Origin of the sequence: Roseibium suaedae, from assembly GCF_900142725.1 — a bacterium.
In the GTDB taxonomy this organism is placed as follows: Bacteria; Pseudomonadota; Alphaproteobacteria; order Rhizobiales; family Stappiaceae; genus Roseibium; species Roseibium suaedae.
On record NZ_FRBW01000004.1, the window covers coordinates 1 to 453,107 of the forward strand.

Here is a 453,107-nt window from a genome sequence, read left to right on the forward strand (position 1 = left end):
GTAACTCTTACTCTAACTCCAGTCTCTCAACCAGAGCCTCGCAAGAACAACGCCGTCCACGCTTCTCTTCCTTCAAATCCAAATTGTCAAAGAACTCTAACCCGTTGGGCTAGATTGGTTTTCCATCTGCGCCTAAGCGAAAATCAGAAGAACCAGAACCTCCGGAGAGGCCCGAAACAGAGCCGCCTTATCAACCATCCGAAGACCGTTGTCAACGCTCAATTTCAGTAATTTAGAGCGCAAGGCCCTGTCGCCAGCGACGTTGCCGCCGTCGATGAACCGGGTTATAGGCCCCGCCCCCCGAACCGTCAACTCCAAAAACAAACTTTTTCGAACTTTGAAAAATCATCCAACCAACCCCCTGTGGACAAACACTCCCAACACACCCAAAAAACCCACAACACCCCTACGAAAATCAAACAAACAAAAACAATCCACAAAACGTTAACACCAAGTAGGAATTAGGGTTCTGTCTGCAAAGACAATACGCTTGCCAGTCCTCCAGCCGCTGCAATGGCTGCAATTCCCCGTGCTTCGCCGGCTTCTTTTTTCTGATTTTTTTTCAAACCGTGAAAAAGTCGGACTGCAAGTATGGCTCCGGACGCTCCTATCGGGTGACCTCTTGCGAGCGCGCCTCCTTCCGGGTTCACGACATCCTCTCGAAATGTCAGATCCTGGAGTGTCGCCATGGCCTGCGGCGCATAGGCTTCCATCAGTTCCAGCTGCTGATATCGCCTAGGCTCCAATCCTTGCCGCGCCATCAGCTCTGTGATGGCCGCAGTTGGCACGAGTGCTGGCTGGCCTGGATTACCTCCCATAGACAATCCCCCCGAGATGCCAATCATCGGTCCTGAGATTTCCCGCAGGTTCTCTTTCAGGCTCTGGGCAAATTCCGCACTGGCAATCAGTACGGCCGCCGCCGCATCGGCTTCAACTGCCGTTGCCGCAGACAAAAGAGCTGTCTCGGCGTGACCGGCCAGGACCGGACTGCGCAGGGCAACCGCCTGCGAGAGCTGTCTTGAATAGCTGTCTCTCCGGAGTGCCCTATCCGTATTCGCAGACCCGCCAGCCTCGACACACACCAATTCCGGATCAAAGGCCCCAAGCGCCAAGGCTGCGAGCGCCTTGGCATGGGACTGAACCGTATAGGCCGCCTGTTCCTGCCTTGAAAATCCGCGCTCCTCTGCCAGGCGCGCAGCTGCTACCGCGAGATCTGGGTCTTCATAGGGAGCCGGCGCGAAGGACGGGCGCTGATAGGAAACGGGCTCGCGTGCGGCATCGAGCGGGCGATGGGCACGCAGTGGGGACCGGGAGAAGCTTTCCATCCCCCCGGCGATCACGCAGGAAGCAGCGCCAGCTTCGATCAGCCGGCAGCCAAGGAGAATGGCATCCAGACCGGAACAGCATTGGGTATCCATGGTCAGGGCGGGAATTGACGCAGGAAGCCCTGCCCTCAGCGCTGCCATACGCGCCGGATTGCCCCCACCATATAATGCATTGCCGAAAATGACCTGATCGACCTTCTCTGCCGGAAGGCCCGTTTCCGCCAGGAGTGCCTTGATGACGGCAGCAGCGAGTTCATCTGCCTGCAGGGTCTTGAAAGCCCCGCCGCGCGGTGCGACCGGCGTTCTCTTTGCCGCCAGGATCACCGCCCTTGCCCTCATCAGTTCCCCCTTCCAACATCCGCAGGCAATAGCACCCTAGCTTCCAGCTGCTTCAGGTCGATCTTGCCGCCGGCTGTCAGAGGCAGCTCCTTCAGAAGCAGGAAGGCACGCGGCGTACGTGCTCGGCCCAGATGCTGCAGGCAATGCCGGCGCAAGATCCCATCATTCAAGTCACTGCCCGGATGCGCCTGAACCACGGCAATCAGAACGGCCCCGCGCACCTTGTCGGGCTTTGACACGACGGCCGCGAGCGCCACTTTCTCATGAGACAACAGGACCTGCTCCACTTCCTCCGGATAGATGTTCAGACCGGAGGTGATGATCATGCGTTTTTCCCGGCCTGCGAGATACAGGAACCCGTTCTCATCCAGCCGGCCCCGGTCCCCGACCGTCAGCCAGCCATTCTCCCGGGCGATCTCGCTGCCGCCACCACAGATATAGCCATCGAACAGCATGGAGCTGCGAACCCAGATGGTTCCGGTCTCGCCGATGGGCAGAGCGTTCCGGCTGTCGTCCCGGATGGCAATCTCCACACCATGGGCTGCTCTGCCGACAGACCCATCCGGCGGGCAGTCTTCCGGTGCAGAAATGGTGATGAAGCTCATTTCGGATGCGCCGTAGAATTCTACCAGCCGGGCAGACGGGAAGACACTCGCCATGGCCTTGCGGTCTGCCTCACGCCACTTGGCACCACTGGCCAGAAGAAGCCGGACCTTCTTTGCAGCGCCACTGCGGCTCAGCTCTGCCGCAATATAATGGATCTGTGTCGGGGTGGCATAAAGCACCGAGGATCCGGGCGCCTTGAGACAGGTTGCCAGCGCTCGCGGGTTGAAGCGGTCTGCGATTTCCACCGTCGCGCCGCAGACCAGCCCATGAACCGCCCCATATAGATGAAGCGAATGCACCATATTGCCGGGAATGATGACCCGGTCGTCTCCGCCAATGGGAAATTCCGCCGCGCTGACAGCAAAGCTGTCGAGCCAGGACCTGTGGCTCCGGCAATAACCTTTGGGATCACCGGTCGAGCCAGAGGTAAATCCGGCATAGAAAGGATCCTCAGGCTTTGGGTCTTGCCCGAACACGGCATTGGGGTCTTCAGCGGAAGCGTCCACAGGCGCCAAGAATGTCCGGAACGTTGCTTCGTCCAGGATCAGATCGGGGCGGGTTTGCGCCTCGATCCAGCTTCTGCGGGCCTGCGGCCAGGCCGGATCATAGACCATTGCCACCGCGCCCCGGCGGGCGGCGGCGAAAAAGCCGATCAAAAGCTCGGCGGGATTTTCCAGCGAAAGTGCCACCCGGCCGCCTGCCGGCACCAGCTGCCGCAGCCTTTGGCTTAGCTGGACAACGTCCCGGGCCAGTGCCTTGCGGGACCAGGTCCGCCCGCCGCTCGAAAGCGCCGGACGGTCAGGATCTGCTTCCGCCAGGGGCAGCAGCGTGTCACCTACAAAACCCATGGCGTGACCCGCAAAGATAATGAGCCAAGGGCTCAGGAGCGCGACAGAAGCGCCCGGGGCAGGCCGCGGGCCACGGTTTCGGCAACCACGGCGGCAACGACAACCTTGATCGCATCGCCCGGGATGAAGACCGCGCTGCCGGTGGCGGCCTTTGCGAGGCTCATGTCTGCAAGATAGGCAAGACCCGGGATACCGAAGAGATAGACAACGCCGATCCCGCCAACGGTCGCAGCCAGGGCCGCCGCAGGCAGAACCCGCCAGGAGGCAGTCTTCTGCATGATCAGACCGGCAACGAACGCGCCAATCGGCCAGGCAAGGATGAAGCCTGCGCCCGGAGACTGGAAAACGCCAAGACCGCCACGGCCACCAGCCAGAAGCGGCGCACCGAGGGCGACGAGGAAGAGGAACAGCAGGATGGCAAGAGCGCCACGGACCGGGCCGAGCATGACGCCCGCCAGCATGATGCCGAGGGTCTGAGCCGTGACGGGAACACCGCCTGCGACCGGGATGGCAAGCTTCGGCAGGAGGCCCAGCGCCGCCGTCAGGGCCGCATAGAAGGCAATCTGTACCAGTGTGCGGTCATTCATAACCGTTTCCTCCTCCGGCTCTTGCCGGATCGTCTTGAACTCAATTGCGGACCGGGAGCACCGATGTATCGCGCGCGCCAAATCCTTCTGCTCCGCCTCTCGCCGTCAGGGCTTCTGCCACATTGTCAGCCATGGCGAGGGCTTGAAGCATGAAAGGCCCCATCAGCCGCCAGCTCGTGCGCTTTCCGCTGCGGGACTGATAGGCTTCGCGCAGCGAGGAATATACGCTGAGCAGCACCGGTGCAAATCGTAACACCAGTGTCACGGCCAGCGCGGGTTTGCGCGGCGACAGTCCAAGCCAGGACAATGGGGCGAAAAGCGGCATGACCGCTTCCATCATGTCATCCATGCGGGTCGTGATGGTCACCAGATTGGCCAGGAGAATGAGAGCCGTCAGCCGTTCAATGGTGACAACACCCTCACGCCAGTCACCTGTCACCGCGTGAAGCAGAAAGATGATCGCCAGCATCGCGCCCATGGGCCGCAAGGCCTTGACCTGCTGAAGTCCGCCCTTGCCCAGACTTGAATAGGCCAGAAGGGTCAAGGCCAGAAGCGCGCTGAGGATCCAGAAGTCCTGCACCGGAAAGACTGCCATGCTCACGACTGCAAGAAGGATCAGCTTCAGACGGGCCGGCAGCCGGTGGCACCAGGACGCGCCAGGCAGATAGAGGGAGATCAAAACGCATCCCCATCGACGGGAATATCCGCCCGGGCAGAGATATCCGCCTCATAGGCAGGAAGAACATCCTGAGGTGAACCGTCCATCCGAAGACGCCCCCCCTCCATCCAGAGCACCCTGTCATAGGATGTCAAAAGGCTCAGGTCGTGACTGATCATGATGATCCGTTGATCCAGTGCCGCAATGAGGTTCTGGATCCGGCGGGTCGCAAGCCCGTCCAGGGAGGACATGGGCTCGTCCAGCACAAGCAGCTTCGGCTTCATCACCAGCACCGCCAGAATGCAGATCAGCTGCTTCTGCCCCTCGGAGAGATCCGCGAAGGGTTTAGGTCCCAGATGCGCACAGCCATGGCGCTCGAGGAATACACGGGCACCGGAAACGGCCTCCGTCTTTGAAGCCCCAAGCTGGGTCAGGCCAAAGGCGATTTCCTCTTCGACAGTTGGGAAGATCGCCTGGTGATCCGGGTTCTGGAACACAAAGCCCACATAACGCGGCAGGTCCCGCTGCACGGTTTTCGTGTCAGCTCCGAATACACGCACATCCCCGGACGTCGGCAACCGCAGACCGTTCAGCAGCCGGATCAGGCTGCTCTTGCCTGAACCGTTGAGGCCGACAATGCCGATCCGGCGCTCCGAAAGCTTAAGGGAAATGTCCTGCAGGACCTGATGGCCGGTCATCTCCAGGCCAACGTTCTCGAGCACGGCATAAGGGTCTGCGTCCGGATTGAAGGACGATGCTTGCGCGTTTTCCTGCCGTTTGCGAAAGAACGCCATGACTTGCCCGGATCCCCAGTTGCTCAGAGCCCTGCTGGCGGAAGAGCCAACCGGACGCTTATTCACGGCTTGTGATGAATTGTCAAAGCGGCACCCGATCAGGCAACAGGCCCGCTCAGGATCCGGGCTTTGAACTGGGGAGCAGCCAAAACCTCTGCGACACAGTTGATGGCTGTGCGGAATTCGGTCTCACCGGCAATAGATCCCCAGCACAGCCGCATAAAGGGCGCCGGACGGCGGTCGGCCGACTGGAAATATCGCGAGGACAGCGCGGCAACACCCCTGCGGCGCAGCTCGGCCTCCACGGCGCCAGGGTCCGTTTCCGGATCAAGATGCAGCCAGCCGAAGACCTTGTCCATCCCGCCTTCGACCCGCTCCTCACCCAACAGTTCTCCGGCAACAGCAAACCGAGCGGCATTCACCCGCCTCTTTTCCAGAAGGGTCCGCTTCAAGGTGCCATCCGCAATCCAGCCGGACACAAGTTCCGCAGTGATCGGCGAGGCCATCCAAGTGCTTTCGCCGATGAGGCTGCGCACCGCGCTGCCATATTCCTTCGGCACATGGACGAACCCGATCCGGCTGCCGGGCGACAGAAGCTTGGAAATGCTGGCAATGGAAGCGGTCAGCTCCGGAGCCAGTGTGCCCAGGGCCGGAAGCTCATCCCTGACAAAAGGGGTGTAGGGGTCATCTTCAATGATGCGCAGTCCATGCCTTCGGGCAACGTCCACCAGAGCCTCGCGCTCGGCAAGGCTCATCGTGTGGGCGGTCGGATTGTGCATATTGGGCATCAGGAAGACACCGCGAACCCCTTCCGTTCTGGCGGCCGCTGCCAAGGCGTCCGGATCCATGGACAGAAACCGGCCCTCAGCACTGCGCAGCATGGGCAGGGGCACAAGCTTCAAGCCCAGATGCGGGGCTGAGTTCAAGAGCGAAGGATAGGTGAAGGCATCCACCGCCACCGCGTCTCCTGGCCGGAAAAGCGCCTGAAGCAGAACCTGGATGCCATGCTGGGCACCGCAGGTCACTGCGATATTCGACGGATCAGCGGACAGCCGGAACAACCGGAACAACCGGGCCCCTGCCTCCCGGTGGTGGGCGAGCCCCTCGGAGGGAACAAAGCCGTTCAGACGCTCGATCCCGGGCGTGCGCGACAGCCGGGACAATCCCTTGGCCAGATCAGGATTGAGATGCGGAAAGGCAAAGTTCCGGGCCAGATCCAGCTCGCCCGTGCGGTCTTCCCTCGGGATCAGAGGCGAGGCCTCGATCTCTGCGGGAGCCACATAAGTCCCTCGCCCCGTCTCTCCCCGCAAAAGCCGCCGGCGTTCGGCCTCCCGGTAGGCCCGGGTGATCGTGCCGAGGGTTACCCCCAGCTGATAGGCCAGCTCACGCTGAGGCGGAAGCTTGGTTCCGACCGGCAAGGCGCCAGACCGGATATCAGCCTCCATGGCATCGGCCACGGCCAGATAGATCGGGCCTGAGGCAGCAGAAATGTCGGGACACCAGATTGTCATGAGGACAATAATTACATTGACGCTGAAACAAACTCAAGCAATTGCTGTTCTCACCCTGAATTGTATCGATTGTATCACATAATGGACAGCACAGCTCTTGCCGCTTTCGCCTTGTTCGTTGCCGTCATGACCGGCACGCCAGGCCCCGGGAACCTGACTTTCATGGCGATTGGCGCGGCCTCAGGCTATCGCACCGCCTTTCCGGTCATTCTGGCCTCCCAGATTGGCTCGATCTGTCTGAACCTTTGCGTTGCCTTCGGTCTTGGCCACGTGATGGCGCAGGGCGGACCGCTGGTAATGGTCTTCAAGCTCCTGAGCATGGGCTACATGACCTATCTGGCCTGGCGCATCGTGTCGCTGAGCATCCGGCCAAAAGGTACAGTCACCTTGCCCAGCTTCTGGGAAGGACTGCTGATTCATCCCCTCAGCCCGAAGACCTGGGCCATGAGCCTGGTCGCCTTCACCACTTTCTTTGCAGGCAACAGCCTGAGCATCGGCCAGAATGCGCTGATCCTGACAGGGGGCTTCATCACCGGCGGCATGATCGCCCATTCGATCTGGGCACTGCTTGGGGTTTCCATCCTCGCACTTCTTGGCGAGGGCAGAGCCTTGCGGGTCACCACTGTATTGATGGCGGCAGGAATGCTTGCCGCCACTGCCTGGGCAATGCTGCTTTAGCGCCCGGATTGCCCGGCTTTCACCTGACGGGCCAGACAGCGCTGGTGTTCCATCTGCTCCCGCAGCTCGCGATGCCAGCGCTGGTCAAAACCGTCACCGGTCTGCAACGGACCTTCCAGGCCAGCATCCCGGATGAGATGTTCGGACAGCGCAGAGACTGGCCGCCGGGCAATTCCCGACCGCAGGCCGATCACCGGGAGACGCATAAGGAAAACAAGGACAGACTTCAGGGAAATAGGCATAGCACGGCCGTTCTGCCGAACCTGTGGGTTCGCAGTCATTGAGGAGATACTCCGGTGGTTTACAGGCGATGTTTTCGCCCAAGCCGGGGTTTCTGACCAACCAAATTTCAGCTACTATGCATAAGGAGACCTTATGCATGAATCAGCCCCTACCCCCTTTGTCCGCTATCCGCGTCTTTGATGCAGCCAGCCGCCATCTGAGCTTTACAAAGGCTGCGGACGAACTGGGAATGACCCAGGCTGCCGTGAGCTATCAGATCCGCATTCTTGAAGAGAACCTGGGTTTCCAGGTCTTTGTCCGCCTGCCACGGCGGATCGAACTGACTGAGCGCGGTATCCGGCTCGCACAGCGGGTCACGACCTCATTCGCGGATCTCAGGGAAGCCTTCTCGGAAGTTCGCACCACGACCACCTCCCTTTTGACCATCTCCAGCAACACAACCTTTGCAATGCGCTGGCTTTCCCAGCGGATCCATTTCTTTGAGCTGGAATACCCGGATCTGAACGTCCGGATCATGCCCTATGGGCCTGCTTCGTCACCGGAGTTCCAGAGCGCGGACGTGGTGCTCTCCGCCTGCTACCCGCCTCCCCAGGACTGGCACAAGGTTGCGCTGGTGAGAGCCAATTGCACGCCGATGCTGAGCCCGAAGCTTGCGGCGTCCTACGGTCCGATCACAAAGCCGGAAGACCTTCTGAACCTGCCGATCATCGATGCGCATGATCCCTGGTGGCAGGTCTGGTTCACGGAGGCGGGCCTGCCGAATGTCGACTTCAGCCACCTGCCCTCCTCCCGCATGGGATCACAGGCACTGGAGGCCAGCAGGGCGATTTCGGGCCAGGGCGTTGCGATCCTGACACCCTATTTCTGCAAGGAATCCCTTGAGCGGGGAGAGCTGCTCCAACCTTTCGACCAGGTGTCTGACATCGATGGGGAACACTGGTCGCTGAGCTATTCAAAGCTGAATGGCCGGTCCCGGAAGGTGCAACTGTTCCGGGACTGGATGCTGAGCGAGCTGCGCCGGGATGGCGCCCTGATGGAAATGGCGGAGGCTTGAGCCTCCGCCGTCCCTCTGTCACTGAGTAAAGACGATCGTCTTGTTGCCGACTATGATCACCCGGTTTTCCATGTGGTACTTCACGGCACGGGCCAGAACGCGGGATTCAATGTCGCGGCCGCGGGCCACGAAATCCTGCGCCGACATCGAATGGCTGACGCGCTCGGCGTCCTGTTCGATGATCGGCCCTTCGTCCAGATCGGCGGTAACATAATGTGCCGTCGCTCCGATCATCTTCACGCCCCGCTGGTGGGCCTGATGATAGGGACGTGCGCCCTTGAAGCTCGGCAGGAAGGAGTGGTGAATGTTGATCACCTTGCCGAAGAGACGCTTCGACATGTTGTCGGACAGAACCTGCATGTAACGGGCAAGAACCACCAGATCCGCATCGGTTTCATGCACCAGCTTGAGCAGACGCTCTTCCTGCTCGGCCTTGTTGTCCTTGTTCACCGGCCAATGATGGAAGGGAATGCCCTCATTTTCGGCCGTCCGGGCGCTGTCTTCATGGTTCGACACAATGGCAACGACTTCCGCATCCAGCCAGCCGACCCGGATCTGATACAGCAAATGCAGCAGGGCGTGGTCGAACTTGGAAACCATGACAATCATGCGCGGGCGGCGCGACATGTCATAGAGGGACGTCTTCATGTCGAAACGCGAAATGGCAGGAGCAAGTGCACGCTGAAGACTGTCAACGGTCGCGGGCTCCGGCACCAGAATGGCAATACGCATGAAGAAGCGGTTGGTTGCCTGATCCCAGAACTGATTGCTTTCGGCGATATTCGCGCCGAGATCCGCAAGCTCAGTGGTTACAGCAGCCACGATACCCGGCCGGTCTTCACAAGACAGGGTGAATACAAAAAGACGGTCGGACACTTCTTCTTCTCCATTACCGCGGGGGCCGCGTGCTCGGCGCCTCTCTTCTCCCAGCTGGTGCAGGCAGTCAAGCAAATCAGCTTTCATGGCTGGTGAGACCGCCCTGCCGGCGGCAGTTATCTGTGGTCAAATATGAACAGAACCCATGAGGATCGCAGCAGATTTGATGCAATTTTAACTATGTTTGTCACGACTACCTTAACCAAGACGCGCGAGAGTCTGCCGTGGGAAGGGACTTTTAATCGGAAGGGACCGGGTGATGAGACTCCCCGTCAGAAACCTCGCGTGCATTCTTGCCGCTTCGCTGCTCCTGTCAGGATGCGCAGGCTGGTTCTCGAGCAGTGACGTCGCCTATCACGACACGCGCTGGTGCGTGCCGGGCAAGCTGAAGCGGGTTCTCAACCGCGTGGCCGACCGCTACGGCCATGTCACCGTCACCTCGACCAACCGCTGGTGGCTCGAGAACTGGTGGAAGGGTGGCGCAAGCAGTTCCTACCACCTGAGCTGCGATGCGGTGGATTTCAAGGTCCGGGGCGATCCGAACTCGGTCATTGCCTATCTGAAATCCCAGAAGGATGTGGGCGGCTATAAATATTACCGCGCCGGCCACTATCACATCGACATCGGCCCGCGTCGGACCTGGTAAGGCGGGCAGGATCCTGTTCCGCCCCTACCCGATCTGACCTTCAGACGAGTTCGCCCAGCTCCAGCGACATTTCCCAGGCAACCGGATCATAGCCGAGCAGGATCTTGTTCTTCCCTTCGGCAATCGGCCGCTTGATGGTGGAGGGATGCTCCAGCATCACTTCGATGGCGGTCTCTGCATTGGTCACACCGTCCTGGGTTTCATCGTCGAGCTTGCGCCAGGTCGTTCCCTTCCGGTTCAGTACCATTTCCCAGCCGAACTCACTCACGAATTGACGGAGCTTTTCAGCGTCGACGCCGTCCTTCTTGTAGTCGTGGAAACTGTAGGCAACGCCAGCCTCCTCAAGGAACTTGCGGGCCTTCTTGACCGTATCGCAGTTCTTGATGCCGTAGACCTTCATGGCAGATCCTTCTCCAGTTTGCGCCCGAATCGGCGCAAACCTTTGCCTTTCACTCCCAAGGTTTCAACCCCAAAGACGCAGAAGACCTCAAACCGCGAGCTTGCCCGGGTTCATCAGGCCGTAAGGATCGGCAATCCGCTTGAACTCCGGCTGAGGCGCATCGACTCTTTTCCAGCCGGCATTGTTCAGCACATAGGTGTGGGGGTTCGAGACCTGCGCTCCAAGTTCCTCGATCCGCGCCATGACCTCGTTCAACCGCTCATCCGATGAGTACTGCACCAGCGGCAGGGCCGAACAGGTCACCCGGCCGAACCGGCGCTGAAACTCCAGATGCAACAGAACCTCGTCACCAAATTCCGCAGCCACACGCTCGGCCACTTCCAGATTGGTTTCCGGCGGAAACCGGAGCTGGAGATAGGTGACAGCCGGGTCGCGCTTCAAGGCATGAAGCGTCGTGTGGTTCCAGGTGTATTCGTAAAGCGGTCCATAAGTTCCATGACCCTCGAATGCGGCCGCCTGCGCGTCCTGAGCCCCGCGCTCGAAAACGACTTCGCCGTCGAATTGAGCCGCCAAATGGGCCATCGCCCCGGCCTGCGGTTCACTCACCATGATGATCGCCGCCGCCTTTCCTTCCGGCACCAGCTTGCCCACCCGGCCCAGCTTGGGAGGAATGCGTTGGTCGAAGACGGAAACAAGCTTCTTGGCAATGCCATCTGCCTCGGTAAAGGCCTGTCCGAAGGCTGCCGCCTTCTTGAAGTCCGGAAAGGCCACGATCCGCTCCGCCCAGGGGTGAGCTGGAGCAAGCGGAACGGTGACGGAGACAATGATGCCATTTATGCCATAGGCATGGAGAACCTTGAGCACATCAGGCCCATCCAGCCTGATAAGTTTCGGCTCTTCCTCGATGGTCACCACCTCAACAGCAAGAACGGCTCCCGGATCCGCCAGCTGGCCCCAGGTGCAGGACCCGGCCCCCGCAGCGCCTCCGGCAACAAATCCACCGATCGTCGCCTGTTTGCGCGTCGACGGATAGAACCGGAGTTCCCAGCCCTTGGGCGCCAGCGCCTTGTCAATCTCCAGCATCGTTGCCCCGGCCTCGAACGTGCCAACGCCCGGTGCCACATTCACCACCCGGTCAAGACCGGCCATGTCGATGACCAGCCCGCCTTCCAGCGGCACTGCCTGCCCGTAATTGCCCGTGCCGCCGCCGCGCACAGTCACAATGCTGCGGGATTTGGCAGCTGCTGCCGCAACTTGCATCACATCGGCAATCGTCTTGGGCCGCACCACAAGATCCGCCCGGCAGCTCTCCAGCTCCCGTTTCAGAACCGGAGAGAACCAGAAAAAGTCCCGGCTCTTGAGCTTCAAGGTCGCGGGATCGCTGGCAAGCTCCAGATCCTTCAGGTCGATTTCCAGCTGAGATGTTAGGGACACGGAATGATCTCCAGACGTAGGGCGGGAAGTACCTGCTCCGCAGTAGACTCACAGGAACAGACGTTTGTCGTCCTCTAGAAGCAATCTGCACGCCAAAGGAAAACCTGAAGGCAGTTTGCGGGAACCTAGTGTATCAAAGACTTGGAACACCAACCAACCCGGAAGCCTTCCTGAATGAGCAAGCAGATCAAGCATCCCCCCAGCAGCGGTCCTCTGGAGCAACGCATCCGGCTCGCTTCCGGACTTGTTCTGTTTTCATTCGCGCTCATGCATTTCCTCAACCACACGCTGGGCAACCTCTCCCTGCAGTGGATGGAGCGGGGACTGGAGTTCTTTGGCACCATCTGGTACTCGGCCGCCGGTGCTGTCCTTCTTTACGCAGCACTTCTGACCCATGTCTGTCTTGCGCTCTGGAAGACGGTGAAGCGCAGAACCTGGCGGATGCCGGTTTGGGAAGCGGCGCAGTTGTTCCTGGGCCTTCTCATTCCTTATGTGCTCATCAAGCACATCATCGTCACACGCGGCGCGACCCTGCAATTCGGCTCGACCATCGGCTACAAATATGAGCTATTCTCGCTCTGGCCAAGCAGCGCCATCCTTCAGAGTGGTCTCTTGGTCATCGTCTGGCTGCATGGCTGCATCGGGCTGCACTACTGGCTGAGAATGAAGCCCTGGTACGCCCGCATCCGCACGACGCTTGCCTGCATTGCTCTCCTGATCCCCATTCTCGCCCTGACTGGCTGGACCTCCGAAGCACGGCGGGTGATCCTCAACGGCCAGGGTTTCACGGCAGAAGGCATTGCCAGCCATACGGGCCGGACCACAGGACTTCCCTTCCTCACCGTTGAACAGAAGGCAGCTCTCCTTGAACAGGTCGAAATCGTCCGCAACGGCTTCTACCTGATCGCGCTCGCCATTTTTGTCTTCATGATTGCGCGGCACGTCTACACGGCCTTCTCCCGCAAGATCACCATTCAATATCTCGATGGCCGGACAGTGAAATCCGCTCCCGGCCCAACGCTGCTTGAAATCAGCCGGATGAAGAGCATCCCGCACATGTCTGTCTGCGGCGGGCGTGGGCGCTGCTCCACCTGCCGGACGCTGATCCTGGCCGGGCAATCCCGGCTCGCGCCTCCCAATGCCATCGAGCGGCAGGTCCTCAAGCGGATCGACGCCCGCTCAAATGTGCGCCTTGCCTGCCAGTTCCGCCCCGTTGACGACATGGTGGTGCGGCCCCTCTTCAATGCCACCCGCCCGCTTGCCCGCGACGGGATCTATGACCGCTACCGCTGGGGTGTGGAACAGCCGATCGCCGTCATGTTCATCGACCTGCGCGGCTTTACGTCCCTCAGCGAAGGCAAGCTGCCATTCGACGTGGTTTTCATTTTGAACCGCTACGTGGATGGCGTCGTCCGCACGGTGCAGAAGGCCGGCGGCATGGTCGACAAGGTCATGGGCGACGGGGTCATGGTGCTCTTCGGCGTGGACAGCAATCTGGCAGACGGCGTTTCTTCGGCTCTTGCTGCGATCTCGGCACTGAATGAAGAGCTTGCCCAGGTCAACAAGGACCTGAAGGACCACATCGACAAGCCGCTTCGCATTGCCGTCGGCATGCATGCGGGCACAGTCATTCTGGGCCGCATTGGCCTGGAAGGGCGCGGCGGTGTCGCCTCGGGCCTGACCGCTCTGGGCGATGTCGTCAATGTGGCAAGCCGCCTGGAAGGCGTTGCCAAGGAAGAGAATGTCGTCGCCGCTATTTCTCACGATGTTTTTGAAGCGACCGGCATCTGGCCGGACAAGCCGGGGACCACCCGGCTCGTGACCGTTCGCGGCCGGCAAGCTCCCCTGGCAGTCGCCTGTGTCGACGATGTTCGCCAGCTCTCCACCCCGGTTCCCATTCCTCTGGGCAGATCCGCATAATTATCAAGGACATAATCTTGCTCATTCCGATGCGGAAGGATACGAATAATATAAACTCGCCTTGAAACTCCGGCCCATAGCCGCTCAACTGCCTTCCAGTGGACGGGAATGGATCCGTTGCGGCGCTCACCGGCCGGAATTCCTGTGCGAGGGTGAAAACACCCGGCTAACCGGATCAAGCATGTGAGGGGTCATGAGCAAATTCGGAAAGAGTTTTGCCGCAATCTTTGTAGCAGCCAGCGCGCTGGCACCGGCGGCACAGGCCGCAACGCTGAAATTTGCCTATCAGGGACCACTGACCCAGCTTGATCCGTACAGCCTGAACGAGACGTTCACGCTGTCGATGCTCGGCAACGTCTATGAAGGCCTCATCCGGCGGAACGAAAAGCTGGAAATCGAGCCCGCCCTGGCCGAAAGCTGGGAATTGGTTGATCCAACCCGGTGGCGCTTTCATCTGCGCAAGGGTGTGAAATTCCAGAACGGCAACGACTTCACCGCCGACGATGTTGTCTTCTCCGTTGACCGCCTGCGTGGCGAAGGGTCTGACCTCACCTCCCGCCTCCCCAAGGACACAAAAGTGGAAGTGGTCGACGCCCACACAGTCGACTTCGTTCTGTCCTCGCCCAATCCGATCCTTCCCTCGGAATGGGAAACCATGTTCATCATGGACAAGGAATGGACTGAAGAACATGACGCGGTGAAGATCACCTCTGCGTCAGACACCACGCCCAATTACGCCAGCCTTCATGCCAATGGTACCGGCCCGTTCAAGGTCACGATGCATGAGCCCGGCGTTCAGACCACCTTCGAGAAATTCGATGGCTGGTGGGACACGGCAAAGCACAATCTGGACAAGGTGGAATTCACGCCGATCGGTTCCGACGCCACCCGCGTTGCAGCGCTGCTGTCTGGCGAGATGGACATGGTCTATCCCGTGCCTGTGCAGGATCTGAAGCGGATCGACGGCAATGGCAGCACCCGCGTGATGACCGGACCGGAGCTTCGCACGATTTTCCTGGGTATGGATCAGACGCGCGACGAACTGCTCTATTCCAGCGTGAAGGGCAAGAACCCGTTCAAGGATGTCCGCGTCCGCAAGGCCTTTTATCAGGCCATCGACATTGACGGCATCAGCCAGAAGATCATGCGCGGCATGTCGACGCCCTCGGCGCTGATGATCTCTCCGCTGCTCTTCTCCCGCTCCGGCGAGTTCCATCGCTATCCGTATGACCCCAAGGCCGCCAAGGCTTTGCTCGAGGACGCGGGCTATCCGGACGGATTTTCCATCGGCATGGATTGCCCGAATGACCGCTATGTCAACGACGACGCGATCTGTCAGGCGGTCGCCTCCATGCTGGCGCGCATCAATGTGAAGGTGAATCTGAACGCCCAGCCCAAGGCGAAGTATTTCGCCCGCATCCTGTATTCGGGCGGCTATGACACATCGTTCTACATGCTCGGCTGGACCCCGCCGTCTTTCGACAGCTGGAACATCCTCGCCGATCTGGAAGCCTGCCGGGATGATCAGGGCAATGGCGGCGCCTTCAATATCGGTGGCTATTGCAACCCCAAGGTCGACGAACTGGCCAAGCAGATCCTCGTCGAAAACGATCCGAAGACCCGTGACGACCTGATCGCCCAGGCCTTCACGCTCACCCATGAGGACGTTTCCTACATTCCCCTGCACCAGCAAAGCCTGGCCTGGGGTGTATCCGACAAGCTGACCCTCGCTCAGAGGGCCGACGACCAGTTCCTTTTCCGCTTCGTGACCAAGAACTGAGCCCTTCCGCATTGCCGCCTCCGGAGAAACCGGAGGCGGCCTCCAGCCACAAGATGCGCAGGTCCCGATGTTAGGCTTTGCCCTCCGCCGCTTTGTTCAGGCTGTGATCGTCATGTTGGCGGTCGCCTTGATCGCCTTCTCCATGTTTCGCTTCGTGGGGGATCCGGTCAACCAGATGGTGGGGATGGAAACCAGCATCGAGGCACGCGAGGCCCTGAGGGAAAGGCTCGGACTGAATGATCCGCTTCCGCTTCAGTTCACACGGTTTGTGACCAACGCGGCGCAATTCGATTTTGGGACGTCCTATCAGTTCCGCCAGCCGGTCGCCGATCTCTTTGCCAAGCGCATTCCTGCAACCCTGGAACTGAGCTTCACCTCGGCCCTCTTCGCGCTTCTGGCCGGTATCCCGATGGGCATCTATGCCGGGTTGAACCGAGAGTCCTGGCTCTCCAAGCTGTTCCTGTCGGTTTCCCTGATCGGCATTTCCCTGCCGACATTCTTTATTGGCATACTGCTGATCTTCCTGTTTTCCGTCACGCTTCAGTGGCTGCCGAGTTTCGGGCGGGGCGATGTGGTGGAGATCGGTTCCTGGTGGACCACCGGTTTCTTGACCGTTTCGGGCCTCAAGGCCCTCATCCTGCCTTCCATCACCCTTGGTCTCTACCAGATGACCCTGATCATGCGGCTGATCCGGGCGGAAATGCTGGAAGTCATCCGCACCGACTACATCAAGTTCGCCAGAGCCCGCGGCCTCAGCAACAGGGCCATCTATCTGCGCCACGCCCTGAAGAACACGCTGATCCCGGTGATCACCATCACCGGTTTGCAGCTCGGATCGATCATCGCCTTTGCCACTATCACGGAGACCGTGTTCCAGTGGCCTGGCATGGGGCTTCTGTTCCTTCAGGCAGTTCAGAACGTCGATATACCGGTCATGGCCGCCTATCTGATCCTGACCGCCTTCCTGTTCGTGTCGATCAACTTCATCGTCGACATTCTCTATTTCCTCATCGACCCGCGCCTGCGGGTGAAGCAAGCCTGACGGAGAGACGCATGGGCCCCTCAGGACAAGACCAGACCAGCTCTGCCGCCCCGGCCCCATCAGTCCTTCGCCGGGTTCTGGACAGCGACCTCACCCATTCATTCCTGCGGTCGAAGGTGACTGTCGCTGCTGCCACAGGAACGCTGCTCTTCGTTCTGGCCGCAATTCTTGCGCCCATGATTGCCCCTCATGATCCGTTTGATCTTGCGGGGCTGTCGATCATGGATGCCCGCATTCCGCCGGTCTGGATGGAATATGGCGAGCCCCGCTTTCTGCTGGGAACCGACGATCAGGGCCGCGACCTCCTTTCAGGCATTCTCTATGGCCTCCGGATTTCGCTGATTGTCGGAATATGTTCTGTCTTCGCCGCCGCCGCCATCGGCATCAGTCTAGGCTTGGTCGCAGGCTATGCAGGCGGAAAGATCGACGCCCTGATCATGCGCATCGCCGATGTGCAACTGACCTTCCCGGCCATCCTGATCGCCCTTCTGATCGACGGTGCGGTGCGCGGGATCTTCGGAAACCTCGACCGGGAGATCTTCTCCTTCTGGATCCTGATCTGCTCCCTCGCCCTGTCCTTCTGGGTGCAATACGCCAGAACCGTGCGCAGTTCGACCCTGGTGGAAAAGAACAAGGAATATGTCCAGGCAGCCCGCGTGATCGGAATTCCGTCTGTCATCATCATGATCCGTCATATCCTGCCGAATGTCCTCGGGCCGGTGTTCGTGATTGCGACCATCAATCTGGCACTGGCAATCGTGACGGAGGCAACCCTGTCCTTCCTCGGCGTCGGCATGCCCTCCACCCAGCCCTCTCTTGGAACGCTGATCTCGATCGGCAACGACTTCCTCTACTCAGGCGAATGGTGGATCGCGATCTTCCCCGGCGTGGCGCTCGCTGTCCTTGTGCTGAACGTCAATCTTCTGGGCGACTGGCTGCGGGACGCCCTGAACCCGAAACTGCGCTGAAGGACCGGTCATGAGCGTCTTGTCGATCAACAACCTGACCGTTCGTTTCCCAGGCCGCAAGTCGACCTTCACGGCGGTTGAAGACGTGTCCCTGACCCTGGAAGCCGGCAAGATCCTGGGTGTTGTCGGCGAAAGCGGTGCAGGCAAGTCCACGGTCGGCAATGCGGTCATCGGCCTGTTGCAGGAGCCCGGACGGATCACGGCAGGTGAAATCCGGCTGGATGGCGACCGGATCGACCAGATGCCAGAAGCTTCCTTGCGCAAGTTGCGTGGCAAGCGGATCGGCATGATCTTTCAGGACCCGTTGACCTCGCTCGATCCGCTTCAGACAATCGAGGCCCAGCTTGTCGAGACCATCCGGGTTCACTTGCCCCTTTCCCCTGCACAAGCCAGAGAAAGGGCCCTCGAACTGCTGAAGGCAGTCGGCATTCCCGGCGCAGAGGACCGTCTCTCTCAATACCCGCACCAGTTTTCAGGCGGCATGCGGCAGCGTGTCGTTATTGCCCTCGCCCTTTGTGCGGAGCCGGAACTCATCATTGCCGATGAACCGACAACCGCGCTCGATGTCTCCATTCAGGCGCAGATCCTCGACTTGTTGCGAAAGCTCTGCCGCGAGCGGAACGTGGCCATGATGGTCATCACGCACGACATGGGCGTGATTGCCGAACTGACAGATCAGGTAGCCGTCATGTACCGAGGCAAACTGGTGGAGCTTGGCCCGACCGCACAGGTTCTCGGCCACCCGAGCCACGCCTATACGAAAAGCCTGATTTCTGCTGTTCCCCGGCCCGACATCAAGGTCGAACGTTTTCCAAGCGTTTCTTATATCGAAGAAGAGACACCCCCCTCCTCCGCCATTGACCTGTCCACCCACTGGCTGGGCAAGACACGTTCCCATGAACCGGTAACGGGTCCGCTTCTCAGTCTCTCTGATCTGTCCATGCGCTTCGAGACAAGGTCGTCGGTCTTTCCATCCCGGCGGCGTTATTTCGATGCAGTCAAATCCGTCTCCTTCGACATCAGGGAAGGAGAGACCTTCGGCCTCGTCGGGGAATCAGGATCCGGAAAATCGACCATCGCCCGGCTGATCACAGGCCTCTATCACCCCACCGGTGGTTCGATCCGCTTTGCCGGGCAGGATCTGACAGCACTGAAGGAGCGCAAGCAGATCCTTGCCATGCGCCGGCAGATGCAGATGATCTTTCAGGATCCGTTTTCATCCCTCAATGCCCGCATGCGCGTAAGCGCCATTGTCGCCGAGCCCATACGGCTCCACAGACTGGCGTCTTCCAACGCGGAAGTCGCGCAGATCGTCGCTGATCTTCTGGATCATGTCGGTCTGGGCGCGGCAGCCGGCGACAAGTTCCCCCATGAGTTTTCCGGCGGCCAGAGACAACGCATTTCCATCGCCCGCGCCCTTGCAACCCGTCCAAGGTTTCTTGTCTGCGACGAGCCGACCTCTGCTCTGGATGTGTCGATCCAGGCCCAGATCCTCAATCTTTTAAAGGATCTGCAGCAAGAGCTCGGGTTGACGATGCTGTTCATCAGCCATGACCTCGCGGTCATCCGGCAGATGTGCGACAGGGTCGCGGTGATGCGCAACGGCGAGCTTTGCGAACTGGCGGACTGTGAGGGCCTGTTCACCTCCCCCGGGCACGCCTACACCCGGCAGCTGTTGACCCTGATGCCATCGATGGAACTTCTCGCAGCCTCGCAGCAGGGCTGATTCGCGGTCCGCTAAGATCAAGCTTCTGTACGGTCAATCTGGGCAATGCCATCGGAAATCTTGGGCGCTGTCGTGCCTTTGCACGAAAAACCGGAGAAGAGACACAACTCTTCTCCGGTGTCTTTTTCTGCCAATACTCAAAACACAGGATCGACCTTGAAAACCGGCAGGTCCTTGTAAAATTCCGTAAGGTCACTTTAGCACATTCCATGGCGTTCTGTAGCCCCTCAGTGCTGAAATGAGAGGCAGTGTCAGCAACCTGACGCGAACATGCTTCGCAGCCGCCTTATTCTTGGCCGATCCATCCTGTTTACGGATCGGGAATCATGGCGACAGTCTGCCACGACTGGCATACAAGTCGGCTCCTACCTGCCATTTGTCCGCAAGGCACGCAGCTACTCAGGTTATTGAAGTCTCATGCCTCTTTCCGTCATCAAGCCGATGATCCGAAACCTCGCCTGTTTCGGGTTGCTTCTGCTCCTGTTGCCGCTTTTGTCCGCCGCATTTGCCTTCTATGGCCAGCAGGCGGTTTTGCCGGCCGCAGCCGTGTTGCTTCTGGCAGGCGCTTCGACGGCGCTCGGCGCGGGCGGACTTTTTCAGGTCGCAAGAACCGGCGCGTTTCTGCCTTTGGACCTGATGACATACGGGACTGCCCTGCTCTGTGCTCTTGGCGCAGGCCTTGCCGGATGGCTGAGCGGACAACCTGAAACCGCCGAGCCGCTCGCCCTGACGGCTGCCTGCCTTGCGACCCTGCGCGGTCTTTGCCGGACGGCGACAGGCACAGACACGATCTCAACCCGCATCCGGTTCGATCTGCATGACCCCTCTTCCTGGGAGTACCTCCAGGCGCTGGCGGGCGTCTTTCTTGCCCTGATCGCCGGCTTGGCCTGGGGTCTTTTTTCTGATCTTGCCTCGGGCCTGCGGGCGGGAGCTGCGGTTCTGGCCGTTGCCTGGCCCTATACGCCCGAACCTCTCCGGCGCATGGCGGCAAAGGCCGCAGAAACGCGCGCAGCCGGTTACGGCATCGAACTCTATGGCCCGGAAACCCTGAAGACCGTCCAGTCTGTCCGTTCGGTCGCTTTTGACCGGCACGCGCTTTTGGCCACAGAAGAACTGGTCGTGACCGATGTTCATGCCTTCGACCGCAGACAGGAACCGCTTCTGGCGGTCGCAGCGGCTGCAGAACGGCACGCGACCCATCCGGCGGCCCGGGCCATCCGCTCGATTGCGGCCGACTGGCAGGTGCCAGAGGGCGCTCCAGAAGAGTTCGAGGAAGTCCCCGGGCTTGGTGTTGTGGCCATGCTGGGTGGTGAAGCCATTGCCGTCGGCAACCGCAACCTGATGCAGGAACTGAAAATCGACAGCTTTACGGCGACCTCCCTCTGCCGGTCTCATGAGGCGGAAGGCAAGACCTGTCTCATCGTTGCCGCCGGTGGCCGCGCTGTCGGCATGCTAGCCCTGCACGTGACCACGCACCCGGACAGCCCGGCAACGATCGCCGCAATCCGGCACGCTGGTCGCAGCACCACGCTGGTTTCCGGCGCGGGCGAGGCAAGCGCCAATGCCTTTGCCAAGCAGCTGGGTATGAGCGCTGCCATTTCCGGCAAGCGGCCTCAGGCACGTCTGGCCAGCGCTGGCGAGGCTGTAGCCTCCGACACCGGTCTGTTTGTGACGCCGGAACCCGGCAATGGACTTCTGGTCTATTCCCTTGGCGGCAACGTTGCCCCCGGAGCGCTGCTGGCACGCATTCACCCGGCCCTTGCTGCGGCGCCCCTGCGGCACTTTCCTTTCCTTCTGGATGCTGCCCAGGACAGCAGCAAACTGTCCAAAGCCCTTCTGACCTTCCAGGCAGGCCTTTCAGGACTTGCCGCACTCTTCTGCTGTTTCATGCTGCTCCCGGTCGCCATTTCGCCCTTCATCTGTGGGCTATGCGCGGCAGGCGGCAAAATACTGGCGGCGAACTGGCTGCGGAAAAATAGAAACTCATGATCCCGGCAACCAAGGACTGAGGACAGAAGTCTCTTTTGGACGTTTCCCGCCTTTACAGATCCCCATCAGGTGAACTTAATCGATAATAATGCGGCCCAAGCGCCGCCACCTGACTGGGAGAGGTTTCATGGGTGACAAGAAGGAGCACCAGCTGCGCTCCAGGGCCTGGTTCAACAATCCGGACAATCCAGGCATGACGGCGCTCTATATCGAGCGCTATCTGAATTTCGGCCTGACTCGCGAGGAACTTCAATCCGGCCGGCCGATCATCGGCATCGCCCAGACAGGCTCCGATCTTTCCCCTTGCAACCGGCATCATCTTGAACTGGCCAAGCGGGTTCGTGAAGGCATCCGCGAGGCGGGAGGCATCTGCTTCGAGTTCCCGGTTCATCCGATCCAGGAAACGGGCAAGCGCCCCACCGCAACCCTCGACCGGAACCTTGCCTATCTTGGCCTGGTTGAACTGCTCTACGGCTATCCGATCGACGGCGTCGTGCTGACCATCGGCTGTGACAAGACCACGCCTGCCTGTCTCATGGCGGCGGCAACCGTCAACATCCCGGCCATCGCCCTGTCGGTCGGCCCGATGCTGAACGGCTGGTACAAGGGCGAGCGCACCGGGTCCGGTACGATCGTCTGGAAGGCAAGAGAACTTCTTGCCTCCGGAGAAATCGACATGTCCGGTTTCATGGATCTCGTTGAATCCGCAACGCCATCAGTCGGCTATTGCAACACCATGGGTACCGCCACGACCATGAACTCGCTGGCGGAAGCTCTGGGCATGGAACTGCCGGGCGGCGCAGCCATTCCCGCTCCCTATCGGCAGCGGGGGCATATCGCCTACGAGACAGGCCGGAGGATCGTGGACATGGTCCATGAAGATCTCAAGCCTTCCGACATCATGACCCGTCAGGCCTTCGAGAATGCCATCGTCGTGAACTCCGCCATCGGCGGTTCGACCAATGCGCCCATTCACCTGAACGCGATTGCCAGCCATCTGGGCGTGCCGCTGGACAATGACGATTGGCAGGACATCGGCCATGACGTTCCGCTCATGGTCAACCTTCAGCCGGCAGGAGACTATCTCGGCGAGGACTATTTCCACGCCGGTGGCGTTCCAGCAGTTGTTGCAGAACTGATGCGCCACAATGCCCTGCCCCATCCGGATGCAGTGACGGTGAATGGCAGGTCCATCGGCGACAATTGCCGCGGCATCGTCACCGATCTTCCGGACGTGATCCTGCCCTATGACGAACCGCTCAAGGAACGGGCCGGCTTCCTCAATCTGAAGGGCAATCTCTTCGACAGCGCGATCATGAAGACCAGCGTGATTTCGGAGGAGTTCCGCAACCGGTACCTTTCGAACCCGGATGATCCGGAAGCCTTTGAAGGCCGGGCGATCGTGTTCGAAGGACCGGAGGACTACCACGACAATATCGACAATCCCGAGCTGGATATCGATGAGAACTGCATGCTCTTCATCCGCGGCACAGGCCCGATCGGCTATCCGGGCGGTGCAGAAGTGGTGAACATGCAGCCGCCGGCAGCCTTGATCAAACGCGGCATTCATTCCCTGCCCTGCATTGGTGACGGCCGCCAATCCGGAACGTCCGGGTCTCCGTCGATCCTGAACGCCTCCCCGGAAGCTGCCGCAATGGGTGGTCTTGCCCTGATCCAGACCGGGGATCTGGTTCGCATCGATCTTGGCAAGGGAACTGCCAACATTCTGATTTCCGATGAGGAACTCGCCCAGCGGCGGACGGACCTGGAGGCAGAAGGCGGCTTTGCCGTCGCCGAGAACCAGACCCCCTGGCAGGAAATCCAGCGCTCCATGATCGACCAGTTCGACAAGGGCATGGTGCTCAAGCCTGCGGTCAAATACCAGGATGTCGCGCATACAAGAGGCCTTCCACGCGACAACCACTGAACCGGATGCGATGGGGAGCCGAGCAAATTGCTGACTGGCACCCCATTGCACACTTGACGATTACGTAAACGGTATGCTTGGGTCCATCCCAACCGGCGGGCGATGCCCAACAGGAGAGCCGGATACCTAGGAGAGCGGAAATGAGCCTGGAACAACTGACGGAAAGCGTGCGCGGCAAGGTCGCAGGCGGTGGCATCGAGGAGAGCGTCAAGTTCAACCTCGGCGGCACGGGAGCCATCTTCATTCAGGGCTCGACCGTCACCAACGAAGATGCCGAAGCGGACTGCACCGTCACCATTTCTCCGGAAGATCTTGCTGATCTTCTGGCAGGCGACCTCAACCCGACTGCCGCCTTCATGAGCGGCAAGATCCAGGTCGAGGGTGATATGAGCGTTGCCATGAAACTGGGCAGCATCGTCTGACGTTTCAAACGCTCGAGAGTTTGCGGAAATACACACGCCGGCCCCACTGGGGCCGGCGTTTTCTTTGCACCGGAGGAACCTTGCGCCTGTCAGGCCGCCAGAACACCGTTCTTTTTCGCCGTATGCGTGGCGATCAGGTCCATGATCGGCGGCGACAGGGCATCATAGGGCTCAAGCCCGAGTTCGCGCAGGCGGGCGCGGACGTCATCCATTTTAGCAGGCGGATAGCCGGATTCGATAATGGAAGACACGAAGGCCGCAAACTCCGGCGGTGACCAGCCGTCCTCATTCGACAGTTCGGTATGGATGAAATCGAGACCATAGAGCGGATGCTCGGTATTCTCGATCCGCCCATACATATGCACGCCGCAATCCTTGCAGGCATACCGCTGGATCGGCGCAGCCGGGTTTACGATCTGGAGTTTGTCGCCATTGGCCACAACGGAGACAGCTTCTTTCGGCACGACAGCGATCTGGCTGAACACGGCCCCTGCCGGCTTCCAGCATTTCGTGCAGCCGCAGACATGATTGTGGGCGCTCTGCGCGGAAATCCGCACCTTGACCGGATTGGACTTGCAATGACAGGACAGCGTTCCGCCCGCAAATCCGGGCTGGGCCGGCGCATAGCCGTTGTCCACCTGCGGATGGATCTTGACGCTGCTGGGCGGCGGCGCGGACGGTTTGCCGTCTGCCCCTCCGAAAATTCCCGATAGAAATGACATGAGAACGCACCTCCCTGCGTGTTTGGGCTCAAATCAACCCCGGACCTTTGCGCCTGCACCGGCCCGTCGGGAGGAAAGCCGAAGCTTCTGCCAACGGAGAAAGCCGGAGACGGCGGACGCATCCAGTCATGCAGAACATTAGAAACAACGTCCAAACAGTCACAAGCGATACATAGGTGTGTATTGGCTCGATTCCGCCTGATGGAAAATTGCCGGTTTGTCCATTTCGCGCAAATACTTGAGCGCAACTTGACGGGAACTTGCAGCACGCAATGAAAGCATTTTCAGGTGCAAAGCACAGCCCATTTCACCAGTCCGGGCGGATTGACCTGCCCGCTGTCCATGCCATGATCGGTGCATAAAGCGTCAGCAAGACGGGAATGGAGTGTGAAATCTTGGACCTGAGAAGAGCTGTTATTACGGATGCCCAGGCCATCGCAGATCTCGCTCGTGACGCCTATGAGCACTATATTCCGGTCATCAAGGCTGTTCCCCAGCCGATGCAGGCTGACTATGCCGAATTGATTGCCGCCGATGAGGTCTGGCTGTCGGGCCCCTCGGATCAACCGGACGCCTCACTCGTCCTGCGCCTGCAGCCTGACCATCTGCTTTTGTGGAGCATTGCGGTGGCTCCTCACCGCCAGGGCAGCGGTCTGGGCAATCATCTGCTCGACTTTTGTTTCCAGCGGGCAAGAGATCACCAAAAACCTGAACTCCGCCTTTTCACCAACGCGCTCATGACGTCGAACCAGCTCTGGTATCAGCGCCGCGGCTTCAGGGAAACGAGACGTGAGCAGATCGGCGACAAGCTGGCCGTTCATATGAGCGCCCCGGTCCCTGAAGCGTAACGCTTTTGGAAAGAATGATCTTTCCGCACGCCCACTTGGACCGCTAACCTGCCCGCATCAGATATTTCGGGAGGAACGAAGCGCTATGGTTCATGTGCTGATCATTGGTGCGGCTGGCATGGTGGGACACAAGCTTGCCAGGCACATCACGCAAGACGGCTCTCTCAATGGCCGGGCATTGACGAAACTCAGCCTGGTGGATGTGGTCGAACCGCCTGTCCCCGCAAATGCCCCTCAAGACACGATCTGCCGGGCCTGCGACTTTTCCCTCGAAGGCGAGGCCGAGCAGCTTGTGGCAAGCAGGCCCGACGTCATCTTCCATCTTGCCGCCATCGTGTCTGGCGAAGCTGAGGTGGAAACCGACAAGGGCTATCGCATCAACCTGGACGGAACCCGGCGGCTTTTCGAGGCGATCCGCGCACTAGGCGAAGGCTATTGCCCTCGGGTCGTCTTCACGTCTTCCATCGCGGTCTTCGGCGCCCCATTCCCGGATCCGATCCCGGATGATTTCCTGCCCGCTCCGCTGACGTCCTACGGGGCGCAAAAGGCGATGAGTGAATTGCTCCTGGCCGACTTCAGCCGCAAGGGCTTTCTGGACGGGATCGGCATCCGCCTTCCGACCATCGTCGTGCGACCCGGCAAGCCAAACAAGGCAGCCTCGGGCTTCTTTTCCGGCATCATCCGCGAGCCGCTCAATGGTCAGGAAGCCGTTCTTCCCGTTGCCGATGACGTCCTGCACTGGATGGCCAGCCCCCGCGCAGCAGCCGGGTTCCTGATCCACGCAGCGGGCCTGGACGGTGAGACTGTCGGCCCCCGTCGCAACATGACCATGCCCGGACTTGCGGTGACCGTCGCGGAAGAAATCGAGACGCTACGCCGCTTTGGCGGAGAAAAAGCCGTCAAGCTGATCCGCCGCGAGCGCGATCCGCTGGTCGAGAAAATTGTCGCCGGCTGGCCGCGTGGATTTGATCCTGCCCGGGCCCTGGCGCTCGGCTTCAAGGCAGACGAAAGCTTCGACGCAATCGTCCAGACCTATATCGAGGAAGAAGGCATCACCCTTTGATCATTTCCCCCTGCGCGGCCGCTCGCCAATATAGGCCGCGCGGGACCGGATCTGATCCGGCAGCCGGTACTGTTCCAAGGCATGAGCCACCCAGCCCACCATGCGCCCGGCACAGAAAATGACCTTGCCGGCTTCTTCCGGCAGGCCCAGCTGGCGCTGGATCACCGCAAAGGCAAAATCGATGTTGGGCGCAAGACCATAAAGCGCCTCACCGGCTTCTGTCAGCTTTGGTACAAGCCGGGCAAACGCCTGATCCCCCAGTCCTGCCGCTGCCAGTTTCAGCAGGCAATCCGCCCGGGGATCCCGTCCAGCATAAATTGCGTGACCAAAGCCCGGAAGAGCTTCGCCGCGCTGGAGCATCGCTCCGAGCTCTCGGTCGACATCCTCCTCGCCTTGAATGCGCTCCAGCCAGGCCGTCACCCGGTCGGAATGAGCCCCATGCCGCGGACCGCTAAAAGCGCCCAAACCGGAAATCAGCGCGGCATGCAGCGGGGCACGGGTAGACGCTGCACAGCGAACGGCAAAGGCGCTCGTGTTGAACTCGTGATCTGCCGCCAGAACAAGGGCAGCCCGCAGCAGTTCTGCATCGGGGCCAGGAAGCACATTCCACGCCTTCGCCAGTTGTATGTGAACCGGCAGCGCTTCTGGCTCGGGCAATCCCAGCAGCGCGGCACAGGCCACTCTCACCAAGGCAGCTCCCTTGTCCCGGAGCAGGGCAGGAGAATGCGTATAGGCAGCCCGGTCTTGAAGCGGCCATCCGGCCAGAGCCACCATCAACCTTTCCATCATGCCAAGGCCTTCGGGCAAATCGGGGAGGCGGCGAGGGGCGGGACGGGAAAAAGGATCGGTTTCACATTCCCAAAGCAGGTTCGCGACGGCCTCCAGACTGAAACTTCCGGCCAGTTCTACTGCCGAGTGACCACGGTACCAGGGCCCATCCTCCGCAATCAGCGTCAGGGATGTTGTCAGTGGCTGGGAATGCGGCTTGTCCGTTCCGGCAATTGAGCCCGCGGGCACTGCTTCCGCCCGCTGTCCCTGCAATTGGCGGATATCTGCGGCGTCATAGCGCCTTTGCTTGCCAGGCCCCGGCACCGAACGGATCAGGCCGCGGCTGACATAGGCGTAGAGGGTCGCGGGACGCACCCCAAGCTCGGCTGCAGCCTCGCGGGCCGAAAGATAGACAGGTTCGCTCATATATTGATTGTATTTATCAATATTGATCACTTCAAGAGATCCATGAGACCTAAGGCAAACAAGCTATCAGGAGAGATCTCATGACCCTCGTTTTTCCGGCACCCAGCCTTGCCAAGTCCACCGCATCGGGCCTCGAAGGCGTGATTGCAGCTGAAACAGTGCTCAGCGAAGTTGATGGTGCCAAGGGCCAGCTGGTTTTGCGTGGCAAGGCGATTGAGGATTTGGCCGGAAAACTGACGTTCGAAGAGGCGATTGCCTTTTTCTGGGATGGCTTGATCGAAACCGAAACGTCTCTGGAAGACCGACTGCTGCAGGGGCGCTTGAAAGCCTTTGAGCTGATGCCGGTCCTCGAAGCTGCCCCACGAGACCTGCCGGTCTATCAGCGCATGCGCCTTGGCCTCTCGGCCCTGGCGGACACGCAATCGGAAGAGGATGCCGCCGCCATCTGCGCTGCATTGCCTGTGTTTCTCGCCGCCTCGGCCCGCATTCAAGCAGGACTGAAGCCGGTCGCACCTGATGTCAGCCTCACCATTTCACAGGATATCCTGCAGATGCTGACCGGCAGAATGCCGGTCGAGCGCGCAGCCAATGCCCTGGACCGCTATCTGGTCACCATTCTTGACCATGGCCTCAATGCCTCGACCTTCACCGCAAGGGTGATTGCCTCGACCAAGGCAGACATGGCATCCGCGATCATCGGAGCCATGGGCGCACTGAAAGGTCCGCTTCATGGCGGCGCGCCCGGACCGGTTCTCGACATGCTGGATGCGGTCGGAACGTCCGAAAATGCTGACAACTGGGTTGCCGGAGAATTGAAAAAAGGCATCCGCCTGATGGGCTTTGGCCACCGGATCTACCGCACCCGCGACCCAAGGGCGGATGTGCTGAAGGCAGGACTTGCGGAACTGCCGCAGGAAGACGGCCGTATCGCGCTTGCGGAAGCGGTGGAAACGGCAGCGCTGGCGGCGCTGCGCCGGCACAAGCCCGACCGCCCGCTGGAAACGAACGTGGAATTCTACACCGCCGTCCTTCTCGAGGCTGCCGGCATCGACCGCAGCCTGTTCACGCCGCTCTTCGCAGTTGGCCGGAGCGTTGGCTGGTGCGCCCATGTGGTGGAGCAGCAGCAGACGGGCAAGCTGATCCGCCCGGCCTCCCGCTACACAGGCCCCATGCCTCAGATCTGACCGGCGCGGTTGTGACGAAGGACGGAAATCCGGCTCAAACGCCCTTCTTGTAGGCCATGCCAATCGTGCGTGGCGCGGTTTCCTTGAAACCGAACTTCTCATAGAGCCTGTTCGCCGGCACATCGGCGAGCAGGTTCACATAGGCGGTATCCGGCACATTGGCAGCGATATAGTCGCTGAGCGCCTGCATGATCATCCGGCCATATCCCTTGCCGTGATGCTCGGGCCGCACGACGATATCAACGATATGCACGGCCAGAGCGCCATCTCCAACAATGCGGCCCATGCCGATATCTTCGCCCGCCAGTTCCAGCACGATGCAATAGAGCGACCGGGGCAGCCCCGCCTGTGCAGCCTCGAGGGAATAGGCGCTGAGACCTCCGGACTTCCGCAGATCCAGATAGGTTTGGGGATCTGGCAGACGCTCGACAATCTGAGGGGTCACGGGCAGGCTCTCTTGATAATTTTCCGGAGGCGGAGCTTTGCCGAAATACGTACCACCTTCAATGAAAAAGGCCGGAGCAATGCCCCGGCCTTGAGTTTTTCCGAAACTCCGGGTCCTCAGCGGTTCGTCAGGATTTCCGGTCCCATCAGGCTGTAGGGCAGCCAGGTGGAGAGGGCCGGAACATAGGTCACCAGGATGAGGAACAGGAACAGGATCAGCACGAAGGGTGCAGCGGCCCGGACGACCTGAACCAGGCTCATCCCCGTGATCCCGGAGGTCACGAACAGGTTGAGGCCAATCGGCGGGGTGATCATGCCGATTTCCATGTTCACCACCATGATGATGCCCAGGTGGATCGGATCGACGCCCAATTCCATGCCGATCGGGAACACCACAGGTGCCACGATCAGGAGCAGGCCCGACGGTTCCATGAACTGGCCACCCAGGAGCAGCAACAGGTTGACCGCAATCAGGAAGGTGAACCAGTTGAACCCTGCGTTCAGCATCAGATCGGTGATCGCCTGCGGGATCCGCTCGGAGGTCAGAACATGGGCGAAGAGCAGGGCGTTGACGATGATGAACATGAGCATGATCGTCGTCTTGCCCGCATCCACCAGCACCTTCTTGGTGTCCTTGTGGAAGCAGCCTGGACCGAAATTTGCAACCGTCAGCCAGAGGTTCCGGCCAATGGCAGACCCAAGACCTTCCCCTTCCTTGCGCATCGGAACGCCCTTGAGCGGCCCCATGTCGCGGTAGATGAAGATCGCAATCAGGAACGAATAGACAGCAGCCACGGCAGCCGCTTCCGTCGGCGTGAATACGCCGCCATAGATGCCTCCAAGAATGATGACGATCAGCAGCAGGCCGAACCCGGCCTCACCGGCCGCCCTGGCAATCTCGCCAAAACCGGCGAAAGGCTGCTTCGGCATGTTCTTGATGCGGGCATTCACATAGATCGCGATCATCAGCATGAGGCCGGCCACGAGGCCCGGAATCACACCGGCAAGGAACATGCGGCCCACGGAAACGTCTGTTGCAGCAGCATAGACCACCATCACGATGGATGGCGGGATCAGAATGCCCAGGGTGCCCGCATTGGCGATGACGCCGGCCGCGAATTCCTTGGTGTAGCCAACCTGACGCATGCCGGCGATGGCGATGGTGCCGATGGCCACCACGGTGGCAGGCGAAGAGCCCGACAGCGCGGCAAACAGCATACAGGAGAACACTGCCGCAATGGCAAGGCCGCCGCGCACATGGCCCACGCAGGCGATGGCAAAGCGGATGATGCGGCGGGCAACGCCCCCGGTCGACATAAAGGCCGAGGCCAGAATGAAGAACGGGATCGCCAGCAGCGTATAGTTCTGCGAAGCGGTGAAGAGCTGCAGAGCAACCGACGAAATGGAATCGTTGGAGAAGATGGCAATCGCCAGAACGCTGGAAAGACCCAGCGAGATCGCGATCGGTACGCCCAGAAACAGAAGTGTCAGGACGAGAATGAAAAGGATTGCGGCTTCCATGGTCTCTTACCTCAATCCTTCAGAACGTCTTTGTTTTCGGCCACGAGCTCTTCCGCTTCATGCGCCGCGATCATCATCTCCCGCTGACCGGTGAGGATGTGCCAGGTTGCCTGGAGGCAGCGGAACGCGAAGAGCGCAAGTCCGACCGGAAGAATGATATAGGCGATCCAGCGCTGGACACGCTCCTTCGTGCCGAAGGCTTCCTGCACCCATTCCGGATAGCGCAGATCATCAAGACCGATGCCGATCTTGAACATCTTCTGCCAGTAATCGATGGCTCCGCCCTTGGCATCGATGCCGAAGACGTGCAGCCAATCGGCTTTCAGCAGGATGACCGCATAGGCCACACCGCACAGCGCGCCAAAAACGGCCGCAATACGAAACAGGGGCTTCGGGAACAGGCGGATGACGGCATCCACCCCCAGATGAGACCCGATCTTCACGCCATAGCTCATGCCGAACAGGATCAGCCACGCAAACAGGATGCGTGTCAGTTCAAGTGCGCCGGTCCAGCCGGAGTTGAACCCGTAACGGGCGACCACCTGGGTAAAGGTCACGAGTGTCATCGCCGCAAGAAGGAAGGCGATGACGCCTTCCTCGAAGCGGGTGACCCAATTGTCGAGGCGTTGCATTGTTTCCCCCGAATCGTGCCCTGCGGCACGTTCTCGAATGATTATTTCCCTATCCGCACCCGATATGGCCCCTTGTGAAAAGGACCTTCCAGCCTGTGGCATCGGACGCTCTGCGGGCGGAAGCTTTTTGTTCTCTTCCCGCGCACGCCTGGGGCGGAGACCCCCGGAAGGGCCGGCGGACCGGCCCTTCCAAAGCTGACCTTACTTGGCCGTGTTGGACGCGACTGCAGCGTCGATCAGGTCCTTGCCGATATCGCCTTCGAACTTGGACCAAACCGGCTTCATGGCATCAACCCATGCCTGACGCTGTTCCGGGGTCAGTTCGCGGATCGTGGCACCTGCATCCAGAATGCGCTGACGGTTGGTTGCTTCCTGCTGGGCAACGGAGCCGTTTGCGGCAGCAGTGACTTCCTCTGCAATCTTGAGGAACTGGTCACGGACATCCGGCTCCAGGCTGTTCAGCCACTCGTCAGAGGTGACGAGCAGGTAGGCGAGGAGCTGGTGGTTCGTTTCGGTGATGCCGTCCTGAACTTCAAAGAACTTCTGGGTATAGATGTTGGACCAGGAGTTTTCCTGACCATCCACAACGCCGGTCTGCAGTGCGCCGTAGACTTCCTTGAACGCCAGCTTCTGAGCGTTTGCACCCATGGCTTCGATCATGGCTTCGGCAACGTCAGACGTCTGGATGCGGAACTTCATCCCGGCTGCATCCGTCGGCAGCAGCAGCGGCTTGTTGGCAGAGAACTGCTTCAGACCGGAACTCCAGTAGCCAAGGCCCTGGAACCCGTATTCGGTCATGGAGTTCAAGAGAGCCTTGCCTTCCGCGCCGGTGGAGAAGCGCTCGACTGCATCCAGATCCTGGAACAGGAACGGCAGATCGAACAGGCGGAACTTCAGGGTGTAGGCTTCGAACTTGGACAGGGACGGAGCTGCAAGCTGAACGTCACCCAGAAGCAGGGCTTCCATCACCTTGTCGTCATCGAACAGCTGAGAGTTCGGGAACACCTGCATGCAGGCCTTGCCGTCCATCTCCTTGTTGACGCGTTCGGCCAGCAGAGTGGCTGCATCGCCCTTCGGGTGACCGGTCGCAGCCACCACGTGGCTGAACTTGATCACGATTTCGCCGTCATCACAGGATTCAGTTGCCTGCGCTGCGCCGGAGAACGCAAGGGTGACTGCAGCGGTCGCTGCGAGAAGAAGCTTTTTCATGAAATGTCCTCCCAGACATTTTTCGTGTGTCCGGCCGCGTAACGGGACCGGAGCGCGAAAGCACGCTGGAAACACTATAGCAACGCTTGTGCCAAACCGGAAAAACTCAAGATTTCTGCCGGAAAATCCTCGGAGACCCCATTTGCTCCAGCCTTGAGCCGAGGGGAACGGGTCGAAACCGACACGCTCCAGAGCGGAAATGTGTCGAAATCGACCCATCTCCAAAGATTCAATGCTGCTTCAGGGAACCGCTCTGAAGATCGTGCCGGAATCTTTGGCCAAGGTGCCTGAGTTTGTCCGGGTTCCGCATGATGTAGATGTTCGCAACCTGGCCTTCCTCGGTGAAGCCAAGCGTCATGGCCGCGACCACCTGTTGCCCCTCCCAGACCACAAGCCCCTCGATCCCGTTCATTTCCCGCCGCTCGATGCGCGTACCCAACCAGAGACGGCCGAAAATCCTGGCAATATAGCGGGAGACCTCGTCTTGCCCGGACAGCACGCGGCGCAGGGCCGTCGCCTTGCCCCCGCCATCACTGCTCAGATTGACGGTCTCAGCCAGAAGCATACTCAACTGATCGGGCGCCCCCGTCACAAGCGCCGCCTGAAAGGCCTCCAGAAAGGCCGACTGCTGATCTGCGCTCGGCCGGAACCGGGCCTTTTCCTGACGGACGGACTTGGTGCTTCTTGACACCAGCTGACGGCAGGCTGCCTCACTCATGCCCAGGGTTTCGGCCACCTCGGCATAGCTCTTTCCGAATACCTCCCGCAGAAGGAACGCGGCCCGCTCTCGCGGGGTGAGCCGTTCCAGAAGCAGCAGGAAGGCCGTGGTAAGGGACTGCGCCCTGTCCAGATCCTCCTCCTGGGAATTGCATGTTTCCGTCTGCAAGGGCTCGGGGATCCAGGACCCGATATAGTCGACACGGGTCCGGGAAGCTGCCTTGAGTAAATCAAGGCAGCGGTTCGTGCAGACCCTCACGAGCCAGGCTTCCCCATTCAGCAGTTGGGACGGGTCAACAGCCTGCCATTTGAGAAACGTGTCCTGAACAGCATCTTCCGCATCGGCAACGACACCGAGCATGCGATAGGCGAGCCCCATCAGCTGGGGCCGCACCTTCTCGAAAAGAGCCGTCTTTGCATCGGGTTCTGACATCTTAGTGGTTCGATACCCCGAGCCGGTTCCACATGTTGATCATCGCCACGACAGCCGTGATCGCGCTGATCTGCACATCCGAATAGTGCTTTCTCAGTTCATCCCTCAGGATGCCGAGATCCTTGCTGTCGTCCAGCACGGTCAGGGCTTCGGTCCAGGCAAATGCGGCCTTTTCCGCAGCCGAGAAGTCACCCGAATGCCGCCAGACCGTCAAACGCTCCAGCCGCTTGTGGCTCTCGCCGTCCTTGAGGGCTTCTTCGACATGCATGTTCACGCAAAAGGCGCACCGATTGATCTGCGAGGCAAGCAGCTTCACAAGATGATGAAGACCCGCGTCGATGTCTGTCTCAAGGAGACGGTTATGCGCCTCGACAAAGGCACGATACACCTCGGGGATATTCTGATGATGGTTGATTGCAGCATGAGACGTCATTTGTGTCATCCAGGTTGGAGTTTGTCTTCGTGACACCAGGACGACGAGCGGCGTTTCCAGCCTGTGACAGGCAGCTGCAATTTAATCCACGGCCAGCATGTCTCCTTTGCCCAGACCGTATTTGCGCATCTTCTCATAGAGGGCCTTGCGGGAGAGGTTGAGGCTCTCGTAGGTCGGCTTGATCGCTCCGCCGTTACGGGCGAGTTCAGCGGCGATCAGCGCCTTTTCATAGGCAGCCACCTGATCGAAAAGGCTGGCCCCCCAGGAACTGACGGCAGCGGCCGAACTGTCGATGCCAAGCACGAAACGATCCGCGATATTGCGAAGCTCCCGCACGTTCCCCGGCCAGTCCCGTGTCATCAACGCGGCAAGATAACCCTCCGGGATATCCGGAATTTCCCGCCTGTACCGCGCCCGTGCCTCTACAGCCAGATGGCGGAACAGGAGCGGAATATCCTCGATCCGCTCACGCAAGGGCGGAATGGCGACGGAGACCACGTTCAGTCGGTAGAACAGGTCGAGACGGAACCGGCCTTCGCGCCCGGCAGCCTCCAGATCCTCTTTCGTCGCGGCAATGAAGCGGACATTGAGATCGATCGACTTGTTGGACCCGAGACGCTCAATGGTCCGGGTCTCGATCACCCGCAGCAGCTTGACCTGCAGCTCCAGCGGCATGGATTCAATTTCATCCAGAAACACCGTGCCGCCATGGGCATGTTCCAGCTTGCCGATCCGCTGGCTGATGGCGCCCGTGAAGGCGCCTTTCTCATGCCCGAACAGTTCGGATTCGATGATTTCAGCGGGCAGTGCACCACAATTGAGCGCGACGAAGGGACGGGACTGACGCGGGCCTTCATCATGAAGAGCCCGGGCGACCACTTCCTTGCCCGAACCGGTTTCCCCGAGGATCAACACGTCCGCATCCGTTGCGGCCAAGGCCGCCACTGTCCGGCGCAGCTGATCCATCGCAGGCGTCCGGCCGACCAAGCGGCCCTCGATGCCGGTCCGGTCGGCGAGTTCCTCTCTCAGCTTCCTGTTTTCCAGCACGAGACGGCGCCGATCCAGCGCACGCTCGACAACGGAATCCAACCGTGAAACGGAGAAAGGCTTTTCCATGAAATCATAGGCCCCGGCGCGCATGGCTTCGACCGCCAGCGGCACATCACCGTGACCGGTGATCAGCACGACGGGAAGGGCGGGATCGATCTCGAAGGCCCGGCGCATCACGTCGAACCCATCGGTTCCCGGCATCCGGATATCGGTCACGAGCACACCGTAGAAGTCGCGGGTGATGCGTTCCAGCGCCGCGTCCGGATCTCCGGTGGCCATGACTATATGACCGCTCAGTTCCAGCCCCTGGGACAGGGAAGCCCGCAGGTCTTCCTCATCATCCACCAGCAGCACCCAGCCTTGATCCATGTTCTCTATTCCGCTGCGAGGGTTTGGGTTCCGGCGACTGGAAGCCGCATGGTGAAGCTTGCGCCACCGGACGGGCCATTGACGGCCGTCAGAGTGCCGGAAAAGTCATGGACGATCTTGTATGCGATGGAAAGGCCGAGGCCCAGCCCCGCTCCCACGTCCTTCGTGGTGAAGAAGGGATCGAAGATCTGGGGCAGGACATCCTCGGAAATGCCCGGACCATTGTCCGTAACCGACAGAACCGCATGACCGTCCTCAACAGCCATGGACAGCCGGACACAGGCGTCCTTCCGGCCCTTCACCGCATCAAGCGCGTTCGTCATCAGGTTCACGACCACCTGTTCCAGCCGGATCTGCCCGGCGGATACGATAATGTCGTCTGCAGGCAAGTCCGTCTCGAAGGCCACTCCGCTCTGCTTGATCTGCGGCATGAGCAGCAGCAGGGCCTCATCGATCACCTGACGCAGCGAGACCGGTTTTATCTCGGTTCCGGACCGGCGGGTGAAGCCTTTCAGGGTGCGGGCAATTTCCGCCATGCGGCCAACCATGCCGCCAATCCGGGTCAGATTGGCGAGCGCCTTTTCCGGCATTCCGCGCGCGATCAGCATTTCCGCCACTTCCGCGTCGGACCGGATGGCAGCCAGTGGCTGATTGTATTCATGGCTGAGCGCTGCAGACATCTTGCCGAGGGTGGCAAGCTTTGCTGCCTGGACAAGTTCGGCTTGAGCCTGCCGAAGCTCCGCCTCAGCCTGTTCCCTGTCGCGCACTTCCTGTTCAAGCTGGGCATTGGCGGCGCTTAGTTCCGCCGTGCGGGTGCGCACGCGCCGCTCCAGCCGAAGGGCCGCAGCCCGGTCCAGACGCTGCCGTCGGCCAAACTCCTCCCGGCGGCTCAGCCAGATCCACACAAAGCCCAGAACGATGACGCACAACAGCAGGGAAATGACCATGGCCCTGGCCGACTGGCGCCGCGCCTCCGTCGTGTCTGCAAAAGTCATCACCCGCCAGCCGAGGACGGGCAGGGGAGCGGCAAGCTCCATCCGGCTGCGGCTGATACCTCTGTCGGCAAGACGATTGAAATTGACCGGGTTCGGGCTCGTATCGATGACGCTGAGCTTTTCGGTATGGCCCAGATCCTCAAGGTTCTTACCGCGCCACTGAGAAACATTGGTCACAACGACAAGCCCCGAGCTGTCCACGGCAACAATGGGGTCTTTGGAGAGCGCCCAGGCTTGCTCCACATAGGCGAGGCTGACGCGGACGGCCAGAACACCTGTCACCTGGTCACCACTGCGAACCTGTGAGGCAAAGACATAAGAGGCTGGCGTCGTTGTCGAACCGGGCAGCAGCTCGCGCCCGAGCTGGCCGCGCAACGCATCTTCAAAGGCAACAGGGATCAGGCTGGCGCTGCGGTTGATGTTCCGCTCCTTGTTGCTGGTGGCAATCAGGTCGCCCCGGGCGGACAGCATCCAGACTTCTTCCGCCCCGGCCATGCCGGCGGCCACCGCGGAAAGCTGGCTTCCGGTTTCCTCATCAGCTTCAGAAACGATGCGCGCGATCTCGGGGCTGCGGGCCAGGAGCGGCGCCATGAGACGGAACTTGTCGAGCAAGCCTTCCAGTACGGCGGACTGAACCGCGAGGTTGGCTGTCGCACGGGTGCGGACTTCGCTCAGGAAAAAGCCAAGACTGGTCGTGCCGGTAATCCAGACCACTCCGGTTCCGGCCACCAGCACCGCAATGACTGCGAAGATCTTCAACCGGCGTGCCAGCCGCCTCTGAGTGAACATGCTCATGCGGCTATCATATCAGGGTTCGGCTTCCAAGCGCATCCCGGCAGGACGCAGCGTCAGATTTCCCTAAAGGCAGGCCCGACACGGCCCTGATCAATGGTCACGCTCTTGATCAGGAGAAAGACACACTGACCAGGAGCCAGTCCAAGGTCAGCGGAGGAAGCCCGCGTGATCCGCGAGCGCAAAGTCTGGGTCCCGATCTTGCAGACCACTTCCACATAGGGACCATCCAGCGGCCGGAGTGCTTCCACCTTGGCCTTCAGAATGTTGCGCACACTGATACCGCTCGGCCTTGTCAGGGAAATGGAGACATCCCGAGCCGGGATACGCAGCCGGATCCGGTCGCCAAGAGAGGCGGGCAGCCCCGGCACCTGAATGACAGCGCCTTCATCTAGCGCCACATCCACAAGGTCCCACTGCTCGTCCCTGTGGGCCACGACCCCTTCAAGAAGTGCAGCTGTTTCCTCGCCGCCCAGATCCGTTCCGGGATCCAGACTTGCAAGCACTTCCGACACAGGCCCCGAGGCGACTGTCTTTCCTCCCGACAGGATCACCAGCGTCTGGGACAGCCTGGCAACTTCTTCCATCGCATGGCTGACATAGAGGATCGGCAAGCCGGTCTCGCTGCGCAGCCGGTCGAGATAGGGGAGGATGTCCGCCTTGCGCGCCTGATCGAGCGAGGCGAGAGGTTCGTCCATGATCAGCAAACGCGGCGACGACAGGAGCGCCCTGCCGATGGCAACCCTTTGACGCTCGCCTCCGGACAACTTGCCCGGCTTGCGGTTGAGGAGATGACCAATCCCGAGAAGCTCCACCACTTCGGTCAAGGATCTGTCTGCGGACCGCCTGCCGGCCCAGCGCGCGAAGGTCAGATTGGACTTCACACTCAGATGCGGAAACAGGCGGGAATCCTGAAAAACGTGGCCGATACGGCGGTTCTGAACCGACACATCGATGCCTCTGGCACTGTCGAACAGCACTTCCCCATTGACGGCAATCCGCCCTTCCTCCGGTTTCAGGAGTCCGGCGATCATACGGGTGACCGTCGATTTTCCCGCACCCGAGGGGCCAAAGAGCGACGTCACGCCCTGGGGCGCGGTGAATTGGGCGTGAACGGCAAACTGCCCGGCCCGGCCCTTGATATCGACCTCAATCATCGGCAGCACCGATGCGGCGGCGCAGATGCCTGGCAAGTAGCTCGGAAAGCAGCAGGGCGCCCAGCGCAACCGCTGCCGAAATAATGGTCAGCCGGAACGCCATGACATCGCCGGAAGGCGTCTGGGTAGCGGTATAGAGCGCCAGTGCCAATGTCCGCGTTTCCCCGGGAATGTTGGAGACGAAGGTGATCGTTGCCCCGAATTCGCCCATGGCCTTGGCAAAGGCAAGAACAGCCCCTCCCAACACGCCGGGAAGGGCAAGAGGGAAGGTGACCACGGCAAATGTGATCAGCCTCGGCGCCCCCAGGGAGGTTGCGGCCTCTTCGAGCTTCGGATCGATTGCCTCAAAGGCCAGCCGGATCGGCCGGACGAGGAGAGGGAAGGCCATGACACCCGCTGCCAAGGCCGCGCCCATCCAGTTGAAGGCAAAGCTGAGGCCAAAGGTTTTCGACAAGAACTGTCCTGCCGGTCCAGCGGGCCCGAACACCAGCAGCAACACAAAACCTGTCACGACAGGCGGCATGACCAGAGGCATGTGGATCAGGGCATTGAGGAGCCCATGACCGGGAAACCGCCACCGGGCGAGGCCATATCCCGTGAGAACCGCCAAGGGCAGCGAAACTGCCAGCGCGGTTGCCGCAACCTTGAGCGATAGGGACAAGGCCTCCCATTCTTGCGGATGAAGCTCGAAAAACGCCACGCTCAGTCCAATATCCTCATCCGCCGTACACCTGCGTCCCGGCCTCTGGTTCAGTTTGCCGGGGTGAACCCCGCTTCTTCGAGACGCTTGCGGGCAGCATTGCCGGACAGATACTCGAGGAAAGCGGCAGACCCTTCAGACGCACCAACCGTCAGAGCGGCAGGATAGCGGATCGGCGTGTGGCTTTCGCGCGGAAAAACGGCCAGCACATCCACATCCGCTTCCACGAAGGCATCCGAGGAATAGACGATGCCAAGAGGCGTATCGCCACGGGCAACCGACGCCAGGGCAACGCGGACATTTTCCATCGGTGCAAGCTTGCCGGAGACCGTGTCCCAAAGACCGGTGCTTTCGAGCGACTGCTTGCCATACCGGCCGGCGGGAACGGTTTCCGGATCGGCAATCGCCAGGCGCCCATCCCCAAGACGGCCGGTGATCGCTTCGGCGGTCAACTCCAGCTTCTCAGCTCCTTTGGGACCGACAAGAACCAGCTCGTTTTCCGCAATGACGCGAACAGTGGCCGGGTCGACAGCTTCCTTCTCAACCGTATAGGCCATCCAGGCCTCATCGGCAGAGATGAAGAGATCGGCAGGCGCCTTGGCTTCCACCTGGCGGGCGAGGGTGCCCGATCCGGCGAAGGAGAAAACGGCTTCCTTGCCCGTCTCAGCCTGGAAATCCTTGCCGATGGCACTTAGCGCGTCGGTCAGGCTGGCTGCCGCAAACACCGTGACCTTGTCCGCAGCAAGTGCCGGGGACGCAAGGCTCAGAGACAGGGAGACGGACAGCAGGAACTTGCGGAACATGGAAGGTTTCCTCGATATGTTCAATTGGACATATCGATATTAGGCGGAGCGTTCCGCTTCTGCAAGCACAGGTTTTACCATCCCGGTCAAGGCAGAGAGATCGGCAGCGGCCCCTGTCTCAAGAGACGTCTCAATCGACCGGAATGTCACCAGCAAACGTTCACCGAAGGGAGTCAATCGGCTACCGCCGCCACCGCCAGAACCGCCTTTTTCCGTTTCCACCACAGGCTCCGCAAACTGGCTGTTCAGATCGGAGATCAGGCTCCAGGCCCGTTTGTAGCTCATCTTCAGCCGCTTGCCCGCAGCCGACAGAGAACCCGTTTCCGCAATGCCCTGAAGCAGATCTGCCTTGCCGGGACCGAATGCCACTCCGGGCGCAAGAACGATGCGCAGGCGGATCTTGGGAAACTCGTCGGACATGGCAGGCTCGCAGTCTGTGATACGGATCAGGCGCGGGTGCGCCTGTCCTGCCTTATCATGTCCGCGCCCTTTTCGGCGATCATCATCGTCGGCGCGTTGGTGTTGCCAGAGGTGATTGCCGGCATGACCGAAGCGTCCACAACCCGCAGTCCGGCAATGCCCCGGACCCGCAGACGGCCATCAACCACGGACGCGTCATCCGTTCCCATCCGGCAGGTTCCGACCGGATGGAAGATCGTGGTGCCGATGCTGCCAGCGGCCTTCGCCAGATCTTCATCGCTTTCCAGCTTCGCGCCCGGCAGATATTCCTCCGGAGCGTGCCTGGCCATGGAAGGGGCAGACATGATCTTGCGGGTCAGGCGGATGGAATCGGCAGCAACCTTGCGGTCGCTTTCAGCAGAGAGATAATTCGCCAGGATTTCCGGCTGGGTGTTCCGGTCGGGCGATGTGATGTGAATATGGCCCCGGCTGTCGGGCCTCAGATTGCAGACACTTGCCGTGATGGCCGGGAAGCTGTGCAGCGGGTCCCCGAACTTGTCGAGAGACAGCGGCTGGACGTGATACTCCACATTGGCCGTCTCGAAAGACGGATCGGACTTGGCGAAAACGCCCAGCTGGCTTGGTGCCATGGACATGGGACCGGTGCGGCGCAGGGCGTATTCCATGCCGATCAGCATCTTGCCGAACCAGTTCCCCGCTTTCTGATTGAGCGTTACTGCGTCCTTGATCTTGTAAATGGTTCTGAGCTGCAGGTGATCCTGCAGGTTCTCGCCGACCTGCGGCAAGGCATGAACCGTCTCGACGCCAGCCTTTGCCAGAACGCCCGGATTGCCGATGCCGGAGAGTTCCAGAAGCTGCGGAGAGCCAACCGCGCCTGCGGCCAGAACCACTTCGCCTGAGACCGAAACTTTTGCGGCTTCGCCTTTCACCGTCAGCTCCAGACCCGCTGCCCGGCCATTTTCGATCAGAAGACGGCTGGCATGGGCTTCCGTCAGCACTTTCAGATTCGTCCGCTTCATCGCAGGGCGCAAAAACGCCTTCGCCGCATTCCAGCGGATGCCGGATTTCTGGGTGACCTGAAAATAGGACGCGCCGAAATTGTCGCCCCGGTTGAAATCATCGATCTTGGGAATGCCGGTCTCGGCGCAAGCGTCCCGGAAGGCGTCCAGCACTTTCCAGGACAGGCGCTGCTCCTCCACGCGCAAGCCACCACCCTGACCATGCATATCATCGTTCAGCGCATAGTGGTCCTCGGACTTGCGGAAGAAGGGCAGCACGTCATCCCAGCTCCACCCATCAAGCCCCTGCTGGCGCCAGCCATCATAGTCACGGGCCTGCCCGCGCATGTAGATCATGCCATTGATGGAAGAACAGCCACCGATGACCTTGCCACGCGGATACATCAGGGAACGGCCATTGAGGCCTGGGTCCTTGGCCGTGTGAAAGCCCCAGTCCGTGCGCGGATTGCCCATGCAATAGAGATAGCCAACCGGAATATGCACCCAGATGTAATTGTCGTTCCGGCCCGCCTCCAGCAGCAACACCTTCACGTCCGGATCCTCGGACAGCCGGTTCGCCAGCACGCAGCCCGCAGATCCGGCTCCGACAATCACATAGTCCCAGGTTCCCAGATCGCGCATGTCTCCTCCCGGCGTTCTCTGTTTCATCTGCGATGGAGACATGGTGCCGGAGCAGGGGTCAAGTGCCCATGAGCGCACATCGAAACTCGAGCTGACGCACAGTCCTTGCGCAGACCCGGACAAGAAAACACCCGGAGGACCCCGGGTTTACGGAAAAATGACAGAGCTGGCCTAAAGCTATCGCCATTGCCACAGCCTCTCCGGAGCCCTCCGCGTGACCTCAGCTGCCCGTTTTCTGGAAACCACATTCCGCATTGTCTACGACTATGTGAGCAGAGCCTACCGGCCCCTGCGTCACTGGATCGGGGCATTGATCCTTGCAACTTTCATCACAATGATCGCGGCTGTCAGCCACATCTTCCCCGTTTCCAACTGGGACATGTTCGCCTACACGGCTGCGGTTCTGGAGACCGATATCGAGGATCCGGTGGAGCTCCACGACCTGTCTTACGAGATCGTGAAGCAGAATGTCTCGCCGGGCGAGTTCCTGACCCTGACCCAGGACCGGGACTACCGCATCCGGCAATATGAAGATCCGGCAGCCTTCTCCACCATGCTCGGCTTCTACCGGCTGAAACTCGGCTATGTCGAAACCTTGCGCGCCCTTTCGGGCCTGATGGATCCGGTCAAGGCCATGCGCCTTGTCTCGATCGCGTCCGCGGTTGCCATCGGTCTGCTTCTGCTGGTCTGGCTCGCGCGGGAAAAGGCTTTGATGTACGGACCGGTTGTCGCGGCGATGCTGATCATCGGGGATTTCAGTGGCTCGGCCGCCCTGCTGTCACCGGACCTTTACGCCTCGGTCTTCCTGTTGCTGGCGGCCTTTCTCTACATCGAGCGGCAAGACATTGGCGCGGCGCTGTGCCTGCTGATCGCCTTGACCATCCGGCCGGATCATCTCGCCTTCATCGGCGTCTTCTTCGTCTTTGCCCTGATCTATGGGCCTGGCCGCTGGGTGATGACGGCAACCTTCCTGATTGCTGCCGTCGCCTATCAATTCCTGCTCAAGGACGAGAGCCACCCGGGCTGGTGGATCCACTTGTGGTTCACCCATGTGGAATACGTGCCGACCCTTGAAGGCTTCCATCCGCCGTTCTCTCCGCTGCTCTACTTGCAGATGCTGGTCCGCTCCACCGTGCGGTCCATGGTCGGGCAAAACTGGCTGGCGGCGCTGCTGGCGCTTGTCATCTTCTACGCCAAGGTCATCGAACCGCCCCGCATGGCTGAGCGGTCGAAGATCCTGCTCTATGCGGTCTTCACGTCAATCTGCGCGAAATATCTCGTCTTCCCGCATTTCGAGACCCGCTTCTATTTCCCCTATCTGATGATCATGGGCATGATCCTGCTGATCGCCTGGCATCAGCAGAACAGGAAAACCTCCGTCACGAGCGGGTGACCATTGCAGCGAAGCAGCCGCGGCGGGCGAAGTGCAGATGGATGTAGTCCACCTCGGAACTGGCAAACATCCCGGCAATCAGCGCCGCTGCGGCTTCGCCTTCGCACACCTCCGCCTCGACGATCTCGTGACGGCCATTGAAAGCCCGCACGGACAGAAGACGCTTGCGGATCATGAGAGGCAACTCGTCCGCAGCGGGAACGGTCTCCACCGCATCTCTGGCAACAAAGATCGCATGGCGGGATCGATAGGGGGTGCGGTTCGGCTGATGTTCGTAGTTCAGCAGAAAAACCTGCTCACCAGCAGGCACGTCGCGCAAGGAAACACGGCAGGGAAAGGTGCCGTCAGAGACATGCAGCTGGATATCCCGATCCTCAAGCTCGCGAGTTGAAAGCTGCTCAAGGCCCTGGAACGCAGCGGCGGGAAGAGGATGAACTTGAAAGGTCATGTGGTCGTCTCCGGTTTGATCTTCCCCGGATTAAGCTGGGAAAGCGCAGGAGACGACCCGATTTGCGAGCCTCGCTTCAGGCCTCTTCGGCCTCACGCACGGCAATCTCGATTTCGTCGACCAGACCAGCATCCAGATTGAGCCGCGCCGCCAGCATCTGAAGGTAGGCCTTCTCCGCCGCATGATCCGGATCGATGGCAAGGCGGGAGACTGCATAAATCTCCGCCGCCACTTCCGGCGTGGAAGCGCTCGAGACGATCTTGTCCAGATCCAGCGGCGACCGCAATTCATCCATCAGGAAGGCCTTTGCCTCGCTGTCGAGCCCGGCTTCGTCGATCTTGTCGAAGATACGGCGCTGCTCATCGGCATCGATGTGACCATCTGCCTTGGCAGCGGCGATCATGGCGCTGAGCAACGTGACGGCCATTGTATTTGCACCACCAGGCACTTCTTCCGGGTGGAAGCCGGTGCCTTTCGGCGGCTCCAGCGGAATGGGAGCCTGCGAAGGGCTTCCGGCAGCAGGTGCTGCGCCCTGATCCTGTCCCTGGCCTGTCTTGTAATTCTGATAGGCCTTGTAGGCGAGGCCGGCGACCAGAGCCATGCCGCCATAGGTCACGGCCTTCTTGCCGATCTTGCGCCCGCTCTTGGAGCCCAGAAGCAAGCCTGCAATGCTGCCGACAGCCAGACCACCGCCCTGGGAGGTGAGAAAATCACGTCCGCGGGACATCAGATCGTCTCCGCCACCCCTTTGTCCTCCAGATCCCTGACGGTTGGCTGTCTGGCCACCTGCACCACCCAGAAACTGGTCCAGCAAAGATTTGGCATCGAACATACGGGCGTCTCCTTCTCGGGGCGTCTGCATCAGGAGGATGCAATGTCTTCCGCTCCGGACATGGGGAAGCAGGCGCGGCAGTGCAAGGCTGACCCGCATATCCTCCGGCACCGGGATCGCATAATTCTCAAGACCGAATGGCGAAGACGCGTTTGAATGACCAATCAGCATCAATTGGCAGAATTTGTTCAACCTGAATGAACGACCCTTCCAGAATTTCTGGTCTTTTGCTGAAAGCGCCCAGGGGCCATCTTGAAAGTCACACTCGGGATGGATCGTCCATCCGCTGCAAGTTCCTGAAAGAAGGAGTGCGTCCGGTGACTGCACAGACTGACACTTCAAACACCTCTCATCCGGCCCCAATGTTTCTGGCGCACGGCTCGCCGATGCTCGCCTTGACCCCGATCGCTGCGCATCACTTTCTGAAGGATCTCGGCGCCTCCCTGCCTGAGCCGAAGGGCATCGTGATCCTCTCCCCTCATTGGGAGACATCCGACCTCAGGATCACAGCCGCAGGCCCCCTGAAAACGATCCACGACTTCGGCGGCTTCCCGCGCGAATTGTTCCAGATCCAGTATCCGGCCGAGGCCAGCCGGGATCTCGTCAATGCCGTGAAATCCGCGGCTCTGGCCGGCGGCCTGTCCCTGCAAGAGGACCGGAACTGGGGCCTTGATCATGGCGCCTGGGTTCCCTTGTCGCTGCTTTTCCCAAAGCTGAATGTGCCGGTTGTGGAACTGTCCCTTCCCTATGACAGCACCCCGGCGAGCGTTCATGAGCTCGGACGCAGTCTTGCGCCCCTGGCAGAGCAAGGGATCCTTATCCTGGGATCAGGCAGCACGACACATAACCTGAGGGAAATCCTGCCCGAGGGATCCGAGGCAGCAGGCTGGGCCAAGGCCTTCGACGCCTGGGTGGACGAGGGACTGGAGAAGGCAGATATCGGCTTCTTTGCAGATCCGTCAGCTGCACCGAACTTCCGCCGCGCACATCCGACTGCCGAACACTTCCTGCCGCTGTTCTTCGCCATGGGCGCCGCCGGCAAAAATGTCCCCGCAGAACTCCTGCACCGCAGCTATTCCCACGGAACGCTGAGCATGAGCTATTTCAGCTTCCCGCAGACAGCCGCTGCCTGAGCCAGCGTCCAGATTGCCGACAAAGGGGTTACCCCTTCGATAGTCATCCCGGGCAAGCGGAGAGCGACCCGGGTCCAGAGAGCCAAAAGATTATGTGGTTCAATTAGTTGAGCGAACATACACCTCGGCTCACCGGTCCCGGATCTTCGCTTTGCTGCGTCCGGGATGACGAGTTGAGAGGTTTGTCATCAACCTCAACTAGCAGCTTAGAGACCGCCCAGAAAATCAGCGATCCGCCGCACAAGGCGGGTCGCAACCTCCTGCTTGTCCATGGACGGCCAGTCCTCGATACCCGAAGCGGTGATAATGCGCACCGTATTGGCATCGCCGCCCATGATGCCCGTTTCAGCACTGACGTCATTGGCAACGATCCAGTCCGCCCGCTTGCGGACGAGCTTTGATTGCGCATTTTCCAGGACGTTCTGGGTTTCAGCAGCGAAGCCGACCAGAAGTTTCGGGCGCAGGGCCTCATCATGGCCGACGGTCGCCAAAATGTCCGGATTCTCTACGAATTCCAGAGATGGCGGCTTGCCAGATCCATCCTTCTTGATCTTCTGCCCGCCCTCGCTGGCCACCCGCCAGTCAGCCACGGCCGCTGCCATGACCGCAGCGTCGGCCGGCAATGCTGCCTTGACGGCGGCCAGCATCTCGCGGGCTGTTTCCACGTGAACGACGGTCACCCCATACGGATCCGGCAGGTTGACCGGACCGGCCACAAGCAGAACCTCTGCCCCCGCCGCGGCGGCAGCCGCCGCAATGGCATGCCCCTGCTTGCCGGAAGACCGGTTGGCAATATAGCGCACCGGATCAATCGGCTCGTGGGTCGGACCGGAGGTGATCACGATCCGGCGGCCCGCCAAGGGCCTGTAGGGCGACGGCACATCCGCCGACGCGCTCAGGACAGCCTCCGCAGCCGCAACAATTTCCAGTGGCTCAGACATGCGGCCAAGGCCCGCTTCGCCGCTTTCCGCCATTTCGCCCCGGTTTGGCCCGACGAAAAAGAGACCGTCATGTTTGAGGGATTCAACATTGCGAAGCGTGGAGGGATTTGCCCACATCTTGGGGTTCATGGCAGGTGCGACCAGAACCGGCCGGTCCGTTGCCAAAAGAACCGCAGTCGCCAGATCGTCCGCAATACCATGGGCCATCTTGGCCATGAGATTGGCCGTGGCAGGCGCAACGATGATCAGGTCGGTCTCACGGGCAAGGCGGATATGCCCCACATCCTGCTCCGCATCCCGGTCAAACAAGTCCGTATAGACCTTGTCCGCTGTCAGGGCCCCGACAGCGAGAGGCGTAATGAATTTCTGCGATCCCGCCGTCATCACCGCCCGCACCCGCGCGCCGCGTTCCTGCAGACGCCGGATGAGGTCGAGAGACTTGTAGCAGGCGATGCCGCCAGAAATGACGAGCACAATGCGCTTACCGGTTAGCATGAGCTTTCAGGTCCGATTAAAGGGTCCGAGGAACCTGTCAGGTGCCCGAGCGGAAATCCCGTGGGGCAGGGGAGATCGTCTGCGCGCCCGACCCGGTGAGCTGATAGACGGCGAGACCACGCTCGTTCTGTCCATCCGCCTTGAACCGGAACAACCCGTCGATGCCAATGAACCCGTCCGGATTGGTCAGAACGCTGGACGCAAAGCGCTGAACCCCGGCAGAGCGCACAAGCCCGGCGGCGAGGGTCACACCATCATAGGCGAGCGTGGCATTGCGCGGGGGCGGAGAGCCATAAGCCGACTTGTAGCGGCCGGAGAAGGCTTCAAAGCCCTTGTCATCCGGTCCCGGATACCAGCTGCCGACCATGAGCGGGTTGGACTTCATTTCCGGTGAATCCCACTGGCCCGTGCCGAGCATCTTGATGTTTCCAAGATTGACACCCGCGCCCCGCAGCGTCTGTGCAACGACAGGGGCAACACCGCCGCCAGCCGGGATGAACAGGGCATCCACCTGACCGAGAGACGCTGTCAGGGCATTGGTCTTGGCCACCAGATCCGTGGAATCCGTCCCCGTCAACTTGTAGCGCTGAATGGCAACAATCCGCCCGCCAGTGCGTCCGACCTCCTGCCGGAAGGTGGCCTCGACAACGGCGCCATAGCTGTCATCTGGAATGAGCGCCGCATAGGACCGTCGCTTCTGGCTGGCCGAATAGGCAACAATCCGCTTCACATCGCTCTGGGGCAGGAAGCTCAGGAGATAGGTTCCACGGGATGCAACCGAGGCATCGGACGAGAAGGCAACCATGGGAATGCCTGCCGCGCGGGCCGAGGCGGCTGCGCCAGTTACCCCTTGCGCGAAGACCGGGCCAAGGATCAGCTCTGCCCCTTCCGCGATCGCCTGATCCGCCGCAGCGCGGCCACCGCTGGTGGTTCCCGCCGTGTCCTTCACGAGCAACTGCACATCCGCGTTGGGAAAGTTCGCCAGCGCCAGCTCAGCCGAATTCTTGAAAACCGTGGCGATGGAGCTTGCGCTTCCACCCGCGCTCATCGGCAGCAGAAGGGCGACACGGACCTGACCGGAGCCGACCACCTGTCCGGTGGGCTGCGCCAGCTCTCCCGGCTGGATCGATTGCCCCGGAACACCACCCAGATTTGACCCCATGCAGCCTGAAAGCGCGAGGGCGCCAGCAACGCCCAGCCCAGCGCCCACGGTGCGCAGGAATGTCTTGACCCGGCACGCTGCCCGAGAAATGCCCTTGTCGATCAAATCCGCCTCCTGGAGTTATTCGCTAGAGACTTACGGATTCCAGCCGGTTCTGTCCAGTTTATCGCCACAGCAACCGGAATGGGCGATTTGCACTTGCGCCAGTCCCCCTTCACGATTAGCCCCAAGGAAAGCCCTTCGCCCACGGCGGTTTCGGAAAGACCAAACGATGACTGAGACAAACGAACAGGACATGGACCGGGCAGACCGGGCGCCGGGACAGACCGAGGCTTCCGGCCGCCGCTATATCCTGTCGGCCCATGCCTTTTCCGCCCCTCCGCTGGAGCCGGCTCTCTACATCGTATCCACACCCATCGGAAATCTTGGGGACATCACGATCCGGGCGCTCGAGACGCTGGCCGGCGCAAGCCTGATCGCCTGCGAGGACACGCGGGTCACCGGTACGCTGGTCCAGCGCTTCGGTCTGAAGGCACCGCTCATGCCCTATCACGAGCACAATGCCGACAAGCAGCGCCCGAAGATCCTGGACCTCTTAAGCCGGGGCGAACCGGTCGCCCTGGTCAGCGATGCGGGCACACCGCTGATTTCCGACCCTGGCTACCGCCTGGTGCGCGATGTGGTGGAGGCCGGACACAAGGTGATCCCGATCCCGGGCGCTTCCGCGCTTCTGGCGGGCCTTGTCGGCGCCGGCCTGCCGAGTGACACGGTTCTCTTTGCCGGCTTCCTGCCGCAAAAGGGCGGTCCGAAGACGGCGAGGCTAAAAGAACTCGGCAACATCCCCGCGACGCTGGTCTTCTATGAATCTCCCCGCCGGGTCGGTGCTACGCTTGCGACCATGGCAGAGGTTCTGGGCGGAGGCCGGGAAGCAGCCGTTGCCCGCGAGCTGACCAAGCGCTTTGAGACCTTCGAGCGTGGAACCCTTGAAAGCCTTGCCGAGACCTTTTCCGGCGATGCCCCCAAGGGTGAAATCGTTATCCTGATCGGCCCACCCGGCGAACAGGCTCCTGCGGACGCGGCAGATGCCGAGGTCCTGTTGCGCCTTGCCCTGGAGACCATGCCGGTCAGCGCGGCGGCAAAGTCCGTTGCCAAGGAAACCGGCCTCGACCGAAACGAGCTCTACAAGCAGGCGCTGGAGATCAAGGCGGGGGCGGAAAGCGGCACATGACCGGCACCGGCTCCGCTCCTGATCAAGACCGGCAGCTGGAGCAGCGCCGGAAAGCCTATGGCCTCGGACTTTCAGCGGAAACGCGCGCTGCCTGGGCCTTGCGCCTCACCGGCTGGCGCATTCTTAAAACACGCTACAAGACCAAGGCAGGCGAAATCGACCTGATTGCCAAGCGGGGCAAGGTGGTCGCCTTTGTCGAGGTCAAGGCCCGCCGGTCCCGTACCTCCGCCATGGAGGCCGTGACCCCGGCAAGCCAGCGCCGCATCGTCAATGCGGCGAAGATCTTCATTGCCCAGCATCCAAAGGCTGCCTTCTTCACCCTGCGTTTCGATGTGATCATCGTCCGTCCCTGGCGCTGGCCGGAACGGATCGCAAATGCCTTCGAAGGCAAAAGCTGACAGATCCCTCTGACGGCACCTCTGGACAAAGCGGATCGCCAGACGCATATCTGGACCAACCGAACCAAAATCCCACGCGCCTTTCTGCGCCCCTGCCGGGAGACTTCTCATGGCCCTCAAGGTCGCGGTCCAGATGGACCACATCTCGTCCATCAACATTGCCGGTGACAGTGCCTTCGCGCTGATGCTGGAAGCTCAGGCCCGTGGCCATGAGCTCTACCACTATACGCCCGACCGGCTGGCGATGATCGGCGAGGACGTCTTCTGCGCACTGGAGCCGGTGGAAGTCCGCGACGAGAAGGGCAACCATTTCACCCTCGGCGAAAAGAAGCGCACCAACATGCGCGACATGAACGTCGTCCTGATGCGCCAGGATCCGCCCTTCGACCTCTCCTACATCGCGGCGACCCACCTTCTGGAGAAGATCCATCCGCACACGCTGGTGGTGAATGATCCGCGCGAAGTGCGCAACGCGCCGGAAAAGCTGTTCGTCACCGAGTTTGCGGATCTGATGCCGCCGACGCTGATCACCCGCGACAAGGACGAGATCGACCTCTTCCGCAAGCAATATGGCGACATCGTCATGAAGCCGCTGTTCGGCCATGGCGGCGCGGCAGTGTTCCGCATCACCCAGGACGACCTTAACTACGGTTCGCTCTACGACTTCTTCGCCGCCACCTTCCGCGAGCCCTGGGTGATCCAGGAGTTCCTGCCGAACGTGAAGCACGGTGACAAGCGCATCCTCCTGGTCGACGGAGAATATGCCGGTGCGGTCAACCGGGTGCCGGCGGAAGGGGACCTGCGCTCCAACATGGTGCGCGGCGGCTCCCCGAAGGAAAGCGAACTGACGGACAAGGAACGGGAAATCTGCGCCCGCCTCGGGCCTTCGCTGAAGGAAAAGGGCCTGATCCTCGTCGGTATCGACGTGATCGACGGTCGGCTGACGGAGATCAACGTCACCGCACCGACCGGCATCCGTGCCGTCAAGCGCATCGGCGGCCCCGACATTGCCGTCCGGGTGTGGGATGTTCTGGAAGCAAAAGTAAAGGGCTGAGGCTGCAATCTCAGCCGCTTTCGCCGCGCTGTCCCGGCCTTGAGCCGGGACCACGCTTCCAAGCGTTACCTATCAAGATGCAGATCCCGGATCTTCGCTTCGCTGCGTCCGGGACGGCACGGTGGAAAGTTTGTCAGGCTTCGGAACGGACGGCTTTCCCCATGCAACGCTCCAACCCAAGCGCCAGCGCAATTCCGATCAGATAGGCCAGGATGTTCCAGAGCGAGAACACGCGGCCCAGAAGCAGCGCGCCGAAGAATGTGGCGCGGAAGTCGTCCAGCCAAGGCGTATGATAGAGCCGGATCAGTTCGACGGCGATCGCGAGAAGCCCGGACGCAATCACCACAAGGCGCAGGCCTCTTCCCGCCAGAACCGCGCCGACCAGCCAGAACACCATCATCCCCCAGAGAACCGAGCCGCCGTATTTCACGACGAGGAACGGCAGGCCGATCCGGTATCCGAGCAGACGCAGCGCCAGACCCAGCGCGATGACGATCCCTGCCAGAACGAGCCGCGTGGCCATTTGACGGGACACGACTTGTCCAACCTGCATCCGCCGCTCCTGCATTGCGTGTTCGTTCTTCAAGTTCGATAGACGGTCTTTCTGCCAGCCTCAACAGTGTGTGTTGAGTTTCGAATCCGCTGCACCCACAAAGGAAAACCCGCCTTCCTGTCAGGAAAGGCGGGTCTCAAACAGTCAAGACGTGGCTTGCAGGCTTATTCGGCGGCGTCGACCTTGATCACGCCGCGGCGGATCTGGTCTTCCTCGATGCTTTCGAAGAGAGCGCGGAAGTTGCCCTCGCCGAAGCCTTCATCCCCCTTGCGCTGGATGAACTCGAAGAAGATCGGGCCAATGACCGTCTTGGAGAAGATCTGCAGCAGGATCTTGGTCATGCCGCCATTCACCACACCCTCACCGTCGATCAGGATGCCGTATTTCTTCATCCGGTCGATCGGCTCATCATGGCCGTTCACACGGGCCTGGGACATCTCGTAATAGGTGTCCGGCGGGCCGGGCATGAACTTCAGGCCATTGTCAGCCAGAAGGTCGGTTGCGCCATAGATGTCATCCGTGCCAACGGCGATATGCTGAATGCCTTCACCCTTGTATTTCCGCAGATATTCCTCGATCTGACTGGTATCGTCCTTGGACTCGTTCAGCGGAATGCGGATCTTGCCGCAGGGCGAGGTGATGGCCCGGCTGACGAGGCCCGTGATCCGGCCGTCGATGTCGAAATAATGGATCTGGGTGAAGCCGAAGAGCTCACGGTAGAAGTCCCACCACTTGTCCATGTTGCCGCGATAGACGTTATGGGTCAGGTGGTCGAGATAGTAGAAGCCGACGCCTTCCGGCTTCGGATTGCGCTCTCCGGTCCACTCGAACTCAGTGTCATAGACAGACCCGTGCGTGCCGTAGCGGTCGACGAAATAGAGCAGGGAGCCACCAATGCCGACGATGGCGGGCGTATCCAGCGTCTTGTCATCGCCTTCATAGGGCGTGGCGCCCTTGGCAACCGCATGATCGAAGGCCTTTTTCGCATCCACCACGCGCCACGCCATGGCCGGGGCGCAGGGGCCATGCTGCTCGACAAATTTCATGCCGAAGGAACCGGGTTCCGCATTCAGAACATAGGTCACATCGCCCTGGCGATAGAGCGTGATTTCCTTGGTCTTGTGCTTTGCGACTGGCACATAGCCCATGCGGCGGAACAGCTCGTCCAGCTTTTCGGGCTCGGGATGAGAAAACTCGACGAATTCAAACCCATCCGTTCCAGCCGGATTTTCAGCGGTGATCTTCGCGGGCGGTGCGTCGTGCGGAAACGGTCCCATAATGTCCTCCTTGGCGTCTCAGCGTCTGAAAGGAAGCATGCGCTTTCAGCCGCGCAAGGTGTGTGCAAACTACGGGATTTGCCGTAAGATAACGCACAGAAAGTGCACATAAGTTGGAATTGGCGCATGAACTCTTCACTCGATGGCTTTGACATCAAGATCCTGCGCCTTTTGCAGGACAATGCCTCACTCACCAATCAGGAACTGGGCGACAACGTCGGCCTTTCTGCAAGCCAGGTTTCCCGGCGGCGCCAGAGACTGGAGCAGGAAGGCGTCATCCGGCGCTACAAGGCGAGCCTGGATCCGGACCGCCTTGGCCTGACCGTGACCGCCTATGTGGGCGTAACCCTTGGCGCCCATTCCCGGCAAAACGCCAAGCGCTTCCGCGACATGGTGGTGGCCATGCCGGAGGTGCAGGAGGCGCACACCCTGACCGGTGATGTCGATTACATGCTGAAAGTGGTCGTGACGGACCTGAAGGCGCTGAGCCGCTTCATCAATGACGAGCTGCTGCCCCATGAGGCCGTGCAGAATGTCCGTTCCTCCATCGCGATGGAGACCCTGAAGGACGACAATCTACTGCCCCTCGGCTAACCTTTGAGACGGCGGGAAAGCCCGAACGCACAATGCGATCGGGCCTCGCGAAACGTTTGATTACTGATCAAAACCAACGTTGATGAGCTGAACCCGCCGGTTGACTTCCGAGTTCGGGTTTTTCGGATCCCGCAACTGCTCTTCTCCCAGACCAACCGCTTCAAGTTGTTCGGCCGGAACGCGGAAAGTGGTGATCAGCGCATCCCGGATCGCGTCAGCGCGGCGCTGGGACAGGTCGAGATTGTATTCTCGCTTGCCCTTGGCGTCCGTGTGGCCGACGACGAAGAACTTCTGCCCCATGAGATAGGGCGTATGCAGCGCGTCCGCGATCACTCCAACCGTCTCATAGGACGCGGGCCGGATGCGGGCTGAATCAAAATCGAAGGTGATTTCGACGTTGAACTGGCGCAGTGTCGCCAGCTTCCCGGCTAGGGGAAGTGGCTGTGTTGCATTGTCGCCAGGGTATTTCTTGATGTTCTCCAATGCCTGCTGACGCAGCTCGCTGGCACTGATCTCCACCTTTGTCTGCGCGCCCTGAAGCGAGGTGATGATGTCGTCGCGGGACAACTTGGTCTGTGCGAAGGCAAGGGACGAAACCAGCACGGCAGCGGCTGTCCCGGCAGAGAGGAAAAGGGATGTTTTCATAAGAATGACCTCAAGTGTCTCAGAACCGGATTACCGGTAGCCAGCCAGATCGATCGCCTGATTGCAGGCATTGCTCACCGAAGGCTTGGCCTTCAGAATGCACCTGAGCACATAGCCATTGCCCGGTTTGACGAGCTTGCAGAACTGCTGGATGTCCCGGTCACAGGTCTTGCCGACGGCGGCTTGAGCTGCAAAACGCTCCTGCAACAGAACGCCAACCCGGTCCTTGTCTGCCCGGCACTGCTGGGAGAGCTTGGACTCATTGGCCTGGAGGCACTGGGTGATCTCGTTGTTCCCCAGGTTCTCCTTCTTGCAGTATTTGCCGATATCATTGCCGCAGCTTGAACTCAGGATCCGGATGGCATCGGCAAAACCCACTGTCTGAGCCATTGCGGAACCGGTCGGCAACAAAGCCATTGCCAACCCGGCTGCAAGAAAAATATGAGATAGTTTCAATGCACTGCCCTCTTGCTTACCCCAGAAGTATGAGCCGGAGTGTTTCAGCAACCTGAAGGTGATGCAAGGTAAAAGTTACGCATGGTAAATCGATACCATTGGTAGAAATTTTTATCTTTCCGGCTGTAACTGCCACCGCCTGTAAACGGATGATCCATGACTGTAAAAGTTGAACTGAAGCGCCTTCCCCATGGGGTCGATCTGCCGCTGCCTGCCTATCAGAGCGAACTGGCCGCGGGTCTCGACCTGCTGGCAGCGGTTGAGACCCCGCAGGTCCTTGATCCCGGCAAGCGCGCCATCATCCCCACCGGTCTTGCCATGGCGCTTCCCGCCGGTTTTGAAGGTCAGGTCCGGCCCCGGTCCGGACTTGCCGCCAAGAACGGCGTCACCGTGCTGAACACACCGGGCACCGTGGATGCAGACTACCGGGGCGAGGTGAAGGTCATCCTGATCAACCTCGGCGAAGAGCCCTTCACGATCGAACGCGGCAGCCGCATCGCCCAGCTCGTCATTGCGCCGGTGCTGCAGGCAGAGCTTGTGGAAGTCGAGACCTTGAGCGAAACCCAGCGCGGTGCGGGCGGCTTCGGCTCCACCGGAACGTCTTGAGACAAGGACCTATTGCGTGACCCTTGAACTTGTCATTTTTGATTGTGACGGCGTCCTCGTCGATACTGAACTGACCGCAAATACCATTCTGGCAGAAATCATCACGGATCTCGGCTTTCCCATCACCGCCCATGAATGCCAGTCCCGCTTCATGGGTCGCACGCTGGAAAGCGTGAAGGAACTGGTGGAGGAGCTTTGCTCCGTCAAACTGGCTGACGACTGGCCGGACTATATCCGCAAACGTGACCTGGAAGCCTTTGCCAAGGGCGTCGATCCGATCCCGGGCATCACGGCGGTTCTTGATGAACTGGACCAGCGCTGCATTCCCTATTGCGTCGGCTCGTCGGGCAAATACGAGAAGATGCGCATGACGCTTGGCAGCTCCGGCCTGCTGCCGCGCCTGGAAGGAAAGCTCTACTCCGCGCAGGATTGCGCCGATGGCAAGCCCGCACCGGATGTCTTTCTTCTGGCGGCCAAGGGGATGGGCAAGGACCCAGCTGCCTGCGTTGTGATCGAGGACAGCGTTCCGGGTCTGATGGCAGCCCGCTCCGCTGGCATGCGGGGTTTCGGCTACACGGCAGACCCTCATTGCGACAAGAAGGCAATGCAGGAGGCTGGCGGAACCCTGTTCGATCGCATGGAGGCTCTTCCGGAGCTTCTCTTTCCATCGAACTGAGGTTTCGGGAAACAGTCTTTCCCTTCTTCCGCATGTTTGCCAATATCCGCTCTTAGAAAAACAGGCATGAGGCCTTAAGCTCATGCCAACTCAAGGGTAAACGTGCGCCGGCCAGAGGGATCCGCGCGCCGAACAGGGAGACAGTCATGAGTGACAAGAAGCCCGGCCGCGGCCGGATCTATTCCTCGATCACGGAAACCATCGGGGACACTCCGATCGTTCGGCTCGACCGCCTCGCCAAGAAGCATGGCGTAAAGGCAAATCTTCTGGCCAAGCTGGAGTTCTTCAACCCGATCTCCAGCGTCAAGGACCGTATCGGCGTTGCCATGGTAGAAACCATGGAACAGGACGGCAAGATCACCCCGGGCAAGACCGTGCTCGTCGAGCCGACCTCCGGCAACACCGGCATCGCGCTGGCTTTCGTCGCAGCTTCGAAGGGTTACCGGCTCATTCTCGTGATGCCGGAAACCATGTCTGTCGAACGCCGCAAGATGTTCAAGATCCTCGGTGCCGAACTGGAACTGACCGATGGTGCCAAGGGCATGAAGGGCGCGATTGCCCGTGCGCAGGAACTTCTGTCGGAAATTCCGGATTCCGTGATGCCGCAGCAGTTCGAAAATCCGGCCAACCCGGAAATCCACCGCAAGACCACCGCTGAAGAAATCTGGAACGACACCGACGGCGCCGTCGACGTGTTCGTCTCCGGCATCGGCACCGGTGGCACCATCACCGGCGTTTCGCAGGTTCTGAAGGCCCGCAAACCCGGCATTCACGTGGTGGCTGTCGAGCCGGAAGCAAGCCCGGTTCTCTCCGGCGGCAACCCTGGCCCGCACAAGATCCAGGGCATCGGAGCAGGCTTCGTTCCGGGCGTTCTGGACACCTCCGTTTATGACGAAGTGGTTCAGGTCGCCAATGACGACGCCTTTGCCATGGCCCGCGAAGTTGCGGCAACCGAAGGCGTGCCGGTCGGCATTTCTTCCGGTGCAGCCCTGACGGCTGCCATCAGAGTGGGCAAGCGCGACGACATGGCGGGCAAGACCATCGTTGTCATCATCCCGTCCTTCGCCGAACGCTACCTCTCGACTGCGCTTTTTGAAGGGCTTTGAGAGCTAAATGATTATCGCTATTGATCCGAATAAACGGAAATTCTCGTTCAAGTGCGCGTGCTGCGGCAATATTCATGAGGGCGGACCATCCTTCTCTTATGATAAGCCGTTTGAATATTTTGGGGTGCCGGACGAAGATCGAGAATCCTGCATCAGGATCAATAGCGATCTATGCGTAATTAATGAAAGTGTGTTCTTAATCAGAACAACACTTGCAATTCCAATCCTTGAAACGGATGACGATTTCCTTTGGGGTGTCTGGGTCTCCCAAAGCAAAGAGAGCTTCGATAGGTATGTAGATACCTATGAAACCGATCAGTCTGGCGACGTCTCATTTGGGTGGCTGAATGTCAGAATGCCTGGCTATACAGCGAACGATGCGGAACCAGTCTATCTAGCAGTCGATGTCCATTGGGGACCCGATAGGCCGGAGCTGGTTTTTCACCAGCACGAAAATCACCAGTTGGCAATCGATCAACGTGAAGGAATTAGCTGGGATAAGGCTGTTGAACTTGCAACGCTGTTGCAACATCCGCCAAGCTGTAGCTAGACGCTGATACTATGATGGAAAATCCTACCTGATCACCACCGCGGTCCCCGTCGCGCTGACCATCAGCATCGAGCCATTCTGGCCGACGGTTTCATAATCGAGATCCACGCCGATCACGCCGTTTGCGCCAAGAACGGCTGCCTGCTGCTGCATTTCCTGAAGGGCAATGGTCCTCGCCTTGGCGAGTTCTTCCTCATAAGCGCCAGATCTGCCGCCAACAATATCCCGGATCCCGGCGAAGAAATCCTTGAACACATTGGCTCCAAGGATCGCCTCACCGGTCACGATCCCCTTGTATTCAGCAATCTCGCGCCCCTGCAGGGTGCTGGTGGTGGTTACGAGCATTCCATCGGCCTCCTCATGACTTTCCCATCAGAGATAGGTCCGACCCAAGTCATCCGGAAGAGCCGGAAATGCAAAACGCCCGGACGAGCCGGGCGTTTCGTTTTCGTTTGCAAGACTGCGCTTTTCAGCGAACGTCGAGGAAGCCAATCACCTTGCGCACATCCTTGAGGATCGGCTCGGCGATGGCGGACGCTGCTTCTGCGCCAGCCTTGAGGACGGCATCGATTTCTGCCGGATCTGCCAGCAGACGGCGCATCTCGTTGGTCATCGGGGCAAGCACTTCCACGGCCAGATCGATCAGGGCAGGCTTGAAGGCAGAGAACTGCTGGCCGCCGAACTCGGTGAGAACCTCAGCCTTGGTCTTGCCGGCCAGCGCAGCATAGATGCCGACGAGGTTTTCCGCTTCCGGTCGGTCCTTCAGACCATCGACTTCACTCGGAAGCGCTTCCGGATCGGTCTTCGCCTTACGGATCTTCTTGGAGATGGCATCAGCATCATCGGTCAGGTTGATGCGGGACAGATCCGACGGATCGGACTTGGACATCTTCTTGGTGCCGTCACGCAAGCTGAAAATGCGGGTCGCGGGACCGGCAATCATCGGCTCGGTGATCGGGAAGAACAGCTCTTCCGGCGTCTCCGGGCTGGGTTCCGGGTTCGGCACACCGACGCCCAGGTCCTTGATCCGGTCGGCGAAGTCGTTGTTGAACTTCTGCGCGATATCCCGGGTCAGTTCCAGATGCTGCTTCTGGTCGTCTCCGACCGGCACATGGGTCGCCTTGTAGGCAAGGATATCGGCGGCCATCAGGCTCGGATAGGCGAGCAGACCAAGAGACGCATTCTCCCGGTTTTTGCCGGCCTTATCCTTGAACTGGGTCATCCGGTTCATCCAGCCGATGCGGGCGACACAGTTGAAGATCCAGGCCAGTTCCGCATGCTCACGCACCTGGGACTGGTTGAAGATGATGGACTTCTTCGGATCGATACCAGCAGCAATATAGGCAGCTGTCACTTCACGGGTGGCTTTCTGCAGTTCGCCCCGGTCAGGGAAACCCGCCGTGATGGCATGCAGATCCACAACGCAGAAGATGGTTTCCATCTGGTCCTGAAGCGGCACCCAACGGGAGACTGCCCCCAGATAGTTACCCAGGTGAAGATTGCCCGTCGGTTGGACGCCCGAAAATACGCGGGGCTTGAAAGCCGTCATTGCCTGTCCCTGTCTAAAAGTGGCCGGTTGGAAGGGCCCTTCGGATAAGTAGATTGCGTTGCTGGTCTTAAGGCACAGCGAGGCGCTGTTGCAAGCGGGGAGCACCGGAAACCGGTTTTCCCGCTCAAGTGTTGCGCCGCTTCAACGTTTTGATATGGCTGAGAAGGTCTGTTCCGCCGGTCAGTTGCACCGCAGCCGCAAAGACGATCATGCCGGCAGTTACCAGCAGCGCCAGCGCACCGGCACGAACCGCCAGGCTGCCTGTCATCATCCAGGGCTCCAGAACCATCGCCAGGCCTTCTACGGCAAGCCCCATGATCACGCTGGACAGCAAAATGAGGGCAACCTTGCGCAGGATCCGGCGATCCGGCTTGAAATGCCCTCTGCGCCAGAGAACGACGATCAGCAGGCCCGTGTTCAGCCAGCCGGAGACCGTTGTCGCCAGGGCGATGCCGACGTGAGCCAAGAACGGAAACAGAGCCAGAGATAGGGCCACGTTCACCACCATGCCCACGGAGGCGAAGATCATCGGCGTCTTGGTGTCTTCGCGGGCGAAATAGCCAGGCGAGAAGACCTTGTTGAGCACGAAAGCCGGAAGCCCGAAGGCAAAGGCGGCAAGGGCAGCGGCTGTCCCGTCCGTCGCCAGAGCATCGAACCGGCCACGCTCGAACAGCACGGAGACTATTTCACGTGGAACAACCGCAAGCGCGATAGCTGCCGGCAGTGTCAGGGTGAGGGAAAACTCCAGCGCATTGTTGAGGCTGCGCTGATACTGGTCCTCGTGGCCGCCGCGAAGCTGGCGGGTCAGGCTCGGCAGCAGCACCACGCCGATGGCAACGCCAATCACACCAAGTGGTAGCTGGTAGAGCCGGTCTGCGTAATAGAGCAGGGCATTCGCGCCATCCTGCATGGAGGCAATGACCTGCCCGACAGCGACATTGATCTGGGTGACGCCGCCCGCAACCACGCCCGGCACGCCCAGCGCCAGCAGGCGCTTGGTGGACGGCGTGAATCTCGGCCGCAGGACCGGAATCCGGAAGCCCAGCCGCTTCATGTCGCCAATGACGACAAAGAGCTGGACCAGACCTGCCAGGGTGACCCCGACCGAGAGAATGATCGCGAGCTGCCGGTCATGCACGATGTCGAGATACAGAACCCCGCCAAGAACAACGGTCATGACCACATTGAGCATCACCGGAGCAAGGGCTGCGGCGGCAAAGCGCTGATAGGTGTTCAGGATGCCGCTGAGAAACGCCAGCAGCGACATGAAGATCAGATAGGGAAAGGCAATCCGCGACATCAGGACGGTCAGATCGAACTTGTCCGCGTCATCGACAAAGCCGGGCGCAAGGCCCCAGACCACGAGCGGCATGAAGATCTCGGCGACAGCCGTCACGATCAGCAGACAAAACAGAAGACCGGCAGCGATCTCACCGGCGAACCGCCGCGCGCCCTCTTCGCCTTCCTCCTCCACGGCACGGCCGAACAAGGGCACGAATGCCGAATTGAAGGCGCCTTCCGCAAAGAGCCTGCGGAACAGGTTTGGCAGCCGGAAGGCCACCACGAAGGCGTCAGCCACAGGACCGGTGCCGACGGCCGCGGCCAGCAGCGTGTCGCGCGCAAACCCAAGCAGACGGCTGGCCATGGTCGCCCCGCCGACCGTGGCGAAATTCTTCAGAAGACTCATGCGATGTGCCCCTCAGACAGGAAAGGGCCCGCAGCCCAACCCTGCCAGACTTTCAAAACATTGCCCCGCGATGCGCTCACGAAACGCTGCGGGATACAGGCGCAGCCGCACTGGTGTCCACCTGCCCCTCGACAGCATCGGCAAGACGGACGCGCATGATCTCCTGACGCCCGATATTGGCAATTTTCTGTCCGGTCAGATCGGTCACGTAGAAAACGTCGACAACCCGCTCGCCGAAAGTGGAAATATGGGCAGAACCGATGTTCAGGTTCAGCGTCGCGATGCAACGGGTCAGGTCGAAGAGGAAGCCAGGACGATCGAGGCCGGAGACCTCCACCACCGTGTAGTCATCGGACCAGGAATTATTGACCTGCACATCCGCGTCGATGTTGAAGGCCTTCATCCGTCCCTTGACCGGGTTCTTCTTGGCGACATTTTCCGGCAGCCGGCTTTCGCCCTTGAGGATCTTCGAGATCAGATCCGTGATCCGCTCGCCCCGGCGCTGCTCATCCGCATCATCTGGCAGCTCGCGGCTGATGAAGATCGTGTCCAGCGCGAAGCCGTCCGTGGTGGTGTCGATCTGCGCATCGACAATGTTTGCGCCGGTCACATGACAGGCCCCCGCGATCATCGACAGAAGACGCGGATGGTCCGGTGCCAGAACGGTGATTTCCGTGACGCCCTCGAAGGAATGCGGCGTCACAGCAAAGGCCAGCCGGTTACCGGTCTTGTCGGCCTGACGGATCAGCTCCGCATGGGCCAGGCGCCGCTCAGGCGCGACCCGAAGCCAATAGGCCTTGTAGTGACGGTTGATGTAATCCTCACGCTCCTTGGCCGGCCAATGGGTGAGCTGCGCGTCCAGCTCTTCCTTGGCCTGCTCCACCGCCTGACGATGGGAGCCCATGGTGTGGCCGCCGGTCAGGTTCGGCTCGCACTCGTAGTAAAGAGTGCGCAGGAGCTGGCCTTTCCAGCCATTGAAGACGCCCGGGCCGACCGCCCGGATGTCCGCCACTGTCAGGATAAGCAGCAGCTTCAACCGTTCAAGCGACTGAACCGTATGGGCAAAATCGGAAATCGTCTTTCGGTCGGACAGATCGCGCGACTGGGCGATGGTGCTCATATCGAGATGGTGCTCGATCAGCCAGGCAACCGTGTCGGTTTCCGCATTGCTCAGCCCGAACCGGGGGCAAAGCTTGCGGGCAATGCGGGCCCCGCCGACCGAGTGGTCCTCGGGACGCCCCTTGGCAATGTCATGCAGGAACATCGCAACATAGAGGATCTTGCGGTTCTGCAGGGTGCGGATCAGATCGGTGGCAAGCGGGTGATCGTCTCCGGAGTTGCCCTTTTCGATTTCGGACAGAACGCCGATGGACCGGATCAGATGCTCATCGACCGTGTAGTGATGATACATGTTGAACTGCATCATCGCGACGACCTTGCCGAAATCCGGCACGAACCGGCCAAGAAGGCCGGTCTCGTTCATCTTGCGCAGCACCTTTTCAGGATTGTTGCGGGACGTCAGAACGCCGAGGAACAGCCGGTTTGCTTCCGGGTCATTGCGCAAGGTGGAATCCACCAGCTTCAAGGACCGCCGGATCAGCTTGGTCAGTTCCGGGTGCAGATTGCAGTCGTTCTTGTCTGCGATCTGGAACACCCTCAGCAGGTTGATCGGATCATCGGTGAAGATGGTCTCGCTGCTGGTGTTCAGCCGCCCGTTGTCGATGACAAACCCCGGCGAGCCTTCCACCGGCTTCGCCTGACTGCTGGACCGGTTGACCCGCAAGCGGCGCATCAGGGCAGAAATCCCCTGGCCGCGCGGACCCTTCACATGCTGGTTTTCAAGCGCGGCGCACAGAATACGCGTCAGATCACCCACGTCCTTGGCCACAAGGAAATAGTGCTTCATGAAGCGCTCGACATCCTTCATGCCCGGATGCTGGGTGTAGCCGAGGCGGATGGCGATTTCGCGCTGAACATCAAAGGAAAGGCGCTCTTCCGCACGGCCCGTCAGGAAATGCAGGTGGCAACGCACGGCCCAGAGGAAATCCTCGGACTTGGTGAACCGGTTGTACTCTGACCGGGACAGGACGCCCTTCTTGACCAGCTCATGCTGGCTGCGCACCTGATAATGATACTTGGCAATCCAGAAGAGCGTGTTCAGGTCACGCAGCCCGCCCTTGCCTTCCTTGATATTCGGCTCGACCAGATAGCGGGATGTGCCCTGACGCCGGTGGCGCTCGTCGCGCTCTTCCAGCTTGGCGGCGATGAATTCTGAACTCGTGCCGGTGACCACTTCGTCATTGAAGCGCTGGACCAGTTCTTCGAACAGGGGCTCATCCCCCCAGATGTAGCGGGCTTCAAGAATGGCCGTACGGATGGTCATGTCGGTCCGCGACAGGCGCACGCATTCCTCGATGTTCCGGGTCGCGTGGCCGACCTTCAGGCCCAGGTCCCAGAGCATGTAGAGGATATATTCCACCACCTGTTCGCCCCAGGGGGTCTGCTTGTAGGGCAGAACAAACAGCAGGTCGACGTCGGAGCCCGGCGCAAGCGTGCCCCGGCCATAGCCACCAACCGCAACAATCGACATGCGTTCGGCAGCCGACGGGTTCTTGATCCGGTAGACGTGATGAAAGGCAAAGTCATAGATGATACGGATCAGCTCATCCTGCACGTGGCAGAGCCGCTTGGCGCAGCGAAATCCGCCGCCATCCTCGTTGAGACGGCGCTCGGCCTCGGCCCGGCCCTCCTTCATGGCTGCCTTCAGCAGGGTCAGCACTTCGGACCTGATCTTCAGATCCGCGCCGTTGCCGCCGTTATCACGGGTCAGATCGGACAGTTTTTGACGGATGCCATCGGAGTCAATCAGACCGGCGAGGTCTTCTGGTGCAATCTTCATCTACAACGAGCCGTTTTCGTCATGGCTGTGCGCTGGCGGCTGGGAGGAACCGGAACAGGCACGAAGGGAAAGTCAGACTAGCCGATATCACGCCGGACTGTAACCGCAGGTAAATTTTGATCAGACGCCATCTTTTGCTGCCGCCGAACGCAGTTGATGCAGAAGATGAGCAAGGGATTCGGGCGACAAACCACCAATGGTCGAGGCAAGACGGTTGGCCAACTCGGTCGCCTTGGGATCCATGCCGGCAGTATCAATGGTGACCTTCGGATCTGAAAGCTCGGCAAGCCTTTGAATTTCCTCGGCTTCGTCCCAAATCACGTTAAAGAACGTGATGATGCGCTGGACCAGAAACCAGGTCGGCTTGCCGCGTTTGCCATGCTCCAATGCCGAGAGATAGGCGCTGGACACGGACAATCCCGCCGCCATCTCCTTCAGGGAAATGCCGCGCTTGATGCGCAATTCGCGAATTTTGGCTCCGAGCGGGGTCACAATCTCACCTTCGTCTGCGAATTCTCACGTAAAGCGCCCCGGACCCGCCATGGGTCACATGCGCTTCCTCATAGCCAATCACAAGCTGGCGCAGATCCGGCATGGCAAGCCATTGAGGCACGACCCGCCGCAGGACACCGCGCTCGTCCCAGTGACCGACGCCCGCCGAGGCCGTTCCGCCCTTTCCGGTGATCACCAGCACGACCTTGTAGCCATGAGCCTGAGCGCCGTAGATAAAGTGGCGCAGGCGCTCATGGGCCTGATGCTGTGTCAGTCCATGCAAGTCAATCCGGGCATCAATGGGACGAACTCCCCGAACCACCTTCTTCCGGTAGCGATGCTCCATCTGATGCAGGGGCGGCGGCGCGGGAGGACGGGGCGGCTCGACGGGCGCGCGCATCGCGGTTTCCGTTTTCTTGGATGAAGAAGAAGATACCCCCGGTTCAACTGGCCCCGGCCCCATGGCCTCTTCGAAGGTCAAGGGATCCGGCTTGCTCACCCGCTCGGGGTGAAGCGGGGCAAGCGTCGAGGTGACCTTGGCCCAAAGGGTGCGGTCTTCTTCGCTGAGCTGGCCCTTTTTCCGCTTCTTTGCCTTCATCACTCACCGGCCTCCGGCACCAGCGCGAGCGGAAGCAGCAAGGTCATTTCGGCCTGATGGCGCACTTCTCCGGCCAAATGGCCGGCCTGATCACCGGAACCCAGAAACAAGTCGCCCCGTCCGGTCCCCTTGATCGCAGACCCGGTATCATCGGCGATCATCAGGCGGCGGAATGCATTTCCTCCAGCCTTCAGCGGCGGAGACTCCGTTCCGACAAAGACCGGCAGGCCCAGGCTGATATGGCGCAGATCCACCGCGAGGCTGCGGCCGGCAACCAGCGGCAGTCCGGCAGCTCCCTCCGGCCCATCAGCCGGATCGGCAATCGGCACGTCCCGGAAGAAGATGTAGGACCGGTTTTGCCTCAGCAGCTCGTCCCGGCGGTCCGGATGTGCCTTGAACCAGCGCCTCAGGCCCGACATGGTCAGTTCTTCGGGCGTGCCTTCGCCGCGGTCCACCAGCACCTTGGCGACGGACGTATAGGGATAGCCTGCCTTTCCGGCATAGCCGACCCGCATGACCGATCCATCCGTCAGGCGAAGCCGAGCGGAGCCCTGCACATGGATGAAAAAGGCATCGACCGGATCGGCCAAATAGACGAGATCCAAATTCTCCCGGTCCAGCGCGCCGTCCATGATGGCGCTACGGTCCGGCAGGGGCTGCAAGCCTTTCACCGTCATGCGGCCATGGCTGAGCGTATCCGGCCAGCCTTTCGGCCGGTTTTTCGGCGAAACAGACACCAGCCCGTCCGGCGCCCGCAGAAGCGGCGTCGAATAGGTGCCGGTTTTCACGCGAGAAGCCTGCATCTCAGGCTCGTAATAGCCGGTCACAAAACCCGACCCTGTCACCCGGAAGGGCGCAAACCGGCTTTCGAAGAAATGACGCGCTGCCTGATCCGAACCGTTTTCCGCGGCAATACGGGCAGCCTTGCACAGGGCGCCTGCCTGCCTGCGAGTCAGGCGAAAGGGCCCCTCGGTCAGAAGACGAGGTTTCGTATCGGCACAAAAGCGCCGGAACGCAGCAAGGGCGGCGCGATGATCGTCGCGCGCCCAGCCGGACAGTGCATGGAAGTCAGTCTTGACCAGATGGGGTAACGGCATGCCGCTTGCCGAAGCTCCCTGCGTTCCACCAGAAATCAGGCCGATGAGAAGCGCAGCAGCGGCGGCCAGACGGCGCCGCGCGGCGGTTCCCGTCATTCGGCGGATTCGGTCGCGACCAGTTTCCAGTTCGGGTCACGGGAATTGGTGTCGCGCTCGAAGGTCCAGATGTCGATGACCTCGGTCACCTTGCCCAGATCCCCGTCAATGACGGCACCCGACTTGTCGCGGGTGGCGGAAATTAGCTGGCTCTGAACCTTGACCGTCACCTGGGCGCGGGATCCCTTGAGGGCAGCTTCCACGATCTCCGCCTTGTCGATGCCGACGAAGGTGGATTCGATGGTTTCACCACGGCGCTCACGGTCTTCAATGGCGGAAACGAACCCCTCATAGACTTCCTTCGACAGGAGGCCCTTGAGCATCTTCTTGTCACCGTCGGCAAAGGCCGTGACGATCATTTCATAGGCGGCCTTGGCACCTTCAATGAAGGGCTGAGGCTCAAAGCTGCGGTCAACGGACAGGATCTGGCGCAGGGCTTCATTCAGGGCAGACCCGGCCGGGGCCACCTTTTCGATCACCATGTCGCTGGAGCGGGCCGCTTCTTCCTGCGAGGGGCGCGGAGCCTGCTGGCCCGGAAGCTGAACAACATTGTCGCCGCCGGTCTGGCCCTTGGCCTGATCCGGCTTCTCCGTCTTGGAATAAGGATCGAACGGCGGGCGCTCATTGCCCGTGCGCTTGCCCAGAACCGACCGGAGCCGGTAGATGATGAACACAGCCAGCGCCAGGAAGATGAGGTTATAGACGTCGAAAATCTCGTTCATGTGCTGTTACCGGCCATCATTTCGGGGCTCATGAGACTTAGTGGAAGCCTCACTTTAAAGCTGGATCAAAAACTGTTCCATCCTATTTAGGTTCTCCTTGAACCAGCATCCAGAGCCAAGGGCAAGCCAGTCGGCGATTCTTGTGCTGTTTCGGTCGGAAAGACCCTCGCATTCCCCAATCTATTTCCCTAGGTTTAGGGTTGCGTAAACTCAAACCGCTGGAGCTCACGTGGGACTCGCCATTCTGGCAGGCATCATCCTGCTGCCCTTGATCGAAATCGCCGTCTTCATTCAGGTCGGGAGCGCCATCGGCGCCCTGCCGACGATCCTGCTCACCATCCTGACCGCGGTCGCCGGCACCTTGATGCTGCGTCAGCAGGGACTGTCGCTGCTCATGCGGATGCAGCGTGAGCTGGAGTCCGGCCAGGTTCCCGGCAAGGACATCATGCATGGCGCGATGATCGTGCTGGCCAGTATTCTGCTGCTGATCCCCGGTTTCGTGACCGACGCCCTTGGTCTGCTGCTCTTCATTCCGCCAATCCGGGACGCAATTGCCCGCTTCATCATTTCCCGCTCACGGGTTGTGGTCGTCGGTGGCTCGCCCCGCCGGCGGGAAGAGGGCGTTGTCGACCTGGACGAGGGAGACTGGACGCGGCGCGAGGATGCCCCCGGTTCCGGCCAGCCCAGGCTCAGCCCCTGGAACGATGAGAACGGCAAGCCGGGCTCCCATTAAGCCCCGGCCAAGGGAGGGCTACACAAAACTGTGATCCCGGCCTCGGCAATTTTACCAAATCTTTAACGCCTCTCTCACGACCGGACGCTACACTTCCGCGAAATCAAATCCGGAGGCAGCGCCCCATGACGGGAGCAAAAACGGCGCAGCGCGTCGATTGGGTCGATACAGCAAAAGGCATCTGCATCGTCTTCGTCGTCATGATGCATTCCGTTCTCGGCGTCGAGGACGCGGCCGGGCAAACCGGCTGGATGCATCCTGTTGTTGCCTTCGCAAAACCCTTCCGGATGCCGGACTTCTTCATGATTTCCGGCCTGTTCCTGAGCGCCGTGATCCAGCGGGACTGGCGGCTCTATCTTGACCGCAAGGTGGTCCACTTCGCCTATTTCTATGGGCTCTGGGTCACCCTGCAGTTCGCCATCAAGGCCCCATCCTTCGCTGCTGACATCGGCTGGAACGGTGTCCTTCAGGAATATCTCTGGAGTTTCATTCAGCCCTTCGGAACGCTCTGGTTCATCTATCTTCTGCCGGTCTTCTTCGTCACCACGAAGCTGCTCCACAGCGCCAGGGCTCCTCATTGGGCCGTACTCGGCGTTGCTGCGCTGCTGCAGATTGCACCCATCCAGACCGGATCCCTGATCATCGACGAGTTCGCGGAACGGTTTGTCTATTTCTACGCGGGCTATGTGTTTGCCCCGCAGATCTTCCGATTTGCGGCCTGGGCGCGGCAGCGGATGACCATGAGCCTTTGCCTGTTCGCTCTCTGGGCACTTGTGAACGGCGGATTTGTCTTCGCCGGTCTGGCGGATCTTCCGGTTCTGTCCCTCGCACTTGGAGCGATCGGTGCCGTCGCCGTCATTCTGGCGAGCACCCTGCTGCAACAGGCCTGGAGCGGCAACTTCCTGCGCACCCTTGGCCAGCATTCGCTTGTGGTCTATCTGGCCTTCTTCCTGCCCATGGCGGTAAGCCGGATCATTCTTCTCAAGCTCGGCCTTTTCGACATAGGAACGATTTCGCTGCTGGTGACAGTGTGCGGGGTGGCCTGCCCGATGATCCTCTACTGGCTGATCAACCGGACCGGCTATGGCTGGTTCCTGTTCCGCCGGCCGGCCTGGGCTCATCTGCAGCCCGCCCCTCAAAGTCACCCGGCCTCCATTAGCACGGGATCTGCTGGCGAATAGTCAATCGGCTGCGGAAAGGGCCGATTAGGCCTTTCCTCAAATGACGGGTGCGGGCATGATCCGCGCCATGTCGACAGATACCGCCTCTCCCGCTCTCACCGCCGACGACCACCTCATTCTGGTCGATGGTTCCACCTTCATCTTCCGCGCCTATCACGCGCTGCCGCCGCTGACGCGCAAGCCCGACGGGCTGCCGGTGGGCGCCGTGTCCGGTTTCTGCAACATGCTGTGGAAGCTGCTGCAGGAAGGGCTGACGCCGGAAGAGGGCGATGAGCCGACCCATTTCGCGGTGATCTTCGACCATTCCTCCAAGACGTTCCGCTCGGACATTTATCCGCAATACAAGGCGCACCGGCCGGAACCGCCGGAAGACCTCATTCCGCAGTTCGGCCTGATCCGTCAGGCCACCCGCGCCTTTTCGGTTCATTGCGTCGAGCAGGAAGGCTTTGAAGCGGACGACCTGATCGCAACCTATGCCCGCCAGGCCGCCGAAATGGGCGCCCGCGTGACGATTGCCTCCGGCGACAAGGACCTGATGCAGCTCATCGGTCCGCGCGTCACCATGATCGACACGATGAAGAACAAGGTCTTCAGCGAAGAGGAAGTGTTCGAGAAATTCGGTGTCGGCCCGGACAAGGTGGTGGAAGTCCAGTCTCTGGCAGGCGACAGCGTCGACAACGTGCCGGGCGTGCCGGGCATTGGCTTGAAGACCGCCGCACTCCTGATCAACGAGTTCGGCGACCTGGAGACCCTCCTGTCCCGCGCCTCTGAAATCAAGCAGAACAAGCGCCGGGAAAACCTGATCGAGTTCGCGGAACAGGCCCGCATTTCCAAGCAGCTCGTCACGCTGAAGCAGGATGTGCCTGTCCTCGTGCCCGTGGGCGACCTGTCCGTGACCGATATGGACGGCCCCAAGGCCGTTGGCTTCCTGAAGGCCATGGGTTTCACCACCCTGACCAAGCGCGTGGCCGATGTCACCGGCGCGGAAATCGCCAACATCGAGCCGGATGAGTTTCAGGTGCCCGGGTGGGACACGCCGGACCACAAGGGCCGGATGACCGGTCCTGCCGGTGGAGCAGCTCCTTCATCCGCCTCCGCTGCACCTGAAACCGGCAAGGTGGCAGACAGCGGCAAAGCTTCTGCGGCGGCAGCCCCGTTGCCGAATGGCATGATAGTGCCGCAGACCGTGGCCGAGGCACGGGCAGAGGCTGCCCGCAGCACGCCGATCCAGACCGATGCCTATGAGACAGTCACCAGCCTCGACCGGCTGAAGGCCTGGGTGGCTGACGCCTATGAAACCGGCTATGTCGCCTTCGACACGGAAACCACTTCCCTTGACGCCATGCAGGCGGTTCTCGTCGGCGTTTCACTGGCAACCGCGCCGGGCAAGGCCTGCTACGTGCCGCTTGGCCATGTGGACGGGGAAGGGGACCTTCTGGGCGGCGGTGGCCTCGTTGAAGGCCAGATCCCGCTCAAGGATGCCCTGGCGGTCCTGAAGCCCATGCTGGAGGACCGGGGCGTTCTGAAGATCGCCCAGAACCTCAAGTATGACTGGCTGGTCATGACCCGCCACGGCATCGACATTGGCCCTGCCGACGACACCATGCTCCTGTCCTATACCCTGGATGCTGGCAAGGGCGGCAACGGCATGGACGAATTGGCCCAGCGCTGGCTGGACCACACGCCGATCCCGTTCAAGGAAATCTGCGGGTCCGGCAAGTCCATGATCACCTTCGACAAGGTGGAGATCGGCAAGGCAACCGCCTATGCCGCAGAAGACGCCGACGTGACCCTGCGCCTGTGGCAGGTGCTGAAGCCGCGCCTGGCCAGCGAACATATGGCAACCGTCTATGAAACCCTGGAACGGCCGATGGTTCCGGTTCTGGCACGCATGGAACAGCGGGGCATTTCCGTCGACCGGCAGATGCTCTCGCGCCTGTCCGGCGATTTTGCGCAAGGCATGGCATCCCGCGAGGACGAGATCTATCAACTCGCCGGCGAAAGCTTCAACATCGGCTCGCCCAAGCAGCTTGGCGATATTCTGTTCGGCAAGATGGGCCTGCCCGGCGGCAAGAAAACCAAGACCGGTGCCTGGTCAACCTCGGCCTCGGTGCTGGAAGATCTGGCGGCAGAGGGCCATGAACTGCCCTCACGCATCGTTGGCTGGCGGCAGCTTTCCAAGCTGAAGTCCACCTACACAGATGCGCTGCCCGGCTACATCAATCCGGAAACCAAACGGGTTCACACGTCCTATTCGCTGGCGGCAACCACGACCGGACGCCTGTCCTCCTCCGAACCGAACCTGCAGAACATTCCGGTTCGGACCGAAGAAGGCCGCAAGATCCGCAAGGCCTTCGTCGCAACACCCGGCCACAAACTGATTTCCGCCGACTACAGCCAGATCGAACTGCGCGTTCTGGCCCACATGGCCGATATTCCTCAGCTGAAGCAGGCCTTTGCCAACGGCCTCGACATTCACGCCATGACGGCGAGCGAAATGTTCGGTGTTCCGATCGAAGGCATGGACCCGATGGTCCGCCGCCGGGCCAAGGCCATCAACTTCGGCATCATCTACGGCATTTCGGCCTTTGGCCTGGCCGCCCAGCTCGGCATTTCCCGCGGCGAGGCGGGGGACTACATCAAGACCTATTTCGAGCGTTTCCCGGGCATCCGCGACTATATGGAAGCGATCAAGAAGGAAGTTCATGCCAACGGCTATGTGACGACGATCTTCGGCCGCAAGGCGCATTATCCGGAGGTGAACACCTCAAACCCGAACATGCGCGCCTTCTTCGAACGGGCGGCCATCAACGCCCCTATCCAGGGGTCAGCCGCAGACATCCTGCGCCGGGCCATGGTGCGCATGGAAGACCGGCTCAATGCCTCCAGGCTGGATGCCCAGATGCTGTTGCAGGTGCACGACGAACTGATCTTCGAAGTGCCGGACGACCAGGTGGACGCAACCATTCCGCTGGTCCGAGAGGTCATGGAAAAGGCCTGCGAACCGTCGCTGCAGCTCTCAGTCCCGCTTCAGGTCGACGCCCGCGCCGCCACCAACTGGGACGAGGCGCACTGACGGCGCACACTCGAAATTGGCGGGTTTCTGCTGAGCAAGCTTCTCGCGAAGCCTAGAGACCCGCCGCTTTCCTCAGCGCTGCGTTGATGCGCTCCTGCCAGCCCGGACCATCTTCCTGGAAATGGGCCAGAACATCCGCATCGATCCGGATGGACACAGCTTCCTTCGAGGCCGGCAAGACACCCTTGCGGACCGCTGCTGTCGCATCTTCAACCGGTTTTGTCGTTGCCTGTTTGAACAGGGCTTCTGCCTTGTCGATTGCGCTGGTGTGACGCCGGGGCGGATGGGCCATGACTTGCTTTCTGAAAGAGGGTGGAGTGCTGAGCATAGGCTGTCTTCAGCCAAGAGAAAGCCGTAAATCCACTCATGCGGAATAAACCTGTCCCTTGAGCGGATCAGCCGCGCAACCAGGCAAAGCGCTTCGCGATCCGCTTGCGCAGCTTGAACCAGGGACTGTACTGGCGCAGACGCCTTGCCTGGATCGGGTAGGCGGCGAGCCGTGCGAGATCCAGCCCCTTGCCATCTTCCGAAGGAAAATAGTTCTCGAAGTGCGACAGGGTTTCAACGCCGGTCAGCTTGCACAGGATCGAGAAGATCGCCTGATCGTGCCGGTGCTCGATGAAACCTTGCGGGTTCGGACTTTTCGACGGCGTGTCATCGATCAGGGTGAAATCCGTCTCGAAAACCGCAATCCAGTTCCGCAGGAAATCCAATGTTTGCGGGCATTTCCGCAAGACGAATGTGGTGGCGACGATGGTGGGCGTCTCCAGAACTTCGGCTCGATCCCGGACACCGAAATGATCCACGAGGTCGCCCTTGACCCATTGCCTGTCCGGCAATTCCTGCGTGCGGTCTGTGCCTGCCAGATCCGGCCGGTCCGGTGCCCGCAGCTGAAACGCCAGAATGCCTGACGGCGCAGCGGCGGCGATCGCTAGATAGTCCCTGAGCCGGGCGACACCGCCCGGATTGAGATGACATCCAGCATCCGCATAGACGAGAAGATCGCCCTCCTGCAAACGGGACAATTCCTGAAGGACAGCCTGCGGTTTCCAGATCCAGTAGCCGAACCCCCGGACGCCAGGCGTCAGCTTATCGGCAAATCTCTGCCGGAAACCGGGATCAAGATCGTCCTCGGTCAAAAGGGCAATCCGGTCAAACACCTTCAATCCGCGTGCTTCCTGGCCAATCCGCTTCAGGGACTTTCCCATGGACTTGCTGGCGAAGGAAACAAAGACGGCTGACATAAATCACTGATCCGAAGCGGCTTTGCGGACACTGGCTTCCCTCGAGTGCGAAGCCAATCCGCAGAAAACAAACGAAACAGTCCATCGCATGCCGCAGCCTGACCCGCAAGCCGGGAGAGAACCCAAGCGTGTTCCGGGGTACCTCCCAACAGATGTTCCACTTTCGTTCTTGCTTCCCAAATAAAGGTGTGCTTCGATAAAATACACGCAATTGGGGAGTGTGCAGGATGGTCAGCCGCGTGACGACTGTTTCCTTTCAAGGCATCGAAGCCTTGCCCGTGGATGTCCAGGTTCAGGTAGGGCCGGGGATGATTGCCTTCACGGTGGTCGGTTTGCCCGACAAGGCGGTGGGTGAAAGCCGGGAGCGGGTCCGCGCCGCGCTTCACGCTTCCGGCCTCGCCCTTCCGGCAAAGCGCGTGACCGTCAATCTCGCCCCCGCAGATCTTCCCAAGGAAGGCTCCCATTATGACCTGCCGATCGCCCTCGGCATCATGGCCGCCATCGGAGCCATTCCGCCCGATGCCCTGTCCGGCTATGTGGTTCTGGGAGAACTGGGACTGGACGGCATGCTGGCACCGGTTGCGGGCGTCTTGCCTGCTGCCATGGGCGCAAATGCCCTCGGTAAAGGCCTGATCTGTCCGGCCCAGAGCGGATCGGAGGCCGCCTGGGCGGATTCCGAGATGGATATCCTGGCGCCCCGCTCCCTCATCCAGCTCGCCAATCATTTCAAGGGCACCCAGGTACTCTCCCGGCCCGAGCCCAGGCTTCAGACGGAAGCAACGGGCCTGCCTGATCTGGCCGACGTGAAGGGCCAGGAAACCGCCAAACGGGCACTGGAGATTGCGGCCGCTGGCGGACATAACCTTTTGATGTGCGGCCCTCCCGGTGCCGGAAAATCCATGCTGGCAAGCCGCCTTCCCTCCATCCTGCCGCCCCTTCGGCCACGGGAATTGCTGGAGGTTTCCATGATTGCCTCCATGGCGGGAGAACTTGCGGAAGGGCGCCTGACCGACCGCCGCCCGTTCCGCGCGCCCCATCATTCCGCCTCCATGGCAGCCCTCGTCGGGGGCGGACTCAGGGCAAAACCGGGAGAAGTGTCCCTGGCTCACAATGGCGTCCTGTTCCTGGACGAATTGCCGGAGTTCAACCCACAAGTGCTCGACAGCCTGCGTCAGCCGCTGGAAAGCGGCGAGGCCGTGATTGCCCGGGCAAACCACCGGGTCACCTATCCGGCCCGGATCCAGCTGATCGCCGCCATGAACCCCTGCCGCTGCGGCCATGCCGGCGAACCCGGCCATGTCTGCCGGAGGGGAGCCCGCTGCGCCAGCGAATATCAAGCCCGGCTTTCGGGCCCTTTCCTTGACCGGATCGACCTGAAAATCGACGTGCCCGCCGTCACCGCCGCCGATCTCATCGCCCCGGGCAAGGCCGAAAGCTCTGCCAATGTGGCCGAGCGCGTCGCAGAGGCAAGACACATCCAGCGCGCGCGCTATCAGGCCTTTGGTCTCGCCACCCTGACCAACGCCCAGGCGCCAGCAGGCGTGATCGAGACTGTTGCCAAGGCTGATGCGGCCGGACAGGCCTTCCTTCAGGAAGCGGCCAACACCTTCGCACTTTCCGCGAGAGGCTATCACCGGGTGCTGAAGCTTGCGCGAACCCTGGCAGATCTTGACGGCCTCGACACGGTGGGACGGCTGCATCTGGCCGAAGCGCTCAGTTACCGCGGGCAGGACTTGCCGCGCCATGCCGCCGTCGCCTGAGTGGCTTTCTGTCCGGAGAAAGCTGGTTCAATGGCCGTAAGGGCCTTTCCGGCAACGGTTTTTAAAACCCTTGCAAGTCAAGATGATCCAAAGAGCCTTTTGTTGCGAGTAGCTGTTCCGTGTCCGAGCCCAGAGCCTTCCGCTCCCCCCAAGCCTCCGCCTCAAGTCGCCCTCATGACCTTAATGAGGACAGCAACACCGTGCGGGACGGGTCCGGCGCACTCGATGTTTCTGCGGAAGGGAGCGCAAGAGAGGCAGAACAGGAAACCGCCTTTGCACCTGGCAAGGGAACAGACAGGGGACCGAACGGGGAACGAGACAGCGGAGCAACTGGCGAATTTGCCGGTGAAACCTTCTCGCACGCGCGGCCCCGGTCGATTTCCGGTTCACCGGAAGGAACGAGCAAGAAGCTGACAGGACGCCGGTCCGGAGGCCGACCGCCTGCAGGCGCTCCTCTGCCGCTGCCCGTCGTCACACCGCCGTCCCGTGCGATGTTGATGATCGCGACCCTTGTGATCGTGGCAAGTTTCCTCGGCGCCATCGTTCTCGCCGGCCACCCTTCCATGCGCTTCGCGGCCATCATTCTCGCTTTCCTGTCAGGATCGCTCTCTGTCTGGCGGGTACAGATCGATGACCGGCTGCGCCTGTCCAAAGCCGTTGTCCGGCTGGAAGACCGGGCGAAAAGCCTGTTCGAGCACACGGAGCAACTGGAGGACCAGACCTGGGAATTGCGCGAAAGCGATGACCGGCAGGCCAGTATCCTCTCCACCCTTGGGGACGTAGTGATCCGCCGGGACAGCGGCCGTAAGGTTGTTTATGCCAACTCCGCGGCCCTGGAGACTTTCGGGGACCAGATCAAGGCCGGCGCGGCGCTCACTCTTCCGCGGGCTGACATGCGCAATGTGACGAGCCATCCAGCCCTTGGCGAAACCGACGCCTGGTTCGGCGACCTCTTGCTGCAGACCGCGCATGGTCCGCGCTGGTTTTCCCGCATCGACATCAGTGTCCGGGACCCGGCCACCGGCGCCCCTCTCAGCCAGACCGTGCTTCGGGATGTGACCGACCGGCGCATGATCGAGGAAGAGCTGCTCGCCGCACGCCACTCTGCCGAGACCTCCAACGAAGCCAAGTCCCGGTTTCTGGCAACTGTCAGCCACGAGATCCGCACACCGCTCAACGGCATTCTCGGAATGGCCGCGCTCCTGCGCGACACCCGCCTGACACAGGAACAGGTCGCCTATATCGAGGCGCTGGAGACTTCCGGAGAGACCCTGCTGCTCCTGATCGACGAAGTTCTGGATTTCTCCAAGGTAGAAGCCGGCAAGCTGGATATCCAGGCCGCGCCTGCCCGTCTGGCTCCCTTGACCGAAAGCGTTGTCGAGCTTCTTGCACCACGCGCACATGCCAAGGGCCTTGAGATCGGTGCGCGGCTTTCTCCCGCTCTTCCGGCGACGGTGACCATCGACGCGACCCGCGTCCGGCAGATTCTCTTCAACCTGACCGGCAATGGAGTGAAGTTCACCGACGAAGGCGGCGTTGCCATCGAGATCGACGGACGCAGCCGGCCGGAAGGGGGCAGCCTCATCGACATCACCGTTCGCGACACCGGGATTGGCTTCAAACCGGAAGAGGCCGAACGCCTTTTCCGGGAATTCGAGCAGATCGACCACGGCCCGGCCCGGAAGTTTGGCGGTACCGGTCTCGGCCTCGCCATTGCCCAGCGCCTTGCCTTGCTGATGGGCGGAGAGATCCGGGCAGAGAACGCTCCAAATGGCGGCGCTGTGTTCCGACTGTCCCTGCCTGTCCCGGAAGAGCTGGTCGCAAAATCCCAATCTGCGCACGCTCCTTCACATGGCCGCCATATCGTGATTGTCAGCAATGGCAAGGTGGAAGCCCCGCTACTGAAGCACCGGCTGGAGATGGAGGGCGCCACCGCCACGCTCTGCATGCCGGGAAATGGCGACCTGACCGAAAGCCTTCTCAAGGCGGATCTTCTGGTCGTCGATAATTCGGCCATGGCCGACAGCGGGGCGTGGCTGGCCACCGCCCGCCTTGCAGGTTGTCATGCTCCGGCTGTTGTTCTTGTCGCCCCGCCGGAGCGGGACAGACTGGAACGCTTGCGGGCTGCGGGCTTTGCTGCCTACCTGATCCGGCCGGTCAGAATGGATTCCCTGTCCCAGGTTCTGTCCCGTCTTCTGGACGATCAAGCCAGCGATCTTTGCTGGACAGCCGGGGCAGAACGACCCGCAGATACAGGCTTTGAATCCACCCGGCAGGCTCCGCAACGCCCGCTCCGACTGCTGGTCGCCGAAGACAACGACATCAACCGTCTTCTGAGCGAAGCCCTGCTGCGGAAGCTGGGCCACGAGCCGACCATGGTCGTCGATGGCGAAAAAGCCGTGGAGGCGGCCACGGCCGAGCCCTTCGACGCAATCCTCATGGACCTGCACATGCCGGGCCTCGACGGCATCGGTGCCATCGAACAGATCCGCATCATGGAACAGAGGGAAGGGCGCAGGCCTGTACCGATCCTGATGGTCACCGCCGATGTCATGCAGAATGCCCGCGAACGGGCCGCTGCGGTCGGAGCAGCCGGCTATCTGACCAAGCCCCTGGCCGCGGATGCCATCCGGGATGCGCTTCAGTCCGTGCTCTAGGGGATAACAGGCCCGGAGCACGGCTGATCCTGATTGCGTCCGATGGCCACAGCCATCGTGCCAGCATGCTGCTGTACACATTCCATTGAAATTAAACGGCTTTCTTTCTGCCCTTGTGTGCCGGGCACTCTTTTCGAAAGGCAAAACTCCCTTCAATGGGTGATTGCAGCTGGCCCCCTTGAAAGGATGGATTGCTCAAGGTGAAGCAATTCTATAGGGTCCGCGACTGGATCGTGAGCCGGCTTTGTCATTCAACTGTCGGAAATTTGTGATCCAAGGAACGCTTGTAAAGAGCGCCGGGTGGTGTGGTCCTGTTCCATGATTTGCAGGGCCAGACAGTGCCGGCGGTGGCAGAAATGGCACCGGTGGCAATCCGGTGTGACCGACAGAATGGACCAAGTCGATGTCTATGCTCGCACCGGGAATGTTTTCGCCTCGCAAACTAGTCGAAAAATTCTCGCCGCATGGACGAGCTCTGCCACTGGCTCCGAAATGGACGCCTCTCCCGATACGGCCAATGCAAGAAAACGAAACCGAAACTGCACTGCCCGAAAGCCTCGGCCGTGTAGGCTCTCTGGAAGTCCGGCTTGCCCGCTCCCGCAAGGAAGTGAAGAAGGCGCAGCGACTGCGTTATGAAGTCTTCTATGAAGAAATGTCCGCAATCGCCGACGCGTCAACCCTGGCCTCGCGCCGGGATCGCGATCCCTTCGATGCGATCTGCGACCATCTTCTGGTGATTGACCATTCTTCGCTGAAGCGGAACAAGCTCGGCATTTTGAAGCCGGAGATCGTCGGCACCTACCGCCTGCTGCGCCAGGACATGGCGGAGGCTCACGGCGGCTTCTACACGTCTGCAGAATACAACATCCAGGCGCTGATCGATGCCAATCCGGGCAAGCGTTTCCTGGAACTGGGCCGGTCCTGCGTGCTCAAGCCCTACCGCAACAAGAAGACGGTCGAGCTGCTGTGGCACGGCATCTGGTCTTATGTCCTGCGCTACAAGATCGACGTCATGCTCGGCTGCGCTTCGATCGAAGGCACCAATCCGGACCTGATCGCCGACCAGCTGTCTTTCCTGCATCACCATGCACAGGCGCCGGAAAGCTGGCGGGTTTCCGCCGTGTCCGACCGTTATGTCAACATGAACCGGATGCCTGCCGAGATCCTGAACCAGAAGGAAGCGCTGCGCGCCCTGCCGCCGCTGGTGAAGGGCTATCTGCGCCTGGGCGCCTATATCGGCGATGGCGCGGTGGTCGATCATCAGTTCGGCACCACCGATGTCCTCATCGTCATGCCGGTCAGCGACCTCAATTCCCGCTATGTGAATTACTACGGCGCAGATGCGAGCCGCTATTCAAGCTGATTCTGGAACTTCAAAGGGGCGGCAGGCTTTTCTGGAAGCCTTGCCGCCCTTTTTCATGGTCTCACGCTGACGGCTGCGGACCGTCATAGCCCTCGATGATGATCAGATCCCCCTCGGACACATCATCCCGCAGGGCCTTGGCCCGCTGATACTCCGGGGAATCGTAACACTTGAGCGCGGTTTCATAATCCGGGAACTCGATCACCACATTGCGGCTGCGGGAAGTTCCCTCACGGGTCTCGAATTTTCCGGCCCGCACGACAAACCGCGCGCCATACTTGGCAAAAGCTTCTGCATTGGCAGCGACATAGGTCTTGTACCCCTCCAGATCCTCCACATCGACCCGGGCAATCCAATAGGCTTTCGGCATGTCTCATCTCCTTGACTGCCGCTCTTGGGTAGCGCGTTTTGTCTCCGTGCCAAAGCCCCTTTGCGCGGGCGCCCGTGCCATATGGCTTAACGCCCCCTTAAATTGCCGCATTCTAAGGTCAATTGCGGGGAAGCGATCCTGACACCAGGGTCAATTAAATGAATGGGGACCATCTTCAGGCATGGCGAACGGCACTGCGCAACGCAAGCGGATCGAACCGAAGTTCGAGGCGGATGGACAGTCTGCTCTCGATCTGCGCCCGTCCGAGCGTGACCGCGTCGCCCAGCCTGCCCGGAAGAAACCCGCTCAGAAGCGCACAGGCAATACCTCCGGCCAGACACGGCGCCGTGCATCCTCCGGCAAGGGAGGCGGCGGCGGTAAAGGTGGCAGCGGTGGCAGGCGCAAGAGCCGGCGCTCCCGGCGCAACGGATCGCTGATCGGCTTCGTCCTGAAGAAGGCAATCTACTGGAGCTTCGTGCTCGGCATCTGGGCGGGCGTCCTGGGCATCGGCGTGCTCGGCTATTATGCCGCCTTCCTGCCGCCGACCTCCGAGTGGAAAGTTCCCCAGCGCCCGCCGAACGTGAAGATTGTCTCGGCCAACGGCGAACTTCTGGCCAACCGTGGAGACACGGGCGGCGAGGCCGTACGGCTGGAACAGCTGCCCCCCTATCTGCCCAATGCGGTGATCGCGATCGAAGACCGGCGCTTCCGCTCCCACTTCGGGCTTGATCCGCTGGGCCTTGCCCGCGCCGTGGTCGTGAACCTGACCTCCGGCAACCTGGTTCAGGGCGGCTCGACCCTTACCCAGCAGCTTGCCAAGAACCTGTTCCTTGAGCAGGACCGCACCTTGAAGCGCAAGATGCAGGAACTCGTGCTGTCGATCTGGCTGGAAGCCAAGTTCAGCAAGGACGAGATTCTGGAGATGTATCTGAACCGGGTCTATCTCGGTTCCGGCGCCTATGGCGTGGATGCGGCGGCGCGGCGCTATTTCGGCAAGTCGGCACGGCTTGTCACCGTGGCGGAAGCCGCGACCCTGGCTGGTCTGCTCAAGGCCCCGACGCGCTATTCTCCGGCCCGCAATCCGGATCTGGCGGAAGCCCGCGCCCAGCTCGTGCTCGCGGCCATGCGCGAAGAAGGCTATATAACCGACAAGGAAGCCAAGTCCGCGCTCGCAGAGCCGGCCAAGGCGATCAACCATCACACCAGAGCCAGCACGAATTACGTCGCCGACTGGGTGATGGACCTGCTGCCTCACTATGTTGGCTCTGTCGATACGGACATCATTGTCGACACGACAATTGATCCCAAAATCCAGAAGGGCGCGGAAGAGGCCCTGCGCAAGGCGCTCGCCGAAGACGCCAACAAGCACAAGGTCTCGCAAGGGGCCATCGTGGTGCTGGATACGGCCGGATCGGTCCGGGCAATGGTCGGCGGCCGGGATTATTCGGAAAGCCAGTTCAACCGGGCCGCTTACGCCAAGCGCCAACCCGGATCCGCGTTCAAGCCCTTTGTCTATCTGGCAGCCCTCGAGCGCGGCCTGACCCCGGACACCATCCGGGAGGACAAGCCCGTCTCCTTCAAGGGTTGGGCGCCGCAGAACTATTCCAAACAGTATTTCGGTCCGGTGACCCTGACACGTGCGCTCAGCCTGTCCCTGAACACGGTGGCCGCGCAGCTCGCCTATGAAGTCGGGCCCAAGGCGGTGATCAGCACGGCCAAGCAAATGGGCATCACTTCGGAAATGAAGCCGAACCTCTCCATTTCCCTCGGAACGTCGGAAGTCACGCCGGTCGAGATCGCCGGCGCCTATGTGCCCTTCTCCAATGGCGGGTACGGTGTTTTGCCCAATGTCGTGCGGCAAATCCGGACGACAAGCGGCAAGATCCTCTATTCCCGCCAGGGCGATGGCCCAGGCCGGGTGATCGACCGCGCTCTTGTTGGCCAGATGAACCGGATGATGGCCGAAACCCTGGAAACGGGAACAGGCAAGAAGGCCCAGTTGAGCGGTGGCCGTCCCGCTGGCGGCAAGACCGGAACCTCCCAGGATTTCCGGGATGCCTGGTTCATTGGCTACACGGGCAATTACACCACGGCTGTCTGGCTCGGAAACGACGACAATTCGCCCACCAACAAGGCGTCGGGCGGCTCGCTTCCAGCCGTGATCTGGAAAGACACCATGGAAGCGGCCCATGAGGGCCTGCCGGTTTCCGATCTGCCGGGAGCGCCGGGCATGCTGGCAGGGGAGGCGTCCGCCTCATCCGATGCCCCGGTGCGCAACATCACGCCCCCGGCTAATGTCGGCTCGGGAGGGGATGTCATCCGCCCGCCTGCAGGCAACTCCAATGGCGGCCCGCTGAAACTGCTGAAATCCATCTTCGGCGGCTGACGTCAGACCCTAGAGTGTGTTGCGTTTATTTGCATTCACACAACACGCTCTCGCTTCTGCTTTGACGCATGTCTGTCTCCCAAAACCGGTATCCCCTTTTGGGAGCAAGACATGCTCTAGCCGTAGCCATGGAGGCGCAAGCCGTTTTGCTTCAGCCACAGCCGGGCAGACGGGGTCTGCGGGGCGAGCTGCTGGCAAAGGCTCCAGAAGCGGGCCGAATGGTTCATCTCGCGCAGATGCGCCACTTCATGGGCGGCGACATAGTCCAGGATCTCGGGCGGCGCCAGGATCAGGCGCCAGGAGAAGGACAGCTTGCCATTGGAGGCGCAGGACCCCCAACGGCTCTTTGTGTCCCGGACGGTGAGACCGTTGATCTTTGCGCCGATCTTTTGCGCATGAAAGAACGCTGCTTCCGTCAGCTCAGCCTTGGCAGCTGCCTTGAGCCAGGTCTCGACCTTGCGCGGAATATGATCATCCGCCCCCGGAACCAGAAGGATCTTTGCCCCGGTTTCCGGATCTGAAGATTGCTGCACCAGCCCGCGCAACTTGCCAGAGGCCCGGATTTCATGATCTTCACCGCGCACCGGAACAATGGTGCCAGCAGACAGATCGACCCGGTCGCCACGTATCGTCAGCCGCTCCAGCAACCAGCCCGTATGCTGACGCACAAACCGCTCTGCCCTTGCCAGATCGCCGCCGCCAGGAACGGTCAGCACCGGTCCGGAATGATCGGCGGGAATGCGAAGCAGATATCTTTTCGCACGGGGGTTCGGCCTCAACCGGATGCGCAGGGCCGTTCCGTCAGCATCAATCTCGATATGATCGGGCAGCGCCTTGCGCCGGGAACGAAGCAGCATCTTGCGAAAAAATCCGGGAGGGTATTCAGGGTACGAGTTGCTATTGGGCGTTTCCGGACGGCGAACTGGTTTCCACACCGTCTGGAAGCAATCCAGTTTAACCCGGCACTTGAAACGACGAAAGCGGCGCTTTGGGCGCCGCCTCCGGTCGTGTCGTGCCTGCGTGATGTCAGGAAGCGGATGCAGACGGATCCACGGATCCCCTGTTCCGGTTGGCCATGAAGCGGTCGAACTCTTCCTGATCCTTGGCCCGGCGCAGTTCCTGAAGGAAACTGTCGAACTCATTGCGCATCTTGTCGAGGCGCGCGCGCTCTTCTTCGAGACGCTTGAGTTCCTTTTCCCGGTAGTCGTCGAAAGCGACATTGCCGGTCCGGCCGTAAGACGTGGAGGTGTTCATGGAATCCATGGCTCCTTTCAACGGGCTTGCACGCCACTGGTCTCGGGCGTCACGGGCCATCGTATGGAACCGGTCCCCCCACAGGATATAGGCCAGCATTGCCAGACCCAATGGCCAGAAGGCCACGAAGCCGAGCACCATCAGGCCGATGGTCACCGGGGACCAGCCCGGTCTGATCGAACAGCTTGAAGTTGTCATTGTCCTGTCCTGGTTGACGTTAACGGTAATGACGTGGGGAGCCCTTGCGGCAACTTCAAGATTGCGTGATTCGATTTTTGCCCGGCTGAAGCGCATGTGACCGGGAAAACAAAAACCCGCAGACGTTCATCTGCGGGTTCCTGAAGATCAAAACCTTAGCAACGCTGCCGGTTAGCTAACCGTTTCGGCCAGCTTGCGAGCCTGCTCGATCCAGTTGTCCCGGGCAATGCGGCCCCGGAAATCAAGCTTTGTGTCCAGTGCCTCGATCTGCGGATCGGTCAGACCGGCAATCTGCCAATAGTGGAAAATGCCCGCCCCATTGAGCGCGGATTCCAGTTTGGGACCGACACCGGTGATCGACTTGAGATTGTCGGCAACGCCGCGCGGGCTGGCCAGAAGGATCTCTGCCAGCGGATCAACCTTGGTGCTGGCCGCGACCGGCTCAGCCTTGGCAACGGTCGCGGGTTCCGCCACGGCCTTTTCTTTTGCCGGAGCTGGAGCCGCTGCCGCTACCGGCTTCTCGGCAACGGCCTTGGCGGCCGGAGCCTTGCCCTTGGCACTCTGACGGTGGGTCAGGATGAAATCCATCACCCGCGGACAGATTTCCGCACGCCAGCGCGATCCGTTGAACACACCATAGTGGCCCACATTCGGCTGCTCGTAATGGGCCTTCATGTCATCCGGCAGGTTCGAGCAAAGGGCGTGCGCCGCCTTGGTCTGGCCCCGTCCGGTGATGTCATCCTTTTCGCCCTCGACAGTCAGGAGCGCCGTGCGGCGGATCTTGGAACAGTCGACCGGAATGTCGCCATGCATCATCTTTCCGTCTGGCAGCGAGTGCTCGATGAACACCGTCTCGACCGTCTGGAGATAGAACTCGGCGGTCAGATCCATCACGGCCAGATATTCGTCGTAGAATTCCCGGTGCTTTTCGGCGCTGTCGCCGTCGCCCTTCACCAGGTCCTGGAAATAGTCCCGGTGCGCCGTCATGTGCCGGTCCAGGTTCATGGACATGAAGCCCGTGAGCTGCAGGAAGCCTGGATAGACGTCGCGCATGAAGCCCGGATGCGGGAAAGGAACGCTCATCACCACATTGCGGCGGAACCAGTCGATGCCCTTGCTCATGGCCAGATCATTGACGGCTGTCGGAGCAACACGGGTGTCGATCGGGCCACCCATCAAGGTCATGGTGGAGGGCACATAGGGATCGTCTCGACCTTCCATCACAGCCACGGCGGCAAGCACCGGCACGGAGGGCTGGCAGACGCCGACCACATGGGTGTCCGGCCCCAGGTAGTGCAGCATCGAGATGATATAATCGATATAATCATCCAGATCGAACTTGCCGTCCTGGAGAGGCACCATGCGGGCGTCGATCCAGTCGGTGATATAGACATCCGCCCGCGGAAGAAGCGCTTCCACCGTGCCCCGCAAGAGCGTTGCGTAATGGCCGGACATGGGCGCGACCACCAGGATCTTCGGATCATTGCGGCGGGCTTCGGTGCCCCGCTCGAAATGGATCAGATTGCAGAACGGACGGCGCCAGACGATGTTCTCGTGAACCGGCACGTGAACGCCACCGACGACCGTGTCCTTCAGGCCGAACTCAGGCTTGCCGTAGCGCCGCGTTACGCGCTCGAGCACTTCGCAACCGGCGGCAACCTGGCGGCCATAGTTGGTGTGGCTCAGCGGATTGAGCGGGTTCTGGAAATAGAGCTTCGTCATGTCCGCGGCAGCCCGAAGTGGCGCCATGGCGGCATGATTCAGTTCATAGAGATGATAGTACGGCACGCGCACGTCTCCTTGCCAAAGCCACCGGACGACTGTTTTACCCAGCCGCCGAGGCGTATCTTGAGGCACTGTTTTGCAACGCAACAGAATAGGCCCATCTTTACGCGAGGGGCAATACCGCAGTTTTGGCCGTTTTCCGCCAGACTTGGCAGAAGGTGCCAGACTGCAACCCTTAAGGTTCTGATGTTGCAGTGCGTCTAGACTAACACAGGGATCCTGAGAGCCAAGTTAACGAAAGGTCGGTATCTGCGCTTGAGGTCGCCGGTCAGGCGGCAAGATCTGCGACGACAGCATCGAGAACTGCAAAGCCATCGCGGGTGGCCCGAAGACGCCGGCCGGGAAGCTCTTCGACCATGCCATGCTCCAGCAGGGCTGCGAGGCGGCGCGGGTCGATGGTACGGTGGGCCATCTTCTCGTAGCGGGCAAGATCAATGCCCTCAACGAGACGCAGTCCCATCAGGAGATATTCATCGCCCTGTTCTTCTTCGCTGAGGCCGACATTCTCGACCATGCCGTGGCCATGGGTCTCCACATTCTGGAGCCAGGTTTCCGGATGACGCTCGATCGCGGTCGCCAGCTTGCTGGCACCAACGGTCAGGCGGCCATGGGCACCCGGTCCGACGCCGACATAGTCGCCATAACGCCAATAGACCAGATTGTGCCGGCACTCGGCACCCGGACGGGCATGATTGGAAACTTCATAAGCCGGAAGACCATGGGCTTCCGTGACCTTCTGGGTCAGCTCATAGAATTCTGCGCCAAGATCAGGATCCGGCATCTGCAGCTTGCCAGCGTTGTAGAGATTGTAGAAAGGCGTGCCTTCCTCGATCGTCAGCTGGTAGAGCGACAGGTGATCTGCGGCAAGGCCAATGGCGCGTTCAAGCTCTTCCTGCCAGCCTTCGAGTGTCTGGCCCGGACGGGCATAGATCAGATCGAAAGACAGACGCGGGAAGGTGTTGCGAGCCGTCTCGATCGCCCGGATGGCCTGATCGACATCATGCAGACGGCCCAAAAGCTTCAGGTCCCGGTCATGCAGCGACTGGACGCCCAGGGACACCCGGTTGACGCCTGCAGCCCGGTATCCCCGGAACCGCTCGGCCTCAACACTGGAAGGATTGGCTTCCAGGCTGATCTCCGCATGCGGGTCCATGGTCCAGTGACGGGCAATGGCATCAAGAACCCGACCGACAATCCGCGGCTCCATCAGCGAAGGCGTGCCCCCACCCAGGAAGATCGAATTGACCGTCCGGCCCGGCGTCATGGCAGCAAAATGGGCCAGCTCGACCTCGAAGGCGGCCGCGAAGCGCTCCTGATCCACCGGTTGATGGCGGACATGGGAGTTGAAATCGCAATAGGGGCATTTAGCCGCGCAGAAGGGCCAATGCACATAGACGCCGAAACCGCCGTCGATCGATGCGGACATCAGGCCTCCAGGCAGGCTTTGGAGAAGAGCTGGAACGCCCGCGCGCGGTGCGACAGGGCGGGCGCCGTATTGGACCAGCCGTGCTTTTCTTCAGAGGTCATTTCCCCGAAGGTGCGCGCGTGGCCATCCGGCTGGAACACCGGATCATAGCCGAAGCCCTGCAAGCCACGTGGCGGCCAGACGACCTGACCTTCGACTTCACCACGGAAGAACTCCACATGGCCATCCGGCCAGGCAAGGCACAGAACGGCCACGAAGGACCCGCGCCGCTGCGCGTCATCCGTTGCGCCTATATTCTGCAGCTTCTCCTCGATGTTGCGCATCGCCATGCCGAAGTCCTTGTCAGGACCGGCCCAGCGCGCCGAGTAGATGCCCGGATCGCCATTCAGAGCCGCAACACAAAAGCCGCTGTCATCCGCAAGCGACGGCAAGCCGGAAGCCGAGGCCGCAGCCACAGCCTTCAGCTCGGCATTGGCTTCGAAAGTCGTGCCGGTTTCCTCGGGCTCGGGAAGATCGAGATCACCGGCGGACACGACATCAAAGCCATAGGGCGCCAGAAGCTCGTTGATCTCCCGGATCTTGCCCTTGTTGTGGCTGGCCACGACGAGACGGCCAGGCTCCAGCTTGCGGTGGCTCATGTGTGCGTTCCTCAGAGAATGGCCAGCTTCTGCAGATCAACCAGACGGCTGATGCCGCCCTTGGCAAGACCGAGCAGCTGCCCGAACTCTTCTTCAGAGAACGGAGCGCCTTCCGCCGTGCCCTGGATCTCGACGATGCCGCCGGAACCGGTCAGAACGAAATTGGCGTCGGTTTCAGCCGTGCTGTCCTCGGCATAATCGAGGTCGAGCACCGGCGTGCCGCTGTAGATGCCGCAGGAGATGGCCGCAATGTGATCCTTCAGCACCGGCTTCTTGATCATGTCGCGGGACTTCATCCACTCGAGACAGTCATGGAGAGCCACCCATGCACCGGTGATCGATGCAGTCCGGGTGCCGCCATCGGCCTGGATGACATCGCAGTCGATGGTGATCTGGTTTTCGCCCAGCGCTTCCAGGTCGACCACGGCCCGCAGGGAGCGGCCGATGAGACGCTGGATTTCCTGGGTGCGGCCAGACTGCTTGCCGGCACTTGCCTCGCGGCGCATGCGGTCACCCGTCGCGCGCGGCAGCATGCCGTACTCAGCGGTCACCCAGCCACGCTGCTGGCCACGGAGCCACGGCGGAACCCGCTCTTCCAGGCTGGCGGTGCACAGGACATGGGTGTCGCCGAATTTCACCAGGCAGGAGCCTTCGGCATGTTTGGAAATCGCCCGTTCCAGGGTGACTGGGCGAAGTTCGTCGGCGGCGCGTTTGGACGGGCGCATGCTGGCTCCCTTTTTGGCTCATGGCCGGAAATCTTGAGGCCGGTCCAGAGCGGATCCCTGAAAGGCCTGTCCCCCGGTTCGCCGGGGTGTCATGCGGCCTTGTAGACCTTGCGGGCAGAAGACGCAAAGGTCAGCTTGCGCAGAAGACCGATTTTGCGCCTATATCATGATAAAATCTGTGTCGCCTGCATGCAGGAGAGGAAAGGAAGCACTCTTGAGCCTGAGTGATCTCGACAAGCGGTCCCGCGATATTTTCCGGTCCATCGTCGAAACCTATCTGGAAACCGGTGAGCCGGTCGGCTCGCGCAACGTGTCGCGGACGCTTGGCATGTCCCTGTCTCCGGCGTCCGTGCGCAATGTCATGGCCGATCTGGAGCATATCGGGCTGCTGCATTCGCCCCATACCAGTGCCGGCCGTCTGCCGACCGAAATCGGCTTGCGGTTTTTCATCGATGCGCTTCTGGAAGTGGGTGACCTCAGCCAGGAAGAGCGCCGCAATATCGAGGTGCAAGTCCGCGCCGCACAGCAATCGCGCTCGACCGAACAGGTCCTGACCGAAGCCAGCCAGATGCTGTCCGGCCTGTCCATGGGGGCAGGGGTCGTGCTGACCCACAAGTCCGACATGCGGCTGAAGCACATGGAATTCGTCCGTATCGAGCCGCTGAAGGCCCTGGCGATCCTGGTTGGAGAAGACGGAGCTGTCGAGAACCGTGTGCTTGATCTCCCCCCCGGACTGCCGACCTCGGCGCTGACAGAGGCAAGCAATTTCCTGAATGCCCATATCCGCGGCCGGACCCTGAGCGAGGTGCGCAAGGAACTGGAGCGGCTTCAGAATGAAGGCCAGTCGGAGCTGGACCAGCTCAGCCGCAAGGTGATCGACGCAGGCCTCGCGGTCTGGGGCAATGGCGGGCAGGCGGACAGCGGCACCCTGATCGTGCGCGGCCGGTCCAATCTCCTGACCGACCTGGAAGCCGTGGGCGATCTGGAGCGCATCCGATTGCTGTTCGATGACCTGGAGAGCAAACGCGACCTGATCCAGCTTCTCGGCCTTGCGGAACGTGGCGATGGTGTCAGGATCTTCATCGGATCGGAGAACAATCTCTTCTCCCTGTCCGGCTCCTCGCTCGTCGTGTCGCCTTACAGGGACAGCAACCAGCGGATCGTGGGTGTTCTCGGTGTCATCGGCCCTACCCGGCTGAACTACGCCAGGGTCATTCCCATGGTCGACTACACGGCCAAGCTGGTGAGCCGTATCCTCGGCTAGTTCCGGCCGTAAATCTCAATTGCCGGACCCAGCGTCCGGACGGCGGGCAGTGCTGCTGCCGGCACGAACACCTTCAACAGGACCAGAAGTTTCCATGCAATCTCTGTCGCCCGCCGAACTTGAACGCTATGCCCGCCACATCGTCCTCCAGGAGATCGGTGGGCCCGGCCAGCAGAAGCTGAAGGCCGCCCGGGTTCTCGTTGTCGGGGCAGGGGGGCTTGGCGCTCCTGTACTGCAATATCTTGCTGCAGCCGGGGTCGGAACGCTGGGTGTGGTGGATGACGATACGGTCAGTCTCTCCAACCTCCAGCGCCAGGTCATTCACGACACGGACCAGCTTGGCGAACCGAAGGTGGCAAGTGCGGCTGAAGCCATCGCCCGGCTGAACCCGAATGTTGTGGTCGAACCTCATCCGGTGCGCCTTGGAGGCCACAATGTCATGCAGCTGGTGTCCGCCTATGATCTGGTGGTCGATGGCACGGACAATTTCGCCACCCGCTATCTGGTCTCCGATGCCTGTTTCTTTGCGAAGAAGCCGCTGGTGACCGCCGCCGTCGGGCGGTTCGACGGCTCTATCACCACGTTACGCCCTTTCGAGACCAACGCTGAAGGGGTTCAGAACCCGACCTACCGGTGCCTTTTCCCGGACCGGCCGCGCGATGGCGTGCTGCCGACTTGCGCCGAGGCCGGGGTTCTGGGTGCTCTCACCGGTATCATCGGCACAATGCAGGCCATGGAAGTGATCAAGGAAATCACCGGAACGGGCGAGGGGCTGACCGGCCGCCTGATGCTGTTCGATGCCCGTGCATTCCGGATGGAAACGATCCGCTACAAGCGCTCTCCCAGGAACCCGCTCAACGGTGACGCTCCGAAGACCTGGGCGGAGATGCTGGAAGAAGCCTGAAAACGAAAAAGGCCGCGGATCGCTCCGCGGCCTTTTCCATAAATCTGCGCCTTCGGCTCAGTTCGGCTTTGCCTGCTGCTGAGCGATGTTCTGGCGGTACAGCTGGGCGAAATCGATCGGATCCAGCAGTAGCGGCGGGAAACCGCCGTTGCGGGTAGCTTCGGCCAGAATGTTGCGTGCGAACGGGAACAGCATGCGCGGACACTCGATCATCACGAACGGATGCATGTGCTCCTGCGGAACGCCGGTGATGCGGAACAGGCCAGCATAGACCAGTTCAACGTTGAACATCACGAGATCCGGACGAGCCGCCTTGGCATCGAGCTTGATCACGACTTCAAACTGGTTTTCGCCCATCGGCTGAGCCGTGACGTTCACGTTGATGTCGAGCTTCGGCTGCTCACCCTGGGTCAGGGAACGCGGCGAATTCGGGTTTTCGAACGACAGGTCCTTGATGTACTGACCCAGGATGTTCATGCCCGGAGCGGCCGGAGCCGCGTCTGCCTGCGGCTGAGCGCCGGCGTCATTGGTATCGGTCATCGTGTCTCATTCCGTTTTGCGGTGCGTAGTCTGAAAAGCCCCCTCCCCCCAGTGGAGGAACGCGCCCGGTTGCCGGCCCGCATGCGCCGTACAATCTTCTCTGCCGCTGGCTACCATTAAGGGAGGCCCGGCACAAGGGTAACGCCTTGCCAGCGGCGCAAAACGGTTCCAAAAGAAGTCATGATCGACCCGTCAGACTTCGTGAACTCGCCCCTTCGCCACCGGCTCCGGCTTGATACGCTCGTTCGCCTCAGATGGCTTGCCGTCGGGGGACAGACCGCCGCCCTTCTGGTGGTGCATATCGGCCTTGGCTACCCGATGCCGATCGTCCCGGCCTTTTTCCTGGTCGCCCTGTCGGCCTGGGTCAACATCGTTCTAAAAGTCCGCTCTCCAGCCTCCCGGCGCATCACCGAACGGGCCGCAACCCTTCAGCTGAGCTACGACATCCTGCAGATGAGCGGGCTATTGTTCCTGACCGGCGGTCTCGGCAATCCCTTTGCCTTCCTGCTGATGGCGCCGGTGATGGTTTCTGCCACGGCGCTTTCCGCCCGCAACACCTTCACCCTCGGCGCACTGGCAACCGCCTGTGCAACGCTGGTAGCCGTGCTGCATCTGCCGCTGCCCTGGCCGGATGGAACTGAATTCCGCCTGCCGCCGGTCTATTCGGTCGGCGTCTGGATCGCCCTTGTCTCCACACTTGCCTTCATGGCCGTCTACGCCTTCAGGGTCTCCGAGGAAGCCCGCCAGCTGGCCGACGCTCTTGCTGCAACAGAGCTCGTGCTTGCCAAGGAACAGCACCTGAGTGCACTCGATGGTCTGGCAACGGCAGCTGCCCATGAACTCGGCACACCACTCGCCACCATATTCGTTGCCTCCAAGGAGCTGGCAACGGAGTTCGAGCCGGATGACCCGCGCGCCGAGGATGTTGTGCTGATCCGGGCTCAAGCGGAACGCTGCCGGGACATCCTGCGCCAACTCACCAGCCTGTCGAGTGACGAGGACCGCACCTTCCAGCGCATGCCCATTACCCAGCTGATGGAAGAGGTCGCAGATCCTCATCGCGGGTTCGGCGTGGAGATCAGCATTTCGGCCAGCGGAACAGGCGCAGAGCCTGTGGGTTCCAGAAATGCCGCCATCCGCTACGGTCTCGGCAATCTGGTCGAAAATGCCGTCGACTTTGCCCAGTCCAGGGTCGAAATCACCTCGGTCTGGGATGAAAAAGCCGTAAGCATGACCATCCGCGACGACGGTCCGGGCTTTGCTCTCGACGTCCTGAGCAAGATTGGTGACCCCTATGTCACCATGCGCGGCACCAAGTCCGGCAACACTGAAGCGGGCGGTCTTGGCCTGGGTTTCTTCATTGCCAAGACCCTGCTGGAGCGCACCGGCGCCAAGCTCTTCATCGAGAACCGGCCACCGCCTGAACATGGTGCGGTCATTCGCGTCAACTGGCCCCGTGCGGCAATAGAGCACGCCAGCAAAGTGGACGGGCAGGAGATTTCCCTGCATAAGACCTAAATCTATTGCCGCCCCGCAAGCTGACTTCCAGTCATCCGGCGCGGCAGATGCAGCGTAGAAAAAGAAAACCGGACTCCAGACATGACTGACGTATTGCCGGATCCCGCTTCGAACCAGGACATGAGCTTGCTGATTGTCGATGACGACAAGGCCTTTCAGCAACGGCTGGCCCGCGCCATGGAAAAACGCGGCTTCACTGTCGAAACGGCAGACGGGTTGCAGGATGCTGTCGTCAAGATCGGCGTGCATGCCCCTGCCTATGCCGTGGTCGACATGCGTCTGGAAGACGGCAACGGTCTCGATGTGATCGAAGCCATTCACCAGAAACGCCCGGATTCCCGAGCCATCATCCTGACAGGCTACGGCAACATCGCCACTGCCGTAACAGCAGTGAAGCTCGGCGCCATCGACTATCTGGCGAAGCCTGCGGATCCGGATGATATCGTGGCGGCGCTGGGCCGCCAGCCGGAAGACCGTCCCGAACCGCCGGAAAACCCGATGTCCGCCGACCGGGTGCGCTGGGAGCATATCCAGCGGGTCTATGAGCTGTGCGAACGCAACGTGTCGGAAACGGCCCGCCGTCTCAACATGCATCGCCGGACCCTGCAGCGGATTCTGGCAAAGCGCGCTCCCCGCTAAGGCGGGAAGACGGCGTTCTCAACCAGACCAGGGTCCAGCCGGCAGGCGGAAGGGCTTTCCCAGCCATTTCCGCCGCTTCCGGCTTCTCCAAACTTGCTCTCCTGCCCCTGTTTTGACTAAGTATCCAGCCAAGACTGGTGCCCTTTTTCCGGCATGCCTTATGGAGTTTGCCAATGACCCTGCCGACCTCCGGCCTGTTCCGCCCGATCCTTGCCTCAAGCATCGGTGCGCTGCTTCTCTCCGCCGTGAGTGGAATTGCATGGGCTCAAACCCCGCCGGAAACGATCCGGATCAACGTCGAGCCGCCAAAGCCCGGCATCCGTTCGGTGAGCGTCAACAAGAAGTACAAGCCGATCATCAGCCGGGATGACGCCGGTGTAATCATCGACACCCTTGGCAGTTCCACCACGCCGCCCGCCTGTGATGCCGAGCTGGAAGTGACCCTTGAAAACAGCCGCGTTCTTTATCGCGCAGCCAACCTTTGCGCCGGCGGGGCACTGGTCGTAGACGTGGATCAGGACGGCAAGCCAGGTGCGGCCCGGGTGATCCAGGACACGGCAGGCTCGCTCCAGGGGTCCTCGCGCCCATCCGTTCCGGCCCGCGCCGAAACCAAGACGGAACGCCAGCCGGTCACGCCTCAACCATCCGCGGACAATGATCCGGTGTTCGACACCGGAGCCGACACGCCGGAGGTTGCCACACAGGATCCGAACCAGTCGCCGGATAGCCAGACCGATGGCGGTCTGCCGCCGCTGGAGCGGATGGACTCGCCGATCGATGCGCCCGGCATTACGCCCGAAGTGGCAGGACAGCCGGGCCAAGCGGATGTGAACCAGGGCAGCCAGTCCGGCTACATCCTGATGCCATCCACCGATCGGGTCTGGTCCATCGAAGCCGGCAGCAATCCAGGCGACCGCAGCACCCTCGTGCACAGCGTTCCGAACACCAATAACAGCGATTTCGTTGCCGCCTGCGGCACCCAATCCGGCCAGGCAACCATCGTCTTCAGCCAGGCATCGCCGACCACTGCTCAGGGTGTAAGCGAAACCGTCCGCATTTCCGCGGGCGATTTCTCGGCAGTTTACAACGCTGTCGGCTCAAGCTCGAACAACGCCTTCGGCCAATCTTTCCCGGAAGTCGTCCTGCCGGTCACCGATCCCCTCTGGGAGGCGCTGATCAAGCAGTCCGAACTGACCTTCGAAGTTGGCGGCACGCCCCCCTACAAGGTATCCCTGAAGGGCAGTGCCAACCCGGTCCGCCTGTTTGTGGCGACCTGCGCGCCTGCCCAGACCATTGTCGGGGAGGGCAACTCCGGCCCGCTTGCAGAAAGCGATGTCTCCTGCGGCGAACTTGGCCGCATTCAATCGCTGGAAGCCAACCAGCCCGGCCAGATCGTCTTCCGCAACAACAGCCAGTCTCCGGTCGAGGTGAACTGGATCGATTATGGCGGCGGCGAGCGGTCCTATGCGCGTCTTGAACCGGGGCAGCTGCTAGAACAGCAGACCTTCGTCAGCCACGCCTGGTCCTTGCGGGACGGCAATACCGGCCAGTGTCTCGGTATCTATGTAAGCCGCACGCCATACCGGGAAGTCACCGTTTCCGGATCACAGCCTTCGTTCCCGCAGGGCCAACCCTCGTTCGACCAGCAGGGTGGCTTCGGCCAGCCGCAAGGTGGCTTTGGTCAGCAGCAGGGTGGCTTTGGTCAGCCTCAGCAAGACGCCTTCCCGGCGGGCCCGATCCCTCCGGGCAATGTCGGCGGCCAACAGGGCGGCTTTGCGCCTCAGGGCGGTGGTCTCGGACAGGTTGCCGGCCGCGTGGTCGACTACCAGTGCACCGGCGGCGTGGATCTGCGCGTCAGCTTCTCGGCAGATGGCCGCAATGCGGAAGTTGCCGAAATGGGCAGCGGCATCTACACGCTGGCCCGCCAGAACAGCGCTTCCAGCCTGGATTTTGCCAGCAATGGCGCCCGCCTTACCGGCCAGATCACAGAACCGGTCTGGTCCCGCCCGGGCGACCGCGACGTCTTCTGCTCGCTGCGCTGAGGCCGACTGCCAAGTTCCAATGGCCCGCGCCCCAAGGCGCGGCCTCGGCTTTGCTACGCCTGGATCACCTGGACCTGAGACCAAAGGCCGGAAGGTTCGCCTGAGGCTTGTCTTTGCCTTCAGGCACTGCGGAAGCAACCTGATCAAGGGTGTGAATAATATTAAAACAATTCAAGGTTGCCTAATCGGCGTAATTCATAGAGATTTCTGCTAGGTAAGCACTACTGCCTATACTCGAATCTACACTCGAATAGATTGAATCTTTAGGGAAAGTTTACCGAACTGACTGAGTTTCTTGACCATAATTTTGGTCACGAGGCTCATCTCATGAAATACAACGGCATTCCGCTCGCATGGAAAATCTCCATTCCAGCCATTACCGTTTTCGCATTCACGGTTCTCGTTGTTCTTCTGAGCATGAACTCCCTTTACAATGGCATGCTCAACGAGCGGCTGTTGAGCATCCAGAACATCGACAAGTCCGCCATCGCAATCGCTGAGAAATTCCACGCCAGACAAAAGGCAGGAGAGTTCAGCGAAGAAGAGGCAAAGGCGCGTGCAGGAGAGGCCATCGCTTCGATTGCCTTCCCGGGTGATGGCTACATCTTCATCTACGGCAAGAACGGCGACATGCTTGTTCATCCGCGCGCTGACTATATCGGCACGAACCGCTGGGACGTGAAGGACCCGACCGGTTTCTACACCGTTCGTGAATTGATCAAGGCGGGCGAAACAGGTGGCGCAGTCGTCAAGTACCAGGCCAAGAAGCCGACCGGTGACGAGTATTACGACAAATACTCCTGGAGCGAACTTTTCACCCCCTGGGGCTGGTATTTCGGTACGGGCGTCTATGTGGATGATCTTGTCGCGGCCTTCTGGCGCAGCGCCTTTATCCTGATCGGCGTTTCCGCCTTCGGAATTCTGACCGCAGCGGCAGTAGCCTACGGGGTCATCCGCAGCATCAGCAAGCCGATCAATGCCCTCACCACCAACATGAACAGCCTGGCACAGGGCAACAGCGACATCACGATCACGGGCGCGGACCGGGGTGACGAGATCGGTCAGATGGCCTCTGCGATGGAAGTTTTCGTGAAGAACGAAAACACTCGCAAGGCACTGGAAAAAGAGCAGCTCGCCTCACAACATGCTTCTGCCCGGCGCGGCGAGGAAATCCAGCGGCTTTCAGCAGAGTTCGACCAGACCGTCAGCGAGATGATGAATGTCATCGAGGACTCGGTCCACAAGCTGCAAGGCGCGTCCGAGGAAATGACCCATGGCGCGCGCAGGACGACCGACCAGAGCGGCCTCGTCTCTCAGGCCTCAGCCCAGGCTTCCCATAATGTGGAGACAGTGGCCGCTGCTGCAGAAGAGCTGTCTGCATCGGTCAACGAGATCCGCCGCCAGGTTCATTCGTCTTCGGAGATTGCGGCCAATGCTGCTGCCGAGGCGAACTCCACGACACAACGCATGAACGGTCTCTCGGAAGCAGCAGGCCGGATCGGCGAAGTGGTGACCCTGATTCAGGCAATCGCAGAGCAGACCAACCTTCTCGCTCTCAACGCCACGATCGAAGCGGCCCGCGCGGGTGAGGCCGGCAAGGGCTTCGCCGTTGTGGCCGCAGAGGTCAAGGAACTGGCCAACCAGACTTCCAAGGCGACAGAGGAAATCTCCAGCCAGATCTCCGCCATTCAGGGCGAGACGGAACAGGCGGCAAAGGCCATCTCCTCCGTAACCGAGATCATCAACGAGATGAACGACATTGCCCGGTCGATCTCCTCAGCGGTTGAAGAGCAGGGCACGGCCACGCAGGAAATCGCGATCAATGCGACGGAAGCTTCCCGCAGCACGGTCGAGGTGACCACAAGCATCGAGAGCGTTGCCAGCGCGGCAGAAATGACCCGTGAAAATGCTCAGATGGTGGATGGCTCTGCTCGCGAGTTGGAAACCAACGCGAACTCTCTGAAGCAGACGGTCGCCCAGTTCCTCCGGAATGTGCGCACCCAGTCGGCTGCGTAATCCGGATTGAAATGCGAAAGACCGCCCCGTGCCAAGAGCAGGGGGCGGTCTTTTCATATTCAGATCTTGCGAAGCGCGACCTTGGAAATCTGGTGGCTGGCATCCTTGGTCAGGATCAGATCCGCCCTAGGCCGGGTCGGCAGGATGTTTTCCCTGAGATTGACAAGGTTGATCTCGCTCCAGATCTTGTGGGCCGTCGCGACCGCTTCCTCGTCGGTGATGCGTGAGTACTTGTGGAAGTAGGAGCCGGGATCGCGGAAGGCGGTCTCGCGAAGCCGCATGAAGCGCTCCACATACCAGTCGAGCAGCAGGCCTTCCTCGGCGTCGATATAGACCGAGAAATCGAAGAAATCCGAGACGAAGGGCACCGCTCGGCCATCCTTGGGCAGCTCACGGGTCTGAAGCACGTTCAGTCCTTCGACGATCAGGATATCCGGTTTGTCGACCGTCACCGTGTGGCCGGGCATCACGTCATAATAGAAGTGGGAATAGACCGGCGCCCGGACATGCCGCTTGCCCGCCTTGATGTCAGACAGGAACTTCAGAAGTGTCGTTCTATCGAAGCTTTCGGGAAAGCCCTTCTTCGACATCAGCCCCTGAGCTTCCAGAACCGCGTTCGGATATAGGAACCCGTCCGTGGTGATCAGATCCACCTTGGGGCTCGCCGGCCAGCGGGCCAGAAGCTCACGCAGCACGCGGGAGGTGGTCGACTTGCCAACCGACACCGATCCGGCCACCCCGATAATGTAGGGGGTCTTGCCGTCATGGGTACCGAGGAAGTTCTGCGTGGCGGTGTGCAGCCCCACGGTCGCTTCCGCATAGAAAGACAGAAGGCGGGAAAGCGGCAGATAGATCGTCTCGACCTGCTCGATCGAAACCGGAGCATTCAGGCCCTGAAGCTGCGACACTTCTGCGGCGCTCAGCGTCATGGGCGTATCTGCACGGAGCCGGGCCCATTCACGCTCGGTGAAAACCCGGTAAGGGGAGAGATCCATCTCTCCCATCGTCTTGCCGATTGTATTGATAGTCTGATCCATATCGCGTTGCAGTCCTCGCTGCGAGACGATCGGTGGCTAGTCGTGAGGTCTTGAGGCCTTTTCCTCAAGACCGGTCTGACCAGTCCGTCTTGCCAGTTCCGCCATGACATCCTGGAGGTTCACTCCGGAGACATTGAGCACCACCAGCAGGTGATAAAGCAGATCGGCGGCCTCAGCCGTCAACTCCTCCCGATCTTCCCGGACCGCCGCAATGGCAGCCTCGACCGCTTCTTCTCCCAGCTTCTGGGCGCATTTGGCAACGCCCTTGCCCACGAGCTTGCGCGTATAGGACTTCTCGTCATCACTCACGGCACGCGCGGCGATAATGCGGTCCAAATCGGCAAGTGTAAAATTCGTCATTGGTCTAGCCCTTCCCCATGGGGGCAGCTCCGCCTCAGCGGATCAAGTGTCCATGCGCATGGCGACGCCAGCAGCCTGCATGTGCGCCTTGGCCTCGTGGATCGTGTATTCGCCGAAATGGAAGATCGACGCAGCCAGAACAGCGGTCGCGTGGCCATCCCGAATCCCCTCGACCATATGATCCAGGTTGCCGACACCACCAGAGGCAATGACCGGCACCGGCACCGCATCGGCGATGGCGCGGGTCAGGGCGATGTTATAGCCGGACTTGGTACCGTCCCGGTCCATGGAGGTCACGAGCAGCTCGCCAGCGCCCAGCGCCACGACCTTTTTCGCAAATTCCACCGCATCGATGCCGGTTGCATTGCGCCCGCCGTGGGTGAAGATTTCGAACTTCTCCGGCTCACCCGGCGCGTTGACCTGCTTGGCATCAATGGAGACTACGATGCACTGGGCCCCGAACTTTTCCGCCGCTTCGCGCACGAAATCCGGGTTGGTCACCGCTGCCGTGTTGATCGAGACCTTGTCCGCACCGGCAATCAGCAGCTTGCGGATATCTTCGACCGTACGAACACCACCGCCAACGGTCACCGGCATGAAACAGGCTTCCGCCGTCCGGCGCACCACGTCATAGATCGTGTCGCGGCCTTCATGGCTTGCGGTGATATCGAGAAAACAGAGCTCGTCGGCGCCTGCAGCATCATAGGCCTTGGCCGCTTCCACCGGATCACCGGCATCCACGAGATCAACGAAGTTGACGCCTTTGACGACGCGGCCGTCCTTGACATCGAGGCAGGGAATGACACGGGCTTTGAGCATCTCAGCCTTCCTTGCGCGCCGCGCGGATGAGGTCCATGGCTTCCTTCGGATCAAGGCGGCCATCATAGAGCGCCCGGCCCGAAATCGCACCTTCCAGAATGACGCAATCCGGCTCCAGAAGACGCTTCACGTCCTCGATGGAGGCAAGACCGCCCGAAGCGATGACCGGAATGGACACCGCATGGGCCAGCTCCAGGGTGGAGGGGATGTTGAGCCCCTTCAACACGCCATCCCGGTCGATATCCGTGTAGATGATCGCGGAAACACCCGCGTCTTCAAACTGGCGGGCCAGCGCGACAGCCGTCAGTTCGGAGGTCTCGGCCCAGCCTTCGACCGCCACATAGCCGCCCTTGGCGTCGATGCCCACGGCAACCTTACCCGGGAAGCGCTTGCAGGCTTCCTTGACGAGGGCCGGATCGCGGACGGCGACCGTTCCGAGGATCACCCGGGAAATGCCCTTGGAGAGCCAGGTCTCGATATGCTCCAGCGTGCGGATACCACCTCCGAGCTGAACCGGGTTCTTCGTCGAGGCCAGGATGGCATCCACCGCCGCCCCATTCACACTCTCGCCGGCGAAGGCGCCATTGAGATCCACCACATGCAGCCATTCGAAACCCTGATCCTCAAAGGCTTTCGCCTGGGCGCCGGGGTTATCGTTGAAGACGGTTGCCTGGTCCATGTCGCCCAGCTTGAGGCGAACGCATTGGCCGTCTTTCAGGTCGATGGCGGGGAAGAGAATGGTCATCAAAGAAGTCCTTGTCCCGGCAAGAGATCATGCCAGGCATCTTTCGGGCGAAGGCGGGGTCAGATGCCTTCTACGATAACAATGCTGCCGTCAGCGCAGGTCTGCCGGATCTTGGCGGCAACCTGGTACTCAGGCGAATGATAGCAGTCCAGCGCCTGCTGCTTGGACGCGAATTCGATCACGACATGGCGGTTTCCGCCGGTGCCTTCCGCGATCTCGAACTCCCCGCCGCGGGCCAGGAAATGCGCGTCGTACTTTTCGAACGCAACCTTGGCGGCCGCCACATAGTCCGGATAGATCTCCGGGTTCTTTACAGCGACATTGGCGATCCAATAGCCCTTGGCCATGCTGGTCTCCTAACGGTTCAGGGGGTCCATTCGAGGAAGTTGGCAATCAGGCCCAGACCGAGCCGCTGGCTCTTCTCCGGGTGGAACTGGGTGCCGATCATGTTGTCCTTCGCGATCATCGCCGTAAACGTACCGGCGTAATCGAAGGTCGCAAGCCGATCTTCCGGGCGGGCGGTGGCGAAATGGAAGGAATGGACGAAATAGGCGTGCAGCCCGTCCGGTCCCGTCTCCAGCCCCTTGAACACCGGATGGCTTTCCGGGTGGACGTCGATCGTGTTCCAGCCCATGTGGGGGATCTTGAGCGAGGCATCCGCTGGCTTCATTTCCGTGACATCGCCGTCGATCCAGCCGAGTCCTTCCACGGTCTCGAACTCGAGACCCCGGCTGGCCATCAGCTGCATGCCGACGCAAATGCCGAAAAACGGCGTTCCCTTGACCCGGACAGCCTCTTCAAGGGCCTCCGTCATGCCATCAACGGCGGCCAGGCCCCGGCGGCAATCGGCAAAGGCGCCAACGCCCGGCAGGACGATACGGTCTGCCTTGGCGACACGGTCCGGGTCGGCCGTCACGAAGACGTCCGGATTGAGGGCATGGTCACGGGCAGCGCGCTCGAAAGCCTTGGCAGCCGAGCGCAGATTGCCCGAGCCATAATCGATGATCGCGATGCTCATCTGCTGGTCTCCTGGCCCAGGGGAAGGCCGACAACTCTTTCAGTTCCGATCCGCGGGATGATACCCGACAGGCGCACGATCGGCGCCGGGGTCTCCCGCACGACAGCCTTGCCGGCCGCCTTGTTCTGCATGGCGTGGAAGAACCGCAGTTCCGCCTCCGTCTCGTCGCTGCCGCAGGCAAGGCCCAGCACCCGCCATCCGGCCCGTTCCATGGACCAGCGGCGCAGGCTGTTGGCCTCAAAGCCGAACAGGATGGAAACGGCAAGGCCGGCCACCATCGGCGCTGCCCCTCCGGTCACCGCAGCTGCAGTTTCCAGAACCAGGGTAACGACCAGATATCCCAAGAGGACCAGCCAGAGCCGGTTCCACAGGATCCAAATGATGGAGAAGGCAAAGGCAGGCCAGGAAAACCGGTCCGGCACGAACACCAGACGGTCAGCTTCATGCGGACTGGCCACCGGATCCTTCAGGTCCGGGGGAGCCATGACATAATAAGTGCTGCTCATCTGCCTGCCGTCCTCAGCCGCCGAGCTGGCCCTTGGTGGTGGGAATGCGGTTTGCCTGGCGCGGATCGATCTCGATCGCCTTGCGCAGGGTCCGCGCCACAGCCTTGAAGCAAGTCTCGGCAATATGATGGCAATTGGAGCCATAAAGATTGGCGATGTGAAGCGTGATCCCGGCATTCATCGTAAAAGCGCGGAAGAACTCCTCGAAGAGCTCCGTATCAAACTCGCCAACCTTGTCACGGCTGAAATTGACGTCCCAGACCAGGAACGGACGGCCCGAAACATCGAGCGCGCAGCGGGTCAGGGCCTCATCCATCGCCAGATGGGTATCGGCGTAGCGGTTGATGCCGGCCATGTCGCCCAGCGCCTGGCGGATGGCCTGGCCGAGCGCAATGCCGGTGTCTTCGGCCGTGTGATGGAAATCGATATGGGTGTCGCCTTCGGCGCGGATGGTCATGTCGATGAGCGAATGGCGGGCAAGCTGTTCGAGCATATGATCGAAGAAGCCGACCCCGGTCGCCACGTTATAGGCGCCCGAACCATCAAGGTTGATCTCTACGGAAATACGGGTTTCCTTGGTGTTGCGCGAGATCGCCGCTGTGCGCATCGATATTCCTTCCCATTGGCCGTCCCCCGGACGGGAGAGTTTACCGGCTGACCGGCGCGTTTTAGCAGGCCGATCCCGCCAAGGAAACACTTAACCGGATGCGAAACAAGGCATTCGAGTGCTTTCCCGGTACGGCATCGGGCAAGGCACAGCCTTTGACGCTGGTCCGCAACAGCAAGTGGTGCTACGAACGCGCGGATATCAGCCGCCGCCGGAGAAAAATCATGACGTCTAGCCCCTTCACACCGCAGTCCGCCCTTGAACGCCTGATGTTGCCCCTGGATGTTCCGACAGTGGAAGAGGCCCGGGCGCTGGTGAAGGCAACGGAAGGGGTTGTCGGGGTCTACAAGATCGGCATGGAGCTGCAGTTTGCGGGCGGTCTGGAGCTTGCCCGTCAGCTGGCAGCGGAAGGCCACAAGATCTTCCTCGACGTGAAGCTGCACGACATCGACAACACGATCTACAGCGCCGTGAAGAACGTCGCCAGGATGGGCGTCCGCTTCATGACCCTTCACGCCTACCCGAAGACCATGCGGGCGGCCGTCAAGGCGCTTCAGGAAGAAGGCGTCACCGATCTCTGCCTGCTCGGCGTGACAGTCCTGACCTCGATGGATGATCAGGATCTCCATGATGCAGGATACCGGGGAAGGGTGGCGGAACTCGTCTCCGTCCGTGCCGCCGATGCGCGCCGGGCCGGGATGGGCGGGATTGTCTGCTCTCCCCAGGAAGCCGCCTCCATGCGCCCAGTTCTGGGAGACAGTCTGGTGATGGTCACCCCGGGCATCCGCCCGGCCGGAAGCGATGCAGGCGACCAGAAGCGGATCATGACACCGGGCGACGCAATCCGCGCAGGCAGCGACTACCTGGTCATCGGCCGCCCCATCAGCCGCGCCGCCGACCCCCGCGCTGCGGCTTCGGCGGTTCTGGAAGAGATTGAGGAAGCTCTGGCAGAGGCTTGAAGTGGAATTATAGAGTCCTTTGCAATCCTCCTCCGTCTTGCCATGGCTTGACCATGGCATCCATGCCGTAACCGTGCCCCGCGGAAAGCTTCACTTAAAGGAGACCGATCGGCATGGATTCCGGGTCAAGCCCGGAATGACGACGTGAAGAGGGGCCGAATTTCCTTCACAAGTATTCTCATCGCCCCACCAATGGGCAGGATTTCAAGCCGCCGCGCCGTTGCCCTGCTCCTTTGAGCGGATCAGCATGCCGAAGAGGTCCCGGGGATCATCCGGATCGGCAAGCAGATCAAGCTTGGAGTAATGACCGGTGCGCGGCAGAAGGTCCTTCAGGAAGCGGAGGGCCGCAAAGTCCTCAATGGCAAAGCCGACACTGTCGAAGAGGGTGATCTGATCGCGCGAGGTCCGGCCCGGCAACTGGCCTGAATAGACCTGCCAGAGCTCGGTCACCGGGGAATCCGCGTCCAGCTGCTGGATTTCGCCCTCAATGCGGGTCTGGGGCGGAAATTCAACGAAAATATCTGACCGCAGCAAGATATCCTTGTGCAGTTCGGTCTTGCCCGGGCAATCACCGCCGACCGCATTGATGTGCACGCCGGCACCAACCATGTTGTCGGTCAGGATGGTGTTGCAGCGCTTGTCGGCCGTCACCGTCGTGATGATCTGAGCCCCTTCGATGGCATCCTCCGGAGACTTGCAGATGGTCACGTTCAGACCGGAGCCTGCGAGATTGCGCGCCAGACGCACGCTGGCTGCCGGATCGATGTCATAGGCGCGGATTTCCGTGATCCCGAGCAGTGCCTTGAAGCCGAGGCACTGGAAATCGGACTGGGCGCCATTGCCGATCACCGCCATGGTTCTGGACCGTTCCGGCGCAAGATATTTCGCCGCCAAAGCAGAAGTCGCCGCGGTGCGCAGCGCCGTCAGGATGGTCATTTCGGTGAAGAGAACCGGATAGCCGTTGCTGAGATCCGCCAGAACCCCGAAGCCGGTCACGGTCTGGCGGCCGTCCTGGGTGTTGCCCGGATGCCCGTTGACGTATTTGAAACCGAAGGTCTTGCCGTCACTGGTCGGCATCAACTCGATCACCCCTTGCGGAGCATGCGCCGGAATACGCGGCTTCTTGTCGAAACTCTCCCAGCGCAAGAAGTCCTGCTCGATGTATTCGGCAAGGCCACGAATGAAGGCCTCAACGCCAATGGCATGGACGTTCTTCATCATGTCATCGACGCTGACAAAGGGCACATAGGCAAGGGCCGAAGGCTGAAGGCTGGTTGTCTTGTCAGTCATGGTCAAAAGCTCCGCGTGGGACGGTCAAACACGCGGCGGCCGAAGAGCGAGCCGGTGAGATCGACCATCAGACGGGCCGTCCGGCCCCGGTCATCAAGAAAGGGATTGAGTTCGACAAGGTCGAGTGAGGTCACGAGACCGCTGTCGTGCAGCATTTCCATCACCAGATGGGCTTCCCGGAAGGTGGCGCCTCCAGGCACGGTGGTACCCACGGCCGGTGCGATTTCCGGTTCCAGAAAGTCGACATCCAGGCTGACATGGAGAAGTCCGTTCGCGGCACACACCTGTTCCAGGAACGGTTTCACCAGCGCTGCCACGCCGCTCTCGTCGATCATCCGCATGTCGCAGACGCTGACATCATGCTCCAGCAGGAGATCCCGCTCATGCGGATCAATGGATCTTGCACCGAAGATCATGACATTCGCCGGATTCACCGGATGACGGGGCCGGCCGTTCAGAAGATCAGGAAAGCCGGGCAGACCGCAAGCGAAAGCGAGGGGCGTGCCATGCAGGTTGCCGCTTTCCGTCGTCTCGAAACTGTGAAAGTCCGAATGGGCATCCAGCCAAAGCACGAAAAGAGGACGACCCTTGGCAGCCGCAGCACTGGCCTGTCCGGTCACCGTCCCAAGAGCGATGGAATGATCCCCGCCCATGTAGACCGGGAAGACCGGCTTTGAGCCAAGGTCGAGAGCCGCTGAATGCAACGCGCGGGTCCAGCCGGTGACGTCGGCAAGGTTCTTCAGGACAGGATTGCTGTGCGAGATGTCGCGCACTGGCTCCATCGTCAGGTTGCCGAGATCGCTGACAGAATGACCAAGCTGGGTGAGGGCCTCTTTCAGACCGGCGCTTCTATAGGCGTCCGGCCCCATCAGGCAGCCCCTGCGCCCCGCGCCAGCCTCTACAGGCGCTCCAACAAGAACGATCGGGGGCATGGTCACGGGGCTTTCCTCCTCCTCAGGAAACAAGTCCCAAAAGGATGACAGGCGGAAGCGGCGGAGTAAATCGGATCACTTGATCAAAAAGAGCATCTAAGTTATCAATCTGGTTATTCATTCTTATCAAAATGAGTAGAAAGCATGGATGAACTGGACCTCAACCTGATTTCCATTCTGCGTTCTGATGGCCGCAGATCTGTTTCCGATCTGGCGACGGATCTGAAGGTTTCCCGCGCGACCGTACGCTCGCGGATGGAACGGCTGACCGGCTCCGGAGAGATCCTGGGCTTTACTGCTGTTCTCAGGGATGACTGGCGTGACCTGCCAGTCCGGGCCATTATGCTGGTGGAAATCGCCGGGCGGAACACGGATCCGGTGACGCGCACCCTGAGCGCCATGACCGAAATCCGGGCCATTCACTCGACCAATGGCAAATGGGATCTGGTTCTAGAAATCGCGACCCATGACCTTGCCAGTTTTGATGAGGTGCTCAACCGCATCCGCATGATCGAGGGCATTGCGTCCTCCGAAACCAACCTGCTTCTGTCCACTCGCAAGTCACCAGCCGGAGCAGGGCGCGCCCGGCAAGACTAAGGGAAATCGCAAAACGGGTGGCCTCTCCTGCGCTGGCGGGACTAAGCTCGTGCCAGATTGAATGCATCAGGCAGACGGCCCATGACCAAGCAACCCGACCTCTCGACCCTCACAGCCAACGCCAGGTCGATTGCCCTCGGCGCAGAAGCAGAGGCGAATTACCAGATCGTCCGGCAAACGCTGGAGCGGATCACGAAGACCTGGCGGTCCCAGCCGGATCTGGAAGAGCTCGCCCGCGAGGCAGGGCTTCAGCCAATCCAGCTGCAACGGGTCTTCTCGCGCTGGGCCGGCCTGACGCCCAAGCAGTTCCTTCAGGCCATCACGCTCGACCATGCCAAGGCCTTGCTGCGCGATGCGGCCAGCGTCCTCGATGCGAGCTACGAGGTCGGACTGTCAGGGGCAGGGCGGCTGCATGATCTGTTCGTCACCCATGAAGCCATGACGCCCGGCGACTATCGCAACCGCGGCGCGGGCGTGACCCTGAAATACGGGTTTCATCCGAGCCCCTTCGGTCAGGCCCTTCTGATGATGACCGACAGAGGCCTTGCGGGTCTTGCCTTTGCGGACCCGGGCGAAGAAGAGACCGCCCTTGCGGACATGTGCCAGCGCTGGCCCAAGGCTGTCTATGTGCAGGATCAGACCGCGACGTCAACCATGGCAGGCCGGATCTTCGACCCGGCCCAATGGCACGCAGAAACGCCGCTCAACATCGTCCTGATCGGAACAGACTTTGAAATCCGGGTCTGGCAGACGCTCTTGAAGATCCCGATGGGCAAGGCCACCACCTACTCGGATATTGCCAGCAGCTTGGGCAACCCCAAGGCCTCACGGGCCGTCGGCACAGCCGTTGGGCGCAATCCCGTGTCCTTTGTCGTGCCCTGCCACCGTGTCCTTGGCCGCACGGGAGACCTGTGCGGCTATCACTGGGGACTGACCCGCAAACGCGCCATCCTTGGCTGGGAAAGCGGCTTTGCAGGCCCGGCACTGGGCGAAACCTCCGGTTTCGGCAGCTGAGCTTTAGAAAACAGGGCCTTCCGGCATCGGCATGTCTGCGGTGATCTGCCATCCAAGCGAGGCAATCCGTTCGGCTGCCATCGGCGTGATGTCGCCGGTGATCAGGAAGTCCGCGCCATCGGGCGGGAAGGGCAAGGCTTTCAGACCCTCGTTCAGATGAACGAAGGCAGACGCCGTTTCCTCGGTCCAGGCCACCATGTCCAGCGGCAGGATCAGCGCTGCGGCTCCATCCCGGCGCAGGGCAATCGGGAAGCCAGCCACCATGCGGATGCTGCCGAGCGAGGCAACGCCTTCATTGTAATAGCGGGTCAAAACCACCCGGCGAAGCTGGAAATATGCCTCGTCACGGGTCTGGGCAGCAGCGGCCTTGGCCGCCAGAAGCTGCAGTCCCTCTAGGCTGGACAGGGTCTGAAGCTGGTAGGCCAGCACCACGCGCTCGGAAGGCGTATAGTTGGTGTTGCGGGAGAGTTCGAAAATCACGTCATCGGAAATCCGCAGATCCCGGAGAACTGCAACTGCCCGCTGTTCGAGTTCGTTGCGTGTGCTGTCCACGATGAGCGTGCGCATGTTATCGGCGCTGCCCAGAGCATTGGTGACGATGCCGCCGGGAATGAGCGCCATGATCGCGCTGACGCTCAGGTTTCCTGCCGTCGACACGGTCGCGGCCTGATCCAGCTTGGCGGAAAGCGGCGGATAGGTGGTGTAGGGATCAACGCCGAGCTTGAGCGCCAGTTCGCGTCGGGCCCGGGCCTGGCCGGTGATGGACCGGGCGAGATCCGTGGCCGATCCGCCCTGGCCTGTAACCGCCTCTTCCACACCCTTGCCGATCCGCGAAAACAGCCGCCCAACCCCGGAAACCGTGCTCTTGGCCGTGCCGATCGGATCGGAAACCGTGCTTTCAACAAAACTCGCCGGTTGCTTGGCTGCTTCCTTCAGACCGTCCAGAAAGGTCTTCTGGGTCTCAAGCCCCTCCAGAACATGCAAGACCTGCAGTTCCCGGATGCGCAGCTTGATCAAGCCGTCACCGGACAGATGCTCCGTACCGGCCGTGGTGCGGATGTCATAAAGACGCATGAAGCCATCGCTGCGGACCGGTGTTTCCACCTGATATCCCGCACCTGCCTCGACCCCTTCGAGTATGGCGGCTGGTGCCTGCTCGGGCGCGCTTTCATACTCGTCGCTGAAAGCAAGCGCCTGACTACTCACGCTAGTGAACATCAGCGCGGCAGCCAGAACACCTGCCAAGGAGGATTTCAGGGTCACACGCATTAGATCCGTCTCCGTTTGCTCCAGCCCCTAGCGCTCCGGTTTGTCGGAAATACGAGCAAAAAACGGCTTTGGCCGGAAACTGACAAATTTAGCGCGGGGGCATGCCGTTGGCCGCAAGAACCTCACCTGCCAGATAGAGTGAACCGCAAATCAATATGCGCGGTGCCTCGCCATCCTTGGCAGCGCAGGCAAGGATATCGGCAATAGCCGCCTCGACCGTTGCAAAGGGCGTCGCTTCCAGCCCGGCCACACGGGCAAAATCAGCCAGCTCAAACGGATCACGGCCGTTGTTGGTCGTAGAGATTGGCACGGTTGCCACATGCCGGACCAGCCCTTCAAAGGGCCGGAAAAATCCGACCGGGTCCTTGGTCGTCAGCATGCCGGAGATCATGTAGAGCGGACGGGGAGACCGCTCTTCCTGCTCGCCCATGAAAGCGGCAATGGTCACGCCGGCTCCCGGATTGTGACCGCCGTCGAGCCAGATTTCTGCTCCGGCAGGGCACTTGTCAACGAGCGGGCCATGAACGAGCGGCTGCAGGCGTCCCGGCCAGTTGATCGACCGCAGCCCCTTGGCCGCGATTTCCTCACCTGGCCAAAGCCCGGCTGCCTTCACGGCCGCAATGGCCATGCCGGAATTGGTGATCTGGTGACTGCCAATCAGGCTCGGCATCGGCAGATCGAACAAGCCGTCCTCGTCCTGGAAGGCCAGGCGGCCCTGATCGGACATGGCCGTGAAATCCTGCCCGAAACGTTGCAGGGGCGCACGCTTGCGGGCCGCTTCCCGCTCGACCACGCGCAGCACTTCGTCTTCCTGCGGTGCAACCACTGCAGGGCACCCCTGCTTGATGATAGCTGCCTTTTCCGCTGCAATGTCAGCAAGGCGCTCACCCAGATATTTCTCGTGGTCCATGGAGATCGGCGTAATCACCGAAACAAGCGGTGCATCGATCACATTGGTCGCGTCCAGGCGCCCGCCAAGCCCGACTTCCAGCAGCAGGACATCCGCGGGATTTTCGGCAAACAGCCAGAAAGCCGCAGCAGTCGTGATTTCGAAGAAGGTGATTTCTTCGCCGCCATTGGCCTCTTCGCAGACATTCAGCGCCTCGAAGAGCTGGGGATCAGACACGAACTCACCGGTGGTACCGATCCGGATCCGCTCGTTGAACGACACCAGATGCGGCGAGGTGTAGACGTGGCAGCGCTTGCCCGAGGCTTCCAGGATCGCCCGCATGGTGGCGGTCACGGAGCCCTTGCCATTCGTGCCGGCAATGTGAATGACCGGTGGCAGCCGCTTTTCGGGAGAACCCAAGGCTTTCAGCAGGCGATGCATGCGGCCGAGGGAAAGGTCGATTTCCTTCGGATGCAAAGCCGGCAAACGATCAAGGATGGCGGTGATTTGATCCAAGGCGCCCTCACGGATCCTTTGGCGGGAAGGAAGACCTCAAGCCGCCCCGTTCCCTGTCAGTTCGATGCTTGGCTGCTCCCTGCCAGGCCAGTCGGCAGCAGGGAGCGCTAGCAGACTTATGCAGGTTCCGCCGGAACCTCTTCAGGGCCAGGCAGAGCCGGCAATTCGATTTCGCGCTTCATCAGGATGTCGCAGATGGTCGAAATCGTCTTCTTCAGATCGTGGCGCTTGACCACCATGTCGACCATGCCGTGATCCAGCAGGTATTCAGCGCTCTGGAAATCTTCAGGCAGCTTCTCGCGAATGGTCTGCTCGATCACGCGGCGGCCGGCAAAACCGATCTGCGCACCCGGTTCGGCAATGTGAACATCGCCCAGCATCGCATAGGAGGCGGAGACGCCGCCGGTGGTCGGGTTGGTCAGAACCACGATGTAGGGCAGGCCAGCTTCACGCAGTATCTGGATGCCGACGGTCGTGCGCGGCATCTGCATCAGCGACAGGATGCCTTCCTGCATGCGGGCGCCGCCGGAAGCCGCGAACAGCACGAAAGGTGTGTGGGCTTCGACAGCGGCCATCATGCCGGTCAGGATCGCTTCACCGGCAGCCATGCCGAGAGACCCGCCCATGAAGGCAAAGTCCTGAACGGCGGCGGTCAGCGGAGCGCCATTTACCAGACCCTTGCCCACCAGAACCGCATCATCTTCGCCGGTCTTGGTGCGGTATTCCTTGAGACGGTCGGCATAGCGCTTGGTGTCGCGGAACTTCAGCGGATCGGCATGAACCTCCGGCGTCTCGACCTTGTCGTAGGAGCCGTTGTCGAAGAGATTTTCCAGACGCTTGCGGCCAGGCATCTTCATGTGATGGCCGGAATTCGGCACGACCCACAGGTTTGCTTCCAGATCCCGGTGGAAGACCATCTCACCCGTTTCCGGGCACTTGATCCAGAGGTTTTCCGGCACATCCCGCTTCTTCAGAAGATCGCGGATTTTCGGCCGTACGAGGGAGTTGATCCAGTTCACGAGGTCGCGTCCGTTTTTGTTACGCGTCTGCCTTTCGCACGAAACGGATACAAGCTCCGTGCCTTGCAGACATCAAATTGGGTTCAGATCCGCTCAGACGCCACGCGCCCGTGCGACACCGCCAGCAAGCGATGCAACGAGATCCGTCACTGCGGCGACAGTCTTGTCCGTTGCCTTTCCGGCATCATCAAGGCTGTCCCGAATTGCACTGACCAGCACAGAGCCGACAACCACGCCATCTGCGTTCTTGCCGATCGCGGCAGCATCGTCAGCCGTCTTCACACCGAAGCCGACAGCAACCGGCAGATCCGTGTGCGACTTGATCCGGGCAACTGCAGACGAAACGTTTGTTGCGTTCAGATTACTGGATCCGGTGATACCGGTCACCGAGACATAATAGACAAAGCCGGAGGTGTTGGCGAGGACCGCCGGTAGACGCTTGTCATCGGTGGTCGGCGTCGCCAGACGAATGAAGTTCACGCCTGCTTCCAGTGCCGGAATGCAAAGCTCGTCATCGGCTTCCGGCGGAATGTCCACGACAATAAGGCCATCAACCCCGGCTTCACGGGCGTCGACGACAAACTTCTTCGGGTCACGGATGTAGATGGGATTGTAATAGCCCATGAGGATGATGGGCGTGTCCTGATCCGTCTCGCGGAAACGGCGGACCATCTGGAATGTCTTTTCCATGGTCTGGCCGGCTGCCAGCGCACGCTGGGTGGCGAGCTGGATCGGAATACCTTCCGCCATGGGATCTGAGAAGGGCATGCCGAGCTCGATGACATCGGCACCGGCTGCCGGAAGCGCATTCAGGATCGCCTGCGAGGTTTCCAGATCTGGGTCGCCTGCGGTGATGAAGGTCACCAAGGCGGGACGTCCCTGATCTGCACACGCCTTGAAGCGGCGATCGATACGCGTTTCCGTCATGAATTCTCTACCCTGCTTTTCGGCAAAGCCCGCATGTGGCGGCTTTCACATCCGGTTGGATGTAGGGGGCAGGGTCCCCCGCTGTCAATCCGCCTTGGCACCTTCGAAGCCTGATTTCCGGCAGCAAGCTGACTGAAGCTGCTGCCGAAACCCTTCAAGACGCCACCTTGGCTTTAGCGGACGTCGTAAACGCGGGAATAGACCGTGTTGGTGATTTCGTCGCGCTTCAGGCCCATTTCGGCCAGCTCTGCATCGCTGAGAACAGAGAGTTCACCGTAGAGAGCCTTGGCAGCGCGGGCGCGGCCGAATTCTTCGAGAATGGCGAGCAGCGTGGAGCCAGCGTGGGAAAAGGCGCTTGCAACTGCGTCAAACGGAGAGGAGGAAACTGAGATAGCCATGGGATGTGCCCCTTGTCCTGGAGGTTCAAGGAAGATCCGGGCCCATTTGCGGGTCGTGGTCGGGTCTGTCCGTCTGTGTTGACCCTAAGATAGCCCTTTTATGCCGCATCGCAACATACACTATTGCGCAGCAGCATTGCGGTTTTGGAATGGGTTTGCCAAGCACTCTAAACAAGAAGAAACGCGGCCGGAAACCAGCCGCGTTTCAAGATCTGCCCTTGGGGCGCTTATTAGAGATCAAAGCCCAGCATGTTGCCGACGGTAAAGACGTCCTTGTCCCCACGGCCGCACAGGTTCATGACGATGATCTGGTCCTTGCTCATGGTCGGCGCAAGCTTGATGACATGGCCAAGCGCGTGAGCAGGCTCGAGAGCCGGAATGATCCCCTCGACCTTGGTCAGCATCTGGAAGGCTGCAAGCGCCTCATCATCCATGATCGGCACATAGTTCACGCGGCCGATTTCCTTCAGCCAGGAGTGCTCGGGTCCGATGCCCGGATAGTCGAGGCCTGCGGAAATCGAGTGACCTTCGAGGATCTGGCCATCGTCATCCTGCAGCAGATAGGTGCGGTTGCCATGCAGAACGCCCGGCTTGCCGGCGGTCAGCGATGCGCAATGCTCTTCGCCGTCAAGCCCACGGCCACCAGCTTCCACGCCGTAGATCTTGACGTTTTCGTCGTCCAGGAACGGGTGGAACAGGCCGATCGCATTGGACCCGCCGCCAACAGCAGCCACCAGCGCATCCGGTAGACGGCCTTCGGCTTCCAGCATCTGCTCACGGGTTTCTGCGCCGATCACCGACTGGAAATCCCGAACCATTTCCGGATAGGGATGCGGACCTGCCGCCGTACCGATCAGGTAATAGGTGTCGTCGACGTTGGTAACCCAGTCGCGCAGCGCCTCGTTCATGGCGTCCTTCAGCGTGCCAGCCCCGGCGGTGACCGGTACGATTTCAGCCCCCAGAAGCTTCATGCGGAAGACGTTGGGCTTCTGACGCTCGACGTCGGTTGCGCCCATGTAGACGACGCAAGGCAGGCCGAAGCGGGCACATACGGTCGCGGTCGCCACGCCATGCTGGCCGGCGCCGGTTTCGGCGATGATCCGGGTCTTGCCCATGCGCTTGGCCAGAAGGATCTGGCCCAGGCAGTTGTTGATCTTGTGCGAACCGGTGTGGTTCAGCTCATCGCGCTTGAAATAGATCTTCGCGCCGCCGAGATGCTCGGTCAGCCGCTCGGCAAAATAGAGCGGCGAGGGCCGGCCGGTGTAATGCTTGTTGAGATGCTCGATTTCGGCAGCAAACGCCGGATCCGCCTTGGCATCCTTATAGGCCTGCTCCAGGTCGAGGATCAGCGGCATCAGCGTTTCGGCCACATAACGGCCGCCAAAAATGCCGAAATGGCCACGTTCGTCCGGACCGTTCCGCATGCTGTTTGCCAGCGACGTCATTGCTCGTTACTCCCCGACACCTGTGCGCTTCGGGCCGCTGCCACGAATGCGCGGATAAGTTCATTGTCCTTGACGCCCTTCTCCCGCTCGACGCCGGAGGACGCATCAATGGCACTCACCCCGCTCCGGGTGATTGCCTCCGCCACATTGGCGGCATCCAGCCCACCGGAAAGCATGAAGGGCTTTCCAAGGTCAAGGCCTTTCAGAATGGTCCAGTCATAGGAGACCCCGTTGCCGCCCGGCAGATCGGAACCGGCAGGCGGCTTGGCATCAAACAGGATCCGGTCGACAACAGGCTCATAGACGCGTGCCTTTTCAAGGTCATCCGGCTCTGAAACGCCCAGCGCCTTCATGATCTTCTGCGGAAACGCGCTTTTGGCGACAGCGCAATATTCCGGGCTTTCCTGACCATGAAACTGGAACCAGTCCGGACGGACCAGTTCGTTGATCCGGGACAGCCCGTCGAAATCCATATCGACGGTCAAGGCGACGATTTCCGCCTTGCCGCGCGCCTGATCCGCAAGCTTGCAGGCATCCATCAGGCTCACGTGACGCGGGCTCTTGGGAAAGAACACCAGACCGATCATGTCCACGCCCGCATCCAGCGCCGTGGCCAAGGTCTCTTCCGTCGAAAGCCCGCAGATTTTTATAGTGAGATTGCTCATGCGTTCTTTCTAACGGGCAGATCCCTGAAATGCATCAGGTAATCGCGGCCACGGCGTTCCGAGTGACCCACCAGGTTTGACAAACTTTGCCATTTCAACGGATGATGCCCTGGAACCACTCGTCCACACGGAGACTTGCCGACATGGCGACCATGAACGTTTCCCTTCCGGACCAGATGAAAGCCTGGGTCGAAAAACAGACGCGCGAGGGCCGCTATGCCAACTCCAGCGATTATGTCAGGGACTTGATCCGCAAGGATCACGAGCGGCAATCGGCAATCCAGACCTTGCAGGCTGCAATTTCAGAAGGGGCTGACAGCGGAAAACCTGAAGTGTTCAATGCAGCCGAGTTCAAGAAAGCCATGCGCCAACGCCATGCCGGCTCCTGAGAAGCAACGCTACCGTCTCACGCCCAAGGCATTGGGCGATCTTGAAGAAATCTGGCGGTACTCGGCCGAGACCTGGTCATCAGATCAGGCGGACATCTATATCGACGAACTTTCCCATCTGTTCGAGACAATCGCTGTCTCTCCCGACATGGCACGGGAACGAACCGAATTCACGCCTCCCGTCCGTATCCATCCTCACCGGAGCCATCTCATCGTCTACACCATGGAGAGGGACGAGGTGATTATCCTGCGTCTTCTCGGTGGCGCCCAGAACTGGCAAGCCATTCTGAGCGCCCTCGATTGATCTGCCTTACGTCACATTGAACGCTGCAATCGCGGCCATATTGACGATGTCGCTGTCCTTAGCGCCCATGGGCACGATCTGCACCGGCTTGTCGAAACCGACCAGAAGCGGGCCGATGACGGTGGAACCGCCCAGTTCCTGCAGCATCTTGGTGGAGATGGAGGCGGAGTGGAAGGCAGGCATCACCAAAACATTCGCCGGACCGCTCAGACGGCAGAACGGATAGGTCGCCATCTTGTCCATGTTCAGGGCGACGTCTGCGGCCATTTCACCATCATACTCGAAGTCGACCCGGCGGCGGTCCAGGATCTTGACCGCTTCGATGACCTTTTCCGACCGTTCGCCGCGCGGGTGGCCGAAGGTGGAATAGGCCAGCATGGCAACACGAGGCTCATAGCCGAGCTTGCGGGCGACATGAGCTGCCTCTTCGGCAATATCCGCCAGTTCTTCGGAGGTCGGCATGTCGATCACCGCCGTATCCGCGATCAGGACCGTCCGGCCACGGGCCAGAGCCAGCGAAACGCCGATGACGCGGTGACCGGGCTTGGTGTCGATACAGGAACGGACCGTATCCAGCGCGACCGAGTAGTTCCGGGTGATCCCGGTCACCATCGCATCCGCATCTCCCCGGGCAACCATGATGGCGCCCCAGTAGTTGCGGTCGTTGTTGACCATGCGCTGGCAATCACGCAGCAGATAGCCTTTGCGCTGCAGGCGGCCATAGAGAAACTGCGCATAATCGCTGTTGCGGTTGGAAAGACGCGCGTTCTGGATCGAGATGCCGGGACGGTCCAGATCCACACCGGCAGCCTGGGCGACCGAGCGGATTTCATCGTCACGGCCAATCAGAATGGCCTCGCCGAGCCCCTGGTTCACATAGCTGACCGCTGCGCGGATCACCGGCTCTTCCTCGCCCTCGGCAAAGACCATGCGCTTGGGCATCTGGCGGACCTTGGAGAAGATCCGCTGCAGGGTTCCGGCCACCGGATCCCGGCGGGCAGACAGCTGGTGCCGGTACTGGTCCATGTCGACGATCGGACGCCGGGCAACGCCGCTGTCCATCGCCGCCTGGGCAACGGCAGGCGGAATGGTCGAGATCAGACGCGGGTCGAAAGGCACCGGGATAATGTACTCGGGGCCAAACTTCGGACGGTTGCCGCGATAGGCTGCCGCCACTTCATCCGGCACTTCCTCCCGCGCCAGTGAGGCCAGCGCATGGGCGCAGGCGACCTTCATCGCATCGTTGATCGTGGTGGCCTGAACATCCAGCGCGCCGCGGAAGATGTAAGGGAAGCCGAGGACATTGTTGACCTGGTTCGGATAATCCGACCGGCCGGTCGCAACGATGGCATCGTCGCGCACTTCATGCGCCTCTTCCGGGGTGATTTCCGGATCCGGATTGGCCATGGCGAAAATAATCGGGTTCGGCGCCATGGCGCGCAACATGTCCGACGTGAGAGCTCCCTTCACGGACACGCCCAGGAAAACATCCGCACCCTTCAAGGCGTCATAGAGGGAACGCGCATCCGTTTCGACAGCATGCGCGGACTTCCACTGGTTCATGCCCTCGGTGCGGCCCTTGTAGATGACACCCTTGGTGTCGCAGAGAATGACGTTGTCATGGGGAATGCCCATGGCCTTGACCAGTTCAATACAGGCAATGCCCGCTGCGCCCGCGCCGTTGCAGACAACCTTGACGGTCTTCATGTCCCGGCCGGTCAGATGCAGGGCATTGATCATGCCTGCCGCCGCGATGATGGCGGTGCCATGCTGGTCATCATGGAAAACCGGAATATCCATCAGCTCGCGCAGGCGCTGTTCGATGATGAAGCACTCGGGTGCCTTGATGTCTTCCAGATTGATGCCGCCGAAGGATGGGCCGAGGTAACGGACGGCATTGATGAAGTTGTCCGCGTCTTCCGTGTCGACTTCCAGGTCGATGGAGTCCACGTCGGCAAAGCGCTTGAACAGGACCGACTTGCCTTCCATCACCGGCTTGGACGCAAGAGCGCCAAGATTGCCAAGGCCCAGAATGGCTGTGCCGTTGGAGATGACCGCCACAAGGTTGCCTCGGGTGGTGTAGTCAAAGGCGCGGCTGGGATCTTCCGCAATGGCGCGCACAGGTACCGCCACGCCGGGAGAATAGGCGAGGGACAGATCCCGCTGGGTCGCCATCGGCTTGGTGGGCGTGATTTCCAGTTTGCCCGGACGGCCTTCGCTGTGAAACAGCAGTGCTTCCTGATCGGTGAAACTGACGGAGGTTTTTGACGACTTCTTCGGCTTGTCAGTAGCGGACATGTCTTTGGCGTTTCCCTTTTTTTCGGCTGTCACCAGCCGCTGGAACCAAGACCTTATCCCCTGAAAATTTCAGGCTCAAGGCGTCATCGTGCAAGGTCATTGTGAAAGCGGCCGGTGGGTTTGCTAGGTTCGCCCCATGTCACAAAATCCGATGCCCGAAACCGCTCCAGCGGATACCCGCGTTACGCCCATGATGGCGCAATATGTGGAGATCAAGACCGCCAATCCGGACAGCCTGCTGTTCTACCGGATGGGCGATTTCTACGAGCTCTTCTTTGAAGACGCGGAGATCGCCTCGCGGGCGCTGGGCATCACACTGACGAAGCGCGGCAAGCACCTGGGCGAAGACATTCCCATGTGCGGTGTTCCGGTGCATGCGGCTGACGACTATCTGCAGAAGCTGATCGCCCTCGGCCACCGGGTTGCCGTCTGCGAACAGATGGAAGATCCGGCAGAAGCGAAGAAGCGCGGCTCCAAGTCCGTGGTCCGGCGCGATGTCATCCGGCTCGTGACGCCGGGCACCTTGACGGAAGAGCGGCTGCTGGATTCCGGCGCGAACAACTTCCTGTGCGGCCTGACCCGGCTGCGCGGCGGCTCCCTGACCGGTGACAGTGTCTATGGCCTTGCCTGGATCGACATGTCCACCGGCTCGTTCCAGGTCTCGGAATCCGATGACCAGCGGCTGGCCGCGGATCTGGCACAGATCTCCCCGCGAGAACTGATCCTGCCGGACAACCTGCTTCAGGAAACCGAGATCCGGCATCTGGCGCAGCAATCCGGTGCCGCTCTGTCCCCGGTTCCCCGCGCCTTCTTCGACAGTTCGACGGCCACCGACAGGCTCGCCCATTATTTCGGGGTGAAGACCCTCGATGGCTTCGGGACATTTTCCCGGCCGGAACTCTCTGCCGCTGCGGGTATCCTGGCCTATATCGAGAAAACCCAGCTTGGCGAGCGTCCGCCGCTGGATCCCCCGGTCCGGGAAGCTGGAGCCGGGCGGATGCTCATCGATCCGGCGACCCGCGCCAATCTGGAGCTGACCCGAACCCTCGGCGGCGAAAAGCAGGGCAGTCTTCTGGCAACCATCGACCGGACCGTGACCGGTGGTGGCTCGCGTCTTCTGGCAAGCCGGCTGGCAGGGCCCTTGCTGAATGTCGGCGAGATCGGACGGCGGCATGACGCGGTCGAATTCTTCCTCGATAACGAGATCATGCGCGAAGGCTTGCGGCAAACGCTGAAGGGCGCGCCGGACATGGCCCGTGCCCTGTCCCGAATTGCCCTTCAGCGCGGCGGCCCAAGGGATATCCTTTCCATTTCGCTGGGCCTTGAAGCGGCAAAGCGGCTGCTGGACCAGACCGCTTCCGGAAACACGGCCATTCCAGCAGAGATCGAAGCCGCCCGGACCAGCCTGGAACAGGCCCCCCATGCGCTCGGCCAGGAGCTTAGCCGTGCGATCAAGGAAGATCCGCCGCTTCTGAAGCGTGATGGCGGATTTGTTGCCTCCGGCTATGACGCAAATCTCGACGAGCTTCGTGCGCTCAGGGATGAATCCCGCAAGGTGATCGCCAAGCTTCAGGCCGACTATGCAGAAGAGCTCGGCCTCAGATCCCTGAAGATCAAGCACAACAACGTGCTCGGCTGGTTCATCGAGACGCCCAGCGCCCAGGCAGAAAAACTGACGGCAGATCCGGGCCGTTTCATTCACCGCCAGACCATGGCCGGTGCGATGCGCTTCACCACAACGGAGCTGGCGGATCTGGAATCCAAGATTGCCAGCGCAGGAGAACGCTCACAGGCGATCGAGTTTGAAATCTTCGACCGTCTTGCGGCAGCGATTGTCGCCTCCGGTGAAGCGATCAAGGCGGCCGCCTATGGCCTGTCGATCCTCGATGTGTCCGCAGCCCTGGCAAAGCTTGCCCAGGAAGGCGGCTATGTGCGCCCGCTGGTCGATGACAGCCGGGCTTTCGAGATCAAGGCAGCCCGCCATCCGGTGGTGGAACAGGCGCTGAAAGCGTCAGGCGGACAGAGCTTCGTTGCCAATGATGCGGACCTTGGTCCGGAAACGCAGGGCGGAACCGGCCGGATCTGGCTGATCACCGGTCCGAACATGGCCGGTAAGTCGACCTTCCTGCGCCAGAACGCCCTGATCGCTGTTCTGGCCCAGATGGGCGCTTTCGTCCCGGCCGCCAGTGCCCATATCGGCGTGGTTGACCGGCTGTTTTCCCGCGTCGGTGCTGCGGATGACCTGGCACGGGGCCGGTCGACCTTCATGGTCGAGATGGTGGAAACCGCTGCAATCCTCAATCAGGCGGGGGACCGCTCGCTCGTCATTCTGGACGAGATCGGGCGCGGAACCGCCACTTTCGATGGTCTTTCCATCGCCTGGGCGACCATTGAACACCTGCACGAGGTCAACAAGTCCCGCGCTCTTTTCGCGACCCACTATCACGAGCTGACCGCCCTCAGCCAGAAACTGGACCGGCTGTCCAATGCCACGGTTCTGGTCAAGGAATGGAAGGGAGACGTTGTCTTCCTGCACGAAATCGTGCCGGGTGCTGCAGACCGGTCCTACGGGATCCAGGTTGCCAAGCTCGCCGGCCTGCCGTCCAGCGTGGTGGAACGGTCCAAGGCCGTGCTCAGCCAGCTGGAAGAGCAGGACCGGCGCTCACCGGCAGAATCCCTGATCGATGAATTGCCGCTGTTCGCAGCCTTCACGCAGCCCAAGGCACAGGCCAATTCCGCCGAAGCCCAAGGGCCAAGTGCCGTGGAAGTCACGCTGGACGGTATCGACCCGGATGATCTGACCCCACGGGAAGCTCTGGACGCCCTTTACAAGCTGAAAGCTGCAAGACAGGCGTCCAAAGCGTAAGCCTTATTGCACGCCGTAGCCTGGAATGGTGCGGGCTGCTTCCGCGCTCACGGTCCGCTCGGTTTCGTCATAGAACCGCTGCGCCTCCGACAGACGCCAGCGGGCGTCCTGAAGGTCAAACCGTGCATCCTGAAGATCCTGGCGGCGGCGATGCACATTGTGCCGGCAGGCCTTCAGCTCATCCCCATCCTTGCCGGAGCAGGACAGGCCGCTCACATCGCTGTTGAGCCGGCTGATGCGGTTGTCGAGGTCCCGCACCCGGCGCTGCTGGTCTTCAACCTTGCTGCGGGCCTGCCAGATCCGGCTGCCCAGCGAATGCGCATACTCGAAGGAGCTGGCCATTTGCGGCGGACAGACCGGCGAGGCGCTCTTGCCCTGACGGCCGACATTGTAGCCATTCATCGGCGTGCAATAGATCTGGACGCCCTGGTTCCATCCCGACATGTACTGGTCCGTGTCCGGCGTGACGCCATGACGCCCACAATCCTTGACGATGTCCGAAAGCCGGGACGTCGGATAGCCGTTGGCGCCATCTGCCTTGCCCAGGGCGACCCAGTCACCGGCAACGCATTGTTCCTTGGAAACGGTCTCACAACCTGCCAGCAGCAGCACCGCGAAAAGCGCTGCAATTCCCCCCAAAAACACTTTCATAATCAACCCAGCCAAACTTAAGAAAATTCAAACAATACCGCTTGTTTCGCACATCCCGTGACGGCCAGCAATTCAGATCTGAGGTGGCAAAACCGGCAAATCGCGTTATAGTGGCATTCTTATTCCGGACGCTCTCCTACGGCCCGGTCGCCTTCTGCGGTTCTTGATCATCATGTTTCTCAGCCAGTCGTTGACGCCTCAAGGCGTCAGGATCGTGTGCCTGCTGTGCTTTGGCACGGCCTGCCTGTCATCCCTCATTCCGGCGATGGGTTTCTTCATTGTGGAAGGGCTGAATGAACCCGCCTGGAAAATCGGGATCTACACCGGCCTGGCAACGCCCTTGACCATGGTGGTGAACCGCCAGTTCGGGCGGATGATCGACAACCGGGTTCCGATCCGCTGGCTGCTGGGCGTCGCAGTGGCGGGCTATACGCTATTTGCCACCATCCTGGCTCTTGGACCGAGCTTTGCCGTTCTGGTCCTGTGCGGCGCGCCCCTGATGGCCCTGGCCAACAGTGCCAGCGCGACGACCTTCAGCTACGGCCGGCTCTATGCGGTGGAATCCGCCCTCAACGTGCCGCGCTACAACTCGTTGCTGCGCAGCTCCACATCCTTTGCCTGGATGCTCGCCCCGGCAGCAAGTTTCATCCTCATTGCCCAATTCGGGTTTCAGAAGACCTACCTGATTTCTGCAATTCTGGGGGTTCTCTGGCTCGCCATGTGGCATTTCATCGTCCCGGCGACGTACCGGGCACCAGAGCGCAAGGAAATCGGACCGGCGACGGTCGGATTTGACTGGCCCCTTTGGCTGGCTGCGCTGGCTTGCACGCTCTTCGCGCTTGGAAACGTGCTCTTCACCGCGGCCCTGCCGATCTACACGATCAAGGAAATCGGATTGCCAGGCTCAACCCCGGGATTGATGCTGACCGCCAAATGCCTGGTGGAGGTGATTGCGATATTCACGGCGCCCCGGCTGGTCCAGATCACCGGCTCCCGTCCGATCCTGCTGATTGCCGCTGCCCTGTCTGTTGTCGTCTTTCTGATGATGAGCCAGATCGAAACCCAGCACGGTGCCATCGCGACCGCCTTGTTGGAGGGGCTGTACTACGGTCTCTTTGCCGGCGTCAGCATCACCTATATCCAGGACTTCATTCCGACCCAACCCGGCAAGGCAACGGCAATCTACATGAACTGCCTGTTCATGGGCTCCATGATTGGCAGTGTGTCCATGGGCATCATTGCCAGCGCAACGGATTTTCGAACGGTTGTCTATGTCGCGGCAATGGTCGGCGCAGGAGCCTTTTTCACGCTGCTCCTGACCCGCAAGGTCGGTGCTGCCAGACGGTGACGGCTTCAGGCTGACTGACGATGATCCGCCTTGATCTGGCTGATTTCCGCCTGCATCACCCGGAAGGCATCAAGCGCAAGCCTTTCCTCTTTGCTCAGACCTTCCAGCTTCGGCTCAAGCTTGTCGATCAGAACAGTCAACGCTTCGCCCATCCGGCCGAGCTGCCGGCCATAGCTGCCGACTTCCATGAGCACTTTCTGCTCGATTTCAGGAGCGGGGGACCGTCCGAGGTTGATGTTGATCAGGCCAAACTGGCTGCCGATCGCTTTGAACATGTCGAACCAGGGATTGATGGACTGGGTGACATCACCGGAAAGCGGAAGTCTGAACTCTGGCATGGCAGCGCCCTTCTGAAGATCGGTTGCTGCTGAACTCTAGTACAACCAGACAGAAACCGTCTGCCCAAATTCCGGACGTTGACGCATGAGCGTCCTTCAGATCCGGCCCGCCTTGGCCACCGCCAGCGCATTGACCATTGCCCCTGCGAAACTCGTCCGGTCATCCGGATTAAGAAACGCTCCGATGCTGACTGTTTCCCCCCGGCTCATCAGGCTGATCCTGACCACTCCCTCGTCCTCGACCCGGTCGACAACAAGCCGGACCCAGGCGGGATTAAAGCGGTATTCCAGAGACTTGCCTCCCGGAGACACTTTTCGGATCACGAGGTCATGGGCGGAAAGGCTCACCTCTTCATAGCGGCGGGCAGAGGCATAGTTCATGCGGAAGGCGGCCCAGAGCAGCAGGACATCCAAGCCGAAGAAACCAAACACCGGCCAGGCACCAATGGACAGAAACAGAATCCCGCTCGCAAAGCTGACCGCAGCAATGCAAAGCATGAAAATCATGAAGCCGCGCGGGCTGAGAGAGCGGTAAGGGGTCAGAACCGCCTCAAAGAAAGGCCGGTCCTCCTCGCGGTTTCTGTCTTCAGCGTCCTGCATGCGATCTGCTTTCGGATTGGCGAAGGTCATGCGCTGAGATTATAGAGGGGTCATGGCGATTTCAAAGATCACAAAGCAGGCAGCCAAGACCCCCAAGGCAAAGGCCGCCAAAACCCGCAAGGCTCCCTCGGTTGCCGAACCTGGCAAGGTGCTCAAGCGCCCGCGCTACACGCGCGCGGAAACCCTTGAGATTTTCCAGCGCTTTCATGCCGACAACCCGGAGCCCAAGGGCGAACTGGATTATGTGAATGCCTTCACCCTGCTGGTCGCCGTGGTCCTGTCTGCCCAGGCAACCGACGTCGGGGTGAACCGGGCAACGAAGACCCTGTTTCAGATCGCCGACACGCCGGAAAAGATGGTCGCCCTGGGCGAAGACCGTGTGCGGGAAGAAATCCGCACCATCGGTCTGTTCAAGACCAAGGCGAAAAACGTCATCCTCCTGTCGGAGCAGCTGATCCGCGATCACGGCGGCGAAGTGCCGGATGACCGGGAGGCGCTCGAGCTGCTGCCAGGCGTTGGCCGCAAGACGGCCAATGTGGTGCTGAACATCTATTTCGGCCACCCGACGATTGCCGTCGATACCCATCTGTTCCGGCTCGGCAACCGGATTGGCATCGCTCCCGGCAAGACCCCGCTCGAGGTGGAAAAGGCGATGGAAAAGGCCGTTCCGATGGAATTCAGCCTGCATGCCCATCACTGGCTGATCCTGCATGGCCGCTACATCTGCAAGGCCCGCAAGCCGGAATGCCGCCGCTGCGTGATCTATGACCTGTGCCGCAGTCCGGAACGTGAGCATTTCGACGCCATTCCCGAAATTGCCTTGAAGACCGCTGCTCTGGTTGCCGCCGGCAAGACCTGTCTGGACGATTGATGACTTCTTCCGCCTTGGCAAAGCTCCCCTTGCCCGAGCCAACCGGACGGCTGCGCCTGCGTCTTCCAAAACTCAAGGATGCACGCTTCTACCTGGCGCTTCTCAACGAGCCTGACTACATCCGCTTCATCACAGATACAAAGGTCCGGACGATCCGCACTGCCGAAGCCTTTATCAAGGTCCGGTCTCTGCCCCGTTTCGAGAAATACGGCACAGGTCTGTGGGTCGTCGAAAGGCTGGACACGGGAGAACCGATCGGGATTTGCGGCCTGATCGTGCGGGAAGAGCTGGATTGCCCGGATCTGGGCTACGCATTCCTGGCGGCCCAGCATGGCAAAGGCTATGCCCGGGAAGCGGCCGGTGCCGCGATCGCCTTTGCCCGGGAGATCATGAAGCTCGACCGGCTTTGTGCCATCATCGATCCGGACAACGAACGGTCAGCCAAGCTCCTGACGGATCTCGGATTTATCCGGGACGGCCAGCGCAGGCTGGAGTCTATCGGCAGTGTTTCGGATTATTTTGAGAAACCGCTCAGCGCTTGCGCTTGTGGCGAAGCCGGACAATGACGTCGACCCGCACGACTTCCATGCCCTCGGGGGCTGCGGGGATGCGGCCAATGCCCACACCATCTGCCGGAATGTCGAAAACAACGTTCTCGCCTTCCACGAAGAAATGATGGTGGTCTGACACGTTGGTGTCGAAATAGGTCTTGGTGCCGTCGATCGCGACTTCCCGCAGCAAACCAGCTTCCGTGAACTGGTGCAGCGTGTTGTAGACCGTGGCGAGAGACACGGGCACATCCGCCTGAACGGCTTCCTCATGGAGGATTTCCGCGGAGATATGCCGGTCGCCCTGAGAGAACAGCAGTTCGGCAAGCGAAACGCGCTGACGGGTCGGGCGCAATCCAGCATCCCGCAGCATGTCGGTCACATTGTGATGATGGTCGGCAAGATGTGATTGCATCGTGTCGGTCATTCCCAAGTCTTATCCCGTCCGCTGCCGTATTGGCCGCTCTTTTGCCAAGTAGTAACTGGTCTGCTTAATTACAAAGCAAACCGCAACCTCCCTTATCTGGCATTTCTTGGCCCGCACATGCAAGTTTTTTAAACGCCAGCTTCGCCTGCTTCCCGTTGGTTACAGTGCACCGCACCCTGTTAAAAAAACGAGGTTCAGCCCGAAAGCCCCCTTCAAGATGCGGCAACTAACCCCCAACATGATCTTTCGGACCTCGTTCCCCTGTGTTAGGAAAGCCCCCTAACAAATCGGGTAGAACCAACATCTTGGCTCATATTTCGTCGGAATTATGAGCTGCTAGGGAAAAAGAACGGAACTCGAATGACCGATCGGCGCTCCAGCTACACCTATGAGGATCTTCTCGCCTGTGCACGGGGCGAGCTTTTTGGCGAAGGCAATGCGCAGTTGCCGCTGCCTCCGATGCTCATGTTTGACCGGATTACCGACATTTCCGAAACCGGCGGCGAGTTTGACAAGGGTTATGCCCGCGCCGAATTCGACATCAACCCGGATCTCTGGTTCTTCCCGTGCCATTTCCAGGGCAACCCGGTGATGCCGGGCTGCCTTGGCCTGGATGCCATGTGGCAGCTCACCGGCTTCTACCTCGGCTGGCTCGGCCTCGAAGGCAAGGGCATGGCCCTGTCCACCGGTGAAGTGAAGTTCAAGGGCATGGTGACCCCGAGCGTGAAGAAGGTCGAATACGGTATCGACTTCAAGCGCGTCATGAAGGGCCGCCTGGTTCTCGGAATTGCAGATGGCTGGCTGAAGGCCGATGGCGAGCAAATCTACAAGGCAACGGATCTGCGCGTCGGCCTGGCCAAGCAGTAAGCGGGCCTTTCTGGCTCATAACCAAAAATAAGATCCCGCGCTTTCCGGCGCGGGACAACTTTTTGACGGCGGCCTTCATCCCTACATGGGGCAGGCATTGCTTCAAGAAAGATAGGAGACCGCAATGAGGCGGGTTGTCATCACCGGAATGGGTATCGTGTCGTCCATCGGCAACAACACCCAGGAAGTTCTGGAAAGCCTGCGCGAAGGCAAATCCGGCATCACCTTTGCTCCAGACTATGCAGAACACGGGTTCCGCAGTCAGGTGCATGGCATGCCGACCATCGACATTGCTTCCCACGTTGACAAGCGTCAGCTCCGCTTCATGGGCGACGGCGCGGCCTATAACTACATCGCCATGCAGCAGGCGATCGAAGACAGCGGCCTGGAAGACAAGGACGTTTCCAACGAGCGCACCGGCCTGATCATGGGATCCGGCGGTCCGTCGACGAAGAACCTGTTCCAGGCGCATCAGATCGTCATCGAGAAGGGGTCGCCCAAGCGCATGGGGCCGTTCATGGTCACCCGCGGCATGAGCTCGACCAACTCGGCCTGTCTGGCGACGCCCTTCAAGATCAAGGGCATCAACTATTCCATCACGTCGGCCTGCTCCACTTCCGCCCATTGCATCGGTTCTGCCGCAGAACAGATCCAGTTCGGCAAGCAGGACGTGATGTTCGCCGGCGGCGGCGAGGAACTGGACTGGACCCTGTCCTGTCTGTTCGACGCCATGGGCGCCATGTCCTCCAAGTACAATGACACCCCGCAGACCGCATCGCGTGCCTATGACGCGACCCGTGACGGCTTCGTTATCGCTGGCGGCGGCGGCGTGGTAGTTCTGGAAGAGCTGGAGCATGCCAAGGCCCGCGGCGCGAAGATCTACGCTGAAGTCACGGGTTACTGCGCAAACTCCGACGGCTACGACATGGTGGCTCCGTCCGGAGAAGGCGGCGAGCGCTGCATGCGCGTGGCGACCAGCACCCTGGGCGATCGCAAGGTCAACTACATCAACAGCCATGGCACCTCGACCCCGGTCGGTGACATCGGCGAAATCCAGGCGATCCGCCGCGTGTTCGGTGAAAACCAGCCGCCGGTCTCCTCGACCAAGTCGCTCACCGGCCACAGCCTGGGCGCAACCGGTGTTCAGGAAGCCATCTACTGCCTGCTGATGCTGCAGAATGACTTCATCACCGCATCCGCAAACATCACCGAACTGGATCCGGAACTGAAGGCTGGCGAAATCGCGACCAAGCGCATCGACAATGCCGGTCTGGATACTGTTCTGTCCAACAGCTTCGGCTTCGGCGGCACCAATGCCTCCCTCGCCATGTCGCGCTATCACGGCTGAGGAGAGCTTGAATGTCTGACCTTATGAAGGGCAAACGCGGCCTGATCATGGGTGTGGCCAACAACCACTCCATCGCCTGGGGCATTGCCAAGACCCTGCACGAGCATGGCGCAGAGCTGGCCTTTACCTATCAGGGCGAAGCCTTCGGCAAGCGCACCAAGCCGCTGGCGGATTCCGTCGGCGCAAAGCTGCTGCTGCCATGCGACGTGGAGGATATCGCCACCGTCGATGCAGTCTTCGACACGTTGAAGAAGGAATGGGGCACGATCGACTTCATCGTTCATGCCATCGGCTTCTCCGACAAGACGGAGCTGCGCGGCAAGTATGCCGACACCTCGCGGGAAAACTTCTCCCGCACCATGGTGATTTCCTGCTTCTCCTTCACCGAGATTGCCAAGCGTGCGGCCGAACTGATGCCGAATGGCGGCTCAATGATCACCCTGACCTATGGCGGCTCTACCAAGGTGATGCCGAACTACAACGTCATGGGTGTGGCCAAGGCTGCTCTGGAATCCTCCGTGCGCTACCTGGCCGTCGACTTCGGTGACCAGAACATTCGCGTCAACGCGATCTCCGCAGGTCCGGTTCGTACGCTCGCCGGCTCCGGCGTGTCCGATGCCCGTCTGATGTTCAACTATCAGAAGCGCAACGCACCGCTGAAGCGCACTGTTTCCCTCGAGGAAATCGGCGGTACCAGCCTCTACCTCCTGTCCGAACTGTCGGGCGGCGTGACCGGCGAAGTCCATTTCGTCGACAGCGGCTACAACATCATGTCCATGCCGCGGCTCGAAGAGCTGAAGGTTCAGGACAACGGCGCTGCAGACTGAGCCTCAGGCTGACAGACAAAAGGAAAAGGCGGGCCAATCGGACCCGCCTTTTTTATTCAGCAATCAAAGGCTGCTTCGCGCCTCAGTCGATGGTCTCGTTCGGATAGACCCCGAAGAGACGGGTCTGGTCGATCCAGCCGTCGTAGCCCTTGCCATGGATCCGGCACCAGCCATCATCACACTTGTCGACCGTTGCCAGCACGCGGGACTTGAGTTCCGCGACCACCACGCCGTCAGACTTCGGAGTTGCGCGGATCGGCGTCGCAGCATCGGCTTCCCAGGGGGTGACCAGAGCGGTCCTGCGGCCGGAAAGCAGCGAGTGATAGACCCAGCCTTCCTTGCCTTCCCAATCACGGATACGGCGCCAGTTCTCAAATTCCTGAATGATTTCAACAGGAAGACCTGCCTGAACATAGGTCCAGCCCACCGCATGCTCCCGGGTCGGGCCAATGCGGATGTTCACGCGATCAGACTTCAGGCTGACGAAACGGGGAACGGGAAGACCGCTGCTGCCAGTCTGGCTGGTCTGGGCAAAGGCAGCCTGGGGAACAAGGGCAAGGCAGGTCAGCACAAGCACGGCAGCGAGACAACGCATCATTCCGGGCATCAGTCGGGCCATATTATTCGCTAGTCCAATTGTGTTGTGTGATCATCTTCATGCAAACCTGTACCGAAAACAGTGCGCCATGGCCAGCGCTCCCGCTGAAGGATCCGTTGGTCAATGAGATAACCTAACGTCCACTTGTGTCTCTCACACCATCTGGGTAAGGAGAAAGGGAGTGTTGGCGTGCGTGGTCTCGGCAAGGTGCGCTATGGTGGAACCGTTGTGGTTAATGTGATCTCAACGCTACGCAAAAGGCATGAAGCATGGCGAAAAAGAAGCCTGTCGTCGTCATTACCCGGAAACTTCCGGATGTCGTCGAAACGCGGATGCGGGAACTGTTCGAAACACGCCTGAATGAATCGGACCGCGCCCTCACTCAGGCGGAACTGGTTGAAGCCGTCCGGACTGCGGATGTTCTCGTACCGACCGTGACAGACCGGATCGACGCAGCCGTTCTTTCCCAGGCTGGACCGAACCTGAAGCTGATTGCCAACTTCGGCAATGGCGTCGACAACATCGATGTCTCGACCGCCAATACAAGGGGCATCAATGTCACCAACACGCCAGGCGTTCTGACCGAGGACACGGCGGACATGACCATGGCGCTGATCCTTTCGGTGCCGCGGCGTCTTTCCTCCGGTATCAAGGCGCTGGAATCCGGCGAATGGAATGGCTGGTCGCCCACCTGGATGCTCGGACACCGGATCTGGGGCAAGCGCCTTGGCATCATTGGCATGGGCCGCATCGGACAGGCAGTTGCCCGCCGCGCCAAGGCCTTCGGCATGTCGATCCACTATCACAACCGCCGCCGGGTGCCGTCACACATCGAGGAAGAGCTGGAGGCGACCTACTGGGACAGCCTGGACCAGATGCTTGCCCGTATGGATGTCGTCTCTATCCATTGCCCCCACACGCCGGGAACCTTCCACCTTCTGTCCGCGCGCCGGCTGAAGCTGCTCAAGAAGGACGCCTATGTGGTCAACACCGCCCGCGGTGAAGTGATCGACGAGAACGCCCTGATCCGCATGCTGGAAGCCGGTGAGCTTGCCGGTGCCGGCTTGGACGTGTTCGAGCATGAGCCGGCCGTCAATCCGAAGCTGGTGAAGCTGGACAATGTGCTGCTGCTGCCGCACATGGGCTCCGCCACGATCGAAGGCCGTATCGAGATGGGCGAGAAGGTCATCATCAACATCAAGACCTTCATGGACGGCCACCGTCCGCCGGATCGCGTCCTGCCTTCCATGCTCTGATGGATTCGGAGCCGTATCAATTCAAAACCCGCCGTTTCCGGCGGGTTTTTCTTTGTCTCGTGATGTTCAGGCTTACTGGTATTTCTTCCAGATCGCGCTGTCGCCCATCTTGGCGACGAATGCCTTGTGGGCCTCGTATTCCTGATCCTGCAGCAGTGGCTTCAAGGGAGCAGGGCGCTGGCGGGCATTGAACCGGCCAAGACCTTCTTCAAGGTTTGACGCCTGGCTGGCCGAGCTGCTGGCATCCTCATCCGGCATGAGGCTCAGCGCCGTCTGTTTGCCACCAATAAGTTCCAGATAGACTTCTGCCAGAATTTCCGCATCAAGCAATGCGCCGTGCTTCACGCGGCGCGAGTTGTCGATGCCATAGCGGTTACACAGCGCATCTAGCGAGTTCGGACCGCTCGGGTGCTTGCGACGGGCAATGTCCAGCGTATCCAGGACCTGATCCTTCGAAATCGTCCTGCGGCCGCAACGCTCCAGCTCCATATTGATGAAGCCCATGTCGAAGGCCGCGTTATGGATCACCAGAACCGCGTCGCCAACGAAGTCCAGAAACGCGTCCGCCACATGCTCGAACAAGGGCTTGTCTGAGAGAAACTCCGCAGAGAGGCCATGAACGTTGAAGGCCTCGACCGGCATGTCCCGCTGCGGATTGATATAGACGTGATAGGTCCGCCCGGTCGGGACGTGATTGATCAGCTCGACCCCGCCGATTTCGACAAGCCGGTCGCCACCTCGCGGATTGAGGCCCGTTGTTTCCGTATCGAACGATATCTCGCGCATGGCTGGTTCCTGTCTGCAATCAGGTCAAATGACCAAAGGACGGGGAGAAGGGCAAGACAAACCGCCGTTATTCCCGCTCTTGCACCCAGCTTTGAAGGCTGCGGCTCAGGGAAGAGGGGCCAGAGCCCGCAGAATTGCCTGAACCGAGCGGCGGGCCGCATCGAGACCATGGCCCGTATCTACCAGAAAATGCGCCCGCTTGCGCTTTTCCGCGTCCGGCATTTGCCTGGCCAGGATCTGCTCGAAACGCTCGGCCGTCATGCCGGGGCGTTCCAGCACCCTTTGACGCTGAACGGCAGCATCTGCCGTGACCACGACACAGACATCGACCCTGCGGTGACCATCGGTTTCAAAGAGAAGCGGAATATCGAGAAGAACGGCGCGCCGACCCTTTTCCCGGGCCGCCCGCAGGAAACTCTGTTCTTCTTCCCGCACGAGCGGATGCACGATCTGCTCCAGCCGGGCCATCGCGTCCGGCTTTCCCAGAACATGCGGGGAGAGCAAGGTACGGTCCACCTTGCCATCGCGGACGGTACCTGGAAACGCCGCCTCGATCAGGGGCGCTGCCTTGCCCGCATAGAGCATGTGAACGACCGCATCCGCATCATGACCAGGCACGCCTGCTTCCGCAAAAAGCTTTGCGGTCGTGGACTTGCCCATGCCAATGGAGCCGGTGAGGCCGATCCGGATCAAGCGCTGCGCTCCAGATCCGCGATGATCAGCGCCCGCAATTCGTCGTCCACCACCGGTTTAATCCCGAACCAGCGTTCAAAACCGGGCACGGCCTGATGCAGGAGCATTCCCAGGCCATCCACCACCGGATTGCCGCGCTCCTCTGCCTGACGCAGAAGATCGGTCTTGAGCGGCGAATAGACTGCATCGGTGACAAGAGCCGTCTTCGGAAGATCAGAAAGATCGATTTCCAGCGGCGGCTTGCCGGTCATTCCGAGCGCAGTGGTGTTGATCAGGATATCCGCTGTCCCGATAAGATCCCCAAGTTTATCCCAAGGCTGCGCAATCGTTGAGGAACCGAATTGTTCCGCAAGATCCTGCGCCTTTTCCAGGGTGCGGTTGACGATATGAACAGTCTTCAGGCCGCGGGAGAGCAAAGACCAGATGATGGCACGGGCCGCACCGCCCGCTCCCAGAACGACAGCTGTCCCGGCCTGCTTGTCCCAACCAGGAGCGAACTGATCCAGGTTGCCCAGAAACCCGATACCGTCCGTGTTGGCACCCATCAGGCGGCCATCTTCTGCCAGCCACAGGGTGTTGCAGGCCCCCATGGCCTTCGCGGCATCATCCAGCTCGTCACAGCAAGCCGCCGCCAGTTCCTTGTGAGGAACCGTGACATTGCCGCCGGTCAGGCCGGATTCCGCGAAATTCTTGTAAAAGTTCTTCGCTTCGACCGGATCAACCGCAACGCGGCCATAGCTGCCCTCGATGCCATATTTCTGCAGCCAGTAGCCATGAACCATCGGCGAACGGGAGTGGGTAACCGGCCAGCCAGTGATTGCGGCCTTGGGGGGATTGCTCATGTGTCGAGAACTCCGAGACGGCGCAATTCGGCAAAAAGAGGAAGAAGCGGGAGACCCAGAATGGTGAAATAGTCACCTTCGATGCGCTCGAACAGCTGAACGCCAGTTCCTTCAAGCTGATAGGCCCCGACGCTGGAGAGCGCAGCTTCACCGGCATCCGCAAGATAGCGGCCGACAAAGGCTGGCGTCAGGTCGCGCATGGTCAGATGCGCGGCGGACACATGGCGCCAGATTGCGGTTCCATCGAGAGACAGAACCACGGCGGAGAGCAAGGTGTGGGTGTGGCCGGAAAAGGCCAGAAGCTGGCGCCGTGCCGCTTCCATGTCTTCCGGCTTGGTGTACCGCCGGCCTTCGAAGGCCAACACCTGATCCGCGCCGATGACCAGGTCACCTGGCCGGCGCTCGCTTACGTCATTGGCCTTGGCTTCCGCGAGGATCAACGCAAGATCCTCGGGCAGCATGCCAGCCGCCAGAAGAGGGGCCTCAACGGCGCGCTCATCAATGCCGGCTGGATCGACGGTCACGTCTATCCCGGCATTCCTCAACAAGTCTGAGCGGATCCGGCTGCCGCTCGCAAGAACCAATGCCATTCCTGTTTCCCCCACTTCCCGGCTCAATTTTCCTGCGCCTTTGCCCGGAAATCCCGGTAAAGCGCCATGATTTCGGCCGCGGTTTCTTCAATGGACCGGCGTGTCACGTCGATCAGAGGCCAACCGTTTTCCGAGCACATGCGCCGCGTCAACGTGATCTCCCGCGCGATCTCGCGGCGGTCCACATAGGTATCGTTATAGGACTCGGAATTGAGGGATAACACCCGGTTCCGGCGGATTTGCTGAATTCGTTCAGGCGAGGCAATCAATCCGACAACCAGCGGATTTTCAAGCTTCAGGAGTTTCTCCGGAACCGGAATGTTGGGAACAAGCGGCACGTTCGCAGCCTTGATGCCGCGATTTGCAAGATAGATGCAGGTCGGCGTCTTCGAAGTCCGGGAAATGCCGACCAGAACGATATCGGCGGATTCCAGATCCTCCGGCACCTGCCCATCGTCATGCATCATCGTGTAGTTCAGCGCCTCGATGCGCTGGAAATATTCCGCATCCAGATCATGCTGGCCGCCGACACGATGGGTCTGGGTGACATTCAGATAGGACTGAAACACCGCGAAGACCGGATCGAGAATGTTGACGAAGGGAATGCCGAGTTCCCGGCATGTCCGCTCCAGGCGTCCGGAAATCTCCGCGTCGACAAGCGTGTAGAGAACGATCCCGGGCGCAGCCTCGATTTCGGAAATCACCCGGTCCAGCTGCTTGTGGCTGCGCACCAGCGGATAGACGTGTTCGATCTCCCGGACATTCTCGTATTGGGCCGTCGCAGCCCGCGCCACAGTCATCAAAGTTTCGCCCGTGGAATCCGAAACCAGATGGAGATGGAAGTAGTTACTGGGCTTATTCACACTATCATCCCCACCCCTGTTGATGGACAGGGCGCATCTGTGATCAACGCCGCCCCACCCCGGAATTAATACCCGCTCCCATGAAACTCTCAACAGCGCAGGTTTTTCAAAAGAGTCCCGGCGAAATGATCCGGCAGGGATGTGGATTAACACAATGACTCAACGTCATGGACAGGTTTTCCACCTTTGCCCAATTGGTAAACGGCGCGTTAACGAACACGCAACATCTTCTGACAGAACGTTTTTTTGACTTATCGACTCTTGTGGAAGATAACTTGTCCAGAACTTGCGACGATTTATCCCGGATCGCATATCGCTGTGAATGATTGTGGAGGATCAATGATCCCTGTAATCCACCCACAATAAGAAAAAACAGATTCAAAATTAGAATCTTATTTGTTTTAGACGATGGGAAAGGATCCCCGCCTGATGAAGTCCGAAGACCGTGCGGTAATGCAAGTGCTGGCAGGCGAGAAGCTGTGGCCGCCGCCCATCTGGATGATGCGTCAGGCAGGCCGCTATCTCCCGGAGTATCGTGAAGTCCGCGCCAAGGCGCCGAACTTCCTGTCCTTCTGCTACAACCCGGATCTGGCAACGGAAGTCACCCTCCAGCCGATCCGGCGCTATGGCTTCGATGCGAGCATCCTGTTCTCGGACATCTTCGTCGTGCCGGACGCCATCGGCTATCCGGTGCGTTTTGAAGAGGGACGGGGTCCGGTCCTCGATCCCCTGTCTCATGACATTCTGGACCGTCTGGAACAGGACCGAGCCGAGGAGCATCTGAAACCGGTCATAGAGACGGTTTCGCGGCTCAGAGCAGAGCTCCCTGCGGAAACGACGCTACTAGGCTTCTGTGGCGCTCCCTGGACCGTTGCCTGCTATTCTGTCGCCGGTCACACCACGCCGGACCAGACCGCGGCTCGTGTCGGCGCCTATCGCGATCCGGACATGATGGCCCGCTTCATCGATCAGCTCGTGACGGCATCGATCCGTTACCTGATCCGTCAGCTGGATGCAGGTGCGGATGCGGTGCAGATCTTTGATACCTGGGCAGGTGTTCTGGATGATGCCGGATTTGCCCGTTGGTCGATTGCGCCGACGAAGGCGATTGTCGATGGCGTTCGCGCGGCCCGGCCGGGTGCCCGGATCATCGGTTTCCCGAAGGCGTCTTCAGCCCGCCTGAAGGCTTATATCGATGGAACCGGGGTGGATGCGGTCGGCATCGACTGGACCGCGCCGGATCATCTGGCTCTTGAAATCCAGAAGAAGGTGCCGATCCAGGGCAATCTGGATCCGATGCGTCTTGTTGCGGGCGGCAAGGCCCTGGATGAAGGCATCGACCACATTCTGAAGACCTTCGACAAGGGACCGCTGATTTTCAATCTCGGTCACGGGGTCACTCCGGATGCGGATCCTGCAGAGGTTGCCCGCATGGTCGAACGCGTGAAGCGAGGATAATCCATGGGTGTCTATGAATGGGTGAAGGCGCTGCATGTCATTTCAGTCATCGCCTGGATGGCCGGAATGCTCTATCTGCCGCGTCTTTTCGTCTATCACTGCGATGCAGCCGCTGGTTCCGAAAGCTCCGAGACGTTCAAGATCATGGAGCGCCGGTTGCTCAAGGCCATCATGACGCCGGCTATGATCTCGTCCTGGATTTTCGGCCTTTGGGCTGCCTATGAGATCGGTGCCTTCAGCCAGGGGTGGTTTCACGCCAAGCTGACCCTGGTCCTGATCATGTCCGGTGCGCATGGTTTTCTGGCAGGTTGCGTCAAGCGCTTTGCCAGGGATGCGAACACGAGACCTGCCCGGTTCTACCGGATCCTGAATGAAGTCCCGACCGTGCTGATGATTGTCATCGTCATTCTGGTCGTCGGGAAACCTTTCTGACGGATATACTTGGGGGTGCGGCGGAAAAATCGCCGCATCCGTCTTTTTGTGTACTTGCGCATTGTCAACGAACACATTATTGTTCGGCAACTTCCGGCTGGGTCATGTGAGCAGTTTGTTCGACCCGCCTGACAGCCACGTCTAGTCTAGACCACTCTGGCAGTTCCTCAGCTTACCTTCTGAAATTCATCTGAAGATCCGCTTCAGCCTAGGCGTCAGAAGCTTATTCCACACTCATATCCACCAACAGAGAACGACCCCAATTTCATGCGGGAAATGAAACTCAAAGATCTTAAAGAAAAAACCCCGACCGAACTGCTTCAGTTTGCAGAGGAGCTTGAAGTCGAAAACGCCAGCACCATGCGCAAGCAGGAGCTGATGTTTGCCATCCTTAAAAATCTTGCTGCGCAAGACGTCGACATCATCGGCGAAGGGGTGGTTGAGGTACTTCAGGACGGGTTCGGCTTCCTCCGCTCGCCCGATGCGAATTATCTTCCGGGCCCGGATGATATCTATGTCTCCCCTTCCCAGATCCGGCGGTTTTCTCTGCGCACGGGCGATACGGTGGAAGGTCAGATCCGCAGCCCGAAAGAAGGCGAACGCTATTTCGCGCTGCTGAAGGTCAACACGATCAATTTTGAAGATCCTGACAAGGCACGCCACAAGGTCCACTTCGATAACCTGACGCCGCTCTATCCCGATGAGCGCTTCAAGATGGAAATCGAAGATCCGACCCGCAAGGATCTTTCCTCCCGCGTCATCGATCTGGTTGCGCCGCTCGGCAAAGGCCAGCGCGCTCTGATCACCGCTCCGCCGCGGACCGGTAAGACGGTGTTCCTCCAGAACATCGCCAAGAGCATCACCACCAATCATCCTGAATGCTATCTGATCGTTCTGCTCATTGATGAGCGTCCGGAAGAAGTGACGGACATGCAGCGCACGGTGAACGGCGAAGTGGTTTCCTCCACGTTCGACGAACCGGCCTCGCGTCACGTTCAGGTTGCCGAGATGGTCATCGAGAAGGCCAAGCGCCTGGTCGAGCATGGCCGCGATGTGGTGATCCTTCTGGACTCCATCACGCGCCTGGGCCGTGCCTACAACACCGTCGTGCCGTCTTCGGGCAAGGTTCTGACCGGTGGTGTGGACGCCAACGCCCTGCAGCGTCCGAAGCGCTTCTTTGGTGCTGCCCGTAACATCGAGGAAGGCGGATCCCTGACGATCATCGCGACCGCCCTGATCGATACCGGCAGCCGCATGGACGAAGTCATCTTCGAAGAGTTCAAGGGTACGGGTAACTCCGAAATCATCCTTGACCGCAAGATCTCCGACAAACGCGTCTATCCGGCCATTGATATTCAGCGGTCCGGTACCCGTAAGGAAGAGCTGCTGGTTGCACCCGAGCGTCTCAAGAAGACTTTCGTCCTGCGCCGTATCCTCAACCCGATGGGCACCGTGGATGCGATCGAGTTCCTGCTCGACAAGCTCAAGCAGACCAAGTCGAACGACGACTTCTTCGACAGCATGAACACCTGATTTCTTGCTCTCGTAAAAAATGCGTAGAAGGCGGGCTCCCTCGGGGGCCCGCTTTTTCTATTCATCAACACTCTTTCTCTATGCTTCCGAAAGTCGCTGCATATTCTACGGGGTGAGTTGGTGGAACGACGTGTTTCGTCTCTGGCTGTAAGTGTTTTGACGCCAGATGACGTCGATGAGGTCAGTGCCCTATACGCCAACGTCTTTCGTTCCGGGAAAGCGGTCCGGCTTGAAGAAGTCTCCACCTATATCCGTGAGGTCTTTCTGGATCATCCCCTGAGCGGGGGCCGAGAAGGAAGTCTTCTCTGCAGGGACAGCCAGGGCGTGATTGCAGCTGCAGTCCTGGTTTTGCCAATGACCTTGCGTTTCGGCGAGGACATTCTCTCAGGGCGCTTGCTCTGCTGCCTGATGAAGAACCCGAAGTCGCTCGAAGCCAACGCTGCCATCTACCGGCTTTGTCTAGCGCTTCATCCAAGATCCCAGGACTTCAGCTTTACAGATACGGCCGCTCCAAGAAGCGTCGACATCTTCAGGTCGGGAGGAGGGGAGATGCTTCCCTTCCAGACAATGAACTGGCGCAGGGTCTTCCGGCCTTTGGCTTTTGTGGCCGGCCAGCGGTTCGGGACCTATGTGTTCGCTCCGGTGTTCAATCTGATCGCAAACTTTGGAGATGTTTTTGTCCGCAAGGTGGTGTCCGGTCTTCGTGCGCTGCCAGTGCCCGGATTCAGGACTGCGGATATTGAGGTTGAGAGCTTTCGACAGATAGCACTCCAGATGACCAGCCGGCATGCCATCCGCCCCGACTGGAATTCGGATGAGTTCGCCTGGCTTGTCTCTTCTGCCTTGTCCAATCCGCTGCTCGGAGAGATGAGGGTAAGATCCGTATCGAACCAGGCCGGAAAACTCATCGGTGCCTATCTTTATTTCCTCAGCGACCGGCACATTGCGAGGGTGTTTCATGTCGTGCATGAAGAAGAACACGGGTGCGAGGTCATGAAAGCGCTCTTTGCGGAGTTGGATGGCGCTGGAGCTTATCTCGCTACGGGAATGGCTCAGGCAGATCTTCTGGTGCCGCTTTCGCAGGAACCCAGATTGTCCTATCGCTTCCGGGGCGGCTTCTGCGTTCTCAGCAAGCATGCGAAAGTGATTGATGCGTTGCGGCGCAATGATGTCTATCTTGGTGGCTTCTATTCGGAATCCTGGAACCGCCCGGCAATGGACTTCAACTGAGACCCTGTTTCACGTGAATCCTATTTCGAGACGATCGATTCGGCTCCGCAACTGTCACTTGGAAATTCACCATGCATCTCGAAACTGACCGGCTTATCCTGAGAGACTGGCAGGATGGGGACAGGGATCCTTTTGCTGAAATGGGGCAGGACCCGGAGGTCATGCGCTTTTTCCCGTCGCTGTTGAGCCGACGGGAAAGCGATGCCCTGATCGACAAGGCCATGTCCAAGCAGGCCGCGGACGGGTTCTGCTTCGTCCCGGTCGAGGAGAAGGCCACAGGCAGGTTCCTGGGTTTTACCGGGCTCTCGCGCCCTTCCTATCCAAAGTCTTTGCCTTTTGATCCTTGTGTCGAGATCGGCTGGCGTTTTGCCAGATCTGCCTGGGGCAAGGGATATGCAAGTGAAGCAGCCAGGGAGTGGCTTCGATTCGGTTTCGCAACGCTCGGACTTGACGAGGTCGTTGCCTTCACCACAAGGACGAACCTGAAGTCGCAGGCCGTCATGCAGCGCATCGGGATGATCACCCGGCCGGAGGATGACTTTCCTCATCCGATGCTGGCCAGCGATCATCCTCTCGTTGAGCATGTGTTGTACCGTTTGCAGAAGTCGTCCTGGAGCGCCGCGGAACCAACGCCCACCCGCTAACTGTACAACAGGCTTTCGAGATCTTCAGGGCTGGTGACCGGTAGGCTGCAGGCGCCCTCGCGGCACAGATAGGCGGTGGGCTGTCCATCCGTTGCGGTCTTGCCATGAGCGGGATGGCCTGCCGGGAAGATGTCCGTAGTGGCTGTGACGATCTTCACCAGTGCGGGATCTGTAGTGTCCTCGAGAACCTCCAACATTGGATTCGGATCCGAACCATCCGGCGCAACGATTACCGCAAGCCGGCCATTCAATCTCGTATCAAAGCTGGCGAGCAAGGCGGCGGTCGCAAAGACATTCTGAGGCACATGTGAGGAGAGGGCGGTCAGCACCCTGTCCGCGAGTTCCCGGTAGTAGCTGTTGCCCGTCAGGAGAGACAGCCGCGAGAACGCTGCCACCGCAATCGCGTTGGGGTTGGGCACCGCTTCATCCGAGCTGGTCAGCGGACGCGTGATCAGGTCCGGAGCATCTTCGGCTGTTAGATAGAACGCGCCCTCTGGCGAGACATAATGTTTCACCAGTTCCTGAGCCAGGTGTTCCGCATCCTTGATATAGCGGGCGGCGTTGACCGGATCAGCTTCAGCGAGCGACAGGGCAGCTGCGGTCATATAGGCATAGTCGGAGGCGAAGCCGGGGAGAAGCAGGGTTCCATCCCGCCAGGAGTGGCCGAGGCGGCCGTCCCGCATCATCCGGGTCATGACGAAGTCATAGGCACCTTTCGCTGCCTCGAGATAGGATTCACGTGAAACACTCAAGGAGGCTTGCGCTAGGCCGGTGATGACCAGACCGTTCCAGTCCGCCAGCACCTTGTCATCGAGCGAAGGCCGCACCCGCTTGTTCCGGTGATCCAGAAGCCGGGCGCGCATCGCGGCAAGAGTCTTTTCTTCTTCCGTCGTCAGATCGTCGTCCGCCTGCAGTCGATTCAGGATCGTAACGTTTTCCCAGTTGCCAGAGGGGTCAACGTCGTAGTGCAGGGAAAAGTGGTGGGCCTCAGCCTTGCCAAGCACGGTCTGGATCTCGTCCGAAGTCCAGATATAGAAACGCCCCTCTGAGCCTTCGCTGTCTGCATCCAGGCTCGCGGCAAAGCCTCCGCCAGGCTGACGCATTTCAGCTATGAGCCAGTTTGCCGTCTCGTCGATTCGGCGCCGGAACAGGTCCTCTCCCGTGGCCCGATAGGCTAGGGACAAGGAGGAGAGGAACTGGCCGTTGTCATAGAGCATCTTTTCGAAATGCGGCACGAGCCAATGTTCGTCTACTGCATAGCGGGCGATGCCGCCGCCAAGGTGATCGTAAATACCGCCATTGGAGATTTTCCGGAGCGTGTGGAGATAGACCTCCCGGGCTGCTTCGTTTCCGGTCCTCAGGCCAAGACGCCAGATCAGCTCCATGACCGACGCCTGGGGGAATTTCGGATGACCCTTGATGCCGCCATGCTCCCGGTCGAAAAGCGACAGAAGCCGTTCTGCGCCGGCGGTGATCAGGCCGGGATCGAGCGGGGAGGGGGTGGTGGGAAGCTTTACCTCCAGCGCGCGCATCAGGCCCTTGCGGTTGGTATCGATTCGATCCCGATCCGAGTGGAAGGTCTTCGAGATCCCTTCCAGCACTTCGATGAAGGAAGGGCGTCCCCACTGAGAGACCTTCGGGAAATAGGTGCCGCCCCAGAAGGGTTCGCCCTCCGGGGTCAGAAACATGGTCAGCGGCCAGCCGCCTTGTTCACCGAGAGCGTGAAGCGCCTTCATGTAGATCTGGTCGATGTCCGGACGCTCTTCCCGGTCCACCTTGATGTTCACATAGAGCCGGTTCATGACCTCTGCAGTCGCCGGATCCTCGAAGCTCTCGTGAGCCATCACGTGGCACCAGTGGCAGGCCGCATAGCCGACAGACAGTAGGATGGGCTTGTTCTCTGCCTTGGCTGTGGCAAGTGCCTCCTCACCCCACTGATACCAGTTGACCGGATTGTCCTTGTGCTGCAGCAGATAGGGGCTCGTGGACGTCGCGAGACGATTGGCACTCATGGGGATCTGGTCCTTCGGGACGGGTCGTAACGGAATCGTGTCACTTGTATATTTAGGTCCTGGAGCCATCCGCACCAGTGCCTTCTCGGATATCTTCGGAGAACCTCCTTCTCCCTGTCCATAGTGGAATGACCATGTCAGCAGATACGATCTTTGCCCTCTCGAGCGGCGCCCTTCCTTCCGGTGTCGCGGTCATCCGGCTGTCAGGCCCGCATGTTCCAAGGGTGCTGGAAGAGATCTGTGGCGGCGTTCCGGCGCCCCGGCAAGCCGCTTTGCGCAGGCTCAGAGACCCGGAGACAGGAGATCTTCTGGATGAGGCTCTGGTGCTGTTCTTCAAGGCCCCTGCGAGCTTCACCGGAGAGGATGTCACCGAGCTGCAGTGCCATGGGGGCAGGGCAGTGGTGGCGCGGATTCTGGAGGTCCTATCTGCACGGCCAGGATGCCGTCCCGCAGAAGCGGGAGAGTTCACCCGCCGCGCCTTTGACCGGCAGCGGATGGACCTGACCGAGGTCGAGGGGCTGGCCGATCTGATTGCCGCCGAGACCGAGGGGCAGCGGAAGCAGGCGCTCCGGCAGATGGGCGGTGAACTTGGGCGGCTCTATGAAGGCTGGCGCAAGCGGCTCATCCACATGCGGGCGATGATCGAGGCGGAGTTTGATTTCGCCGATGAGGACGATGTGCCGGGCAGCGTTGCCGATGAGGTCTGGATCGAGGCCTCGGATCTTTCCAGAGAAATCCAGCTCCACCTTACCCGGTCGAAGAGTGGGGAGCGTTTGCGCAGTGGTCTTCAGGTGGTGCTGATGGGGGCGCCCAATGCTGGCAAGTCCAGCCTGCTGAATGCCATCGCCGGACGGGATGTGGCGATCGTCACCGAAGAGGCGGGTACGACCCGCGACACGATCGAAGTTCATCTGGATCTTGGGGGCTATCCCGTGACCCTCGTGGACACTGCCGGCCTCAGAGCGGACGCTGGACGGGTGGAGCAGGAAGGCATCCGCCGGGCCAAGGCACGGGGTGAGACAGCGGATCTCATCCTCTGGGCTGTGGAGCCGGAAGGGGTGGAGCCAGACGCGGAGGAGGCTGAACTTGGGTCGCTTCTTACATCCGGCGTGCCGCTCTGGATTGTCCGGACCAAGTCCGACATCGGGTTAAAGGGGGGGACTCTTCCGAAACGAGACTCCTCCGGAACGATGCAGGAGATTCAATGTTCCACGTGGAACAGGGAAGGGATGGATGGTCTGATCGACGCGCTTTCGGTCTTTGCGTCCGAAATGATAGCGGTCGGCGAGGCACCTCTTGCGACCCGTCAGCGCCACCGGCATTTCCTCAAGGATTGCGTTGCCAGTCTCGACCATGCTCTGGCTCAGTCACACCTGCCTCAGGAACTGCGGGCTGAGGACCTGCGTCTGGCTGCGGATGCACTTGGACGGATCACGGGCCGGATCGATGTCGAGGATTTGCTGGATGTAATCTTCCGGGATTTCTGCATCGGAAAATGACCCGGACCTGTTTCACGTGAATCATGTTTGAGCGGTGATCGATTCCGACCCGCAACGTGTTTCACGTGAATCCAGGAATTTCACAAGCGCCGCGGAAGGGCATTGAGCTCGTCTTTCCGCGGTTTTTCTTTGCCCTCATTGGCGGGACGCCGTATAAAGCCCGCAGCAAGAAGCGGGTCCCGGCAAGCGCGTTCAATTCAGTTTTCGCCGGACCTGACGGGCCAGATCGAGATGCTGCGCATCCTTGGCCCAGCTTTCAGACATTCTTTAAGTGATGGCGATAGATCCGGTTCAACGGATCTTTGACCGGCGGACGTTGGCTATGACATCTGGCGCAGTGGCGACTGACAGCAAGTTTGATTTCGATGTGATCGTGATTGGCGGGGGGCATGCAGGCTGTGAAGCGGCTGCCGCTTCCGCCCGTCTCGGCGCAAACACGGCGCTGGTGACACACCGCTTCGACACCATCGGGGTCATGTCCTGTAACCCCGCCATCGGCGGTCTGGGCAAGGGCCATCTGGTGCGCGAGATCGATGCGCTGGACGGCTTGATGGGACGGGTCGCCGACAAGGGCGGCATCCAGTTCCGCATGCTCAATCTGCGCAAGGGGCCTGCCGTTCGTGGCCCACGTGCGCAGGCTGATCGTAAGCTCTACCGCGAGGCAATGCAGGCCGAGATCCGTGCGACGGAGAACCTCACCGTGGTGGAAGGGGAGGCGGATCGTTTCCTCTTTGAAGAGGGTGGCATCAAGGCTGTGGCTCTTGCGGATGGACGGGTTCTTTCCTGCGGCTCTGTGGTCCTCACCAGTGGTACTTTCCTGCGTGGTCTCATCCACATCGGCGACAAGAAGATCCCTGCTGGCCGTCAGGGTGAAGGTCCTGCCATGGGGCTCAGCCAGTCGCTGGAAGAGATCGGTTTCGATCTTGGCCGTCTGAAGACCGGGACACCGGCCCGTCTTGATGGCCGGACCATCGCCTGGGACAAGCTGGAAGTTCAGCCGGGCGACGACAATCCGATCCCGTTTTCCACGATGACGGACAAGATCGATACGCCGCAAGTGCCGTGTCACATCACCCGCACCACGCCAGAGACACATCGCATTATTCGCGAGAACCTCTCTCGCTCGGCGATGTATTCCGGTGAGATCAAGGGACGTGGTCCGCGCTACTGCCCCTCGATCGAGGACAAGATCGTTCGCTTTGGCGACCGGGACGGACATCAGATCTTCCTCGAGCCGGAGGGCCTGGATGACCACACCGTCTATCCGAACGGCATCTCGACCTCCATGCCGGAGGATGCCCAGATCGCGTTTCTGCGCACCATTCCGGGTCTTGAGAATGTCACCGTTCTGCAGCCGGGCTATGCCATCGAATATGATCACGTCGATCCGCGGGAACTGAAGGCGACCCTGGAAGCGAAACGCTGCAAGGGTCTGTTCCTTGCCGGTCAGATCAATGGCACGACCGGATATGAGGAGGCTGGCGCGCAGGGACTTGTGGCGGGTTTGAACGCCGCCCTGAAGGTTCAGGGGAGGGATCCTTTTATCGTGGACCGCTCTGCCGGCTACATGGGCGTCATGATTGACGACCTGATCACACGGGGCATCACCGAGCCCTACCGGATGTTCACGTCGCGTGCCGAGTATCGCTTGTTGCTTCGTGCCGACAATGCGGACCAGAGGCTCACGCCTCTCGGTATTGCGCTTGGATGCGTGTCTGACCGGCGTCGAGTCGCTTTCGAAACGAAGATGCAGCAGATCGAGGAGGCTCGGGAATTGCTGGAGTCTCTGACTGTGACCCCGAATGAGGCCCGGAAGAAGGGCCTGCCTGTGAACCAGGATGGCATCCGCCGCAGTGCTTTCGACCTGATGGCCTATCCCGACATGACCATCGAGAAGCTACAGGTGGTCTGGCCCCAGCTGGCCGAGATCGATCCGCAGATCATTGAACAGGTCGCGACCGACGCGCTCTACGCGGTGTATCTGAACCGGCAGGCTGCGGATATCGAGGCGCTGAAGCGGGATGAGGCATTGGTCATTCCGGAGGGGTTTGACTTCGACCGTCTCGCTGGTCTTTCCAACGAGCTGAAGCAGAAACTGGCTCTGGTCCGGCCTGCGACCCTTGGTCAGGCGTCCCGGATGGATGGCATGACGCCGGCCGCGTTGACCCTGATCCTTTCCCAGCTCAAGCGCCGGGATATCGAGAAGGGGGCCGCTTGAGATGGGGAGCAGTCTGCTGAAAAGCTCTGGAGAAGCTGTGAATAAGCTGGGGGGTGTTTCACGTGAAACAGTGGAAAGACTCCAGATCTACGTCGACCTGGTTCTGAAGTGGCAGCCCGCACAGAACCTCATTGCCCCTTCGACGATCCCGGATATCTGGACACGTCATGTGGTCGACAGCATTCAGACAAAGCGGACTTTGCCGGAGGCGAAGGTCTGGGTCGACATTGGCAGCGGTGCCGGATTCCCCGGGGTGGTTACAGCTATCCTGCAGGCCGATGATCCGGACGCCCATGTCCACATGATCGAGAGCAACCAGCGCAAGGTGGCATTCCTGCGCACGGCTCTACGCGAGACCGGTTCACGTGGAACAGTGCATTCGGGACGGATCGAGTCGGTTGCGAAATCATGGTCCCATGGTCCTGTGGATGCGGTGTCTGCGCGCGCACTGGCCGCGCTGGATTTGCTTCTGGACCTGTCCGAGCCGTTCACGAGCCAAGGTGCGGTCTGCGTTTTCCACAAAGGTCAAGATTTTCAACGAGAAGTTAACGAAGCGTCTCACACTTGGACATTCGACATGGTAGAAAAGAAAAGCATTGTTGATCCAACGAGCCGGATGCTTTTGCTTTCCAAGGTTTCCCGCCGGCTCAGCCAGGAAGGTGTCGGTTCATGAGCATGCTTCCAGAAACGCCGCGGGTTCTCGCTCTCGCCAATCAGAAGGGTGGGGTGGGCAAGACCACGACCGCCATCAATCTTGGCACCGCGCTCGCCGCCATTGGCGAAAAGGTCCTGGTGATCGATCTCGACCCGCAGGGCAACGCGTCCACCGGTCTTGGCATCGAGCGCCGTGATCGCGGCCTGTCCACTTACGACGTGCTAAGCGGGGATTGCTCGCTGGATGAGGCGATCAAGGATACGGCTGTGCCGCGTCTCTGGGTGGCTCCGTCCACCATGGACCTTCTGGGCCTCGAGCTTGAGATTGCCTCTTCCAGTGACCGTGCGTTCCGTCTTCGGGCAGCCATCGAGCAGCTCACGCGCTCGCGCATGTTCCAGGAGATCGGCTTTACCTATGTGCTCGTCGATTGTCCGCCGTCCTTGAACCTCCTGACGATCAACGCGCTGTCCGCGTCCCATTCCATTCTGGTTCCGCTTCAGTGCGAGTTTTTCGCGCTGGAAGGTCTCAGTCAGTTGCTCAGCACGGTTGAGCAGGTGCGCAATGCCCTGAACCCGCAGCTGACCATTCATGGCATCGTCCTGACCATGTATGACAGCCGCAACAACCTGTCTTCTCAGGTGGTGGCAGACGTGCGCGAGACGATGGGTGACGCGGTCTACGACACCGTTATCCCCCGGAATGTCCGGATTTCCGAAGCGCCGTCCTACGGAAAGCCAGCTCTGCTTTATGACCTGAAATGTTCCGGCAGCCAGGCCTATCTGCGCCTTGCTTCCGAGATCATTCAGCGGGAACGGGACTTGCGCCGCGTCGCGGCTTGAGGCAAGAGCGGCGTTTCAGGAAACGAGTCGGTTCCGATATGGTCTGAGCCAGGATCTGGGCCGGGGCCGTAGGCGGACGCGTTTCCTCCAGGTCAGCAGTCACCCATCCGGCAGCGTGTGGTGACTGAGCGATGCTCCAGGCATCGGCTATCGAACGAGAAGAAAGAACCAGGTGCGGCATGGCTGAAGATACTACCAAGAACAAGCGGCTCGGTCGTGGTCTGGCGGCGCTGATCGGCGATTCCGTCGTTCATCAGGACGCTCCTGTCCCTGAGCGCGTTCAGCGTGACAGCCGCAAGGTTCCGATTGAGAACCTTGTTCCGAACCCGCGGAACCCGCGCAAGACCTTCACCGAGAAGGATCTTTCTGATCTGACGGAATCCTTGCGAGCCAAGGGCATTGTGCAGCCGATCCTCGTGCGTCCGGCTGCCGGCAGCAACGACCGCTTTGAGATCATCGCGGGCGAGCGCCGCTGGCGCGCGGCGCAGAGGGCAGGGCTCCACGAGGCTCCGATCATCATCCGTGATGTGACGGACCAGGAAGCACTCGAGCTCGCAATCATCGAAAACGTTCAGCGCGCCGACCTGAACCCGATTGAAGAAGCCATGGGCTACGACCAGCTCACCGCTGAATTCAACTACAGCCAGGGTGAACTGGCCAAGATGATCGGCAAGAGCCGCAGCCATGTCGCCAACACCATGCGCCTGCTGAAGCTTCCGAACTCTGTGAAGGACTATCTCGCGGAAGGTCTTCTGACCGCAGGCCACGCCCGTGCGCTGATCACGGTTGAAGATCCTGCTGCCCTTGCAGAAGTGATCGTGGAGAAGGGCCTGACCGTCCGTGATGCGGAGAAGCTGGCGCAGGATCCAGAAGCCCTCAAGAAGCTCCTGTCGGGCATCAAGACGGCCGGTCCGAAGGTCGAGAAGGATGCAGACACCAAGGCCCTGGAAAAGCGTCTCACGGACGTCCTGGGGCTCAAGGTGGTGGTCGGTCACAAGCGGGGCAAGGAGAGCGGTGATCTCAAGATCAAATATAGCTCTCTTGAGCAGCTGGATGAGATCTGCCGCAAGCTGGGCGTTGAGACCCGCTGACCTTTGAAGGACATGCGGATCTGATTGGATTCGGATCCGAAAAGTTTTGACGAAGGCCGGGGCAATGCTCCGGCCTTTAGTTTGACGACAAACCCATCCGTTCGTCATCCCGCACGCAGCGAAGCGGAGATGCGGGATCGGTGAGCCGAGGCATGCGGGGGCAGGCAGCCGATAGAAATCGAAGCTCTTCCGGCGCACCGGTCCCGGCTCGCGCTCCGCTTGGCCGGGATGACGTTCGAGAGCTTGGTACTTTTGTCAGAAGCCTGATGCCGGGGTGATGCTCCGGCTTTTCTGTTTTCCTGGCGGATTTCCTGACAGACGCGCGTCGCCGCGTCTCTGTTCCACAGTTCGACCACATCGGGTTCCTCTGGGGAGATCTTCCTTGGAAATAACCTATTGATATTTATCTTGTTTCTATTCTAGGCGGGCAACGTTCAGTCAATGCCCGAGGTCTTCAAAATCCGCCGATAGGGTAGGGGCCTTTTGAGCTTTCACGATCCATGCAGGACAAACAAAAACGGCGGCCCGTGAGGACCGCCGTTTCTGAAGACTGGTGTCTTATGCCTGAAATCAGGCAGTGGTCTTGTTGGCAGCGCGTTCGGCACGCTTGCGATCGTTCGGATCCAGGATCGCCTTGCGCAGACGGATGGATTCCGGCGTCACTTCCACCAGCTCGTCGTCCGCGATGTAAGACAGAGCGGCTTCCAGCGTCAGACGCTTCGGCGTGGTCAGCTTGACAGCATCGTCCTTGCCCGCAGAGCGGATGTTGGTGAGCTGCTTGCCCTTCAGAACGTTCACTTCCAGGTCGTTGCCGCGGGTATGTTCGCCAATGATCATGCCGGCATAAACCTTGGTGCCCGGGTCGATCATCATCGGACCACGGTCTTCCAGGTTGAACAGAGCATAGGCAACGGCCTCACCCTGGGCGTTCGACAGAAGCACGCCGGTGTGGCGGCCCTGGATCGGCCCACGGAACGGCTCGTAAGCGTGGAACAGACGGTTGAAGATTGCAGAACCGCGCGTGTCGGACATCAGCTCGGCCTGGTAACCGATCAGACCACGGGTCGGAGCAGTGAAGACCAGACGGGTGCGGCCACCGCCGGACGGACGCATCTCTAGAAGGTCAGCCTTGCGTTCCTGCAGCTTCTGAACCACTGCGCCGGAGAACTCTTCATCAACGTCGATGATGACTTCTTCGATCGGCTCGAGGCGGTTGCCATCCTTGTCATACTGGAACACGACGCGCGGACGGCCGACACCCAGTTCGAAGCCTTCGCGGCGCATGTTTTCGATCAGGATGGCGAGCAGAAGTTCGCCGCGGCCGGATACGATGAACGCGTCCGGCTCATCGGTTTCTTCAACCTTCAGAGCCACGTTGCCTTCGGCTTCCTTCATCAGGCGCTCGCGGATGACGCGGGACTGAACCTTGGTGCCTTCGGTGCCTGCCAGCGGGCTGTCGTTGACGCGGAAGGTCATGGACAGCGTGGGCGGATCGATCGGCTGTGCGGTCAGCGGCTCGTTGATTTCCGGTGCGCAGAGCGTGTCTGCCACGGTTGCCTTGGTCAGGCCGGCGATGGAAACGATATCGCCTGCATCACCCTGCTCGATCGCCTGGCGCTCAAGGCCACGGAATGCGAGGATCTTGGACACGCGGCCGGTTTCGACCTGCTTGCCATCGCGGCTCAGGGCCTTGATCGGCATGTTCGGAATGGCGGTGCCGGATACGATACGGCCGGTCAGAATGCGGCCGAGGAACGGGTCGGACTGGATCGTGGTGGCCAGCATCTTGAAAGCGCCCGGCTCAGCTGCCGGCGGTGCGACCTTGTCCAGAACCATGTCAAACAGCGGAGCCATGCTGTCCTTCGGGCCATCCGGCTCGGTGGACATCCATTCCTGCTTGGCGGAACCGTAGAGAACCGGGAAGTCGAGCTGCTCTTCGTTGGCATCAAGAGATGCGAACAGGTCGAACACTTCGTCCAGCACTTCGTCTGCACGCTGTTCCGGCTTGTCGATCTTGTTGATCGCGACGATCGGCTTCAGGCCGAGCTTCAGCGCCTTGCCAAGAACGAACTTTGTCTGCGGCATCGGGCCTTCAGCGGCGTCCACCAGCAGGACCACACCGTCGACCATGTGCAGGATACGCTCGACTTCACCACCGAAGTCGGCGTGGCCCGGGGTGTCCACGATGTTGATGCGGGTGTCGTTCCAGACCAGCGAGGTGACCTTGGCAAGAATGGTAATGCCGCGTTCGCGCTCGATGTCGTTGCTGTCCATCATGCGCTCTTCTGTCCGCTGGTTGTCGCGGAATGCGCCAGATTTCTTGAGCAGAACGTCGATCAGGGTTGTCTTGCCGTGGTCGACGTGGGCAATGATGGCGATATTTCGGAGATTCATGTCAGGCTCCAAAAAGACACTGCGGGCCTTTGGGGCCCGCAGGTGTGTCTTGGCTCTCGTTTTCCGGGATTCAGCCTGATAGGCCGAAATTTGCGGTCTATATAGTCTGAATGGCTGGTTTGTGCAATGCAGTGACGGCAGTTTGCGGCGAGCTTGCTTGACATTAGTCAATTCAGAGCTACATCATAAGGTAGCCTTACTAATTGGAGATTTCATGAAGCCTCTGGCTCCAGAATCAAGCATCACGCTGATGATCGTGGATACTGCCCGCCTGCTCCGTAAAAGGTTCGAGATCGCTCTCTCCCATGTGGACACGGGTTTGACCGTGGCTGAGGCGCGGGCCTTAGCGTTCATCTGGCGCAATCCCGGGCTTCGGCAGACGGCTCTTGCCGACCGCATGAACGTCGAGCCGATGACGCTCGTTGGCTATCTGGATGCGCTGGAACGGGCCGGGTTGATTGTCCGCCAGGCCGATCCGGCCGACCGTCGTGCAAAGCTGATCGTGCTCACGGAAGAGGCCGATCCGGTTCTGGACAAGATTGGTGCCGTCATGAAGGACCTCCGTGAAGAGGTGCTTTTCGGGTTGTCGGAGGATCAACGGAAGCTTCTTGAAGGACTTCTGGGAACCTTGAAAGACAATCTCCTGAACGTCGAAACAGAAGCCTTAACCAGGTAACCCAATTTGGTCCGGATCCCGTTGCGTGGGGAGGCCAGGTCCAGGAAACGTCCTGCAAACCAATGAAAATGGAACCCCCTTCGCATTCTGCGCCGCCCATGAGCGTGCTGCGGACGTCGATCCTCGGTGCGGCGCTGGTCGCCATCGGCCCGATCACCATGGCGCTCTATACGCCAGCCATGCCAGCGCTGGCGGTCGACTTCGGAACGACGGAGTCCATGATCAAGCTGACACTGACGGCCTATTTTGCCGGCTTCGCAGTGACCCAGCTTCTATGCGGCCCCCTCACCGATGCCTTTGGCCGCAAACCGGTTACCCTTGCCTTCCTGACCCTTTATCTGACCTCGACGGTGCTGGCGAGTTTTGCGCCGACGGTCGAGTGGATGATGATTGCAAGAACCTTGCAAGGGATCGGGGCAGCGGTGGGCATCTCCGTGTCACGTTCGATTGTCCGCGATCAGTATACCGGTCAGCAGTCTGCACAGATCATGAATACGGTTGCCACCATGCTCGCTCTCGGGCCGGCTGCCTCCCCTACTCTCGGCGGGTTTATTCTGGAGCTCTTCGGCTGGCGGGAAATTTTCTACTGCATGATCGGCTATGGCCTGATCCTGATGGTGGCCGTCGCGCTGTTTCAGCCGGAAACCAACCGGTTCCTGTCCCTGTCCAACATTCATCCGGGCCGGTTGCTGCGCAATTACGCGACCTTGCTGAAAGATAGCCGCTTCATGCGGCCGAGCCTGCTTCTCGGCTTTTGCCTGGGCAACATCTACACGATGGCAACCGTCCAGCCTTTCGTGCTCATCCATGCGGTTGGGCTCACGCCATCCCAGTTCGGCATGGGCATGATGTTGCAGTCCTTTTCCTTCATTTCCGGAACGCTTGTGTCTGGCCGCCTGCTCAAGCGCATGGATGCGGAGCGTCTGGTGCCGATCGGAATGGCGGGCATGATGATTGGGGCGATTGCCATGATCGTGCTCTTGCGGGCATTCCCGCCAAGCTATCTGACGGTCATGGGACCCGTCGGCATCTTTGCCTTCTCGCTGTCCTTCGTGCTGCCAGCTTGTCTGACCAATGCCATGCGTGATTTTCCGCAAATTGCAGGCGCTGCCTCCTCCATGGTTGGCTTCCTGCAGTTCGGCGGCGGCATTGCCGGCAGTCTGATGATTGCGTCCCTGGGCGATCCCCTCCTCGGCATGCAGACCATTGTTCCAGCCATGCCGATCACGGGCATCCTGATCTATCTTCTGATGGGATTGCGCGCGAAGTCGGCCTGAATGCAAACAGGGAGCGCGATCTCACGCGCTCCCCGAGGTTGATGACAAACCTAACAAATTGTCATCCCGGACGCAGCGAAGCGGAGATCCGGGACCGGTGAACCGAGGCGCGCCGGCAGTCAACTGATTGAACCCGTTACTCTTCCGGCTCACCGGTCCCGGCTCGCGCTCCGCTTGGCCGGGATGACTATCGAGAGCTTGATACCTTTGTCAGCAGTCTGAGGGAGCACGTTCTCACGCGCTCCCCACTGGTAAATTTCAGGGGCCGGGCGGCTTAGCCCTGGCGAACCGGATCCAGGGTCACCTTGTGCAGTTCGACGTCGTCCCGGTCCATCAGGCGGACGGTGAGCTGTTCGCTCTGGCCATCAATATCGACAAGGCCGAAGAACTGCAGGCCCATGGACGGGGCCAGATTGGCCCCCTGCTCGGCGGTCGGCGCCTTCACGAACTTCACTTCCGGACCAAAGGTCATGTCGAGGTCGTTCGGACCGAAGGTGCCGGCGTGGATCGGCCCGGAAACGAATTCCCAGAAGGGCTTGAAGTCCTGGAACTGGGCCTTGTCCGGATTGTAGTAATGGGCAGCCGTGTAGTGAACATCCGCCGTCAGCCAGACGATATTGTCGATATCGGCCGACTTGATGAAGCGCAGCAGATCGGCGAACTCCAGTTCGCGGCCCTTGGGGGCGCCGTTGTCGCCGTTGGCAACGGCTTCCGTGCGCTTTTCGCCATTCACCGTGTCCCAGACGCACAGACCGATCGGCATGTCGCAGGCGATGACCTTCCAGGTGGCGCGGGAGTTGATCAGTTCCCGCTTCAGCCAGGCCAGCTGTTCAGCACCGAGGATCTGGGACTGTGCGGTGATCTCGTCCTGCATGCCGTCCGCATTCGGGCCGCGATAGGTCCGCAGGTCCAGGAAGAACACGTCCAGCAGCGGGCCATAGGCAATCTTGCGATAGATACGGCCAGGTTCAGCGGGCATGTAGCGGATCGGGGTCAGCTCGTGGAAAGCTTGCGCGGCCCGGGCCGCCAGAACCTGCACGTTCTTTTCCGTGTAGCGGTCGTCGTCAGTCAGGTCCTTGGAAGCTGACCAGTTGTTGACGACTTCATGGTCGTCCCACTGGAAGAAGGTCGGCACTGCGGCGTTGAAGGCGAGAAGGTTCTCGTCCATCAGATTGTATTTCCACTGGCCGCGGTACTCGTCCAGCGTTTCGGCAACCTTGGACTTTTCTTCCGTCATGAGGTTCTTCCAGACGGTTCCATCCTTCATCTCGACGGTTTCTTTCAGCGGGCCGTCCGCATAGATCGTATCGCCGGAATGGATGAAGAAGTCCGGGCTGTGCTTGGCCATGGTGGCATAGGTCTTCATGCCGCCCTGGTCCTTGTCGATGCCCCAGCCCTGCCCGACAGTGTCACCGGACCAGGCAAAGCGCACGTTGCGGCGGGAAGCGGGAGCGGTGCGGAAGCGGCCAACAGCGGGCTCCGACAGGGCGTTGACGTCGTTGAGATCGGCAAAGGCCACGCGGTAGAAGATATCCTGATCGGACGGCAGGCCTTCCAGCAGGCGCTTGGCGGCAAAGTCGCTGTCCGGGAAGGCGTTGATCGGAGCAAGACGCGTCGGATTTTCAAACGAACCGGTCGTATCGAATTCCACCAACATCTTCGCAGGACGGTCCGTCCGGCCCCAGATCATGCCGGAGTTTGCATCCACATCGCCGGACTGCAGACCATGGGTCACCACCGGGCGGGATGCGGCACGCGAAATGGCCGGCATGGCAAGTCCGCTTGCATAGACCAGGCCGGTCGCAGCGGATGTTTTCAAAAAAGAGCGGCGGGAAAAACGCAATTTCATAGTGCTGGCTCCATGGCTGGCGAATGGCGGTGCCATCCCTCATTGCCCGGATTCAATGCAGGCCGTTCCTGACAGGCTGATTAAACCTTCGTGACAGCCTGCCGAAGATTTCATGACACGCCTGCCGCTCCTGCCTTGACCAATTCTACAGGAAGCGTCACACAGCCGGAAACGGGATCTGAGACATGTCACCTGACACCAAGAGCTATGTGTTGCCCGCCTCCTCGGGAGCGGCTGCAAGACCGCATGTAATGGGCATCCTGAACGTGACGCCGGACAGTTTCTCTGATGGCGGCCGTCATGATGACGCGGAAGCTGCCCTCGCCCATGCCCGGCTGATGATCGCGGAAGGCGCGGACATCATCGACATCGGAGCTGAAAGCACGCGGCCCGGGTCTGCCCCGGTATCTCAAGAGCAGGAATGGGAGCGGCTTCAACGGATCATCGAACCGGTTGCCGCGCTCGGTGTTCCTGTCTCCATAGACACCTACAAGGCAGAGACGGCCCGTCTCGCCTGTGCTGCCGGGGCTGTCATCATCAATGACGTCTGGGGCCTGCAGAAGGACCCTGCGATGCCGGAGATAGCAGCTGAAACCGGTGCTCACGTGATCATGATGCATAACCGTCTGGAAGCCGAGCCTGCTGCCGACATCATGGCCGACATGGACCGCTGGTTCGAGCGCTCCATGGACCTTGCTGACAGGGCCGGAATCCCCCGGGAAAAGCAGATCCTGGATCCGGGCTTCGGTTTCGGCAAGACAATGGACCAGAACTTCCTGGTGCTCAATCGCCTGCATGAGTTTGCCAAGCACGGGCTGCCGATCCTGGCTGGCGCGTCGCGCAAGCGCATGATCGGGGCGGTCCTGAACGTCGAAACAGACGAGAGATTGTTTGGTTCTCTTGCCGTTCACCTGATTGCCATGCAGAAGGGCGCGGACATCGTTCGTGCGCATGATGTCCGGGCCCATGCGGATGCTGCCCGCATTCTGGCGGCGGCCCGCGCGGAGAGAGTTCTATGACCTTTGAAAATGGTTCCGTGCGGGCTGCCCTGGGCCTCGGATCGAACATGGGCGATACCCGGGGGCATCTGGAGGCCGCTGTTGCGCGTCTGGACAGCAGCGAAGGCATCCGGGTTCTGGCCCGCTCGTCTGACTATCGCACTCCGCCCTGGGGTCCGGTGCCTCAGGACGACTATCGCAACATCTGCCTGACCATCGAGACGAGCCTCCCCCCTCGCCAGTTGCTGGAGCGGTGTCTGGAGATCGAGAAAGAACTTGGCCGGGTCCGGGATGTGCGTTGGGGCCCGAGGATCATCGACATCGATGTCCTGATCTATGGCCAGGACAAGGTGGATGAGGAGCACCTCACCATTCCGCATCCGCGCATGGGTGAGCGGGCCTTCGTACTTGTCCCGCTCGTGGAAATCTGGCCGGATGCGCCGATCGGCGATGGCCGGACGGCCGAAGAAGCCCTCCAGACCTGCCCGGACGTTGCCGACGTTGTTCTGCTGCGCGACTGAAATCAGTTCAGCGTGTAGAGGCTTATGTTCAGATAGGCCGCGAAGGACACCCAGATCGCATAGGGCACGAAGCAAAGCGCTGCGATGCGGTCCCGGTTCCAGGTGAGCCGCAGAAACAGCAGGATTGCCGCCAGCATTGCCAGGATGATCACGGCACCTGCGCCCAGATTATGCAGGCGGAAGACCACCGGGCTCCAGGCGAAATTGAGCAGCATCTGTGCCCACCAGGTCAGGAACGCTGGGGAGGAGCCTCCCCGCAGCCAGGTGCGCCACCCGGCAATGGCAATCAGCACGTAGAGCGTTGTCCAGGCGGGGGCGAACAGCCAGTTCGGCGGGGTCAATGCAGGCTTCTCTAACCCCTGATACCAGGGACCGGGCAGATTGGTTGCCCCGATGAAGAGGCCAATGCCGAGAACTGCGGCAAGGAAGACAGCAAGACCGAGCCAGCGCTGCATCGGAGAATTCCTTCAGGGTTTCACCGCCGTGGACGGCATCAGCGCCAGGAATGCCTTCATGTGAAAGCGGGCCTGATCCGGCGGTGGAGCAAAACTTTGTCCATGGGGACACTTAGAGCGGGACAGGCAGCCTGACCAGCAAGGGCTACTCCCTATCTGGGCAAGATGGGCGCTGCACAGGGTTGCATCATATCCGCGCTTGGCATCGATTGCGCCAACGGGACAGGCCGCAATGCAGGGCTTTTCGTCACAGGTGGGACATGGCCCCTCCCCGGGCAGGTGGATTGGGTCGCTGAGATCTTGCGGTGACAAGAGGGCTGCCCGCAATCCGAGCCATGGGCCGAAAATGGGACTGACCAGAACGCCAAGCGGGCTTTGGGAGAGATCGGCTGCTCGACGCGCCCATTTCTGGAATGGATGATAGGGCGGGCCTTCAAAGGGAAACAGCGGTTCGAGATCCGCGTTGCTGGCAATTCCGAGAAGGCAGCGCTTGGTGTAGCGGTCCAGCGGATCAGCCAGACCATCTGCAAATTCCGGCGAGCGGGAGAAACGGTCCCACAGGTCTGGTCCCGCATTGGCAACCATGAGGACGGACTTGACTGGCCGTCCGTCTGCCAGGTCGGGAAGCTGATCTGCCGGCTGGGGGCGAAAGCGCCCGAGCACAAAAAAACCGGCCGCGGACAGCTCGTCATGGAGCGGATCCGCGGCCGGTTCTGTCATTGGATCAACCGATCTGGTTGCGCTTGGCGAGTGTCCGCAGGCGCAGGGCGTTCAGCTTGATGAAGCCTGCGGCGTCCTTCTGGTCGTAGGCGCCGTGGTCGTCTTCGAACGTGACCAGCTTGTCGGAATAAAGCGACTTCGGGCTTTCGCGGCCGGTGACGATGACGTTGCCCTTGTAGAGCTTCAGCGTCACTTCGCCTTCCACATGCTCCTGGCTCTTGTCGATCAAGGCCTGCAGCATTTCGCGTTCCGGAGAGAACCAGAAGCCGTAGTAGATCAGCTCTGCATAGCGCGGCATGATCTCGTCCTTCAGGTGGGCTGCGCCGCGGTCGAGGGTGATGGATTCCATCGCGCGGTGTGCGGCCAGAAGGATGGTACCGCCCGGCGTTTCGTAAACGCCGCGGCTCTTCATGCCGACGAAGCGGTTCTCGACCAGATCCAGACGGCCGATGCCATTGTCACGGCCATAGTCGTTCAGCTTGGCCAGCAGTGTTGCCGGGGACAGGCGCTCGCCATTGATGGAAACGGCGTCACCGCGCTCGAAACCGATCTTGATGACGGTCGGCTGGTCCGGAGCTGCTTCCGGGGAAATGGTGCGCATATGCACATATTCCGGAGCCTCGAGCGCCGGGTCTTCCAGAACCTTGCCTTCGGAAGACGAGTGCAGGAGGTTGGCGTCCACGGAGAACGGTGCTTCGCCCTTCTTGTCCTTTGCGACCGGGATCTGGTGCTTTTCGGCAAAGTCCAGAAGGTCGGTACGGGACTTGAAGGTCCAGTCACGCCACGGGGCGATGATCTTGATGTCCGGGTTCAGCGCATAGGCGGAGAGTTCGAAGCGGACCTGGTCGTTGCCCTTGCCGGTTGCGCCATGGGCGATCGCGTCTGCGCCGGTCTTCTTGGCAATCTCGATCAGGTGCTTGGAGATCAGCGGACGGGCGATGGAGGTGCCCAGCAGATAGACGCCTTCATAGACGGCATTGGCACGGAACATCGGGAAGACGAAGTCGCGGACAAACTCTTCGCGCACGTCCTCGATGAAGATCTCCTTGATGCCCAGCATTTCTGCCTTCTTGCGGGCCGGTTCCAGCTCTTCGCCCTGGCCGAGGTCGGCCGTGAAGGTCACGACTTCCGCGCCAAGTTCGGTCTGGAGCCACTTCAGGATGATGGAAGTATCGAGGCCGCCGGAATAGGCAAGCACGACCTTCTTGATGTCGCCATGGGCCATGGTATCTGGGATCCGTTCAGTTCAGTGTCTGAGGCCCTGAAGGGCCGTGAAAACTCCGGCGCAATTTAGCCGGTAAATGCGGCAGCGCAAGGGGGAGAAACCGGGGTCTTGTCTGCAAGGTCGGGTGATCCGCCGGGAAATCGACGGCTCGGATGCGGTCAGGCTTTCCCCGTGCCATAGCGGCTGAGGAACATGTCGACGGTTTCCTCGATGATCCGCTCCATCTCCTCGTGTGTCGCGACGGCCTCCCCGAACATCTTCGGATAGAAGCCCCGCGCCTTGATCAGGCCGAGAAACTGTTCAGCGCCCGTCAATGTGTCTGGAATGTTGAGGTGGCCGCTTTTGACAGTCGCGTCGAGAAAGGTCTTGATGATCATGACCATTTCCATGCGCTTGTTCATATGCGAGGCAAGATCAGGGTCTCTCAGGACTTCGCCCAGAACCATCTTCACCATCGACATGGCGCAAGGGTCCGTCAGAAGCTTGCCCTGGCTCCAGCCGAGGCGGATCAATTCATCGCGGATGGGAGCCTTCGGGTCGAAGGACACATGCAGATAGGATTGCACCCGGCCGGCCAGACATTCGGTAATGGCCTTGAACAGCGCTTCCTTGCTCTCGAAATGGTTATAGACCGTCCGCTTGGAAACCTGGGCGCGCTCGGAAATTCGATCCATGCTGGCGCCAGCGAAGCCCTTTTCCTGAAATTCGGCAATGGCTGCTTCAATGATCTGCTTGTTTTTCTGTTCCGCTAACGCCATGTCGTGAAAATGCCCGCCATTCCAGAGCGTGATTTTTCACGCCGGTGCTCTTGAATCCCTCGATCCGTGTTCCCATGTAAACTCGTCAGTTTACTTTTTGCTCGAAAGCATTTAAGCTGCACTGTAGAGTTTACCCCCTTTAGCCATTTCCGACAAGCCGAGGGAGCGCTGGGATATGTCCGTATCAGTAACTATAAACGGGACTTCTCGTATCATTGATGCCGATCCTGAAACACCCCTTTTGTGGGTCATTCGGGATGAACTTGGAATGACGGGTACCAAGTTCGGCTGTGGGGTTGCCCAATGCGGTGCCTGCACCGTGCATCAGGATGGCATTCCGATCCGGTCCTGCCAGACAAGCCTTCAGGACGCGGAAGGTACAAGTATCACGACAATCGAAGGGGTTTCCGGCAAGGCAGCAGATGCTGTCCGTTCTGCGTGGGAAGAATTGTCTGTCGCGCAATGCGGTTATTGCCAGTCCGGCCAGATCCTGGCGGCTACCGCACTTCTGAGCGAAACCCCCAAGCCGACCGACGAAGACATCGATGCGGCCATGGACGGCAACGTCTGCCGGTGTGCCACCTATGCCCGTATCCGGCAGGCCATTCATGTCGCCGCCGAAAAGATGGAGGCCTGAGCCATGTTTCATTTCATGAAGGATCAGATCCAGGCTGCAAAGCCGTCCCGCCGCAGCTTCCTGAAGATGTCTGCTGCAGGTGTTGGCGGTTTCATTCTGGCGGCGAGCCTGCCCGGTGCCTCCCGCAAGGCATTCGCAAGCGAAGGCGATTTCGCCCAGCCGTTCGTGCACATCCGGCCGGACAACAAGGTCGTGGTACTGATCAAGCATCTCGACAAGGGACAGGGCACGGCAACGGGCCTTGCCACGCTTGTCGCTGATGAGCTGGATGCGGATGCTGCCCAGATTGAAACCAATTTTGCTCCGGCAAATGTGGAGCTCTACAAGAACCTCGCCTTCGGCATGCAGGGAACCGGCGGCTCGACAGCCATGGCCAATTCCTTCCTGCAGTACCGGACGGCAGGGGCAGCCGCCAAGGCCATGCTCGTAGCTGCCGCCGCGCGCAAATGGGGCGTTGATGCGGCGACGATCACCGTCTCCAAGGGCGTCGTCACCTCCGCCAGTGGCCAGTCCGCGAGCTTCGGTGATCTTGCGGCATTGGCAGCCAATGAGGATGTGCCGGCAGAACCAGTGCTAAAGACCCCCGATCAATGGGTCTATATCGGCAAGTCCTTCCCCCGTGTGGATGTCCCGGCCAAGAGCCACGGCAGCGTTGGCCTTTATGGCATGGACCATCAGGCCGAAAACATGCTGGTGGCGGTGCTTGCACGTCCGCCCCGGTTTGGCGGCGTTCCGACTGGCTTTGAAGCTGCCAAGGCCCGCGAAGTGAAGGGTGTCGTGGATGTGGTGCAGGTGCCGAGCGGCGTTGCCGTTCTGGCAACCTCGACCTGGCCGGCGATCGCGGCCCGCGACCTTCTTGAAGTCACCTGGGACGAAAGCGGCGCAGAAACCCGCAGCACGGACGAGATGGCCAAGGAACTTGCCGACATGACGGCAACCAAGGGCATTTCGGTTCCCGGCAGCCATGGAGATGCGGAAGCTGCCATCGCTTCGGCCGCAAAGGTGATTGAGGTCGACTACGCCTTCCCGTTCCTGGCCCATGCGCCGATGGAGCCGCTCGACATCACCGTGTTCTTTGATGGCGAGAAGGCCGAATTCTGGACCGGATCCCAGTTCCAGACCATCGACCAGATGGTTTCGAGCAAGATCTTGGGCCTGACGCCGGACAAGGTCACGATCAACACCACCTGGGCAGGTGGTTCCTTCGGCCGCCGTGCGCAGCCGGACAGCCACTATTTCGCCGAAGCCGCCCTGATCGCCAAGGCCCGGCTGGAGGCAGGCAACGCCGCTCAGCCGATCAAGGTGGTCTGGACCCGCGAAGACGACATTCGCGGCGGCTACTATCGTCCGATGGTTGCGCACAAGGCGAAGGTCGGTTTTGACGACAAGGGCCAGGTTACAGGCTGGAGCCACCGTGTCGCGGCAAAGTCCATCATGCAGGGAACCGCTTTCGAGCAGTTCGCGATGAAGGATGGCGTTGATGCGACCACGGTCGAAGGCATTGGCGAGTTGCCCTATGAGCTTCCCGCCTTCCAGACCGAGGTTCATAACGCCAAGACGCCGGTTCCGGTGCTTTGGTGGCGTTCGGTTGGTCACACCCACACCGGGTTTGTTGCCGAAACCATGATGGACCGGCTGGCAAAGGAAGCTGGCGAAGATCCGCTGGACTACCGTCTGAAGCGCATCAAGAACGAGCGTCTTGCAGGCGTGCTCAAGCTGGTGGCCGAAAAGGCCAACTGGAGCACCCCCCTGCCCGAGGGCCGCTATCGCGGCATCGCGGCGGTGGAATCCTTTGGATCCTATGTGGCCGAGGTTGCGGAAATCTCGTTCCGCGAAGACGGAACGGTGAAGGTCGAAAAGGTGACCTGCGCAGTCGATTGCGGTCTGCCTATCAACCCGGACAACATCGTTGCCCAGGTGGAAGGCGGCGTCGGTTATGGCCTTGGTGCGGTTCTGCGCAACGAGATCACCATGACGGACGGCGAAGTGGATCAGTCCAACTTCGATACCTATCTGCCGCTCCGCATGACTGACATGCCGAAGGTCGAGGTCCATATCGTGCCATCGACCGAAGCCCCAACGGGCATTGGCGAGCCTGGCACGCCTCCGGTCGGGCCTGCGGTTGCCAATGCGATTGCAGCGGCAAAGGGCGAATGGGTGACGGTGCTGCCCTTCTCCCGGCATGGCTACGCCTGACCGGCGGACCCAAGTCCGGACAGGAGTTTAGCGCTTCTTTTAAGGCCGCCTTCGGGCGGCCTTATTCTTTGGCGAAGAACAAAATTGCTGTAGCGCAGGTTGCAGCATGAAACTCCGCTTGCATGCTTTGTGGAGTTCCCTGTAATAACCGCCGCCCTGCAGGAAATCGGCAAGTTTAGACCGGTTTCGGGGCACTTTTGTTCTCCAAGGGTGATCCATGCGCGCCTCCTTCTCCCGATTGTTCTTTCTTGCCGCTTTCCTTGCGACAAGCGCTGCCCAGGCGGGCACCTTGTCCGGCCTGCGCGGCACGCCAACTCCCTTCTCTTTTGACACGGTCGTTGACGAGGCCCGCAAGCTTGCGGCATCTCCCTACAAGGAGCAGCCGGTCCGTGCTGGCGATACGCTCGAGAAGATCGACTATGACGCTCACTGGAAGATCCGCTTCAAGCCGGAAGAGACCGTCGACATTGCTCCGGGCGTGCCGGTTCAGTTCTTTCACAGCGGCCGCTTCTTCAAGCTGCCGGTGAAGCTGAACGAGGTTGCGGACGGTCAGTCCCGCGAGATCCTCTACAATCCTGCCTATTTCGACATGCCCGAGGACAGCCCGGCCCGCGATCTTCCGGCCGACATCGGCTTTGCCGGCTTCCGCGTCATGCGACCGGACCTGAAGACCGACTGGATTTCCTTCCTTGGCGCGGCCTATTTCCGCACCGACGGCCAGTCCCATCAGTATGGCCAGTCGGCACGGGCGCTTGCGATTGACACCGGCATGTCCAAGCCTGAGGAATTTCCGCGCTTCACCGCCTTCTGGTTCGAAGCGCCGAAGTCCGACCAGGAAACGATCACCATCTATGCCCTGATGGATTCTCCGTCTGTCGCCGGTGCCTACAAGATGACCATGCTCAACCGGGAAGGTGAAGGCCAGGTCATGGACATCGACAGCCGCCTGTTCTTCCGTGCTCCGGTTGAACGTCTGGGCATTGGACCGCTCACCAGCATGTACTGGTATTCTGAGACCAACCGGTCGACCGGTCTGGACTGGCGTCCGGAAGTGCATGACACGGATGGTCTGGCCATCGTCAGCGCGGAAGGCGAGCAGATCTGGCGTCCGCTCAATAACCCGCGCGCGCTGCGCACCTCCACCTTCATGGCCAACAACGTCAAGGGTTTTGGTCTGGCTCAGCGCGACCGGGCTTTCGAGAACTATGAGGACGACGGCGTCTTCTATGACAAGCGCCCGTCTGTCTGGATCGAGCCGACCCAGCCCTTTGGTGATGGTGCCGTGCAGCTGGTCGAGATCCCGACCGATGACGAGATCTTTGACAACATCGTTGCCTATTTCATCCCGAAGGATCTGCCGGTCGCCGGCAGCGAAAAGCATTTCGCCTACCGCATGTACTGGAAGGATGCTCATCCGCTGCCGCCGGCAGGTGCCCGTGTCGTGGCAACCCGTGGCGGCCAGGGTGGGGTTCCCGGACAGTCGCGTCCGCAGGACCAGATCAAGATGGTGATCGAGTTCGAGGGGCCTTCCCTCAAGGGTCTTGGTCAGAACGACGGGGTTACGCCGGTCATTGAGCTCTCAAAGGGCGAGGCGATCAATCCCTATGTACTGCCCGTGGTCGGCACCGACCGGTGGCGTCTGGTGTTTGACACCAAGGTGTTTGATCACGAGCCGATCGAAGCCCGTGCCTATCTCAAGAAGGACGATGATGTTCTGACGGAGACCTGGCTAGGCCAGCTGTCCCACGAGATTGTTGCCAAGCCGCACTAAGCCGGCCTTCAATCCGGATACTGAAAAGGCCGTCCATTGGGCGGCCTTTTTTTGGTGTTTGCAGGTGGCCTTTCGGATCAAGCCTTGCGCCAGCGGACCACGGCTGCAGTGGTCAGGCCGAAGATCAGGTGACCGGCCAGCGAGGCCCAGGCGAGCGGGATGAAGCCGAGGAAGGGCGGCAGTCCGGCGATGAGATGGGCCATGATGTAGAGGGCAAAGACCCAAAGGCCCGCGCCGAAGCCAAGACCAACGATCCACCAGGGCAGGAAGGGCGTCACGACACGCGCAATGGGGCGGGCGACAAACAAGTATCCAAGCGGGTAGAACACAACGCCGACGACGCCGTGAATGATCTCAGCAAGAACCCGGCTGGAAAGACCAAAGACTGACTGCACGAGCGCTGCCGGCTCTAGCGGGCCGCCGACCAGAAGGGGCGTGATGCCTCGCGCCCAGACCTCCCACAGCAGATCGGCGGCAACGCCTGCGATGATTGCCGTGACGAGAATTGAGATGCTGAGCGGCGGAAACAGAGGCCGTGAGGCCGGGAGAGAAGAACTTGCGGTCATAATGCCCCCTGGAAACGGTTTGGCGGGAAACGCTTTGTTCCTGCCAAGCTCGCTCCAAAACCTGATCCGCGCAACTCACGCTTTGATCAGAATTTATCGCGGAAACTCACGCCATGGGCCTTGTGACCTCACCGGAAGGTGAAGTTGCCGTCATCAAACGAGGTGCACGCGCCGGGCAAACAGGCCGTAGAGGATGCCGCCTGCGAAGCCGCCGAGATAGACTGCGGGAGAGCTGAGGAGCAATTCGTCATAAAGGCTGTTCGCGCCCGAAACAGTCACCAGAAACGGGACTGCGAGCATCGCGGTTCCTACGCCGGTGATGGCGAAATAAAGAAGAGAGCGGATCTTGAACGCAGCGCTTGTGCCAATGCTCAGCAAGAAACCCGGCCAGGCCGTGCCGAACGTGATGACGGCGCCGAGGAAATAGCCCTCCAGATCGAAATAGAAGGGCTCGCCGCCTGCCATGAGATCCCTTGCCAGGGCAACTGTCTGAAACACCGTAAAGCAGACAAAAGTCGCTGCAATCACGGCCAGGCAATAGCCTGCAAAGACCAGCGCGAGGCCGGCGAGCCAGCTGCGCTTGCGCATTTCCATGCCATCAGGCAGCCGTTCCTGCATCCCGGTCCTTCTTGCGCATGCGCTCGGAGGCGGATTTCAGCTGGCCGCAAGCTGCGAAGATATCGCGGCCACGGGGCGTGCGGATCGGCGATGCGTAACCCGCACGGTTCACGATGTCCGCGAATTCCTCGATCCGGTCCCAATCGGAACACTCGTATTCAGACCCCGGCCAGGGGTTGAACGGGATCAGGTTGATCTTTGCCGGGATACCCTTGAGCAGGCGGACCAGATCAAGAGCGTCCTGATTGCTGTCATTCACGCCCTTGAGCATCACATATTCAAAGGTGATGCGCTTGGCATTCGACAGGCCCGGATAGGCGCGGCAGGCGTCCAGCAGTTCCTTGATCGCCCACTTCTTGTTGATCGGCACCAGAACGTCGCGCAGGTCGTCACGCACCGCGTGCAGCGAAATGGCAAGCATGCAGCCGATTTCATCGCCGGTCCGCGCGATTTCCGGCACGACGCCGGAGGTGGACAGGGTGATGCGGCGCTTGGAGAGAGACAGGCCGTCACCATCAGAAGCGATCAGCAGGGCCTTTTTCACGTTCTCGAAATTATACAGCGGCTCGCCCATGCCCATCATGACGATGTTGGTGACCATGCGTCCTTCCGAGGGAACGATGGCGCCTTGGGGCGTGTTGGTGTCCGGGAAATCGCCAAGCCGGTCACGGGCCATCAGCACCTGAGCCAGGATTTCTTCCGAGGTCAGGTTGCGGACCATGCGCTGGGTGCCGGTGTGGCAGAAGGTGCAGGTCAGCGTGCAGCCGACCTGGGAGGAGACGCAGAGTGTCCCCCGGCCCTCTTCCGGAATATAGACCGTTTCGACTTCGACCGGACGGCCTGCGCCGCGCGCCGGGAAGCGGAACAGCCACTTGCGCGTGCCGTCGACGGAAATCAGCTCGCTGACGATTTCCGGCCGTGCAATCGAAAAGGCCTCTGCAAGCTTGGTGCGCAGGTCTTTGGCGATGTTGGTCATCAGGGAAAAATCGGAGACGCCGCGCACATAGAGCCAGTGCCAGAGCTGGGAGGCGCGCATGCGGCGCTGCTTTTCCGGAATGCCGATGCTGGCCATGGCATCCGCGAGTTCTTCCCGGCTGAGGCCGATCAGAGGCGGCTTGTCTTCGCTCATGACAGGCGCGATCACGGCGGCGGGCGCCTGATCATTTGCGGGCTGTGCTGCATCCGGGCGGGATGCAGTCACGGACGGCGCATTGGGGTTGTCCCGCGCGATATCGAGCGTCATGGCCATTCTAGAGATCCGTTGTGTATCTGGCTTGCCGGCCCTGATGAAACGCCGGGGCCTATCCGCGCCGGTCCAATTGGCCGCGCTGGTATCTTTTCTGCCCCGCTGAAAACCACAGAAAGGGCAAAAAATCAAGCTTCTTGCCTGGGCGGCAGCTATGCCGCAAATGCAAAAGGGCCGGCGAAGCGCCAGCCCTTGTTACGATTCAGGCAGATCCGTCAGCGGCAGGCTGCGGAAGCCGTGTCCATGGCTGCGGAAACGCCCGACAGCGAGAACTTGTAGGATGTCTGGGTGCCGCGGCTGGACTGGGCACTGATCGACATCTCACGGCCAGCGCGCATCGCTGCGATCAGCTGCTCTTCGGTAGCTGCGTTTTCGACCCATGCACCGTCGTTCTTGGTGAACAGCGAGAAGTTCTTGCCATCCACGTTCACGGTCACGTTGGAATTTTCCTTGAGCGGGTAACCGACCAGTAGGCTCGGTTCGTTGCTCACGCCTTCGCTCGGGCGGGTGGAGACGAAGAAGAATACGTCACCATGGTTCCGGTCACCCGGCAGCATCTGTGTCGGTTTGGTCAGTGCATAGCACACCTTACCGCTGCCACCTGAATGGGTATAGGCTGCCCAGTCCTTTTGCTGCTTAAGCAACGTCGGGGTTTGAGCAAATGCCGCTGCACTCGACAAAACCAGGCCGATAAGGGCCACTATCAGCGTTTTTGCTTGCATCATCTCCACACCGTTTATGCTTGCGATTGCCTGTCCAAGACAGTTCGAATGCCATCAGACATATAAACCTTGCTTTAATGATAACTTAAAGCGGGTTACGAAAGGGTTGAGACCGGCCGACAGCCGGACATTTTCTGCAGCTCCTGCTACATTTCCTCATGGGATGGACCGTTTGAGGATAAATCGGGCGACAGTGTGGCGCGCAGGCCTTCCGTAAATCGGCGAACCTGATTAGATAAGACAATCGGCAGTGAGTTAAGGGAAACTGGTGAGCCTGCTTCAATACCATTCGGAGCTTATCACGAAGGTCGCAGCAGTGCGGGACAAGGCTGCTTTTGCCGAGCTATTTGATTTTTTTGCGCCCCGTTTGAAGGGCTATCTGATGCAGCAGGGGGCGGATGCCCACACGGCTGAGGAAATCGCCCAGGACGTCATGGTGACACTTTGGCGCAAGGCGGATCTTTTTGATCCGGCTAAGGCTTCCGCCAGCACCTGGCTCTACCGGATCGCCCGGAATCGCCGTATCGACAAGTTGCGCCGTCAGAAATCCGCAGAGCTCGATCCGGAAGATCCATCCCTTCACCCCTCCGAAGAGCCGGATGTCGCCGTCGAAATGGATGCGCGTGTGCGTGAGGAACGCGTGCGCGAGGCCATGACCTCGCTGCCTTCAGAACAAGCGGACGTCGTCCGGCTGGCGTTTTTCAAAGGCCTGTCGCACAGCGAGATTGCCGGCGAAATCGGTCTGCCGCTCGGAACCGTCAAGTCGAGAATACGGCTGGCCTTCGCCAGGCTCAGGCAGGTTCTCGAGGCCGACAGCGCCATTGATGTGGACTGAGCTGGGCGCGAAGGCGTGCAGCTGCTTCTGTTACTTGCCCTGCCCTGGAACAATCCGTCCGCGCCGCATGATCGGGCCGCCGCTGACATGCTGCTGTGGCGTTTCGGTAGGAGCGCCTGCGCCAACCGGGCGGTCCGCATAGCGTCCAAGCGCGCGGTGCCGGTCATAGAGGACGATCGCCCCGGCCATGGCCACGTTGATGCAGAACTTGGTCGGGATCTTCACCACATGATCACAGCGGGCCAGCATGGCCTTTGACAGGGAGCCGCGTTCCGGTCCCAGCACATAGGCTGCCTGGAGCGGATGACCGAAGCTCGGCAGATCGATGGCGTCATCGGTCAGCTCGATGCCGACCACTTGGCAGCCGCGGGGCAGATCCATCGCGTCAACGGAATCCCAGGAAAACAGCGGCAGGTGCCCGGGGCTTTTCGAAGTGTCGGAGGCTGGTGCCCGCCGCAATTCGTTGCCGGCATCCACGGTGAAGAAGAAGTTGGCGCCGAAGGCATGGGCGGAACGCATCAGGTTGCCGAGGTTCATGCGTTTGGACAGGCCCTCTGCCCCCACTGCGAAATATCCTCTCATCCGATGTTCCTTTCCGGGCGTATCTCAACGTTGGCAGGCTACATATCGGCGGGGGACTGGATCCGCAACCGATGCCGGGCTTGAAAACGACAAACTATATTCGCTTTGCTGAAAGCTGAGGGGCTGGTAGGACATCCTGCAGATGACCATCCGGATGGGAGGGGAATTCGTGAAAGCCTGTCTTTGTACGTCTTACGGATCTCCGGACACGTTGCGGATCGAGGATATTCCAGTGCCGGTTCCGGGAGAGGACGAGGTTCTGGTCAAGGTGATGGCTTGCGGCCTGAACTTTGCCGATACGCTGATCATTCAGGGCAAATACCAGTTCAAGCCGGATATGCCTTTTTCGCCTGGCGGCGAGTTTGCCGGCGTGATCGAGGCTGCCGGATCCCGCGTCGATTTTGCCAAGCCGGGCGACAGGGTGATGGGTTACCGGCGCTGGGGGGCGGCACGAGAGTATCTGCTCGCGGGTGAGGATGATCTCGTTCCCCTGCCCGAAGACATTGATTTTACGACCGCTGCGGGGCTGACGGTCACTTACGGTACGGCCATTCATGCCTTCCGTGATCGGGCAGGTCTTCAATGCGGCGAAGTGGTCGCTGTGCTGGGGGCTGCGGGCGGCGCTGGGCAGGCGGCGGTGGAGATTGCCCGTCTGATGGGCGCAACGGTGATTGCCTGTGCCTCTTCGCCAGAGAAACTCGGCTATGCCAAGCAACTGGGCGCACATCATCTCGTTGATTACACCACCCAACCCCTCAAGGAGACCTTGAAGGCTCTGACACACGGGGCGGGTGTTGATGTCGTTTATGATCCGGTGGGCGGGGAACTGGCGGAACAGGCGCTGAGAGCGACTTCATGGGAAGGCCGCTATCTGGTGGTCGGCTTTGCCTCGGGTGAGATCCCGAAGGTGCCGTTCAACCTGATCATGCTCAAGGGCTGCGATGTGCGTGGCGTGTTCTGGGGCGAGGCCCTGTCCCGCGATCCGCAAGGTCACAGCGAGAACATGGTCCAGCTCCTCGACTGGGTGCAGCAGGGCCGTCTGAAGCCGAGCACCCACGCCGTCTATCCGCTGGATCAGATTGCAACGGCCTTGAACGAAATCGCCGGGCGCAAGGTGCGTGGCAAGGTGATTGTCACGCCCTGAGCCCGGTCAATTCCAATTGGCTGGTCACGCCTCGAATGTGGCGATGACCGGGGCGTGATCGGACGGCTTCTCCCAGCCGCGCGCATCGCGCAGGACGCGGGTGCCCTTGATGTTTGCGTCCAGAGCCTGGGAAACCCAGACATGATCCAGGCGGCGGCCCTTGTCAGCGGCTGACCAGTCTTTCGCCCGGTAGCTCCACCACGTGTAGATCTTCTCTTCCATCGGCGTGAAGCGGCGCATGGCATCGATCCAGGCGCCCGTGTTGCGAACGTCCTCGAAGAGGTCGCATTCGAGCGGCGTATGGCTGACGACCTTCAGCAGAGCCTTGTGCGACCAGACGTCATGCTCATAGGGAGCGACGTTCAGGTCACCGACCAGAACTGCGGGCTTGCTGGTCTCCTCACCCTGCAGCCAGGCCTTCATTTCAGCAAAGAAATCGAGCTTGTGACCGAACTTCGGATTGATCTCCCGGTCCGGCTCGTCGCCGCCTGCCGGGACATAGAAGTTGTGCACCCGCAAGGGCGTGCCATTGAAGCTGATGTCGGTAGCGAGGTGGCGGGAGTCGCCCATATCGCAGAAACCGCGCTTTTCCACATTGGTCAGCGGGCGGCGGGAAACGGTCGCAACGCCGTGATAGCCCTTCTGACCATTGATCTCGATGTGCTCATACCCTGCCTTGCGGAAGGAGTTGAACGGAAAGTTCGCATCCGGGCATTTCGTCTCCTGCAGGCACAGGACATCCGGGGCGATCTCTTCGAGGAATTTCTCCACGATCGGCATCCTGAGACGCACCGAGTTGATGTTCCAGGTGGCAAGGGTCAGGCGGTCGGTCATGAAAGCTCTTGAAGGTCTGGGGTGGAACGGCGCGGGGCCGGTAAGCAGGTAATCAGTCTTAGGCTGTTTGTATCCGCCTTTCCAGACCCGCGTTGCCTCTAAGGGCAAACAGGGCGGAGCGCGGATAAATTTTCCGGAACCAGAGGGTTTCCGCCAGCCCACTGGCGATAAAGGGCTTTTTCAAACGACGCTTGTGGAGCGTTGCTTAATGCTCTTCACCTTTTCGCGATCTGCATTAGATCTGCACTATCCGTTAAGGAATTTTCGACAATTTGAGCCATCTTTTGCGCGTTTCGTTAATCCGGCGAGTGTGGTTGTGTTTGAAGTTCTGCGTCAGTTTTGCGCCTTTGCCAGTCTCCTGTTCCTATCCTCCTGCTCGGTCTACGAGTTTCCGGATCCGACCCCAGAGGACTATGCCATTCACGGGATTGATGTCTCGAAATGGCAGGGCGACATTGACTGGCATGCGGTGAAGAAGGGCGGCGTCCACTTCGCCTGGATCAAGGCGACAGAGGGCGGTGATCATTATGACGACCGGTTTCTGACCAACTGGACCAACGCCCGCGCGGCAGGCGTTCCGCGTGGCGCCTATCACTTTTACTATTTCTGCCGCCCGGTTGAAGAACAGATCGCCTGGGTGAAGCAGATCGTGCCGGTTGATCCGACGGCCCTGCCCCTGGTGCTGGACATGGAGTGGAATGGTCACTCCAAGACCTGCCGTGACCGTCCGGGCAAGGACGTGATCCTGCGGGACATGGTTCATTTCCTTGACGAGATGGAGAAGCACTATGGCAAGCGCCCGGTGATCTATTCCTCCGTCGACTTCCACCGTGACCGTATGGTTGGTGAGTTGAAGAACGAGGAATTCTGGCTGCGGTCTGTCGCGGCCCATCCGACCCGCGCCTACATCAACCGCGATGACTGGGTCTTCTGGCAGTACACGGCAGAAGGACGCGTCCCCGGGGTCAAGGGCAATGTCGACCGGAACACCTACTACGGAACGAAGTCCCAGTTCCGCAAATGGCTGCGGGGCGAGCGGTCCCGCTGACCGGTCAGTCCTGGCCGGTTCCTTCGAACCTGGCCAGAAGTCGGACCATGATGGCGTCGAGGGCAGAAAAGTCCTCGTCGCTCAAACCTTCGACCAGCTTCTTCTGGGTGTTGCAGTGATCGGCAAGTGCTCCGTCGATCAGAGCAAAGCCTTTGGGTGTCAGCTGAATGTCCACGCTGCGCCCGTCTTCCGGATTTTTCCGGCGTTCCACCAGGCCAGCCTTTTCGAGCTGGTCTATTCTGTTCGTCATGGTGCCTGAAGAGACCATGGTCGTGTTCATCAGGGCGCCCGGCGATAGCCGGTAAGGCGCGCCGGAACGTCTCAGCGTTGCCAGCATGTCGAAGTTCGCGGCGTTCAGTCCATGAGCCGCAAAGGTCTTTTCCATTTCCCGGCTGAGGTGCGCCCTGATCCGGCCGAGGCGCCCGATCAAGGCCATTGGGCGCGTGTCCAGATCCGGACGCTCCAGGCGCCATTGCTCAATGATTTTATCGACATGATCCATGTCCGGACGATGGAATGAAAATATCTTGACGTCAAGATTTATCGATTTATCTTGATGTCGAGATAAATGAGGTTTCCAATGTCCCGTACATCCCTCCTGCTGATGACTGCTGCGGCTCCCGCGATCTGGGGCAGTTCCTATATCGTTGCGACCAGCTTCCTTCCTGGAGCAGATCCGATCATGGTGTCGCTGCTGCGCGCTCTGCCGCCGGGCCTTTTGCTGCTTGCCCTCACCCGGCAAGTGCCGCGCGGGGCCTGGATCTGGAAAGTCCTGCTCCTGGGCGCGCTGAACTTCTCGTTCTTCTGGAGTTTCCTGTTTCTATCGGCCTACCGGCTGCCGGGAGGTGTGGCGGCGACCGTGGGAGCGATCCAGCCCCTGATCGTGGTGATCCTGGCGCGTCTTGTGCTGGGGGCCGCCTTGAAGCCTCTCTCGGTCGGAGCGGCCATTCTTGGAATGGGCGGGGTGGGACTGCTGGTTCTGGGCCCCTCCGCGTCACTTGATCCGGTGGGGATCGCAGCAGGTCTGGCCGGGGCGGTGTCCATGGCCCTTGGGTCTGTGCTGACGCGCAAGTGGCAGCCGCCAGTGTCGCCGTTGACCTTCACGGCCTGGCAGCTCACTGCTGGCGGACTTCTGCTTGTGCCAATTGCTTTTGGGACCGGCGCATCCCTGCCGCCACTCAGCATGGATACGGCGATCGGTATCGGCTATCTGGGCCTGATCGGCGCTGCGCTGACCTATATCTTCTGGTTCAGGGGTATCGCCAAACTCGGACCGCAGACGGTTGCCCCCTTGGGGTTCCTGTCACCTGTCACAGCGGTTCTGCTGGGCTGGATCATTCTGGGTCAGGCCCTGACGCCAACGCAGATGGCTGGCGCTGCCATCGTTCTGATCAGCGTCTGGCTGGGCCAGCGGGCGCAGCGGCCGCAGGCACCGGGAACACAAGGCCGGACTGCCGCAGCCTGAGTGCTGCGGCAGCTAAAACTGGCAAGGGATCAGGGCTTGGGGGCCGCCACGATCAACGACCAGAACACCTTGTGTTTGGCCGATGAGGAATAGGCGGTCGCCAGACCGAAACGCGTGCCGTTCTTGTCAAGCATGACCGCATTGTGCTTGGGAGATTCCCGCCAGCCCGAGAAGGCTTCTGCCAGGGTCCGGTAGCCGCCGCTGACATTTTCAACGGCGGTGGTGTCCGGTTCGCCAATGGATGCCATGCGGGCGGAAAGCTTCTGTTCCGCGCCAAGAGAGGCGTTGACCGACCCCGCCCTTGCCATTGCGACGGCTTGTGACTTGGCGATTGCGGTCAGCTGCGGATCTGGCGTCAGGGCGCCAAGACCGTTGTTCTTCCGGTAAAGGGAGAGCATGGAGGCGGCGGATTGCTGATCAACGGCGGCATCTGGCCGGGCCATGGAGTCATAGAAGCTCGGCTTGGACGGCTTGGTCTCCGTGCAACCACTTAAGATCGCAGCGGCCAGCAGGCTGCCGGACAAAGCAAGGATGGCACGAGAAAAGGGGGCACGAACTGGCGAGCGTAAAGAAGCGCGAATCACGCGGGGAACCTCCGGAAATAACAAGAGAGCCATCGCCTTTGATCGCAGCAAAATTGCGGCGGATCGTCTGATCCCTGAAAGGATTTCTTGCCAAATGCCGGTCTGGTTCTTCTTTTCGATCAACGCCGATTCAGTAAGGCAATACAGTAATTTTTAAGTGCAATGTGATCCAAAGGCAGGACTGAGCAAATCAAAGGATGACGGATCATATGTCGGCCGGAGAAACTGGTGCACCTATACGTGTCATAATTGCGGATGACTCGACGACGGTATGCAAATTCGTGGAACGTGCGCTGAAGCTTACTGGCCGGGATTTCGACATCTCATTTGCTCACGATGGGCAGCAGGCGGTTCAACTCCTAAGCAAGCAGGTTTTTGATATTGCCTTTCTGGACATCAACATGCCGCAGCTCAACGGCATCGAAGTGATGGCGGCAATCCATGTCATGGGAGCAAAGACTTTTGCTGTATCCATGTCCGACCGGCTGTCGGAAGCCTCACAGGAAAAGCTCAAGACCTTTGGTGCCTATGACTACTTGAATAAGCCTTTTAACAACGGCCAGGTTCGTCAGCTCATTGAGACCTTTGAAGCCATTCGCCAGTCCTACAAGGTGCTGGTTGTTGATGACTCTGCCACGGTTCGGCGGATCGTCATGAAGGTGCTGCAGAAGAGCATCTTCGATCTGGAAATCGATGAGGCGGTCGATGGTCTGGATGCCATAGAGGCTGTCAAGAAAAACCCCTACCGGCTGGTATTCACCGACTTCAACATGCCGAACATGAATGGAATTGAGCTCGCTGAAAAGCTGGCGGCTTATACGGCCGGTTCCGATGTGGTGCTGATGTCGACTGAAATGAGCGACCTGCACGACAAGGCCGCCCAGCGGGTTGGGGCAAAGGCTTTTTTGCGCAAGCCGTTCTTCTCAGCCGATGTGGATACGATCCTGCATCATTTGTTCGGTCTGAAACATTCTGCCTTTTCCAAGCAGGTCCGTATGTTTGCCATGAGCGCCTGATCTCAGCTCCCGGCCAAAGCGGCTGTCTTGCCCGGTTTCCGTCAGGTCCCGTCGGACCGGTTCCTTTCGAAACCGGTCCAGTGGGGCGTGTCCGCTGCGCGGGGGAAAACCGCGCCCGGACATCTGGGAGCTTCCGTGTCCAGGATCAGCGCTTGCCCGCGTCCAGAACGTCTTCGAACGTACGCAGGCCCGAAACCGGCGAGTTGACCAGCACGGCCATGTTGCCCGGAGCATGCTGGTTCTTCCACATCTTGGTATGCGCCTTCGGGATCTGGTCCCAGGGGAACACTTCCGACATGTAGGGGTCGATGCGCCGTTCGATCATCAGCTTGTTGGCGGCCGAAGCCTGCTTCAGATGGGCAAAGTGAGACCCCTGCAGACGCTTCTGATGCATCCAGAGATACCGGACATCGAAGGTGCAGTTGAAGCCGGAGGTGCCGGCGCAGATCACGACCATGCCGCCCTTCTTGCAGATGAAGGTGGAGACAGGGAAGGTCGACTCGCCCGGATGTTCGAAGACGATATCGACATTGTTGCCCTTTCCGGTGATGTCCCAGATGGCCTTGCCGAACTTGCGGACCTCGTTGAACCAGGTCTTGTATTCTTCCGAGTTGACCTTGGGCAGCTGACCCCAGCAATTGAAGTCCTTGCGGTTGATCACGCCTTTCGCGCCAAGGCTCATGACGAAATCGCGCTTGTCCTCATCGGAAATGACGCCGATCGCGTTTGCGCCTGCCGTGTTGATGAGCTGGATGGCATAGGAGCCCAGTCCGCCGGATGCGCCCCAGACCAGAACGTTCTGGCCGGGCTTCAGTTCATGCGGATGATGGCCGAAGAGCATGCGGTAGGCGGTTGCCAGCGTCAGCGTGTAACAGGCGCTTTCTTCCCAGGTCAGGTGCTGCGGGCGCGGCATGAGCTGGCGGGCCTGCACCCGGCAATACTGGGCGAAGGATCCGTCATGGGTCTCGTAGCCCCAGATCCGCTGGGACGTGGAGAACATCGGATCGCCGCCATTGCATTCCTCGTCGTCGCCGTCGTCCTGATTGCAATGGATGACGACTTCATCGCCAACCTTCCAGCGCTTGACCTTGGAGCCGACGGCCCAGACGATGCCCGAGGCATCGGAGCCTGCGATGTGATAGGGCGCCTTGTGCACGTCAAAGGGGCTGATGGGTTCGCCGAGCCCGGCCCAGATGCCGTTGTAGTTGACCCCGGCGGCCATCACGAGGACGAGAACCTCGTCGTCACCGATCTCCCAGGTCGGAACGACTTCGAGCTGCATTGCGTCTTCCGGCGGGCCATGACGTTCCCGGCGGATGGCCCAGGCATACATGTTCTTGGGAACATGCCCGAGAGGAGGAATTTCGCCCAGTTCGTAGAGGTCTTTCATCGGAACGATCTCCGCTGTCCGGTTATCGTTGGCCTCGGCCGCTGACGTCATCTTCTGCTCCTCCCAGTGTGTCTGATCCTGCTACACCGGCCTCATGTCCGTCCTGACCGGGCACAGATCTTTGTTTTGCAACGCAAAACCCGTGAGGCCGCCGAAACGGCAATCACATCGTCTTTGCGCAACTATCCTGCGAAAAGGGGCTCATTTCTATACGACTATTGCTTATATTGCGCTTTTGACCAAGCGGCATTTTGCATTGCATATAAAAAGGCTTTTCAGGCCTGAGATAAAACGGCATGGTTTCCGTTGAAGGAAACCAGAGGCGGGACGGGTCGCGGCACTGGTCGCGCCTCCAGCCTTTGCGAGGAGGGAGCAGACTGATGACAACGCCGGAAAAGCCGAAGGCAGAGCGGGACCGCCCCTGGATCTTCCGCACCTACGCGGGCCATTCGACAGCCTCCGAGTCCAACAAGCTTTACCGGACCAATCTGGCGAAAGGGCAAACCGGCCTTTCCGTTGCCTTCGATCTGCCGACACAGACCGGATATGATCCAGATGATCTTCTCGCTCGCGGTGAAGTGGGAAAGGTCGGGGTGCCGGTTGCCCATCTGGGCGACATGCGCGCGCTGTTTCACGAGATCCCTCTGGAGCGGATGAACACCTCCATGACGATCAACGCCACGGCCCCCTGGCTGCTGGCGCTTTATGCGGCTGCGGCAGATGAGCAGGGCGCGGATCGCAAACTCCTGAATGGGACGACCCAGAACGACATCATCAAGGAATATCTGTCCCGCGGGACCTATGTCTTCCCGCCGGCGCCATCCCTGCAGCTGACCACGGATGTGATCGCCTGGACCTATTCCAATATGCCCAAGTGGAACCCGATGAACGTCTGCTCCTATCATCTGCAGGAGGCAGGAGCGACGCCGGTTCAGGAATTGTCCTATGCTCTAGCGACCGCTATTGCGATCCTGGACGGACTGAAGGCAAGCGGCACCATTCCGGAGCAGGACTTCCCGGTGGCCGTGGGCCGCATTTCCTTCTTCGTCAATGCCGGCATGCGTTTCGTGACCGAGATGTGCAAGATGCGCGCCTTCACCGAGCTCTGGGACGAGATCTGCCGGGAGCGATACGGGGTCGAGGACGAGAAATACCGCCGGTTCCGCTATGGGGTCCAGGTGAACTCCCTTGGCCTCACTGAACCGCAGCCGGAAAACAACGTCTACCGGATTCTGATCGAGATGCTGGCGGTGGTTCTGTCCAAGAACGCCCGTGCCCGCGCCGTGCAGCTTCCGGCCTGGAACGAGGCGCTGGGCTTGCCCCGTCCGTTTGATCAGCAATGGTCCCTGCGTATGCAGCAGATCGTGGCCTATGAGACCGATCTTCTCGACTATGCGGATATCTTCGACGGCTCGTCCGAGATCACCCGCAAGGTGGAGGAGCTTAAGGCCGAGGCGCGTGAGGAACTGGCCCGGATCGACGCCATGGGCGGCGCAGTAGCTGCCGTTGAATCCAGTTACATGAAGCGCAAGCTGGTCGAATCCAATTCCGCCCGTCTTGCGGCCATCGAGGCCGGTGAGCAGATCGTCGTGGGCGTCAACAAGTGGACGGAAAGCGAGCCCTCTCCCCTCGCCTCGGGCGAGGATGGCGGCATCTTGACCGTTCCGGAACATGTTGAGGATGAAGCGGTCGAGAAGGTCAAGGCCTGGCGCGCGGCCCGGGATCAGGCTGCCGTTGACGCTGCCCTTGCGGATTTGCGCCAAGCAGCCAGCGATGGGCGCAACATCATGGAACCCTCGATTGCGGCGGCAAAGGCAGGGGTGACCACCGGCGAATGGGGCCGCACTCTGCGCGAGGTTTTCGGCGAGTACAGAGCTCCGACAGGGGTAGGTCAATCGGTTCGGGACGACGCAGGTGATCTTGCTGCCGTGCGGGAGACCGTGGATGCAGTGTCCGCGAAAATGGGACGCAGGTTGAAGTTCCTGGTCGGCAAGCCGGGTCTTGATGGCCATTCCAATGGGGCAGAGCAGATTGCGGTCCGGGCAAGGGATTGCGGCATGGAGGTGGTCTATGAAGGCATCCGCCTCACCCCGGCGCAGATCGTCAATGCGGCGGTGGAAGAGGATGTCCACGTCATCGGACTTTCCATCCTTTCCGGGTCCCATCTGGCACTTGTGCGGGACGTGATGGAGCGTTTGCGGGCCTCCGGCATGGGCGATGTGCCTGTTGTCGTTGGTGGAATCATTCCGGACGAAGACGCAGCCAGTCTCAAGGCCATGGGCGTTGCGGCGGTCTATACGCCGAAGGACTTCCAGCTGACCGACATCATGGCGGATGTGGTGAAGATCGTCGCTGCGCGCGCTGAAAAAGCAGCATAAGCCCGCCGCCAGACTTCCGAAATTTCAACCCGGTGCGTGAGCGGCCCTCCGGCAAAGGGCGCTCGCAGCATCTGCTGCATCAATCTGTTTTCAATGAGATTTTCTTGGTTCTGGATAGTAAAATTGCTGCGACGCAGAATAACTTAAAGTGATCATGTGTCACGGCAGGTCTTAAGACCAAAGTTGTGGACTGTCTTTCTTGATTATCTTGGGCTGTTAGCGCTTTCTCAATGTGTTTGGCCGAGCATATTTCGGCCATTTACTGAGAGATCTGAAAATGTTCAGGGACGTTCCGGTTTTAAAAGAAGCTTCCAGTACCTTGTCAGAAGAAATTTCAACGATTCCCCCTTCGTCCGTTCTTGAGGCCATGGGGGCGATCGGAACCAACCTGAGCCGGATCAGCCTGGATGTGGCCGTCTCTGCCGATGATGTTCAGTCTATCTCCGGCATTTTCACCAGCAACGTGAAGGACTTTTCCGCGCTGGTGGACCGGTTTGCGGATCTCGAAAGGGCCACTCTCGAAATTTCCGGCCAGATTGCTGAAGCTGAGACGATTTCCAATCATGCGCTGACCGAGATCGGCGGATCCCAGACAACCATTGAGGCCGCCCGCAGGGAGATTGCGGACCTTTTGGAAGCTGTTCGTGCCGGCGAAAAGCGGATGGCAGAGCTCAGCGACGTTCTAGGCAAGGTCGGATCGATCACCAGCACGATCAACAATATCGCCAAGCAGACGAACCTTCTGGCGCTCAATGCGTCTATCGAAGCCGCCCGTGCAGGGGATGCGGGACGCGGGTTTCTCGTTGTGGCGAATGAGGTGAAGGAACTCGCCCAGTCGACGGCCTCCGCGACATTCGAGATCGATACGGCGCTGACCGAGATCAAGTCAGGTTTCGAGCTCTTGGCAGACACCAGCAAGCAGACCGGGCGGACCGCAGACAAGGTTCAGTCCCACGCTGCGACCTTCGGCGAGATTCTACAGAAAGTCTCCCACGACATTCAGGTCATCGGCAGCACCACCTCTGCCATCGATGGGAAAATGGCGGACGTCCGGGCGACTTCGGAGGAGTTCCGCACCACTTCCGTCACTGTGTCCTCCAGCCTTTCCCAGTCGAGCACGCGGCTCGGCGAGATCTCGAGAACCATGCGCCGGGTGTCTGATGATACGGACGCCTTTGTGCTTCTGACCGCGACGTGTGGTGCCAACAAGAGCGAGGCGACGATCATCGAAAAGGCTGCGGGCGCGGCTGGCAAGGTTTCGGCGATGTTCGAGAAGGCAATCGCCGACGGTCAATTGTCCGAAGCGGATCTGTTCGACCGGAAACACGCCCAGATCCCCGGCAGCAATCCGCCGCAATTCCTCGCAAGGTTCTCGCAGTTCAATGACACCCATGTCTCGCCATTGATCGAGGAGATTGTCGCCAGCGACCCGCGCATCGTCTGGTGTGCGTCCATCGACGATACGGCCTATATCTCGACCAACACCCGTGCCGTTTCCAAGCCTCAGGGCAAGGACATTGCCTGGAACATCGCCAATTGCCGGAACCATCGTTACTTCGATGACCGGACAGGCAGCCGGGCGGCGAAGAACCGGGAACCGTTCCTGCTCCAGACCTATCAACGCGACATGGGCGGCGGCAAGCTGGTGCCTATGAAAGATATCAGTTCGCCGATCTTCGTGCGCGGACGCCACTGGGGCGGGTTCCGCATCGGCTACGCGCCGTAAACAACTGCTTCCTTGAAGAGATCCGCTCCGGCCAGCTTCCCCTTTCGTCGCCCTTGCGTTTGTGCGGTGCAACCGGCTTAATCGGGGAAACGGATCGCGTGCGGGAGTGATGGTGTGAGCAAGACCAATCCGGGAAATTTCTTCGAGGACTTCTTTGTCGGTCAGCTGATCCGGCATGCAACCCCGCGCACAGTGACGACGGGCGATGTGGCGCTTTATACGGCGCTTTATGGCACCCGTTTCGCTGTCCAGTCTTCGGACGCTCTGGCCTGGGGCCTTGGCTATGACCAGGCTCCCGTCGACGATCTTCTTGTTTTCCATATTGTTTTTGGCAAGACCGTGCCGGAAATTTCCCTCAACGCCGTGGCCAATCTTGGCTATGCGGGCGGGCGTTTCCTGGCTCCGGTCTATCCGGGCGATACGCTGTCGGCGGTCTCCGAAGTGATCGGCAAGAAAGAAAACTCCAACGGCAAGACCGGCGTCGTCTATGTCCGCTCCACCGGTTACAAGGCCGATGGCACCGAAGTGCTGGATTATGTGCGCTGGGTGATGGTCAACAAGCGGGATCCCCAGTCCCCTGCTCCCGAGGCCCTAGTTCCGGAACTTCCGGCCGTGATCGATCCGATGGCGCTGGGCAATGCTGTGCCCATGCTGGAGACGGAGTACTGGGACAATGATCTCGCCGGATCGCCCTACCGTTTCGCGGACTACGCCAAGGGCGAGAAGATTGATCACGTCGATGGCATGACGGTGGAAGATGCCGAGCACATGATGGCGACGCGGCTCTACCAAAACACCGCCAAGGTGCACTTCAACCAGTATACGGAAGGCAAGGGACGGTTCGGGACGCGGCTGATCTATGGTGGCCACGTCATTTCCCTGGCCCGCTCCCTGTCCTTCAATGGCCTGGGCAGCGCATTCCATATCGCCGGGATCAACGGAGGCCGGCATGTCGCGCCGCTGTTTGCGGGCGATACGGTCTTTGCCTGGTCGGAGGTTCTGGATACGGCGGAAATCGAGGGCCGTCCGGATATTGGCGCCCTGCGCCTGCGTCTCGTCGCCACCAAAAATCGCCCCTGCGCGGATTTTCCGCTGAAGGACGATGTCGGCAATTACGCCGAGAACGTCATTCTCGATTTCGACTATTGGGCCATTCTGCCGAAATAGCTTCAGAGACTTTGCCGCTTGAAAGGGATGGAGTCGGGTTAGTTTGTCCCGGTTCCCAGCCTTCCGGGGCCATCACGAACCCTTCGAACTGGAAGCCCGGTGCAACGGTGCAGCCGACAAGGGTCCAGTCGCCGAGAGATCGCGCCTGTTGCCAGCCATGCCGTGGCACGATGCCCTGTGGCCGCTCGCCGTTCAGAACGTCCGGTCCGAGCCGGATGATCTCCGTGGTCTTGCCATCCGGGCTGATTGAAAGCTCAAGCGGGCTTCCCGCATACCAATGCCAGGTCTCGATCGCATCCACCTTGTGCCAGCGGGACAGAACGCCTTCCGTCAGCAGAAAATAGATCGCGGTGGAGGCGGCGCGGCCACGGTCATCCGTCAGATCATCGCGGAATGTCTCGACATAATAGCCACCCTCAGGGTGGGGCAGCATGCCGAGCTCCGCGATGATTGCTGCGGATTCACGTGAAACCGGGCTGGTCACGCATTGTCCTTCCGCTTGCGGATTTCGGCGAAGACATCTGCGTCGCTGGCCTCTTCCAGACCCAAGGTCTTGCGGATTGCCGGGCTGGAGGGGCGCAGGAACGGATTGGTCAGAAGCTCTTCGGCCATGGTGGTCGGCAGGGTAGGCTTGCCTTCGGCCCGCAAGGCCTCGACTTCCCGGGTCCGGTCCTGCAGGTCCTCGTTGTCTGGATCGATCGTCAGAGCGAAGCGGGCGTTGGAGGCCGTATATTCATGGCCGCAGAAAATCACGGTCTCTTCCGGCAGCTTGGCGATCAGACGGGCCAGAGAAGCCCACATCATCTCCAAGTCGCCTTCGAAAACCCGGCCGCAGCCCAGTGAAAACAGCGTATCGCCGGTGTGAGCGATCTTCAGTTCCGGAAAATGCCAGGAAATCTGATCCAGCGTGTGGCCGGGCGTTGCAATGGCTTCCACACGAAGCGGTCCGGACAGGACATGGTCGCCATCCTCGACAAAAGCGTCCATACCATCGATCTTGAGCCGCGACTTTTCGGGACCCGTCACATGGGCACCGGTTACCGTCTTCAGCTCCGCCAGACCCTGAACATGATCCCAGTGGTGATGGGTGATCAGGATATCGGTCAGTTTCCAGCCGGTTTCTTCCAGAACTGCGAGATAGGGCGCTGCATCCGGAACATCGATCGCAACCGTCTTGCCGCTTTCCGGGTCGTGGATGATCAGGCCGAAATTATCAGAAAGGCAGGGAAACTGGCGAATTTGGACATTCGGTGCGGATGGCATGCTTTCGTTCGTCCTCGTATAGTTCCCAAAGTGGCGTCAGCTTCGCAAAGCTTCTCAAAGAGGGCAAGTGGCAATGGCTTGCGCATGGCCCCGGATCAAGGTTCAATCACCCGGCCCCTTTGCGGATGGATCATGTTTCTCGACGTTGCAGACCTTAGAACCTTCTACGACTTGCCGGTAGGCCGATTGTTGCGTGTCCTGATCGGGGGGCGTATCCGCACCATTTGGCCGGACCTGAATGGTCAGCGCTTGCTGGGCATCGGCTATGCCGGACCTTTCATGCGCCCCTATCTCGGCAGCGCGGAACGCTGCATTGCCGCCATGCCAGCCCAGCAGGGCGCCGTTGGCTGGCCGCGCGAGACGGACAATGCGGCCGTCATGGTCAACGAGATGGATCTGCCATTCTCGGATGCCAGCGTGGACCGGGTGATGGTGGTGCATGCACTGGATCATGCCGCTGATCCTGGGGGCATCCTGCGGGAGGCCTGGCGGGTTCTGGTGCCCGGTGGCCGCCTGATTGCCGTTGTGCCGAACCGCAGGGGCCTGTGGTCCCAGTCGGAAGCTTCGCCTTTCGGCTATGGCAGACCCTATTCCGGCAGTCAGCTGCGTGAACTTCTGCGCAACAGCCAGTTTGATGTGCTTCAACAGGATGCAGCGCTTTACCTGCCGCCTTCGCGCGCGCCTTTCGTGCTGCGGTCTGCCCGCACATGGGAAGGCATCGGGCGGCGCATGTGGCCGGCTTTTGCTGGCGTTCTGATCGTGGAGGCGGAAAAGCGGGTCTACCGGGGCGTTCCGGTAGAGCAGGCAAAGGGCTTGCGCGTCCTCAAGCCCCTGTTCATTCCGGAAGGCGCTGCCGCGGGCATGAAGCCGATCCGCCGGATGCAGCGCTAGTTTTTTGCTGAAGCGTGGGAATTAGCGGCGCAGAAGAAAGACTGCCTGTTCCGCCAGAATGTTCCAGACCCACCAGGGCGCATTGACCGGGATTTCGTTGCCCTGGCCGCTCAGCGCCACGGCGGTTTCCACGGTCGCATCCAGCTCCTTGGTCAGCTCGACAAAGTCGCGCAGGGAGCAGAAGTGGATGTTGGGTGTGTCGTACCACTGATAGGGCAGATATTTGGTCACCGGCATGCGCCCGCGCAGCAGCACCTGCATGCGGTTTCGCCAGAAGGCGAAATTCGGGATCGAGATGATGACCTGCTGGCCGATGCGCAGAAGCTGCTCGACGACGCCTTTCGGGTCGCGGGTTGCCTGCAGCGTCTGGCTCAGGATCACCACGTCAAAGGCATCATCGGGATAATCGGCCAGATCCGTATCAGCGTCGCCCTGGATCACAGACAGGCCGCGCGCCACGCATTTGTTCACCCCGTCCTGGGACAGCTCGATACCGCGACCGTCCACGTTGCGTTCCTGGGTCAGCAGGGTCAGCAGTGCGCCGTCCTCGCAGCCGATGTCCAGAACACGGGCGCCCTGGGGCACTAGACCTGCGACGACCCGGTGGTCGCCCCGGACAATGGGACCGTTGGGATTGGCTGGCAGGGAGATCATCTCAGTTGCTGCCTCCGGGAATGGGAATGCCGCGTGCGATGGCCGATCCGGTGATGAAGCCGCGAATGGTCGAGAACATCTCGGGCACATCCAGAAGGAAGGAATCGTGGCCGCGGTCGCAGTCGATTTCGACGAAGGAAACGTTCGCTGCTGCCGCATTCAAGGCCTTCACCACGGCCCGGCTTTCCGATGTCGGGAACAGCCAGTCGGAGGTAAAGGACATGATGCAGAAGCGCGTGCTGCTGTTCTTGAAGGCATTGGCCAGCGTTCCGCCGAACTGGCCGGCAAGATCGAAATAGTCCATCGCGCGCGTGACATAGAGATAGGAATTGGCGTCGAACCGGTCGACGAAGGTCATTCCCTGGTGGCGCAGATAGCTTTCGATCTGGAAATCCGCGTCGAAGCCGAAGGTCAGGGTTTCCCGGTCCTGCAAGTTCCTGCCGAACTTCTGGTGCAGGGACTCGTCCGACATATAGGTGATATGCGCAGCCATGCGGGCAACAGCGAGACCTTTGGTGGGCCTTGTGCCGGACGCAATGTAGCTTCCGCCTTCCCACATCGGATCGGCCATGATCGCCTGCCGGCCGACTTCGTGGAACGCGATGTTCTGGGACGAGTGGCGTGCGCCCGTCGCAATTGGAACGGCCGCAAAGACCCGCTCCGGATAGCTGGCCGCCCATTGCAGCACCTGCATGCCGCCCATGGAGCCGCCGACCACGGCAAACAGCGTGTCGATGCCCAGCTTGTCGATCAGCCGTGCCTGTGCCCGGACCATGTCGCGGATGGTGACAACGGGCATTTCCAGCGCATAGGGCTTGCCGGTTGCCGGATTGGTCGTCGCCGGTCCCGTCGTGCCCAGGCAGCCGCCCAGAACGTTCGAGCAGATGACAAAGTAGTGATTGGTGTCGATTGGACGGCCCGGTCCGACCATGCGCGTCCACCAGCCGGATTTTCCGGTGATCGGATTGGTGGAAGCCACATATTGATCGCCAGTCAGCGCGTGACAGATCAGCACTGCATTCGACTTGTCGGCGTTCAGGGTGCCGTAGGTCTCATAGGCGATCTGCCAGGGGGCGAGGCTCGTCCCGGCATCAAGTTCCAGCGGTTCGTCTGCGCCGAAAAGCTGCAGTTTGCTGCTCGGCGTATCCGCTTCGCGCAGGGACAATTGTGCGGTTTCGGTCTCGGAGGTCTCGTTGGCCATGTCCGGTGTCGCGGATCACTCTTGAACGGTTTCATCTCCGGCGCCGGCATCTGCCGCCCGGTCCTGCTCCCCGGTTTCCAGATTTTGGCTGGGCAGGGAACCATGCACCTAGGGGCGGCAATGGCCGGGTGTCAATGATTTCTTTTGCCTTTGGCATCTGCCCTGCCTATGAGTAGGCTCCACAAAATCACCTTTGGCCCCGCTTCACGGACGGCTGTTTCACGGACAAGAGGTTCACGGGACACGACATGACAAAGACGAGCGATCGCCTGGCGTCCCTTGACGGGTTGCGCCAGCGCATTGAGGAAATCGATGCGCAATTGCACGAACTCCTGATGGAACGCGCCCAGATCAGCACGGGCATTGCCGCTGCAAAGCGCGCTGCCGGGTTGGATGGGGTTCTGATCCGTCCGGACCGGGAAGCCGAACTGATGCGCCAGCTCGTGGAGCGGCACGAAGGTGTTCTGCCTCTGATCACCATCGAGCATCTGTGGCGGACGATCATTACCGCGTCGGCGCAGATCCAGGGTGTGTTTCGTCTGCATCTCGACGGCAGTGCAGATCTGGCGGACATGCTGGATCTCGCCCGTTTCAACTATGGCTTCGATCCGGAGATCATCGCAGGCAACGATGCCGCTGATGTGGTCGGTGCAGTCGCGGCGTCCGCGGGTGATCTCGGGCTTGTGGCTCTTGAGGATCGCTCCGAGCTGCCCTGGTGGCGGGGCCTAAGCGCTGACGGGGCGCAGATCATTGCGCGTCTGCCGTTCCTGATCCTCGACGGGCGCATGGCGGACATGCCTGCGCTGGTTCTGTCGCGGGCCCTCTCCAGCGAAGTTCTGTGTGACACCCGTGTCTATGACGCAAGGTGGAGCAGTGTTTTGCCCGGCGACCTCATGAGCCACGGCGTGGAAGTGATCAGTTTCCACCGGTCCGCCCATGGAGTGGATGCCCTGCTTGCGGTCTCGGCCGAGTTGAGCGAAGAGGAAATTCTCAAGTCCTGCGAAGAAGCCGGGGCTGAGCCGGATGTGTTGAGGAATGTCGGTGGCTATAGTGCGCCGATTGATGTGGAAGGCGATGCGGACGACGATTTCGAGCCCGCCGCAGCCGAAGGATGACCTTGATGAGTGACGCTACTGCAAAGACTGCCCAGAATGGTTCTGCAAACCGGCCGCAGCCGCGCCCGGGTGTGATGGATATTGCCGCCTATGTGCCGGGCAAGTCCAAGGGAACCCACGGCGTCACCCTGCATAAGCTGTCGTCCAACGAGACGCCGCTTGGCGCAAGCCCCAAGGCGAAGGAAGCCTATGCGGATGTTGCCAAGAGCCTCGAGCTTTATCCGGATGGGGCCTCGACAGAGCTGCGCAATGCGATTGCCGAAGTCTATGGCATCAATCCGGATCGGATCATCTGCGGGGCTGGCTCGGACGAGATCCTGAGCATGGTCACCAATGCCTACATGGCCCCCGGTGACGAAGGCATCTACAGTGCTCACGGCTTCCTCGTCTACGAGATCGCCATCCGGGCTGCCGGCGGCGTGCCGGTTTCGGTTCCGGAACAGAACCTCACCACGGATGTCGATGCGATCCTGGCGGCCGTGACCGAACGGACGAAAATGGTGTTCCTGGCGAACCCGAACAACCCGACCGGCACTTACATCCCGTTCGAGGAAGTGCGCCGTCTGCATGCGGGCCTGCCGTCCCACGTCGTTCTGGTGCTGGACGCGGCCTATGCCGAATATGTCCGCCGCAACGACTACGAGAGCGGCATGGAGCTGGCGGCCACTGCAGAAAACGTCATCATGACGCGTACCTTCTCCAAGATTTACGGTCTCGCCAATCTGCGTCTGGGCTGGGGTTTCGGCCCTGCTCACATGATCGATGCCATGAACCGCATCCGCGGCCCGTTCAACGTCAGTGGTCCGGCCATGGCTGCCGGTATCGCCGCTGTCAAGGACAAGGCCTTCGTGGAAACGGCCATCGATCACAATGACAAGTGGCTGCCGTGGGTGACCGCCGAGCTTGAAAAGCTCGGTCTGTCGGTGACGCCGAGTGTCGGCAATTTCATCCTGATCCATTTCCCGGACCAGGATGGCAAGCGCGCCAAGGATGCGGATGCCTATCTCTCCGAGCGCGGCTGCATCGTGCGGATGGTTGGCAATTACGGCCTGCCCAACTCGCTGCGCATGTCGATCGGATCCGAAGCTGCCAACAAGGCCTTTGTCTCCCTTATCGCCGAATTCCTCGGCTGAACCAGTACCGGAACCAGTACGGAAAAATTATGTCTGACCCGCTGTTTGACCGGCTGACCCTGATCGGGATCGGCTTGATTGGGTCTTCTATCGCCCTTGCTGCCCGTCAGCATGGTCTTGCGAAAGAGATCGTTGTCTCAACCCGTTCCGAGGCCACTTTGCGCCGCGCGGAAGAGCTCAATCTCGGTGACAGCTATTATCTCGACGCAGCTCAGGCGGTCGAAGGGGCGGATCTGGTCATTCTGTGCGTTCCGGTCGGTGCCAATGAAGGGGTTGCCCGCTGGATTGCCCCTGCCCTGAAGCAGGGTGCAATCCTGACGGACGTCGGCTCGACCAAGGGCTCGGTCGTCCGTCAGGTTCAGCCTCATGTGCCGGCGGGTGTCCATTTCATTCCAGGCCACCCGATTGCCGGGACGGAGCATTCCGGTCCGGACGCGGGCTTTGCCTCTCTCTTCGAGAACCGTTGGTGCATCCTGACGCCGGCAGCAGACATTGATCCGGCGGCGACGGAAAAGCTCAGCGCCTTCTGGCGGGCTTGCGGCTCCAATGTCGACACAATGGACGCCGATCACCACGATCTGGTGCTCGCCATCGTGTCTCACCTGCCGCATATCATCGCCTACAACATCGTCGGCACGGCGGCTGATCTGGAAACGGTGACCAGCTCGGAAGTGATCAAATATTCCGCATCTGGCTTCCGCGATTTCACGCGACTGGCGGCGTCCGATCCGACCATGTGGCGGGATATCTGCCTCAGCAACAAGGATGCGATCCTGGAGATGCTGGCGCGGTTCTCAGAGGATCTCTCCGCATTGCAGCGGGCCATCCGCTGGGGAGACGGGGACGGCTTGTTTGACCTTTTCACCCGGACCCGCGGCATCCGCCGCTCGATCATCGAGGCGGGTCAGGAAACTGACGCCCCGGACTTCGGCCGCCATCAGTCCAAGTCCTGACGGGATCTCAGTCTGGCAATCGGGCTGGCGGGCCGAAAGGCCTTCCGGCCCGTTTTGCTGTGATCAGCTCTTTCGCTCGGCCACATAGGCGGCGATGGCGGAGAGAGCCTCTGCCCGGGCACCGTAAGGCGCCAGCAGTTCCCTTGCGTCCCTCATCAACTGGGCGAGTTCCGCGCGGGTTTGCGGGACGCCCAGAAGACCGACAAGCGTTGCCTTGCCCGCGGCAGCATCCTTGCCGGTGGCCTTACCTACGTCTTCCGCGCTGCCTTCGACGTCCAGAAGGTCATCCGCAAGCTGGAAGGCCAGGCCGATGATTTCGCCGAAGCGTGTCATGCGCGCGACGTCTTCTTCCGGAGCATTGGCGAGAATAGCGCCGGCGCGACAGGCATAGCGGATCAGGGCGCCGGTCTTCATCGCCTGAAGGGTGCGGATTTCGGTTTCCGTCCGGTCCCGGTTTTCAGATTCCAGATCCAGCATCTGGCCGCCTGCCATGCCGCCGATGCCGGAGGCACGGGCAAGGTCCCGTGACAGGCGCAGGCGGACAGCAGCATCGGCATGAACCACATCTTCGGCAATCACGTCAAAGGCGAGCGTCAGCAGGGCGTCACCGGCCAGGATTGCCGTGGCTTCATCGAAGGCCTTGTGAACGGTTGGCTGGCCGCGGCGCAGGTCATCGTCGTCCATGGCCGGAAGATCGTCATGGACCAGGGAGTAGCAATGGATGAATTCGAGGGCCGAGCCGGCGATTGCGGGGCCCTTGTCCGTTTCCGACAGGTCGCGGCCGAAGAGCGCTGCGACCTCCAGCACCAGCAGCGGGCGGAGGCGCTTTCCCCCGCCAAGAGAGGCATAGCGCATGGCTTCGAGCAGGCGGGCCGGGCGGGCCGTTTCGTGATCAAGGGGATCGGAGGACAAAAGCGACTTGAGAACGGTTTCGATCTGATCCGCACGCGCGGCCAAAAGCTGCTTGATGTCGATGGTCACTGAGGCGCTCCGCAGGTTGCCGGGCAAAAAGGGAAGCCAAGGGAGAAGCTGCCCTTCCGCCTTCCCTGATGGGAAATGCGCTCAGGGTCAAGGCCGTCCTTGTGTTTTTAAGGGGGTGAAACCGGCTTCCGGCGCAGGAACAGGCCAATGAGGCTTTGTGTCCTGCTCCGGATCGGTTAAGGGAGGACAAAGGGCCGCAGAAACGGCGGGCCGAGATTGGGGGAACTTACCGGACATGGCCCGTGCCCGATGGCTCTTCGGCTCCTTGCGAAACCTCAGCAGCCTGCGGTTCTGGCGCAAGCTTGTCATCCGGCTTCTGATCCTTGCGATCGTCCTTCCGGTCATCCTGACCGTGCTCTATTCCGTCGTTCCTCCCATCAGCACGCTCATGATCGGGCGCTATGCCCAGCTGCTCTGGGTGGACCGTCAGTGGCGTCCTCTGGAGGACATCTCCCCTCACCTGGTGCGCTCGGTGATCACATCCGAGGACAGCGGCTTCTGCACCCATGGCGGGGTCGAGTGGGAAGCCTTGCAGAAGCAGGTCGATGTTCTGCTCAATGAGGGCGAAAGCCCTCGTGGTGCCAGTACCTTGACCATGCAGACGGCAAAGAACCTCTTTCTCTGGGGCGACCGCAGCTATGTTCGCAAGGCGCTGGAAATTCCGCTCGCGGTTCTGCTGGATGCGGTTTTGACGAAGCGGCGCATCATGGAGATCTACCTGAATGTCGCCGAATGGGGCGAAGGGATCTTTGGCGCGGAGGCGGCGGCTCAAGCCTGGTACGGTGTTCCGGCAAAGGATCTGAGCCGTGAACAGGCGGCCCGCCTGGCGACCGCCTTGCCCAATCCCTTGGGCAGAAACCCTGCGAAACCCTCTTCCGGTCACAGGAAACTTGCGGCGACGAACCTTTCCAGGGTAAATGGGGCCGGGCCGATTTTCGGCTGCGTACTGGATAAGTGATTGCCCGTCTGAACGGCCGTTAGAGCGGTCTTTCTGCGGTGACAAGAAAAATTGCTCTTTGGGCTGGCAAATCCTGTGCGTTGCCTGTATAACCCCGCCCATTCCAACACTGCGTGATGCCACGCCCCGGGCTTTCCCGGTCCGGGCCGCGCGACTATGGACCACGGAGAAGAACAAAATGGCCGTTCCGAAGAGAAAAACCTCGCGCATGAAGCGCGGTTTTCGCCGTTCTACGGACGCCCTGAAGCAGCCGGCTTACGTCGAGGACAAGGATTCGGGCGAACTGCGTCGCCCGCATCACGTTGACCTGAAGTCCGGCATGTACCGGGGCCGTCAGATCCTTGCTGTCAAGGACGACGCCTGAGGTTCAGGGTTGCCGAATGGCAAACAGATCAAGGCCGGCCCTTTGGGGTCGGCCTTTTTCATGTCCAGATGCTGGTTGAAGACTGCCATTTCAATTCACGGGACCTAGTTTCCCTGAAGACCGTCGCAACCTGGGGCCAAACCTCAGGCCTTTTCTCCGGAAGGAAATCCCATGCGTTTCATCCTGTCTTTGCCGCTGACGCTTATTCCGCTGATCCTTTACAACGTGATCGCTTTCGGCAGCGGCGGAACGGCTTCCTCCGCCTGGGACGCAGAGATGTTTGCGGTGCAGATGGTCTCCGGAGCCCAGTTCCAGCTGTTGCTGGGCGACATGCTGCTGACCTTCGCGCTGCTTCTGCTCTTCGCTGAGATGCTGAAGGCAACGCGCACGGGCTCTTCCGCCCTCATGGACCATATCCTGTCCATGCTGGTGTTTGTGGCCTATCTGGTGGAGTTCCTGATCGCGGCGCCTGCTGCGACGTCGATCTTCTTCATCCTGATGGTGATCGCCCTGATCGACGTGATCGCAGGCTTTTCGATCACCATTTCCGGCGCCCGCCGGGATGTTGCCTTCGGTCACGACGACCGCTGACCCATCAGGTCTCACGTGCGCTCCTTGGGGCGCACGAACAGGTGGCTGTAGGCGTATTCCCGGTTCAGTCTTCCTTGGCCTCGTCCATGATGGCGTAGCGCTGGATGAGCGGGAGCTGGGTCAGGGTGAACACCAGTGTGATCGGCATCATGCCGAAGACCTTGAAGCTGACCCAGAAATCCGTCGAGAAGTTCCGCCAGACGATCTCGTTGATCACGGCAAGGACGAAGAAGAAGATCCCCCAGCGGAAGGTCAGCTTGCGCCAGCCCTCTTCCGACAGCTTGAAGGCGCTGTCGAAGACGTAGCCGAGGAAGGACTTGCCGAAGGCCAGGCCGCCGAGCAGAACCGCGCCGAACAGGCAGTTGACGATGGTGGGCTTCAGCTTGATGAAGAGATCATCGTGCAGCCAGAGCGTTAGGGCACCGAAGACCAGAACGACGACGCCCGTGACCATCGGCATGATCGGCAGGCGGCGGGTGAGCCAGTAAGAGACAGCCAGTGAAACCGTGATTGCGACCATGAAGGCAGCGGTTGCCAGGAAGATTGGCTTGCCGAGGGACTGAAGCGCCGGGAAAAGCTGGGCGATCTGTTCGCCGCGGGCATTGAACAGGAAGAAAACTCCAAGAGGCCCAAGCTCCAGCGCCAGCTTCAACAGCGGTGGCAGTTCCTGGCGGGTGGGATCATTGGGAGCGTGTTCAAATTCCATGAGGCTTGGCCGCTTTCGCTGTCTTCAGGTTCACTGGCAGATAGGGATGGTCCACCGGGCAAGTCAACCGTGTCAGGCCTTCTTTCAGCCGTCAAACCCGCATAAAGGTCACACAGCAGGGGTCCGGGCGGGCAAGGACGATGCTGGCCGGTTGAGCTGATCAGTCGTGCCGGCGTGCTGTGCAGTCCCGCAGAACCTGAACACAGCGTGGAAATCCGGTATAAGGGCCTGATTTTCTTTGGCTCATGAAGAGGCGGAAGTGAGTTTTACAGCACCGGTTGATCGACAGGCTTATTTCAGGCTTGGGGTCCTGTTTGCGCTTGCCGAGGCTCTGAGCCTGCTGGTGACGATCTATCTCATCCTCACACTGGAAGGCGCTGATCCTTTCAAGCCCGGACGGAGCCGGGAAGCATTTGTGTTCACGGAACTGACGTTTCTTGCAGCGCTCGCCATTTTCCGCGTGACTTTGGCCTGGCGCCGCGTTGCTTTTGCCCGCCGGTCTCACTGGCACACAGCTGTGTTCTCTCTCTTTGCCTTAATGAAACCGCCGGTTCTGGCGGTTCTGCTGCTGCTCTGGACGCCGGACACACTTCCGGTTGGACTGGTTGCCCTCCAGCTCAATGCTGCCCTCGTCTGGTTCTGGCTCTATTGTCTCAAACCCAGAGAGGGGGCTGAAGCCGTTTGAAGGCTGTTATGAAAATGGCGGGCCACAGATGGGGAAGTGAACAAGAACTCTTTTGTGCGTCACCCTTGTCAAGGAAAAGGACATTTTTTATATGAAATTCTAATAAACACATCTATTTAAATATATCTATATTATTATCTGTATAGTGATTTATTACATCAATGTCTACGCCAATTATATTTGAAAGTCTTTCATTGCTAATGCTTTTATCTTCCTCCTTAAGTATTTGAATTGCGGATGGTATTTCCATACTAATATACGGATTTTCATATCTGATTTGGATTCCAGTGGATTTATTGAATTCCATCAAATCTTGATATGTTAGAAATATATCTGGAATTAATTCTGATTCGCGCTCTATAATCCAAGTATCGTATATGATCTCTTCGGCTGCCATTAGCCACTTATCTCCGCAACTATTACAGCGGAATCGATGAAGCCAAAACTTCCCATTAACGCAGCGCTCAACTTGTTCAAGATACGCTGGTTTGCGTCCCATGAGGGAGACTTTACGGGATGGTTCTAATTGACAACTGCATAGTATTTTCAGAAAAAATTCTCGAATTATATCCTTTAAATTTTCAACTTCGTTCTTTTGTTTAAAATTTGTCGATATTGCTTTTAGGTATAATTCGTTCCCAATAATATCATTAATTTCAATACTATTATAAAGACATTTTTCAAATTCTCTATTGCTGAGATCATTTCTCAAAAAATAAATGAGTTGTTTAAGGTCCTGGCTATTGAAGTCTATATTTTCGATCATTGAGCTCATATCTGTTAAATCCGAAATAGAAAAAAGGCGTCGGATAAGACGCCTTTCTCACTTTCGAACGTCTTCCTAAACTCATCCGTTGGCGATGTACTGGCCACCGTTGATGGTCATAACCGCGCCGGTCATGAAGGCGGCGGCGTCAGAGGCGAGATAGACCACCGTCTGGGCGATTTCTTCCGGATGGCCGAGGCGGCCGACCGGAATGCCGGAGATGATCGAGGTCAGCACCTTTTCCGGCATGGCGGCAACCATGTCGGTGTTGATGTAGCCCGGGCACACGCAGTTGACGGTGATGCCCTTGAAGGCATTTTCCTGCGCCAGCGCCTTGGTGAAACCGATCACGCCCGCCTTGGCTGCGGAATAGTTGGCCTGACCCATCTGGCCCTTCTGGCCGTTGATCGAGGAAATGTTGATGATGCGGCCGGATGAGCGTGCGCGCATGCCTTCGATCACCGGGCGGGTCATGGTGAACATGCTGTCCAGGTTGGTGGACATCACATCGCGCCACTGGTCGAAGCTCATCTTGTGGAACATGCCGTCACGGGTGATGCCGGCGTTGTTCACGAGCACATCGACCGGACCCAGATCCGCTTCCACCTTGGCGATGCCTTCGGCGCATTCTTCCGGATGGGCAACGTCCCACTTGTAGACGTGAATGCCGGTTTCCGCCTTGAAGGCTTCGGCTTTCTCGGTGTTGCCGTGATAGGTGGCTGCCACGGTGTAGCCGGCGGCCTTCAGGCCACGGGAAATGGCTTCGCCGATGCCGCGCGTTCCGCCGGTGACCAATGCGACCTTGCTCATTGTCTTCCTCCTAATACCCAATCTGGCGTCCGGTTTTCCGGCTCGTCCCCTCAATATCTGCCTGTGACAGAGATGCTGCCGGGCGCCAAACGGTCAGCGCAGCGCCCGGACTTTGTTTGAAATGCTTCGGAAAATCAGCGCTCCAGGCACATGGCAACGCCCATGCCGCCGCCGATGCAGAGCGTGGCGAGGCCCTTCTTGGCGTCCCGGCGGCCCATTTCATGGAGCAGGGTCACCAGGATACGGGCACCAGATGCGCCGATCGGGTGGCCGATGGCGATTGCGCCGCCGTTGACGTTCACGATGTCCGGGTTCCAGCCCATGTCCTTGTTCACGGCGCAGGCCTGCGCTGCAAAGGCTTCGTTGGCTTCCACGAGGTCGAGGTCTGCTGCTGCCCAGCCTGCCTTTTCAAGCGCCTTGCGGGAGGCCGGGATCGGGCCGGAGCCCATGACCGCCGGGTCAACACCTGCGGTTGCCCAGGAGGCAATGCGGGCGAGCGGCGTCAGGCCGCGCTTGGCTGCTTCCGCGGCGCTCATGACCAGCAGGGCGGCCGCGCCGTCGTTGATGCCAGAGGCATTGCCTGCGGTCACCGTGCCTTCCTTGGTGAAGGCCGGGCGGAGCTTGGCAACGCTGTCCAGGGTCGCGCCGTGGCGGATGTACTCGTCGTCTTCCACCACGGTATCGCCCTTGCGGCCCTTGATGGTGACAGCGGTGATTTCATCCTTGAACTTGCCGGCCTTCTGGGCTGCTTCCGCCTTGTTCTGGGAGGCAACGGCGAACTCGTCCTGCTGATCGCGGGAAATCTGCCACTTCTCGGCAACGTTTTCAGCGGTCTGACCCATGTGGTAGCCGTTGAATGCGTCCCACAGGCCGTCCTTGATCATGGTGTCGATGAACTTGAAATCGCCCATCTTGTAGCCGGCGCGCATCGGAGCGCAGTGGGGAGACAGGGACATGTTTTCCTGGCCGCCTGCCAGCATGATTGCTGCGTCGCCGCACATGATTTGCTGGGCCGCGATGGCCACGGTGCGAAGGCCGGAGCCGCAAACCTGGTTCAGGCCCCAGGCAGTTGCGCTGTCGGAGATGCCGGCGGCAATGGCTGCCTGGCGGGCCGGGTTCTGGCCCGCACCTGCGGTCAGAACCTGACCGAATACGATTTCATCGACTTCGCTGCCGGATACGCCGGCCTTTTCCAGGGCTGCCTTCAGGACAATTGCGCCAAGTTCATGGGCGGGCGTATTTGCAAAAGAACCGTTGAAAGTGCCGACGGGTGTGCGGGTCGCACTAACAATCACGACATCGGTGGAAGCGCTCATCATAGGTCTCCGGTTTTCCTCCTGGGTGAGGTCAATACACGCAAAAGTAGAAAATTTTTGCAGCAAGACCCCTTCCTGAGCATGACTAGAGCCCGTGGCCAAGGCCAAGTCAACAGCATTGGCACGTATGCAGGGCGCGTTTTTTGCGCGGCGCATCATCCTTTCGGTGCTCTGCACGAAAAGGCTGGTAAGACCCGCCACGAATGGCTTAGTCTGCGCGGATGGAGGAAACGGCGGCAGGCTGGAACAGCTTGTCGTCAAACGGGAACTTGCCGCGAGGCTCCTGGAAATGGAAGACGGGAATGGCAAAGACCAACGAGCCAACGATCATCAAGAAATACGCCAACCGGCGTCTCTATAACACCGGCACCAGCACCTATGTGACGCTGGAAGACCTGGCGGTGATGGTGAAGGGGGAAGAGGACTTCATCGTCTATGATGCCAAGTCGGGTGATGACATCACCCGGTCGGTTCTGACCCAGATTATCTTCGAGCAGGAAGGCAAGGGGCAGAACCTGCTGCCGATCAAGTTCCTGCGCCAGCTGATCCGCTTCTATGGCGACAGCATGCAGGGCCTCGTGCCGAGCTTCCTGGAATTTTCCATGAGCTCCCTGACCAAGGAGCAGGACAAGCTCCGCTCGCAGATGAGCGATGCCTTCGGGGCGACCGCTTTCGATGCGATCGAGGATCAGGTCAAGCGCAACACGGAAATGTTCGAGCGTGCGATGAAAATGTTCATGCCGTTCTCGACGGGAACGGATGCGGCCCCGACTGCAACCCAGCAGCGCGCTGCGGCTCCGTCTCCTCAGGCCTCCTCGTCCGATCTCGATGACATGAAGCGTCAGCTGTCCGAGATGCAGGCCAAGATCAACGCTCTCAGCGACAAGTCCTGAGTTCTGCGGCCATCGCGGCTGAGCTGCGGTGGCCCTTAGCCCTTCGCAAGCGGATGGGCATTTTCCACCAGCTCCCTCAGCCGCTCATCCAGAACATGGGTGTAGATCTGCGTGGTCGATATGTCCGCGTGGCCGAGAAGCTGCTGCACCACGCGCAGGTCCGCTCCATTTTGCAAAAGATGCGAGGCAAAGGCATGGCGGAGAACGTGGGGCGACACCTTGGCCGGATCAATTCCGGCCTGAATGGCGAGATCCTTCAGGTCGCGGGCAAAGGCCTGCCGGGTGAAATGTCCGCTTTCGCCATGTGAGGGAAAGAGCCAGGGGCTGCTGGCATAGACACCTGCAGCTGTCCGCTCCGCCACATAGGCCTTCATCGCAGTTTGAGCCGGATGAGACAGCGGCACCAGCCGGTCCTTGCCTCCCTTGCCGCGAATTTCAATCAGCCGGGCATCCTTGCGCGCTGCGGAAACCGGCAGGGCAACCAGTTCGGACACGCGCAGACCGGAGGCGTAAAGCACTTCCAGCAGTGTATAGGTCCGGTGCGCCCGGAGGCGGGCGGCATCACTGGGGTGTTCCAAGTGCGTTTGTGTCTCAGCCGTTCCGATCAGGAGGTCCACCTCTTCAAGAGATAAAACCTTCGGCAGGGACTGCCGCTTCTTTGGTGAGGACAGGGTGCGTGTCGGATCGTCGCCGCGCTGGCCTTCCGCATAGAGAAACTTGAAGAACTGCCGCAGGGCGGAAAGGCGCCGGGCCTGCGAGGTTGCCGCAAAACCGCGATCGGTCAGATCGCCGAGGTAGCGGGAGATATCTGTCTGGCTTGCCTTTGATGGCGCGGTCTTGCCGAGAAACTCCGCAAAGTCGTCCAGATCGCGCCGGTAACTGTCGAGCGTGTTCTGGGCAGCGCCCCGCTCGGCGGCCAGCATTTCCAGAAAACTTTCGCAGGCGTAATCCGTTGCCAAGGTCGTCAGCGGCCAAAGCCGTCCTTCTTGATCCGCACGGTGTACTCGCGCTCACCGGGCTGCACCAGATTGGCCAGCGCATAGACCGCGCCATAGCCGATGGCTCCGATCAGGACCAGGGCCAGGATCAGTCGGGTCAGCGTTGGCACGGGTTCCAGCCTCCGGAATGCGAATCACTTTTCTTCAGTGTTCCGCGCCGTCCTCTCCCATGCAAGCCGCACGGATTTCCAGCTTCAGGATTGACTTGTGACTGCGGCTGGTTTCTTTCCCTCAGCCAGCTTTCTTTTCGGGCGAATATGCTAAAAAGCGGCCATGACACATCAAAGTGACCTTTCCAATGGCCTTGAAGGCCAAGCCCTGGAACCGGCGGAGCCGAATGCGGAAGACCTGATCAAGGTTCTCGGCAATCGGTCCATCGTTCTGGTTGGCATCATGGGGTCGGGAAAATCAACCGTTGGCCGCCGGCTGGCCCAACGGCTGGGGTTGCCTTTCGTCGATGCCGATACGGAGATCGAGAAAGCCGCCAACATGACCATTTCGGAGATCTTCGCCAGCCATGGCGAAGCCTATTTCCGCAGTGGTGAAGAACGGGTGATTGCGCGTCTCCTGCAGCAGGGGCCGCAGATCCTGGCCACCGGCGGCGGTGCCTATATGAGCGAGGCGACCCGGGAGGCGATCCAGAAGGACGGCGTTTCGGTCTGGCTCAAGGCCGATCTCGATACGGTGATGGCAAGGGTCCGCAAGCGGTCGAACCGTCCCCTGCTCCAGAACCCGGATCCCGAAGGAACCCTGCGCGCGCTTCTGGCCGTTCGCGACCCGGTTTATGCGCAGGCTGATCTTTGCGTCTATTCCCGTGACGTTCCTCACGAGGTGGTCATGGAAGAAATTCTAAGAGCACTTATATCCAGGCTCGCGGCAGGAGATCTCCCGGCCGCCACCCAGACCGACAATTGAAGGCAGACGATGACCGACACGATTTCCAATGCAAGCTCCGACCTGTCCCCGATCCAGACCGTATCGGTCGATCTGGGGGATCGCAGCTATGGTATCGAGATCGGTCGCGGCCTTCTGGAAACGGCGGGCGAACGGATTGCTGCCCTGCGTCCGGGCGCAAGACTCGCGGTCATCACCGACGAGACCGTTGAAAAGCTGCATCTGAAGACCCTTCAGGCCAGCCTTGCCAAGGCTGGCATCGATCATGCGGTCATGACCATTCCTGCCGGTGAGAGCTCCAAGCGGTTCTCCCAGTTCGAGCGCCTGTGTGACGAAGTGCTGGGTGCACGGCTTGAGCGCAATGACGCCATCGTGGCGCTGGGCGGCGGTGTCGTTGGCGATCTCTCCGGCTTTGTTGCGGCCGCTGTGCGCCGGGGCATGGATTTCATCCAGATCCCGACCACGCTCCTGTCCCAGGTCGACAGTTCCGTTGGCGGCAAGACAGGCATCAACTCCCGTCATGGCAAGAACCTGATCGGCGCGTTTCATCAGCCGGTTCTGGTTCTGGCCGACACCGGTATCCTCGATACGCTGCCGATGCGCGACTTCCGCGCCGGCTATGCGGAGGTCGCCAAATACGGGCTGCTCGGCGACGAGCCGTTCTTTGCCTGGCTGGAGGCCAACTGGAAAGCCGTGTTTGCCGGTGGTCCGGAGCGGGACGAGGCTGTTGCCCGGTCGTGCCAGTCCAAGGCGGATGTGGTTGTCGCGGATGAGCGGGAGTCCGGCCGCCGGGCCCTCCTCAATCTCGGCCATACTTTCGGCCACGCGCTGGAATCTGCCGTCGAATATGAAACCGCCCGTCTGGTCCATGGGGAAGGCGTTTCCATCGGCATGATGCTGGCCCATGAGTTTTCCGAGCGCCTGGGCCTGATTGACGGGGCCGTGGTTGCGCGCGTCGAAAAGCATCTCTCCGAGGTCGGGCTGCCGATCCGCATGTCCCAGATCCCTGGCCAGTTACCGCCAGCGGGCACGCTGATGGACATCATTGCCCAGGACAAGAAGGTGTCCCGCGGCAATCTGACTTTCATTCTGACCCGCGGCATCGGATCCGCCTTTGTAGAAAAGGGCGTTGAGCCGGCCGTTGTTCATGACTTCCTGGTGGAGAAACTGTCCTCATGAGTGAAGCAACCCTCTGGCTCGCCATCGGGGCAATCCTCATTCTGCTGATCTTGTCCGGCTTCTTCTCCGGTTCGGAGACGTCGCTGACGGCAGCATCCCGTGCCCGCATGCATCAGATGGAGAAGAACGGCGACCGCAGGGCGGTGCTCGTCTCCAAGCTGATTGCGGCCCGTGAGCGGCTGATCGGCGCCCTGCTCCTCGGCAACAATCTGGTCAACATCCTGGCGTCGTCCCTGGCGACCAGCGTGTTCCTGCATCTCTTCGGGGATGCGGGCGTTGCCATTGCGACGCTGGTCATGACCTTCTTGGTTCTGATCTTCGCAGAAGTGCTGCCGAAGACCTGGGCGATCTATGCACCGGAGCGGTTTGCACTGGCTGTTGCCCCGATCGTCCGTGTGGTGGTTGCGGTATTCGGGCCCGTTGTCGTCGCTGTTGAAGCCATCGTCCGTCTGATCCTGCGTCTCGTCGGCGTCAACGTGAATGACGATGCGCTGGCTCTGTCTGCGCATGAAGAGCTGCGCGGCACGGTGGACCTCCAGCACAAGGAAGGCGGTCTGGTGAAGGCCGAGCGCGACCGTATTGGCGGTCTGCTGGATCTGGCCGAACTGGAAGTGTCGGATGTTATGGTTCACCGCACCAACATGGTGGCGCTGAACGCGGACGAAGATCTGCCGAAGCTGGTGGAAGCAGCACTGGCCTCGCCCTATACCCGCCTGCCCCTGTGGCGCGGGGAGAGTGACAATTTCGTCGGTGTGCTCCACTCCAAGGATCTTCTGCGTGCACTGTTTGCAGCGGGCGGAGACAGTGAGAAGCTGGAGATCACCCAGATCATTTCCCAGCCCTGGTTCGTTCCGGACACCACGAGCCTTCAGGATCAGCTCAACGCCTTCCTGAAGCACAAGGCACATTTTGCGCTGGTGGTGGATGAATACGGGGAAGTGATGGGTCTGGTGACCCTCGAGGACATTCTGGAGGAAATCGTTGGCGAGATCGCCGACGAGCATGACGTCGAGCTTGAGGGTGTGCGTCCGCAGGCGGATGGTTCGGTGATTGTCGACGGCTCCGTGCCGATCCGTGACCTGAACCGCGCCACCGACTGGAACCTGCCGGACGATGAAGCCACCACGATTGCCGGTCTGGTGATCCACGAGGCCCGGATGATCCCCGAGGAGCGGCAGATCTTCACCTTCCACGGCTTCCGTTTCACGGTGCTGCGCCGGGAAAAGAACCGCATCACCCGTCTCAGGATCATGCCTCTGAGCCAGCTCAAGGTTCAGCCGGCAGCGGCAAGCGCAGCTGCGCAAGTTGCTCCAGCGGCGCGCAGCTAGGCTGCGCACCAGCTGACTTCAATTGCTGCATCGGTGAAACGGGCTCAGGCCGTACCGGAGACCCTGGCTGCCCGGGGATCCGGCTCTTCCGGAGACCGTGCCTCGATGGCGAGCGCGTGAACGCCGCCTGCGATTTCCTCGGCAAGAAGGTCGTTGATCGTGCGGTGGCGGTTCACCCGCGACATGCCGGAAAAGGCTGCGGAGACGACGCGCACCCGGAAATGGGTTTCTCCGCCTTCACGCCAGCCGCCATGGCCTTTGTGACGGTCGGATTCGTCGATGACGTCCAGTGCGGCTGGCGACAGCGCAGCGGTCAGCTTGGACAGGATCTGGTCTTTGATGCTCATGGTTCTGTTTTGATCTCTTCGGCGGCCCATCGTCAAGCGGGAGCAATTCGTTTCCGGTTTCCCCAGCCCCGGGTCTGCGGGCTGGAAAATGTCGCAATCGGCGTTTAGAAAGCCCAATCCCACATTTTGCTTCGGTTAGAAGCTTGTTCGGCTTCGCCCCTCTACCCATAATCGGCGTCATGAAACTGGATTCCAAAATCTTTGACCGGATACGTGTGAAACCCGACAAGGAGCGGGTGCAGGAGGATCTGTATCCATCCTGCGAGCATCCGGGCTGTCAGCGCCCTGCGCCGCACAAGGCGCCCAAGGGCCGCGACCGGGAAGGTCAGTATTTTCATTTCTGCATCGACCATGTGCGGGAATACAACAAGTCCTACAATTATTTCGCCGGCATGCCCGACGACGACGTCCATGCCTATCAGCGGGATTCCCTGACCGGGCACCGGCCGACGTGGAAGATGGGCGTCAACCGGCAGGCCGCCGATGGTTCCGATGGCTTCGACCCGCGCGAGAACATGCGCGCCAATGCAAGCCGCCGTGCGGATGCGACTCAAAGAACACGTCAGCGCAAGCTTCTAACCCTTGAAAAACGTTCCCTGGATGTGCTCAATCTAGGGGAAACGGCCCGAGGGGCTGAAATCAAGGCGCGCTACAAAGAACTAGTCAAACTGAACCACCCGGATGCCAATGGCGGTGACCGCTCTTGCGAGGACCGTCTGCGGGAAATCATTCAGGCCTATAATGTCCTGAAGAAAGCCGGTTTCTGTTAGGGTTTCCGTGTCCTGCCGGACAAGATCCGCTAACATCCTTCAATCGACCGATCTGATCCCGCCGGGTGCCCGCCCGGGGATGGACCGGTCCGGTCCGCATTCCCCCTGCGGGCTCCTTCCCCAACATCCCGCGCGGCACTGCCGCGGCAGCGGAGGAAAAATGACTGAGATGACGAACACGGCTGGAAGCATGCCGGATATCGAGATTTCCGTTGAAGAGGTTTTCGGCTTCAAGACTGATCTCAAGGTTCCCGCGTTCTCGACCGCTTCCGAGCATGTGCCTGAAGCCGATCCGGACTATCTGTTCGACCGTGCCACCACCCTCGCCATTCTCGCCGGTTTTGCGCATAACCGCCGCGTCATGGTCACTGGTTACCACGGCACCGGCAAGTCGACCCATATCGAGCAGGTCGCCTCGCGTCTCAACTGGCCGTGTATCCGCGTCAACCTCGACAGCCATATTTCCCGTATCGACCTTGTCGGCAAGGACGCCATCGTTCTGAAGGACGGCAAGCAGGTCACCGAATTCCGGGACGGCATCCTGCCCTGGGCCTACCAGCACAACGTCGCGCTTGTGTTCGACGAATATGATGCGGGCCGTCCGGACGTGATGTTCGTGATCCAGCGTATTCTGGAATCCTCCGGCCGCCTGACCCTGCTCGATCAGTCGCGCGTGATCCGCCCTCACCCGGCATTCCGTCTGTTCGCAACGGCCAACACGGTTGGTCTGGGCGACACGTCGGGCCTCTATCACGGCACGCAGCAGATCAACCAGGCACAGATGGACCGCTGGTCTATCGTGTCGACCCTGAACTACCTGCCGCATGACAATGAAGTCGACATCGTCCTGTCGAAGGCGAAGCACTTCCAGAAGGCTGAAGGCCGGACGATCGTTTCCAAGATGGTCCGCCTTGCCGATATGACCCGCAAGGCCTTCATCAACGGCGATCTGTCGACCGTGATGAGCCCGCGTACCGTGATCACCTGGGCCGAAAACGCCCTGATCTTCGGCGATGTCGGTTTCTCGTTCCGTCTGACCTTCCTCAACAAGTGCGATGACATGGAACAGGCCCTGGTTGCCGAGTTCTATCAGCGCTGCTTTGGCGAAGAACTGCCGGAATCTTCGGCCAACATCGTGATGGCCTGATGAAGAGAGCCGCCATCCGGAGCTGTCTGATCCGTTGCGCGATTGCGCTGACTGCTGTGGTGCCCGTTTCGGCGGGGACTGCGGCGGACATCAGCTTGATCCGCATCAGCGGCGCCGTGACGGTGGACAATTATCCAAAGCTTGAGGCCTATTTGAATGCGGCTTCCGACACGATTGTCGGCCTCAAGATTATGCTGGACGCTCAGGACCAGTACGCCGATGGCGTGCTGATGGCCTATGAGGATGGCGGCGCTTTTCTGACCTATGTGCCCGGCCCCGACATGGAGACAGAGTTTTCCGTCAACGGTGGCTACTCGCTCCAGCACGGAGCTTATGTCCTGGATGGGTTTTATCTGGTCAAGGATGCGGGCTTTAATCAGGGCATCAGCGCCGTTGCGCTGGAACAGGTTCCCGAAAGCCAGGTGATCCTGTCGGGCGCAAAGGTTCAGGACGTTGAGGTCGATGCGCTCGACCCGTCGATGGCAAAGAGGTAAGCATGGCACGGCCAGGCAGCAATTCAAATCCGGGAAGCAGCCCGGCTCAAAGGGCCGAACCCTTCAAGCAGGCCGTTTCCGGAACCATCCGCGCCATGTCCGGCGAGGCGGAACTGGAGGTCCTGTTCACCGGAGACCGGCCCGGTCTGTCCGGCAGCACCGTGCGCCTGCCTGATCCCTCCCGCAAGCTGACTGAGCGCGACGTGGCGATTACCCGCGGGCTCGGCGACTCTATCGCCATGAAGCTTGCCTGCCATGACGCCAAGGCCCATTCCCGCAAGCAGCCTTCCGCCCCTGAGGCCCGCGCGATCTATGACGCGGTGGAACAGGCGCGGTGCGAGGCGCTGGGCGCGCTGCGGATGGAAGGCGTTGCCGGCAACATCGCGGCCATGCTCGATGATCGCTATCGCAAGGCCAACGCACCGGATGTCACCAGCCGCGAAGATGCGCCGCTTCAGGACGCGATTGCCCTGATGGTGCGCGAGCGCCTGACTGGCGCGCCGCCGCCCGAAAGTGCTGCAAAGCTGGTCGACATGTGGCGGAGCTGGATCGAGGTCCGGGCTGGGGAAGCCCTGGACCGCCTGGTCCCGCGAGTCGAAAGCCAGGCGGATTTCGCCGTTCAGATCCATGACCTCCTCAAGGCTCTGGATATGGCCGACGAGATTGGCGAGCGGGACGAGACGGAAGATCCCGAGGAAAGCCAGGACGACGGCAACAACGACGAAAGCGAAACCGGCGCAGAAGGCGAAGAGGACGCTGGTCAGGAGCAATCCGAAGCGCAGGACATGGAAATGTCCGGCGAGGAGCAGGATGCCGGCGAGACCGAAGGCGCAGATTCCGACATGGATGAAATGTCCGATCAGGACATGACCGACCAGGCGGAAGATGCCGGTGAGAGTATGCGCGAGGACCATCCGTTCTCCAACCGCCCGCCCGTTTCCGACTACAAGGTCTTCACCACCCAGTTTGATGAGACGGTGACTGCCGAAGACCTGTGCGACATTGCCGAACTGGACCGGCTGCGCGGCTTCCTGGACAAACAGCTGACCAATCTCCAGGGCGCAGTGGCCCGGCTTGCAAACCGCTTGCAGCGCAAGCTGATGGCAAAGCAGAACCGGTCCTGGGACTTCGACCTTGAAGAAGGCCTTCTGGACACGGCCCGCCTCACCCGCGCGGTCACGGATCCGATGTCGCCGCTGGCTTTCAAGCAGGAGCGCGACACGAACTTCCGCGACACGGTGGTAACGCTGCTGATCGACAATTCCGGCTCCATGCGCGGCCGCCCGATCACGGTTGCCGCAACTTGCGCCGATATTCTCGCCCGCACGCTGGAGCGGTGCGGCGTGAAGGTCGAAATTCTTGGCTTCACCACCAAGGCCTGGAAGGGCGGCCAGTCCCGCGAAGCCTGGCTTGCCGCGAACAAGCCCGCCTCTCCTGGCCGTCTGAACGATCTGCGCCACATCATCTACAAGTCTGCCGATGCACCCTGGCGCCGTGCCCGCCGGAACCTCGGTCTGATGATGCGCGAAGGGCTGCTCAAGGAGAACATCGATGGTGAAGCGCTGACCTGGGCCCATGAGCGGCTGCTCGACCGTCCCGAACAGCGCCGGATCCTGATGATGATTTCCGATGGCGCACCGGTCGATGACTGCACCCTGTCGGTCAATCCGGGCAACTATCTGGAGCGCCACCTGCGCCATGTGATCGAGGAGATCGAGAACCGGTCGCCTGTGGAACTGATCGCCATCGGCATCGGCCACGATGTGACCCGCTATTACAAGCGTGCGGTGACCATCGTGGATGCGGAAGAGCTGGCAGGTGCCATGACCGACCAGCTGGCGGATCTCTTTGACGATGAGGTTGCTCCTTCCCATGGCCGCAGCCGCAAGCGCCGCCGCGCTGGCGGAGGTGGCCGATGAGAGGAGCGTCCGCAGGGGCGCGGCTCAAGGCTGCGGTCTTTTCGGTCCTGCTTTTCTCGCTGCCGACGTTTTCCGGGGCCTCGGCGCAGGAGATCCTGACAGGGGCAGCGCCGGTCACGGTGAAGACGGAACCGATCAAGTCGTTTCAGGTTGGCCGGGACAGTGATCAGTTCGGCAAGCTGACCTATCTGGGCGGCATGGAGCTGATTTCGGCCGACCGGAACGTTGGCGGTCTGTCGAGCCTGATCAGCCTCAAGGGTGGTGCGGAGTTCGTGGCCGTCACCGACAATGGCCTGTGGTTTGCCGCAACGGTCGACCAGGACGAGGACGGACGTCCTCTGGGCCTTAGCAACACGCGCTACACGCCGATGATCCGGGTGTCAGGCAAGCCGTTCAACGGTCATTACGGCAGCGATACCGAAGCCATGACACTGGATGGGGCGTCGATCCTCGTCTCAGCCGAAGGCGTCAACAAGATCTACCGCTTTCCCTGGCCGCTGACGACCGGCAAGGAGCCCATGACGGGGGAAGTGAAGGTCTCCCAGGCCATTTCCGATCTGCGTGGCTCCAAGGGTATGGAAGCCATGGCCATGGCGCCGCAAGGCACGCCTCTAGCTGGAAAACTGGTGGTGATTGCCGAACGCGGTCCGGGTGATGCAGACGATCTGCCCGGTTTCCTGTTGCAGGACGGCAAGGAAGACCGTTTCACGGTCGCCCGGTCAGACCGCTACGATGCCACGGACGCCGAATTCCTGCCGAATGGCGATCTCCTGCTGCTGGAGCGCCGCTTCAATCTGCGGGATCTGGTCGGCATGCGGATCCGGAAATTTCCGGCCTCCAGTGTCGTTCCGGGCGCGAAACTCACCGGCGAAGTTCTGCTCGAAGCGGATTTCGGCTTTCAGATCGACAATATGGAAGGCCTTGCCGTCCATGAAAATGAAAAGGGTCAGACGATCCTGACCCTTCTCTCCGACAACAACCGCTCCCTGCTGCAGCGGACACTGTTCCTGCGCTTCCGTCTGAACGACTGAGCCGCTGTGCTGCGGCGGGCCCGCAGTGTCAGCGCCTTGCGCTGCCGCGGGCCTTGGCCACGCGGGCGAGCGTTAGCAGGGTTTCAGACAGCACGGCGGGGCCGATCCGGTCGTTGAGGCGAGCGGTCTTCATCGCATCCGCCAGCCGCTCCATGGCCTTTTCAAGATCGGGAGCGTTCCAGATCAGGATCTGCCGGGTGATGGCGGCCTTGCGTTTGAAGAACACCGGCGGGCGCTGGGTGTCCACGACCTGCTGGGGCTGCTTGCCACGGTCGATGTCGATCCGCATCCGGTGGAGCCACTGGAAGTGCTTGAGCGCCTGTCCGGCGATGACGGAAGCATTGGAGCCCTGGGCATCCAGCCGTTCCAGGCCGTGATCCAGGGTTGAAAGGTCACCCATGGCCGAGGCGTCGATCAGCTCGGACATTTCAAAGGCGGAGGCATCCCCAATGATGGCCTCCACGTCGTCGCTGTCGATCCGGCCCTTGTTGAGCGCATAGAGGCACAGCTTGCGTAGTTCCCCGCGGCTGGCCATGCGGTCCGCGCCCAGCAGGCTGTGCAGGGCTGCCTTGGCTTCCTTGGTGATCGTCAGGCCGGCTTCCCGGGTTTCCTGCTCGATCAGCTGGTCGATATCGCGTTCCGTATCCGCATAGCAGGGAATGGCGATGGCCTTGCGGTTGTCCTCGAACAGCTTGCGCAGACCCGTGCCCTTCTTCAGGTCACCAGCCTCGATGACCACCAGAGCCGGGCAATCATCGAGTTTCAGAAGAGCGGTTGCTGCGGGCGCCATGTTCTTGCCGCCCGCATCCTTGATCCAGATGATCCGACGTCCACCGAACAGCGGGATCGTCAGAACCTCATCGACCAGCCGGCTTGGGTCCGAAACGATTTCGCCTGCATCGATCTTGGCGAGATTGAACGGGTCGTCATCGCCCTCGGAGGCCTTGGCCACAAGCACGCCAGCCCGTTCCGATACAAGACCCGTGTCCGGGCCATAGATCAGAATGGCCGCGCCGCCCTCAGGCGGCTTGGCGATGAAGCGGTCGATGTCGCCTGCCTTGAGTGCGGTCATCCCCGCGTCCCTTACTTGTGGCTGGCGAAGAAGCCGGCGATCCGGGTCTGGATATCCCCTGCGACGACCTTTGCAGCCCGGTCAGCGGCATCGCGCTTGGCGCGGATGTTCGCATAACGCTGGCTGGAGAAGTCATAGGAGGCCGTCGCGAACGACCGGCCGGTCATCACGGTCTTGCCGTCGACAATATCCGACAGAACGAAAGTGGTGTTCATGGTCAGGGAGTAGGAGGTCGGAACGTCCGCAAGCTCGATCACGCCTACTTCGGCCGTGTTGATGCTCATGACCACCTTGAGCCGGTACTTCTTCTCCGGATGGCCTGCTCCGCGCTCGAAATTGAACAGAAGTTCATTGTAGAGCGTGCGCGAGGCGTCATCCAGGCTCTGGGTCTGGCGGATCGGATCGATGTCGATGGCCGCAAGTTCGGCCTGAACCGTCGAGTTGACACCACCAGGCCCCTCGTTGAGAGAGCCATAGAGCGGACGAACCTGACAGGCCGAAAGGCCTGCCAGAAGCACAGTGGCGCAGGCGAGGGAGAAAAGTCCCCGGAAACTGCGGTTCTTCACATCAAGCAACGACATTCACGATCCTTTGCGGCACCACGATGATCTTGCGCGGCGGCTTGCCTTCCAGCACCCGTATGACGAATTCCGCCTCCAGCGTAGCTGCTTCGATGGCCTCTTTGGAAGCATCGTTTGCAACGGTAATCTCGCCGCGCTTCTTGCCGTTGATCTGGACAGGCAGCGTGATGGTGTCTTCCACCAGAAGGCTTTCGTCCACGTCCGGCCATCCGGTCTGGGAAACCAGGCCGGTGTGGCCCAGGACGGTCCAGCATTCTTCTGCCAGATGCGGCATCATCGGAGCCATCATCTGGGCCAGGAAGTCGGCCGCTTCGCGCACGGCCCAGGCCATGTCGGAAGCTTCCAGACCTTCGTTTACGGCCTTGCCGATGGTGTTCACATATTCATAGAGACGGGCGACGGCGCGGTTGAAACCAAGGCCGTCGATGTCACGGGAGACAGCCGCAAGGGTCTTGTGGCTTGCCCGGCGCAGTTCGAGAGCCTTGTCGGAGAAAGCCGGAGCGTCCCGGCGCACGCCGGTCTTCTCGCTGATGTCGCCGATCAGACGCCAGACGCGCTGAACGAAGCGCCAGGAACCCTGAACGCCTTCTTCCGTCCAGATCACATCGCGCTCGGGCGGGGAATCCGACAGAACGAACCAGCGAGCCGTGTCAGCACCATAGGTCTCGATGATATCGGTCGGGTCGACGGTGTTCTTCTTCGACTTCGACATCTTCTCGATAGAGCCGATCGTGACCGGCTCGCCGGTTTCGATCAGGGTCGCACGGCGGGTGCCGTCCACTTCCTCGATGCGGATCTCGGTCGGCGCGACCCAGCGGCCGTTCGCGCCTTCCCCGGCGCGGTAGGTCTCGTGGGTCACCATGCCCTGGGTAAAGAGGCCCTTGAACGGCTCCTTCAGATCCAGCGCTGACACCTTCTGCATGGCCCGGGTGAAGAAGCGGGAATAGAGCAGGTGCAGGATCGCGTGCTCGATACCGCCGATATACTGGTCCACCGGCAGCCAGGCATTGGCTGCTTCCGGGTTGGTCGGCTGGTCGCAGCGCGGCTCGGTGAAGCGGGCGAAATACCAGGAACTGTCCACGAAGGTGTCCATGGTGTCGGTCTCGCGCAGGGCCGTCTTGCCGCATTTCGGGCAGGTGGTGTTGCGCCAGGTCGCATGACGGTCGAGCGGGTTGCCCGGCTTGTCGAAGTTGATGTCGTCCGGCAGCTTCACCGGCAGGTTCGTGTCCGCTTCCGGCACTACGCCGCAGCCATCGCAATGGATGACAGGGATCGGGCAGCCCCAGTAGCGCTGACGGGAAATGCCCCAGTCGCGCAGGCGGTAGTTCACCTGGCGGGCACCCTGCGGCGCGCCGTCGATGGAAGTGTCTTCCAGCTTCTTCGCAACGGTTTCCTTCGCATCCGCGATGCTGAGGCCATCCAGGAAGGCGGAGTTGAAGATCGTGCCGTCGTCGGTGAAGGCCTCGTTGCCGATCTCGAAGCTTGCCGGATCGGCATCCTTCGGCAGCACCACCGGGCGGACCGGCAGGCCGTATTTGCGGGCGAAATCCAGGTCGCGCTGGTCATGGGCCGGGCAGGCGAAGATCGCGCCGGTGCCGTAGTCCATCAGGATGAAGTTGGCCACATAGACCGGCAGCTCGATGGAGGCATCCAGCGGATGCTTGACGCGCAGGCCCGTGTCGAAGCCCTTCTTTTCGGCGGTCTCGATCGCTTCCGCAGAGGTGCCGATGCGGCGGCATTCCTCGATGAAGGCCTGCAGCTCCGGATTGGTCTCGGCCAGCTTCGCGCTGACCGGATGATCCGGGGACAGGCCCATGAAGGACGCGCCGAACAGGGTGTCCGGACGGGTGGTGAAGATCTCGAGCGTCTTGTCGCCGGTCGGCGCCGGTGTGACGAATTCGAAGCGGACGCGCAGGCCTTCCGACTTGCCGATCCAGTTCTTCTGCATCAGGCGGACCTTTTCCGGCCAGCGGTCGAGGGTGTCGATCGCTTCCAGAAGATCCTCGGAATAGTCGGTGATCTTGAAGAACCACTGGGTCAGCTCGCGCTGCTCGACCAGGGCGCCGGAGCGCCAGCCACGGCCGTCGATCACCTGCTCGTTCGCCAGAACGGTCATATCGACCGGGTCCCAGTTGACCTTGGCGTTCTTGCGGTAGACGAGGCCTGCTTCCAGGAACTTCAGGAACAGACGCTGCTGCTGGGTGTAATATTCAACGTCGCAGGTTGCGAATTCCCGGCTCCAGTCGAGGGACAGGCCCATGATCTTGAGCTGGCCGCGCATGAAGGCGATGTTCTCGTAGGTCCAGTCCTTGGGGTGGACCTTGTTCTGCATCGCGGCGTTTTCAGCCGGCATGCCGAACGCATCCCAGCCCATCGGGTGCAGCACGTTGAAGCCGCGGGCACGCTTGTAACGGGCAACCACGTCGCCCATCGCATAGTTGCGCACGTGACCCATGTGGATGCGGCCGGACGGATAGGGGAACATCTCGAGGACGTAATATTTCTCGCGCGGATCGTCGTTCTGCGTGACGAACACGTCCTTGTCATTCCAGACCTTTTGCCAGCGCGCTTCGACTTCGCGGGCATTATACCGTTCCGTTGCCATCAATCTTGCCGTTTCATTGTGCGCCGGAGGCGGCGCATCTCAGGGAGTGTTTGGCGGACTGTCACCAGAAATCCCCCACCGGGTCAACATGATTGGCGCTAAAATGACCGCTTTTCAGGCCTGTCCCGGGCAGGCCTTGCATTTTGGCGCCCCTGCTGCTTATCACGGGCGAGCATCACCGGGATGATTAGAGGGACGGGAAGAAGCCATGACCGAAGCGTCGCAAGAAAATCTGCACAGGGTTCAGTCGGAGCTTCAGGCGGCAACAGCCGAGCATGGCCGCGCAGCCGGCAGCGTGACGCTTGTGGCTGTGTCCAAGACCTTTCCGGCCGAGGACATCCGCCCTGTTCTGGAGACCGGCCAGCGGGTTTTCGGTGAAAACCGGGTGCAGGAGGCCATGTCAAAATGGCCAGAACTGCGCGAGGCATTCGGCGGTATCGAGCTGCACCTGATCGGTCCGCTGCAGTCGAACAAGGCCAAGGAAGCTGTCGCCACCTTTGATGTCATCCACACGGTGGACCGGGAAAAGATCGCCCGGGCCCTCAAGGACGAAATGGTGCGCCAGGACAGGAACCTGCCTTGCTTCATTCAGGTCAATACAGGCGAGGAGCCGCAGAAAGCGGGCATTCCCCCCCGCGAAGCCGATGCCTTCATCAGGCTTTGCCGGGATGAAATCGGTCTGACCATTGCCGGTCTCATGTGCATTCCCCCGGTCGAGGACGCGCCCGGCCCCCATTTTGCGCTTCTGCAGAAGATTGCGGCGCGGAACGGCCTTGAAGGCCTGTCGATGGGCATGTCATCCGATTACGAAACGGCAATCGGCTTTGGCGCCACCCATGTGCGCGTCGGCTCCGCCATCTTCGGCCACCGCGATTATCCTGCGTAAGGTTTCGAGATCTGTCTGTGCAGGGAGTCCGGGGACGGAGAGGTGATGGTGGGCATGGCAAGGTCTCGCCTGGTCCACGCAGGCTTTCCCGCAAGCAAAGTCCGATGCGTGAGCCAGCCTCTCCATACGGTCATCCCCGACTTGATCGGGGATCCAATGCACGTCTCCGCAAGACAGCAGGCACAGAAGCGCCTAGAGAGAACTCCAGAGGAAAACAGTCTTCTTGAAGTTGTCAAAACGTGGATTGGATCCCGCGTCAAGCGCGGGATGACACCGGCAGGATGAGAGGTTTGACCATGGCATCCATGCTCTAACCTGACATCAAATCAGTCACCTCAGGTCTCCATCCAGAAATCCGGTGTGACCAGCAAAAGCGCGCCGATGATTTCGAGGCGGCCGAGGATCATCTGGATGGCGAGCAGCCATTTGGCCGCTTCCGGAACGCTCTGGAAAGTGCCGGAGGGGCCGATGATTTCGCCAACGCCCGGGCCGACATTTGCCAATGCGGTGATCGAGGCGCTGAGAGCGGTGTCCGGAGACATGCCCATGCAGGCATAGATGGCGGCAAATATCGCGAAAGTGCCAGCGTAAAGGATCGAGAAGACCAGAATACCTTCAAGAACCTGATTGCTGACCGGCTTGCCGGAATAGCGGGCAGGCTGGATCCGGTGCGGCATGACCATGCGGCGCAGGAGCGAGCGTACGAAACTAATCAGGATCACCACGCGGAACATCTTGAAGCCGCCGGCGGTCGAGCCGCTGCAACCGCCGAGGAACGTGATCAGGAAGAAGATCGCGATGACGAAATTGCCGCTGAGCAGATAGTCCTTGGCGGCATATCCTGTGGTCGTGATGACCGACACCACGTTGAACACGGCAATTGTGTAAAGGTGGAAGGGCGGATCGTCATCCATCCAGCGTTCGGAGAGGAACACGAGGAAGCTGGCGATGAAAACGATGATGAACAGGGCCTGGATCTGCTGTTTGTCGTCGATGGATTTGCCTTCGGCAAAACGGATCAGGGACAGGAACGGCAGGGCGGAGAGCATCATGAAGACAATCGCCACCCAGAAGACCGCTGTCCCCTGAAACTGGCCGAAGGAGCTGTCCGAGGTCGAATAGCCGCCGGTCGAAACAGTGGTCATGGCATGGTTGATTGCCTGGAAGAACGTCATGCCGCAAACCATGTAGAGCAGGGTGCAGCTGACGGTCAGGCCGCCATAGAGGATCATCAGGCGGGCAACGAAAGGCTCGATGCGGCCGTAAGGCTTGTTTGCCTTCTCTGAGGATTCGAGCGCGAAGAGCTGGCTGCCACCGACCCGCAGGCCGGGGAGAAGCCAGATCCCGATCACGACGATGCCGATGCCGCCGATCCATTGCAGCAGCGAGCGCCAGAGCAGAATGCCGGGAGGCATCTGGTCGAGGCCGGTGAGCACAGTCGATCCGGTGGTGGTCAGGCCGGAGGCTGCCTCGAAAAAGGCGCCCGCGAAGGAAATCTCGATGCTGCTGCCATAGAGCGGGATCGCGCCTGCGAGCGTGAACGCCAGCCAGGCGGCGTTGACGAAGAAGAAGGCTTCGCGGCGGCGGAAGGCATATTCCCTGCCGGACAGGGCAGCCGTTGTGAGGGCACCGAAGCACCCGATGACGACAGCCGAGGTGGAAAAGACCCGCCAATCCGGATTCCCGGCGGCTATATCGACCGCTGCCGGAACCAGCATGAAGGTCGCGATCAGGATCATGAGCTTGCCGATTGGCAGCGCGACCGCGCGAAAATCCATAGACAGTATCCCGCTCCCCCACCCGCCTGGGCAGGGCTGCCAGAGTGAGGTGGTTCTTCCCTGCTTATTTAATTTCTGGGGTCAGATTGCAAGCGTCATGGTCCCGAACCTGACTTCTTGCCGGCCTTTTGGGCAAGAAACATGAGGGTCTTCCTTGACTCCCGTGGCTGTTTGGGTCATTAAACCGCCCAACTCCATATGAGTGACTACAATTCGACCAGCCGACCGGGACCCGTAAAGGTGTAAAGAGAGCCCGGAGGTCAACATCCGACAGCGCGATGCGCCCTCGGGTGTCGAACTGCTTTGCGCATGGCCGTTCCGCCTTTATCCGGCGGGTGTCAGTCCCCATATGGCCGGGTATCCAATCCCGGAGCAGAGAAACGTTAAGGACCAGAGTTCATGTTCGAAAGCCTGTCCGATCGACTGAGCGGCATTTTCGACAAGCTGACCGGCCGCGGGGCCTTGTCGGAAAACGACGTCAACGAAGCGCTGCGTGAAATCCGCCGTGCGCTGATCGAGGCTGACGTCGCCCTGCCCGTGGTCCGCTCCTTCACGGACAAGGTTCGCAATCGCGCTGTTGGCGCCGAAGTGGTCAAGTCGATCACTCCGGGCCAGATGGTGGTCAAGATCGTTCACGACCAGCTGGTCGAAATGCTCGGCGAAGAAAGCCATGGCATTGATCTGAACGCCGCTGCACCGGTTGCCATCATGATGGTCGGTCTTCAGGGTTCCGGTAAGACCACCACCACGTCCAAGATTGCCCGCCGTCTGACCCAGCGCGACAAGCGCAAGGTCCTGATGGCGTCGCTCGACACCCGCCGCCCGGCTGCCCAGGAGCAGCTGAAGGTTCTGGGCGAGCAGAACGGCGTCGATACCCTGCCGATCATCGAGGGCCAGGGCCCGGTCGAAATCGCCAAGCGCGCCATGACGGCTGCCAAGCTCGGCGGTTACGACGTGGTCATGCTGGACACCGCAGGCCGCATCCACATCGATGAGCCGCTGATGGTGGAAATGGCCGAGGTCAAGGCCGCTGCCAATCCGCATGAAATCCTGCTGGTCGCCGATGCGCTGACTGGTCAGGACGCGGTCAATCTGGCCCAGAGCTTCAACGAGCGCGTCGGCATCACCGGTATCGCTCTGACCCGTATGGATGGTGACGGCCGCGGCGGTGCGGCGCTCTCCATGCAGGCCGTCACCGGCAAGCCGGTGAAGCTTATCGGGACGGGCGAAAAGTCCGATGCGCTGGAAGAGTTCCATCCGCGCCGGATTGCCGACCGTATCCTGGGCATGGGCGACATCGTTTCGCTGGTGGAAAAGGCAGCCGAAGCCATCGATGCGGAAAAGGCCGCGAAGATGGCCGCGAAGATGCAGAAGGGCCACTTTGACCTGGAAGATCTGGCCGAGCAGCTCAAGCAGATGGAAAAGCTCGGCGGCATGTCCGGCATGATGGGCATGCTTCCCGGCATCGGCAAGATGAAGAAGCAGATCGACGCTGCGAACATCGACGACAAGGTGTTCAAGCGTCAGGTCGCCATCATCGGGTCCATGACCCGCGAAGAGCGCCGCAAGCCTGACATTCTGAAGGCCAGCCGCAAGAAGCGTATCGCTGCCGGTTCCGGCGTCGACGTGTCCGAAGTCAACAAGCTTCTGAAGATGCACCGCCAGATGGCGGACATGATGAAGATGATGGGCAAGAAAAAGGGCATGCTCGGCAAGATGATGGGCGGCCTGGGCATGGGCGGCATGCCGAACATCGATCCCAAGCAGCTTGAGGAAATGGCCAAGTCTGGCCAGCTGCCAGGTGGCGGCGAGCTGCCGAAGGGCTTGCCAGGTGGTCTTGGCGGCCTGGGCGGCCTGCCAGGCGGAATGCCGGGCCTTCCGGGTCTTGGCGGCCCGAAGCTGCCCGGCCTTGGAGGAATGGGAGGCCTGCCAGGCCTGGGCAAGGGGAAAAAGAAATGAGCGGAACCAACGCTGAAACGCAGCTCGGTGAGAGCGCGGCCATCACGGAACTCAGGGCGCTCCGCTCGTCCATCGACAATATTGATGCTGCCCTGGTGCACATGCTCGCCGAGCGATTCAAGTGCACCCAGAAGGTGGGCATCCTGAAAGCGACACACGACCTGCCGGCTGCTGATCCGGCACGGGAAAAGATTCAGATCGAACGGCTCCGCCAGTTGGCGGCAGATGCCCATCTCGATCCTGATTTTGCCGAAAAGTTCCTGAACTTCATCGTGAAGGAAGTGATCCGGCACCACGAAGCCATTGCCGCGAACACCGGCAACTGAACACACTGGAGACTATAAAATGGCTACGAAAATTCGCCTTGCACGTGGCGGTTCCAAGAAGCGTCCGTACTACCGCATCGTTGTTGCTGACGTCCGCGCTCCGCGCGACGGCCGTTTCATCGAAAAGATCGGTTCCTACAACCCGATGCTGCCGAAGGATTCCGCTGAGCGCGTTCAGCTGAACGTCGAGCGCGTCCAGCATTGGCTGAACGCCGGCGCACAGCCGACCGACCGCGTGCACCGCTTCCTGGATGCTGCTGGCCTGCTGAAGCGCGAAGCCCGCAACAACCCGAAGAAGGCTGAAATGGGCCAGAAGGCAAAGGAACGCCTGGCTGCCAAGAAGCAGGCTGAAGAAGATGCAGCCGCTGCTGCCGCTGAAGCTGCTGCTGAAGCCAGCGAATAAGCAGGCAACAGGATGACACACGCGTTGCGCCGGATCCCGAGGGTGAGTTCCCATGGCTGATAGTGCCGAGAGCAAGATCCTGATGGCGATCATTGGCGCCGCGCATGGCATTCGCGGGGAAGTGCGGGTCAAGCCTTATGGCGATGACCCGCTTTCCTTCACCGACTATGGTGTGCTGACCACGAAGGACGGCAGCCGGTCGTTCGAGGTGGAGGCTGCGCGGGTGCAGAAGACGGTCGTGATCACCCGGTTCAAGGGTGTCCGTGACCGCAACGAAGCGGAGACGCTGAACGGCGTCGAGCTTTACATCGACCGTGATCAGCTGCCGGAAACGGATGAGGACGAGTTCTACTATTCGGATCTCATCGGACTGGCTGTCCATGATCCGGCCGGCGAACGGATCGGCAAGATCATCGCCGTCGAGAACTTCGGCGCGGGCGATCTCCTCGAAATCCGTCCCTTGCGCGGCAAGACCTATTACGTTCCCTTCACCGAGGCCTTTGTGCCGGCGGTTGATATGGAAGGTGAGGTCGTGACCCTGGATCTTCCCGCAGATTACTTGTCCGAAGCCAAGCCGGACGACGGACGCTCCGAAAGATAGACCGGTTCAAGGCCGAGTGTGTCGAGGCTGGAGCCAAGCTCTTCCTGTGGCTGTTGCCGCAGAGCCTGTTTCTTTTCCGAACGGATCAATGCAATTGCCGCAACGACCATGGAAATTCCAATGGCGTTGGCAAAGGCATCTGCCATGGAAGCCTCGTGGTTGGGGGTGAAGGCCTGAAGCACTTCTCCGGCAACGCCCATCATGAAAGCAACAACGGCCGAAATCCGCAACCGGCAGCAGAACAGGCTATGGATCGACAGCGTCAAAAGGGCGTAGAATCCGATGTGAATGACCTTGTCGTAGGGTTCCTGAACGCCGGTGTTGAACACCAGGCCGGCCAGGGCTCCGAAGACAAGCAGGCAGGCAAGCGGGAGAACGCGGATCAGGGAGACATCAATGTAATGCCTGTCCACGTAGGTCTGAATCAGCTTTGGCAGTTTGAGGCGTAGGCGGGGCACAGTGATACCTCCTGGAAGTATGTTCCAGTTTTCTTATGATCGGCTTTTGGACATACAGGTGATGGGAGCTGATGGACAAAAGCGAAGCTGCCCCGTTGGCATTGAGCTTCGAAGCGCCTCTGAGGTAGAGATTGCTCTAGGGAAGGTTAAAGGCGGGCTACTGTCCGCGGGTTCTTTTGAACTGTGACGCAAGGATATGTGTCATGGTTAATGATTTCTTGATTTGGCGGATGTGCCCTACCACCGCGCATGTCCCGCCTGGAGCTGCAGATGACTTTCAAGGCCAGTATCCTGACCCTCTATCCGGACATGTTTCCGGGACCGCTGGGACATAGTCTGTCCGGCCGTGGTCTGGAGAAAGGATTGTGGAGCCTGGAGGCCTTGCAGATCCGCGATCACGCTTTGGACAAGCACCGGTCAGTCGACGATACGCCCGCTGGCGGCGGCGCGGGCATGGTGCTCAGGGCCGATGTGCTGGCCCGGGCGATTGATGCGGCTGCCCGCGAAGACGATCCCCGCCCCCGCATTCTGATGAGCCCGCGGGGCAAGCCCCTCACCCAGGCCCGCGCCCATGAGCTGGCGGAAGGCCCTGGCGCGATCATTGTCTGCGGCCGGTTCGAAGGCGTTGACCAGCGTGTGATCGATGCGCGGAACCTCGAGGAAATCTCGATCGGTGATTATATTCTCTCCGGCGGAGAGATCGGTGCGATCACGCTGCTGGATGCCATCGTGCGGCTCATTCCGGGCGTCATGGGCAACATGCAGAGCGCCGATACGGAAAGCTTCGAGACGGGTCTTCTGGAGCACCCGCAGTATACAAGGCCGCAGGAATTCGAGGGCCGGACCATTCCGGAGGTTCTCACTTCGGGCAATCACAAGAAGATCGCCGAATGGCAGCGGGAGCAGGCCGAGAAGCTGACGCAGGAGCGCCGGCCGGATCTTTGGGATGCGTATTGCTCCTTGGTGGATGGGAACCACAAATAATGAAGCCCCCACCGGAACCTTTCGGTCCGATGGGGGCAGACTTTCCTGATCAGAACTCGCGCTTCACGATCAGCTTGTCGGCCGACCAGGCGCCGGCGCCGAAGGCTGCGTAGAGGAACGCTCCGCCTGTCCAGAAGAGTGATGCAAGTTCCGCCTTGGTCTGTGTCTGGCCGAGGAACTTTGCTCCTCCATCCCCAAGCCGCTTGATGCCTTCGGGTGTGAAAAACTCACTGCCAGCTTTCAGGGCTTCAATGCCTGCATCCGTCAAAAGGGCGTGGCCGTACGGGAAGGCGAAGTGAAACCAGAGCGTTATTGCGAGCATGACGCCGTTGGCAAGGGCCACTGGTCGGGTGAACAAACCGATCGCAATCATGAAGCCTCCAAAGAACTGCAGTGCAGCAAGCATGGGAGACCAGAGCCAGCCCGGATAGAAGCCAAGATTTTCAACGAACCCGATCTGTGCCATGGGCGCCATGATCTTCGGGACGCCTTCGATCATGAGCACGCCGCCGATTGCGACCCGAAATGCAGTCCAGGCAAAAGGCTGGGCGAATTTTTCGTAGAACCCGGCCAGGAATGGCAGGAAATAGGAATTCTTCACGGCTGCAACGGCAGGTATGTGAACGGTGTCGATGGTCATGATGTGCCTCCTGGTCCTTTCTGGAGACTTCGTCGGAGCCAGGCAGGATGCCGGAGGCTGTGACGACTGAATTGGCCTTGTGCCAGCGTCCTGGGAGTATTTAGTTTCTGCTGACTTGAACAATCTAATGGAATTGACTTTTGTACTTATTGATCAATGTCAAAATCGAAAAAATATGGCTACTGAATAGTATTTATTTTGATAAAACTCTTGATTATAATCAAAAGTAATGAAAAATAACTTAGAATGTTTCTAACTGTAAGAATTAGCTTCTTATTTTGTCGACATCTATGTGTATTTTATTTGGAGAAATATTTCTCCACTCGTAAATTATATATAATGTAGATCGTCTGGTATGGGTTCATTCATTTCCTTTTGTGTGTGCATGTGTACAAAAGAACTGATGCAGTACAGATCGCGCTGACGCCACTGCCCTGAAACAATGCATCGTGGACGCTTGCTACAGATTGAAAAGGCCGTGCCGATGATTCCGCGGCTAACCGACGGCATTTTTCAGAAAACACATGACAAGTGCGGCGTGTTGAGCTATCACCCGCGCGACGTTGCCGGACCTGTGCCCGGCCCATTGGGCTGAGCGGTCACCGGAAGCGTCTAAAACTGCCATGGCCCAAAGACGGTGAATCCGTCCGGATGCTTGTCGACCGGACGCTCTGACCGCTTTGAAACTGAAAAAGGAAATATGCCATGAACATTATTGAACAGCTGAACGCTGAAGAAATGGCGAAGATCGAAGCAGCCCGCAAGCTGCCGGAATTTTCCCCGGGTGACACCGTCAAGGTCAACGTGAAGGTGACCGAAGGCAACCGTACCCGTACCCAGGCTTACGAAGGCGTTTGCATCGCTCGCTCCGGCGGCGGCATCAACGAATCCTTCACGGTCCGCAAGATCTCCTACGGTGAAGGTGTGGAACGCGTGTTCCCGGTCTTCTCTCCGATGATCGAAGGTGTTGAAGTTGTCCGCCGCGGTAAGGTTCGCCGCGCGAAGCTCTACTACCTGCGTGACCGCCGCGGTAAGTCCGCACGTATCGTGGAAGCAACCAACGCTCGCGCAAAGCGCCTCAACGAGGTCGTCCGCGCTGAAGCTGCTGCTTCCAAGGCTGCTGCTGCTGCCGAAAAGGCCGCTGCTGCAGAAGCTGCTGCTGCTGAGTCCGCTGCCGAATAAGATCGGCGCGCTCGACGCGGTAAATCATCAAGGGGTGGGCTGCGGCCTGCCCCTTTTTGTTTTTTGGGAACCGTTTCCCGGCTGAGCATTTGCTGGCAGCGATGCGGTTTCAATCTCACTTGACAAAAGCTCAACTCGCCAGCCTTGACCGCGACAGGGGCTTTGAGTCATTGAGAGGGGGAGAGTGGGGATTTGCGGGCACCTTGCCCGCCCCCGGCGATCATGGATAGGCCCGGCCTCCTTCATCAGGATGCGTCCCACGCGGACAAGAACATGGCCTGTTCGGGGTTTCAGGCCGGGGTTTCAGGAGAGAACCAATGACCAAGGCCAGGACGCTTTACGACAAGATTTGGGACGACCATGTCGTCGACATGCAGGAAGACGGCACGGGCCTGCTCTATATCGATCGTCACCTCGTTCATGAAGTGACGAGCCCGCAGGCGTTCGAAGGCCTGCGCATGACCGGCCGCAAGGTGCGCCAGCCTGAAAAGACGCTGGCCGTTGTCGACCACAACGTACCGACCACCGACCGCAGCCTGCCGAACCCGGATCCGGACAGCGTGACCCAGATCGCTGCCCTGGCCGAGAACACCAAGGAATTCGGAATTGAATATTACGACGCTTTCGACAAGCGTCAGGGCGTGGTGCACATCGTCGGGCCGGAACAGGGCTTCACCCTGCCGGGCATGACCATTGTTTGCGGTGACAGCCATACCTCCACCCACGGTGCATTCGGCGCACTGGCCCACGGCATCGGCACGTCCGAAGTGGAACACGTTCTGGCAACCCAGACGCTGATCCAGAAGAAGGGCAAGAACATGCTGGTCCAGGTTGATGGCCAGCTGCCGGAAGGCGTGACCGCCAAGGACATCATCCTGGCGATCATTGGTGAAATCGGCACCGCAGGCGGCACCGGCTATGTCATCGAATATGCGGGCGAAGCAATCCGTTCGCTGTCGATGGAAGGCCGCATGACCATCTGCAACATGTCGATCGAAGGCGGCGCACGCGCCGGCCTGATCGCACCGGATGAGACGACCTTCGAATATATCAATGGCCGTCCGAAGGCGCCGAAAGGCGAAGCCTGGGACATGGCTGTCGAATACTGGAAGAGCCTGAAGACCGACGAGGGCGCACATTTCGACAAGGTCGTGACCCTGGATGCAGCCAACCTGCCGCCGATCGTCACCTGGGGCTCCTCCCCGGAAGACGTCGTCTCCGTGACCGGCGTGGTGCCGAACCCGGACGACATTCAGGAAGAAAACACCCGCAAGTCCAAGTGGCGTGCGCTGGAGTACATGGGCCTGGAACCGGGCACCAAGATGACCGACGTGAAGGTCGACCGCGTCTTCATCGGCTCCTGCACCAATGGTCGAATTGAAGATCTGCGCGCAGCTGCTGCAATCATCGGCGGCCGCAAGGTGGCCTCCACCGTGAGCGCCATGATTGTTCCGGGCTCTGGCCTTGTGAAGGAACAGGCGGAAGCCGAGGGTCTGGACAAGATCTTCAAGGACGCCGGTTTCGAATGGCGTGAGCCGGGCTGCTCCATGTGCCTTGCCATGAACCCGGACAAGCTGAAGCCGGGCGAGCGTTGTGCATCGACCTCGAACCGCAACTTCGAAGGCCGTCAGGGCTTCAAGGGCCGCACCCATCTGGTCTCTCCGGCAATGGCTGCGGCTGCTGCGATCGCCGGTCACTTTGTCGACATCCGGGACTGGCCGAAGGCCTGATTCGCCGCGATGCGTTGACATTGAACGGGCGCCCTTGCGGCGCCCGTTTTCATTTCAGGGGCATCTGAAACGGCAAAATGCGCTCTTTATCTAAAAAGGCCATTTGCATCAGATCCTTAATTTAATTCAGCAACTGTAATTACAGGCACTTTCCCAGGCAGGCTCTGCGTATTTATCAGGCTTCACAAGAGTGTCATTGCAGCACTACAATACTCTCGTCTCATGAAGACTGTTCCTTCTGGCGGAACATCCGTCCGGAGGGCTCATCTACAGGCATGAGGAGCGGACGGTGACGATTGCAGTTGCGTCTGGCGCACATCCGGCGTTGGTGCTTAATGCGGACTACAGGCCCTTAAGCTACTACCCGTTGTCGCTGTGGTCCTGGCAGGACACCGCCAAAGCGGTTTTCCTCGACAGGGTGAACATTGTCTCCGAGTACGAGACGGTGGCCCGAAGTCCGAGCTTCGAGTTCCGCCTCCCGAGCGTCGTCTCTCTCAAGACCTTCGTCAAACCAAGCCGTTATCCTGCCTTTACCCGTTTCAATGTCTTCCTGCGTGACCGGTTTCAGTGCCAGTATTGCGGCTCGCGCGATGAACTGACCTTCGATCACCTGATCCCCCGCTCCAAGGGCGGACAGACAACCTGGGAAAACGTGATCACCGCCTGCTCTCCGTGCAATTTGAGAAAAGCCAACAAGTCCTGCGAGCAGTTGGACATGTGGCCAATGCACATGCCCTTTCAGCCGTCGATCCAGGATCTGCACAATCACGGCCGCGGATTTCCGCCGAACTATCTCCACGAAAGCTGGCTTGATTTTCTTTACTGGGATACGGAACTCGAGCCTTAATCGGCCCTGACTTTAGGGAACTATTTACCCTCTCGAAGTGTCTCTCCCCTATTTCTGAGTGATTCAGAAATATGAAATTCATTTCGGAGTAACAGTCATCCTGTGAGAGACAGGAGACTGCTTATGCGCCTTGGTGCAGCCCGGACAATCTGGAGAGCCTTCAGAAGGCTTCCGAATGATCGTCGCGGTTCCATTCTCCCGATCTTCGCCCTTCTCGTGTTTCTTCTCGTCGTTATTGCTGGGGCGGGCATAGACTTCGCCAGAGCGATCAACGAGCGCGAGGCGATTGCCACGGCTCTGGATGCCTCTGCACTGTCCGTGGCCACCCAGTTGTCTTCATCCGTCATGACGGATACCCAGATTGATACAGCTCTCAAGGATGCCTTCCGTGCCAATGCCACGCACGTTACCGATGTTACCAAGGCAATCTCAGATCTGACCTTTGTGGTGAACTCGGACGCTGGGACAGTGACCGTCAGGACGAAGGCAACGGTTCCGACGACATTCATCAATATCGGTGGCATTGGCCCGTCAGAATTGTCCGTCAACACGATGACGGAGGTCAGTTATTCCAAGTTCGATGTGGAACTGGCGCTGGTTCTGGACGTGACAGGCTCCATGAGCCTGGACCCTGCAGATCTCGCGGCCCTTCAAAGCGCGTCGACAAGTCTGGTTGAGGAACTGATGCCGACCAGCCTTTCCACGTCCACCAGCAAGATCAGAATATCGATTGTCCCTTACAGTCAGGGCGTAAACCTTGGAACGTATGCCTATTCGGTGACCAACGGCAAAAGTACGCTCGCCAATTGCGTTACCGAGCGGGGAGGCGACAAGAGATATACGGATGCCATCTATAATTACAGCGGCTCGAGTTCCGAGTTCTTTGGTGGCAAGAGTGATTACGAAACCCAGTATCAACCGGCGGAATATACGTACTCGAATCCCAGCGATGCCTGCCCGGCCGCCGCGGTGTTGCCGCTGACCAACAATAAGGTCAAACTTCTGGCCACGATTGCATCTCTGGTTGGTGTTGGGGGGACGGCCGGCCAAACTGGGATTGCCTGGGGCTGGTATACGTTGTCTCCCAATTGGTCGTCACTTTGGCCAAGTGCCAGCACGCCCGCGGCTTACACCGACAAGAACACCATAAAGATCGCCATCATCATGACTGATGGCGGGTTCAACATGAATTACGACAAGTCCAGCAAAACCTATCCTGGCAGCTGCGGCTGGGTTTGGCAGGGCTATAAGTTGAAATGGGTTTGCACCAACTCGACAACGATTTCAGGTTGGTTCCAGTATTGGTATCAGGAAGCGTCCTATGATACCGAACCTGCGGTTCGTGGCCGGAAGTTTTGCGATGAGATGAAAACCGCAGGGATCTCGCTCTATACGGTTTTCTTCGAAACCCAGGACTCCAACTTCGGCAAGGACCTGATGAGCTACTGCGCCAGCAGCAGTGACAAGTTCTATTATGCGAGCTCCACGTCCGAGCTGATCAACGCTTTCGGCAATATTGCCCGCAAGATCCAGTCGATCTATCTCGCGAAATAGATGCATCCGTGGCTGGCATGGATGAGTTCCTGAGCGAGTGCCAGACCCAGTTCTCTGATAAGCAAAAGGCCCGCCGTTTGGCGGGCCGCAGACCGCTGACAAAGCAGTCACCTCTCCACCGTCATCCTAGGCCTTGAGCCGAGGACCTAAACAAGTCAATGACTTGCAGATGGTCGGGTCAAGCCCGACCATGACGAACGGGAAGGAGGCCGCCTTTGTCATCAACCTCAGGCCCACCGTTTGGCGGGCCTTTTCCGTTTTATAAATCAGCCTGTTTGGCCGGTAATTCAGTGGCGGTTCTGACGGTTGTCGATCAGGTCATCGACGACAGCCGGATCGGCCAGGGTGGACGTGTCGCCGAGGTTGTCGAAGCTGTCTTCGGCGATCTTGCGCAGGATGCGGCGCATGATCTTGCCGGAGCGGGTCTTCGGCAGGCCCGGAGAGAACTGGATCAGATCCGGAGAGGCAATCGGGCCGATTTCGGAGCGCACGTGGTTCACCAGCTCCTTTTTCAGCGCATCCGTCGGCTCTTCGCCTTCCATCAGCGTGACATAGGCATAGATGCCCTGACCCTTTATGTCGTGCGGATAGCCCACAACAGCCGCTTCGGAGACCTTCGGGTGGGAAACGAGCGCGCTTTCCACTTCGGCGGTGCCCATGCGGTGGCCGGAGACGTTGATCACGTCATCGACGCGGCCAGTGATCCAGTAGTAGCCATCTTCGTCGCGCCGGCAGCCGTCACCGGTGAAATAGAGGCCCTTGTAAGTGGCGAAATAGGTCTGCACGAAGCGGTCGTGGTCGCCATAAACTGTCCGCATCTGGCCGGGCCAGCTGTCGGTGATGACGAGGTTGCCCTCGGTCGCACCCTCCAGGAAGTTTCCTTCCGCATCGACAATGGCCGGCTGAACACCGAAGAAAGGCCGGGTGGCCGAACCGGGCTTCAGATCGGTTGCGCCGGGCAGCGGCGTGATCAGGATACCGCCGGTTTCCGTCTGCCACCAGGTGTCCACGATCGGGCAGCGCTTTTCACCGACCACATTGTAATACCAGGTCCAGGCTTCCGGGTTGATTGGCTCGCCCACGGAGCCAAGAAGCCGCAGGGACTTGCGTGAGGTCTTTTCCACCAGCTCGTTCCCGGCGCCCATCAGAGCGCGGATGGCGGTCGGAGCCGTGTAGAAGATGTTGACGTTGTGCTTGTCGATCACCTGCCAGAAGCGGGAGGCATCCGGGTAGGTCGGCACGCCCTCGAACATCAGCGTCGTGGCGCCATTGGCTAGCGGGCCATAGACGATGTAGCTGTGGCCGGTAACCCAACCCACATCCGCCGTGCACCAGTAGATGTCACCGTCATGGTAGTCGAAGACATACTGGTGGGTCATGGAGGCATAGACGAGATAGCCGCCGGAGGTGTGCAACACGCCCTTGGGCTGGCCGGTGGAGCCGGAGGTGTAAAGAATGAAGAGCGGATCTTCCGCGCTCATTTCCTCAGGCGCGCACTGGTCTGAAACCTTTGCCGCTTCCTCGTGGTACCAGACGTCGCGGCCCTCGGTCATCTTGATGTCGCCACCGGTACGCTTGACCACGATGACCGCATCGACCGGCGCCTTGTCGGCTGCCTTGTCCACGTTGGCCTTCAACGGCACCTTGCGGCCGCCACGCAGGCCTTCATCGGCGGTGATCACGCATTTGCTGGTGCATCCCTCGATACGCTGGGCCAGGCTGTCCGGGGAAAAGCCGCCGAAGACGATCGAATGCACGGCGCCGATGCGGGCGCAGGCGAGCATGGCATAGGCTGCTTCCGGGATCATCGGCAGATAGATGGTGACCCGGTCGCCCTTCTTGACGCCCTTTGCCTTCAGCACATTGGCGAAGATGTTCACTTCGCGGTGCAGTTCCTTGTAGGTGATGACCTTGCTCTCGCTCGGGTCGTCGCCTTCCCAGATGATGGCGGGCTGGTCGCCCCGGGTGGCGAGGTGGCGGTCAACGCAGTTTGCGGAAACGTTGAGCGTGCCGTCCTCGAACCATTTGATCGAAACGTTGTGGTAGTCGTAGGAGGTGTTCTTCACCTTGCTGAAGGGCTTGATCCAATCGATGCGCTTGCCGTGCTCGCCCCAGAAGCCATCCGGGTTCTCGACGGACTGCTTGTACATCTCAAGGTACTTCGCATTGTCCACGTGGGCGCGCTCCGCGACCTCCGCCGGCACGGGGAAAATAGTCTCCGACATCTGATAACCTCCCAGGGGCCCAATTTGATGAGCCGCATTGATGATGATGCGGCTTTTGGTTGGCGCATTATGCGCACGAGCCCATTCAGCGTCCATACGGGCTTCGTGGTACTTTCGTAGGCTTGATCCGGCGGTGAGACAAGTCCGCGTCAAAAACGGCGCGATCCGGGCGCTTGCGAGCTGACTTTCGCGCGAAGCGATCACCTTTGGCAGTCAGACAGCAGCAAAACGACGAATTGCGATTCAGATCACAGATGTGTCTCTCCGGTTGTGGTCAGCCTCAGGGGATGGCCGGTGCCGCCGAAAAAGGGGCGTTCCGGAAGGATCGAGGTGAGGAGCACTCATGAGATTTCAGAAAGTTTCACGCAGATTGAGGGCCCGCGCACCTGCTGTTCTGGCGCTGGCGCTTGCGGGGTTGGGTCAGTTTTCGGTTGTCACCAGGGCTGAGGATACCCGCCCCGACATGATGTTCGTTCTGGATCTCTCCAATTCCATGTGGGGCCAGATCAACGGGACAGCGAAGGTCGAGATCGCAAAGGATGCCTTTTCCGGCTTCCTCGGTGAGTTGCCGGATGGGGTGAATGCCGGTCTGATGGCTTATGGGCACCGGCGCAAGTCCGATTGCGGCGATGTGGAGACCCTTGTGCCGGTCACGCCGCTGGATCGCGGCAAGCTGGAAGCGTCGGTCAAGAGCCTCAAGCCGCGCGGCAAGACGCCGATCACGGAAGCACTGCGCATGGCGGCGCAAGAGCTTGGCAGCCGTGACAAGCCGGGCCGGCTGGTCCTGATTTCCGATGGGATCGAGACCTGCAATGGCGACCCCTGTGCGCTGGCAGCGGAGCTTGCAAAGTCCGGCGTCGACTTCAAGGCTCATGTGATCGGCTTCGACATCGCTTCCAAGGCCGATCAGGCGAAGATTGCCTGTATTGCTCATCTGACCGGCGGCACCTATTGGAACGTCAAGGATGCTGGCGGTCTGGCCGAAGCTCTGCGCGAGACGGCCCAGGCAGCACCTGAACAGGTTCTTGAATTTCCAGTCGTCCTCACCGCCGCCGACAAGGACAGCGGCGCCCGGATTGATGGCAATGTCGATTGGGTCATCTCGAAAGCGGATGATGAAACTGTTGTCGGTTCGGGACTTCATGGCGGTCAGGTTGAGTTGAAGCTGCCCCCTGGCGACTATGTCGTGTCTGCGGAACTGGACGAAAGAGCCGGTGGCGCTTCCTTCACCGTGTCCGATCAGGGCGCAAAGCAGACAGTGCTTTTGGCTGGGAACCTGCCGGAGGCCACCATAGCCCTGGCTGCTTCGCAAGCTGTTGCCACCAGCCGGATCGATGTGGCTTTCACTGGTCCTCTGGCTGACAGCGACTTCATCCGGGTCGTGACGCCGGATGGTCAGCGGCTCGAACGGGATCTGTGGGCCTATGTTCGCGATGGGTCGCCGGTGTCCCTGCCGCTTCCGTCAGAACCGGGCTCCTATCAGGTCGCCTATGTCTGGACGGAATATGGCGAACGTATCCTGGCCAAGGCACCGGTCGAGGTGACTGAGGCGAAGGTCAACCTGACCTTTGCCAGCGAAGTATCCGCCGGAATGCTGTTTGAAGTGACCTGGGAAGGGCCCGGCGGTCAGGATGACTGGATTGGCATTGTGCCGCAGGGCGCTCCATCTGACGACTATGGCGGACGTTGGAGCGGTGTCTCTAATGGCTCGCCTGTGACCTTGCAGGCGCCGGTCGAGGCAGGGAACTTCGAGGTCATTTATGTTGCCGGTGCCGATCAGGGGATCCTCGCCCGCAAGCCATTGGCGGTTGGGGAGGCAAAAGCCGGGATGCAGGCCCCCTCCGAAGTCGAAGCTTCCCTGATTTTTGAGGTTACCTGGACGGGACCGAAGGGGCCGGATGACTGGATCGGCGTGTCTGTTCCAGGTTCGGATCCTGCAGCCTATCTGACCTATGCCCGCCCGGAAGGCGAAACCGTCCGGCTGATGTCACCGGTGAAACCCGGCAGCTATGAGCTGCGCTATATTCTGAGCGGCGAAGGAGCAACGCGGATCCTGGCTTCCCAGCCTCTGGAGATCAAAACGCCGTTGATCACTCTGGAAGGCCCGGAAGAGGCAGAGGTTGGCAAGCCTATGACGATCAAGGTAGCAGGGCCGGCCAATGGTTCGAACTGGGTCGGTTTTGCGAAGGTTGGAGAACCTGCGGGAGCCTATATTTCAGGAGCCTGGGCGACCATCGATGACATTACCGATGGCACGTTCGACCTGATGGCGCCGGAAGAGCCCGGTGCCTATGAATTGCGGTTCGTTCTGTCCGGGGATGACACCGTGATTGCCGCCAGCCGGCCAGTGACCCTCAAATAAGCCACCACAAGGATTGGAAAAAATGGCGCCGCTTCAGGAAACCGGAGCGGCGCCTTGTTTCTTGGATCAGCCGCCTCAGGCGGTCTTCAGGCCGCCTTTGGACGCAATGAAGTCCACGACGGTATCGACGCCGTCGCCCTGGCGCATGTTGGCAAAGAGGAAGGGCTTGCCCTTGCGCATCTTCGTCGCATCCCGGTCCATGACGGAAAGATCAGCCCCGACATAAGGAGCAAGGTCGGTCTTGTTGATCACCAGAAGGTCGGAGCGGGTGATGCCGGGTCCGCCCTTGCGCGGGATTTCCTCTCCGGCGGCGACATCGATCACATAGATGGTCAGGTCGGCAAGTTCCGGCGAGAAGGTCGCGGCCAGATTGTCTCCGCCGGATTCGATCAGGATCAGATCTAGATCCGGAAAGGCCTTGGACAGATCCGCAACGGCGGCAAGGTTGATTGAGGCGTCTTCGCGGATTGCCGTATGGGGGCAGCCGCCGGTCTCCACGCCGCGGATCCGTTCGGACGGCAGCGCCTGCGAGCGCATCAGGGCTTCCGCGTCTTCGCTCGTGTAGATGTCATTGGTGATGACGGCCAGCGAATAGCGGTCGCGCATGGCCTTGCACAATTTGTCCGTCAGGGTGGTCTTGCCGGCGCCAACCGGGCCGCCGATGCCGACGCGAAGAGGTCCGTTGGGAGAACTCATGAGCGGAATAACCTCGAGTATTTCGTTTCGTGTTCCATGGAGGCGATGTCAGCCAGAAAGGTGCTTGTGCCCAGATCCTCCAGTCCGCAGGTCTGAGCCTCTTCGGCAACCGCCGCTATCACCGGTTCCATGAGGGCGAGAACCCGCTGCCCGTCGCTCTGGCCAATGGGCACGGCGCGCACGGCCACAGAGATCAGATTTGCGGTAAAGGCTTGGGAGTAGGCTGTCAGGACAGCGTCCACCGGAAGCGACCAGGCTGCTGCAGCAAGACCGACCGCAGCCGGATAGGGCCAAGTGTCCCGCCCGGTCTCAGGTTTGGAAAGCTTTTCCAGAAGATGGCAGGCCGGTGTGTGGGCGTCCGGCAGCCAAGCCTGACGAATGGCCTGAATGAAGGCCGTCCCTTGAGCGCTGCTTTCCAGATAGCGTTCCTTGGAAGGCTGAAGTGCCAGTCCCAGGTCGATGATTTCACCGACTGCGTCTTCGTTGCCCTCACGAGCAGCAAGCATTGTCTGGCGCAGGAGAATGGCGTCACTGCGTCCTGCACCTTGGCGCAGGATGTCCTCCAGCCAGCTTGCCAGGGTCCCGGCATCCGTCACCACCTCATCCTCGATCACCTGTTCCAGCCCGTGGCTGTAGGTAAAGGCCCCAACCGGGAAGGCGGGCGAGAGGAAGGTGAGCAGGCGAAACAGGGCGGAAGGAACCAGGGCTTCGCTCATGCGGAAACCTGTCCATGGGCATGGGGTGGCCGCGCTCGGCTGCAAAGCGAGGGAATGGAGCCCGTGGCACATCCTTCGAGACGCAGTCCGCGACTGCTCCTCAGGATGAGGGTGCGAGTGAGGATAGCTCTCAAGAGTAGCTTCAAATTCGCCCTCATCCTGAGGAGGCGCAAAGGCGCCGTCTCGAAGGATGGGCCGCAATCACCAGATTCATCCGGGACTTGACCCTGACCAGAGACGAAGCAGACCTTGCCGCTGTCAGTCATGGGAGTGCCCATGCGAATGGGAGTGGTCATGTCCGTGGGAATGCCCATGCCCATGACTGTGACCATGATTGTGTCCGTGATCATGGCCCTGGGTCTGGCCGTGGCCATAGGCGCCGCCTTCCGGATCAAACGGAGCGGAGACAACGGTCAGTTTGCCGCCAAGGCGGATGACCATGTCCTCGATCACGTGATCGCGGCGGATGCGTAGGACGCTGCCCATAAGCTGGGTGGGCAGGTGCCGGTTGCCCAGATGCCAGGAAATCTTGACCAGATGGGCCATGTCGTCGGCCGCGATTTCAACCAGGTCTTCGTCCGCGCCCAAAACCTCGACAATCCGCCCGTCTTCCAGCTTCAAGCCATCGCCATGGTGCAGATGCACGGCGTTTGGTTCGTCCAAGAGGAAGGTTAGGCCTTTTGCGGCGGTCATGACGGCCCGCCGCCGGTGCCGGTCTTCCCGGTCGAGGGTGATTGTGTCTGCGGGAGCCTCGGACCAGGCCCCCGCGGATAGGATTGTGCTGACGCGGATCATGAGACTTCTTTGAGTTTGGCCATGGCCGCCAGGAAGCCTGAACGGCTGCGCAGACGGGCGAGATAGTCGGCCAGGGGACCGCTTTCGGGCAGCGTGAACTTGGCCACCTGGGCCCAGCCGAAGCTGTGACCGATGAAAATGTCGGCGATGGTGAACATCTGACCCATCACATAAGGACCTTCGCCCAGACGAGCCTCGAGGGTTGTCAGCGCTTTGGCGAATTCCAGGCGGCACACTTCCTTGACCGTCGGCACACGTACATCTTCCGGGTGGATGAAGGTGTTCTTGGCGGCGGTCCAGAGGGCGCCTTCCATTTCGTCCACGCAGAACTGGGTGAAGCTGTCCTGCCGGGCGCGGTTGATCGTGCCTGCGGTAAAGGTCAGCTTGCCGTGCTTGTCGGCCAGGTAGGTGCAGATGGCGACGGAGTCATAGAGCACTTCGCCATCATCGATCAGTGCCGGGATCTTGCCGGTCGGGTTTACCTCGCGGATGGCGTCCGAGCCAGGACGGGCCGGGTCCAGCGTGTAGGCGGCGCCGAGCTCTTCCAGGGTCCACATCACACGCAATGTGCGCGACTGCGGGTGGCCGATAACCTTGTACATGTTCTCTCCCTATGTCTCGCGTGCCCTTCAGACGGCAGGCGTTCCAGATAACCTAGAGCATCCTGCGTTCCGGGGAACGTGCAAAGATGCCGGGGCTATCTGAAACCGCTTGCCCTCTCGTGTTCCGTGTCCAGTGGCCTAGAACAGGAAGTAGCGCTGGGCCATGGGAAGTTCCGCTGCCGGCTCGCAGGTCAGCAACTCGCCATTGGCCCGCACTTCATAGGTTTCCGGGTGCACTTCGATGTGGGGCATGGCGTTGTTGAGCACCATGGACTTCTTCGAGATGCCGCCGCGCACGTTCTTGACCGGCAGGATCAGGCTGTCGAGACCGGCAGACTGCTTGACGCCGTGGTCATAGGCCGCCTTGGAGACGAAGGTCACACGGCTCTGGGTCATGGACTTGCCGAAGGCGCCGAACATCGGGCGGTAATGCACCGGCTGGGGCGTCGGAATGGAGGCATTCGGATCGCCCATGGGAGCTGCGGCAATGGTGCCGAGCTTGAGGACCATATCCGGCTTCACGCCGAAGAACTTCGGATCCCAGAGCACCAGATCCGCCAGCTTGCCGACTTCAACCGAGCCGATGTGCTCGTCAAGCCCGTGGGCAATCGCCGGGTTGATGGTGACCTTGGAGATGTAGCGGCGGACACGGAAATTGTCGTTCTCGCCCGCTTCCTCGGACAGGCGGCCGCGCTGGACCTTCATCTTGTGCGCGGTCTGCATGGTGCGGATGATCACCTCGCCGACACGGCCCATGGCCTGGCTGTCGGAGGCAATGATCGAGAAGGCGCCCATGTCGTGGAGAATGTCTTCTGCCGCGATGGTTTCCTTGCGGATACGGCTTTCCGCGAAGGCGACGTCTTCCGGGATCGAGGCGTCCAGATGGTGGCAGACCATGAGCATGTCGAGATGCTCTTCCAGCGTGTTCACCGTATAGGGCCGGGTCGGGTTGGTGGAGGAGGGAATGACATTCGCCTCGCCGCAGACCTTGATGATGTCCGGCGCGTGGCCGCCGCCTGCCCCTTCCGTGTGGAAGGCATGGATGGTGCGGTTCTTGAAAGCCGCCGTGGTGTTTTCCACGAAGCCGCTTTCGTTCAGCGTGTCCGTGTGGATCATCACCTGGATGTCGTATTCATCGGCAACAGACAGGCAGGTGTCGATGGCGGCCGGTGTGGTGCCCCAGTCCTCGTGCAGCTTCAGGGCGCAGGCGCCAGCCAGGATCTGCTCTTCGAGAGCCGCCGGAAGAGACGCGTTGCCCTTGCCTGCGAAAGCCAGGTTCATAGGGAAACTGTCAGCGGCCTGCAGCATGCGGGTGATGTGCCAGGAGCCGGGCGTGCAGGTGGTGGCGTTGGTGCCGGTCGCAGGGCCGGTGCCGCCGCCGAGCATGGTGGTGACGCCGGACATGAGCGCATCATCGATCTGCTGGGGACAGATGAAGTGGATGTGGACATCCAGCGCCCCGGCGGTCAGGATCTTGCCCTCGCCCGCAATGGCTTCCGTTCCCGGACCGACGATGATGTTGACGCCGGGCTGGACGTCCGGATTGCCCGCCTTGCCGATGCCGACAATGCGGCCGTCCTTGAGGCCGACGTCCGCTTTCACGATGCCCCAGTGATCCACGATCAGGACATTGGTGATAACCGTATCCACCGCGCCAGCGGAGCGGGGGTGCTGGCCCTGCCCCATGCCGTCGCGGATCACCTTGCCGCCGCCGAACTTGACCTCTTCCCCATAGATGGTGAAGTCCTTCTCCACCTCGATGATCAGGTCGGTATCGGCCAGGCGGATCCTGTCACCAGTGGTCGGGCCGAACATGTCAGCATAGGCGGCACGGGACATCTTGTAGGGCATGACGGTCCTCAATCGTTCTCAAATTCAGTCGGGCAATCGGAAGTCGCGGTCAGTTGCCGAGACCCTTGGCAAGGGCCTTCAGTTCATCCGTCCGGATCCGGGTCATTCTCGCGTTGCAGTCATAGATCAGCTGGGGCTCCATGGAGCCGCCGCGGGCCTGAAAGCCGAAGGCCTCACAAGCCTTGTCCCGGTAAGGGATCCAGGCGCGCTGGGCTTCCTTCAGTGCATTGGCTGCGCCAACGAGCTCCTTGGCATATTCTGCCAGTCCTTCGTCGTAGCTCTTCATCTGTGCCATGGCGGCCTTGTAGGCCTTGTTCAGCTCGGCATCCGCAGCCTGCCAGTCCTGTTCGGCGCAGTAGGTGAATTCCATCTGCGTCTGCGGGTCCTTGCAGTTCACATTCGGCAAATCCTGAGCCAGCGAAGGGGCCGAGAGCATCAGGAACGCAGCTCCGGCCAGCAAAATCAGGTGTTTCAAAATGTTTTCCTCCCAATAGCCCGGACCTGAAGCCTGGGCATGCCCGGGCAGGTTCAGAGCCTGCCCATGACCTTCTGATTGAAACCGTAAACGGTCCGGTCGCCGCGGTAGGGGACCAGACTGACCGAGCGGGTCTGGCCCGGTTCGAAGCGCACTGCGGTGCCGGCCGGAATATCCAGGCGCATGCCGCGTGCCGCTTCCCGGTCAAAGGACAAGCCGCCGTTGGTTTCTGCAAAATGATAGTGGCTGCCAACCTGGATCGGCCGGTCTCCGGTGTTCGAAACATCAAGCGTAATGGCCTCAAGACCGGCGTTCAGCTCGATTTCCCCGTCTGCGGGGAAGACTTCGCCCGGGATCACTTGCGCGATCCCTTGACCGGAGCTTTGCCAGAAGCGTGGCCAGAAGCTTTGCCTGTGCGGGCCCAGACGATGGTTGCCAGTGCCCCAAGTGCCAGGGCTGCGGCAAACAGCATCTCGACCGTGCTGAAGCCGGAAACCTCTGCATGGGGATGCACATGCGGCAGGGCGCCGGTGTGGGCGAGCGCGCTTCCGGCACCGGACAGGATCATGGCAGCGGCGGAGGACAGAATGAGTTTCATGAAAATCTCCCGGAATGAACAGACTTAACGGATGGGTTCGTGAACGGTGACGAGCTTGGTTCCGTCCGGAAAGGTGGCCTCGACCTGCACGTCATGGATCATCTCGGGGATGCCTTCCATGACCTGGTCCCGCGTCAGCACCTTTGCGCCCGCGGCCATGAGGTCGGCGACGGAGCGGCCATCCCGGGCGCCTTCGACCACGAAGTCCGATATCAGGGCGATGGCTTCGGGATAGTTGAGCTTCACACCGCGCTCGAGCCGGCGGCGGGCCACCATGGCGGCCATGGAGATCAGAAGCTTGTCTTTTTCACGCGGCGTCAGGTTCAAGGAAACCTCCCCTTGGGTTCGGTGATGTGCTCAGCAGGACCAGACGCGAGGCAGCGCGGCTGAGCGGTATGTTTCGAGAAAATGGATGAGCGCGGACCGTAGGCTACGCCCGTCAGGCGCCGCAAACCGCGCCGTCAGGACGCCGTTCCAGGCGCTGGTGGCTGCTCGGACCTGTGCGCCCGGACCAAAGGATTGCAGCAGGGTGCGGGCCAGCTTGATGCGGTCCCCGGCCTCTGCGGCGCAATCCACGAAGGTTGCGAAGGCCATGCTGCCCGAGAGCGTAGCCGGGCCACCCAGGATGTCTGCCGGGGTTCCATGGACGCGAGCGTCGTCGGCAAAGATCAGTTTGCCGTCGCGGCGGATGCGCCAGCGGTCCTGAAATTCGACAGTTTCCATGGTTTCTTCCATGGCCTTGCGGCCGATCACAACGGATTCCACCGCAATCAGCCTGGCATTGCCTTCAAGGTCGACCTGCATGCTCCGGTGGAGAGCGGAAGCATTGAAGAGGATCGCTTCCTGCGGCAGCCACTCCAGCGTGGCGCCGTTGCCAGCAGTCAGTCTGGTTGCCACCTGGCCGTGGCCCTCGACGCGCCGGTAGGCCCGCTCCGCCGTCTGTGTGGTGGCGATGGCATGCCCGCCGGGCGCCACGGAGGCCTCATAGGAAAGCCTGTCGCCTCCCGTGATGCCGCCTGCGGTGTTGATGATCACGGCGACCGGGGGCGTGTCATAAACCTTGGGCAGCCTGACCTTGGCGCAGCCGCTCTGATAGAGATCATCCAGACAGGTCTTGAGGCCGTCGTGCTTGAAGCTGACACGGGCGATGCCGCGGGCACGCTGCATGACCGGCTGCGCGGCGGAAGCCGGGCCAGTGCTGATTTCATGCAGGCTGTCCGCGTCGAACATCTGACCTCACCAGAAGGGCCGGGCACAGCGCCACGGCTTGGGAAAAATCACGAGCTTGAGTTGAGACCGGCTCCTGCAGGAAAGCAAGAGACACGTTTCGGTCGCAACAATTCCTCTTCCTTGCAAACGGGGGGCCAGCCTGAGCCTGTCATCGGCGCATGAAAAATGGGCAGTGAATTGGGGCGGGTTTCGACGACTGAGTTCAAATGTGCACTTTAATTATGCAAACGATGTATTTTTGCGCATGATGGCCGGAACCTCTGGGGAAGCTTTTGCAATGGAGCCTGCGGATCGGGTATGGAAGAGAGTGTGCAGGTTTAGCGCATTGCGCGTGCTGGCATGTTTCGGGCTGGGGGCAGCGGTTCAGACCAGCGAGGGTTTCGTGAAACTATCCTGTAATTCCCGGCTGTTTGGCCGGATCGGCGTCATTCTGTCTCTGACCTTGGCTGCGTCAGCCCTGCTTGGCGGTGCCGGGCCTGCCCGCGCTGAGATCGGCACTTACATTCTGGTGGATGCCCAGACGGGCGCCGTCCTGGATGAAAAGGATGCGACACGCCAGTGGTATCCCGCCTCGCTGACCAAGATGATGACCGCCTACGTCACCTTCAAGGCTCTCCGTGAAGGCCGTGCCTCGCTGACCTCTCCCGTGGTTCAGAGCCAGAACTCCATTTCCGAACCACCGTCCAAGATGGGCTTCAAGGTCGGCACGCGGTTCACCGTCGATACCGCTCTCAAGATCCTGCTGGTGAAGTCTGCCAATGACGTGGCTGTTGCCCTCGCCGAGGCCATCGGCGGCACCGAAGAGGGCTTTATCACCCTGATGAACACCGAGGCCGCGCGTCTCGGTATGCGAGATACCTATTACGTCAACCCCCATGGATTGCCGGACAACCGGCAGGTGACTTCGGCCCGCGATCTTGCCATTCTGGCCAAGGCGCTGCGCGACGATTTCCCCGAAGCCCGGAATTACTACAATCATCCGGGGCTGAAGTTCGGCAAGAAGGCGCTGCGGTCCGCGAACCGTGAGTTCCTGCTGCGCGTTCCGGGCGCTGACGGCATGAAGACCGGCTATATCTGCAACTCCGGCTATAATGTTGCTGCCTCTGTCACCCGCAATGGCCGCACGGTGATTGCGATCGTGCTGGGAGCGGCCTCCGGACTGGAGCGCATCGCCTTCAGCCGGGAGCTTCTGGACAAGGGCTTTCAGACACGATCCGCGCGCTACACGATCGATAACCTGCCCCACCGTGGCGGCACTCCGCCCCAGGACAATTATTGCAAGCGCAACGAGAAGCCGGATGCCGATCAGCTTCTCGCCCGTTATGACATGACCTCTGCCAAGCAGCCGGTCATGGCCTATGCCTCCAGCAACCGTGATCCGGGCGCTGTGATCATCGGCGGCATTCACAATGCGGCAGACGACAATGACGTCGAGGATGAAGGCGGCGTTCAGACCGGCAACGGCAAGGTCGATTGGGCCAAGGTGATGGACAAGATCATCGGGCCGCGCCGCATTGCCTATGAGCCGATTGTTGTCTCCCTGGGGACGCCCGATGGCCCTGCCCGTGATCCTGTCGCGCTGGCTCTGGTGCCCTTGCCATCGCCCAATCCGGCCCGTGGCAATGCCTTTGTTGCTGCAGAGCCTGTAGCGGCGGCATCTGGGGACAGCACGAACTCTCCAGGTCAGATTTTCCGGAAGGGAATTGGCTTCTCCGTGCCGGTTCCAGCCTCCAGCCCAGGCCGGTGACGCCGGCAGTCTCCCCCGGTGGACAACCTGGGGAGATTTTTGGAGTTTCGCAAAATCGGTAAACTTTAAATCTTTCTTTACCGGAAGATTTAACAATCGGCTAACTGCTCGCGGATGGGCGGGTCCTGTCGTATCTGACGGGAATATCGTTCCAGCCGCGAACGTGCAGACAACCGATGATGGCCACAGAACAGGCCATCGGGCTCTTCGGAGAAGAATCTCATGATGGTGGAACCGCGCAGCTCCGCAACCATTCTGGCCCTGGCCGATCTGGCCGAGCTGTCTGCCCGGCAATTGGAAGATGGTCAGTCCATTGATGACGTGATCGCCACTCTGCGTCAGGCTGCCAAGGCCGTCCGCTCTGTGATTGTTCCCGCGGAAGAAAAGCTCGCCGCTGAAGCCAAGCCGGAAGACAAGGATGATGCCCCGGCCGAGCTGGAGAACATGTCGGCCTGATCCTTCAGTCCGGCACGGCAGACTGGATTTTTCCTCTCTTCGGTCTTAGGTGAAAGGCTCCGGGTCAGGGCGCAGATGCGCCCGCCAATCAGGATTGCCGCCATGACCGATCAGCTTGCCACCCCGCCGCGCGGCCCGAAGCCGCCCATTCCGCTTTCCGTCATCACCGGCTTTCTCGGCTCCGGCAAGACCACGCTCTTGAACCGGATCCTGAAGGATCCGGCCATGGCGGACACGGCGGTTATCATCAATGAATTCGGCGAGATCGGGCTGGACCACCTCCTGGTGGACCAGTCGAGTGACGGGGTGCTTGAGCTGTCCTCGGGCTGCCTGTGCTGCACGATCCGGGGCGACCTGGTTACCACACTTGAGGATCTGCTGAGGCGGATCGACAATGGCCGGATGGAGCGGCTTGCCCGGGTGGTCATCGAGACCACCGGTCTTGCGGATCCTGCGCCCATCCTGCACACGATCATGCTGCATCCCTATCTGATGCTGCGTTACCGGCTGGAAAGTGTGGTGACGCTGGTGGATGCGGTGAATGGCGCAGATACTCTTGCGACCCATGAAGAGGCCCGGCGGCAGGCTGCAGTCGCCGACCGGCTGGTCCTGACCAAGACCGACCTGATCGAAACACCTGAACAGCAGGCCTCCTTCGACGAACTGAAGAGCCGGTTGAAGGGCTTCAATCCCGGTGCGCGGGTTCTTGTTGCTCAGGATGGTGAGGCAACGGTCGACCGGCTCTTTGATGCGGGTCTTTATGATCCGAAAAGCAAGATCCCGGATGTGGCGAAATGGCTGAATGTGGAGGCTTATGAAGCGCCCCATGATCATGCGCACCACCACCATGATCATGGGCATGATCACAGTCACGGCGGCCATCATGATCATGGTCATCACCATCATGACGTGAACCGTCACAACGACCGGATCCGGGCCTTCACGCTTTCCACGGACCGGCCGATCCCGGCGTCTGCTCTGGAAATGTTCATCGATCTTTTGCGGTCGGCGCATGGGCCGAAACTGCTGCGGGTCAAGGGGATCGTCCAGATTGCGGAAGATCCGGACCGGCCGGTGGTGATCCACGGCGTGCAGCATGTCTTCCATCCGCCAGCGACCCTTGAAGGCTGGCCGGACGCGGATCACAGGACCCGGATGGTGTTCATCACCTATGATCTGCCCGAAGGCTTTGTCCGGCGCATGTTCGAGGCGTTTTCCGGGGCGCTTTTGCCAGATACGCCGGATCCGAAGGTGATGACCGACAATCCGCTGGCCATTTCCGGCTTCAGCGGACCAGTGCGGCGCTGAGGAGCTTAAGGCCTCAGCGCACTATAGGCCTCAGTCTTTCGGTTTCTTGCGACGGATCAGGCCTTCCTGAGCCGTCGAGGCGACCAGCGTGCCATCGCGGCTGAAGAGCAAGCCGCGGTTCATGCCGAGGGCGCCAAAGGCCGAGGGGCTGTCTTCCGCATAGAGCAGCCATTCGTCGGCCCGGAACGGCCGGTGAAACCACATGGCGTGGTCGAGGCTGGCTGCCTGGATCTCCGGCAGGAAGACCGACTTGCCATGGGGGAACATGGACGTGTCCAGGAGGGTCATGTCCGAGGCATAGGCCAGAACGCACTGATGAATGCGCGGATCATCCGGCAGCGCTGACGAAGCGCGAACCCAGACATACTGCTTCGGCGGCAGGGACTTGGACGAGAAATAGTGGGTCAGATCCACGGGCCTGAGCTCGATCGGGCGCTCCCTTTCCCAATATTTGCGGATGTTCTCCGGCACAGAGTCCGGCATGCGCGCAGCCATTTCCTTCTCGCTCGGCAGATCTTCCGGCATCGGAACGTCCGGCATGTCGAACTGGTGGTCGAAGCCCTCTTCCGGCACCTTGAACGAAGCGGACATGGAGAAGATTGCGTGGCCGTGCTGAACCGCGACGACGCGCCGGGTGGTGAAGCTGCCACCATCGCGGATGCGGTCGACTTCATAGATGATCGGCACGGCGGGATCGCCGGGACGCATGAAATAACCGTGGAGCGAGTGCACCTGCCTGTCTGCGACAACGGTGCGCGAGGCAGCGACAAGGGCCTGGCCAATCACCTGTCCACCGAAGACTCTCTGCCAACCGACCTGCGGGCTGCGGCCGCGAAACAGATTGTGCTCAAGGGTTTCGAGGTCGAGAATCTGGAGAAGACTGTCAATTGCCGTGGTCATCGGCGCGATCCCTGCTAAATAGGATGGTATCGGATTGATGCGCCGCCGGAGGCGGTGCGAAGGTGCAGACTTGGACGCGGGTTGACGTGTAAGTCAAGTTGCCCAAAGGGAATGTGCCTCATGAACGCCCAGGAGAAAAAGATGTCTGCCAAGGCCGCCGCCGGAACCACCTATGACGTCGCCATTGCAGGTGGCGGCTATGTTGGCCTGTCGCTGGCCCTCGCGCTGAAGTCGGCCGATCCCTCCATGGGGGTCGTTGTCATCGACCCGAAGCCGATGGACATTCTGCACAAGGATCCGCGCGCTTCGGCGATTGCAGCGGCCGCAAGCCGCATGCTGGATCAGCTCGGCATCTGGCAGGACATTCTCCCCTCCGCTCAGCCGATCAACGAGATGATCGTCACCGACAGCAAGCTGCGGGACGCGGTCCGCCCGGTGTTTCTGACCTTTGGTGGCGAGACGACCGAGGGCGAGCCCTTCGCTCACATGGTGCCCAATGGCGTGATGCTTCCGGCGCTCTATGCTGCTGCCAAGGATCGGGGTGTTGCCTTCGCAGCTCCTGATACCGCTGCCAGTTTCAAGAGCGGTCCGGACAGCGTTTCCCTCAGCCTTGCGAGTGGTGCGGCCCTGGAAGCCCGGCTTCTTGTGGCTGCGGACGGCGTGCGCTCGAAGCTTCGCGATCTGGCTGGTATCCGCACCGTTCATTGGGACTACGGCCAGTCCGGCATTGTCACCACGGTTTCTCATGAGCGCCCGCATGAAGGCCGTGCGGAAGAGCATTTCCTGCCCGCCGGCCCGTTTGCGATCCTGCCGCTGCCGGGCAACCGGTCGTCTCTGGTCTGGACGGAGAAGACTGATGACGCGAGGCGCCTGGTCGCCAGCGACGATTTCACCTTCGAGATGGAACTGGAGCGCCGCTTCGGTCATCACCTCGGAACCCTGCAGCTTGCAGGCCCGCGCAATGCCTACCCGCTGGGGCTGACCCTGGCGCGGGATTTTGTGCGTCCCCGTTTCGCTCTGGCAGGCGATGCCGCCCATGGCATTCACCCGATTGCCGGTCAGGGGCTCAACATGGGCTTCAAGGATGTGGCGGCTCTTGCGGAAGTGCTGGTGACCGCAAGGCGGCTTGGCCAGGATGTCGGCGCTTTCGACGTGCTGGAGCGCTATCAGCGCTGGCGCCGGTTTGACGCGTTCCAGATGGGCGTTGTCACCGATGTCTTGAACCGGCTGTTTTCGAACGATAATGACATCCTCCGTGCCGCCCGCGATTTCGGTCTCGGCCTGGTGGAGCGGATGCCGTCGCTGAAGACCCGTTTCATCAAGGAAGCTGCCGGTTTTGCCGGTCCGGTTCCCCGGCTCCTGACGGGCGAGCCGATCTGATTTTTCAATCTGAATGGGATTGTTTTCATGAGTGCTGACGCACGGACGATTTTGATTACCGGCTGTTCTTCGGGCATTGGCGAAGTGGCTGCCCATCAGATGCGCGGCCGTGGCTGGCGGGTTTTTCCGACAGCCCGGAAGCAGGCTGATGTCGACAAGCTTCTGGCGGAAGGGTTCGAGGCCTTCCTGCTGGATTACGAGCGGCCGGAAACCATTCACTCCGCTCTGGCCTCCGTTCTTGCGCTCACCGGCGGCAAGCTGGATGTGCTTTTCAACAATGGCGCCTATGCAATTCCGGGTGCGGTCGAGGATATTCCCGTCGAAGGGCTGAAGACGCTGTTTCAGGCGAATTTCTTCGGCTGGCACGAACTGACGCAGCCGGTCGTCAAACTGATGCGGGCACAGGGGCATGGCCGGATCGTGCAGTGCTCTTCCATTCTCGGCTTCATCGCGATGAAGTATCGCGGGGCCTACACTTCCTCCAAGTTTGCGCTGGAAGCCTATTCTGACACGCTGCGGCAGGAACTGGACGGAACGGGCATTCACGTCAGCCTGATCGAGCCTGGCCCGATCGCCACCCGCTTTACCCCGAATTCCCTTGCCAATTTTGACCGCTGGATCGGCGAAGAGGGCATGAAGGCGTCTCCGCACGAGAAGACCTACCGGTCACGGCGCAAGCGGATGGAGGGCGGTGAGCCTGGCTTCTTCAAGCTGGGGCCGGGTTCGGTCGTTGAAAAGCTCATTCACGCGGCTGAGGCCAAGCGGCCCCATGCGCGCTACAGGGTCACCATCCCGACGATCGCCCTGAACATCATCAAGCGGCTGCTGACCACCAGACTGATGGACCGCTTCCTGATCCGGGCAGCCAATTCGGAAGAATAAGGCAGAACCGGCGGGAAAGATAAGCCCGTCCTTGCGGCGGGCATGAGGAAATGACGATGGAAACGATCTGGAATTACGCGATCCCTGTGACCATGGCCGCTGTGGCCCTGGTTCTGCTGATGGGGCTTTGGAACATGTTCCGTGGCGGCTCATCCAGCCGGTCGCAGACCCTCATGCGCTGGCGTGTGGGCCTGCAGTTTCTGGTGATCGTGCTGGTCATGACCGGCGTCTATTTCTTCGGACAAGGCAGATAAAGGCAGGGCTGCATGGTCGTACTGAACAAGATCTACACCAAGACCGGCGATGACGGCACCACGGCGCTGGGCTCGGGCGAGCGGCGCCGGAAAAGCGATCTGCGCGTCGAAGCCTACGGCACGGTGGACGAGACCAACTCGGTTCTCGGGCTTGTCCGGCTTCACACGTCTGGTGAAGCGGAGCTGGATGCGGTTCTCGGGCGGATTCAGAACGACCTTTTCGATCTTGGCGCAGATCTGGCGACACCTGATACCGGTGAGGACCTTGGATATGAGCCGCTTCGGATCACGGACGGCCAGGTGGCCGCGCTGGAAAAGGAAATCGACCGGTTCAACGCGGATCTGAAACCGTTGCGGTCCTTTGTGCTTCCTGGCGGCAGTGCGGCCTCTGCCCATCTGCATCTGGCGCGGACCGTTTCCCGCCGGGCCGAGCGGCTGATGGTGGAACTGGCAACGCGCGAGCAGATCGGTTCAGCCGCCATCCGCTACATGAACCGGCTTTCCGACTTCTTCTTCGTTGCCTCCCGCTATCTCAATGCCAAGGGCGAGGGCGACGTGCTCTGGGTGCCCGGACAGAACCGCTGAATGGGCTCTTCGAGCCGGATAGCTTGAGCCGGAGCCGCACATGTTCATTCCGCTGCATGACCAGAATTCGCTGAAGCATGTGCTGCGCCCGGTGGTGACCTGGGCCCTGATCCTTCTCAACGTCCTTGCCTTTTTCCTTCTGCAGGGGGCGGTGACAGGAGATATTTCCGCAGGGTCCGTTCTCTCCTATGGGCTCATCCCGTCGGTCGTGATGGATGTGAAGGATCTGACACCGGACCTGCAGGCGGTGCCGGACAGTCTGACCCTCTTCACCTATGCCTTTCTGCATGGCGATTTCTGGCATCTGGCCGGGAACATGCTGTTTCTCTGGGTCTTCGGCGATAATGTCGAGGATGCCCTGGGGCATATCCGGTTCCTGGCGTTCTATTTGCTTTGTGCCGCTGCCGGCGGTCTGGCGTACATGCTGGTGAACCTTAATTCCGATGTGCCGCTGATCGGGGCTTCCGGAGCCGTGTCCGGTGTCGTCGCGGCCTATCTCATGCTGCACCCGAAGGTGAAGATCTGGGTGCTGGCGCTGGGGCGTATTCCGCTGCGCCTGTCGGCCCAATGGGTGCTGGGCGCCTGGATCCTCTACCAGGTCTATCATGCGGCCCTGTCCAGCGCCGGATCGGTTGCCTGGTCGGCGCATGTGGGCGGCCTGCTGGCTGGCGGCGTTCTGGTTATCGTGCTGCGGCGGCGCGGCGTGGTGCTTTTCGACCGGGGTCTTTGAAGCCGGTTAATTCCTGCTGGTCAGGACGTCATTCCCGCGTCTTGGCAAATCGTCCTAGTTCCCTTGCGCAAGCGTTGACAGCCGGGAGCACTGTCTTTACCGTCCCGCCGCATGCGTAACAATTGGCCGAAAACCGCCATTTATGTAGCGCGACATAATTTGCCGGCAGAGCCAAATGATGCAGTGCGGCATCCGTGCCGTCTAGCGGAGGTAAAACCTGATGAAGATCCTAGTGCCCGTGAAGCGGGTTATCGACTACAACGTTAAGGTGCGCGTCAAGGCGGACGGGTCCGGTGTGGACCTTGCCAACGTGAAGATGTCGATGAACCCCTTCGATGAGATCGCGGTGGAAGAAGCCCTGCGTCTGAAAGAAGCGGGCAAGGCAACCGAAGTCATCGTCGTATCCGTTGGGCCCCAGCAGGCGACCGAAACCCTGCGCACGGGTCTGGCCATGGGTGCCGACCGTGGCATTCTGGTCAAGACCGACGCCACGACCGAACCGCTGGCTGTCGCCAAGATCCTGAAGGGCATCGTCGCGGCCGAAGAACCGGGTCTGGTGATCCTCGGCAAGCAGGCAATCGACGATGATTGCAATCAGACCGGCCAGATGCTGGCAGCGCTTCTCGGCTGGGGCCAGGGCACGTTTGCCTCCAAGGTCGATCTGGGCGAAGGCACCGTTGCCGTGACCCGTGAAGTCGACGGCGGCCTGCAGACTGTTTCGCTGAAGCTTCCGGCCATCGTCACCACCGACCTGCGCCTGAACGAGCCGCGTTATGCGTCCCTGCCGAACATCATGAAGGCCAAGAAGAAGCCGATCGACGAGAAGACCCCGGAAGATTTCGGCGTTGACGTGACCCCGCGTCTGACCGTCGTCTCCACCGCCGAGCCGGCTGCCCGCCAGGCTGGCATCAAGGTCGCGTCTGTCGCCGAACTGGTCGACAAGCTGAAGAATGAGGCCGGCGTCCTCTAAGGACCCGTCACAGGAGGAAAAAGATCCATGACGACACTTCTTGTGGCCGAACACGCCGGTGGCGCCCTGAATGACGCAACCGCCAAGGCCCTGACCGCCGCGCTCGCGCTTGGCGCGGATGTCCATGTGCTGGTTGCCGGCAAGGACGTGAAGCCGGTTGCCGAGGCTGCTGCCCAGCTGTCCGGAGTTGCCAAGGTGCTGGTTGCCGACAATGACGCTGTTGCCCATCAGCTCGCCGAGCCGATGGCTGCCCTGATCGTCGACCTGGCTTCCGGCTATGATGCGATCGTGGCTCCGGCCACTGCCAACGGCAAGAACACCCTGCCGCGCGTTGCTGCTCTGCTCGATGTGATGCAGGTCTCCGACGTGACCAAGGTCCTGTCCGCAGACACCTTCGAGCGTCCGATCTATGCGGGCAATGCGCTTCAGACCGTCAAGTCCGGCGATCCGAAGAAGGTGATCACGGTCCGCACGTCCACCTTTGCAGCCGCTGCTGCCGGTGGCTCTGCTCCGATCGAGGACGTCGCAGCTCCGGCAGCTGGCGATCTGTCCAGCTTCTCCGGTGAAGAGCTGTCCAAGTCCGACCGCCCGGAACTGACCTCCGCCAAGATCATCATCTCCGGTGGCCGTGCGCTTGGATCTTCCGAGAAGTTCCAGGAAGTCATCATGCCGGTGGCGGATGCTCTTGGAGCTGCCGTTGGCGCTTCCCGCGCAGCCGTGGACGCAGGCTATGCTCCGAACGACTGGCAGGTTGGCCAGACTGGCAAGGTGGTTGCTCCGGATCTCTACATCGCCTGCGGCATTTCCGGTGCGATCCAGCACCTCGCCGGCATGAAGGATTCCAAGGTCATCGTGGCCATCAACAAGGACGAAGAGGCACCGATCTTCCAGGTTGCCGACTACGGACTGGTTGGCGATCTGTTCGAAGTCCTGCCGCAGCTCAAGGCAGCCGTCGAATAATCGCCTCAAGGGGCTCACACATTCTTCGGGGCGGTAACACGTGTTTCCGCCCCGAAACTCTTGCGGTCTCAGCGTAGACTTGCCAAAAATAGCGCCGGCAGGCGGTCGAAGGGAAAGCGGCGAGCTTTTCCCTCACTCAAGGATCGGATTGGACGATGGTGGTCGAAATCAAGAAAATTGGCGTGATTGGATCTGGTCAGATGGGCAGCGGTATCGCGCATGTCTGCGCCGTGGCCGGGTACGACGTCGCCCTCAGTGACATTTCGATGGACCGGATCGAGTCCGGTCTGGCCAACATCAACGGCAATCTCGCCCGTCAGGTGCAGAAGGGTCAGATCAGCGAAGAAGCCCGCAGCCAGGCTCTGGCGCGTATTTCTCCTGCCGTCGATCTCGACATGCTGAGCGAAGCCGATCTGGTGATTGAATCCGCCGTCGAGAACGAGCAGGTCAAGCGCAAGATCTTCTCCCAGCTTTGCCCGCTGCTGAAGCCGGAAGCGATCCTGGCGACGAACACCTCTTCCATCTCGATCACGCGCCTTGCTGCCTCCACGGACCGGCCGGAGCGTTTCATCGGCATCCACTTCATGAACCCGGTTCCGATCATGGAACTGGTGGAGCTGGTGCGCGGCATCGCGACGGAAGACGAGACCTTCGAAGCGTCCAAGGACTTTGTCGCGAAGATCGGCAAGACCATTGCAGTCGCTGAAGATTTTCCGGCCTTCATGGTCAACCGCATCCTGCTGCCGATGATCAACGAGGCGATCTACACGCTTTACGAAGGCGTCGGATCGGTTGAATCCATCGATACGGCCATGAAGCTGGGTGCAAACCACCCGATGGGACCGCTGCAGCTGGCCGACTTCATTGGCCTCGATACCTGCCTGTCCATCATGCAGGTGCTGTACGAAGGCCTTGCGGACAGCAAGTACCGTCCGTGCCCGCTGCTGGTGAAATACGTCGAGGCAGGCTGGCTTGGCCGCAAGACCCAGCGTGGTTTCTACGATTACCGCGGAGACACGCCGGTTCCGACCCGCTAAGCGGTATTGAGAGAATGAACCTCGCCCGCTACTGCCTCACCAATGCGTCTCCCTCGAAAGAGGCAGTTGCTTTGGAAGTGGTGGGGCTGGGCGGGGCACTGCTTGAGCGCTGGACCTATGGCGAAGTTGAAGCCATGGTCCTGCGCATTGCTGCCGGTTTTGCGGCAGCAGGTCTGTCCCGTGGTGACCGGGTGCTGCTCCGGCTCGGCCATTCCAGCGATTTTCCGTTTCTGTATTTCGGCGCCATTGCCGGCGGCTTTGTCCCGATCCCCTCCTCAGACATGTTGACCGCCTCCGAGGCCGGTGCGCTTCTGGCCGACAGCGGGGCGGCGGCAGTCGTTCATGACGGACGCACGGTTCTGCCCGATGGTGCCTATCTGGCTCTCGGGCCAGAGGATATCGCCGCGATGAAGGCTGGTGAGCCGGGGGGCTATGCGCAGACCTCGGCAGAAGATCCCGCGTTTCTGGTCTACACCTCCGGTACCAGCGGCACGCCCAAGGGCGTGCTCCATGCTCACCGGACCGCAGCCGGACGCGCACCCATGTATCTGGGCTGGTACGGCATTTCCTCGGCAGACCGGCTGCTCCACGCGGGCGCCTTCAACTGGACCTATACACTCGGCGTCGGGTTGATGGATCCATGGGCCAATGGCGCTGTCAGCATCGTTTATGACGGGCCGCGGGACCCGGAAGTCTGGCCGGACCTGATCGAGGCCTCCGGGGCAACTCTTTTTGCGGCAGTTCCAAGCCTTTACCGGCGGATCCTGAAATACGGCAAGGTCGGGCGGGAAAGCTTTCCGGCACTGCGCCATGGGCTGACTGCCGGCGAGGCCTTGCCGGCCGAGCTCTATCTTGCCTGGAAAGAGGTGACGGGGCGGGAACTCTATGAGGCTCTCGGCATGAGCGAAATCTCGACCTACGTGTCGAGTGGACCGGGCGTTGCGCCAAGGCCAGGCTCTCCCGGCAAGCCTCAGGCGGGCCGCAAGGTCGCGGTCCTGTCGGAAACGCAGACCAATGGGGCCGTGCTTGCGCCTCAAGGCGAAGCGGGGCTTCTGGCCATCCACGAGAGCGAACCGGGCCTGATGCTCGGATATTGGCAACGGCCGCAGGACACCGCAGAAGCCTTCCGGGACGAATGGTTCCTGACCGGTGACCGCGCCCGCTTCGATGCGGACGGCTATCTCTGGTACGAGGGCCGGGCCGATGATCTGATGAATGCCTTTGGCTACCGGGTCGCGCCCCAGGAGGTGGAGCGTTGCTTGTCCGGTCATCCGCAAGTGGCGGAAGTCGCCGTCACCGCGCTGGAAATGCGGCCGGGCGTCAGCTTGATCACGGCTTTCGTCGTGCCGGCGGAGCAAGGCTTCCAGGATGCGGATGAACTGGCCCGGTGGGCCCTGGAGCATCTTGCCGAATACAAGCGCCCGAAGGCTTACCGGTTCGTCCCGTCCTTGCCCCGGACTCCGTCCGGCAAGGTGCGGCGCAAGGCATTGGTCTCGTTAACGTGATTAAAAATTAACGTTTTGTTTACGCGATGGGCGCACCTTCCCGCCTATGGATATTTCGTCCCTCGCCACCACTTTTGCGGTTACCCAGCAGGCCCGCACAGATCTCGCGCTTCAGTCCGAGATGATGAAGATGGCTGCCGAATCGCAGACCATGGTGGTGGACCTGTTGCAGCAGGGCGCACAAAGCCTTGAAGCTGTCGCCCCCCGTGCAGACGGTCTGGGACAGCAGCTCAACATCACTGCCTGATATCTCTGCCAGTTATCCCAGAATAGCCCGGTTGCCACATGTCTTGGCGCTTTGCCTTGCATTGTGCCATGTATTTAAAATTTTAGTCTAAATAGACTTAAATAGATATTTCCTGTTAAATTTTGGATTCATCCGCTTCCGTTACGGTAAAACTTGACGGAGCTGCATGCTCCATGTTCTTCAGCTGATGCAATCATCACCGGAGGGAGCAAAATGCTCGATTCAATTGGTGGCAGCAGCCTTTCATCTCTGACTTATCCTTCTCCGCAAAACGGAAGTGAGGATGTCAGCACAGCGGACAAGCTTCAGCAGAGCAATGCGAAGCAACAAGGCAAAGCTGCAGAGGCCGTATCACGGCAGGCGGAACGAAGTTCCTCCCGTGCCGAGCAGCTTCAAAAGCAAGCCGAGCAACTGGAAAATCGCGGCGAAAACCGCATCCGGGAAGCCGGCTTGGGATCCCGTGTAGACATAACAGTCTAGACGGAAAGGGCGGGCGTTCGAAAAGGAGTAGGAAGTATGGTGGAAGGTGTCTCTGGCGCTGCGTCTTACGGTGTAGCGAATGTTCGCAGTGACCTGGCGACGAACAACATTCGCCAGGCCAATGAACAGGAACGCCAGACTGCAGAAGAATTGCGCGAAACGTCCCAGACCCGTGAGGAAGAGCGTCGTGAAAGCCGCAAGATTCCAGGTCTCGGCAATGCGGTCGACATCACCGCTTGAACGGATGATGCCTTACCGGTGTGATAGCTTTTGACGGCGGTTGCCCTGCAAGGGGCACCGCCGTTAGCTTTTACTGCCCTTGACGGCGCTGATGGCGGCCTCGATCAGGGCCTTGGCTTCTCCTGAAGCCCATTCTGCCGGACCATACATGGTGCCGATTTCACAGCCGTCCGGTCCAACGAGCATGGTCGTCGGCAGGCCCGTGCCACGTGCCTTTGACCGCAGGGTGGTAATCAGCGTGTTGGTCGGCTCGTGATAGAAGCCAAGGTTCTTGGCACCGATTTCCTGAAGGAAGGCCTTGGGTTTGTCGGCCGCACCGCGGTCCATGCTGACGGCGACAACGTCGAAATCGGGCCCGCTCAGGTCGGCCTTGAGCTGGTCGAGCGCAGGCATTTCCTTGCGGCAGGGCGCGCACCAGGTCGCCCAGAAGTTCATCAGGACGGTCTTGTCCTTGAAATCGGGCACCGAAACCGGCGCTTCGCCCTCGCCATTGAATTTCAGGTCCGTCAGGCTCAGCGGCTTTTGCGCGGGCAGGAAGGCGGCAACCTCTCCCGTTGCATAAGAACGGATCTCATCGGCGATTTTCATCGAGACCTTGCAGTTTTGAGCGCCGTTTGAGTTGCCATTCTGCCCGGCGATCACGTATACCGCCCCGATAACGGCCAAGGTGCCGGCGAGCCCAGCGGCAATCAGGCGCCGTTTCGGTCGTTGTCCGGTTTTGGCTGGTTCCGTCATTCTTCTAAACCTCGCAAGGGGTATCTTTCAGGGGACAAGGCATGAGCAATCGCATGTGGGGCGGCCGGTTTGCCGAAGGCCCGGACGCAATCATGGAAGAGATCAACGCTTCCATCGACTACGACCGCAAGCTTTATAGGCAGGATATCGCCGGATCGAAAGCCCACGTGGCCATGCTTGCCGCGCAGGGAATTGTCACGGCGGACGATGCCGCGACGATCACTCAAGGTCTAGACACAATCCTGTCAGAGATCGAAGCAGGCGAGTTTACCTTCTCCCGCGCGCTCGAAGACATTCACATGAACATCGAAGCGCGGCTTGCCGAGCTGGTTGGTCCGGCGGCTGGCCGCCTCCACACCGCCCGCTCGCGCAATGACCAGGTGGCGACCGATTTCCGCCTCTGGGTCCGCGACACGATGGACACGCTGGAGGAGCAGCTGACCGAGCTGATGCAGGCTCTGGCCGAGCGTGCGGACCAGCATGCGGGCGATGTCATGCCCGGTTTCACCCATCTTCAGTCGGCTCAGCCGGTGACCTTCGGTCACCATCTTCTGGCCTATGTCGAAATGTTCTCCCGTGACCGGAGCCGCGTCCGTGATGCCCGCAAGCGCATGAACGAATGCCCGCTCGGCTCGGCTGCGCTGGCCGGAACCTCCTTCCCGATCGACCGCAAGGCGACCGCCTCTGCGCTCGGTTTCGACCGGCCGATGGCGAACTCGCTGGACGGCGTGTCCGACCGCGACTTCATCATCGAAGCTCTTGCAGATGCGTCAATTTGCGCCATGCATCTGTCGCGTCTGGCTGAGGAAATCGTCATCTGGTGCTCTGCCCAGTTCGGTTTCATCAAGCTGTCGGACAAGTTCTCGACCGGTTCGTCTATCATGCCGCAGAAGAAGAACCCGGACGCTGCCGAGCTGGTGCGTGCCAAGACCGGCCGTATCTATGGCTCGCTTCAGGCGCTGCTCGTCATGATGAAGGGCCTGCCGCTGGCCTATTCCAAGGACATGCAGGAAGACAAGGAACAGGCCTTCGACGGTCTGGCCAGCATCTCCCTGGCCCTGGCTGCCATGACCGGCATGGTGCGGGACCTTGAACCCGTCACCAAGACCATGAAGAAGGCGGCCGGTTCCGGCTATTCCACCGCGACGGATCTGGCCGACTGGCTCGTCCGCGTTCTGGGCATGCCGTTCCGCAATGCCCATCACGTCACGGGCCGGATCGTTGCCATTGCTGTTGAGCAGGGCATCGAGCTGCACAAGGTTAGCCTTGCGGAGATGCAGGCCGTCGAACCGAAGATCACCGATGAGATTTTCTCGGTGCTGTCGGTCGACAAGTCTGTCCGCAGCCGCACCAGCTATGGCGGAACCTCGCCGGTGAATGTGCGCAAGCAGGCGCGCCGCTGGCTCAAGGACCTTGCCAAGGCCTGATCCGGTCAGGTGCGCTGGGGGGCGGCAACGCTCTCTCACGCCAAATGACCAACGGGTGATTGGCACGATCACAAAAGTCCAGGCACCGGGTGATCTCTTTAGCTCCCGGTGCCTCCTATCCCGCATCCGCCGGTCTTGCCCGCAGGCGCCGGTCGTGCGAGGAAAGAGCACGCATTTGCAGACGGACGGGAAAGACAGGTCCATGGGATCAAAGGCCGGTAACTTGAAACGCCTTGGCAAGGCATCGGGGCTTCTCGTGCTGGGAGCCATGCTGGCGCTTGGAGGCTGCGGCCGCAGGGGCTCCCTTGATGCACCCGGTGAATCCGCACCGGTTGCCGAGGATCCGGCGGTGGTTTCCGTTCCCTACGGCGCTCCCGCAGGCGCTGGTGTCGGGGCGAGCAGCTCGGTTACGCGTCCCGCCCCGGCTCAAACGGGCCGTTTTCCGCTGGATTTCCTGATCTGACGGGCCTTTGGTCTGGTCGGGCGAAGATCCACATTTCCTGAGATACAAACGGCGGACCTTTCCGGCAGGCTCATGAGCCTCCCGGACGCTGGCCAAATCTGATCGGGTTTTCACGTGCATCACTTCCACTATCGCAATGGTTCCCTTTACGCCGAAGACGTTCCGGTCAGCCGGATTGCGGAAGAAGTCGGAACCCCGTTCTATTGCTACTCGACGGCGACGCTGGAGCGGCACTTCAAGGTGTTCTCCGACGCGCTGAACGGCATCGACACGCTCGTCTGCTATGCGATGAAGGCGAATTCCAACCAGGCAGTCCTTACGACCCTTGCGAAGCTGGGTGCCGGCATGGACGTGGTCTCGGAAGGGGAATTGCGCCGCGCCATTGCGGCCGGTGTTCCTGCCAGCAAGATCCTGTTCTCCGGTGTCGGCAAGACCGAGGCGGAGCAGGCCTATGCGCTCGAGCAGGGCATCTTGTGCTTCAACGTGGAATCAGAGCCCGAGCTGATCCAGCTGTCCCGCGTCGCGGTGGAAATGGGCAAGACGGCGCACGTGTCCCTGCGCATCAACCCGGATGTGGACGCCAAGACCCATGCCAAGATCTCGACCGGCAAGGCCGAGAACAAGTTCGGCATTCCGTGGCAGCGGGCCCGTGCGGTCTATGCGGAAGCCGCAACTCTGCCGGGGATCAAGGTGTCGGGCATCGACATGCACATCGGGTCCCAGATCACCGAGCTGCAGCCCTTTGACGATGCCTTCGCGCGCCTGGGCGACCTGATTGCGGATCTGCGGGCCGATGGTCATGCCATCGAACATATCGATCTGGGCGGCGGTCTCGGCATTCCCTATGTCACCGACAACAGCCCGCCCCCGCATCCTGTGGCCTATGCTGAAGTGGTGAAGAAGCATGTCCAGAAGCTGGACTGCAAGATCATCTTCGAACCGGGCCGACTGATTGCAGGCAACGCCGGGATCATGGTGACCAAGGTCATCTATGTGAAGCAGGGAGCCGACAAGGACTTTGTCATTGTCGATGGCGCGATGAACGATCTCATCCGCCCGACCCTCTATGATGCCTATCACGAGATCCGCCCGGTGGTGGAACCCTCCGCAGATCAGCCGCGAATCACTGCGGATGTGGTGGGTCCCGTCTGCGAAACCGGTGACTATCTCGGCCAGAACCGTGAATTGCCGTCGGTTGCTGCAGGCGATCTTCTGGCGGTCTATTCGGCCGGTGCCTATGGCGCGACCCAGTCTTCTACCTACAACACCCGGCTCCTGATCCCGGAAGTGCTGGTAAAAGATGGTGAGTTTGCCGTGATCCGGCCGCGTCCGACCTATGACGATCTTCTCGGACTTGACCATATTCCTGACTGGCTCAAGGATTAGTGATATCCGCAGCCGGTCTTTGGTTGTTTCAACAGCTTGCCGAACCGGCCTTCTTGCCTCACCCTAGTCGGGTTGGGGGAACAGCGGAGGCATGGCCTTGGAGCGCAACGGCGCGAATCGCGGCGGCAACGCCCCTGAATCCGGGATGACACCGGGCGAAAGCCCGGAGGATGTGGCACGCCGGCTTGACCGGTTGGTCCGCAGCAGCCGGGCTGCGCTTTTCATCGAGCGCGTCTGGCGGGCTTCCTTGCCGCCCTTGATCGTGGCCGGGATCTTCATTGGTCTCTCCCTGCTCGGCGTCTGGTTCTATCCCCCGGTCTGGCTGCGGTTCCTGGCCGTCGCCATCTTTGCTTTCGTTTTCGTCTGGTCTTGCCGTGACCTCCTGGGTGTGCGGTGGCCGCACCGGGAAGAGGCGCTGGCGCGGATCGAGGCGAGCGGGCGTTTTGCCCACCGGCCACTGACGGCCGTCAGCGACACACTGTCTTCCGGCTCCGATGATCCCGCAACGGCAGCGCTCTGGCGCTTGCACCAGAAGCGGATGGCCGAAGCGTTGAAGGGCATGCGGGCCGGGGCTCCCGATCCACGAGCCTACCGGCGGGATCTTTACGCGCTGCGCGTCCTTGCCTTGATGCTGATGATTACAGGGCTTGTTGCCAGCTCCGGCGACCGCTGGAGCCGGATTGCCTCCGCCGTCCGCCCGCCTGTCGACCTCAAGGAAATCGCAAGCCGTCTGGATGCCTGGGTCACTCCTCCGCTCTATACCGCCCGTCCGCCGGTCTATCTGACCGGCCAGAGCGCGGCCTTGCGCGATGCGGAGGCGCCTGTGTCCGTACCTCAGGGCTCGAAATTCGTTGTCCGCAGTCACGGCACCGATGGCTTCGACGTGCGCACCTCCGGCGGCATTGAGCTGACGCCTGTCGAGGCGGCCGGAGAAGGGTCAGCTGATGCCCAGCAGGGCATGCCGGTGGAGCGGACTGCAAGTCTTTCCGCCTCTGGACAGATTGACCTCTATGCGGGAGATGAGCGCATTACCGGCTGGCGGTTCGACGTGATCCCGGATGAATTGCCCGAGATCCATCTGACCACGGATCCGGAAGAACAGCTCAGCGGCTCGGTGAAGTTCTCCTATCTGGTGCAGGATGACTACGGCGTCGTCGCCGCAGAAGCAGACATTCAGCCTGTCCCGCAGGAAAGTGCGTCCAGCGAGCCGCCGCGTCCCCTGGTGGAAGCGCCGCATTTCCCGCTGTCCCTTCCGGCCCGTTCGCGCACGGCCAAGACGGGGGAGACCATTCGTGACCTGACGTCTCATCCCTGGTCCGGTTCCGAAGTGGAGATCGTTCTCACGGCGCGTGATGAGGCAGGCCAGGTTGCCCACTCCGAGCCGGTCCGGTTCACCTTGCCGCAAAGAAGTTTCCGCAATCCGCTGGCCCGTGCTGTCGTCGAACAGCGCCGGGATCTGGCGCTGGATGCGAACAATCAGGCCCGCGTGATCACCTCCTTCGATGCGCTGCTTCTGGCTCCCGATGCCTTTGACATGCGCACCCAGGACTATCTGGGCATGCGCTTTGCCTACCGGTCTCTGGCGAACGCCCATGGAGATGAGGAACTGACGGCGCTGCTGCCCTTGCTGTGGGATCTGGCGCTGACGATCGAGGATGGCGACCTGTCCCTGGCGGAGCGCGAGTTGCGCGATGCTCAGGAAGCCTTGCGCAAGGCGCTGGAAAATGGCGCCAGCGATGAGGAAATTGCCGAACTGATGCAGAACCTGCGTCAGGCGATGAACGAATACATGGAAGCGTTGGCCGAACAGATGCGCCGCAATCCGCAGGCCATGCAGCCTTTCAATTCCCAGCAGCAGCAACGCACCCTGAGCCAGCAGGATCTGGACCAGATGATGGACCGTATCGAGGAACTGGCCAAGACCGGTTCCCGTGATGCGGCTCGTGAGCTTCTGGCGCAGATGCAGCAGATGCTGGAGAACCTGCAGACGGGCCGCCCGCAAATGGCTCCGGACGGCATGAGCAGCGAAATGATGGAGATGCTCAACCAGCTTGGCGAGATGATCCAGAAACAGCAGCAGCTGATGGATCAGACCCATCGCTTCAATCAGGACCAGCGGCGCCGGGAGCAGCGTGAAGATCAGGGCCAGTCAGGCCAGCAGGGCGGGCAGGAGCCCATGACCCGCGAACAGCTTGAACAGGCTCTCAAGCAGCTTCAGCAGGGGCAGGGCGACCTTGCCCAGCAGCTTCAGGACCTGATGGACCAGCTTGCGCAGAACGGTCAGGGCCGGGAAGGCAACAAGGGGGAGCTTGGCGAGGCCGGTGATGCGATGGGCCGTGCCGGCAAGTCTCTCGGTCAGGGCGAAGGGGAAGAGGCTGTCGGCCAGCAGGGCAACGCGCTTGATGCCCTGCGTCGTGGTGCCCAGAGCATGGTCGAGCAAATGATGAACCAGGGCGATGGTCCGGGCATGGCCCAGGGACGTTCTCAGATGGATGAGGATCCGCTGGGCCGCCCGCGCCGCACGGAAGGGCCGGATTTCGGCAATCAGGTCAAGATTCCGGACGAGATTGACGTCCAGCGGGCCCGCCGCGTGCTGGAAGAGCTCCGCCGACGCTTCTCCGATCCGTCCCGGCCGCAGCTCGAACTGGACTATCTGGAGCGTCTGCTGAAGCGCTACTGATTGGATCTTGGTCTGCAGGCAGATGTCGCGCAGCTGGCCGGGGTGCCGGCCGCGAGCCCTGTTTATTTGCAGGGTTTACATACAAGGACATGGCGCAGCAGACCGGATGTTGCCGGAACTTGGTGCGTGTCAGGCTTTTGAAGAATGAGCAGGGAGAGTGGACGGGCCGCTGGTGCAGGTCTCCCGGATCAGCATCCTGAGAGACCTGGCCAGAAATCAGGCGTAACGGCGGGCTTCTTCCGGCAGATGGCCTGCCAGGGCGTCCTTTACGGACTTGCGGATGTCCGCAAGCGAGAAAGGCTTGGTGATGATGTCATGCACCAGGTTGTCGAGGCCGCTGGCCCGTTCGCGCTGATCGGCAAAGCCGGTCATCAGCAGGATCGGCAAGTCCGGCCAGTCCCGCGCCGAATGCAGCGCAAGGGCAATGCCGTCCATCACGGGCATCTTGATATCGGAGAGCAGCAGATCGAAGGCGCCGTTTTCCCGGGTCAGAACCTCGACGGCTTCTCCCCCATCCTCTGCGGCCCGCACGGAATGGCCATCCAGCTCTAGCGCCCGCTTTACGAAGCTGCGGACTGCCTCATCATCTTCGGTCAGAAGAATGCGGGCCATGGTCAATCTCCTACTGTCTCCCCGTTCCCGGCATCCTCATCGGGAACGACATAACCAATGAACGGCAGCTGCCGCCAAGCATGTCCCATATCCATTCCATACCCGACTACAAATTTGTCTGGACAGGCGAAACCAACGTAGTCGGCAAATATGGCAACCTTGCGGTGGTCAGGCTTGTCCAGCAGTGCTGCTATTTTCACCGATTTGGCACCGCGCTCCATGAGGCGTTCCTTGGCGAAAGTCAGCGTCCGGCCGGATTCCAGGATATCATCCACCAGAATTATATCGCGCCCGTTAACGTCACTTTCAACGTCTCGCAAAATCTTGATTTCATTTGAACCGGTCGTGCCTGCGCCGTAGCTGGACAGATGCATGAATTCCATTTCCGGCTTCAGGCCTGCCCGGTGCATGGCGCGCACCAGATCGGCCGAGAAAATGAAGCTGCCCTTGAGCACGGCAACCACCAGCAAGCGCTCTGGCTTGGACTGGGAAATCTCTTCCGCAAGGGCGGCAACCCGGGTCGCAATGGCGTCTTCATCGAAGAGAGTGTTGATTTGCACGGTCATGTTATTCGAGTACTGCCTGACGTTGTCCGCGGTCGATGAAACGGACCTGAATGTCCGTCGCTCCCGAGGGCGGATCGGATAGGATGGTTCTGAAACGCGTTTCGTCCAGAGCCTTGAGCATCTTTGTCCGGGGCTCGACAGTCCAGGCATAGATCTCCTGAAGATCGCTGCCTCTGATGGACAGTCTGACGGCCGGAACCGGAGTGCTGTTTTCCGTTATATTGCGAATGGAGCCCTCAACCACAAGCACCGAGTTGCCCGCATCCAATTCATGGAAAGTGCGCAGATCGCGGAATTCGAGGCCACGCAGGTTCACTTCCATGCCGATTGTTTCGAAAAGGCTCGCCAGATCAGGTGCTTGCTTGACGATTGCGTCACGGAAGAGCACGGCGACGCTGCAAACCCCAATGGCACCGACAAAGAGCGTGATCCCGCCGATCCGGCGGAAATTGCGGCGAATGATCCAGTTGAAGATCGCAGCAATGCGGTTCCGCTTGAACTTGTTCGGGTTGACGATGATCTTCGGGCGCTTGGCCTGGCTTTCAATGTCGGTGGGCCGCTCGGAAGGTTCTTCGGACTTTGCCGGAGCGGCTTGAGACGTGCTGGTCTCAACCTTTGCTGCCCGACGGGGCGCGGCAGGGGCCTCGTCTTCTTCCTCGTCGTCCTCATCATCGTCGATGGTGTCGTCGCGGCCGCCATAGTCGTCGGCATCGTCGCTAGCCGCGGACTGGGCTTCTGCCTCTTCCTGTTCGTCCTGTGTCCATGCGGCTTCGTCCTGGTCGATCTGAAGGTCTTCGTCCTCCTCCTGTTTGGGGGAGACGAACCAGCGATTTCCACAGCGCGCGCATTTGACACTGCGTCCTTCGGGACCCAGAGCCTCAGCCTTGATATCGTAGCTCGTGCTGCAGTCCGGACATTTGATCTTCATGCGAAGACCCTTCGCCTTCTATGTTAGGACTGCAAACGGCCAGTGGCCGCTGAGGTCCTGAATGCGGCCCTGAACCTGGCCTTTCTTCTTGGACGTGACTCCAGACGGATTGCGGCTTGCCGCACCCGTTCCAAAATCACAGTCTAGAGGACATTCATATGTTTAATGAAGCGTTAACGTGAGCGGGACTAGCTTGCAGGCGTTAAACGGAGGTGAAGAGTGATCCGCTTCGAGAATGTCGGTCTGAGATATGGAATGGGTTCGGAGATCCTGCGTGATTTGACGTTCAGGATCGAGCCGCAATCCTTTCAGTTCCTGACTGGCCCTTCCGGCGCGGGCAAGACCAGCCTGATCCGCTTGCTGTTCATGTCCCTGCGTCCGACGCGGGGGTTGATCCGGGTCTTCGACCGGGACCTGTCGGTGATCAGCAAGCAGGAACTGCCGGAGCTGCGCCGCAAGATCGGTGTGGTTTTCCAGGATTTCCGCCTGCTGGATCATCTGACCACCTATGAGAATGTTGCCCTGCCGCTCCGGGTGATCGGCAAGGAAGAGCATGAATACCGCTCTGATGTGATCGAGCTTCTGAAGTGGGTTGGGCTTGGAGATCGCATGCATGTGCTGCCGCCGGTTCTGTCCGGCGGGGAAAAGCAGCGTGCTGCAATCGCCAGGGCCCTTATCACGCGGCCGGAAGTGCTGCTTGCCGACGAACCGACGGGGAACGTTGATCCGCCACTCGCACGGCGGCTTCTGCGGCTCTTCATCGAGCTCAACAAGTTGGGGACATCCGTGGTGATTGCGACCCACGACATCGCCCTTCTGGAACAGGTTGACGCGCGCCGGATGGTTCTGGCAGACGGACGGCTTCAGATATTCGACTAGGACCGGCTGATGGCAGACCAAAAGACACCCGCCGGACACAAGGCTGGCGCTGCGCCGCAGGTGAAGGGTCCTGCGAAACCGAAGCGGAAGAAGCTCCCGGTTCGGCGCGCGCGCAAACCGTCCGAGCCGAAGAGCCGGGAAGATCGTGACAAGCTGCGCCCGCCTGCGCCGATTGTTCCCCAGCAGTCGGTTGCCGGCCGTGCGCTGACCCTTGTGGTTGCGATCATGAGTTTTCTGGCCTGTCTGACCGTGGGCGGCGTGTCCGTGGTCTGGGATGCGGCCGATGCCTGGCAGAATGATCTCGTGCGCGAGGTGACGATCCAGATCCGCCCGGCGGAAGGGGTCGACATGCTCCGGGAAATCGACAAGGCCATCGCGCTGACCCAGGAATTCCCTGGCATCGGATCGGTCCGGGCCCTGTCGGACCAGGAAACCAAGGAATTGCTGGAGCCCTGGCTCGGCAACGGCCTGGACCTCGACACCTTGCCGGTGCCGCGCCTGATCCAGATTAACGTCGATGATCCCTCTGCGTTGAACCTAGAACAATTGCGGGATGCGCTTGCCAAGCAGGTGAATGGCGCCAGCCTGGATGACCATTCCATCTGGACCTCGCGGCTTTCGGCGATGGCCGGTGCGGTGGTCGTGGGCGGGTTCGGCATCATGATCCTTGTGTTCGGCTCCATGGTGCTGAGCGTGATCTTCGCAACCCAGGCCGCCATGGCAGGCAACAAGGATGTTGTCTCGGTTCTGCATTTCGTTGGGGCAGAAGATGGCTTCATTGCCCGCGAGTTTCAGCGGCACTTCCTGCTCCTGGGGCTGAAGGGCGGTATCTCCGGCGGTGCGGCTGCAACGCTCTCGTTCCTGCTTCTGGACTTCATGACGCGGGACTCCGGAGCGACGGCAAGCTCGGCGCAATTGTCCGCCCTGTTCGGCTCGGTCTCGGTGTCCTTGCCGGGCTATCTGGGGGTTATCGGCGTCGTCTTTCTTGTGGCCGTCTTGACAGCTCTGACATCCGGACTTGCGGTGAAGGCACATTTGCGAAAAGTAGACTAGAAGAGCAATAAAACTGCCACCAAATCAGCCGAATCATCTGGCATGATGAGAATATGACAAGCCTTGAAAAGGATCCGGCCATCGGCGGTGATGGCTGGAGCGATGCAACCGGAGTGGAAACAGGTCACTCAACAGACAACAAGCGGCGGCTCTTCAGGGGCCGCAACCTGGCCCTGTGCCTTGTGCTTGGCCTTCTGGTTGTCATCGGCGTGTCCTTTTTCCGTTTTGCCCATCACGTGGCGACGATCCGGACGCCGATGGATCCGCGCGCCGATGCAATCGTGGTTCTGACCGGCGGCACGGACCGGGTCGAACGAGCCGTTGCCCTGCTTGTCGAAGGGCGGGCAAAGCGTCTCCTGATTTCCGGCGTCCATCCGGGCACCACGCGCAAGCAGCTTGCGTCGCTGACGGCGGCGGACATGCCCCTGTTCGATTGCTGTATCGACCTCGACCGTCTGGCGATGAATACGGTCGGCAATGCTGCGGAGACTGCGGCCTGGGCCAGGTCGCATGAATTCAAGTCCCTGCTGGTGGTGACCAGCGCCTATCATCTTCCCCGTGCTCAGGCCGAATTGCAGGAGGCCTTGCCCGAGGTCGAGCTTCACGCCTATCCGGTCTATTCCAGCGGCCTGCACCTGAGAGCCTGGTGGCACAATGGCGGGACAATTCGCCTTCTCATGCGGGAGTATGTGAAGTATACCCTCGCCCGGGCCAGAATTGTCGTGAACCGGGTATTCGCCACCTCTTGATTGAAGCGGTGTCCGGAGAAGACGGACGGCCCGCCCGTCCACCGGAATACGCCGCTGTGCTTGTTCCACCGCTTCGACACCGTTTCCATCGGTAAGGTCTCATGGTTCTTCTGCGGTCCCTGGTCTTTCACGCTCTGTTCTATTCTCTCACGCTGCTGATGATGGTCGTCGTGTCGCCCGTCTTTCTTCTGCCGCGCCGCTGGGGATGGTGGGTTGTGCCGACCTGGTCGCATCTGTGCCTGTTGCTTCTGCGCGTGACCGTTGGTCTCAAGGTGGAAGTGCGCGGCCGCGAGAACATTCCGCAGGGCGGCTTTATCGTTGCCTCCAAGCACCAGTCCGTCTGGGAAACCTTCGCGCTGATCCGCGAGTTTCCGGACCCGACCTATATCCTCAAGCGGGAATTGCGCTGGATCCCGATCTTCGGCTGGTACACAGCCAAGTTCCGCCAGATCCCGATCAACCGGGGCAAGCGGGCAGCTGCACTGGCGGCGCTTCTGATTTCCGCCAAGGAAGCCATTTCCGAAGGCCGGCAGATCCTGATGTTTCCGGAAGGCACCCGCCGCCCGGCCGGAGGCGAGCCGAGCTACAAGTTCGGTATCGCCCATCTCTACCGGGATTTGAAGTGCCAGGTTCTGCCTGTGGCCCTGAACGCGGGTGTCTACTGGCCCCGCAAGTCGCTCAGGCTCTATCCCGGCACGGTCATCGTGGAAATCCTGCCGCCGATCCAGCCGGGTCTGGCGACAAATGTCTTCCATGAAACCATGGTCAACATGATCGAGACCGTGTCGGACGCATTGATCGAGGAGGCCCGCAAGGAGCCGTCGCCTTCCCCTGTCCTGGACCGGATCCCGCGCAAAAGCCTATGAATCCGCGCCTATTGACGGATTCTTCGGCGATTCCCATATGAACGTAAGAAGAACATTTTATTGCCGGAAGACGGATTGCGTCGCGGCTACGAAATGTTCATAGTTTGTTCCTATGTTGGCGCCATGACACTCGCGACCGAAATGAACACGACACGGTTTCCCAAGGTGGCAGAGGAGCTTGGGCTTCTCGACCGCTACCGCTATTTCGACGGCAAGAGCGGGAAGCGCTATATTTTCACGCGCATGACCGCCTCGGATCTGGCGGATTGCGCTGGTGCCGTGGTGATCATCCCGCCGTCGGCCAGGCAGGCAGAGACTCAGCTGCCTGTCATCGGAGAAGTGGACCGGGACGGCAAATTCCACGGACTTGGCGCTGCCAGAACCCGTCGCAGGGCAGGGGAAGTGTTCGTGCATCTTCTGGCCGGATCGGCGAAGGACCGGAAGACCGTCCTTGATGACCTCAAGGCCAGCTTCGGCCTGTCCTGAGCGGAAAGACCTTCAGTCAAACCGCCCCGTTTTCCAGGGCATCCGGCAAAAACTTAGCGCAGCCGTTCCGCCAGCCAGGACACGTTATGATCCTTGATGCCGAGATCCCTGAGATGGGACGCGGTGTTGAGCACATATTCCGGGTTCTTGCCGGATTGTCCGGCAGCATCGCCCACGATCTCCAGCTGCCTGTCCAGAGGCAGAGCGCCGGCATATTGCGGATGGGCGCGGTCGACCACATAGGTCAGGGCTTCCGCCGTGTCTCCGGATTGAAGCCTTATTTTCCTCCACGTTTCCAGATAGACCATCGTCACCTGTTCGCGGGCCCGCAGATAATTCACCGTCTGCTCCCGCAGGGAACCGGACACGCGCCAGGCCATGCCACGGCAGGCGCCGCCCCGGTCCAGCCCAAAGACGAGACCCGGCCGCTCCTGCGTCCCGCGGTGAACCCAGGAGTAGACGCACAAGGACCGGTGCGCGCCGCGCAGCAAGGCAGGTTGTCCCCCTTGATGCTCGAAGCCGGGGTTCCACATCAAAGAGCCGTAGCCAAATACCCAGAAATCACTCATATCGGTCCCGATCACGGTTGCCCCTGCCAGATAGCAATGGTGCAGCAGCGTTGCAATGGATCGATTGACCTGCTCCTTCTCCGGATCCGGGAAGGATTTTTCCTTGAGCGAAGGACATGACATTGGACAAGGCAGAAAAACCGCGCTCGAACTTCAAATATATCGCCCTTGGTGGCACCGTCTTCGCGGTGATGGCTCTTTGGTCCGGCGGCTGGTTCTTGCTCAAGGACAGACTGCAGGATGAGATCGGCAATCGTCTTGCCGCCATGTCGGACAGGGGCATTCAGGCGAGCTGCCGGGACCTGTCGATTGCCGGATTTCCCTTTCGCTTCGAAGTGTCCTGCGCGCCCTTCCTGATGGACACGGCCACAGGTCTCAGCCTGTCCCTGCCGGGTCTGCGCACCGTCGCTCTGGTCTATAATCCCTGGCATGTCATTCTTGAGGCCAAAGGTCCCGGGCATTTTTCCTCGCTTCCTCTGGAGCTGGAGGGAAATGGCTCCTGGAAGACCGGCCGTGCCAGCGCGCGCTATTCCTTTTCGGCGCTGAAGGCTGCTGACTTTTCCTTCGAAAATCCGTCCTGGTCGGTGGATGGCGATGGGTTCGTGTCCGAGGTCTCCGCCGAACAGCTTGAGTTTCACCTGCGCGAGGTCTCCGGCGAGGCAGGGGACGTGGAAGCTTTCCTGAGCCTTGATCAGGCGACGTCACCGCTGGCGCCGTTCCTGCCAGCTCCGGTAGACCTGAAAGTTCATGCCTCCATTCCGGGCGGCGCATCGCTTATGGCGGGACAGCCATTGTCGTTGACAGCGTCGGAATGGAAAGTTCCGGTGAAACTGCACCAGTTCCACATCAGCTCCGGGTCCCTGGAGGTGAAGGCAACCGGGGATGTGACGATGGACACTGATGGCTTCCTGACCGGAGCGCTTCAGGTGGAGCTGACGGACATTGACGGCATGGCAGCGCTGGCGGCCAGCCTGGTCCCGGAGGGATCGTCCACCGCTTCCACGATCAAGGGGGCGGCCACGGCCTTTGGCCATGCGCAGAAACAGGAAAACGGCAAGCAGGTCGTCCTGCTGCCGTTGACCTTGAACAAGAGCCGGGTGAGCATTGGCCTCATCCCGCTCGGGACCTTGCCGCCGCTCCGGCCATAGAAGGGGCGGCGAGGCTTATTCGCCCGCGGCGCGGTCGATCCGGATGATGAAGCTCTTGGCCTGATCCGGTTCGGCAATCTTCTCATAAAGGGCGACAGCGGGCGCATTCTTGCCCGGTACCAGCCAACGCAGATGCAGCCAGCCGCGGCGCTTGCCTTCCGTTTCCAGGGATTCGATCAGCTTGCGGCCGATCCCCTGATTGCGGAAGGTTGGCAGCACGTAAATGTCTTCCAACTGGCCGATCCGCAGTCCGGTGATCAGTTCCGGCAGGTCGAAATAGACCGCGAAGCCGACGAGCTGAGCGCCCTGGAAGGCGCCAACGACTTCTGCCGCACGGTCGGCCAGGATCTTTTCTGCGTAATATTCGTCTGGACGGCGCGGCGCACCCCGCTTCAGCGCCTGGGCGTTTTCCGCGATCAGCGGCGCGAGCTTGTGGGCGTCTGCCTGAACAAGGGTCTTGATTTCCGTGTTGCTCATGGGATCTCCGGAGCCTGTCGGTTCGAGTTTCTGCCTGCAAGTTGTCCAGAATCTTGCCTGACAATCAAGCACCTGCATGGCGAGTACCCTGGAAGATTTGTCGCAGCCCGGGAAACTGCGAGGGATCGCGAGGTACTTTTCTCTGGTTCACGAGGGCTTTGCCGCCATTCTTCCGGTTCAGACCGCCAAAGGTTCGGAAAACGCCCTGAGCCGAAAGGCGAAGTGGAAATTGCGCGCGTGCGGCATTAGCTTGCTGCGGAGCAACATGATGCCCGCGGGGGAAAGTTTCGCCATGACCCAACAGTTCAAGCCACGCCGTTCTGCCCTTTACATGCCGGGATCCAACGCCCGCGCCCTGGAAAAGGCCCAGACGCTCGATGTGGATTGCCTGATCCTCGATCTTGAGGACGCCGTTGCGCTGGATTCCAAGGAGATCGCCCGGCAGCAGATCGTCTCGGCCGTCGCGTCGGGGGGCTATGGCGAGCGGGAAGTGGTCATCCGCATCAATGGGCTTGATACCCCCTGGGGTGAAGCGGATCTCATCGCTGCTGCGAACTGTGGCCCGGACGCAATCCTGGTGCCCAAGGTGGATGGCCCGGCTGATCTGGAAAAGGTGGCGCACAAGCTGGTGCTTGCCGGTGCGCCGGCCAGCGTCAAGGTCTGGGCGATGATGGAAACGCCTCTGGCCATGCTCAACGCTGCTGCCATTGGCGCCTGTGGCCGGGATCCGGAAGTGCGGCTTTCCTGCTTCGTCATGGGCACCAATGATCTGGCCAAGGAAACCCGCGCGAAGCTCAATCCCGGCCGCTCGGTGATGATGCCGTGGCTGATGACCTGCGTCGCGGCTGCGCGGGCCGGTGGCATCGATATTCTTGATGGCGTCTACAATGCCTTCAACGATGAGGAGGGATTTGCCGCCGAATGTGCGCAAGGGGTCGAGATGGGCATGGATGGCAAGACCCTGATCCATCCGAAGCAGATCGGGCCGTGCCATGCCGCCTTCAGCCCGTCCGGGGAGGAGGTCGCCTGGGCACGCAAGATCAACGGCCTGTTCCAGCTTCCGGAAAATGCCAGCAAGGGCGCAATCCAGGTAGACGGAAAGATGGTGGAACGGCTACATGCGGATATGGGGCTGCGCACGATTGCGATCGCGGATGCCATTGCAGCCCGGATTTGAAGGTTCTTGCCATGAAACTGTTTCGCTTCATCACCGGTCCGGACGACAGCGAGTTCTGTCACCGGGTGACCCAGGCCCTCAACAAGGGCTGGCAGCTGTCCGGTTCCCCGTCTCTGACCTTTGACGCCGTCCGTGGTCTCACCATCTGCGGTCAGGCCGTGACCAAGGAAGTGCCCGGCGAGGAATATTCCCGCGATATCAAGCTGGGCGATTACTGAGAGCGGCGCGGCCAGGCTGTGCCGAGGCCCGGAATGAGAAGAACGGAAAACGCCCGGACCACTGGTCCGGGCGTTTTTGTTTCAAAGCGCGAACATGTGATTGTCGAAGGACATGCCCGGAACCTGCGCCAGAACATCAGGAACCGCTTCCGGTTCCTCCAGATAGCGCAGGCCGCCAAGGCCGTCCGAAATCAGGAAGGCACTGCCGTCGATCGGTGCGAGGCCGCAGCCGTCGATGACCGCCTTGGCACCCAGCAGCTCGCCGGTGGAGGCTGACCAGAACATCACCTGTCCCCCGCGCGGTGCGGAGGTCGCGACCACATCCCCGGTCCGGTTGGCAACAACGGAGCCGATATAGCTCTGCAGACCGCTGGCGAGTTGATCCGGGATCTCGGTCAGAACAGGACCTGTGTCCTGTGTCATACGGGCGACGAGCGGCGGCATTTGCTGCAGGTCGCCTTCAAACTGCCCGCCGACCCAGACCTGCCCCTTGCCATCCAGAGCCATGTGGCGCAGGGACAGTTTGTGCAGGTCCCTGGACAGCCGGTGCTGGGTCAGGACATCGCCAGAGTTGAGGTCCAGATAGGCGACCGACGGGTCCATGGACTCGATATTGAGCTTTTCTCGTGGCTGGCCCGGATCAGTCTGGATGCCGCCATTGGCGATAACCATCGTCTTGCTGTCCGGCATCAGAAGGAGATCGTGGGGACCGATGCCGCCGGTTTCGATCTCGCCGATCCGCTGCGCGCCGGTGCCGCTGACATCATAGACGCCAAGCACGCCGCGGACGCGCTCATAGTCATTCTCGACCGCATAGACCAGGCGCCCATCTGCGGAAAAGCAGCCGTGACCATAGAAGTGGCGGCCAGGTTCGGACGCAATGACCAGCGGTTCCTTGCTGTCATAGGGATCGATCAGCATGGCGAAGGTGCCGGGACGGCGGGCAAAGGCCATGATCTTGCGGCCATCTGGAGAAACGGCCATGCCATGACCGCGATCCGGCAGGCCGACCTCGGCCAGAATCTGCCCGGCATCATCCAGGATGGCGAGCGCGTAGCTGCCATTCGCCCGCTTGCAGGCCGTGGCAAACAGAGGGGCCTCGATTTCGCCGATCAGGCCTTCCGCCAGAGCCGGGCCATTCCAGCCTGATCCGGCCAGAACAGCGGCCCCGCCAAGGCCAGCGAGAAACGAGCGGCGGTTGATGGCGGTCCTTTTAGTCGCCGTCCAGAGCATTGAAGCCTCCTGAAAGTCCCAGCCCCCCGGCCAGATTGAGTGCCATCGTGTCGCGCAGGCTGTTGACCTGAATGGCGACCAGATTGAGCTTGTCGTAGGTCGCGCCCGCGTCCATCGTCTGGCGCAACGGCCCCTTCAAGGAGCGCAGAGTTTTCGCGGCATTGCCGAATTCGAAATTGAGTGACCCGGGAATCCAGGCTGCATCGCTGCCGAGATTGGGTTCGAACTTGGCAGCGTTCATCGCGTCCCTTATGCCCTCAAGCTCTGCGGCCATGTAGGCGGATGCATTGCTGGAGCGGGAAAAGGGCAGCTTGTTGGGCTTGGCCTTGTCCTTGCCAGTGCCAAGAGCGGGCAGGAGTTCCTGATCCTTGATCACGATGAGACCGGTTACCTGGGCGTTGAAGATGGTCTCGATCGCTTCCTTGGAGGAGTGGAACTGATCGTTTCCCGCATCTGCGGTAAGAAGCAGCGCGCTGTAACCCTTCGGATCCTGCCATTCGGCGGCGATCTCTCCGGCTATCGAGGCGACATTGCGCGTGATGGCGCTTGCGTAGGCGCAGAGGGCTTCCTTGTCGTCGCCAGCGCCCAGGGTCAGGTTGCTGTCGCTGTCAAAGGCAATCAGCTGGAGGGCGGTCAGGCCCTGTAGTGCCACGCTCTTGCCGGCAAGCGCTGCGGGATCTCCAAGGGTGCCGTCCTGATCGGTCAGGGCCTTGCGGATCTGGCGCTGGGCGATGTTGCGGGCATCGGGAAGGAAGGCGAGCCGTTCCAGCCGGTGATCGGAAATCAGCGGCCCGAAGCGCAGGAAGGTGATGTTGCCAAGGGCCTCAAGGGTCTTGGTGTAACTCGCTGCAAAGGCCTCACGGGTCTGATCGGAAGGCGCAGAGCAAAGGGCCTCGGCTGCAGGTGGAAGAGTTGCCGAGGTCTCGGCAAAGGCTTGAGTGGCGGGCCGGATATAGGTTTCCAGCACCCGTTTCACATGCGGACTGAAATCTGCAGCCTGTCCCGGCGGAGCTTGCAGGGCGACGGCTGTGGTGACCGCGAGGGCTGCGAACAGGGTGAGGCGCATTACAGGGACTCCAGAAATCGGATCAGGGCCGACCGGTCCGCGGGCGGCAGCGCGATGACGGCATCGCGCGAGGCTTGAGCCTCTCCACCATGCCATAGAACAGCTTCGAGCAGGTTACGGGCCCGTCCGTCATGAAGGAAGCGGGTGTGGCCATTGACGGTTTCTGTCAGCCCGATGCCCCAGAGCGGCGCTGTGCGCCATTCGGAGCTGGAGGCGTCGCCGACAGGCCGGTCATCCGCGAGGCCCTCGCCCATATCATGCAGGAGGAGGTCGGTATAGGGCCAGATCAGCTGGAACCGGTGCGCCTTATTGTCCGCCTTGCGGCTGGTGACGTAGTTGGGCCGGTGGCAGGCCGTGCAGCCGGACTGATGGAACATTGCCTTGCCGCGCAGCACGTCCGGATCATCGACATCCCGGCGCTGGGGCACTGCCAGGTTTTCCGAATAGAAGGTCACGAGTTCCATGACCGGATCGGGTGCTTCGCTGACGCCGAGGCGGGCCTGCTCGCCATGGGGCTGGCGGCGGCAGCCGGTCTGTCTGGCCGTACAGTCGCCGTAATTGTCCGGCAGGTCCGGCGTGCTGATACCGATGTCACCGGAAAAGGCGGCCGCAGTCTGGGCTCTGACGGTCGGCTCGGATGCTTTCCAGCCGAAGCGGCCAATGGTCAGTGCCCCGGACTGCGGATCGCGCACGAGGCTCAGCTTTCCCGAGATGCCATCGCCGTTCTGGTCGTCAGGATCTGCCTGAGCCTCGATATCTCCCGCGGCAATGGCTTCCAGAAGACCCATGCCGATCATCGGAGGGGCGGCGCGGGGGGACATTTTCACATCCGGATGCATCGGTCCGTAGGCGAGCTCGCGAACCGAATAGGTTGGCTTTTGCAGCAGGATCGTTTCGCCGCCGTTCAGTGTGACCGGAACATCTTCATAGGTGACATCGATCTGGCCTTCCGCCTTCAGGCCCGTGACGGCAAAGGTCTGGAACTGGCCGCCATAAGTCGGCTCCGGAATGCGCAACAGTTCCCGGTTATCAAGCTGCGCCTGCTGTTCGGGTGTCTGCGGCGGGATCGAGAGGCGCAGAAAGAGCGAGACAGCCTTTTCTCCGGGAAGGGGCGGACGGCCCCGCCCATCCTTCAGGTGGCAGCTCTGGCAGGCGCGGGCATTGTAGAGTGGACCCAAGCCGTCGGAGGCCTGGGTGGAGGACGGGGAGGAGGTCCAGAACTTCTTGAACAGCCCGTTGCCAAGCTTGAAGGTCTGCTCTTCCTCAAAGGTCAGATTGGCGGAATTGTGGGAGAAACTGTCCCGGTTGACCGTCTTCGTCGACGTGGCCGCCCCCCCGCTCATGGCCTCGAAAGCCTGCGGTGCGGAGAAATCCGATGGCGGAGTGGTGATCCTGGCGACCCGGGCGCGGTCCTTCGGGGAAAGATCGTCCCGATAGGGCAGAGGAGGACCGTCTGCGGCACTTGCGAGGGCTGCGGAGGAGGTCAGCGCCATTACAAACAAGGCAAGGGTGGACAGGCCCCGGCTGGTAGCTGTCATGTCAAATTGGCCAATCAGGTTCGCGTCTCGGGTCTCAGCCAAGCACCCCTCCGTGCGGGCTGAAAAAAGAACCGGCGGGAAGATGCCTCACCGCCGGTTCCTTGTCATCCTGTCTTACTGGAAGACGGCGTTCGGGTTGTCCAGGCTGTCCGAGCCTTCGAAGGCAACAGCCTCAAGTCCGAGGGCGTGAACGGCACGCTCGATGGACTTGGTCTGGTCGACGAGGCCGTCGACAACGGCCTGAACCGTTGCATTGCCCTCTTCATTGCCTTCACCGATCATCTGGTCATAGGCTTCGCCGCCTTCAGCGCGGGTCTTCATGGCTTCTGCAGCGGCCAGCGTTGCGTCCAGCTTTGCCTTCAGCTCTTCAGCAACTGCCGCATCCTTGGCCGCAACCAGATCGGCCACGGACGGACCGGAAACGGTCTTGCCGTCGAGGCCGGTGTAGGTGCCGAAATAGACGTTCCGGATGCCGACAATGTCGTTGTAGTGGGACATGTGCGTGTTGTCGGAGAAGCAGTCATGCTCTTCTTCCGGATCATGCAGCATCAGGCCAAGCTTGGTGCGCTCACCTGCCAGTTCGCCGTAGGACAGGGAGCCCATGCCGGTCAGAATGGTGGCAAGGCCGCCTGCTTCACCCTTGGCTTCCAGTTCCTTGCGGGCTTCGCCGCCCGGTGCCCAGTTGGCAGCCATTTCTTCCAGATCCGAAATGAGCAGATCGGTCGCAGCCTGGAGATAGGCGACGCGGCGGTCACAGTTGCCGTTGGTGCAGTTCTTGGTGTCGAAATCCGTCGCCGGACGGTTGCCTGCGCCAGCATTGGTGCCGTTCAGGTCCTGGCCCCAGAGCAGGAATTCGATGGCGTGGTAGCCGGTGGCCACGTTGGCTTCCACTTCACCGGCTTCCTGCAGCGTTTCAGCCAGGAGCTCCGGGGTGATGTTGGTCGCATCGATGGTTTCGCCGCCGATTTCCAGCTTTGGATTGGCGATGATATTGGCGGTGTAGAAGACGTTTTCTTCGGACTCGGTGCCGTAGGACGCGTCGACATAGTCGATCAGGCCTTCGTCCAGCGGCCAGGCATTCACCTTGCCTTCCCAGTCATCAACGATTGCGTTGCCGAAACGGTAGGCTTCGGTCTGCTGGTACGGGTTGCGGGCAACCTTCCAGGCAGCGCGGGCAGCAGCGAGGGTCTCGTCGCTCGGGTTGGCGACCAACGCGTCGATGGCGGTCTTCAGGGCCTTGGCGCTGGTGACGGAATCGTCAAACGCAGCCTGGGCAATGTTCTCGTAGTTGGTCAGAACTTCTGCAGGAGTTGCTGCCATGGCGGGCAGGGAGAACAGGGCCGTTGCAGCCAAAAGGCCGAATTTAATGGCTTTCATCAATTGCTTCCTCAAGTTGGATGCTCCGGAGGCGGAATGAATGCTCCGGATCGAAAGGGTCAGTGGCGGATTGGCAGGCCCATCTTTCTCAGTGGGCACATTTCCAGGGTCAGGCTGTCCGGATCGACAGTTGCAAGCATCAGCCCGCATTCGCCAAGGGCGGATGCGAATTCCGTCGCGGCAAAAAGCGCGTCGTTGCGTCCTTCGGGATGAAACAGGGCCTGGGCGATGGATTCTTGCGCGGCGGTGTTCTGCTGCTGCGCAGCGGCGACAAAGGCCATGACAAGACATTCGTCCTGACAGAGCTTCGGGCAGTCATAGGGAAACAGGCAAAGGCTGCGGGTGCCGTGGGTTTTCAGGGCGCGGGCATAACAGGAGAGTTCCGACACCGGACGCCGGGCGCGTTCCTTGCCAAGCTCGGCGGCATAGAGGTCCCATGCCATTTCCCAGCAGCTCGCGTCATTTGTCGCGTAGCCGGCCATCCAGCGGCGTACCCCTTCCACCACCAAACGTTCCGCGCGGCGGGTCTGGTTTTCTGGTGTCTGTAAGTCCGGCATGCCGGGGCTCCTGTGGACGAAATGAGCATGTTTCGGAGGGCAGGAATCGTTTTTATGAAGATAAAAGTCAAGTATAAAGTCCGCATCAAAGCGCTGAATTGCCTTACCTTGGAATGGTTCAAGATAAGATCTTGCCGCCTTCCGGCCTGAACCTACTGGCTTGCCTGACCGGCAGAAGAACCTATCTGCGTAAGATGAAAGGGAAAGTCGCGGGACAGAGTGCTGGAAATCCTGAAAGGGTTCCCGTACCCTTCTGTGTCTGTTTCCCGTTTTTACTTTCCGAAATACAGGCCATCGTCAAATGTCATTGTTTTCCTCTCTTTCTCAATTCATCCGGGATGTCACGGTCGGCGACGGCGGCAAGAAGAGCTTTGCCGATGACGACAAGCGTCTGGCCGCAGCGGCCCTTTTGTTTCACCTGGTCGACGTCGATGGGGTCGTCGAGGAATCCGAGAGCCGCAAGCTCAAGGAAATCCTGCAGCGCCACTATGAGCTGAGCGACGCGGAAACCGTCGAACTGGTGGAAGCTGCCAAGCAGAAAGACAGCGAAGCCGTCGACCTTTATGGCTTCACGTCGGTTCTGAAGCGGTCGACCGACGAAGAGGAACGGCTGGCGATCGTCGAGATGATGTGGGAGGTCGTTTATGCGGACGGCCAGGTTCACGAGTTCGAGGACAACACCATCTGGCGCGTTGCGGAGCTGCTCGGCATTTCCACCCGTGACCGGATGACCCTGCGCCAGAAGGTGGCCCGCAGCCAGCCCGAGGGAACGGTAGAAGGTTAGCCGTAAAAGCAGGGGTTTTCTGATTTCTGGCGCAGAAACCGGCAGCGCTGCTTTTCAAAAAGGCTCGACGCAAACGTCAAATGCGCTAGACTCTCTCGTCATGAAGCACGAGACCTTTGCTGAAATGGACCGCCCGAAAGTTCTCATCGTCCTGCATCAGGAGCAATCTTCTCCGGGACGTGTCGGACAGGAGCTGGTCAAGCGCGGATTTGCCCTTGATATCCGGCGGCCCCGCTACGGCGATACGCTTCCTGACACCATGTGTGCGCATGCCGGTGCCGTGATTTTCGGCGGTCCGATGAGTGCGAATGACCCGGATGCCTATGTTCACCGGGAGATTGACTGGATCAAGGTGCCGCTTCGCGAGGAAAAGCCGTTTCTCGGCATTTGCCTCGGAGCCCAGATGATGGTGAAGCAGCTCGGCGGCTCCGTTGGCGCTCACGGCGAGGAACTGGTCGAGATCGGCTATTATCCCTTGCAGGCAACATCTCAGGGCGAGCAGCTCATGGATTGGCCGAAAAAGGTCTATCAGTGGCACAAGGAAGGCTTCAGCCTGCCCTCAGGCTGCGAGCTTCTGGCCTCCGGCCCGACCTATCCCAATCAGGCGATCCGCTGCGGCAAGAACGCCTATGGCATCCAGTTTCATCCGGAACTCACTCATCAGATGATGGTCCGCTGGACGACCCGTGGCGCGCCGCGCATGGATCTTCCCGGCGCCCAGCAGCGCCGCGATCATTTCGCCGGCCGTCTCGTTCATGATGGGGCCGTACGCAAGTGGCTGGATGACTTCCTGGATCTCTGGATCGGCCGCGCAGGGCAGGCGGCCGCCCGTCTGGCTGCCGAATAGGCTGTTTGCCTTGAGCTTTTGAGATTGCTCCGGTACGACCGAATCCCATAATCTTGCTGTCGGCTTCATCCACGCCCCCTCCCTCCAGTCGGGAAAGCATCGGTCATGCAGGATGGTCTTCTCAACGGACTGTCTAGACGGCGTGAAGCATGCGGAGGGATTGCGGATTTTGCCGTCCGGAGGTTCCGATGATGAAGCTTTCAGCCCCGGTCTATGCCCTCAAGCGCCAGGCGCGCCAGATCTCAAGGCGCGAGCGCATTCCCCTTCATGAGGCTCTCGACAGGATTGCGGCAGCGGAAGGGTTCAGCTCCTGGCCGCTGCTTGCCGAACCCCACGCGGATCAGGCCCCTGCAGCCCGGCTCTATCCCGCGCTCAGCGCAGGTGAACTTGTGATCATTGCCGCGCGGCCCGGGCAGGGAAAGACCTTGCTTGGCCTTGAACTGGCCGTCGAGGCGATGAAGCAGGGCCGAAAGGCAGTGTTTTTCACGCTTGAATACACCCAGGCCCAGATGCTCGACCGGTTCCGGGCCATTGGCGTCGATCCCTTTGCCTTTGACCGCCGTTTTGATCTCGACATGTCTGACGGGATCTGCGCCAGCCACATCATGGAGCGGCTTGCCGGGGCAGAAGCCGGAACGCTTGTCGTGATCGACTACCTTCAGCTGCTTGATCAACGGCGGGAGACGCCGCCGCTTATGGATCAGGTCCGTGCGCTCAGGGAATTTGCCCAAAGGCAAAAAGTGGTTCTGGTCTTTCTGTCCCAAGTCAGCCGCGCTTTCGAGGCATCGGGAAAAGCCCTGCCGGATCTTGAGGATGTGCGTCTCCCCAATCCGCTGGACCTTTCCATTTTCACCCGGGCTGCCTTCCTGGAGGAAGGGCAGATGGTCTGCCGCCCCCTGTAAGTGGCCTGCGGGCTTTTAGCCCTGCAGCACGCTCATGAGCACCTTGATGCTCATGGCGAAGCACATGATCACGGTGATGGGGCGGATGATCTTCGCCCCGCCCTTGAAGGCGAAATGCGCGCCGAGATAGGCCCCCAGGATCTGCCCTGCCATCATGGCTGCCCCTGCCACCCAGGCAATCTGGCCGAAGAAGATGAAATAGATCAGTGCGCCCAGATTGCTGGTCAGGTTGAACAGCTTTGCATGGGCGGTCGCAGTGCGGATCGGCATGCCGCGCAGCAGGATCAGCGACGTGGACATGAAGGAACCGGTGCCGGGACCGAAGAAGCCGTCGTAGAAGCCGATGGCCGGGGCTGCGGTCACGGCGTAGCGGTCCGCGGTGATGCGCGGTTCGGTTTCAGCGTCCAGGTTCTTGGCGAAGAACAGGAAATAGAGCCCGATGCTGACCAGCAGAACCGGGATGAACAGCACCAGAATTTCCGCGTTGATCTGTTGAAGCACCCAGCCGCCCGCCACAGAACCAATTGCGATGGCAACGATCGGCTTCAGATTGGCTTTCACGGACACCGCGCCACGGCGGATGAAATAGGTTGCTGCGGTCAGCGTGCCGCAGCTTCCCTGCAGCTTGTTGGTCGCAAGCGCGGTTGCAGGCGGAATGCCGGCCAGCAACAGCGCGGGAATGGTCAGGAGCCCGCCACCGCCGGCAATGGCATCAATCCAGCCGGCTGCGACGGCGACGAGAAAAAGAACCGCAAGAATGTCGAGGGAGAAGTCCATCGGAGAAGCCTTGAGCGGAACGCGTGGCAGAGACCTGTCCGCGCGGGCGGCCGGGTGCGGTGGAAGCGGAACGCTGAATGAGGGAGGAAAGTCGAGGGTTTGAGTGCTCTCGCAAAGAAGAAGGGGAGCCGTTGGCCCCCCTTATCCGTTTCATATGCCTGAAATCAAGCCTGATAGACGACCAGGAGGTCCTTCGCGTCGATCTGGCTGCCCGGTGCCACCAGGACTTCGGCAATGACCGCGTCCCGTTCGGCATGAAGGGCGGTTTCCATCTTCATGGCTTCGATGGAGACGAGAACGTCTCCGGCCGTGACCTGCTGGCCGGCTTTGACCGCTACGGTGGAGATGACGCCGGGCATCGGAGCCCCGACATGATCCGCGTTGCCGTCTTCCGCCTTGCGCTTGGCTGAAGCACCGGCTGCGCCATGGGCACGGTCCGGAACTTTGATGATGCGCGGCTGACCGTTCAGTTCGAAGAAGACCTTCTTCTCGCCGTTCTCATCAGTCTCGCCAAAGGCCTGGCAGCGGACAACCAGGGTCTTGCCCGGCTCCAGATCCACCATCAGTTCATCCCCAGCTTCCAGGCCGTAGAAATAGACTGGAGTCGGCAGGACCGAGGTCGGGCCATACTGGCTCTGCGCCTTGGCGAAGTCCGTGTAGACCTTCGGGTACATGAGGTAAGAGGCCAGATCCGCGTCGGAGATCTCGTAACCGGCCTTTTCGGCGGCTTCCTTGCGCCGGGCTTCCAGATCTTCTTCCTTCAGGAGAGAACCTGGGCGTACGGTGATCGGGGTTGCTCCCTTCAGCACCTTGGCCTGGAGGGGAGAAGGCCATCCTGCCGGGGGCTGGCCCAGATCGCCGCGCAGCATCTGCACGACAGAGTCCGGGAAGGCCACATCCCTGGCCGGATCTTCCACTTCCGCAACGCTCAAGCCCTGGCTGACCATCATCAGGGCCATGTCGCCGACGACCTTGGACGACGGGGTCACCTTGACGATGTCGCCGAACATCATGTTCACGTCGGCATAGGTCTGCGCGACTTCGTGCCAGCGGGTTTCCAGGCCCAGAGAACGAGCCTGTTCCTTGAGGTTGGTGAACTGGCCACCCGGCATTTCGTGCAGATAGACTTCCGAAGCAGGACCCTTCAGATCGCTCTCGAAGGCGGCATACTGGCTGCGCACGGCTTCCCAGTAGAAGGAAATGCGCCGGATTGCTTCCGCATCGAGGCCCGGATCCCTCTCGGAGCCCTTGAGGGCTTCGACAATGGAGCCGAGGCACGGCTGGGAGGTGTTGCCTGAGAAGGCATCCATGGCGCTGTCGACCGCATCGACGCCTGCATCGACGGCCGCCAGAACGGTGGCGGCTGCAATGCCGGACGTGTCATGGGTGTGGAAGTGGATCGGAATGCCGACTTCTTCCTTCAGGGCCTTGAACAGGGTCCGCGCAGCACCCGGCTTCAGGAGGCCTGCCATGTCCTTGACGCCCAGAATGTGAGCGCCCGCCTTCTCCAGCTCCTTGGCCAGATTGACGTAGTACTTCAGATCGTACTTCGGACGGGCACTGTCATTCAGGTCGCCGGTGTAGCACAGGGCGCCTTCGCAGAGCTTGTCCGTTTCCAGAACCGCGTCGATGGACACGCGCATGTTCTCCACCCAGTTCAGGCAGTCGAAGACGCGGAAGACGTCGACGCCGTTCTGGGCCGCCTGATGGACGAAGAAGCGGACCACGTTGTCCGGATAGTTGGTGTAGCCAACCCCGTTGGAGCCGCGCAGCAGCATCTGCAGCAGGATGTTCGGCGCCCGCTCACGGATGATGCGCAGACGTTCCCACGGATCTTCCGTCAGGAAGCGCATGGCGACGTCGAAGGTCGCGCCGCCCCAGCACTCCAGCGAGAACAGCTGCGGCAGACCGGTCGCATAGGCGTCCGTGATCGCGGCAATGTCGTGGGTGCGCATGCGGGTGGCCAGCAGGGACTGATGGCCGTCACGCATGGTGGTGTCGGTCATGAGCACCTGCGGCTGGGCCTTCATCCAGTCGGCAAAGCCCTTGGGTCCAAGCTTTTCCAGAAGCTGGCGGGTGCCATCCGGCTTGACCTGGCCGAAGTCCGGCACGACCGGTGCTGCCACGTCGCTGCCCGGTTTGCCGCGCGAACGGGTTTCCGGATGGCCGTTAACGGACACGTCCGCGATATAGGTCAGGAGCTTGGTCGCACGGTCCCGGCGGCTGGTGTGATCAAACAGCTCCGGCGTGTTGTCGATGAAGCGCGTGGTGTAGTCATTGGCGCGGAACTTCGGGTGCTCGATGATGTTTTCGAGGAACACGAGGTTGGTGGCCACGCCGCGGATACGGAATTCGCGCAGGGCGCGTTCCATGCGCTTGCAGGTTTCCTCTGCCGTTGGCGACCAGGCGGTCACCTTTTCCAGCAGGGGGTCATAGAACCGGGTGATGACTGCGCCGGAATAGGCGGTGCCGCCGTCCAGACGGATACCGAAGCCGGTCGCGCCGCGATAGGCGGTGATGCGGCCGTAGTCCGGAATGAAGTTCTGCTCCGGATCTTCCGTGGTGATACGGCACTGTAGCGCATGACCGTTGAGGCGGATGCTGTCCTGAGCCGGAACGCCGCTTTCCGGCGTGCCGATGCGGGCGCCGCCTGCGATCTGGATCTGGGCCTTGACGATGTCGATGCCGGTGACTTCTTCCGTCACCGTGTGCTCGACCTGAACGCGCGGGTTCACTTCGATGAAGTAGATCGCGCCGGTGTCCGCATCCATCAGGAATTCGACGGTGCCTGCGCCCCGGTAGCCGACTTCCCGGCCGATCTTCAGGCCGTAGTCGCACAGTTCCTTGCGCTTGGCTTCATCGAGATAGGGGGCCGGAGCCCGCTCGACGACCTTCTGGTGGCGGCGCTGGATCGAGCAATCGCGCTCGAACAGGTGAACGAGGCCACCCTGGCCGTCGCCCAAGATCTGCACTTCCACGTGTCGGGCGCGCTGAACCAGCTTTTCGAGATAGATTTCGTCCTTGCCGAATGCGGCCTTGGCCTCGCGCTTGGCGGCGACCACTTCGCGCACCAGCGTTGCCTCGTCCGGAATGACGCGCATGCCGCGTCCGCCGCCACCCCAGGATGCCTTCAGCATAACCGGGTAGCCGATCCCGGCTGCCAGGCGCTTGATTTCTTCCATGTCGTCCGGAAGCGGATCGGTTGCCGGCATGACCGGAACGCCTGCCTCGATGGCAAGGTTGCGTGCGGCGACCTTGTTGCCAAGGCGGCGCATGGTTTCCGGCATCGGGCCGATGAAGATGATGCCGGCTTCTGCGCAAGCTTCCGCGAATTCCGGGCTTTCGGAGAGGAAGCCGTAGCCGGGGTGGATGGCGTCCACCTTCGCCTGTTTGGCAACCCTGATGATCTCGTCGATGGACAGATAGGCTTCAATCGGGCCAAGGCCTTTGCCGACCTGATAGGCCTCATCAGCCTTGAACCGGTGCAGGGCAAGTTTGTCTTGCTCGGCAAAGATGGCGACTGTTTTCAGCCCCAGTTCGTTTGCCGCGCGAAAGACACGGATAGCGATTTCAGATCGGTTCGCGACGAGAATTTTCTGGATTGCCAACAGCAGCCTCCACACTAACAGGGCAAGGAAGGGCAGCGGGGGGACCCCGTGCAAAGATGTTCTACTTTGGTCTGAGGCATATTAAAAGGGGCAGGAAGGCTGCCTCTTTTAATCGTCTTGCGCTGGAGGGGTGTGAGGGCTGCTATTTAGCCGATCAGTTTGTGGCGCATGGCTGTTGCAACTGCATGGGCGCGGTTTGCGGCATTCAGTTTTCGGGTGGCTTCCTTGATGTACCAGTCGACCGTATGGCGCGAAATTCCGAGCCTGTCGCCGATTTCACCGCTGGTCTTGCCTTCGGATGTCCATTTCAGGCACTCGATTTCCCGGCCGGTCAGGGGATTGTCGATCGGTTCTTCGGCAAGATCCGGACAGGCAATCTGCAGGCCCTGACGGTAGGCATAAAGGCCGGCCAGGTGCAGGGCGTGGCTTTCATCATTCTGCAAGGCAACCCTCTGGCCGCCAAAGGCCAGTGTCCCTTCATAGCCGCGAGGGCCGTAAATCGGAATGTAGAGACCATCCGCCATGTCGAAGTCCCGCGCCTCGAGCAGGATCTGCTGTCCCTTTTCGCTCAGGTCCGGGTCGGCCAGCATTTCCCGCCAGCTAAAGGGATAGGAAGTGCGCATGCCCCGGGCGACCACCGGGTCATCCATGATGTAGTGGGAGTCCAGGTACCGGCGCGTCCATTCGTCGGACCAGCAGGTTGAAATGATGCAAGGCGTGCCGTGAATGCCGTGACGGGCAAACGTGGCAAGAACAAAATTGGAATAGCCGAAGGACTCTGTCAGGTGCTTCAGGTCTTGCGAGATCTGCGCGACATTTGATCGGCCTGAAATACTCTCAGTGAACTCGAGTGCACGGTTAAGACTGTGCGTTTGCATGTTACGGATGGCCTCGCAAGCGGTGGTGAAATTGGCTCAAATACTTTGCAAATATATGGATAAACCGGCGGTTCAGGTTACACGGTGACTTTCCCGCCTAGCTGGTATCATGCCGAATTAAATCGGTTTTTCCAGTCAAGAATAATGATGGTGATACGCGCGCTGGTTTTTCAAGATCGTTTTATTCCTGAGGTTGGCTGTTGAAGTTATCTGTCTTTTTGGTTGTATTGCTGATGTTTGCAATTCCTGGAGTCATTTCTTGATTGACACGGTTTTGGGCTTTTTGTTTCCAAAGGCTGCCGCTGAGACTCATGTTCTTGCAAAGATTCAGGATTTTGATGTGAGGGTCAGAAACAATCCATATCTAGTAGAGAACGAAACCTGAATCCGAAAGAGTCATCGATTCGGTCTGTTTTTGTTCCAGAGTCGTTCTGTGGAGCGGTTTTTGTGCCTTCATGAGGCTGTCTGGCGCAGACCTACCGCTAATAAAGGCAGGACAGGGCAGGTCCCCTGTGCTAGGTCACGATCTCGGTCGAAAGACCCTGGAATTCATGTCGTTCAAAGCCGGATACCGCCGCAGTAGTCTGATGTCCCGTCCCTACCCAATGCCGCTGCCGCCCGCGGCCCGGTCCCGAACCGTCACAGCTGTTCTGGGGCCAACCAATACCGGCAAGACCCATCTGGCGATCGAGCGGATGCTGGCCCAACCCTCCGGCCTTATCGGATTGCCGCTGCGCCTTTTGGCGCGCGAGGTCTATGGCCGTATGGTCGAGCGCGCGGGTGTCGAGGCAGTTGCGCTGATTACGGGCGAGGAAAAGATCGTTCCGAAGTCTCCGCGGTTCTGGGTCTCGACCGTCGAGGCAATGCCGCTGGATCTGAAGACGGACTTCGTGGCCATCGATGAAGTCCAGCTGGCGGGGGATCTCGACCGCGGGCATGTGTTTACCGACCGGATCCTGAACCTGCGCGGCCGGGCCGAAACCCTGCTCCTGGGGGCGGCCACTGTCCGGCCTCTTCTGGAAAAGCTGCTGCCGGGGCTCAATGTGGTCACCCGTCCGCGCATGTCGGTTCTGACCTATGCCGGGTCCAAGAAAGTCTCCCGTCTTCCCGCCCGCTCGGCGATCGTCGCTTTCTCTGCGGAAGAGGTCTATGGCATTGCCGAGCTGATCCGCCGCCAGCGCGGTGGGGCGGCTGTGGTTCTGGGCTCGCTCAGCCCCCGTACCCGAAATGCCCAGGTCGAGTTGTTCCAGAATGGCGACGTTGAACATCTGGTCGCGACCGATGCCATCGGCATGGGTCTGAACCTCGATGTCGATCATGTCGCCTTCGCTGGCAACCGCAAATACGACGGCTATCAGTATCGTCAATTGACCGCTGCGGAGATGGGGCAGATCGCCGGACGCGCCGGCCGGCATACCCGCGACGGCACTTTCGGGGTCACCGGCCGGGTAGATCCGCTCGACGATGACCTGGTCGAACAGATTGAAAATCACCATTTCAACAGCCTGAAGGTGCTGCAATGGCGCAACAGTCAGCTTGATTTTTCGTCGGCTGACAGATTGCGCCGGTCGCTTGATGTCGCGCCTCGAGAAGAAGGGCTGGCACGCGCGCCAACCGGCGACGATATCACTGCGCTTGAGTTTCTTTTGCGGGATTCCGCCATTTCTTCCATGGCTCAAGGCGCAAAATCCGTCGAATTGCTTTGGGATGTGTGTCAGGTTCCTGACTATCGGAAGATTGCCCCGGCGAACCATGCGGACATTCTGAGCCAGATCTACACCCACATTATGCGGGCTGGAGCCATTGAAGAGGACTGGTTTAGCCGTCAATTGGCCTTCGCAGACCGCGTAGATGGTGATATCGACACACTCGCCAACCGGATTGCTCATATCCGGACCTGGACATTTGTCGCGAACCGGCCTGACTGGCTGGGTGATCCTGCCCATTGGCAGCAGGTGACCCGCGGCATAGAGGACAAATTATCCGATGCGCTGCACGAGCGTCTTACCCAGAGGTTCGTGGATCGGCGTACAAGTGTATTGATGCGACGTTTGAGAGAGAACGCCATGCTGGAAGCGGAAATCACATCGAGCGGTGATGTGCTCGTAGAAGGACAGCACATCGGAACGCTGCTTGGCTTCCGGTTTGCCCCCGATGCTGCGGCCGAAGGGCCGGATGGAAAGGCCCTGCGCGCTGCTGCGCAAAAGGCGCTTGCGACGGAAATCGAAAGCCGTGCCGACAAGCTGTCGCGGTCCGAGAACGGTGACTTCATCCTGTCGTCCGACGCCACCATCCGCTGGCGCGGCGAACCGGTTGCAAAGCTTGCCGCCGGAGACGACGTGCTGTCGCCTGCCGTCCTGCTGCTGGCCGATGAACATCTGACCGGTCCTGCCCGCGACAAGGTGCAGGAGCGCGTGGCTCTCTGGATCCGCAGCCAGATCGAGACGCTGTTGAAGCCGCTGGCCGATCTGAAGGTCGGTGAAGGTCTCGAAGGTCTTGCCCGCGGCATCGCCTACCGTCTGGCTGAAGGCCTCGGCAACCTGGAACGCCAGGAGATTTCCGAAGACGTCCGCCAGCTCGATCAGGACATGCGCGCCTCGCTGCGCAAGGTTGGCGTCCGCTTCGGTGCCTATACCATTTTCGTTCCCGCGCTTCTGAAGCCGGCGCCGAGCCAGCTTCTGGCCCAGCTCTGGGCTATCAAGCATGGCTCCATGGATATGGCTGGCCTCAGCGAACTGCCGCAGCTGTCTGCGTCTGGCCGCACCTCGATCCCGGTCGATCCGGCCATCGAAAAGGCGCTCTACAAGGTTGTCGGTTTCCGCGTTTGCGGTCCGCGCGCCGTGCGCGTCGACATTCTGGAGCGTCTGGCTGACTTGATCCGTCCGCTGATCGCCTGGAAGCCGCTGGATGCGGAAGTCTCTCCGCCGGAAGGCGCAGTCGCACAGGGCGGTGCCTTCACCGTGACGGTTGCGATGACCTCGCTGCTCGGCTGTGCTGGCGAAGACTTCTCCGCGATCCTGAAGTCTCTTGGCTATCGTCTTGAGACCCGCGAAGTGGTTCGTCCGGTGGCTGCTGCTGAAGCCGCTGCTCCGGAATCCGCTGCTGCTGAACCGGCTGCCGAAGAAGCTCCGGCACCTGAGGCTCTGGCTGCAGAAGACGCTCCTGCCCAGGATGTGGCTGCAGAGGCATCCGAGGCCGCTGCTGCTCCCGAAGCTGCTGGTGAAACCGAAACCGTCACCGTTGAGATCTGGCGTCCGGGCCGCGGCGGCGACCGTCGTCCCCGTCAGGGTCAGTCCGAAGGCCGCGGTGAAGGCCGCAAGGGCGGCCGTGGCCGTTCTGAAAGCCGTGGCGATAACCGGGGCGAGGGCCGCGGCGAAGGTGGCAACCGGGGTGAGAACCGCGGCGAGCATCATGGCAACCGCCGTCATGGCGGCCCGAAGGGCGAAGGCAAGGGCCGTGGCGGCAACAAGCCGCATCACGGTGGCAACCAGGCCCCGCGCGGTGATCGCGAGCCCAAGCGTGACAAGCCGATCGATCCCAATTCGCCTTTTGCTGCCCTCATGGCGCTCAAGGCCGGAATGGAAAAGAAGGACAAGTCCTGACGGGCTTGTCCTGCGGAACAGGACCAGTATGAGCGCAGAAGGCGCAACATTACGGATCGACAAGTGGCTCTGGTACGCCAGGGTCACGAAATCCCGTTCCCTTGCTCAGAAGCTTGCGACCTCGGGCCATGTCCGGGTGAACAAGGAGAAGATCGACTCTTCCAGCAAGGCCATCCGCGCAGGGGACGTGCTGACCATTGGGCTGGAGCGCAAGATCCTCATTCTCAAGGTCGTGGCGTTGGGCACCCGCCGCGGGCCCTATGAGGAAGCCCGTCTTCTCTACGAGGATCTGTCTCCGCCGCCACCCGACAAGGTCGAGACGCCAGCTGTTCCCGCCCAGCGGGATCCGGGTGCCGGACGGCCGACAAAGCGCGACCGGCGCAAGCTGGACGCCTTCCGGGACGCGGATTGAAACGAGAATCCGGTTCTTCCGTCCGTTCGGGCAAGGCATTTCGCCTCAGGTGAATTTGAGCAAGCGCCAGCGCTTGCGCAGCCGCCACAAACGGGATACCCAAACGCAAAGAACAAATGGACGCAAGCAGCCGCACCTTTCCGGCGGTCAAGCTCGTGATCCGATTTCAGAGACTGCCGCATAGAGGATCACGATGACCTACGTCGTCACTGACAACTGCATCAAGTGCAAGTACACGGATTGCGTCGAGGTTTGCCCCGTAGACTGTTTCTACGAAGGCGAGAACATGCTGGTCATCAATCCGGATGAATGCATCGACTGCGGTGTTTGCGAACCGGAATGCCCTGCCGAAGCCATTCTGCCGGATACCGAACCGGGCCTGGAAAAGTGGATCGAGCTGAACGCCGAATATGCGGCGAAGTGGCCGAACATCACCGAGAAGAAGGATGCACTTCCAGAGGCTGCCGAATTCGACGGCAAGACCAACAAGCTGGAAGAGTTCTTCTCACCGGAAGGTCCGTCCGGCAACTGAACTGCCTGACCGGATTTCTATTGCATATCAGAACCCGCGCGCCGCTTGTTTAGCCGGCTGCGCGGGTTTTTGCGTCTGTCCGTCAGAATTGGCGGCTGAATTCGCGCGTAGAGAGGCGGTAAACCACTAGATGACGGGGCGAAAGACAGGATGTGACGGCAAAACACGCTCTGTGCTTTAATTTAGCGCAGAGGTGTGCTATATTTACCAGACAGTCGTTCAACCGCAGGAAGTTTCCCCCTGACACGGAGGCATTTCGGAACACAGTCCCCACGGATTGTGAGGCGAGTCTCACCGCCTACTGACCAACTTTCTAAATTGGATTTAAACGACTGACCACCCAGACGCGCCCGATATCAACAGGCGTTCCCAATCAGGACCGCGATTGGGTCATGTGCGCGTCACTAGAGTTCATGAGCCGCAGTTCGCGGCTCAAACGGTCTGTCAGACCGGCAACTGCGCAGGAGTAGATACGAGAATGGCAACTGTAACGAAAAAGGCCGCGCAGCGTCAGGGTTTCAAAACGGGCGAATACATCGTCTATCCGGCTCACGGCGTTGGCCTGATTACTGCCATTGAAGAACAGAGCGTTGCAGGTCACACCCTTGAACTCCTCGTCATCGTCTTTGAAAAGGACAAGATGACCCTCCGGGTTCCGGTCGCAAAGATTGCGTCCGTTGGTATGCGCAAGCTCGGTGAAGCTGCGGAAGTGAAGAAGGCTCTGGAAACCGTTCGCGGACGTCCGCGCGTCAAGCGCACCATGTGGAGCCGCCGTGCCCAGGAATATGAAGCAAAGATCAATTCCGGCGACCTGATCGCGATCTCTGAAGTGGTTCGTGACCTGTATCGTTCGGAATCCCAGCCTGAGCAGTCCTATTCCGAACGCCAGCTCTATGAAGCTGCCCTTGACCGTATGGCGCGCGAGATCGCTGCCGTGAACAAGTGCTCCGAAACCGAAGCAACCAAGCAGATCGAACAGAACCTTGCCAAGGCTCCGAGCCGCGCCAAGGCTGCTGAAGAAGCGGGTTCGGATGATGATGACGATCAGGAAGAAGCTGCCTGATTTCAGGCTCTTAACATCCTGACTGAAATTGGCCCGGGGCAGCGCTCCGGGCTTTTTTTATGGGTTGTGACCGGGATGACGAACTTTTGTCATCAGGTGGTGGTCTTGACGTTTGCATCCTGTGGTCGTTTTCTGGATTCGTTTGGAACCAAACTGGTTCCGGCGCGTTTGTTTCACAAGAATTCCGGACAACCTGTTGGAGTGGCCGAAATGACGACGTCAGCAAACGAAAGACGCCAGTTGGTCCGTGCGGCCATGAAGGCACCCTACCTCACCCGCGAAGACGAGCAGGCTCTCGCCCGCCGCTGGAAGAATGACAAGGACGAGAAGGCGCTCGAGGCCCTGACCCTCGCTCATATGCGCCTTGTCATCGCTGTTGCCTCCCGCTACCGCAACTTTGGCCTGTCGCTGGTCGATCTCATTCAGGAAGGTCATGTTGGTCTTCTGGAAGCTGCCGCCCGCTTCGAGCCGGAGCGCGAAGTGCGCTTCTCGACTTATGCTACCTGGTGGATCCGGGCCCAGATCCAGGACTACATTCTGCGGAACTGGTCCATCGTGCGCGGCGGGACTTCCTCCGCCCAGAAGGCTCTGTTCTTCAATCTGCGCCGCCTGCGTGCCAAGCTTTCCGGCAGTGGCCAGACGCTGACCGACTCCGAACTCCACCGCAAGATCGCGGATGCGATCGGCGTGAAGCCGGCAGATGTGGCCCTGATGAATGCGCGTCTGTCCGGTCCGGACGCCTCGCTGAATGCGCCGGTGGCCGACGGGGATGAATCCTCTGCGGATCGTCAGGACTTCCTGGTCTGTGATGCCCCGCTGCCGGATGAGATCGTGTCGGAGAACATTGATGTCGAACGCCGGAAGACCTGGCTTCGCAATGCGCTGCGGGTCCTGAATGACCGGGAGTTGCGCATCGTGAAGGAGCGGCGCCTCACGGATGATGGTGCAACCCTGGAATCCCTTGGCCAGACCCTTGGCATTTCCAAGGAACGTGTCCGTCAGATCGAAAGCCGGGCCATGGAAAAGCTCAAGGCTGTCTTGGTTGAGCGCCAGCCGGATCAGGCAGCCTATTACATGTGAAACGGGCGGCGCATCGGGAGCTTGGTAGCTTTCGATGCGCTGCCTTGCTGAGTGAAGTACCCTCTCCACAAAGTCAGAGGTCAGTCTCTAGCCTCTTCACGAAAGCAGTTAGCAGACCTCGGCCTTCCGGCCAGTCTCCCAGGCCGCTTTGACCGTTAATGTGGCCAGCCGCGCCGATGACGGTCAGGTCGCTTCCCCATTGCGCTGCTCTGGTCTCCGCATAATGCTGAGACCCATAAGGATCGTTGCTGCTTGCCAGGATCAGGGACGGGAAGCGGAGCCTCTCCTCCGGTGGGTGCACGAAGCTCGCTGCCTGGGCAGGAAATACAGCCGACTTCGGGTCCGGTACGGCGACAAGAAAAGCGCCCTTGACCGGCAGAGTACTTGCCTTCTGCCAATGAGCGACCAGCAGGCAAGCGAGGCTGTGAGCCACAAGAACGGGTGGCGTTTCGGCCGCGCTCACGGCCCGTTCCAGCGCCGCGATCCAATCGGTCAGATCGGGCTGATCCCAGCTGGCCGGCTTAAAACGCCGGATCGCCGGATCGGCTGCTTCCCAGCGGCTTTGCCAATGCATTTCGCCCGAGTTGCCGATCCCCGGCAGATGTATGAATTCGGCCATGCTTGCCCTCTTTGTTGCGAGGCAGGGATCTTGACCGTTTACATGCCTTCCCGGAATTGGCATCCATCGGAAAGAGATAAACAATTCCGATGAATTAAAGGCCAATGGTTCGCAAGACTGAGTTTCATCCCGGGCTCGACCCGACGGATATCGCCATAATTGAAACCCTGCAAGAGGATGGCCGCATCAGCGTTTCAGAACTGGGACGGAAGGTGGGGCTGTCCCAGCCGGCAACTTCGGAGCGCCTGAAAAGGCTTGAAGAGCGCGGGATCATCAAAGGCTATCGGGCTGTGATTGATCCCGCTGCGCTTGGCCTTGGCATGATGGCGGTCATCCGGCTCAAGACCACCCATGAGCACATCAAGGCTTGTCTGAAGCAGTTTTCCGAAATGCCGCAGATCCTAGAAGTGCTGCGGCTGACGGGCGAGGATTGTTTTCATCTGAAGGTTATCGTGCCGACACCCGCGGACCTGGAGACGATCGTCGATGCGATCGCGCGATATGGTTCCGTCACGACGGCCATCGTTCTGCGCAGCGAACCGCCGAAACCCGTAGGGCGGGCACTGATCCCGAGAGGCTAGCCTGCTGCTTGGCGAACTAGTCCGTCACCAGCTTGACTGCGGTTCCCGCCGGGATTGGTTCGTCAGGCTCCATGCCGTTGAGCACGGTGAAGAAGCTCAGGCGGCGGGAAGGCTCTACGCCCCGCATGCCGATTGCCAGTTTGCGCGGCGTGTCGCCAGCGCTGGCCTGAACCACCTTGATCCGGAGAGATTGCAGCCGCGCCCGCTCTGTCGGCGTGAGCTGACGGAAGCTTTCGAGGGTATCCCGGTACTGGCTTTCAAAGGCTTCGCTCGGCGAACGGCTGGCAAAGATGAAGCGGTAGCCGGTCTTGCCGATCCGCAGCACCGCGATCCGGAAGGACCAGCCCTGGGTGATGGCGGCACCAACGACCCCGGGAATGCCGTTGACCGTGGTCTCGCGCACGCTTTGCGGCAGGAGGCCGTTGATCCAGCCTGAATTCATGTAATCGGCAAGGTTCTCGAAGCTGCTGACATCCGCCCCGTCGAACCGCATGGCCGTGCCGTCGCCATTGCTGGCAAGAACGGCTTCAGGCGAATTTTCGAGAAGATAGCCGGCCGGCACGGTAAAGCCGATGCCGAGCGCCTTGTGCAGGAAGGAGCGGCCCCGCACAAAGCCTTCCAGCGGATCGTCGCCGTAGAGCAAGCCGTCGATCTGGCTGAGATAGCGGTTCCGGTCCCGCTCGCCGATGCCGGGAGCGGCCACCTGACGGGCCTCGCGCACCGCCAGGTCCACGCGTTCCGGCGTGTTGGGGTGGGAGGAGAGAAAGTCCGGGGCGCTGGACTGGATCTGCTGCGCGGTCTGATAGGCCTGGAAATCGGCCATGGATTTCAGGAAGCGGGAGGCCGCATAGGGGTCGAACCCGGCCTTCGCCAGGGTCTTCACCCCGATGGCGTCGGCCTGAAATTCCTGGGCCTGGGAGAACCGTGCGAAGGAAAGCTGCGAGGACAGGATCGCCTGCCTGGCCTGTTCGGAATCCTGCACCACATTGGTCAGGATCTTGTTTGCCAGTTCCCGTGCCTCGGCGCGTTGCTGCCGTTCAATCGCATGATTGGAGGTCACGTGCGCCATTTCATGGGCAAGAACAGCGGCCAGTTCGGACGTGTCATTGGCCAGCGCCAGCAGACCACGGGTGACATAGAGATAGCCACCGGGCAGGGCGAAGGCGTTGATCGCGGGCGAATTCAGGATCGTGATGCGGTAGCTCTGGGACGGGTCATCGGAGGCTTCCACCAGCCGGCCGACGACACTCGCGACCGCCCGAACGGCGCCGTCGTTCTTGTAGACGCCGCCATAAGTGGCCACGACGCGCGGGTGTTCCTTTGCGCCGATATCCGCGCCAAGACCGGGCCGCAGTGTGCCCGGTGCAATGGTCGTCACATTGGGAGAGCCGCCGCCGAAGGACTGGCAGGAGGCAAGCAAGGCGCACAGGGCAAGCGTCGCGACGCGGCGGACCGGAGACATTTGCCGTCCAGCGCCTGCGCGTTCTGCCTTGCCTTCGGCGTCCTTGCGCAGACTTGCCGCGCCCATGATGCCAGACCTTGCCGTCACTTCCTGTCCTCGTTGCCATCCAGAATGATGATCTGACCCGGATGGGTCATGTGTATGTGGGGGCCGTCGTTCAGATCTACCACACCTCTGATCTGAACGGCATGTCCAGCCAAATCCTCGAGAGACATGCCGGCACTGGCCAGCGCGTCACTGAAGGATTTTTCCTGTTTGGTCGAAAGAGTTGCCGTGAAATCGGTCTTCCAGTTACGGCCGAAATTGAGATACCGGGTCCGGGAGGATTTTCCAAGAGAGACGATGCGTCCTTCGACAAGGACATAGTGTCCCGCAGACGCTGTCAATGCGTTCAGGTTCATGGTTGAAAGCGCAGTCTCCTTCTTCCAGCGTCCTTGTCTTCTCACCCGGGCCGATTTCTCGGCCGCGATCAAAGCCTTGCTACAGGCCATGGAGCCCAAATAGGGCGCGGCCAAGGCAAGTCCACGTTCAATCAGCTGGATTTGCAAAAGGGCTCCCCCCTTACTATCGGCGGTGATCCAGGCAGGTGTCAGTCCCCACCGGTTCGGCTTTCCCTGGGGCCAGGCCCAAAGCGATTGTCCACTTGCAGGAATTGGCGTGTCAGGGCCGCTCCACGCGCCGGCAATATCTGTGAGGACGTAATGATGTACGTCCTTGGCAGAGGTCTCGCCAGGCAGTGTCCGGAAGAAGCCGGCCTTGTCTGGGCCGGTGACAGGAATGGGGAGCCCCCCCTCGGGAAGGCATGCAGCTGTGGACGCCCCTCCTGCGCCTTCAGCGTATGCCGCCGCTGCGGGCGCAGTGTCCTTTGCATCTGCTCGATTGGTTCCGGAGATCAGTCCGGCGAGGATCAGCAGGAGTGCGGCCGCACTATTAAAGACCTGCCGCAAAGGATCCGGCTTTGGGAGCCTGTATTTGTGCCATCTTCTGTGCCGGATGCATCCGGCCGAACTCCCTGTCCGTCCCAAGCCTCAACTTCCGCGACCGTGAAGGATCAAGCCCACTCTACCACGGCAGGGGAGCCGTTTGTGCGTATCCCATTCACGGGATCGGAGCGGGCAAAATCGAGGGTCGCAATGCGCTCCGGATCATGCTATTTCCGCCCCAAGTGGTCCCGTAGCTCAGCAGGATAGAGCATCAGATTCCTAATCTGAGGGTCACGCGTTCGAATCGCGTCGGGATCACCAATCTTTTCAAAGTTCTTGTATCTGTCTCAGCTGCCGCGCGTCTGTTGGCGGCTGCCTCATTCTTTTGCTCAGGCGGGGCATTGCTCCTGGCCATCTTGCGTCACAGATCTCGGAAGGCTTCGAGGCCGCCTGTTTCGTGGGCGGTTTTGCGGGCGCAGTCGAATAGGGCGAGCCGGTCTTCCGGCTTGTGGATCAGGCCCAGGTTGGTGACCGTGGTCATCACGCAGGCGATTTCCTGCTGCGCATCGAACACGGGTACTGCCTGGCCGGTGATGCCCGGCAAAAGATGATCCGTCAGCTCAGCCCAGCACCCGGAGCGCACTGTCTCCAATGTTGCACGTGACGGGGTTTTGCCCCGGAAATGAGCGGGCTGAAGCTTGCGCGCGGCGCTGATCTGGTTCTCTGGAAGAAAGGCCTGGAACACAAGTCCGCAAGCCGAATTGTCGACCGGCAGCACATCGCCCAAACCCACCGAGCTGATGGAGAACTGCGAGCTGCGGTACCAGCGGACGACGGTGGGGCCGCGTTCCGTCCAGATCGCCACACCTGCACTGGCGGCAAACCCGGCCGCCAGCTGTTTCATATGCCGGGCGGCGATCTCGACCGCATCTACCCGCTTCAAGGCGCCAATGCCGATGCTGAGTGCAGTGGGGCCAAGATCGTAGTGACCGGTCTGAGGGTCCTGCATGACAAGCCCTTCCTTCACCAGGCTCTGGAGATACCGGTGGGCCGTGGGGCTGCCGGTTCCTGCCTGCTTGGCGATGATGCCGAGCGGCATGGCCTCCGAGGCATTGGCCAGGATGTTCAGGAACCTGGTGGCGATGGATACAGACTGAATGTTCCCGGACCGTTTGGGCAAGGAAGTGTCGTTGCCGGTTTCTGGGCCGTCGCTCATGTCGGGACCGCCCAGCCTGCGCAAAGGCGCGGCATTTGATGGCAATCCATCTCAAGGGCCTTTGCATTTCCGAATGCAAAAGCCCGCTTTGACAGCTTTCGCGTCGTGCACATGTTCACCGCATCAATCTCCCATCCTTGCCACAAGGTATTGGTCAAACACGCCGAGTTCAATCCGGACGGCGCCAAAATCTCCGTGGGGATTCAGGTTGTTGTGACAGGCTGTTGCGGATCCGTCACATTAATTTATGAGTATTATACTCATGTTGATATGAAGAATGAATTCTGTATAGTGAAACTCAGTTGATCCTTTCACCGGCGGCTGGGGCAAGCGTGGACCGGAACAGGAGACAGGATCTCCCTTTCAAAACCGGCCGCGAGCAAGGCTTTTCCCGCTCGCGCTCATTCACGATTTCAGGGGAATAAAATGACATCGACCCGTATTGCGGTGTTGCTTGGCGGTACTGCCATGCTCACTGTCTCGCAGATTGTTGCAGGTGGGGCCTGGGCGCAGGATGCTGAAGCGGAAACCGTGTCCAACACGACAGTCCTCGATGCGATCACCGTGAGCGGTGAAAAGGTTGCCAGAACACTGCAGGAAACGGCCACTTCCGTGGAGGTGATCACCTCGTCGGATCAGGAAACCCGTCCTGAGGAAAAGACTGTCCAGAGCGCCATCGAGGACACGCCCAACGTTTATTATCCCGGGACTGTCGGCGTTGCGCCAATCATCCGCGGCCAGGACACCCAGGGCCCGAACACCGGTGCGGTTGCTTTTTACTCCGGCACGGTCCCGCGGGCGTCGATCAACATCGACGGCCATTATCAGAGCTACTTCGAATCCGTCTTCGGCTCGACGTCCATCTGGGACATGGATCAGATCGAAGTGTTCCGTGGGCCGCAGACCACCTCTCAGGGGGCGAACAGCGTCGCCGGGGCGATTGTTGTCACCACCAAGGATCCGGTGTTCACCCCTGAAGGGGCATTGCAGATCGAATATGGCAGCTACAACACCCACAGGGCGTCAGGCATGCTGTCGGGCCCGCTGACAGACCAGATCGCAGCCCGGGTCGCCGTTGACTATTATGGTCGTGACACGTTCATCGACTATATCAATTCGAGCTTTACAGAGGATCATACGGACCTCGACATCATGTCCTTCAATGGACGTGCGAAACTGCTCTTCACTCCGGATGCCATCCCCGGCCTGACGGCAAAGCTGACCTACTCGACCAGCCAGAACAACCAGCCCACCTATGAGGCTGCCACGGTCCAACCGTTCGACCGGCTGGAAAACAACCAGACCAGCGTGCCGAGCTTCTATTCCCGGACCCATACGGGCGTGGCTGACCTGTCCTATGAATTCGACAACGGCTTTGTTCTCAGCAACCAGGCGCAGTTCACCGATCTTTATGTCGACCGGAGCCTGGAGACGGTCGGCAACGGGGATGCCCGCATCGACCAGCAGAACTGGACCAACCAGACATTGCTTAATTTCGGCAATGAAGACAGCAAGCTGAGCGGGGCGGCCGGCATTTTCGCGTCCTACACCCAGTCGGATGAAAGTCTGCTGCTTCCCTATAATGGATCGCCCGACTTCGATGACACCAAGACCAATCTCGGCATCTTCACCGAAATGGACTATCGCTTCACCGATGCCTGGACGCTGACCGGCGGTCTTCGTTTCGAGCATGACCGGGTCGAGCGGTCTGGCAGGTCAACGACCGCAGCAACGGTTCCAAGCAACTTTGACTATGATGAAAGCTTCAGCGCCATCTTGCCGAAGGTTGCTCTTGCCTATGACGTCACTCCGGATTTCACCGTGGGTGCCCTGATCAACCGGGGCTTCAACCCTGGTGGTGTCGTCTACGACTTTTTCAACGGCAACGCTCTCTCCTTCAAGGCGGAAACGTCCTGGAACTACGAGATCTTTACCCGCGCGAACCTTCTGGACGACAAGCTGGAGATTTCAGGCAATCTGTTTTTCACGGATTACAAGGACGCCCAGCGTTACTTCCAGACCACCCTGCCGGGCAGCGTCGTGACCCAGTACATCACGCTCAATGCCGAGGAGGCTCATGCCTATGGTCTTGAGGCAGCTGTGAGCTATCAGGTGCTGGACAGTCTGAAGCTTAAGGCAAACGCAGGCCTGATGAAGACCGAGATTACCCGGTTCGACGCTCTTCCGACGGTTGAAGGCAACGACTTCAGCAAGACCCCCGGCTACACGCTCGGCTTTGGCGTGGACTGGGAAGTTCTGGACAACCTGACGCTCTCTGCAAACGTCTCTCATTTCGACGGATACTATTCCGACGACACAAACACGCCTGCCTATGAGACGGATCCCTACACGATCGCCAACGCGCGTGCGACCTACCAGTTCCACGACAACTTCCAGGTCTTCGGCTACGTGAACAACATCTTTGATGAGCGTGTTGCGACCTATCTTGAAAATCGCCGTGGTGTCGGCAGCTTTGCAACCATGACAGCGCCGCGCATGTTCGGCATCGGTGCGAAAGCGACCTTCTGATCTTCGGAAAGAAAACAACGGCAGTCTGGATTTCTCCAGGCTGCCGTTTTTTATGGCTCGTGGGGATCTGAAATGAAAAGCCCTGACCAGAAGTGGTCAGGGCTGAGCTTGATGACCACCCCGCCAAGTTTACCTGTCATCCCGGTTTGGTGCGTGAGCGCCAAGACCGGGATCCAGTATCCCGCGAGAAAGTTCGCAGGAAAGAGAAGCTATCTCAATTGGCTACTGGATCCCCGCCTTCGCGGGGATGACAACCGTTTTCCTATGGTCATGGAGCTTTTGGAATGGAGCTGCTTTGTCAGCAGTCAGCCCCGACCTTAAGGTCAGGGCTCACGTGAAAGAGAACGACTGGACCAGCTACTAGGCTGGACGAAACTCCAGAATGCTGACCGGGCTGGCTGTCGATTTGACCGACAGGGTTTCAAACCCGTTGTCGGCCAGAAGCGCGGAAAATTCCGCTGCCGTTCTCTCCCGGCCACCAAGTTGGGCCAGCATGAAGATGTCCTGAGACGAGGCGCGGGAACCGGCGTCCTGGCCGCCTGCCATCATGTCGATCAGGTAAAGCCGTTCATGCCCGGAAAGGGCCTTCCTGGTGTTCTGCAGGATGGTTGCGGCCGCGGTGTCGTCAAAATCATGAAAGACCCGGCTGAACAGATAGACATCGGCTCGAGAGGGAACGCTTTCGAAGAAGGAGCCCGTCTTGACGTTTGCCCGTCCTTGCCTGCGCATCTCCGCAAAGAGAGGGTCATAGTCCTCGACACTGCGCGGGAGTTCGAACAGGGTGCCGCGGGTCATCGGGTTCTTGTCCAGGATCTGAGCCAGGAATGATCCGTTCCCGCCGCCGACGTCCAGGATACTGGTGTCAGGGGCAAAGGTAAGCTCCTTCACGACCACGGCACCAATTCCCCGGGATGCTCCGTTCATCTGCGCATCGAACCGGCTTTGGGCGGCGCTGTCCTGAGCGTGCCATTCGAAAAAGGCCGACCCGTGGGTCAGGTCAAAGGCCGTGTTTCCGGTGCGCAGCTGCTCGGTCAGGCTTTCCCAGCTGCGCCATAGCAAAGGGTCCAGTTCGCAGGACACCCAGTTCCGCAGACTTTGCGGATGATCCGGCGTCAGATAGCAGGTCACCGGGGAGGGGACGTACCGCCCCTGATCGTCCACTGCTATCACTTCTTCATGGACGAGATGCGTCAAAACGCGTTCCAGAAGCTCAGGCTTTGTTCCTGTGGCTTGGGCAAGGTCACTCAAGCTGCGTGGGCCCGCTTCGAGCAGGGCAGGAATACCAAGATCAACGAGCGCACGGATGCATTGGGTGGTGCGGTAAGCGGAAATCTGCCCCATCAGCTTGAAGGGGGGCAGACCAGCTGGCCGGTTCGAGAGGTGTGCCTGAGCTACAGACATGTTTGCAATCCTCCAGAGGGTTCTAGTGTTTCGGCGTTCAGCCGGGATGTGGGCTGTGCAATGGGCAGGCCTGCCGATCGGCGCAGCGGCTAGGCGCCAAGCGTTGCTCCTCCGTCGACCACGATGTCCTGAAGGGTGATGTGTCCGGCCAGATCGGAGGCCAGGAACAGAACCGTCTCGGAAATGTCGTCAGGCTTTGCCAGCTTGCCAAGCGGAATGCCGAGCTTGAACTGGTCCGGCAGCCCGTTGATCAGCCGCGTATAGCCTTCTCCGCCGCCGGTCATGGCCTGCAGCATCGGCGTGTCGGTCGATCCGGGGGAAACCAGATTGCAGCGGACGCCGAAGGGGGCCAACTCCAGTCCGACGCAATGACTGAGGCTCACCATGGCAGCCTTGGACGCGCAATAGGCCGTCATGCCCGAACGCGGCACATGTGCTGCGTTCGAGGCGATGTTGATGATCGCTCCCGCCCGCTGCGCCTTGAAAGCCCCTATCCATTGCCGGAGCAGATAGAACGGGCCGCTCACATTGACATCGAAACAGGCCTGCCAGTCTTCCGGCGAGAGGTCTTCCGCGGGGGCCATTCTCAAAATGCCTGCGGCATTCACCAGAATGTCCAGACCAGCGCGCTCTTCCCGGAGCCTGTTGCAAACCTCTGCAACAGCTCCCGGATCGGCCAGATCCACCTCAAGAAGCCGGAATGGCAGCCCTGGGCCACCATTCTGCTTGTCCAGGCCGGTCACGTCGGCGCCTTCCTCGCAGAACCGTTCGGCGATCCGGCGGCCGATGCCACTTGCGGCGCCGGTCACGAGCACACGCTTGCCTGCAAAACGCAGGGACGGCGAGCCGGACTTCTTTGCCGGATCAGGCAGCAAGGCGCTTGCTTTCGATCAGGGACCACCAGCCGTTCAGCGTCGGAACCCGGGCGAGTTCGTCGAACGTGACCAGAATGCCCCGTTCTTTCAATTCTGCTGCAAGCTTCATCACCTGAATGGAATCAAGGCCGTAGAAGATCAGATTCTCTTCAGGGTCGAGGTCGGCATCATCCTCGATCAGATCCAGCACGTGGCCGCGCAGCCAGTCACGGCTCGGGGCCTCCTGCGACGAGGCATCCGTCAGGCTGGCCGTGTCCGTCACGGCACCGCAGCGGGTTGCAACATATTTCAGCGCCATGCTGTGTTCGGTTGCCGAGAAGTCGGCAACTGCATCGGCGATCATGAAAGCCTGGATGTCATTCATGAAGGCATCGGCAGCTGTCATCATGCAGCCGATATGCGCGTAAATTCCGCCGATAATCAGCTGGTCACGGCCGAGCGCCTTCATGCGGTCCTTCAGGTCGGAGCGCTGAAACGCACTGTAACGCCACTTGGTCAGCACGACGTCATTCGGGCCAGGTTCCAGACCCTTGACGATCTTCTGCAGCGCCGGGTCGGCGACCGTCAGTCCGGGGCCCCACATGTCGTTCAGAAGGGCCCGGTCGGCTTCCGGCTGTTCGTGAGGCTGGGCGGTATAGACAACGGGAACCCCATTCCGGTCAGCCCAGGCGCGGACGCGCTGCAGGTTGGAAATCAGCGTCTGCCGCAGGGGGGCATTTTCATCGTAATAGCGCAGGAAATAGTCCTGCATGTCGTGGATCAGAAGAACGGCGCGAGCCGGATCGGGCTTCCACGGCGTCTTGTTGACCGGAAGCTCCTGAGGCATCGGATAGTCTGCAATCACTGGGATAGTCATGGAAGGCCTCTATTGAGTGGGGGCAAGTGAAAATGTCTGAGCAAGCTCGGCGCGAAGCTTCTTCTTGTCGGGCTTGCCAAAAGCTGTGAGGGGAATGGCGTCTGTGAAGCTGAACCGGTCCGGGAGCTTGTAGTCGGCGACGCCGAGCGCCATCAGATGCCGCCGAAGAGCGACGGGCTTGAGCCCGGCATCCGCAGTGACGATGACGGCACAGCTCTTTTCGCCGAGAGACGGATCCTGAATGGCTACCAGTGCGGCTTCGCGCACATCCGGGTGGAGCAGCAGCAGGCTTTCCACTTCTTCAGCGGCGATTTTCTCGCCACCCCGGTTGATCTGGTCCTTGACCCTTCCTACCACTCGCAGATAGCCGTCCGTTGTCCGGGTCACCAGGTCGCCGGAAAAATAGAAGCCATCCTCATCGAAGACGTCCGCATTGTGGTCCGGGCTCTGATAGTAGCCGCGGAAAGTGTAAGGTCCGCGCGTGGCAAGCCGGCCGGCTTCGCCATCCGTCACGGGCTTCCCATCCTCGCCGACGATCTTGATTTCGTCTGCGGGGCTGATCGGGCGGCCCTGGGTCGTGAAGACAATTTCGTCCGGGTCATCAAGGCGGGTGTAATTGACGAGCCCTTCAGCCATGCCAAACACCTGCTGCAGCTTGCATCCCAGAACGTCCGGAACCTGCCTTGCATGAGATTCAGGGAAATGGGCTCCGCCCACCTGAAGAAGCTTCAGGCTGTCCAGAGCACCGGGATGAGCCGGAGCTGTCTGGAGCCAGAGGTTGACCGCAGAAGGCACGAGCCCGGTCATGGTGACGCGATGCTTGCGGATCAGCTCGAAACAGGTGAGTGGCTCCGGGCTCGGCGACAGCACGACGCAGCCGCCAGCATGGAACACGCCAAGAGCCCCCGGGGAGCTCAGCGGGAAATTATGCCCGCAAGGCAACGCGCATAAGAACCGCGTTTCCGGGGTTAGTCCGCAGATTTCCGCACTCGCCCGGACGCTGTAATCGTAGTCATTGTGTGTCCGGGGGATCAGCTTTGGCGTGCCGGTGCTGCCTCCGGAAAGCTGGAAAAAGGCGACGTCTCCTGCATCTGTCGGCCCATGGTCCGGAACAGTGCCCTCGGGCGTTCTGCCGATCCAGAGCGAGAGGCTGGTTTCGGGAGCATCCTCGTCCAGCAGCAGCACCCGTAGTGGCTGCTCGAGTGTCTCCTGCAAGCCGCCGATAAAGGTGTCGGTCTTGAACAGCTCATGCTGGCGGCTCGCGATCAGAAGTTTCGGTCTGATCTGCTGCACATATGAGGTCAGTTCGTGCTGCCGGTGGCTGAAGAGCGCGTTGACCGGTGCGATTCCGGCTTTCAGCAGCGCAAAGAAGACGATGTAGAACTCTGCCAGATTGGGCAGCTGCACCAGAGCCGTGTCGCCTGGCCCCAACCCTTGCAAGGCGAGCCGCGCCGCCAGATTGGAGGAGAGCTGATCGAGCTCCCCGTAGGAGACCGACCGCTCCCCGCACAAGATCGCCGGTGCGGACGGGCGCAACCGGCATTGATCCTTGAGGATGCGCGTCAGCGGTTGATCGATCCAATAGCCGTTTGCACGATATTGCCCGGCCAGACCGGCCGGCCAGTGCTGGAAATCGATTGTCATGTGAGATCCTGGATTCTGGAACTGCCGCAGGTTCAGGCGGCGATGCCGCAAGCCTTCAGCATCGTGCCGAGCTTGGTCTGAACTTCCGCCCACTCGGTGTCCGGCTGGGACGCCTCGACGATACCGGCGCCAGCGAACAGTTTGATCCTGTCCCTGTCCACGATGCCGCAGCGGATGGTAATCGCCCATTCCCCGTTGCCCTCTGCATCGCACCAGCCGACAAGCCCGGTGAACAATCCCCGCTCGAACGGCTCGACAAACCGGATCAGCCGGTGGGCCAGCTCGGTCGGGAACCCGCAGACGGCTGGGGTCGGGTGAAGCAGACTGGCAAGCTGCAGGACCGTCATCGATGGATCGCTGATCTGTCCTTCGATCCGGGTGGACAGGTGCCACAGGGCGGCCGTGCTCAGAAGTGAAGGGGCTTCCGGGACGCTGATTTCCGAGCAATAGGGCGTCAGAATGCGCTGGATGTCCTGCACGACCAGGCTGTGCTCGTACTGGTCCTTTTCGGAGCGCAGCAGCAATTCAGCGGTCGCCTTGTCAGCAGAAGGATCGGCGAGGCGCTTTGTGGAGCCTGCCAGAGGATTGGAGAGGAACTTGCGTCCTTGCTTGCGGATGAGCAGTTCCGGGCTGACGCCAATCAGGTCTCCACCCTCGGGCAGAGGGATCTGGAACTGGTAGCCATCCTTGTTCTGCGCCCTGAGACTTGCCAGCAACCCGCCGACATCCACCGGTTCGGCGAACTGCAGTTCCCGCACCACCGACAGGACCGCCTTGCGGACGTCACTGTGCTGGAAATTCACGATGGCATGTTGGACAGCCCGTTTGAATCCAGCCTCGTCAGGATAGCTCTTCTGGCTGACAAGATCCGGCATTTCTCGAGCAAAGTCAGAAGCTTCTCCTGGCTCTCCTCGTGTCCGCCACTCATGCTGTTCCGGGACATAGAGACAGGATTCGTCTGCGAGATCGAACGGGATTGCCCCGATGACGACCGGGTTCTCCTGACCCGCCCTTCGGGCACGCTCCAGTGCAGCTTCCACAGCGTTCTGGAACAGGGCTCCGGCGGTATTGCCGCTCCTGACAGGGACCTGGATTCGCTCCCGGATACCCTCAGCATGCAGCTCCGTATTACCTGATGTGAAAAGAAACTTTCCCTTGGCTTCAGGCTGGGGGAGTGCGGCCTCAAAGGGCGCCGCTTGCGCTAGGGTTGTCATGGAGCGTCTCCTATATGACCGGTTGACCCATGCGAATACTTGAGTATTGTACTCATGTTTTGTCAATACCAAAAGTCGCAATGAAAAATCTCACACCCATGCAGGCCGCCTATTGGACTGGACGCCAGGCCACAGGTTTCCTGGGAAATGTTTCGGCCCATCTTTATGTGGAATTCGGCTGCGGTCGCATCGCGGTTGATCGGCTTGAGGCCGCCCTTCGTGCGACCTGCAAAGCCCATCCAATGCTGCGCATGCGCATCACCGATGATGGGCAGCAAGTCATTGGTGAAATTGAGAAAAGTCCTTTTCTAGAGGTCGAGGATCTGACGGCCCTCTCCCCTGAATCGCAGCAGATACGGCTCGCCGAGAAGCGCCGCCTCTGGACGGGCCGGTCCCTTGATCTCAGCCGCGGAGAAGCAGCGGCTTTCGGCGTCAGCCTGCTAACTGACACGTCCTGCCGGCTCCATGTCGATACGGACATGGCTGCCATCGACCCCCCGAGTTTTTGTCTCATTGTCGAAAGCCTGGCCCAGTTCTACGAGGCTCTCGACTCTGATGGACGCAAGCCATCTGCCACCTACTTTGACTGGCTGGACGCCAAGGCTGCGGATCCGGAGCTCGCCAAAAGGCAGGCGGAGGACAAAGCCTGGTGGAAGACGCACCTGGAGGAGATCCCACCCGCACCCAGCCTGCCGGCGAGAGCGGCGGGGCAATCGGCTCGAAGCGGCAGGCGCGCAGCGCAGCTTTCCAGCAATGAGCGCAAGTCACTGGAACGGTCGGCACGGGATCTGCGCATCACGTCCTCTGCCCTGATGCTGGGTCTTTTCGCCGCCGTGATCGGCAAGGCGACGGGCGACCAGAGGTTCCGGCTCAATGTTCCGATGTTCTGGCGCGAGCCCTATGTGGCGGACGTCGGCCGGATCGTCGGGGATTTTTCCAATGTTCTCATTCTCGGTGTCGATCTGGCGCCTGAGGCGAGTCTGGCAGACCTGAGCCAATGTCTGGCGGGTCGGCTGCGCGATCTCCTCGCCCATTCTGCCTATCCGGGGGTCAGCGTGACGCGCGATCTCTCGCGTCTTCACAGGTCCCTGCAGACTGCGCCCATCGTCTTTACCGCCGGACTGGACCTGCCCGAAGGAGATCTGTTCTCCGAACGTGTTGCCCGGGTGTTCGGGCCCATGATCTGGGCCATTTCCGAAGGCCCACAAGTTGCGCTCGATGCACAGGTCGCGGCGTTGGATGGCGGTATCCTGATCAATTGGGACATCCGTTATGACGCCTTGCCAGATGCCTGGATCGACGCGGCATTCGACAACTTCGTGTCTCTCGTGAAAGCCGTCGCCGCGGACCCTCGGACGCTGAAGCTTCCTGCGGCAAGTCTTCAGGCCGAAACCGCAACAGAAGTGTCCGGCAGAAGTCAGACGGAGCGCATGATCTGCGAGTTGCTCGGACGTCTTGTGCCGGGAGTGCGGCAAACTGGGCAAGGCCAGCAGACAATTGGGCAGCTCGGCCTTTCCGCCGAAGACAAGCGGGAGCTCACCGCGTTTCTTCAGCGCTACATCCCCTCTGCCTCCATTCACCCGGCAGATATCCCGCCGGAATGCTCCGTGGCCGCGCTCGCCGGTTTGATCAGTAAGAGGTCGCAAGGCGCTTCCGAAAGAGTGGCCCAGGCGTTCCTGGCTGCAATCACCCCTTCAGCTCGAGTGACTGCCAGCACAGAGCCGGCAGAATAACCCTGGAAAGATACATGGTATCCGAACTGACGTCCCTTCAGCGCGCCTACCTTCTCGGCAGAGGCGAGCATGTTCCCCTTGGCGGTGTTGCCATGCAGGAGTTCCGTGAGTATCGCGGCGCTCTCGATCTTGCCCTTTTCGAGGAAAGGCTGCACCGCCTTGCCGAAAGTCATGAAAGTCTGCGGACCGTCATCGATGCGGACACCGCATCAAGCCATGTGCTGGAAAATCCGGTTCTGAGTTTTTCCTTTATCGACCTTGGCGGCCTGTCTGCCGAAGCTGCCGAGCGCGAGCTTGAAAGGCGGAAGCAGGATTTCACCCATAAGCTGTTCGATCTGGCGACACCGCCCTGGCAGGTGATCGCCTTCCGCTTGCCGGAGACCAAAGAGGGAAGCTGCGACAGCCACGCGCTCTTCTTCCGGTTCGATGCCCTGGTCCTCGACGGACATTCCATCGCCGCCCTGATGAAGGAATTGTTTGAAGACACCGGAGGCGGGGCGGCTGTCCCCGGTCAGGTGCAGGCGGAAAAAGCGCCAGCACCGGAAGCGATTGAGGCGGATGCGGCCTATTGGCGACGCAAGCTGGCATCCTATGATGGCCCGCCAGAGCTTCCCTGGAAGGCGACTCTGGAGACGATCAGAACCTCCCGATACGAGCGGGCCGGACTGAGTATCGGCAAGGACCGGTTCAGCCAGCTGACACGCCTGGGGGCAAAGGCGGGGCTGTTCCGCAATTCCACCCTTTCGGCCGTCATTCTTGAAGTCCTGTCCCTCTGGGTGAGTGAAGGCGACCTTTATCTCGGCGTGCCCGCTGCCCCCCGGTCTGCAGAGGGCTATGCCAACCGGTCGACCTTCTTTGCGCTTAGGTGGGGCAAGGACAGGGATGTGCCCCTGGCCGAAAGGGCTGCCCTGCTTCAGCGGGACGTGCTGGAAGGGCTGGAACATCTGGCCTTTTCAGGTGTTGCGATCAACCGGCATCTGATGGAGGCTGGAGCTTCGGGCCGCGGGGTTGCTCTGCCGGTGGTTCTGACGAACGGTCTTGGCTGGCCGGTTCTCGATCCGGGTGCCGCCGTCAGGCTGCATGACAACCTGACGCAGACGCCTCAGGTCGCAATGGACATTCGCCTTTCCCTTGCGCCGGATGGCGGTCTCTCCATCGATATCGACTATGCGGTGGAGGCGCTGGATCGTGCGGTCATCGAGGATATCCTGTCGGCGCTCGACAAGGCGGTCACACAGATCTGCGAAAGCGGCGCCTTGCATGTGGAGGCCCGCTGTATCCTTGATCTCGGCCACTACCGCTTCAATGAGGCGGAGGACCAGTACGCTCCTGGCTTTTCCCTGCAGAAAATCGCGGATCATCTCTTCACGGCCGCCTCCGGACAAACAGCCCTTATCCATGGCTCTGACAGGATTTCCTACAAGGAACTTGGAAGAGGCGTGCACAAGGCTCTGACCTTCCTCGACCAGCGGAACATCACAAGAGGGCAGGTTGTCATTCTGGCGCTGCCGCGCTCGCCAGAGCAGACGATGATCATGCTGGCCTGCGCGCTCAGAGGCATCATCTGGGTTCCTGTCGATGCCAGCGCACCGCAGGAGCGGCGGAAGTTCATGTTCGGCAACTGCATCCCCGGCCAGATCATCGGGATTGAGGCTGTGGAGGGCTATGAGGTCATCTCACCGGCAACCGTTCTTGCGCAGGAGGGGGCGGGCGATCCATTTGCCCTGATAGCGCCGCTTCAGGACCTCTCCTCAAGTCCGGACGCAGCCTATTACCTCTATACCTCCGGCACGACGGGAAAGCCCAAGTGCGTCGTTCTGTCGAACCGGTCAACCGACAACGTCATCACCAGCACCAACAGGGAATGGGAGATCACTTCGGGTGACGTTTTCCTGTCCGTGAGCCCGCTGCATCACGATATGTCCGTCTACGAGGTTTTGGGCTGCCTGACGGCGGGTGCCACCCTCGTTCAGCCCGTTCAGGGCGAAGAAAAGGATGCGGTCCGCTGGAACCAGCTGATCGCAGAACATGGCGTGACAATCTGGTCGTCAGTGCCGACAATTCTGGAAATGCTTTTGTCCTGCCGGCAGGGGACGGAACTGGACAGCCTGCGTCTGATCAATCAGGGCGGCGACTATCTGAAGCCGGCGGTTATCGCCGAGCTGAGGCGCACAAACCCGTCGGCCCGCTTGAGTTCCATCGGTGGCCCGACGGAAACCACCATCTGGAGCATCTGGCACCGGATTTGTCCCGAAGACACGGGAAATATTCCCTATGGCCGCCCGCTTCCTGCGACGAGCTACTTTGTCCTGAATGAGCGGGGGGATCATTGCCCGACCGGTGTCGTTGGCCGGATCCATTCGTCTGGGGTGAGTACGGCTCTCGGATACCTGGAGCAGGGCGCCCTGCATCAGCATGACTTCATTACGATTACCGATGAGCACGGCGAGACTATGCGCGCGTTCCGCTCCGGTGACCGGGGAAAATACCGTCCGGACGGGCTTATTCTCTTCGACAGCCGTGTCCAGGGATACATCAAGGTGCGCGGCGTCAGGATTTCCATTCCGGATGTCGAGAACGCCCTGGTGACCCATCCCCATGTCGCCCGGATTCTCCTGGCGGATCTGGGGGACGAAAGACGCGGGGAAACGGAACTCGGTGCCCTTTACGAGCCTGTCGCGGGGGCTGATCTGACCGATGCGGATCTGCGCAATTATGCCCGTCAGCACCTGCAGGAATCCCATATTCCGTCCCGCTTCCTGAAGGTGGACAGCATTCCGCTTTCCGCAAATGGCAAGCCGGACAGGCGGCGGGCCAGAGAGCTTCTTTCGGCCTCCAGTCCCAGGCAGCCATCCGGGGGATCCGAAACGGCGCTTCCGGGCAGCCGGGTGCTCGACATCTATCTGGACGTGGTCGGGCAGGGCACGAGACCAGCCGCTGATGGCGCCACCGACTTCCTGACGCTCGGACTGCTGCCCTCTCATCTGAAGCAGATTTCCTCCCGGCTTTCCGAGGAATTCGGTGTCGCCCTGCCGCCCAGGGAGCTGCTCAGATGCCGGAACGCCAACCAGGTGGAACAACTCGTGGCCGCAGGCCGCAGTTGACCAGACAGAACCCGAGCCGCCTCATTCTCCGGGAAACGGCGCAATGACGTTTCATCCGTATCGACACACAAGGAGTACTGTTCATGTCGGACATTGGACCAGCCACCAGCCCGACCCCTGGACCAACCAGCTCTGGGATGCGGCTGACGTTGCCGCAACTCGATTTCTGGGAGGAGTTCACCTTCCATCCCGATCAGCCGGTTTCGACCGTGGCGCATTACATCGAGCTTGATGGGCAAGTCGACGAGGCGCTGCTGAAGCAGGCGATTGCGCAAACCATCCGGGAAGCCGAAATTCTGTCTGTCAGGTTCAGGGCGGACGGTGTGAATGAGCCCACGCAGGTCTGCGACCCGGAGTTCATGCCCGGCCTGACGGTAGAAGACCTGCGCACCGAGGCCGATCCGATGGCTGTTGCGCTTGCGCGAATGGAAGAGGATCTTGCCGCCCGGCTTGACCTCAGGAAGGACAGGCTGTCAGCTCATGTCCTCTACCGGGTCACAGACACGCGCTACCTTTGGTACATCCGCGCCCATCACATCATCGTCGACGGCTACGGCCTCGCCCTGATCGAGCAGCGATGCGCCGAACTCTACAATCACTCTCTCGGGCAAGGGCTTCCCGGTCTGCCATTTCACTCACTGTCCAGTTTTCTTGCAGAGGAAGACCGCTATCAGGCCAGTCATCAATGGGAAGCGGACAGGGCTTATTGGTCGGACTATTTCAACCAGACCAAGGACATCGAGGTTCTGGAGCGGGGCGATGAAGATTACGGCGGGCCCGGACTGCATGCACAGGTCTCCTTCCCGCAGGGGGTCAGCGAAGACCTGCGGACCATTGCGCGGGATCTCGACCTCGGCTGGCCGGATCTTCTGACGCTCTTGTGCAGCCTTTATCTTCTGGGCCAAGGTCCGGGAAACCGACGCCAGGCTGGCGATAAAGTGACCTTGTGGCTGCCCTTCATGAGCCGTTGGGGCAGCGTTGGCGCGCATCTGCCTGCGCTTCTGGTCAATATCCTGCCGTTCCAGGTCGAGACGCGGAAAAGCGAAGCCTTGTCCGCATTTCTGAAGCGCAGTGCAGGGGAGATGAGGCAGCAGAGGCGGCACAGCCGGTTCCGGATTGAGCAGATTTCCAAGGATCAGGGCCTGATGGATGGAAGCCGCTACTTCTTTTCGCCCCTGATCAATGTGCTGCCGTTCAACTCGCCGGTTTTCACTGGCTGCAAATCAGGGCGTCATATTCTGGGCAGCGGACCTGCGGATGGCTTCAACCTGACTTTCCGGGGCGAGGCGGATGCGGGCGGGCTGACCCTTCAGCTGGACGCGGATCCAAGCTTGACCGGGAAAGCGGAATTCGACCGCCACGCCCGGGACCTTCCCGCGTTCCTGGCACGCCTGCTTGTCCCTGAAATGCTTGACCACCCGGTTGGCAGCCTCGTCCCGGTTCCTCGGGCAACCGTGCAGGATGCTGCCGATCTGGCTGCAAAATGCTTTCCGATGTAGCAGGCAGACGGATTTGACCCGTTCAAGAGATTGAAAAACAAACCGCCCCGGATGAAGCGTCCGGGGCGGTTTTTGTTGCAGCTGTAGAGCTTGTCAGCCTCTGGGCAGAGCGGCCAGTTTCCGGTTCGAGGCGTCCGGCCGGGAAAAATGTTCGAACATGCCAGTCACGCAGGACCGGATCTCTTCGACCTGTGCCATTGAGTACCGCCTTGTTTGATAGCTCATCAGAACCCGGATCATCCGGTCTGCGCCAATGACTTCTTCCATGACCTCGAATTGCAGTCCGAGGTGAGATTCATGCTTGTCGGGATCAACCTGGCGGAAGTCGATTGTCCGGCCGTCAGGACCGGTCAGGCTGCCATTCAGCTTGTTCCGGGCGTGGATCTGGATGAACACATCGAACAGGTGGTCCTTTCCAGGTGTCATGCCGAGCGCTGCCTCGACCAGATCGATGGGAATGTCCGTATAAGGCATCGAGCCGTTGATCATGTCTTTCACGCTGCCGATCAATTCCCGGACGGAGGCATCGCGGGCAAACCGGACACGGTGCGCAACGACCGTGGTGAAGTAGCCGATCGTGTCGAAATAGTCGGAATCCGTCCGGCCCGATGCAGACGTGCCGATCACCAGGTCGCTGAGCTCTCCCAGTTTTTGAAGCGAGGTGGCGATGACTGCATAGACGACATTGAAGAGAGACGCGCCATTCTCCTTGGCCAGTGCATAAAGGCCCTCGGAAACAGTGTGATCCAGCTGCATCTCGACCCAGCCGCCGGCAACGGATCCATCCTGCGAGGTTTCTTGCGGGCCGTCTTCAAACAAGGTCAGCTCCCGGGGAGCATCCTGCAGCATATCCGTCCAGTAGGCGAGATGGTTATCCGCAACACCTTCGCGAACCTGCTTGCGTGCGAAGTCGATGAACGGAGCGGGCTGGCTGCTCCAGGTGGGGGCCTTACTACCGGCTCGCGCACTATAGGCGGTGGCGAGTTCATCCATGAGGAGGTTCACCGACCACTCATCGAGAGCGAGGTGATGGAACAGGAAAGACAACGTCTGACGTCCGGTCGCCGGATCGCGCAGGAAACGAAGACGGACCGGAAGCTCCTTGGACAGGTCGAAGCGATAGGCCGCTTCCACGTTCCGGTCCACGCCAGCGCTTTCCTCGCTGCGCCAGAACCACTTGTAGGCATCGAGCTTGCGGGCCGGGACAATTTCCTGATGAACGTCGCCGGTCTCCGTCTCAAAATAAAGCGTTCTGAGACCGGAATGGCGCTTCATCAAATCGAGGAACGCCTCGCCAAAAATGGCCTCGTCAACCGGATCGAGGAAATCCAGGGCAAAGGGCAGGTTGAAGATCTCGCCATACCCAAAGGCGGAATAGATCTTCCAGAGCGACATCTGCGCAAATCCCAGAGGCGCGTTGGCATCATCGGCCTGCGCAAGGTGGACCTCGACGTTGCCGTTGCCGATGACCTTGTTTGAGCCTTCGGTGAAGCGGGCATGACGCGCCAGTCCCGCCGCTGTCGGGTTGCTGAAGAGGTCGTTGAAGCGCACCTCGATGCAATGATTGTGCAGAAGGCGGCCGATGATGCGGGTTGCGACAAGCGAATGGCCGCCGAAATCGAAAAAGTCATCTGATGCTGCAAGATCCGGTGTTGCCAGCGCATCGCGGAATTCCTGGAGGATGGCCGCCTGAATGGCATCCCTCTCCTTGTCTGCGGAAGCTTCCGGAGCAAAGGGGACTGGATCGGCCAGAGACAAATCGTTGGAGATGGCTGGCAGGATCCCGCTTCTCAGATAACCGGCAAAGAGGTCCAGAAGCAGCGCCCCTCCGGCAGGTCTGATGTCCTGTCCCGTCACCAGTTCAAGGACAATCTCCCCGTCCGGACCGCGGCCAACCGCCAGATCCAGGCCACGCCGGGCCTCATGGGTCGGCAGTGGCAGGCGTTCCAGCGTGATGCTGCCGGTGCTGAAGAAGCGATGCAGGTCGGTGAGCCAGCGCACATGTACGGCAGGGACTGTTGCCGGAGAAACATCTGCCTGCTGCGGGCTGGTGCCGCCCTTTTTTTGCAATTGGGCCAGAACTTCAGCTTCCGCTTCGGCCAGTGTTGCCCGGCTTGAAACCGGAACGGGGATCAGGTTCCCGCCGGCAAAGGCTTCGGCCTGATCGCCAAGCTGGTCCTGAGGGGCGCCCGGGAAGACCGCGAGAACCGTCTCGTGACCTCCGAGTGCCGCAACAAAACGGGCAAATCTTGCACCAATTCCAGCAAGCAGATGGAGTGTGTCCTGCTCTGCCCCGAAGAGATCCTGCGCCAGTGCTGGCGGAAGACGGGCGCCAAATCGTCTTGCAAGACTGGCATCAAGGCTGGTGGTGACATCGGCCGTGCCAAAGGCGGTGATGGGGCCGTCATCTCCAGGTGCCTCCTGATGAAGCCATGCAACAGGCGCGGCAAGGACCCGGCTGAGGTCGAGCTCAAGCGGCTCCCTCCGGCTGGTCTGCATCAGCGCCTTGTTGTCATAGGCCCTCGCCAGATTGTCGAGGATTTCCTCGGGGCAATTGGTCTCTTCCAGGATGCGATGCATAAGAAGCCCCAGAATGACTTCCCCGCCACAGAAGATCAGGAGTGCCTTGAACGGAGCTTCTGTTTCGCTGATCCAGGGGGCTTTCTGATGGGCAAGAACAAGTGCAACGGCCTCTTGCCGGGTCTTGGCCTGAAGGATCTCAAGCGTTCCCCGGCCATCTGGAACTGGTTCCTTCAGAAGCTCGCCGTCCTCGCTGAACCTGTAGCGCATCGAGAGTTCCGGGTCGGTTTTTGTGAGAGTGTCAAAGGCGGTCAGCAGCCGGGCAATATCCGGCTTGCCTGCGATCCGGTAGGCAATTGCGTGACGGAGAACCGGCGCTTGGTCCTGCTGCTGGGCAAGCCAGATCCGCTCCTGATGGCGGGTCACGGCTTCGGCCGGAGCGACCGTCGAGGCGGGGGAGGGGGCATTTTGCTCAAGCGACTTGAGGTCCTCATCAAAGCGCACAAACTCAGTGGCCGTCAGCAGACGGTCGAAAGCTCCGGTCATGGCTGTCTCCGGTAGTCAGTTTGGGTGTTGTTTGCTTGCCTGGAAAACTCGGCGGCACAATCAGCCGGACAATTGCCCGCGGCCGCGGATGAGCTCTTTGAGTGAGCAGATCGAAGTTGCATCTTGTATCAAGCGCACCCATTTGGCGCAATAAAACTTGTATATAATACTCAAGTTTTATTGCGCCGCGAGACCTGCAGGACTACCGGCGGTTTCATCACATCGGGCAAAAAAAGACCCGGGCCGCGGTGAGGCGGTCCGGGTTCAGATCAATTATTTTTAAGCTGCGAGCGGTCTCAGCGCTTCCGGGCACTCCAGCTTTCCATTGCCGTCAGCATGTGTTCGGCGCTTGCCACGCTCGGCGTGATCACCTTGGCGGGATCAACGAAAAGGACCCGGTCTTCGAGAGCCGGTTTCATGAACTTGTCCCAGCCGGGCACGATCTTGCTCAGGGACGCGCGGGTGCCTGCTTCATCACGCCCGCCGCCCATGTAGCTGTTGAGCAGGATCAGGACATCCGGGTTGAGCTTGCCGAATTCTTCCGCGCTCAGCGGCATCAGCATCATGCCTCCCCCTGCGGGGGCAGCACCGCTCGGAGCCCCGACATCGAGCCGCTTGTAGCCCAGGTCCTCAACGGCCTGAACGAGGCCCGTGGAATTCCCGACAACATTGAGCTGGTCCGTCAGGAAGATGGCGAGATATGTCTTGCCGTCCGCGCTTTCCGGAAGGTTGGCGCGAAGGGCTTCAAGCTGCTTCTCGTAGCTGGCCTTGCGGGCAGCAAAGGCATCTTCCCGTCCGACCAGAGCCGCAAGATCCTCTTCCACGTCAAATCCATAGACTTTCGCGCTGCCCACGTTCTGCAAATAGACCGGTGCGACCGTGGCAAGCTGATCGGCTTTGCCGGCATCCAGTTCGGAAGCCAGGATCAGGTCCGGCTCCAGGGCACGCAGCCTTTCGAGATCCAGCTGACCGACCGGACCGAAGCCTTTCGGCTTGGGATGGCCCTCTCCCAGAACGCTGTCGATGAAGTCGACCGCAATGACGAAGCTGCCGTCATCCTTGCGGCCAAAGCTGCCGGTGATGCCGACGCCGATATCCATCAGCGGGATGCCAAGCAGAGGCTCATGCATCACGACGATATGGGCCGGATGTTCGGGCAGGGTAACCGTCCGGCCAGCATCATCGGTGACTGTCCGCCCATCCGCGAGGGCAGGAGCCGCCGATAGCAGCGTTGCGGCTAGGCAGGGGACCAGAAAACGCATGAGAGGTGCCTTTCAATGGGACTGGAGTTTGCGCAACGCCTGAAGGCGCAGCGTGAGGATGAAGAGCGGAACGCCAACCAGGGTGAGTGCGAGACCAAGGGGCAAGGGCAGGGCGCCATCGGTGCTCCGCGTCAGGGCATCTGCGGCAATGACCAGAATGCCCCCCATGAGACCGGACAGGAACAGCCGCGCCCGCGCCACTGCGGGGGAGAGGAAGCTTGCGATGTGGGGCGCGAGCACGCCGAGGAAGATCAAAGGACCGACGGCGGTAACGGCGGCGGCATTCAGCACGACGGCCGCCAGCAGAACCAGCGGCCGTGACTGGCGCACCGGTTCGCCAAGGGCCATCGCCATGTTGGTGCCGAGGTCATAAGCCGCCATGGCCGGCCCCAGAAGGAAGGCCGCAACCACGCTTGCCGCAAACAGGGGTACAAAGAAGGCGATGATGGACCAGTTGGCCTGAAACAGGGAGCCAGCCAGCCACTCGGACAGGGCAATGGAGGTTTCCGTTGGCAGATAGAGCAGCAGCAGGGCGCCGAAGGACGACAGCACCGTCTCGACTGCGATGCCCATGAGAACGATGGAGAGCCCGCTGGACCGTTCCCCTCCGACCAGCCACAGCAGAAGAGCGGCGACACTCAGGCCGCCGAAAAGGGCGGCAAGCGTGACCATGCTCTTGGGCGCGGCGGGCATCAGCACCAGAAGCAGCATGATCATCAGCATGGAACCCTGGCTGAACCCGAAAAGCCCCGGATCGGCGAGCGGATTCTTGGCAATCGACTGAAGCATCGCGCCCGAAAGGGCCACGGCCCAGCCCACCATGAAGCCGAGAATGATTCTCGGCAGACGGACTGTCCAGAGCGCAAAGTCTTCTGCTCCGGCAAGGTTTTCTCCGAAAAGGGAGCGGACCAGATCTGACAGTCCTGTGTGTGTCAGCCCGAGGCCGGTGGAGGCCGCGGCGAGGGTCAGGGCCGCCAGAAGCAGGAAGAGGCCCGCGAGCAGGTTGCCGGTTCCAAGCTGCAGGCCATTGGCAAGGCGCAGCACCCGTTTGCCATCCGTCGCTCTTGTCATCTTGATCATGCTGCTTCCCTGCTGCCGGCAGACAGATAGAACCGTTTGACGATTACGATGAAGACGATGCCGCCAACGAGGTCGGTCACCAGTCCGGTGTTGATGACAAAAGGTTGGAACGCCTCTCTGGCCAGAAGGTCCGCCAGGAGACAGGCACTTGCCCCGCACAGAAGCGATGCGGGCAGGGCATGGACCAGATTGTTGCCTGCAAAGGGGCGGACGATATGGGGGATCACCAGTCCGACGAAGCCGATCGGCCCGCAGACAGCAACGGCCGATCCAGTGCCCAGGACTGCGGCAGTGATGGCAGCGCGGGACACCAGAGGCACATTCACCCCGGCTGAGGCCGCCTTGTCCTCGCCAAACAGGATCAGTGTCAGGGGCCGGGCCAGCAACAGCAGGACGAGCACGGCAGCGGCTCCAATCCACCAGAACATGGCCAGGCGGTCGATGTAGACGTGGTTGATGTTGCCGGTCACCCAGCTGAGAAAATCCGCCCGTCTGGCAGGATCAGACAGGAGCAGTGCATTGGTCATGCCGGTAAACAGCATGGACACCAGAGCTCCGGACAGGATCAGCGACAGGCCGCGCGGATCATTGCGGCGGCCGGCAAACCTCGCAACCGCCAGACAGGCCAGGAAGCCGGTAATCGCCCCGGCAAGAGCTGCCAGACCTTGCACTGCGGCGTCTGCATCAAGCAGAAGCGCGGCAGCGACCAGAAACAGCGCCGCACCGGAATTGACGCCAAGCGTTGCGGGCGAGGCCAGGGGATTGCGCACCAGGCTTTGCAGCACAAACCCGCTGGCTGCCGCGATGCTTCCGGCATAGACCGCAATCACGCTGCGCGGCAGGCGCTGAAACAGGAGAACGGCATCCTCATAGCTATTCACCTCGAAATGAACGAGGGATAGCGCCAAACCCGGTAAGGAGGCCGGAGAAAAGCCGAAGAAGAGGTGCAACGGCAGGACAAGCGCAAGCAGAAGCCCTGAGAGACTGAGGAAAAGCCCCCGCCGCTCCATCATGACGCCCCTGCCGATCCGGTGCGCTCCGGGAAGCAGACCAGACGGCCGTCCCGCGGGAAGATTTGTGTCTTCAGGCCAAAGACATCCTCGATCGCGCGGCTTGTGATCGTTTCGGCCACCGGACCGGCCTTGATGCAGGTTCCCGCCCTTAGAAGAACAACCTCGTCGGCAAATGCCGTGGTCAGGTTCAGGTCATGCAGAACCGTGATCACTGTCTTGCCATGGGTTTCGACCAGATCGCGGACGAGCTCAAGCACGGCGAACTGGTATTTCATGTCGAGATGATTGACCGGTTCATCCATCAGGACCACGTCCGTGTCCTGCGCCAGAACCATGGCAATCCAGGCTCTCTGGCGCTGGCCGCCGGAGAGCTTGTTGACCGGAAAACCGGCCCGGTCGCTCAGTCCCACGGTCTCCAGCACCTGCCTGTAGAGCGCCCTGTCGCGCTCCGTCGGGCCGCCGCCCAGGGAGTAGCGGGCATAGCCGGCCAGTTCGATCAACTCGCCAAGGGTCATGTAGTCGGGACAGAAGCATTCCTGGGGCAGGTAGGCGATCCGCCGGGCGAGCTTCTTCCGGCTGATGCCTGCGACCGGCTCACCGTCCAGCAGCACATCACCGCCGGTGAGCGGGAGAAATCCCATGATCGCTTTCAGCAGGCTGGACTTGCCGCAACCGTTCGGCCCAACCACGGCTGTCAGCCGCCCTTTCGGGAACCGGATGGACACATCGCTCAGGACCGCGGTGCTTCCATAGGCTGCGCTTAACTGTCGCGTTTCCAGCACTTTTGACCTCTTGACCTTCTGCAATGCAGAAGTCTTTATACCATCCGAAACGCGCCAGCAAATCCTAAGCCAGCCTTTCACCTCCCTCCCAATTCAAGCGAGAGCAGTTCCATGGCTCCTTCAAAACAATTGCATATCGGCATGTCCCTTGCGCCGACCTGGCTCAGCGGCGACGCCTGGAGGCGAGCGGATAGCGGGGTGGAGGGACTGTTCAGCAGCGGCTTCTATCTGGATATCGCGCGCCGCGCCGAGGCGGCCAAGATCGACTTCGCCTTTCTGCCGGATTCCCTGTTTCTTCATACCGGCCTGCTTGAGGGCGGCTCCGGCTTCGCAAGCCTCGACCCGAGCATGCTCCTGGCGTCAATCGCGCACGGAACCTCGAAGATCGGGTTGCTGTCGACCGCTTCAACGACCTTCTATCCGCCCTATATCGTGGCCCGCCAGATCCAGTCCCTCAATTGGATCAGCAATGGCCGCGCCGGCTGGAACATCGTGACGGCCCTGGATGGGAACGGCAATTTCGGCCTTTCGGAAATGCCGAGCCCGGAAGAGCGCTATGCCCGCGCCGCTGAGTTCACGGAAGTCGTAAAGCGCCTTTGGGAAAGCTTTCCACGCGAGGCCTTGTCGTTGGACCGGGATGGAGGCCGCTTTGCCGATGCGGGTCTCGTCCGGCCGATTGATCACGAAGGCCCGTTCTTCTCAGTCAAGGGGCCGTTGAACCTGCCGAATTTCGGCAAGGCGCCGGTTCCTCTCGTCCAGGCAGGCGCGTCTGAAGCCGGGCGGGACTTTGCCGCTTCGGTTGCCGATGCGATCTTTGCCTCCACTCCGGACAAGACGGCAGCACTGGATTTGCGGAAGGATCTGCGCAGCCGTGCGGAAGGCCATGGACGCAAGGGGGACGATATCCGGGTCTTGCCGGGCCTGAGCCTCTATCTTGCGTCGTCCCGCGCAGAGGCGCAGGAGCTTTTTGCCGAAACCAACGCCCGGGTGAGCCGTGCCCGCAGTCTCGGAACGGTGCGCGAAATGACCGGCCTGGACCTCTCGGACTGGCCGGAAAACAGGCAGGTGAAAGCGTCTGACCTGCCGCCGCCGCCGGAGAAGGTGCGCAGCCGCACCCATTCGGGTCTGCTGCGGAGGATGATCGAGCGGGACGAGCCGACGGTAGCAGATCTGTTGCGCCGTCCGGAGGTCATTGGTTCTGCCCATTGGCTGGTGATCGGCACGCCGGGGGATGCGGTGGACGCAATCCGGGATTGGGCACACTCCGGCGCAATCGACGGCTTCGTCGGCTTCCCGGGCGGCTCCATGGATGCGGTCAGTCTGTTCCTGAGCGAAACCGTTCCCGCCCTGACCGAGCAGGGCCTTTTTCGCAAGGACTACAGCGGCTCGACCTTTTTCGATCACCTCACCGAGAATGGCTGCTGAGCACCGAGGCTTATCCGGAACCGGCCCTTCAGGGCCGGGCCGGGATCTCGATTTTCTGATCTGGATGCGGCAAGCGGCCCGGGTTCCCGGACCGCGTCTGTAGGTTCAGAGCGCCTTGATGCGGGCGCGGAAGTGGTCTGCACCGGCCATGATCTGGTCGAGGATCGGGGCGAGGCCCCAGAACTTCTCAAAAATGTCGAAGGAAACCGTGCGGCTGTGGGTGCTTTTGAACGTGCCGATGCGGCGGTGATATTCCTTGGCAAGCTTCGGATAACCCATCGGCTCGGACATGGCGGACAGCACCAGGAAGGTGTTCAGTTCGCTTGCGAGGCCCGGATGCTTTGCACCGTGATCCATCAACCAGCGGTAAAGGTCCGGATGAAAGTTGTTCATCACCCCTGAGAAGCCCTGTCCTCCCGCCTGAATGGCGGGCCAGGCAATGGCGGCATTGGCGTTGTTGATGGCAAGGGGCGTGCCCCTCGTCAGGTTCAGCCGGTGCTTGACCGCGTCAAGATCGCAGGACACGTCCTTCAGGAAGGCAAAGCGGCCGCTTTGGGCGCAGAAATTAAGTTCGTCGTCGGTCAGAAGCCGGCGGTAGGGGGCCGGACACTCATAAAGGCCAAGGGTCAGGTCGGAGGGCAGGGCGCCCAGCAACCGGGTGATCGCATCGGTCAGGGTGCAGCCGCCCTTCTGGTCCTGATCCAGCCTGTTGGTGACAAGCACCACCGCATCGACGCCTGCGTCGGCTGCGGCCTTCAATTCGGCCTTCTGGTCATCCTCGCTGGCAGAGACGTGGCCGGAGGCAACAACCGGTATGCGGCCAGCCACCTTTGCGACCGTGAAACGGGCGAGGTCCCGACGCTCCTCGAGAGAGAGAAACTGCATTTCCGAGGATTGGCAGACGGCAAAGAGACCGCTTGCGCCCTTGGCGACATACCACTCGAGCAGGGCCTCATAGCCCTCCCAGTCGATGGTGTTGTCATCGTGGAAGGGGGTGATTACGACGGGAAAGATGCCAGTAAGAGCGTGCGGCATGTCTCGAAAGTCCTTGTAGGAACGCAGAAGGCTTCCGGCTTCCTTAGCCGGCGTATCCAAAGAGCTGCGGGAGAAACAGGGTGATCCCGGGGAAGAGGATCAGGAGCAGGAGGGCAAACACCAGAACGGCGAGAAACAGCCAGATTTCCCGGATGATCTCGACGAGCGGGATGCCGGTGACGGCGTTGATGACGAAAAGCAGGATGCCGTAGGGCGGCGTGATCAGACCGATCATGCAATTGACCACGGCGACCACGCCGAAATGCACCAGGTCGATGCCCAGCTCGCGGCAGGCGGGCAGGAACAACGGAATGATCACCAGAATGATGGTCGAGGCATCGAGGACGCAGCCCAGCAGCAGGATCAGCACATTGACCGAGAGCAGGAAGGTCAGGGGCGACACATCCAGCCCGACCAGGGCCTGTGCCACCAGATTGGGAATGTTCTCGGAGGCCACGATGTAGTTCAGGATCAGCGCGCCGCCGATCACGATGCCGACGGAGGCGGAGGACCGGGCACTGGAGACCAGGATCGAATAGAAGGTCGAGAGTTTCAGGGCCCGGTAGAAGACCGCCGACAGGATCAGGGCGTAGAGCGCGGCAACGGCAGCCGCTTCCGTCGGTGTCGTGACGCCGCCATAGATGCCGTAGAGCAGGATTGCCGGCATCAGCAGGGCCGGAAAGGCCTCGAACGTGAGCTTCGGAACTTCGGCAAGAGCAATCGGCTCTTCCAGAGCGAACTTGCGGCGGTGAGAAATCCAGCCGTTCAGCAGCATCAGGACGAGGCCGATCAGCAGACCCGGCAGGATGCCCCCCAGGAACAGAAAGCCTATCGAACTGTTGGAGACCAGCGCGTAAAGCACCATGGGGATCGAGGGCGGAATGATCGGGCCGATGGTGGCGGAGGCCGCGGTGATCGCGGCTGCATAGCCGCGCGTGTAATGGCCGGACTTGGTCATCATCTCGATGATGATCTTGCCGATGCCCGCCGCATCGGCCACCGCCGATCCGGACATGCCGGAAAAGACCAGGGAGGCCAGGATGTTGACGTGACCGAGCCCGCCTCTGAAACGGCCGACCAGGGCAATGCAGAAGCGCAGCAGCCGGTCGGAAATCGTGCCCGCGTTCATGATGTTGGCTGCGACGATGAACAGCGGTACGGCGAGCAGGATGAAGCTCTGGAACAGTCCGTCGACCAGGACCTTGCCGGCAACGCCGATGCTCTGGCCGCTGGCCGCCAGATAGACGAAGGAGCCAACGATGATGGCATAGGCAATGGGCGCGCCCATCGCTGCGATCACGAACAGCACCACCAGGCAGAGAAGAAATGCGAGGCTCATTCGTCCAGCCGTCCTTCGCTTGTGTGTTGGGGTTCGCTCATGCTGCTGCGGAACGCCTGCCAGACGCGCCAGAAGTACCTTGCGGGCACGGCGATCAGGAACAGGATGTAGATCGCATAGACGTCCCGCATCCGGATCCAGTCGCCGAACAGGTCGGACAGGGTGGCGGTCTTCTTCAGGCGCAGGATCTTGAACCGGTCCCAGGTCGGATCGATCGACAGCAGCAGACCGATGCCGATCGCCAGACCGGTGACAATGATGAAGCCCCTGCGGACACGGTCCGGCACGGCAAAATAGAGAATGTCGAAGGACACATGGTCCTGGTCCCGGACCACGAAGGCATTGCCCCAGAACACCAGCCAGAGCCAGAGTGCCAGGCAGAACTCCAGCGTCCAGCCGAAGTTGGACGGCTCCAGCCACGGAAAGGTATCCGGGATCCAGACAATCCGGGCTGTATAGCGGATTACGACTTGCAGGATGAAAGTCGCGAACATCGCTGCCATCATGAAGGCGGCCACAGCCTCGGCGAGCTGCAGCAACGGTTTGCTGATGCGGTTCAAGACCGGCCCTCCCGGCAAGGCGCCATCAAGGCAGAGAAGATGGGAGGGGCGGGCAGACCCGCCCCTCGGTTCATCTCAAGGATCAGTTGCCGAGGGCGTTGATCTTTTCCAGAACGCCTTCGGGCCAGGCTGCGGCAAAGGACGAGCCCACATACTGGGCCTGAACATGCTCGCGGAAGGCCTTCAGGTCTGGCTCATAGATTTCGAGACCCTTGTCCTTCAGGAAGGCAACAAGGTCTTCTTCCTTCTTGAGCTGTGCTTGACGGCCGTTTTCGGCAGCGTCTTCCGCGGCCTTTTGAACGGCTGCCTGCTGGTCAGGGGTCAGCTTGTCCCAGACCGCCTTGGAAAAGGCGATGTAGTTCAGGTCGACAAGATGCGAGGTCAGGCTGATCTGCTTGGTGACTTCATAGAACTTGGCATCCACCACGGTCGGCAGCGGGTTGTCCTGGCCATCGACCGATCCGGTCTGCAGGGCCGTGTAGACTTCCGTGAAGGCCATCGGGGTCGGGTTCGCGCCAAGGGCCTTGCCCAGGAACTGCCAGGCGTCGCTGCCCGGCATGCGCAGGTTCACGCCTGCCAGATCCGCCGGAGTCATGACGTTCTTTTCCGACCGGGGGAAGCGCAGGTTCACGTGACGGCGGCCAAGATACATCACGGCCAGAAGCTTCACGCCCAGCTCGTCCTCAACCTTCTTCTTGAACGGATCCATCAGGGGATCATTGAAGACCTTCACCTGATGGGCTGCGTCCTGATGCACGTAACCCGTTGCGAAGATCGAGAATTCGGGGAAGAAGGTGGCGAGTTCCTGGGCCGAGGCGATCGACATTTCCAGATCGCCAGCGGAAATGGCTTCCAGCTCCGAGCCCTGGGCCACGAGCGATGCGTTGTAGTGGGGCTCGTAGGTGGCAAAGCCTTCGACGGCCGGGCCGAAGACGGTTGCAAGTGAAATAGAGCGCTGATCGGAATCCGATGCAGGTGTGGACATGCGCAGCGTGATCTTGTCCTGCGCGAAGGCGCCAAGGCTCGTGCCTGCCAGCGCAATTGCTCCAACTGCCGCCGTGAACACGCGGCGGGTCATTTTCATGGTCATGTTGTCTCCTCCCAAGAGTTGCCGCTTGTGCAGCCAGAAAGCTCCTCCAGCTCTCGGGTTGCGCGGCAGTCCGGCATTGCCGGTCACGAAGGCATCGTTGTCGATGACATTCGCGCTGACAAGTCCATAGCTAACATGTTAGTTTGTTGTTATCAACAATGCGGCAGGCACAGAATGCAAGGCCGCTCAAAAACAGGTTGGGAGGACAAGGTGAAAGACCGCACATCCGGGGCGGAGGTTTCACTCCGTCAGGTTGCCTATCAGCGGATCGAAGCGCTTCTCAATGCGGGCACGCTGGTGCCGGGGCAGGTCATTTCCCAGCGCGAACTGGTGGAAATGACGGAAACCACGCTCGGCTCCGTCCGTGAGGCCATTCCCCGCTTCGAGGCCGAGGGACTGCTGGTAACCCTGCCACAGCGAGGCCTGATGGTGCCCAGCCTGGACGTGAGCTTCATCCGCGATGCCTATCAGTTGCGCCTGATCCTGGAGACGGCCGCCGTTCCGGATGTCGTCCGCAAGATTGACCGGGCGCAGATCGCAACCTGGCTGGACTGGCACAATGAGGCCCGGCAGCAGCTTGCCGGGGGAGCCGCTTCGGCGGAACTGCCGCAGGATCTGCAGTATCGGGATTGGGACATACATTCCCAGATCGTTCATGCCACGGGCAATCAGTTGATGGCCAATGTCTACCGGGTGAATGCGATCAAGATCCGCATGACGGTGCAGACGCGCATCCGGGTCACGCAGCAGAACGCTCAGCGGGTGATCGGAGAGCATATTGCCTTTCTCGAGCCTTTGCTGGCCGGCAATGTTGCCGCAGCCCAGGCGGCGCTGGGCCGCCACATCGGCAATTCCCTGCGCCATGCCTTGGGTGATGAGCTGCTTTCCCCGTTGACGGCTTGAGGCTTCGTTTCGTCTCAGGCTTTTGGAGGATGGTTCCTGCGCAGGGACTTGCTAGGATCGCCTTCGAAAACAAACCGGTCACGGGAGGACAGGATGACTTTCAAGGCGCTTGTGGTTGAAAAGGCGGAGGATGGCAGCACGCAGGCTTCTGTGCAGATGCTGGAGGAGAGCCGTCTGCCGGACGGGGACGTGACGGTTGCCGTCGACTATTCCACGCTCAATTACAAGGATGGTCTGTGCCTTGGAAGCGGAGGCGGACTGGTGCGCACCTATCCGCATGTGCCTGGTATCGACTTTGCCGGAACCGTCGAGACCTCCAGTGACGCACGCTACAAGCCGGGCGACAAGGTGGTTCTGACCGGCTGGCGTGTCGGCGAAGCCTGGTGGGGCGGCTATGCCCAGAAGGCGCGGGTCAAGGCAGACTGGCTGGTGCCCTTGCCAGAGGGGCTGACGACGCGGGACGCCATGGCCATCGGAACGGCTGGCTTCACCTCCATGCTCGCTGTCATGGCTCTGGAAGATCACGGATTGAAGCCGGACAATGGACCGGTGTTGGTGACGGGCGCGGCTGGCGGCGTCGGATCTGTGGCGACCGCCATTCTCGCACATCTTGGCTATGAGGTTGCGGCCGTCACCGGCCGTCCGGAAACCGAAGACTATCTCAAAGGTCTGGGCGCGAGCCGGATCGTTCCCCGGGAAGAGCTTGCCGAAACGGTCAAGCGGCCGCTGGAAAGCGAGACCTGGGCCGGATGTATCGATGCGGTGGGCGGCGCGATGCTTGCCCGCGTGCTGGGGCAGATGAAATACCGTGCGTCCGTTGCCGCCGTTGGCTTGGCTGGAGGCGCAGCGCTGCCGGCCACCGTTGTGCCGTTCCTTCTGCGCGGCGTGAATCTTCTCGGCATCGACAGCGTGCTGCAGCCCTATGACAACCGGCTGCGGGCCTGGAGCCGGCTCGCGCAGGACCTGCCGCTGGACAAGTTGCGGGACATGGTGTTTCCCGCCACTCTGTCAGACCTGCCCGAACTTGGCGCTGCGATCCTGAAGGGCGGCGTCAAGGGCAGAGCCGTGGTGGATGTGAATGCCTGAGCCTTCCGGAGGCTGACGCGTCAGGAGTGGTCGAGCTCCTGGCGCAGCGCGTCGAACACCCTTGTGTAGATCTGCCGAACGAGGGCGGCAGCCTCCTCCCCCTGGCGAGCGAGTTGCGACAAGCCGGGAGAAGCGTTGACCTCGAGAATGCGGAAAGCAGCCCCTGGGCCATCTTGCTCCTGAAGCAGAAGATCGACGCCGTAATATCTGAGGCCCAGGGCCTTGCTGCAGGCAATGGCTGCGTCCCGGATGGCTTTCGGCAGTTCATCCTCTTTCACCAGACCGCCGATCCCCCCAGCCGACAGATTGGCGACGGGCAGAAGCGTGATGAGGGTTCCGGCAGCGGGCACCGCGCAATAGGTCAGGTTCTGGGCCGTCAGCTCATGAAAGAGCCGGGAATCCGTGCGCACTTTTTCCGGCAGCGGCTTCAGAAGCTCTGCGACCGTCGACCGGCCGTCTCCGGTGACGCTCGGTCTCTGGCGCTCCAGAGCGCCCAGCACTTCTCCGTCCAGCACGATGATGCGCAGGTCCCGCCCCCTGATCTCTTCCTGGATCAGCAGCTTGTCGTGGTGAAAGAAAAGGGATTCGAAGCAGGCTGAAAGCCCCTGTGCATCCAGGGCCCGGTGGACATCACGTCCTTCCCGTCCGTCATTTGGCTTCACATAGACCGGATAACCGATGCGTCCGGCAAAGTTCAGGGCGTCATCCGGACCGGTCAGGATGTCGCTGCAAAGGGCATGAACCCGGCTCATCAGGGCAATGGCGCTGGAGGAATGAACCAGCAGGCTGACGGGAACCGGCAGTCCTGCCTGGGACAGGACTTCGATCGTATGCGCCTTGTCCCGGGCAATTTGAGCTGCGCCGAGCGGATTGAGATCAAAGCTTGCGCCGGAGAAGAAACTGCGCCGCCCCTCGGCATTCTCGATCCAGCCCGCATGTCCCAGCGCATCGGCGGCGTTCAGCTTCAAGCCATGGCTCTGGCAATATAGCTCAAGCAGCCGCCAGATCAGCGGCCGGGAAGGGGCGGGGGATGGATCGCTATCCGCTATGATCGTCCCGCCTTATTTCTGGTTCTGACGGGTGTTGGCCAGATAGTCGATCTTGAACAGGTCCTTGTTGGTCGGACCGTTGGCCACGATGTTGTAGACGGCAACGGTCGTGTCATAGCCCTGTGCGTCCGTCACGGTCCACTGCTTCAACTCGTAGGACTTGGCGTCAAAGATGAGCGTCAGGATGCCGGAGTTGAACGTGGTCTGGTCGGTCAGGGTGACCGTGATCAGGTCCGGTTCGACCAGAACGTTGGTAACGTTGGCGTCCTTCTGGAGATCGATGTTTTCGGCCAGCAGGAAGCGCAGCGGCGTCTGGCTGAGGGGCCAGATGTCCTGGGTCGCCATCTTCCGGTCCTTGACCGAAACGGACTTGCCATCGGAGATGATGTCCAGCTTGGCCGGCGGATTGTAGTAGAAACGCACCTTGCCAGGGCGGGCGATATAGAACTTGCCCTCGGACTGGCCGCCATCCGGACCAAACTGGATGAAGTCGCCGTTCATCGTCTTGACCGAGTTGAAGTAGGTGTTCACCTGGGCGAGCTTCTGCTGCTCGTCCGACGTCAGGGCCGATGCCGCAGTCATGGATCCGATCACCAGGCTTGCCGCCAGGAGGGCGGATTTGAAGAATGTTGTGACAGTGCTCTGGCGCATTTGAAACCTGTGTCTTCCGGTTAAGGGAACCAGTGTTAAACTAGCGGAACCTTGTGGCAAGGTTTTGGCGATGGACGGGCGGCGATGACCGCCCTTCCTGTCACATATCGTCCTCAACACCGTTCTGGACAAGGATCTCCCGCTTGCCTGCGTGATTTGCAGCGCTGATCAGGCCCTCGTTTTCCATCCGTTCGATGAGCGAGGCAGCCCGGTTATAGCCGATGGAGAGGCGCCGCTGAACATAGGAGGTGGAGGCCTTCTTGTCGCGCAGGACAATGGCAACGGCCCGGTCATATAGGTCGTTGCCCTCGTCATCTCCGCCGCCGCCACCGCCGCCGGCCATGCCGTCATAGGGGCTCGCGCCTTCCTCGTCGTCCTCGGTCACCGCTTCCAGATATTGCGGAGTGCCCTGCAGCTTCAGATGCGAGACGATGTGCTCGACCTCGCCGTCGGAAACGAACGGGCCGTGGACACGCTGGATGCGGCCGCCGCCGGCCATGTAGAGCATGTCGCCCATGCCCAGCAGCTGCTCGGCGCCCATTTCGCCCAGGATCGTGCGGCTGTCGATCTTCGACGTCACCTGGAAGGAGATACGGGTCGGGAAGTTTGCCTTGATCGTACCGGTGATGACGTCCACCGACGGGCGCTGGGTGGCCATGATCAGGTGGATGCCGGCGGCACGGGCCATCTGTGCCAGACGCTGGATCGCGCCTTCGATGTCCTTGCCCGCCACCATCATAAGGTCGGCCATTTCGTCGACCACCACCACGATGAACGGCATGGTTTCGAGCGGCAGTTCTTCCTCTTCCCAGATCGGCTGGCCGGTTTCGCGGTCGAAGCCGGTCTGAACGGTCCGCGTGAAGCTTTCACCCTTTTCCATCGCCTGCAGGATACGGGTGTTGTAGCCGTCGATGTTGCGGACGCCGACCTTCGACATCTTCTTGTAGCGCTCTTCCATCTCGCGGACGGTCCACTTGAGCGCGACAACGGCCTTCTTCGGATCGGTCACGACCGGGGTCAGCAGATGAGGAATTCCGTCATAGATGGAGAGTTCCAGCATCTTCGGGTCGATCATGATCATCTTGCACTCGGCCGGCGTGAGCCGGTAGAGCAGCGACAGGATCATGGTGTTGATGGCGACCGACTTGCCCGAACCGGTGGTACCGGCAACCAGCAGGTGAGGCATGCGGGCAAGGTCCGCCACGACGCTCTCGCCATTGATCGTCTTGCCGAGGCCCAGCGCCAGCTTGGACTTGGATTTCTCGAAGTCCTGAGAGGCCAGCAGTTCGCGCAGATAGACGGTCTCGCGGCGGGCATTCGGCAGTTCGATGCCGATGGCGTTCTTGCCCGGGATCACGGCCACGCGGGCGGAGATCGCGCTCATCGAGCGGGCGATGTCGTCGGCCAGGCCGATGACACGGGAAGACTTGATGCCCGGTGCCGGTTCCAGCTCGTAAAGGGTCACGACCGGGCCCGGGCGGACCTCGATGATTTCTCCGCGCACGCCGAAGTCTTCCAGCACGCCTTCCAGGATACGGGCATTCTGCTCGAGTGCATCGGCGGACAGGCCCGGAACCTTGCCGGTGACCTTCGGTTCGGCCAGAAGATGCAGCGGCGGATGCTCGTATTCCTCCGGAGCGCCAAGGAACGACGGTTGAGCTTCTGCAATCGCACGCTTGCCCGGCTTGGGACGGGCTGCAGGCGGGATCACACGGCTCGGCGCGGCTGCTGCCGGAGCTTGTTCTTCCGGGCTGGCAATGCCGATCGGGCGGGGCACAGGCCCCTTGTTCGCCATCAACTCGTCCGGATCGAAGGGCACGCCCTCCTCATCCTCGTAGTCGTCTTCGTAATCGTTGCCGGAACCGTTGGCACGCTGGCGGCTGTCGTAGAAGTCGGACAGGCCGTCGTCGTCCTTTGGCATCAGGCGGCCGGCAATGGCCCGGCGGAAGGCGCCAAGGGCGCTGCGGCGCGGGGCCGGCTCATCGTCCTCGTAGACCTCGCCGTGTTCGTCCCACTCGTCCTCGTCATCTTCAGGCCGGGTGGCCGGGCGGCCGGTCACACGGCGAAGGAAAGAGGTGCCCTGCAGGCTCCAGTGGCTGAGCCGGCCGATGGTGGCCGTCGCCATCAGGCCCAGGCGGCTGTCGGTCTCTTCGTCCTCATCGTCAAAGTCGAAATCATCCTGCTGGGCGCGGCCACGGCCACGCGGTGCTGCCTGCTTCGCATTGGCCTTGGGGGCCGCGTCTGCGCCAAAGAAGCCAGATGCGGCAACAAGCAGGAACAGGGCAGGCAGGCCGAGGCCGAGGACACCGACGATCGTTCCGGCGCCTTCGGTCAGGTTGCCGGTCAGAAGGCCCGGAACCACATGGATTGTATCGCCCAGGAAGCCGCCAAGGCCCGTGGGCAGCGGCCAGCTTTCTGGAACGGGAAGGGCTGCGAGAGCGCCTGCCGCCAGCAGGGAGCCTGCAAACCAGAAGCCGAGGCGGCGGCGGCTGATGTGAACCAGATTGCCGGAGAGAAGCCGCCAGCCCCAGAACACGATCGGCACCAGGAACACAGCCGTCGCCAGACCGATGGTCTGCATCAGCACATCGGCGAAGATCGCACCCGGTTTGCCGAGGGCGTTGTGGGCGGGCTCGCCGGTGGCGTGGTTCAGGCTGGGGTCGTTGATCGACCAAGTTGCCAGCGCTGCGGCCATCGCCGCCGCAACGGCGATCACGCCGAGACCGCACAGTCCCACCAGATTGCGCTTCATGAAGCGCCGCAGCGGGCTCTGGGTGTCGATCAGGTCGACGGAAGCGCGGCGGCCATTGCCGCGGACGGCGGTTGCCCGTCTCATGCCTTTTCTCCCAGCCAGGCCGCCATGCGCTGCAGGGCGGTTCGAGTTTGAGCGAGCGGGGCGCACAGGCCAACGCGGATGTAATCCCGTCCCGGATTGCTGCCATCCGCCTGGTCGGATGCGAGATACGCCCCGGGCAGAACCTTCACGCCGGTGTCTTTCCAGAGGCCCTTGGTCACCTCGACAGAACCGCCCCAGCGGGCGACATTCAGCCACAGGAAGAACCCGGCTTCCGGGGTCACCGCACCCATCAGCGGCGACAGGATCTCTTCGGCGGCCTCGAACTTTTCGTTGTAGAGGCGGCGGTTCTCTTCCACATGCGCCTCGTCGCCATAGGCGGCCGCGGCAACAGCCTGATGCGGGATCGGCACCTGCGGAGCCGCAAGGCCGCGGAACTTCACCCACCTGGACAGGAACTCCGGGTCCCCGGCAGCAAAGCCGCAGCGCAGACCCGCCAGGTTGGAGCGCTTGGACAGGGAATTCAGCACGATGATCTTGTCGAAGACATTGCCGTCCGGATTGCCGAGAGCCTTGGCAGCCTCAAGCATGCCGGGGGGCGGCGTGTCGCGGTAGATCTCCGAGTAGCATTCGTCCGAGAAAATGTAGAAGCGGTGCTTGCGGGCGAGCTGGATCAGGCGCTGCAGATAGGGAATATCCGCGCAATAGCCTTCGGGATTGGTCGGCGAGGCAATGTAGAATGCGACCGTTTCGTCCAGATCCGCCGGGTCCAGGCTGTCGAGATTGGGCAGGAAGTGGTTGCCGGGCCGGGCGTCCATCAGCACAGCGCGCGAATCAGCGATATGGGCCGCCGCTGCATAGGTCTGGTAGAACGGGTTCGGCAGCATCATCACCGGGTGATCTATGCCCTTTGCCAATTGGTCACGGGCGGCAATCGCCCCGAAGGATAAGCCTTCGCGGGAGCCGTTCAGCGGCAGAACACCGTTCTCGACATCGATCAGACCATCAAGATTGTACCTGCGGTCGAGCCAGCCTGCGACAGCCGCGCGGAACTCCGGCGTGCCGTTGATTGGCGGATATCTGCGGAAGTCACCGATGTTTTCGGCGAGGATGCCGGCCACGAACCCGGGCATCTCATGCTGCGGTTCGCCAATGGTCATGGCAACGGGATCCATGCCCGGACGCTCGTCTCCCAGCAGAGCGGCAAGACGCTGAAACGGATTTGAACTCGGCAGGGCGGCGCCCCGCCGGTAGGTGGCACGTGTGGCGGTCATCGATGTCCCGGACATTCCATAGGCTTTGGGGGCAAGGCTACCCGGCCTTGGTAAAGCCCTTATTAACCAAGGGTCTCGTTGTCCGCTTTGGAACAGGATTGCTTGAATTGGGGGCTGGCGAGGCTAAGCTGCCAGAAACACTGGATTTTATGTGCAGGTGCCAGAAAGGGATCGCATCATGACTGCCGCAAATGAGCCGGTTTCCGTACTCTGTTTCGGAGATTCCCTGACCTGGGGATTCAAGCCGGGCGAGCGGACCCGCTATGGCCATTCCATCCGCTGGACACGGCGTCTCGCCAAAGCGCTGGGAGAGGGCTTCTATGTGGTGGAAGACGGCGTGAATGGCCGGACCACCGTCCATGAAGACCCCATGCGCGGCGACAAGAACGGCTTTGCCCATCTTGCCACGGCCCGCAAGGCGCATATGCCGGTCGACATTCTGGTTCTCATGCTGGGCACCAACGATCTGCAATCCCGTTTCAACATGAGCGCAGGCGCCATCGGGTCGGCCATGTCGCGGCTGATCTTTTCAGCCTGCCAGTCCACCGATGACCCTCACGGCCAGCCGCCGAAGTTGCTTCTGATTTCTCCACCGCCTCTGGGCGATTTCGATGGCTCACCACTGGCCTGCATGTTCTGCGAAAAGAGCATCGCAGAATCGAAAAAGCTCAAGGATGTCTACGCTGCCCTGGCCTCGCAGTACGGAGCGGCCTTCCTCGACGCCGGTTCCATCGTCTCCGTCAGCAAAGTGGATTCCGTTCACTGGGACGCGGACATGCAGGCGCCCTTTGCCGATGCAGTTGCTGAAGAAGTGCGGAAACTCGCCGGAGTGTGAGCCGCTTCCAACCCTCACCCGCCGCTTCGCGACGACCTCTCCCAGGCTTGGGAGAGGTGATCGGTGAGGCTGATCGTGGGAAACTGACGGTGTGATCCGTGGGGAGCTGCGATGCCAAGCGGCTTGCCGCAGCCTGCTCCCTCTCCCTCAGGGAGAGGGTTGGGGTGAGGGCATGCTCGGCCCAGGTGGAATGCCTCAGGCCGAAGAGAGCTGCTTTTTCAGTGCGATGAGCTTGCTTTGTCGCCGGCTTCCAATCCTCACCCGTTGTTTCGCGTCGGCCTCTCCCAGGCTTGGGAGAGGTGATCGGTGAGGCTGATCGTGGGAAACAGGCTGGGTGATCCGCGGGGGGATGCGATGCCAAGCTGCTTGCCGCAGCTCGCCCCCTCTCCCTCAGGGAGAGGGCTGGGGTGAGGGACCTTGATCAAAAATCCGAGGTCAGGCCTTTGATTTCCCAGTCATCGTAACGGGTTGGCTCAAGTCCGCCCCGGCCGTTGACTTCTGCAGGCAGGGTTTCCTGGCGGGCGTCGATCTCTGCGCGGCGGGCTTCGGCTTCCTTCAAGGCGCGCTGGGCGGCAGGGGGAAGGTCCTCGAAGCGGCGCCGGGGCGCTTCTTGCACTTCCGTCGCCAGCGACGGCGCGTCCGCTGCGATCCGGAAGGGGACCACATTGGTCTCCTGCGGCTGATCCGGGGTGTTGCTGTTGTCACCGGTCATGGCTCTGGCTCCCGCTTGGATCTGAGGGGCGGTCTTGAAGCGCGCAAAGCTTGAAGCCTTGGCGCAACCACCCCATTTCTGTCTGACAGAGGCTATACAGAGCCTCATCCCGAATTGCAAAAGGACTGGTGGACGGCCCGAGATGAACTACTTGCGTACAGCCATGCTGCTTGCGGCCATGACCGCGCTGTTCATGGGGATCGGCTATGTGATCGGCGGCCAGGGCGGCATGATGATCGCCTTGCTGATTGCTGCCGGCATGAACGTCTTCAGCTACTGGAACTCGGACAAGATGGTTCTGCGCATGCATCATGCGCAGGAAGCTGACGAGCGCAGCGCGCCGGAGCTGTTCCACATGATCCGCCAGCTGTCCGCCAATGCGGGCCTGCCGATGCCCAAGGTCTATATCATCGACAACCCGCAGCCGAACGCCTTTGCAACGGGCCGCAATCCGCAGAACGCGGCTGTCGCCGCCACCACGGGCCTGCTCAACATGCTGAGCAAGGAAGAGGTGGCGGGCGTGATGGCCCACGAGCTGGCGCATATCAAGAACCACGACACCCTGATCATGACCATCACGGCGACCATAGCCGGTGCCATCTCCATGCTCGGCAACTTCGCCTTCTTCTTCGGGGGCAACCGGGAGAACAACAATCCCTTCGGCTTCATCGGCGTTCTGGTGGCCATGATCGTGGCGCCCTTGGCGGCCATGCTGGTGCAGATGGCGATTTCCCGGACCCGCGAATATGCCGCCGACCGCATGGGCGCTCAGATCTGCGGCGAGCCGATGTGGCTGGCGTCCGCGCTGAACAAAATCGCGGGCGGCGTGGAGCATATTCACAATCCGGACGCGGAAGCGAACCCGGCAACGGCACATATGTTCATCATGAACCCGCTGTCCGGCGAGCGGATGGACAATTTGTTCTCCACCCACCCGGCAACGGCCAACCGCATCGCCGAATTGCAGAAGCTGGCCCAGTCCGGCCTGGGCACTGGCGCGGCCTATCGTGCGCCGTCCGCAAGCAGCGGATCCGCCTATCGCAGTGGCCCGTCCTCACAGCCCTCGTCCGGTTCTGCTCCCTCCGGCCCCTGGGGCTCAGCGCGTGGCAGTGCGCCGCGCGAGGAGAGCCGCCGGCCAAAGGGGCCCTGGGGGTAATCCTGCCCGAAGGCGCAGCCAGTTGCCCTTGCGAGGAGAATTCGCTTTTCCGAGGGCTGTAGGCCATCTAGACTGATCCCATATGCGCCGCTGGCCAAACGGTCTGCGGCGCTCGTTTTTTCTGACCGTCCCCTCAAGAGACCTTAAGCCCCAACGGAGTCCAGCCTTGGCCAAACCGTCGCGTCCCCATATGCCGTCCAAGGCCCGCCCGAAGAAGACCGGGCCCGGTCCGCAAGCCGAAGGGGCTGCAGAGCGGCCGCAGATGAAGGACAAGCCGGGCTTTTCCGCACGAAAGGTTGCGGCCGACATTCTCGGCAACGTGGTGCACAAGCGCCGTCCGCTGGATGGGGAACTGGACGCCAATTCCGGTCATTCAGGGTTTCGCGAGCTTGCTGCGAATGACAAGTCCCTTGTCCGGGCCATTCTGGGCGCTTGCCTGCGTCACCGGGGTGAGTTGAACGAGCTGCTGGACCGACTTCTCGACCGGCGAATTCCTGAAAAGACCGGTCGCGTGACCGACATTCTGCATGTGGCCATGGCGCAGATGCTCTATCTAGACATTCCGGACCGGGCTGCCGTGTCCCTGGCCGTCGACCATGCCAGCATCGACCGGCGCGCCGTGCCCTACAAGGGCCTGGTCAACGGGGTTCTCCGGCGTCTGGGCCGGGAGCGGGAAGACGTTACCGGAGATCTGGACGCCAACCGTCTGAACACGCCGGAATGGCTGTTCGACAGCTGGGCCGCCGCCTATGGCGAGGAGACCGCACTCGCGATTGCTGCCGCTCATCAGAATGAAGCCGCGCTGGATCTGACGGTCAAGGAAGATCCCGCCGGCTGGGCAGAGCGCTTGGGCGGCATTGTGGTCGGGGCAGGCTCCGTCCGTCTTCACCGCAAGGGCGCCGTTGACGCGCTGGAAGGCTTCGCGGAGGGCGCCTGGTGGGTGCAAGATGCGGCCGCCTCCATGCCTGCCCGTCTTCTCGGGTCTCTTGAAGGCAAGCGTGCTGCCGACCTTTGCGCGGCTCCCGGTGGCAAGACCGCCCAGCTCGCGGCTGCCGGTGCAAGGGTAACCGCTGTCGATATTTCCAAGAGCCGCCTGAAGCGCGTGAGCGAGAACCTCTCCCGCCTCGGACTTGAGGCGGAAGTGATCGCCTCAGACCTGCGGGAATGGGAACCGGCTTCGCCCTTCGATGCCATTCTCCTGGATGCGCCTTGCAGCGCGACCGGTACGATCCGCCGTCATCCGGATGTGCCCTGGATCAAGCAGGCCTATGACGTCGGCGTGCTCTCCGAAGTCCAGTCCGTTCTCTTGCGCCGTGTTGCAGGCTGGCTCCAGCCTGGCGGTACGCTGGTCTATTGCACCTGTTCCATGGAACGGGCGGAAGGGGAGGATCAGATCTCCGCATTTCTGGCGGATCAGCCGGGTTTCGAGCTGGTTCCCGTGCAGCCGGAAGAGGTCGGTGGGCTTGAGGCGGTGATCACGCCGGAAGGCTATTTGCGCACCCTGCCGTGCCACTCGGCCACAACCGATGGGGGAGAAACCGGTCTGGATGGCTTTTTCGCTGCAAGGATCCGTCGTCTTTAACGGCACATAAACCGTTGTTGAGACTATTCTGGAAAGAATTTGCTAACCTTAACACCCCGGTTTCGGGCTGGTGCTGAAGGAAAACACTCATATTTCGGGTAGCGCGTCCTCGCGGCGGAATGGTGCTTTGACCATGGGAGCCTTTTCAGAACAGGGCCGTATCTGGCGCCTGCTGGCTGGCCATGCCTGGCAACAGACGCTGAAGTGGGTCCATGGGGGCCCGCTGTTCCGGCTGCGCCCGCAGCCGGGTGCGCCGTCGCGTCTGTTGATCGCGCCCCAGGATCTGAGAACCGCTGACCAGACCAATGCCGCCGACATTTACGGCGGGCGCTTCCTGTTTTCCGGCCATCTGGTGGAAACCCACGGCGAAAGCCCGTTCGAGATCGGTGGCACCCATCCGGACTGGCAGCGTGAGCTGCATGGCTTTGCCTGGCTTCGGGATTTGCGAGCGGCGGAAAGCCGGATTGCCGGCCAGAATGCCCGCGCTCTGGTGGATGACTGGATGCGGATCTGCGGCAAGCGGCATCCGATCGGCTGGGATGTGCCTGTGGTGACCCGGCGTGTCATGTCCTGGCTTGCCCATTCGCCTTTCATTCTGGATGACGGCGATCACGACTTCTACAGCCGGTTCCTCAAGTCGCTGGCCCGTCAGGTCCGCTTCCTGCGCAAGACGATCAACGAGACCCAGGATGGCGTCGAACGGCTTCAGGCCGCGCTCGCCATTTCCGCAGCCTGCGTGTCGATGGCAGGGCAGGGCCGCTATGCCCGTCAGAGCATCCGCCGGCTGGATCAGGAACTGACGCGGCAGATCCTCACCGATGGCGGCCACATCTCCAGGAACCCGCGTGCGATCATCGAAATCCTCGCGGATCTCCTGCCCGTCCGGCAGGCTTTCATCGCGCAAGGTCTGGAACTGCCCGAGACCATGATGCTCTCCGTCGACCGGATGATGCCGATGATGCGGTTCTTCCGTCACGGGGATGGGGCTTTCGCTCATTTCAACGGCATGGGCTCCACGCCGAACGATCTCGTCGCGACGATCATGGCTTATGATGATGCGCGCGGGGCTGCGCCCGGAAATGCGCCTCACACAGGCTACCAGCGCCTGACCGGCGGCAAGTCTGTCGTGCTGGTGGACACCGGCAAGCCGCCCGCTCTGGCGGTCAGCGGCAATGCCCATGCGGGCTGCCTGTCCTTCGAATTTTCTTCCGGGCTCAACCGGATTGTCGTCAATTGCGGCGTGTCGGGCCGGTCCAATGAGGCCTGGCGCCGGGTCAGCCGGTCAACGCCCGCCCATTCCACGGCAACGATCGAGGAAACGTCCTCTTGCCGCTTCCTGACCGAGCGCCCCTTCGGCCGCTGGCTGGGCACGCCGGTGATCGCCGGGCCGTCCATGGTTCCGGTCGAACGGAACGACGACGATTTCGGCACCCGCGTCAGCGCGTCCCATGATGGCTATGTGGCCAATTTCGGCCTCGTTCACGCCCGTGATCTGCGGCTCAGTTCCGATGGAACGGTGCTCGATGGCATCGACAGTTTCGTGCTTCAGCGCAACCCGGGCCGCGAAGGTTTCTATGCGGTCCGCTTCCACCTGCATCCGGCCATCAAGAGCAGTTTCCTGCGCGGCGGCACGGCGGTTCTTCTGGTCTGCCGCGATGGAGAGGCCTGGGAATTCGATGCGCCGGGCTCCGAGCTGGCGCTGGAAGAATCCATCTATCTCTCGGATGTCTACGGCCACCGCAAGACCATGCAGATGGTCATCTATGGTCATGCCCGCGAGAACCAGACCGTCTCCTGGCAGTTCCGCCGCACCGCTGTCGCCAAACTCACCCGCCGCTCTGCTCCCACCGGCGTCGAAGAAGCCGCTGGCGAGTTCCAGTTCGTGATGCCGGAAGATGACAGCTTCGATGCCTTCGAGGATACTCTGCCGGAGGCAGGAGAAGACTGGAGCGACCAGACCTAAGGTCAGGGTAGAATACGGGTCAGATGACAGTCAGGGAAATCGAGAGTATCTTGCTATTTCTACGAATAGTGTTTGACGATCGAAGAAGCTTCTGACTAAAACCCCAAAGGTTTTATATCAGAGATTATTCTTATGGATTTTGTAGACATTATTGATGGCGTGTATGTTCGGGATCTCCGCCTGATAACAAATCCCAAGGGAAGTGTTCGCGAGTTCGTCCGGAGGGATGATCCGGACTTTCCTGGGTTTGGGCAGGTTCATATAGTCGAGACCATGCCGGGGATTGTGCGCGCATGGTTCCGCCACTACCGCCAGTTTGACCAGTTGAGCTGCATCCGAGGCAAGGTTCGCGTTGGCCTCTACGACGACAGGCCGGACAGCCCGACCCTGGGCGCCTCAATGGACTTTGTCATTGATGCCGACAAACCTGTCGTTGTCGGAATCCCGCCAATGGTCTGGCACGGCTTTGCGACAGCCGGGGAAGTGCCGAGTGTTCTTGTTCAGCACAACAATCAGGCGTTCAATCACGGGCAGCCTGATGAGGAAAAAAGACCTCATGATGCCAACGGCTTTCCAATCGTCTGGTGACATGCGCCAAATCGTTCTCTGGCATTGGACAGATGACCTGGAGGAGGCTGCTGCTTGCTCTATTGCGGGTGTCAACCGGATAGGGATCGACATCGATCGTCTGGGCAAGGCGGAGCGGCAGGCGGGTCAGAATTCGTGGATTTCCCGGCATCAAATTGAGGTTTTGCCCTTGTTGCGTGAGCGACTGCCGGGGCAATGCCTGTTCTTGCGGACGAATGGTTTGCACGATGGAAGCATCGCGGAAGTCGAAACTGCATTGGCGGGCGGTGTCGATATCCTGATGTTCCCGAATTTCCAGACCATTCGGGAACTGGAGACGTTTCTGAAGCTCGTGGATTGCCGTGCGAAGGTTGTTCCTCTCGTGGAGCGCCATCTTGCCTTGCCGCTGATTTCCGCTTTTCCAACTCTCGGAATTGATGAGTTTCATTTTGGTCTGAATGACTTGTCTCTCGACATGCGGGTCCCGAACAGGTTGTCGCTGTTCCTGCATCCGGAGATCGAGGCTGCGTGCGAATGCGCACGGCGCGCCGGGTTGAATTTCGGAATTGGCGGCGTCGCCCGCCCAGGTCAGGATTCTCTTCCGGTTGACCCGTACAGCGTCATTGCCCAGCATGCCCGTTTGGGGTCGACTGGCGCAATGCTGGCCCGTTCATTCTGGTTCGAGGGGAGGCAGAAACTTTTGAATTCGCTCGGTGACGAAATTGCCTGCCTCCGGAAAGCCTTTCGTCTTGGAACTCAACTTCCCTCAGGTGCAGCGCGAGGGCTGCTGGAACAACAGCTCGAGCTTGCGCAATGAAAATCCACCTTCATTGCGTGAACTGGAATAGCATTGAGTTCATCGACTATTTCTTTCGTCACTATGACGGCTTTGTCTCGAGATACTTCGTCAATGATGATGGATCCACTGATGGCTCTTTGGAGTATCTCTCAAGACGGCCGGATGTAACTCTGGCTGCCAAGCCTCGTCTTGATTCAGAGTCCTATGTTCTTGAGTCTCTCCACTCGCATCTGACGAGCTGGAAAAGAAGCGCCGGCCTTGCTGATTGGGTGATTGTCGTCGACATGGACGAGCACATCTATCATCCGGACCTTCCGCTGTATCTTGAGCGCGTGACGCGGGAGGGCGTGACCGCAATTCCTGCGCTCGGATTTCAGATGCTGTCGCGAAAGATGCCGGACAAGAATGTCCGTCTTACAGATGAGATCCGTGTCGGCGCTCCCTGGAAGCAGATGAGCAAACTGGTGATGTTCCGTCCGGATGCGGTTTTGGATCCCGGATTTGCCATAGGCCGACACACGGCGGAACCGAAGGGAGATATTCGATATCCGGATCGGGACGAGCTTCTTCTTCTGCATTACAAGTATATCGGCTTTGACGCATTGAAGCTCCGCCACGCACAGGCCCAGGCACGGCGGAGAAAAGCGGATCTCCAGAATGGCTGGGGACATCGTTACGCCTTTGATGAGCAGAAGCTTGAAGAGGACTTTTCTGCATTCGAAGCAAGGTCATTGGATGTTTCAGGCATGCGAGATCCGCATCTTCAGCATGAAGAGCCTCGCTGGTGGCGCTAAACTTTCCGGGAATCTGATCTCCGGGTCGGGAACGGTCATCTATCTTTCCCTGCACCTTCCCCTTGCCCCTCTTTCGTGATAGGGCGGCGCCAGATTCCGGACCTTCCTAATCGCGAGGCATTCCCAGATGGCCATTGTGTCCAAGAGCGTTCCCGTTCCCCCGCTCGTTCCCGTCAAGCGCGCCCTTCTTTCCGTATTCGACAAGACCGGCCTGATCGACTTTGCCAAGGCCCTGAGCGACCGGGGCGTGGAGCTGGTCTCCACCGGCGGTTCCTACAAGGCCTTGAGGGATGCTGGCCTTGCCGTGATGGACATTTCGGAAGTCACCGGTTTTCCGGAAATCATGGATGGCCGGGTCAAGACCCTGCATCCGGCCGTGCATGGCGGCCTTCTGTCGATCCGTGACGATGCCGACCATCAGGCTGCCATGAGCGCTCACGGCATCACCGGCATCGATCTCTTCTGCGGCAATCTCTATCCGTTCGAGGATGTGGTGGCCAAGGGTGCGGATTACGCGACTGGCGTTGAGAACATCGACATTGGCGGCCCGGCCATGACCCGCGCTGCCGCCAAGAACCATGCTTATGTCACCGTCGTGACCGATCCGGCCGACTATGAGCTGGTGATTGCCGAGCTGGACAAGCACAACGGCCAGTCCCCGATCGAACTGCGCAAGAAGCTGGCGCTGAAGGCCTTTGCCCGCACAGCCGCTTATGATGCTGCCGTTTCCAATTGGCTGGCCGATCAACTCGATGAGGCAAACCCGGCGCACCGCGCTGTCGGTGGCAAGCTCGCCGAAGTCATGCGCTACGGCGAAAACCCGCATCAGTCTGCCGGTTTCTACACGACCGGCGAAGTGCGTCCGGGCGTGGCAACGGCCAGGCAGATCCAGGGCAAGACCCTGTCCTACAACAACATCAACGACACGGACGCCGCTTTCGAGCTGGTGAGTGAGTTTGATCCGGCCCGCACGTCGGCTGTCGCGATCATCAAGCACGCCAACCCTTGCGGTGTGGCGGAAGGCAAGTCGCTCAAGGAAGCCTATGAACTGGCTCTGCGCTGCGACCCTGTGTCGGCATTCGGTGGCATCGTTGCCCTGAACCAGAAGCTGGATGCGGCTGCCGCTGAAGAAATCGTCAAGATCTTCACGGAAGTCATCATTGCTCCGGAAGCCGACGAAGCTGCGATGGAAATCATCGCCGCCAAGAAGAACCTGCGCCTGCTTCTGACCGGTGGTCTTGCAGATCCGCGCGCCAAGGGTCTTTTCGTCAAGTCGGTGGCCGGTGGTCTCCTGGTTCAGAACCGCGACAACGGCGTTGTCGATGACCTGGACCTCAAGGTCGTCACCAAGCGCGCACCGACGGCTCAGGAACTTGCCGATCTCAAGTTCGCCTTCCGCGTCGCCAAGCACGTCAAGTCCAACGCCATTGTCTATGCCAAGGACGGCGCGACCGTCGGTGTTGGCGCAGGTCAGATGAGCCGCGTGGATTCAGCCCGCATCGCCGCCCGCAAGGCGCTGGATGCGACCGAGGCAGCAGGTCTCACCGAAGCACTGACCAAGGGCTGCGTTGTGGCCTCTGACGCGTTCTTCCCCTTCGCGGATGGTCTGCTGTCTGCCGCAGAGGCAGGCGCAACGGCCGTGATCCAGCCGGGCGGCTCCATGCGCGATGATGAAGTCATTGCTGCCGCAGATGAAGCTGGTCTGGCAATGGTGCTCACCGGAATGCGCCATTTCCGGCATTGATTGATAGCAATCAATCTCCCCGTGTGTTGAGGTTTGAAGTGCAACTCTACTTCAGTATTTAGGGGTTTTGGCAGAAAGTGCCGCAAGTGAAGGCGACAGAACTTATTAATTTCTGTCGCCTAAATTCTGCTCCATGGCTGGCTTTCCTGGCGTGACCTCCCCTCCGCCGAGGACCTTCCCTGGAGACGGAATTTGTTTCAAAAAGCGACCATTACCACCAAGCTGGTGGCAGTTAGTGTCCTGACCTTGGCCATGGCTCTTGTGGCCGGCATCGGCTTTATTGCCTGGCAGGCATCCATCACTGCGGGCGAGCAAGCGCAATCGCAAGCCGAGGCCGTTGCCAAGCAGGAAGCGGAATTTGTCCGCAGAACGATGGAAAACGGTCTGAAGTCCGCTCAGGGCATAGCCTATTCGCTGACAGGCCTCAGAAGTGCCGGTAACACGGACCGTGTGCAATGGACTTCCGCGGTCGAGGAAAATCTTCTCGCAAACCCTGATCTTTCCGGCGCCTGGGGCGTCATTCTGAATGATCTTCTGGACGGCAAGGATGCCGAGTTCAAGGGTGACGAGAAATACGAGCCAAAGACCGGCAGCTGGACCCCCTATTACTTCCGTCTTCCGGACGGCAAGATCGGCTACCGTCCCATCACCGATGTTGTGGTCGGCTCCGATACGGAAACCCTCTGGTTCAATGCCCCCTTCAAGACCGGCAAGTCCTTTGTGACCGATCCCTATAGCTGGGAAGCCGACGGCAAGACCGTGACAGGTGTGTCCTTCTCCGCGCCGCTTAAGAACGGCAACCAGATCATTGGCGTTGCCGGTGGGGACATCATGCTGACGCCGCTGTCCGAAGCGCTCGGCAAGCAGGTTCCGCTAGGCACCGGTTCGGTCTATCTCCTGTCCCAAAGTGGTCAGTGGGTTGCCCATCCCGATGCTGCCCTGCTTGGCAAGTCCTGGGAAGAAGGCCGGTCCGAGCAGGATCTTGCGGTCAAGGATGCACTGCTGAAGGCAGTCAAGGAAGGCAAGGACTTTGCCTATACTGGCTACTCCAACACGCTCGGCACGGAAGTGCTCCGCATCATCAAGTCCGTGGAAATCGGCGACTCCGGCACCACCATGTCGGTTGTCGTCAATGTTCCGACCAGCACCCTGAGCGCCGCCTCCACCCACATCACGATGATGATCATCGGTGTCGGACTGGTGCTGCTGGTGGTCGTGGCCGCTTCGATCTACTTCGTCAGCACTTCGGTGGTGCGCCGTCCGCTGGAGCGGGCTGTCGGCAGCATCCAGGCCCTGATTGATCAGCGCTACGAAGAGCCGATTGCAGACACCGAACGCGGTGACGAAATGGGCCGGATTTCCCGTGCACTGGAGGTTTTCCGCGACAAGTCTCAGCAGGCCGAAGCACTGGGAGCTGAGCAGCAGGCTCAGCAGCAGCGTCAGGTCGAGCGGGCCGAGCAGATCCGCAACATGTCTCAGGCCTTTGACCAGAAGGTCAGCAGCCTGACCCAGACGGTTCTGCGCCAGGTGGCAGACTTGAACTCTGCGGCGATCGTTCTGACGAAGGGCGCGGATGAAACCAGTGCCCAGAGCACCATGGTGGCAGCCGCCTCCGAAGAAGCATCCTCCAACGTGGAAACGGTTGCGTCTGCCGCTGAGGAACTGATGGCCTCGGTTGAGGAAATCCGTCGCCAGATGGCTCAGTCTGCCGCCATTGCCGGTCAGGCCGTGGATCAGGCGCAGGCCACCAACCAGAAGATCGAGGGTCTCGCCCAGGCGGCGAACCGCATCAGTGAAGTGGTCAAGCTGATCACCGATATCGCCGAGCAGACCAACCTCCTGGCGCTGAACGCCACCATCGAGGCGGCCCGTGCTGGTGAAGCTGGCCGTGGCTTTGCGGTGGTTGCTGCTGAGGTGAAGGAACTGGCCAACCAGACCGCTCGTGCAACTGATGAGATCTCCATGCAGATTCAGTCCGTTCAGAGCGAGACGGAAGGGGCTGTCGGCGCGATCCAGGGCATTTCGATGACCATCGAGAAGATGAACGAGATCGCCACGAGCATTCAGGGCTCGGTCGACCAGCAGGGTCAGGCAACCGAAGAAATTGCCCGCAACATCCAAGAGGCGGCGAATGGCACACAGGAAGTGGCCCGCAGCATCGTGACCGTTGCGTCTTCGGCTGATGAAACCGGAAGCACCGCCCGGCAGGTGAACTCTGTTGCAGAGGTTCTGCAGGGCGAAGCCAAGAACCTCCAGGCAGAAGTCGAGCACTTCCTGTCCGGGGTCCGCTCTGTCGCCTGAGGCTTCTGAAGCCGCGTAAAAGATCAAGAACGACCAAGACCGCCCAGCCATCCGCTTGGGCGGTCTTTTTTATTTCCCTTCTCTCGACTGCGTGTGTGCCGCGTTTTTCCTGAGTTTCAGGCTTCCGGGGTGCGCTAAATACAAAAGCCCGCCGGAGTGGACCCCGGCGGGCTTTGTTCTTTCCCAGAAAGACTTGCCGTCAGGCGGCGTCGAGGCTGTTTTCCTTGACACCCTTGATGAAGTCCGCAACCCGCTGGCGCAGAACCGCTGCTTCCTTGTCCAGGGACTGGGCAGCAGAGGAGACCGCGCTTGAGGTCTGGTTTGTCTGCTCGGCAGCCATGGAAACCTCTGCAATGTTCTGGGACACGTTGTTGGTGCCTTCCGCAGCCTCCTGAACATTCCGGGCGATCTCGGCCGTTGCCGCTCCCTGCTGCTCAACGGCAGCGGAGATGGTCGAGGTGATCTCGTTGATCTTGGCAACCGTTTCCGTGATCTCGTTGATCGCGGCGACAGCGGCGCCCGTCTCGGACTGGATGCTGGAAATCTGGGTGGAGATTTCCTCGGTCGCCTTGGAGGTCTGGTTGGCCAGTTCCTTCACTTCTGCAGCAACCACAGCAAAGCCGCGGCCGGCATCACCGGCGCGGGCCGCTTCGATGGTGGCATTCAGGGCCAGAAGATTGGTCTGTTCGGCAATCGCCTGGATCAGGTTTACCACATCGCCGATACGGCTGGCAGCTTCCGACAGCCCACGCACCCGTTCATTGGTGGTGTTCGCCTGGGCAGCAGCCCGGGAGGCCACCTCTGCGGAGGTGACAACCTGCCGGTTGATCTCATTGACCGAGGCGGAAAGTTCTTCTGCCGCAGCCGAAACGGTTTCCACATTGCTGGAGGCATTGGCCGCTGCATGCTCAACGAAACGGCTGCGTTCCGATGTGTGTTCTGCGCCCTGGCTCAGCTGCATGGAGGCTGCCTTCAGATCCGTTACAGATCCGGTGATCGTTTCCAGCAGGCCGTGAACCTGGGTCTCGAATTCGCCGGACAGGTTCTGGATGTTGTGCGCGCGCTCCTGGTCCTTCTGCTGGCGGGCGGCATCGCCAGCTTCCAGCTGCTTGCGGTTCCGCTCGTTCTGAACGAAGACCTCCATGGCGCGGGCCATGTCACCGATTTCATCCGAACGGTCGATCTCGGCAACATTGATGGATGTGTTGCCGTCATGCAGCTGGCGCATGTTTTCGGTCAGAGCCTTCAGCGGGCGGGAAATATTGCGAATGGCTGCCCATGCGATGGAGACAGCGATCGCGCCGCCGATCAGGATCAGGGTGATGAGCTCGACAGCCTTGCCCCAGAATGTTTCTTCCACGTCGGTCACATAGACGCCGGTGCCCAGCACCCAGCCCCAGGGTTCGAAAGCCTGTGCCCAGGAGGTCTTGCGCAGCTGCTCATCACCGCCGCCGGGACGGGTCACCCGGTAGTCGACCGTGCCGCCACCATTGCGGGCTGCATCGATCATTGCGCGGATGTGAAATTTGCCGCTGGCGTCCTTGGAATCGAAGCCGTTAGTTCCGAGCAGATTTGCCTGAGTCGTGATGAGGCGCGTGCCCTTCATGTCATAGGCAAAGACATATCCGTCCTTGTCGTAGCGAAGGGAGCCAATCATGGTCTTGGCGCGGGTCTGAGCTTCTTCGGTGGACATTTCACCGGAGAGTTCGAGCTGGTGATAATAATCCGCCGCGGACAGCGCCATTTCCACCACAGATCGTGTCTGATTGCTGCGCTCATCGAACAGGGCCGTGTTCAATGCGGTGAGGCTGACCGTGGCAACAATGATGGAGAGGACGGTAAGCGTGAAGACCGGCAGCCAGAACTTGACGCCGAGGCCAATGCGATTGAGCATTTCGGGAGCCTTAAGTGGTTGAAATTCTGAGAGCAATCAACCACCGGCATATTAATGATGAGTAAATCTTGATCTGGAAAGTTATTTTGTCGCGCTTGTTTTCAGCATTTGATTTTTGAAAGTTGTTCCATGGAAAGACATAGAAAAAGACGCTCAATGAATATTTTGAGCGCCTTCTTTTTATTGACGTAAGGTCAGTTAAGACCGAAGGTGTTCATGAAATGCGTGATGGTCGCGGCGTAAGATGCTTCAGCCGCAGCGGCATTTCCACCCACGTGCGGTCCAAGTACAACGCATTCGTCTTCATAGGAAAAAGGCTTGCCCGTCTCCAGGTTCATGAGAATGCCGTTCTCGCCTTCTTCGATCTTGCAATCTCTGGCTGTTTGAGCGGTCTTCGACTGAAGCGATTTTCCGAACAGGGTCGGTACATCAAACCCGTGCTCGCCTTCCGGATAGATCGTCATCTCGATGTCGGCTCCGGCCTTCTTCAGACGTTCGACATAGGCCTCGCAGACGCCGGGTTCGTTATAGTCATCTGCGCCGCCGTGGAAGATCCGGACAGGTCCTGCTTCCAGCTTTTCGTCGTCCTTATAGACCGACACGCAGTTCGGATAGAAAGGCACATAGGTGGCGAAACGGGCGCCGGATGTGTTCCACAGGTCGTTGAAGCGGGTCATACTGGCATAGAGAGCTGCCTGTCCGCCGCGGGAGAAGCCCAGCAGGCCAATGCGCTTGGGGTCGATGGTGTCATGATGGGCGAGAATGTCAAGCGCGCCATAGATATCGACGATATAGTTCAGGCGGCCAAGGGCGGCCTGCTTGTCGCCCAGCTGCTTGAAGCCGCGGCCGGTGAGCGAGTCGATGGTAAAGGTCGCGATGCCCTTTTCATTCAGCATGCGGGTCCAGGGGTCGATGCTGGCGCCAACGCCGCTGGAGCCATGCATGAACACGACGGCGGGAAAGGGACCCTTGCCTTGCGGCAGGCGGAGGATGCCGCCAATCTGCTCAGCCTTGCCGGCGCTGCCGGTCAGGAACTGCTCGTCGGACAGGGTTTGGGTTGCGTAAGGGTAGATTTCTTCGCGGACAGTCATGTCCGGCGTGAAAACCGTTTCGGCCATGGCAGAGCCGAAGCCGGCCAGGAACATGGCCAGGGCGGCAATCATCTTGAATTGCATGATGCTCCATTTCATCTCCAGCTGCCGGGGAGGTGGCATCAGGAGATTTCAAGCTTTGGATTGTGCTGAAACCTGCTTTGAACTGGCTCAAGGCTTTGTTTGAGCAGATGTTTCAGGATTTCTTATGTGCAAGTCAATCTGGTTGCGCAAGGCTGCTTCTGCCGCCTTGAGTGGCTCTGAAGCTTCATTTCGGACCTCACGCCAGTGGCCGCGGCCTTCTGGGCAGTATCCGGCTAATCACTTGAAAAACAGACAGGGATCAGCCGGACGTTGCGGGATCAAACGGATACCCTTTGTGAGGCGTAAATCTGCCGTTCGGGCAGGATACTGGGTTTGGTGTGCCCGAAAGAATGCACGTCTTCCTATTGTTTTTTCTGTTTATTTTCCTACCGGACCCGCGCCAGAAGGACAGCACCGAGGGCGAGGAACGCCAAAATGGGAGACATGCCGGCGGCAAGGCTTCCGGTTGCGACCGTGACAAGACTGACCGCGAGCGGTGCCAGGAAGCTCGTCACCTTTCCGGAGAGGGCGAGCAGGCCGAAATACTGGCCGATATTCTCTTCCGGGGCGAGGTGAACCAGAAGGCTGCGCGAGGCCGATTGCAACGGTCCCGCCGCAAAGCCGATCACGCCGCCGAAGAACAGGAACAGAAGTTCCGGCAAGGATCCGGTCAGGCCTGGGGTCTGAGACGCAGGAACTGTCATCACAAAGAGGATCGTGTCCCGGTCAATGGAGATCACGCCGAGGCTGCCGATGGTCAGGAGAATGAGAGAGGCAAAGAGCACCCGCTTGGGGCCGTAGCGGTCGTCCATCCGCCCGCCGAGGATTGCGCCAAACGTGCCGGCTACCGTCAGCAGGATCGCAAAAATGCCGATCTGGAAAGCCTCCCAGCCAAGCTGGCTCGCCGAATAGATGCCGCCAAAGGCAAAGAGCGCCACAAGCCCGTCCTTGTAGGCCATGTTGGCGAGCAGGAAGAGGAAGACGCGCTTGTTGGTCCGGGCCAGGCGCAGACTGGAGACAAGTGTTGCAATCCCGATGCGGACTGCCGGGCCGAGGGCCGAGCGGCGCGGGGCGTCGGGCGTGAACAGAAACAGCGGCAGCACGAAAACCGCATACCAGAGCGCAGAAAGCGGCCCTGTGGCCCGGTCGCCTGCCCGGCTTGCCGGATCCGAGCCGAAAAGCGGATCCTGACCGAGCAGCGTCTTGCCCGTTTCCGGGCTGGCGGCAAGAAAGCCAAGCACGAGCACAAGGCTCACAAGACCTCCCACATATCCCACGGCCCAGCCTGTGCCGGACAGCCGCCCCACATGGGTGCGGGGCACGAGATCCGTCATCATGGCGTTGTTGAAGGTGGTGGCAAACTCCATGCAGAGCGTTGCAACCGAAAAGCTCAGCAGGGCAAGGGTCAGGCCGTACGGTGTTCCCGGCTCCGCGAACCAGAGAACGGCGCAGGCAATCACGAAGGGAATGGAAAAGGCCAGGATCCAGGGCTTGCGATGGCCGGTGGCGTCCGCAATCGCACCAAGGACTGGCGCGAACAGGGCGATGGCGAGGCCGGAGGCCGATGTGGCAAAGCCCCACAGCGCCTGTCCCTGTTCGGGTGTCTCTGCGAGGGCTGTTGCCACAAAAGGCGCGAAGATGAAGGTGGTGACGAGGGTGAAGAACGGCTGGCCGGCCCAGTCGAACAGGATCCAGGACCACAGGGCCAAGGGGCGGGCAGGGGGAATTGTTTCACTCATCGCAGCATCCTCCTGCACGCGGCATCCGCGCCGCCGGAACCGCAGGATGAAATGAAAATCCCCGGCATGTAGCCGGGGATTAGCACATTCGCTGGAGCTTGCGTAGGGAGCCTTGTGGCTCGCAGGCCCTTACTTGGTCAGTTCAGCCAGCAAGCTTGCTGCCACGGAGAACTTGGAGACGCTGAGGTCGCCGTCCAGGATCTCGTTGACCGTGCGTGTGGTGCGGGCCACCGAGTGCTCGTGGGTCGACAGCCATGTCTCGAAGCTTCCGCTTGCGATCGCTTCCTTGGCGATGCCCCGATGTGCGGCGGCCAGGATCGACCGGGCACGGTCAAGGGCAAGGCCGTCATAGTAATCGGAGATCGTCAGCTCGCGGGCGAGCGCATCCATGGCGCCGATGCGGAAATGGGCTGCCACATCGAAGAAGGCCTTGGCCGCCAGGTCCAGCTTGGCGGAGGTTTCTTCGGCAACGATCACCACATCGGGGATTGCCGCTTCCATCGGCAGCCAGGCGATCCGGCGGGCAAGAGCCTCAGGAACCTTGGCTTCAATGAAGCGGGTGGTCTGGCGTTCGAACTCGGCCGACTGATCTTCGCCCAGTAGGTTGGCAAGGCGTGACCGCAGATCCGCGATGCCGGTGCCGAACCGCTCGACCACGTCGGAAATGCCGCCTTCGAAGGACAGGTTGCGCTTGAACCAGACAACCTGCTCGATCAGGAGATCCTCGACCGCCGAATAGAGCTCAAGCTGGATGCTGCCATCGACCGTGTTGTCGAGGGCATCGATTTCCGTATTGAGATCCGTCAGGTCGAAGCTGTTGCGGACGGCGACGAAACTGCGGGCGATGTCTGCGGGGCTGGCCCCGGTCTGGTCCATGAGACGGGTCATGAAGGTCGGCCCGCCCCGGTTGATCATGGAATTGGCCAGCATGGTAGCGATGATTTCACGGCGCAGGCGATGGCCGGAAATCTCGTCATTGTAGGCCTCTGCCATCTGATCCGGGAAGTAGCGGAACAGTTCACGGCTGAGATAGCTGTCATCCGGAACCGTGCTGGACAGCAGCTCGTCATAAAGCGTCAGCTTCGCATAGGCGAGCAGCACGCCCAGTTCCGCGCGGGTCAGCGGTGTGCCCGCCTTGGCCATTTCGGCCAGACCGGCATCATCCGGCAGGAATTCCACCGCCCGGTCCAGAAGGCCTGCCTGTTCCAGCTGGCGCATCATCCGGCCCTGATAGCCGAAGTCTTCCATGCCCCGGCGCTCGGTCATCGAGATGGCCAGGGTCTGGAGGTAGTTGTTGCGCAGAACCAGTCCGGCGACCTCATCGGTCATGCGGGCCAGCAGGTCATTGCGCTGTTCGACCGTCAGCTTGCCGGCCTTCACGGCCGCACCCAGGGCGATCTTGATGTTCACTTCCATGTCGGAAGAGTTCACGCCTGCCGAGTTGTCAATGGCGTCCGAATTGGAGCGGCCGCCCTTGCGGTTGAACTCGATACGGGCCCGCTGGGTCATGCCCAGGTTCGCGCCCTCGCCAATGACCTTTGCGCCCACTTCGCTGGCGGTGATGCGGATCGCATCATTGGCGCGGTCGCCTGCATCCGCGTCGGTCTCCGAAGAGGCCCGGATGTAGGTGCCGATGCCGCCGAACCAGAGCAGATCGACCTTCAGCCGCAGGATCGCGGTCATGACTTCCTGAGGCGTTGCCTGAGGCCGGGAGATACCCAGCAGGGCCTGCACTTCCGCAGACAGGGCAATCGACTTCGCCGAGCGCGGGAAGATGCCGCCGCCCTTGGAAATCAGCTTCTCGTTATAGTCTTTCCAGGAGGAGCGGCCGAGATCGAAGACGCGCTTGCGCTCCTTCCAGGACTTCGCCGGATCCGGATCCGGATCCAGGAAGATGTCCCGGTGGTCAAAAGCGGCCACGAGCCGGATGGCCTTGGACAGCAGCATGCCGTTGCCGAAGACGTCGCCGGACATGTCACCCACGCCGGCCACCGTGAAGGGCTCGGTCTGGATGTCCCGGTTCATCTCGCGGAAGTGGCGCTTGACCGCTTCCCAGGCGCCACGGGCCGTGATGGCCATCTTCTTGTGGTCATAGCCCGCAGAACCGCCGGAGGCGAAGGCATCTCCCAGCCAGAAGTCCCGGCCTTCGGAAATGCCATTGGCCGTGTCGGAGAAGGTTGCCGTGCCCTTGTCGGCGGCCACCACCAGATAGGGGTCGTCGCCATCATAGCGCTGGACACTTGCCGGCGGCACGACCTTGTCCTCGATCAGGTTGTCGGTGACATCGAGCAGGGCGTTGATGAAGATCTTGTAGCTGGCGGTGCCTTCCTGGAACCAGCCTTCCCGGTCTGTTGCCGGATCGGGCAGGAATTTCGGCACGAAACCGCCCTTGGCGCCAACGGGCACGATCACTGCGTTCTTCACTTGCTGCGCCTTGACGAGGCCCAGAACTTCGGTGCGGAAGTCCTGTGGCCGGTCGGACCAGCGCAGGCCGCCTCGGGCCACCATGCCGAAGCGCAGATGCACGCCTTCGACGCGGGGGCTGTAGACGAAGATTTCGCGGAAGGGCCGCGGGCGCGGCATATCCTCGATATTGCGGGAGTTGATCTTGAAGGCAAAGACCGGCTTGGGCTGGCCCTTGTCGTCAAGCTGGAAGAAGTTGGTTCTCAGAATGCTGTCGATGACATTCTGGAACCGGCGCAGGATGCGGTCGTCGTCGAGGCTCGACACGGTGTCGAGCGCCGCTGCAATCTCGCTTTCGAGGCGGGCGGTTTCCACGTCCCGGTCCTTGCCGCTGGCAGAAGGATTGAACCTTGCGTGGAACAGCTCGACCAGCTTCGCGGTGATCTGCGGATAGTTGTTGAGCGTGGTCCACATGTAGTCTTCGGAGAAGCGGATGCCGACCTGGCGCAGATAGCGGGACAGGGCGCGCACCACGGCAATGTCGCGCCAGGCAAGGCCTGCGCTCAGCACCAGTGCGTTGTAGCCATCGTTTTCTGCCCGGCCCATCCAGACCGCCATGAACAGGCTTTCCAGCCGGTCCCTGAGGTCATCGGCAAGATCCGCAACAACTCCGGCGCGGCTGGCCTCAAGCGTCATCTCATGCAGATAGGACAGGTCCTGATCCGTCGGCGTGATGCGGTAGGTCCGCTCGTTGATCACCTTGAAGCCCATGTTTTCCAGCAGTGGAACGCGGGCCGACAGGGGGATGGGGGCATCCAGATGGAACACCTTCAGCGACAAGCGGTTGTCCAGCGAACCGGAGTTGCGGAAGAACGTGATCGCTGTCTGGCGCTCCCGGGACAGGGTCTCGAGCTTCAGCACGTCGATCAGCGCCGTTTCCGCGCTGTAGACTTCCTTGTAGCCGCCGTGGAAGGCCAGGGCGTAGCGGTCGGACAGCTCGCGCGCCTTGACCGGGTCGAAGCGGGCCTTCAGCGCATCGCGCAGGCCGTCCGGCCAGGTGCGCACCATGGTCGCAACGGCCTTTTCCAGCTCTTCCTGGTCCGGCTGCGGCGTCTGGCCTTTATCGCGGCCAATAATGAAATGCACCCGGGCGAGCGGGCCTTCCGGATAGGTCACGTACCAGGCGGACAGGCGGCCGTCGAAGACGGAGGCGAGATAGGTGCCGATGTTGAGGCGCACTTCTGTCGTGTAGCGGTCGCGCGGCACGAAGCAGAGGATCGAGACATAGCGGTCGAACCGGTCGGCGCGGGCCAGCACCCGGATGCGCGGCCGCTCGTCCAGTTGCAGGATCGTCATCGCGAAATCGAACAGCGTGTCCTTGTCGATCTGGAACAGTTCGTCGCGCGGGAAGCTTTCCATCACGTTGGTCAGGGCGCGGCCGGAATGGCTTTCCGGGTCATAGCCGGCCTTGGCCAGAACGCTGGCAACCTTGCGGCGCAGGAACGGGATGGTGCTGGTCGGCTCCGTATAGGCCGTGGAGGTGAACAGGCCGACGATGCGCAGTTCGCCCGCCAGCTTGCCGTCTTCGTCAAACAGTTTCGCGCCGACATATTCCATATGGACGCGGCGGTGGACCTTCGACTTCACATTCGCCTTGGCAATGATCAGCGGGTCCGGCTTCATCAGGAATTCGCGGACTTCCGGGGTGATCTGCACGAACTCGTTGCCACGGCGCAGAACGCGCACATCCGGATTGGCGAGCAGGCCAAGGCCGGTGCCGTCGTTCGGAGACAGTTCGCCATCGGCCACGCCGCCTTCGAAGCGGTATTCGCGCATGCCGAGGAAAATGAAATTGTCGTTGGCCATCCATTCCAGGAAGTGGATGGCTTCCCAAAGGTCGTCTCCGCCGCTGGCGGCCTGTCCGGTCTTGTAGGAGTTGATGGCACGGACGAGGCGTTTCTTCATCGCCGTCCAGTCATGAACGGCTGCGCCGACATCATTCAGCACGGCAGTCAGGCGGTCCTGAAGGGCCTGACGGGCCTCCTCGGAATCGATCCGGCCGATATGAATGTGGATCAGGCTTTCCTGGTCATCTTCCCGGGGCGCGCCTTTTCTCTTGCCGGTGGCGGACACAAGGGTGCCGTTGGCGTCGCGCTCAACATTGAAGATGGGGTGCAGGACGAGGTGAACGTCGAGGCGGCTCTCCTGGAGCTCGGCCATCACCGAATCCACCAGGAACGGCATGTTGTCATTGACCACTTCGACGATGGTCAGCTCGCCAGCCAGCTGGCCCGCAACCTTGAAGCCGGGGTTGACGATGGAAACCCGGTGCGTGCCCTTCTGGTGGGACTGGAAGTCAGTCCAGGCATGGCGGGCAAAGGCCGACAGCTCTTCCTCGGAGTAGTTGACGAGATCCTCCGCCGCGCCGCGCAGATAGAATTCGCGGGCAAAATCGGCAAGTGCCTCCGACTCCGTCTTGAGGGATTGATGGATGGACTCGATCAGCGCGTCTTTTGCGCCCTGTTTTTTATCCGGCATTTCCGTCCCTTTCCGATCCAGTCATTCTGAATATGGAGCTGGATCGCGTTCATGCTAGCGTGAGATATTGAATGAAGTGATGACAAAACAGTCAACTGGGAGGTGGCATGTCTGACGAGAGGGTGATTGCACTGGCTGTGAGCGAAGGTGCTGGGTTGAGTGCAGAAACACAGAAGTATTTTGACCTGTGTCAGGAAAAGCTTGGTCTCGTACCTAATGTCCTAAGGGCATATGCTTTCGACGACAAGAAGTTGCGAGCTTTTACAGACATTTATAACGATTTAATGTTGGGTCATAGCGAGTTGACGAAGCTCGAGCGGGAGATGATTGCCGTCGTGGTGTCCTCCATCAACCGCTGCTTCTATTGTCTGACGGCCCATGGGGCGGCGGTTCGCGAGCTGTCCGGCGATCCGGTCCTCGGCGAAATGCTGGTGATGAATTACCGTGCGGCGGATCTTTCACAGCGTCAGCGGGCGATGCTGGACTTTTCCGTCAAGCTGACCGAGCGGCCGTCCGAAATCGTCGAGGCCGACCGGGAAGACCTGCGCAAGGCCGGTTTCACCGACCGGGATATCTGGGACATTTCCTCCGTTGCCGCCTTCTTCAACATGACCAACCGGCATGCTGCGGCCACCGACATGCGTCCCAATCATGAGTATCATTCAATGGCCCGTTGAGTTTGCGGCGCTTGCGATGCGGTGACATCTCCTGCATTTGGGTGTAATAGGCACGGGTTTTTCCGTGACAGGCAGGAGAGGGAGCCGGGACCATGGTCGCGCGCGTATTCATTGATGGTGAAGCTGGAACGACTGGACTCCAGATTCGCGAGCGCCTTGCTGCGCGCCGGGATCTGGAGCTTCTCTCCATTCCTGATCATCTGCGCAAGGATCTCTCTGCCCGTGCAGATCTGCTGAACGCTGCAGATGTTGCCATTCTTTGCCTGCCCGATGATGCGGCCAAGGAAAGCGTGTCGCTGATCACCAGCGATACCACCCGGGTGATCGATGCCTCGACCGCTTACCGGGTTGCCGAAGGCTGGGATTATGGTTTTGCCGAAATGGCGAAGGATCAGGGCGCGAAGATTGCTGCATCCAAGCGGGTGTCCAATCCGGGCTGCTGGCCGCAGGGCCTGATCGCCCTGACCCGTCCTCTGATCGAAGCCGGTCTTCTGCCGGCAGATCTGCCGCTCACCTACAACGGCATTTCCGGCTATTCCGGCGGCGGCAAGTCCATGATCGCCGATTATGAAGCAGCAGGCGCTGGCGCAAACACCTTTGCGCCCTACGCCCTGACCTTCAATCACAAGCACTTGCCTGAAATGACGGCTTACAGCGGCCTGACCAAGGCTCCGCTGTTCACCCCGTCTGTCGGCAACTACTACAAGGGCATGCTGACGGCCATTCCGCTGCAGCTTTCGGCTCTGCCGAAGGTGCCGACGGGCGCCGAGCTCCATGCTGCTATCGCCGACCATTTCGCTGCCATCAAGGATGGCTTTGTCGAAGTGGCCCCGCTTGCAGACACCGGCTCGTCCAAGGACCTGAACCCGGAAGCGCACAACGGCACCAACACGCTGCGTCTGCATGTGTTTGCCAATGACGCCCGCGCTCAGGCCGTTCTGATCGCCGTTTATGACAATCTGGGCAAGGGCGCGTCCGGCGCTGCCGTCCAGAACCTGAACCTGATGCTGGGGGTCGATGCGGCAACCAGCCTCGCTGCCTGATAATCAAAACAAGACAACAAGCCAGAGACCTTTGGAGGTTATCGCCTTGGACAAGTTCACCACGCTCACCGGTGTCGCCGCTCCGCTGCCGATCATCAACATCGACACGGACATGATCATCCCGAAGCAGTATCTGAAGACGATCAAGCGCACGGGCCTCGGCACCGCGCTGTTCTCCGAGATGCGCTACAATGAAGACGGATCCGACAACGCGGATTTCGTCCTCAACCAGCCGGCCTACAAGGGCGCACAGATCCTGGTCGCAGGCGACAACTTCGGCTGCGGTTCTTCCCGTGAGCACGCTCCGTGGGCTCTGCTCGATTTCGGCATCCGCTGCGTGATCTCCACGTCCTTCGCCGACATCTTCTACAACAACTGCTTCAAGAACGGCATTCTGCCGATCCGCGTGTCTGAAGAAGAACTCGACAAGCTTCTGGACGATGCTTCCCGCGGCGCCAACTCCACCCTGACCGTGGATCTGGAAACCCAGACCATCAAGGGCCCGGATGGTGGTTCGATTTCCTTCGAGATCGATCCGTTCCGCAAGCACTGCCTGTTGAACGGTCTCGACGACATCGGCCTGACCATGGAAAAGGCTCCGAAGATCGACAATTTCGAAGCCAAGGCCGCCGAAAGCCGCCCCTGGGCGTAAGCCAACAGGCCTTTCGGGCCTGGCTGTTCTGACATTTGTCACCCCGGACCTCCGTTGCGCCGTGTCCGGGGTGACAATCCCAAAGATTTCGGGCGGGAGAACTGGCTAGGTCAGCCTTTCCGCATGAGAAATCCCCTCCGTCTTCGTCATGCCATGGCTTGACCATGGCATCCATTCCGTAACCTCGCCACATGGAAACGCAGTGCTTTGTGGAGGCGGAACGGCATGGATTCCGGTTCAAGCCCGGAATGACGGCGTGGGGAAAGGCCGGTTTCCCTTATCTGCACTCTTGAGAATTGAGTTGATTGTTTGTGTGGCGCCGTATCCTCGCGCAGCCTTCACAGCGGCTTGAACAGATTTGGGATGCGCGGCGCGCGTTTCCGTTTTACGTCAGAAGCCATGACCCAGGTTTCGACTGTCTTGAGCGCGATGCCCTGGATGGACCGGCAAGGCCGGCTGTCCGTTTTCCGGCTTGCCGTTTTCCTCATCCTGCTGGCTCCGGCCGCGGATTTGCTCTTCTTCCTGTTCTTCGGTCCGGTCTTTCCCGAGCCCTATGAGCTGGCCATTCACGAGAGCGGCGATTGGGCAGTCCGTTTTCTGGTTCTCTCGCTGGCCATCACTCCGGCCCGCCGGATTTTCTCCTGGAACAAGCTGATCGGTGTGCGGCGGATGATCGGCGTCTCTGTGCTCTTTTATGTGCTTTTGCATCTGGTGCTCTACGTTGCCTCGGAGCATTGGAGCCTTCCCAAGGTCGTGAGCGAGATCGCGCTCCGGTTTTATCTGACCATCGGCTTTGTCGCCCTGCTCGGCCTTGCGGCTCTGGGCATCACGTCCTTTGACCGGATGATCCGCAGGCTGGGGCGCCGGTGGAACCAGTTACACATGCTGGTCTATCCGATCGCAGGTCTGGCTCTGTGGCATTATTTCCTGCAGTCCAAGTCGGATGTCTCATCCGCCGTGCTGATGGCAGGGCTTTTTGCGCTGCTGATGCTTTACCGTATCGCGGTCCGCCTGAAACTGCCCCTGGCGAGCCCACTTGTTCTCGCAGGCTGTGCGGCCGGCGGTGCTGCGGCTGCGGCAGGCATCGAGTTTGCCTGGTATGCCCTGGCAACCGGCATTCCTGCCAAGCTGGTGTTCCTGGCCAATTTCGACGTGCAGTACGAGCTTCGGCCCGCAGTCTGGGTGGGGATTGCAGGCTTGAGCGTTGCGGTCATCAGAATGCTGCAGATGCTTCTGCCGATGGTTCGGAGCAAGCTAAAGGCAGCCTGAAAAGGGGAGTCCGCTCAGGACTTGGCGCTGCCGCGCAACTCGCGGGCGGCGAGCATCTGTTCGAGTTGTTCGAACGTGTCCCCAAGCGGGGCGAGGGCCGTGGCCGTTGCGCGGAAGCGGTTGGCATGGGCCTCGAACAGGCGCCGGGCCAGTTCCGGATATTCCTGGATCATGCGTTTGAACAGGGCCCGCCGGATCCGGATCACCCGGACCGCGCCAATGGCAACGGCCCGGCAGGGGCGCTTGGTATCGGCCAGAAGGGCGCTTTCGCCGAGGAGGCTGCCGGTCGGCGCGAGGTCAACTTCGTCGAACCCGTCCGGCCCGCGCTTCTGCAGGCTGACTTCGCCGGCGGCGATCACAAGACCGCCATCGGCTCTTTCTTCCTCATCAAACAGGATCATGCCATTGCGGTAGTCGAGACTTTCCGCGCTGAAGGCAAGCAGACGCAACTGGTCGTCGGCGAAGTCCGACAACATCGGGATCTGCTGCAGTATGGCGATATCCTGAATAAGGCTCATTCTTAAGCTTTACGCCGCGCGGTTTCAGGGCACAAGCTTATATCCACCGGCTTCTGTGACCAGAAGTTCCGCATTGGACGGGTCCCGCTCGATCTTCTGCCGCAGGCGGTAGATGTGGGTCTCCAGTGTGTGGGTCGTCACGCCGGAATTGTAGCCCCAGACCTCATGCAGAAGAATGTCGCGGGTCACCGGCTTCTCGCCTGCCCGGTAGAGGAACTTCAGGATCGACGTTTCCTTTTCCGTCAGGCGCACCTTCGAGCCCTTTTCATCCAGCATCAGCTTGGCGGCCGGGCGGAAGGAATAGCGGCCGATGGCAAAAGTCGCGTCTTCGCTCTGCTCGTGCTGGCGCAGGTGGGCGCGCATGCGGGCGAGAAGAACCGCGAACTTGAACGGCTTGGTGACATAGTCATTGGCACCGGCTTCCAGACCCAGGATCGTGTCGCTGTCGCCGTCATGACCGGTCAGCATGATGATCGGCGCCTTGAAGCCGTTCTTGCGCAGCAGCTTCACGGCTTCGCGCCCATCGATATCCGGCAGGCCGACGTCCATCAGCAGCATGTCGATGGATTCGTCCTTCGCCTTGGCAATGCCGCTTGCGGCGCTGTCTGCCTGGATGGTCTCGAACTCGTCATAGAGTGACAACTGCTCGACCAATGCCTCACGCAGATCATTGTCGTCATCAACGATGAGAATGGTACGGGCTGTCATCTCTGGTTCCTCGCTCTGGCCTTGCGCCAACGGATTTTTCTTAAAGACCCGATCAGCATCACGTGAACAACATGGGTCGTGTGACCTGTTTGTGCGAGGGAAATCATCGCCAAACAAGAGGTTCTGCGTCAATTCTTCTTCACGGCGGGGTCAGCGGAGGGTTATCAAGAGGTCCTGCGTGCAGTGCGCATGAAAAGGCTTCAGGGAACGACCGGGTGAGAAAAGCGGCGGAAAGACTTGTGGTCCGGGTTCGTCCCGGTCAGAAAACGAAGGGAATTCTGCAGCTCGGTCCGATCACGGTTCCGTGTGCCATCGGGAGGTCGGGTCTGACGCGTCTGAAACGCGAAGGCGACGGCGCAACGCCCGTTGGCCGGTTTGCCCTGCTGGGCGCCTATTACCGGGCCGACCGGCAGGCTCGGCTTGCCGGAGGCGTGCCTTGCGAGCCGATCCGGCCGGACGATGGCTGGTGCGATGATCCGCGCCATTTCCGTTATAACCGGCCTGTGACGCTGCCCTTTGCCGCGAGCCACGAGAAGATGTGGCGGGACGACCACCTCTACGACATCGTGGTGGTTCTGGATTGCAACATGGCTCCGGCGGTCAAGGGGCGGGGCAGTGCGATCTTTTTCCATCTCGCCCGGGAAAATTACACCCCGACCGAAGGCTGTGTGGCTGTCGCGCCCCGGCACATGCGTCTCATCCTGTCGCGGTTGAGGCGGGGCGCGGTGATGGAGATTTCCGGGCTCTGACGGGAACGCTGCGGCACTTGCCGCGTTGTTCCAGACAGACGATCCGGCTATGGGATCTGACGAGGCGCGCAATTGCCAGCCGCCTCTTTGCAAGATTTGGGGGAATGCCATGCGCTGGAGAGGCCGCCGGACGAGTGACAATATCGAAGACCGCCGCTCGGCCGGGTATACCCGGGGCGGTGGCGGCGTGCGTGTCGGTGGCGGGCTCGGGCTCACCGGCGTTCTGGTCGTGCTCGCCATCTCATGGTTCACCGGCATTGACCCTATGACCCTGCTTCAGGGGCTGGACGGATCCTCCGGCGGCGGAAACTATCAGACCTCCGAACCGGCTTCCCGCGGCACTCCGGACGACCCGCAGGCTCAGTTCGTCTCGGTCATCCTGGCTGACACGGAAGACACCTGGAGCCATATCCTGGGTCAGTATGGCGAGAACTATCCGGAGCCGACCCTGGTGCTTTTCTCCGGCGCAGTGCCATCAGCCTGCGGTAATGCCACTTCTGCCACCGGTCCCTTTTACTGCGGGGCGGATCAGAAAGTTTACATCGATCTGTCCTTCTACAAGCAGCTGGCCGGTCAATTGAATGCGCCGGGCGATTTCGCCCAGGCCTATGTTCTGGCCCATGAAGTCGGTCATCATCTGCAGAACCTGCTCGGTGTCCTGCCGGAATATCAGAAGGCCCGCCGCACCATGAGCGAGCGCGAAGCCAATGCTCTTTCCGTGCGCGTGGAGCTTCAGGCCGATTGCTACGCCGGCATCTGGGCGCATTACGCCGCCCGCAAGCGGGATTTCATCGAGGATGGCGACATCGAGGAAGCGCTGAATGCAGCCTCCAGGATTGGTGACGACACTTTGCAGAAACAGGCGCAGGGCTATGCGGTGCCCGAAACCTTCAACCACGGAACCTCCGCCCAGCGGGCCCGCTGGTTCCGTCAGGGCTTCGAGACAGGCGACCTGAAAGCCTGCAATACCTTTGAAGCCGCCACGCTTTAAGGATGTTCAGACGAAACGCGGACAGCTGCAGGTAACCCGGACTGGTAATCGGCCCGGTTTTCCGCCATATAGGGGGCAAAGCTCCCGGGCGGAGCTGTTGTTCCACTCTCATGAACATGATGGTCACCGGTATGGCGCAAGAGCGCAGGCCCTTTTTGAAGATGAACGGTCTTGGCAACGACTTCCTGGTCTGGGATGCGCGGGAAACCCCGCTGCGCCTGACTCCGGATCAGATTGCCAAGCTTGGCGACCGCGAGACCGGCGTCGGCTTTGATCAGATGATCACGGTCGAGAAGTCCCCGGCGGGCGCTGACGCGTTCATGCGCATCCACAATTGCGATGGCTCCCAGGTCAATGCCTGCGGCAATGCCACCCGTTGTATCGGCCGCCTCCTGATGGAGGAAAGCGGCAAGGACCATGTCACCATCGAAACCAATGCCGGCCTTCTGCATGCCTATGCGACGGAAGATGCCCGTGTCGTCACCGTGGATATGGGCAAGCCGCGCCTGCGCTGGGACCAGATCCCTCTGGCTGAAGAGTTCGCCGACACCCGAGCGATCGAACTGCAGATCGGGCCGATCGATGATCCGATCCTGCACACACCGGCCGCTGTTTCCATGGGCAATCCTCACGGCATCTTCTGGGTCAGCGATGTGGAAGCCTATGACCTCAGCAAGGTCGGTCCGCTGCTTGAACATCATCCGGTCTTCCCGGAAGGCGCCAACATCTCGCTGGCCCACATCTTCGCGCCGGACGAGATCCGGGTGAAGGTCTGGGAACGCGGCGTTGGTCTGACGCTGGCCTGCGGCACGGCGGCCTGTGCTGTCGGAGTGGCAGCTGCGCGGGACCGCAAGACCGGCCGCAAGACCACGATCCATCTTCCCGGTGGCCCCATCGGCATCGAGTGGCGCGAGAGCGACGACCACGTGATGATGACCGGCGGTACGGAAATCGAGTACGAGGCGGAAGCCGATCTCGGCACGCTGGCCTTCGAAAAGACCGGCCCGGGGGATGCGGACCAGGATGCATCGGCTGCTGCCGATCTCAAGGCAGGTGCCTCCGCATGAGCATTGATGTCGTCACCTTTGGTTGCCGGCTGAATTCCTACGAGTCGGAAGTGATGAAGCGGGAGGCAGAGGCTGCCGGCCTCAAGGATGCCATCCTGATCAACACCTGCGCCGTGACCAATGAAGCCGTGCGCCAGGCTCGTCAGGCCGTGCGCAAGGCCCGCCGGGATAATCCCAATGCGCGGATCATCGTCACCGGCTGCGCCGCCCAGACGGAAAGCGCTACCTTCTCAGAGATGACTGAGGTCGATCTGGTGCTCGGCAACACCGAGAAGCTGGAGCGCAAGTCCTACGCCCAGGTTGCCGCTTTTGGCATCGATGACAGCGAAAAGGTCCGCGTCAACGACATCATGAGCGTTGAAGAGACCGCTGGCCATCTGATCGACGGGTTGGAAGGCCGGGCACGCGCTTTCGTTCAGGTTCAGAACGGCTGCGATCACCGTTGCACTTTCTGCATCATTCCCTATGGCCGCGGAAATTCCCGTTCCGTGCCGATGGGCGTGGTCATCGACCAGATCCGCCGCCTGGTGGAGAACGGCTATAACGAGATCGTTCTGACCGGTGTCGATATCACCTCCTATGGGTCCGACCTGCCGGGACTGCCGAAGCTCGGCACCCTGACGGCGAAGATCCTGAAGATGGTTCCGGACCTGAAGCGTCTGCGGCTGTCCTCCATCGACAGCATCGAGGCGGATGACGACCTGATGCGGGTGATTGCGGAAGACGAACGCCTGATGCCGCATTTCCACCTGTCCTTGCAGGCCGGTGACGACATGATCCTCAAGCGCATGAAACGCCGCCACCTGCGCGCTGACACCATCCGCTTTTGCGAGGACGTGCGCCGCATGCGTCCGGATGTGGTGTTCGGCGCAGATATCATCGCTGGCTTCCCGACGGAAACCGAAGAGATGTTCTTGAACAGCCTGCGCATCGTCGATGAATGCGGGCTGACCCATCTGCATGTCTTCCCGTTCTCGCCGCGTCCCGGCACGCCTGCGGCCCGCATGCCGCAGTTGCCGCGCAACCTGATCAAGGAGCGCGGGGCACGGTTGCGTGCGAAGGGCGAGGAAGTGCTGGCAAACTATCTCGCCAGCGAAGTTGGCAAGCTGCGCCCGGTCCTGATCGAGAAGGAAGGTCTGGGACGCACCGAACAATTCACGCAGACGGAGATTTCCGGCGGCATCGCCGGTGAAATCCTCAATGTCCGCATCACGGGCCACACGGGCCGTCACCTTCTTGGCGAGGTGGTGGCTGCCGCTGCGGCCTGACCGGCTTTTTCTGCGTATGGGGCGCAGGAGAGCAGGTCTTGAGATCATTCAGGCTCTGCCGGGCTGAGGTGCCAGGCGGGCCAACGCAGAGCCGGGGCTCAGGACCCGGTATCGGGGCAGGTTTATGAGCGAGAAGAAACGCGGTTTTTTTGGTCGGCTGTTCGGGGGCAAGGAAACGCCCGAGACACCGGAGACCGAAGCACCGCTTGTCCAGGACGCCGAACCTGAGGCCGATCTCGGGTCAGATGCCGGGGCTGATGTTCCTGACGCAACGGCCCCGCTGGAGCCTGCTCTCCCGGTTGAGGAAAAGAAGGCAGAGGACGAGCCGGAAACGCTTGTTGCTGCTCCCGCCCAGTCGGAAACCGGCACCAGCGCTGAAGAAGCCGCCATTTCTGCAGGCCTTCCGGATACGTCCGTTGACCCTTCCCAGGGTCTGGAACCGGAAGAAGAGATTGCCCCGAAGATTGGATCAGAAGAAGAGCTGCCAGTAGATGAGCTGGTTCCAGAACAGGCTGCGGACGAACGAACTGCCGTTCCTGCACCGGTCGTGGACGAACCCGCACCTGCCCGCAAGCAGTCCTGGTTCCAGCGCCTGAAGCAGGGCCTCTCCCGCTCCTCCTCGGCTCTCACCGAGGGCATCAGCTCGATCTTCACCAAGCGCAAGCTTGATGCGGCAATGCTGGAAGATCTGGAGGACGTTCTGATCCAGGCGGATCTGGGTGTTGCGACGTCCATGTCGATCACCGAGCGTCTGGCAGATGGCCGCTTCGACAAGGAAATCTCGCCGGAAGAAGTACGTTCGGTTCTCGCCGAGGAAGTGGAGAAGGTACTTGCGCCTGTGGCCCAGCCGCTGGATCTCGACAGCGGCCGCAAGCCCCATGTGGTGCTGATGGTCGGCGTCAATGGCACCGGCAAGACCACCACCATCGGCAAGCTGTCCCAGAAGCTCGCCCGTGAAGGCAAGAGCGTGATGCTGGCCGCTGGCGACACGTTCCGTGCTGCCGCCGTGGAGCAGCTGAAGATCTGGGGCAAGCGCACCGGTGCCGAAGTGGTTGCCGGTGAAACCGGTGCGGATGCGGCAGGCCTTGCCTTTGACGCCATGAAGCGTGCGAAGGAAAAGGCCGTCGACGTGCTCCTGATTGACACGGCGGGCCGTCTTCAGAACAAGACCGAGCTGATGGATGAGCTGGAAAAGGTCATCCGCGTCATCAAGAAACATGACCCGGAAGCCCCGCATACGGTGCTCCTGACGCTCGATGCCACCACCGGCCAGAATGCGCTCAGTCAGGTCGAGATCTTCGGCCGTGTCGCCGGTGTAACCGGTCTGGTGATGACCAAGCTGGATGGTACCGCCCGCGGCGGCATCCTCGTCGCCATCGCCGCCAAGCACAAGCTGCCGGTCCATTTCATCGGTGTCGGCGAAGGCGTCGAAGACCTCGAACCCTTCTCCGCCTCCGATTTCGCCAAGGCAATCGCCGGTCTGGCCTGATCAGCCCCAACCCTCACCCGCCGCTTTGCGTCGACCTCTCCCAGACTTGGGAGAGGTGGTGGAGAGGCTTGTCGTGGGGAGGGGCTGTAGTGTCCTGTGACACTCGATTGCCAAAGAGACTGGGCTGACTTGCTGCATCGACGCTTGCCGCAGCCTACCCCCTCTCCCTCTGAGAAAGGGCCGGGGTGAGGGCTTGCGCTTGAGCCTTGCGCCTGAGATGACCCGCATATTGGCCTATGCCCCGCTTTCCTCCCTCGTCATCGCAGGACATTATCAAGCGGACTTTTCTGTGTTTCTGCCTCCAACCCTCACCCGCCGCTTCGCGTCGACCTCTCCCAGACTTGGGAGAGGTGGTGGAGAGGCTTGTCGTGGGGAGGGGCTGTAATGTCCGGCGACACTCGATTGCCAAAGAGACTGGGCTGACTTACTGCATCGACACTTGCTGCAGCCTACCCCCTCTCCCTCTGGGAGAGGGCGGGGGTGAGGGTTCGCGCTTGAGCCTCATGCCGGAGATGACCCGTGCGCCGAGCGAGAGCTTCGTTTATCGCCGCACGCCTTTCCTCAGCGTTATTGCAGCGCTAGATGCAGCAATCCTCTCTCAGGTCTTTCCAATCGGAGGCCGTTGGAGGGGCACTTGAAGGCTGCGGTCCAACGTCTTGCCGCAGCCTACTCCCTCTCCCTCCGGGAGAGGGTTGGGGTGAGGGGAACCTTTAAAGGCTCGTGGACAGAACGTAGCCGGCGGCGCGCTTGCGGGGGCTGGCGGCGGTTTCGCGATAGGTGCGCACGCCGTTTTCCGGTTCGGTCTGGCGCTTGGTCCGGGTCTGCGGGTCGTGATCGCGGGTGGCGATCAGATGGGCAAGGAACACCGAGTTCGGACGATAGCGGGCGATCATCCGGTCATGGGCTTCTTCCAGACGCGGTTCCAGCGGCACGGGCGGGATCTTGAAAGCCTGCTCGTCGCGCGGTTCTTCCCGCTGCCCCTCATAGGGACGGCGCTGCCTCATATTGGGACGCGCGGAATATCTGACCGGGTTAACTTGCACGCTGGTGACCTTGCCTGTTCCAGATCGGTACGGAGGCTCCGTTCCTGACTGGTCCCTCGCAATAGGTATGCCAGCTTATGAGGCTTGTTAACCTTTTACCCGCAGAATTCCTTGATTCGTGATCATAAAAGTTAACAAGATCACGCGATTTTAACTTTTAGCCCCGGAAATCCGAGGCTTTGAGGCGGCCGCTGCGCAGCAGGTGCTGGAGCGACAGGGCAATGCCGAGAGCGTCATTCAGTCCGTCGTGGGCGGGCAAGTCCGGCATGTCCAGCTGGAAGTAGCGGGCAAGTCCGGAGCTGCGTGTTCTTTCCCTGTCCTCCTTTGACATGCCTGCCTTGGTCATCAGGCTTGCCGCACTGAAGAAACGGGTGGCAGGCAGTGGCGGCGGCAGACCTCTCAGATAGCAGGAGATCGCCATGAGGTAGATCTCGTCCTTGCCCCAGGACCAGAGGTCTGCCTCTCCGGCAAAGTCTGTGAAGGAGAGCAAGGCCTGATCCAGCGGCAGGCCCTCGCTTTCCAGAACCGCTTCGCTGATGCCGGTGAGGCCGGTGAAGAAGTCCGGGAGCGGCACCGGCTCTCCCGACCTGTTGCTGGGCAGGATGTGCAGACGCAGGGTGTCTAGAACGGGATAGGGGGCTTTCAGAGACAATTTCACGGCGCCGATCTGAACAACGACAGGATCCGGATCATCCGGCGAGCACCACAACCGCTTCATGGATCCCTCTTCTGCCAGCCATTCGCAGTCGAAAAGGATGACGTGATCTGCTGCCATTCCGATGTCTCCAAATCGTTTGTGGACTGTCTCGAACCAGCCCCAATTGAGCCGTCATGATTGGTGAGTTTGCGGCCTTCACGCAAGAGTAGAAGGACGTTGGGCGATGAAAGCGGCAGGACTTGGTTTGGGTCTGCTCTGTGCTGTCATGATGGGCGTGGCGGGGCCGGCAGATGCGCAGATTGCAGCCGGAGCCCCGGCCTTGGCCGGCAGCTGGAAGACGGCATGTCTTCCCATCGGCAAGAACGGCCGCCATGGCATGACGGTCGCCCTCAACATTCCTCAAGAGACAGGCCAGACGGGGGAGGGGCCGATTGAAGCGGTCGCGCAGCTCTTTGCCAAGGCGGATTGTGCCGTCCCGACCGTTCACGTCGTCTATGAGGGCAAGGTTGCCCTGACTCAGGAAGCAATCGGCCAGTTCCTGGTTGATCAGGATACGGGCAGCGTCACGATGACCCCGCAGGCCGAGGATGTGGTGGGGTTCTACAACGCAAAGCCGGAGGAAATGGGCTGTGGCCTGTCCGGCTGGCAACTGAACCAGCCAAGGGATGTTTCCGGGAAGACCTGTTCGCAGACGCGATTCCCGGAAACGGGAAGCCGGGTCTATGACCGGGCCTGGCTTGAAAGCGGCACCTTGCGCTTCGGCGTCTTTCCCTTGAAGTGGGATCTCACCGACCCCACCCAGCGGGCGGGCGAGCGTGGTCCGGTGGTCTTCGAACGGGTCGGCGGCTAGGTCCTGCCCTTCATATGAAAAAGGCGCAGCCTTTCGAGCTGCGCCTTTTTGGATTTGTCTGGCACTTGCGGCCTAGCGTTCCTTGCCGGTCCAGGCTGTGCGGTCCAGGTCCAGATCGGCGAACTTGTCCGGGTTGAACACCGGATGCGCGACGCCGGACTTGAGCTGGCCGCGGTAGTCGTCCAGCAGCCGCTTGGCCGTCGGGAACAGCATCAGGAGTGCGATGAGGTTCACCAGCGCGAGCAGGCCCATCAGCGGGTCCGAGAAGAAGAACACGGACGTGGCATCTGGCGCAGAGGCGCCGAGGAAGACCAGCGCCATCACGACTAGGCGCAGGCCCGTCAGGACGATCCGGTTTTCGGTCAGGAAGTTCAGCGCGTTTTCGCCCAGATAGTAGTTGTAGATGATCGAGCTGAAGGCGAAGAGCAGGATCGCGCCGGTCAGGAAATAGCTGGTCCAGCCGCCCAGGTGGAAGGCAAGGGACTGCTGGGTCAGGACTACGCCGTCAATGCCTTCCACGCCCGGCTGATAGACGTCGCCGAGCAGGATGATGAAGGCGGTGCAGCTGCAGATCAGGATCGTGTCGATGAAGACGGACAGGGACTGGGTGATGCCCTGGCTGACCGGATGGCGCACTTCTGCGGTTGCCGCGACATTCGGGGCAGAGCCAAGACCGGCTTCGTTGGAGAAAAGGCCCCGGCGGAGACCCTGGCTCAGGGCCGCGCCCATGCCGCCCCCAATGGCTTCGTCCAGGCCGAAGGCGCTGGTGAAGATGGTGTAGATCAGGTGCGGGATTTCGGTGATGTTCAGGGCGATCACGATCAGAGCCATCAGGAGATAGCCGATCGCCATGACGGGAACGATGATGTCGGACACCTTGGCGATGCGGTGAATGCCGCCAAACACGATCAGGCCGGTGATGCCGGTCAGCAGGATGCCGGTCCACAGGCGGTCAATGCCCATGCTCTCCTCGACAGCGCCGGCAACCGTGTTGCCCTGGAAGGCGTTGAAGCCGATGGCGAAGGAGGCGATCAGGCAGATGGAATAGAGAACGGCCAGCCAGCGGTAGTCCGCGCCAAGGCCGTGAATGATCGAGCGGGCAGGGCCGCCGCGATAGGTGCCATCCCCTGAGGAGCGCTTGAAGAGCTGGGCCAGGGAGCATTCGATGAGGCTGGTTGCCATGCCGACCAGGGCAATGGCCCACATCCAGAAGATGGAGCCGGGGCCGCCAACCGAGATTGCCACCGCAACGCCGGCAATGTTGCCGCCGCCGACACGGCCGCCAACGGACAGAAGCAGCGCTTCACGGGCGGAAATCGCCTTCGGATTGGTCGTCTGATATTTCGTCGAGAGGACCTGGAACATCCGTCCGAAGTAGCGGAACTGGACGAAGCCGGACACCGTTGTGAAAAAGACGCCGATGATGACGAGGAAGGGAATGAGAGCCCATCCCCAGGTCAGGTCTCCGATGAGCCCGAAGAACGACTGTAGCAACTGCATTGTCTTGGTGTTTCCCTGTTATCGAGGTTCGTAGCCTCCCGTCACTTTGCGTGATCTTGCGGCCCGGACCCGTTCTTGTCACCTGCGGTCAGTCAGAGTGAAGTATGCTTGTTTTGTTGCAGAAACAAAAAAGGCGCTGCTCTTTCGAGTGGCGCCTTTCGTTTTTCCAGGGTCTGGTGCCTTAGGCAGCCAGAGCGCCTTCAGCCTTGTCAACCAGGGCCTTGAAGGCTTCCGGCTGATGGATGGCGAGGTCGGAGAGAACCTTGCGGTCGACTTCGATGCCAGCCTTGTTCAGGCCATCGATGAAGCGGCCATAGGTCATGCCGTGTTCGCGGGTCGCAGCGTTGATGCGCTGGATCCAGAGCGAACGGAAGTTCCGCTTCTTAACCTTGCGGTCGCGGTAGGCATACTGTGCTGCCTTCTCGACGGCCTGCTTGGCGACGCGGATGGTGTTCTTGCGGCGGCCGTAGTAGCCCTTGGCGGCCTTCAGAACCTTCTTGTGACGAGCATGGGCGGTAACGCCTCTTTTAACGCGCGACATGGGAGTACTCCTTAAAAAACAGGTGCTTAAGGCTTAAGCGTAGGGCAGGAACTGCTTGACGATCTTCGCATCCTGCGGAGCCAGCGTGGTGGTGCCACGTGCGCTGCGGATGAACTTCGTCGTGCGCTTGATCATGCCATGACGCTTGCCAGCCTGCCCGGTCTTCACCTTGCCGCTCGCGGTCAGTTTGAAGCGCTTCTTGGCTCCAGACTTGGTCTTCAGCTTGGGCATTTTGCATCCTTTCATTGGTGCGGATAGCAAGCTATCCGCTGTCTTGTTGGTGCATCGAGAGGTCGCCACGGCATGCCCTTGGTATTCGGGCGGTCTGCATCCACCGGGTAGACCCGAGTGGAAAATCCCATATAGACAGGACGCAGAAATCCAGCTCCGAAAGAGCCGGACGACTCTGGACCGGGCGCTTATAGGGGGCTTGCCCGCCGAACGCAACCGGAATCCGGAAAACTGAGCCGGATTTAAAGGGCGTGCAGCACCTGTGCGGCCCGCACGGCGGCAGAGGCGCGGTTCTCGACGCCCAGCTTCTGGTAGATCTGTTCCAGATGCTTGTTCACCGTGCGCGGCGACAGGCCAAGGATCTCGCCGATGTCCTTGTTGGCCTTGCCCTTGGAAATCCAGAGCAGCACGTCTGCCTCCCGGGCGGTCAGGCCGAAATGCTCGCGCAGAACTCCGCCTTCGTCCTCCGAATTCTGGGCGCTCATGCGGAACAGGCATTCGTCCGGACCGACCGCTCCGAGATATTGCATCTGCACCTGGCGGCCATTGGAGAGTGTCAGCGGAAAGGGGGCAGAGGCAGCTGTCCCTTCCGTGCCCTTCAGCCATTTTCCCAGATGGTCGGCAATTTCGCTCAGGATGCCGCTGCCGTCCGCGCCGCTGCCGACCAACTGATGGGCCTGGGGCGTGGACCAGCCAAGATGTCCGCTGCGGGACACTGCCACCAGATGGCGCCCGGCGGCGTCCAGGGCAATTCGGGCGCTCTGGACAGAGCGGGCATTGGCCAGATGAACCCGGATGCGGGCCTGAAGCTCGTCGATGTTGATCGGCTTGGTCAGGAAGTCGACGCCGCCGGATTCCAGCGCATGGACCACGTGTTCGGTTTCGCTGAGGCCGGTCATGAAAATCACCGGCACATGGCTCAGATGCGCCCGTGCCTTGATCTCGCTGCAGGTCTCGAAGCCGTCGAGGCCGGGCATGACCGCATCCATCAGGATCATGTCCGGGGTAACCCGGTCAGTGATGGCTAGCGCGCCCTTGCCGCTGGTGGCAACCAGAACAGTCAGCCCCGAGTTCTCCAGCGCCTGGGTCAGGAAACCGAGGGTCTCGGGCGAGTCGTCGACCACAAGAACAATGTCGCGGTGCTGATCAGTCATGGGCGGCAAGTCCTTCCAGCACGTCGGTGTAGCTGTCAAAGTCGAACTGCTTGAGATGGCCGCGCAGGCGCGCGACCAGTGGCCCGTTGCGCGGATCGGTTTCAAGCTGCTTCAGCTTCGCTTCGATGCCATGGATGTAGCCGATCTGGCCAAGGCTGATCAATTCATCAAGATGGCCAGCCCCCGGATGAACCAGATCGGCATCAAGGCCGTTGAGGGACTGGCCATTTGCCGCGCCCGTCTGAGGGACGCTGGTCCATTCCAGATCGAGATGCTTGCGCAGCTTTGCCAGAAGCTGGCTGACGTCGAAAGGTTTGGACAGGCTGTCGTCGTGCAGTTCCGCTCCGCCCGGATGCAGGGACGTGTCGGCGATGTTGGCGGATAGCATGATCACCGGGGCCTGAATGTCGCGGCTTCGAAGCTCCTGAAGCAGCTGCCAGCCGTTCATGTCCGGCATCAGGATGTCGAGCAGATAGAGCTCAGGCGCAGAGCTGGTCAAGAGAGCCAGGCAGCCGGCGCCGTTTGCCGCCTCCAGCACGTCAAAGCCGAGCGGCTTCAGGATCTCGCAGACCAGGGCCCGGTGATCCGGATTGTCATCGACAACCGCAATCGTCCGCCGGGCGCCCTTGTATCCGGTGATGCGCTCTTCCTTCTGGCGGGGTCGTGCCGACTGGGCGACCGCAGCCAGCATCAGGCGCACCTCGAAGCGGGAGCCTTTTCCCAATTCGCTGGAGAGCGCGATCGCGCCGCCCAGGGTCTCCGTCAGGAGCTTGGTGATGGTCAGTCCGAGGCCGAGGCCGGGTGTGCGCTGGATCTTCTCGCCTTCGCCCCGCCCGAAGGGTTCGAACACCTTGGACTGTTCTTCCAAAGCGATGCCGGGACCCGTGTCGGTGACCGTGAAGGTTGCCACCTGAGAGCGGTAGCCGACGGTAAGGCTGACGGAGCCTTCTTCCGTGAACTTGATGGCGTTGGTGAGGAGATTGACCAGGATCTGCCGCAGGCGCTTTTCATCGGTGCGCACATGAACCGGCAGGTTGGGCGAGCGTTCATGCACGAACTTGAGGCCCTTGGCTCCGGCCTGCATCTCGAACATGTCAGTGATTTGGTCGAGGAAATCGTGGATGTCGATCTCGTTGGAATAGACCTGCAGGCGTCCCGCCTCGATGCGGGAAATGTCCAGCAGCCCGTCGATCAGTCCGGAGAGATGTTCGGCGCTGCGGCGGATGGTGTGCAGGTTTGCCCGCCGGTTTTCCGGGATCGTCTCGTCCCGCTCCATCACCTGGGCATAGCCCAGCACCGAGTTGAGCGGCGTGCGCAGTTCATGGCTGAGACCGACCACATAGCGGCTCTTGGCCAGGTTGGCCGCTTCCGCATCTTCCTTGGCTTTCTGAAGTGCGGCGTCGGTCTTGCTGTGGGCGTCGATTTCCTTTTGCAGCAGGGCATTCTGGCGGGCGGATTCCTCCTCCGCCACGTGCCGCGTGTCATGGGCGAGCACCAGAAACCAGGAGGCTATGCCGGCTGCGACCGCGAAGACGAAGAAGATCAGGGCAATGGTCTGCCCGATGATCCCGGCCGCCTCCGGATAAAGGCCGACCGCGCGGGCGGAGATGATCCAAAGGACAAGACCGATGGCCGCAGACGACAGGACCGCTGTCAGGGCGTAGCGGCCGAGGCGGGTGCGCAGGTGGCCGAGGGTTTTTTCCGGCAGGAAATGCGCAGCGGCAACACCGACCTGATGGGCGAGCCGTGCCTTGGGCTTGCAAAGGTCGTGGCAACGGGCGTCGAGCGAGCAGCAGAGCGAGCAGATCGGCGCCTGATAGGCCGGGCAATAGGCCATGTCTTCCGGCTCGAACGGGTTTTCGCAGATCGAGCAGGTGATGGTCGACTTGCTGTTCCAGTGCCGCCGGGGCTTGCGGGCCAGCGCATATTTCCCTTTGGTGCCGAGGGCAATGGCCGGGGCTGCCAGATAGGCAACGCCCATGGCAACGAAAGGGGCGAGCGCTGCTGCTTCCGCGTTGAAATAGTTGAAATGCGCCAGGATACCGGCGGTCGCCGCGAGGAACATTGCTCCGGTGCCGACCGGATTGATGTCGTAGAGATGGGCCCGCTTGAACTCGATGCCGGGAGGGGAAAGCCCCAGCGGCTTGTTGATGAAGAGATCGGCGGAAATGGTCGACAGCCACGCCATGGCGATGATGGAAAAGACACCGAGGGTCTCTTCCAGCAACTCGTAGATGCCCAGTTCCATCAGCAGCAGGGCGATGGCGACATTGAACACCAGCCAGACGATGCGCCCGGGATGGCTGTGGGTCAGGCGGGAGAAGAAGTTCGACCAGGCGAGGGAGCCCGCATAGGCGTTCATCACGTTGATCTTGAGCTGGGACACCACGACGAAGGCGGCCATCAGCAACAGAGCGGCCTGTTCGGAAGGCAGCATGTAGCCGAAGGCGACCGCATACATGCGCGAGGGTTCATCCGCATGATCCGGGCCAATGCCTGCGGACAAGGCGAGCACCGCCAGGAAGGACCCGGCCAGCATTTTCGGGGCGCCGAGCAGCACCCAGCCTGCGCCCGCCAGAAACAGCGAGAGCCGGTGCCGTTTGCGCGGCAGGTCCTGGGCCGGCAGAAAGCGCAGGAAGTCGACCTGTTCGCCGATCTGGGCCATCAGCGCCAGAATGACGGCGGAAGCCGCTCCCACGCTGATCAGGTTGACGGAAGCCCAGCCAATCTCGGGCCTTGGTGCCTGTGTTGCCGGATCGATGCCTGAAAAGCGGATCCACTCTGCAAATACGCTCCAGTCGGCGAAGGCGATGAACAGGAACGGCAGAATGTTCAGGACGATCCAGAATGGCTGGGTGACAAGCTGAAACCGGCTGATCCAGGTGATGCCATGGGTGACAAGGGGAATGACCGCGACGGCGCTGATGACGTAGCCGATCCAGAGCGGGATCGAGAAGGCATAGTGCAGCGCGCTCGACATGATCGAGGCTTCGATGGCAAAGAGCAGAAAGGTGAAGCTGGCATAGATCAGCGAGGTGATGGTCGAGCCGATATAGCCAAAGCCTGCGCCACGGGTGAGCAGGTCGATGTCGACGCCGTGCCGGATGGCATAGCGGGCGATGGGCAGGCCGACGAACAGTAGCGCTAGGCAGCCAATGAGGATCGCGACAAAGGCATTCGCCGTGCCATAGGACAGGGTGATGGCCCCGCCGATCGCCTCCAGCGCCAGAAAGGAAATCGCCCCGATGGCAGTCTGGGAGATCAGCCGCGAGGAAAAGCGCCTGGCGCTCTTGGCGGTGAAGCGCAGTGCATAGTCCTCAAGGGTCTGGTTGTTGACCCATTGATTATATTGGCGCCTGACCGGCAGAATCCGCTGACGGGCTGTCATGCCTAATTATTCATCCTTGAGAAGCGCTGCTTGCGGGGTGTGCAGTCTTGTCAGGATTGTTTGTGAAGGCAAGCGAAATGCAACACTCTCCCGGCTCCGCAGGGCGGCACCGGGAGAGGTGACTTGAAGGAAACGGCCTTCGGCGGTGGTCAGATCCGCACGAGAAGTCTGGACAAGGCGTCCAGCAGGGTCTCGCTGTTATAGGGCTTGCGCACGACAGGCACGTCGACCAGTTCCTCGGGCAACTGGGTCTTGTCGTCATATCCCGTCGCAAACACGAAGGGGACGTTGCGCTTGTAAAGCTCCAGAGCAACCGGGATCGAGGTCTCGTGACCAAGATTTATATCGAGAACAGCCACATCCGGCACAAGCGTCTCGATCTGCTCCAGGGCCATGGAGACCGAATTGGCGGTCACCACATTGGCAAAGCCGTGATCCGAGAGCATCATCTCCACATCCATGGCGATCAGCACCTGGTCCTCAACCAGCAGCACGGCGGCATTTTCCGGCTTGGCAGACAGGGCCGGTACAATCTCTGCAACGACTTTCGGATCAAGGGCGTCCAGTCCCTCGGAGATCTTGATGAACTTCGCCGGAATGGTCATCCGCGCCCGGATGCCGGTGATGTCGAAATTGATCTCGCTGGAGCCGCCCAGGTCAAAGGGAATGCTGCGTTCGATCAGGGACGAGCCAAAGCCCTTCCGGCTCGGCGGCGTCACCTGGGGTCCGCCGGCTTCCTGCCAGTTGATCTCCAGATCTCCTGCGCCATCAAGTCCCCAGCGGATGGTCAGGTGACCACCAGGACGCGACAACCCACCATATTTGGCAGCGTTGGTGCACATCTCGTGGAAGACGAGGGCGGCAACCGCATAGGCGCGTCCGTCCAGCTTGGCTGTCGGGCCCTCCAGCTGAATGATGGCCGTTCCCGCGGTATAGGGCAGCAGCTCAGCTTCCAGCAGGCCGCGGATGTCGCCGCCGCCGCTGCCGCGGATCACCTGGTCATGGGCATGCGCCAGGGCCTGGATGCGGCCTTTCAGCGAGCCGATATAGTCCTGCAAGGTGGCCGCTTCCCGGGCAGGCGTCGCAATCAGCGACTTGATCACCGCAAGGATGTTCTTCACCCGGTGGTTCAGCTCTTCATTCAGCAGCCGCTGACGCAGATCCGCTTTGGAGCGTTCTTCCTGCATCAGCTCGCTGTGGCGCAGAACCACTTCAACCGCCGCCGAATGGATCGCGGAGGCCACCTCGATGTCCGCCTCGGACCAGGGGACGGAGTGGCGCTCGACCGTTTCCTTCCAGATCGCGAAGCTCTTGCGCGGGGTGAGCCGGTCACCGAAGGGGCCGGTTTCGTAGGACTTGTCCGGATTGCCTGCCCAGTTGAGGGTCTGTAGCCGTTCCTTGCGGAAGAACAGCAGACAGTCATCCGACACCTGCGACAGCGGGATCGCCAGAACGCCGGAAACGTCCTGGTAGAAGCTGCCGGCAGGCGGGAAGACGCTGGTGAGCTGGTTCGATGTCCAGATCCGGTCCTCTGCCGTCTCGGAAATATGCTGGGCCAGCAGCGGGATCACCTCGGCAGGCGGCACGGTTCCGATCGAGCGCCATTCCCCTTGCAGGAAAAAGCCGATGCCGTCGCAGTCCAGCATGGTCTGGAAGTCTGGCAGGACTTCGGTCAGCAGATCCATCACGTCTGTCTGCTGGCTTGCCCGTTGCAGGAAGCGGTCGAGAGAATCCCGGGCGGCGGTCACCAGGTTGAGCTTGTGGTGATGCAGCAGGCCGATCAGATGCATGGAGAAGAATTCGCAGAACATCTCAGACGCGATGCGCTGCGGCAGGGTCATGATTTTCGGCGAATAATTGTGACAGGCGATCAGGCCCCAGAGCTCGCCATCGACGATGATCGAGATCGACATGGAGGCCGCAACGCCCATGTTGCGCAGATATTCCAGGTGGATCGGCGATACGCTGCGCAGATGGGCATAGGACAGGTCCAGCGGTTCGCCCGAACCGTCAAACACCGGTTCGATCGACACGCGCTGGCCGCGCGCATCCGAGATGATGCGGATGGAGTTCTTCAGATAGAGCGCCCGCGCTTGCTGGGGGATGTCGCTTGCCGGGAAATACTGGCCCTGGAAGCTCTCCAGGTCCGGGCGCTTGGCCTCGCTTTCCACTTTGCCGGCGCCGTCTTCCTCGAACCGGTAGATCATGACCCGGTCATAGTCGAGCACGGCCCGCAGCAGGGCCGGGGTCTTGCGCAGCAGTTCTTCGCTGGTGGTGATCATCCGGATGCGGCCGATCAGCTCGCGGGCAAGCTGAACCGGCAGAACATTGGTGTCCGTCGCTTCGAACTCGATGATCGCGTGACCGGCGTGCCTGTGCACGGAGATGTCGTAAATGCGGCCGTTGGCCATCTGCTGGCGCAGCAGCAGACCCGGCCGGGCAGGGTCCGGAGCGCTCGCGAGGGCGTTGCGGATGTCATGGGTGATCTGATCGCCGACCAGGGCCGCGAGCGGCTGGCCGTTGATCGGCCCCTCAAGCGACAGGAACTCCGCCGCGTTCGCCGAATGACGCTGAACGATGGACACGGCCATGTCACAGGCCAGCAGGCAGCCGTGTGGCTGAATGCTGCCAGGGATGTGAATGGGTTCACGGTCGCAATTGGTGAGATTTACGGGTTCAGACGGGGTCATTCAAACTTTCTCAAAGGCATCTAGCGCACGGCTGAAGGTTGTTCGCGCCGCGCTGGCCATGGCCTCCTCATCTACTGTTTCTACCTGTTCCAACAACGCGCAGAACGCTTTCCAGTTCCCGCTGTCACAGGTCTGCTTGGCCAGATGACTTGCCCCGGTTGCCTCTCCAAACCCCAGTTGTTCGGCTCTTTTGATCAGGAAACGAGCCCCCAGAGAGGAGCCTTCGAGAACATAGAGCACGCCCAGAAGTTCACTGAAATCAAGCGGTTGCGGGTCGATCAGTTCTGCCGGCACGATGATGGGCGCCCTGTCCAGCGCGCGAAGGTCGCTTTCCAGTTCCTCTGAGATCCGGCTGGGCACGAAGGTGCTGAAATCTTCCGGCAACCTGCTGGCTGCAATCTGCTGTTCGATCGGCCTGCGGAACTGCAGCATGCCCCGCAGATAGCGCAAATATTGATCACTCGTTCCAAGCGGCCCGACGTTGTCATCAAGTTTTTTGTGAAGATGATTGGTCTGGTCCCGCAGGAGCTTCCTTCGGTCGGTCAAGCTTTCAGAATCCCGGCGCACAGTGGAGGAGATTATCCTTGGGAGATGGATGATTTAAATCCGGAACTATTTTCCACGTCAATGGAAACTCGTCAGCGCTGACAGGGGCATCTGCGCCAAAGTGCATACTTTTCCCCAGTGCTTACGTCATTCGACGTATGTCCCCTTGAAGCGCCTGCCCCCACGATCCCCTCCAGACGGCAGCGAGATCGATTGCCGCAGATCCGCCCCGCCATCCGCTAGGCAGGGCAAGGGCAAAAAGAGGGGACTTGAACAGATGAGCAAGAAGCTGATGACCCGCACCGCGGGCCTGGCACTGGCCAGCCTGATGGCTTCCACCATGATCGGTGGCGCCATGGCCGAGGAAGACACCATCAAGGTCGGTATCCTGCACTCGCTTTCCGGCACCATGGCCATCTCCGAGACCACGCTCAAGGACGCCATGCTGATGCTCATCGAAGAGCAGAACAAGAAGGGCGGCCTGCTGGGCAAGAAGCTTGAAGCTGTCGTCGTCGACCCGGCTTCCGACTGGCCGCTGTTTGCCGAAAAGGCCCGCGAACTTATCGAAGTGAACAAGGTTTCCGCCGTGTTCGGCTGCTGGACCTCCGTGTCGCGCAAGTCCGTTCTGCCGGTCTTTGAAGAGCTGAACTCGGTTCTCTTCTATCCGGTCCAGTACGAAGGCGAAGAATCCCAGCGCAACGTGTTCTACACCGGCGCTGCCCCGAACCAGCAGGCGATCCCGGCTGTCGATTACCTGATGAGCGAAGAAGGCGGCGCCGTGAAGCGCTGGGTTCTCGCCGGTACCGACTATGTCTATCCGCGCACGACCAACAAGATCCTGGAAGCCTATCTGAAGGCCAAGGGCGTGGCCGACGAAGACATCATGATCAACTACACGCCGTTCGGTCATTCCGACTGGCAGACGATCGTTTCCGACATCAAGGCCTTCGGCTCTGCAGGCAAGAAGACCGCCGTGGTCTCTACCATCAACGGCGACGCCAACGTTCCCTTCTACAAGGAACTGGGCAACGCCGGCATCAAGGCGGAAGACATTCCGGTCGTGGCCTTCTCCGTGGGTGAAGAAGAGCTTGCCGGTCTCGACACGGCTCCGCTCGTCGGTCACCTGGCTGCCTGGAACTACTTCCAGTCCGCAGACACCGAAGTCAACGCCGAGTTCATCGACACCTGGCACGCCTACACCAAGGACGACAAGCGCGTGACCAACGACCCGATGGAAGCGTCCTACATCGGCTTCAACATGTGGCTGAAGGCCGTTGAAAAGGCCGGCACCACGGACTCCGACGCCGTCATTGATGCACTCGTCGGCGTCTCCGTTCCGAACCTGACCGGCGGCTACTCGGCCATGATGCCGAACCACCACATCACCAAGCCGGTTCTCATCGGTGAAATCCAGGAAGACGGCCAGTTCGAAACCGTCTGGGAAACCTCCGGTCTCGTCGCTGGCGATGCCTGGTCGGATTACCTGGAAGGCTCCAAGGACCTGATCTCCGATTGGCGCGCTCCGCTCTCCTGCGGCAACTTCAACACCGCCACCGGCAAGTGCGGCGGCTCCGGCTCCTGATCTGAAGTCTTGTGAAAGAGACGGGCGCCCGCGCCCGTCTCTGACTGCTGGCGAGGTGACACCCCCCTTGACCGTCATCCCGGGCAAGCGGAGCGCGACCCGGGACCGGTGAGCCGAAGAGCTATCGGCTTGAAATGTCCGAGAACCGGAACACCTTGGCTCACCGGTCCCGGATCTCCGCTTTGCTCCGTCCGGGATGACGTATCAAGCGGACTGACATCAAAGTTCAGAGGCGGAGGAAACGGCCGACTCTAGCTTTCACCCCATCCTTCGGGATCCAAATTGAAACCAGGTGGGCCCATGTCCTTCTTGAAGTCCTTTCTCCTTCTCCTATGCCTGCTGACCGGCTTTTCGGGCGCGGTCATCGCTCAGGAAGATCTTGAATCCCTGCGGCCGCTGGTGAATGCGCTGGCCGAAGGCAAGTTCAAGGAAACGGAACAGCAGGTCGCAGACCTGGCCGCCACCGGAAATCCGGCCGTGGCGCCCCTGCTGGAAGCGCTGGGCAACGGGGATCTTCAATTTCGCAAGTCCGACAAGGCGGTCTTTATCACCAGATCTGCAGGCAAGGGCTATCAGCTGATTGATCCGCTGACCCACGAGGTGGCCGGCGAAGCCTCCCGAAGCGAGGTGACAAAGATCAAGGTCAACAACGGGTTGCGCCGCTCCATTCGCGCTGCGCTCGGCTCGCTGACCCTGATGGCCAAGGATCCGGACGTGCGCAAGACGGCGGCGGCCGCCATTTTCAAGGCCAAGGATCCGGAGGCGATCGAGTCCCTGGATACGGCAATTGCAAAGGAGAGCGATGATGACGTGCGTCTGGTCATGGAGCAGGCCCGGGCAGCGGCCGTTCTTAATTCCGACGGTGGTGACGCTGACAGGCTCGAAGCCATCGATGTCCTCGCCAGCATGGGAAACCGGGACGCCCTGTCCCTTCTGACCGGCTTTGCGGCTTCTGCGGAAGGCGAGCAGAAGGCCGCCGCCGACAAGGCCATCACCCGGATCAACAAGTCGCTGGCGCTCTGGGGCAATGCCCAGAACATCTGGTACGGCGTGTCTCTCGGGTCAGTGTTGTTGCTTGCCGCCATCGGCCTTGCCATCACCTTCGGTGTGATGGGCGTGATCAACATGGCCCATGGCGAGATGGTGATGATCGGCGCCTATGTCACCTTCATGGTGCAGGAGATGATCCGGTCTTCCGCGCCCTGGCTCTTCGATTATTCCCTGCTGATCGCCCTGCCGCTCGCCTTCGTGATTTCCGGCGGCATCGGCATGGCCATCGAGCGGGGCGTCATCCGCTGGCTCTATGGCCGTCCGCTGGAAACGCTGCTCGCCACCTGGGGCATCTCCCTGATGCTGCAGCAGGCCGTGCGGTCCATCTTCGGCCCGACCAACCAGGAAGTGGGAAACCCGTCCTGGATGTCCGGCGCGTTTGAATTGGGCCAGCTGACCATCACCTACAACCGCATGTGGATCATCGTCTTCGCTCTTCTGGTCTTTGCCGGACTGATGCTGGTCCTGAAGAAGACGCCTTTCGGTCTCTTCACCCGCGCCGTCACCCAGAACCGCCGGATGGCCGCTTCCATGGGCATCCGCACCCCCTGGATCGATGCTCTGACCTTCGGGCTTGGATCCGGCATCGCGGGCATCGCCGGTGTTGCGCTCAGCCAGATCGACAACGTCTCCCCCAACCTTGGCCAGGGCTACATCATCGACAGTTTCATGGTCGTGGTCTTCGGAGGGGTGGGCAATCTCTGGGGAACCCTTGTCGGCGCCATGACGCTCGGCGTCGTGAACAAGTTCCTTGAACCCTATGCGGGCGCTGTGCTGGGCAAGATCCTCGTCCTCGTCTTCATCATCCTCTTTATCCAGAAGCGTCCGAGGGGCCTGTTCGCCCTCAAGGGCCGGGCAGTCGAAGCATGATGACCTCCTTCCTCTTCCGCACGCTCGATGCTCGGGCAGGCATTTTCATCGGCCTGATGCTGGCAGCTATCATCCTGGTCCCGGCGCTGAACCTCCTGGTTCCCGAAGGCAGCACCTTCCATGTGCCGACCTATGCGGTCACGCTGATGGGCAAGTATCTGACCTATGCTCTGCTTGCGCTGTCGGTGGATCTGGTCTGGGGCTATTGCGGCATACTCTCTCTTGGTCACGGAGCCTTCTTCGCCCTCGGCGGCTATGCAATGGGCATGTATCTGATGCGCCAGATCGGCACCCGGGGCGTCTATGGCGATCCGATCCTTCCGGACTTCATGGTGTTCCTGAACTGGAAGGAACTGCCCTGGTACTGGTACGGCTTCGACATGTTCCCCTTCGCGGCCCTGATAGTGCTGCTGGCTCCCGGCATTCTGGCCTTCGTCTTCGGCTGGTTCGCCTTCCGCTCGCGGGTGACCGGTGTCTATCTCTCGATCATCACCCAGGCGCTGACCTATGCGCTTCTGCTTGCCTTCTTCCGCAATGACATGGGCTTTGGCGGCAACAACGGCCTGACCGATTTCAAGGACATCCTCGGTTTCGACATTCAGGCCGGCACGACCCGCGCCGGGCTGTTTGCAGCCTCAGGCCTGGCGCTGGTCGTGTGCTTCCTCATCTGCCGGGCGGTGACCCGCTCCAAGCTGGGCAAGGTTCTGGTCGCGGTGCGCGATGCGGAAAGCCGGACCCGGTTCCTCGGCTACCGGGTGGAGCATTACAAGCTCTTCGTCTGGACCTTGTCGGCCATGATGGCTGGCATTGCAGGCGCCCTTTACGTGCCCCAGGTCGGCATCATCAATCCGGGCGAATTCGCTCCGGCAAACTCCATCGAAGTGGTGATCTGGGTGGCCGTCGGCGGACGCGGAACCCTGGTCGGTGCGGTGCTCGGCGCGATCCTCGTCAACTTCTCCAAGACCTGGTTCACCGCCGCCCTGCCGGAAATCTGGCTCTTCGCCCTCGGCGGTCTCTTCGTGGTGGTCACCCTGTTCCTGCCCAAGGGCCTGCTCGGCCTGATGGACAAGGGCTGGAGCGCCCTGCGCCGCCGCCCGGCAAAAGACACCGCCGCACACGGCGCCGAACCCCAGCCAGCGGAGTGATCTCATGACCCGGCAATCCAGCCTTCTCTATCTCGACGGCGTGTCTGTGTCCTTCGATGGCTTCAAGGCGCTGAACGAGCTTTCCCTCGTGATCGCTCCCGGCGAAATGCGGGCAATCATCGGCCCGAACGGTGCGGGCAAGACCACTATGATGGACGTCATCACCGGCAAGACCAAGCCGGACAGCGGCGAGGTCTATTTCAACGGTGTTGTCGATCTGACCGGCGAAGACGAGGCCTCCATCGCCGAGCTTGGCATCGGCCGCAAGTTCCAGAAGCCGACCGTATTCGAAAGTCACACGGTCTGGGACAATCTGGAACTGGCGCTGAAGGCCCCGCGCGGACCCTTCTCCACCCTGTTTCACATCATCTCGGGCGGTGAAAAGACCCGGATCGAGGAACTTCTGGCCCTGATCCGCCTGTCGGACAAGCGCAATGAACTGGCGGCCAATCTGTCTCACGGCCAGAAGCAGTGGCTTGAAATCGGCATGCTGCTTGCCCAGGACCCGAAGCTGCTTCTGGTGGACGAACCGGCTGCCGGCATGACCGACGCCGAAACCATGGAAACGGCGGAACTCCTGAAGGACATCGCCCGCACCCATTCCGTCGTGGTGGTCGAGCACGACATGCATTTCATCCGCGCGCTGGGCGTCAAGGTCACCTGCCTTGCCGAAGGCTCTGTTCTTGCCGAAGGCTCACTGGACCACGTCTCGGCCAATGAGCGGGTGGTGGAAGTTTATCTGGGGCGGTGAAAACGCTCCACGCATTCTCCGACCTCATCCTGAGGAGGGGCAAAGCCCCGTCTCGAAGGATGGGCTGCTTGTCAGAGAGTGTGCCGCCCATCCTTCGAGACGCAGTCTTCGACTGCTCCTCAGGATGAGGGTTTGATTAAAGAAGGGCTGCGGCTCAGGAAAAACGTCAGGAAGCTTCACCATGCTGAGCGTTGAAAACATTGATCTGCACTATGGCGCGGCCCAGGCGTTGAAGAATGTCTCCCTCACCGCCGAAGTGGGCAAGGTCACCTGCCTGATGGGCCGCAATGGCGTCGGCAAGACGTCGACCTTGCGGGCCATTGTCGGCCAGCACGGGGTGAGCAGCGGCAAGATCCTCTGGAATGGCGAAGATGTGTCCCGCCTTGCGCCGCACGCCCGCGCCAAGCGGGGCATCGCCATCGTGCCTCAGGGCCGCGAGATCTTTCCGCTCCTGAGCGTGAAGGAAAACCTGGAAACCGGCTATGCCTGCGTGGACCGCAAGGACCGCAATGTACCGGACACGATTTTCGAATTGTTTCCGGTGCTGAAGTCCATGCTCGGACGCCGCGGCGGCGATCTCTCCGGCGGTCAGCAGCAGCAGCTGGCCATTGCCCGGGCGCTGGTGACCCGGCCCAAGCTTCTCGTGCTGGACGAGCCGACCGAAGGCATTCAGCCCTCGATTATCAAGGACATTGGCCGGGCAATCGAATGGCTGCGTGATCAGGGCACCATGGCCATCGTCCTGGTCGAGCAGTATTTCGAGTTCGCCCGCGACCTTGCCGACCAGTTTGCGGTCATGGACCGGGGTGAAGTGGTCATGGCCGGCGCCCGCGCAGACCTGAATGAAGAAGAAGTCCGCCGTCATTTGACGGTTTGATTTCCAAACGTGTCCTTGACGCCACCATCCCGCCACGCTTTGTCCTAAACTGAAGCGATTCGAGATGGGGGAATGCAAATGCGGCGGATTTTGATCGGGATCGGTGTCCTGTTTGCTCTGGCAGCAGCTGTTGTCATTGCTGTGCCATTGCTTCTGCCCAAAGATGCCATCAAGGCCAAGGTGGTCGAACAGGTGGAAGCGGCCACCGGCTGGCGCTTGCGCCTGGACGGCCCGGTCAGTCTTTCGCTGTTTCCGGGCTTTTCCCTGCTTGCTGAAAACATCGGCCTGTCCGGCGAAGCCGGGGCCGATGGCGTCGAATTCGCCCGCGCCGGCCGTATCGAAATCGGTCTGGCTCTCGCAGGACTTTTTGGCGGCGACATCCGGGTGACCGGCATTTCGCTCGACAAGCCCAACATTCTGCTCGAGATCACCAAGAACGGCATGACCAGCTGGGAGCCGAGGCGCCAGCTGACCCCCGCCCAGGAAGCTGCCGAGATTCTCTCCGGAGGCACCGGGACACCGGCAGAGACCGCGCCGGCCCAGCCGGACGCTGCTGCTGAAGGTCCGGAAGACGGCGGCTTCGTCAAGAGCATCGCGGTGGACCGCATCACGATCACGGAAGGCACGCTTGTCTATGATGACCGGCGCACCGATCAGCGGATTGTCGTGTCCGACCTGATGATGGACGTCACCGCGCCGGATCTGCGGGGTAAAGTGTCGCTCGAAAGCAGCCTGGTCTGGCAGGACAAGCCGGTGAAGATTTCCGGCAGCGTGGTCGATCCGCTCGGAGCTGCCGCAAGTGGCGCCTTGCCGGTCGATCTCACGGTTTCCAGCGGTGACAATACCGTCAAGGTTGCTGGCACGATCGACGGTCCCGCGCAGAAGGCCAATCTGGATGTGGCTGCGTCCGGTCCGTCGGTCCAGGGGCTTGCTGCTCTTTTCGGCACGGCACTGACTGCCGATCCGGGTGATTTCAATGTGTCGGCGAAGGTCGTTGCAGATCCGGCTGCTGCCGAAATCTCCAATCTTGCAGCCAAGGTTGGCTCGGTGCAGCTTGGCGGCAATGTCGCGGCGGACCTCTCCCGCGACGAGCCGCGCTTCTCCGGCCGCCTCCAATTGCAGCAGGGTTCGCTCGGCGATCTTCTGAAGCTTGCCGGTCAGGATCTGGCCGCAACGGGCACGCTCGGGGCGGATCTTGCCTTCACGGCCTCCGGGTCGACAGCAGACCAGATCGCGGCTTCGCTGGATCTCAACGGCACGGCAAGCCTGCGCGATGGCGAAGTGTCAGGCCTCGGTCTGGCGAGTGCCGTCGGCGGCGATCCCGCTGCGGACAAGGTCAGCGCCATTGCGGTTGATGTTGCCCTCAAGGGCCTTGGCAAGCCGGCAAGCCTTTCCGGCGGGTTGAACTGGCGCGGCGATGCCTTCCAGATTTCCGGCGCTGCCACTCCGGCGGCGCTGATCGCGGGCAAGCCTGCCCCGGCAAAGGTAAAGGTCGCGGGTCCGCGGGTTTCTGCCGGGTTTGACGGCTCCCTGTCGGCGGCAGGTCAGGTGCAGGGTGCGGTTTCTGTCGAAACCCAAAGCCTGCGCAATCTTCTTGCCTGGATCGGTCAGCCACTTGCCGGTGGCACCGGACTGGAAGGCTTCAAGGCCTCGGGCCGCTTCAGCCATGGCAGCAAGGGTCTCCGTTTTGACGACACTGTATTTCAGCTCGATCAGACCTCCGGCCGGGCCAAGGGCGAGATTGTCTTTGGTGCCAAGCCGGTCATTTCCGCAGAACTGGCGCTGGATGAGCTGACGCTCGATCCGTATCTCGGTGGTGGCGGCGCTTCTGCCGCCTCCGGCAAGGCGGGCAAGGCTGGGCAGGGCGGAGGCGGAGGAGCCGCCGCTGCCGGCGGCTGGAGCGACGAGCCCATCGATTTTTCCGGCCTCAAGGCCGTCGACGCCCAGTTCGCCATCTCGACCAAGCAGATCCGCTGGAAAGAGGTGAAGATCGACCAGAGCGCACTGAACCTGTCGATCAAGGACGGTGTGCTGACCGCTTCGCTCGACACCCTGTCGCTCTACAAGGGCACCGGCACGGGCTCGCTCACCCTGAATGGCGCGGCGGCCCAGCCGCAGGTGCGGGCTAAATTCAACCTCTCCGGTCTTGGAGCCTTCGAGGCCCTGCGCGATGCTGCGGGCTTCAAGTGGCTGGAAGGCACGGCCTCGGTCGGGCTGGATGTTCAGGCGGCTGGCGCAACCCAGCGCCAGCTCGTCGGCTCCCTGACCGGCAATGCCTCCTATGCCTTCATGGATGGCGCCATCCGGGGCATCAACATCCCGAAGATGCTGCGCGGCCTGTCTGTCGAAACCCTGCTCGGCTGGCAGGAAGCCTCTTCGGAAAAGACCGACTTCAGCTCGCTGACGGCCACTTTCGCCATCGACAAGGGCATTGCGGTCAATGAAGACCTGAGCCTGATCGGGCCGCTGGTGCGCATGTCCGGCAAGGGTACCACCGACATGCCTGCGCGCACGCTCAACTGGCGCGTGGAGCCGAAGATCGTCCCGACCCTGGAAGGCCAGGCACCTGCGCCACGCAAGAAGGGTGAGGAAAAGAAACTTGCCGGTCTTGGTGTGCCGATCGTGATTTCCGGATCCTGGGACAAGCCCCGGATCTATCCGGACATCGCCGGCATTCTGGAAAACCCGCAGGCCGCCTATCAGCAGCTTCAGTCCATGGGCGGCGAGCTGACCAAGATCCTCAAGGGCGGCAAGCCCGACAAGGCGCTGACGGAAACTGCCAATGAGGTCATCAAGCAGGTGACCGGCGGCAAGACCCAGATCGACGTGCAGAAGGTTATCGAGGGAGACGTGAAGGACGAGGATGTCCTGAAGGCTGTGGAAGACGGCTTCGGTCTCCCCTCCGGCCTCCTCGGCTCCTTCGGTCTCGGCAAGAAAAAGCAGCCGGACCAACCCGCCCAGGAACCTGCCCCGCAGCAGTAAGAGGTTGAAGTAGGCCTCCCCCGTGCTGTCCCGGACGAAGCGAAGCGGAGATCCGGGACCTCTACTCCGTTCGTCATGCTGAGAATTGCAGGCGTTTTGGGGCATGTCGCGGCTCAAGGCCGGGACAGCGTGGCAGAAGGTTTGGAGCCGCGAGACGAACCGGACGCCTTCTGCCTCAGGTCCAGAAACGACGGGCGGTGGCAGCGTCTTCCCAGGCTTTGCGGGCCTCGTGCCAGACCGACTGGGAGCGGGCCTTGTGCCAGCCGATGGCAAAGCCGGCCGCCTGGTTTGCGGACGTGGCGCCAGGGCCCTTGGGCACGGGCAGTCCCAGCAGCTTTTCCGCCATGGCCACATCGTTCAGATATCCGAAGATCTCCTGCAACTGCCGCAGATGAGCAAGGAAGGGCTTGCGTTTCGACTTCGGGTAAAGGCTGGCAAAGAACTCGCAGCCATAGCGCAGCTTCTTGAGCGCCTTGCGCATGTCGTGACGCTCGGGAATATCCAGCTCGTCAATTCTCTTGCCGAATTCCGCAACCTTGCGCCATTGGCGGTTCAGGGCTGCTTCCGCATAGCTCGACACCGGACCGCCTCCGGCCTTTGCCTCTTCCGGCAGCCAGGCAGCGCTTCGGGCAAAGATCGCCAGATCGAACAGGAAACCATTGACGCTTTCAGCGCGAAGGGCCTGTTCCAGTCCCAGTCTGGCATTCTTGCGCAGGCTGCCAAGGTGGGTCAGCAGAGAAGCGGTTGAAAGCCCTTCCGGCGCATCGGCTTGCAAGGGGGCAACGATTTCCTCGGCCAGGACGTCCAGATCCCGCACAGCGCCGGCGGCCAGGGCCAGATCCCGGGCAACCGCATCCAGGTCGCGCCAGCAATCCGGCACCAGCGCCTTGGAGAACAGGCGGAAGGCGCTGCGCAGCCGCCTGAGCCCGATCCGGAACTGATGCGGCCCTTCCGGATCATCGCTGGTCAGGATCACCAGCCGGTTCTGCGCGATCTGCTCATAACAGGACCAGAGAACCGCCCGGAAGACCCGCTCGACGGGTTCATCCGCGCGAATATCCAGCTTTCCAGCGCCCATGGGCACCAAATCCGCAACCGGCTCCCCGGACAGGAGGCGATAGCCGCGCTCGGCTTTGCCGAAAGGCGAAAACCGGAAAGGTGATGCTCCCGCAACCGCCTTGGCGGCGACCAGGAGATTGGCCTCGGCGCCTTCCTTCAGCTCAAGTTCCAGTTCGAACAGTGGAGTGGTCCTGTCGCCGGCCCGCACTTCGCCCTGATCCAGAGCCATTTCGATGAGGCTGCCATCGGGAGCGGTCAGGTCGCGCTTGGTCCGGCGCATGACCGTCTCGAACACTTCGCTCAAGGTCTGACCGTCGACCGCTTCCACCAGATGCCGGATCGCCTTGGCATCGTCGATGGCGGTCAGGTCGATGGCGCGTCCCCGCACGGGATGCTCGACCTCGATGGGCGAGGACAGGCCGCCGTTGACCCCGGTGCCGATCTTGAGGGTCTGGACCCAGGACTTTCCGGCCTTTCGCACACGCAGCGACATCTTCCGGCGCCGCAAGGCGTGGTCGGGCGTGTCGAAATAGATGGATTGCAGCGTCTGGGTGCTTGGCTTGCCGGCGGTAAAACCCTCCGGCAATGTCGGCTTTGAAAGCGCGGCAGTGTCTGCCGGGAAAACTTCGAGCTTAAGCTCGATTTCTCTTTGCGTCTTGCTCATGCGGGCAACGTTAGCCGCAGCCCGCAGGCCTGTCCAGCGGCGGGACGACGCAGCCCCGGTCTGCTTGTCCGGGGCTGGTTCTGGACCTGTCAGAGACCGTTCTGACGGCGGCCTTCAAGGCCTGCGATCCGCTGCAGCTTGCGGATGACACGGGCCGGGAAATCGAGATAGACTGGCACCGGGCGCTGGTTGAAGGCGATCTTGCGGATGTAGTTCGGAACTTCCCAGGTGGCGGAGGTGCCCGCCGGGAAAAACAGGCTCACACCTGGACGGCCCTCATAGACGGTGCCGGCATCATCGGTGATCCGCACCGCGCCTTCCACAAACAGCACCGTTTCGTCCCAGCCGTAATGCCAGCGGAACTTGCCTGCCGTGCAGGACCAGTGATCGGTCGAAGTCCAGCCGCGGGTGCCATTCGACAGGTTCACGCATTTGGCTTCCGGATTGCCTTCCAGAATCCAGTGCGGACGGATCGGAGCGGGCTTCAGCTTTGCGGGATCGAGAGCGGCGAGCGTGAAAAGGCTGTTGACCGGAAGCTGCCCGGCCTGATGCTGAGTCTCAGCGAGCGCATCTTTCTGCCAGTTGGAATAGTCGGAGGCTTCGGTCGTTGTCACGGTTGTCTCGTTCAATGCGTTCTGAGTGCTCATGATCTGGTCCGCAATATTCTGAAATCTGATCAGACACTCCTATCCGCAATACATGCAGGAACCCTTACGCGGAAGCTGGCCGGAATTTGTTTCTGAAGGTTTTTGAGTGCTTTCAGGAAACACGGTTAGGGCTTCTTGAATCCGCACAGCAAAAATCGGCGCGTTGCTCAGAAGCGCGGCCATTCATAGAAGCGGATTGTCTGAAAGGACCCTTGGTGCCCCTGGCCCGACTCGAACGGGCACTCCCGAAGAAAACGGATTTTGAATCCGTCGCGTCTACCAATTCCGCCACAGGGGCAGCACTCAAGGTCGCGCGATAATAGCCACGCGCGAGGTCGCGTCAATCCTTATCAGGAGGGTTTCGGAAACTGTCCCGGACATTGCTTTGCCGGGGTGGATAACCTGCGGTAAAATCGGCGTTTACGGCACCTGTCCGTGGATGACTTTCCCGCAGGAACCCGCTATTGAAAGGCCATGTTGCGCCGCCTCTACGACTGGACCTTGTCCTTTGCCTCCGGACCCCGTGCGACTGCCGCACTTGGAACGGTGTCCTTCATCGAAAGCTCCGTCTTTCCGATCCCGCCGGATCTTCTTCTGATCCCGATGGTGGTGGCGCGTCCCAAACGGGCCTGGGCACTGGCCATTCTTTGCACGATCACCTCGGTTGCTGGCGGCTTTGCCGGATATCTGATCGGTCACTTCCTGTTTCAGGAAGTCGCAGCGCCAATTCTGCAGTTCTATGGTTATCTCGACAAGTTCGAGAGCTTTGCCCGGATCTTCAATGAATGGGGCTGGTGGTTCGTCTTCATCGCCGGTCTGACGCCGTTCCCCTACAAGGTGATCACCATCGCCAGCGGGGCCGCCGGTCTCAGTCTCCCGGTCTTCATGCTGGCAAGCCTTGTCTCTCGCGGCATCCGGTTCTTCATCGTGGCCGGTCTGCTTTATTTCTTCGGTGCGCCGATCCGGGACTTCATTGAAAAGCGTCTCGGGCTGATGTTCACCGTCTTCGTGGTACTGCTGGTGGGCGGCTTTGCGCTCATCAAGCTGTTGTAACAGGCCCGCAAGGTCTGGCTCTGGAAGGTTGATATGGTAAGTGCACTCACTGCAAAGGCGGTCAATGGGCTGCTGCTGGCCGTCGGTCTCGCGGCCATCTCCACAGCCTGGGGCTTCCAGCTGATTGGCGGCTATGTGCCGTGCAAACTCTGCCTCGAGCAGCGCATTCCCTATTATGTCGGTCTTCCGCTGGCGCTGGTGTCGCTGATCGCTCTTTATGCGGGGCGCAAGGGTCTGGCGATTGCCCTGCTTGTGCTGGTGGCGCTTGTCTTTGCCTATGGGTCCGGCCTCGGCATCTATCAGTCCGGCGCTGAATGGAAGTTCTGGGCGGGTCCGTCCGATTGTGGCGGCGGTGCTGCCGGCCCCTCCAATGCCGCCAACATGCTTCAGGCTCTTCAAAGCGTCCGCGTTGTCAGTTGCACCGAAGCAAGCTGGCGGATGCTGGGTCTGTCCTTTGCCGGCTGGAATGCTGTCGCTTCTGCGGGCGTGGCCCTTCTTGCCGTTCTGGCAGCTCTCCTGGCCAATCGCGGGCGCAAGGGATGAGCGGCGGGCCGGACCAGCAGGGCAGCGGTCCGAAGCCGCAAACGGGGGCGCGCAACAAGGCTCCCCGCCAGGATCCTCACGAGGAAAAGCGCATGGAGGCCCTCAGGGCCTTGAAGCGTGTCGAGGATGAGAGCGAAACGATTGCCGGGTCGACCTTCGTGCGCATGGCCCAAAGGGCCAAGGGGCATTTCGGAGCCGCCGACAAGGATCAGAACGATCCGGTCGAGGTTCTGGGCACGCGGATCGGGCGGGCTGCCGGGGCGCTCTTTGCCCTTGGGCTGATCATTTACCTCATCGTGACCTATTTATAGGGAAAGCCGTCCGGTTGCGGACGGAGACTTTCCAGGAGACAGGCCTTATGGCTTCACGACATCCGCCCCGGGTGGTGGAATGGGCAGACCGTTTCGCGCCGGATCTGGAGGTGTTCGAGGCGATCGCCAGCCAGACCCTCGCGCAATTGCCGCGTGAGATCATCGCCCAATGCGGACACTTGCAGATAACGCTCGCCGAATTCGCCGATGAGGCGATCCTGGATGCCATGGGCATCGAGGATGCCTTCGAATTGATGGGTCTATTCGAGGGCAATGGCCTCACCCAGGGCGCAGCCGAGCTGCTGACCGGGCAGATGCCAAACCGTATCTGGCTCTTCCGGCGGCCGATCCTCGACTATTGGGCGGCCGGCACCGAGAGCCTGGGCAATGTCATTGCCCATGTGCTGATCCATGAGATCGGCCATCACTTCGGCCTGTCCGACGAGGACATGGATGCAATAGAGGCCGCAGCGGAGGATTGATCCGCTGCGGCCTCCAAAGGCTCATTGCGCCAGGCGCAGATTACTTGCCTTCAGCGTTGTAACGCTCGATGGCTTCAACGATCAGCTTCTTGGCGCTGTTCACGTCTTCCATGCCGGTCACCTTCACCCACTTGCCGGACTCAAGGTCCTTGTAGTGTTCGAAGAAGTGCTTGACCTGGGCGACGGTGATTTCCGGAAGGTCGCTGATGTCCTTGACGTTCTCATAGCGGCGGGTCAGCTTCGAGCTCGGAACCGCGATGATCTTTTCGTCCTGGCCGGACTCGTCTTCCATGATCAGAACGCCGATCGGGCGGCAGCTCATGATCGCGCCCGGCATGATCGGACGCTGGTTCACGACGACGACGTCGATCGGATCGCCATCACCACACAGGGTGTGCGGGACGAAGCCGTAGTTCCCCGGGTAACGCATCGGCGTGTAGAGGAAGCGGTCGACGTACATCGCACCGGCGTCCTTGTCCATTTCGTACTTGATCGGCTCGCCGCCCACCGGAACTTCGATGATGACGTTGATGTCTTCGGGCGGGTTCTTGCCGATCGGCACGGCATCAATACGCATGCTGCTTGACTCCTGTTGGGTGCTGCTGGGTCTATTGCAGTCTGCGAATGCAAGCGCAAGCCCTATTTGCTGCGCTGCGGTCCGAACTTTCGTCGAGAAGGGGCATTCCGGACGGGGCGGGTTCCGCGGTCTTCCCGCGGATCGCTCTTCCGTTGATCTGCTAGCTGCTGCGGCATGGCCAGCCATAGATCGACAGATGCAGCTTTCCGGCCTCTGTCCGCATTTCGGATTTTCCACTCAGCTTGCCACCAAGCGCCTCATAGAAGGCACAAGCCGGTTCGTTGGCCGTCAGAACCTGCACAGCGAGCCCCTCAAGCCCAAGGGCTTCCAGTTCAGTCCTGGCAGCTTCAAACACCCTGCGGCCAAAGCCGAGGCCCTGGTGGGAAGGGCGGAGGTACAGTTCGTAGATTTCGCCGGCGCCTCTGTGACCGGCAATGCGGCAGGTGCCATAACTGGCATAGCCTGCGGCTTCTCCCGCAATTTCAAGAACAAGGATTTTCACGCCGCGGGCAATGGCGCTCTGCCACCAGGCTGGCGAACGGCGGACGATCAGCTTTTCCAGCTCGATCCCGTCGATCAGTCCCCTGTAAGCGCCCAGCCAAGCCTCATCGCGGATGAGGGCGAGTTGCTCGCAATCACCTGAGAGTGCTGGACGCAGGCCGATCAGTTCCGTGCTCATGTGCTGAAGATACATGAAGCGCAAAAGCCGCAAAAGATGGATCTGGAGATACGAGGGGGTAAATAGGAAAAGGGCCGGCGCTTGGCCGGCCCTTCAGTTGCCCTGATGTAAGTTACGCGACTGAAGTCCGAGATGACTTGCCTTGGGGGGCTGGGGGGCTAATGCGTTCCAAAGCCGTCTTCTCAGGACCCATCAGGGTATGAAAGGAATATGGTGGTCCAAAATGGCTGGCCAAGGGCTGGAATAAGGCGAAAACGTGATTTTTCGACCGGGTTTGTAAGATTTTGTCGCAACTTCCCCAATCGTTCGCAAAAGACTGCTTTGAAGGCCGGGAAATGACCTGCCGGACTTGCCAAAAGTGGCCAGTCTTGCGCATCATGACATTCTGATGACTGTGCGGCGCAAAGGGCCCCGGTCATGCATTGTCTCAGCAAGTCCTTTGACGGGAGGCCGAATGAGCGAGACAGACGATGGAGCGGGCGAGGGAGCATCCCAGGATCCGGCCTGCAGCGCATCTGTAACAGCGGTTCCAGCTGGCAGACCTTCCCATTCCACCAGCGCCGCGCCGGTCAATCCGGCAAGTGCCCACCCGGGTGCCCAGTCAAGCACTCAGCCGGTCAAGGCAATCGTCGCCTTCAACCGGCGCGAACTTGATGTGATCCTGAGGCTCTATGGACGCATGGTCGCCGAGGGTGAGTGGCGTGACTATGCCATCGATCTGCTGAAGGACCGGGCCGTCTTTTCCGTGTTCCGGCGCACATCCGAAATGCCGCTCTACAGGATCGAGAAGGATCCCAAGTTGGCCCGCAAGCAGGGGGCTTACTCGGTCGTCGCCGCAGGCGGGATGATCCTCAAGCGCGGGCAGGATCTGGCACAGGTCCTGAAAGTGCTCGACAAGAAGAAGCATCTGCGTCTCGTCGACGCCTGACCCCCGGTCACGACGAAAAGATCACGAAGGCAAAAAAAGACCGCCGTCCGGGGTGCGCCCGGGCGGCGGTTTTCTGTTTGGATCAGAAGCGGAAAGCGAGGCCGGCGTTCAGCGAATGAGACTGTGCATTGGACCGCAGCTCCCCGCCATAGCTCAGCTTGGCTGTCACAGTTTCAGTCAGGTTGGCGGCATGGACGCCCAGGTTTACCCGGAAGACATCCCGGCCGATCCTGGAGGATGAGCCGGTTACCGGGCTGCCCAGCAAGGTGACCGTGCGGCTTTCCGATGCCGGACCGAGGTCTCGGGCATAGGCAAGTTCCATGGCGGGGGTCACGGAGAGGCTCTCCGTTTTCACCGGGTTGAAGGCAAGCCGTACCCCTGCACCGGCTTCTCCGCCGGTCGAGGTCTTGCTCTCCAGCGCCACGCCAAAGATGCCTGCGCCATTTTCCGTTCCGCTGCCCTGGGACATGTTCGAGACCCGGCCCGAAATGAACGGTTTTGCGGTCAGCGCCGAAGTTTCGAAGGCCATTCCGAGACGGCCGGACAGCCAGACGCCGACATCGGTGCTCTCCGTATTGCCGGACAGGCTGGAGCCGAGAACGGTGCCGCTGGTTCCGGAGATGGAATTGCGCCGCGTTGCGCCTTCGAAACGGGCAACGCCTGCATTGGCTTCGGCGAACAGCATGTCCTGCGAGAAAGCTCCATAAAGCGTGGCATAAAGGCCGTTCTGGTGAGACCGGTCGCCGCCACCATGGGAGGCCGTTGCAGTGTAGCCTGCACCGGCACCTGCACGGAACGTGTCGGTCAGAAGGATTTCCGCTCCGGCCATGAGACCGCCGACACGGCTGGTCATGTTGCTTGAGCCGCCGCTTCCGGACGTCAGGCTAACCCCGGCCAGCGGCTGCAGCCAGTAGCGCAGCGGGCTCTCCACCGGAGCCGGGCCATTGGTGCTCAGGGTCGCGCTGTCCGCGCCTTGACGGTCAAACAGGCCGGCAGCCCGGTTGTCGATCACGGACTGAACCAGATTAAGCGTCTGCTTGCGTGCAAGCGAGGAGTTGGCGAAGGCATTGGCGGTGGCGCCGTCCTTGGTCCGGGTCAGGTTGTCCAGGTTCAGCAGCCCCCAGCCGGTTTCCGCGTCCAAGCCGGCTGTGCCGATATCGGTTGCGGTTTTCAGCACCAGCTGAGCGAGATCCGTTGAAGAGGCATTGGGGAACATCTGGCGGGCAATGGCCAGGGCGCCGGTCACATGTGGCGTTGCCATGGACGTGCCGGAGAACCGGACGTAGGTTCCATCGTTGGACGTTGAATAGATCCCGTCTGCCGCCTCGTCGTCCCCGCCTCCCGGCGCGGTAATGCACCAGCTCATGGCGACGCCGCAGCGGTTCGCATAGGCTGGCATGTTGCCGTCCGGACCGATCGCCGTGACGGCGATCCAGTTCTCTGTGAGTTCCGGATAGAGATAGGGCAGCGCGGATTCGACGCCTGCGTCCATAGCGCCATCATTGCCTGTGGCAAAGACCAGCACACCATTGCGGGCGACCGCATCTCTCGCGGCTGCCAGAAGAACGGAGTTTTCTGTTTCGAATGTTGCCCGGTCTGCGTTCAGGTCTCCGCTCGGCACGTAGACGTAGCTGCCCCAGGAATTGTTGAAGAACTCGATGCCATTGCTCAGTCCATAGTCGAGGACTCGGGCAACATAGTCGTTCTCGATGGCGCCTGTGCTGTCCATGATGGCGAGGGACGCGACGGAAGCGCCGGGAGCAACACCCATCATTCCGACCCCGTTTGCCGTGGCGGCGATGATGCCGGTGACGTGGGTGCCGTGACCATTGTCATCGGTCAGGGAGGGGCCGAAGGTTGAGCCGTTCATCGAGAGCGGGCTCAGATTGGCGATCAGATCCGGATGGGTGGCGAGCACGCCGGAATCCATGACGCCGACAGTCACGCCTGCGCCGGTGTAGCCGCGGGAATGCGCGATGTTGGCCCCGGTCATCAGGAGACCCCATTGGGCGGAATATTCATCTGCCCTGGCGGTGCCTGTCAGAACTGGAAAGGAAGCTGCTGCAATTGCGAAAAGAGGGAGTAGACGCCCGTTGCGTGACGACATGATTGGAAAAATCCTAGCAAGAAAAAACAATGCATAAGTTGCTTATTTTTTCTGCAGCCGCAACTGGATTCACTTGGCCGGAAAAAGAATCTTCCGGAGGGGCAGGTCGCTGATGCCGGACATAAAAAAAGCCCGGCACTTGGCCGGGCTTCAAGGTCAGTGAGCTGTCGGTGCTGCAGATTACTTGCGGTCGCCGAAGAGCTGCAGCAGCATGATGAAGAGGTTGATGAAGTCGAGGTACAGGCGCAGCGCACCCATGATGGACTTCTTCGCAGCCACTTCGCCGCTATCGCCCTCGTAGTACATTTCCTTGATCTGCTGGGTGTCGTAGGCGGTCAGGCCGGCGAACACCAGGACGCCGATCACGGAGATCGCGAACTGCAGGGCAGACGAAGCCAGGAACAGGTTCACCAGCGAGGCGATCACGATGCCGATCAGGCCCATGAACAGGAACGAGCCCCAGGCCGACAGGTCCTTCTTCGTGGTGTAGCCGAACAGGCTGAGCGCACCGAAGGAAGCTGCGGTGATGAAGAACACGCGGGCGATCGAGCCACCGGTGTAAACCAGGAAGATCGACGACAGGGACAGACCCATGATCGCTGCATAGACCATGAAGGTGGTCTTTGCGGCGGAAGCGCTCATGGCCTGGATGCGGAAGGACAGGAACATGACGGCGCCGAGCGGCGCGAGCATCACCACCCACTTCAGCGGGCTGCCATAGAGCGCGACGCCGAGGGAGGTCAGCAGGGTGCCGTTGCCCATCTGGGCGGCAGCCTGGTTCGGATCCGTGGTGGTGGCCAGGAAGATGGTGCCAAGTGCAAACAGGCCGGTCAGAGCCAGACCGAACGTCATGTAGTTATAGACGCCCAGCATGTAGCTGCGCAGGCCCTGGTCGATGGATGCATCGGCATGCGAGCCGGCCACCGAATAAGCCGAATTCGAATTTCGGTTAAAGGTCGACATTCGCTTCATTCCCCTTGTGATAGATTGTTCAGCTGTTTCCAGCCGATTACCTCGCTCGAAATATGGGCGAGCCGGAAACGCATAACAAGATGGCGCGGCCTAAAAAACCATTACGGTTAAGTCAGGTTTTCCGGGCGCTTGCCGCCTGTTCACTTGTTTGTGACCGCCAATCAGAGATTGCGAAGCACAGGCGCCGGTTTCTCGCCGAGAACTTTCCAGGTGCCGATCAGGCCGAAGCTGACCGTCAGCACCAGCGCGATCAGGGCAGCTCCGACCGCCGTGAAGGGCAGAAGGGCGAAACTGCCATTCATAACCTGCGTGGTGACAAACCAGGCGGCAAGCCCACCGGCAACCATGGCGAAGACCGCGGTGGAAAGCCCGAGAATGGCGTATTCCAGCCCATAGGCGATCATCAGCCTGCGCCGCGTTGCCCCTAGTGTCTTCAGGATCACGGCATCGTAGATCCGGTTGCGGTGTCCGGCAGCCAGCGCCCCGGCCAGCACCAGAACACTGGCGATCAGCGTGATGGAGGACGCGCCCCGGATGGCCCAGGCGAGCTGTTCCACCAGATCATTGACCTGAGAAATCGCGTCCTTCACCCGGATCGCCGTCACCGTCGGGAAGGCATTGGCCACCTTGCGCAGAAGGTCCAGTTCGGTTTCGGCCGGCACATCCAAATCCCAGGCGACGGTCATCAAATTTGCGTGTGGTGCCCCCGCAAAGGTGTTGGGCGAGAAGACCATGACGAAATTGATCGAGAGCGACCGCCACTCGACCTTCCTTGTATTGGCAATCTCGGCCGTGATTTCCCGGCCCAGAACATTGACGGTCACCTCGTCGCCGATCTTGAGGCCAAGATCGCGGGCAGCCTCATCCTCGAAGGACACGAGCGGCTTGCCGGAATAGCCCTCCGGCCACCAGTCCCCGGTCACCAGCTTGGAGTTTTCCGGCAGCTTGTCCTCATAGGTGATGCCGCGGTCGCCGCGCAGGATCCAGGCAGAGTTGGGCGGTGCCTGGATTTCTTCCACCGGCACGCCCTTCAGGCTGACCAGCCTTCCGCGCAGCATGGGTACGCTCACCAGCTTTGTGCCGGTGGTCTCCTTCGAGACGAGGGTCTGGAAGGCGTCCCGTTCGCTGTTCTGGATGTCCAGGAAGAAGAAGCTCGGCGCTTCCTCCGCGATTGTCGAGGTGAGTTCCCGGCGCAGATTGCCGTCGATCAAGGCGATGGCCACCAGCAGCGACAGCCCCAGCCCGAGCGACAGGACCACGGACGGGGTCAGGGCGCCGGGGCGGTGGATGTTGGCAATTGCAAGCCGCAGCTCCGTCGATTTCTGCGGCGGCATCTTGCGGGCAGCGGACATGATCATCCGGGCGACGACAACCAGCAGCAGGAAAGCGATGGCGGAGGCGGCGATATAGATCAGCGCGATGCGCAGATCATAGGCAAGAAGCAGGGCGATGGCGCAAAGGGCCGCCGTCATGGCAGCGGTTGCGACCAGATAGCGTTTGCGCGGCAGGCGGGGGCCGCCCGCGACAATATCTCGGAAAAGGGCGGTCGGCGGCACGTCGTGAGCCCGGCCCAGCGGCCAGAGCGCAAAGGCGAGCGCGGTCAGGAAGCCATAGAGCAGACCAAGGCCCAGTTCGGCCGGGTAGAGGCTGGTCTCGAGCGCGACCGGCAAGACGCCGGAAAGGGCAGCTGCGGCGGCGAAGGGAATGATCGCCCCGACGACAAGCCCGATGGCAATGCCGATGGCCGCCAGGCAGAGCATCTGCACCAGATAGATCTGGAAGACGAAGCCTCCGGTCGCGCCAAGGCACTTGAAGCTGGCAATGACCTCGCGCTTGGTCTCGAGGAAGGCCCGGATGGCATTGGCAACACCCACGCCGCCGACGACCAGGGCCGTCAGGCCGACAAGGGTGAGAAACTGTGCGAAGCGGTCGATATTCCGCTGCAGGCCGGGTGCGGCATTGACCCGCGAGCGGATTCGCCAGCCGGCCTTGGGATAGGCCTCTTCCGTGCTCTCGATCAGGCTCTTCAAGCCCTCGTCATCAACGGGGCTTGCCAGTTTCACCCGGTAGTTCCAGCGGGCAAGGCTGCCTGGCTGGATCAGGCCAGTGTCCGCCAGCGCGCCTTCCGAGATCATCAGGCGCGGACCGAACTCCATTCCTTCGGCGAGCTTGTCCGGTTCCTTGGCAATCACGCCGGTGATGCGGACATTTGTCCGGCCAAGGGCAATGGTGTCGCCCTTCTTGATGTTCAGCCGCGAGAGCAGGGAAGGATCAGCGGCAGCGCCCCACTCCCCGTTTGTTTTCTCAAGCACGGTTTGCAGCGGCTGGCCGTCGTCCAGGTCCAGCGTTCCATAGAGCGGATAGGCATCATCGGCGGTCTTCAGCTCCACTATGGTCTGGTCGGAGCTGTCGGTGGTCCGTGCCATGGCCCTGAGGGTGATGGCTCTGGAGGTGGTGCCGAGACTGTCCAGATAGGCCGTCTCCTCGGGAGCCGCCTCCCGGAGCACCAGCGAAAAGGCCAGATCGCCGCCCAGAATGGACTGGCCTTCCGAGGAAATGCCCTCCGTCAGCGCACGGGACACCGAGGTTACGCCTGCGATTGCGGCAACGCCCAGGGCGATGCAGGCGATGAAGATGTAAAAACCCTTCAGGCCGCCGCGCAATTCGCGCAGGGCAAAACGGACGGCAAGGGAAAAGCCGGGCGAGGCGGCAGGGCGGGCCGCGCTCATGCAGGTACCTCTTCGGCGGAGATCTGGTGAGGCTGGTCTTCCTGCTCGATCTCGCCGGAGCGCACGCGGATCATTCGGTCGCAGCGGCGGGCCAGAGCCGGATCGTGGGTGACGAGAACCAGCGTCATGTTGCGGGCTTTCTGGGCCGAGAACATCAATTCGACAATCTGGTTGCCGGTGCTTTCGTCCAGGTTGCCGGTCGGCTCGTCCGCAATGAGGATCTTCGGTTCCACCACAAGCGCCCGCGCCACGGCCACGCGCTGCTGTTCACCGCCGGACATCTGCGCCGGATAATGGTGCAGGCGATGGCTGAGGCCTACGGCCTCGAGTTCGCGGGTCGCCTTGGAAAAGGCCTCCCTGTCGCCTGCAAGCTCCAGCGGAACCGCAACGTTTTCAAGGGCCGTCATGTTGGGAACAAGGTGGAACGACTGAAAGATGATGCCGACATTCTGGCCGCGGAAGCGGGCAAGACCGTCTTCGCTCAACGGAGACAGATCCGTTCCGGCCACCCGCACGCTGCCCTTGTCCGCCCGCTCCAGTCCGGCCATGACCATCAGCAGCGTGGACTTGCCCGATCCGGACGGGCCGATCAGCCCGACGGCCGTGCCTTGTTCAATGGCAAGGTCGATGCCCTTGAGGATGTGGACCCTTCCGGCGCCCTCGCCGAGGCTGAGATGAACATTCTGGAGAGCGATCGCGGAAAGTGCTGTCATGCTGCCTGCCGTATTCTATGCACCGGGGCCGGTGAATTGATATTTCTGCTCGGCTGGAACGAAGAAGCCTCACGGTCTTCCTTGTCTTTTGAGCATCTGCGACCATATGGGACCCGATATCATCAAGATCCAGACCGTCATGCGCCTCAAATTGTATCAGCTTGTCGCCATTCTGGCGTCTATCCTTTGCCTTTCTGTCTCCGCGCAGGCCGACCCGCTCAAGCTGGTCGTGCTGGGAGACAGCTTGTCCGCAGGCTATCAGCTAGGGGCGGGCGAAGGCTTTCCCGAGCAGCTGCAGAAGGCCCTGCGGGAAAAGGGGCATGACGTAGAAGTGATCAATGCGGGCGTTTCCGGCGACACGTCAAGCGGTGGGCTTTCCCGTCTTGACTGGTCTGTCGGGCCTGATGCGGACGCGGTGATCGTTGAGCTCGGCGCCAACGACATGCTCCGGGCGATCCCGCCGCAAAAGACGCGGGAGAACATTGAGGCCATCGTCGGGGGGCTGACGCAGCGGGGCGTTGCGGTGCTGGTCGCCGGCATGATGGCGCAGCGCAATCTGGGCGACGACTATGCGGAAGCCTTCGATCCCATCTTCCCGGAGGTCGCCAAGGCCCATGACGCGCTGCTTTATCCCTTCTTCCTCGAAGGGGTGGCTCTCAATCCCGATCTCAATCTGTCCGACGGCATGCATCCCAATGCGGAGGGCGTTTCCGTCATGGTGCGGAATATGCTACCCATCGTGGAAACCCTCCTGAAACAGGCTTCCGCGTCCTGAGGACCGAGCCTGTCTCTCCCAAAACATGCGTCCCCGGCCCCGTTGCCTGGATGTCCGAACAAGAGAGGATCCTTCCATGGATTACCGTCCCCTTGGCCGTACCGGTCTGAACGTCAGCTCCCTGTGCCTTGGCACCATGACCTGGGGGGAGCAGAACACGGAAGCCGAAGGCCATGCGCAGATGGATCTGGCGCTGGACCGCGGCGTCAATTTCTTTGATACGGCAGAGCTTTATCCGATCCCGCGCAATCCGGAGACCCAAGGTCGTACCGAGCGGATCATCGGCACCTGGATGAAGCAGCGCGGTACCCGCGACAAGATCGTTCTGGCGACCAAGGTGGTAGGCCGCTCCGACGCGACCTGGTTCCGTAAAGATGGCTCCGAGAGCCGCCTGACCCGTGCCCAGATCGAGGAAGCCATCGATCAGAGCCTGCGTAACCTCCAGACCGACTATGTTGATCTCTATCAGGTTCATTGGCCGGACCGGAACACCACCGGTTTCGGCGCAAACCCGACCCGCTGGAACGATCCGGAACCGGCCGGGGACGAGAATTCCATCGAAAGCACGCTTGAGGTTCTGGGCGATCTGGTGAAGGCCGGCAAGGTCCGCCACGTCGGCATTTCGAATGAATCGGCCTGGGGCACCATGCAGTATCTGAAGGCGTCGGACATGCGCGGCCTGCCGCGTGTTGCGTCGATCCAGAACGCCTATTCCCTGGTCAACCGCACCTTCGAAACGGCGCTGGCCGAGATTGCCGTTCGCGAAGATGTCGGCCTTCTGGCCTATTCCGCTCTTGCCCAGGGCTACCTCACCGGCAAGTACCGGGATGGCGCCCTGCCGCAGGGCGCGCGCAAGACGCTCTTCAACATGATGCAGCGCTATGAGCGTCCGGGCGCTTCCGAGGCGATCAACGACTATGTCGATCTGGCAAGGGAGGCCGGCCTTGATCCGGCGATGATGGCGATTGCTTTCGCTCAGTCCCGCAGCTTCGTGACCTCCGTCATCCTCGGCGCCACCCGGCGCGAACAGCTTGAGGTCGATCTGGATGCCGCAGATCTGATCCTCTCCGACGATGTTCTGAAGCGGATCGACGAGATCCATCAGTGCCGCGGCAATCCCTGCCCGTAAAACGAGGGCTTTGTTCGGGAATGCGGATGTGACCGGTGTGAAGCCGATGCGCCGCATTCCCGGCGTGCTCTCTCGAATAATGTCTTCGCACGTTCGGTTTGCCGCCCATCCTTCGAGACACCGCTTCGCGGTTCCTCAGGATGAGGGTGTTGTGTTGATGGTCTGTAAGAAAAAGCTCTGGCATCTATGCCCCTCATCCTGAGGAGGGCCGAAGGCCCGTCTCGAAGGATGGGCCGCTTGCAAAGCGTGCCGGATCCAAGCGGTGGCAGATTTGAGAAGTGCTTTGCGTGATGCCTTTTGTTTCTGTTTTTGAGAGCGGGAGAGAGTTGGCGGTGGGCCATTTGGCTCATCGCAACCTGCTCCCCGAAAAGAGAATCACTTTGCGCATTTGGGGCTGTTTTCCGCCAATGACGCGCTGCAGCATTCTTATCCAATAGCAAAAACAAGACCTTGCAGTTTTGTCTTGCGCTGAGTCCCGAGTTGATTCCTCATGGAATGATCGGGAACAGCGGAGGGCAGATCCATGCCGCGACTGTTTACAGGTCTTGAGATTCCGGCCCAGACGGGTCTCATGCTTTCTTTGCTCCGGGGAGGCCTTCGGGGCTCCCGATGGATCGATCCGGAAAACTATCACATCACCTTGCGCTTCATCGGAGACATCGATGACCGGGCTGCCGATGAACTGGCAGCAGGGCTCGACCGTATCCGGCGCAAGCCCGTGGAGGTCCGGCTCGACGGTCTTGGCTCCTTCGGCAATGGCAAGCCTCACGCGGTCTTTGCCAGAGTTGCTCCCACACCGGCCCTGATCGAATTACAGGCGGAACAGGAGAGGCTGTGCCAGCGGCTCCATCTGCCCGGCGACAAGCGCAAGTTCACGCCGCATGTGACCCTGGCCCGCTGCCGCACGTCTACAAATGCGGATGTGGCCCGCTGGCTGATGGAGCGGGGTGGCTTTCAGGCGGTGCCCTTCATCGCGGCCCGCTTCGTGCTCTTCTCCGCCCGCGAAAGCGTTGGCGGTGGTCCCTACCTGGTGGAAGAGGCCTATCCGCTGGAGGAAGAGCGAGAAGTCTTTGCCGCCTATTGAGAGAGGCGGGGAGCTTCTGTTCTCTTCGTCTCAGCAAAGATCGTTCCGTTGCGGGCTGATGGGGGCAGCACGCAGACCTTGTGATTTCAGGCGGGCCGCTCACCTCAAAAGCGACCGGTAGACATCCAGCGTTGCCGAGCACATCGCGCTCAGGGAAAAGCTCTTGCTCACATGGGCAAGCGCCCGGGCCACGAGCGCCTCCCGCTGGCCTTCCGGCAGGTCCAGCGCATGCCGCAGGGCGCTTGCGAGCGCTTCCGCATCCCCAGGGGGCACGCGCCAGCCGGTGCGCTGGTCTTCCGGCACTTCCGGCGGGGCCAGAACGGTTTCCGGCACGGCGCCGAGATTGCTGACGATCACCGGCACATGTCCCGCCTGGGCTTCCACGGCCGCCCGTCCGAAGGCTTCCGGCTCGATGGAGGCGACCACAGCCACATCCGCCAGGGCCATCGCCGCCGGGACATCCGCGCAATGGCCGGGCAGTAGCACCTGATCCTCCAGGCCATGCCGGACGATCTGGTCCTTCAGACCGGAAAGATAGCTGTCTCTCCCCTGGGCATCGCCTGCCAGCACGGCAACGGTCCGGCTGTCTCCCGCCTGTTTCAGCTGCGCCATGGCGTCGATGATGATGCCCTGGCCTTTCCAGTTGGTCAGGCGGGCGAGATTGACCACCACCGGACGGCCCGGCTCAAGACCCCAGGCGGCGGCCAGCGCTTCCTTCCGCTCTGTACTGATGGAGGCGGGCGCCAGGCTTTCCAGGTCCGATCCCCGGTGAATGACGGTGATCCTGTCCTTGGCAAAGGGGTGCCGGTCCATGATCAGGCTCGCCGTATAATGGGAATTGGCGATCACCCGGTCGGCGCGGGCCATGACCGAATTGTAGAAGGCTTTGAAGGCGTTCGATTGATTGTAGATGCCGTGATAGGTGGTCACGAAGGGCAGTTTCTCCCGCCGTGATGCCCATAGCGCCGACCAGGCCGGTGCCCGGCTGCGGGCATGAACCAGGCTGACCTTGTGCTTGCGGATCACCTCCTGCAGCCGCGCCGCATTGCGCCAGAGCGTCAGCGGGTTCTTGGACTTGACCGGCAAGGTGATGTGGATCGCTCCGAGAGCCTCCAGCTCCGGCACCAGCCGTCCCCCCTGGCTGACCACGACGGCCGTCCAGCCCGCCGCGAGGATGGCGGCGGCCACATCCACCGTTGTGCGCTCCGCTCCACCCGTTTCCAGATCCGGAATGACCTGCAGGATCACGGGGGCATTGGCGCGGGCGGAAGAACTGGTCTGCACGGGGCGGCTCCGGTCTGGATATCAGCTTCGCCCTTCTCAGGACGCTTCGCCTGTGCCAGAAACCCCGGATCAGACGGACAGTACGGCAGAGCCATAATATGCAGGAACAAGATCCGCAATTCATCACCGCTGGAAAAACCGGCGCTGAGCGTCAGATCGCCGTGCTTCATCTGGAGGGTGCAGGTGCTGGTTCCGGACCTGGCCTGTTCTGGCTGTCCGGCTTCAAGTCCGACATGAGCGGCAGCAAGGCGCAGGCGCTTGCCGCCTTCGCCGCCCGGCGGGGCTGCTCCTGCACCCGGTTTGACTACACCGGTCACGGCCAGTCCGGCGGCCTTTTCGAGGATGCTTGCGTGTCCGACTGGCTGGAGGATGCCCGGGCGGCTTTTGAGCAGTTCTGCACTGGCCCGACGGTTCTGGTCGGGTCTTCCATGGGCGGCTGGATTGCCATGCTGCTGGCGCTCGCCTTGAAGGAGACGGGCCTGATCAAGGGCATCGTGCTGATCGCCCCTGCCGCCGATTTCACCGAAGAGCTGATGTGGAAGCAGCGATTCACCGGCGAGATCCGCGAGACGATCCTGCGCGACGGCCGCTGGCAGCAGCCCTCGGCCTATTCGGAAGATCCTTACGTGATTACAAGAAAGCTGATCGAGGACGGCCGCAACCATCTGATCCTGGGGCGCAGCCTTGAGATCGGCTGTCCTGTGACCATCCTGCAAGGGGCGCTGGACCCGGATGTGCCCTGGCAGCATGCGGTGCGCCTTGCCGAAGCGCTCCCCTCGGATGATGTCACCTTCACGCTCATTCCCGATGGCGATCACAGGCTGTCCCGGCCGGAGGATCTGGAACGGATCGAGCGGGCCGTGGCCGCTCTTCTGGACGAGGCGGCCCGACGCTGACATCTGCTCAGAGCGGCAGGACGTCCTTGCCCTGTTTCATCTTGCGGTAATGCGCCCAAAGAAGCCGTGCAGCGACTGCGCGCCAGGGCGCCCAGTCCCCGGCGATCCTGTCCATTTCCTTGACCGATGGTCGTGCGTCCAGCTTGAAGATATCTGCAGCTGCCACTTGCAGAGCGAGGTCGCTGCTCGGGAAGACATCCGGGTGACCGGCGCAGAAAAGCAGGAAGATATCCGCGCTCCAGCGGCCAATACCTTTGATCCGGCAAAGCGCCGCATGGGCCTCTTCCGCCGGGCGGCTGGCAAGCCGGGCAGGGTCCAGCCCCTCTTCGCAGGCCTTGGCCATGGCGCGAAGCGTGGCTGTCTTGGCACGGGACATGCCGAGCGCCAGAAGCTCTTCATCGCTCACCCTGGCAAGTCCCGACGGATCCAGCGGCACGACCCGTTGCTCCAGCCTTGCAAAGATCGCCGAGGCGCTGGCAATGGAGAGCAGTTGGCCGGTGACGATATGGGCAAGCCCGGCAAAATCCGCTGGCCTGCGCCTCAGGGGCAGCGGGGCGAGCGTTTCAGCGAAAGAAGCCAGGCGCGGGTCGATCCTCACAAGGGCGGCGAGGCCGCGCTCGAGATCGGTTTCGGTTTCAATCGGCGTCACGGCAGCTCTCTGGTCGCGGTCAAACGGCTTGTCCCATGGTCAGGGCCTGTTAGAAACGGAAGGCATCTTGTCCTTCAGGCTGGTCTATCATTCCTCAAGGCCCAATGCGCCTTCTTCCTTTCGTGCTGGCAACCCGGTTTCAGATCTGATGTCCCCTTCCGTCTTCCGGTTCGCGCCTTCTCCTAACGGCCATCTGCATCTCGGGCACGCTTTGTCGGCTCTGCTGAATGCGCGGGCCGCATCCGCAACGGGTGGGCGGTTTCTGGTGCGGATCGAGGATATCGACCAGACCCGCTGCACACCGCAGCTGGAAGCAGAGCTGCTGGAGGATCTGGCCTGGCTGGAGCTTGAATACGAGCGGCCCGTGCTGCGTCAATCCGAACATTTTGCCGACTACGCAAAGGCACTGGCACGACTGGAAGCCATGGGGCTGGTCTATCGAGGCTATCTGACCCGGGCCGAAATCAGGCGCCACGTTGAGGCGGAAGACCGGGCGGGGCGCCTCTGGCCGCGCGATCCGGATGGCGCGCCGCTCTATCCCCGCGATGACATGGTGCTGACCGCGGACGAGCTGGCCGCGCGGGCAGCCTCTGATGCGCCTTATGCGCTGCGGCTGGATATGGCGCGGGCGCTTTCCCTGGCGGGGCAGGACCTGACCTGGCGCGAGTGTCCTTCCGAGGTGCCGCGCGATGGCGCCGTTCCCTCAAACTGGAACGTTCCCGAGATTGTTCCGGCTGATCCGGGAGCCTGGGGGGATGTGGTCCTTGCCCGCAAGGATACGCCCACCAGTTACCATCTCTCCGTCGTGGTCGACGATGCTCGTCAGGGCATCACCGACGTCTTGCGTGGCCGCGATCTCTACGCGGCCACCTCCGTGCACCGTCTTTTGCAAAGCCTGCTGGACTTGCCGGAACCGTCCTATCGCCATCACCGGCTGATCCTCGGTGAGGATGGCAGGAAACTGTCGAAATCCCGTCAGGACACCGGGCTGCGGGCTTTGCGCGAGGCGGGCTGGAACCTGGCTCGGCTCCGTGCCGCGATAGATGTTTTTGACCCGCTAGGTGTTTTTTCCTAGTTACTTTAGACGGGTAACATTCTTCTTGTGATTGTTTCTTGGAGTGGGTTTGTTCACCTGGGGTAGGTAGTTGTTAAGTATATGAAAATTATCTATTTATACATAACTCTCCGAGTATAACGGCATGAAGGTTCCCTAGGGATGAGGAGCGGGTCATGTCCTACGTAATGGCTTTCTTGTCGGTTCTGGTTTTTTCTGCACTGCGGGCGCATGGAACTTGGCGCCGCAAACAGGAAGCGCGCGTGGCGATTGCCCGTAACTCCGCTGGCAGGCCGCGCTCGCACTAAGATGATTTATGGTGCGAAATGAATTTGATCGCAGCTGTCCGTGTTCTACGGGAAAAGGCGCTGCAGAAGGTATTCGTCCGCTCGACCATCTATATGGCGCTGATGCTTTGCCTGTTTGCGTTTCTCGTGTCAGTGGTGACCTTTCATTTCCAGGCTGGGAAGATCCGCGAAGACGTTGAAGAGCGGGCTTTTCACGTTGCAGGTTTCGTTGCCTCCGTGGTCGGTCCGGATCTGGTTCGTCAGAACGTCGACCGGCTGGGCCAGCTTATGAACCAGCTGGCGAGCAAGAACCCCATCAAGTTTGCGCGCGTCTATTCCGTTGAAGGCAAGGTCATCGCTTCGGATGAGGATTCTTCGCGCCGCGTCAGTCGCCGCATGATTGATGTCGATGTGCTCAGATCCATTCTTCAGGGCACCCAGATTACCCGTGAAAACGATGCAAGGGTCGAGCAGATCCAGCCGGTCTTCTTCGACGGGGAGGTGATCGGCGCGGTCTCCGTTGTGATCTCGAAGGACAGATTGCAGGAGCTGCGCTTCGATGTGATCCTGCAGTTTGGCCTGCTGATCCTGGCGATGTGCATTTTGTTCCTGCCCATGGTCGCCTATCTCATGTACCGCTCGACCCATGGCATCAGCCGCCTGACGCAAATGTCGAACGAAGCAGCGCAGGGCTTTCTCGATCCGAATATTCCGACCGATACGCCAGGCGAGGTCGGAGAATTGCAGACTGCCGTCCGCACCATGGTGACGAACTGGAGCAAGACGATCCAGTCCGTCGAATATCTGGCGAACATGGATTCCGTCACGGGCCTGCCGAACCGTTTGAAGTTCGAGAACACGGCCACCCAGTTGGTCGAGTTCAATCCCAAGGCAACCGGCGGCCTGCTGCTTGTCGACCTCGACCGGTTCAAGGCCATTAATGACACCTTTGGTCATGCGGTGGGGGACAAGCTTCTGAAGCTGGTCGGGGAGCGGATCGTCACGACGGTCACCGAATTCTGCCCTGGTAAGACCCGGTCCAAGCCGCTGATTGCGCGGTTTTCCGGTGACGAGTTCACCATCCTTCTGCCGGGGCTGAATGACCGGGAGGTGCTGAGCGAACTGGCCGAACTGATCCTGGCGCGGATGAGCCGTCCCTTCAAGATCGACAGCCACAGTCTTCGCACCCGGGCCAGCATCGGTGTCGCGGTCTATCCGGATGACGGCAAGACTGAAAGCGAACTGCTTCAATGCGCAGATCTCGCCTTGCATCGCGCCAAGCTGAATGGCCGCGATCAGATGGTGATGTTCAACCAGAGCATCCGCGACGAGGCGCAGGAGCGTGACCGCATCGAGAACAGCCTGCGCATGGCCGAGGAAAACGGCGAGCTGGAAGTCTATTACCAGCCAAAGATCGACATGGTCAGCGGCCGCTGGGTCGGGGCCGAGGCGTTGCTGCGCTGGACCCATCCGGAGCTTGGGCGCGTGTCACCGGTCAAGTTCATTCCGATCGCGGAAGAATGCGGCCTGATTGGCCCGATCGGGGAATTCGTTCTGCGGCGCAGCCTTGCCCAGATGAAGGAACTCATCGACGAAGGCCATGACCTGACGGTCGCGGTCAATGTCGCGCCGGTTCAGTTGCGTTCTCCCTATTTCACCGACCGCACGCTTGGCATTCTGGGGGAGAGCGGCTATCCGCTCCACCGCCTGGAGCTGGAGATCACCGAGTCCGGCGTCATGGAAAGCCCGGTCAATATCGAGCAGCAGATTTCCCCGATCCGGGACGAGGGGGTCCGCTTTGCCATTGACGATTTCGGCACCGGTTATTCCAGCCTCAGCAATCTGGCGACGATGCCTTTCGATACGCTGAAGATTGACCGGTCCTTTGTCATGTCCATGGCCGAAAGCGAGGACCGCCGGATCATCGTTCAGCTGATCCTGATGATGGCCAAGCAATTGCGCATGCAGACCGTGGCCGAAGGCATCGAAACCGAGACACAGCTCGCCGCTCTGAAGGAATGGGGCGCGTCCTACGGGCAGGGCTTCCTCTGGAGCACGCCAGTGCCTTTCGCGGAGTTTGCCGCCAAGGTCCGGGAGCAGGCTTCAGAAAACGCGCTTGCGGCCAAGTCCGAACCTTCGGCTGCCTGACGCGCTTTGGTCGGCCTTTTTCTTCAGTTCATCCGCCACAGATCGAGCAGATAGACCCAGATGCCGCTGGTCACCACTGCTGCCATTGTGGTCAGCGTGATGGAATTGGCGGACATGGCGTGTCCCGTGCCATAGCGGCTGGCGAAGATATAGACGTTGATGCCTGTCGGGCAGGCTGCCGTCAGGGTTGCCGCCGCCGTCCAGATCGGCGGCAAATGGAACACATAGGCCGACAGGACGAAAATGATTGCCGGCATCAGGACGATCTTCACGAGGCTGAGCAGGATGCCGGGCAGCACATTGCCCCGAATGCCATAGCGCACCATGCTGGTGCCAAGTGACAGCAGGGCGACTGGCAGGGCAGCAGAGGAAAGACGGCCCAGCACGTCGGCAAAGATGCCGGTTACAGGCAGTTTCAGCGTGCGCCAGATTACAGCCGCCACGATGGCCAGCACGATTGGATTTGTCGCCAGGTTCTTGCAGACGCTGAGGATCAGTGCGGGAAGGTCCGGCGCTTCGGCCATGCCGTCCTTTGCGGCTGCCCGTTCCATCAGGATGGCAATTGCCACGGTCATGACCGGCAGGTGCACCGACAGCAGGATGAGCAGGGGGACCTGGCCCGCCTCGCCATAGACGGACGAAATCAGCGGCAGACCGACCATGGCGGAATTGGAAAAGACCGAAGAAATACCGCCGATCACACCTGCGCGCGCATCGCGTCCGAACCCTTTGCGGATCATCAGGGTGGAAAAGGTCCAGGAAATCGCGACGCCGCTGAAATAGGCCGCCCACAGCTGCCAGGGGTTCTGATCGCCCAGTTGCACCACTGCGAGGGTCTTGAACAGCAGCGCCGGAATACCGACCACATAGACAAACTGCCCCAGCGCATCCCCTGTGCTTTCCTTGAGGATGCCGGTTCTTGCCAGCACATATCCGAGTCCGATCAGGGCGAAGACGGGAAGGACGATCGCAAGAATATCCAGGGACATTGCATTCTCTATGGCTGCGGGTTTTGGATTTGCTAACCTGTAGGCAGGCAGGATCCCGCAAATGAAGCTGGCGGAGAGGCAGAGGCGGATTGTTCAAAAGCCGCCGGGGGCAGAACCATCACAGCTTTGAAAATGACGGGTGAATGCAGGACTGACAAGACCTGATCTGTCCTGGAGCGTACCGGAAAGGGTCCAAAATTCATGGCGGAACGGAAGACGGTGGCCGAAAAGGCTGAGCGCCTGGCGTTGCTGGCGCATGATCTGCGGACACCCCTTGCCGCAATGAAGCTCACTGCAGAGCTGATTGCCCGCGATGGCCTGACGGATCTTCAGGCCGAGCGGCTCGCCATTTTGATGCGCAGCATCGACGCGCTTGACGACATGGCGGGAGAACTCGTCCGCGAACCTGCCCGTGAGGGCAAGAACGGCTTGGGTTCGTCCAATCCGGAAACGGTGGATCTTGCTGAACTCGTTGTGGAAATCGGCGAATTGATGAAGGTTGCCGCCGCTGCCAAGGGGCTTGGATTTGCCGTCACCGTGCCAGGCAAAGGCCTGCCCATTGAAAGTCTCAAGGCGGCGCCCTTGCGCCGCATTGTTGCGGCGCTCCTGGACAATGCCATCAAGTATACGGACACCGGCAGTGTCGAAGTCAGTCTGGAGGAGGTCCCAGCTTGCGGGAAATCTTCCTCTACAGCAATGGCGCGTCTGCGCATTTGCGACACCGGCCCGGGGATCGACCCCAAAGAACAAGAGCAGCTGTTCCGGCCCTATGTGCGGGGCACAGCAGGACGTGCCAAGGCCAAGGGATCTGGCCTCGGGCTCTGGGGGGCGATGGAGCTTGCCCGGGAGGCCGGTGGTACCTTGTGCCTCGTTTCCCGGGAAGACAGCGGCAATCTGCAGGGCTGTGAATTCGAGCTGATGCTGCCGCTTGTGCAAGACGAGGGCAGGGCTTCCTCGCCTTCGAAAATGCAGGAGGCAGAACCTGCGCCCGAAGGCCTTCATGTCCTGATCGTCGATGACAATGACACCAACCGGCGCCTGCTGGCGGCGCTTCTGGAATCCTTTTCGATCACCAGCGATCAGGCAGACAGTGGCACAGAGGCCCTGCGCAGCATTGCCGCCGGCCGTTACGACGCTGTCTTGCTGGATCTCCACATGCCGGGTCTCGACGGGGTGGAGACTGCCGAAGCGATCCGGGCGCAGGAAGCCGGAAATAAGATGCCACTGATTGCCGTCACGGCTGCAGCGGAAACCGCCGATGAAAGACGCATGAAGGCGGCGGGCTTTTCAGACATGATCGCCAAGCCCCTGTCCCCCGCTAAGCTCTTCACCGTTCTTGAACACGCCAGGCACTATCATCGCAACCGGGCCCAGCCGGAAGAAGCTTCGGCCTGAGGGCCGCTTCTGCCTGACAATTCCCTCTCTTGGTCAGGGGGCTGTCTTCGCCTATATAGCGCCCATGACAGACGGCCCCGCTTCTCTCCCGCCCAGCTCGTCCCTCCATTGCATCTCAAGCTGGATGGGGCTGCACCCTTTTGCTGCGATTGCGGTCTATGTGGCGGCTGTCTCTCTTTTCTTTCTGGTTTTTCCAGGTGTGGATCTGGCGGCAAGCGGTGTTTTCTTCCGGCCCGGAGACGGGTTCTGGGCGCAGGATGTGCCTTTTCTGCGCCAGTTCCGGGGGCTTGGGCCTTATCTGGTCCGGCTGATCGCCATTGCCTGTGTCGTCATCCTGCTGCTGAAGCTGCTGCTGCCGGCAAGGCAGCCGCTGGTGCCGCTCAGAAAGCCCTTGTTCCTGCTGACGACGCTGATCCTCGGTCCGGGTGTTCTGGTCAATCTGATCCTGAAGAACAACTGGGGCCGCCCGCGCCCGGTCATGGTGGATCTCTTTGGCGGTGACATGCCCTATCAGCTGGTCTGGGTGCCGAGCAACTGGTGCAGCACCAACTGTTCCTTCGTCTCCGGCGAAGGCTCTGCGGCTATGTGGCTTTTGGCCGGACTGATCCTGGTCGCCCCGAAGGCCTGGCGCTGGGGCGTGCTGGCGGTGTTCGCTCCGATCGGCTTTCTGCTGTCGCTCAACCGGGTGGCCTTTGGCGGCCATTTCACCTCCGATACGCTGCTCTCCTGGGGCCTGACCCTTGCCGTCGTCCTCTTGGTCCACCGGGTTTTCTTCCGCTGGACACCCGCCTGGGCAACGGATGCGGCGCTGGATGAGCGCTTGACCCGATGGGGCCGATCCCTGCATGGCGCAGGGGGGCGGATTGCCAACCGCATGGGCCGGATGGGCCGCCGGTTCCTGGGCATGTTCCGGGATTGACCGTCTAAGGGTCTGATCGCTTAAGGAGCCGGGCGCGGCTGGCGCGGGCGAGTCCGCTTCAGGATCCGGGCGAGCAGCCTCGGGCTTCTGTCCTCCAGCCAGTGAAAGGTCCGGTTCAGCCGGGGCAGCCTCTTGCGCCGGTTGCGCAGGGCACGTGCCAGCTTCCGGCTGGTCGCAATCAGAATCACGGCTCCAGCAGCCAGAAGCGGCACGCCCGTGGGGATCGGCAGCGCGAGGGTTGCAGCTCCCAGCACAATGAACAGGAGCGCAAGCGCCCACCAGAACAGCTTCATGTCGATTCGGCCCAGTGTAATTCGCCGATGACTAGCCGGATCGGGCGACGGCATGATGACGTCCGCTGGCAGTCGTGTGACTGACTGTGCCTAAGTCTTGCGGAGTTCGGACAGCAGCTTCCGGCTGCCGGATTGCAGCATGTCGAAAACCTGGTCGAACCCTTCAGACCCGCCATAATAGGGATCCGGAACATCCCGGTCGGGCCCGGTCAGTAACAGGCGCAGGCGAGGGTGGTTCGGGAATTTCCGGCGCAAAGCCGCCAGATTGTCCCGGTCCATGGCAAGGATCCATTCGAAACGGGAAAAATCGGCATCGCTCACCTGCCGGGCCTTTTGAGTGGAAATGTCGATGCCATGGCGCGCCGCCACTTCGACCGAGCGCGGATCGGGCGGATTGCCCGCATGCCAGGCGCCGGTCCCGGCCGAATCCAGCAAAAAGTCCCTGGCAAGGCCTGCCTCTTCCAGCGTCTGCCGGAAAATGCCTTCAGCCAGCGGGGAGCGGCAGATGTTGCCAAGGCAGACGAAGAGCAGGGAGGTCATGGGAAGCGTCTCCGGCGCAAGGGGCTGGGCAGGCGTCAGGACTTGAGGATGAGGAACCGGCCGCGGGTGCCGTCCTTCTCCACGCTCTCGACCGTGTGGCCATCCTCGTTGCACATGTGGGGGATGTCCAGAAACGCCATCGGGTCGGAGGTCAGGACTTCCAGCCGGCTGCCGCCCGGCATCTCGAGCAAGGCCTTGCGGGTCTTGAGAACCGGCATCGGGCACTTGAGGCCGATCAGGTCAAGAATGCGGGAGGCGGTCAGGTCGGTCATTGAGTTTCCTGAAGAAATCGGGTTGCGCCCCGGTCGCCGGACGCTACCATCTGGCGCAACACTAGCTGATCTGGAGAGAAATACATGACTGACGCGGCTTTTTCACCGTTGGAAATTCTGGATTTCTGGTGGCAGGCAGGCCCGGCGAAATGGTTCGCGAAGGACGAAGCCTTCGACGCGGAGATCCGGTCCCGGTTTCTGCCGGCGGTCGAGGCGGCCAAAGCCGGCAAGCTGGACGCCTGGGAGACGACGCCGCACGGAGCTCTGGCCCTTTTGATCCTGCTCGACCAGTTCACCCGCAATCTCTTCCGCAATGACCCGCGCGCCTTCGAAGCAGACCCCAGGGCGCTTGCCATCGCGGACCGGGCGGTCACGGCCGGCTTCGACAAGGCCTTCCCGCCCAGCGTGCGCGTGTTCTTCTACCTGCCCTTCGAGCATGCGGAGGACATGGCCAGCCAGGAACGCAGCGTGGACTTGTGCCGGGCCCTGAACAACGAACAGTTCTATCTCTACGCGCTGATCCATCTGGATGTGATCCGGCGTTTCGGCCGGTTCCCGCACCGGAACAAGGTGCTGGGCCGGACCTCGACAGCCGGGGAACTGGCGTTTCTGGAGGACGGCGGTTTTTCCGCCTGAGATCCTTCCTGCAGAGCCTCGCTTCGAACCCGTCAGCTCCGGACGCGTGTTACGCCCCGGAACTGGCGGGTTCTGCTGCTTTTAGAGGTGTTGCCGAAGCTTGCCTCAATTCGGGTGCCTGAAAATTCATCTGCGGTCACAGTGCCGCTATTTTATCGATCATTTATTGTGCAGCGGCCCTAATCTGCATATTTTTTAGCCGTTTATACTTGACTCATTTTTAGGCTCTTTTGCCTGCGTGGCTTGGCCCATTCTCGCCTTTTTTCCCGGAAAGCCGCTGCTTTTTCCTCGAAATTCCGCCAGTTTTCCGAGTTGGCACGGTCCTTGATTAGTAAGGTCCGACACCGACCCGATTTCGTGTGTTCCGGTTCAGGGCTGACGAGCAGTGCCTGGGTGGGGCGAACCCTTGGGGGGTACCGGGCGGGAAGGTCGGACAGTCTCTTCGCCGGGAAGAGGCGACAGGAAAGGAATGGGAACGAGCAATGAAAATTGTGATGGCCATTATCAAGCCGTTCAAGCTCGACGAAGTGCGCGACGCGCTGACGGGCATTGGAATCCAGGGCCTGACTGTTACTGAGGTCAAGGGCTATGGCCGGCAGAAGGGGCACACCGAGATCTACCGCGGCACCGAATATGCCGTGAGCTTCCTGCCGAAGCTGAAGATTGAAGTCGCCGTTGCAGGCGAGGCGGTCGACAAGGCCGTTGAAGTCATCACCGCCGCCGCAAAGACCGGCCAGATCGGTGACGGCAAGATCTTCGTTTATTCGATCGACCAGGTCGTTCGCATTCGTACCGGCGAAACCGACGCCGAAGCACTTTGATTGTCTTGAGGGTAAGAAACATGACCAAGTTTGTCGCAAGATCTGCGGCTGCGCTGGGTGCCCTGAGCCTGATGGCTCTGCCGGCACTGGCTCAGGATACCGCCGCCGCAGCCGCTCCGGCTCCGGTCTCTCCGGAAGTTGCCTACATTCTCAACACCCTGCTGTTCCTCATCGGCGGCTTCCTGGTGATGTGGATGGCTGCTGGCTTCGCCATGCTCGAAGCAGGCCTCGTCCGCACCAAGAACGTTTCCATGCAGTGCCTCAAGAACATTGCACTCTACTCCATCGGCGGCCTGATGTTCTGGGTCACCGGTTACAAGCTGATGTATGTCGGCGTTGACGGCGGCTTCATGGGCTCCTTCGGCCCCTATTCCTTCGACGCTGTCGGCGGCAACGCGCTCGACACCGGCTACTCCACGGCCTCCGACTGGTTCTTCCAGATGGTGTTCTGTGCCACCGCTGCCTCGATCGTGTCCGGCACCCTGGCCGAGCGCATCAAGCTGTGGCCCTTCCTGCTCTTCACCGTTGTCCTGACTGGCTTCATCTACCCGATCACCGGCTCCTGGGTCTGGGGTGGCGGCTGGCTCAAGGAAATGGGCTTCTCCGACTTCGCAGGTTCCACGCTGGTTCACTCCGTTGGTGGCTGGGCTGCAATCTCCGGTGCTCTGGTTCTTGGCGCTCGTAAGGGCAAGTATGGCCCGAACGGCCAGGTCTTCCCGATGCCGGGTTCCTCCATGCCGCTCGCAACCCTCGGCACGTTCATCCTGTGGCTGGGCTGGTTCGGCTTCAACGGTGCATCCCAGCTCGCAATGGGCACCATCGGTGACGTTTCCGACATCTCCCGCATCTTCGCCAACACCAACATGGCTGCTGCCGCCGGTGTCGTCGTTGCCGTGATCCTCACCCAGATCATGTACAAGAAGGTCGACGTGACCATGGCCCTGAACGGCGCCCTGGCTGGTCTGGTTGCCATCACCGCCGAGCCACTGCAGCCGTCCGTTCTGCAGGCGATCATCATCGGTGGCGTTGGCGCTGCGATCGTAGTCTTCACCGTGCCGCTGCTCGACAAGCTGAAGATCGACGACGTTGTCGGCGCGATCCCGGTTCACCTGCTGTGCGGCATCTGGGGCACGCTGATTGTTCCGCTGTCCAACGCTGACACCTCCTATGTCACCCAGCTCATCGGCGTGGTTGCCATCGGTGCCTTCACCTTCATCGTCAGCGGCGTGATCTGGCTGATCCTGAAGGCAGTCATCGGCATCCGGGTTTCCGAAGAAGAAGAGGCCCTCGGTCTCGACAAGGTGGAAATCGGCGTCGAAGCCTATCCGGAATTCGGTTCGGGCTCCCAGCGGGTCTGACCCATTCCTCCACGTGGTCTAATTGGCTCAGACTGCGTATCTGGCCCGGGGCTCTGCCCCGGGTCTTTTTGTGTCTGCAGCACCGCTGAAAGGCAGAACGGCGTGAGGCAGGATTCGATTATAATTTAAGCATAAGCCTAAAAGTCAGGCCCTCTGTTTGAGCAAATGCGCAATTCGTGGGCGGATATCAAAGCCCGAAATGGCCAAATTCTGCGCTCTTGCCCGGTTGGCATGCAGTTTGATTGCTTTGCCGCCAATACAACGCCTCGCAAGCAGGCGATTGCATAATCGGGAGCCAGTGAATGAGCCAGAATTCGGTGGGTGGAGACGTCTTTTTCGTCCTGCTCGGAGCTATCCTTGTCTTCGCCATGCATGGCGGATTTGCCTTTCTCGAAGTCGGTACCGTCCGCCAGAAAAACCAGGTCAACGCCCTGGTGAAGATCCTGGTGGATTTCGCCATCTCCACGGTGGTCTATTTCTTCTTCGGCTATGCCATCGCCTATGGCACGACCTTCTTCGTCAGCGCAGCGGCCTTGTCGGGCGGGGCGGAAGGCTTCGCGCCCCAGGGTCTGTCCCTGGTGAAGTTCTTCTTCCTGACCACATTTGCTGCCGCCATTCCGGCCATCATCTCGGGCGGCATCGCCGAACGGATGAAATTCATTCCCCAGTGCATGGCAACGGTCGCGCTGGTCGGCGTTGCCTATCCCTTCTTTGAGGGCATCGTCTGGAACGGCAATTTCGGGTTCCAGGCCTGGCTTGAGGCAAGCTTCGGCGCGCCGTTCCGTGACTTCGCGGGCTCGGTGGTGGTGCATGCGCTCGGCGGCTGGATCGCGCTGGCCGCGGTGCTGCTTCTGGGCGCAAGGCGCGGCCGGTATGACAGGAGCGGCCGACCGGTCGGCATTCCGCCGTCGTCCCTGCCCTGGCTTGCTCTCGGGTCCTGGATGCTCTGCGTTGGCTGGTTCGGCTTCAACGTCATGACGGCAGGCTCTCTGGAAGCTGCCTCCGGCCTCGTCGCCATCAATTCCCTGATGGCTATGGTCGGCGGCATCCTTGCGGCGCTGGTCGTTGGCCGCAATGACCCGGGCTTCGTGCATAATGGTGCGCTGGCCGGTCTGGTTGCGGTCTGTGCCGGCTCCGACATCATGCACCCGATTGGGGCTCTGGTCGTTGGCGGCATTGCCGGAGCGCTCTTCGTCCGTGGCTTCGAGATCTGTCAGAACAAGCTGAAGATCGATGACGTGCTGGGTGTCTGGCCGCTGCATGGCCTGTGCGGCGCCTGGGGCGGCATTGCGGCCGGCATTTTTGGCACGGAAGCTCTGGGCGGTCTCGGCGGCGTGTCCCTGATCTCCCAGATCATCGGCACAGTGTCCGGCGCAGCCTATGCCGCGCTTGCGGGTTTCGTCGTCTATGGGGTTCTGAAATCCGCTGTGGGCCTGCGTCTGTCGCCGGAAGAAGAGCACATGGGCGCAGACCTTGCGATCCACAAGATCAGCGCCAATCCAGAAAGCGACCTGCTGCGCTGACGATTGCCGCCCGGTTCAGGCTGCAAGTTTGACAGTCTTAGGCCGGAGCCATGGCTCCGGCCGGGGATGCAGGCAAGGGTGTCAGGCTCTCGAACGTCATCCCGGCCAAGCGGAGCGCGAGCCGGGACCGGTGAGCCAAAGAACATCGGCTTCAATCAGTTGACTACCGGCACGCTCCGGCTCACCGGTCCCGCATCTTCGCTTCGCTGCGTGCGGGAAGACGAACGGCGCAGTTTGTCATCAAACTCACCCGAGTTGCGCGCCCAATTCCTCATGGGTTTTGAGGACCTTGGAAGCTCCGGCCTCGCTCAGCCGTTCGCCGAGCCGTTCGCTGGCGTGGCCGCCGCCGATGAAGCCCCAGACTTCCATGCCGGCGGCAAGGCCAGCCAGAACCCCGTTCACGCTGTCCTCGATCACGATGCAGCTCTCCGGCGCGACGCCCAGATTGTGGGCGGCGTAGAGGAACAGGTCCGGCGCGGGCTTGCCGTTCTCGACCTGCTCTCCGGAATAGATGTGCGGCTCGAAAAAGCCGTGCAGGCCTGTCTGCCGCAATTTGACATGCAGCCGGTCCAGGCGGCTTGAGGACGCCACAGCACGGGGGCGGCGGTCCTGCGCAAGGATGTCCGCAATCCCGTCGATGGCGGTCAGTTCCCGGTTGATGCGGTCCGTGGTCGCCCGATCCAGATCCGGAAAGAAGTTTTCGGGGAAGCTGCCGGCGTCCAGCTTGGCATGTTCAGAGCGCACCAGGCTGAAGAAATCCTTCGCCATCAGCCCGTTGAACCGCTGCTGATAGTCGTGGAGGTCGTAGATGAGACCGATCCGGCCTAGGTGCTCCCGCTCCACCTCGACATAGATGGCCTCGGAATCCACCAGAACTCCGTCACAATCAAAGAGGATGGCGGTCTTGGTCATGGCTTTGGTGTCCGTGCGAATCGGTGCTGGGTGTCACCCCGCATCAAACAGGCGTTTGACGAAATTTCTTTGAAGCCTTGGAGGGGCTGGCCGTCTCACAGCACGATGATGCCGGAGTGCTTTGCCTTGTGCTCTGGTTCCACATGGATGGTCAGGCGGGAGCCCGGCACCGCCTTGCCGACGGCCTGCTCGATCCGGTCGCAAATGTCATGGGCCGCTTCCACCGACATGCTGCCCTCGACCACCAGATGGAAGTCGATGAAGGTGAGCTTGCCGGCCAGCCGCGTCCTGAGGTCGTGGGCTTCCAGCGCACCTTCGCCCTCTGCGGCAATCACCTGGCGGATCTTGTCGAGGGTTTCGGGTGAGGCAGCTTCGTCCATCAGGCCGGAGATGGACCCTTTCATGACGTCCCAGCCGGTCCACAGCACGTTCAGGCCAACCAGGCCCGCGAGGATCGGATCCAGCTTCTGCCAGCCGGTCAGAACGACCAGAACCACGCCTGCCAGCACGCCAAGGGACGTGACCACATCTGTCATCAGATGGCGGCCGTCGGCCTCAAGGGCGGGAGACCGGCTGCGCTTGCCATAGCGGATCAGCACAAGGGCCCAGCCCGCGTTGATGACCGCGGCAAGCCCGTTGATGCCGAGGCCAAGCGGCGAATAATCGACCTCCTGCACCGTGTGGTAGCCCACCCAGGCCGAGTGGAAGATGGTGCCCGCCGCCAGAACGATCATCACACCGACCAGAACGGCTGCGAAATACTCGGCTTTGTCATGGCCATAGGGATGATTGGAATCTGCCGGGCGCGAGGCAAACCAGATCGCGATCACCGCGGCAATGGAAGAGGCCACGTTGACGATGGTTTCCAGCGCGTCGGAGTAAAGGGCGATCGAGCCCGTCAGCTCATAGGCGAGGAATTTCAGGCCCATCACGCCAATGCCGACAAAAATGCTGCCGATGGCGATACGGAGTCTGCCGCTCATGATCCGGGTTCCCTTTGCTGCGCCGCCAGATCCGGGATGGCGGTTCGGCGAAGGGGTAGCAGTTTTCTGCCGGGACGCAACTCCCGTTTCGCCCAATCCGCCGATCTCCCCGCATCACACAGGCTGGCAGCAGGCGATGAACAGCCCCTTAAGGCGCCTTCGGGTCCATGACTGCCGCACCGATAATTCGTCCCGGCCCGCTGTCATCCTCCAGTTGAACCAGAACCGCACAGCGGCTGTCCTTGTCCTTCATGAACTCGGATTTGGGGATGCGGAAGGTCTCCGGTCCGCCGGACCACATGCCGATGGCTCTGAGGTCCCGAACCACATTCACATAAGTAATGCTGGAGCCGGTGTTCTCGCCCCGGGTGATCGGCACGCTCTGTTCTGCGTCCAGCCGCAGGATGAAGATCGTGGCCATGCGCTGGCCCGCCGGCAGGCTGCCGTCGACCTTGGCCTCGACCGCCATGTCGCGGACGGACAGGGAGACGGAGGCAGTGAAAGGGGCTGCGCGGCCAAGGGCGGACATGACCGCCTGGCGGTCGCCGCCGACCACATGCTCCATGCCGTCGACAACAAGCTGCGGGGTATAGACGGACCGGTCGCCGCGCTGGGCGGCATAGGCCCGCTGGCGCTCGGAATTTTCCGGCCGGGCAAGGGTGTCACGCCAGCCGAGATAATCCCAGTAGTCCACCGGCAGGGACAGGCTCAGGATATCCGGGTTCTTCAGGGCCAGTTCTTCCAGCAGCTTGTCCGCAGGCGGGCAGGATGAGCAGCCCTGACTGGTGAAGAGTTCCGCCACCGCCTTGGGAGAGGTGGAGCCTGCAAAGGCCACGCCCTGCTGAAACACGAGGCCAAGGGCCAAAACGGCGACCAGTCCTGCCTTGGTGGCGAGGCTGGAGCCGGGGAATTGTGTGAAGTGCTTCGTCATGGGACTTGGTAAGACTGGCCTGGGTATGTGATCTCTGATGACGACCCTAAGCTTTTGAAGCTTCAAGAGCCAGTCACGAGCCAGTGACGATAGCGAAGATATCGGGTCGGGTCAGCCTCAATCTCCGTTCGGAGACGCGAGAACCTTTTCAAGCTGCGGCAGGAAGACCGATCCGTAGCTTTCTTGCGACAGCGGGCCGATGAACTTGTAGCGGATGGTGCCCTTGGCATCGACGATGAAGGTTTCCGGCACGCCGTAAACGCCCCAGTCGATGGCGGTGCGGCCCTTTTCGTCCGCGCCCACCCGGTCATAGGGATTGCCGAGGCTGCCGAGGAAGCGGCGGGCGTTCTCCGGCTTGTCCTTGTAGTTGATGCCGACCATCTGGAAGCCTTCGCGCTGGCTCAGTTCTTCCAGGAAAGGATGTTCCTGGCGGCAGGGCACGCACCAGGAGGCAAACACATTGACCACGGAGACCTTGCCCAGAAGATCGGCCTTGGTGATGCCCGGCAGGGCCTGGCCATTCAGCATCAGTTCCGGCACCGGCGGCAATTCCGTATCCGGGATCGGCTTGCCGATCAGCGCGGACGGGATCTGGCTCGGGTCGTGACCGATGGTCAGCTGCACCAGGAACAGGCCGGCAAGAGCGGTGAACACGATGAGCGGCAGCAGCACCAGCACCGGAATGCGGCGTTTGGGCGATTGATCCGTCTGGGAAGTCATGTGCGGTCCGTTTGCGTGCCTCTGGACGGCTGTTGCGGCCGTGCGCGGGAAATGCCCTGCTCGGCAAGGCGGGCAAGGTCGGCGTCCAGCTTGCGGCGGTCAAGGAGAACCCAGACAAGCAGGGCGAGGACGGCGCCGGCCGTCAGCAGATAGGAGGCGATGATGAAGCCGGAGTGCGGGCCAAGATCCATGGGTCTACTCCGCGGCCTGGGGCGACAGGGCGGCGCTGGCAGGGCGGGCCTGCGCGGCCGCCTTCAGCCGCATGGCTCTGAGGCGCCGGCGCAGGATTTCGTTGCGCATGGCCATCAGATGAAGAACGAAGAACAGCAGGGTGAAGGCGGCCGCCATCACCAGCAGCGGGATCAGGATGGTCGGGTGAATGGTCGGGCCATCCATCCGCACCACACTGGCAGGCTGGTGCAGCGTGTTCCACCAGTTCACCGAGAACTTGATCACCGGCAGGTTGACCGCGCCGACCAGGGTCAGAATGGCGGCGGCCTTGCCGGCCTTGATCGGGTCTTCCATCGTGCGCCACAGGGCCATGAGCCCGAGATACATGATGAAAAGCACCAGCACGGAGGTCAGGCGCGCGTCCCACACCCAATAGGTTCCCCACATGGGCTTGCCCCAGAGCGATCCGGTCACCAACGCGATGAAGGTGAAGGTCGCACCGATGGGAGCGGCAGCCTTGGCCGATACATCTGCCAGCGGGTGCTTCCAGACCAGGGTGCCGAGGGAGGAGATCGCCATGATCGAATAGCACATCATGGACAGCCAGGCGGCCGGCACATGAATGAACATGATCCGCACGGTTGCGCCCTGCTGATAGTCTTCAGGCGCGGTGAAGAAGCTCATGTAGAGCCCGGCGGCGAAGACGATCACGCACAGTCCTGCCAGCCAGGGCAGAACGATCTGCACCAGACGGAGAAAGCGTGTCGGATTGGCCAAGTCCAAAATACCCATGGAACCGTTCTAATCTGTCAACGAGGCGTCTTCAATGTCTTGTCGCGCTTCGGGGCGCATTGAGGCCGGTCAAATTGTCCCGGTTGCTTCACCTTGCCGTGAGCCGGATCAGTCTGCTGAAAACCGCAGGGCGGCGGCGGAGGCAATCGGGCCGATCACTCCGGCAATCAGGGTCAGGGCGCAGAGAATCAGGAACGGCGTCAGGAACGGCACCGGATCGGAGACCGCTGCATCCGCCGCGCTGACACCGAAGATCAGCACCGGAATGGCCAGCGGAACCACCAGCACGGCCAGAAGCAGCCCGCCCCGGCGCAGTGTCACTGTCAGTGAAGCCCCGATGGCCCCGATGAAGGTGAGGGCAGGGGTTCCGGCCAGCAGGGTCAGTGTCACGGCGCCGATGGCCACCGGTTCCAGGTTGAGAAAGATCGCCAGCACCGGTGCGGCCGCCACGAGCGGCAGACCGGTCGCCACCCAATGGGCAAGGCATTTGATCAGAACCACCAGCTCCAGCGGACGTCCCGCCATCAGCAGCAGATCCAGCGAGCCATCGTCCCGGTCGGCCTGAAACAGCCGGTCAAGACCCAGGAGGGTTGCCAGAAGCGCGCCGATCCACAAGATCGCCGGGCCAATGCGGCCGAGGAGATTGAGGTCCGGGCCGACGCCGAAGGGGATCACGGTGACGACGGCCAGAAAGAACAGCACGCCGACAAGAGCGCTGCCGCCTGCGCGGGTGGCAAGCTGCAGTTCGCGCCGGAACAGGGAAGAGATCCAGCCACTCATCAGGCAAAGGCCTCCAGGTCGTCATCATAGCCGTGGCCGCCATGATCTCCCGCTGCCGGAGCCGTCAGCTGCAATGCGGTGACCGGAGACAGGGCGGTCAGTTCCGTGTGGGTGGCCGTCACGATCATTCCGCCGTTCTTCAGGTGGGTGTTCATAAGGCCGATCAGCTGGGCCTCGGAGGCCGCATCCAGAGCGGAGGTCGGCTCATCCATCAGCCAGAGGGGGCGCGGGGAAACGAAGAGCCGGGCGAGGGTCAGGCGGCGGGTCTGTCCGGCGGACAGATAGGCGGCAGGCAGGTCCGCCGTGTGGCCGATGCCGAGAAGCTCCAGAATGTCCATCGGCGCCATGGCATTGGCCGCAAAGCCGTCCGGCAGGACGGGCCGCGTGAAGTCCCGCCAGAATTCCAGATTGCTGCTCACAGAAAGAGCGCGTTTCACCGCGCTTTCGTGCCCGAAATAATGGGCGTGCTCGGCAAGTGTGCTGTCGCTGTCGCCGCCTTCAAAGGCCATGCGCCCGTTCGCTGGCGGCACAAGCCCTGCCAGCGTGCGCAGCAGCGAAGACTTTCCAGCGCCATTCGCGCCGGTAATCACCAGCGCATGGCCTGCTTCAAGCTGAAACGATAGTCCTGCAAAGACACGACGACCTCCCCGGTCCACGGTGAGGTCGTCGACAATAAGCTTAGGCATGGTCCTCCAGGGGCACCTCCATCGGGGCGCCCCTCAGGATTAGGCGGCGCGAATCCCCGACAGGAACCGGTTGACCTCGGATCTTAGTGTCTCTGCCTGACGGGACAAGTCGGCGGAAGCACTGAGGACGTGATTTGCAGCCTCACTGGAGTTCTGGGCTGCCGAAGTGACCGAGCCAATGGCCGTGGACACTTCGGCCGTGCCGACCGAGGCCTGCTGGACGTTGCGGGAGATTTCGTGCGTGGCCGAAGCCTGCTCTTCCACGGCGCCGGAAACGGCAGTGGAAATCTCGCTGATCTTGCGGATCGTCTCGGCAACTTCGTTGATCGCTTCGGCGGATTCGGTGGTCGACCCCTGGATCTCGGCGATCTGGGAAGCGATTTCCGTGGTTGCCTTGGCGGTCTGGTCGGCCAGCTGCTTCACTTCGGCCGCGACGACCGCGAAGCCTTTGCCGGCTTCCCCGGCGCGGGCCGCCTCGATGGTGGCGTTCAGGGCGAGCAGGTTTGTCTGGGCAGCGATGCCGTTGATCAGCTCGACGATGTCGCCGATCTTCTGGGCTGCATTGGACAGGCCATGCACCTTGTTGGCAGCCGCATCCGCGTCATTCACGGCCTGACCGGACATGGTGGAGGAGAGCTCCACCTGGCTGGCGATTTCGCGAACGGAAGCGGTCAGCTCCTCGGTCGCAGCCGCAACGGTCTGCACGTTGGAAGAGGCCTGTTCGGAGGCCGCTGCCACGGACCCGGACTGTTCGGACGTGTGGATCGCGTTGGAGGACATGGACTGGGCCGCGCCTTCCAGCTGTCCGGCAGATGCGGACAGGGAGGAGACGATGCCACCGACGGACTGTTCGAACTGCTCGGCCAGCTTGCGGAACAGAAGCTTCTGCTGTGCTTCGGCTTTTGCACTCTGGGCTTCGGCTTCCGCGGTCATGCGGGCGTTTTCCAGGGACTGCTCCTTGAAGACCAGTGCGGCGCGGGCCAGATCTCCCACTTCATCGCCCCGGTCCGTGCCGGTGATTTCCATGTCATGCTGGCCCTCGGCCAGATGCTTGAGCAGGGTCACGACGCGGCTGATCGGCTTGGAGATGGAGACGCGGGCAACGAAGATGCCGAAGCCAGCGCCGACGATCAGGGCGATCAGGGCGGTCACGATCAGCGATGTGCCGGCAGCATGGGCCTCATCGGCGGCAGCGGTCCGCTGGTCAGCCATCTTCTTGGCGGTGTAGGTCGAGTAGACCTTGACCGTATCGGTCACGGTTTTCTGGCCCTGCAGAGCTGCGGCTAGGCCAGAGGTGATCGCGGTCGTGTTGGACGGGTCCTTGGCGGCCGTGTCGATCATCTCGTTGACCTTCAGGAAGTAGCTTTCCAGGGTCGCCTTGATATCGGTCAGCTGCTTCTTTTCTTCAGCATCTGCAACAGCTTCCAGCTTCGGCAGGCGGCCGAGCATTTCGTCCGCGCGGCGCTTGGCTTCCGCCTTGAAATCGGCTGCCTTGTCCGCGCTGGTTGCGAACTGATAGGTCATGCGGCTGATGGCAACGATGTCGATGCGCAGGTCCATGGCTTCACGGGCCGCTTCTTCGGACTTGCCAATCCTGGTGAATGTTTGTTCCAGGGAGTTGAGTTTCGTATACGCGACGCCAGCGATCCCCAGTGCAGCGATCCCCATGACCGCCACGACCGCGAGGATCTTGTGCACGATTGTAATGTTCTTCAGCATTCTCTTGGTTCCAGCCCGTTACTGAGTTGCTCTATTCCCGTAAATAGACTGGCAGGGTTAACGTCCTCCTTCCGTAGCAGTGATGGCCGCAATTATTTTTGGCACTGTGAACTGTCAAAAATACTTAGTTTTTAATCTTATAAATTGCATCCGCTAATTGCCTCGACTCTTCGGTTGTGCAGTGCAAAAAAAGCCGCCGCCCTCCTGCCGTGCCGCTGAAAGGAGCGGAGGCAGGAGGGCGGCGGCCTTCAGATCAGTCTAAAGCCGGTAACCGGTCTTAGAAGTGGACCGAACGTGCCGTGCCGGACTTGTCGAGCGGCGGAGCGAACTTCGTCAGATCGATGCCTTCGACAGCGGACTTGTACTCGTCGATGTTCGGCGTGCGGCCGAGGATCGCGGACAGGACCACCACCGGCGTGGAGGCCAGCAGGGACTCGCCCTTCTTTTCAGCCGTATCTTCCACGACGCGGCCCTGGAACAGGCGGGTGGACGTGGCCAGCACGGTGTCACCCTTTGCAGCCTTTTCCTGGTTGCCCATGCAGAGGTTGCAGCCCGGGCGTTCCAGATAAAGGATGTTTTCGTACTCGGTACGTGCCTTGCTCTTCGGCGCGTTGTCGTCGAACTCGAAGCCGGAGTACTTCTGCAGCACGTCCCAGTCGCCCTCTGCCTTCAGCTCATCGATGATGTTGTAGGTCGGAGCTGCGACAACGAGCGGAGCCTTGAACTCGACCTTGCCATTGGCCTTTTCGAGGTTCTTCAGCATCTGCGCCACGATCTTCATGTCGCCCTTGTGCACCATGCACGAGCCGACGAAGCCGAGGTCCACCTTCTTCTCGCCGCCGTAGTAGGAAACCGGGCGGATCGTGTCGTGGGTGTAGCGCTTGGAAACATCCGCGTTGTTGACGTCCGGGTCGGCGATCATCGGCTCGTCGATCAGGTCGAGATCGACAACCACTTCTGCGAAGTACTTGGCGCTGTCGTCCGGGCTCAGGGCCGGCTTTTCACCGGAACGGATTTCGGCGATGCGCTTGTCTGCCTTGGCGATCAGGCCAGCCAGGGTCCCGGCAGCGTTTTCCATTCCCTTGTCGATCATGACCTGGATACGGGCCTTGGCCAGTTCCAGCGAACCGATCAGCGTGTCATCGTTGGAGATGCAGATGGAGGCCTTTGCCTTCATTTCTGCAGTCCAGTCGGTGAAGGTGAAGGCCTGGTCAGCCAGCAGGGTGCCGATGTGCACTTCGATGACGCGGCCCTGGAAGACATTGTCGCCATGCTGCTTCAGCATCTGGGCCTGGGTGGCATGCACCACGTCACGGAAGTCCATGTAGTCCTTCATGGTGCCCTTGAAGGTCACCTTGACGGATTCCGGGATCGGCATGGTGGCTTCACCGGTTGCCAGAGCCAGAGCCACGGTACCGGAGTCAGCGCCGAAGGCAACGCCCTTGGACATGCGGGTGTGGCTGTCGCCACCGATGATGATGTCCCAGTCATCCACGGTGATGTCGTTCAGCACCTTGTGGATCACGTCCGTCATGGCGTGATAGGAGCCCTTCGGGTCACGGGCGGTGATCAGGCCGAACTTGTTCATGAAGCTCATGAGTTTCGGGATGTTCGCCTGTGCCTTCAGGTCCCACACGGAAGCGGTGTGGCAGCCGGACTGGTACGCGCCGTCCACGGTCGTGGAGATCACGGTCGCAGCCATGGCTTCCAGTTCCTGGGCGGTCATCAGGCCGGTGGTGTCCTGGGAACCAACAATGTTCACCTTCACGCGGACGTCGGAACCGGCATGGAGAACCTTGCCCGGGGTCACGCCGACGGCGTTCTTGTTGAAGATCTTTTCAACGGCGGTCAGGCCCTGGCCATCCTTGGAGACTTCCTTGGAAGGTGCGAAGACAGCCGGAGCTTCGACGCCGAGGGTTTCAGCTGCGAATGTCTGCAGCTTCTTGCCGAAGACGATGGCGTAGGAGCCACCGGCGCGCATGAACTCGACCTTCTGCGGAGTGAAGGCGGAGGCGATGTCGGTCAGCTCTTCGCTGCCGTCTTCGTTGTAGAGCTTCTTGGACTTGGTGTTGATCTTCAGCACGGTGCCAGTTTCCACGGAGTATTTCTGCTCCAGGACCGGGTTGCCGTCGTTGTTGAGGATCGGCTTGCCGTCAGCGTCCAGCTTCTTGACCCAGTTCTTCAGGTCGAGGCCGATGCCGCCGGTCACGCCAACCGTGGTCAGGAAGATCGGGGAGATGCCGTTGGTGCCGCCGACGACCGGGGCAATGTTCACGAAGGGAACATACGGGCTTGCCGGCTTGCCGGCCCACAGGGCGACGTTGTTCACGCCGGACATGCGGGAGGAGCCAACGCCCATGGTGCCCTTTTCGGCGATCAGCATGACGCGCTTGCCCGGGTGCTGCAGCTTCAGCGCCTCGATTTCCTTCTGGGCGGCTTCCGAGATCATGCACTTGCCATGCAGTTCACGGTCGGAGCGCGAGTGCGCCTGATTGCCCGGCGACAGGAGGTCGGTGGAGATATCGCCTTCTGCGGCGATATAAGTGACGACTTCGATCTCTTCTTCGATCTGCGGCAGCTTGGTGAAGAACTCGGCCTTCGCGTAGCTTTCCAGAATGTCCTTGGCGACCGGGTTGCCGGCCTTGAAGGCAGCCTTCAGGCGCTCGGTGTCCGCGTCATAGAGGAAGACCTGGGTCTTCAGCACTTCGCCAGCATTCTTGGCGATCTCGGCGTCGTCGCCCAGAGCCAGGTCCAGCAGAACCTCGACGGACGGGCCGCCCTTCATGTGGGACAGGAGCTCGAAGGCAAAAGCCGGGGAAATCTCTGCAACGACGGCGGTGCCGAGGATGATTTCCTTGAGGAACTTGGCCTTCTCGCCTGCGGCGGTCGTGGTGCCGGGCAGAGTGTTGTAGATGAAGTACTTCAGGGAATCTGCACGGTGCGCGTTGCCCGGATCCTTGATCTGGGCAACGATTTCGCTGACAAGCGCCGCGTCCTCGATGGGCTTGGGATGCAAGCCCTGGGTTTTGCGCGTTTCGATCTCGTTCAGATAATCTGCATACAAGCTCATGATAATCCCGGCGTCCTTGGAATAGTGGAAAGCTTGAGCGCCGGGTCGCGGATGTCAGGCTAGCCGGGACAAGCTTGCTGGCCACTACATAGTTCAGTATACAATGGTATGCAATATGTTTTGGCAGGCTCACGTCGCTTTACGGCACCTGCCCCGCCAGAGGCAGATCTCAGGCCCAGACAGGACCCGGATAAGGTCCAGTCAAGACCACGAACAAGCTCTCTCGCAGCTGGCCTCTCCGCCAGTTCCGCAGTGACTTTTGCCGCTTGCATCGCTCGCAACGTTTCGTGCCAAGGCAGATTGCCTTCCAGCCTCTTTACACTAACTGAATGCACAAGGTTTGTCTTCCGATGGCAGGCCTGCACCTTGCCGCAAGACCGCTCAGTCCAGGGCGAAATGCCATCCGGACTTGTTGCCACATGATTTTTGTATAGGAATGACAAAGCGAATGATCCAATCCGGTGAACGGGTTGAAAGACCCGTCTCCCGATACGATCTGCCAGAAGACAGGGCCCGTCCAAGAGGCCCGGAATGCGGAGAGGGCTGTTCGCCCTTCCGCTGAGACCAGAGATTTTGAGACCCCAAGGCCGGTCTTGCTCCCAAGGGACCGGCTCCGAAACGGACCGCAAGGAGATCGCACGCCGTGACCCAGTCCCTCGATAGCTTCAAATCCAGAAAGACGCTTTCTGTCGGAGGCAAGACCTACACCTATTTCTCGCTCCCCGATGCGGAGAAGAACGGCCTGGAGGGCATTTCCAGGCTGCCCGTTTCGCTGAAGGTGGTGCTTGAGAACCTCCTGCGCTTTGAAGACGGCCGCACGGTCACCGCCGACGATATCCGCGCCGTCGCCAAGTGGCTGTCCACCCGCACCTCCGATCACGAGATCTCCTATCGTCCCGCCCGCGTCCTGATGCAGGACTTTACCGGCGTTCCCGCCGTGGTCGATCTTGCGGCCATGCGCGATGCAGCCGTGAAGCTCGGCGGCGACCCGAAGAAGGTCAATCCGCTGGTGCCCGTGGATCTGGTCATCGACCACTCGGTCATGATCGACTATTTCGGCACCAAGGATGCCTTCCGCCAGAACGTCGAGCTGGAATATGAGCGCAACGGTGAACGTTACGAGTTCCTGCGCTGGGGCCAGTCCGCCTTCGACAATTTCCGCGCCGTTCCGCCGGGCACCGGCATTTGCCACCAGGTGAACCTGGAATATCTGGCACAGACCGTCTGGACCAAGGAAGAAGACGGCGAAACCATCGCCTATCCGGACACGCTGGTCGGCACGGACAGCCACACCACCATGGTCAATGGCCTTGCGGTCCTTGGCTGGGGCGTGGGTGGCATCGAGGCGGAAGCGGCCATGCTCGGCCAGCCGATCTCCATGCTGATCCCGGAAGTCGTCGGCTTCAAGCTGACCGGCAAGCTGAACGAAGGCATCACCGCCACCGACCTTGTGCTGCGCGTCGTCGAGATGCTGCGCAAGAAGGGCGTGGTCGGCAAGTTCGTTGAATTCTATGGTCCGGGCCTCGACAATCTCAGCCTGGAAGATGCGGCGACCATTGCCAACATGGCCCCGGAATATGGCGCGACCTGCGGCTTCTTCCCGGTCGACAACGACACGCTCGGCTATCTCAAGTCCACGGGCCGCGATGCCGACCGCATTGCCCTGGTCGAGACCTACGCCAAGGCGCAGGGCATGTTCCGCACGGGCAGCGAAGAGCCGGTCTTCACCGACACGCTCGAACTCGACATTTCCACCGTCGTTCCCGCCGTCTCCGGCCCCAAGCGTCCGCAGGACCGCATCAATCTGTCCGATGCGGCCGGCGGGTTCGCAAAGACAATGGAAGAAGAGTTCAAGAAGGCGGGAGAACTCTCCAAACGCGTGGCCGTCGAGGGCAAGTCCTATGATGTCGGCAACGGCGACGTGGTCATCGCCGCCATTACCTCCTGCACCAACACCTCGAACCCGAGCGTGTTGATCGGCGCCGGTCTCGTTGCCCGCAATGCGCTGAAGAAGGGCCTCAAGGTCAAGCCTTGGGTGAAGACCTCGCTGGCCCCCGGCTCCCAGGTGGTGACCGACTATCTGGAGAAGGCCGGCGTTCAGGAGGATCTGGATGCGCTGGGCTTCACCCTTGCCGGCTATGGCTGCACCACTTGTATCGGCAATTCCGGTCCGCTGGATCCGGCCATCTCCAAGGCGATCAACGACAATGACCTGATTGCCTGCTCCGTCCTCTCCGGCAACCGCAACTTCGAAGGCCGCGTGAACCCGGATGTGCGGGCGAATTATCTGGCCTCGCCCCCGCTGGTTGTCGCCTATGCCATCGCCGGCAATCTCAACATCAACCTCACGTCAGATCCGCTGGGTGAAGACCGGGACGGCAACCCGGTGTTCCTCAAGGACATCTGGCCGACCACGGAAGAGATCTCCAGCCTGATCCGCTCTTCGATCACCGAGGAAATGTTCCGCGAGCGCTATGGCGATGTCTTCAAGGGCGACAAGCACTGGCAGGCGATCAAGGTCGAGGGCGGCCTGACCTACAAGTGGCCTGCCGCCTCCACCTATGTGGCCAACCCGCCCTATTTCGAAGGCATGACCATGGAGCCCAAGCCGCTCGAGGACATCGAGGGTGCTGCGGTCATGGGCCTGTTCCTGGATAGCATCACCACCGATCACATTTCCCCGGCCGGCAACATCAAGGCCAACAGCCCGGCGGGCGAATATCTTGCCGGGCATCAGGTCGCGGTGAAAGACTTCAACTCCTACGGCGCGCGCCGCGGCAACCACAATGTCATGATGCGCGGCACCTTCGCCAACATCCGCATCAAGAACCAGATGGTGCCGGGCGTCGAAGGCGGCGTCACCATGAAGGACGGCAAGCAGGAGTGGATCTACGACGCTTGCATGGAATATCAGGAAGCGGGCATTCCGCTGGTGGTCTTCGCGGGCAAGGAATACGGCACCGGTTCCTCCCGTGACTGGGCAGCCAAGGGCACCAAGCTCCTCGGCGTCCGCGCGGTCATCGCCCAGTCCTTCGAGCGCATCCACCGCTCCAACCTGGTCGGCATGGGCGTCATCCCGCTGACCTTCAAGGACGGCGAAAGCTGGCAGTCCCACAACATCACCGGCAAGGAACGGGTCACGATCAAGGGCATCACCGACATCACCCCGCGCCAGATGATGAATGTGGAAGTGACTTACGAGGACGGCACCACCAAGGTGATCGAATGCCTCTGCCGCGTCGATACGCTGGACGAGCTCGAATACATCAAGGCCGGTGGCATCCTCCACTACGTGTTGCGCAACCTTGTGAAGGGGTGAGACTGAAGCTCAGCGTTTCTGAGGCATGCGAACGGGCCCTCCGGGGCCTGTTCAGACCGCTTACAACGGTCCAAACCCTTCGATTGTCATCCCGGTTTGGAGCAGCGCTTCAAGACCGGGATCCAGTATCCCGCGAAATTGCTATTTAAAATCTAGCGACTGCAAAAGCTTACTGGATCCCTGCCTTCGCAGGGATGACGGCGGTGGGAAGGCCTACCCTCCGTCCTGCCATGGCTTGACCATGGCATCCATTCCGTACCCTCTCCGCAAAGAACCACCTCGGCTTGAGGAGACGAAACGGCCTGCATTGCAGCATCGAGTGCTGCAATGACGGAGAGACTGCGTGGTGCAAAAACAATCCCCCTCCCGAGAATCCCATCCCCTTGATCTAACGACCCTTTTTCCGCTGAAAATAACCTTGTCCTCCCCCTGTAAAACCTGACGTATGCTTTCTTCCGTGCCCGCCTAACGGGCCCCTGCTGGACCGACCAGCGGGGAGGGGCGGGCCGGGCGGGGCTGGGAGACGGGGGTAACGGAACCGTCTTGGCAGGTCCGGTGGCAGTCAACCCGGTGGATCGCATAGCCGGGGGTGTGGTCCGGCTGCGGAGGGCGCGGTGCGAGGGCTTCAATGCCCAAGCGTCTGTCCAGCAGGCGGAAGCGGGTGCTGTCATGAGAAAAAGCCCGGGCGGGGACGGAAGACCTCTGCCGAAGATCACTTACAACAAGTCGCGCAAGGCGGATGCCTTTCGCGCCCCGCCACTTCCGTGGTCCGGCAAGGGATCAAGGAAACGTGAAAGGCCGGACCGCCGGAGCGCAAGGCTCGCGGCGCCATTTGTGCTGAACGGCAGCGGCCTGGCCGATGGCCTCGTGCGTGTCCCATACGGAAGGTGCAAAACTGCGGCGGAATAGACGCAGCAACAGTAAAATCGTCACGGGATGCAGCCTGGTGCTTGTGGCGGGGATAGACCTTCTTCACCGGCAAGTATATGTGCTCAGCAAATTCCGCAGAACAAGGTCTTAACCCTGCGTTTACCATAAATATGGTGGGGTCTGCAGGAGGCTGTGTGCCTGGGAAGTGCCTCTGAAATAATGGTCCGGAGCAGACGTCTGCTGACGCGGACATGAGCAAGGTTTACGCGATAATGGTTCTGAAACTCAGCCGCCGCAGTTTTGTTGCCGGCCTCCCGCTGCTTCTGGCTGCCTGCCAGACTAAGACGGCTTCGCCGATCCAGGCTGGGCTTTCCCTTCTGACCGACGGAACGCCGGACTACGCCACGGCCTATGCTGCCACCGAGGACACCGGGTTCAAGATTCCGGCGATCCAGTATCAGAAGTTCGATCCGAAGTTCCTGCGCCAGACAGTGTTCTACCCGACCAGCCAGCCGGTAGGCACGATCGTCGTCGATCCGGCCAACAAGTTTCTCTATCTCATCGGCCCCGGCGGCCGGGCCGTCCGCTATGGCATCGGCGTTGGCCGCGCAGGCTTCGCCTGGAACGGCGAAGCTGTCATTGGCTTCAAGCGCGAATGGCCGAAGTGGTTCCCGCCGAAGGAAATGATCGAGCGCGACCCCAAGCTGGCCAAGTACAAGGACGGCCAGGACGGCGGCCCGACCAACCCGATCGGCGCCCGTGGCCTCTATCTGTGGCAGAACGGCAAGGACACGCTCTACCGCATTCACGGCACCAACCATCCCGAAAGCATCGGCACCAACGCCTCCAGCGGCTGCATCCGCATGTGGCATCAGGACATCATTGACCTTTACGGCCGTGTCGAGTTGGGCGCCAAGGTGGTGGTGCTGGGCTGATCTCCATGTGATCTCACCTGGCGGGCCGGTCCGGCCTTCGTTGCCAGGATGGGCAATTCATGTCTGAATATGCGGGCAGGCCGGTCTCCGGTCTGCCCGCATCTGTTTCGGGGCTGAGGTGAGGGGACTGGTGCCATGAGATTTGTCATTGCGGCTGCGGTTCTGATGGCTGTGTCCGGTCCGGCACTTGCCGATCCCTGTCAGGACAGGTTCACCGCCGTCTACATGCAGATGGACCAGGGCGGTCCGGTGAAGGCCTTCGTCACGACCGAGTTCAAGGGCGCCGTGCCCATGACCAATGATTTCTATTATCTGAGCCAGGACCACAGCATGGCCGTGCCGATCGAGCCGCCTCTGCCCTGGACGATGACCTACAAGACCGGCTTCTATCAGTCGGCGGATCAGGGCAAAAGCTGGACGAAGGTGCGGGATCTCGATCCTGCGCAGGGGGCCGGCACGGTTCTGGCGGACAAGAAGACCAATGCGGCAACCATCCGCAACGCGGCTTGTTCGCAGGAAGATGTTGACGGCGTGGTGATGGACCGTCTGGAGGCGGAACTCACCGTCAGCCAGGGCATGGTGACCGAGAACCATTATATTTACTGGGTCAGGCCGCTGGATGGCTTCATTGCCAGGGCCCGTTACGAGACCAAGGCGCCCAGTTTCGAAATGGCGATCACCCAGACAATGGAAAAGGCACCGGACATGGAGCTTCCGGTGCCTTGAGAACGTGCCGTGCGTTCAAGCCTGCCTGAGGCGGCAGAGCTTAATTACTGCCGATCTTCTCGGCCATCACGGAGATGGTCTGCACATAGACGCTGGCCTTGTTCCACTGCTTCAGAACTTCATAATTCGCAGTGCCCGGACCCCAGCCCTGACCGGCGCGCCAGCCTTTCTGGGCCAGATAATTGGCGGTGGAGGCCAGGACATCCGGAACGGAGCGGATCAGGTCACGCCGGCCATCCCGGTCATAGTCGACGGCATATTTCACATAGGACGAGGCCATGAACTGGGTCTGGCCGATTTCGCCCGCCCAGGCGCCGCGCAGGTCTTCCGGCTTCATGTCCCGGCTCTGCACGATGGTCAGCGCGGAAATCAGCTCGTTGGTGAAGAAGGCGGTCCGGCGGCAGTCATAGGCCAGCGTGGCCAGGGACTGGATCACCGGCATGTTGCCGGAGAAGCCGCCATAATTGGTCTCAAGACCCCAGATCGCCAGAATGATCGGCGCGGGAACGCCGTATTTCTGCTCGATCTTGCCGAGGATGCGGCCATGGATCTTGTTCATCTGCTGGCCGCGGCGGATCATCGCGTCATTGACGCGCTTTCTGTAGAACTGCTCGAAGCTCAGCTTGAAGGAGTGCTGGTTCCGGTCGAGCTTGATGACCTTGGCGCTGTAGCTGACATTGCGCAGCGCACCTTCCACCACCTGCTGCTTTAGCCCGTGGGAAGGGGCCTCTGCGATGAAACTCTGCTTCCACGTCTCAAACCCGGCAGCGGAATTTCCGCATTGGGCGGCCCAGCCCGGGGCGCTCAGAAGGGCCAGGGTACCTGTGAAAGCAATCAGAAAACGGCGCATCAAATACTCTCCGGAGAAATGCTTCGCGGACAATAGCAGCAGACATGGACGTTAGGGAATCGGGGTCCCCATCACAATCCTCCGGGAAATGGGGGATTTTCACGGGAGAACCGTGGTGCGGAAGTGACCTTGCGTGATCTGCGGCACAGTTGCTGCTGGTGGAATTTGCCAGTCTGCAACCGGTAAAGGCGGAAGCGCCGCCCATTCTTGGAGACCGGTATGTATGACTTTGATTTTTCCAGAGCCATCGGGCTCATGGTGCGCACGGCACCCTATATTGCCTTCCGGGCGGTCACATATTTCGCCATAGCCGCCGCTTACGTTCTGGTGACCGGCACGGGGGCGGGCATCGGCTATGGCGTTGGCGGCTTTTCCGGGCCGGACGAACAGATCGGCTATGCCTTCTGGGGCGGGATCATCGGTTTCGGTCTGACCGCCGGGGTCCTGTATTTTCTGCGGGAATATATTCTTTACAACGTCAAGGCCGGCCACATTGCTGTCATGGTCGAAATGATCGACGGGCGTCCGCTGCCGGAAGGAAAAGGCCAGATCACCTACGGCGCGTCGGTGGTGAAGGAGCGGTTCGTGGAGGCCAGCGTTCTCTTCGGCATAGACCAGTTGATCAAGGGTGTCATCCGCGCCGTTACCGGCCTGATGGAGTTCGTGCTCGACCTGATCCCCGTTCCGGGGCTGGACAATATCGCGAAGATCCTGCGCGCCTTCCTCAATGTGGCCGTCGGCTTCGTGGATGAGGTCATCCTCGCCCATGCCATTCGCACAAGATCAGACAATCCCTGGGGCGCTGCCCATGAGGCGCTGGTGCTCTACGGCCAGAACCACCGCCGCATGATGAAGAACGCGGCCTTTGTCGCCCTCTTCGTCTATGGCTTCGCCTTCCTGGTGTTTCTGGTGATGCTGGCCCCGGCGGCGACGGTTGCCTATCTCATTCCCGGCGGCTGGAGCGCGGGCGGTGTCGTCTTTGCCGTGCTGTTTGCCTGGGCGGTCAAGGCGGCTGTGCTTGAGCCCCTGGCAATCGCCTGCATGCTTCAGGCCTTCTTCAAGGTCACGGATGGCCAGGCCCTCGACCCCGCCTGGGACGAACGCCTTGAAAGCCTGTCGGACAAGTTCACCGACATCAAAGAAAAGGCCATGGCCTACGTTCCCACCCCGCGCTCTCCGCGCACGGCGCCAGAGGCAGCTGCTGGGGGTGTGTGAGGCGGTCTGACCTGAAAGACGAAGCCGGCCGGGATACATGCCCGGCCGTTTTCTCATCCCCGGCCGCGATAGGGCGGGACGCCCTGGTCGGGGATCCAGACGCCTTCGGGGGCGGGGCCGGTCTGGTAGAAGACGTCGATCGGAATGCCGCCGCGCGGATACCAGTAGCCGCCGATCCGGAGCCACTGCGGGTTCAGGAGATCGACCAGGCGCTTGCCGATGGAGACCGTGCAGTCCTCATGAAAGGCGCCATGGTTGCGGAAGGAGCCGAGGAACAGCTTCAGCGACTTGCTTTCGACCAGAAAGTCGCCCGGCACATAGTCGATCACAAGATGGGCAAAATCCGGCGCTCCGGTGATCGGGCAGAGCGAGGTGAATTCCGGCGCAACAAAGCGGACCATGTATCCGGTGCCGGCCTGAGGGTTCGGCACCTTTTCCAGGACGGCGTCTTCCGGCGTCTGCGGCAGGGCCGTGCTGCTGCCCAGCTGGGTCAGGTTTTCGTAGATGCTCTTGTCAGACATGTCAGACTCCGCGCAGGTTGCCCCAGATCAGGGTGTGAAGTTGCGGCAGGACGGTCGCAGAAAACCAGCGGTCCGCGCCCACCTTGTCGATCAGCCACCGCATGCGGGTCATGATGCCATCCATATCGATCAGGGCATCGGTCTCGCTCGGCGGCGGCGGGGTATGGTTGCCCGGCTGCAGATAGACATCCAGGTCCCGGTACCGGTTGGCGATGGAGCGGGCATAGGCGTAATCCTCATCGTCGAAGACAACGAATTTGAGCACGCTCCGGGGGTTGATGCCGGCGGCGGCAATGCAGGCGTCCAGGGCCTCAAGATCCGTTTCCATGCCGCTTGAGGGCGGCTTCGGGCTCAGGGTCAGGATATCGAGATCCGCGAACCAGTCCTTGGCGATGCTGCCCTGGGTTTCCAGGGCAAAGCGGTAGCCCATCTGCCGTCCGAGGGCGATCAGATCGCCTAGCGGCTGTATGGCCGGATTGCCGCCGGACAGGGAAATCGTTATCGGCTGGCCGCCGGACAGGATTTCCACCTGCATCATGATGGCCTCGGGGGTCATCGGCGTCCAGTCGTGCCGGTATGCACTGTCGACTGCATGCAGGGTATCGCACCAGGAACAGCGGTAATCGCAGCCGCCGGTGCGCACGAAGACCGTCGGCTTGCCGATCAGGGCGCCTTCCCCCTGGATCGTCGGGCCGAAGATCTCGCTGATGCGGATGGTGGTGGCATCCAGGGTCACCGGATGCATTGCGGGCAGGACGAGCGCGGTCATGGCCGGTACTCCGCGCAGGTCTTCGGCGTTTCCTTGACGCGGACGGCAGACACTTCCGGCCAGCGCGCCTTGCACCAGTTGTAGAAATGCCGGGCCATGCGTTCGGCGGTAACGCAGTCGTCGCCCAGCACGTCGTTCAGGTGCCGGTGGTCGAGCTGGTCGTCCACATAGGCCTTGAAAGGGGCAAGTTCGCGGTAGTCCCGCACAAAACCGGTGCTGTCCAGCGTTTCGGACTGCAGCTCCACCTCGACCACATAATTGTGTCCGTGAAGGCGCGCACAGGGGTGATCCTCCGCCAGACCATGAAGCTGGTGCGAGGCGGAGAAGTGAAACTCCTTGAAGATCCTAAACATGGCAGGCGGTCTTCCAGAACTCCGGGTCTTCATAGACCGTCGGATCTTCGGCACTGGCCAGATGGAAGGCTTCGCGCCGTTCCACGCAGGTGCCGCAGCGGCCGCAATGGTGCTCGCCGCCCTTGTAGCAGGACCAGGTTCCGGTCACATCGACGCCAAGGCGCACGGCTTCGGCGGCAATGTCGCCCTTGGTTTTGTGAACGAAGGGCGTGTAAAGCCGGATCTCACCCATGCCTTCCAGCGCATGGCGCTGCATGGCGTCGAAGGCGTCGACGAAACCGGGCCGGCAGTCCGGGTAGATGAAGTGATCGCCGCCATGGACCGCTGCGGCAACAGCCTCGGCCCCCTTGGATGAGGCAACGCCGAAGGCAATGGCCAGCATGATCGCGTTGCGGTTCGGCACCACGGTGATGCGCATGCTCTCTTCGGCATAATGGCCGTCGGGCACGTCCACATTATCGGTGAGCGCGGATCCGGACAGCAGGCGGCCGACATTGGAAATGTCGATCAGCGTGTGTTCGGTGTTGAGTGCGTCGGCACAGGCCTTGGCATAAGCCAGTTCCTTCTTGTGCCGCTGGCCATAGTCGAAGGAGACCAGACCGATGAGCTCGTTTTCCTGCGCGACCTTATGCGCAAGCGTGACGGAATCCAGTCCGCCCGAGCAGATGACGAGTGTTTTCAAGTTTTTGACCCTTGTTTTCGCTAGAACCGGGTAGGCTGCGACCGGTTTCTGCCCGAAGGCAGGTGCGGCGCTTCTAGCAAGATTGGCCAAAAAGGGAAGGAAAAATCGCTCCGGGGCACATCATTTGCCTGCAGGTGGTGATGTGGGTGCCGGTGAACCTTTCCCAATTCGAAGGGGTCTGACGGCGTTTTCAGTCAGGCGGACACGCTTGCGTGTTTTCACGCATTGGCCACAACTTCTTAAGTCCCTCGTGTCATAAATGCCGGTGTTTGGATTTCGGGGATCTTGGATTGCGCCTCTCAGCGGCATCATGGACACAGCGTCTGCAAAGCAGGCAGGCCTTGCAGCAGCTCGTTGAACTGGCAGGGCTGAAGCGTGGTTCGGCGGGCGGTGCCAGCCGGATGGCCCTTGCGACCTTCGCCATCCGCGTTGGCGGGGCAGCGCTTGCCTATCTGTCCCAGATCATCCTCGCCCGGCTGATGGGCGCCCATGAATACGGGATCTATTCCCTGGCCTGGACCTGGGTCATCGTTCTGGGCATCGCGGCCTGTGCCGGTTTTTCCTCATCGCCCAACCGGTTCATTCCGGAGTATCGCAAGGCGGAGGACTTTGGCCGTCTGCGCGGGTTTCTGACGTCCAGCCGGCTGATTGCGCTGGCAACCGGCGCCGTGATTGCCCTTCTCGGCATCGGGCTGATCCAGGCTCTGGATGGCTATATCGAGAGCTATTACGTCCTGCCTGCCTCGTTGGTGCTTCTGGCCTTGCCGGTCTTTGCGTTGGGCGGTGTTCAAGATGGCATTGCCCGCAGCTATGACTGGTCGTCGCTTGCCATGCTGCCGACCTATATCTGGCGGCCGCTCCTCATGCTGGCGCTGATCGTGGCGTTGATTCTGGCCGGAGAGCCAGCCTCGGCGACAACGGCAGCCGCAGGCGCCGTCGCCGCGACCGTTCTGGTCGCGATCTGGCAGATGTGGCGCCTGAACAGCCGTTTGTCCCGGTCCGTGCCGAAGGTGGCGCGTCAGGGCGACATGCCGGTCTGGCTGGCCGTATCCCTGCCCATGCTCCTGGTCGAAGGCTTCATGCAGCTCGTGACCAGCGCCGATGTGATCATGGTCAGCTTCTGGCACACGCCGGATGAGGTTGCGGTCTATTTTGCAGCCTCCAAGACCCTGGCGCTGGTGCATTTCGTCTATTTCGCAGTGCGCGCGGCCTCAGCACACCGGTTCTCAAGCTTCATTCATGCCAATGACCAGGCAGGGCTTGAAGCCTATGTGCGCAGGACGACCCGCTGGACCTTCTGGCCGTCGGTGGCTGCCGGGGGGCTGCTTCTGCTTGCTGCGCCCCTGCTGCTGTCGCTCTTCGGCAAGGACTTTGCCGAGGGCTATCCGGTGCTGGCAATTCTGACGCTGGGTGTGCTCAGCCGTGCTTCCGTCGGACCGGCGGATGCGCTTTTGACCATGACGGGCCATCAGAAAACCTGCGCGGTCATCTATGCCGTGGCCTTTATGAGCAATTTGGCACTCAACTGCCTGTTCATTCCGATTTTCGGGCTGGCGGGGGCTGCGCTTGCGACAGCGCTGGCCGTGGTCATTGAGGCTGGCAGTCTGGCCTTCGCGGCCCGGCGCAAGCTGGGCCTGTCGATCTTCATTTTTGCCCCCGCGCCGGGTTCAGGGAGCGCGGAACGGTGACCGGGGAAACGGCACAGGGTCTCCGGAACCGTTTCGAGGACGCACCTGTGACCCTTGAAACCCTGGTTTGCGACCCGTGCCTTCCGGGCGAGGAGCTTGGTCACTGGCAGGAGCTTGCGGACCGGTCTCTCGATCCCAATCCATTCTTCGGGCCGGAGTTCCTGATCCCGTTTCTGGAAGATACCGGCCGGAAAGGCGTGCGGCTTGCGGTGATCCGGGACAGCCAGACCGGCCGTTGGCTGATGGCGGCACCCGTTGGCCGCCGCAAGCTTGGGTTTGTCCTGAAGGCGGCCTCCCTCTGGGCGACGGAATATGGACCGCTCGGCGTGCCCTTGATTGCGCCGGAGGCGCCGGAGGAAACATGTGGCCTGTTTGCCGGACATGTGGCCCGTCTGACCGGCTTGCCTCTGGTGGCCTTTCCCTATCTGCCTTTGAACAGTCTGTCGGCCGGGCGCATCGTGGAGGGCGTGCCGGGTGTCCGGATCGCCCATGAAGCTGTTCGGGCAGCCCATGACGGAGGCGAACTTGGGGCCGCGCAATTTGCCGGGGCCTATACGGTTCGGCGCCGAAAGGAATTTTCCCGCCTGATCCGGCGGCTCGAAGACAAGGGAACCCTCGAGTTTCGGAGCCTTTCAGGGGCGGAGGCTGTTCCTGCTTTCGAGCAGTTTCTGCAGCTCGAGGCTTCGGGATGGAAAGGGACGCGGGGCTCCGCGCTGTTGAGCCATCCCGAAACGGTTCGTTTCGCCCGCACAATGATCGCCTCGAAGGCACGCGGCGACGGTGTCCGCATCGACGGGGTGTTTCTGTCCGGGGAACCGATCGCGATGCTCGTGCTGCTTATCGATGGTGGGCGGGCGTTTTCCTGGAAGATCGCCTATGACGAGGCCTATGCCCGCTACTCGCCCGGCGCACAGGCAACGCTTTTTGCGCTGGAGCGCAGCCTAGTGGATCCGTCGATCACGGGGGGCGACTCGCTGGCTGTGCCAGGTCACAAGATGATCGAGCCGCTTTGGCGTGGCCGGATGAGCTATGGCACGCTTTTGTGCGCAGTCGGTCCCGCCGGAACTTTGATGCGGGGCCTCGGCAGATTGGACCTTGCCGCCGAGCAAGGCCTTCGCCGGATGGCCCGGAAGCTGCTCAGGCGCTAGCTGGCGAGGCTGCGTTGCCGCCATTAACTTCCGCTGCTGCCTTGTCCCGCAGGATACGGCGGATCACCTTGCCGGTGGTCGTCAGGGGGAGATCCGGAACGAACTCGATTTCGCGCGGATATTCATGGGCGGAGAGACGCTCGCGGACATGGGCCCGGATCGAGGCTTCAAGGTCTGCGGACGCAGTCTGGCCAGGTTTCAGCACCACATAGGCCTTGACGATTTCCGTGCGCAGCTTGTCCGGTTTGCCGATCGCCGCCGAGAGCGCCACCGCCGGATGGGTCAGCAGGCAATCCTCGATTTCGCCGGGGCCGATACGATAGCTTGCCGAGGTGATGACATCGTCATCCCGGCCGACGAAAAGGATATAGCCATCTTCATCCTGGGTGCCCTGGTCGCCGGTGATCATCCAGTCGCCGATGAATTTCTCGATCGTGGCATCAGGCTTGTTCCAGTAGCGCAGGAACATCACCGGATCCGGGCGGCGGATGGCGATCTGGCCGAGGGACCCGGGAGCCAGTTCGTTGCCTTCCGCATTGATGATGGCAACGTCATGGCCCGGAATGGCCATCCCGGCTGATCCCGAGCGGCTGACGCCTGCGCTGTGGCAGGAGCCGAGCACGGCGTTGCATTCGGTCTGGCCGTAGAATTCATTGACCGGGAAACCGAACTCGGCCTCGAACCAGTCATAGGTTTCCCGTCCGAGCATTTCGCCTGCGGATCCGACGCTGCGCAGCTTCAGGTCAAAGCGCGCGGCAGGGCGTTCCACCGCCCGCAGCATCTTCAGCGCGGTTGGTGGAATGAAGGCATTTCGGACGTTCTCATCGGCCATGAGCTTGAAGGCCCGTTCCGGGTCGAACTTGCGCGGGGCAAAGGAAATCACCGGCACGCCGAAATGCAGGGCCGGGAACAGAGCATTCAGAAGCCCGCCTGCCCAGGCCCAGTCGGACGGGGTCCAGAGCAGGTCGCCGGGCTGGGGCATGAAGTCTTGCGACATCTGAATGCCCGGTAGATGGCCCGGAAGAACGCGGTGCCCGTGGAGCACGCCCTTGGGCTGGCCGGTCGTGCCCGAAGTGTAGATCATCAGGGCCGGATCGTTCGGGCTGGTCGCAAGCGTCTCGAACCGGTCCGAAGCTTTTTCCAGCAATGCGTCAAAGCTGATGGCAAGATCGCTTGCGCCTGAGACGCTGATGATCGTTTCCAGAGATGGGATACCGGCGCGCAGAGCGTCGATCTTTTCAAGGCCAGCCGCATCGGTGACGAGATATTTCGCACCCGAATCGGTCAGCCGGTAGGTCAGCGCTTCGGGCCCGAACAGGGCGGCGAGGGGGACGGCGACTGCACCGGCCTTGTAGGCCGCAAGATGGGTGATGGCGGTTGCCGGACCCTGAGGCAGCAGGATGGCGACCCGGTCGCCCAGCTTCAGGCCGAGGCCGGTCAGCGCGTTGGCCAGCCTGCTGGAGGCGCGGGACAGATCCTGATGGCTCCAGTCCTGATGGCTGCCGTCTTCTTCCACATGACGGATCGCGAGGGACTGAGGCCGTTCCAGCGCCCAGCGGTCGGAAACGCTGGTGGCGATGTTGTAGACTGACGGGATCTGCCAGGTGAACTGCTTGCGAAGCGCCGCGATGGAGCTGGCTGGCTGGAGCATGGAAAGGTCCGTTGCCGAAAAAATGAGCTCGTCAACCTATCCAGAGCGGTGCTGCAGTGCAATAGAAAGCGCGTGGAACGGTGAATACGGGCTCCGACTGCCGACAATGTCTCTGAGAAAATTGGAGACGCTGATCACGATGATCCGTCTGTCATCCCTGCGAAGGCAGGGATCCGGTACCCGCCAGAGATCATTCTCTTTTCAAAAAAGAGGCTCTCCGGGATACTTGATCCCGGTCTTGATGCTTGCGCACCAAACCGGGATGACGGGCAAACTTGACCGGTTTTTTGGCCGCCTCGGCGCGCTGTAGCGCTGCCTGCTGCCAGCACTGAAGCCGGTCTATTTCTCTTCGATGGCTTCAACATAGTACCAGCGCCCGGCCTTCTTGCGGAAGCGGCTCAGTTCCCGGTGGGTGTTGAGCTTTGCTCCGGCCAGATATCGGGCCTCGAACAGAACGGTTCCATCCCGGTCTGCGGCTTGCCCGCCGGTCGTGCCCAGGACTTTCAGCCCGGTCCAGCGGCTTTCGGCAGCCCAGGCGGCGGTCGCCACCGCGTCAAAGCCCGGCTGATATTTCGGCCAGAGCGTGTCCTTCAGATAGCTGATCTTCTGGCAGACATAGGCGCTGTAGCGCGAGCGCATCAGCGCTTCGGCTGTCGGCGCAGCTGCCTCGCCGGACAGATAGGGACCACAGCACAGGCCAAAAACTTGCCCGGATCCACAGGGACAGGCGGCATCAAGGGCTGGCACAGAGGAGGAACTGTCATTCTGGGTCATGGTCGAAGCCGGATTGTTTCAAGAAATGCCGACTTCGCCTGAAACCGCACGCCCGTCAAGCCGGGCCGGCTGATCGGCGAGGGGAGGCTGAGATGTACGTCGGGGCTATCGGGCGATCGCTTCAGCGAGCTTGACTGAAGAGGCAACGCCATCAATGACCGGGATCTTGAACCGGGCCGAAAGGTCGGAGGCCAGATCCGCCATGCCGGCGCATCCAAGCGCAATTGCGCCGATCTGGTCAGCTTCCAGGGCTGCTTCTATCTCCCTCTCGACCCGCAGACGGGCGTCGCTTCCCGGAATTTCCAGATCGAGAACCGGAACATTGGCGGCGCGGACCCTGGCGCAGCGGCCCGAGAGGCCGGTGCGAGCAATGTTGTCTTCGAGGATCGGCACGGAAATGGGCAGGGTTGTCACCACAGAGAATTTCTCGGCGGCAATCGAGGCGACGTGATAGGCGGCCTCGCCGATGCCGAGAACTGGTACCCGCTTGCGGGCCCTGAGCTCCCAGAGCCCCGTGTCATCAAAGCAGGCAATCACCACTGCCGTGATGCTCGGATCGGCATCGAGCGACGCATCGAACAGGGCGAACAGTCCCGGAAGGGCGGCTTCCCCATCTTCAGGTCCCTGAATGGCGGCGGGGCCGGTCGACGGGTTGATGGCCGTGACCCTCGTGCCGGGGCTTGCAACGGCGCGTGCGGCCTCTCCCACCTTTACGGTCATCGAGGCCGTGCTGTTGGGATTGATGAACAGGATATGGGCGTTTTGCATGGAGTGTCCGGGAATTAGACCAGCCCCTGGCCGGCATCGGAACCGAGCCGCGAGCGGCGCCGGTTGAGGGTCACGACAACGGCGAGAAACAGTCCGATGATCAGGAAGGAAAACCCGGTTGTCAGCGTGCCGAGGGCGAAGATGACCGGCGTCGTGACATTGGTGGTCATGCCGTAGATTTCGAGCGGCAGCGTGTTGTAGCTGCCTGCGGTGAGCAGGGTGCGCGCGAATTCGTCATAGGAGAGGGTGAAGCCGAAAAGCGCCACGCCAAGCAGCATCGGCGCGATGATCGGCAGGATCACGTGACGGATTGTCTGCCAGGAGGTTGCGCCCTGATCACGGGCGGCTTCCTCGTAGGATTTGTCGAAGCGGTTGAAGACGGCGAACATGATCAGGAGGCCGAAAGGCAGCGTCCAGGTGAGCTGTGAGCCGAAGCCGGACGTCGCCCAATGCACCGGCAGGCCGGACTGGGAGAAGATCAGCCCGACGCCGAGCGAAATCAGGATCGACGGGATCACCAGCGAGGTGACGATCAGGTAGAAGATCACGCCGGAACCGGGGAAGCGCTTGCGGAAGGCAAGGCCGCCCATGACGGAGACGACGACAGTCGTCGCCATGACCATGAGGCCGAGAAGGAGCGAGCGGCTGAAGCTGCCCCAGATGTCGCCGACGGCCTGCTGCTCGAAGAGATCGTGGAACCAGTGCAGCGAGACGCCGCGCATGGGGAAGGTCAGGCCGCCTTGCGGGCCCTGGAAGCTCAGGATCGCAATGGTGATCGTCGGTCCATAGAGAAACACCAGGAACAGGGCGAAGAAACAGGCGAGGACGTAGAAGGACCGGCTGCGCTTGTCCATGATCAAAGCTCCTTCCGGATGTCGACGAACCGCAAGAGGATGGAAATCACCAGAAGCACCGTGATCAGGAGGATGACGGCTGTGGCGGCAGCAGACGGATATTGCAGCAGGGCCACGTCGTTGGAGATCAGCCGTCCGACATTGGCCTTCTGGCTGCCGGACATGAAGCGCACGGTGATGAAATCGCCCATGACCAGCGTCACGACGAAGATCGAGCCGATCATGATGCCGGGCTTGGCCAGGGGAATGATGACGTTGGTCAGGGTCTGGAAGCCGCTTGCACCATTGTCATAGGCCGCTTCGATCAGGGATTTGTCGATCCGCATCATGGTGTTGAAGATCGGGACCACCATGAACAGCGTGTAGAGATGGACAAAGGCGAGGATCACCGAGAAATCGGAGAAGAGCAGCCATTCCAGCGGCTCGTCGATGACCCCCATGGAGATCAGCGTCGAATTGGCGATGCCATTGCGCCCGAGAAACGGGATCCACGAGATCATCCGGATGATGTTCGAGGTCCAGAACGGGATCGTGCACAGCAGGAACAGCACGATCTGCCAGGTCTGGGTGCGGACGTGAAAGGCCAGGAAATGGGCGATGGTGAAACCGAGAACCAGGGTGATGGCCCAGGTGATCACCGCATATTTGATTGTGTTGAAGAAGACCTGATAGGTGACCGGTGAGGTCAGCAGGAATTCGTAATTGTCGAACTGGAACGCTGGATAGATCGAGAACTCTGTCGCGCCCCAAAAACTGACCACGACAATCATGGCAATGGGCAGCACCAGGAAGAACAACAGCACAAGCGCCAGCGGCAGGGACAGCAGCCAGCCGGTGACGGCATCGGGCAGCCGGCTCAGGCTGAAACCGCTGTCGGTGCGGGGGGCGCGGGCTGAGGCCGCGTGCGGCAGGGAGGGCGTCTGATCCGTCATGAAGTCAGGGTCCGGTTGTGTCCTGGAGAACGCCCGGGGCCTTGAGGCCCCGGACGCGGTTGGTCAGGTCAGCCTCAGGCTGCGATGAACTCGTTCCACTTGCGAACCATGTACTGGTTCTCGTCCATGACCGCGTTCCAGCAGGCCACGGCGCCCATGCGCTCGTAGAAGGAACCGCCATCGCGGGTGTCGCCGGCCTTGGCGAGCACATCGCCGAACGGGTTGGTGATGTCGCCGGTGGCTGCCTTGCCTTCGAACCAGTAACCCCACTCGTTTTCGCTCATGTGCAGCTTGGAGGTTTCCGGAACTGCGGAGTAGTAGCCCTGACGCATCAGGAAGCCGCCGACCCAGCCGTCGAGGTACCAGTTGATGTATTCATAGGCAGCTTCCAGCTCCAGGCCGGTCAGGCTCTTGGACAGGCCGATGCCGCCGCCCCAGGAGCGGTAGCCTTCCTTCAGCGGCTGGTAGACGCAGTCGATGCCGCGGGACTTCACGGCGGTGATGGCCGGGGACCACATGGACTGGATCACGACTTCGCCGGAAGCCATCAGGTTGACGCTTTCGTCGAAGGTCTTCCAGAAGGCGCGGAACTGGCCGTTCTTCTTGGCTTCCGTGAAGATCGCCATGGTCTTGTCGATCTCTTCGCGGGTCATATTGCCCTTGTCGCCATACTTGATCTCGCCCATGGCTTCGCAAACCATGGCCGCATCCATGATGCCGATGGAGGAGATGTCGAGGATCGAGGCCTTGCCCTTGAATTCCGGGTTGAGCAGCTCGGTCCAGCTTTCGATCGGGCGGCCGATCAGGTCCGGACGGATGCCGAGCGTGTCAGCGTTGTAGATGGTCGGGATGAGGGTCATCCAGCCGGTCTGTTCCTTGGCAAAGGTCTTGCCATCCGGACCGTCGACAAAGCCGACCGTGTGCGGAGCGGTGCCCTGGGCGATGACGGATTCCGGCGTCAGCTTGCCGCTTTTGAAGATGCCGACGATCTTGTCGTAGTTCTTGATCTTGGACGTATCCATGGCCTGCAGGTTGCCGGTCGGCCAGACCTTCTTGCAGATCCAGTATTCGATGTCGGCAATGTCGAAGCTGTCCGGCTGGGTGGCGGCGCGCTGGGTGACGGCGTCACTGTCGAGCGCGGTCATTTCCAGGTTGAAGCCCAGGTCTTCCTTCACCTTCTGGCCGACTTCGTTGAGGTTGGACACGCCCGTGCCGAACTGGCGGAGGGTCACGTTCTTGATGTTCTGTGCCCAGATGGTCGGAAAGCCGGTGATGGCGCCGGAACCGAGAGCGGCACCGGTGAGGGCAGCTCCGCCCTTGAGGATGCTGCGCCGGCTTACGCCCTTCTTATCAACTGTATCTGTCATTTCGTGCTCCTGTTCCCCTTTGGAGTTTTATTTGGCCGCTGGATCCGGCCATATGCGGCGGCCCTCAGGCCGCGAGCGGGTGGGCATCTTCCGGCTTCCAGGTCAGGAAGACGGCGGTGCCGATATCGATCGGGTCCTGAAAGAAGACCTCGTCGGAAAGAGAGGCGGTCAGATCGCCCGTTGTGCCGGCATCAAGCGCCAGCTTGACGGTCGAGCCGAGATACTCGACGTCGCGAACTGTTGCCCCGAGCAGGGTGCTGCCGCCATCCTGAGCCTTGCTGACAAGTAGCCGGTCCGCCCTGAGTGCGACGCGCTTGCCGGCCTGCCCCAGGACGTTGTGGCCGCCGATGAACTTGGCGACGAACTCGGTCGCCGGAGCGTTGAAGATGTCGCGCGGGGTTCCTGCCTGCTCGATGCGGCCGTTGTTCATGACGATGATGTCATCGGCCAGCGCCAGGGCTTCATCCTGGCTGTGGGTGACATGGATGAAGGAAATGCCCAGCTCTCTCTGCAGGCGCTTCAGCTCCAGCCGCATCTTGATGCGCAGGAACGGATCAAGCGCCGAGAGCGGCTCGTCGAGCAGCAGAACCGAAGGTTCGGTGATCAGTGCGCGGGCGAGGGCCACGCGCTGCTGCTGGCCGCCGGAGAGCTGCGAGGGCATGCGGGCCGCATAGGCGCTCATGTCCACCAGCTCGAGCAGCTCAAGCGCCTTTTTCTGGCGGATGGCCTTGTCGACGCCCTTCATCTTCTGTGAGAAGGCGACATTGTCGACCACGGACAGATGCGGAAAGAGGGCGTAGCTCTGAAACATCATCGCCGTGCCGCGCTTGGCCGGGGGCAGGTCGGTGATGTTGGTGCCGCCCAGAACGATATCGCCGGTTGAAACGGTCTCGTGCCCGGCAATCATTCTCAAGGTCGAGGACTTGCCGCAGCCCGATGGGCCGAGCAGGCAGGAATAGGACCCGGCCGCAAAACGGTGGTTGATCGCGTTTACCGCGATGGTGTCCCCATACTTCTTGGTGGTGGCCGCCAGTTCCAGCTCCAGGGATCGCGCCATGGCTGGTCGTCTCCTTCAGATACCCATCGTTGCGGCCAGATGACGCAAGGGCTGTGCCAAGAAGAGAGCGATTTGAATCTATTGGCTTTTTTGAATTTGGAATGTCCTCGGCAAATTTTACGAGGGAGAAAGTGCACAATAATTGATCGATAAGAATACGTTTTGCCCAAAGATTGTATACGATCGTGAATTGCCAAGCCGGAGGGCTGGGCGTACCTTGTAATTCTCCCGCCGCAGTCCGGCGTACCACCAGAAAACGACAAAGCCAGTGACCACAGCCGATCCCGAATCGAGCGACAATCTCCATGCCGTCTTTGCCCTGCCACCCGGTCGGGCCCTCGATATTTGCCTGAACATTCAGACGGCCCTGCTGGAGCACAAGCTCGCGCCGGGCGTGAAACTCTCGGAAGATGAAGTCGGCGAGATCTACGGTGTGAGCCGGACAGTGGTCCGGGCAGCGCTTCAGGCCCTGGCGCATTCCAATCTGGTCACGATCCGGAAGAATCGCGGTGCCTTTGTCGCCGAACCCTCCATCCGCGAGGCGCATGAGGTGTTTCAGGCGCGGGCGCTGATCGAGCCGGCTGTTGCCCGGATGGCAGCGCAGGCCATGACGGATGAGCAGCTTGCCGGGCTCAAGGCTCATCTGGAGGCGGAGCATGTGGCCCTGCACAAGGAAGACATGGGCCGCGCCCTGTTCCATTCCGGCGGATTTCACACCGCCATTGCGGAAATCGCTGATCATCGCGTTTTCACCAGCATGGTGCGCTCGCTGATCTCACGCTCTTCCCTGATCATCGCGCTCTACTGGAAGCGGTCGGACACGGCCTGCGAAAGCCATTCCCATCATGCGTTGATGCGGGCCTTCGAATTGAGGGATGCGGCGATGGCCGAGAGCATCCAGAAGAGCCACATCATCGATCTGCATTCGGGTCTTGATCTGCGCGAGAAGCCGCGTGGCGACTCATCCCTGAGCGCGGCGCTGGGCCGGACGGGCTGACCTTCTGATGCCCCGATTATGAGTCTTTGAGATTTACGTGTTCGCCCGGAATTCGGGCGGCGCGGAAGGGGCGTGTTCCGCATGCCGCGGTCCCAGAAACCAAAAAGGCCGAAGATCGTTTTGATCTTCGGCCTATGCGCCTTTCGGCGGAATTTGGAGCGGGCGATGGGATTCGAACCCACGACCCCAACCTTGGCAAGGTTGTGCTCTACCCCTGAGCTACGCCCGCATTTTGTGTCCGACCCGGTGGCTCGTTGGCTCCCTGCGTCGGCGAGGTGCGCAGTATATGGACCATGCTGAGACGGATTGCAATAGACTTTTTTTGAGGGTCAAAATCGCCCTTGGGCTGTGGATAATGTTGGAGCTCAAAAAGACGTAAAGCGCTGAATTCTGCCATGTTTTGCAAGGAAAGCGGCTTGTGGCGGAAATGAATTTGCGGCAAGACCGAGAGCAAGACGACTAAAAAAAGGTGCTGACATGCCGGCGACCAGAGACGAGCTCATGCAATTTTTCGAGGCCAATGGCCTCAAGGTGTCCACGGTGGACCATGAGCCGGTTTTTACCGTGGCAGAATCCGGAGATCTGCATGACCGGATTCCGGGTGCCCACACCAAGAACCTGTTCCTGAAGGACAAGAAGGGCCGGCTGTTCCTGGTTGTTGCCCTGCATGATGCCACGATCAATCTGAAGAAGATTCACGAGGTGATCGGCGGGCAGGGGCGGGTGTCCTTCGGCAATGGCGATCTTCTGCTGGAAGTGCTGGGCGTGTCGCCGGGCTCCGTGACGCCCTTTTCGCTGATCAATGACCGGGAGGCGCTGCAGGTGACGCCGGTTCTGGACGCGGCGATGATGCAGCATGAGGTGCTGAACTATCACCCGCTCAAGAATGACGCGACGACGGCGATCTCAAATCAGGATCTGCTGGCGTTCGTGCGGGCCTGCGGCCACGAGCCCCTGGTGCTTGCTGTCAGTGAGGAATCACAGGCGCTTTGATCGGCGCTCCTTAGGTGCCGGCGCGAGACCGGGCTGCGGCCTCTGGGGGAAAAGACACCCGAGATCGGGTTTGTAATTCCTGATGCCGAGCGCCATGTTATGAGCAAATGAAATAGGTCCGCGAAAGCGGCGCTGGCGCAGCGGCTGCGGCAGCTGGATCGAATTGAGGCAAGGTCTATGAGCAGCGGTAGTTTTTCGATGGGTGGCCAGGTTGGCGCAGGGTTTGGCGGTAGCCTTGGTGGCAGCATGGGCGGCGGCGGTTTCGGTGGCGGCAATGGGGCAGGCGGCCCGGCTGGTGAAGATGACCTGATCAAGGACGTCACCACCCAGAGCTTCATGATCGATGTCATGGAAGCCTCGCGGACACAGCCGGTTCTGGTCGATTTCTGGGCGCCTTGGTGCGGGCCTTGCAAGCAGCTGACCCCGGTGATCGAATCTGCCGTGCGGGCTGCCAAAGGCGCTGTGAAGCTCGCCAAGATGAACATCGACGACCATCCGGAAATCGCCGGCCAGCTGGGCATCCAGTCTATTCCGGCCGTGATCGCTTTCAAGGACGGTCAGCCGGTGGACGGGTTCATGGGCGCTCAGCCCGAAGGCCAGATCAAGGCCTTTATCGAACGGCTCGGCGGCAAGGCACCGGCCAATCCGGCGGATGAATATCTGGCGCAAGCTGCAGAGCTGCTGGCCGCGCAGGATTATGGTCAGGCTGCGCAGTATTTCGGTGCCGTGATGCAGATGGAGCCCGACAATGTGCGGGCCATCTGCGGCCTGTCCCAATGCTATGTGGGCGCTGGTGACCTGGAGCGGGCCCGTGAGGCGCTGGCGCTCGTGCCGGAAGACAAGCAGTCCGATGAGACCTATGGCGCGGCCAAGGCGGTTCTTGAGCTCGCCGAGCAGGCGGAAGCGCTCGGGGATCTTGGTGAACTGGTGAGCCGCATCGAAAACAATCCGCAGGACTATCAGGCGCGTCTCGATCTGGCCTTGGGCCTGTCGGCCAAGGGCGACAAGACCGGGGCAGTCGACCAGCTGATCGAGATCGTCCGCCGCGACCGGGAATGGAACGAAGACGGCGGGCGCAAGCAGCTTTTGCAGTTCTTTGAAGCCTGGGGACCGAAAGAGCCGGCTACCAATTATGGCCGGAGGAAGCTTTCTACGGTTCTGTTTTCTTGACCTTGCCGGGTGCGCGCCACAGATAGGCTTTTATCACCCGTGTGAGAGAGACCCGCTGGAAAGGAGCCAGGATCATGCAGGCTGGAAACGCCATCTATGAAACGATTGCGGATCTGCCGCCGGTCCTGCCGGTTTTTCCCCTGACCGGCGCCTTGCTGCTGCCGCGCACCCAGTTGCCGTTGAATATTTTCGAGCCGCGCTACATCGCCATGTTCGATGCGGCGCTGGCCGGAAACCGGCTTATCGGAATGATCCAGCCGGAGCTTGTGGCTGGCGGATCAGCGGAAGACGGTGAAGGCCTCTCCCGCGTCGGCTGTGTCGGACGCATCACCAGCTTTCAGGAAACGGGCGACGGCCGCTATCTCGTCACGCTTCAGGGCGTGACCCGGTTTGCGGTGGTGCGGGAAATCGGGGCGGTGACGAGCTATCGTCAGGTCGAGTGTGATTTCGCGCCCTTCGCCAGCGATCTGTCCTCCGGGATCGGCGAGGACAAGGTGGACCGGACCGCCCTGCTGAACACCTTGCGGGCCTATCTGGATGCGAATGATCTGGAGGCCGACTGGACCAGCGTTTCGGAGGCGGAGACGGAAATTCTCGTCAATGCGCTCTGCATGATGTGCCCCTATGGAGCGCAGGAAAAGCAGGCGTTGCTGGAGGCCCCGGATCTCAAGACCCGTGCGGAAACGCTGATCGCTATCACAGAGATCGACCTCGCCCGCTCTCAGGGCGGCGAGGGCGGAACGACCTTGCAATAGAGAAACGAGCATATCCATGACAGACACTCAGCCGTCCCAGCCGGAACGCAAGGTCGACCGCAGGCTTCTTGAACTGCTGGTCTGTCCGGTGACCAAGACCACGCTGGAATATGATGCGGAGCATAACGAGTTGATCTCGCGGGCGGCCAAGCTCGCCTATCCGATCCGCAATGGCATTCCGATCATGCTCGCAGATGAAGCACGGCCGATCGAGGTCTGACCGGCAGTCCTGTTCAAGCAGATATCAGGAGGAAGGCTCCGCACACAGTGCGTCGAGCTGCGCCTGCGTGTCCGCATCTGGATTGGCGATGCGCAGTGTCTTCAGGCGCGAGGTTGAGCCGCTGTCGAGGGCAACAGCGGACTTTGGCAGGCCAAGGGTCTTGGCCATCAACTGGGTGAGGGCCTTGTTGGCCGCGCCCTTCTCCGGAACAGCGCGGACTCTGGCCTTCAGAACCGGCCGGCCGTCGGAGAGGATCTCCAGACCGTCAACGCCATCCTTGGCAGCTTTCGGCGTCAGGCGGACATCGATCAGAATGTCATCGCCTGACAGCCTCCACGGCTTTGCCGCGCCACTCATGCCCGCGTCAGAAGACGTTCGGGTACACGTAGCGGACGATAACGTTCTGAATCAGGAAGATCAGCAGCAGCAGGGCAATCGGTGACAGGTCGATGCCGCCGAGATTCGGCATCACGCGCCGGATCGGACGAAGCACCGGCTCGGTCAGATTGTAGAGCATCTGGCCGATGCTGTAGACGAGCTGATTGCTGGAATTGATGATGTTGAAAGCATAGAGCCAGGAGAAGATCGCGCTGGCAATGATCACGTAGGTGTAGAGCTGAAGCACCAGGAGAACTACGTCTAGGATTGCGCGCATCTGGATCCATCCATGGTTTGCGGTTCAGAAATTCCGAAGTTCATGTAGCTTTCTCTTCTGCCCTTCGCAAGACGGCGGAGGAGCGCAGGTGCCAGCATCAGGGGTTTTGTTTAACAAAGCAGCAGACGCAGGCTTGCAAAATGGTCACAGCCTGCCGGAAAAGCGCAGCAATGCCTCGCGAAAGGCTTTTTGTGCACTTTTGGTTTTCCCTTGAGTGCTAAGGTCTTGTTCAAACATTGAAGATGCGTGGGCTGAACATGACTGCAATCCTGAAGCGACTTGGACTGGCCTTTCTGGCTGCAACGGCTGCCGTACCGGCTTTTGCTCAGGACTCAGGCGTGCCCGATAGGCAGCGCCAATACGAGGTGGATCTCGGTGTCGGTGTCAATCTGGCACCGAAATACGAGACGGCAGAATCCTATCTGCTCAGCCCATTTCCGCTGATTTCCGTTGGCCGTTTCTATGTCCCGGGCCTCGGCCAGGTCGTTGATGGCAAGCGCAAGACCGGCGTCTTCTTCTATCCGAGTTTTGGCTTCATCGGCGAACGCAAGCCCTCCGACAGTGCGGACCTCAATGGCACGCGCAAGGTCAACTGGGCGCTTGAACTGGGCCTGGGCGGCGGCTACCGCGCCGAGCATTGGCGCGTGTTTGCCGAATTTCGTCAGGGCGTGAATGGCCACCATGGTCAGGTTGGCCGCTTTGGGGCGGATGCGATCATCTTCCCGATGGACCGGGTGGAACTCAGCTTCGGCCCGCGCGCCGATTTCGCGTCCGGCAGCTATATGGACACCTATTTTGGCGTGACCGCAGCCGAAGCTGCGGCGAGCGGTGGCCGTTTGTCAGCCTATAATCCGGATGGCGGCTTCAAGTCTCTCGGTCTGGAAACCCGCATCAGCTACGACTGGACCGATGACGTGCGCGTTCACCTTCAAGGCGGCTATAACCGCCTGATCGGGGATGCTGCCAAGAGCCCGCTGGCCAAGAACGGCTCCAAGGACCAGTTCAATGTCGGGCTGGGCGTGACCTACAAGTTCCGCTTCGATCTGTTCTGAGGCTTCCCGGCCCAGATTTTTCAGCGCAAGACTTCCATGATTGCCCGGGTGTGAGCCCGGGCAATTTTCATTTGGCGATTTGAAATCAGAAACCCTGCGGTTTGCCCAGCTGGATTTACGAGCAGGGCTTGAGGGTGATGCCGTCCGGAAGCTTGGTGTTTTCGTCGCCGCAGGCGTCGATGATCCGTTCCTGAGACAGGCCGGTGACGCCGCTGAGGTCGGCGCCTTTCAACAGCGTGTGGCGCAGCAAGGCGTCGGTCAGGTTCGCGCCGGAAAGGTTCGCGCCGGTGAAATCCGCACTGGTCAGGCGGGTGCCGCTGAGATCCGAATCCTGGAAATTCGCGCCAGCCGCGGAGACCCGGTCAAGGTCCGCCTGCTGAAGCCGGGTCTGGGACAGGTTTGCGCCCTGAAGATTGCTGCGCTCAAGATCCGCCTGGTCCATCTTTGCGCCCTTGAAGTTGGCATTGGCAGCCGAGGCCCGGATGAAGCTGGCGTTGCGCAGATCCGTGTCGGAGAGATCCGCATTGGTCAGCATGGTCTGGCTAAGATCGGCGTTGCGCATGTCCGCCCCGGTGAAGCGGCTGCCGCTGAGGTCTGCCTTTTCCATATCGACGGACCGCATGGACACATCGGTGAAATCGCAGTCGGTCAACACGCCCCGTTCAAGTTCCGCGCGGCGCAGGTCGCCGCCCTTGAAATTGGCCTTGGGCAGCTTCGCCATCTTAAGATCGGACTCGCGCAGGACCGTGCGTTCGAAATTGGCGTTCTCGATCGCAAGATCTCGCAGATCGGACAGGCGCAGGTCGCATTTGGGGCAGCCCTTGTCCGCTTCGATCTTCTGGCGGTCCTGGGCAAGAGCGGGGCCTGCAAAGACAGCAACACCCAGAGCAGCCGCGGCAAGGCGGAACATTCTGGCGGAGGGCATCTGGGCTGACTTCAGCGTCATGGCGGAGTTCCTGATTGGTCTTTCAACTTACGTAGGCACGTCGGGTGCCGATTCCTAGGGCAGCCTAATCCCGATTTGCGAAATTACTCTTAGCGCAGGCTCTCTTGCCAATTGTGTCAAAATCCGGGCAAATTCACGTGATGCAAGCTGGGAGACTGGAAATGCTCGCAAAAGTGTTCAGAGAGCTTGGAAGATCAGCCGCGCTGTTGCTGGCGATCAGTCTTCTGGCAGGTGGGATTGCCGAGGCAGCGACGGTTCAGGCACGGGTGGATCTGTCCTCGCAGACCATGCAGGTCCGGGTGGATGGCGTGCTTCGCTACAGCTGGCCGGTGTCCACGGCCCGGGCCGGATATCGCACGCCGGTCGGGCGGTTCAAGGCACAGCGGCTGCACAAGCGTTACTTCTCGAAGAAGTATCACAATTCACCCATGCCCTATTCGGTGTTCTTCTATCACGGCTATGCAGTGCACGGGACCAATGACCTGAAGCGTCTGGGCCGGCCTGCGTCTCACGGCTGCGTGCGGCTTCATCCGGAAAATGCCCGGACACTGTTTTCCCTGATCAATCAGAACGGCAAGCAGAACGCCGAGATTGTCATCACGCGCTAAACCGCCCTTGGGCAGCATGCAGATCAATTTGGAAGGGGAAACCCGAGGGGAGGGAAGAGACAGGCGGGGTCGCAGTGCCTGCCTCTTCCATCTACTGTCGCTGACGACGCACAACCTGACAATCAGCGTGCCAAACCTATCGCAAGACCCTTGCCAGTTTGTTGGCACGCAATTTCGAATGCATGTAGTGGTGCGCTCGGACTATCTAACAATATATTGAATTTCTTCAGACTTTGCTAAGGATGCCTGCATTGCATTCTGCAAGGCGCGCTGCAAATGCGTGGTTAAGGCTAGTTAAGCTTCCGGGGAGCCGGGATCACTCGAATTCTGCCTTGAGGTCGACCGTCGACCGGGTGCCGATGGCGTCATAGGATCTTTCGAGCCAGATGTCGGCGGCCCGTCTGCCAATGGCCTTCAATTCCGTCAGGAATGCCCATTCCGCATTGCTCTTTGACGAAGCCTGCAGCGGCTTCAGCTCGTCTCCGTCGATCCGGTGCATGCGGATCTTCATGTACTCGTCTTCCGGCAGCTTGCCCTGCTCGATCAGCCGGCCGACAAAATGGGCGGCGCGCATTTCGCGCAGGAGGCTGGAGTTGAAAGTGATCTCATTGAGCCGGTTGACGATCTCCCGGGCGGTCTTGGGCACTTCACGCCGTTCGATCGGGTTGATCTGAATGAGCACGATGTCGGGCGTATCCGTTTCGTAGAACAAGGGATAGAGCGGCGGATTGCCCATATAGCCGCCGTCCCAATAGGGCTCGCCGTCGATTTCGACCGCCTGGAACACATGAGGCAGGCAGGCAGAGGCCATGACTGCATCAACGGTCAGTTCTTCCTTGCTGAACACCCTGATCTTGCCCGTGAAGACATTGGTGGCCGCGACAAAGACCTTGAGGGCCGAGCAGTCCCGCACGGAGTCGAAGTCGACGATCTTCTCGACCACTTCGCGCAAGGGGTTGACGTTCAGCGGGTTGAATTCATAGGGCGATGCCAGGCGGGACATCAGGTCGAAGGCAATGTAGCTCGGCGAGAAATCCAGGCTCCATTGACCCAGGGCCACATCCAGCGGCGAGCGGCGGATGGGGCTGAAGAAGGACTGCTTGCTGACCTCGCTCCAGAAGTCATCCAGCGCTTCACGGGCAGCCTTCGCTCCGCCATGGTGATAGCCCGTGGCGAGAACCACGGCATTCATGGCGCCTGCGGAGGTGCCGGTCATGCCGTGGACCTGAAGCCGGTCATCTTCCAGCAGCCTGTCGAGAACGCCCCAGGTGAATGCGCCATGGGCACCACCGCCCTGGAGGGCGAGATTGATGCGCTTGGGAGCCTTGCTCGTCATGGGAGGGCCTTCTTCTGAGGGTCTCGATCAGCGTAAGGGGGCTGCTTGCTGGGAGGGTTTCTGTTCGGGCTACTGGGCGGTCCAGCCGCCGTCCACCGGCAGCAGGGAGCCGGTCATGGATGCGGCGCCGTCGGAGCAGAGGAACACGGCGAGAGCCGCGACTTCTTCCACTGTGACGAATTTCTTCGTCGGCTGGGCTGCCAGAATGACATCGCGTTTCACGGCTTCCTCGGAAATGCCGCGGCTCTTGGCCGTGTCCGGGATCTGCTTCTCAACGAGTGGGGTCCAGACATAGCCCGGGCAGATGGCGTTGACGGTGATGCCCTTCTCGGCCACTTCCAGCGCAACGGTCTTGGTCAGGCCCGCAATGCCGTGCTTGGCGGCGACATAGGCCGATTTGAAGGGCGACGCGACCAGCGCATGGGCGGAGGCAGTGTTGATGATCCGGCCCCAGCCGCGCTGTTTCATGCCCGGCAGGGCGGCGCGGATCGTGTGGAACGAAGACGACAGATTGATCGCAATGATCGCGTCCCACTTTTCGATCGGGAATTCGTCCACCGGAGAGACGTGCTGGATGCCGGCGTTGTTGATCAGTATGTCGACGGAGCCGAACTCGTTCTCCGCATTGCCGATCATGGTGGTGATTTCTTCCGGCTTCATCATGTTGGCTGCGGAATAAACGCAGCGGACGCCGAAATCGCTTTCGATGGCGGCGCGGGTCTTTTCGATCTCATCCGCATCGCCCAGCCCGTTGATGACGATATTGGCGCCTTGCCCGGCCAGGGCGCGGGCATAGGCAAGACCGATCCCGGAAGTCGAACCCGTGATAACGGCAGTTTTCTTCGAGAGCATTTCCAAAATCTCCTCTTCAATGGGCAGGACGACTGTTTCCGATGTTTATCCGCACTGCAACATCACTTTTGTGTCCTTGCGGAAATTTAATGAAGGGGGTCTTCGAGCGGAGGGACAGCCGGGATGCAGAACTTTCAATCGGATGGCAGCAATTGGAAAAAAAAAAGCCGGGAAGTTCCGGTAAAACTCGCGGGAGTTTGAGTGTGTCGCCCAGGGGCGAAGGTGTTGGCCGGTCTGGTTCCGTTTGCTGTCTGACTTCAAAATACTTGGTGTGCGGAGCAGCAATTTCCAGTCTAGAGACCAAAGCCCGGCAGCGTTTACTGCCGGACAGATCGACGCAGGATCAGACAGATCCCTGATTTTGCCGCTCCAGCGCCAGCCGGTATCCGGCTGTGATGACGGAAAAAAAGAGTATCTTAATCAGCATTTGAAGCATCAAACCGAGCAAAAGAATTTTGAATTCGACCAATGCAACAGGGAGGATTTTTGTAGACGGCGGACCGAGAAGATCCAGACAAGCACCGGACAGAATAATTGGAACAGTCAGGGAAAGCAGTGCACCGAGCATTGGCCATCCCAAGTCTTTGCCCAGTTTGTGTGCGTCTCCTAGTTTCAGCAATTGCTTTAGAGAGATGGCGGGCAAAACGAGATAGGAGCGTATGGCGTGTGAGGCCAGGAAAAGAAAAACGGCCCCAAAAAACGTAAACGATATGGCCGGAGCCTGCAAAAGCGCTCCAATTTCAGAGGCGGCTGCAACCAACAGACAGAGTGACACAACTAATATGAATGCCAAAACGAGCAAGTTCATCATGAAGCGGAATTCAAGCTTGCCGAACCTCAAGTGAATTTTATTTGGGACTTCACCTGCAAGTGCAAAACGATGCCACGCAAGTCCAATGGAAGCAGATGAAACAAAGTTAAAAGCTATGTCGAAGACCGTTCTTACGTTGAGGCCGAACTCAAGCATTCCTGGAATGTCTCTTCCAATTAATATCATTCTTTGAATAAATAATAATGAAACAAAATAGCAAATAACCCAAATGATATACCATGCTCCGCATGTTCTGAGTAATACATTCAGATTGTCGAGGGGGAAATGCAGCGCCTCAATCAGTATTCGTTTGTAAGGGCTTGTTTCCATGATTTGTCCGGGGGCTATCAGGTGCCCATTTTCTTTTGAATGAAGCGCTGCTGTGCATCGAAGATACGATTACATTCAGGGGTTCTGTTGCTGCTCCAGTGCCAGCCGGTATCCGGCGGTGATGACCGAGATCCCGAGCACGGTGATGATGATCTGGATCAGCAGGCTCAGAAGCATGAATTTGAACTGGATCAGCACCAATGGAAGCCCGGTTGCCACGAAGGTCAGGATCAGTTGCAGGCCGAGGCTGGCAAGGACGAAGGGCAGGGAGAGAACGATGCCAGCACCAACCATCGGCCAGCCCAGACCTTCGCCGAGCGTGTGAGCCTCCCGGATGCCGATTGGCCGCTCGACAGCGGTTGCCGGCAGGGCAAGATACAGCCGGGTGATATGCGGCATCAGGAAAATGCCGGCAATGCCGTAGAGGATCACGGCAACGACGCCTGACCCCATTAGGGCCGCAAGGCCGAAAGCGAGCAGCCCGACTGGAATGAAAACGGCCATCGTGACCAGCAGGATCAGAAGCGTCTTGCCGATGAAGCCCATCTCCAGAGCGCCAACCTTCAGATGGATCAGGTCAGGAACTTCTCCAAGCAGGCCATAGCGGTGCCAGGCAACGCCGATGGAGGCCGAGGAGACGAGGCTGAAGACGATGTTGATGAGGCTGAAGAACAGCGCCGAGCTGCTCAGATCCGTTCCACCGGAGCTTTCAATCCCTGTCAGTTCCGGCATGAAAATCATGATGCAGAGCTGGAACACGAGCAGCAGCAGGAACCAGGCTCCGCAGGCCCTGAACACCACCTCCAGATTGCCGAAAACGAGGGAAAAAGCGTCGGAGAGAATGCGTTTGAACAAGAGAAACGTCCTCTAATTTTTTGAGTGAGCAGTCTTTTGCTCAAAAGATTGTTCGGTGCGGCTTGCCTTTGAAGTGG

Annotated in this window: 420 protein-coding genes, 3 tRNA genes and 1 pseudogene; 202 read left to right on the forward strand and 222 right to left on the reverse strand. The window is 60.7% G+C overall.

Going from position 1 to position 453,107, the window contains the following annotated elements:
• Positions 1-461: 461 nt before the first annotated feature.
• From BUA94_RS16365 to BUA94_RS16390, 6 genes are all read right to left on the reverse strand, one after another.
• Positions 462-1,664 carry a thiolase family protein gene (locus BUA94_RS16365; protein ID WP_073014435.1) on the reverse strand — a complete coding sequence of 401 codons (1,203 nt, stop codon included), beginning with the start codon at positions 1,662-1,664 and terminating at the stop codon, positions 462-464.
• Positions 1,664-3,118 carry an AMP-binding protein gene (locus tag BUA94_RS16370; protein WP_073014436.1) on the reverse strand — a complete coding sequence of 485 codons (1,455 nt, stop codon included), beginning with the start codon at positions 3,116-3,118 and terminating at the stop codon, positions 1,664-1,666. Before BUA94_RS16370 ends, BUA94_RS16365 begins: the two co-directional genes overlap by 1 nt.
• A gap of 32 nt (positions 3,119-3,150) precedes the next feature.
• Positions 3,151-3,705, reverse strand: a complete 555-nt coding sequence (locus BUA94_RS16375) for a biotin transporter BioY (protein WP_073014437.1) — start codon at positions 3,703-3,705, stop codon at positions 3,151-3,153.
• 40 nt (positions 3,706-3,745) lie between these two features.
• Positions 3,746-4,384 (reverse strand): energy-coupling factor transporter transmembrane component T family protein, encoded by a 639-nt coding sequence (locus BUA94_RS16380; RefSeq protein WP_073014438.1) that lies wholly within the window; start codon positions 4,382-4,384, stop codon positions 3,746-3,748.
• Entirely contained in the window at positions 4,381-5,157 is a 777-nt protein-coding gene (locus BUA94_RS16385) for an energy-coupling factor ABC transporter ATP-binding protein (protein ID WP_084082088.1), read from the reverse strand. Before BUA94_RS16385 ends, BUA94_RS16380 begins: the two co-directional genes overlap by 4 nt.
• 98 nt (positions 5,158-5,255) lie before the next feature.
• On the reverse strand, positions 5,256-6,668 hold the full coding sequence (locus tag BUA94_RS16390; protein ID WP_084082089.1) for an aminotransferase-like domain-containing protein: 1,413 nt from the start codon (positions 6,666-6,668) through the stop codon (positions 5,256-5,258).
• Between the two features lie 81 nt (positions 6,669-6,749).
• Here BUA94_RS16390 and BUA94_RS16395 point away from each other — a divergent pair, with 81 nt between their 5' ends.
• A complete protein-coding gene (locus BUA94_RS16395) occupies positions 6,750-7,346 on the forward strand; it encodes a LysE family translocator (protein WP_073014861.1) in 597 nt (198 codons plus the stop codon).
• Here BUA94_RS16395 and BUA94_RS16400 read toward each other — a convergent pair.
• Positions 7,343-7,588 carry a hypothetical protein gene (locus tag BUA94_RS16400; protein WP_073014439.1) on the reverse strand — a complete coding sequence of 82 codons (246 nt, stop codon included), beginning with the start codon at positions 7,586-7,588 and terminating at the stop codon, positions 7,343-7,345. The two genes, BUA94_RS16395 and BUA94_RS16400, sit on opposite strands and share 4 nt — an antisense overlap.
• Before the next feature lie 137 nt (positions 7,589-7,725).
• Between BUA94_RS16400 and BUA94_RS16405 the strand changes: the two genes are divergently transcribed.
• The gene (locus BUA94_RS16405) at positions 7,726-8,643 is read left to right on the forward strand and encodes a LysR family transcriptional regulator (protein WP_073014440.1); all 918 of its coding nucleotides are present in this window, start codon (positions 7,726-7,728) and stop codon (positions 8,641-8,643) included.
• Positions 8,644-8,661: 18 nt separating this feature from the next.
• On the opposite strand, the gene purU is transcribed toward BUA94_RS16405, so the two are convergent.
• Complete coding sequence (gene purU, locus BUA94_RS16410; RefSeq protein WP_073014862.1) at positions 8,662-9,519, reverse strand: formyltetrahydrofolate deformylase; 858 nt, start codon at positions 9,517-9,519, stop codon at positions 8,662-8,664.
• A gap of 259 nt (positions 9,520-9,778) precedes the next feature.
• Here purU and BUA94_RS16415 point away from each other — a divergent pair, with 259 nt between their 5' ends.
• A complete protein-coding gene (locus BUA94_RS16415) occupies positions 9,779-10,165 on the forward strand; it encodes a YcbK family protein (protein WP_073014441.1) in 387 nt (128 codons plus the stop codon).
• 40 nt (positions 10,166-10,205) lie between these two features.
• Here the strand turns inward: BUA94_RS16415 and BUA94_RS16420 are convergent, their stop codons facing one another.
• Positions 10,206-10,565 (reverse strand): ArsC family reductase, encoded by a 360-nt coding sequence (locus BUA94_RS16420; RefSeq protein ID WP_073014442.1) that lies wholly within the window; start codon positions 10,563-10,565, stop codon positions 10,206-10,208.
• Positions 10,566-10,652: 87 nt separating this feature from the next.
• Positions 10,653-11,999: an FAD-binding oxidoreductase gene (locus BUA94_RS16425; RefSeq protein ID WP_073014443.1), complete on the reverse strand. Its 1,347-nt coding sequence runs from the start codon at positions 11,997-11,999 to the stop codon at positions 10,653-10,655.
• Between the two features lie 174 nt (positions 12,000-12,173).
• Here BUA94_RS16425 and BUA94_RS16430 point away from each other — a divergent pair, with 174 nt between their 5' ends.
• The 8 genes from BUA94_RS16430 to BUA94_RS16465 all read left to right on the forward strand — a co-directional run bounded on the left by BUA94_RS16430 (position 12,174) and on the right by BUA94_RS16465 (position 23,773).
• On the forward strand, positions 12,174-13,919 hold the full coding sequence (locus tag BUA94_RS16430; protein ID WP_073014444.1) for an adenylate/guanylate cyclase domain-containing protein: 1,746 nt from the start codon (positions 12,174-12,176) through the stop codon (positions 13,917-13,919).
• Positions 13,920-14,112: 193 nt separating this feature from the next.
• Positions 14,113-15,699 (forward strand): ABC transporter substrate-binding protein, encoded by a 1,587-nt coding sequence (locus tag BUA94_RS16435; protein ID WP_073014445.1) that lies wholly within the window; start codon positions 14,113-14,115, stop codon positions 15,697-15,699.
• Between the two features lie 67 nt (positions 15,700-15,766).
• Positions 15,767-16,741, forward strand: coding sequence for an ABC transporter permease (locus tag BUA94_RS16440; protein WP_073014446.1), 975 nt, complete (start codon positions 15,767-15,769; stop codon positions 16,739-16,741).
• An 11-nt stretch (positions 16,742-16,752) separates the two neighbouring features.
• On the forward strand, positions 16,753-17,709 hold the full coding sequence (locus tag BUA94_RS16445) for an ABC transporter permease (protein WP_073014447.1): 957 nt from the start codon (positions 16,753-16,755) through the stop codon (positions 17,707-17,709).
• Between the two features lie 10 nt (positions 17,710-17,719).
• A complete protein-coding gene (locus tag BUA94_RS16450) occupies positions 17,720-19,435 on the forward strand; it encodes an ABC transporter ATP-binding protein (protein WP_073014448.1) in 1,716 nt (571 codons plus the stop codon).
• Positions 19,436-19,852: 417 nt separating this feature from the next.
• Positions 19,853-21,424, forward strand: a complete 1,572-nt coding sequence (locus tag BUA94_RS16455) for an HAD family hydrolase (RefSeq protein WP_073014449.1) — start codon at positions 19,853-19,855, stop codon at positions 21,422-21,424.
• 127 nt (positions 21,425-21,551) lie between these two features.
• Entirely contained in the window at positions 21,552-23,351 is a 1,800-nt protein-coding gene (locus BUA94_RS16460) for an IlvD/Edd family dehydratase (protein WP_073014450.1), read from the forward strand.
• Between the two features lie 140 nt (positions 23,352-23,491).
• A complete protein-coding gene (locus BUA94_RS16465; RefSeq protein ID WP_073014451.1) occupies positions 23,492-23,773 on the forward strand; it encodes an SCP2 sterol-binding domain-containing protein in 282 nt (93 codons plus the stop codon).
• 89 nt (positions 23,774-23,862) lie between these two features.
• Here the strand turns inward: BUA94_RS16465 and gfa are convergent, their stop codons facing one another.
• Positions 23,863-24,495: an S-(hydroxymethyl)glutathione synthase gene (gfa, locus tag BUA94_RS16470; protein ID WP_084082090.1), complete on the reverse strand. Its 633-nt coding sequence runs from the start codon at positions 24,493-24,495 to the stop codon at positions 23,863-23,865.
• A gap of 395 nt (positions 24,496-24,890) precedes the next feature.
• On the opposite strand from gfa, the gene BUA94_RS16475 reads away from it, so the two are divergent.
• Together BUA94_RS16475 and denD are read left to right on the forward strand one after the other, a co-directional pair.
• Positions 24,891-25,343: a GNAT family N-acetyltransferase gene (locus tag BUA94_RS16475; RefSeq protein ID WP_175558070.1), complete on the forward strand. Its 453-nt coding sequence runs from the start codon at positions 24,891-24,893 to the stop codon at positions 25,341-25,343.
• Positions 25,344-25,428: 85 nt separating this feature from the next.
• Positions 25,429-26,406, forward strand: coding sequence for a D-erythronate dehydrogenase (gene denD, locus BUA94_RS16480; RefSeq protein ID WP_073014453.1), 978 nt, complete (start codon positions 25,429-25,431; stop codon positions 26,404-26,406).
• Here denD and BUA94_RS16485 read toward each other — a convergent pair whose 3' ends face one another.
• Positions 26,407-27,630 (reverse strand): citrate/2-methylcitrate synthase, encoded by a 1,224-nt coding sequence (locus BUA94_RS16485; protein ID WP_208980132.1) that lies wholly within the window; start codon positions 27,628-27,630, stop codon positions 26,407-26,409.
• Positions 27,631-27,680: 50 nt separating this feature from the next.
• On the opposite strand from BUA94_RS16485, the gene BUA94_RS16490 reads away from it, so the two are divergent.
• The gene (locus tag BUA94_RS16490; protein WP_073014455.1) at positions 27,681-28,784 is read left to right on the forward strand and encodes a citrate synthase/methylcitrate synthase; all 1,104 of its coding nucleotides are present in this window, start codon (positions 27,681-27,683) and stop codon (positions 28,782-28,784) included.
• Positions 28,785-28,818: 34 nt separating this feature from the next.
• On the opposite strand, the gene BUA94_RS16495 is transcribed toward BUA94_RS16490, so the two are convergent.
• From BUA94_RS16495 to BUA94_RS16555, 13 genes are all read right to left on the reverse strand, one after another.
• Positions 28,819-29,229 carry a GNAT family N-acetyltransferase gene (locus tag BUA94_RS16495; RefSeq protein ID WP_073014456.1) on the reverse strand — a complete coding sequence of 137 codons (411 nt, stop codon included), beginning with the start codon at positions 29,227-29,229 and terminating at the stop codon, positions 28,819-28,821.
• A gap of 116 nt (positions 29,230-29,345) precedes the next feature.
• Positions 29,346-30,749, reverse strand: coding sequence for a TRAP transporter large permease (locus BUA94_RS16500; RefSeq protein WP_073014457.1), 1,404 nt, complete (start codon positions 30,747-30,749; stop codon positions 29,346-29,348).
• Positions 30,750-30,760: 11 nt separating this feature from the next.
• Positions 30,761-31,381 (reverse strand): TRAP transporter small permease, encoded by a 621-nt coding sequence (locus BUA94_RS16505; RefSeq protein ID WP_073014458.1) that lies wholly within the window; start codon positions 31,379-31,381, stop codon positions 30,761-30,763.
• Between the two features lie 201 nt (positions 31,382-31,582).
• On the reverse strand, positions 31,583-32,590 hold the full coding sequence (locus BUA94_RS16510) for a DctP family TRAP transporter solute-binding subunit (protein ID WP_073014459.1): 1,008 nt from the start codon (positions 32,588-32,590) through the stop codon (positions 31,583-31,585).
• A 229-nt stretch (positions 32,591-32,819) separates the two neighbouring features.
• Positions 32,820-33,740, reverse strand: a complete 921-nt coding sequence (gene sigJ, locus BUA94_RS16515; protein WP_073014460.1) for an RNA polymerase sigma factor SigJ — start codon at positions 33,738-33,740, stop codon at positions 32,820-32,822.
• 1 nt (position 33,741) lies between these two features.
• On the reverse strand, positions 33,742-34,173 hold the full coding sequence (locus BUA94_RS16520; protein ID WP_139251181.1) for a carboxymuconolactone decarboxylase family protein: 432 nt from the start codon (positions 34,171-34,173) through the stop codon (positions 33,742-33,744).
• An 81-nt stretch (positions 34,174-34,254) separates the two neighbouring features.
• A complete protein-coding gene (locus BUA94_RS16525) occupies positions 34,255-35,592 on the reverse strand; it encodes a sigma-54-dependent transcriptional regulator (RefSeq protein ID WP_073014462.1) in 1,338 nt (445 codons plus the stop codon).
• Between the two features lie 5 nt (positions 35,593-35,597).
• Positions 35,598-37,382 (reverse strand): sensor histidine kinase, encoded by a 1,785-nt coding sequence (locus BUA94_RS16530; protein ID WP_073014463.1) that lies wholly within the window; start codon positions 37,380-37,382, stop codon positions 35,598-35,600.
• 53 nt (positions 37,383-37,435) lie between these two features.
• Positions 37,436-38,536 (reverse strand): molybdenum ABC transporter ATP-binding protein, encoded by a 1,101-nt coding sequence (gene modC / locus BUA94_RS16535; protein WP_073014864.1) that lies wholly within the window; start codon positions 38,534-38,536, stop codon positions 37,436-37,438.
• Positions 38,529-39,242, reverse strand: a complete 714-nt coding sequence (modB, locus tag BUA94_RS16540) for a molybdate ABC transporter permease subunit (RefSeq protein ID WP_208980157.1) — start codon at positions 39,240-39,242, stop codon at positions 38,529-38,531. Before modB ends, modC begins: the two co-directional genes overlap by 8 nt.
• Before the next feature lie 44 nt (positions 39,243-39,286).
• Positions 39,287-40,039 carry a molybdate ABC transporter substrate-binding protein gene (gene modA / locus BUA94_RS16545; protein WP_073014465.1) on the reverse strand — a complete coding sequence of 251 codons (753 nt, stop codon included), beginning with the start codon at positions 40,037-40,039 and terminating at the stop codon, positions 39,287-39,289.
• A 39-nt stretch (positions 40,040-40,078) separates the two neighbouring features.
• Complete coding sequence (locus BUA94_RS16550) at positions 40,079-40,459, reverse strand: winged helix-turn-helix domain-containing protein (protein WP_073014466.1); 381 nt, start codon at positions 40,457-40,459, stop codon at positions 40,079-40,081.
• 26 nt (positions 40,460-40,485) lie between these two features.
• Positions 40,486-42,099 (reverse strand): GMC family oxidoreductase, encoded by a 1,614-nt coding sequence (locus BUA94_RS16555; RefSeq protein ID WP_073014467.1) that lies wholly within the window; start codon positions 42,097-42,099, stop codon positions 40,486-40,488.
• A 214-nt stretch (positions 42,100-42,313) separates the two neighbouring features.
• Between BUA94_RS16555 and BUA94_RS16560 the strand changes: the two genes are divergently transcribed.
• Positions 42,314-43,492, forward strand: a complete 1,179-nt coding sequence (locus BUA94_RS16560) for a hypothetical protein (protein WP_073014468.1) — start codon at positions 42,314-42,316, stop codon at positions 43,490-43,492.
• Here the strand turns inward: BUA94_RS16560 and BUA94_RS16565 are convergent.
• Both BUA94_RS16565 and BUA94_RS16570 read right to left on the reverse strand, forming a co-directional pair.
• Positions 43,479-43,940: a DUF1203 domain-containing protein gene (locus BUA94_RS16565; RefSeq protein WP_073014469.1), complete on the reverse strand. Its 462-nt coding sequence runs from the start codon at positions 43,938-43,940 to the stop codon at positions 43,479-43,481. The two genes, BUA94_RS16560 and BUA94_RS16565, sit on opposite strands and share 14 nt — an antisense overlap.
• A 76-nt stretch (positions 43,941-44,016) precedes the next feature.
• Positions 44,017-44,772, reverse strand: coding sequence for a tellurite resistance TerB family protein (locus BUA94_RS16570; protein ID WP_073014865.1), 756 nt, complete (start codon positions 44,770-44,772; stop codon positions 44,017-44,019).
• A gap of 317 nt (positions 44,773-45,089) precedes the next feature.
• Here BUA94_RS16570 and BUA94_RS16575 point away from each other — a divergent pair, with 317 nt between their 5' ends.
• Positions 45,090-45,905, forward strand: a complete 816-nt coding sequence (locus tag BUA94_RS16575; RefSeq protein WP_208980134.1) for a DODA-type extradiol aromatic ring-opening family dioxygenase — start codon at positions 45,090-45,092, stop codon at positions 45,903-45,905.
• A 206-nt stretch (positions 45,906-46,111) separates the two neighbouring features.
• On the opposite strand, the gene coaBC is transcribed toward BUA94_RS16575, so the two are convergent.
• Both coaBC and BUA94_RS16585 read right to left on the reverse strand, forming a co-directional pair.
• Complete coding sequence (gene coaBC, locus BUA94_RS16580; RefSeq protein WP_073014471.1) at positions 46,112-47,341, reverse strand: bifunctional phosphopantothenoylcysteine decarboxylase/phosphopantothenate--cysteine ligase CoaBC; 1,230 nt, start codon at positions 47,339-47,341, stop codon at positions 46,112-46,114.
• Positions 47,342-47,378: 37 nt separating this feature from the next.
• Positions 47,379-48,608, reverse strand: coding sequence for a penicillin-binding protein activator (locus BUA94_RS16585; protein WP_328586303.1), 1,230 nt, complete (start codon positions 48,606-48,608; stop codon positions 47,379-47,381).
• Between the two features lie 166 nt (positions 48,609-48,774).
• Between BUA94_RS16585 and rsmI the strand changes: the two genes are divergently transcribed.
• From rsmI to gshB, 3 genes are all read left to right on the forward strand, one after another.
• Positions 48,775-49,731 carry a 16S rRNA (cytidine(1402)-2'-O)-methyltransferase gene (gene rsmI, locus BUA94_RS16590; protein WP_408011960.1) on the forward strand — a complete coding sequence of 319 codons (957 nt, stop codon included), beginning with the start codon at positions 48,775-48,777 and terminating at the stop codon, positions 49,729-49,731.
• Positions 49,728-50,129, forward strand: a complete 402-nt coding sequence (locus BUA94_RS16595; RefSeq protein ID WP_073014472.1) for a YraN family protein — start codon at positions 49,728-49,730, stop codon at positions 50,127-50,129. The genes rsmI and BUA94_RS16595 overlap by 4 nt, the downstream gene beginning before the upstream one ends.
• Before the next feature lie 109 nt (positions 50,130-50,238).
• Positions 50,239-51,183, forward strand: coding sequence for a glutathione synthase (gene gshB / locus BUA94_RS16600; RefSeq protein ID WP_073014473.1), 945 nt, complete (start codon positions 50,239-50,241; stop codon positions 51,181-51,183).
• A 133-nt stretch (positions 51,184-51,316) separates the two neighbouring features.
• Here the strand turns inward: gshB and BUA94_RS16605 are convergent, their stop codons facing one another.
• Together BUA94_RS16605 and hppD are read right to left on the reverse strand one after the other, a co-directional pair.
• Positions 51,317-51,736, reverse strand: coding sequence for a ribosomal maturation YjgA family protein (locus BUA94_RS16605; protein WP_073014868.1), 420 nt, complete (start codon positions 51,734-51,736; stop codon positions 51,317-51,319).
• A gap of 164 nt (positions 51,737-51,900) precedes the next feature.
• Entirely contained in the window at positions 51,901-53,013 is a 1,113-nt protein-coding gene (gene hppD / locus BUA94_RS16610) for a 4-hydroxyphenylpyruvate dioxygenase (protein WP_073014474.1), read from the reverse strand.
• A gap of 126 nt (positions 53,014-53,139) precedes the next feature.
• Between hppD and BUA94_RS16615 the strand changes: the two genes are divergently transcribed.
• On the forward strand, positions 53,140-53,607 hold the full coding sequence (locus BUA94_RS16615) for an Lrp/AsnC family transcriptional regulator (protein ID WP_073014475.1): 468 nt from the start codon (positions 53,140-53,142) through the stop codon (positions 53,605-53,607).
• A 60-nt stretch (positions 53,608-53,667) separates the two neighbouring features.
• Here BUA94_RS16615 and BUA94_RS16620 read toward each other — a convergent pair whose 3' ends face one another.
• Together BUA94_RS16620 and BUA94_RS16625 are read right to left on the reverse strand one after the other, a co-directional pair.
• Entirely contained in the window at positions 53,668-54,252 is a 585-nt protein-coding gene (locus BUA94_RS16620; protein ID WP_073014476.1) for an OmpA family protein, read from the reverse strand.
• Between the two features lie 30 nt (positions 54,253-54,282).
• Positions 54,283-54,642: a cysteine rich repeat-containing protein gene (locus BUA94_RS16625; RefSeq protein ID WP_208980135.1), complete on the reverse strand. Its 360-nt coding sequence runs from the start codon at positions 54,640-54,642 to the stop codon at positions 54,283-54,285.
• 222 nt (positions 54,643-54,864) lie between these two features.
• On the opposite strand from BUA94_RS16625, the gene dut reads away from it, so the two are divergent.
• The 4 genes from dut (at position 54,865) to BUA94_RS16645 (ending at position 57,646) form a co-directional block, all read left to right on the forward strand.
• Positions 54,865-55,314 (forward strand): dUTP diphosphatase, encoded by a 450-nt coding sequence (gene dut, locus BUA94_RS16630; protein ID WP_073014478.1) that lies wholly within the window; start codon positions 54,865-54,867, stop codon positions 55,312-55,314.
• Between the two features lie 16 nt (positions 55,315-55,330).
• Positions 55,331-55,990, forward strand: a complete 660-nt coding sequence (locus BUA94_RS16635) for an HAD family hydrolase (RefSeq protein ID WP_073014479.1) — start codon at positions 55,331-55,333, stop codon at positions 55,988-55,990.
• A gap of 146 nt (positions 55,991-56,136) precedes the next feature.
• Entirely contained in the window at positions 56,137-57,096 is a 960-nt protein-coding gene (gene cysK / locus BUA94_RS16640) for a cysteine synthase A (RefSeq protein ID WP_073014480.1), read from the forward strand.
• A gap of 7 nt (positions 57,097-57,103) precedes the next feature.
• The gene (locus BUA94_RS16645) at positions 57,104-57,646 is read left to right on the forward strand and encodes a DUF2199 domain-containing protein (RefSeq protein WP_073014481.1); all 543 of its coding nucleotides are present in this window, start codon (positions 57,104-57,106) and stop codon (positions 57,644-57,646) included.
• A 24-nt stretch (positions 57,647-57,670) separates the two neighbouring features.
• Here the strand turns inward: BUA94_RS16645 and BUA94_RS16650 are convergent, their stop codons facing one another.
• The 8 genes from BUA94_RS16650 to BUA94_RS16685 all read right to left on the reverse strand — a co-directional run bounded on the left by BUA94_RS16650 (position 57,671) and on the right by BUA94_RS16685 (position 66,786).
• On the reverse strand, positions 57,671-57,991 hold the full coding sequence (locus BUA94_RS16650; protein ID WP_073014482.1) for a heavy metal-binding domain-containing protein: 321 nt from the start codon (positions 57,989-57,991) through the stop codon (positions 57,671-57,673).
• 124 nt (positions 57,992-58,115) lie between these two features.
• Positions 58,116-59,195, reverse strand: coding sequence for a tryptophan--tRNA ligase (gene trpS, locus BUA94_RS16655; protein WP_073014483.1), 1,080 nt, complete (start codon positions 59,193-59,195; stop codon positions 58,116-58,118).
• 124 nt (positions 59,196-59,319) lie between these two features.
• A complete protein-coding gene (gene murJ, locus BUA94_RS16660) occupies positions 59,320-60,882 on the reverse strand; it encodes a murein biosynthesis integral membrane protein MurJ (RefSeq protein WP_073014484.1) in 1,563 nt (520 codons plus the stop codon).
• Positions 60,883-60,958: 76 nt separating this feature from the next.
• Entirely contained in the window at positions 60,959-63,781 is a 2,823-nt protein-coding gene (locus tag BUA94_RS16665) for a [protein-PII] uridylyltransferase (RefSeq protein WP_139251182.1), read from the reverse strand.
• A gap of 120 nt (positions 63,782-63,901) precedes the next feature.
• Positions 63,902-64,273 carry a helix-turn-helix domain-containing protein gene (locus BUA94_RS16670; RefSeq protein ID WP_073014485.1) on the reverse strand — a complete coding sequence of 124 codons (372 nt, stop codon included), beginning with the start codon at positions 64,271-64,273 and terminating at the stop codon, positions 63,902-63,904.
• 4 nt (positions 64,274-64,277) lie between these two features.
• Positions 64,278-64,871 (reverse strand): Smr/MutS family protein, encoded by a 594-nt coding sequence (locus tag BUA94_RS16675; protein WP_073014486.1) that lies wholly within the window; start codon positions 64,869-64,871, stop codon positions 64,278-64,280.
• Positions 64,871-66,064 carry a murein transglycosylase A gene (gene mltA, locus BUA94_RS16680; protein WP_235860628.1) on the reverse strand — a complete coding sequence of 398 codons (1,194 nt, stop codon included), beginning with the start codon at positions 66,062-66,064 and terminating at the stop codon, positions 64,871-64,873. The genes BUA94_RS16675 and mltA overlap by 1 nt, the downstream gene beginning before the upstream one ends.
• Positions 66,061-66,786: a Tim44/TimA family putative adaptor protein gene (locus BUA94_RS16685; protein ID WP_073014487.1), complete on the reverse strand. Its 726-nt coding sequence runs from the start codon at positions 66,784-66,786 to the stop codon at positions 66,061-66,063. The genes mltA and BUA94_RS16685 overlap by 4 nt, the downstream gene beginning before the upstream one ends.
• Before the next feature lie 229 nt (positions 66,787-67,015).
• Here BUA94_RS16685 and BUA94_RS16690 point away from each other — a divergent pair, with 229 nt between their 5' ends.
• The 3 genes from BUA94_RS16690 to polA all read left to right on the forward strand — a co-directional run bounded on the left by BUA94_RS16690 (position 67,016) and on the right by polA (position 71,776).
• A complete protein-coding gene (locus tag BUA94_RS16690) occupies positions 67,016-67,519 on the forward strand; it encodes an FxsA family protein (protein ID WP_073014488.1) in 504 nt (167 codons plus the stop codon).
• A gap of 125 nt (positions 67,520-67,644) precedes the next feature.
• Positions 67,645-68,700 carry an acyltransferase family protein gene (locus BUA94_RS16695; protein ID WP_073014489.1) on the forward strand — a complete coding sequence of 352 codons (1,056 nt, stop codon included), beginning with the start codon at positions 67,645-67,647 and terminating at the stop codon, positions 68,698-68,700.
• 55 nt (positions 68,701-68,755) lie between these two features.
• Positions 68,756-71,776, forward strand: a complete 3,021-nt coding sequence (gene polA, locus BUA94_RS16700; RefSeq protein ID WP_073014871.1) for a DNA polymerase I — start codon at positions 68,756-68,758, stop codon at positions 71,774-71,776.
• A gap of 52 nt (positions 71,777-71,828) precedes the next feature.
• Here the strand turns inward: polA and BUA94_RS16705 are convergent, their stop codons facing one another.
• Both BUA94_RS16705 and BUA94_RS16710 read right to left on the reverse strand, forming a co-directional pair.
• Positions 71,829-72,068 carry a BrnA antitoxin family protein gene (locus tag BUA94_RS16705; protein WP_073014490.1) on the reverse strand — a complete coding sequence of 80 codons (240 nt, stop codon included), beginning with the start codon at positions 72,066-72,068 and terminating at the stop codon, positions 71,829-71,831.
• Positions 72,069-72,171: 103 nt separating this feature from the next.
• Positions 72,172-73,020: a hypothetical protein gene (locus BUA94_RS16710; protein ID WP_073014491.1), complete on the reverse strand. Its 849-nt coding sequence runs from the start codon at positions 73,018-73,020 to the stop codon at positions 72,172-72,174.
• A 227-nt stretch (positions 73,021-73,247) separates the two neighbouring features.
• Here BUA94_RS16710 and BUA94_RS16715 point away from each other — a divergent pair, with 227 nt between their 5' ends.
• The 3 genes from BUA94_RS16715 to BUA94_RS16725 all read left to right on the forward strand — a co-directional run bounded on the left by BUA94_RS16715 (position 73,248) and on the right by BUA94_RS16725 (position 78,800).
• Positions 73,248-74,780: a YifB family Mg chelatase-like AAA ATPase gene (locus BUA94_RS16715; RefSeq protein WP_073014492.1), complete on the forward strand. Its 1,533-nt coding sequence runs from the start codon at positions 73,248-73,250 to the stop codon at positions 74,778-74,780.
• A gap of 200 nt (positions 74,781-74,980) precedes the next feature.
• A complete protein-coding gene (locus tag BUA94_RS16720) occupies positions 74,981-77,437 on the forward strand; it encodes a PAS domain-containing hybrid sensor histidine kinase/response regulator (RefSeq protein WP_073014493.1) in 2,457 nt (818 codons plus the stop codon).
• 517 nt (positions 77,438-77,954) lie between these two features.
• Entirely contained in the window at positions 77,955-78,800 is an 846-nt protein-coding gene (locus BUA94_RS16725) for a l-ornithine N(alpha)-acyltransferase (RefSeq protein ID WP_235860629.1), read from the forward strand.
• 61 nt (positions 78,801-78,861) lie between these two features.
• Here BUA94_RS16725 and BUA94_RS16730 read toward each other — a convergent pair whose 3' ends face one another.
• Positions 78,862-79,170 carry a DUF1330 domain-containing protein gene (locus BUA94_RS16730; RefSeq protein WP_073014495.1) on the reverse strand — a complete coding sequence of 103 codons (309 nt, stop codon included), beginning with the start codon at positions 79,168-79,170 and terminating at the stop codon, positions 78,862-78,864.
• A gap of 181 nt (positions 79,171-79,351) precedes the next feature.
• On the opposite strand from BUA94_RS16730, the gene BUA94_RS16735 reads away from it, so the two are divergent.
• Positions 79,352-81,556: a transglycosylase domain-containing protein gene (locus BUA94_RS16735; protein ID WP_073014496.1), complete on the forward strand. Its 2,205-nt coding sequence runs from the start codon at positions 79,352-79,354 to the stop codon at positions 81,554-81,556.
• Between the two features lie 116 nt (positions 81,557-81,672).
• On the opposite strand, the gene BUA94_RS16740 is transcribed toward BUA94_RS16735, so the two are convergent.
• From BUA94_RS16740 to rph, 6 genes are all read right to left on the reverse strand, one after another.
• Positions 81,673-82,413 carry a M48 family metallopeptidase gene (locus tag BUA94_RS16740; RefSeq protein ID WP_073014497.1) on the reverse strand — a complete coding sequence of 247 codons (741 nt, stop codon included), beginning with the start codon at positions 82,411-82,413 and terminating at the stop codon, positions 81,673-81,675.
• A 169-nt stretch (positions 82,414-82,582) separates the two neighbouring features.
• The gene (locus tag BUA94_RS16745; RefSeq protein ID WP_073014498.1) at positions 82,583-83,008 is read right to left on the reverse strand and encodes a DUF2852 domain-containing protein; all 426 of its coding nucleotides are present in this window, start codon (positions 83,006-83,008) and stop codon (positions 82,583-82,585) included.
• 171 nt (positions 83,009-83,179) lie between these two features.
• Positions 83,180-84,757: a polyhydroxyalkanoate depolymerase gene (gene phaZ / locus BUA94_RS16750; protein WP_208980159.1), complete on the reverse strand. Its 1,578-nt coding sequence runs from the start codon at positions 84,755-84,757 to the stop codon at positions 83,180-83,182.
• Between the two features lie 304 nt (positions 84,758-85,061).
• A complete protein-coding gene (gene hemW / locus BUA94_RS16755) occupies positions 85,062-86,219 on the reverse strand; it encodes a radical SAM family heme chaperone HemW (protein WP_073014499.1) in 1,158 nt (385 codons plus the stop codon).
• Entirely contained in the window at positions 86,219-86,857 is a 639-nt protein-coding gene (gene rdgB, locus BUA94_RS16760; RefSeq protein WP_073014500.1) for an RdgB/HAM1 family non-canonical purine NTP pyrophosphatase, read from the reverse strand. The genes hemW and rdgB overlap by 1 nt, the downstream gene beginning before the upstream one ends.
• 11 nt (positions 86,858-86,868) lie before the next feature.
• A complete protein-coding gene (rph, locus tag BUA94_RS16765) occupies positions 86,869-87,582 on the reverse strand; it encodes a ribonuclease PH (protein WP_073014501.1) in 714 nt (237 codons plus the stop codon).
• A 166-nt stretch (positions 87,583-87,748) separates the two neighbouring features.
• Between rph and hrcA the strand changes: the two genes are divergently transcribed.
• Together hrcA and BUA94_RS16775 are read left to right on the forward strand one after the other, a co-directional pair.
• On the forward strand, positions 87,749-88,846 hold the full coding sequence (hrcA, locus tag BUA94_RS16770) for a heat-inducible transcriptional repressor HrcA (RefSeq protein WP_073014502.1): 1,098 nt from the start codon (positions 87,749-87,751) through the stop codon (positions 88,844-88,846).
• Positions 88,847-88,940: 94 nt separating this feature from the next.
• Positions 88,941-89,750 carry a HesA/MoeB/ThiF family protein gene (locus tag BUA94_RS16775; RefSeq protein ID WP_073014503.1) on the forward strand — a complete coding sequence of 270 codons (810 nt, stop codon included), beginning with the start codon at positions 88,941-88,943 and terminating at the stop codon, positions 89,748-89,750.
• Positions 89,751-89,807: 57 nt separating this feature from the next.
• Here BUA94_RS16775 and secB read toward each other — a convergent pair whose 3' ends face one another.
• Positions 89,808-90,290: a protein-export chaperone SecB gene (gene secB, locus BUA94_RS16780; RefSeq protein ID WP_073014504.1), complete on the reverse strand. Its 483-nt coding sequence runs from the start codon at positions 90,288-90,290 to the stop codon at positions 89,808-89,810.
• A 180-nt stretch (positions 90,291-90,470) separates the two neighbouring features.
• On the opposite strand from secB, the gene BUA94_RS16785 reads away from it, so the two are divergent.
• The 4 genes from BUA94_RS16785 to BUA94_RS16800 all read left to right on the forward strand — a co-directional run bounded on the left by BUA94_RS16785 (position 90,471) and on the right by BUA94_RS16800 (position 96,505).
• A complete protein-coding gene (locus BUA94_RS16785) occupies positions 90,471-91,808 on the forward strand; it encodes an ActS/PrrB/RegB family redox-sensitive histidine kinase (RefSeq protein WP_073014505.1) in 1,338 nt (445 codons plus the stop codon).
• 81 nt (positions 91,809-91,889) lie between these two features.
• Complete coding sequence (locus tag BUA94_RS16790; RefSeq protein ID WP_073014506.1) at positions 91,890-92,447, forward strand: ActR/PrrA/RegA family redox response regulator transcription factor; 558 nt, start codon at positions 91,890-91,892, stop codon at positions 92,445-92,447.
• A gap of 173 nt (positions 92,448-92,620) precedes the next feature.
• Positions 92,621-94,489, forward strand: a complete 1,869-nt coding sequence (locus tag BUA94_RS16795) for a VHL beta domain-containing protein (RefSeq protein WP_073014507.1) — start codon at positions 92,621-92,623, stop codon at positions 94,487-94,489.
• A gap of 327 nt (positions 94,490-94,816) precedes the next feature.
• Positions 94,817-96,505: a methyl-accepting chemotaxis protein gene (locus BUA94_RS16800; protein WP_073014508.1), complete on the forward strand. Its 1,689-nt coding sequence runs from the start codon at positions 94,817-94,819 to the stop codon at positions 96,503-96,505.
• 59 nt (positions 96,506-96,564) lie between these two features.
• Here BUA94_RS16800 and coaA read toward each other — a convergent pair whose 3' ends face one another.
• The 8 genes from coaA to hisB are packed head-to-tail and all read right to left on the reverse strand — an operon-like array spanning position 96,565 to position 101,597.
• Positions 96,565-97,542: a type I pantothenate kinase gene (gene coaA, locus BUA94_RS16805; protein WP_073014509.1), complete on the reverse strand. Its 978-nt coding sequence runs from the start codon at positions 97,540-97,542 to the stop codon at positions 96,565-96,567.
• A 36-nt stretch (positions 97,543-97,578) separates the two neighbouring features.
• Positions 97,579-97,902: a phosphoribosyl-ATP diphosphatase gene (locus BUA94_RS16810; RefSeq protein ID WP_073014510.1), complete on the reverse strand. Its 324-nt coding sequence runs from the start codon at positions 97,900-97,902 to the stop codon at positions 97,579-97,581.
• 42 nt (positions 97,903-97,944) lie between these two features.
• Complete coding sequence (hisF, locus tag BUA94_RS16815; RefSeq protein ID WP_073014511.1) at positions 97,945-98,721, reverse strand: imidazole glycerol phosphate synthase subunit HisF; 777 nt, start codon at positions 98,719-98,721, stop codon at positions 97,945-97,947.
• Between the two features lies 1 nt (position 98,722).
• Positions 98,723-99,466, reverse strand: coding sequence for a 1-(5-phosphoribosyl)-5-[(5-phosphoribosylamino)methylideneamino]imidazole-4-carboxamide isomerase (gene hisA / locus BUA94_RS16820; RefSeq protein WP_073014512.1), 744 nt, complete (start codon positions 99,464-99,466; stop codon positions 98,723-98,725).
• Between the two features lie 59 nt (positions 99,467-99,525).
• Positions 99,526-99,813, reverse strand: a complete 288-nt coding sequence (locus tag BUA94_RS16825; RefSeq protein WP_073014513.1) for a DUF1330 domain-containing protein — start codon at positions 99,811-99,813, stop codon at positions 99,526-99,528.
• Between the two features lie 17 nt (positions 99,814-99,830).
• Positions 99,831-100,484: an imidazole glycerol phosphate synthase subunit HisH gene (gene hisH, locus BUA94_RS16830; protein WP_073014514.1), complete on the reverse strand. Its 654-nt coding sequence runs from the start codon at positions 100,482-100,484 to the stop codon at positions 99,831-99,833.
• Positions 100,481-100,990, reverse strand: coding sequence for a DUF2628 domain-containing protein (locus BUA94_RS16835; RefSeq protein ID WP_208980138.1), 510 nt, complete (start codon positions 100,988-100,990; stop codon positions 100,481-100,483). Before BUA94_RS16835 ends, hisH begins: the two co-directional genes overlap by 4 nt.
• A gap of 13 nt (positions 100,991-101,003) precedes the next feature.
• Entirely contained in the window at positions 101,004-101,597 is a 594-nt protein-coding gene (gene hisB, locus BUA94_RS16840; protein WP_073014515.1) for an imidazoleglycerol-phosphate dehydratase HisB, read from the reverse strand.
• Between the two features lie 224 nt (positions 101,598-101,821).
• Between hisB and pyrF the strand changes: the two genes are divergently transcribed.
• Positions 101,822-102,556, forward strand: a complete 735-nt coding sequence (pyrF, locus tag BUA94_RS16845; protein WP_073014874.1) for an orotidine-5'-phosphate decarboxylase — start codon at positions 101,822-101,824, stop codon at positions 102,554-102,556.
• A gap of 204 nt (positions 102,557-102,760) precedes the next feature.
• Here pyrF and BUA94_RS16850 read toward each other — a convergent pair whose 3' ends face one another.
• Positions 102,761-103,846 (reverse strand): ornithine cyclodeaminase, encoded by a 1,086-nt coding sequence (locus BUA94_RS16850; RefSeq protein WP_073014516.1) that lies wholly within the window; start codon positions 103,844-103,846, stop codon positions 102,761-102,763.
• A gap of 2 nt (positions 103,847-103,848) precedes the next feature.
• Positions 103,849-104,778, reverse strand: a complete 930-nt coding sequence (gene rocF / locus BUA94_RS16855; RefSeq protein ID WP_073014517.1) for an arginase — start codon at positions 104,776-104,778, stop codon at positions 103,849-103,851.
• Positions 104,779-104,922: 144 nt separating this feature from the next.
• Here rocF and BUA94_RS16860 point away from each other — a divergent pair, with 144 nt between their 5' ends.
• Positions 104,923-105,375, forward strand: coding sequence for an Lrp/AsnC family transcriptional regulator (locus BUA94_RS16860; protein ID WP_073014518.1), 453 nt, complete (start codon positions 104,923-104,925; stop codon positions 105,373-105,375).
• An 81-nt stretch (positions 105,376-105,456) separates the two neighbouring features.
• The gene (locus tag BUA94_RS16865; protein WP_073014519.1) at positions 105,457-106,389 is read left to right on the forward strand and encodes a methylated-DNA--[protein]-cysteine S-methyltransferase; all 933 of its coding nucleotides are present in this window, start codon (positions 105,457-105,459) and stop codon (positions 106,387-106,389) included.
• 3 nt (positions 106,390-106,392) lie between these two features.
• Here the strand turns inward: BUA94_RS16865 and BUA94_RS16870 are convergent, their stop codons facing one another.
• From BUA94_RS16870 to BUA94_RS16900, 7 genes are all read right to left on the reverse strand, one after another.
• Positions 106,393-107,658, reverse strand: coding sequence for a hypothetical protein (locus BUA94_RS16870; protein WP_073014520.1), 1,266 nt, complete (start codon positions 107,656-107,658; stop codon positions 106,393-106,395).
• 88 nt (positions 107,659-107,746) lie between these two features.
• Positions 107,747-109,063 carry a bifunctional folylpolyglutamate synthase/dihydrofolate synthase gene (locus BUA94_RS16875; protein ID WP_235860630.1) on the reverse strand — a complete coding sequence of 439 codons (1,317 nt, stop codon included), beginning with the start codon at positions 109,061-109,063 and terminating at the stop codon, positions 107,747-107,749.
• Positions 109,064-109,179: 116 nt separating this feature from the next.
• Positions 109,180-110,082, reverse strand: a complete 903-nt coding sequence (gene accD / locus BUA94_RS16880; RefSeq protein WP_073014522.1) for an acetyl-CoA carboxylase, carboxyltransferase subunit beta — start codon at positions 110,080-110,082, stop codon at positions 109,180-109,182.
• 93 nt (positions 110,083-110,175) lie between these two features.
• Positions 110,176-111,009, reverse strand: coding sequence for a tryptophan synthase subunit alpha (gene trpA, locus BUA94_RS16885; RefSeq protein WP_073014523.1), 834 nt, complete (start codon positions 111,007-111,009; stop codon positions 110,176-110,178).
• Between the two features lie 173 nt (positions 111,010-111,182).
• Positions 111,183-111,407, reverse strand: a complete 225-nt coding sequence (locus BUA94_RS16890; RefSeq protein WP_073014524.1) for a DUF1127 domain-containing protein — start codon at positions 111,405-111,407, stop codon at positions 111,183-111,185.
• 230 nt (positions 111,408-111,637) lie between these two features.
• Positions 111,638-112,852, reverse strand: coding sequence for a tryptophan synthase subunit beta (trpB, locus tag BUA94_RS16895; protein ID WP_073014525.1), 1,215 nt, complete (start codon positions 112,850-112,852; stop codon positions 111,638-111,640).
• Positions 112,849-113,517 carry a phosphoribosylanthranilate isomerase gene (locus BUA94_RS16900; protein ID WP_073014526.1) on the reverse strand — a complete coding sequence of 223 codons (669 nt, stop codon included), beginning with the start codon at positions 113,515-113,517 and terminating at the stop codon, positions 112,849-112,851. The genes trpB and BUA94_RS16900 overlap by 4 nt, the downstream gene beginning before the upstream one ends.
• A 143-nt stretch (positions 113,518-113,660) precedes the next feature.
• On the opposite strand from BUA94_RS16900, the gene BUA94_RS16905 reads away from it, so the two are divergent.
• Together BUA94_RS16905 and BUA94_RS16910 are read left to right on the forward strand one after the other, a co-directional pair.
• Positions 113,661-113,906 carry a type II toxin-antitoxin system ParD family antitoxin gene (locus BUA94_RS16905; RefSeq protein ID WP_073014527.1) on the forward strand — a complete coding sequence of 82 codons (246 nt, stop codon included), beginning with the start codon at positions 113,661-113,663 and terminating at the stop codon, positions 113,904-113,906.
• Positions 113,893-114,210 carry a type II toxin-antitoxin system RelE/ParE family toxin gene (locus BUA94_RS16910; RefSeq protein WP_073014528.1) on the forward strand — a complete coding sequence of 106 codons (318 nt, stop codon included), beginning with the start codon at positions 113,893-113,895 and terminating at the stop codon, positions 114,208-114,210. Before BUA94_RS16905 ends, BUA94_RS16910 begins: the two co-directional genes overlap by 14 nt.
• A gap of 6 nt (positions 114,211-114,216) precedes the next feature.
• Here the strand turns inward: BUA94_RS16910 and BUA94_RS16915 are convergent, their stop codons facing one another.
• Positions 114,217-116,508: an NADP-dependent malic enzyme gene (locus tag BUA94_RS16915; RefSeq protein WP_073014875.1), complete on the reverse strand. Its 2,292-nt coding sequence runs from the start codon at positions 116,506-116,508 to the stop codon at positions 114,217-114,219.
• A 136-nt stretch (positions 116,509-116,644) separates the two neighbouring features.
• Between BUA94_RS16915 and mutS the strand changes: the two genes are divergently transcribed.
• Positions 116,645-119,374 carry a DNA mismatch repair protein MutS gene (mutS, locus tag BUA94_RS16920; protein WP_073014529.1) on the forward strand — a complete coding sequence of 910 codons (2,730 nt, stop codon included), beginning with the start codon at positions 116,645-116,647 and terminating at the stop codon, positions 119,372-119,374.
• 3 nt (positions 119,375-119,377) lie between these two features.
• Here the strand turns inward: mutS and BUA94_RS16925 are convergent, their stop codons facing one another.
• A complete protein-coding gene (locus BUA94_RS16925) occupies positions 119,378-120,025 on the reverse strand; it encodes a DUF2799 domain-containing protein (protein ID WP_073014530.1) in 648 nt (215 codons plus the stop codon).
• A 172-nt stretch (positions 120,026-120,197) separates the two neighbouring features.
• On the opposite strand from BUA94_RS16925, the gene BUA94_RS16930 reads away from it, so the two are divergent.
• Positions 120,198-121,373, forward strand: a complete 1,176-nt coding sequence (locus BUA94_RS16930; protein ID WP_073014876.1) for an MFS transporter — start codon at positions 120,198-120,200, stop codon at positions 121,371-121,373.
• A gap of 5 nt (positions 121,374-121,378) precedes the next feature.
• Here BUA94_RS16930 and BUA94_RS16935 read toward each other — a convergent pair whose 3' ends face one another.
• Together BUA94_RS16935 and BUA94_RS16940 are read right to left on the reverse strand one after the other, a co-directional pair.
• Entirely contained in the window at positions 121,379-121,711 is a 333-nt protein-coding gene (locus tag BUA94_RS16935) for a hypothetical protein (RefSeq protein ID WP_073014531.1), read from the reverse strand.
• A 96-nt stretch (positions 121,712-121,807) separates the two neighbouring features.
• On the reverse strand, positions 121,808-122,311 hold the full coding sequence (locus BUA94_RS16940) for a DUF2244 domain-containing protein (RefSeq protein ID WP_073014877.1): 504 nt from the start codon (positions 122,309-122,311) through the stop codon (positions 121,808-121,810).
• A gap of 52 nt (positions 122,312-122,363) precedes the next feature.
• On the opposite strand from BUA94_RS16940, the gene nth reads away from it, so the two are divergent.
• Both nth and BUA94_RS16950 read left to right on the forward strand, forming a co-directional pair.
• Positions 122,364-123,182, forward strand: coding sequence for an endonuclease III (gene nth, locus BUA94_RS16945; protein ID WP_073014532.1), 819 nt, complete (start codon positions 122,364-122,366; stop codon positions 123,180-123,182).
• Positions 123,182-123,748, forward strand: a complete 567-nt coding sequence (locus BUA94_RS16950) for a GNAT family N-acetyltransferase (protein ID WP_073014533.1) — start codon at positions 123,182-123,184, stop codon at positions 123,746-123,748. The genes nth and BUA94_RS16950 overlap by 1 nt, the downstream gene beginning before the upstream one ends.
• Here BUA94_RS16950 and irrA read toward each other — a convergent pair.
• Complete coding sequence (gene irrA, locus BUA94_RS16955; protein WP_073014878.1) at positions 123,714-124,145, reverse strand: iron response transcriptional regulator IrrA; 432 nt, start codon at positions 124,143-124,145, stop codon at positions 123,714-123,716. The two genes, BUA94_RS16950 and irrA, sit on opposite strands and share 35 nt — an antisense overlap.
• Before the next feature lie 372 nt (positions 124,146-124,517).
• On the opposite strand from irrA, the gene fabA reads away from it, so the two are divergent.
• The 3 genes from fabA to fabI all read left to right on the forward strand — a co-directional run bounded on the left by fabA (position 124,518) and on the right by fabI (position 127,199).
• Entirely contained in the window at positions 124,518-125,024 is a 507-nt protein-coding gene (fabA, locus tag BUA94_RS16960; RefSeq protein WP_073014534.1) for a 3-hydroxyacyl-[acyl-carrier-protein] dehydratase FabA, read from the forward strand.
• Positions 125,025-125,148: 124 nt separating this feature from the next.
• Entirely contained in the window at positions 125,149-126,372 is a 1,224-nt protein-coding gene (gene fabB / locus BUA94_RS16965; RefSeq protein ID WP_073014535.1) for a beta-ketoacyl-ACP synthase I, read from the forward strand.
• 11 nt (positions 126,373-126,383) lie between these two features.
• Positions 126,384-127,199: an enoyl-ACP reductase FabI gene (fabI, locus tag BUA94_RS16970; RefSeq protein ID WP_073014536.1), complete on the forward strand. Its 816-nt coding sequence runs from the start codon at positions 126,384-126,386 to the stop codon at positions 127,197-127,199.
• A gap of 82 nt (positions 127,200-127,281) precedes the next feature.
• Here fabI and BUA94_RS16975 read toward each other — a convergent pair whose 3' ends face one another.
• A complete protein-coding gene (locus BUA94_RS16975; protein ID WP_139251200.1) occupies positions 127,282-127,794 on the reverse strand; it encodes an SH3 domain-containing protein in 513 nt (170 codons plus the stop codon).
• A 272-nt stretch (positions 127,795-128,066) separates the two neighbouring features.
• Between BUA94_RS16975 and BUA94_RS16980 the strand changes: the two genes are divergently transcribed.
• The gene (locus tag BUA94_RS16980; protein ID WP_073014538.1) at positions 128,067-129,053 is read left to right on the forward strand and encodes a 2-hydroxyacid dehydrogenase; all 987 of its coding nucleotides are present in this window, start codon (positions 128,067-128,069) and stop codon (positions 129,051-129,053) included.
• Positions 129,054-129,125: 72 nt separating this feature from the next.
• On the opposite strand, the gene dnaQ is transcribed toward BUA94_RS16980, so the two are convergent.
• From dnaQ to BUA94_RS17005, 5 genes are all read right to left on the reverse strand, one after another.
• A complete protein-coding gene (gene dnaQ / locus BUA94_RS16985; RefSeq protein WP_073014539.1) occupies positions 129,126-129,839 on the reverse strand; it encodes a DNA polymerase III subunit epsilon in 714 nt (237 codons plus the stop codon).
• A 105-nt stretch (positions 129,840-129,944) separates the two neighbouring features.
• On the reverse strand, positions 129,945-130,532 hold the full coding sequence (coaE, locus tag BUA94_RS16990; protein ID WP_073014540.1) for a dephospho-CoA kinase: 588 nt from the start codon (positions 130,530-130,532) through the stop codon (positions 129,945-129,947).
• On the reverse strand, positions 130,529-131,374 hold the full coding sequence (locus tag BUA94_RS16995; RefSeq protein ID WP_073014541.1) for a shikimate dehydrogenase: 846 nt from the start codon (positions 131,372-131,374) through the stop codon (positions 130,529-130,531). Before BUA94_RS16995 ends, coaE begins: the two co-directional genes overlap by 4 nt.
• Entirely contained in the window at positions 131,371-131,964 is a 594-nt protein-coding gene (locus BUA94_RS17000) for a Maf-like protein (RefSeq protein WP_073014542.1), read from the reverse strand. The genes BUA94_RS16995 and BUA94_RS17000 overlap by 4 nt, the downstream gene beginning before the upstream one ends.
• A gap of 23 nt (positions 131,965-131,987) precedes the next feature.
• Positions 131,988-132,827, reverse strand: a complete 840-nt coding sequence (locus BUA94_RS17005; protein ID WP_073014543.1) for a pyruvate, water dikinase regulatory protein — start codon at positions 132,825-132,827, stop codon at positions 131,988-131,990.
• A 429-nt stretch (positions 132,828-133,256) separates the two neighbouring features.
• Here BUA94_RS17005 and hemE point away from each other — a divergent pair, with 429 nt between their 5' ends.
• From hemE to BUA94_RS17030, 5 genes are all read left to right on the forward strand, one after another.
• Positions 133,257-134,285 carry a uroporphyrinogen decarboxylase gene (hemE, locus tag BUA94_RS17010; RefSeq protein ID WP_073014879.1) on the forward strand — a complete coding sequence of 343 codons (1,029 nt, stop codon included), beginning with the start codon at positions 133,257-133,259 and terminating at the stop codon, positions 134,283-134,285.
• Positions 134,286-134,288: 3 nt separating this feature from the next.
• Positions 134,289-134,717, forward strand: coding sequence for a protoporphyrinogen oxidase HemJ (gene hemJ, locus BUA94_RS17015; RefSeq protein WP_073014544.1), 429 nt, complete (start codon positions 134,289-134,291; stop codon positions 134,715-134,717).
• 267 nt (positions 134,718-134,984) lie between these two features.
• Complete coding sequence (gene rho, locus BUA94_RS17020; protein WP_073014545.1) at positions 134,985-136,250, forward strand: transcription termination factor Rho; 1,266 nt, start codon at positions 134,985-134,987, stop codon at positions 136,248-136,250.
• Between the two features lie 354 nt (positions 136,251-136,604).
• Positions 136,605-137,480, forward strand: a complete 876-nt coding sequence (locus BUA94_RS17025) for a hypothetical protein (RefSeq protein ID WP_139251183.1) — start codon at positions 136,605-136,607, stop codon at positions 137,478-137,480.
• A gap of 71 nt (positions 137,481-137,551) precedes the next feature.
• Positions 137,552-138,124: a GNAT family N-acetyltransferase gene (locus BUA94_RS17030; RefSeq protein ID WP_073014547.1), complete on the forward strand. Its 573-nt coding sequence runs from the start codon at positions 137,552-137,554 to the stop codon at positions 138,122-138,124.
• Here BUA94_RS17030 and BUA94_RS17035 read toward each other — a convergent pair.
• On the reverse strand, positions 138,121-140,136 hold the full coding sequence (locus tag BUA94_RS17035) for a thioredoxin domain-containing protein (protein ID WP_073014548.1): 2,016 nt from the start codon (positions 140,134-140,136) through the stop codon (positions 138,121-138,123). The genes BUA94_RS17030 and BUA94_RS17035 overlap by 4 nt on opposite strands.
• Before the next feature lie 128 nt (positions 140,137-140,264).
• Between BUA94_RS17035 and mnmE the strand changes: the two genes are divergently transcribed.
• From mnmE to BUA94_RS17060, 5 genes are all read left to right on the forward strand, one after another.
• On the forward strand, positions 140,265-141,635 hold the full coding sequence (gene mnmE, locus BUA94_RS17040) for a tRNA uridine-5-carboxymethylaminomethyl(34) synthesis GTPase MnmE (protein WP_073014549.1): 1,371 nt from the start codon (positions 140,265-140,267) through the stop codon (positions 141,633-141,635).
• A gap of 322 nt (positions 141,636-141,957) precedes the next feature.
• Positions 141,958-143,853: a tRNA uridine-5-carboxymethylaminomethyl(34) synthesis enzyme MnmG gene (gene mnmG, locus BUA94_RS17045; protein WP_139251185.1), complete on the forward strand. Its 1,896-nt coding sequence runs from the start codon at positions 141,958-141,960 to the stop codon at positions 143,851-143,853.
• Between the two features lies 1 nt (position 143,854).
• Positions 143,855-144,526, forward strand: a complete 672-nt coding sequence (rsmG, locus tag BUA94_RS17050; RefSeq protein WP_073014550.1) for a 16S rRNA (guanine(527)-N(7))-methyltransferase RsmG — start codon at positions 143,855-143,857, stop codon at positions 144,524-144,526.
• Positions 144,523-145,347, forward strand: a complete 825-nt coding sequence (locus BUA94_RS17055) for a ParA family protein (RefSeq protein WP_073014551.1) — start codon at positions 144,523-144,525, stop codon at positions 145,345-145,347. Before rsmG ends, BUA94_RS17055 begins: the two co-directional genes overlap by 4 nt.
• A gap of 179 nt (positions 145,348-145,526) precedes the next feature.
• Positions 145,527-146,438 carry a ParB/RepB/Spo0J family partition protein gene (locus tag BUA94_RS17060; RefSeq protein WP_073014552.1) on the forward strand — a complete coding sequence of 304 codons (912 nt, stop codon included), beginning with the start codon at positions 145,527-145,529 and terminating at the stop codon, positions 146,436-146,438.
• Between the two features lie 570 nt (positions 146,439-147,008).
• On the opposite strand, the gene typA is transcribed toward BUA94_RS17060, so the two are convergent.
• Positions 147,009-148,832 (reverse strand): translational GTPase TypA, encoded by a 1,824-nt coding sequence (gene typA, locus BUA94_RS17065; RefSeq protein WP_073014553.1) that lies wholly within the window; start codon positions 148,830-148,832, stop codon positions 147,009-147,011.
• A gap of 214 nt (positions 148,833-149,046) precedes the next feature.
• Between typA and BUA94_RS17070 the strand changes: the two genes are divergently transcribed.
• Both BUA94_RS17070 and BUA94_RS17075 read left to right on the forward strand, forming a co-directional pair.
• Entirely contained in the window at positions 149,047-149,508 is a 462-nt protein-coding gene (locus tag BUA94_RS17070; protein WP_073014554.1) for a MarR family winged helix-turn-helix transcriptional regulator, read from the forward strand.
• Positions 149,509-149,606: 98 nt separating this feature from the next.
• On the forward strand, positions 149,607-150,785 hold the full coding sequence (locus BUA94_RS17075) for a multidrug effflux MFS transporter (protein WP_208980139.1): 1,179 nt from the start codon (positions 149,607-149,609) through the stop codon (positions 150,783-150,785).
• A 274-nt stretch (positions 150,786-151,059) separates the two neighbouring features.
• Here BUA94_RS17075 and BUA94_RS17080 read toward each other — a convergent pair whose 3' ends face one another.
• Positions 151,060-152,634 (reverse strand): alkaline phosphatase D family protein, encoded by a 1,575-nt coding sequence (locus BUA94_RS17080; protein ID WP_073014881.1) that lies wholly within the window; start codon positions 152,632-152,634, stop codon positions 151,060-151,062.
• Between the two features lie 185 nt (positions 152,635-152,819).
• Here BUA94_RS17080 and folP point away from each other — a divergent pair, with 185 nt between their 5' ends.
• Both folP and folK read left to right on the forward strand, forming a co-directional pair.
• The gene (gene folP / locus BUA94_RS17085; protein WP_073014556.1) at positions 152,820-153,653 is read left to right on the forward strand and encodes a dihydropteroate synthase; all 834 of its coding nucleotides are present in this window, start codon (positions 152,820-152,822) and stop codon (positions 153,651-153,653) included.
• Entirely contained in the window at positions 153,650-154,153 is a 504-nt protein-coding gene (folK, locus tag BUA94_RS17090; protein WP_073014557.1) for a 2-amino-4-hydroxy-6-hydroxymethyldihydropteridine diphosphokinase, read from the forward strand. Before folP ends, folK begins: the two co-directional genes overlap by 4 nt.
• 2 nt (positions 154,154-154,155) lie before the next feature.
• On the opposite strand, the gene BUA94_RS17095 is transcribed toward folK, so the two are convergent.
• The 4 genes from BUA94_RS17095 to BUA94_RS17110 form a co-directional block, all read right to left on the reverse strand.
• Positions 154,156-154,608, reverse strand: coding sequence for a TspO/MBR family protein (locus BUA94_RS17095; RefSeq protein ID WP_073014558.1), 453 nt, complete (start codon positions 154,606-154,608; stop codon positions 154,156-154,158).
• A 12-nt stretch (positions 154,609-154,620) separates the two neighbouring features.
• On the reverse strand, positions 154,621-155,328 hold the full coding sequence (locus BUA94_RS17100) for a hypothetical protein (protein ID WP_073014559.1): 708 nt from the start codon (positions 155,326-155,328) through the stop codon (positions 154,621-154,623).
• A gap of 4 nt (positions 155,329-155,332) precedes the next feature.
• On the reverse strand, positions 155,333-156,553 hold the full coding sequence (locus BUA94_RS17105) for an argininosuccinate synthase (protein WP_073014560.1): 1,221 nt from the start codon (positions 156,551-156,553) through the stop codon (positions 155,333-155,335).
• A 158-nt stretch (positions 156,554-156,711) separates the two neighbouring features.
• Entirely contained in the window at positions 156,712-157,311 is a 600-nt protein-coding gene (locus BUA94_RS17110; protein WP_073014561.1) for a TetR/AcrR family transcriptional regulator, read from the reverse strand.
• Positions 157,312-157,486: 175 nt separating this feature from the next.
• Here BUA94_RS17110 and BUA94_RS17115 point away from each other — a divergent pair, with 175 nt between their 5' ends.
• The 3 genes from BUA94_RS17115 (at position 157,487) to BUA94_RS17125 (ending at position 161,915) form a co-directional block, all read left to right on the forward strand.
• Positions 157,487-157,948, forward strand: a complete 462-nt coding sequence (locus BUA94_RS17115; protein WP_073014562.1) for a (2Fe-2S)-binding protein — start codon at positions 157,487-157,489, stop codon at positions 157,946-157,948.
• Positions 157,949-157,951: 3 nt separating this feature from the next.
• On the forward strand, positions 157,952-160,144 hold the full coding sequence (locus BUA94_RS17120; protein WP_073014563.1) for a xanthine dehydrogenase family protein molybdopterin-binding subunit: 2,193 nt from the start codon (positions 157,952-157,954) through the stop codon (positions 160,142-160,144).
• A 217-nt stretch (positions 160,145-160,361) separates the two neighbouring features.
• Positions 160,362-161,915: an OpgD/OpgG family glucan biosynthesis protein gene (locus tag BUA94_RS17125; protein ID WP_073014564.1), complete on the forward strand. Its 1,554-nt coding sequence runs from the start codon at positions 160,362-160,364 to the stop codon at positions 161,913-161,915.
• A gap of 77 nt (positions 161,916-161,992) precedes the next feature.
• On the opposite strand, the gene BUA94_RS17130 is transcribed toward BUA94_RS17125, so the two are convergent.
• From BUA94_RS17130 to BUA94_RS17145, 4 genes are all read right to left on the reverse strand, one after another.
• Positions 161,993-162,481 carry a hypothetical protein gene (locus tag BUA94_RS17130; protein WP_073014565.1) on the reverse strand — a complete coding sequence of 163 codons (489 nt, stop codon included), beginning with the start codon at positions 162,479-162,481 and terminating at the stop codon, positions 161,993-161,995.
• A gap of 153 nt (positions 162,482-162,634) precedes the next feature.
• Positions 162,635-163,099: a hypothetical protein gene (locus BUA94_RS17135; RefSeq protein ID WP_073014566.1), complete on the reverse strand. Its 465-nt coding sequence runs from the start codon at positions 163,097-163,099 to the stop codon at positions 162,635-162,637.
• Positions 163,080-164,348 (reverse strand): dual-specificity RNA methyltransferase RlmN, encoded by a 1,269-nt coding sequence (gene rlmN, locus BUA94_RS17140; RefSeq protein WP_084082095.1) that lies wholly within the window; start codon positions 164,346-164,348, stop codon positions 163,080-163,082. Before rlmN ends, BUA94_RS17135 begins: the two co-directional genes overlap by 20 nt.
• Before the next feature lie 212 nt (positions 164,349-164,560).
• On the reverse strand, positions 164,561-165,067 hold the full coding sequence (locus BUA94_RS17145) for an invasion associated locus B family protein (RefSeq protein WP_175558079.1): 507 nt from the start codon (positions 165,065-165,067) through the stop codon (positions 164,561-164,563).
• Positions 165,068-165,335: 268 nt separating this feature from the next.
• On the opposite strand from BUA94_RS17145, the gene BUA94_RS17150 reads away from it, so the two are divergent.
• On the forward strand, positions 165,336-165,902 hold the full coding sequence (locus BUA94_RS17150; protein ID WP_073014567.1) for a sigma-70 family RNA polymerase sigma factor: 567 nt from the start codon (positions 165,336-165,338) through the stop codon (positions 165,900-165,902).
• Between the two features lie 30 nt (positions 165,903-165,932).
• Here the strand turns inward: BUA94_RS17150 and BUA94_RS17155 are convergent, their stop codons facing one another.
• Entirely contained in the window at positions 165,933-166,484 is a 552-nt protein-coding gene (locus BUA94_RS17155; RefSeq protein WP_073014568.1) for an RNA methyltransferase, read from the reverse strand.
• A 169-nt stretch (positions 166,485-166,653) separates the two neighbouring features.
• Here BUA94_RS17155 and BUA94_RS17160 point away from each other — a divergent pair, with 169 nt between their 5' ends.
• Entirely contained in the window at positions 166,654-167,628 is a 975-nt protein-coding gene (locus BUA94_RS17160; protein WP_073014884.1) for an NADPH:quinone oxidoreductase family protein, read from the forward strand.
• A 24-nt stretch (positions 167,629-167,652) separates the two neighbouring features.
• Here the strand turns inward: BUA94_RS17160 and xth are convergent, their stop codons facing one another.
• Positions 167,653-168,462, reverse strand: coding sequence for an exodeoxyribonuclease III (gene xth, locus BUA94_RS17165; RefSeq protein ID WP_073014569.1), 810 nt, complete (start codon positions 168,460-168,462; stop codon positions 167,653-167,655).
• A 316-nt stretch (positions 168,463-168,778) separates the two neighbouring features.
• Here xth and BUA94_RS17170 point away from each other — a divergent pair, with 316 nt between their 5' ends.
• The gene (locus tag BUA94_RS17170) at positions 168,779-169,510 is read left to right on the forward strand and encodes a glycoside hydrolase family 25 protein (RefSeq protein WP_073014885.1); all 732 of its coding nucleotides are present in this window, start codon (positions 168,779-168,781) and stop codon (positions 169,508-169,510) included.
• Positions 169,511-169,514: 4 nt separating this feature from the next.
• Here the strand turns inward: BUA94_RS17170 and BUA94_RS17175 are convergent, their stop codons facing one another.
• A complete protein-coding gene (locus tag BUA94_RS17175) occupies positions 169,515-170,012 on the reverse strand; it encodes a MarR family winged helix-turn-helix transcriptional regulator (RefSeq protein ID WP_073014570.1) in 498 nt (165 codons plus the stop codon).
• Positions 170,013-170,078: 66 nt separating this feature from the next.
• Here BUA94_RS17175 and BUA94_RS17180 point away from each other — a divergent pair, with 66 nt between their 5' ends.
• A complete protein-coding gene (locus BUA94_RS17180) occupies positions 170,079-170,975 on the forward strand; it encodes an EamA family transporter (RefSeq protein ID WP_084082097.1) in 897 nt (298 codons plus the stop codon).
• A 29-nt stretch (positions 170,976-171,004) separates the two neighbouring features.
• On the opposite strand, the gene BUA94_RS17185 is transcribed toward BUA94_RS17180, so the two are convergent.
• Positions 171,005-171,559: a CAP domain-containing protein gene (locus BUA94_RS17185; RefSeq protein ID WP_235860632.1), complete on the reverse strand. Its 555-nt coding sequence runs from the start codon at positions 171,557-171,559 to the stop codon at positions 171,005-171,007.
• Positions 171,560-171,756: 197 nt separating this feature from the next.
• Here BUA94_RS17185 and BUA94_RS17190 point away from each other — a divergent pair, with 197 nt between their 5' ends.
• Positions 171,757-172,575 (forward strand): response regulator, encoded by an 819-nt coding sequence (locus BUA94_RS17190; protein ID WP_208980140.1) that lies wholly within the window; start codon positions 171,757-171,759, stop codon positions 172,573-172,575.
• 145 nt (positions 172,576-172,720) lie between these two features.
• On the opposite strand, the gene ccrA is transcribed toward BUA94_RS17190, so the two are convergent.
• Entirely contained in the window at positions 172,721-174,016 is a 1,296-nt protein-coding gene (gene ccrA / locus BUA94_RS17195; RefSeq protein WP_073014571.1) for a crotonyl-CoA carboxylase/reductase, read from the reverse strand.
• Between the two features lie 329 nt (positions 174,017-174,345).
• Here ccrA and BUA94_RS17200 point away from each other — a divergent pair, with 329 nt between their 5' ends.
• The 3 genes from BUA94_RS17200 (at position 174,346) to BUA94_RS17210 (ending at position 179,236) form a co-directional block, all read left to right on the forward strand.
• Entirely contained in the window at positions 174,346-176,343 is a 1,998-nt protein-coding gene (locus BUA94_RS17200) for a protein meaA (protein ID WP_073014572.1), read from the forward strand.
• A gap of 319 nt (positions 176,344-176,662) precedes the next feature.
• A complete protein-coding gene (locus BUA94_RS17205; protein ID WP_175558071.1) occupies positions 176,663-178,069 on the forward strand; it encodes a methyl-accepting chemotaxis protein in 1,407 nt (468 codons plus the stop codon).
• A 114-nt stretch (positions 178,070-178,183) separates the two neighbouring features.
• Positions 178,184-179,236, forward strand: coding sequence for a MaoC family dehydratase (locus tag BUA94_RS17210; protein WP_073014574.1), 1,053 nt, complete (start codon positions 178,184-178,186; stop codon positions 179,234-179,236).
• Between the two features lie 49 nt (positions 179,237-179,285).
• Here the strand turns inward: BUA94_RS17210 and BUA94_RS17215 are convergent.
• Together BUA94_RS17215 and gloB are read right to left on the reverse strand one after the other, a co-directional pair.
• Positions 179,286-179,720, reverse strand: a pseudogene (locus tag BUA94_RS17215) (cupin domain-containing protein); the annotation flags it as partial.
• Positions 179,717-180,499 (reverse strand): hydroxyacylglutathione hydrolase, encoded by a 783-nt coding sequence (gene gloB / locus BUA94_RS17220; RefSeq protein ID WP_073014575.1) that lies wholly within the window; start codon positions 180,497-180,499, stop codon positions 179,717-179,719. The pseudogene BUA94_RS17215 and the gene gloB, both read right to left, overlap by 4 nt.
• Before the next feature lie 132 nt (positions 180,500-180,631).
• On the opposite strand from gloB, the gene BUA94_RS17225 reads away from it, so the two are divergent.
• Positions 180,632-181,390 (forward strand): class I SAM-dependent methyltransferase, encoded by a 759-nt coding sequence (locus BUA94_RS17225; RefSeq protein ID WP_073014576.1) that lies wholly within the window; start codon positions 180,632-180,634, stop codon positions 181,388-181,390.
• 21 nt (positions 181,391-181,411) lie between these two features.
• Here BUA94_RS17225 and metW read toward each other — a convergent pair whose 3' ends face one another.
• Entirely contained in the window at positions 181,412-182,044 is a 633-nt protein-coding gene (metW, locus tag BUA94_RS17230; RefSeq protein ID WP_073014577.1) for a methionine biosynthesis protein MetW, read from the reverse strand.
• A 1-nt stretch (position 182,045) separates the two neighbouring features.
• Positions 182,046-183,245, reverse strand: coding sequence for a homoserine O-acetyltransferase MetX (gene metX, locus BUA94_RS17235; RefSeq protein WP_073014578.1), 1,200 nt, complete (start codon positions 183,243-183,245; stop codon positions 182,046-182,048).
• Between the two features lie 248 nt (positions 183,246-183,493).
• Here metX and BUA94_RS17240 point away from each other — a divergent pair, with 248 nt between their 5' ends.
• From BUA94_RS17240 to BUA94_RS17250, 3 genes are read left to right on the forward strand one after another with little or no spacing between them, the layout of a single operon-like run.
• On the forward strand, positions 183,494-184,360 hold the full coding sequence (locus BUA94_RS17240; protein WP_073014579.1) for a chorismate mutase: 867 nt from the start codon (positions 183,494-183,496) through the stop codon (positions 184,358-184,360).
• Positions 184,361-184,365: 5 nt separating this feature from the next.
• Positions 184,366-185,493 (forward strand): histidinol-phosphate transaminase, encoded by a 1,128-nt coding sequence (hisC, locus tag BUA94_RS17245; RefSeq protein WP_073014889.1) that lies wholly within the window; start codon positions 184,366-184,368, stop codon positions 185,491-185,493.
• 29 nt (positions 185,494-185,522) lie between these two features.
• Positions 185,523-186,446 carry a prephenate/arogenate dehydrogenase family protein gene (locus BUA94_RS17250; RefSeq protein WP_073014580.1) on the forward strand — a complete coding sequence of 308 codons (924 nt, stop codon included), beginning with the start codon at positions 185,523-185,525 and terminating at the stop codon, positions 186,444-186,446.
• Between the two features lie 63 nt (positions 186,447-186,509).
• Here the strand turns inward: BUA94_RS17250 and BUA94_RS17255 are convergent, their stop codons facing one another.
• Positions 186,510-187,427, reverse strand: coding sequence for a polyprenyl synthetase family protein (locus tag BUA94_RS17255; RefSeq protein WP_073014581.1), 918 nt, complete (start codon positions 187,425-187,427; stop codon positions 186,510-186,512).
• Positions 187,428-187,662: 235 nt separating this feature from the next.
• On the opposite strand from BUA94_RS17255, the gene mtgA reads away from it, so the two are divergent.
• The 3 genes from mtgA (at position 187,663) to BUA94_RS17270 (ending at position 189,340) form a co-directional block, all read left to right on the forward strand.
• Positions 187,663-188,385 (forward strand): monofunctional biosynthetic peptidoglycan transglycosylase, encoded by a 723-nt coding sequence (mtgA, locus tag BUA94_RS17260; RefSeq protein ID WP_073014582.1) that lies wholly within the window; start codon positions 187,663-187,665, stop codon positions 188,383-188,385.
• A gap of 178 nt (positions 188,386-188,563) precedes the next feature.
• Complete coding sequence (gene rpmF, locus BUA94_RS17265) at positions 188,564-188,749, forward strand: 50S ribosomal protein L32 (RefSeq protein ID WP_073014583.1); 186 nt, start codon at positions 188,564-188,566, stop codon at positions 188,747-188,749.
• A 171-nt stretch (positions 188,750-188,920) separates the two neighbouring features.
• Positions 188,921-189,340 carry a hypothetical protein gene (locus tag BUA94_RS17270; protein WP_073014584.1) on the forward strand — a complete coding sequence of 140 codons (420 nt, stop codon included), beginning with the start codon at positions 188,921-188,923 and terminating at the stop codon, positions 189,338-189,340.
• Positions 189,341-189,404: 64 nt separating this feature from the next.
• Here the strand turns inward: BUA94_RS17270 and BUA94_RS17275 are convergent, their stop codons facing one another.
• A complete protein-coding gene (locus BUA94_RS17275) occupies positions 189,405-190,046 on the reverse strand; it encodes a septation protein A (RefSeq protein ID WP_073014585.1) in 642 nt (213 codons plus the stop codon).
• A 259-nt stretch (positions 190,047-190,305) separates the two neighbouring features.
• Between BUA94_RS17275 and BUA94_RS17280 the strand changes: the two genes are divergently transcribed.
• Positions 190,306-190,731 (forward strand): hypothetical protein, encoded by a 426-nt coding sequence (locus tag BUA94_RS17280; protein WP_073014586.1) that lies wholly within the window; start codon positions 190,306-190,308, stop codon positions 190,729-190,731.
• A 112-nt stretch (positions 190,732-190,843) separates the two neighbouring features.
• Here the strand turns inward: BUA94_RS17280 and BUA94_RS23380 are convergent, their stop codons facing one another.
• The 3 genes from BUA94_RS23380 to BUA94_RS17295 form a co-directional block, all read right to left on the reverse strand.
• On the reverse strand, positions 190,844-191,506 hold the full coding sequence (locus tag BUA94_RS23380; protein WP_139251186.1) for a hypothetical protein: 663 nt from the start codon (positions 191,504-191,506) through the stop codon (positions 190,844-190,846).
• 72 nt (positions 191,507-191,578) lie between these two features.
• Positions 191,579-192,307 (reverse strand): acetoacetyl-CoA reductase, encoded by a 729-nt coding sequence (gene phbB, locus BUA94_RS17290; RefSeq protein WP_073014588.1) that lies wholly within the window; start codon positions 192,305-192,307, stop codon positions 191,579-191,581.
• Positions 192,308-192,441: 134 nt separating this feature from the next.
• Positions 192,442-193,623, reverse strand: a complete 1,182-nt coding sequence (locus BUA94_RS17295) for an acetyl-CoA C-acetyltransferase (RefSeq protein WP_073014890.1) — start codon at positions 193,621-193,623, stop codon at positions 192,442-192,444.
• Positions 193,624-193,925: 302 nt separating this feature from the next.
• On the opposite strand from BUA94_RS17295, the gene phaR reads away from it, so the two are divergent.
• The gene (gene phaR / locus BUA94_RS17300) at positions 193,926-194,516 is read left to right on the forward strand and encodes a polyhydroxyalkanoate synthesis repressor PhaR (protein WP_073014589.1); all 591 of its coding nucleotides are present in this window, start codon (positions 193,926-193,928) and stop codon (positions 194,514-194,516) included.
• A 35-nt stretch (positions 194,517-194,551) separates the two neighbouring features.
• Here phaR and xerD read toward each other — a convergent pair whose 3' ends face one another.
• Positions 194,552-195,475: a site-specific tyrosine recombinase XerD gene (xerD, locus tag BUA94_RS17305; protein WP_073014590.1), complete on the reverse strand. Its 924-nt coding sequence runs from the start codon at positions 195,473-195,475 to the stop codon at positions 194,552-194,554.
• A gap of 5 nt (positions 195,476-195,480) precedes the next feature.
• Positions 195,481-195,624 (reverse strand): hypothetical protein, encoded by a 144-nt coding sequence (locus BUA94_RS23625; protein WP_175558072.1) that lies wholly within the window; start codon positions 195,622-195,624, stop codon positions 195,481-195,483.
• Positions 195,625-195,787: 163 nt separating this feature from the next.
• Between BUA94_RS23625 and BUA94_RS17310 the strand changes: the two genes are divergently transcribed.
• Genes BUA94_RS17310 through BUA94_RS17320 form a run of 3 tightly spaced genes read left to right on the forward strand, consistent with a single transcriptional unit; the run spans position 195,788 to position 198,915 of the window.
• Entirely contained in the window at positions 195,788-196,429 is a 642-nt protein-coding gene (locus BUA94_RS17310; RefSeq protein ID WP_073014591.1) for a shikimate kinase, read from the forward strand.
• Positions 196,430-196,438: 9 nt separating this feature from the next.
• Positions 196,439-197,587: a 3-dehydroquinate synthase gene (aroB, locus tag BUA94_RS17315; protein ID WP_073014592.1), complete on the forward strand. Its 1,149-nt coding sequence runs from the start codon at positions 196,439-196,441 to the stop codon at positions 197,585-197,587.
• Entirely contained in the window at positions 197,584-198,915 is a 1,332-nt protein-coding gene (locus BUA94_RS17320; RefSeq protein WP_073014593.1) for an HlyC/CorC family transporter, read from the forward strand. Before aroB ends, BUA94_RS17320 begins: the two co-directional genes overlap by 4 nt.
• Positions 198,916-198,959: 44 nt before the next feature.
• Here the strand turns inward: BUA94_RS17320 and BUA94_RS17325 are convergent, their stop codons facing one another.
• The gene (locus BUA94_RS17325; protein WP_073014594.1) at positions 198,960-199,262 is read right to left on the reverse strand and encodes a BolA family protein; all 303 of its coding nucleotides are present in this window, start codon (positions 199,260-199,262) and stop codon (positions 198,960-198,962) included.
• Between the two features lie 179 nt (positions 199,263-199,441).
• Between BUA94_RS17325 and BUA94_RS17330 the strand changes: the two genes are divergently transcribed.
• The 5 genes from BUA94_RS17330 (at position 199,442) to BUA94_RS17350 (ending at position 204,623) form a co-directional block, all read left to right on the forward strand.
• Entirely contained in the window at positions 199,442-200,032 is a 591-nt protein-coding gene (locus BUA94_RS17330) for a DnaJ domain-containing protein (protein WP_073014595.1), read from the forward strand.
• 160 nt (positions 200,033-200,192) lie between these two features.
• A complete protein-coding gene (gene cobS, locus BUA94_RS17335; RefSeq protein ID WP_073014596.1) occupies positions 200,193-201,179 on the forward strand; it encodes a cobaltochelatase subunit CobS in 987 nt (328 codons plus the stop codon).
• Entirely contained in the window at positions 201,179-201,673 is a 495-nt protein-coding gene (locus BUA94_RS17340) for a hypothetical protein (RefSeq protein ID WP_073014597.1), read from the forward strand. The genes cobS and BUA94_RS17340 overlap by 1 nt, the downstream gene beginning before the upstream one ends.
• 2 nt (positions 201,674-201,675) lie before the next feature.
• Positions 201,676-203,592 (forward strand): cobaltochelatase subunit CobT, encoded by a 1,917-nt coding sequence (cobT, locus tag BUA94_RS17345; protein WP_073014598.1) that lies wholly within the window; start codon positions 201,676-201,678, stop codon positions 203,590-203,592.
• A complete protein-coding gene (locus BUA94_RS17350) occupies positions 203,589-204,623 on the forward strand; it encodes an esterase-like activity of phytase family protein (protein WP_073014599.1) in 1,035 nt (344 codons plus the stop codon). The genes cobT and BUA94_RS17350 overlap by 4 nt, the downstream gene beginning before the upstream one ends.
• Before the next feature lie 28 nt (positions 204,624-204,651).
• On the opposite strand, the gene holA is transcribed toward BUA94_RS17350, so the two are convergent.
• The 3 genes from holA to leuS are packed head-to-tail and all read right to left on the reverse strand — an operon-like array spanning position 204,652 to position 208,881.
• Entirely contained in the window at positions 204,652-205,695 is a 1,044-nt protein-coding gene (gene holA / locus BUA94_RS17355) for a DNA polymerase III subunit delta (RefSeq protein WP_073014600.1), read from the reverse strand.
• A gap of 11 nt (positions 205,696-205,706) precedes the next feature.
• Positions 205,707-206,276 carry an LPS assembly lipoprotein LptE gene (gene lptE, locus BUA94_RS17360; protein WP_073014601.1) on the reverse strand — a complete coding sequence of 190 codons (570 nt, stop codon included), beginning with the start codon at positions 206,274-206,276 and terminating at the stop codon, positions 205,707-205,709.
• Complete coding sequence (gene leuS, locus BUA94_RS17365; protein WP_073014602.1) at positions 206,263-208,881, reverse strand: leucine--tRNA ligase; 2,619 nt, start codon at positions 208,879-208,881, stop codon at positions 206,263-206,265. Before leuS ends, lptE begins: the two co-directional genes overlap by 14 nt.
• Positions 208,882-209,089: 208 nt before the next feature.
• On the opposite strand from leuS, the gene BUA94_RS17370 reads away from it, so the two are divergent.
• Positions 209,090-209,767 (forward strand): YggS family pyridoxal phosphate-dependent enzyme, encoded by a 678-nt coding sequence (locus BUA94_RS17370; protein WP_073014603.1) that lies wholly within the window; start codon positions 209,090-209,092, stop codon positions 209,765-209,767.
• 335 nt (positions 209,768-210,102) lie between these two features.
• Here BUA94_RS17370 and BUA94_RS17375 read toward each other — a convergent pair whose 3' ends face one another.
• Complete coding sequence (locus BUA94_RS17375) at positions 210,103-211,545, reverse strand: TrkH family potassium uptake protein (protein WP_073014604.1); 1,443 nt, start codon at positions 211,543-211,545, stop codon at positions 210,103-210,105.
• 399 nt (positions 211,546-211,944) lie between these two features.
• Between BUA94_RS17375 and ffh the strand changes: the two genes are divergently transcribed.
• The 4 genes from ffh to rimM are packed head-to-tail and all read left to right on the forward strand — an operon-like array spanning position 211,945 to position 214,834.
• Complete coding sequence (gene ffh / locus BUA94_RS17380) at positions 211,945-213,504, forward strand: signal recognition particle protein (RefSeq protein ID WP_073014605.1); 1,560 nt, start codon at positions 211,945-211,947, stop codon at positions 213,502-213,504.
• Positions 213,501-213,830 (forward strand): chorismate mutase, encoded by a 330-nt coding sequence (locus BUA94_RS17385; protein WP_073014606.1) that lies wholly within the window; start codon positions 213,501-213,503, stop codon positions 213,828-213,830. The genes ffh and BUA94_RS17385 overlap by 4 nt, the downstream gene beginning before the upstream one ends.
• A gap of 19 nt (positions 213,831-213,849) precedes the next feature.
• Complete coding sequence (gene rpsP, locus BUA94_RS17390; RefSeq protein WP_073014607.1) at positions 213,850-214,233, forward strand: 30S ribosomal protein S16; 384 nt, start codon at positions 213,850-213,852, stop codon at positions 214,231-214,233.
• A 52-nt stretch (positions 214,234-214,285) separates the two neighbouring features.
• A complete protein-coding gene (gene rimM, locus BUA94_RS17395) occupies positions 214,286-214,834 on the forward strand; it encodes a ribosome maturation factor RimM (protein ID WP_073014608.1) in 549 nt (182 codons plus the stop codon).
• Here the strand turns inward: rimM and BUA94_RS17400 are convergent.
• Entirely contained in the window at positions 214,789-215,292 is a 504-nt protein-coding gene (locus BUA94_RS17400) for a VanZ family protein (RefSeq protein WP_073014609.1), read from the reverse strand. The genes rimM and BUA94_RS17400 overlap by 46 nt on opposite strands.
• A gap of 270 nt (positions 215,293-215,562) precedes the next feature.
• On the opposite strand from BUA94_RS17400, the gene trmD reads away from it, so the two are divergent.
• On the forward strand, positions 215,563-216,276 hold the full coding sequence (trmD, locus tag BUA94_RS17405; RefSeq protein WP_073014891.1) for a tRNA (guanosine(37)-N1)-methyltransferase TrmD: 714 nt from the start codon (positions 215,563-215,565) through the stop codon (positions 216,274-216,276).
• Positions 216,277-216,325: 49 nt separating this feature from the next.
• On the opposite strand, the gene BUA94_RS17410 is transcribed toward trmD, so the two are convergent.
• On the reverse strand, positions 216,326-216,916 hold the full coding sequence (locus BUA94_RS17410; RefSeq protein ID WP_073014610.1) for a DoxX family protein: 591 nt from the start codon (positions 216,914-216,916) through the stop codon (positions 216,326-216,328).
• A gap of 705 nt (positions 216,917-217,621) precedes the next feature.
• Here BUA94_RS17410 and rplS point away from each other — a divergent pair.
• From rplS to BUA94_RS17430, 4 genes are all read left to right on the forward strand, one after another.
• Positions 217,622-218,098: a 50S ribosomal protein L19 gene (rplS, locus tag BUA94_RS17415; RefSeq protein WP_073014611.1), complete on the forward strand. Its 477-nt coding sequence runs from the start codon at positions 217,622-217,624 to the stop codon at positions 218,096-218,098.
• A gap of 317 nt (positions 218,099-218,415) precedes the next feature.
• Positions 218,416-219,828 (forward strand): 3-isopropylmalate dehydratase large subunit, encoded by a 1,413-nt coding sequence (gene leuC, locus BUA94_RS17420; protein ID WP_073014612.1) that lies wholly within the window; start codon positions 218,416-218,418, stop codon positions 219,826-219,828.
• A 289-nt stretch (positions 219,829-220,117) separates the two neighbouring features.
• Positions 220,118-220,675 (forward strand): HNH endonuclease, encoded by a 558-nt coding sequence (locus tag BUA94_RS17425; RefSeq protein ID WP_073014613.1) that lies wholly within the window; start codon positions 220,118-220,120, stop codon positions 220,673-220,675.
• A 123-nt stretch (positions 220,676-220,798) separates the two neighbouring features.
• Positions 220,799-222,229 (forward strand): TadE/TadG family type IV pilus assembly protein, encoded by a 1,431-nt coding sequence (locus tag BUA94_RS17430; protein ID WP_073014614.1) that lies wholly within the window; start codon positions 220,799-220,801, stop codon positions 222,227-222,229.
• A 287-nt stretch (positions 222,230-222,516) separates the two neighbouring features.
• Here the strand turns inward: BUA94_RS17430 and acs are convergent, their stop codons facing one another.
• Positions 222,517-224,454, reverse strand: coding sequence for an acetate--CoA ligase (gene acs / locus BUA94_RS17435; RefSeq protein WP_073014892.1), 1,938 nt, complete (start codon positions 224,452-224,454; stop codon positions 222,517-222,519).
• A gap of 343 nt (positions 224,455-224,797) precedes the next feature.
• Here acs and BUA94_RS17440 point away from each other — a divergent pair, with 343 nt between their 5' ends.
• On the forward strand, positions 224,798-226,816 hold the full coding sequence (locus BUA94_RS17440) for a vWA domain-containing protein (protein ID WP_084082102.1): 2,019 nt from the start codon (positions 224,798-224,800) through the stop codon (positions 226,814-226,816).
• Between the two features lie 75 nt (positions 226,817-226,891).
• Here the strand turns inward: BUA94_RS17440 and ureG are convergent, their stop codons facing one another.
• From ureG to BUA94_RS17490, 10 genes are all read right to left on the reverse strand, one after another.
• Entirely contained in the window at positions 226,892-227,512 is a 621-nt protein-coding gene (gene ureG, locus BUA94_RS17445) for an urease accessory protein UreG (protein WP_073014616.1), read from the reverse strand.
• Entirely contained in the window at positions 227,509-228,228 is a 720-nt protein-coding gene (locus BUA94_RS17450) for an urease accessory protein UreF (RefSeq protein ID WP_073014617.1), read from the reverse strand. Before BUA94_RS17450 ends, ureG begins: the two co-directional genes overlap by 4 nt.
• 258 nt (positions 228,229-228,486) lie before the next feature.
• Complete coding sequence (locus tag BUA94_RS17455) at positions 228,487-229,023, reverse strand: urease accessory protein UreE (RefSeq protein WP_073014618.1); 537 nt, start codon at positions 229,021-229,023, stop codon at positions 228,487-228,489.
• Positions 229,020-229,625 (reverse strand): glutathione S-transferase family protein, encoded by a 606-nt coding sequence (locus BUA94_RS17460; protein WP_073014619.1) that lies wholly within the window; start codon positions 229,623-229,625, stop codon positions 229,020-229,022. The genes BUA94_RS17455 and BUA94_RS17460 overlap by 4 nt, the downstream gene beginning before the upstream one ends.
• Positions 229,626-229,763: 138 nt before the next feature.
• Positions 229,764-231,476 carry an urease subunit alpha gene (gene ureC, locus BUA94_RS17465; protein ID WP_073014620.1) on the reverse strand — a complete coding sequence of 571 codons (1,713 nt, stop codon included), beginning with the start codon at positions 231,474-231,476 and terminating at the stop codon, positions 229,764-229,766.
• Positions 231,477-231,525: 49 nt separating this feature from the next.
• Complete coding sequence (locus tag BUA94_RS17470; RefSeq protein ID WP_408011962.1) at positions 231,526-231,951, reverse strand: lysozyme inhibitor LprI family protein; 426 nt, start codon at positions 231,949-231,951, stop codon at positions 231,526-231,528.
• Between the two features lie 53 nt (positions 231,952-232,004).
• The gene (locus tag BUA94_RS17475) at positions 232,005-232,310 is read right to left on the reverse strand and encodes an urease subunit beta (RefSeq protein WP_073014621.1); all 306 of its coding nucleotides are present in this window, start codon (positions 232,308-232,310) and stop codon (positions 232,005-232,007) included.
• On the reverse strand, positions 232,307-232,549 hold the full coding sequence (locus BUA94_RS17480) for a hypothetical protein (protein WP_073014622.1): 243 nt from the start codon (positions 232,547-232,549) through the stop codon (positions 232,307-232,309). Before BUA94_RS17480 ends, BUA94_RS17475 begins: the two co-directional genes overlap by 4 nt.
• A 24-nt stretch (positions 232,550-232,573) precedes the next feature.
• Positions 232,574-232,876, reverse strand: coding sequence for an urease subunit gamma (locus BUA94_RS17485; protein ID WP_073014623.1), 303 nt, complete (start codon positions 232,874-232,876; stop codon positions 232,574-232,576).
• A gap of 30 nt (positions 232,877-232,906) precedes the next feature.
• Positions 232,907-233,779: an urease accessory protein UreD gene (locus tag BUA94_RS17490; protein WP_084082103.1), complete on the reverse strand. Its 873-nt coding sequence runs from the start codon at positions 233,777-233,779 to the stop codon at positions 232,907-232,909.
• Positions 233,780-234,161: 382 nt separating this feature from the next.
• On the opposite strand from BUA94_RS17490, the gene BUA94_RS17495 reads away from it, so the two are divergent.
• From BUA94_RS17495 to BUA94_RS17505, 3 genes are all read left to right on the forward strand, one after another.
• Complete coding sequence (locus BUA94_RS17495) at positions 234,162-235,526, forward strand: D-alanyl-D-alanine carboxypeptidase family protein (protein ID WP_208980141.1); 1,365 nt, start codon at positions 234,162-234,164, stop codon at positions 235,524-235,526.
• Positions 235,527-235,748: 222 nt separating this feature from the next.
• The gene (locus BUA94_RS17500; protein ID WP_073014624.1) at positions 235,749-235,982 is read left to right on the forward strand and encodes a hypothetical protein; all 234 of its coding nucleotides are present in this window, start codon (positions 235,749-235,751) and stop codon (positions 235,980-235,982) included.
• Between the two features lie 102 nt (positions 235,983-236,084).
• Entirely contained in the window at positions 236,085-237,290 is a 1,206-nt protein-coding gene (locus BUA94_RS17505; RefSeq protein WP_073014625.1) for a CobW family GTP-binding protein, read from the forward strand.
• 30 nt (positions 237,291-237,320) lie between these two features.
• On the opposite strand, the gene tesB is transcribed toward BUA94_RS17505, so the two are convergent.
• On the reverse strand, positions 237,321-238,190 hold the full coding sequence (gene tesB / locus BUA94_RS17510) for an acyl-CoA thioesterase II (protein WP_073014626.1): 870 nt from the start codon (positions 238,188-238,190) through the stop codon (positions 237,321-237,323).
• Between the two features lie 141 nt (positions 238,191-238,331).
• Here tesB and BUA94_RS17515 point away from each other — a divergent pair, with 141 nt between their 5' ends.
• The 12 genes from BUA94_RS17515 to BUA94_RS17570 all read left to right on the forward strand — a co-directional run bounded on the left by BUA94_RS17515 (position 238,332) and on the right by BUA94_RS17570 (position 247,460).
• A complete protein-coding gene (locus BUA94_RS17515; RefSeq protein WP_073014896.1) occupies positions 238,332-239,570 on the forward strand; it encodes a ubiquinone biosynthesis hydroxylase in 1,239 nt (412 codons plus the stop codon).
• Positions 239,571-239,597: 27 nt separating this feature from the next.
• Entirely contained in the window at positions 239,598-240,452 is an 855-nt protein-coding gene (locus BUA94_RS17520) for an SDR family NAD(P)-dependent oxidoreductase (protein ID WP_073014627.1), read from the forward strand.
• A 56-nt stretch (positions 240,453-240,508) separates the two neighbouring features.
• Positions 240,509-240,706: a twin transmembrane helix small protein gene (locus BUA94_RS17525; protein WP_073014897.1), complete on the forward strand. Its 198-nt coding sequence runs from the start codon at positions 240,509-240,511 to the stop codon at positions 240,704-240,706.
• A 12-nt stretch (positions 240,707-240,718) separates the two neighbouring features.
• The gene (locus tag BUA94_RS17530) at positions 240,719-241,291 is read left to right on the forward strand and encodes a cob(I)yrinic acid a,c-diamide adenosyltransferase (protein WP_073014628.1); all 573 of its coding nucleotides are present in this window, start codon (positions 240,719-240,721) and stop codon (positions 241,289-241,291) included.
• A 40-nt stretch (positions 241,292-241,331) separates the two neighbouring features.
• Positions 241,332-242,021, forward strand: a complete 690-nt coding sequence (locus BUA94_RS17535; RefSeq protein WP_073014629.1) for a rhomboid family intramembrane serine protease — start codon at positions 241,332-241,334, stop codon at positions 242,019-242,021.
• 220 nt (positions 242,022-242,241) lie between these two features.
• Complete coding sequence (locus BUA94_RS17540) at positions 242,242-242,991, forward strand: electron transfer flavoprotein subunit beta/FixA family protein (protein ID WP_073014630.1); 750 nt, start codon at positions 242,242-242,244, stop codon at positions 242,989-242,991.
• Between the two features lie 27 nt (positions 242,992-243,018).
• A complete protein-coding gene (locus BUA94_RS17545) occupies positions 243,019-243,951 on the forward strand; it encodes an electron transfer flavoprotein subunit alpha/FixB family protein (RefSeq protein WP_073014631.1) in 933 nt (310 codons plus the stop codon).
• A gap of 155 nt (positions 243,952-244,106) precedes the next feature.
• A complete protein-coding gene (locus BUA94_RS17550) occupies positions 244,107-244,988 on the forward strand; it encodes a 3-hydroxybutyryl-CoA dehydrogenase (RefSeq protein WP_073014632.1) in 882 nt (293 codons plus the stop codon).
• 14 nt (positions 244,989-245,002) lie between these two features.
• On the forward strand, positions 245,003-246,493 hold the full coding sequence (locus BUA94_RS17555) for a class I adenylate-forming enzyme family protein (RefSeq protein WP_073014633.1): 1,491 nt from the start codon (positions 245,003-245,005) through the stop codon (positions 246,491-246,493).
• A 46-nt stretch (positions 246,494-246,539) separates the two neighbouring features.
• Positions 246,540-246,740 carry a hypothetical protein gene (locus BUA94_RS17560; protein ID WP_073014634.1) on the forward strand — a complete coding sequence of 67 codons (201 nt, stop codon included), beginning with the start codon at positions 246,540-246,542 and terminating at the stop codon, positions 246,738-246,740.
• 213 nt (positions 246,741-246,953) lie between these two features.
• Positions 246,954-247,220, forward strand: a complete 267-nt coding sequence (locus BUA94_RS17565) for a hypothetical protein (protein ID WP_073014635.1) — start codon at positions 246,954-246,956, stop codon at positions 247,218-247,220.
• A gap of 36 nt (positions 247,221-247,256) precedes the next feature.
• Positions 247,257-247,460: a hypothetical protein gene (locus tag BUA94_RS17570; protein WP_073014636.1), complete on the forward strand. Its 204-nt coding sequence runs from the start codon at positions 247,257-247,259 to the stop codon at positions 247,458-247,460.
• Positions 247,461-247,523: 63 nt separating this feature from the next.
• Here the strand turns inward: BUA94_RS17570 and tlpA are convergent, their stop codons facing one another.
• A complete protein-coding gene (tlpA, locus tag BUA94_RS17575; RefSeq protein ID WP_073014637.1) occupies positions 247,524-248,195 on the reverse strand; it encodes a thiol:disulfide interchange protein TlpA in 672 nt (223 codons plus the stop codon).
• Positions 248,196-248,236: 41 nt separating this feature from the next.
• Between tlpA and argH the strand changes: the two genes are divergently transcribed.
• From argH to BUA94_RS17595, 4 genes are all read left to right on the forward strand, one after another.
• Positions 248,237-249,622, forward strand: a complete 1,386-nt coding sequence (gene argH / locus BUA94_RS17580) for an argininosuccinate lyase (protein ID WP_073014638.1) — start codon at positions 248,237-248,239, stop codon at positions 249,620-249,622.
• A gap of 202 nt (positions 249,623-249,824) precedes the next feature.
• Positions 249,825-250,085, forward strand: coding sequence for a lipoprotein (locus tag BUA94_RS17585; RefSeq protein ID WP_073014639.1), 261 nt, complete (start codon positions 249,825-249,827; stop codon positions 250,083-250,085).
• A gap of 114 nt (positions 250,086-250,199) precedes the next feature.
• The gene (gene lysA / locus BUA94_RS17590) at positions 250,200-251,471 is read left to right on the forward strand and encodes a diaminopimelate decarboxylase (RefSeq protein WP_073014640.1); all 1,272 of its coding nucleotides are present in this window, start codon (positions 250,200-250,202) and stop codon (positions 251,469-251,471) included.
• Between the two features lie 91 nt (positions 251,472-251,562).
• On the forward strand, positions 251,563-254,151 hold the full coding sequence (locus BUA94_RS17595) for a TIGR02302 family protein (protein WP_208980142.1): 2,589 nt from the start codon (positions 251,563-251,565) through the stop codon (positions 254,149-254,151).
• Positions 254,152-254,367: 216 nt separating this feature from the next.
• Here BUA94_RS17595 and BUA94_RS17600 read toward each other — a convergent pair whose 3' ends face one another.
• From BUA94_RS17600 to BUA94_RS17610, 3 genes are read right to left on the reverse strand one after another with little or no spacing between them, the layout of a single operon-like run.
• Positions 254,368-254,763, reverse strand: a complete 396-nt coding sequence (locus BUA94_RS17600) for a response regulator (RefSeq protein ID WP_073014641.1) — start codon at positions 254,761-254,763, stop codon at positions 254,368-254,370.
• Between the two features lie 2 nt (positions 254,764-254,765).
• On the reverse strand, positions 254,766-255,329 hold the full coding sequence (gene hpt / locus BUA94_RS17605; protein WP_073014642.1) for a hypoxanthine phosphoribosyltransferase: 564 nt from the start codon (positions 255,327-255,329) through the stop codon (positions 254,766-254,768).
• Between the two features lies 1 nt (position 255,330).
• Entirely contained in the window at positions 255,331-256,257 is a 927-nt protein-coding gene (locus BUA94_RS17610; RefSeq protein ID WP_073014643.1) for a zinc-ribbon domain-containing protein, read from the reverse strand.
• A gap of 219 nt (positions 256,258-256,476) precedes the next feature.
• On the opposite strand from BUA94_RS17610, the gene ftsE reads away from it, so the two are divergent.
• The 5 genes from ftsE to BUA94_RS17635 all read left to right on the forward strand — a co-directional run bounded on the left by ftsE (position 256,477) and on the right by BUA94_RS17635 (position 260,290).
• Positions 256,477-257,136: a cell division ATP-binding protein FtsE gene (ftsE, locus tag BUA94_RS17615; protein ID WP_073014644.1), complete on the forward strand. Its 660-nt coding sequence runs from the start codon at positions 256,477-256,479 to the stop codon at positions 257,134-257,136.
• A 9-nt stretch (positions 257,137-257,145) separates the two neighbouring features.
• Complete coding sequence (locus BUA94_RS17620; RefSeq protein WP_073014645.1) at positions 257,146-258,189, forward strand: cell division protein FtsX; 1,044 nt, start codon at positions 257,146-257,148, stop codon at positions 258,187-258,189.
• Positions 258,190-258,242: 53 nt separating this feature from the next.
• Positions 258,243-258,938 (forward strand): YdcF family protein, encoded by a 696-nt coding sequence (locus tag BUA94_RS17625; RefSeq protein WP_084082104.1) that lies wholly within the window; start codon positions 258,243-258,245, stop codon positions 258,936-258,938.
• A gap of 101 nt (positions 258,939-259,039) precedes the next feature.
• On the forward strand, positions 259,040-259,804 hold the full coding sequence (locus BUA94_RS17630; RefSeq protein WP_073014646.1) for a lysophospholipid acyltransferase family protein: 765 nt from the start codon (positions 259,040-259,042) through the stop codon (positions 259,802-259,804).
• Between the two features lie 123 nt (positions 259,805-259,927).
• Complete coding sequence (locus BUA94_RS17635) at positions 259,928-260,290, forward strand: phage tail sheath protein (protein ID WP_139251188.1); 363 nt, start codon at positions 259,928-259,930, stop codon at positions 260,288-260,290.
• A 53-nt stretch (positions 260,291-260,343) separates the two neighbouring features.
• Here BUA94_RS17635 and BUA94_RS17640 read toward each other — a convergent pair whose 3' ends face one another.
• On the reverse strand, positions 260,344-260,859 hold the full coding sequence (locus BUA94_RS17640) for a gamma-glutamylcyclotransferase (protein ID WP_073014900.1): 516 nt from the start codon (positions 260,857-260,859) through the stop codon (positions 260,344-260,346).
• Between the two features lie 116 nt (positions 260,860-260,975).
• Here BUA94_RS17640 and BUA94_RS17645 point away from each other — a divergent pair, with 116 nt between their 5' ends.
• Complete coding sequence (locus BUA94_RS17645) at positions 260,976-262,007, forward strand: DUF2125 domain-containing protein (RefSeq protein WP_084082105.1); 1,032 nt, start codon at positions 260,976-260,978, stop codon at positions 262,005-262,007.
• A 15-nt stretch (positions 262,008-262,022) separates the two neighbouring features.
• On the opposite strand, the gene BUA94_RS17650 is transcribed toward BUA94_RS17645, so the two are convergent.
• Complete coding sequence (locus tag BUA94_RS17650) at positions 262,023-262,484, reverse strand: GNAT family N-acetyltransferase (RefSeq protein ID WP_073014649.1); 462 nt, start codon at positions 262,482-262,484, stop codon at positions 262,023-262,025.
• Positions 262,485-262,776: 292 nt separating this feature from the next.
• Here BUA94_RS17650 and BUA94_RS17655 point away from each other — a divergent pair, with 292 nt between their 5' ends.
• Together BUA94_RS17655 and BUA94_RS17660 are read left to right on the forward strand one after the other, a co-directional pair.
• The gene (locus BUA94_RS17655; protein WP_073014650.1) at positions 262,777-263,661 is read left to right on the forward strand and encodes an HpcH/HpaI aldolase/citrate lyase family protein; all 885 of its coding nucleotides are present in this window, start codon (positions 262,777-262,779) and stop codon (positions 263,659-263,661) included.
• An 11-nt stretch (positions 263,662-263,672) separates the two neighbouring features.
• The gene (locus tag BUA94_RS17660) at positions 263,673-263,879 is read left to right on the forward strand and encodes a DUF1737 domain-containing protein (RefSeq protein WP_073014901.1); all 207 of its coding nucleotides are present in this window, start codon (positions 263,673-263,675) and stop codon (positions 263,877-263,879) included.
• 81 nt (positions 263,880-263,960) lie between these two features.
• Here BUA94_RS17660 and BUA94_RS17665 read toward each other — a convergent pair whose 3' ends face one another.
• The 5 genes from BUA94_RS17665 to BUA94_RS17685 form a co-directional block, all read right to left on the reverse strand.
• Entirely contained in the window at positions 263,961-265,112 is a 1,152-nt protein-coding gene (locus BUA94_RS17665; RefSeq protein WP_073014651.1) for a DUF1513 domain-containing protein, read from the reverse strand.
• Complete coding sequence (locus tag BUA94_RS17670; protein ID WP_073014652.1) at positions 265,093-266,178, reverse strand: imelysin family protein; 1,086 nt, start codon at positions 266,176-266,178, stop codon at positions 265,093-265,095. The genes BUA94_RS17665 and BUA94_RS17670 overlap by 20 nt, the downstream gene beginning before the upstream one ends.
• Positions 266,178-267,671 carry a di-heme oxidoreductase family protein gene (locus BUA94_RS17675; RefSeq protein WP_208980166.1) on the reverse strand — a complete coding sequence of 498 codons (1,494 nt, stop codon included), beginning with the start codon at positions 267,669-267,671 and terminating at the stop codon, positions 266,178-266,180. The genes BUA94_RS17670 and BUA94_RS17675 overlap by 1 nt, the downstream gene beginning before the upstream one ends.
• A gap of 159 nt (positions 267,672-267,830) precedes the next feature.
• Positions 267,831-269,093 (reverse strand): imelysin family protein, encoded by a 1,263-nt coding sequence (locus tag BUA94_RS17680; protein WP_073014653.1) that lies wholly within the window; start codon positions 269,091-269,093, stop codon positions 267,831-267,833.
• Positions 269,094-269,152: 59 nt separating this feature from the next.
• On the reverse strand, positions 269,153-269,650 hold the full coding sequence (locus BUA94_RS17685) for a hypothetical protein (protein ID WP_073014654.1): 498 nt from the start codon (positions 269,648-269,650) through the stop codon (positions 269,153-269,155).
• Between the two features lie 301 nt (positions 269,651-269,951).
• On the opposite strand from BUA94_RS17685, the gene BUA94_RS17690 reads away from it, so the two are divergent.
• The 3 genes from BUA94_RS17690 to BUA94_RS17700 all read left to right on the forward strand — a co-directional run bounded on the left by BUA94_RS17690 (position 269,952) and on the right by BUA94_RS17700 (position 272,183).
• Positions 269,952-270,434: a tellurite resistance TerB family protein gene (locus BUA94_RS17690; RefSeq protein ID WP_073014655.1), complete on the forward strand. Its 483-nt coding sequence runs from the start codon at positions 269,952-269,954 to the stop codon at positions 270,432-270,434.
• Between the two features lie 100 nt (positions 270,435-270,534).
• The gene (locus BUA94_RS17695; protein ID WP_073014656.1) at positions 270,535-271,281 is read left to right on the forward strand and encodes a glutamine amidotransferase; all 747 of its coding nucleotides are present in this window, start codon (positions 270,535-270,537) and stop codon (positions 271,279-271,281) included.
• A gap of 191 nt (positions 271,282-271,472) precedes the next feature.
• The gene (locus tag BUA94_RS17700) at positions 271,473-272,183 is read left to right on the forward strand and encodes a DNA helicase (RefSeq protein ID WP_073014903.1); all 711 of its coding nucleotides are present in this window, start codon (positions 271,473-271,475) and stop codon (positions 272,181-272,183) included.
• A gap of 15 nt (positions 272,184-272,198) precedes the next feature.
• Here BUA94_RS17700 and BUA94_RS17705 read toward each other — a convergent pair whose 3' ends face one another.
• The 3 genes from BUA94_RS17705 to BUA94_RS17715 form a co-directional block, all read right to left on the reverse strand.
• Positions 272,199-272,960: a TSUP family transporter gene (locus tag BUA94_RS17705; RefSeq protein ID WP_073014657.1), complete on the reverse strand. Its 762-nt coding sequence runs from the start codon at positions 272,958-272,960 to the stop codon at positions 272,199-272,201.
• A 164-nt stretch (positions 272,961-273,124) separates the two neighbouring features.
• A complete protein-coding gene (pyc, locus tag BUA94_RS17710) occupies positions 273,125-276,568 on the reverse strand; it encodes a pyruvate carboxylase (protein WP_073014658.1) in 3,444 nt (1,147 codons plus the stop codon).
• A 146-nt stretch (positions 276,569-276,714) separates the two neighbouring features.
• Positions 276,715-277,446, reverse strand: a complete 732-nt coding sequence (locus tag BUA94_RS17715) for a LuxR family transcriptional regulator (protein WP_073014659.1) — start codon at positions 277,444-277,446, stop codon at positions 276,715-276,717.
• Between the two features lie 587 nt (positions 277,447-278,033).
• Here BUA94_RS17715 and BUA94_RS17720 point away from each other — a divergent pair.
• The 5 genes from BUA94_RS17720 to BUA94_RS17740 all read left to right on the forward strand — a co-directional run bounded on the left by BUA94_RS17720 (position 278,034) and on the right by BUA94_RS17740 (position 284,135).
• The gene (locus BUA94_RS17720; protein ID WP_073014660.1) at positions 278,034-281,048 is read left to right on the forward strand and encodes a DEAD/DEAH box helicase; all 3,015 of its coding nucleotides are present in this window, start codon (positions 278,034-278,036) and stop codon (positions 281,046-281,048) included.
• Between the two features lie 28 nt (positions 281,049-281,076).
• Entirely contained in the window at positions 281,077-281,460 is a 384-nt protein-coding gene (locus BUA94_RS17725) for an RNA-binding S4 domain-containing protein (protein WP_073014661.1), read from the forward strand.
• A gap of 193 nt (positions 281,461-281,653) precedes the next feature.
• Positions 281,654-281,992 (forward strand): ferredoxin FdxA, encoded by a 339-nt coding sequence (fdxA, locus tag BUA94_RS17730; RefSeq protein ID WP_073014662.1) that lies wholly within the window; start codon positions 281,654-281,656, stop codon positions 281,990-281,992.
• A 478-nt stretch (positions 281,993-282,470) separates the two neighbouring features.
• Entirely contained in the window at positions 282,471-283,055 is a 585-nt protein-coding gene (locus tag BUA94_RS17735; RefSeq protein ID WP_073014663.1) for a CarD family transcriptional regulator, read from the forward strand.
• A 210-nt stretch (positions 283,056-283,265) separates the two neighbouring features.
• Positions 283,266-284,135 carry an RNA polymerase factor sigma-32 gene (locus tag BUA94_RS17740; protein ID WP_073014664.1) on the forward strand — a complete coding sequence of 290 codons (870 nt, stop codon included), beginning with the start codon at positions 283,266-283,268 and terminating at the stop codon, positions 284,133-284,135.
• Between the two features lie 73 nt (positions 284,136-284,208).
• Here BUA94_RS17740 and BUA94_RS17745 read toward each other — a convergent pair whose 3' ends face one another.
• A complete protein-coding gene (locus BUA94_RS17745; RefSeq protein WP_073014665.1) occupies positions 284,209-284,754 on the reverse strand; it encodes an RBBP9/YdeN family alpha/beta hydrolase in 546 nt (181 codons plus the stop codon).
• Between the two features lie 104 nt (positions 284,755-284,858).
• Between BUA94_RS17745 and BUA94_RS17750 the strand changes: the two genes are divergently transcribed.
• Positions 284,859-285,335: an Lrp/AsnC family transcriptional regulator gene (locus BUA94_RS17750; RefSeq protein ID WP_073014666.1), complete on the forward strand. Its 477-nt coding sequence runs from the start codon at positions 284,859-284,861 to the stop codon at positions 285,333-285,335.
• A 16-nt stretch (positions 285,336-285,351) separates the two neighbouring features.
• On the opposite strand, the gene BUA94_RS17755 is transcribed toward BUA94_RS17750, so the two are convergent.
• Positions 285,352-286,884: a M48 family metalloprotease gene (locus tag BUA94_RS17755; protein WP_208980143.1), complete on the reverse strand. Its 1,533-nt coding sequence runs from the start codon at positions 286,882-286,884 to the stop codon at positions 285,352-285,354.
• Positions 286,881-287,198: a hypothetical protein gene (locus BUA94_RS23385; RefSeq protein ID WP_139251189.1), complete on the reverse strand. Its 318-nt coding sequence runs from the start codon at positions 287,196-287,198 to the stop codon at positions 286,881-286,883. Before BUA94_RS23385 ends, BUA94_RS17755 begins: the two co-directional genes overlap by 4 nt.
• Positions 287,199-287,964: 766 nt before the next feature.
• Between BUA94_RS23385 and BUA94_RS17765 the strand changes: the two genes are divergently transcribed.
• Positions 287,965-288,041: transfer RNA gene (locus tag BUA94_RS17765), tRNA-Arg, on the forward strand.
• A 100-nt stretch (positions 288,042-288,141) separates the two neighbouring features.
• Here the strand turns inward: BUA94_RS17765 and BUA94_RS17770 are convergent.
• On the reverse strand, positions 288,142-288,936 hold the full coding sequence (locus BUA94_RS17770; RefSeq protein ID WP_073014668.1) for an IclR family transcriptional regulator: 795 nt from the start codon (positions 288,934-288,936) through the stop codon (positions 288,142-288,144).
• A 426-nt stretch (positions 288,937-289,362) separates the two neighbouring features.
• On the opposite strand from BUA94_RS17770, the gene BUA94_RS17775 reads away from it, so the two are divergent.
• Positions 289,363-291,465: a TonB-dependent receptor gene (locus tag BUA94_RS17775; protein ID WP_073014669.1), complete on the forward strand. Its 2,103-nt coding sequence runs from the start codon at positions 289,363-289,365 to the stop codon at positions 291,463-291,465.
• A 360-nt stretch (positions 291,466-291,825) separates the two neighbouring features.
• Here BUA94_RS17775 and BUA94_RS17780 read toward each other — a convergent pair whose 3' ends face one another.
• The 5 genes from BUA94_RS17780 to BUA94_RS17800 form a co-directional block, all read right to left on the reverse strand.
• Positions 291,826-292,866 carry a methyltransferase gene (locus BUA94_RS17780; RefSeq protein WP_073014670.1) on the reverse strand — a complete coding sequence of 347 codons (1,041 nt, stop codon included), beginning with the start codon at positions 292,864-292,866 and terminating at the stop codon, positions 291,826-291,828.
• An 89-nt stretch (positions 292,867-292,955) separates the two neighbouring features.
• Positions 292,956-293,738, reverse strand: coding sequence for a 2,3-dihydro-2,3-dihydroxybenzoate dehydrogenase (gene dhbA, locus BUA94_RS17785; protein ID WP_175558080.1), 783 nt, complete (start codon positions 293,736-293,738; stop codon positions 292,956-292,958).
• Positions 293,731-294,597, reverse strand: a complete 867-nt coding sequence (locus tag BUA94_RS17790; RefSeq protein ID WP_073014671.1) for an isochorismatase — start codon at positions 294,595-294,597, stop codon at positions 293,731-293,733. The genes dhbA and BUA94_RS17790 overlap by 8 nt, the downstream gene beginning before the upstream one ends.
• Before the next feature lie 9 nt (positions 294,598-294,606).
• Complete coding sequence (locus BUA94_RS17795) at positions 294,607-296,241, reverse strand: (2,3-dihydroxybenzoyl)adenylate synthase (protein ID WP_073014672.1); 1,635 nt, start codon at positions 296,239-296,241, stop codon at positions 294,607-294,609.
• A gap of 32 nt (positions 296,242-296,273) precedes the next feature.
• Positions 296,274-297,455: an isochorismate synthase gene (locus BUA94_RS17800; protein WP_073014673.1), complete on the reverse strand. Its 1,182-nt coding sequence runs from the start codon at positions 297,453-297,455 to the stop codon at positions 296,274-296,276.
• A gap of 80 nt (positions 297,456-297,535) precedes the next feature.
• On the opposite strand from BUA94_RS17800, the gene BUA94_RS17805 reads away from it, so the two are divergent.
• The 3 genes from BUA94_RS17805 (at position 297,536) to BUA94_RS17815 (ending at position 303,791) form a co-directional block, all read left to right on the forward strand.
• Positions 297,536-299,188 carry a condensation domain-containing protein gene (locus tag BUA94_RS17805; RefSeq protein ID WP_175558073.1) on the forward strand — a complete coding sequence of 551 codons (1,653 nt, stop codon included), beginning with the start codon at positions 297,536-297,538 and terminating at the stop codon, positions 299,186-299,188.
• Between the two features lie 14 nt (positions 299,189-299,202).
• Positions 299,203-302,292 (forward strand): AMP-binding protein, encoded by a 3,090-nt coding sequence (locus tag BUA94_RS17810; protein ID WP_073014675.1) that lies wholly within the window; start codon positions 299,203-299,205, stop codon positions 302,290-302,292.
• A 137-nt stretch (positions 302,293-302,429) separates the two neighbouring features.
• A complete protein-coding gene (locus tag BUA94_RS17815) occupies positions 302,430-303,791 on the forward strand; it encodes a condensation domain-containing protein (protein ID WP_073014676.1) in 1,362 nt (453 codons plus the stop codon).
• 93 nt (positions 303,792-303,884) lie between these two features.
• Here BUA94_RS17815 and BUA94_RS17820 read toward each other — a convergent pair whose 3' ends face one another.
• The 5 genes from BUA94_RS17820 to BUA94_RS17840 form a co-directional block, all read right to left on the reverse strand.
• Positions 303,885-306,857, reverse strand: a complete 2,973-nt coding sequence (locus tag BUA94_RS17820; protein WP_073014677.1) for a condensation domain-containing protein — start codon at positions 306,855-306,857, stop codon at positions 303,885-303,887.
• 296 nt (positions 306,858-307,153) lie between these two features.
• Positions 307,154-308,119: an ABC transporter substrate-binding protein gene (locus tag BUA94_RS17825; RefSeq protein WP_073014678.1), complete on the reverse strand. Its 966-nt coding sequence runs from the start codon at positions 308,117-308,119 to the stop codon at positions 307,154-307,156.
• Between the two features lie 12 nt (positions 308,120-308,131).
• Positions 308,132-309,196, reverse strand: coding sequence for a FecCD family ABC transporter permease (locus BUA94_RS17830; RefSeq protein ID WP_073014906.1), 1,065 nt, complete (start codon positions 309,194-309,196; stop codon positions 308,132-308,134).
• On the reverse strand, positions 309,196-310,209 hold the full coding sequence (locus BUA94_RS17835; RefSeq protein WP_073014679.1) for a FecCD family ABC transporter permease: 1,014 nt from the start codon (positions 310,207-310,209) through the stop codon (positions 309,196-309,198). Before BUA94_RS17835 ends, BUA94_RS17830 begins: the two co-directional genes overlap by 1 nt.
• Positions 310,209-310,994, reverse strand: coding sequence for an ABC transporter ATP-binding protein (locus tag BUA94_RS17840; protein ID WP_073014680.1), 786 nt, complete (start codon positions 310,992-310,994; stop codon positions 310,209-310,211). The genes BUA94_RS17835 and BUA94_RS17840 overlap by 1 nt, the downstream gene beginning before the upstream one ends.
• A 111-nt stretch (positions 310,995-311,105) precedes the next feature.
• Between BUA94_RS17840 and BUA94_RS17845 the strand changes: the two genes are divergently transcribed.
• Positions 311,106-312,419 (forward strand): NtaA/DmoA family FMN-dependent monooxygenase, encoded by a 1,314-nt coding sequence (locus tag BUA94_RS17845; RefSeq protein ID WP_073014681.1) that lies wholly within the window; start codon positions 311,106-311,108, stop codon positions 312,417-312,419.
• A 105-nt stretch (positions 312,420-312,524) separates the two neighbouring features.
• Here the strand turns inward: BUA94_RS17845 and BUA94_RS17850 are convergent, their stop codons facing one another.
• The 4 genes from BUA94_RS17850 to BUA94_RS17865 form a co-directional block, all read right to left on the reverse strand.
• Positions 312,525-313,454, reverse strand: coding sequence for a dihydrodipicolinate synthase family protein (locus BUA94_RS17850; RefSeq protein WP_073014682.1), 930 nt, complete (start codon positions 313,452-313,454; stop codon positions 312,525-312,527).
• 43 nt (positions 313,455-313,497) lie between these two features.
• On the reverse strand, positions 313,498-314,793 hold the full coding sequence (locus tag BUA94_RS17855; protein WP_073014683.1) for a TRAP transporter large permease: 1,296 nt from the start codon (positions 314,791-314,793) through the stop codon (positions 313,498-313,500).
• Positions 314,790-315,353: a TRAP transporter small permease gene (locus BUA94_RS17860; protein WP_235860634.1), complete on the reverse strand. Its 564-nt coding sequence runs from the start codon at positions 315,351-315,353 to the stop codon at positions 314,790-314,792. The genes BUA94_RS17855 and BUA94_RS17860 overlap by 4 nt, the downstream gene beginning before the upstream one ends.
• An 82-nt stretch (positions 315,354-315,435) precedes the next feature.
• Positions 315,436-316,443: a sialic acid TRAP transporter substrate-binding protein SiaP gene (locus BUA94_RS17865; RefSeq protein WP_073014684.1), complete on the reverse strand. Its 1,008-nt coding sequence runs from the start codon at positions 316,441-316,443 to the stop codon at positions 315,436-315,438.
• 210 nt (positions 316,444-316,653) lie between these two features.
• Between BUA94_RS17865 and BUA94_RS17870 the strand changes: the two genes are divergently transcribed.
• The gene (locus tag BUA94_RS17870; RefSeq protein WP_235860635.1) at positions 316,654-317,346 is read left to right on the forward strand and encodes a GntR family transcriptional regulator; all 693 of its coding nucleotides are present in this window, start codon (positions 316,654-316,656) and stop codon (positions 317,344-317,346) included.
• Between the two features lie 93 nt (positions 317,347-317,439).
• Positions 317,440-318,432 carry an acryloyl-CoA reductase gene (gene acuI, locus BUA94_RS17875; protein ID WP_073014686.1) on the forward strand — a complete coding sequence of 331 codons (993 nt, stop codon included), beginning with the start codon at positions 317,440-317,442 and terminating at the stop codon, positions 318,430-318,432.
• Positions 318,433-318,452: 20 nt separating this feature from the next.
• On the opposite strand, the gene BUA94_RS17880 is transcribed toward acuI, so the two are convergent.
• From BUA94_RS17880 to BUA94_RS17895, 4 genes are all read right to left on the reverse strand, one after another.
• Entirely contained in the window at positions 318,453-319,400 is a 948-nt protein-coding gene (locus tag BUA94_RS17880) for a hypothetical protein (protein ID WP_084082107.1), read from the reverse strand.
• 93 nt (positions 319,401-319,493) lie between these two features.
• Positions 319,494-320,132 carry an outer-membrane lipoprotein carrier protein LolA gene (locus BUA94_RS17885; protein ID WP_073014688.1) on the reverse strand — a complete coding sequence of 213 codons (639 nt, stop codon included), beginning with the start codon at positions 320,130-320,132 and terminating at the stop codon, positions 319,494-319,496.
• Between the two features lie 100 nt (positions 320,133-320,232).
• Positions 320,233-322,968, reverse strand: a complete 2,736-nt coding sequence (locus BUA94_RS17890; protein WP_073014689.1) for an FtsK/SpoIIIE family DNA translocase — start codon at positions 322,966-322,968, stop codon at positions 320,233-320,235.
• Positions 322,965-324,200: an aminotransferase class I/II-fold pyridoxal phosphate-dependent enzyme gene (locus tag BUA94_RS17895; RefSeq protein WP_073014690.1), complete on the reverse strand. Its 1,236-nt coding sequence runs from the start codon at positions 324,198-324,200 to the stop codon at positions 322,965-322,967. The genes BUA94_RS17890 and BUA94_RS17895 overlap by 4 nt, the downstream gene beginning before the upstream one ends.
• Positions 324,201-324,378: 178 nt before the next feature.
• Here BUA94_RS17895 and BUA94_RS17900 point away from each other — a divergent pair, with 178 nt between their 5' ends.
• Entirely contained in the window at positions 324,379-325,035 is a 657-nt protein-coding gene (locus tag BUA94_RS17900) for an SGNH/GDSL hydrolase family protein (protein WP_073014691.1), read from the forward strand.
• Between the two features lie 421 nt (positions 325,036-325,456).
• On the opposite strand, the gene BUA94_RS17905 is transcribed toward BUA94_RS17900, so the two are convergent.
• Entirely contained in the window at positions 325,457-325,684 is a 228-nt protein-coding gene (locus tag BUA94_RS17905; protein ID WP_073014908.1) for a DUF1674 domain-containing protein, read from the reverse strand.
• A 205-nt stretch (positions 325,685-325,889) separates the two neighbouring features.
• Here BUA94_RS17905 and htpX point away from each other — a divergent pair, with 205 nt between their 5' ends.
• From htpX to BUA94_RS17945, 8 genes are all read left to right on the forward strand, one after another.
• Positions 325,890-326,903 (forward strand): zinc metalloprotease HtpX, encoded by a 1,014-nt coding sequence (gene htpX / locus BUA94_RS17910; protein ID WP_073014692.1) that lies wholly within the window; start codon positions 325,890-325,892, stop codon positions 326,901-326,903.
• A 190-nt stretch (positions 326,904-327,093) separates the two neighbouring features.
• Positions 327,094-328,485: a 16S rRNA (cytosine(967)-C(5))-methyltransferase RsmB gene (gene rsmB / locus BUA94_RS17915; RefSeq protein ID WP_408011968.1), complete on the forward strand. Its 1,392-nt coding sequence runs from the start codon at positions 327,094-327,096 to the stop codon at positions 328,483-328,485.
• Positions 328,486-328,618: 133 nt separating this feature from the next.
• A complete protein-coding gene (locus BUA94_RS17920; RefSeq protein WP_175558074.1) occupies positions 328,619-330,448 on the forward strand; it encodes a heparinase II/III family protein in 1,830 nt (609 codons plus the stop codon).
• Between the two features lie 132 nt (positions 330,449-330,580).
• On the forward strand, positions 330,581-331,036 hold the full coding sequence (locus BUA94_RS17925; protein ID WP_084082110.1) for a polysaccharide biosynthesis C-terminal domain-containing protein: 456 nt from the start codon (positions 330,581-330,583) through the stop codon (positions 331,034-331,036).
• Positions 331,005-331,832, forward strand: a complete 828-nt coding sequence (locus BUA94_RS17930; protein ID WP_208980144.1) for a hypothetical protein — start codon at positions 331,005-331,007, stop codon at positions 331,830-331,832. The genes BUA94_RS17925 and BUA94_RS17930 overlap by 32 nt, the downstream gene beginning before the upstream one ends.
• Positions 331,829-332,608, forward strand: a complete 780-nt coding sequence (locus BUA94_RS17935; RefSeq protein WP_073014694.1) for a glycosyltransferase family 2 protein — start codon at positions 331,829-331,831, stop codon at positions 332,606-332,608. The genes BUA94_RS17930 and BUA94_RS17935 overlap by 4 nt, the downstream gene beginning before the upstream one ends.
• Positions 332,609-332,735: 127 nt before the next feature.
• On the forward strand, positions 332,736-334,352 hold the full coding sequence (gene purH, locus BUA94_RS17940; protein ID WP_073014695.1) for a bifunctional phosphoribosylaminoimidazolecarboxamide formyltransferase/IMP cyclohydrolase: 1,617 nt from the start codon (positions 332,736-332,738) through the stop codon (positions 334,350-334,352).
• 192 nt (positions 334,353-334,544) lie between these two features.
• Positions 334,545-336,653 carry a methyl-accepting chemotaxis protein gene (locus BUA94_RS17945; RefSeq protein WP_073014696.1) on the forward strand — a complete coding sequence of 703 codons (2,109 nt, stop codon included), beginning with the start codon at positions 334,545-334,547 and terminating at the stop codon, positions 336,651-336,653.
• A gap of 199 nt (positions 336,654-336,852) precedes the next feature.
• Here BUA94_RS17945 and BUA94_RS17950 read toward each other — a convergent pair whose 3' ends face one another.
• The 4 genes from BUA94_RS17950 to BUA94_RS17965 form a co-directional block, all read right to left on the reverse strand.
• A complete protein-coding gene (locus tag BUA94_RS17950; RefSeq protein ID WP_073014697.1) occupies positions 336,853-338,547 on the reverse strand; it encodes a methyl-accepting chemotaxis protein in 1,695 nt (564 codons plus the stop codon).
• A gap of 194 nt (positions 338,548-338,741) precedes the next feature.
• Positions 338,742-339,722 (reverse strand): dienelactone hydrolase family protein, encoded by a 981-nt coding sequence (locus BUA94_RS17955; protein ID WP_073014911.1) that lies wholly within the window; start codon positions 339,720-339,722, stop codon positions 338,742-338,744.
• A gap of 386 nt (positions 339,723-340,108) precedes the next feature.
• On the reverse strand, positions 340,109-341,461 hold the full coding sequence (locus BUA94_RS17960; protein ID WP_073014698.1) for an MFS transporter: 1,353 nt from the start codon (positions 341,459-341,461) through the stop codon (positions 340,109-340,111).
• A 129-nt stretch (positions 341,462-341,590) separates the two neighbouring features.
• A complete protein-coding gene (locus BUA94_RS17965; protein WP_073014699.1) occupies positions 341,591-346,402 on the reverse strand; it encodes an NAD-glutamate dehydrogenase in 4,812 nt (1,603 codons plus the stop codon).
• Positions 346,403-346,509: 107 nt separating this feature from the next.
• Between BUA94_RS17965 and BUA94_RS17970 the strand changes: the two genes are divergently transcribed.
• The 4 genes from BUA94_RS17970 to BUA94_RS17985 all read left to right on the forward strand — a co-directional run bounded on the left by BUA94_RS17970 (position 346,510) and on the right by BUA94_RS17985 (position 350,043).
• Positions 346,510-347,079, forward strand: a complete 570-nt coding sequence (locus tag BUA94_RS17970) for a peroxidase-related enzyme (RefSeq protein WP_073014700.1) — start codon at positions 346,510-346,512, stop codon at positions 347,077-347,079.
• 92 nt (positions 347,080-347,171) lie between these two features.
• Positions 347,172-348,122: an N-acetyl-gamma-glutamyl-phosphate reductase gene (argC, locus tag BUA94_RS17975; RefSeq protein WP_073014701.1), complete on the forward strand. Its 951-nt coding sequence runs from the start codon at positions 347,172-347,174 to the stop codon at positions 348,120-348,122.
• Positions 348,123-348,168: 46 nt separating this feature from the next.
• Positions 348,169-348,774, forward strand: coding sequence for a 3-isopropylmalate dehydratase small subunit (leuD, locus tag BUA94_RS17980; RefSeq protein ID WP_073014912.1), 606 nt, complete (start codon positions 348,169-348,171; stop codon positions 348,772-348,774).
• A 399-nt stretch (positions 348,775-349,173) separates the two neighbouring features.
• Positions 349,174-350,043: a protein-methionine-sulfoxide reductase heme-binding subunit MsrQ gene (locus tag BUA94_RS17985; protein WP_073014702.1), complete on the forward strand. Its 870-nt coding sequence runs from the start codon at positions 349,174-349,176 to the stop codon at positions 350,041-350,043.
• A 14-nt stretch (positions 350,044-350,057) separates the two neighbouring features.
• Here the strand turns inward: BUA94_RS17985 and BUA94_RS17990 are convergent, their stop codons facing one another.
• Both BUA94_RS17990 and BUA94_RS17995 read right to left on the reverse strand, forming a co-directional pair.
• Positions 350,058-350,561, reverse strand: a complete 504-nt coding sequence (locus tag BUA94_RS17990; RefSeq protein ID WP_073014703.1) for a Crp/Fnr family transcriptional regulator — start codon at positions 350,559-350,561, stop codon at positions 350,058-350,060.
• A gap of 24 nt (positions 350,562-350,585) precedes the next feature.
• Positions 350,586-351,269: a response regulator transcription factor gene (locus tag BUA94_RS17995; RefSeq protein WP_073014704.1), complete on the reverse strand. Its 684-nt coding sequence runs from the start codon at positions 351,267-351,269 to the stop codon at positions 350,586-350,588.
• A gap of 239 nt (positions 351,270-351,508) precedes the next feature.
• Here BUA94_RS17995 and BUA94_RS18000 point away from each other — a divergent pair, with 239 nt between their 5' ends.
• From BUA94_RS18000 to ftsY, 5 genes are all read left to right on the forward strand, one after another.
• Positions 351,509-352,018: a L,D-transpeptidase family protein gene (locus BUA94_RS18000; RefSeq protein ID WP_235860636.1), complete on the forward strand. Its 510-nt coding sequence runs from the start codon at positions 351,509-351,511 to the stop codon at positions 352,016-352,018.
• A gap of 109 nt (positions 352,019-352,127) precedes the next feature.
• Complete coding sequence (gene ypfJ, locus BUA94_RS18005; RefSeq protein WP_073014913.1) at positions 352,128-353,009, forward strand: KPN_02809 family neutral zinc metallopeptidase; 882 nt, start codon at positions 352,128-352,130, stop codon at positions 353,007-353,009.
• 110 nt (positions 353,010-353,119) lie between these two features.
• On the forward strand, positions 353,120-354,076 hold the full coding sequence (gene dapF / locus BUA94_RS18010) for a diaminopimelate epimerase (protein ID WP_235860637.1): 957 nt from the start codon (positions 353,120-353,122) through the stop codon (positions 354,074-354,076).
• Positions 354,073-355,344, forward strand: a complete 1,272-nt coding sequence (gene mtaB / locus BUA94_RS18015; RefSeq protein ID WP_073014706.1) for a tRNA (N(6)-L-threonylcarbamoyladenosine(37)-C(2))-methylthiotransferase MtaB — start codon at positions 354,073-354,075, stop codon at positions 355,342-355,344. The genes dapF and mtaB overlap by 4 nt, the downstream gene beginning before the upstream one ends.
• Positions 355,345-355,468: 124 nt before the next feature.
• A complete protein-coding gene (gene ftsY / locus BUA94_RS18020) occupies positions 355,469-356,833 on the forward strand; it encodes a signal recognition particle-docking protein FtsY (RefSeq protein WP_073014707.1) in 1,365 nt (454 codons plus the stop codon).
• Between the two features lie 710 nt (positions 356,834-357,543).
• Here ftsY and BUA94_RS18025 read toward each other — a convergent pair.
• Together BUA94_RS18025 and BUA94_RS18030 are read right to left on the reverse strand one after the other, a co-directional pair.
• Complete coding sequence (locus BUA94_RS18025; RefSeq protein ID WP_208980145.1) at positions 357,544-357,837, reverse strand: hypothetical protein; 294 nt, start codon at positions 357,835-357,837, stop codon at positions 357,544-357,546.
• A gap of 196 nt (positions 357,838-358,033) precedes the next feature.
• Positions 358,034-358,651: a 3'-5' exonuclease family protein gene (locus BUA94_RS18030; RefSeq protein WP_073014708.1), complete on the reverse strand. Its 618-nt coding sequence runs from the start codon at positions 358,649-358,651 to the stop codon at positions 358,034-358,036.
• Between the two features lie 106 nt (positions 358,652-358,757).
• Between BUA94_RS18030 and BUA94_RS18035 the strand changes: the two genes are divergently transcribed.
• Complete coding sequence (locus BUA94_RS18035) at positions 358,758-359,384, forward strand: hypothetical protein (protein WP_073014709.1); 627 nt, start codon at positions 358,758-358,760, stop codon at positions 359,382-359,384.
• A gap of 72 nt (positions 359,385-359,456) precedes the next feature.
• On the opposite strand, the gene BUA94_RS18040 is transcribed toward BUA94_RS18035, so the two are convergent.
• From BUA94_RS18040 to BUA94_RS18070, 7 genes are all read right to left on the reverse strand, one after another.
• Positions 359,457-360,884, reverse strand: a complete 1,428-nt coding sequence (locus tag BUA94_RS18040) for an alanine/glycine:cation symporter family protein (protein ID WP_073014710.1) — start codon at positions 360,882-360,884, stop codon at positions 359,457-359,459.
• A 181-nt stretch (positions 360,885-361,065) separates the two neighbouring features.
• A complete protein-coding gene (gene rplT, locus BUA94_RS18045) occupies positions 361,066-361,425 on the reverse strand; it encodes a 50S ribosomal protein L20 (protein WP_073014711.1) in 360 nt (119 codons plus the stop codon).
• Between the two features lie 33 nt (positions 361,426-361,458).
• Positions 361,459-361,656 (reverse strand): 50S ribosomal protein L35, encoded by a 198-nt coding sequence (gene rpmI, locus BUA94_RS18050; RefSeq protein ID WP_073014916.1) that lies wholly within the window; start codon positions 361,654-361,656, stop codon positions 361,459-361,461.
• A 242-nt stretch (positions 361,657-361,898) separates the two neighbouring features.
• A complete protein-coding gene (locus tag BUA94_RS18055; protein ID WP_073014712.1) occupies positions 361,899-362,810 on the reverse strand; it encodes a response regulator transcription factor in 912 nt (303 codons plus the stop codon).
• On the reverse strand, positions 362,803-366,198 hold the full coding sequence (locus BUA94_RS18060; protein WP_073014713.1) for an ATP-binding protein: 3,396 nt from the start codon (positions 366,196-366,198) through the stop codon (positions 362,803-362,805). Before BUA94_RS18060 ends, BUA94_RS18055 begins: the two co-directional genes overlap by 8 nt.
• Before the next feature lie 149 nt (positions 366,199-366,347).
• Entirely contained in the window at positions 366,348-368,888 is a 2,541-nt protein-coding gene (locus BUA94_RS18065) for an HWE histidine kinase domain-containing protein (protein ID WP_073014714.1), read from the reverse strand.
• Positions 368,889-369,455, reverse strand: coding sequence for a biliverdin-producing heme oxygenase (locus BUA94_RS18070; protein ID WP_328586306.1), 567 nt, complete (start codon positions 369,453-369,455; stop codon positions 368,889-368,891).
• 271 nt (positions 369,456-369,726) lie between these two features.
• Between BUA94_RS18070 and urtA the strand changes: the two genes are divergently transcribed.
• From urtA to BUA94_RS18100, 6 genes are all read left to right on the forward strand, one after another.
• Entirely contained in the window at positions 369,727-371,016 is a 1,290-nt protein-coding gene (gene urtA, locus BUA94_RS18075) for an urea ABC transporter substrate-binding protein (protein ID WP_073014917.1), read from the forward strand.
• A gap of 300 nt (positions 371,017-371,316) precedes the next feature.
• On the forward strand, positions 371,317-372,936 hold the full coding sequence (gene urtB, locus BUA94_RS18080; protein WP_073014716.1) for an urea ABC transporter permease subunit UrtB: 1,620 nt from the start codon (positions 371,317-371,319) through the stop codon (positions 372,934-372,936).
• Positions 372,933-374,081: an urea ABC transporter permease subunit UrtC gene (gene urtC, locus BUA94_RS18085; RefSeq protein ID WP_073014717.1), complete on the forward strand. Its 1,149-nt coding sequence runs from the start codon at positions 372,933-372,935 to the stop codon at positions 374,079-374,081. Before urtB ends, urtC begins: the two co-directional genes overlap by 4 nt.
• A gap of 4 nt (positions 374,082-374,085) precedes the next feature.
• Positions 374,086-374,832, forward strand: a complete 747-nt coding sequence (gene urtD, locus BUA94_RS18090) for an urea ABC transporter ATP-binding protein UrtD (protein ID WP_073014718.1) — start codon at positions 374,086-374,088, stop codon at positions 374,830-374,832.
• A 181-nt stretch (positions 374,833-375,013) separates the two neighbouring features.
• Positions 375,014-375,709 carry an urea ABC transporter ATP-binding subunit UrtE gene (gene urtE / locus BUA94_RS18095; RefSeq protein ID WP_073014719.1) on the forward strand — a complete coding sequence of 232 codons (696 nt, stop codon included), beginning with the start codon at positions 375,014-375,016 and terminating at the stop codon, positions 375,707-375,709.
• A gap of 78 nt (positions 375,710-375,787) precedes the next feature.
• Complete coding sequence (locus BUA94_RS18100) at positions 375,788-378,691, forward strand: AsmA family protein (protein ID WP_073014720.1); 2,904 nt, start codon at positions 375,788-375,790, stop codon at positions 378,689-378,691.
• 175 nt (positions 378,692-378,866) lie between these two features.
• Here the strand turns inward: BUA94_RS18100 and BUA94_RS18105 are convergent, their stop codons facing one another.
• The 3 genes from BUA94_RS18105 to BUA94_RS18115 all read right to left on the reverse strand — a co-directional run bounded on the left by BUA94_RS18105 (position 378,867) and on the right by BUA94_RS18115 (position 381,359).
• Positions 378,867-380,414 carry a CYTH and CHAD domain-containing protein gene (locus tag BUA94_RS18105; RefSeq protein WP_073014721.1) on the reverse strand — a complete coding sequence of 516 codons (1,548 nt, stop codon included), beginning with the start codon at positions 380,412-380,414 and terminating at the stop codon, positions 378,867-378,869.
• A gap of 89 nt (positions 380,415-380,503) precedes the next feature.
• Complete coding sequence (locus BUA94_RS18110) at positions 380,504-381,061, reverse strand: cupin domain-containing protein (protein WP_073014722.1); 558 nt, start codon at positions 381,059-381,061, stop codon at positions 380,504-380,506.
• A gap of 213 nt (positions 381,062-381,274) precedes the next feature.
• Positions 381,275-381,359, reverse strand: a tRNA-Leu gene (locus tag BUA94_RS18115).
• 176 nt (positions 381,360-381,535) lie between these two features.
• Between BUA94_RS18115 and BUA94_RS18120 the strand changes: the two genes are divergently transcribed.
• Genes BUA94_RS18120 through BUA94_RS18135 form a run of 4 tightly spaced genes read left to right on the forward strand, consistent with a single transcriptional unit; the run spans position 381,536 to position 383,450 of the window.
• A complete protein-coding gene (locus BUA94_RS18120; protein ID WP_073014723.1) occupies positions 381,536-382,114 on the forward strand; it encodes a YqaA family protein in 579 nt (192 codons plus the stop codon).
• A 33-nt stretch (positions 382,115-382,147) separates the two neighbouring features.
• Positions 382,148-382,657: a disulfide bond formation protein B gene (locus tag BUA94_RS18125; RefSeq protein ID WP_073014724.1), complete on the forward strand. Its 510-nt coding sequence runs from the start codon at positions 382,148-382,150 to the stop codon at positions 382,655-382,657.
• Positions 382,654-382,968 carry a hypothetical protein gene (locus BUA94_RS18130; RefSeq protein WP_235860638.1) on the forward strand — a complete coding sequence of 105 codons (315 nt, stop codon included), beginning with the start codon at positions 382,654-382,656 and terminating at the stop codon, positions 382,966-382,968. The genes BUA94_RS18125 and BUA94_RS18130 overlap by 4 nt, the downstream gene beginning before the upstream one ends.
• 47 nt (positions 382,969-383,015) lie before the next feature.
• Positions 383,016-383,450 carry a metallopeptidase family protein gene (locus tag BUA94_RS18135; protein ID WP_073014725.1) on the forward strand — a complete coding sequence of 145 codons (435 nt, stop codon included), beginning with the start codon at positions 383,016-383,018 and terminating at the stop codon, positions 383,448-383,450.
• Between the two features lie 40 nt (positions 383,451-383,490).
• On the opposite strand, the gene ppa is transcribed toward BUA94_RS18135, so the two are convergent.
• Positions 383,491-384,027, reverse strand: coding sequence for an inorganic diphosphatase (gene ppa / locus BUA94_RS18140; protein WP_073014726.1), 537 nt, complete (start codon positions 384,025-384,027; stop codon positions 383,491-383,493).
• 160 nt (positions 384,028-384,187) lie between these two features.
• Positions 384,188-384,721 carry a GNAT family N-acetyltransferase gene (locus BUA94_RS18145; RefSeq protein ID WP_235860639.1) on the reverse strand — a complete coding sequence of 178 codons (534 nt, stop codon included), beginning with the start codon at positions 384,719-384,721 and terminating at the stop codon, positions 384,188-384,190.
• Between the two features lie 439 nt (positions 384,722-385,160).
• Between BUA94_RS18145 and BUA94_RS18150 the strand changes: the two genes are divergently transcribed.
• Positions 385,161-385,634: a DUF2794 domain-containing protein gene (locus BUA94_RS18150; RefSeq protein WP_073014727.1), complete on the forward strand. Its 474-nt coding sequence runs from the start codon at positions 385,161-385,163 to the stop codon at positions 385,632-385,634.
• An 82-nt stretch (positions 385,635-385,716) separates the two neighbouring features.
• Here BUA94_RS18150 and BUA94_RS18155 read toward each other — a convergent pair whose 3' ends face one another.
• From BUA94_RS18155 to BUA94_RS18170, 4 genes are all read right to left on the reverse strand, one after another.
• Positions 385,717-387,741 (reverse strand): S8 family peptidase, encoded by a 2,025-nt coding sequence (locus BUA94_RS18155; RefSeq protein ID WP_084082113.1) that lies wholly within the window; start codon positions 387,739-387,741, stop codon positions 385,717-385,719.
• A gap of 180 nt (positions 387,742-387,921) precedes the next feature.
• Positions 387,922-388,704 (reverse strand): Bax inhibitor-1/YccA family protein, encoded by a 783-nt coding sequence (locus tag BUA94_RS18160; protein WP_073014729.1) that lies wholly within the window; start codon positions 388,702-388,704, stop codon positions 387,922-387,924.
• Positions 388,705-388,874: 170 nt separating this feature from the next.
• Positions 388,875-391,442 (reverse strand): ABC transporter permease, encoded by a 2,568-nt coding sequence (locus BUA94_RS18165; protein WP_073014730.1) that lies wholly within the window; start codon positions 391,440-391,442, stop codon positions 388,875-388,877.
• Positions 391,439-392,155 (reverse strand): ABC transporter ATP-binding protein, encoded by a 717-nt coding sequence (locus BUA94_RS18170; RefSeq protein WP_073014731.1) that lies wholly within the window; start codon positions 392,153-392,155, stop codon positions 391,439-391,441. Before BUA94_RS18170 ends, BUA94_RS18165 begins: the two co-directional genes overlap by 4 nt.
• Positions 392,156-392,294: 139 nt before the next feature.
• Here BUA94_RS18170 and BUA94_RS18175 point away from each other — a divergent pair, with 139 nt between their 5' ends.
• The 3 genes from BUA94_RS18175 to thpR all read left to right on the forward strand — a co-directional run bounded on the left by BUA94_RS18175 (position 392,295) and on the right by thpR (position 395,143).
• Positions 392,295-392,930, forward strand: a complete 636-nt coding sequence (locus tag BUA94_RS18175) for an arylesterase (protein ID WP_073014920.1) — start codon at positions 392,295-392,297, stop codon at positions 392,928-392,930.
• A gap of 76 nt (positions 392,931-393,006) precedes the next feature.
• Positions 393,007-394,059: an aldo/keto reductase gene (locus tag BUA94_RS18180; RefSeq protein WP_073014732.1), complete on the forward strand. Its 1,053-nt coding sequence runs from the start codon at positions 393,007-393,009 to the stop codon at positions 394,057-394,059.
• A 523-nt stretch (positions 394,060-394,582) separates the two neighbouring features.
• Positions 394,583-395,143 carry an RNA 2',3'-cyclic phosphodiesterase gene (gene thpR, locus BUA94_RS18185; RefSeq protein ID WP_073014733.1) on the forward strand — a complete coding sequence of 187 codons (561 nt, stop codon included), beginning with the start codon at positions 394,583-394,585 and terminating at the stop codon, positions 395,141-395,143.
• 99 nt (positions 395,144-395,242) lie between these two features.
• Here the strand turns inward: thpR and BUA94_RS18190 are convergent, their stop codons facing one another.
• On the reverse strand, positions 395,243-396,427 hold the full coding sequence (locus tag BUA94_RS18190) for a glycosyltransferase family 4 protein (protein WP_073014734.1): 1,185 nt from the start codon (positions 396,425-396,427) through the stop codon (positions 395,243-395,245).
• A gap of 98 nt (positions 396,428-396,525) precedes the next feature.
• Here BUA94_RS18190 and BUA94_RS18195 point away from each other — a divergent pair, with 98 nt between their 5' ends.
• Entirely contained in the window at positions 396,526-397,323 is a 798-nt protein-coding gene (locus tag BUA94_RS18195) for an alpha/beta hydrolase (protein ID WP_073014735.1), read from the forward strand.
• Between the two features lie 7 nt (positions 397,324-397,330).
• On the opposite strand, the gene BUA94_RS18200 is transcribed toward BUA94_RS18195, so the two are convergent.
• Complete coding sequence (locus BUA94_RS18200) at positions 397,331-397,972, reverse strand: DNA-3-methyladenine glycosylase family protein (protein ID WP_073014736.1); 642 nt, start codon at positions 397,970-397,972, stop codon at positions 397,331-397,333.
• 148 nt (positions 397,973-398,120) lie between these two features.
• On the opposite strand from BUA94_RS18200, the gene gluQRS reads away from it, so the two are divergent.
• Together gluQRS and BUA94_RS18210 are read left to right on the forward strand one after the other, a co-directional pair.
• A complete protein-coding gene (gene gluQRS / locus BUA94_RS18205; protein WP_073014921.1) occupies positions 398,121-399,047 on the forward strand; it encodes a tRNA glutamyl-Q(34) synthetase GluQRS in 927 nt (308 codons plus the stop codon).
• A gap of 305 nt (positions 399,048-399,352) precedes the next feature.
• On the forward strand, positions 399,353-401,461 hold the full coding sequence (locus tag BUA94_RS18210) for a putative bifunctional diguanylate cyclase/phosphodiesterase (RefSeq protein WP_073014737.1): 2,109 nt from the start codon (positions 399,353-399,355) through the stop codon (positions 401,459-401,461).
• Between the two features lie 23 nt (positions 401,462-401,484).
• On the opposite strand, the gene BUA94_RS18215 is transcribed toward BUA94_RS18210, so the two are convergent.
• Entirely contained in the window at positions 401,485-402,450 is a 966-nt protein-coding gene (locus BUA94_RS18215; RefSeq protein WP_073014738.1) for an AEC family transporter, read from the reverse strand.
• Positions 402,451-402,651: 201 nt separating this feature from the next.
• Between BUA94_RS18215 and BUA94_RS18220 the strand changes: the two genes are divergently transcribed.
• Positions 402,652-403,845, forward strand: a complete 1,194-nt coding sequence (locus BUA94_RS18220; RefSeq protein ID WP_073014739.1) for an ATP-binding response regulator — start codon at positions 402,652-402,654, stop codon at positions 403,843-403,845.
• 124 nt (positions 403,846-403,969) lie between these two features.
• A complete protein-coding gene (locus BUA94_RS18225; protein ID WP_208980146.1) occupies positions 403,970-404,764 on the forward strand; it encodes a phosphatase PAP2 family protein in 795 nt (264 codons plus the stop codon).
• A gap of 20 nt (positions 404,765-404,784) precedes the next feature.
• Here the strand turns inward: BUA94_RS18225 and BUA94_RS18230 are convergent, their stop codons facing one another.
• From BUA94_RS18230 to BUA94_RS18240, 3 genes are read right to left on the reverse strand one after another with little or no spacing between them, the layout of a single operon-like run.
• A complete protein-coding gene (locus BUA94_RS18230) occupies positions 404,785-405,111 on the reverse strand; it encodes a hypothetical protein (RefSeq protein ID WP_208980147.1) in 327 nt (108 codons plus the stop codon).
• A gap of 36 nt (positions 405,112-405,147) precedes the next feature.
• Positions 405,148-405,597, reverse strand: coding sequence for a low molecular weight protein-tyrosine-phosphatase (locus BUA94_RS18235; RefSeq protein WP_073014742.1), 450 nt, complete (start codon positions 405,595-405,597; stop codon positions 405,148-405,150).
• 35 nt (positions 405,598-405,632) lie between these two features.
• Positions 405,633-405,869: a sulfurtransferase TusA family protein gene (locus BUA94_RS18240; protein WP_073014743.1), complete on the reverse strand. Its 237-nt coding sequence runs from the start codon at positions 405,867-405,869 to the stop codon at positions 405,633-405,635.
• Between the two features lie 84 nt (positions 405,870-405,953).
• Between BUA94_RS18240 and BUA94_RS18245 the strand changes: the two genes are divergently transcribed.
• From BUA94_RS18245 to BUA94_RS18260, 4 genes are all read left to right on the forward strand, one after another.
• Positions 405,954-406,505 (forward strand): DUF924 family protein, encoded by a 552-nt coding sequence (locus tag BUA94_RS18245; protein ID WP_073014744.1) that lies wholly within the window; start codon positions 405,954-405,956, stop codon positions 406,503-406,505.
• A gap of 482 nt (positions 406,506-406,987) precedes the next feature.
• Positions 406,988-407,326, forward strand: a complete 339-nt coding sequence (locus tag BUA94_RS18250) for a P-II family nitrogen regulator (RefSeq protein ID WP_073014745.1) — start codon at positions 406,988-406,990, stop codon at positions 407,324-407,326.
• A 20-nt stretch (positions 407,327-407,346) separates the two neighbouring features.
• On the forward strand, positions 407,347-408,684 hold the full coding sequence (locus BUA94_RS18255) for an ammonium transporter (RefSeq protein WP_073014746.1): 1,338 nt from the start codon (positions 407,347-407,349) through the stop codon (positions 408,682-408,684).
• 302 nt (positions 408,685-408,986) lie between these two features.
• Entirely contained in the window at positions 408,987-410,207 is a 1,221-nt protein-coding gene (locus BUA94_RS18260) for an ammonium transporter (protein WP_073014747.1), read from the forward strand.
• A gap of 246 nt (positions 410,208-410,453) precedes the next feature.
• Here BUA94_RS18260 and BUA94_RS18265 read toward each other — a convergent pair whose 3' ends face one another.
• The 10 genes from BUA94_RS18265 to BUA94_RS18310 form a co-directional block, all read right to left on the reverse strand.
• Positions 410,454-411,119 carry an HAD family hydrolase gene (locus BUA94_RS18265; protein ID WP_073014748.1) on the reverse strand — a complete coding sequence of 222 codons (666 nt, stop codon included), beginning with the start codon at positions 411,117-411,119 and terminating at the stop codon, positions 410,454-410,456.
• 95 nt (positions 411,120-411,214) lie between these two features.
• Entirely contained in the window at positions 411,215-412,102 is an 888-nt protein-coding gene (locus BUA94_RS18270; RefSeq protein WP_073014749.1) for a cation diffusion facilitator family transporter, read from the reverse strand.
• Between the two features lie 148 nt (positions 412,103-412,250).
• Positions 412,251-413,033 carry a DUF1223 domain-containing protein gene (locus tag BUA94_RS18275; protein ID WP_084082114.1) on the reverse strand — a complete coding sequence of 261 codons (783 nt, stop codon included), beginning with the start codon at positions 413,031-413,033 and terminating at the stop codon, positions 412,251-412,253.
• A 117-nt stretch (positions 413,034-413,150) separates the two neighbouring features.
• Positions 413,151-413,753 carry a DsbE family thiol:disulfide interchange protein gene (locus BUA94_RS18280; RefSeq protein ID WP_073014750.1) on the reverse strand — a complete coding sequence of 201 codons (603 nt, stop codon included), beginning with the start codon at positions 413,751-413,753 and terminating at the stop codon, positions 413,151-413,153.
• Positions 413,750-413,944 (reverse strand): heme exporter protein CcmD, encoded by a 195-nt coding sequence (ccmD, locus tag BUA94_RS18285; protein WP_073014751.1) that lies wholly within the window; start codon positions 413,942-413,944, stop codon positions 413,750-413,752. The genes BUA94_RS18280 and ccmD overlap by 4 nt, the downstream gene beginning before the upstream one ends.
• A 4-nt stretch (positions 413,945-413,948) precedes the next feature.
• Entirely contained in the window at positions 413,949-414,716 is a 768-nt protein-coding gene (locus BUA94_RS18290) for a heme ABC transporter permease (protein WP_073014752.1), read from the reverse strand.
• A 108-nt stretch (positions 414,717-414,824) separates the two neighbouring features.
• A complete protein-coding gene (gene ccmB / locus BUA94_RS18295) occupies positions 414,825-415,484 on the reverse strand; it encodes a heme exporter protein CcmB (RefSeq protein WP_073014923.1) in 660 nt (219 codons plus the stop codon).
• An 11-nt stretch (positions 415,485-415,495) separates the two neighbouring features.
• Positions 415,496-416,182, reverse strand: coding sequence for a heme ABC exporter ATP-binding protein CcmA (gene ccmA / locus BUA94_RS18300; RefSeq protein ID WP_073014753.1), 687 nt, complete (start codon positions 416,180-416,182; stop codon positions 415,496-415,498).
• 39 nt (positions 416,183-416,221) lie between these two features.
• Positions 416,222-417,901, reverse strand: a complete 1,680-nt coding sequence (locus BUA94_RS18305; protein WP_073014754.1) for a methyl-accepting chemotaxis protein — start codon at positions 417,899-417,901, stop codon at positions 416,222-416,224.
• 277 nt (positions 417,902-418,178) lie between these two features.
• On the reverse strand, positions 418,179-420,971 hold the full coding sequence (locus tag BUA94_RS18310; protein WP_073014755.1) for a bifunctional aconitate hydratase 2/2-methylisocitrate dehydratase: 2,793 nt from the start codon (positions 420,969-420,971) through the stop codon (positions 418,179-418,181).
• A gap of 643 nt (positions 420,972-421,614) precedes the next feature.
• Between BUA94_RS18310 and acnA the strand changes: the two genes are divergently transcribed.
• From acnA to BUA94_RS18325, 3 genes are all read left to right on the forward strand, one after another.
• Positions 421,615-424,290 carry an aconitate hydratase AcnA gene (gene acnA / locus BUA94_RS18315; protein WP_073014756.1) on the forward strand — a complete coding sequence of 892 codons (2,676 nt, stop codon included), beginning with the start codon at positions 421,615-421,617 and terminating at the stop codon, positions 424,288-424,290.
• 1,142 nt (positions 424,291-425,432) lie between these two features.
• Positions 425,433-426,095 carry a L,D-transpeptidase gene (locus BUA94_RS18320; protein ID WP_073014924.1) on the forward strand — a complete coding sequence of 221 codons (663 nt, stop codon included), beginning with the start codon at positions 425,433-425,435 and terminating at the stop codon, positions 426,093-426,095.
• A gap of 135 nt (positions 426,096-426,230) precedes the next feature.
• On the forward strand, positions 426,231-426,821 hold the full coding sequence (locus tag BUA94_RS18325) for a hypothetical protein (RefSeq protein WP_073014757.1): 591 nt from the start codon (positions 426,231-426,233) through the stop codon (positions 426,819-426,821).
• A 40-nt stretch (positions 426,822-426,861) separates the two neighbouring features.
• Here BUA94_RS18325 and BUA94_RS18330 read toward each other — a convergent pair whose 3' ends face one another.
• On the reverse strand, positions 426,862-427,671 hold the full coding sequence (locus BUA94_RS18330; protein ID WP_073014758.1) for a lytic murein transglycosylase: 810 nt from the start codon (positions 427,669-427,671) through the stop codon (positions 426,862-426,864).
• Between the two features lie 219 nt (positions 427,672-427,890).
• Here BUA94_RS18330 and BUA94_RS18335 point away from each other — a divergent pair, with 219 nt between their 5' ends.
• Positions 427,891-428,886, forward strand: a complete 996-nt coding sequence (locus BUA94_RS18335) for a hypothetical protein (RefSeq protein ID WP_073014759.1) — start codon at positions 427,891-427,893, stop codon at positions 428,884-428,886.
• 53 nt (positions 428,887-428,939) lie between these two features.
• Here the strand turns inward: BUA94_RS18335 and queF are convergent, their stop codons facing one another.
• The 4 genes from queF to queC are packed head-to-tail and all read right to left on the reverse strand — an operon-like array spanning position 428,940 to position 431,211.
• Positions 428,940-429,407 (reverse strand): preQ(1) synthase, encoded by a 468-nt coding sequence (gene queF, locus BUA94_RS18340; RefSeq protein WP_073014760.1) that lies wholly within the window; start codon positions 429,405-429,407, stop codon positions 428,940-428,942.
• Between the two features lies 1 nt (position 429,408).
• Positions 429,409-430,176 (reverse strand): 7-carboxy-7-deazaguanine synthase QueE, encoded by a 768-nt coding sequence (gene queE / locus BUA94_RS18345; protein ID WP_073014761.1) that lies wholly within the window; start codon positions 430,174-430,176, stop codon positions 429,409-429,411.
• Entirely contained in the window at positions 430,173-430,529 is a 357-nt protein-coding gene (gene queD, locus BUA94_RS18350; protein ID WP_073014762.1) for a 6-carboxytetrahydropterin synthase QueD, read from the reverse strand. Before queD ends, queE begins: the two co-directional genes overlap by 4 nt.
• Entirely contained in the window at positions 430,522-431,211 is a 690-nt protein-coding gene (gene queC / locus BUA94_RS18355) for a 7-cyano-7-deazaguanine synthase QueC (protein WP_073014763.1), read from the reverse strand. The genes queD and queC overlap by 8 nt, the downstream gene beginning before the upstream one ends.
• 341 nt (positions 431,212-431,552) lie before the next feature.
• On the opposite strand from queC, the gene BUA94_RS18360 reads away from it, so the two are divergent.
• On the forward strand, positions 431,553-432,899 hold the full coding sequence (locus BUA94_RS18360; protein ID WP_208980148.1) for a lipopolysaccharide biosynthesis protein: 1,347 nt from the start codon (positions 431,553-431,555) through the stop codon (positions 432,897-432,899).
• Positions 432,896-434,047 carry a GNAT family N-acetyltransferase gene (locus tag BUA94_RS18365; protein ID WP_073014764.1) on the forward strand — a complete coding sequence of 384 codons (1,152 nt, stop codon included), beginning with the start codon at positions 432,896-432,898 and terminating at the stop codon, positions 434,045-434,047. The genes BUA94_RS18360 and BUA94_RS18365 overlap by 4 nt, the downstream gene beginning before the upstream one ends.
• Here BUA94_RS18365 and BUA94_RS18370 read toward each other — a convergent pair.
• From BUA94_RS18370 to BUA94_RS18405, 7 genes are all read right to left on the reverse strand, one after another.
• Complete coding sequence (locus BUA94_RS18370) at positions 434,037-435,698, reverse strand: AMP-binding protein (protein ID WP_073014765.1); 1,662 nt, start codon at positions 435,696-435,698, stop codon at positions 434,037-434,039. The two genes, BUA94_RS18365 and BUA94_RS18370, sit on opposite strands and share 11 nt — an antisense overlap.
• Before the next feature lie 339 nt (positions 435,699-436,037).
• Complete coding sequence (locus tag BUA94_RS18380) at positions 436,038-436,472, reverse strand: YchJ family protein (protein ID WP_073014767.1); 435 nt, start codon at positions 436,470-436,472, stop codon at positions 436,038-436,040.
• 105 nt (positions 436,473-436,577) lie between these two features.
• Positions 436,578-437,240 (reverse strand): aspartate/glutamate racemase family protein, encoded by a 663-nt coding sequence (locus BUA94_RS18385; RefSeq protein ID WP_073014768.1) that lies wholly within the window; start codon positions 437,238-437,240, stop codon positions 436,578-436,580.
• A gap of 14 nt (positions 437,241-437,254) precedes the next feature.
• A complete protein-coding gene (locus tag BUA94_RS18390) occupies positions 437,255-438,094 on the reverse strand; it encodes an ABC transporter permease (RefSeq protein ID WP_073014769.1) in 840 nt (279 codons plus the stop codon).
• Positions 438,095-438,096: 2 nt separating this feature from the next.
• Positions 438,097-439,026: an ABC transporter permease gene (locus BUA94_RS18395; RefSeq protein ID WP_208980150.1), complete on the reverse strand. Its 930-nt coding sequence runs from the start codon at positions 439,024-439,026 to the stop codon at positions 438,097-438,099.
• Between the two features lie 74 nt (positions 439,027-439,100).
• Complete coding sequence (locus BUA94_RS18400; RefSeq protein ID WP_073014770.1) at positions 439,101-440,393, reverse strand: ABC transporter substrate-binding protein; 1,293 nt, start codon at positions 440,391-440,393, stop codon at positions 439,101-439,103.
• Positions 440,394-440,457: 64 nt separating this feature from the next.
• Positions 440,458-441,450: an ABC transporter ATP-binding protein gene (locus tag BUA94_RS18405; RefSeq protein WP_073014771.1), complete on the reverse strand. Its 993-nt coding sequence runs from the start codon at positions 441,448-441,450 to the stop codon at positions 440,458-440,460.
• 268 nt (positions 441,451-441,718) lie between these two features.
• Between BUA94_RS18405 and BUA94_RS18410 the strand changes: the two genes are divergently transcribed.
• Complete coding sequence (locus BUA94_RS18410; protein ID WP_084082115.1) at positions 441,719-442,447, forward strand: GntR family transcriptional regulator; 729 nt, start codon at positions 441,719-441,721, stop codon at positions 442,445-442,447.
• Positions 442,448-442,601: 154 nt separating this feature from the next.
• Here the strand turns inward: BUA94_RS18410 and BUA94_RS18415 are convergent.
• Positions 442,602-442,676 (reverse strand) — tRNA-Gly (locus tag BUA94_RS18415).
• A 248-nt stretch (positions 442,677-442,924) separates the two neighbouring features.
• Between BUA94_RS18415 and BUA94_RS18420 the strand changes: the two genes are divergently transcribed.
• The 4 genes from BUA94_RS18420 (at position 442,925) to BUA94_RS18435 (ending at position 445,585) form a co-directional block, all read left to right on the forward strand.
• The gene (locus tag BUA94_RS18420) at positions 442,925-443,440 is read left to right on the forward strand and encodes a prolyl-tRNA synthetase associated domain-containing protein (RefSeq protein ID WP_073014772.1); all 516 of its coding nucleotides are present in this window, start codon (positions 442,925-442,927) and stop codon (positions 443,438-443,440) included.
• A gap of 177 nt (positions 443,441-443,617) precedes the next feature.
• Positions 443,618-444,610 carry a thioredoxin gene (gene trxA / locus BUA94_RS18425; RefSeq protein ID WP_073014773.1) on the forward strand — a complete coding sequence of 331 codons (993 nt, stop codon included), beginning with the start codon at positions 443,618-443,620 and terminating at the stop codon, positions 444,608-444,610.
• A gap of 74 nt (positions 444,611-444,684) precedes the next feature.
• Positions 444,685-445,365, forward strand: coding sequence for an LON peptidase substrate-binding domain-containing protein (locus BUA94_RS18430; protein ID WP_073014774.1), 681 nt, complete (start codon positions 444,685-444,687; stop codon positions 445,363-445,365).
• Positions 445,366-445,381: 16 nt separating this feature from the next.
• On the forward strand, positions 445,382-445,585 hold the full coding sequence (locus BUA94_RS18435; protein WP_073014775.1) for a Trm112 family protein: 204 nt from the start codon (positions 445,382-445,384) through the stop codon (positions 445,583-445,585).
• Between the two features lie 24 nt (positions 445,586-445,609).
• On the opposite strand, the gene BUA94_RS18440 is transcribed toward BUA94_RS18435, so the two are convergent.
• Positions 445,610-445,942: a DUF167 family protein gene (locus BUA94_RS18440; protein WP_073014776.1), complete on the reverse strand. Its 333-nt coding sequence runs from the start codon at positions 445,940-445,942 to the stop codon at positions 445,610-445,612.
• Between the two features lie 7 nt (positions 445,943-445,949).
• Positions 445,950-446,240, reverse strand: a complete 291-nt coding sequence (locus BUA94_RS18445; protein ID WP_073014777.1) for a YggT family protein — start codon at positions 446,238-446,240, stop codon at positions 445,950-445,952.
• 257 nt (positions 446,241-446,497) lie between these two features.
• Here BUA94_RS18445 and BUA94_RS18450 point away from each other — a divergent pair, with 257 nt between their 5' ends.
• Entirely contained in the window at positions 446,498-447,292 is a 795-nt protein-coding gene (locus BUA94_RS18450) for a MipA/OmpV family protein (RefSeq protein WP_073014928.1), read from the forward strand.
• 115 nt (positions 447,293-447,407) lie between these two features.
• Here the strand turns inward: BUA94_RS18450 and BUA94_RS18455 are convergent, their stop codons facing one another.
• Entirely contained in the window at positions 447,408-448,238 is an 831-nt protein-coding gene (locus tag BUA94_RS18455; protein WP_073014778.1) for a pentapeptide repeat-containing protein, read from the reverse strand.
• A 161-nt stretch (positions 448,239-448,399) separates the two neighbouring features.
• Here BUA94_RS18455 and BUA94_RS18460 point away from each other — a divergent pair, with 161 nt between their 5' ends.
• Positions 448,400-448,846 (forward strand): L,D-transpeptidase, encoded by a 447-nt coding sequence (locus BUA94_RS18460; RefSeq protein WP_139251195.1) that lies wholly within the window; start codon positions 448,400-448,402, stop codon positions 448,844-448,846.
• Between the two features lie 316 nt (positions 448,847-449,162).
• Here BUA94_RS18460 and BUA94_RS18465 read toward each other — a convergent pair whose 3' ends face one another.
• The 4 genes from BUA94_RS18465 to BUA94_RS18480 form a co-directional block, all read right to left on the reverse strand.
• Positions 449,163-450,182, reverse strand: a complete 1,020-nt coding sequence (locus BUA94_RS18465) for a patatin-like phospholipase family protein (protein WP_073014780.1) — start codon at positions 450,180-450,182, stop codon at positions 449,163-449,165.
• Positions 450,183-450,251: 69 nt separating this feature from the next.
• Positions 450,252-451,034 carry a 3-hydroxybutyrate dehydrogenase gene (locus BUA94_RS18470; protein WP_073014781.1) on the reverse strand — a complete coding sequence of 261 codons (783 nt, stop codon included), beginning with the start codon at positions 451,032-451,034 and terminating at the stop codon, positions 450,252-450,254.
• A 343-nt stretch (positions 451,035-451,377) separates the two neighbouring features.
• Positions 451,378-452,175 (reverse strand): hypothetical protein, encoded by a 798-nt coding sequence (locus BUA94_RS18475; protein ID WP_139251196.1) that lies wholly within the window; start codon positions 452,173-452,175, stop codon positions 451,378-451,380.
• Positions 452,176-452,250: 75 nt separating this feature from the next.
• Positions 452,251-453,030: a hypothetical protein gene (locus tag BUA94_RS18480; RefSeq protein WP_073014783.1), complete on the reverse strand. Its 780-nt coding sequence runs from the start codon at positions 453,028-453,030 to the stop codon at positions 452,251-452,253.
• Positions 453,031-453,107: the final 77 nt, after the last annotated feature.

What these genes read in the sequence shown, in the direction of transcription:
- phbB (WP_073014588.1), bottom strand. Translation starts at nt 192,307, where the DNA reads ATGAGCAAGGTCGCATTGGTCACCGGCGGAACGCGCGGCATCGGCGAA.
- BUA94_RS17900 (WP_073014691.1), top strand. Translation starts at nt 324,379, where the DNA reads ATGACTGCCGCAAATGAGCCGGTTTCCGTACTCTGTTTCGGAGATTCC.
- BUA94_RS17600 (WP_073014641.1), bottom strand. Translation starts at nt 254,763, where the DNA reads ATGGCCCGCATTCTTCTGACCGAAGATGATGAGGCAGTCCGCAGCTTC.
- rph (WP_073014501.1), bottom strand. Translation starts at nt 87,582, where the DNA reads ATGCGCCCGTCCAAACGCGCCGCCGACGAACTTCGCCCAGTCACCCTG.
- BUA94_RS16530 (WP_073014463.1), bottom strand. Translation starts at nt 37,382, where the DNA reads ATGAGCATGTTCACTCAGAGGCGGCTGGCACGCCGGTTGAAGATCTTC.
- queE (WP_073014761.1), bottom strand. Translation starts at nt 430,176, where the DNA reads ATGACCGCGCTCGTCCTGCCCGCAATGCATCCGGTGACCCTGGATGCC.
- BUA94_RS17700 (WP_073014903.1), top strand. Translation starts at nt 271,473, where the DNA reads ATGAAGCTTTCAGCCCCGGTCTATGCCCTCAAGCGCCAGGCGCGCCAG.
- BUA94_RS16445 (WP_073014447.1), top strand. Translation starts at nt 16,753, where the DNA reads ATGGGCCCCTCAGGACAAGACCAGACCAGCTCTGCCGCCCCGGCCCCA.
- BUA94_RS18470 (WP_073014781.1), bottom strand. Translation starts at nt 451,034, where the DNA reads ATGCTCTCGAAGAAAACTGCCGTTATCACGGGTTCGACTTCCGGGATC.
- phaZ (WP_208980159.1), bottom strand. Translation starts at nt 84,757, where the DNA reads ATGGCGCCACTTCGGGCTGCCGCGGACATGACGAAGCTCTATTTCCAG.
- cobS (WP_073014596.1), top strand. Translation starts at nt 200,193, where the DNA reads ATGACTGAGATGACGAACACGGCTGGAAGCATGCCGGATATCGAGATT.
- coaA (WP_073014509.1), bottom strand. Translation starts at nt 97,542, where the DNA reads ATGGATCAGACTATCAATACAATCGGCAAGACGATGGGAGAGATGGAT.
- BUA94_RS17430 (WP_073014614.1), top strand. Translation starts at nt 220,799, where the DNA reads ATGCGCCTTGGTGCAGCCCGGACAATCTGGAGAGCCTTCAGAAGGCTT.
- BUA94_RS17295 (WP_073014890.1), bottom strand. Translation starts at nt 193,623, where the DNA reads ATGAGCGCTTCCACCGATGTCGTGATTGTTAGTGCGACCCGCACACCC.
- BUA94_RS18165 (WP_073014730.1), bottom strand. Translation starts at nt 391,442, where the DNA reads ATGAGCGCGGCCCGCCCTGCCGCCTCGCCCGGCTTTTCCCTTGCCGTC.
- BUA94_RS18235 (WP_073014742.1), bottom strand. Translation starts at nt 405,597, where the DNA reads ATGACCTCCCTGCTCTTCGTCTGCCTTGGCAACATCTGCCGCTCCCCG.
- BUA94_RS17805 (WP_175558073.1), top strand. Translation starts at nt 297,536, where the DNA reads ATGAAAAATCTCACACCCATGCAGGCCGCCTATTGGACTGGACGCCAG.
- hisH (WP_073014514.1), bottom strand. Translation starts at nt 100,484, where the DNA reads ATGAGCATCGCGATCATCGATTATGGCTCGGGCAATCTGCGCTCGGCT.
- BUA94_RS18325 (WP_073014757.1), top strand. Translation starts at nt 426,231, where the DNA reads ATGAGATTTGTCATTGCGGCTGCGGTTCTGATGGCTGTGTCCGGTCCG.
- BUA94_RS16550 (WP_073014466.1), bottom strand. Translation starts at nt 40,459, where the DNA reads ATGTCCGACGAGTTTCCCAAGATCCGCCTGCGCATCGTTCTTGCGCCC.
- BUA94_RS17920 (WP_175558074.1), top strand. Translation starts at nt 328,619, where the DNA reads ATGGGAGCCTTTTCAGAACAGGGCCGTATCTGGCGCCTGCTGGCTGGC.
- BUA94_RS16525 (WP_073014462.1), bottom strand. Translation starts at nt 35,592, where the DNA reads ATGGATCAAGGCTGGGTGCTGCTGGTGGATGATGAGGAAGACCTGCGG.
- BUA94_RS17970 (WP_073014700.1), top strand. Translation starts at nt 346,510, where the DNA reads ATGTCTGACGAGAGGGTGATTGCACTGGCTGTGAGCGAAGGTGCTGGG.
- gloB (WP_073014575.1), bottom strand. Translation starts at nt 180,499, where the DNA reads ATGCCATCCGCACCGAATGTCCAAATTCGCCAGTTTCCCTGCCTTTCT.
- BUA94_RS17530 (WP_073014628.1), top strand. Translation starts at nt 240,719, where the DNA reads ATGGTCGTACTGAACAAGATCTACACCAAGACCGGCGATGACGGCACC.
- BUA94_RS18395 (WP_208980150.1), bottom strand. Translation starts at nt 439,026, where the DNA reads ATGACGGATCAGACGCCCTCCCTGCCGCACGCGGCCTCAGCCCGCGCC.
- BUA94_RS18390 (WP_073014769.1), bottom strand. Translation starts at nt 438,094, where the DNA reads ATGGACAAGCGCAGCCGGTCCTTCTACGTCCTCGCCTGTTTCTTCGCC.
- thpR (WP_073014733.1), top strand. Translation starts at nt 394,583, where the DNA reads ATGCCGCGACTGTTTACAGGTCTTGAGATTCCGGCCCAGACGGGTCTC.
- fabB (WP_073014535.1), top strand. Translation starts at nt 125,149, where the DNA reads ATGAGGCGGGTTGTCATCACCGGAATGGGTATCGTGTCGTCCATCGGC.
- BUA94_RS17820 (WP_073014677.1), bottom strand. Translation starts at nt 306,857, where the DNA reads ATGACCGGAGCTTTCGACCGTCTGCTGACGGCCACTGAGTTTGTGCGC.
- hisF (WP_073014511.1), bottom strand. Translation starts at nt 98,721, where the DNA reads ATGCTCAAAGCCCGTGTCATTCCCTGCCTCGATGTCAAGGACGGCCGC.
- BUA94_RS17720 (WP_073014660.1), top strand. Translation starts at nt 278,034, where the DNA reads ATGTCCCGTCCCTACCCAATGCCGCTGCCGCCCGCGGCCCGGTCCCGA.
- BUA94_RS16665 (WP_139251182.1), bottom strand. Translation starts at nt 63,781, where the DNA reads ATGAAGATTGCACCAGAAGACCTCGCCGGTCTGATTGACTCCGATGGC.
- BUA94_RS17635 (WP_139251188.1), top strand. Translation starts at nt 259,928, where the DNA reads ATGACACTCGCGACCGAAATGAACACGACACGGTTTCCCAAGGTGGCA.
- BUA94_RS18060 (WP_073014713.1), bottom strand. Translation starts at nt 366,198, where the DNA reads ATGACAGCCCGTCAGCGGATTCTGCCGGTCAGGCGCCAATATAATCAA.
- BUA94_RS16505 (WP_073014458.1), bottom strand. Translation starts at nt 31,381, where the DNA reads ATGCAACGCCTCGACAATTGGGTCACCCGCTTCGAGGAAGGCGTCATC.
- BUA94_RS17105 (WP_073014560.1), bottom strand. Translation starts at nt 156,553, where the DNA reads ATGGCCCATGGCGACATCAAGAAGGTCGTGCTTGCCTATTCCGGCGGC.
- folK (WP_073014557.1), top strand. Translation starts at nt 153,650, where the DNA reads ATGACCTTTGAAAATGGTTCCGTGCGGGCTGCCCTGGGCCTCGGATCG.
- BUA94_RS17125 (WP_073014564.1), top strand. Translation starts at nt 160,362, where the DNA reads ATGCGCGCCTCCTTCTCCCGATTGTTCTTTCTTGCCGCTTTCCTTGCG.
- BUA94_RS18330 (WP_073014758.1), bottom strand. Translation starts at nt 427,671, where the DNA reads ATGCGCCGTTTTCTGATTGCTTTCACAGGTACCCTGGCCCTTCTGAGC.
- aroB (WP_073014592.1), top strand. Translation starts at nt 196,439, where the DNA reads ATGACCGACACGATTTCCAATGCAAGCTCCGACCTGTCCCCGATCCAG.
- BUA94_RS18210 (WP_073014737.1), top strand. Translation starts at nt 399,353, where the DNA reads ATGAATTTGATCGCAGCTGTCCGTGTTCTACGGGAAAAGGCGCTGCAG.
- BUA94_RS16705 (WP_073014490.1), bottom strand. Translation starts at nt 72,068, where the DNA reads ATGGCCCATCCGCCCCGGCGTCACACCAGCGCAATCGACAAGGCAGAA.
- dut (WP_073014478.1), top strand. Translation starts at nt 54,865, where the DNA reads ATGACTGTAAAAGTTGAACTGAAGCGCCTTCCCCATGGGGTCGATCTG.
- BUA94_RS17350 (WP_073014599.1), top strand. Translation starts at nt 203,589, where the DNA reads ATGAGAGGAGCGTCCGCAGGGGCGCGGCTCAAGGCTGCGGTCTTTTCG.
- BUA94_RS17450 (WP_073014617.1), bottom strand. Translation starts at nt 228,228, where the DNA reads ATGAGCGAAGCCCTGGTTCCTTCCGCCCTGTTTCGCCTGCTCACCTTC.
- BUA94_RS17775 (WP_073014669.1), top strand. Translation starts at nt 289,363, where the DNA reads ATGACATCGACCCGTATTGCGGTGTTGCTTGGCGGTACTGCCATGCTC.
- BUA94_RS17490 (WP_084082103.1), bottom strand. Translation starts at nt 233,779, where the DNA reads ATGTTCGACGCGGACAGCCTGCATGAAATCAGCACTGGCCCGGCTTCC.
- BUA94_RS17250 (WP_073014580.1), top strand. Translation starts at nt 185,523, where the DNA reads ATGTCTGACCCGCTGTTTGACCGGCTGACCCTGATCGGGATCGGCTTG.
- ccrA (WP_073014571.1), bottom strand. Translation starts at nt 174,016, where the DNA reads ATGACGTCAGCGGCCGAGGCCAACGATAACCGGACAGCGGAGATCGTT.
- BUA94_RS18460 (WP_139251195.1), top strand. Translation starts at nt 448,400, where the DNA reads ATGCTCGCAAAAGTGTTCAGAGAGCTTGGAAGATCAGCCGCGCTGTTG.
- phaR (WP_073014589.1), top strand. Translation starts at nt 193,926, where the DNA reads ATGGCAAAGACCAACGAGCCAACGATCATCAAGAAATACGCCAACCGG.
- BUA94_RS16595 (WP_073014472.1), top strand. Translation starts at nt 49,728, where the DNA reads ATGACCGGCACCGGCTCCGCTCCTGATCAAGACCGGCAGCTGGAGCAG.
- ureC (WP_073014620.1), bottom strand. Translation starts at nt 231,476, where the DNA reads ATGCCCTACAAGATGTCCCGTGCCGCCTATGCTGACATGTTCGGCCCG.
- hemE (WP_073014879.1), top strand. Translation starts at nt 133,257, where the DNA reads ATGAAGTCCGAAGACCGTGCGGTAATGCAAGTGCTGGCAGGCGAGAAG.
- BUA94_RS17705 (WP_073014657.1), bottom strand. Translation starts at nt 272,960, where the DNA reads ATGGACTTCTCCCTCGACATTCTTGCGGTTCTTTTTCTCGTCGCCGTC.
- BUA94_RS16570 (WP_073014865.1), bottom strand. Translation starts at nt 44,772, where the DNA reads ATGTTCGATGCCAAATCTTTGCTGGACCAGTTTCTGGGTGGTGCAGGT.
- BUA94_RS16400 (WP_073014439.1), bottom strand. Translation starts at nt 7,588, where the DNA reads ATGCCTATTTCCCTGAAGTCTGTCCTTGTTTTCCTTATGCGTCTCCCG.
- argH (WP_073014638.1), top strand. Translation starts at nt 248,237, where the DNA reads ATGAGCAATCGCATGTGGGGCGGCCGGTTTGCCGAAGGCCCGGACGCA.
- fabI (WP_073014536.1), top strand. Translation starts at nt 126,384, where the DNA reads ATGTCTGACCTTATGAAGGGCAAACGCGGCCTGATCATGGGTGTGGCC.
- BUA94_RS16440 (WP_073014446.1), top strand. Translation starts at nt 15,767, where the DNA reads ATGTTAGGCTTTGCCCTCCGCCGCTTTGTTCAGGCTGTGATCGTCATG.
- BUA94_RS16695 (WP_073014489.1), top strand. Translation starts at nt 67,645, where the DNA reads ATGACGGGAGCAAAAACGGCGCAGCGCGTCGATTGGGTCGATACAGCA.
- rplS (WP_073014611.1), top strand. Translation starts at nt 217,622, where the DNA reads ATGAACATTATTGAACAGCTGAACGCTGAAGAAATGGCGAAGATCGAA.
- BUA94_RS17665 (WP_073014651.1), bottom strand. Translation starts at nt 265,112, where the DNA reads ATGCTCTGGACGGCGACTAAAAGGACCGCCATCAACCGCCGCTCGTTT.
- trxA (WP_073014773.1), top strand. Translation starts at nt 443,618, where the DNA reads ATGAGCAGCGGTAGTTTTTCGATGGGTGGCCAGGTTGGCGCAGGGTTT.
- BUA94_RS18170 (WP_073014731.1), bottom strand. Translation starts at nt 392,155, where the DNA reads ATGACAGCACTTTCCGCGATCGCTCTCCAGAATGTTCATCTCAGCCTC.
- BUA94_RS17595 (WP_208980142.1), top strand. Translation starts at nt 251,563, where the DNA reads ATGGCCTTGGAGCGCAACGGCGCGAATCGCGGCGGCAACGCCCCTGAA.
- BUA94_RS17385 (WP_073014606.1), top strand. Translation starts at nt 213,501, where the DNA reads ATGAGCGGAACCAACGCTGAAACGCAGCTCGGTGAGAGCGCGGCCATC.
- hemJ (WP_073014544.1), top strand. Translation starts at nt 134,289, where the DNA reads ATGGGTGTCTATGAATGGGTGAAGGCGCTGCATGTCATTTCAGTCATC.
- BUA94_RS17750 (WP_073014666.1), top strand. Translation starts at nt 284,859, where the DNA reads ATGGTTCGCAAGACTGAGTTTCATCCCGGGCTCGACCCGACGGATATC.
- urtB (WP_073014716.1), top strand. Translation starts at nt 371,317, where the DNA reads ATGTCCTTCTTGAAGTCCTTTCTCCTTCTCCTATGCCTGCTGACCGGC.
- BUA94_RS16775 (WP_073014503.1), top strand. Translation starts at nt 88,941, where the DNA reads ATGCAATCTCTGTCGCCCGCCGAACTTGAACGCTATGCCCGCCACATC.
- trpB (WP_073014525.1), bottom strand. Translation starts at nt 112,852, where the DNA reads ATGACGTCGCTGGCAAACAGCATGCGGAACGGTCCGGACGAACGTGGC.
- BUA94_RS18255 (WP_073014746.1), top strand. Translation starts at nt 407,347, where the DNA reads ATGACCAAGTTTGTCGCAAGATCTGCGGCTGCGCTGGGTGCCCTGAGC.
- BUA94_RS16645 (WP_073014481.1), top strand. Translation starts at nt 57,104, where the DNA reads ATGATTATCGCTATTGATCCGAATAAACGGAAATTCTCGTTCAAGTGC.
- BUA94_RS17800 (WP_073014673.1), bottom strand. Translation starts at nt 297,455, where the DNA reads ATGACAACCCTAGCGCAAGCGGCGCCCTTTGAGGCCGCACTCCCCCAG.
- mtgA (WP_073014582.1), top strand. Translation starts at nt 187,663, where the DNA reads ATGGCCCGTGCCCGATGGCTCTTCGGCTCCTTGCGAAACCTCAGCAGC.
- BUA94_RS16980 (WP_073014538.1), top strand. Translation starts at nt 128,067, where the DNA reads ATGGCGAAAAAGAAGCCTGTCGTCGTCATTACCCGGAAACTTCCGGAT.
- BUA94_RS17655 (WP_073014650.1), top strand. Translation starts at nt 262,777, where the DNA reads ATGACCCAACAGTTCAAGCCACGCCGTTCTGCCCTTTACATGCCGGGA.
- nth (WP_073014532.1), top strand. Translation starts at nt 122,364, where the DNA reads ATGGCGATTTCAAAGATCACAAAGCAGGCAGCCAAGACCCCCAAGGCA.
- BUA94_RS18220 (WP_073014739.1), top strand. Translation starts at nt 402,652, where the DNA reads ATGGCGGAACGGAAGACGGTGGCCGAAAAGGCTGAGCGCCTGGCGTTG.
- hisB (WP_073014515.1), bottom strand. Translation starts at nt 101,597, where the DNA reads ATGCGCACAGCGGCGATCTCGCGCAACACCAAGGAAACCCGTATTTCC.
- BUA94_RS17675 (WP_208980166.1), bottom strand. Translation starts at nt 267,671, where the DNA reads ATGGCGCTGACCTCCTCCGCAGCCCTCGCAAGTGCCGCAGACGGTCCT.
- BUA94_RS16865 (WP_073014519.1), top strand. Translation starts at nt 105,457, where the DNA reads ATGACCAAGCAACCCGACCTCTCGACCCTCACAGCCAACGCCAGGTCG.
- BUA94_RS16510 (WP_073014459.1), bottom strand. Translation starts at nt 32,590, where the DNA reads ATGAAAAAGCTTCTTCTCGCAGCGACCGCTGCAGTCACCCTTGCGTTC.
- BUA94_RS16500 (WP_073014457.1), bottom strand. Translation starts at nt 30,749, where the DNA reads ATGGAAGCCGCAATCCTTTTCATTCTCGTCCTGACACTTCTGTTTCTG.
- BUA94_RS18400 (WP_073014770.1), bottom strand. Translation starts at nt 440,393, where the DNA reads ATGACAGATACAGTTGATAAGAAGGGCGTAAGCCGGCGCAGCATCCTC.
- BUA94_RS18150 (WP_073014727.1), top strand. Translation starts at nt 385,161, where the DNA reads ATGAGCGAGACAGACGATGGAGCGGGCGAGGGAGCATCCCAGGATCCG.
- mtaB (WP_073014706.1), top strand. Translation starts at nt 354,073, where the DNA reads ATGAGCATTGATGTCGTCACCTTTGGTTGCCGGCTGAATTCCTACGAG.
- BUA94_RS17330 (WP_073014595.1), top strand. Translation starts at nt 199,442, where the DNA reads ATGAAACTGGATTCCAAAATCTTTGACCGGATACGTGTGAAACCCGAC.
- BUA94_RS17515 (WP_073014896.1), top strand. Translation starts at nt 238,332, where the DNA reads ATGTCTGCCAAGGCCGCCGCCGGAACCACCTATGACGTCGCCATTGCA.
- BUA94_RS18370 (WP_073014765.1), bottom strand. Translation starts at nt 435,698, where the DNA reads ATGCTCCAGCCAGCCAGCTCCATCGCGGCGCTTCGCAAGCAGTTCACC.
- hisC (WP_073014889.1), top strand. Translation starts at nt 184,366, where the DNA reads ATGAGTGACGCTACTGCAAAGACTGCCCAGAATGGTTCTGCAAACCGG.
- BUA94_RS17145 (WP_175558079.1), bottom strand. Translation starts at nt 165,067, where the DNA reads ATGCAAGCAAAAACGCTGATAGTGGCCCTTATCGGCCTGGTTTTGTCG.
- BUA94_RS17075 (WP_208980139.1), top strand. Translation starts at nt 149,607, where the DNA reads ATGAGCGTGCTGCGGACGTCGATCCTCGGTGCGGCGCTGGTCGCCATC.
- trpS (WP_073014483.1), bottom strand. Translation starts at nt 59,195, where the DNA reads ATGACGGCTTTCAAGCCCCGCGTATTTTCGGGCGTCCAACCGACGGGC.
- BUA94_RS18385 (WP_073014768.1), bottom strand. Translation starts at nt 437,240, where the DNA reads ATGCAAAACGCCCATATCCTGTTCATCAATCCCAACAGCACGGCCTCG.
- BUA94_RS17780 (WP_073014670.1), bottom strand. Translation starts at nt 292,866, where the DNA reads ATGTCTGTAGCTCAGGCACACCTCTCGAACCGGCCAGCTGGTCTGCCC.
- folP (WP_073014556.1), top strand. Translation starts at nt 152,820, where the DNA reads ATGTCACCTGACACCAAGAGCTATGTGTTGCCCGCCTCCTCGGGAGCG.
- BUA94_RS16490 (WP_073014455.1), top strand. Translation starts at nt 27,681, where the DNA reads ATGACCCTCGTTTTTCCGGCACCCAGCCTTGCCAAGTCCACCGCATCG.
- BUA94_RS18450 (WP_073014928.1), top strand. Translation starts at nt 446,498, where the DNA reads ATGACTGCAATCCTGAAGCGACTTGGACTGGCCTTTCTGGCTGCAACG.
- BUA94_RS17955 (WP_073014911.1), bottom strand. Translation starts at nt 339,722, where the DNA reads ATGCAATTCAAGATGATTGCCGCCCTGGCCATGTTCCTGGCCGGCTTC.
- BUA94_RS17680 (WP_073014653.1), bottom strand. Translation starts at nt 269,093, where the DNA reads ATGAAAGCCATTAAATTCGGCCTTTTGGCTGCAACGGCCCTGTTCTCC.
- BUA94_RS16975 (WP_139251200.1), bottom strand. Translation starts at nt 127,794, where the DNA reads ATGCGTTGTCTCGCTGCCGTGCTTGTGCTGACCTGCCTTGCCCTTGTT.
- BUA94_RS18155 (WP_084082113.1), bottom strand. Translation starts at nt 387,741, where the DNA reads ATGTCGTCACGCAACGGGCGTCTACTCCCTCTTTTCGCAATTGCAGCA.
- BUA94_RS17535 (WP_073014629.1), top strand. Translation starts at nt 241,332, where the DNA reads ATGTTCATTCCGCTGCATGACCAGAATTCGCTGAAGCATGTGCTGCGC.
- BUA94_RS18175 (WP_073014920.1), top strand. Translation starts at nt 392,295, where the DNA reads ATGCGCCTCAAATTGTATCAGCTTGTCGCCATTCTGGCGTCTATCCTT.
- BUA94_RS17810 (WP_073014675.1), top strand. Translation starts at nt 299,203, where the DNA reads ATGGTATCCGAACTGACGTCCCTTCAGCGCGCCTACCTTCTCGGCAGA.
- tlpA (WP_073014637.1), bottom strand. Translation starts at nt 248,195, where the DNA reads ATGACGGAACCAGCCAAAACCGGACAACGACCGAAACGGCGCCTGATT.
- acuI (WP_073014686.1), top strand. Translation starts at nt 317,440, where the DNA reads ATGACTTTCAAGGCGCTTGTGGTTGAAAAGGCGGAGGATGGCAGCACG.
- BUA94_RS16870 (WP_073014520.1), bottom strand. Translation starts at nt 107,658, where the DNA reads ATGCGTGTGACCCTGAAATCCTCCTTGGCAGGTGTTCTGGCTGCCGCG.
- xth (WP_073014569.1), bottom strand. Translation starts at nt 168,462, where the DNA reads ATGACCGACCGCCTGACCCTTGCCACCTGGAACATCAACTCGGTGCGT.
- BUA94_RS16900 (WP_073014526.1), bottom strand. Translation starts at nt 113,517, where the DNA reads ATGAGCAATCTCACTATAAAAATCTGCGGGCTTTCGACGGAAGAGACC.
- BUA94_RS16685 (WP_073014487.1), bottom strand. Translation starts at nt 66,786, where the DNA reads ATGAACGAGATTTTCGACGTCTATAACCTCATCTTCCTGGCGCTGGCT.
- BUA94_RS18335 (WP_073014759.1), top strand. Translation starts at nt 427,891, where the DNA reads ATGTATGACTTTGATTTTTCCAGAGCCATCGGGCTCATGGTGCGCACG.
- ccmD (WP_073014751.1), bottom strand. Translation starts at nt 413,944, where the DNA reads ATGGATCTTGGCCCGCACTCCGGCTTCATCATCGCCTCCTATCTGCTG.
- leuS (WP_073014602.1), bottom strand. Translation starts at nt 208,881, where the DNA reads ATGGCAACGGAACGGTATAATGCCCGCGAAGTCGAAGCGCGCTGGCAA.
- mnmG (WP_139251185.1), top strand. Translation starts at nt 141,958, where the DNA reads ATGACATCTGGCGCAGTGGCGACTGACAGCAAGTTTGATTTCGATGTG.
- BUA94_RS17555 (WP_073014633.1), top strand. Translation starts at nt 245,003, where the DNA reads ATGAACCTCGCCCGCTACTGCCTCACCAATGCGTCTCCCTCGAAAGAG.
- tesB (WP_073014626.1), bottom strand. Translation starts at nt 238,190, where the DNA reads ATGACCACGGCAATTGACAGTCTTCTCCAGATTCTCGACCTCGAAACC.
- BUA94_RS17375 (WP_073014604.1), bottom strand. Translation starts at nt 211,545, where the DNA reads ATGGATTTTCGCGCGGTCGCGCTGCCAATCGGCAAGCTCATGATCCTG.
- BUA94_RS16420 (WP_073014442.1), bottom strand. Translation starts at nt 10,565, where the DNA reads ATGAAGGTCTACGGCATCAAGAACTGCGATACGGTCAAGAAGGCCCGC.
- BUA94_RS17935 (WP_073014694.1), top strand. Translation starts at nt 331,829, where the DNA reads ATGAAAATCCACCTTCATTGCGTGAACTGGAATAGCATTGAGTTCATC.
- BUA94_RS17460 (WP_073014619.1), bottom strand. Translation starts at nt 229,625, where the DNA reads ATGTACAAGGTTATCGGCCACCCGCAGTCGCGCACATTGCGTGTGATG.
- rsmI (WP_408011960.1), top strand. Translation starts at nt 48,775, where the DNA reads ATGACTGAGACAAACGAACAGGACATGGACCGGGCAGACCGGGCGCCG.
- BUA94_RS16715 (WP_073014492.1), top strand. Translation starts at nt 73,248, where the DNA reads ATGGTCAGCCGCGTGACGACTGTTTCCTTTCAAGGCATCGAAGCCTTG.
- BUA94_RS17790 (WP_073014671.1), bottom strand. Translation starts at nt 294,597, where the DNA reads ATGACTATCCCAGTGATTGCAGACTATCCGATGCCTCAGGAGCTTCCG.
- BUA94_RS18145 (WP_235860639.1), bottom strand. Translation starts at nt 384,721, where the DNA reads ATGTATCTTCAGCACATGAGCACGGAACTGATCGGCCTGCGTCCAGCA.
- ffh (WP_073014605.1), top strand. Translation starts at nt 211,945, where the DNA reads ATGTTCGAAAGCCTGTCCGATCGACTGAGCGGCATTTTCGACAAGCTG.
- BUA94_RS17895 (WP_073014690.1), bottom strand. Translation starts at nt 324,200, where the DNA reads ATGACCGCCACACGTGCCACCTACCGGCGGGGCGCCGCCCTGCCGAGT.
- rpmI (WP_073014916.1), bottom strand. Translation starts at nt 361,656, where the DNA reads ATGCCCAAGCTGAAGACCAAGTCTGGAGCCAAGAAGCGCTTCAAACTG.
- BUA94_RS16785 (WP_073014505.1), top strand. Translation starts at nt 90,471, where the DNA reads ATGATCGACCCGTCAGACTTCGTGAACTCGCCCCTTCGCCACCGGCTC.
- BUA94_RS16935 (WP_073014531.1), bottom strand. Translation starts at nt 121,711, where the DNA reads ATGCCAGAGTTCAGACTTCCGCTTTCCGGTGATGTCACCCAGTCCATC.
- BUA94_RS17745 (WP_073014665.1), bottom strand. Translation starts at nt 284,754, where the DNA reads ATGGCCGAATTCATACATCTGCCGGGGATCGGCAACTCGGGCGAAATG.
- BUA94_RS17725 (WP_073014661.1), top strand. Translation starts at nt 281,077, where the DNA reads ATGAGCGCAGAAGGCGCAACATTACGGATCGACAAGTGGCTCTGGTAC.
- BUA94_RS18320 (WP_073014924.1), top strand. Translation starts at nt 425,433, where the DNA reads ATGGTTCTGAAACTCAGCCGCCGCAGTTTTGTTGCCGGCCTCCCGCTG.
- BUA94_RS17325 (WP_073014594.1), bottom strand. Translation starts at nt 199,262, where the DNA reads ATGAGCATCAAAGACCAGATCCTGTCCAAGCTGACCGCTGCGCTGTCG.
- modC (WP_073014864.1), bottom strand. Translation starts at nt 38,536, where the DNA reads ATGATTGAGGTCGATATCAAGGGCCGGGCCGGGCAGTTTGCCGTTCAC.
- BUA94_RS23385 (WP_139251189.1), bottom strand. Translation starts at nt 287,198, where the DNA reads ATGAACCTGAACGCATTGACAGCGTCTGCGGGACACTATGTCCTTGTC.
- urtC (WP_073014717.1), top strand. Translation starts at nt 372,933, where the DNA reads ATGATGACCTCCTTCCTCTTCCGCACGCTCGATGCTCGGGCAGGCATT.
- BUA94_RS16405 (WP_073014440.1), top strand. Translation starts at nt 7,726, where the DNA reads ATGAATCAGCCCCTACCCCCTTTGTCCGCTATCCGCGTCTTTGATGCA.
- BUA94_RS18260 (WP_073014747.1), top strand. Translation starts at nt 408,987, where the DNA reads ATGAGCCAGAATTCGGTGGGTGGAGACGTCTTTTTCGTCCTGCTCGGA.
- BUA94_RS18025 (WP_208980145.1), bottom strand. Translation starts at nt 357,837, where the DNA reads ATGAGGCAGCGCCGTCCCTATGAGGGGCAGCGGGAAGAACCGCGCGAC.
- BUA94_RS16925 (WP_073014530.1), bottom strand. Translation starts at nt 120,025, where the DNA reads ATGAAAGTGTTTTTGGGGGGAATTGCAGCGCTTTTCGCGGTGCTGCTG.
- typA (WP_073014553.1), bottom strand. Translation starts at nt 148,832, where the DNA reads ATGAATCTCCGAAATATCGCCATCATTGCCCACGTCGACCACGGCAAG.
- BUA94_RS18230 (WP_208980147.1), bottom strand. Translation starts at nt 405,111, where the DNA reads ATGCCGTCGCCCGATCCGGCTAGTCATCGGCGAATTACACTGGGCCGA.
- BUA94_RS18465 (WP_073014780.1), bottom strand. Translation starts at nt 450,182, where the DNA reads ATGACGAGCAAGGCTCCCAAGCGCATCAATCTCGCCCTCCAGGGCGGT.
- BUA94_RS17885 (WP_073014688.1), bottom strand. Translation starts at nt 320,132, where the DNA reads ATGCGCCAGAGCACTGTCACAACATTCTTCAAATCCGCCCTCCTGGCG.
- BUA94_RS17545 (WP_073014631.1), top strand. Translation starts at nt 243,019, where the DNA reads ATGACGACACTTCTTGTGGCCGAACACGCCGGTGGCGCCCTGAATGAC.
- BUA94_RS16370 (WP_073014436.1), bottom strand. Translation starts at nt 3,118, where the DNA reads ATGGGTTTTGTAGGTGACACGCTGCTGCCCCTGGCGGAAGCAGATCCT.
- BUA94_RS17640 (WP_073014900.1), bottom strand. Translation starts at nt 260,859, where the DNA reads ATGAGTGATTTCTGGGTATTTGGCTACGGCTCTTTGATGTGGAACCCC.
- BUA94_RS17925 (WP_084082110.1), top strand. Translation starts at nt 330,581, where the DNA reads ATGGATTTTGTAGACATTATTGATGGCGTGTATGTTCGGGATCTCCGC.
- BUA94_RS16910 (WP_073014528.1), top strand. Translation starts at nt 113,893, where the DNA reads ATGCCGGCTCCTGAGAAGCAACGCTACCGTCTCACGCCCAAGGCATTG.
- BUA94_RS18215 (WP_073014738.1), bottom strand. Translation starts at nt 402,450, where the DNA reads ATGTCCCTGGATATTCTTGCGATCGTCCTTCCCGTCTTCGCCCTGATC.
- BUA94_RS17135 (WP_073014566.1), bottom strand. Translation starts at nt 163,099, where the DNA reads ATGCAGGAACGGCTGCCTGATGGCATGGAAATGCGCAAGCGCAGCTGG.
- BUA94_RS16625 (WP_208980135.1), bottom strand. Translation starts at nt 54,642, where the DNA reads ATGGCTCAGACAGTGGGTTTTGCCGATGCCATCCGGATCCTGAGTTCA.
- BUA94_RS18120 (WP_073014723.1), top strand. Translation starts at nt 381,536, where the DNA reads ATGTTGCGCCGCCTCTACGACTGGACCTTGTCCTTTGCCTCCGGACCC.
- BUA94_RS17715 (WP_073014659.1), bottom strand. Translation starts at nt 277,446, where the DNA reads ATGCAAACGCACAGTCTTAACCGTGCACTCGAGTTCACTGAGAGTATT.
- BUA94_RS17585 (WP_073014639.1), top strand. Translation starts at nt 249,825, where the DNA reads ATGGGATCAAAGGCCGGTAACTTGAAACGCCTTGGCAAGGCATCGGGG.
- BUA94_RS17025 (WP_139251183.1), top strand. Translation starts at nt 136,605, where the DNA reads ATGACCTTGCGTTTCGGCGAGGACATTCTCTCAGGGCGCTTGCTCTGC.
- BUA94_RS16725 (WP_235860629.1), top strand. Translation starts at nt 77,955, where the DNA reads ATGCAAGAAAACGAAACCGAAACTGCACTGCCCGAAAGCCTCGGCCGT.
- leuC (WP_073014612.1), top strand. Translation starts at nt 218,416, where the DNA reads ATGACCAAGGCCAGGACGCTTTACGACAAGATTTGGGACGACCATGTC.
- cobT (WP_073014598.1), top strand. Translation starts at nt 201,676, where the DNA reads ATGGCACGGCCAGGCAGCAATTCAAATCCGGGAAGCAGCCCGGCTCAA.
- BUA94_RS17190 (WP_208980140.1), top strand. Translation starts at nt 171,757, where the DNA reads ATGACGGATCATATGTCGGCCGGAGAAACTGGTGCACCTATACGTGTC.
- cysK (WP_073014480.1), top strand. Translation starts at nt 56,137, where the DNA reads ATGAGTGACAAGAAGCCCGGCCGCGGCCGGATCTATTCCTCGATCACG.
- BUA94_RS18055 (WP_073014712.1), bottom strand. Translation starts at nt 362,810, where the DNA reads ATGACTGATCAGCACCGCGACATTGTTCTTGTGGTCGACGACTCGCCC.
- ypfJ (WP_073014913.1), top strand. Translation starts at nt 352,128, where the DNA reads ATGCGCTGGAGAGGCCGCCGGACGAGTGACAATATCGAAGACCGCCGC.
- BUA94_RS18125 (WP_073014724.1), top strand. Translation starts at nt 382,148, where the DNA reads ATGGTAAGTGCACTCACTGCAAAGGCGGTCAATGGGCTGCTGCTGGCC.
- BUA94_RS17500 (WP_073014624.1), top strand. Translation starts at nt 235,749, where the DNA reads ATGATGGTGGAACCGCGCAGCTCCGCAACCATTCTGGCCCTGGCCGAT.
- BUA94_RS18305 (WP_073014754.1), bottom strand. Translation starts at nt 417,901, where the DNA reads ATGCTGAAGAACATTACAATCGTGCACAAGATCCTCGCGGTCGTGGCG.
- gfa (WP_084082090.1), bottom strand. Translation starts at nt 24,495, where the DNA reads ATGTCATTTCTATCGGGAATTTTCGGAGGGGCAGACGGCAAACCGTCC.
- hrcA (WP_073014502.1), top strand. Translation starts at nt 87,749, where the DNA reads ATGATAAAATCTGTGTCGCCTGCATGCAGGAGAGGAAAGGAAGCACTC.
- BUA94_RS17610 (WP_073014643.1), bottom strand. Translation starts at nt 256,257, where the DNA reads ATGAAGATCAAATGTCCGGACTGCAGCACGAGCTACGATATCAAGGCT.
- BUA94_RS18475 (WP_139251196.1), bottom strand. Translation starts at nt 452,175, where the DNA reads ATGGAAACAAGCCCTTACAAACGAATACTGATTGAGGCGCTGCATTTC.
- BUA94_RS17620 (WP_073014645.1), top strand. Translation starts at nt 257,146, where the DNA reads ATGGCAGACCAAAAGACACCCGCCGGACACAAGGCTGGCGCTGCGCCG.
- BUA94_RS17690 (WP_073014655.1), top strand. Translation starts at nt 269,952, where the DNA reads ATGTCATTGTTTTCCTCTCTTTCTCAATTCATCCGGGATGTCACGGTC.
- BUA94_RS16460 (WP_073014450.1), top strand. Translation starts at nt 21,552, where the DNA reads ATGGGTGACAAGAAGGAGCACCAGCTGCGCTCCAGGGCCTGGTTCAAC.
- BUA94_RS18240 (WP_073014743.1), bottom strand. Translation starts at nt 405,869, where the DNA reads ATGACCGACCTGACCGCCTCCCGCATTCTTGACCTGATCGGCCTCAAG.
- coaBC (WP_073014471.1), bottom strand. Translation starts at nt 47,341, where the DNA reads ATGCTAACCGGTAAGCGCATTGTGCTCGTCATTTCTGGCGGCATCGCC.
- BUA94_RS18430 (WP_073014774.1), top strand. Translation starts at nt 444,685, where the DNA reads ATGCAGGCTGGAAACGCCATCTATGAAACGATTGCGGATCTGCCGCCG.
- BUA94_RS17795 (WP_073014672.1), bottom strand. Translation starts at nt 296,241, where the DNA reads ATGACAATCGATTTCCAGCACTGGCCGGCCGGTCTGGCCGGGCAATAT.
- BUA94_RS16930 (WP_073014876.1), top strand. Translation starts at nt 120,198, where the DNA reads ATGTTTCTCAGCCAGTCGTTGACGCCTCAAGGCGTCAGGATCGTGTGC.
- BUA94_RS16860 (WP_073014518.1), top strand. Translation starts at nt 104,923, where the DNA reads ATGGATGAACTGGACCTCAACCTGATTTCCATTCTGCGTTCTGATGGC.
- hpt (WP_073014642.1), bottom strand. Translation starts at nt 255,329, where the DNA reads ATGACCGTGCAAATCAACACTCTCTTCGATGAAGACGCCATTGCGACC.
- BUA94_RS18380 (WP_073014767.1), bottom strand. Translation starts at nt 436,472, where the DNA reads ATGACCCAGAATGACAGTTCCTCCTCTGTGCCAGCCCTTGATGCCGCC.
- BUA94_RS18245 (WP_073014744.1), top strand. Translation starts at nt 405,954, where the DNA reads ATGACTGACGCGGCTTTTTCACCGTTGGAAATTCTGGATTTCTGGTGG.
- htpX (WP_073014692.1), top strand. Translation starts at nt 325,890, where the DNA reads ATGAACTACTTGCGTACAGCCATGCTGCTTGCGGCCATGACCGCGCTG.
- BUA94_RS16825 (WP_073014513.1), bottom strand. Translation starts at nt 99,813, where the DNA reads ATGGCCAAGGGCTATTGGATCGCCAATGTCGCTGTAAAGAACCCGGAG.
- BUA94_RS16905 (WP_073014527.1), top strand. Translation starts at nt 113,661, where the DNA reads ATGGCGACCATGAACGTTTCCCTTCCGGACCAGATGAAAGCCTGGGTC.
- rocF (WP_073014517.1), bottom strand. Translation starts at nt 104,778, where the DNA reads ATGCCCCCGATCGTTCTTGTTGGAGCGCCTGTAGAGGCTGGCGCGGGG.
- BUA94_RS17685 (WP_073014654.1), bottom strand. Translation starts at nt 269,650, where the DNA reads ATGCCGGACTTACAGACACCAGAAAACCAGACCCGCCGCGCGGAACGT.
- BUA94_RS17455 (WP_073014618.1), bottom strand. Translation starts at nt 229,023, where the DNA reads ATGATCCGCGTCAGCACAATCCTATCCGCGGGGGCCTGGTCCGAGGCT.
- BUA94_RS18435 (WP_073014775.1), top strand. Translation starts at nt 445,382, where the DNA reads ATGACAGACACTCAGCCGTCCCAGCCGGAACGCAAGGTCGACCGCAGG.
- BUA94_RS16450 (WP_073014448.1), top strand. Translation starts at nt 17,720, where the DNA reads ATGAGCGTCTTGTCGATCAACAACCTGACCGTTCGTTTCCCAGGCCGC.
- BUA94_RS17995 (WP_073014704.1), bottom strand. Translation starts at nt 351,269, where the DNA reads ATGACAGCCCGTACCATTCTCATCGTTGATGACGACAATGATCTGCGT.
- acs (WP_073014892.1), bottom strand. Translation starts at nt 224,454, where the DNA reads ATGTCGGAGACTATTTTCCCCGTGCCGGCGGAGGTCGCGGAGCGCGCC.
- hemW (WP_073014499.1), bottom strand. Translation starts at nt 86,219, where the DNA reads ATGTCCGCATCGATCGACGGCGGTTTCGGCGTCTATGTGCATTGGCCC.
- BUA94_RS16890 (WP_073014524.1), bottom strand. Translation starts at nt 111,407, where the DNA reads ATGGCTATCTCAGTTTCCTCCTCTCCGTTTGACGCAGTTGCAAGCGCC.
- BUA94_RS16390 (WP_084082089.1), bottom strand. Translation starts at nt 6,668, where the DNA reads ATGACAATCTGGTGTCCCGACATTTCTGCTGCCTCAGGCCCGATCTAT.
- BUA94_RS17275 (WP_073014585.1), bottom strand. Translation starts at nt 190,046, where the DNA reads ATGGAATTTGAACACGCTCCCAATGATCCCACCCGCCAGGAACTGCCA.
- BUA94_RS16835 (WP_208980138.1), bottom strand. Translation starts at nt 100,990, where the DNA reads ATGAGCAGCACTTATTATGTCATGGCTCCCCCGGACCTGAAGGATCCG.
- sigJ (WP_073014460.1), bottom strand. Translation starts at nt 33,740, where the DNA reads ATGTCAGAACCCGATGCAAAGACGGCTCTTTTCGAGAAGGTGCGGCCC.
- BUA94_RS18160 (WP_073014729.1), bottom strand. Translation starts at nt 388,704, where the DNA reads ATGTCGACCTTTAACCGAAATTCGAATTCGGCTTATTCGGTGGCCGGC.
- BUA94_RS17110 (WP_073014561.1), bottom strand. Translation starts at nt 157,311, where the DNA reads ATGGCGTTAGCGGAACAGAAAAACAAGCAGATCATTGAAGCAGCCATT.
- BUA94_RS16385 (WP_084082088.1), bottom strand. Translation starts at nt 5,157, where the DNA reads ATGGCGTTCTTTCGCAAACGGCAGGAAAACGCGCAAGCATCGTCCTTC.
- BUA94_RS16520 (WP_139251181.1), bottom strand. Translation starts at nt 34,173, where the DNA reads ATGACGTCTCATGCTGCAATCAACCATCATCAGAATATCCCCGAGGTG.
- holA (WP_073014600.1), bottom strand. Translation starts at nt 205,695, where the DNA reads ATGACCGCACTCAAGGCAGGCGACATCGACCGCTTCATCGCCAAGCCG.
- BUA94_RS17670 (WP_073014652.1), bottom strand. Translation starts at nt 266,178, where the DNA reads ATGCGCCTCACCCTGTTCGCAGCCCTCGCGGTCACCACAGCCGTCGCC.
- BUA94_RS16620 (WP_073014476.1), bottom strand. Translation starts at nt 54,252, where the DNA reads ATGAAAACATCCCTTTTCCTCTCTGCCGGGACAGCCGCTGCCGTGCTG.
- mltA (WP_235860628.1), bottom strand. Translation starts at nt 66,064, where the DNA reads ATGACGGGAACCGCCGCGCGGCGCCGTCTGGCCGCCGCTGCTGCGCTT.
- BUA94_RS17890 (WP_073014689.1), bottom strand. Translation starts at nt 322,968, where the DNA reads ATGAGACGGGCAACCGCCGTCCGCGGCAATGGCCGCCGCGCTTCCGTC.
- BUA94_RS17525 (WP_073014897.1), top strand. Translation starts at nt 240,509, where the DNA reads ATGGAAACGATCTGGAATTACGCGATCCCTGTGACCATGGCCGCTGTG.
- BUA94_RS17560 (WP_073014634.1), top strand. Translation starts at nt 246,540, where the DNA reads ATGGATATTTCGTCCCTCGCCACCACTTTTGCGGTTACCCAGCAGGCC.
- BUA94_RS18455 (WP_073014778.1), bottom strand. Translation starts at nt 448,238, where the DNA reads ATGACGCTGAAGTCAGCCCAGATGCCCTCCGCCAGAATGTTCCGCCTT.
- denD (WP_073014453.1), top strand. Translation starts at nt 25,429, where the DNA reads ATGGTTCATGTGCTGATCATTGGTGCGGCTGGCATGGTGGGACACAAG.
- BUA94_RS16395 (WP_073014861.1), top strand. Translation starts at nt 6,750, where the DNA reads ATGGACAGCACAGCTCTTGCCGCTTTCGCCTTGTTCGTTGCCGTCATG.
- trpA (WP_073014523.1), bottom strand. Translation starts at nt 111,009, where the DNA reads ATGACGGAAACGCGTATCGATCGCCGCTTCAAGGCGTGTGCAGATCAG.
- polA (WP_073014871.1), top strand. Translation starts at nt 68,756, where the DNA reads ATGATCCGCGCCATGTCGACAGATACCGCCTCTCCCGCTCTCACCGCC.
- BUA94_RS16800 (WP_073014508.1), top strand. Translation starts at nt 94,817, where the DNA reads ATGAAATACAACGGCATTCCGCTCGCATGGAAAATCTCCATTCCAGCC.
- BUA94_RS17625 (WP_084082104.1), top strand. Translation starts at nt 258,243, where the DNA reads ATGACAAGCCTTGAAAAGGATCCGGCCATCGGCGGTGATGGCTGGAGC.
- BUA94_RS17035 (WP_073014548.1), bottom strand. Translation starts at nt 140,136, where the DNA reads ATGAGTGCCAATCGTCTCGCGACGTCCACGAGCCCCTATCTGCTGCAG.
- BUA94_RS16465 (WP_073014451.1), top strand. Translation starts at nt 23,492, where the DNA reads ATGAGCCTGGAACAACTGACGGAAAGCGTGCGCGGCAAGGTCGCAGGC.
- BUA94_RS18250 (WP_073014745.1), top strand. Translation starts at nt 406,988, where the DNA reads ATGAAAATTGTGATGGCCATTATCAAGCCGTTCAAGCTCGACGAAGTG.
- BUA94_RS17540 (WP_073014630.1), top strand. Translation starts at nt 242,242, where the DNA reads ATGAAGATCCTAGTGCCCGTGAAGCGGGTTATCGACTACAACGTTAAG.
- ftsY (WP_073014707.1), top strand. Translation starts at nt 355,469, where the DNA reads ATGAGCGAGAAGAAACGCGGTTTTTTTGGTCGGCTGTTCGGGGGCAAG.
- BUA94_RS17865 (WP_073014684.1), bottom strand. Translation starts at nt 316,443, where the DNA reads ATGACCATGAAAATGACCCGCCGCGTGTTCACGGCGGCAGTTGGAGCA.
- lptE (WP_073014601.1), bottom strand. Translation starts at nt 206,276, where the DNA reads ATGTCGTTGCTTGATGTGAAGAACCGCAGTTTCCGGGGACTTTTCTCC.
- BUA94_RS16605 (WP_073014868.1), bottom strand. Translation starts at nt 51,736, where the DNA reads ATGCAGGTTGGACAAGTCGTGTCCCGTCAAATGGCCACGCGGCTCGTT.
- hisA (WP_073014512.1), bottom strand. Translation starts at nt 99,466, where the DNA reads ATGACCATTCTCTTCCCCGCCATCGACCTGAAAGACGGCCAATGCGTT.
- BUA94_RS18110 (WP_073014722.1), bottom strand. Translation starts at nt 381,061, where the DNA reads ATGAGCACTCAGAACGCATTGAACGAGACAACCGTGACAACGACCGAA.
- dnaQ (WP_073014539.1), bottom strand. Translation starts at nt 129,839, where the DNA reads ATGCGCGAGATATCGTTCGATACGGAAACAACGGGCCTCAATCCGCGA.
- BUA94_RS16810 (WP_073014510.1), bottom strand. Translation starts at nt 97,902, where the DNA reads ATGACGAATTTTACACTTGCCGATTTGGACCGCATTATCGCCGCGCGT.
- metX (WP_073014578.1), bottom strand. Translation starts at nt 183,245, where the DNA reads ATGGCCAACGAGACCTCCGAGACCGAAACCGCACAATTGTCCCTGCGC.
- queD (WP_073014762.1), bottom strand. Translation starts at nt 430,529, where the DNA reads ATGTTTAGGATCTTCAAGGAGTTTCACTTCTCCGCCTCGCACCAGCTT.
- BUA94_RS18420 (WP_073014772.1), top strand. Translation starts at nt 442,925, where the DNA reads ATGCCGGCGACCAGAGACGAGCTCATGCAATTTTTCGAGGCCAATGGC.
- BUA94_RS17850 (WP_073014682.1), bottom strand. Translation starts at nt 313,454, where the DNA reads ATGCCGCACGCTCTTACTGGCATCTTTCCCGTCGTAATCACCCCCTTC.
- BUA94_RS17410 (WP_073014610.1), bottom strand. Translation starts at nt 216,916, where the DNA reads ATGACCATCGACACCGTTCACATACCTGCCGTTGCAGCCGTGAAGAAT.
- BUA94_RS18265 (WP_073014748.1), bottom strand. Translation starts at nt 411,119, where the DNA reads ATGACCAAGACCGCCATCCTCTTTGATTGTGACGGAGTTCTGGTGGAT.
- rpsP (WP_073014607.1), top strand. Translation starts at nt 213,850, where the DNA reads ATGGCTACGAAAATTCGCCTTGCACGTGGCGGTTCCAAGAAGCGTCCG.
- fdxA (WP_073014662.1), top strand. Translation starts at nt 281,654, where the DNA reads ATGACCTACGTCGTCACTGACAACTGCATCAAGTGCAAGTACACGGAT.
- BUA94_RS16740 (WP_073014497.1), bottom strand. Translation starts at nt 82,413, where the DNA reads ATGCTGCTTCGTTCCCGGCGCAAGGCGCTGCCCGATCATATCGAGATT.
- BUA94_RS17000 (WP_073014542.1), bottom strand. Translation starts at nt 131,964, where the DNA reads ATGGCATTGGTTCTTGCGAGCGGCAGCCGGATCCGCTCAGACTTGTTG.
- BUA94_RS18290 (WP_073014752.1), bottom strand. Translation starts at nt 414,716, where the DNA reads ATGGGTATTTTGGACTTGGCCAATCCGACACGCTTTCTCCGTCTGGTG.
- BUA94_RS17030 (WP_073014547.1), top strand. Translation starts at nt 137,552, where the DNA reads ATGCATCTCGAAACTGACCGGCTTATCCTGAGAGACTGGCAGGATGGG.
- BUA94_RS18130 (WP_235860638.1), top strand. Translation starts at nt 382,654, where the DNA reads ATGAGCGGCGGGCCGGACCAGCAGGGCAGCGGTCCGAAGCCGCAAACG.
- BUA94_RS17340 (WP_073014597.1), top strand. Translation starts at nt 201,179, where the DNA reads ATGAAGAGAGCCGCCATCCGGAGCTGTCTGATCCGTTGCGCGATTGCG.
- BUA94_RS18280 (WP_073014750.1), bottom strand. Translation starts at nt 413,753, where the DNA reads ATGACTTCCCAGACGGATCAATCGCCCAAACGCCGCATTCCGGTGCTG.
- BUA94_RS23380 (WP_139251186.1), bottom strand. Translation starts at nt 191,506, where the DNA reads ATGAGCTCAATGATCGAAAATATAGACTTCAATAGCCAGGACCTTAAA.
- BUA94_RS18180 (WP_073014732.1), top strand. Translation starts at nt 393,007, where the DNA reads ATGGATTACCGTCCCCTTGGCCGTACCGGTCTGAACGTCAGCTCCCTG.
- urtE (WP_073014719.1), top strand. Translation starts at nt 375,014, where the DNA reads ATGCTGAGCGTTGAAAACATTGATCTGCACTATGGCGCGGCCCAGGCG.
- BUA94_RS16555 (WP_073014467.1), bottom strand. Translation starts at nt 42,099, where the DNA reads ATGCGCGATCTGGGAACCTGGGACTATGTGATTGTCGGAGCCGGATCT.
- BUA94_RS16675 (WP_073014486.1), bottom strand. Translation starts at nt 64,871, where the DNA reads ATGAAGGCAAAGAAGCGGAAAAAGGGCCAGCTCAGCGAAGAAGACCGC.
- BUA94_RS17200 (WP_073014572.1), top strand. Translation starts at nt 174,346, where the DNA reads ATGACAACGCCGGAAAAGCCGAAGGCAGAGCGGGACCGCCCCTGGATC.
- BUA94_RS16730 (WP_073014495.1), bottom strand. Translation starts at nt 79,170, where the DNA reads ATGCCGAAAGCCTATTGGATTGCCCGGGTCGATGTGGAGGATCTGGAG.
- BUA94_RS17060 (WP_073014552.1), top strand. Translation starts at nt 145,527, where the DNA reads ATGGCTGAAGATACTACCAAGAACAAGCGGCTCGGTCGTGGTCTGGCG.
- BUA94_RS16745 (WP_073014498.1), bottom strand. Translation starts at nt 83,008, where the DNA reads ATGACAACTTCAAGCTGTTCGATCAGACCGGGCTGGTCCCCGGTGACC.
- BUA94_RS17095 (WP_073014558.1), bottom strand. Translation starts at nt 154,608, where the DNA reads ATGCAGCGCTGGCTCGGTCTTGCTGTCTTCCTTGCCGCAGTTCTCGGC.
- gluQRS (WP_073014921.1), top strand. Translation starts at nt 398,121, where the DNA reads ATGTCCCCTTCCGTCTTCCGGTTCGCGCCTTCTCCTAACGGCCATCTG.
- metW (WP_073014577.1), bottom strand. Translation starts at nt 182,044, where the DNA reads ATGATCTCCCTGCCAGCCAATCCCAACGGTCCCATTGTCCGGGGCGAC.
- BUA94_RS16790 (WP_073014506.1), top strand. Translation starts at nt 91,890, where the DNA reads ATGACTGACGTATTGCCGGATCCCGCTTCGAACCAGGACATGAGCTTG.
- BUA94_RS16415 (WP_073014441.1), top strand. Translation starts at nt 9,779, where the DNA reads ATGAGACTCCCCGTCAGAAACCTCGCGTGCATTCTTGCCGCTTCGCTG.
- BUA94_RS17115 (WP_073014562.1), top strand. Translation starts at nt 157,487, where the DNA reads ATGTCCGTATCAGTAACTATAAACGGGACTTCTCGTATCATTGATGCC.
- BUA94_RS17565 (WP_073014635.1), top strand. Translation starts at nt 246,954, where the DNA reads ATGCTCGATTCAATTGGTGGCAGCAGCCTTTCATCTCTGACTTATCCT.
- BUA94_RS17100 (WP_073014559.1), bottom strand. Translation starts at nt 155,328, where the DNA reads ATGACAGAACCGGCCGCGGATCCGCTCCATGACGAGCTGTCCGCGGCC.
- BUA94_RS18445 (WP_073014777.1), bottom strand. Translation starts at nt 446,240, where the DNA reads ATGCGCGCAATCCTAGACGTAGTTCTCCTGGTGCTTCAGCTCTACACC.
- BUA94_RS17225 (WP_073014576.1), top strand. Translation starts at nt 180,632, where the DNA reads ATGTTTCTCGACGTTGCAGACCTTAGAACCTTCTACGACTTGCCGGTA.
- urtD (WP_073014718.1), top strand. Translation starts at nt 374,086, where the DNA reads ATGACCCGGCAATCCAGCCTTCTCTATCTCGACGGCGTGTCTGTGTCC.
- BUA94_RS17570 (WP_073014636.1), top strand. Translation starts at nt 247,257, where the DNA reads ATGGTGGAAGGTGTCTCTGGCGCTGCGTCTTACGGTGTAGCGAATGTT.
- BUA94_RS17175 (WP_073014570.1), bottom strand. Translation starts at nt 170,012, where the DNA reads ATGGATCATGTCGATAAAATCATTGAGCAATGGCGCCTGGAGCGTCCG.
- BUA94_RS16615 (WP_073014475.1), top strand. Translation starts at nt 53,140, where the DNA reads ATGAACTCTTCACTCGATGGCTTTGACATCAAGATCCTGCGCCTTTTG.
- secB (WP_073014504.1), bottom strand. Translation starts at nt 90,290, where the DNA reads ATGACCGATACCAATGACGCCGGCGCTCAGCCGCAGGCAGACGCGGCT.
- ccmA (WP_073014753.1), bottom strand. Translation starts at nt 416,182, where the DNA reads ATGCCTAAGCTTATTGTCGACGACCTCACCGTGGACCGGGGAGGTCGT.
- BUA94_RS17930 (WP_208980144.1), top strand. Translation starts at nt 331,005, where the DNA reads ATGATGCCAACGGCTTTCCAATCGTCTGGTGACATGCGCCAAATCGTT.
- BUA94_RS16915 (WP_073014875.1), bottom strand. Translation starts at nt 116,508, where the DNA reads ATGTCCGCTACTGACAAGCCGAAGAAGTCGTCAAAAACCTCCGTCAGT.
- BUA94_RS18405 (WP_073014771.1), bottom strand. Translation starts at nt 441,450, where the DNA reads ATGGCGCGATCCCTGGAGCTGGAACTGGCGGCCACCACCAAGAAGTAT.
- irrA (WP_073014878.1), bottom strand. Translation starts at nt 124,145, where the DNA reads ATGCAATCACATCTTGCCGACCATCATCACAATGTGACCGACATGCTG.
- rimM (WP_073014608.1), top strand. Translation starts at nt 214,286, where the DNA reads ATGGCTGATAGTGCCGAGAGCAAGATCCTGATGGCGATCATTGGCGCC.
- BUA94_RS17695 (WP_073014656.1), top strand. Translation starts at nt 270,535, where the DNA reads ATGAAGCACGAGACCTTTGCTGAAATGGACCGCCCGAAAGTTCTCATC.
- ppa (WP_073014726.1), bottom strand. Translation starts at nt 384,027, where the DNA reads ATGCGTATTGATGCCGTGCCGATCGGCAAGAACCCGCCCGAAGACATC.
- BUA94_RS17370 (WP_073014603.1), top strand. Translation starts at nt 209,090, where the DNA reads ATGACCGAAGCGTCGCAAGAAAATCTGCACAGGGTTCAGTCGGAGCTT.
- BUA94_RS17310 (WP_073014591.1), top strand. Translation starts at nt 195,788, where the DNA reads ATGACACATCAAAGTGACCTTTCCAATGGCCTTGAAGGCCAAGCCCTG.
- BUA94_RS17815 (WP_073014676.1), top strand. Translation starts at nt 302,430, where the DNA reads ATGCGGCTGACGTTGCCGCAACTCGATTTCTGGGAGGAGTTCACCTTC.
- modA (WP_073014465.1), bottom strand. Translation starts at nt 40,039, where the DNA reads ATGTTCCGCAAGTTCCTGCTGTCCGTCTCCCTGTCTCTGAGCCTTGCG.
- rpmF (WP_073014583.1), top strand. Translation starts at nt 188,564, where the DNA reads ATGGCCGTTCCGAAGAGAAAAACCTCGCGCATGAAGCGCGGTTTTCGC.
- BUA94_RS17740 (WP_073014664.1), top strand. Translation starts at nt 283,266, where the DNA reads ATGACGACGTCAGCAAACGAAAGACGCCAGTTGGTCCGTGCGGCCATG.
- BUA94_RS16735 (WP_073014496.1), top strand. Translation starts at nt 79,352, where the DNA reads ATGGCGAACGGCACTGCGCAACGCAAGCGGATCGAACCGAAGTTCGAG.
- BUA94_RS17440 (WP_084082102.1), top strand. Translation starts at nt 224,798, where the DNA reads ATGAGATTTCAGAAAGTTTCACGCAGATTGAGGGCCCGCGCACCTGCT.
- BUA94_RS17855 (WP_073014683.1), bottom strand. Translation starts at nt 314,793, where the DNA reads ATGAGCCTCGCATTTCTTCTCTGCCTGGTGGTGCTGTTCGTGATCGCA.
- BUA94_RS18275 (WP_084082114.1), bottom strand. Translation starts at nt 413,033, where the DNA reads ATGACGAAGCACTTCACACAATTCCCCGGCTCCAGCCTCGCCACCAAG.
- BUA94_RS17950 (WP_073014697.1), bottom strand. Translation starts at nt 338,547, where the DNA reads ATGCTCAATCGCATTGGCCTCGGCGTCAAGTTCTGGCTGCCGGTCTTC.
- dapF (WP_235860637.1), top strand. Translation starts at nt 353,120, where the DNA reads ATGAACATGATGGTCACCGGTATGGCGCAAGAGCGCAGGCCCTTTTTG.
- BUA94_RS17630 (WP_073014646.1), top strand. Translation starts at nt 259,040, where the DNA reads ATGGTTCTTCTGCGGTCCCTGGTCTTTCACGCTCTGTTCTATTCTCTC.
- BUA94_RS17080 (WP_073014881.1), bottom strand. Translation starts at nt 152,634, where the DNA reads ATGAAATTGCGTTTTTCCCGCCGCTCTTTTTTGAAAACATCCGCTGCG.
- BUA94_RS17055 (WP_073014551.1), top strand. Translation starts at nt 144,523, where the DNA reads ATGAGCATGCTTCCAGAAACGCCGCGGGTTCTCGCTCTCGCCAATCAG.
- queF (WP_073014760.1), bottom strand. Translation starts at nt 429,407, where the DNA reads ATGTCTGACAAGAGCATCTACGAAAACCTGACCCAGCTGGGCAGCAGC.
- murJ (WP_073014484.1), bottom strand. Translation starts at nt 60,882, where the DNA reads ATGAGTCTTCTGAAGAATTTCGCCACGGTCGGCGGGGCGACCATGGCC.
- hppD (WP_073014474.1), bottom strand. Translation starts at nt 53,013, where the DNA reads ATGGGACCGTTTCCGCACGACGCACCGCCCGCGAAGATCACCGCTGAA.
- BUA94_RS17770 (WP_073014668.1), bottom strand. Translation starts at nt 288,936, where the DNA reads ATGAGCGACGGCCCAGAAACCGGCAACGACACTTCCTTGCCCAAACGG.
- BUA94_RS16650 (WP_073014482.1), bottom strand. Translation starts at nt 57,991, where the DNA reads ATGCTCGTAACCACCACCAGCACCCTGCAGGGGCGCGAGATTGCTGAA.
- BUA94_RS16950 (WP_073014533.1), top strand. Translation starts at nt 123,182, where the DNA reads ATGACTTCTTCCGCCTTGGCAAAGCTCCCCTTGCCCGAGCCAACCGGA.
- BUA94_RS18135 (WP_073014725.1), top strand. Translation starts at nt 383,016, where the DNA reads ATGGCTTCACGACATCCGCCCCGGGTGGTGGAATGGGCAGACCGTTTC.
- rsmG (WP_073014550.1), top strand. Translation starts at nt 143,855, where the DNA reads ATGGGGAGCAGTCTGCTGAAAAGCTCTGGAGAAGCTGTGAATAAGCTG.
- mutS (WP_073014529.1), top strand. Translation starts at nt 116,645, where the DNA reads ATGTCACAAAATCCGATGCCCGAAACCGCTCCAGCGGATACCCGCGTT.
- BUA94_RS16995 (WP_073014541.1), bottom strand. Translation starts at nt 131,374, where the DNA reads ATGAGCAATCCCCCCAAGGCCGCAATCACTGGCTGGCCGGTTACCCAC.
- BUA94_RS16365 (WP_073014435.1), bottom strand. Translation starts at nt 1,664, where the DNA reads ATGAGGGCAAGGGCGGTGATCCTGGCGGCAAAGAGAACGCCGGTCGCA.
- BUA94_RS18035 (WP_073014709.1), top strand. Translation starts at nt 358,758, where the DNA reads ATGAAAGCGGCAGGACTTGGTTTGGGTCTGCTCTGTGCTGTCATGATG.
- BUA94_RS17660 (WP_073014901.1), top strand. Translation starts at nt 263,673, where the DNA reads ATGAAACTGTTTCGCTTCATCACCGGTCCGGACGACAGCGAGTTCTGT.
- BUA94_RS17990 (WP_073014703.1), bottom strand. Translation starts at nt 350,561, where the DNA reads ATGAGCCTTATTCAGGATATCGCCATACTGCAGCAGATCCCGATGTTG.
- BUA94_RS17505 (WP_073014625.1), top strand. Translation starts at nt 236,085, where the DNA reads ATGACCGATCAGCTTGCCACCCCGCCGCGCGGCCCGAAGCCGCCCATT.
- BUA94_RS17960 (WP_073014698.1), bottom strand. Translation starts at nt 341,461, where the DNA reads ATGAGTGAAACAATTCCCCCTGCCCGCCCCTTGGCCCTGTGGTCCTGG.
- BUA94_RS17155 (WP_073014568.1), bottom strand. Translation starts at nt 166,484, where the DNA reads ATGAGAGGATATTTCGCAGTGGGGGCAGAGGGCCTGTCCAAACGCATG.
- BUA94_RS16850 (WP_073014516.1), bottom strand. Translation starts at nt 103,846, where the DNA reads ATGACTGACAAGACAACCAGCCTTCAGCCTTCGGCCCTTGCCTATGTG.
- rsmB (WP_408011968.1), top strand. Translation starts at nt 327,094, where the DNA reads ATGCCGTCCAAGGCCCGCCCGAAGAAGACCGGGCCCGGTCCGCAAGCC.
- BUA94_RS16430 (WP_073014444.1), top strand. Translation starts at nt 12,174, where the DNA reads ATGAGCAAGCAGATCAAGCATCCCCCCAGCAGCGGTCCTCTGGAGCAA.
- BUA94_RS18040 (WP_073014710.1), bottom strand. Translation starts at nt 360,884, where the DNA reads ATGCAGTTGCTACAGTCGTTCTTCGGGCTCATCGGAGACCTGACCTGG.
- BUA94_RS16375 (WP_073014437.1), bottom strand. Translation starts at nt 3,705, where the DNA reads ATGAATGACCGCACACTGGTACAGATTGCCTTCTATGCGGCCCTGACG.
- BUA94_RS16435 (WP_073014445.1), top strand. Translation starts at nt 14,113, where the DNA reads ATGAGCAAATTCGGAAAGAGTTTTGCCGCAATCTTTGTAGCAGCCAGC.
- trmD (WP_073014891.1), top strand. Translation starts at nt 215,563, where the DNA reads ATGACTTTCAAGGCCAGTATCCTGACCCTCTATCCGGACATGTTTCCG.
- BUA94_RS18100 (WP_073014720.1), top strand. Translation starts at nt 375,788, where the DNA reads ATGCGGCGGATTTTGATCGGGATCGGTGTCCTGTTTGCTCTGGCAGCA.
- fabA (WP_073014534.1), top strand. Translation starts at nt 124,518, where the DNA reads ATGACCGATCGGCGCTCCAGCTACACCTATGAGGATCTTCTCGCCTGT.
- BUA94_RS17825 (WP_073014678.1), bottom strand. Translation starts at nt 308,119, where the DNA reads ATGCGTTTTCTGGTCCCCTGCCTAGCCGCAACGCTGCTATCGGCGGCT.
- BUA94_RS17650 (WP_073014649.1), bottom strand. Translation starts at nt 262,484, where the DNA reads ATGAGCAACACGGAAATCAAGACCCTTGTTCAGGCAGACGCCCACAAG.
- pyrF (WP_073014874.1), top strand. Translation starts at nt 101,822, where the DNA reads ATGACGTCTAGCCCCTTCACACCGCAGTCCGCCCTTGAACGCCTGATG.
- BUA94_RS16940 (WP_073014877.1), bottom strand. Translation starts at nt 122,311, where the DNA reads ATGCAGGACGCTGAAGACAGAAACCGCGAGGAGGACCGGCCTTTCTTT.
- BUA94_RS16565 (WP_073014469.1), bottom strand. Translation starts at nt 43,940, where the DNA reads ATGACCTTTCAAGTTCATCCTCTTCCCGCCGCTGCGTTCCAGGGCCTT.
- rho (WP_073014545.1), top strand. Translation starts at nt 134,985, where the DNA reads ATGCGGGAAATGAAACTCAAAGATCTTAAAGAAAAAACCCCGACCGAA.
- urtA (WP_073014917.1), top strand. Translation starts at nt 369,727, where the DNA reads ATGACCCGCACCGCGGGCCTGGCACTGGCCAGCCTGATGGCTTCCACC.
- purH (WP_073014695.1), top strand. Translation starts at nt 332,736, where the DNA reads ATGGCCATTGTGTCCAAGAGCGTTCCCGTTCCCCCGCTCGTTCCCGTC.
- BUA94_RS17070 (WP_073014554.1), top strand. Translation starts at nt 149,047, where the DNA reads ATGAAGCCTCTGGCTCCAGAATCAAGCATCACGCTGATGATCGTGGAT.
- rdgB (WP_073014500.1), bottom strand. Translation starts at nt 86,857, where the DNA reads ATGAGCCACCGCAAGCTGGAGCCTGGCCGTCTCGTCGTGGCCAGCCAC.
- BUA94_RS18310 (WP_073014755.1), bottom strand. Translation starts at nt 420,971, where the DNA reads ATGAGCTTGTATGCAGATTATCTGAACGAGATCGAAACGCGCAAAACC.
- BUA94_RS17480 (WP_073014622.1), bottom strand. Translation starts at nt 232,549, where the DNA reads ATGAAACTCATTCTGTCCTCCGCCGCTGCCATGATCCTGTCCGGTGCC.
- rplT (WP_073014711.1), bottom strand. Translation starts at nt 361,425, where the DNA reads ATGTCGCGCGTTAAAAGAGGCGTTACCGCCCATGCTCGTCACAAGAAG.
- ureG (WP_073014616.1), bottom strand. Translation starts at nt 227,512, where the DNA reads ATGAGTTCTCCCAACGGACCTCTTCGCGTCGGCATCGGCGGCCCGGTT.
- BUA94_RS17120 (WP_073014563.1), top strand. Translation starts at nt 157,952, where the DNA reads ATGTTTCATTTCATGAAGGATCAGATCCAGGCTGCAAAGCCGTCCCGC.
- gshB (WP_073014473.1), top strand. Translation starts at nt 50,239, where the DNA reads ATGGCCCTCAAGGTCGCGGTCCAGATGGACCACATCTCGTCCATCAAC.
- BUA94_RS17550 (WP_073014632.1), top strand. Translation starts at nt 244,107, where the DNA reads ATGGTGGTCGAAATCAAGAAAATTGGCGTGATTGGATCTGGTCAGATG.
- BUA94_RS18270 (WP_073014749.1), bottom strand. Translation starts at nt 412,102, where the DNA reads ATGAGCGGCAGACTCCGTATCGCCATCGGCAGCATTTTTGTCGGCATT.
- BUA94_RS16795 (WP_073014507.1), top strand. Translation starts at nt 92,621, where the DNA reads ATGACCCTGCCGACCTCCGGCCTGTTCCGCCCGATCCTTGCCTCAAGC.
- BUA94_RS18030 (WP_073014708.1), bottom strand. Translation starts at nt 358,651, where the DNA reads ATGGCAGCAGATCACGTCATCCTTTTCGACTGCGAATGGCTGGCAGAA.
- BUA94_RS16710 (WP_073014491.1), bottom strand. Translation starts at nt 73,020, where the DNA reads ATGTCAGCCGTCTTTGTTTCCTTCGCCAGCAAGTCCATGGGAAAGTCC.
- BUA94_RS17835 (WP_073014679.1), bottom strand. Translation starts at nt 310,209, where the DNA reads ATGGAGCGGCGGGGGCTTTTCCTCAGTCTCTCAGGGCTTCTGCTTGCG.
- mnmE (WP_073014549.1), top strand. Translation starts at nt 140,265, where the DNA reads ATGACCATGTCAGCAGATACGATCTTTGCCCTCTCGAGCGGCGCCCTT.
- BUA94_RS16455 (WP_073014449.1), top strand. Translation starts at nt 19,853, where the DNA reads ATGCCTCTTTCCGTCATCAAGCCGATGATCCGAAACCTCGCCTGTTTC.
- BUA94_RS17270 (WP_073014584.1), top strand. Translation starts at nt 188,921, where the DNA reads ATGCGTTTCATCCTGTCTTTGCCGCTGACGCTTATTCCGCTGATCCTT.
- BUA94_RS17985 (WP_073014702.1), top strand. Translation starts at nt 349,174, where the DNA reads ATGACCCAGGTTTCGACTGTCTTGAGCGCGATGCCCTGGATGGACCGG.
- BUA94_RS18440 (WP_073014776.1), bottom strand. Translation starts at nt 445,942, where the DNA reads ATGAGTGGCGCGGCAAAGCCGTGGAGGCTGTCAGGCGATGACATTCTG.
- BUA94_RS18065 (WP_073014714.1), bottom strand. Translation starts at nt 368,888, where the DNA reads ATGACCCCGTCTGAACCCGTAAATCTCACCAATTGCGACCGTGAACCC.
- BUA94_RS17240 (WP_073014579.1), top strand. Translation starts at nt 183,494, where the DNA reads ATGACAAAGACGAGCGATCGCCTGGCGTCCCTTGACGGGTTGCGCCAG.
- BUA94_RS18105 (WP_073014721.1), bottom strand. Translation starts at nt 380,414, where the DNA reads ATGAGCAAGACGCAAAGAGAAATCGAGCTTAAGCTCGAAGTTTTCCCG.
- BUA94_RS18225 (WP_208980146.1), top strand. Translation starts at nt 403,970, where the DNA reads ATGGGGCTGCACCCTTTTGCTGCGATTGCGGTCTATGTGGCGGCTGTC.
- BUA94_RS17130 (WP_073014565.1), bottom strand. Translation starts at nt 162,481, where the DNA reads ATGACCGCAAGTTCTTCTCTCCCGGCCTCACGGCCTCTGTTTCCGCCG.
- BUA94_RS17965 (WP_073014699.1), bottom strand. Translation starts at nt 346,402, where the DNA reads ATGCCGGATAAAAAACAGGGCGCAAAAGACGCGCTGATCGAGTCCATC.
- BUA94_RS17320 (WP_073014593.1), top strand. Translation starts at nt 197,584, where the DNA reads ATGAGTGAAGCAACCCTCTGGCTCGCCATCGGGGCAATCCTCATTCTG.
- rlmN (WP_084082095.1), bottom strand. Translation starts at nt 164,348, where the DNA reads ATGGCCATGACGCTCGATATCGCGCGGGACAACCCCAATGCGCCGTCC.
- BUA94_RS17180 (WP_084082097.1), top strand. Translation starts at nt 170,079, where the DNA reads ATGAGGTTTCCAATGTCCCGTACATCCCTCCTGCTGATGACTGCTGCG.
- BUA94_RS17645 (WP_084082105.1), top strand. Translation starts at nt 260,976, where the DNA reads ATGACATTGGACAAGGCAGAAAAACCGCGCTCGAACTTCAAATATATC.
- BUA94_RS17520 (WP_073014627.1), top strand. Translation starts at nt 239,598, where the DNA reads ATGAGTGCTGACGCACGGACGATTTTGATTACCGGCTGTTCTTCGGGC.
- argC (WP_073014701.1), top strand. Translation starts at nt 347,172, where the DNA reads ATGGTCGCGCGCGTATTCATTGATGGTGAAGCTGGAACGACTGGACTC.
- BUA94_RS17845 (WP_073014681.1), top strand. Translation starts at nt 311,106, where the DNA reads ATGGCTCCTTCAAAACAATTGCATATCGGCATGTCCCTTGCGCCGACC.
- BUA94_RS18195 (WP_073014735.1), top strand. Translation starts at nt 396,526, where the DNA reads ATGCAGGAACAAGATCCGCAATTCATCACCGCTGGAAAAACCGGCGCT.
- BUA94_RS17735 (WP_073014663.1), top strand. Translation starts at nt 282,471, where the DNA reads ATGGCAACTGTAACGAAAAAGGCCGCGCAGCGTCAGGGTTTCAAAACG.